Here is a 461,373-nt window from a genome sequence, read left to right as displayed (position 1 = left end):
TACAGCGTGCATGATGGGCGACGGTACAGCGTCGACAAGATGGCCTTTCTCTGCGCCGATTTGTTCCACTTGAGCAGAGACGAGGTCGGCCCGGTGGACCTGATCTACGATCGCGCCTCGCTGATCGCGTTTCCGTACGACATGCGGATGCGTTACCTCGACAAGATCGATGAGCTCTCAGACCCCGGCACACAGATCCTGCTGATAACGCTTGAGTACGAACCGCGCATGGAGACACCGCCGTTCTCGGTCACGCCCGACGAGGTCAGCGAGTACTATGCCGAGCGTTATGCAATCGAGCACATCGAATGGCCGGACGTACCCGACCACAAGATGAAGTACAAGTTCGGACTCGACTTCATTCGCGAACACGCATTCATACTGACCAGGCGCTAACAACGTCTAAGCCGTGCGCGTGAGGGTTACGCTGATCGCGCCTTCGTTGTTGCCGTACTTGGATGACATGTCGTTGGCGAACATGTAGAGATCGGCAGTCGCCTGTGGGCTGAACGACGTTTGTAGGCCGTTCAACACGATCACGTCATCGTCCTCATCGCCCAACGCAGCGACCAGTGCGAACCAGTTTGCGTCTTCGATGCGCCGAAAGCGCTCAGCAAAGCGGACGATCTCCCGCTGAATGACGGGTAGATCGTCGCTGCTCCAGCCTTCAGGCCCGCACTCGATATCGCCATCTTTCCAGCGTGCACCGTCCGCGACCTTGCATTCGTAAGTCGCGCCGGCGCGCACCCGCACGCCGCACCAGTTGTAGAGGTTTTTCGACGACACGGTACAGGTATGACTGCCCCCCACCTCCAGTTCGATCGGCTCGGCGCTGGGGTCGACTTGGTCGGCCGCCGACACCGTTCGCCTCGGGTCGCGCTTGACATCCTTGTTCGGTGAAATCGGAGCAAACCTGTCAACGCGGCTGTAGCGAGGGTGCGCCGCCTTGGTTTCGTCGAACTCGACACCGCACGACCTGGCTTTGTCCAACATCCACTGCAGGGCGATATTGGATCGGGCCTCATTGCCGTTACCGCCACCGACGTCGCTGTGTACGCCGCGGAACCAGACTTCGCGAATACCCGGGCATTTGTGCTGCGGATCGAGCCGGGTCACATTGAAGGTCTCGCGCCGTTCATCGAGCGCCATCGCGTGAAAGCAATGCTCTACACAACCATCCAGCGTGTCGATGTTCCAGCCGAGATTGATATCTTGAAAGTTGACGATGGTATCGAACGACAGGCCGAAGGAGCCGACGATATCCCAGACCCCGATGAACCTCACCTTGGCCGTCTTGTCGAAGTGATCGCCGTGTGTCCGTATCCCCTTTTCGCCGATCAGGTTGGCAAAGTGGACAGCCAACGCCGCACCGCGACTGAAGCCGACGATATCGATGACGTGGTCGCCCTGCCGCCAGTTCTCGCACAGTTCATCGTACATCTCGGCGATACGCGTGCGCCCGCCGGTTCCGAACAATCCGCCCAAGGCTGCACCGAGCTTGCCGAAGCGCGTACCGACGCCGGCAACGTACTCCACCTGTGTACCCTTGTAGAGTTCAGTGAAACGCACGACGTTGGTATCGACCTCGGGTTCATCCTCGTCGGAGTTCCAGGTTCCATCGAAAGCATAGAGCGCCATGTTGTGTACCTCGTCAGCACAGGGGCAAAGAGCCGGTCAACCGAATGCCGGCCTGTTGTTATCGAATATTAAAATGCGCGGGTCGGCCCCCACAGTCGCGCCGCTCCAATGGCGGGAAACCGGACTCACCCAGCACATCCCCGACCGGGATACGCTGCAAACGAAACATGGACTGCAACGCCTTGCTGAAGCGCTTGTTGGGAAAGCTCTGCGCAAGTACGTTGAATATATTGCGGCGCGAACGGTTGCTTTCCCAGTCGAACAGTTCGGTCAGCACCAGGTTGGCGATATACAGCAAGCCTCTGCTGTCGCGGTTGATACCGATGGCATACGGCTCGAACGTGTAGTAGTGCTCGGAAACCTTGAGGTCGAGCCGTTGCCCACCCGGGTTATCCCGCTCGGTTGCAGCGGCCTTCTGCTTGAGCGCCAACAATATCTCGCGATCCGCAAGATAGGCATCGATTTCGCCGCTGCGCAGCAGGTCCAACGCTTCGCCGTGCTGCTTGGTATAGCTGACGGCGAACCGGTTCGATGCCGGCAGCGGCATCTCCGAGCGCAACTGGAACTCGCCGGCAATTCGCCGCACCTCGATGTCGGTCGTCGTATGCTGCAAGACCCCGATGACAAACTCATCGTTCTGCACATCATCGTCTTCGGACTCGACATTCACGCGATACATCAAAGACGCACCGCTCAGAAAGGTAAACAGGCTGAAGTCGGCGATGCGCTGTCGGGCCAGCGTTACCGTGGTGGCGCCACACAGCATATCGATGCTGCCATCGCCGAGCTTGGCGAAACGGTTGGCGGTATCGACCTGCTCATACCGCGCACCACAGAATACGCCCATCGATATCGCTCTTTGCGCGATCATCTGACACAGGCTCACGGAATAACCCGTGTACCGCTGATTTCGGTCCAGCGCAGAGAACGGCGCTGCATCGGCACGCACGCCCATGACGAGAATACCGTCGTCGGAGCCGTCATCCGCCAGGGCGGACAGCACCTGCACGACAAGCAGCAGGCCAAACAGCAAACCGCGAGCTACATGTCTTTCATGCCAACTGGTTCTTTCTCCGACGGACATCCTTGTGATCACCGCTTGCTTCCCCTTGCCGGCTTTCATGCCGCATCCTTGATGTAGCCGACATAGAACCTGTGCTCATCCCGCGCGTCCCGGCGAAGGACCTGGGCGGCTTGCGGCGGAAACGGCGGTATCGAGATCTGTCCCCGGCTACCGACAGCCAGATCTTCTTTTGACACCAGTTCGGCGCCGTTGTCGGAGATCGTCACGGTACGAACCCTGAGCTTGCGCCGTTCGTCGCTCCATTCCGCATGCGATCGATACTTCTTACGATTTCGACGCTTCTCGGTCTCCCCCTTCAGATCGAGTATCTGTACGTTGGTCTCGGCCCTCACCCATTCGCACAGGATCAAGCCAAGTGCCAGCCCGAGAAAGGTGTTGGTCAGGCCCACGTAGGCGCCATACAGCAGCATTTTCGGTTGCGACAGGTCATAGCTCTGGTGATAGAGAAGCAACAGGACAAAGAATGCGGTCGCACCCGTCGCCGCTGCCTGGGCAACCAGCATCCGCATACGCGGCATCTCGTCGAAGCTGCGCCTCTGGCTGCGCATCAACTGCCGATGACGTTCCTGCTGCGTGTACACGGCCGCGAAAAACGCTGTCACGCCGGGGACCAGCGCCCACCACCAGCCCGTGACCAGCTGGTTGAAGTTTCCTGACGAGGCAAACAACACAGCGAACAGCAACACGTTCAACGACACGCCGAACAACGCCGACCAACTGGCCTCAGCGGTGAGATCGCTACGCGATGGAAAGCGCGGCTTGCCGATCTGCATGCGTTCTCTTTTCGCGGCGAACGAGCGCTGCACCGTGTAGCCGGCGATGATCGCCACCAGATGCATGCAACTGACGACAACCGACCACCACACCATTTGGTTGACGTCTTCGGGTACATGGGGTGGCAACTCGCCACTCACCTTGTCGAGAAGCAGTCGATACGCCATCGACGCGCTGAAGACGATACCCAGCGTACCGAATGCGATCCAGGTAACGGTTTCCCAATTCAGCTGCAGCGGAATCTGACCCTTGAGATTGAAACCGAAAGCCTCGAACATCTCGGCGCGATGGGTGGGCGTGCGGCCGACGGCCAGGATGCTGCAGACCAACAACTGCAGGATATCGCGCCACACCGCGTTCACGTCGCGTTCGATCTCGCTGTGCTGCGCCCCGAAATATTTGTCACGCAACGCGTTCTGCTTTTTCTGATCAAGCTTGCGCAACCACCCCTCCGCGTCGCGCAAGGTCAGCGTGACGTTGGGCGGTGTCTCCACACCTTCATCGTCCAGATGTTGCTGAACATCCTGAATGCGTTCGCGGATTCGGCTGCGCAGCGCAACGACGCGTGATTCGATGTCTTCGAACTCGTGCGCATAGCGCACCGACAGGTTCGAAAACACCGGCTTGCTCCAATAGCGTTGAAGCTGGGTATAGATGTACTCGACCCGAGCATACACGAGCCAATAGCCCTGGTTGTCGGCGTGGTTGATGAAATCCTGTGTACCGAGCATCCTGCCCGACTGCTCGATCGCCGACCTGGCGACTTCCTTTTCTGCGCTGAAGCTGCTGTCGTTCGAGCTGAAGCTTTCGATCAGATCGCGTGCCTGGGTAGGCACCGCCGCACGCTCCTGCAATTGCAGGCGAAAGCGCCGTTCGAAATCCGAAAACGGTCGCGTGCCGGCCCACAGCACCGTGACCAGCACGACGGCATACGGTGCCAGGTCGGCCGGTGTGCTGACATCGGCAGCAGCGAACCGGGATTCGTCGAAGAACAGGTCGACCAACGATTGGGTTTCTGCGAGGCCGACGACCGGCGCCTGCAGTTCGTTCGAAGCCCGCAAGAACGAGCCGGCGACCTCGTAGATCAGGTCGGGAAAGAAGACGATGACGGTATACGCCGCCGCCATAAGCAGCCCGTAGGTACAGTTCCAACCGAGGAATCTCAACCAGGTGGTGAAGTGCCGGACAGGACGTGGACGAAAGCCGGCCGGCGCCTCTCCCTCGCCCGCCCATTCATTGAACTTGAACCAGTAGAAAACGAAAACGATGATCTCGCCGACGATCAGCGTCAATCCCAGGACATCGTCGGTACCCGTATCGCCGGATGGCTGATACCCCACCGCCTGAGTGCCGATAAAATCGGGATCACTGGCAAGCTTCCATACGAGATAAGCGCCAAGCGCTCCAAGTATGACGATCGCGCGCATGTTTCGTTCTCCGTGACTTCCAATGTCGTGCGCTGGAACTCCTCCGGGCGACATACCTCTGTGCCCGCGCTGTCGGCAATCTGCGATGCGTGTCGTTCAAGCGATGTAAAGCACGCCGTACCGGTGACCGACCAAGCACCTGAAACAGTCACTACGTAGATTGCCGGACCTTATTAAAGATATAGACCCGAATTTTCGCCTTTGCATCATTTCACATGAACACAGCAGCATCGGTATCACCTCAGATCGCCCGCATTCCGGTCGGCTATCGACGGCGAAATCGGCACTGATCAAACGCAGCGGTCGCCGTACTCGGTGCCCGGCGCGGCCACCCGGGGCACCGCGCAACCACTGGTATTGGGTACCCCACCCCCGGGCCAGACGCAGCCTCAGGCCGGCCCGAAACCCTTACGTTTTTTGCTATTAATGCGAATGATTTGCAACCGCGTTCGCATCTTTGTATAGTCCGGCAAGGGCGCGCCGTCTGGCGCGTGACCGTGGCATTTGTATTTGGTCGACAGAAACGGAGCTGCAAATGGGTTCGCCCACGGCGTCGCATAACGAGGTATTGGAAAAGCTCACGTCGCTGTATCGCGACGTCTGCGCGCACGATGGCTACGGCGATATCCGGGTTGAGGTGCGCCTGCTTCGGCGCGGCCAGAAAGAGGTGATCCTGCACTGCGGCAAGCAATACCGCTACGTCGTCGATTTCGACGCCGCGCACCCTGCAGGTTGATCGGGCGAACCGACGCACACCACGACGAACATCGCCGATGACAGCGAGGGGCTGAATCGGTAAGGCAGGCAAACCAGATACGTGCCCGCCGACGAACAACGAAGAGATGCCGCGGCACGGCATGTCCCCTATCGGGCGGGGAATGCGGTGCACGAACAACGAGAGCTGTAACGATGCCTTACCCCTCGATCGCCCGCCTCCAACGCGCCACCAGTTCGCTTCTTGCCGCGAACGCTCGACCACCATCGAACGCTTGCCATACGACCGGCACGCGCCATGCCGTCCGCCACCTTCGATATCCGCATACCTGACTGATCCCGGCTGCCCGACAAGGGCATGCCTCTTCGGTGTCGATGAACTTTTCCATTCGCGTGTGGATACCCGCTTATGAACAACGAAATTGTTGAACAGACTGTTGCCTTCTTGAACGTCGGTGGTCCGGTGGTTTGGGTACACCTGCTGATGTCGATCCTGTTGGTCACACTGCTGCTGATGAAACTGTGGCAGTTCAGCGCCGGCGGCCTGTTCTCGCCGTTTGCCCGCGCACGCGCAGACCGTGCGGTCGGGCTTTGGGAATCCGGCGATGCCGACGCGGCAATCGATGAGATAGCTCGCGCTCGCGATGCGCAAAGCCGCATCCTCGTGCTGTCTGCACGCCACCTGAAAGATGGCAGCCTGCGTGGTCAGGCCTTGATCGACGAGATCGGTCGCGAGGCGAGCAAGATACTGGGACAGTTGCGTTCGCAACTGCGCAGTATCGAACTGATCGCCAGCCTCGCTCCCTTGCTCGGACTGCTGGGTACGGTGCTCGGCATGATCGAGGCGTTTCAGGCGATGGAGGCCGCAGGTCGCCAGGTCGATCCCGGCACCTTGTCCGGAGGTATCTGGAAAGCACTGCTGACCACGGCCGTCGGTCTGATCGTGGCAGTACCGGCCATCGTCACGCACAACTGGCTGGAGCGCCGAATCGATCGTTTCAACGCCGGTCTGAACGACCGCTTCGGTCGGATGCTGACGGCCGCGCGCCTGGCACCTGCGGATGGCCACGACGCCCAGCCGCTGGAGCTGCACCGTGCTCGCGCATAACGAGCGACGGCCGACGCTGCACGTGCCGCTCACTCCGTTGATCGACGTGGTCTTCATCATGTTGTTGTTCTTCATGCTGTCGTCGACCTTCGTGCGCTACCAGCAGATCGGCTTCGCGTCGGCCAGCACGGGGTCGGTCGAACAGGTGCCCGATACGCGCAGTGTACTGGTCGCGGCCGACGGCTCTTTCGACGCGGATGGGCAACGCCATGTGCCGGGCACTGCACTAACCGACGCCTTGTTTGCCGACTGGAAACGTAGCGATGCCAACGTGGTGGTCACCGCGCACGCCGATACGCCCGTGCAGACCCTGATCAGGGTGCTCGACAGCCTGCGAGCAGCCGGCATAGCCAACCTCAAACTCAGCGAGTCGTACTGATCGTGCTGCCCGGGACCGCAGCGCCGCACAAACGGCGCAGTGACGACGATGCCTTGATCCCGATGATCAACATCGTCTTTCTGTTGCTGGTGTTCTTCATGATCGCCGGCCAGATCAACGCCTACACCGAAGACGAACTGAACGTACCCGGCTCAACCAGCGATGAAGCGCTGGTCGTGACCGCAATCGACATCAGCATCGACGCGACCGGCGTGATGCGCGTCAATGGCGAGATCGTCGCCGCTGAACTCGACCCACTGCTCGACACGCTTGAGCCGGACGAGAACACCGCTGTGGTATGCCGTGTTCATCAGGCCCTGCCCGCTTCGGCGCTCGACCCGGTGCTGCGCACGGTGCGCCGGCTCGGTATCACACAGCTGCGGATTGCGACGGAGACGATCGAGTGACACCGAACAAAGGTCACTGGATGTCTGCGTTGCTGCTCGCCGGTTTGCTGCATGCGGCGATAGCGGCGGCCTGGTTCAACCGCCCGCACGACGACGGCGCGATGGACGCCGGGGTCGGCGGTATTCAGGTCAGTGTCGGTCTCGCTGGCCGCTACACGCCAACGCCACAACCGGTCGAACCGGCACCTGAAGAGACGGTTAATGATGAAGCCCCGGTCGAACCTGCCGAGCAGGAGACGCCGGTAGAACCGACGCCGGAAACAGAACCGGCGACCGAGGTGGTTCAGCAGACCGAACCCGAGCCGGTTGAGAAGGCAGTCGATAAGCCCATCGCACCCAAGCCTGTCGTACCCAAGAAGCCGACCAGGCCCAAGCAGGTGACGAAACGCATAGCGCCGGCGAAACCCAAATCGCCTGCCCCGGCACCCACACCACCCATCAAACAACAGACCGTCGCCGATAACACGACGGCACGCCGACCCTCTACCCAAGCGACGGGCACCGGTCAGCAACTCGAAACCGGCGGCGATCCTGCCGCACGTCAGGGGTATTACGCACAAGTGATGGCGCAGATCGCGCGTCATAAACGTTATCCCCGTTCTGCCAGGCGCGAAGGCGCTACCGGCGTTGCCACGGTGACTTTCGTCATTGCGGCCGACGGCAGCCTTCAAACCCAGCTGTTGAAACGCAGCTCGGGAGACGAACGCCTGGATAAGGAAGCTCTCGCGATGCTGAAACGAGCGAGCCCATTCCCCCCGATACCAAAAGCCATAGGGGACGGCCCGCTCAAACTCACGCTACCGATCGAATTTTCGTTGCATCGGTAGCGCCATAGTTAACGGAGAGATTCCATGCTGAACCAGAAAAACCAAGGGACCCCGCTGTCGTTGCGACGACCGCGCAAAGACAGTGCGCCGACCCTGAGCTCGCTGGCATTGGCGATATCCAGCTCACTCAGTGCCGGCATCGCGCACTCGGCCGATGCCAATCCAGCCACGGACGCAACGCTCGATAAGTTGACCGTCGAAGAAAAAGTCGAAGCCGAAAAGAATCCGCATGCTGAACCCGGTGCGCCGTACAAGGTGAATACCCTGTCGTCGCCCAAGTACACCCGGCCAATCAGCGAAACACCCAAGACGGTTACCGTGATCCCGAAAGAGGCGATCGAGGATTCGGGCAATACCGATCTGGCCGACGTGCTACGTGCCCAACCGGGCATCACCATCGGTACCGGTGAAGGCGGTAATGCCTTCGGCGACCGTTACATCATTCGCGGTTTCGAGGCGCGCAACGACGTGTTCGTCGATGGCCTGCGTGACCCGGGCGTGACCACGCGCGAAACCTTCGCCGTCGAACAGATCGAGATCTCGAAAGGCCCGAGCTCGAGCTTCGCTGGCCGCGGCACCACCGGTGGCGCGATCAACAACGTGACCAAAAAGCCCAGCGACTTCGACTTCACCCGTGCGCAGATCAGCGTCGGCACCGACAACAAGCAACGCTACACCATCGACAACAACTTCGTGCTCAATCGCGATATCGCGATCCGCACCAACCTGTTGTACGCGGACCGCGACGTGCCGGATCGCGGTTGGGCCAGCGAAGAGCGCAAGGGCGCGGCGGTGGCCGTCGACTGGTGGGCGACCGACAAGCTCAAGTTCGTTGCCGACTACTACTACCTGCGTGGAGAGGATGTGCCCGATGGCGGCGTACCTTGGGACTCGGTGGAGGGTGAGCCGGTCTCCGGCAGTAAGTTCTACGGCCAAAAGGGGCGTGACTTCTGGGATACCGGATCGGATATCGCGACCCTGTCGGCCGAGTACCACTTTACCGATGCCTTCAAGGTCACCAACCAGACACGTCACGGCAAGACGACCAACGAATACGTTGTGACCATCCCTGGGCTTAGGTCCGGCGCCGTTCCCGGCGGCACGCCGATCGGCGTCAGCACCCCCGGCGTTTTCGTCGCCGCATCGTCGCAGAACCGCAACCAGGAAAACACCTACCTCGGCAACCAGACCAACTTTCAGTGGGACACCGAGCTGGCCGACATGCGACACACCTTCGTGTTCGGTTTCGAGTTCTCCAAGGAAGAGGCCGAAAACCTGCCGTATTCCGACTCGCTGCGTTCGCCCAACGCGGGCGACCCCAACAACCCGAACAACTACGCCTGGCTTCAGGGCGGCGGCACACTGGTACCCAATACCGACAGATACGCCGAGCTGGAGGTCAAGACCCGCTCACTCTGGTTGATGGACACGGTCACGATCAACGACGACTGGGAGGTGTTCGCCGGGCTGCGCCACGACTCGTTCGACTACCGCGTGAACTCCGGTCCGACCGCCTACACCGGTGGCACGGATGGCGAAGTCACCAACGACGAATCATTCCTCAACGGCCACTTCGGTGTAACCTACTCGCCTTGGGCCAACGGCAACGTCTACTTGGCCTACAGCACCTCGTCGAACCCAACGGGCGAGCAGTTCGATGCCTTTACCAACTGCGCCTATGGTGGTTTGTGTGAAGACGCCAACGGCGAGTTCCCTTCACCCGAGAAGAACACCAACATCGAGATCGGCACCAAGTGGGAGCTGATGGATCACAAGTTGTTGTTCACCGCAGCCGTGTTCCAGGTGACCAAAGAGGATGTGATCTCATCCTCCGGCGGGCGCGGTGCGCCGGTGGTGTTGACCCAGGTCGGCGAGATGCGGGTGCGCGGCCTCGAACTGGGCCTGACCGGCAACATCACACCCAAGCTCAGCCTGTTCGCTGGGGCGACCTTCATGGACACCGAGATCACCGAGTCGGATGACCCGGACGAGATCGGCGACCCGTTCCCGAATACCGCGGAAACCAGTGCCAACGTGCAGCTGCGCTACCAGGCGACACCGGAGTGGGCCATTGGCGGCACCGTCACCTACACCGGCGAGATATCGGGTGGAACGCCCAATGGCGCGCCGACCGATAACACCATCGATGCCAATACGCGGCTTGACCTGATGACCGAATACGCGTTCAGCAAGAACCTGAAGGCACGGGTCAATGTGCTCAACGTGACCGATGAAGAGTACTACGACGCCCTGTATCGCTCAGGTGCACCATTCACCTATATCGGCGAAGGTCGCTCAGCCACATTGACGCTGGACTACACCTTCTAAGGCCGCCCCACGTCGAACGATTTGGAGCCTTGACGTCTCCGGGCCTCTGTCCGGAGGCGTCCTTTTATTGAGAGAACGCCCATGCTGACCGTTGTCGAGAACGTATTCACCAAACAGGAAGTGGCCGACATCCGTCAACAAATGGACCAAGCCGCGTGGGTCGACGGCAAGGTTACCGCGGGCACACAATCCGGGGCCGTCAAAACCAATCGACAACTACCGGAAGATTCAGCGACCGCACGAGCGATCGGAGATCGCATTCTGGATGCCTTGGCAGGGCACCCGACCTTTATCTCGGCAGCCTTGCCGGCAAAGATATTTCCACCCCTATTCAACCGCTACGGCGGCGGCGAGTCTTTCGGTCTGCATGTCGACAATGCCATCCGTGCGATCCCCGGCTCGATCGTCCGCATCCGTACCGACCTGTCGGCTACATTGTTTTTCAGCGAACCCGACGAGTACGACGGTGGCGAACTGCTGATCGAGGACAACTACGGTTGCCAATCGGTGAAACTGCCGGCCGGCGATATGATCCTCTACCCTTCGACCAGCCTGCACCAGGTAACACCCGTCAACCGTGGTGAACGCATCAGCTCATTCTTCTGGATGCAGAGCATGGTGCGCGACAACCAGCAGCGCGCAATGCTGCACGACCTGGACCATTCGATACAGTCATTGACTGCATCGCTTGGCGACAACCACGATGATGTCCTGCGGCTGAGCGGGCTGTATCACAACCTGGTGAGACAGTGGGCCGACACGTGAATCATTGAAGCTATCTGCCAAACCATCATCGGCATCACAAACTGCGGTTTAACTACGACAATCGCCGTTAGATCGTGCTCGGCGTTCTTGCCACTAGTCGCAATCGCTCCACCCGGCATGAACACCGGGCGAACGGCGCAAGCATTTGGCGTCGTCGGTGTTGCCCCTCAAGCCTTAAAGATGAACCTGAATGTCGCCGAGCTCCTGGATGGCGGCCTTGGTTTCATCGCTTAGCGGGTTCTTCTGCAGATCCAGTTTCTCCAGCTTTGCGTTGGCCGACAGATCAAGCTCCGACAGCTCATTACCGCTCAGACGAAGATCGAGCAACTCGGGATTCTTGCTGACGTCGAGGCTTTCGAGGTCGTTCTTGTCTGCGCACAGGGTTTCCAGCATCGGGCTGTTGCCGACGTTCAGCTCTTCAAGCTGATTGATGAACACCTCGATGTAAGTCAGCTCAGTACAACCGCTGATATCCAACATCTCGAGCTCATTATTCCCAACAAACAATTCTTCAAGCTTGGTGTTTTTCGCCAGGTCCAGTGCACCGAGTTCATTGCGCGTCAGGTCCAACAATTTCAGATTGCACAGATGCTCGACGCCCGCCGCACTCGTGATCTTCTGTTTGCGGCAAACGAGTTCGGTAATGTCTTCGGCGTTCTCGCACCCGGTGGCCAGCACACAGGCTTTGAACGCGTCGTCTTCAAAGGCGATGTCAGTCAGTTTCATCTTCGATTACCCGTCCCTACTCGTTCATACCCGTCACGCGATCAAGCCGCTTCGGCTTCGGTGGCGGCTGCCAGCAACGCCGGCTTAATCTGCGCCACCCAGGCTTCGACACGCTCTTTGGTTTGGCCCGATTGATTGTCCTGGTCGATCACCAGGCCACAGAACTGGTCGTCGACTTCGGCTGCCGAAATCTCATACTCATAGCCTTCGGTCGGCCAGAAACCGATGAACGAAGCACCCAGCGAATCGAGCTTTTCGTACAACAGGCCAAGCCCGTCGACAAACTCGTGCGAGTACTCTTCCTGGTCACCCAGGCCGAACAAGGCAACGGTCTTGCCATTGAAATCGACATTGTCGAGCTGCGGCAGGAAGGCCTCCCAGTTCTCGGGCAATTCACCATCGCCGAGCGTGGGCGTACCGAGGATGAAGGCGGAATATGCCTCGAAGTCGGCCGGCTCGAGTTTGGTGACATTCTTCATGTCGATATCGCCGTCGTCGAACAGCTTGTTGATCAGCTTGGCGACCTTGCGGGTGTTGCCGGTATCGGTATCGTAGAAAAGACCTATCTTTGCCATCTTGATCTCCCACCAGATGCGTCCTGTCGGGTACTCGCCAAAACCAGGCGACCAGCATCAGGCGCGTTGTTGTAAAACTTACAATCGCTACAGTGAATGTCCCTATCACGACCCGGATTTGACCAGGTTGCCGCCTCTAGATCGGTCCTACTCAAGGCGTTGGCTGTTGTGTGGCAAGTGTTATGCCATGCCTTCGGCGCGCCGAGTTTGGGTGGAACGAATCGTGCTGATACTTGAGTAGTTGTGACCACCTTGCCCACTTGAGCGGAGGAAGCGATGAGTGAAGTGGCCGAAGTCGAGAGCGTTGCCGAAGTGGCAGCCGACCCAAACCTGTTGATGGTGGCTTTCGCCTCGTCGGACGGCGAATGCGTCAACCAACATTTCGGTTCCTCGCAGGGTTTCCATGTGTTCGGCGTAGACGCTGATTCAGCCACGCTGATGGCAACCAAGGTGTTTCCCAAAGAAAAGAAAGACGGCAACGAAGACAAGCTGAAACCGAAGCTGAAATGGCTGCACGGCTGCGACCTGGTCTACGTCGGGTCAATCGGGGGTTCGGCCACTAAGCAGCTGGTCATGCTGGGCGTCAATCCCATCGTCGTCAAAGGCGGACCTGAGATCGAAGAGATCATCGAAGAACTGCAAGGCGAGCTGAGTGGCGATATGTCGCCGATGCTACAGCGCGTGGTCAGCAAGAAAACCTCGAAGTCCGATTCGCGCTTCGAGGATATGGAAGAAGAAGGCTGGGTTGAATAATTCACCCCGGTTGCAGTCCGCTGAGCCGGCAAACGGTTGCTGACGAGGTAAAGCCGTGGCAAAGATACAGATCATCGTTGGTTCTGTGAACGGCCGCGCCCTACAGACTGCGGCCGCCGTTGCCCATGTGCTGAACCGGCAGGGTCACGAAACACGGCTCAATACCGAGCCTACAACTCACGACTTGCAACAGGATGCCGACGAAGCGCTACTGGTGTGTTGCTCTACCACTGGGAACGGCGAACTGCCGAGCAACCTGTATCCGCTGTTCTTCGCGCTCGACGAGCAAACCGTCGACCTCAAGGACCGCACTTACGGCATCATCGCGTTGGGAGACAGCGGCTACGAGCACTTCGCCCAAGCAGGCTACATGATGGAGAATGCCTTGTATCTATCCGGCGCCAAACGAGTCGGCGAAATCTGCGCATTGGATGCGAGAAAGGTCGACAATCAGCCACTCACGGCTGCCTTGTGGGCAAACGAATGGGTAAGCGCGCTGGCCTGAGTCAAAAAGAGGCAGAACGATCCGCCGGATCGCTGGCCAATGGTTAGCGACTCGCTTGGCGATAACGGAATCAGAGTGTGGGGGCTGCGGCGCGCTGTCAGCATGACGCTGCGGCTTCAGTCTTGAACGCGACATGGCCTCTGATGCGTGACCCGCGATCGCCTTATACCGAATGCGCTCGCAGTCTCGTTGCGCCTCAGTACGGAAACTCCGGCGACGTCGCCTCTGTGTCTTCCAGCTTGGCGTCGGGATAGTGTTGCTTGATCAACGCCTGAAACTCACCCACTCGCTTTTCAGGCACATCCACCAGCACAAGCAACTGGCCGCCGGCAATCGCTGATGCATACTTTTTCACATGCACGTTTTCGATATCTTCGCCGAGTAAACAACCCAGGCAAGCTCCCATTCCCGCTCCCAGCACACCCATTGCGAGCATTGCCCCACCTGCGAGTACGACCCCGGGGAGACTAAGAGCCAGCAGCCCGACCAGCAGCCCCATCGTGCCCCCGTACTCGGCGCCCTTCTTCATGGCAGGCATCAGGTAGCTCGTCTCTTTGACGGTCGCTTCGTGCAGATCATCCAGCTCGGTACCCGGCGCAGCAACCACATGGACATGGCGGTCATCAACTCCCTGAGCTTTTAAAGCCCGCACCACGAGATGTGTGGTTTTCAGATCTGGCACGAGAAAATAGAGTCGCCTCATGGGTGTTGTTCCTTCGGCACATTCTTAGACAATTGGGGGACCGTTTGCCTTCGCACACGACCGCGTAGGTATTACCAGCCTTCCGCGAGTGCCTCGGATAATACTTCAACCGATGCTGCTAATCACTAGACAGGCTGGAAGCTCCCGCAAAGCCCATACCGAGGAAAATATCGTGCTTACCAATTGCCGTCGAAGCCATCGTCGACATTCCGAATACGACCTTTGGAACGCACGCCATCCCAAGGCTCTGGTGCGGCCGCACCACAGCTCACAGCAATAGATGCGGTTTCGCAGTCAGGGCCTCGATAAGCTGCCCCATCTCGGCACTGTCTACCTGGCCCTTGTCACAACTCGATGCACAGAGATTGGCGCCCGCCAGCGGCGCGGCTGACTTCGCATGAAACATCCGCAGCGCCTCTCCCCCGCCCTGCAGCAGATCTCGGATCACCAACGGACTCAGCATTCCAGCGGATTCCATAACGGGTAGCTGGCAGACGTTATGTAGGGCCGTCAGCAGTTTTGGTCCGATGAACTGCGGTGGCATTCCGCCTTGGTGTTGGCGCAACAGTCGTTCGGCTGTCTCGAGATAAAAGTCTAAAAACGTGTTGCCGTGACGGAACATCAGGAAGGCGTTGTGAACCTTTTTGTACACCTTCAGCCTCCCTTGCCGATCGTGCTGCACCCAGACCTCGCGACCGACAGCGTACGGTGTCTCGGGCAACACAAAATTATCCGGATCGCAGATCAGGAAATCTGCATCTAGCCAAACCACTGTTTCAATGCCGTCACGCAAAGCAGTTTGTAGTACTTTCAGACGCGCCAGATCCGCTGCGATCACCCTTTGTTCTGCAGATTTCTCCAGCAACTCAGCGTCGAGGCAAGTGAACAGCTCATCATCGAGGAAACGGTAGTCAAACTTGTTGAAAACGCACCAACGGCGTACCGATTCCAAGCAGCCAGCAAGCCATGGATAGGGCAAGGGTGACCGGTGGGATTGAATGACCAAGGTATTCGGCATCACTTTGTCATCTCAGGGCTGGTCTGCTCAAATGAGCGGCAGATGCCGAAACCAAGTATTGCACAGGCTTATGCGCCTTTCTTTAATGTCAGCGTTTTCAGTGCAAACAGCGGCGAAAACAACCAAGTCATGCAGCGCAATAAATGGATAAGTTCGCAACAATACTAGAACTCGATAGGACATTGGCCGTCAGATGCGTTGCCGCATCGCTTAGTACCAAGAACGGGAGGTTACGTTGAGTTCACGCCTTAAGCGTCTGGCTAGACTCGCGGTCATCGCTATTGCAGTCGCGGGGTTCTGCGGACCTTCCTTTGCTCAGGACTTCGCATTGGCGGAGGACATGTCGCGTTGGTGTTTGGAAGCGAAACACGGCGAGTTCGAGCCAGCATCTGCCGCTTCTCTGGCCCCAAAGCAGATTTCCTACTTGGTTGAATGCACGATTCTGCCGGCAGCGCCACCTCCTGGCGGATACAGCAGGGACATCGTAAGCGAAGCCGACATCGCTGCCGCCAGGAAAAAGGCAGACCAAAGAATCGCTGCCAAACAAGCCAAACGGGTCATAATTGCCGATGCGCTCATGACCTATGGGTTCAACCCTAATTTCATGGACGACGTGGGCAACCCACTGATCACGACGACGGTGATTTCTGACTTGCCTGTCGAATGGAGGGTGAAGGCGATGACCTCGATGATCGAGCAAGGCGCTGATATCGACGTAAAAAATCAGTATGGGCAAACCGCCTTGGATTTGGCCAAGCATCGGAAACAGCAAGCGATTATCGAGCTGTTATTGGGTCATTCTGCAAAGTAACCGAATATGTTGGGTATCTTTCGAACGAACTAGAGACCCGGAATGCTTGGCCGCTCTGGGACGATCGCTCCTCATGCAAAATTGGACCGGTTGGTCGGGCTGGCTGTCGAACCACCATTTAGAAACGAGGGTTCGAATCGGATCACTCGTAGTCGAACAAAGCAAAAGGCCCCACGCGGGGGCCTTTTACTTAATTGGCGGAGAGGGAGGGATTGATTCGCTGCTTCGCAGCTCACCCCTTCGGGGCGCCGGCATAGCCGGCGTCTGCGCCAGCACTGCGTACCGGCTGTCGAACCGCCATTTAAAAACGAGGGTCCGAATCAATCGCTCGTAGTCGAATAAAACAAAAGGCCCCACGCGGGGGCCTTTTCCTTTACTGGCGGAGAGGGAGGGATTGATTCGCTGCTTCGCAGCTCTCCCCTTCGGGGCGCCGGCGTAGCCGGCGTCTGCGCCAGCACTGCGTGCCGGCTGTCGAACCGCCATTTAAAAACGAGGGTTCGAATCAATCGCTCGTAGTCGAATAAAACAAAAGGCCCCGCACGGGGGCCTTTTGTTTTATTGGCGGAGAGGGAGGGATTGATTCGCTGCTTCGCAGCTCACCCCTTCGGGGCACCGGCATAGCCGGCGTCTGCGCCAGCACTGCGTGCCGGCTGTCGAACCGCCATTTAGAAACGAGGGTTCGAATCAATCGCTCGAGGTCGAATAAAACAAAAGGCCCCACACGGGGGCCTTTTGTTTTATTGGCGGAGAGGGAGGGATTCGAACCCTCGTTAGGCGCTAACCTAAACACGATTTCGAATCGTGCGCTTTCAACCGCTCAGCCACCTCTCCAGATTGTGTCCCGACAGCGCACTTGAGGCTCGCCGGATTCCGACCTTGTCGCCGGAAAGCCGCGCATTCTACATCAAGTTGTCAGATTTAGGGTATCGCTGTCGCGATCGCAGTGAATCGTGGTGTCGAAGGTCTCCTCGCAGTTCTCCGGGAAGTCCTGCGACACGATCCACACCTGGCTGATGTCGTCGCCGAGGTTGGCGAGTGCATGCAGGGCCTGGCGGGTGCGTTCCTGGTCGAAGAAGGCGAACGGTTCGTCGAGGAAGGCGAACTGCTTGCCTTTCACGGTGCGGCTCAACAGCTTCTTCGACAGGGCCAGGCGCAGCGCGAGCATGATCTGGCGCTGAGTACCGCTGGAAACCTCGTCGAGGTCCATAAAATCGCGTTTCTCACTCGAGAACACGCGTACCTTGAGGCCGGGGTCGATCTGCAGGTGTTCGTAGCGGCCGTCGGTGAACAGCGGCAGCATCTTGCCGACCAGTTCTTTGATGTCGCGATTGAAGTGGCCGGACAGGTGGGCGATCGCGCCCTGCAGCAGTTCCAGGGCACGGTGGCGGTCTTCGATTCGCTCTTCGACCTCTTCACGCTTGTCGGTCAGGCCATTGAGCACATCCGACAGGTTGATCGCTTCCTGCACACGGCTTTGTTCGTCGTCGATCTCGCCGTCGAGGTCGTGAATCTGCTCGCCCAGCTGGTCCGAGACCAGCTTCAACCAGCCGGTCTCACGCTCGCAGTAATCGTCGACCATGCGGATCGTGGCGTCGCCCTTTTCGATCATCGCACGCACCGACTGGTACTCGGCGTACTCCGGCCGGGTCGCACGGATTGCGACCTCTTCTTCATCGGCCGCATCCTCGACGGCGACCGCCAACGGTTCTTCGTTGTCGTCATCGCCTTCGACAACCTCGTCAGACGCCGTCTCGACATCGATCTCGCGTGCCTTGCCAAGCACATCGCCCAGTTCGGCCGCCTGCGCGCGCAGTCTTGCGATGCGTCGCTTGGTGCCGGCAACGGCGATCCACGAGAGCAGGAACAGCACGCCGACGGCGGCAGCGGCATAGGCGATCCAGATCACCTTGGCGTCGTCCCATTGCGGGATGTACTGCGCCAGTAGCTCGCGCACGGTCTGCGTCTGCGGCAGTTGATCGCCGTAGGTCAACAAGGCCCAAACACCACCCAGCGCCACGGCCAACAGGAAGAGAATGAAGCGCAGAAACGACGAGCGCCCCTTTTTGCTTTCGGCACGGTAGATCTCATCGGTGCAACTGCTGAATACGCCGAAACTTTCATTGACGTCGTTGATCAGCCCGTCGATCTGTTCACGCTGCTGGTGGGTCTGGTAACGCTCGTCTTCGAGGCGCGGCATGCGCCCTTCCTCGATACCCAGCCCCTTGACGTCCTGATCGACGGCCTCCCACTCGGCCTGGATCTCGCCGAGCAGTTCCTCGCGCTCTTCGATCTCGCCCTGCAAGCCGTTGGCTACATGCTCGAGCGGCGCGATACCGGCCATGATCTTGACCGCGTGGCTGTGCGGATGCGGCGTCGTGATCTCGCGCTGCGCGAGATAAAACGACTCAACGAACTCGTCGTACTCGAATCCGAGGATGCCGAACAAGGCATCGCCTACGGCATTCACCCCGCGCGCGATCGGATCTTCCGGATCATCGTCGCGCGCCAGCTTGGCGCTGTGGTTGCCGTCACGATCGAGAAAACGGGTCAGCTCGTAGCGCGTGCCCTCTACCGAGAATTCGGTGGTGGCGTTGCAATGATTCTCGCCCCAGCGGATCACCTTTTGGATGTCGCCCGGACCGATCGAGAAGGTTCGCCCGAACAAGGCGAAGCACAGAGTCTCACCGATACTGCTCTTGCCCGATTCGTTGGGACCGCTGATCGCGATCAGCCCATGCTCCGAAAGATCGATCGACAGCTTGGCGTACTTGAGGACGTTTTCAGCGCGGATCTTGTGGATGATCATGCGGCGCCCTCTTCCTCGAGCTGCGTCAGCCGATCCATCACCATCAGCATGGCCTTGCGATACAGGGTTTCGTTGAACTCAACGCCCGAGTTCAGCCGCCGCTCAAATTCGGCTTCGCAGAAATCGGCGAATTCCTCAGAGGGTTTGGTGACACCCTTGCGGGTACCGGGCGCGGGCCGGTCGGTCATGGGCATGCTGATCTCCAATTGAGAGGCGCAGTTTCAACGAACCTCGAAGTATACGTGTTCGAGGTGATTTCTCTAAGACGCAGCGTCGCGGTTTGTCCGGCGGCTGATGACACTTATCAACAAAATCGAAAGTCCATCACCCGAACCGGCCGGGCAGACTGTTTTTTCTAGCCAAGAACCCGAAAATAAGCAGCCTGCGATGGCACATCGACCTCGCGCACGGCAATCTTCAGCGGCTGATCAAGCTGGTGTTCGGGCGAGGCACGCAGCTTGGTCTCGAGGGCGAGCTCGGGCACGATTACGGTTGTCTTGCGCTCCTCGAGCGCCACTATCACGGCTTCGCCCTGCCAGTCCGGATTGCGCCCCAGGTGCACCAGTTTCCAATGCAGATTTGACAACCGTTCGGCTCGGCGGATGGTCGCATTCGCGCGGTCGACCGAGGCGATCTTTTCCAACAGGGCGTCGGGCGACAGCGGCTTGCCTTCGGTGACGTAGGCACGCAGTTGCTGGTGCACCACCAGGTCGGCATAGCGGCGCAACGGGCTGGTCGCACGCGCATAGATCTCCAGCCCGAGACCGAAATGAGCGTCGGGCTCGATTGACGCCCGGCTCGGTTTGAACAACCGCCGGTAGGCGAACATCTCGGACATGCTCTGCGGGCTGCGCACCTCGTCGGGCGGCGGCTGCATCGCGTACGGGATGGCGACCCCGTTGGCCTGGGCGAAACGCGCCGCGGCCTCGCCGGCCATCAGCATCGCGTCGGTCACCATGTCGCGGCTGGCCAGCTTGGGTAACGAGCGGATCACGACTTCGCCATCGATCACCCGCACAGACACCTCAGGCAGATCGATGCGTGCGGCACCGCGCGCCACGCGCTGAGCACGAAAAGCGTCAGTGATCTTGGCGATCGATGCGAACGGCTCTTCATGCATGCGGGTGTCGACCTCGTCGTAGGTCGAACGCGAAACACGCACCCACGAAGGCACCACCTCGATATCGGTGATCTGCCCGCCGTCGAACACAAAACCGATCGACAACGCCGGTGACTGCTCGGCAAGGCCAAGGCCCAGGCGATGGGTGACCGATTCGGGCAGCATCGTGTGGATGAACTCAGGCAGATAGAGGTTGGCGCTGCGCTCCTGCGCGGCCATGTCCATGTGCCCGCCCGCCCGCACCAGCGCCGCAACATCGGCCACGTGCACCCACAGCCGGTCGCCATCGAGACTGATGGCGTCGTCCGGGTCTTCGTTGCCGGCGTCGTCAATGGCCCAGGCTGCGAGGTGGGTCAGGTCGCGGCGCGGCTCGTCCGGCAGGTCGGGCACACCGATCTCGACGGCTTCGAGGCGCGCCCCGGCACGCCGCGGCCAGGGGTTTTCGTGGGCCGGCCAGTAGCCGCAGCGGATCAGAAACTGGTGTGCCGCCTCGGGCGTCTCGGGCACATCGAAAGCGCTCAGGATCCGGCTGCGTTCGGCAGTGCCGAGCGCCACCCGCTCGACGTCGGCCAGCTTCTTGCGATCTTCGTCCTCGAGCTCGGCGCGCTCGACACGTTCGAGAAAATCCTGCCACTCGGTCTCGGCGCGCTGCTTGGCGTTGCGCGCCTCGCGTTCGGCGGCGATGTCGCTTTCGCTACGACGACGGATCTGGCCGGCATCTCCCTCGAAATACAGGCCATCCTGCAAGATCTCCCACGCGCCCCACGCAGTCGCCGGGGAGAACTCGCCGTACAGAAACTCGGCCAGATCGGCCAGCGCGACCTCCTCGCCTTCGAGCAGTTCCCACGCCTCGTCGATCGCGGCCTCGCCGGCCTCGAGCGCGCCGAGGCTCGACAAGGGCCCCGGGTGCAGCAGCGTAACGTCCTTGTCGCGTACCCGCTTCGATTTGCCGCCGGCGAGCTTGATCTCGATCTTGTCGGCAACATCGCTGACGATGGCGGGGTGAATCTTGTACAGCACGAGGCTGCCGGGGCGCAGGGCGTTGGCGGTCACAAATCTACCTGGGGTTGGCCGCTTAACCTCAGCGGCGGATTGTTTATGATAACGCCATTGCCGCGCCGGTTCGGCGCGAATTCAACCAGAGCAGCACATCACGATGAATACCTGGCAAGAAACCGTTACCCCGAAAGCACCGTTGGGCCTGACCTTTCCCGACTGTGCCGTTACCGACCTGTCGCATTTCGGCCTGATCAAGGTCAACGGCGACGACACCCGCACCTTTTTACAGGGCCAACTGACCAACGATATCCGCGAGGTCAGCCCCGAGCTGGTACAGCTGAGCAGTTATTGCAGCCCGAAAGGCCGCATGCTCGGCAGCTTCCTGATCTTTCAGCGCGGTGACGACCTGTACATGCAATTGCCGATGGAGCGCCTCGACGCCACGCTCAAACGGCTCACGATGTTCGTATTGCGCTCGCAGGTGAAACTCGAAAACGCCAGCGAGCAGCTCGCGCGGGTCGGACTGGCCGGCGACTGTGCCGCCGGACTGCTGCCGTTCGCGCCGAGCGGCGACAAGGCCAGCGAAACCCGCGATGACCTGACGATCATCCGCCTGCCGGGCGACCGGCCCCGCTTCGAACTGATCGCCCCGGTCGCGACCATGACCGGGCTGTGGGCCGACATTAGCGCCAAGGCCGAGCAGAGCGGCCCGGAGTTCTGGGCGCTGATGGATATCCGCGCCGGTATGCCGACGGTGTTCGAAGACACGGTCGAGGCCTTCGTGCCGCAGATGACCAATATGCAGCTGATCGGCGGCGTGAGTTTCACCAAGGGCTGCTACACCGGCCAGGAGATCGTCGCGCGCATGCAGTACCTGGGCAAACTCAAGCGCCGCATGTACCGCCTGCACGCGGATGTCGGCGAGCGCCCCGCGCCGGGCACCGAGCTGCACTCCCCGACCAGCGCATCGGGCCAGGGCGCCGGCCGCATCGTGGATGCCGCGCCATCGCCTGACGGTGGCTACGAGGTGCTGGCGGTGCTCGAAATCAGCGTCGCAGATGGCGGCGATATCCACCTGGATTCGGTCGACGGGCCGGCCCTGAAACTGCTGGACCTGCCGTACGAACTGCCACCGATTGAGGAGTGAGTTTCCCTCAAGTTTTGCCGGCTCCTTCCGCAGTAGTTCTTATCATTTACTGCTGAACCGGAGCCGACATGCTCAACGCTGCGCAGAGTGCCGACCTAGCCGACGTCATCCGCAAAGAAATCGAGAACAATGAGCTGCAGCTCCCCACCCTGCCTGAGGTGGCCCTGCAGGTGCGCGATGCAGTCGAGAGCGATACGGCAGACGCAGCCTCGATCGCCAAGATGGTGGCCAACGACGCCGCCCTGTCGGCGCGCCTGTTGCAGGTCGCCAACAGCCCGCTGTACCGCGGCAGCCGCGAGATCGACACGATCCAGCAGGCGGTCACCCGTCTGGGCGTGAAGATGGTGCGCAGCCTGGTGGTCAGCCTGGCGATGCGTCAGATCTTCCAGGCAACCTCCGACGCACTCGACAAGCAGTTCCGTAAGATCTGGGACGACAGCCTGCAGGTCGCCGCGATCAGCCGCGTGCTGGCCGGCGCCGTACCCGAGCTGGAAAACGAGCAGGCGATGCTCGGCGGCCTGATTCACAACATCGGCGCACTGCCGCTGCTGACCAAGATCGACGAACTGTTCGGCTTCGACGCCGACACGCTGGTTATCCACCAGCTGATCGAAGAGCTGGCACCCGAGATCGGCGCGCGCATCCTCAAGCACTGGAACTTCGCATCGTCGCTGCAGAACATCCCGACCGCGGTCTACGACCTGAGCTACGACCCGGGCCCGACCCCGACCTATGCAGACGTGGTCTTGGTGGCACGCCTGCAGAACCTGTCGGCCAAGGGTGGCCCCGAAGCCGAAACCGATTGGTCGCACGTGCCGGCATTCGCCAAGATCGGCATGGAGCCCGAGGTGATCATCGTCGACATGGAAGGCCCGGCCGAAGAGATCGCCGAAGTCCGCAGCATGCTCGAGGGTTAACACCCCGCGCCATTCACCCTTTCTTGGTGGCTGACCGCCTGCGATAATCGCGGCGGTCATTAACCATCGGAATCTGTCTTGCCGTCCCCTGCCGTCGCTCACGACGACCCACGCCCGCTTGTACTCCACGTGCTCTACCGCCTACAGGTCGGCGGGCTGGAAAATGGCGTCGTCAACCTGGTTAATCAATTACCGAGCGATCGCTACCGTAATGCGATCGTCTGCCTGACCGAATCGACCGACTTCCAACAGCGCATCCAACGCGACGATGTACGCGTGTACGAGATGCACAAGAAGCCGGGGCAGGACTTCGGACTGTGGCGCGACCTGTACAAATTGTTTCGCCAACTGCGACCGGCTGTCGTGCATACACGCAACATCGGCTGCCTTGAAGCGCAGATCCCGGCCTGGCTGGCGCGCGTACCGTGCCGCGTGCACGGCGAACACGGCTGGGATGTCAGCGACCCGGATGGCAGCAACCGCAAATACCAATGGTTAAGGCGCGCACACAGCCCCCTGGTGCATCGCTTCATCGCCTTGTCGCGTGAGCTGGAGAGCTATCTGCTCGAGCGCGTCGGCATCAAGGCCGACAAGGTCAGCCGCATCTATAACGGTGTCGACAACCGACGCTTTGCACCGGGCGACAGCTCGGCGCTGCCCGAAGGCTTCGTCGATGCAAACAGCGTGGTGTTCGGTACCGTTGGCCGCATGCATGGCGTGAAGGATCAGGTCACGCTGTGCAAGGCCTTTATCCAACTGTGCGAACAGCATCCGGCATTGCAACCGAACCTGCGGCTGGTGTTGGTCGGCGACGGGCCGCTACGCGAAATCTGTAGTGATCTGCTCGACAACGCCGGCCTGCCCGACCAATGTTGGCTGCCCGGCAGCCTCGATAACGTGCCCGAGGTGATGCGCGGCTTCGATGTATTCGTACTGCCCTCGCAGGCCGAGGGCATCTCGAACACCATCCTTGAAGCCATGGCGACCGGCCTACCGGTAATCGCAACCGATGTTGGCGGCAACAGCGAGCTGATCGACATCGGCCGCACCGGCGTCGTTGTTCCGCCAAACAGTCCCACGGCCATGGCCGAACAGATGGCGATCTATGCCGGCAACGGTCCGCTGCGCCATACCCATGGCGAAGCCGGCTGCGAACGTATCCGTAGACAGTTCAGCATGGCGCAGATGCTTTCGGCGTATGGCGGCGTGTATGATCAGCTCCTGGACAAACGTGGCAGCGCGTAAGGCAACAGCATGTGTGGGATAGCCGGACTCTTTGATACGCGCAGTGACGAGACGCCGAATCGCGACCTGATCACCGCCATGACCGATGCCCTCACGCATCGCGGTCCGGATGAATCCGGCATTCATCTGGAACCGGGCGTCGCGTTGGGGCATCGCCGGTTGTCGATCATCGATATCGCCAGCGGTCAGCAACCGCTGTTCAACGACGACAAGAGCGCGGCGATCGTGTTCAACGGTGAGGTCTACAACTTCGCCGAGTTGCGTCCCGAACTCGAAGAGCTGGGCTACCGCTTCCACACCAACTCCGACACCGAAGTGATACTGCGCGCCTGGGAGGTCTGGGGCTGCGAGTGTGTCAAACGCCTGCGCGGCATGTTCGCGTTCGCAATCTGGTCGCAGAAACATCGCCGCCTGTTTATCGCGCGCGACCGCCTGGGCATCAAACCGCTCTACTACGCCCTGCTGCCCAACGGTCACTTTGTATTCGGTTCCGAGCTCAAGGCACTGTTGCCGCATCCCTCGCTCGAGCGCAAACGCGACGCGTGTGCGATCGAAGAATACTTTGCCTACGGCTACATCCCTGAGCCGCGATCCATTTACGCAGGCGTGCACAAGCTGCCGCCCGGTCACACCCTGGTGATCGAGAAAGGCCAGAAGTCTCTGCCGCGGCCCAGCAAGTACTGGGACATCCCGTTCGCCGACAACGGCATCACCTCGATTGCCGATGCCGAACACGAGTTGATCGAGCGCCTCAGGCAGGCAATCGATATCCGCCTGGTCGCCGAAGTGCCGCTGGGCGCCTTCCTGTCCGGCGGTGTTGACTCCAGTGCGGTCGTGGCCCTGATGGCGGGCATGATGGATCAGCCGGTCAAGACCTGTGCGATCGGTTTCGATGTGCCCGAGTTCGACGAGACCGCCTATGCGCGCGAAGTCGCCGAGCGCTACCAGACCGATCACCAGACCGATACAGTCAAGGCCGACGACTACGAACTGGTCGATAAGATGGGCTGGTTGTACGACGAACCATTTGCCGACAGCTCGGCTATGCCGACCTACCGGGTGTGCGAGGCGGCACGCAAGCGTGTGACCGTGGCGTTGTCGGGCGACGGCGGCGATGAGAACCTGGCCGGCTATCGGCGTTACCGCATGCACATGGCCGAAGAAAAGCTGCGCGGTATGTTCCCGGCAGGTTTGCGCCGCGCCCTGTTCGGCCCGCTCGGCGCACTGTATCCCAAGGCCGACTGGGCACCGCAGTTCCTGCGTGCCAAGACGACCTTTCAATCATTGGCGCGTGACAGCGTCGGCGCCTGGTTCCACAGCGTGTCGCGCATGACCGATGGGCAGCGCCGACGCCTCTTCAGTCAGTCGCTAAGCAACGAACTCGGCGGCTATAACGCTGTACAGGTGCTGCGTGAACATGCACAGCATGCGCCGACGGATGACCCGCTGTCGCTGGTGCAATACCTCGATCTGAAAACCTTCCTGGTCAGCATTCTGCACAAGGTCGACCGCGCGAGCATGGCGCATTCGCTGGAGGTACGCGTACCGCTACTCGATCATCTATTGGTTGAATGGATGTCGGGACTTAAACCGGAATGGAAGCTGGTCGGCGGCGACGGCAAGCATTTGTTCAAACGCGCGCTGAAACCGTTGTTGCCCGACGATATCCTGTATCGCCCAAAACAGGGGTTTTCGATACCGCTGGCGAAATGGTTCCGCGGACCGTTGCGTGAAAAGTATCGCCAGCTGGTGCTAAGCGAGGCGATGCAGGACAGCGGGCTGTTCAATGTCGATTATCTGCGACAGCTGCAGGCGCAGCATGACAGTGGTCGCAGCGACCACAGCGTTGTGATGTGGGAACTGCTGACCTTCGCCTTGAGCCAGCAGCATCTCGACGCTGCCTGATTCGCAGCGTGCATTTTACCCGGCGCTATTGAGACCGCTTCGCCTGTGCTTCCGCCAATAACGCGGCAGTTTCAGCATGACCGCGGCGCTTGGCGTAGTCTGCCGCCGACATATCACCGGTATCGGTAAACGCCGGATTGGCACCGGCATCCAGCAACCGCTTAACCACATCGGTGTGACCGGCGTTTGCCGCCTCGAACATCGCCGACCAGCCTTCGTGATCGGAGGCATCGACATTTGCACCGGCCTCGATCAGGGTTTCGACAGCCAACAAGGCGCCGACCTCGGCGGCCCAAGCCAGGGCTGTTGAGCCGTTGCTGTCACGCTGATCGAGCGGCGCGCGCTGTTTGACCAGCACCCCGATCACGCCGACATGACCTTTGCCCGCGGCCAGCATCAGCGCCGAGGCACCGTGCCGATCTGCGGCCGCCACATCGCTACCCGCATCCAACAGCAGCCCGACGGCCTCCACCTGCCCCTCTTCGGCGGCAATCAGCAACGCCGTTTGACCATCGTGGTTGCGCGTGCTGACGTCCGCTCCCGCCTCGATCAGGCGATCGACCACCTCGCTACGACCGGCAGCCGCGGCCATCATCAACGGGTCTTCACCGGCGCGCGACGCGAGCCGCAGACTGGCGCGATTATCGATCAACTGCTTGACCACCTCACCCTGACCAGCTTCCGCCGCCAGGCCGAGCGCGGAAAAGCCTTCGTGGGTTTGGGCATCGACATAGGCACCGTGCTGCAACAACAACGCGACGACCTCGCCGTGCCCTTCCTCGGCGGCATACATCAGCGCAGTCTTGCCCAGTTCGTTGCGCGCATTCGGATCGATGCCGGCCGCAAGCAGTTCGGTGGCGGTGGCAGCGTCGCCGTCGAACGCTGCGCGGATCAGCGCCTTCTCGCGCTCAACGTCGGCCGCTATCGCGGTGTTGAACACCAACAACGCCAACAGAACCGTAGCAATGCGAATTACTGCGCCCATCATTCCGCTGCCGCCTCAGCCGTTTCCAAATCATCGGGTTTGTCCGGGTACTCGTGCGCGATCCCTTTGTGACAGTCGATGCAAGTCCGGCCTTTGACCGGTGCCTGCTCATGCTTGCGGCGCGCCGAGCGATCCTGCTCGCTCAGTTCCATGGTCTGGAAATGATGACAGTTACGGCATTCGCGTGAATCCGTCTCTTTCATCTTGTCCCAGACGCGATTAGCCAGTTCCCAGCGCTTGGCTTCGAACTTCTCCGGGGTATCGATCGTCCCCATGACCTTGTGGTAAATCTCGCTGGTCGCCTGGATCTTGCGCACCACCTTGTACTCCCACTGGCGCGGCACGTGGCAATCGGCGCAGGTCGCCTGCACACCCGAGGGATTGCGGAAGTGCACCGACTCTTTGTATTCCTGGTAGACGGTATCGCGCATCTCGTGGCAACTGATGCAGAAATCCATCGAGTTGGTCATTTCCATGGCCGTGTTGAAACCGCCCCAGAAGATGATGCCCACGACGAAACCCAACACCAGTACAACAAGCGGCGAGCGGCGTCGTAAAAAGCCACGCTTGCGGTTCGGTTCCTGACCGGTCGAATCCATGATGTCATCTCACATTGTGAACGCATCCACGCGCAATCCAACGCGTGGTGGCGGCACCCTGTACCGACCGCGTTCTCCGTTGCCGTTATTGGAAATTTTGAGGGGTGGCAACGGAACTGGCCCGATGATGCGAGATTATGCGCGTTCGCTTATTGATGGATATCAAGCAGATAAGCCACAAGCCGCCAAAACGTCCATTTTTGGCGTCGAAAACCTCGATGGTGTGAACGGCGCCCCTGTTTCGCGGGGCGCCGCCAATCCGAACCCGCTATTCCTGTAGCGCGGCGTGCGCCGCCGCCAAACGCGCCACCGGCACGCGCGGCGCCGAACACGACACGTAGTTCAAGCCCGCCTTGTGACAGAAGGCGATCGACGAGGGATGGCCGCCGTGCTCACCGCAGATTCCCACCGACAACTCCGGCTTGACCGACCTGCCCCACTGCACGGCCAGTTCCATGAGCTTGCCGACACCCTTGGTATCGAGCACCTCGAATGGGTTGTCGTGCAGGATGTTGCTCTGGTTGTACATCGGCAGGAACTTGTTCTCGGCATCTTCACGCGAGAACGAGAACGTCGCCTGGGTGAGATCGTTGGTGCCGAACGAGAAGAAGTCGGCCTCTTCGGCCAGGCATTCGGCACGCATGCAGGCACGCACGACCTCGATCATCGTACCGAACCGGCAGTTCAAGGTCTGCCCGGTTGCTGCTTCGACATCCGCACGAATCTCATCAACATACTTCTTGATCCATCGCAGTTCTTCAGCGGTACATACCTGCGGCACCATCATCTGTGGATGCACTTCCAGACCCTTGGCCGCACATTCGGCCTCGGCCTCGAGGATCGCTCGGATCTGCATCTTGTAGATCTCGGGAAAGGTGATGCCCAAGCGAACCCCGCGGTGACCGAGCATCGGGTTGACCTCGGTCAGCGCGCGTACCTTGCGCAACATCTGCTCTTTCTTGGAGATCGCCGCCTCGACCATCTCGAGGCTGACGAGCTCTTTGATCTCTTGTGCGTGGACGTCGGTCGGCGACTTGTCGATCAACATCATCGAACCGGCAAGCACCTCCATGCCGCGCACCGAGTCACGCAGGTGGCGCAGTTGTTCGAGATCGCTCTGCAGTTGTTTCTCGGTCGGCAGGAACTCATGGATCGGCGGGTCGAGCAGGCGGATCGTCACCGGCCGCGGTGCCATGGTCTCGAACAATCCGCGGAAATCCGCACGCTGCATCGGCAGCAGCTTGTCGAGGGCGACCTGGCGCTGCTCGGTGTTGTCGGCCACGATCATCTCGATCACCACCGGCAGGCGTTCGACCGCGTTGAACATGCGCTCGGTACGACACAGGCCGATACCGCGCGCACCGAACTTCAGGGCACGCGCTGCATCCACCGGCGTATCGGCATTGGCCATGACGCGCAGGTAAGAGACCTCGTCGGCCCACTGCAACAGCTCTTTGAGTTCGTCCGAGAACTCCGGCTCGACCATCGGCACCTGGCCGAGATAGACATTGCCGCTCGAACCGTCGATCGTGATCATGTCGCCTTCGCGGATCACGTGTGTTCCGACGTGCGCCTCGCGACGCTGCACATCCACATGGATGCCCTCGGCGCCGGCAACGCATGGCTTGCCCATGCCGCGCGCCACGACCGCCGCGTGTGACGTTTTGCCGCCGCGGCTGGTCAGGATGCCTTGCGACGCAAAGAAGCCATGGATGTCTTCCGGCTTGGTCTCTTCGCGCACCAGGATCACCGGCCGGCCCATGTCCTTGCCCTGGGTCTCGGCGCGATCGGCGTCGAACACGGCATAGCCGGATGCCGCACCCGGCGAAGCCGGCAGGCCCTGGGCCATCGGCTCACCCTTGAATTCGGGATTGAGCCTTGGGTAGAGCATCTGTTCGAGGTGGGTCGGGTTGATACGCAGCAAAGCCTGGTTCTTGTCGATCAGGCCGGCGCGCACCATCTCGACCGAGGTGCGTACCATCGCCACCGCATTCATCTTGCCGTTGCGCGTCTGCAGGCAATACAGCACACCGCGCTCGATCGTGAATTCGAAATCCTGGATCTCTTTGTAGTGGCTTTCGAGACGGTCGCGCAATTGGTCGAGCTGGCGCGCCATCTCAGGCATCTCGACCGCAAGCTGATGGATCGGTTTTGGCGTGCGGATGCCGGCGACTACGTCCTCACCCTGCGCGTTCACCAGGTACTCGCCGAACAGCTTGTCTTCGCCGGTGCCGGGGTTGCGGGTAAACGCTACGCCGGTCGCCGAATCGTTGCCGCGGTTGCCGAACACCATGGTGCAGACGTTAACTGCAGTGCCGTTGGCCATGTCCGGCGTGATCTTGAACTCGCGCCGATAGTCGACCGCACGCTTACCCATCCACGAACGGAACACCGCCTTGATCGCGATCTCCAACTGTTCGAACGGGTCTTCGGGAAACGGCCGGCCGGTATGCTCGGCAAACACCGCAAGAAAGCGATCGCTGATCTTTTTGAGATCGTCCGCCGACAGGCCGACATCTTCAGTAACGTGCGCCTCCTGTTTGACCGCCTCGAATTCGCGATCGAAGATCTCGTCGGGCACACCCATCGCCACTTTGCCGAACAGCTGGATGAAACGACGGTAGGCGTCATAGCCGAAGCGTGGATCGCCGGTCTGACGGATCTCGCCTTCGAGCGTCGCCGCATTCAGACCGAGGTTGAGGATCGTATCCATCATGCCCGGCATCGACATCGCCGAACCGCTGCGCACCGAGACCAGCAGCGGATTGTCGGGGTTGCCGAAGCCCTTGCCGGTTTGCGACTCGACCTGCGCCATGTGCAGGCGCACCTGGTCCATCATGTCGCCCGGTAGTTCCTTGCTGTCCGAATCGAGGTAATGCAGGCAGGCCTCGGTTGAAATTACAAACCCCGGTGGCACGTTCAGACCAATCTGGGTCATCTCGCACAGGTTGGCACCCTTGCCGCCGAGCAGTTGCTTGTTCTTGCCGTCGCCTTCGGAAAACGCGTAAACCCACTGGTGTTGCGCCGTCTGCGCGTTCATTTCGTCTGAAGCCGTATTCACAGGATGTCTGCCCTTTTGTCATCTTTAGGTCTTGGGAATGCGTTAACTATTAGCACGCTTTGCTGTCGAAATTCGTTACAGACTGACGATTGGCGACGGATATATGTCGCATCAGTGATCAGGGTCAAATGCCGATACACACTGTGACGGCCGGCGCATCTTTCGCATGTTGCGATGCAACGAAACATCAACCCGTTTGTCGAACCTACACGCACCGAGACCGAGCGGAGGTAGCGCGGTTCGCACAACGATGGCGCAGGCACACGCACTGAAACACGCATACCGCGACAAATTGGCTGGCACGAAACCTGTTTACATAGATCAGGCAAGTTGAAGATGGATCGTGCAGCAAACTACCGCTCAGCCGGTTCAGCCACCAGCGAGGTCATCTGATGAGCACCCTAAGCGGCGTACCGCGACGCCCGGTTTTACTAGTCATTCTCGACGGCTTCGGTATCAATCCGGGCCGCCTGAACAATGCCGTCGCGGCCGCGCACACGCCCAATCTCGACGCCTATTTCTCGCGCTATTCGCACACCGCGCTGCACGCCTCCGGTCCTGCCGTTGGTCTGCCCGACGGCCAGATGGGTAACTCGGAGGTCGGCCACCTGACGCTCGGTTGCGGCAGCATCGTGCGCCAGGACGTGGTGCGCATCGACGATGCCATCGCCAACGGCGAGTTCGCGCGCAACCCGGCGCTGACCCAGGCTGTAGAACGGGCCGCCAAGAAGAAGCGCCCGCTGCACCTGATCGGACTGGTTTCGGACGGCGGTGTGCATTCGAGCCTGAATCATCTGGCAGCACTGATCGATCTGTGTCATCAGCATCGGGTCAAACCGCTGCTGCACATGATCACCGACGGCCGCGACACGCCGCCGAAATCGGCACCTCAGTTTCTGCCCGAAGTGGAACCGGCACTGCATGAAGCCGGCGGCGCGATCGCCAGCGTAACCGGCCGCTACTACGCCATGGATCGCGATAAGCGCTGGGACCGTACCGAACTTGCCTGGCGTGCCTTGATCCATGGCGAGGGCCAACACGCACTGTCTGCCGAGGGCGGCATCCGCGCGGCTCACGCAGCCGGCGATGGCGACGAATTCATTCAGCCGCTCCTGCTGCCGTCGTTCGAACCGATCCGCGGCGGCGATGAGGTGGTGTTCTTCAACTTCCGCAAAGACCGCCCGCGGCAATTGGTCGCGGCGTTGGGTCTGGACGACTTCGACGGCTTCGATCGCGGCGATACACCGCGCATCGACGTCACCTGCATGATGGCCTACGACAAGACCTACGGGCTACCCTACGCGTTCGAGCCCGAACGCCCGGCGGTCACGCTCGGCCAGGTGATCAGCGCGCACGGCGCGAAGCAGTTCCGTTGCGCCGAGACCGAGAAGTACCCGCACGTCACCTTCTTCTTCAACGGCCAGCGCGGTGACCCGTATAGCGGTGAAGAGCAGGTCGTGATCCCGTCGCCCAAGGTCGATACCTACGATCACCAGCCCGCGATGAGCGCGCAGGCCGTGGCCGACCAGGTGATCGACGCAATCAAGCGCGACGAGTACGGCTTTATCCTGGTGAACTTCGCCAATGGCGACATGGTGGGACACACCGCAGTGCGCGATGCGGTGGTCGAAGCGGTCGAAACCCTCGACCGCGAGGTCGGCCGGGTGCTCGAAGCGGCGGTGGCCAACGATTATTCGGTGATCGTGACCGCCGACCACGGCAACTGTGAGGAGATGGTCGACCCGTTGACCGATGAGCCACATACCCAGCACACCGTGTATCCGGTGCCGTGCATCGTCATTGACAACGAGACTTGGCAGCTATCGTGCGTCGGCGGCCTGTCGAATATCGCGCCAACCGTGCTGCAACTGATGGGGCTCGATCAGCCGGATACGATGACGGCGCGCTCGTTGCTGCTCAAACCGCTGAACGCGCCGTCGCGGGTCAAGCGCGATCCGTTCCACAGCGCCGCCGCTTGATGGCGACGCTGTTAGGCTGAAAAGCGATCAGACTTCCGGCCGCATGTGCGGGAACAGCAGCACGTCGCGGATCGAGGGCGAATCGGTAAACAGCATCACCAGGCGGTCGATGCCGATACCCTCACCCGCGGTCGGCGGCAGACCGTGTTCGAGTGCCCTGACGTAGTCGGCGTCGAAGTGCATCGCCTCGTCGTCGCCGGCCTCTTTCTCTTCGACCTGACGGCGAAATCGCTCTGCCTGGTCTTCCGGGTCGTTCAACTCGGAGAAACCATTGGCAAGCTCGCGACCGCCGACGAAGAACTCGAAGCGATCGGTAACGAACGGATCTGCGTCGTTGCGGCGTGCCAGCGGTGATACTTCGGTTGGGTAGGCGGTGATGAAGGTCGGGTCTTTCAACTCGTGTTCGACCGTCTTTTCGAAGATCTCGATCTGCACTTTGCCCAAGCCGTAAGTCGGCTTTACGTCGATACCCAGGCGTTTCGCATGTGCGCTCGCCTTTTCCAGATCATCGAGGTCGTCGGCGTTGATGTCCGAGTTGTAGTGCAGGATCGCTTCCTTGACCGACATGCGGGTGAACGGCTTGCCGAAGTCGTATGTCTGGCCCTGATAGGAAACAACCGGATTGCCCAGAATATCGACGGCGATACCGCGCAGCAGTTCTTCGGTGCGATCCATCAGGTGACTGTAATCGACATACGCCTCGTAGAACTCGATCATCGTGAACTCGGGGTTGTGGCGCGCCGACAGCCCCTCGTTGCGGAAGTTGCGGTTGATCTCGAAGACCCGTTCAAAGCCGCCGACCACCAGGCGCTTGAGATAGAGCTCGGGCGCGATACGCAGGTACAAGGCCATATCCAAGGCGTTGTGGTGGGTGACGAACGGCCGCGCCGTCGCACCGCCCGGGATCACCTGCATCATCGGCGTCTCGACTTCGAGGAAGCCGGCGTCGACAAAGTAGCGGCGGATGTAGTCGATGATGCGCGAGCGCATCACGAAGGTCTGACGCGCCTCCTGGTTGACGATCAGGTCGACATAGCGCTGACGATAACGTTGCTCCTGATCGGCAAGCCCATGCCACTTCTCGGGCAGCGGGCGCAGGGCTTTGGTCAGCAGTACGGCTTCATCGAGATAGATGTACAGATCGCCCTTGCCCGATTTGTGTACCGGCCCTTCGCCACCGACGATGTCGCCGATGTCCCAGCTCTTGATCTGGCTGGCCAGTTCTTCGGGCAGGCTCTTCTTGTCGACGTAAAACTGGATACGCCCCGACATGTCCTGGATGACCAGGAACGGACCGCGACGCGCCATGATGCGGCCGGCCACCCGCGCGCGCTGCGCCAGTTCTTCCAATTCTTCTTTCGACTTGTCGCCAAGCCGGTCCTGCAGTTCCGCCGCGAGCACGTCGCGCCGGAAATGATTCGGGAAAGCGATGCCATTCTCGCGGATCACGGCCAGTTTTTCGCGGCGCTGCGCAATCAGTTTGTTTTCGTCCGCTTGGGTGTTGGCGTCTGTCATTTGTCCTTCAACCACTTAAATCTTGTGAATCCCGAGACCGACCTTACAGGCCGCTCTTCAGGCTCGCTTCGATGAACATGTCCAGGCCACCGTCGAGCACGGCCTGGGTGTTGCCCGTTTCGATGTTGGTGCGCAGGTCTTTGATACGCGACTGGTCGAGCACGTAGGAACGGATCTGGCTGCCCCAGCCGATGTCCGATTTGCTGTCTTCGAGCGCCTGCTGGCTCTCGCTGCGCTTTTGCATCTCGAGCTCGTACAGCTTGGCCTTGAGCTGTTTCATCGCCTGGTCTTTATTCTTGTGTTGCGAGCGGTCGTTCTGACACTGGGTTACGAGGCCGGTGGGATTGTGCGTGATACGTACCGCCGATTCGGTCCGGTTGACGTGCTGACCACCGGCACCGGATGCGCGGTACACATCGATACGCAGATCGGCCGGATTGATCTCGATCTCGATCGAGTCATCGATCTCGGGCGAGACGAACACCGAACTGAACGAGGTATGCCGGCGGTTACCCGAGTCGAACGGTGACTTGCGCACCAGACGGTGCACACCGGTCTCGGTGCGCAACCAGCCAAACGCGTAATCGCCTTCGAAACGGATGGTCGCACTCTTGATGCCGGCGACTTCGCCCGGCGACACTTCCATCAGCTCGGTCTTGAAACCATGCTGTTCGCCCCAACGCAGGTACATGCGCAGCAGCATCTCGGCCCAGTCCTGTGCCTCGGTGCCGCCGGAGCCTGCCTGGATATCGAGGAAGGCATTGTTGGCATCGAGTTCACCGGCGAACATGCGGCGGAATTCGAGTTCGGCAACGCGCTCGTCGAACGCGTCGACATCGGCCGCGATCGAGTCGACCGTGTCTTCATCGCCCTCTTCGACGGCCATTTCGAGCAGGTCGGCGCCGTCGCTCAGGCCGGCGGTGAGCTCGTCCATGTTGAGCACGACGCCCTCGAGCAGTGCGCGTTCCTTACCCAGCGCCTGGGCGCGCTCCTGATCGTTCCAGATGTCCGGGTCTTCGAGTTCGCGCAGGACCTCGGTCAGGCGTTCTTTCTTGCCTTCGTAGTCAAAGATACCCCCTGAGAGACGACAACCGTCCCCTCAGATCGGCAATCTTGTTCGTGATGGGATTGATATCCTGCATGGCGCACCCCGGAAAATCTAAACCGGGCATTCTATCTCAACGGCCGGGCTTTACCCAACCGGCGCGGTCGGTGTTTCGATCGCGTGCCGGCTGATCCAATTCGACAGCAGCATGCTCAGCACGACGCTGGCGGCGAAGGCGTAGATGCCGATGCCGACATGCGCCTCGGCCAGCGCGCCGAGCTTGATCGAGACCACCAGCAGGGCGACCACGAACACGTCGAGCATCGACCACTTGCTGTACACCGCCAGCCACTCCAGGTGGCGCCGGTGGCGCTCGCCCTGCGACGGGTCGAAGTTCCAGATCAGGAACAGCGCGATCAGTTTGAGGATCGGGAAGGCAACGCTGAACGAGCCGACCAACGCGAACAGGCCCCACTCCGCCTCCTGGGCCAGGGTCTGCAGTGCCGACAACAGGCTGACCGTGTTGCTGAAGAAGTAGAACTTCTCCAGCGTCAGGATCGGCGCCTGCAGACCGTACAGCAGCAGCGCCAACGACAGCAGCAGTCCCAGGTTGATGGCGATGCCGATACCCGGCCGCCGATAGGCGTAGCTGTTGGTAAAACTCATTCCTTGATCCGCTCCGCGATCCACTCGAGCTGCCAGCCTTGCTCGTCCTCGGCGGCGGCGAACGGTTCGCACACGCAGTAGCCGGCCAGCGCAGCCACCTCGCCGCCGATCAACAGGATCGGGATGCGTTCGCGCTCCCACGGCGGGATGTCGAACGACTGGGCCAATTTTTTGAATGACCGCGTGCCTTCGCGCCCGGCCGGCCGACAGCGCACATCGGCATGCCGGAAACCGACCTGCACCCGGCCGCTGTCCCACATCTGACGACTGATCCCACCCGGGGCGGCAACCCGGCGCAGAACACCGAGACCGGCGGGCAACACGACCTCGTCGCCCTGCCAATCGAACGGCTCGCCGGGCAGATCGAGCCGATGTTGCGCGACCACGTAGGCCTTGCCGCGGAAGCGGCGGATCGCCCGGTCACCGCACTCGATGGTCACGTCGGCATCGCTGCGCGCGTCGCACAGTTGCGACAACGCCTCGTCGAGCCGTGTCAGCGAAAGGCTCGGCAATGCATGCCCGCGCAACCACACGCGCAACAACTTGCGTGCCCTCGCCTTGGGCAACTCACGCAGCATCGACAGCCGCAATGCGCCATCGTCGGATTGCGCTGTCGCGAGGTCCGCTTCGGCGACGCCGAGTATCGTCTCGGCCGCGTCGGCACACAGCTCGGCGCTGCGCGCGATATTGTCGGCCGCCGCCGGCCAGCGCGCGCCGAGCATCGGCATGACCCGGTTGCGCAGGTAGTTGCGGTCGGCAACATCGATCGCATTGCTCGGGTCTTCGATCCAGTGCAGTCGCTTTTCGACAGCCCAGGCATGCAATGTGCGGCGTCGCAACGCGAGCAACGGTCGCGCGTGCCATCGGTTGTGCCAACGGCGACATGCCGGCATCGCCGCCAGGCCCTCGACGCCGGCCCCCCGCAGCAGTTGCAGCAACAAGGTTTCGGCCTGGTCGTCGAGATGATGTGCAGTCAGCAGCATCGCGTCGTCTTCGATCGCATCGGCGATCGCCGCATAGCGTGCCGCCCGCGCAGCCGCCTCGGGGCTCTCACCGGCCGACGGCCGGGCATCGACGCGCAGTGAATGATAGGGAATGCCGCACCGCTCGGCAGTACGCGCGCAGTGTTGTGACCAGTTCGCCGATTCGGCCTGCAGGCCGTGGTCGATGTGGATCGCCGAGACCGGCGCCGGCAACGACGCGCGGATCTGTGCGATCAGGTGTAGCAGAACGGTGGAATCGACACCGCCGCTGAAGCCGACCCAGTAATGGGTCGGGGTGGGCAGGTCATCGTGCAGATGCGCGAGCAGCCGCTGCGCATCGATAGTACATTCAGCTCGAGACGACACCGTACGACATCAGCCTCTCGTAGCGCAGCTCGAGCAGGCGGTCGATCGGTGCGTCGCGCACCTCATCGAGCGCTGCCAGCAACGCATCCTTGAGATTTCGGGCAACCGTATCCGGGTCGCGGTGTCCGCCGCCAAGCGGCTCGGGCACGATCTCGTCGATCAGGTCGAATTCCTTCAGGTGTTTGGATGTTATCGCCATCGCCTCGGCCGCCAGCGGCGCCTTCTCGGCGTCTTTCCACAGGATCGACGCACAACCCTCCGGCGAAATGACCGAGTAAGTGCTGTACTGCAGCATCAACAGGCGGTCGGCCACACCGATCGCCAGCGCGCCGCCCGATCCGCCCTCGCCGATCACGGTGGCGATGATCGGCACACGCAGGCCCGCCATCTCGAACAAGTTGCGCGCGATCGCCTCGCTCTGGCCGCGCTCTTCGGCGCCCACCCCGGGGTAGGCGCCGGGCGTGTCGATGAAGGTCAGTACCGGCATGTTGAAGCGCTCGGCGATCTTCATCAGGCGCAGCGCCTTACGATATCCCTCGGGTCGCGGCATGCCGAAGTTGCGACTGATCTTCTCTTTGGTATCGCGCCCTTTCTGATGACCGATCACCATCACCGGCTTGCCGGCGATGCGCCCCAAGCCGCCGACGATCGCACGGTCGTCGGCGAATGCGCGATCGCCATGCAGTTCTTCGAAGTCGTCGACGATGCGCGCGACATAGTCGAGCGTGTAGGGTCGCAGCGGATGACGTGCGAGCTGCGAAATCTGCCACGGCGACAGGTTGGAAAAGATCTGCTCGGTCAGCGAGCGGCTCTTGCCCTCGAGGCGCTCGATCTCTTCCTGGATGTTGATTTCATTGTCATTACCGACCAGGCGCAGCTCTTCGATTTTTGCCTGGAGTTCGGCGATCGGCTGCTCAAATTCAAGAAAATCAAGATTCATCGTTATTGTGTGGGATAAGACCTTTGGCTAATCGCTAATGATAACCCAATGCGACCGGCCGAATCGTCCCGGCCGCACGTAAAGATCACCATGATCAACCCGATTGTGCGAAACCCATGGCCGAATCCCTGGTTTCGGGTACTGCTGCACGAAAACGTAGTTTCAGTGCATCGCTTCCTAAAAGACGATAGGCCTGACGCAGAAAACCGTCACCCGGCTTGATGCGCCACGCGCTGCCGAACTTGAGCAACACCTCGGCATCCGGCCGCTGGTAACGCAGGCGCACGTCGCAGCTACCATCGCGTACCGGTTCGAGCAGCCCTTTGAGCTCGCGTATGATCGCCTCGGTCGACAGACCGCGCTGCGCCATCGTCGTACTGCGCAACGTCAGCTCGATACTCGATGCACGCACCAGGCGCGCGTCTTCGATACCGCCGACCTTGTCGGCGCGAATACTCAACCCACCGCGATACTCATCGTGCACCAGGGTGCCTTCGACGATCAGCACCCGATCGTTGGCGATCTCGTCGCGATACTTTTCGTAGGTTTCGCTGAACAGCGCCGCCTCGATACGCCCGGTCTTGTCATCCAGCAACACCGACGCCATCGTGCCACGCTGGGTGTTGCGTCGATTGACCGCGACCACCATGCCGGCAACCGTGACCTTCTTGCCGCCGCCGCGCCGACCGCGCGCCTCGCGCACGTCATCCAGGCTCAGCCGGGCGATCCGGCTGCTGATCAGGGCCTTGAGGTCGGCCGCGTAGAAATCGATCGGGTGCCCGGTCAGATACAGGCCGAGCGTTTCTTTCTCGCCGGCCAGCCGCTGATCGTCGTCCCATTCCTCGATCTCGTCCGGCACGATGCCGGACACCGGTTCGACCGGTTCGGGTTCGGACATGCCGAACAGATCGTCCTGCCCCGCTGCCAGCATTGCCGCGTGCTGTTCGGCCATCTTCAGCGCCAACGGCAACTGAATCATCAGCGTGGCGCGATTCGCCCCCAGGCGATCCAGGGCACCGGCGCGGATCAGGGATTCGAGCACCCGCCGGTTGACCTTCTTCAGATCGATTCGCCGGCAGAACTCAAACATGTCGCGGAAGACGCCGTCGCGCTGGCGTGCCTCGACGATCCCTTCGATGGCGCCCTCACCGACGCCCTTGATGGCGCCGAGTCCGTAAACCACAGTGTCGTCGCCATCGATTGTGAACATGTAGCTGGAACGATTGACGTCCGGCGGCTCGACCTTCAGCTTCATCGCGCGGCATTCTTCGATGAAGGTCACGACCTTGTCGGTGTTGTCCATATCCGACGACAGCACCGCCGCCATGAACGCTGCCGGATAATGCGCCTTCAGCCACAAGGTCTGGTAAGAGACCAGCGCGTAGGCCGCCGAGTGCGACTTGTTGAAGCCGTAGCCGGCGAACTTCTCCATCAGGTCAAAGATATAGGTGGCGGTATCCTCTTCGACGCCGCGTGCCACCGCCCCCTTGCGGAAGATCTCGCCCTGCTTGGCCATCTCTTCCGGTTTCTTCTTGCCCATCGCACGCCGCAGCAGGTCGGCGCCGCCGAGCGTGTAGCTGGCGAGTACCTGGGCGATCTGCATGACCTGCTCCTGATACAGAATGACGCCGTAAGTCGATTGCAGGATGGGTTCGAGATCGGGGTGCGGGTAGACCACCTCCTGGATACCGTGCTTACGCGCGATGAAGTCGTCCACCATGCCCGACTGCAGCGGACCCGGGCGGAACAAGGCCACCAGTGCGGTGATGTCGTCGAAACAGTCGGGCTGCAACTTGCTGATCAATTGCTTCATGCCGGCCGATTCAAGCTGGAACACCGCGGTGGTCTCGGCGCTCTTGAGCAGCTTGAAGGCGTCGACGTCGTCGACCGGGATGGTCGCGATATCGATCAGCGCCTCGTTGGTCTTGCCCTTCTCGGCATTGATCGTCTTCAGCGCCCAGTCGATGATCGTCAGGGTACGCAGGCCGAGGAAGTCGAACTTGACCAGGCCGGCCGCCTCGACGTCGTCCTTGTCGTACTGCGTGACCAGGTTGGTGCCGTCGGCTTCGCAGTAAAGCGGGCTGAAATCGGTCAGCTTGCCCGGCGCGATCACCACGCCCCCGGCGTGCTTGCCGGCGTTGCGCGCCAAACCCTCGAGCTGCTTGGCCATATCGATCAGCTGGGTGATCTCTTCGTCGGTCTCGTAGGCCTGCTTGAGGTCTTCACTCTCCTGCAGTGCCTTGTCGAGCGTCATGCCGATCTCGAACGGCACCATCTTGGCGACGCGATCGGTGAAGCCATAGGCGTGGCCGAGCACGCGGCCGACGTCGCGCACGACTGCCTTGGCGGCCATGGAGCCGTAGGTGATGATCTGCGATACCGAATCTCGACCATACTTGCGCGCCACGTAGTCGATAACGCTGTCGCGCTTGTCCATGCAGAAGTCGACGTCGAAGTCGGGCATCGACACACGTTCGGGATTGAGGAAGCGCTCGAACAGCAGGTCGTGTTCCAGCGGATCGAGATCGGTGATCTTCAACGCATAGGCCACCAGCGACCCGGCACCCGATCCACGCCCCGGACCCACCGGCACGTCGTTGTCTTTGGCCCACTGGATGAAGTCGGCAACGATTAGGAAGTAGCCGGGAAAGCCCATGTTGATGATGACGTTGAGCTCGATCTCAAGCCTTTCATCGTAGGGTTTGCGCTTCTCGGTGAAATCGTCGTCGTTGCGATCGAAGATGCGATCAAGACGCCATTCGAGACCCTTGCGCGATTCCTCGCGAAAGAACTCGTCGATCGTCATGCCCTGCGGGATCGGGAAATCCGGCAGGAAGTTCTTGCCGAGCGTGATCTCGAGATTGCAGCGCTTGGCAATCTCTACCGTGTTTTGAATGGCCTCGGGGATGTCGGAGAACAGCTCCGCCATCTCCTGCGGCGAGCGCAGGTATTGTTGCTCGGAATACTGCTTGGTGCGCCGCGGATCGTCGAGGGTGCGCCCCTCGTGGATACACACGCGCACCTCGTGTGCGGCGAACTCGTCGGGGCGCAGAAAACACACGCCGTTGGTCGCGACAACCGGCACGGCCTTCTCTGCCGCCAGTGCAACGCTCGCATGCAGACAATCTTCTTCGTCGGTGCGCCCGGTTCTGACCAGTTGCAGGTAGTAGCGATCACCGAACAGGGCCAGCCAGTCATCCAGCCGCTGCTCGGCCAGTTGGCGGTTTCCGGATAGCAGGGCACGTCCGACATCGCCCTCTCGACCACCCGACAAAGCGATGATGCCGCGCGTACTCTCCGGCGTGAACCACTCACGATGCATCATCGCGCGACCGAGGTGCTGACCTTCACGGTAGCTGCGCGAGACCAATTCGGTAAGGTGCCGGTAGCCCTCGTTGCTCTGTACGAGCAGCACCAGGCGGTCAGGCTTCTGCGCATCATCCGGATTGTGAATCCAGGCATCGACGCCGCCGATCGGCTTGACGCCCGCCGCGATGGCCGCCTTGTAGAAGCGCACCAAAGCAAACATGTTCGATTGATCAGTCAGCGCGACCGCCGGCATGCCCTGCTCGGCCACCCGCGCGACCATCGGCTTGATGCGCGCAACACCGTCCACCAGCGAGTACTCGGAATGCACATGCAGGTGGACGAATTCGGCTGACATACGGCGATTCGGGACCTAGGTGGGGTCAGAAGAGCGAACAGGATACCGTGCCGCGGCATGGGCTTCCAGCACCGTTTGCATGCCCGGGTCACGCATTGGAAGATGCAAAGATCGAGCGCAGTTATTGCTTAGATATCAAATGACTACGACATCTTTCCCAGACCGAGCACCATGCTGCGCTTGATCCGAGCGTGCGTTATGCCAGTAGCTTGCGAACCGGCCCGAACGAGCGCCGATGGATCTCGCTGATGCCCAGTGCCTGCAAGGCTTCGAGGTGCTTCTTGGTCGGATAACCCTTGTGTATCGCCAGGCCGTAGCCGGGATAGCGCGCGTCCAATTCGACCATCTCACGGTCGCGCACGACCTTGGCAATAATCGACGCGGCCGAGATGCAGGGCTCGCTTCCATCGCCGCCCACGATCGCCTCGGCGCTGCACGGCAGCTGCTTGGGGAGCTTGTTGCCATCGACCAGGGCGTGGCCGGGTGCCACGGCCAGTGCAGCGACCGCACGCTGCATCGCCAGCAGACTGGCGTGCAAGATATTCAGTTCGTCGATCTCGGCCACTTCGGCGCGCCCCACGGCCCACGCCAGCGCCTGATCACATATCTGCGGATACAAGGCCTCGCGCTTCTTCTCACTGAGCTTTTTCGAGTCGGCCAGGCCGGCGATCGGCCTGTTTGGATCGAGGATCACGGCCGCCGCCACAACCGGTCCGGCCAACGGACCGCGGCCGACCTCATCGACGCCGCACACCAGAACTTCAGACAATGCCCCGCTCCTTCATCAATGCAATGACTGCCGCCGCGGCTTCGCGATTGGTATCCGAGCGCATCGACTGGTGGATCTCGGTATAGCGCGCTGCGATGCGCTCGCGCAGAGCGTCGTCTTGGAAGAACCGACGCAGTGGCGGCAGCAGGTGTTCCGGCTCGCAATCGTGTTGGATCAGCTCCGGCGCGAGTCGCTCGTCCGCCAGCAAATTGGCCATTGCGACGTGCGGCACCTTGACCAGTTTCAACAGACGCGCCAACCAATAGGTGGCGGCCTGCACCTTGTAGCCGACCACCATCGGACGTTTGCTCAGCAGGCCTTCAAGCGTCGCGGTACCCGAAGCGGTCAGCACCACATCGCCGGCGGCCATCGCGTTGCGCGCATCGCCGACGACGACCTGTGCATTGAGCGACGGCGTATAGCGTTGCCGCTCCGCCATCAGCAAATCGCGTGTTCTGTCGTTGACCAGCGGCACCACGACGCGCAGGCCGTCGATTTCGCGCTGCAGTACCTGCGCGGTCTGCAGAAACGGTCGCGCCAACCGCCCGACTTCGCCACTGCGACTGCCCGGCAACACGGCGAGCACCGGCGCGTCACCCGGTATACCGAGGCGTTCACGCGCACCTGCCCGATCGGGACGCAGCGGCATCTCGCCCGCCAAGGGGTGTCCGACATAGTGGGCCGACACCTGGTGACTTTCGAGAAAGGCATTTTCGAACGGAAAGATCGTGAGCAGCAGATCGACCGCTCGGCGAATGGTTTTTACCCGACTGGTACGCCAGGCCCATACGGTCGGGCTGACATAGTGCACCGTCGGTATCCCGCGTTCGCGCAATCGCGTTTCGACCGTGAGATTGAAGTCCGGCGCATCGACACCGATGAACAAGGCCGGCGGCGTGTCGCGCCAGCGCGCGAGAATCTGGCCGCGCAGGCGTAGTAGCCGCGGCAGATGATGCAGGACCTCGAACAACCCCATCACCGATAGGCTGTCCATCGGCTCCCACTGGTCGATCCCTTCGTTCATCATCAAGGGACCGGCCACCCCTTCAAACTGGAGCTGCGGCATTTCAGCCTTGAGTGCGCGCATCAAGCCGGCCGCGAGCAAGTCGCCTGAAGGCTCTGCGGCAATGATACCGATGCGCAACGGCTGCATGGGCTGGGGTCTGAACCGATTCAGCGAACGATGCTGCGTTCGCTGGCCTCGAGGAAGTCCGCCATGATGCGCAGTTCCTCGCTGGCATCGGCGGCAGCCACGATCTGCGTGCGTGCCTCAGCCAACGGCAGACCGCTGTGGTAGAGCGTGCGGTAGGCCTGTTTGATCGTTGCAAGCTGGTCGGCGCTGAACTTGCGGCGACGCAGGCCCTCGCTGTTGATGCCGTGCGGCTTGGCAGGATGGCCACCCACCATGACATACGGCGGTACGTCTTTGCTGATCACACTGCCCATCGCAGTGAAACAATGTTTCCCGACGTGGCAGAACTGGTGAATGATGCTGAATCCACCAAGGATCGCCCAATCATCGATATGTACATGCCCGCCCAGAGAAGCGGCATTGGCCATGATGGTGTTGTCACCGATACGGCAATCGTGCGCGATGTGGGCATAGGCCATCAGCAGGTTGTCACTGCCGATCGTGGTCAACGATTCGTCTTGCGTGGTGCCGCGGTGGATGGTGACGAACTCACGGATCTTGTTGCGATCGCCGATCTCGAGAAACGTCTGTTCGTGCCGCTCGTATTTCTTGTCCTGCGGGTCTTCGCCGATCGACGCAAACTGATAGATCAGGTTGTCGCAACCGATAGTGCATGGACCGTTGATGACGACGTGCGAACGAATCTCGGTACCCTTGCCGATCTTCACACCGGCGCCGATCACTGCGAAGGGACCGATGCTGACCCCCTCATCGATCTGCGCTGACGGATCAATTACCGCACGCGAATCGATCACACTCACAGGTTCCGCGCGGTGCACATGATCTCGGCAGAAGCTACGACACTGCCGTCGACTTTGGCCTCGGCAGAAAACACCCATATCTCGCGCTTGTGCTTGAGCACTTCGACTTCGAAGATGAGTTGGTCGCCAGGCACCACCGGGCGCTTGAAGCGCGCCTTGTCTACGCCGACCAGGTAATAGATAGCTTCTTTCGGCACATCGGCGCTTTCCATTGCCAACAGGCCAGTTGCTTGCGCCATGGCCTCGATCAGCAGCACGCCCGGCATCACCGGTTTGCTGGGAAAGTGTCCCTGGAAAAACGGCTCGTTGATCGTTACGTTCTTCATCGCCACCAGACGTTTGCCCGGCTCGCTCTCGAGTACCCGATCAACCAGCAGAAACGGGTAACGATGCGGCAGCAGGCTTTGAATTTGCTGAATATCCATGGCGTCTAACGCAACCTCCGGAAACTCTTTATCTTTGCTATTTGTCGTACCGGCAGGCAGCCGGTCTCACCCTTGTTGCTCTTTTTGCTCACGCAGCGCCGCAACTTCCTGTTCGAGTGATTTTATCCGTCGAACCATATCATCCAGTTGGCGCAAGCGGGCGAAATTCTTCAGCCAGACCGCATGCTCCATGGCAGGAATGGTGCCCGTATAGACGCCGGGCTTTTTGATCGAACGCGTGACCGAAGTAACGCCGGACACGTGCACATGATCAACCAATTCGACATGACCGGTCACGCCGGCACCACCGGCGATCGTACAGTAGGCGCCGATATGCGATGAACCGGCAATCGCCGAACGTCCGGCCATCGCGGTATGTTCACCCAGGTAAACATTGTGCGCGACGTGCACCTGGCTATCGATCTTCACACCGTTTTGAAGCACGGTATCCCCGATCGCACCGCGATCTATCGACGAGCATGAGCCTACCTCGACATCGTCGCCGAGTACCGCCCGACCGATCTGCGGCACTTTCACCCATGCCCCATCATCGTTGGCCAGGCCAAACCCGTCGCCGCCGATCACTGCGCCGGGATGAATCAGGCAGCGCTTGCCAAGCTGCGTATCGCTGCCGAGGGTGACCATTGCCACCAGGCGGGAGCCGGCACCTACCACCGAACGGTCCAGCAGCACGCACCCCGGCCCGATCACCACGTCGTCTTCAATAACGACATTGGCGCCGACATAGCTGTTGACCCCGATATGTGCGCTGTCTGCCACCGTTGCCGTATCGTGTACAAAGGCGCCCACGGCAGCACCAGGCGAGACAGCCTCTGGCGGGTACAGCGCGGTGACGACTCTGGCGTGCGCAAGGTAGGGATTGTCGGCGACCAGGCAATCGACGTTGCAACGCTCGGCATCTTCTGCTGCGAGAATCACGGCCGATGCCCTGGTGGTATCGAGATAGGTTCGATAACGCTTGTTGGCGAGAAACGAGATCGCGCCCTCTTCGGCATCCTGCAGCGTCGCCACATGGTTTATCAACCGGTGCGGATCGCCACGCAGTTCCGCTCCGGTGAGTTCACTCAAGGCCTGTAAAGTGAACTCCACGCAACCTCCGTATCAATCGCTTGCCACAGCAAGTTCGCGCATTCTGGCGAGGACCTTGTCGGTGATGTTGGCGCGCTCGGATGCCCAGGTCACGCCGCTTTCCAGCACGATATCGAGGTTCTCGGCCTTGGCGACTTCCGCAATCACCTCGGACAACACGCGGCGCAGCCGATCCATTTCGGCACTCATGCGCAAGCGGCGATCACTCTCGAGTTCTTCTTTCGCGTTGCCCAAGCGAAGCTTGCGCGAACGGATATCGCGCTGCAGGCTTTTCGCTTCCGGGTCGGTCATCAACTCGCGATCTCGCTCGAGCTTCTCTTCGAGTTGGGTGATCTGGCTATCCTGTTCTGCGATCTTCTGTTCGCGCGCAGAGAACTCGGATTTGATCTTCTGACGAACCTCGGCGACCTGTGGTGCTTCGGTCTGCAGACGAATCACATTGACGACGGCAACCGTAACCTCTGCCGCATTGACGTACGCCGGCAACAGGCATACCGCCAAGCCGAGCAATGCAAACCAGCGCCTGATCATCATCACACCTCCAGCCAATCAGAAGGTCGAACCAAACGAGAATTGAAACGATTCTTTCTCGTCCTGGCTGTCTGTTTTCAATGGGAACGCGTAGCTGATGGTCAACGCACCGATCGGCGACAACCAAGACAATCCCAGGCCCGTCGAATAGCGGAACTCATCGGGATCGAAGAAATCATCGTCGGTGTCCACCACGCTACCGAAGTCAACGAACGCCGCCAGACGCAAGGTATCGCTCTTCTTCACGAACGGCGGCGGGAACAACAATTCGAGGCTACCGGCGTACATGGCGTTGCCGCCCAGCGGGTCCTCTTCGGAATCACGCGGGCCGATCGAGCGCGAGGCATAGCCACGCACACTGCCCGGACCGCCGCCGAAGAAGTTTTCGAAGAACGGCAGTTTCTCGGTATCGCCATAACCGTCGCCATAACCGATCTCGCCGGCCAACGACACGACGACATCACCGCCGAGCGGCCAATAACGTCGGTGCTCGTACGAAATTTTGTAATACGTCAGGTCACTACCCGGCACGGAGGCCTCGGCATACAACGACTGCAAGGAACCCTCGTTCGGGAACAGGGCCGTATCGCGCGAGTCGTGGCGCCAACTCAGGTTGACCTCGAAGTTGAGGAAGGTATTGCCCTCGCGATCTTCGAACGCCTCGATCTCGTTGGACGGGTTCTCACCCAGTTCGAAATCGATATGGTGGATCGACGCACCGAAGTTGAAGCGGTTGAATTCGCTCAACGGGATGCCGAACGTCATACCGAGAACGCCGTCGTCGGTTTTGTAGTCCGCGGTATCCAGATCGTCGAAATCGGTGGTGCGGTAGCTGATGTCAAAGCCGCGGCTGATGCCGTCGATCGTGTAGTAGGGATTCAGATAGGAGATCTGGTAGTGCTGGTTTGCATCACTGGTCTTGAACGCCAACGACACTTTTTTGCCGGTGCCGGCAAAGTTGTCCTGGTTGATCGCGGCATTGACCACCAGGCCATCAGACTGCGAGAAACCGACGCCGGCCAGCAACGAGCCTGACGGCTTTTCGTCGACACTGACATTGATATCGACTTCGTCGGCAGAACCCGCGACGGTCGGTGTCTCGACGGACACATTGTCGAAGTAACCGGTACGCTGCACGCGCTCGCGCGACAGCTTGAGCTTCTCGCCCGAGAACCATGCCGCCTCCATCTGACGGAACTCACGGCGCACCACCTCGTCGCGGGTACGCTGGTTGCCGCGGATGTTCAGGCGACGCACATAGGCGCGCTTGCCGGGATCGACGAAGAAGGTCACGGCGACGGTTTTGTTCTCTTCATCGATCTCGGGAATGCTGTTGACGTTGGCGAACGCATGCCCGAGATCGGACAGCTGTGCCGATATGCGGTCACTACTCTCGACAATGTCTTTGCGCGCAAACGGCTGACCGCGCTTCAGGTGGATCAGCGGGAAGTATTCCTCGGGCTCGCCGACCAGATCGCCGGCCAGGCGAATGTCGCTGATGGTGAACACATCCCCTTCAGCGATGTTGATCGTGATGTAGATATCCTGCTTGTCGGGCGTGATCGTGACCTGCGTCGAGTCGATCTTGAAGTTCACGTAGCCACGGTCAAGGTAATAGGAACGCAGCGTTTCGAGGTCGCCGGCGAGCTTCGGCCGCGAGTATTGGTTGTCTTTGGTCAGGCGCGACAACCAACCACCGGTCGACAGTTCAAACTCGTCAAGCAGGTCTTCCTCGTCGAACGCCGTGTTGCCGACGATGTTGATCTTCTTGATCAAGGCCGTTTCGCCTTCGACCACATCGATATCGATCGCGACCCGGTTACGTTCCAGCGGCGTCACCGTCGACGTCAGTTTGACCGCGTACTTGCCCTGGTTGTAGTACTGCCGCTGCAGTTCCTGTTCGATGCGGTCGAGTACCGAACGTTCGAAGGTTCGACCCTCGGCGAGGCCGATGTCTTTCAGGCCTTCCTTGAGCGCATCGGTGTCGATCGATTTGTTGCCGGAAAAGTTGATTTCGGAGATGGCCGGTCGCTCGGTCACGATAACCACGAGCACGTCACCGTGCTTTTCGAGGCGCACATCCTTGAAAAAGCCGGTTTTGTACAGCGCCCGGATGATGTCCGAGGTGTGGTCGATATCGATGACATCGCCCGGCTTGACCGGCAGATAATTGAACACCGTGCCGGCGGTGATGCGCTGCAATCCTTCGACGCGGATGTCGTTGATACGGAAACCGTCAGCGATGGCGTGGGTGGCACATCCGAGCAGTAACAGAATAACCCAGAATCTTGCCCGCATATGCTCTCTCTTGTTTACCGGTTTCCTGTTTTTATTGCACCCGCACGTAAGAAAGTGCCGGCCACGTAAAGCCGGGGATTATACGGTATCGGCCCGGGCAAAAGTAGGCTCGGTAACGGCCCTCAATCCATTATGCGAAGGATGTCGACATAGAAAGCCAGCGACATCAGCCCGAGCAACAGCAGCAGCCCGATTTTCTGGCCCTGCAGCATCGCAGATTCCGACAGCGGACTGCCCTTGATGCCTTCGATGGCGAAATACAGCAGATGACCGCCGTCCAGCACCGGCACCGGCAACAGGTTCAACACGCCCAGGCTGATACTCACGATCGCCAGGAACTTCAGGAAGTAGACAAAGCCGATACTGGCGGTCTTGCCGGCGGCATCGGCAATCGTGATCGGCCCACTGAGGTTGTGAATCGAGGCCTGCCCCGTCACGATCCGCCACATCACCTTCAGCGTCAGCAAGGAATATCGGCCGGTTTCCGCAACGGCTGCCGGAAAGGCTTCGCCGATCCCCAAGCGATACTCGGCGTGGAAATGCGCCTCCTCGGCCTCGGTCATCTGGTAGCGCTCGTTGCGTGCACCGATCCGCCCGACCACAGCCCCGTCTTTCTGCGCAAACGGTGCAGGCGTCAGCTCAAAAGAGACACTCGCACCATCACGATCCACAACCAGATCGATCGCCTGGCCGGGACGCTGCTGGACGTAATCGACCCATGTCCCCCAGTACTCGATCGGCTTGCCGTCAACCGTCACAATGCGATCACCGGTGCGCACACCGGCCTGATCGGCGACTTCACCTTCGATGATCTCGCCAAACACCGCCGGAACCGGATAGGGCTCGCGATCGAGACCCAGGTGCGCCATCAAATTCTTGGTTTGCGACAGATCACCGACGTCGCTGGAGGGCATCACGCGCACCTGTTCATTGCCCGCAGCGTCACGCACTCTGATCTTGAGTTCCGGCGCGCCGACGGATTCGGTCGCGATTTTCTCAATCGCCGAACTCCAGATCGGGGTGACTTCGCCGTTTACCGAGACAATCTCGTCACCAACCTGCAGACCGGCCCGTTGCGCCGGGCTGTTGGGTTCGACCGCGCCGATCCACGGGCGCAGCCCGGTATCGCCGAGCGCCATCACCCCCCAGAAGGCGACGATCGCGAACAGAAAATTGAACAGCGGCCCGGCCACCACGACCGCCGAGCGCACCCACAAAGACTGCCGGTTGAACGCCCGCTTCGCCTCTTCCGGCGCCACCGGGCCTTCGTTCTCGTCGAGCATCTTGACGTAACCGCCCAGGGGAATGGCGGCGATCACGTATTCCGGCGCATCCGGTGAGGTCTGGCGGCGCCACAGAGGACGGCCGAAGCCGATCGAAAATCTCAGCACCTTGACGCCGAGCTTGCGCGCGACCCAGAAATGGCCAAATTCGTGGATCGCCACCAATACGCCGACGGCCACGATAAATGCCAGAATTTTAAAGAGAATATCGTCCATTCGCCTATCAGACCGTGAATGCTGCCTGTTGTTCCGCCATCGTACGAGCCTGCCTGTCTACCGCCAACAGCGCCTCCATATCAACGGCCTCGCCATGCGGGAATTCGCCCAAAGTCCGCTCGACCACGTCAGCGATCTCGGTGAAGCCCAGGCGCTTGTCCAGAAACAAGGCGACAGCGACTTCGTTGGCGGCATTCAACACCGCCGGTGCGGTCCCCCCGGCCGTGACCGCCTCGAAGGCCAGCCGCAGGCACGGGAACCGGGTTAGATCCGGCGGTTCGAAGTCGAGCCGCGCAACATCGAACAGGTCAAGCGAGCCGACGCCCGAGCTGTGCCGCTGCGGCCAGGCCAGCGCGTGGGCGATCGGCGTGCGCATATCGGGATTGCCGAGCTGAGCCAGCACAGAACCGTCGCTGTATTGCACCATCGAGTGAATCACGCTCTGTGGATGCACCACCACCTGGATCTGGTCCGGCCTGGCATCGAACAGCCAGCGCGCCTCGATCACCTCCAGGCCCTTGTTCATCATCGTCGCCGAATCGACAGAGATCTTGCGCCCCATGTCCCAGTTCGGATGCGCACAGGCCTGTTCCGGGGTAACCGCGCGCAGCTCATCAAGCCGGCGCTCACGGAAGGGGCCGCCCGACGCCGTCAGCAGGATCCGCTCGACGCCGACCCGCTCCAGCCCATCAGAAAAGTTCGGTGGCAGGCACTGGAATACCGCATTGTGCTCACTGTCGATCGGCAGCACGGTCGCGCCGTGAGCCTGTACCTCGGCCATGAACAATGCACCGGACATGACCAGGGCTTCCTTGTTCGCCAACAGCACTCGCCGTCCGAGACGAACCGCCGCGAGGGTCGGCAGCACACCCGCCGAACCGACGATCGCCGCCATGACGTCGCTGGCCTCCGGGTGGCAGGCAACCGCCTCCAATCCGGCCGGGCCGGCAAGCACCTCGATCCGCAGGCCCTCTGCCGACAGCAGCTCGCGCAATGTGGCAGCTGCCTGCTCATCCGCCATCGCGACCAGCTCAGGCCGGTAGCGACGGCATTGTTCCAGCATCCCCTGCACATCGCGGTTGGCGCTCAGCGCCACAACCCGGTAGCGATCCGGGTGACGCGACACGACATCCAGGGTGCTCTGCCCGATCGAGCCGGTCGAGCCGAGGATCGCAATCCCTCTCATGCAATCCCGCCCAGCACGGCGATGCCCAGGGCGAACACCGGTGCGGCCGCCAGCAGGCTGTCGATGCGATCGAGCACCCCGCCGTGTCCGGGCAACAGGTTGCCGCTATCTTTGACGCCCGCTTCGCGTTTGAGGCGGCTCTCCCATAGATCACCGCCAATCGAGACCGCGGTCACCAAAACGCAGAGCAAGATCAATCCCAACAGCGGCTGGGAACCGGTCACATCGGTAAACACGAGAATCGACGCACTGACCACTGCCCCGACTGCAGCGCCGATGGCGCCCGCCCAGGTCTTGCCGGGGCTGACGATCGGCGACAGCTTGGTCTTGCCGAATGCGCGACCGGCAAAATAGGCACCCGAATCGGCGACCCAGATCAAGATCATCAGGAACAGCACCAACCGCGGACCATAGGGATCGGACGCGTGCAGGCTCACGATCGACAGCCATGCGGCAACCAGCACCAGGGCACCCATCACCAGGATCGCAAAGCGCGGCCGGTCTGCCGCTTCGAGCGGCTTGCGCCGCGCGACCAGCAGCACCGTTGCCAGTATCCACCAGATGCTCAACACGCCCTGCACGACCAACAGTTGATCGGGTGTGACGAACCGCCAGGCCAACCACAGTGCGCCACCAACCACGGCCATGTAGGCAACCAGCGGCAGCGGGCCGTTCAGCTTCGCCAGGCGCCCCATCTCGCGCGCACCCAGCAACACGATAGCGCCGAGGATCACCGCCAGAATGCGGGTATCGAGATACAGCACGCCCGCCACCACCAGCGGAACGAGTACGGCAGCGGTGAGCACGCGCTGCCAGAGCATCAGCGTGCGCTTTCCAGTTGCGCCCCGGTCTTGCCGAAGCGACGCTGGCGCGATCCGAACTCGGCAACCGCCTTGCGGAACTCGGCGGCATCGAAATCGGGCCACAATACCGGCGTGAAATACAGTTCGGTATAGGCGCAGTGCCACAGCAGAAAATTGCTGATGCGCAGTTCGCCACCGGTGCGGATGAACAGATCGGGATCGGGTTGATCGCCCAAGGCAGTAGACCGGGCAAACAGCTCTTCGTTGATGTCGTCAGGCGTCAACTCGCCACTTTGCACGGCGGCAGCAAGTTTGCGAGCAGTCTCGGTAATGTCCCAACGTCCGCCGTAATTTGCCGCAATCTGCAGAACGAGCCGCTTGTTGTCGCGGGTCTTGTCTTCGGACTCGCGAATGCGTTTTTGCAGTTTTTCGGGAAAGGCAGAGATATCGCCGATGACGCGGAGCCGGATGTCATTGCTCTGCATGCGCTTCACTTCACGCTGCAGCGCGCTGAGGAACAACTCCATCAGCATGTTGACTTCGGTTTTGGGCCGCCGCCAGTTCTCGCTGCTGAAGGCGAACAAGGTCAGCACCTTCACACCGTGCTGAATGCACTCTTCGATCGTGCTGCGCACGCTCTGCACACCCGCACGGTGTCCGGCGTGGCGCGCCTGACCACGTGCTTCGGCCCAGCGACCGTTGCCGTCCATGATGATCGCCACGTGCTCCGGCACCGCGCCGGAGACGGCGGGACTCCCCATTGTCTCAGTATCGCCGGTCATGTCTGCTGTGCGGCGTTACACCGACATCAGGTCTTTTTCTTTCTTCTCCAGCAGTTCGTCGATTTCCTTGACGTGCTGATCGGTCAGTTTCTGGATGATCTCCTGACCACGACGTTCGTCGTCTTCGGAAATCAGCTTGTCCTTGACCAGCGCTTTCAAATCGTTGTTGGCATCGCGACGGATGTTGCGCACGGCGACGCGCGCCTGCTCCGCTTCGTGACGCACGATCTTGGTCATGTCACGCCGACGCTCTTCGGTCAACGGCGGCATTGGCACGCGAATCAGGGTGCCGGCACTGTTGGGATTGAGACCCAGATCGGACTCCATGATCGCTTTTTCAACCGCACTCACCATCTGCTGCTCATACGGCTGCACGGTGATCGTACGTGCATCCTCGACACCCACGTTGGCCACCTGCTTGAGCGGCACGTCGGAACCGTAGTACGAGACAACGAGATGGTCCAAAAGGCTCGGATGCGCCCGACCGGTACGCACCTTGGCCAGGTTTTCGCCCAGCGCATCGACACTCTTGCCCATCCGCCCGGCCGCATCTTTTTTAATGTCGTCGATCATGACTCCTCTCCAGTCGAAACGAGGGTGCCTACGGACTCCCCGCGAACGACGCGCTGCAAAGCGCCTTCTACATTGATGTTCATTACGCGCAGGGGCATGTTCTGCTCCTTGCAGAGTACCACCGCCGTGGCATCCATCACCGCCAAACCTTCGCGCAGCACCCGATCGTAACTCAGGCGCGGGTAAAACTCCGCACCCGGGTCCTTCTTCGGGTCGGCCGAGTACACCCCATCCACCTTGGTCGCCTTGATCATGACGTCTGCACCGATCTCGATGGCGCGCAGACTGGCAGCCGAATCGGTCGTGAAATAGGGGTTGCCGGTACCGGCAGAAAGGATAACCACGCGCCCGGCCTGCAGATGACGCACCGCCTCGTCGCGGCTGTAATATTCGCAGACCTGATCTATGCGGAAGGCCGACATGGTACGCGCATCGATGCCCCGTTTGCGCAAGGCATCCTGCATCGCCAGCGAGTTCATGACCGTGGCGAGCATGCCGATGTGATCGCCGGTAACGCGATCGAAACCGCCACCGGCGAGGCCTGCACCGCGAAAGATATTGCCGCCGCCGATCACCAGCGCGACCTGGATCCCCATCTCGACGAGTTCCGCCACCTCGCCGGCCACGCGTCCGAGGATGCTGGGATCGATGCCGAAGTCGCCGTCGCCCATCAGGGCTTCGCCGCTCAATTTGAGGAGGATTCGTCGGGGAACTGTGTCGTCAGGCATGAGAACCCGCTTGTTGGTTGATTGAGCAGTCAGTTTACCGCGCTGATGAAGCAAACGGCCCGCTTGATGGCGGGCCGTTTGTACCGAGCTTACTCGCCGCGGGCTGCCGCGGCCTGGGCCATGACTTCCTCACGGAAGTCTTCGACCTTTTTCTCGATGCCTTCACCGACTTCGAAGCGCTTGAAGCCGTTGATGGTTGCACCTTTCGCCTTCGCCAGCTTACCCACGGTGGTATCCGGGTCCTTCACGAAAGGCTGGCCGAGCAGCGTGATCTCATTGACGAACTTGCGCATGCGGCCCTCAACCATCTTCTCGATGATATTGTCCGGCTTGCCGCTGTCTTTGGCCTGTGCCTCGGTGATCTCACGTTCCTTGGCAAGCTTCTCGGCCGGAACTTCGTCTTCGCTCACGCACACCGGGTTGCTAGCCGCGATGTGCATCGCGATATCGCGACCCAGCTCTTCGTCACCGCCGGTGATGTCGACGACGACACCGATGCGCACGCCGTGGCTGTAGCTAGACAGGTCGCCCTGCGCAGCCGTACGGGTGAAACGGCGTACCGCCATGTTCTCACCGATCTTCGATACCAGACCCTGGCGGGCTTCTTCGATCGTGGTGTCTTCGCCTTCGTGCAACGGCAGAGCCATCAAGGCATCGACATCGGCGACATCGCTGTTCAACGCGCGATCTGCGACCGCATCGGCGAACGACTTGAAGTTGTCGTCTTTGGCGACGAAGTCGGTTTCGCAGTTGACCTCGACCATGACCGATGCTTTGCCGTCGCCGCTGGTGGCGATAACGATCACACCGTCGGCCGCGGTACGCCCGGCTTTCTTGGCCGCTTTCGCCTGGCCGGACTTACGCATGTTTTCGATGGCGGCTTCGATGTCGCCGTTGGTCTCGGTGAGTGCCTTTTTGCACTCCATCATGCCAGCGCCGGTGCGCTCGCGCAGTTCTTTAACGAGAGAAGCAGTGATCGCCATGCTCTTTACCTCAATTCTGGAATTTCGCTGATAACAAACGACCCCCGGCCGGCGAACCGGTCAGGGGCACATCGTCATGACGTGACGGCGCTGACCGTTAGCCTGCTGCCGTGTCCGCCGTTTCGCTGCGACCGGCTGCAGCCGCGGTAGCGGCCGCCGCACGACCTTCAAGGATCGCTGCGGACGCACCCTGCACGTACAGTTGTACGGCACGGATCGCATCATCGTTGCCCGGGATGACGTAATCGATATCTTCCGGATCGTTGTTGGTATCCACCACACCGATCACCGGAATACCGAGCTTCTTGGCTTCGGCAATAGCGATTTTCTCATGGCCGGTATCAACCACGAACAGCGCGTCGGGCAGACCGTTCATCTCTTTGATACCACCCAGGCTACGGTCGAGTTTCTCTTTCTCTCGCGTCAGGGTCAGCGCTTCTTTCTTATGGAAACGAGCTGCCATGGAGCCATCGGCCGCCATGTCTTCGAGCTCTTTGAGGCGCTTGATCGATTGTTTGATGGTCTTGAAGTTGGTCAGCATGCCGCCCAACCAGCGATGGTTGACGTAGGGCATGCTGCAACGCTCGGCCTCTTCGCGGACGACGTCGCGCGCAGAACGCTTGGTGCCGACGAACATGACCTTGCCGCCGTTCGAGGCGAGCTTGCCGATGAAGTTCATCGCATCGTTGTACAGCGGAAGCGTCTTTTCCAGATTCACGATGTGAATCTTGTTGCGGTGACCAAAGATGAACGGACGCATCTTCGGGTTCCAGTAACGGGTCTGGTGACCAAAGTGCACGCCAGCTTCGAGCATCTGGCGCATAGAAACGTTGCTCATGGATTACTCCAGGTATTGTTTGGGTTGAGCCTCCACGTACCCTGACGACCGACCCTGCTTTCGCGGGGCACCCAGGCGCCGAGTTGCGGTACGTGTGTGTCGTTTAATTAACCCCGTAAACGGGGTGCCAAGCGGCCATTGCCGCCAAGCGGCGCGTTTTATACCATACCTATCCTTCGGCCTCAATCGAGAAATGAGGCCAACATCCTGTTTTCTTAGTGCAAATTTCCTCTCAAGGGGCCTCGATGGCAGTCATTATCAAAACGCCCGACGAAATCGAAAAAATGCGTGTGGCGGGGCGGCTGGCCGCGGAAGTCCTCCAGATGATCGAAGAACACGTCCAACCGGGCGTAAGTACTGATGAACTCGACAAAATTTGTCACGACTATATCGTCGGCGAGCAACAGGCCATCCCTGCCCCGCTGAACTACCGCGGTTTCCCGAAATCGATCTGCACCTCGGTCAACCACCAGGTGTGCCACGGCATCCCTGGGAACAAGGTTCTGAAAGACGGCGATATCGTGAACATCGACATCACCGTGATCAAAGACGGCTTCCACGGCGATACCAGCAAGATGTTCCTGGTCGGCAAACCGTCGATCCTGGCGCAGCGGCTGGTCGACCTTACCCAGAAAGCGATGTGGAAAGGCATCGAACTGGTCAAACCCGGTACCCACCTGGGCGATATCGGGCACGCGATCCAACAGTTCGTCGAGGGCAACGGTTATTCGGTGGTACAGGAATACTGTGGTCACGGCATCGGCCGTGGTTTTCACGAAGACCCGCAGGTGCTGCACTATGGCTCCGCCGGTACCGGGCTCGAATTGCAGGCCGGCATGACCTTTACCATCGAGCCGATGGTCAATGCCGGCAAACGCAATGTGAAGTTGCTGCCCGACGGCTGGACCGTGGTAACCAAAGACCGCAAGCTGTCGGCGCAATGGGAGCACACGATCCTGGTCACCCCCACGGGTTACGACGTGTTGACGCTGCGCGAGGAAGAACGCCAGGCTGCCGCCGGCTGAATCCATGACCGACGAATTGCTCGCCACGATGGACCGGCGCCTGTCCGCCGGCGAAGACCCCCTGCCCGTGTTCAAGCAGACCCTGCGCAGCGGGCGCGAAGAGCTCGCCGACCGCTTCCGCGCCGGCACACGGGCCAGCATCCTGGTGCACACAGCGGCGCAGTTCACCGATGTCATCGTCGGCAAGGCCTGGTCGCAGTTCGTCCCCGACGATGTCGATGCCTGCCTCGCTGCGGTCGGCGGCTATGGGCGCGGCGAGCTCCACCCGGCTTCCGACATCGACCTGCTGGTGCTGACCGCGGCCGAGCCCACGGCACTCGCCGAGTACCTCGAGCCGCTGGTGATGTTTCTATGGGATATCGGCCTTGAAGTCGGTCACAGCGTGCGCAGCCTCGAACAATGCGTGCATGAAGCGGCCTCGGACATCACGGTAATCACCAATCTGCTGGAATGCCGCTTGATCGCCGGCAGCGCCAAGCTGTTCCATCGCCTGCTCGAGCTGACCGGCCCCGACCGCATCTGGTCGAGCCGTGATTTCTTCACCGCCAAGGCGGCCGAGCAACGTGAACGCTATGCCAAGTTCGACGACAGCGCGCATAACCTCGAACCGAATCTGAAGGAAGGGCCCGGCGGGCTACGCGACATCCAGACGATCGGCTGGGTCGCCAAGCGCCACTTCGGTGTCAGCACCATGGAGGCGCTGGTCGAACACGGCTTTCTGACCGATCACGAATTCCGCAAGCTCAAGCGCGGCGAAGAACACCTGTGGCGCGTGCGCTACGGCCTGCACCTGCTGACCGGCCGGCATGAAGACCGCCTGCTGTTTGAACACCAGCGCGCGCTGGCCAAGCAGTTCGGCTACACCGATGAAAACGCCAACCTCGCCGTCGAACAGTTCATGCAGGACTATTACCGGCGGATCGTGGAGATGCAGCGCCTCAACGAGATGCTGTTGCAGCTATTCGAAGAAGCCATTCTGCTGAACAACCAGCTGGGTGACCCGGTGCCGATCAACCGCCGCTTCCAGGCCCGCAACGGCTATCTCGAGGTGGTCAACAGCGGCACGTTCGCGCGCTACCCGCTCGCCATGCTCGAGCTGTTCCTGATCCTGCAGCAGAACCCCCAGTTGCAGGGCGTGCGCGCCAGTACGATTCGACTGATACGCGCCCACCGCCACCTGATCGACGACCGGTTCCGCAAAGACCTGCGTGCGCGTTCCTTGTTTATCGAGATCTTCCGCGAACACAACGGCCTGACCCACGCGACGCGACGCATGCACCGCTACGGCATCCTCGCTCGCTACCTGCCGGCGTTTCACGCGGTGACAGGCCTGATGCAGTTCGACCTGTTCCATGTCTACACGGTCGACGAACACATCCTGATGGTGATTCGCAACATGCGACGGTTCTCGCTCGACCGTCACGCCGACGAATGCCCGCGCTGCAACGATGTGTTCAAATTGCTGCCGAAACCCGAGCTGCTTTACCTCGCCGGCCTGTTTCACGACATCGCCAAGGGACGCGGCGGCGATCACTCGAAACTCGGCGCCGAAGATGCACGCGAATTCTGCTATCAGCACATGCTGTCAGAGTGGGACGCCGACCTGGTCGCCTGGCTCGTCGAGATGCACCTGGTGATGTCGCACACTGCACAGCAAGAGGACATCGACGACCCGGATGTCGTGCTGGAGTTTGCCGAAAAGGTCCGCACCCGCACCCGGCTCGACTACCTCTACCTGTTGACCGTCGCCGACATGCGCGGCACCAACCCGGGGCGGTGGAACTCGTGGAAGGCAGCCCTGTTGGATCATCTGCATACACGCACACGCGAGGCGCTCGAACGTGGCCTCGACCAGCCGCAGCAACAAGACGATGTGATCGCGCAGCGCCAGAACGATGCACGCAGCCGTCTGGTCGGCAAAGGCTTCGACAGCGATCAGCTCAACCTGCTGTGGATGTCGCTGAGCACCGATTACTTCCTGCAGAACAACGTCGACGCCATCGTCTGGCATACCGAACTGCTGTGGCCACCGGGTAAAACCTTCGGCGAGATGCACGTCGAGCTGCGCGAGGACCCCGTTCACCGCTGCACCGATATCTGCATCTATGGCCCGGACCGCGATGACCTGTTCGCCCAGAGTACCGCCCTGCTCGACCAAGCCGGCCTCAACGTGCTCAGCGCACGTATCCAGACCACCGAATCCGGCCTGTCGCTGAACACCTACCTGGTGCTCGAGGAAGACGGCGACCAGATCACCGGGCAAGAGCGCCTCGATGACATTCGCAACTTCGTGCAGCAGAGCCTCAACAGCGGCGAACCACCACTGAGCAGACCTCGCATACCGCGCCAATTGAAGACCTTCCAGATGCCCTCGCAGGTCAGCTTCGAACAGGACGATAGTCGGGTGGTCACCTGGATAAACCTCGTGACCAGCGACCGACCAGGATTGTTGTCATTGGTTGGCCAGGCCTTTGCCAAGAACAAACTCAGGCTGCACAACGCACGCGTCTCGACAGCAGGCGCCGAGGCTCAAGACACTTTCGCCGTTACCGATCGCGAAAACCAGCCGATCACCGATCCCGATCAGCTCGCGTGTATCGCCGAATCGATTCGCGCAATACTCGACCAGCCGCAGTAACCTCGACTGCCACGTCGCCCCTCAACGGCAAGCTGCAAATACCGCTGCTTGTCCGGCAGAGTCCTCGACCTCGGCCGTTCCTTCGGCTGCATCCGCAACAGCTCGCATGACTGCGCTGGCAGTCAACAGGTGGGGCGAAATCTCCACGCCGGCTTCGTACAGACCCGTTGCCGTCCACGTATTGCACGTGTTGAACATGAAGTAGTCACCGACAGCCGCATAAAACTGGCTGTCGCCGTACAGGCCATTCTGCGACGGCGCAAGATTGTCGGCGTTGCGGACGAAACTGCGCGCTACGAATTGCATCATCGACGCCAACGCCGCATCACTGACGCACAGCGAGACCACTTCGCTATGCGGAAAGTAACGGTCGGCCCGCTCGGGCACTGCGACCACATGCATGACCGCGTCGGTCGGCCAGAACATAGCCTGCAGGGCCAGACCGGCGGAGATTGTTTCGGCTTGGTAGAAACCTTTGTCGCCCCAACCGAACTCGAGGAACGGCACCGAGCCGAAACGTTTCTCGAGATCCGGCAGATAGGTGGTTGCCACATCGCTCGGCACGACGATTCCGGTATGCCAACCATGACTGACGACATGGATGCGGCGCGTGGCCTGTCCGGGTTCGTCGACAAAGCGGTCCTGCGAGCGCGGCACCGTTGAACATGCCGTCAGCAAGACCAGGCTACAGATCGACAGCCCGCTGACAATCCACTTGCCCATCTGCGTCCGGCCGAAGCCGCTGTTAACTAAATGCCGGCAAACCATCACGTCCCTCTAGCACCACCACGTCCCTTACCCCACACAGATTCCACACGGCAAAAGCCATTAACTCAACCGTTCAGATGCTTTTGCATGAACACACTCAATGGATCGTCCGGGTAGTCGGCAAACCGACCGCAACACACATACCCGTGCGACGAGTACAACGCAATCGCCTGCGGCTGGTGGACACCTGTCTCCAGCAGCATGCGATCGAAGCCGCGCTCGGCGGCCTCGGCTTCGAGAAAGCCAAGCAGCGCTGTACCGATGCCGCCGCGACGCACGCCGGCACGTACGAACATTCGCTTGATTTCGGCATACCCATCGCCGACGCGCAACGCCGCACAGCCGACGGCGGTGTTCAATGCGTCGCGGGCCACGGCGAACACCACATCGTCGGCGCTCAGTGCAGCACAGTCGAGCGCATGCAGACTCTCCGGCGGATAGAGCGTCCGTTGATAGGCATCGAGTTCATCGATCAATGCGGCAACGTCTGTTTGCCACGGGGGTTCGACACGAACTGTTACGTCGAGAGCCATCGTTGCTCCGGACCATTCACTCATTCGATAGTGAACGACTATTGGGGCGTTGAAAACTATCTATTACCAAACTGAGCGAACAATTGATTTACTGGCGCGGAAACGCTCAAACCCCAGTCACCGACACCCAGGAGAAAACATTGTGAAGGCACTGCTGATAGACCCTGAACACCAGACCATCACGCAGACAGAGGTCTCGGATATCGACGACGTCAAGGCGCTGATCGGATTCGACACGATCGAATCAGACGCGATTGGCGACCAGGGTGACCGCCTGTTCTTCGACGAAGAATGCTTCATTCGCGGCACCAGCGGACGATTTCAGATCGACAGCGTGATTCCGGTCGCCGGCAAGGGCGTCATCGTCGGCGTGCTGGACGACGGATCGCTTAGCGACGTGAAAACAAGCTTGGCGGATCTTACCGATCGACTGAAGTATCAATAACGAAATGACGGCACCGGTCGATCGGCTTCATTGATCGCTTGTCGGCAGGTTCACCGCTCGCTATGAGGCGACCGCTGGTCAAGCGGCACACTCGCGGTTGACCAGCGCACGGAATGCCGCCTGCACCCGGTTGAAGACCGGTCCCGGGCAGGCCGGCAAGTGTCGCCCGTCGACTTCGCGCACCGCAATCAACTCAGCCCCGGTGCCGGTCAGAAAGCATTCGTCGGCGTTGTACAGGTCGTAAGGTGCGAGTGGCGCCTCGCGAACCGCTATGCCGATGTCTGACGCCGCTTCGCAGACACACTGTCGGGTGATACCTTCGAGCGCACCTTCGATTCCCGGCGGCGTCAGCAGTTCGCCGTCGCGTACGATGCACAGGTTCTCCACCGACGCCTCGGCCACCCTGCCGTGTGCGTTCAGCAATACCGCCTCATCGGCGCCTGCATGGTTGGCCTCGATGCGTGCCAGGATGTGATTGAGATAGTTCAGGCTCTTGATGCGGGCATCCAGACCGTCTGCCGGCAGGCGCCGGGTCGACGCAATGATCACCCGAATGCCCTGATCGCGCGTTCCGGCACTGACGACGCGCAGATGGCCGGCGATGATGAACAGCTGCGGATTGTCGCAAGCGAGTGGATCGATCCCCATCGATCCCACGCCACGTGTGACCACCAGGCGCAGGTATCCATCCGGTTTGTCGAAACACGCAACGGTGTGCTCGATTGCCTGCACCAATGCCTGCCTGTCCAGCGGCACATCGAGCGCAATGGCGCGCGCCGAACGGTCCAGGCGATCCAGATGCTGCGTCAACCGGAACGGTCGACCACGATAGAAACGAATGCCCTCGAATACGCCGTCGCCATACAACAGCCCGTGATCCAGAACCGAAACCCGCGCCTCGCTCGCCGGCACGACGGCGCCGTCGATCCAACAGATATCATCAGTCGGCATACAGTACTCCTTTCAACGTGGTAACCGCCTGTCCGCGCAAGCGAACGCGCTCACCCGCAAGCTCAACCTCGACCACACCGCCGCGCCCCGACGCCTGATAACCAAGCATCTGCCCGCGCTGCAGCCGCTCTCCCCAGAATGCAGCAAGTGCGCAATGCGCCGACCCGGTGACTGGGTCTTCATCGATGCCGACACGCGGGGCGAAGAAGCGGGAGATGAAGTCGTAGCGACCATCGTCGCCGGTCGAGGTCGCGATGATGCCGCGCACATCGATCGCGGCAAGTCGTCGGAAATCAGGCATCAGGCTGCGGACGGCATCGGCGGACGCCAGCAATACCAGCAGATCGCTGCCTGCGCGATGCGTTTCGCGCACCTTGGCGTTCAACGCCTCACCAAGCGCCTCCGGGGTCGTCGTCGGTTCGATGGACACCAGTGGAAAGTCGAGTTCGATCCGGTCCGCCACACGTGTTGCCGCGAGACGGCCGCTCAAGGTGTCGAACAGCAAGCGATCATTCGCATGACCCAGTTCATTCCACAGCACATGGGCGGATGCCAGCGTGGCGTGGCCGCAGAGATCGACCTCCGTGCGCGGGGTGAACCAACGCAGCTGCCATGCCCCATCGCCGGGCAGCAGAAACGCCGTCTCGGATAGGTTCATTTCCGCAGCTACCGCTTGCAGCCATCGATCCGGCCGTGTCTTCTGCAACAGGCACACCGCCGCCGGGTTGCCCGCGAACGGCGCGGCCGAAAAGGCGTCGACGGTAAAGATATCTACCGGCATGCGTGTTCTCCTGGCTGTCGTCGAAGCTTGACAATAAGCGACGCTTCGCTATGAATACAGATTCAGATTCAGCGTTTTGTAGCAGTACAGATTGCATTGTCTTGCAACTGTACTGATCCCGAATCGGACCCACTGTATCGCTGCGCACCCGATGTCATATCGCTACGAAACACTTGCCGCCGAACTTGCTGAGCAGATCCGACAGGGAATCTTGCCGGCCGGTCAGCGCCTGAGCGGTGTACGTCCGTTTGCCGCGCAACAGGGCGTGAGTGTGTCGACGGCGGTTGCGGCATACCGCAAGCTCGAAGACCAAGGGTTGATCGAGGCGCGATCGCGCTCCGGATACTTTGTCCGTGCCCTCGACTTTCCTGGCATCAGCGCACCCGCCGCCTCCCGGCCCCGCTCGCGCCCGGTTGCCGTCAGCGGTCAGCAGCTCACGCTGCAGCTGGTACAGGCGACCAACGACCATCGCACGGTTCAGCTCGGGGCCGCTGTGCCGGACGTTGAATTTCTGCCGACCCGCGCCATCGAGCGAGCATTGTGCAATGCAGCCAAACATTACCGGCAGCGCGCGATCGGCTACAGCTTTCCGCCGGGCCGCGCCGAACTGCGACAGGCCATCGCACATCGCATGGCCAGCTACGGTTGCACGGTTACGGCCGACGAGGTGGTGATCAGCAACGGCTGCCAGGAATCGCTGATGCTGGCGCTGCGGGCAACCACCAAGCCCGGCGACGTCGTCGCGATCGAATCACCGACCTTCTATGGCCTGTTGCAGGTTATCGATTCGCTCGGTTTGAAGGCGATCGAGATACCGACCCATCCGCAGCAGGGCATCTCGCTCGACGCCTTGCAGATGGCACTCGAGCAATGGCCGATTGCCGCCTGTATTGTCGTTCCGAACTTCAGCAACCCCTTGGGTTACTGCATGAGCGACGACGACAAGCAGCGGTTGGTTGAGCTACTCAGCAGGCGCCGCGTGCCGTTGGTCGAAGACGACATCTATGGCGACCTCGGCTTTTCCCAACGCCGACCCAAACCGTGCAAGGCCTTCGACAAGGGTGGCTGGGTATTGAGCTGTTCTTCTTATTCGAAAACCATGTCGCCCGGTTTGCGGATCGGTTGGCTGTGCCCCGGGCGTTACCAGGAACAGGTCGAATACCTGAAGTACGTCACCAACCTGGCCGCACCGACCGTCGCCCAGTTGGCGGTCGCCCAGTTGCTCGACAGTGGCCAGTACGACCGGCATCTGCGCGCCGTGCGCCCCCGTTTCGCCGCGGCGGTGTCACGTATGATCACTGCGGTCGATCACTACTTTCCCTCGGGCACGCGCATCACCCAGCCACAGGGTGGATTCGTGATCTGGGTGGAGCTGCCGGGGCCGATCGATACGTTCGCAATCTCACGAGACCTGCTCGCCAGCGGCATCAGCATCGCACCCGGCCAGATATTCTCGGCGACGAAGAAGTACCGCAACTTTCTGCGCCTGTCTTGCGCCTGCCGCTTCGACGCGAAAACAGAACGTGCGCTGCGGAGCATCGCCGGATTGGTGCAGGCGCAGCTCGGCAAGCCCTAGCACCTGCTACGTTCGCTAGTGGCCGGCCACCTCGATCAGTTCCCAGGCGTTGCCGTCGGGATCGCGGCAGAACAGTGCACGCCTACCGGATTTGCTCATGGTGTAGGCAATACCGGCGACATCCAGGCGTTGTGCGAAGTCATCGAGGTCGGTCACCTGCACCGCCGTATGCCGATCCCGTCCGCCGTGCGTGGGGCGGTCGTTGACCGGGTCGGGGTTGGGCAATTCGAGAAGATGGATCTGCTGATGGCCGAGCCGCAACCAGGCACCGGGGAAATTGAGATCGGGCCGGGCCGGCTCGATCTGCAAACCGAGCACGTCGCAATAGAACGTCAACGCGCGTTCGGTATCGGCAACGATCAGGCTCACGTGGTGCAGGCCGAGCATCTGGCTCATGTCTCAGGTTCCTCCTGCAGGATGGCGATCAAGGCGGCCGACAGAATCAACAGACCACCGACCCATTCCTGCCAATCGATGATTTCGTCGGCCAACCACCAGGCCGTCACGGCGCCGACGATCAACTCGAACAACATGATCACGGCAGAGCGTTGCACCGGCATGTTGGAGACGCCGTAGACCACCGCCAATGTCGACAGCATGAAGCCACCCAGACCGAGCGCGACCGCTCCCCACCAGGCCCAGTCGGGTACCTGCGGCAGTTGAGGCGACTTGAGCGCAATCACCACCAGCGACACCAGCACCACGCCGAACCACGCCACATGGGTTTTGGCACGTATGCCCAGCGCGGTAATGCGCCGCGTCATGACATTGTTGACCGCGAAGGCCACGCCGGCGCTGACGGCCAACAGATCCGCCTCGTTCAACGGCACGCGACCGATGCGCGGATCCCATAGCATGACCAGGGCGCCGGCCAGACCGAGACCGACCATCACGGCGGTGCGCCATGTCAGGTGTTCGTGCAGCAGCCAGCGGCCGAGCAGCACGGTCCAGACAGGCGACAGGTAGAACAGCAACACCACGCGCACCACCTCGCCGTCGAGTACCGCAAGCACGAACGCCACGTTGGTCCACCCGGCGGCGGCGAGCAACGCCAGCACATCCCACGGCTGCCGGCGAATCCCATCCAGGTGGGTATGCGCGAACGGCAGAAAAACCACAAAAGCGGCGCTGTAACTGATCAACGTCAGCCAGGCGCCCTGCATACCGGATGCCTCGAGCAGGCGCGACGGATACCAGACGAAGCCCCAGAAGGTGGCGCCGTACAACAACCCTAGAATCGGCCCGATGCGGGCCGGCAGCGCATTCATCGGGCCGATCGCCTATAATCGGCCGCCCGGAAACTCGCTGTATTTCGCATGAACCCCGACCTGGAAAAACTGCAACCCTACCCGTTCGAGAAGCTCAATGCGCTCAAAGCGGGCACTACGCCACCGGACAAGCCGCACATCGCGCTGTCGATCGGCGAGCCGAAGCATGCCACACCCGGGTTGATAGCGGCAGCGTTGCAGCAACATCTTGAAAGCGGTCTGGCAACCTACCCGCTGACCAAGGGCATGCCGGCGCTACGCGAAGCCATCTGCGAGTGGCTGACCAGGCGCTTCGCCTTGCCGCCAGATTCACTCGATCCCGAACGCCACGCACTGCCGGTGAACGGCACGCGCGAGGCCTTGTTTGCGTTCGCCCAGGCGGTCGTCGATCGCACGCGTCCGGCGTTGGTGCTGTCGCCGAACCCGTTCTACCAGATCTACGAAGGCGCTGCGTTGCTCGCCGGCGCCACGCCGCACTTCATCCCCTGCACCGCCGAGACCGGCTATCTGCCGGCGTTCGACGACGTAGACGATGCGACCTGGGACCAGTGCCAGTTGCTGTTCCTGTGTTCGCCGGGCAACCCGACCGGCGCTGTTATTCCGCAGGCCACGCTGCAGGCCCTGATCGAGCGGGCCGAGCGCCACGACTTTGTCATCGCATCCGACGAGTGCTACTCCGAAATCTATTTCGACGAAGACAAGCCCCCGGTCGGACTGCTGCAGGCCGCAGCCGCCATGGGCAACAACGACTACCGACGTTGCGTGGTATTTCACAGTCTGTCGAAGCGTTCCAACGCGCCAGGGCTGCGCTCCGGTTTCGTTGCCGGCGACGCCGATCTACTGACAGGCTTTCTACGCTACCGCACCTATCATGGCTGTGCATTGCCGGTGCAACACCAACACGCCAGCATCGCGGCATGGCGCGACGAGGAACACGTCAAACAAAACCGTGCAATGTACCGCGCCAAGTTCGATGCGGTGCTCGAAATCCTCGACGGTTGTCTCGATGTGCAACGTCCCGATGCCGGCTTTTATCTTTGGCCACGCACGCCCGGCAGCGACGAGACGTTTGCCCGCGACCTGTTCGATCGGCAGCACGTGACCGTGTTGCCCGGCCGCTATCTTTCCCGCGAAGTCGACGGTATCAGCCCGGGGGCCGGCCATGTGCGTATGGCACTGGTCGCCACGCTGGACGAGTGTGTCGACGCCGCACACCGAATCAAAGACCTCGTAAGCGCCTACTGAGCGCGCGATAACGTATCAGGAGAACCTTTCCATGAGCGACATCCAATCCATCATCGTCGATGCCTTCGAAAAGCGCGCCGACATCACTCCGCGCAGCGTCAGCACCACGGTACGCGACGCGACCATGGAGGCGATTGAGCAACTCGACCGCGGTGAGATTCGAGTCGCCGAGAAACGTGACGGCCAGTGGGTGGTCAACGACTGGGTCAAGAAGGCCGTACTGCTGTCGTTCCGCATCAATGACAACGAGTTCATCAAAGGCGGTTTCACCAACTACTACGACAAGGTGCACTCCAAGTATGCCGACTACAACTCGCGCGAGTTCCGCGAGTCCGGGGTACGCGTGGTGCCACCGGCGACGGCGCGTAAAGGTTCGTACATCGCGCCGAGCTGCGTGCTGATGCCGTCGTACGTCAACATCGGCGCCTTCGTCGACTCAGGCACCATGGTCGACACCTGGGCCACAGTCGGTTCGTGTGCACAGATCGGCAAGAACGTTCACCTGTCCGGCGGCGTCGGCATCGGCGGCGTACTCGAACCGTTGCAGGCCAACCCGACCATCATCGAAGACAATTGCTTCATCGGTGCGCGCTCCGAGGTCGTCGAAGGCGTGATCGTCGAGGAAGGTTCGGTCATCTCCATGGGTGTGTACATCGGCCAGTCCACCCGTATCTACGACCGTGAGAACGATGAAATCCTGTACGGACGTGTCCCGGCCGGTTCGGTAGTCGTCTCCGGCAACCTGCCGTCGAAAGACGGCAAATACAGCCTGTATTGTGCCGTGATCGTCAAGCGCGTCGATGAGAAGACGCGCTCGAAGGTCGGTATCAACGAACTGCTGCGCGACATCTGATCGACAACAAACCCTGTTGAACGAGCCGAGTGAGTGAAGATGGTTACTTTGTACGGCATACCCAATTGCGACACGATGAAAAAGGCGCGCGCCTGGCTCGCCGAACACAACATCGATTACAGCTTCCACGACTACAAAAAGGCCGGCATCAGTGAAAAGCTGCTGCGCGCCTGGGTCAAAGAACTGGGATGGCAACCACTGCTCAACACGCGCGGCATGATGTGGCGCAAGGTACCGCAAGAGATCAAGGACCGCATCGATGAGGCATCGGCGATCAAGTTGATGCTGGAGACGCCCAGCATCATCAAACGGCCGGTGCTGGATACCGGCAAGCAGCGCCATGTCGGGTTTAAGCCCGAGATGTACGCCGAGTTGTTCGACGAGTAAACGGGTAGCAAGCAGATGTCGGAAACGCTCGATCTTGCCATTGACCTGATCAGCCGCGATTCGGTGACGCCCGAAGACAAAGGCTGTCAGCAGGTCATGGGCGACCGCCTCGCAGCCCTGGGCTTCAACAACGAAAGCCTGCGCTTCGAAGACGTCGACAACCTGTGGTCACGCAGAGGCAGCGAAGGTCCGGTGTTCTGCTTCGCCGGGCACACCGACGTGGTACCCACCGGACCGGTCGAACAATGGCAATCGGATCCGTTCCAGCCGGCCATCCGCGACGGCAAACTCTACGGCCGCGGAGCAGCCGACATGAAGGGATCATTGGCCGCCATGATCACGGCGACCGAACGCTTCGTGGCCAAGCACCCCGACCACAAGGGTTCGATCGCGTACCTGATCACCAGCGACGAAGAAGGGCCGTCGATCAACGGTACCGTCAAGGTCGTAGAGGCGCTCGAGGCACGCAAGGAAAAGATCGACTGGTGTCTGGTCGGTGAACCGTCATCGACCAAGCAGGTCGGCGACGTCGTCAAGAACGGGCGGCGCGGTTCTTTGGGTTGTGTTCTGACGGTGCGCGGCAAACAGGGACACGTGGCCTACCCTCACCTCGCGCGCAACCCGGTGCACCTGGTGGCGCCGGCGATCGCCGACCTGGTTGCAACCGAGTGGGACCAGGGCAATGCGTTCTTTCCAAAGACGACCTTTCAGATATCCAACATCCATGCAGGCACCGGGGCAACCAACGTAATCCCGGGCACCTGCGAGATCACCTTCAATTTTCGCTATTCAACCGAAACCGACGACCTGGCGTTGCGCAAACGTGTCGAGGCGATACTCGATCATCACTGCCTCGAATACGACGCCAACTGGACCTTGTCGGGCCATCCGTTTCTTACCCCGGAGGGTGAGCTGGTCGATGCCGCCAAGCACGCGATTCGCGAGGTTGCGGGTTTCGACACCCAGCTATCGACTGCCGGCGGTACCTCCGACGGCCGTTTCATCGCACCCACCGGCGCCCAGGTACTCGAACTCGGGCCGCTGAACGCCACGATCCATCAGGTCGATGAATGTGTCGCCGTGGATGAACTGGATCAACTGTCGGCGATGTATGAGCGAATACTCGAGAAGCTGCTGACCTGACGGCACGAGGTGCACGCGATCAGCGCGTAATCTTTCTCAGCGTTCTTTCCGTCCAGAAGTGGTTCGACTTGTCCGAGTTGAACTTGATCACCGACTGCGGAATCACGGCCCAGCTTTCCAGACCGTTGACCAGGTCGACGCCGTACCACGACTTCCAGAACAAGGCCCGCGGGTCGTCGCTGTTCGCCCCGTCGACCACACCCCAGTCGCGATCGATGATCTTGATCAGCTTGCCGTCCTTGTAATACAGCGTGCGGTAATCGGCGAAGGTCTTGGCATCGACCATGCTGATCCGGTAGTCGTACCACCAATTGGCGAACTTGGTGGTGCTCTTCAGACCGTAGACCTGTTTGTTGACGTGCCGGCAGCTACGCTTCGGCAGTTCGCCGGCAAAGCGAAAATCCTTGCCTTCGATCGACTCGATGACCCCCAGGCAGGTACGAAACGGTTTCTTCCCGATCAGTTCGTGGGTTTCATGTTCCGGTCGACGCAGGTTGACGTCGCCGAAGGTGAACACACTGCCGCCCCACGCCTGGTCGTGATCAGGCTCAGCAAAGCGACGGATCTTGCGCAGTGCCGGCAACCACACCATATAGCTCTGACTGCGCTCGGCATCGCGATACTCGGTTACCAACATACCGGTGCCCTGCAGGTTGCCGGACCGGAAGATGGCGAGGTCACGCGACTTGATCGCTCCGCCATCATAGGCATTGTTCAGATGGCGCTCGACGGCGGTCACCGATATGCGGCCATCCGACCCGCGTTTGATCAGCACCGGGCTGCTGCGCCCGCGGCCTTCGATCGAGAAATTGTCGAACGCATACAGATGATTCGCGTAGTACACCTGGCGCGCGACCTCGTCGGCCGTCGGATTGGCACCAGGCAAGGGCATCGATCGATCGACGTTAGCCCACGCAGCAGAGCACGCGAATGCAACCGCAGCGACGATGACTGTCGTTGTTTTCTTCATTGGTATTCTCAGTCCATCGGCACGTTGTTGATACTCGAACGCGCAGGCTGGCGGGTCTTCACCTTGCGGAAAGCGAAGATATCGCTGCGAATTCCACCGAGGTCGCCGGTTTTGACGTAGTTCTCCCACACCGCCACCTTCTGCGCTTCGGCCAGCCCCAGGTAGAGGATGTGTGTTCCGCGGAGGTTCTCTTTGAGGAACTTCTCAAACGCGGCAAGACTGGCGGTACCGTCGTTCTGGTGTCCGCCACCGATCCAGGCGCTTTGCGCCGGGGCTTTGAATGCGCCGCTTTCGAACTCGGCAACGTCGGCGACGGCCGCGGCCACATAGTCGGTGTTGGCGGCGAACGCACCGGCTGACAGCAAGACACACCCGCCCGCGAACACCCTGACCAGGGTGCTACGTTTTATTTGCATCATTTTCCTCCTGAGGGGTGGCTGAGTCGTTGCTGGTCGGAGCCGACCACGAACTCACTCGGCCGAACGCGCCATTTTTGACGCTTTTTCTAATAGTGCCTCGAATTTAAGCGGACAATTCAATGCTATACAAGGTCTAAACCGGCCTTGCTGCCCTAAAGCTGTTTATGGGGCCATGCATCAAATCGTGTGCGACAACAGGGACCGGGTGCCGGCGGCAGGCTGGCGTGCCCCCAGTGCCAGGGTAGTTCAGTCTTCAGGAAACAGACCGTAATGGGTGGCGCCCTCGATGACGCCACCGGTGTAGTAGCCGTTCAGCCCGCGATGTCCACCCTGCGCAAAATAGACATTGAGTTGAGGGTTGGCGTCGACTGCCTGTCTGACGCTCGCCACGAGCTGCTCATCGGCGTTGCGCACCAACACGCCTTTGAAACCTGCCGTCAACGGAAACACGTCGTTGCCACTGTCGCCGCAGAAGACGACCTCGGATTTGGCGATGGCGAAGCTTTCGGCGACGTATTCAAGTGCAGTCTGCTTGGTCGCACTCTGCGGTAGCAGGTCGAGCAAACCCTTGCCCGACTGCGAATCGAAGCTATACACGATGACTTCATCGAACCGACCTTTCACACGCTGTTCGACAACACCGAGAATCGCATCCCGCGCGTCGTGTTCGACATAGTAGCTCTGCTTGAAGTCACCACAATGTTCGCGTTCCTGTTCGGCAAGCCCGTCGATGCTCCGCAATTCGGCACGCACGCCTTCCGCGTTCCACTGCGGGCTGGTTCGCATGACATGCGCATCCCAGCCGTCGTCCGCCATCCATCCTGTATCGCCGAAGCGGCGAATCGCGGTGCCGACATCGCTGATCAGGATATCGGGATGACGAATACCGAACTCATCGATGGCGGCCTCCGTCAACGCGAGGTTGCGGCCGGTCACATAAACGACCGTCGTCTGATGCCGACGCGTGAGTTCGTTGAACAACTCGATCGCTCCCGGGTCTGCCGGCCAACGCCCGTTAGGCAGTAACGTTCGATCGAGATCGGTAGCGAGAATATTCATCTCAAATCCCCTCCGCTTATCGATTGGCTGGCACGCGCGGGCGGTACCATAGACAACAACTCATGGCACGGATTCCATCAGTATCTCGCGCTGATCGCCCTCGCCGCGGTAGACCGTGAAGCTGTGGCGCCGCAGGTCCGCTGCCAAAGTTACGGTCTCGTCGGCGTGTCGCCAGGTGATGTGCAACAACTGCGAATCGGTGGGCAGGATCTCGAGTTGGCCACGGAATGCGGGTGAGGTGTTGCGCAAGCGGATCAATGCCAATTGATCGAGAACGATCTTTTTCTGCAACCCCTCCTCCAGGTCGATCCACTTGAGCGTCGTACGATTGATCTCCTTGTGGCCGGCGGTACGTCCGCGATTGGCCGCGGCATAGTCGTTGGTCCCGGCAAACAGATCGAGATACCAGACCTGCGGCACCCCCGGCATGAACATCTGGATCGCACGTGCCAGCAGCAGCTTGGGTTCGTCTTCGCCCAATGCGCTGAAATAGGTGGCGTTGACCTGGTAGTAATCGATCTTGCGCCCATCCGGGCCGTAGAGATTCTTGGTGAGACCGCCACGGTCGATGATGTTCTGCATTGCATGGTCGATGTGTTCGTCGCTCAGCAGTCCCGGCCGGTACTCGCCTTCGACGGTCTTGCCACGCAGATCGAGCACCGGAATACCGTCATGGCATCCCAGCATGTTGATGGTCTGCAGGCCTTTACTGACGATCTCCGTTATCCATTGCTTGAGCGCTTCGCTGTTGCCACGATCCAATGCATCGATCAGCAGGCCCGGTAAAAAGAAATCGTAGATCGGAAAACCTTCGCCGGCGATCTCCTCGTAGATACCGGTGCCGTATTCGGCGTGTATCTCGGGGAAGATCGTCAGACCGTAACATTGCGCCATGGCTTTCAAGCGATTCAGATAGATCCAGGTACCGGGGCGATTGAAGAAGTTCGGTTGGCCGGGTTCTTTGTGCAGGTAGGCGAAGGCATCCAGGCGAATGATCTTGGCGCCGTATTCGCTGAGCTTGCGCAGCGTGTCGTCGTAGAACTTCCACACCAGTTCCGAGCGCGCGTTGAGATCCATTTGCCCCAGGTATTCACGCTTGCTGCAGACTGCCTTGATGATCCTGTCGGTCAGTTGGGGAAGGTGCGCCAGGTCTTCCGCTTCGAGAAAGCCTTTGTCCTTGATAACGATCTTGACGTGATCGGCCAGCGCCTGCGCCTGCTCGCTGTCCAGCTCTTTGATCTCGGCGAAGTCCAACGCAGTGATCTCGGCGAAATCGACCTTCTGGTAGAAGGTGTTCCAATAGGTCTTCAGTGCGCCGTCGGGGAAACGCACCTTGAGCACCGGCAGACCGGGTTTACGCATAAACAGTTTGTCGAGGTGCTCTTTGTGCGGCGTCACCTCACCGTTTTCGTGGCGGCTGCCGTGTGCACTCCAGAACAGGTCCCAGTCGATGAAGAAATCCCTGTAGGGCGACGCCTCGCCGTTCTTCAACAAATCCTGGAACTGCGGCGAACGAACCGACAAGTGGTTGAGCACCAGATCCAGCTTGATCTGGATACCCAGTTTCTCCAGGTCTGCCAGATCATCCGGCGATACCAGTTCTTCATTGATGTCGTAATCAATGATCGAGAACCCGCGGTCGAGATCGCTATGGAAAAACGTCGGCAGAATGTAGAACAGCGAGAAGGTATCGGCGAACTCGGGACGCTTGAGCAACTCGACGATATCCGCCAAGCGGATGCCCATGCTGTCGGGATAGGCGTTCAGCATCACCCCTTGCGGCAACGACTGGGTAAAGACTTCTTTGGATTGGCTCATTGTTGTTACTTAACAGCTCAGTGTTGTGCCGCTCCGTGGCGCGGTGCGTTCGGCACCGACCGGATTGCGCTGTGAGCCTCGGCGTCAAACGCCCTAGCCAATGAGACGGACCAGCGCTATGAATCGTCTCGCAGTGTGCTCGGCATGGGCGTCGCCTTACTCGTTATGCCAGACGCGACGTTTGATGCGGAACTCGAGCAATTTGGCGCCGGCGGTAACGGCCCAAATACCGAGCTTGCCCAGCACCAGCAACAACAGGATCACGGCAAACCACGACACGTAGTGCGCCACCCCTTCGCCGCCCTTCGGCAACTGCGCGGCCAACTTGGTGGTGTCGAGGAAGTACTTGGCGAAATACGAAATACCGTCCGGGTCCTTGAACAATCCCCATGCCGAATAGATCGCGCCACCCAAGGCCCACAAACCGAAGATGATCAGAACCAATCCCAGTAGCGCTGCGACGCCGGCCAGTACCGCCAACACCGGCGACATACGGGATTCTTCATCAATTTCCATGCACTTCCATCCTTCGGCCCGGCAAGGGCCTTCCACTCTGATGCGTTGACTCCACGCCCGACCGGGATCGCGCCCGGCGCAACCGCGGTCCTGTTGTTATTCCTTGAGCTTCACCTTGACGTGACCGGACTCGACGCGGATATCGTCGACGCCGGCGGCAAAGCTCTTCCAAAATCCCTGTTGATCGCCGAACTCGCTGACCAGGTCGATGTTCTTCATCCCCCCCAGCCAGGCGTTGGGGATCGGGATACCCATGACGCTGACACCCTTGAGCACCACGATCGGCTTGGCTTCGCGATACGCCAACTCCACCCCGGCCGATACGCGCAACGTCTTGCCGCCGAGAATGGGAAAATCCTGGTCGACCGGTACCAGCAGCCGCGCACTGACCAGGTCGTCATCCAGATCCACGGCGAGTTTCTTCGCCAGATCCTTGTTGTTGGCGATCATGCCGTTGAGCTCGCGCTCGCTGAAACTCACCTCGCGTTTGGCGCCGGCCTCCGTGTAACGCTCGGGGCGCAACCATTGATCGTCGGATTCCTTGTTGCCCTCGGCGGTTTCCGGCGTCGGATCAGGGCCGGGGTCATAGCCGATGGTCTTGAGCTTGGCGTTCAGCGTGCGTTGTTCGGCAACGCTGAGTTCGACCGGTTCGAAGTCCTTGGCGTAGATATAGGTGCGCACCAGCCAATAGGTCACGCCCGCCGTCAGTACGATGGTTGCCAGCACGATCCACACAATGTGGATGCCGCGGATGCCTTTGCGCTGGGGCTGGGGCTGGCCTGGTGGAGCTTGTTGTATCTGTTGCGTTTCCAATGTCTTGCGGTATCGGGCTTCGCTGTCGGCGGGTGGAAGTCGACGATCCGCGCACGTATTGCAGGCGCACTGGATCGGTCATCACTTTACAACAGTTCAGCCCCTTCGCGCCGCAGCATCGGTCCGGCGATGCCGTTCGGTTTGATTCAACGCAGATTTCGGCCGGCAATCGGCCAACGCGTCTTGCCACGCTGGTAGCGCGTCGCCTGCTTCACGCGTTGCTTTGCCAGGTCCATCATGCGCTGCTGCGAACCGATCTCTTCGGCTTCGTTGCGCGGCACGCGTTTCACATAACTGCCGTCGGGTTGCATCTCCCAACCGTTACGATAGTCGGCCAGCTGCATGTCCAGCATTTCCCGCAGTTCGAGTCGCAGGGTGTCGCCTTCGACCGGCGTCACCACCTCAACGCGCGATTCGAGGTTGCGCTTCATACAGTCCGCCGAGCCGATGAAATACTCTTCGTCGCCGCCGTTCTGGAAATAATAGATACGCGTGTGCTCGAGGAAGCGGCCGACGATGCTGATAACCTGCGCCGATTCCGAAAGCCCGGGGATCCCAGGGCGAAAACGGCAGGTATCGCGCACGATCAGATCGACCTTGACTCCATCCTGCACTGCTTGGTACAGCGCACGGGTGATGTCGACGTCTTCGAGTGCGTTCATCTTGAACTGGATCAGGCCGGGTTTTTCCGGCGTGTGCAAGGCGCGCTCACGCTCGATGCGCACCAGCAGCGCGGCTTTCAACACCTTCGGTGCCGGCAACAGCTTGCGATAGTAACGCTCGGGCGTGTAGCCGGTAGTCAGGTAGTTGAACAGCTCGGTCGCGTCGCGCCCCAGATCATGATCGTTGGTCAGGATGCCGAGGTCGGAATACAGCCGCGCAGTACCCGCATGGTAGTTGCCGGTTCCGATGTGCAGATAACGGCGGATACCGTTGTAGTCGTTGCGCACCACGAGCACGATCTTCGAGTGCGTCTTCAGGCCGACGACACCATAGGTGACATGGATGCCCGCCTCTTCCATACGCGCCGCCCAGCGGATATTGGCCGCTTCGTCGAATCGCGCCTTCAGCTCGACCACGACGGCGACCTGCTTGCCGTTGCGCGCTGCGCGGATCAGGTGGTCGATGACCTTGGTATCACTCGACGTGCGGTACAAGGTCATCTTGATGGCGCGCACCTTCGGATCGAGCGCGGCCTCCTTCAGAAAACGCTCGACCGACGTGCCGAATGATTCGTAAGGGTGCTGCAGCAGGAACGGCCCGCGCTCACGGATCACGTGAAAGATGTTGCTGCCGCCGGTCAGCCCGGGGTGATCGACCGGCTGGAAGGGGTCGTCGTGCAACTCGGGGATATCGATGCCGACCAGTTGAAACAAGTCACGCACGGCGAGCATGTGCCCTCCTGCGCTGAATACATCCTCGTTCTCGTCCAATCCGAGTTCGGCCGCCAACATGCCGCGGCTGGTTTCGTCCATGTCACCCTGAATCTCGAGACGTACGATCGGTGCGAACCGCCGTTCACGCAGTTCCGACTCGATCATCGACAACAGGTCGTCGGCATGCTCTTCGTTGCGTTCGGTGTTGGCGTTGCGCGTGACGCGGAACATGTACACGCTGACCACATCCATTTCCGGCAACAACATATCGAGGTTGTTGCGCACGACCGCCTCGATCGGCACAAAGTGATTGCGGTCGGGCAGCTGAATGAAGCGCGGCACGTTTTCGCTGGTCGGTATCTTGACTCGCGCCAGCGATGTCCGCCCGTCCTGGTTCGGGAAACGCACCTGCACCAGCAGATTCAGCGCCAGGTTCGAGATGAACGGAAACGGATGCGCCGGATCGATCGACTGCGGGGTAATCAGCGGGAAGATGTTGTCGTGATAATGCACCCGCAGGTAATCGACATCGTCGCGATTGAGCCGGTCGTAATCGAGGATCTGGATATCGTGCTCGCTGAGTTCGCCCAATAGCGATTCGAACGTCTGGCGTTGGATCTCTTCCTGCTCGCGAACCAATTCGTAGCACGCGGTGATCTGCTCTTTCGGCGTGCGTCCATCAACCGTTTTCTTCGACATGCCGGCGCCGAGTTGCTGCTTCAGGCCGCCGATACGCTTCATGAAGAATTCGTCGAGATTCGAGCCGACGATCGCCAGGAACTTGAGCCGCTCCAACAGCGGGTTGCGTGCTTCCTCGGCCTCGGCCAAGACACGCCGGTTGAACGCCAGCCAAGTCAGCTCACGGTTCAGGTAGAGCGATGGATCGTTCAGATCGATGGATTGGGGCTCGACCGCTTCGACGGCGCCCTCAGATTCTTGAGACAACATCTTGTTAGTTTCCATGGATCGCTAGAGACAAATACAAAATCACGCCGGCAGACCAACGTCTTTCAAGTATGGCCCATTTAGATGACAGCATGAATGCGTATCGCGCTGCGCATCCACCGCGATCAAAGCAAAACGTGAGCGTGTGCGGATTCGTTCAGGCGTAGGCGTCGAAGCCCAGCAGATTGTTCAGCTGACTGCGTTCGTCGTTGCCGGCCACTGCGGCGTACGATGCCAATGCGCGACTGGCGTGCTTCGACGTGGCATCCGGTCTGGCATACAGGTCCTGGGCCAGGGTTTCGAGACGTTCACGGGTTGGCTTGTCGAGTGCCTGCTTGCGTTCAGTACGCCGCTGTTCCGCCTCATCCGCTGCGTCGCGCGCCCGGTTGGTCGCGCGCACCGCAGACACGGCCGTTTTCTCCTGTTTGACAGGCGGTCCGTAGGGATTCGGTAGTGCCGGCGTAATATTCACAAGGTTGGTTATCGGCCAAATCGCTAGGCAGCTTACAAGTATAGACAGCGGCGACGCGTTTCGTTCCGCGCGAACGCGCGACAATTAATCGGCATTCAAGAATAAAACGCGTCTAAGTGCTTGATTCTACACGTCAGCGTGTCGACGCTCAACCCGGCGGCCAGTGCATCATACGCCCGCCGAGCAGGTGCAGATGAATATGAAAGACCGTCTGACCACCGGCTTCATTGCAGTTAACCACCGTGCGGTAGCCGGCGTCGGCGAAGCCCTCCTGCTCGGCGATGTCGCGCGCCGCGCCGTACATCCGACCGATAACGGCTTCGTCTTCGGGCTTCAGCTCGTTCAACGTGGCGATGTGGCGCTTGGGAATCACCAGGACATGGGTCGGCGCCTGCGGGTTCAGGTCGCGAAAAGCGACCACGTGATCGTCTTCAAAGACGCGTTCAGCGGGAATGTCTCCGGCGGCAATCTTACAGAAAATGCAGTCATCCATTCGGCGTTCCCCTTGGTTCGGATGTGGACAAAAGCGATGTGCGGTCAGTCGGCATTGACCCGACGGCGCCCGGCGAACGCGTGCGCCAGGGTACCGCCATCGACATACTCGAGTTCGCCGCCGAGCGGTACGCCGTGGGCGATGCGCGAGGTCGCAATCCCCCGCTCGGCCGCCAATTCGCCGATGTAGTGCGCCGTCGCCTCGCCCTCCACGGTGGTGGTCATGGCGAGGATCACCTCATCCGGTTGCAGCGTATCGAGGCGATTGCGCAGCTGATCGATGCCGAGTTCAGCCGGTCCGACGCCGTCGAGTGGCGACAGGCGTCCGCCGAGCACGAAGTAGCGACCGCGAAACCCAGTCGCCTGTTCGAGCGCAACAACATCAGACGGATTCTCGACCACGCACAGCAGCTTGTCGTCGCGATCCGGGTTGCGGCACAGACTGCATTCTTCGTCTTCGGTCAGTGTTCTGCAGGTTCGGCAGTGACCGATCGACTGCACCGCCTCGCCGAGGATCGCGGCCAGCTTCGCACCCCCGGCACGGTCACGCTGCAAGATATGAAAAGCCATACGCTGCGCGGACTTAGGGCCGATTCCTGGTAAACAACGTAAACTTTCGATCAGCGCATCAAGCAGCGATTTATCTGCCATATCTTTTTAAGTCAAGTACTTAGAAAGGCAACTTCATACCCGGCGGCAGATTCAGCCCCGAAGTCACTCCCGACATACGTTCTTTGGTGTGCTCCTCGATGCGGTGCGTCGCATCGTTGCAGGCCGCGGCAACGAGATCTTCGAGCATCTCCTTGTCGTCTCCCATCAGGCTGTCGTCGATCTGCACGCGACGCACTTCGTGGCGACCGTTCATGGTCACCTTGACCATGCCACCACCCGCTTCGCCGGTGACTTCGGCATTCGCCAGTTCTTCCTGCGCCTTCTGCAGGTCGGCCTGCATCTTCTGCGCCTGGCGCATCAGGTTACCCATAGGTCCTTTCATCACAAAACCTCTCGCGTTGCGTTAATCCAGCTGCCGAACCGAATCCGGCACGACTTCGGCGTCAAATGTATCCTGCATGCCCAACACCAAGGGGTCGGCGGAGATGTCGGCCTCGGTGGCTTTCTGGCGCGCGACTTTCTCACGCGCGTCACGCTGGGCGGGGGTTTCCGCAGGCAGATCCCCCACCTCGAGCTGCAGCACGATCGGCTGGCCGACGGCTGATTCGACAGCCTCCTGCAGCCTGCGTTCGGCGAGACTGCCGATCATTCCGGCACCCGCGTTGTCCACCCGCAGGCAGAGCTGCTTGCCGTCCAGGCGGTCGAACGCACAGTTGTTGGCGAGCTGCGCGGCCATGCCTTTCAGGCCCAGTTTGAGCACGAAGCCGTGCCAGTCGGCCATGTCGCCGGCATCCAGCGAGACCTTCGCGCGCGGCGCCGCTTGCGATGGCTTTTCCATCGCCTGTTCAGACGGCTGTTCGGTGACGCCCGGTGCGACCGAAGCCGTCGCAGCGGCCGGGGCAGACGCGGGCGGTGCAGCTCGCGGCTGTCGCGTCGGTGAATTCGCAGGCTGCGCCCGCGCACCCGCTGCGCCATCCGCACCAACTCCGGCAGCGTCCGGCCGGAACGCCAGCATGCGCAGCAGAACCATCTCGAAACCGCTGCGCGCATCCGGCGCCAGCGGGAGATCGCGTTGTCCGACCAGCGCGATCTGGTAATACAACTGTATGTCTTCCGGCGGGATCGACTTGGCCAGGGTCCGCAAGCGCTCGGTATCGCCCCACCCGGCCTGTGCGGCCGACGGCACCTGCTGCAGCACGGCGATACGGTGCAACACGGTCAGCAGCTCGCGCAGCAACCCGCTGAAATCGGGCGCGTGTTCGGCTACCGCCTCGACCTCGGCCATCACGCCCTGCGCATCGCCGCGGTAGACGGCATCGACCATGCCGGGCAGACGCTCGGTCGCGACCACGCCGAGCATCGCGCGCACTTCGTCGCCCTTCACCGCGCCGCCACCGAACGCGATCGCCTGGTCGAGCAGGCTCAGTCCGTCGCGCATACTGCCGTCGGCCGCGCGCGCCAGCACCGCCAAGGCCGGCGCCTCGTAATCGACCTTTTCGGCGTCGAGGATATGCTTGAACTGTCCTTCGATCTGTTCGACGGGCAGACGCTTGAGATTGAACTGCAGGCAACGCGAAAGCACCGTAACCGGCACCTTCTGCGGGTCGGTCGTTGCCAGCAAAAACTTCACATGCGGCGGCGGTTCTTCGAGCGTCTTCAGCAAGGCATTGAAGCTGTGTCCGGAGAACATGTGCACCTCGTCGATCAGGTACACCTTGTAGCGTCCGCGAACCGGCGCATACGGCACGTTCTCGAGCAGCTCGCGGGTGTCATCCACGCCGGTCTTCGACGCGGCATCCACTTCGAGCAGATCGACAAAACGCCCCTCGTCTACTTCGCGGCACACACTGCACTCGCCGCACGGTGTCGCGCTCACGCCGGTCTCGCAGTTCAGCGATTTCGACAGAATGCGCGCCAGCGTTGTCTTACCGACCCCGCGGGTGCCGGTGAACAGATAGGCATGATGGAGGCGGTCGTTGTCGAGCGCGTTGCTCAAGGCGCGCACCACATGTTCCTGACCGACCATCTCGGCGAAACTGCGTGGGCGCCATTTTCTGGCGAGTACCTGGTAAGACATCCGGGCGATAACGAGATCCGACTGAAGGCTCGGCCAAGTCTAACCCAAGGCAACAGGCGACGACAGGAATCCGGCGACAGACGAGGGGGAAATGAAGGGCGGCGGCCCCGCCAGCGATTCCCGGCGCACAAATCAACTGCTGCGGCTGCTCCCTTCCGGGCCTGACCGGGTTCACAATCTATTGTCGCGGGAGACCAACGGGTCCGCCACTGAACCGCGAATTATGCCCGAATCGAGCCGTCGACGTAAGCACATCGTGCAATGCCGTCGATGCAGTGCGCGGTCGGCATTTCCCCAGGCATGCCGTGGGACGCTCAATACACAATCCCGTAAACTGTCGCGCCGAAACTCTCGATGCAGTACAGGACGATCACGCATGCGCCACATCAAGAAAGCCCTCTCCTATTCGATCGCCGGCAGCCTCGGCCTGACCGTGGTCGCCAGCCTGCACGGCTGCACCGATCAAGGGCCAACACCGCCGGCAGCCAGCGGCTTCGACGGCGCGAGCGGCGGGGTCGAGCAGACCTTCTTCCTCGTGATCGAACAGACCGGCGCGAACCCCGACACCTATAAACTGCTCGAAAAGCACCCGACCACCGGCCCGACACGCGCCATCCTGCGCCAACCCGATGGTACCGAACGCTTCCTGTCGGAAGACGAGCTCAAACGGATCGCTGCCGAAGAGGCTGCACGCGTCGAACAAGGCACATCACGACTCACCCAGGACCCGGCGATGCATTCGGGCGGCCTGTCACTTGGCGAGACACTGCTCGCCGCGGCAGCCGGGTCATTGATCGGCGGCATGCTGGCCAACCGCCTGGCTTCGAACAGCAACTTTCAGCGCACCCAACAGAGTTACGGCGGCGGCCGACCGACCGCAAGCATTTCGCAACCGGCCAACCGCCAGCAGACAGCCAGCTCCAAGCCGCGCAGCGGTTTCTTCGGCGGCAGCAGCGGCCGTTCCACCAATTCCGGCTTTGGCTCATTCGGCGGCTGACCCGCGATGGTGAAGATGCTGCCGATCGAACCGCTGAGCAAGGCGGTGATGGAAGATATCGGCCTGGTATGGCACACCGACCGCGATGGCAGCCCCTACGTCGACAGTACGCTGCTGCAGGTCAGCGAGGCCGAAGCCGAGGCCTACTACGATGCGGCCAACACCCTGTACGATATGTTCGTCGAAACCGCGCAGCATGTGATCGACGAACAGCGCTATCTCGAGCTGGGCATCCCGTCGAACCTGGTGCGTCAGATTGAAGAGAGTTGGGAGCGCGACGATCGTCATCTCTATGGGCGGTTCGATTTCGCCGGCGGCCTCGATGGCTTGCCGATCAAGCTGATCGAGTTCAACGCAGACACACCGACCAGCCTGTTCGAAACATCCATCGTGCAATGGGCCATGCTCAAAGCCAACGACATGGACGCGACACGGCAGTTCAACAATCTGCACGAGATGCTCAAGGAAAACTTCCGCCGCCTGATCACCGGCGATCACCCGCCTGATGAGTTCGCCGAGCGCTACGCCGGCCAAAAGATCCTGTTCTCCAGCGTCGGCGGCATGCCTGAAGATGAACGTACCGTGCGTTACCTGCAGCAGGTCGCGCACGACGCGGGTTTCTATACCGACTTCTGCTACATGCACGAAGCCGGCTTCAATGCCGAAGACGGCGTATTCAACAAGGACCAGCAGCTGGCCGACTACTGGTTCAAACTGTTCCCTTGGGAAGACATCGCCGCCGAGGAACTGGAACTCACCCGACTGCTGGACAAGGTCAGCAGACATGGCCGTACACGCATCCTGAACCCGGCCTACACCCTGCTGTTTCAGAGCAAAGGCATACTCAAGCTGATGTTCGACGCCTTTCCGGATTCACCCTATCTATTACGCACCGATTTCGAACCGCTGTCGGGCACACCACAGGTCTGCAAAAAACTGTTCGGCCGAGAAGGCGCCAACCTGCAACTGATCGACGCGCACGGCAAGCTGATCGCCGAGACCGATGGACCGTATGCGCACCACAAGGCGATCTACCAAGAACGCGCCGAGTTTGCGCAGGATCCTGCCGGACAGAATTACCAGGCAGGCGTGTTCTATGCCTGGGAGGCGTGCGGACTGGGCTTTCGTCGTGGCGGCGACGTACTCAACGACACCAGCAAGTTCGTCGGTCACATCATCGAAGGGTGATGCGCTCGGCTCAGCAGTTGTAGCGGCAGACGTTCATGCCGAGGTATTGATTGTAGGCCTCGCCTGAGCGTAACCAGTTAAGCACCTGTGGCGCGACGTCGCCGTGCTGTCGGTTCATTTCAAGAAATGCCCCATAACGGTGGCGGGCACTGGTCGCCGGCTCGGCAACCACCGTGCCGCCGTCAACGAACAGGCTGAATGGCGGCAGCGCCCCGGACGGTGCAGCAAATGCCTCAGCGCCGAACAAGCCGAACAACGCCTCGACCTGTCGGTTGAAGCCATTGCGCGACAGCGGATGCGCGCGATAGTAGGTCGCGACCAGGTCTTCTGCCTGATCCTTCAACCACTGCAACACATCGGCCTTATCCCCTTCAGGCAGGCGCTCGACGATCACGTCGTCGGCATCGCGGTTGCCCCATACAAGACGCTCGTCGTCGACCAGGCGTAGCGCCAGCTGTGGATCCGCCTGAGCCAACAGCTCGCTACCGCTCGCATCCAGCAACGCGATGAAGTCGGGTGTATCCATGTGCATGAACTCCGTTGACCATGCACCGCATTGTGGCACGGCCTCGGCAAATCAAAAATTTCATCAATCATCAGGATATCAACGACACGTATGAGTCGCGTAAGGCATTGACCCAAGAGGCATAGCTATCGGTCTTAATCGACGACAAATCCAATGCACATCAAACAATCGACAACTTTAGCTCTCGTTCCCGGCAGACTGAGCTAACCTGACTAAGCGGAGAAGCCAGTCATGCCCCAGTCATGCCGAAGACGATGAACGATTCTCTGTTCCTCCCACGCGATGCGTTGCAGACGCTGATCGAGCAGCTGAAGTCAGACGGCTTCCGCGTGATCGGCCCCTGTGTGCACGACGACACCATTCAGTACCGCGACCTAGCCGACAGTGCGACCTTGCCGTTCGGCTGGACCGACGACCAGGCCCCAGGCAACTATCGATTAACGCAGGTCGATTCGCCGCGCGCCTTCGCCTGGGCGACGGGGGCACAGGCGCTCAAGCCCTACCTGTTCAAACCGCGTGAAACACTGTGGCGCGCGCAACGGGACGCCGCGGGAAAACTCACGTTCAGCAGTGAGCAGATCGAAGATCAGCCGCTCGCCTTCATCGGCGTGCGCGCCTGCGACATCGCGGCATTGAAGCTGCACGACAAACACTTTCTCGACGGCGTGAAAGACAGCAACTACGCTGCGCGCCGCGCTGGACTGTTCATCGTCGCAGTGCACTGCGCCTACCCTGCCGATACCTGTTTTTGTGCCTCCACCGGTGACGGTCCGGCCGCCGCCGATGGATTCGACCTGGCGCTGAACGAGCTCGAAGACGGTTACCTGGTCGAAGTCGGCAGCGAGCGTGGCAAAGCCATCGCGGCGCGATTGCCGCTCGCGGCGGCAAGCAGCGACCTGCAACACCAAGGCGCGCAGGCCGTCGCTGAAGCGGCCAAACGTCAACACCGGCAACTGCCCTCGGGCAATCTGCAAAAACCCCTGTTCGAGCGCCTGCACCATCCACGTTGGGATCAGGTTGCAGCACGCTGCCTGTCGTGCGGCAACTGCACGAGCGTCTGCCCGACCTGTTTCTGCAACGCGCAAATCGATGCACCGGCACTCGGCGGCGAAGTCACCGAACACCTGCGCGAGTGGGACTCGTGCTTTACCGAAGGCCACAGCTATTTGCACGGCTTTATGGTGCGCCCCGAAACCGGTCACCGTTATCGCCAATGGTTGACGCACAAACTCGGCAGTTGGCACGAACAGTACGGTCGCAGCGGTTGTGTCGGCTGTGGTCGCTGCATCACCTGGTGCCCGGTCGGCATCGATCTGACCGAAGAGGCCAACGTGCTGTGCAACAGCGCCGCCGGGGAGTCGCCGCAATGAACGCCTACCTGCCACGCGAGGCCGAGGTCGTCGAGCGTATCGAAGAATCGCCGAACACCTTCACACTGCAACTCAAACTGACCGACGATGCGCCATACAGCTTCGAACCCGGACAGTTCAACATGCTGTATCTCTACGGTGTCGGCGAGGTACCGATCTCGATCGTCGCCGAGGCCGACAAAGAGCGCGTGCTGACACACACTATCCGTGCCCTCGGCCGTGTGACCAACGGCCTGGCCGCGCTGCGCAAAGGCGACCGCATCGGTCTGCGCGGCCCCTATGGCCACGGCTGGCCGATGCGTGCAGCCGAAGGGCGCGACGTGGTGATCGTGACCGGCGGACTCGGCTGTGCACCGTCGGTCTCGATCATTCACCACATACTCGAACATCGCGAACGCTACGGGCACCTGAGCATCCTGCAGGGCGTCAAACACACCGATGATCTTATCTGGCGTGAACAGTACGACCGCTGGGAGGCCATGCCCGACGTCCGTGTGCTGCTGGCGGCCGATATCGGCTCTCCCGATTGGCGTGGGCATGTCGGCCTGGTCACTGCCTTGTTCGACAAACTCACGCTGGAGCCCCGCAAAACCATCGCCATGTTGTGCGGCCCCGAGATCATGATGCACGCCTCGGCCGACCTGCTGCACACCCGCGGCATCCCGGCTGATGCGATCTATCTCAGCATGGAGCGCAATATGCAGTGCGGGATCGGTCATTGTGGCCACTGCCAGATCGGCAGCCAGTTCGTGTGCCGCGACGGCCCAGTGTTCGTCTGGCCGCAGGTGCGCGAACTGCTCGGCGTAAGGGGGTACTGATGGCACTACCACGCATCGCGGTACACAAGTTTTCATCGTGCGACGGCTGCCAACTGGCGTTCCTGAATGCCGGTGAAGACTTGCTCAAGCTCGCCGGCCTGGTCGACATACGTCACTTTCTCGAGGCCGGCATGAGCGAAGAAGACGCCGATGTCGATATCGCCTTCGTCGAGGGCAGCGTGTCGACGCCCGACGAGATCGAGCGCATCCGCAAGGTGCGCGAACACAGTCGCTATGTCGTCTCCATCGGCGCCTGCTCCACCGCCGGCGGTCTGCAGGCACTGCGCAATCTCGACGGCAGTCACGAAGCATGGAAGCAGGCAGTCTACGCACAGCCGGAATACATCACCACGCTCGATCGTGCAGAACCCGCCAGCGAGCACATCAAGGTCGACCTTGAGATCTGGGGCTGCCCGGTAAACGGCCAACAGGTGCTGGCAGCCGTGCAGCAGTTGCTACTCGGCGTGGTGCCGACGTTGAAACGCGACAAGGTCTGCATGGAATGCAAGCGCCAACAGGCAACGTGCGTGATGGTCGTACACGGCATGCCCTGCATGGGACCGGTCACGCGCACCGGATGCGGCGCATTGTGTCCGCGCTATGGACGCGACTGTTATGCCTGCTTCGGGCCGGCAGAAAACATCAATACCGCGGCGATGAGTAGACGCTTGACCGACCTGGTGGACAACCGGACCGATGTCGCACGTCGCTACCTGTTCATCAACAGCCATGCCGAAGGGTTCCTCGACGAAGGACGCCGCCACTACCAACAGGGCTTCAGCGATGACTGAGCGTTCGGTATCGATACATGTGCCGGCGATGACGCGCGTCGAAGGCGAAGGCGCGCTGCGCTTGCAGATAGAAAACGGCGACATTCAGACCCTGGCGCTGGATATCTTCGAGCCACCGCGCTATTTCGAGAAATTTCTCGAAGGCCGGCGCTACCATGAGGTGATCGACATCGTGGCGCGCATCTGCGGCATCTGCCCGATCGCCTACCAGATGAGTGCCGCGCAGGCACTGGAGAACGCCTTTGGCCTCGAACCCAGCGATTGGGTCAAGGCAATGCGGCGCGTGTTTTATTGCGGCGAATGGCTGCAAAGCCACGCCCTGCACGTGCACCTGCTCGCGGCACCGGATTTTCTCGGTTTCGACAGCGTGGTCGGCATGGCAGCCGAATACCCGGACGCGGTGCGGCGCGGATTGCAGCTTCAGGGTCTGGGCAACGACCTGATCCGCCTGCTCGGCGGCAGATCGGTGCACCCGGTCGGCGCCTGCGTCGGCGGATTCCACCGCGCCCCTGAGCAGGCCGAAGTCGACGACATGCTGAGCCGATTGAACACGGCGTTGCCGGAAGCCGAAACGCTGGTCGAGTGGAGCGCCGGACTCACGATGCCGGACGATCCCCAGGACTTCGTCAATGTGTCGCTGCGCCACGAATCGGACTACCCGCTCGAACAGGGACGTATCGTTTCCGACGAAGGACTCGACATCACGGTCGACGAATACGAACAGCACTTCGTGGAAACCCATCGCGCGCAATCGACCGCACTGTTCTCGTCACTGCATGACAAGCCCTATCTCGTCGGACCGCTCGCACGCCTGAACCTGAATCTCGACCGGCTGCCGGCGGCCAGCCGCGCGCTGCTCGACAAAACCGGCATACGTTTCCCGAACCGCAACATGTTCTTGAGCCTGTTCGCGCGTGCGCTGGAGATCCACGTGGCGATCATCGAAGCGATACGGCTGCTCGAGAACTACACGCTGCCCGATGAATCGGCAGCTGCGGTTACACCACGCGCCGGGATCGGCTGCGGCGCCACCGAGGCGCCCCGCGGCTTGCTGTGGCATCGCTACGAGGTCGACGCACACGGCACTATTCGCGCTGCGCGTATCGTGCCGCCCACCAGCCAGAACCAGGCCCGCATCGAGGCAGACCTGCACCGCAGCCTGGTCGCCTTCGGCCTGGATCAGAGCGACGATGCATTGCGCCTGCGTGCCGAGACGGTGATCCGCAACTACGACCCGTGTATCTCGTGCGCAACCCACTTCCTGAAGATCAACGTCGACCGTCGTTGATCCGCATCATCGGTCTCGGCTCGCCGTTCGGCGACGACCGCGCCGGCTGGCACGTTATCCGATCGCTTGAGGACCGGGTCGCCGCCGGTGTCGACGCGGTCGCACTCGACCGGCCGGGGGCCGCGCTGGTCAATTGGTTTGCCGACGTCGACAACGTCATCCTGGTGGACGCCGTCGCCGGCGAAGGGCCGCCCGGGCGGATCATCGAGATCGATGATCTGGCAACCCTGCAGCTTGCCGGCAGCTTCTCCAGTCACCAACTCGATCTCGCCGCCACGCTCAAACTCGCGCAAACGCTCGGCACCCTGCCGCGCAAGTTGACCCTCTACGGTATCGCGGTCGGCCAGCCGGACCTGGAAACCCTGCGAGACAGTGTTGCCACCGCTGCCGAACGGCTGGCCGTCCAATTAATTCACCAGACAAAAGCCGAACAGGCGGCGATATCTGGGTGATTCGTCCGGCTTCGGCCGCAAAAGCGCCAAAACATTGCGTCAGATCATAAATAGAAATTATCAAGAGCGCGTATAGTCTGCCCTCCCTGTGAATCAGGTCACACCTTGGCTGTAGCTGGCTGGTCAAGCGTGATCAGAAAAACTAATGAGGACCGAGACATGTTCAAAACCCTCCTGCCAGCAGCTCTGCTGCTCCTGTGCAGCTCGCCGGTTTGGGCTGCCGATCTGGCCAATGGCCAACTCATCAACAAAAGCTGCGCCTTATGTCACGGCGTTCACGGACAAGGGGCTTCAGGCCGCCTGTCCCCCCGAATTGCGGGACTGCCCCGCGAATACCTCATCAAGGCGATGAAAGACTACGTCGAAGGCAAGCGCCGCTACCCCTTGATGGTGCGTACCTCGCAAATCGACGAGTTCACCGAACGCGACTATGAAGATGTCGCAGCCTACTTGTCGTCGCTCGACCTGAGTTCAGACGAACGCTTCAACATCAATTCGAGCGTCGGCGACGTCAAGGCGGGCAGCAAGGTCTATCGCTCCGATTGTCGCAACTGTCACAACCGCGACGGCTACGGCAAACCCAGCAAGGAGGCGCCGCCACTGGCGGGTCAGCATCCCGAGTACCTGTACACCACCATGCGCGGGTTCAAGGAAGGCCACCGGATCCATGCCAATGACGAAGAAGACGACACCTTCAAAGAATACGAAGACCAAGACTTCATCAATCTCGCCGCCTACCTGAGCACGCTCGACGATGCCAAGGTGGTACAGGGCTACGAGTTCACGCCACCGGTGTACAAGAAGACGCCGCGGCAACTCGCCGCAGCGCGTGAAGGCACCATTCAGATCACCGACATTACACAGACCGTGGTGCGCATGGCGGTCGATAAGGGTGTAACCGTCGAGGCCGCCGAGAGTGCCATGCTCAACAAAGCCGAAGAGATCGGACTGAAAAAGGTTGCGCAACAGAAGGTCTCGAAGTATCTGTCGAAACAGGGCGTCGAGATGCCTCACCTGTCGATCTATCAGTTCTGCAACCCGTTGGACGCACGCCTGATGGTCATCGCCGATCCGGTGTTCTCCAGCTACATGCCCTGCCGGATCTCGATGGTCGAAGACAAGGAAGGCAAGCTGTGGTTGATGATGTTGAACCTCGATATGTTGATCGATAGTGAGCTGTTGCCGACCGAAGTGGTCGAGACGGCCGTCAAGGTCAATCAACAGATGCTCGACGTTATGACCGCGGGCGCAAGCGGCGCATCTCAATAAGCGATTCGATCAGCAGGGGGGCTAACCTCCTGCTGATCCGGCGGCCGAACCTTTGCGTATGCCAAGGCGCTCTAAGTCGCCGCGTTTACATCTTTTTCCACCAATACCGCGCCGAAACGGACAATCAATTTCCCAGCGCGTGAGCAATGTCGCTGTTATGCGCACCCATGCTTGACGCTCCAAAGCCGCTCCATAGACTTGCGATGCGAAGGACAGCGAAGTCGACCCTGGAGGGACCCAATGGCCGCCGGCAGCGTCAATCTGGTCCAGTATCTCGGACATCACATCAGCGACATCTGCGGCAACCACTACCACGACGACGGCGACGACCACTGCGCCCATTTCGTCAGCCATGTCTTGCGGTTTCGTTTCGGATTCAAATGCTTCAACGTGACCGGCAGCGGTCCGGAATCGGACGGCGCCTCGATCCGGGTACACGAGATCTTTTCGTTCTGCCCCAAGGTTGGGAACTGGCAGGATAAACCCGGTTCGCTGAGTTTCTGTCTGGCGTTCGTCACGGCTGCCGCAAACGTCAACCTGCAGACCGGCATCATGATCAACCACCCGATGAAGCACATCGGCATCTATCAGAACGGTTTGATCTACCACTATTCGAACATCGCCAACCAGGTGTTGGAACAGACGCCGGAAGCGTTCGCCAACTACTATGCGGGTCGGGACATCGCCTTGTTCTACGGCACGATGCCGAGTTGATGCGGGCGGGTTTTTGCGGCCGATGCCATCGGGTGCGGCGATGAATATAAACGTTTAGCGATCAGGCTGCCGGCCGTTGAGCGGCCAGCGTGCAGATTAGACGCTGGGTGTGTCGCGTCTGTAGACTAAGCTGCAGAGGGGCCACTGCAGCTGCAAGAGATTCCGGGTTCAACAAAGACGCTGATCAGCGTCCGTCCATCATCCGCATCAGACGTTGAAAGGCATTTTCGCTCGGCGCCTGTTGCCGCGCCTGCTGGCGTTGGCGCTCGCGTTCCCGCTCCGCCGCAGCCGCTTGGCGCGCACGCTCCGATTCACGAACAGCACGGGCTTGCGCCTCGGCATGCGCGTTGGCCGCTGCACGCTGCTGCGCTACCGCATCGCCGATGCGATTGCGCATGGCGAGCAGTTCGCGGTCGTTCGGCTGTACCCGCAAACCACGATCGACGAACAGATTGGCGCGGTCGTACGACTTGCCGCGCAAAGCGCCCCAGGCCAGCGCGTTATAGCGCTTCGCGATCTTCTGCATGCCGGCTAACGCATCGGCGTTATCTGCATCGATATCGAGCGCGCGCTGGTAGTAGGTATAGGCACTCGTCGCTTCCGGAATAAGCAGCCGATCGTCGTCGAATGCTTCAGCGGCCAACCCGAGGTTACGCACGACACGTGGGTCGACAATATCCGTCGCATCCTGCGCCGCAGTCGTCGCAGACAACTGGCGCGCATCCAACGATGCAACCTGCACCTTGTTCGGCGTATTGCCGCCATCGCTCGTTGTTACCGTGGCGTTGGCGCCGGCCATGTCCTCGGCCTCACCGCCGGTGTTCTGCTTCGCGATGCCTGCCGCCGGTGCCGGCAGAAATTCAACGAACCCGGGAGCCGAGTTCCTTTCCGACGACACCACCAACGCGATGTTGTCTGACTCTTCTTCGGACTCGCCGGCATCATGATCGGCCGGCTGCACCTGGGTAACTGACTGCTCGGCGCCCGGCTGCGCTTCCGTCTTTGCCGCAACCGGTCTCGCGTCACCCGACGCCGGCGCATTCGATTTCTTGCGCGCCGTGGCCTGTAGCTTGGCCAGACCCCATACGTCGAGACTGCTGGTGACTTCCGCCACCCGGCCGAGCAACGGCCCTGCGATATCGTTGGCGACCTTCACCGCTAGCTTGCTGTCGACTTCAGCATCGGTTCCGCTCATGCGGTCGAAACGCTCGTTCCTCAGTTCGGTGAACGAGATATGCCCGGCATCAAGACGCCATGGCGATGCATCCGAACCACTGTTCAGCAGGGTAAGACCGGTAGCACCGAGCGGGCCCGCATCGGCCGAGCCGAGCACCCCACCCTGCAATGCTGCCGCATCGACATACTTGTCGTGGTGCAACACCGAGGCATTAGCCAGATCGCCGGCCGGCAATCCCGCAGCACCCCGTGAACCCGCACGGTCGCTGCCACCCTCTGCTGCCACTTCGGATGTATCGTCGCCCGCATTCATCCACACGACGCCGACCAATACCGCGGCAACCACGCCCGCGGCCAGCGCGAGTGGCACCTTGTTGGCGGGCAACGCAGACTCCGCGCCGTCTTTCGCCGACATCGCTGCAATGCGTTCGCGACCGCGGGTCCACAAGGTGTTGGCAGCGGCCGCTTGCTTGCTGAGTTGCGCATTGAGGGCCTTGGCGTATCGCGGCAGGCTCTCCTTGGTCGCGTCCATTCCACGCGACAGCAGTTTTCCCGGCATCTGGGCCGCGTGAAACACTGCGCGGCGAATCGCGAACGAGCGGCGCGCACCGTTGTGGCGATGCGGGGGCAGACGACGACCGGCAGCCCGCGCGGCATTGCGTTCGTCGTCGAGACGTTCGGCACGACGCGCCTGCTCCTCAGTCAGGAACAGCGCGTTCATTTCTTCACGCGAGTTTTCGATGCGCGGCGGCGGCTGTTGGATCTTCGGCGGCGGCACCAACGCCAGTTGCGCCACTTTCTCCTCCGATACCTCGGCCGCGCCTTCGAGCAGGCCGGCCGCGTTGCTCAGCGGTGCGAGCAGTTCGCTATGCATGTCTTGCACAACGGTCTGCACATCGCTTGCCTCGAGCGCATGTTTCTCTTCCGAGCTGCCATGCAACAGCAAGCGGCTGCAGATCTTGTTCACATGTCGCGGCAGACCCTGGCTGTAACGAAAAATCTGCAGCACGGCCGGACCGTTGAACGACGGATCGCCGCGCCAATCGGCCTGGGCCAGGCGGTACTCCATGTACGACTTGGTCTCTGCCAGGTCCATGCGCTGCAGACGGCAACTGGCGATCACGCGCTGCTGGAACTGCTCCATACCCGGCACCTGCAGAACCTCTTCGAGATTCTCCTGGCCAAGCAAAAACAGTTGCAGCACCGGTCGCGACCGCGATTGCAGATCGGTGAGAATGCGCAGACCTTCGAGCGAAAGATTAGACAGCTTATGCGCTTCGTCGATCATCAACAGCGCACGGCGCTGGCTGTGTTCCAGCTCAATCAGGTAGCGTTCGAGACGGTGGGTGAGCAGCGCGACGTCCATGCCTTCGGCAGGCAGGCCGAAGGAGTACGCCAGCTTGCGCAGCAAATCGATCGACTCCAGATCCGATGCGACCATGCGCACGCTGACGGTCTTGGATGGATTGAGTTCGTTGATGAGGCGGTCGGCAAGCGTCGTCTTGCCCGAACCTGGCGGGCCGGTAACCACCACGACGCCCTCGCCGCGCTTCAGGGCGTAGCGCAGGTAGGCCCAGGCTTGTGCACAACTCCGATGGGGGAAACAGATCCCGGCGTCTGGCAAGAGCCGAAAGGGGTCATTGCTTAACCCGTAAAACGCCTCGTACATGCAACTCACTCCCGTCCGTGATGGTGGCGGACATCATTGCGGCGGACCGAAATGTCAATGCCTACCGCTACTAAGCCGTTATACCTGCAAACAGTTCTAACGTATATGGCTTTTGATCTTACCTGACGCCACCCTTAGGGTAGCCCGCAGTTGCGATGAAAGTTTGTGTGAAAAGCGATGTCGGTCACGTTTGTATGCTGAGCATAAATCCCATCGGTCTTTCACCACCCCGGTGCAGCGCGTTCAGCCCGTTTTTTGTGCCGCCAAATGGTGGTGGCCCTCAATAACCGAGTACGCGGGATCTACATAGGCAGGCAGCAGCCAGACGTAAATTTTCGCTAAGAAACGCTGACCGCGCGCCCTGATAATCGTCGATGTAAAAAATTGTCAGATTTAAACGAATCGAAATCAGCGGAGCACGAACAAACTGACTAGTCGAGCAACGCTCAGGCGCAGGCGTCTACGGCGAGATATTCGGCCGCTTGCTCGCGTGTGAAGAACTCACCATTCTTGACGAAACCGGCGATCACCGATTGCAGCACCTCAGAAACGCGACCTTCGGCATCGCGCGCCTTGACCCAGTCGCTGGGCAAGCCCTCCAACACATGGACCGGCGCCGGACTACCGTCGGCAAAGCGTGATTCGACGGTCTCGCCCGTCTCGGCATGCTGATAGGCCGGCCGGAAACCCGCATCGCAGTTGTTCTTGCTGACGCCCCCCGTTCCTTCGAAGCAGCGGTTCTGCTCCTGCAAGGTGCGCGGGCTGAGCGCAGAGCAAGCGGAAGAAGCTTCTGCGCCGTTTGCCCACACCAGGGTGTCTGTTTGTCGTGTTGTCTGCTCTGTCATGGCCGTCTCCAACCGTCGCTACTCGACATGCTTGACGATTTGCGGTTCTCGCTGCATCACGTATGCCAGGAGCGCATCGTGGCCCCGGAACGAACCATTGAACACAAGATTTTATAAATAGATTTCAAGCGTTTAATCGCTGGATTGTCGGCCCGAGAAGAACCGGGTGCCGGCCGTATCGAAAACCAGCCGAGGCAAAAACGTAAAGTTTTTTTGACACTTATGTGGCGGAATAGGACAAGTGCTTGCCGCCGCGACCCGGTATTGGCAGTGTTTGTCGCACATTCGACGTTTTCCACGCGGGGTAACAATGAAAGGCTCGCGCGGGCGCGGCGCCGGCGACAACCCGGCCAACCGCTACCATGCACACGCAAAACAGGCTTTCGACGACGGCTGGCACCAAGAGCCGCCCGTACCCCTGCGCACGCAGGTTGCCATCGACAGCACCCGTAAAGCGATCACCTACAACCAATCGCCGGATATCCCCTTCGATCGCTCGATCAATCCCTATCGTGGCTGTGAGCACGGCTGCATCTATTGTTATGCACGGCCGACACATGCCTGGCTCGATCTCTCGCCCGGACTGGATTTCGAGTCACGCCTGTTCGCCCGACCCGCGTTGCCCGGTCTGCTCAAAGCGGAATTGGCTGCCCCCAACTACCGCGCTGCACCCGTCGCCCTTGGCGCGATCACCGACGCCTATCAGCCAATCGAACGTGACTGGCTGATAAGCAGACAGGTACTCGAGATATTGGCCGAAATGCACCACCCGACCGTCATCGTCACCAAATCAGCATTGGTTGAACGCGACATCGACCTGTTGCAGGACATGGCCCGCGAACAGCTGGTCGAGGTGGCCGTGTCGTTGACGACGCTGCAACGGCCGCTCGCGCGCGCACTCGAACCGCGCGCCGCGGCGCCGCAACGCCGCCTGCAAACCGTTACCCGGCTGAGCGAGGCCGGTGTGCCGGTCCGGGCAATGATCGCCCCCGTCGTACCGGTGTTGACCGAGCCCGAGATCGAAACCCTGCTCCAGGCCGCCGCCGATGCCGGCGCGGTGACGGCCGACTACGTGCTGATGCGCCTGCCACTCGAGGTATCGCCGTTATTTCGTGACTGGCTCGAGGCCCACTATCCCGACTCGGCCGCTCATGTCATGAATCATGTGCAAGCGCTGCGCGGGGGTCGTGACAACGACAGCACCTTCGGCCGGCGACTCGTCGGCAGCGGCGTCTATGCCGATATGATCCGTCAGCGTTTCCACCTCGCCCGCCGCAAAGCGGGCCTCGACGGTGCCATCGAGCTGCGATCCGACCTGTTCCGCGCACCCCGGGCCGACGGCCAATTGACCCTGTTCTGACCGACAGCACCCACTTGCCTCGCTAAATTCGGCCTTCGAACAAAATCACTTTATTAAACAATCGCTTGACGACGCCGCTAATTGCTTAGCCAGACGCAGTCTGGTAAGGTCTGCGGCCATTTTTCTCTTGGCCCCCCAACTTCCGGACGGGGAGCTGCGGGGACCAGTGCCGAATAGAGCGCGGCCCCATATCCGTACCCCTTGGTCGGGCGCCTTGCCCAGCCGCAGAGTTGTTAGGAGGTGGCTTATGTCCACGACGTCCGCTTTATCACGGATCGCATTCGATAGTGCGACTCCGTCCGCCGAACCGCGCGCCTTCAAGGTCTACACGCAACGCGATCTCGACAAGATCGAGGCCTTGAACACCCTGTCGGAAGAAACACGCTTCGAGATGCGGGTGGTGTCATCGGTACTCCCGTTCCGCGTGAACGCCTATGTGATCGACGAACTCATCGATTGGCGCAAGGTACCGAACGACCCGATCTATCAACTGACGTTTCCGCAGCGCGACATGCTCACGCCGGACATGTATGAGCGCATGGCCGAGGCATTGCGTGCCAACCTGCCGCGCGAACAGCTGCAGGCGCTCGCACAGACGCTGCGTGCCGAGCTCAACCCGCATCCGGCCGGCCAGCTCGAACTCAACGTACCCTGCACCGACGATGGCGAGCGGCTGAACGGTGTGCAGCACAAGTACCGCGAGACCGTATTGTTCTTCCCCAGCCAGGGACAGACCTGCCACAGCTACTGCACGTTCTGTTTTCGGTGGGCGCAGTTCGTCGGCGACAAGGAACTGCGGATGGCGTCGACCGAAGCCGCCAAGCTGCATGCCTACCTGAAATCACACACTGAGGTCACCGACCTGCTGATCACCGGCGGCGATCCGATGGTGATGAAGACCAAACACCTGGTCAGCTATCTCGAACCCTTGCTGCAGCCACAGTTCTCGCATATTCAGACGATCCGCATCGGCACCAAGGCGCTGACCTTCTGGCCGCACCGCTTCGTGACCGACAACGATGCCGACGAGCTGATCGATTTGTTGCAACGCCTGTCGGCGGCGGGCAAGCACGTCGCGATCATGGCGCACTACAACCATTGGAAGGAACTGAGCACCGACATCGCGCAGCAAGCCATTGCGAGGCTGCGTGCCACGGGCGCCGAAATCCGCAGTCAGGGGCCGTTGCTGGCACACATCAACGACAACGCCGACGATTGGGCGACGATGTGGCGCACGCAAGTCGGGCTCGGCATCGTTCCTTACTATATGTTCGTCGAACGCGACACCGGTGCGCGGCACCATTTCGAGGTCCCGCTGGCACGCGCCTGGAACATCTACCGCGACGCCATGCAACAGGTTTCGGGACTGGGTCGAACCGCACGTGGTCCAAGCATGAGCGCCGGGCCCGGAAAGGTTGAGATCCAGGGCATTGCCGAGATCCAGGGTGAGAAGGTGTTTGTGCTGCGCTTTATCCAGGGACGCAACCCGGATTGGGTACAGCGCCCGTTCTTCGCGCGCTACGACGAAAACGCGACCTGGCTCGATCAACTCAAACCGGCCTTCGGCGAGCAACGCTTCTTCTTCGAGGACGAATACGAGGCAATGCAGCAGCCGACGTGATCGGTGCATACAGGCTTCATTCAAAAAGGGCCCGAGCGGGCCCTTTTTTCTGATCTGCAACGAATCGCCCAACTGCCTTGGCTTGGGTGTATGTGCCAATCAAACCGAGCCAGGCAGATGCTCGTCACGTACTGTTTCACCGACAAGGGTGCGCAGAAAATGGGTCGCCAGGCGCGTTTCTTCCTCGCGAGGTTTCATAAGCAGACAAGCCGTCCCCAAATGCACGACTACAAGCTCAAGGATTCACGACCAGCACGACGAACGAGGAGGTATACGAAGGGAATCAGAAAGCGACAGTGCCTCTGACATCGAAGGTGTAGAAAGGCGGGCGCCTGTCTGTGTTGATTACTTGCCGGTCTGACGGCGGACGCGGAGCAGCACGTCGGTACCGATCAATTGCATGCCATCCGGTAGCGGCACCTTTTCGGCCAGCGCAACGGGATCGATATCGGCATCGACCAGTTCGCCACTCACCTCATCATACAGATGGATATGCGCATTCGGCTCGGAATCGAAGTACACCGTACCGCCGGGCGTGTTGACCACCGCAATCAAGCCACGACGCAAAAATGCCGCCAGCGTGTTGTACACGGTGGCGCGTGACACACCCGCTTCGCCATCCCGGTTGATCCGCTGCAACAATTGATCGGCAGTGAGATGCTGACGACGCTCGAACATGGCGCGCGCCACGATCAGACGCTGCCGAGTGGGAAACACGCCATGGTCCTGCAATTTTTCGGCTAGTTGTTCAGCGCTATGCTGATCTGTATCAATATTCTTATTCATAATTGCGAGTATATGCCAATTCCGCGCGCGCGCGTCACTTTCTAAATCCAGGACAGTGTTCGCTAAAATGCTGTTGCGCCACCAACTGCGCGCGGTTGCGAAAACCTGCGCCGATATCACCGCAGGTTCCCTCATCGCGGTAGTAACGCACGATCAAATCTGAAAAAAGCTGCAACAGCTCGTTCGGCGCCAACCGAAAATCCGGGTTGCCCGGCCCGCTGTCATCCACCTTTTCTTGTGTGAACGTTTGATAAAAAAGCACACCGCCCGGCTTCAGTGCGGCAGCGATCGCCGTGCACAAATCGCGCTGCAGAAAATGCCCCACGCAGATCACGTCGAACCGCCCTGCTTCAGGTGGCTGCGCTTCCACGTCCCGTATCTGTGCGGTCAACGGTAAGCCGGCCGCAGAGAGTCGCAGTTTTTCGATAGCGACGTCCGACCAATCCCACGCATAGGTTTCGAACCCCCGACGAGCGAGCCACAAGGCACTACCGCCCAGTCCGCTCGCCAGGTCGAGGGCGACACCCCCATGTGGCAGCAGGTGTGCATTGTCGACCAGCACCTCCAGTGGCTGAGGTGACTCAGCCGCGCTCTCGGCGTAGCGCTTGTTCCATTTTGCTTCGCGTTGGTCGTGCACGTCGCATCCCCACACAGGCCATCGGTTGATGCCATGCGGATGCCGGTTTCGGCCAACGTCCGCGCAGGCTGTTTGATCTCGGAAAACGCCATTCTAACGCACGGGGAAAGGTTTCGATTTTAAGTATCGTTATCGATATTTCGTTATCATTAGATGTCTTGAAACTGTTGAGACTTGGCACCCATGAAGCCCGCGCGCATGCAGCCCATCCGTCCCTTCTACGTGATGGAGGTGTTGGAAGAGGCGTTTCGACTCGAGGCCGAAGGCAACGACATCATTCACCTGCAGATGGGTGAACCGGATTTCGACACGCCCGACCCGATCACCCGCGCCGGCATCGAAGCGCTCGAACAGAAACGGACGCACTATGTGCAGGCGCTCGGTATTCCGCAGCTACGCCGCCTGATCGCCGACGCCTATCCCGAAACCTGTCGCCCGCCGGTCGAACGCGTCACCGTAACGCCCGGCTCATCGGGCGGCCTGCAGATGATCTTCGCCTGCCTGCTCGACCCCGGCGATGAGGTGTTGCTGGCCGATCCCGGGTATCCGTGCAATGCAAACTTCATCCACCTGTACGGCGGCATACCCAGATTCATCGCCAGCGGACCCGACACGAACTACCAACTTACCGCCGACAGCATTCGCGCGGCATGGAACGCGCGCACCAAGGCGGTACTGATCGGCACGCCGTCCAACCCGACCGGTTCGATCGTGTCACCCGAAGAGATGACGCGTATCGCGCAAACCGTACGCGAACTGGGTGGACAACTGATCGTTGACGAGATCTATCACGGACTGGTCTACGAAACGCCGATCCGCAGCGCCTTACACGATGGCGACGACATCTTCATCGTCAACAGCTTTTCGAAGTACTACGGCATGACCGGCTGGCGGCTGGGCTGGCTGGTCGTGCCCGAGCGTTACCTCGAAGACATAACGCGCCTGTCGCAAAACCTGTTCATCTCCGCAAGCACACCGGCGCAATACGCCGCACTGCATGCGTTCGACGAGGCCACCAGCGCCGAACTCGAACGTCGCCGAACACTCTTTCAACGGCGACGCGACTACTTCGTTCCGGCATTACGCGATCTCGGGTTCACGATACCCAACATGCCGCAAGGCGCTTTCTACGTGTACGCCGATTGCAGCGCTTTCACCGACGACAGCGATGCCTTCGCCTTGCGCCTGTTGCGCGAAGCACTGGTCGGTGTCGCGCCCGGCAAAGACTTCGGCAGTTACCGACAAAACGTGCACATCCGCTTCAGCTACGCGAACTCGATGGAAAATCTCGAACGTGCGGTGCAGCGCATGCGTGATTTTCTCGCCAACAACTAACCATTAGACATGACTGATTCGATGCGCTTTCTGGTCATCGGCGCCGGTGGTATCGGTGCCTACTACGGTGCACGCCTGATGCGCGCCGGCTGTGACGTCACCTTCGTCGCCCGCGGTCGGCACCTGGAGGTCATGCAGACAAACGGGCTGCAGATCGATCACCCCGACTTCACGTTCAAAGGCGCGGTCAACGCGGTGTCTACCGCCGCGCTGACCAGCAGCCACAACCCAGGCGAATACGACCTGGTCATTCTGACAACCAAGGCCGGCAGCACACAGTCCCTGCTCGACGAGCTGCAAGCCTGGCTGACCAACGCCGATACCTTGCCGGTGTTGTCGTTACAGAACGGCGTCGATAACGAGCGCCAGATCGCCGCGGCGCTCGGCAGCCAACGCACGATCGGTGGGCTTGCGGTGCGCATCGGCGGTCATGTGATCTGTCCCGGTCTGATCGAAGCGACAGGTCCGGCGCAGGTCGTTCTCGGCGCCTGGCCGAATGCTCAACAAAACGCGGCATTGCAGTGCAATCTCGGGCGCATTGTCGACACCTTCGATGCCGCCGGCATCCCGACCACCTTGAGCGACGATATCCAGCTCGAGCTGTGGAAGAAGCTGTTGATCAACAATGGCGTGAATCCCCTATCGGCACTGACGGGTCTGGATACGCGCACCTTGTCCAATCACCCTGCCCTCAGTAGCAGCGTCTATCGCCTAATGGAGGAAGCCGCGACTGCTGCCCTTTCCGACGGCATCACGATCGGCAAGCCCGACATCGATGCCATGTTTGAATTGATCAGCACCTTCGATGCAATCAAGACGTCGATGTTGGTCGATATCGAAAAAGGACGACCGCTGGAACTCGACGAGATTGCCGGCGCCGTTGCCGAACGCTGTCGACAGCTCGGCGAGCCGGCTGTGCTGACCGAGATGGTGCACGGCTTGGTGAGCCTGAAGCTCGCGCAGCAGGCCCGCGGCTGACGGCTAACCTATCGCTTCGGGTGCAACCAGCCGGCGAACCAGCGGGTAAGCAACGGCATCACGACCCAGGTCATCAGCGCAACCACGATGCCGGTGAACAACAGGGTGCGCGGAATCAGGTGCCAGTGCGAAATCCATGGCATCAGAATCAGCATCAGGGTCGTCACGATCAGAAATATCCCGAGCCATACGACCAACGCCATTTTGACTTTCGGCGGATGCGCCGGTACGTCGCAATTGGGCACCGTGAACCAGGCCTCGAGCCCGGTTTCGACTACCGCCTCGCGCGGCTCGCTGACCACGGCGGCTCGCTCACGCCACTGTTCCCGCTCTTCGGACTGTTCCCAACGCGCCAGGTTGCTGCGCTTGTCGAATCGAAAAAGAATGCGGTACGCACGATCCTTCGTGCCGGAAGGACGAAAGATCGTCGTACCGAGATGGCCGGGTTGTTTCGACGCCGCCTCGGTGATGCCATGCAGATAGGCTTCGAACTCACGCTGCATGCCGGCGATCGGCCGCCGCGTCACCAGCACCGTCACCGGTTCATCGTCATCGTCCGGCATCCGTTCTTCCGGGTTCATGAGTCGGCTTCAAGCTGGCTTTGGTGATCCCACCACTGCCGCACGACAACCGGCGCGGTCTCGATCACCTCGCGGCGTTGCATGACGTTACCCAACCAGGCCGACAACGTCGGCGGCAGGCGATCGAGCGGCATACCGTAGGCACCAGCCAAGGCGAATCGCGTGACCGCCGCATAGTCGCAAAGTGAACAACCGTTACCGAACCAGCCTTGTGCGGTGAGCAACCGGGCAGCAGGCTGCATCGCGCGTTGCCAATCGCCGATCGCCGTATCGATCACAACCGGATCGCGTTCGTGCGGCGCCTTGTCCCGACACTCGAACACCAAGGCACGCGCGATGGGACCGAGCTGCGCGTCGGCAAAACACACCATCTCGCGAACCCTTGCCCGGTCGGCTGCGGTACGTGGCAGCAAATAGCCGTGGCTTTCATCTATGAACTCGAGAATGACGCGTGAATCGGTCAGCACCAGGTCATCGACCGTCAGCACAGGTACGGTCCGATGCAGCGTGAGGCGCGGCCACACGTCCGCCCATCGCGCATCGTCGTGCGCGCGATACTCAGCATCAATACCGGCACGCTGCAATGCCATGCGAACACGCCAGCAAAACGGGCACTCATCCTTGTTGTAGAGCACCGCGCCGTTCATTGTCAGAGCCTGGCAAGACGCATTTCGCGCAGGTGCTCCAGCACATAGTCGATGCGATCCTGTCCCCAGAAAATCTCTTCGCCGATGACGAAACTGGGTACGCCGATCACGCCCTTGGCGTCGGCCTCTTCCCAGTTCGCCTTCAGGCTTTCCTGATTCTGTGCATCATGCATCGCCGCATGGAACGCTTCACGATTAAGCCCTACGGCCACGGCGATATCGAGCAAGGTCTGTTCTTCGCCGATATCTTTGCCGTAGGCCCACTCCTGCCGCATCACTTCGACGATGTAGGGTCTGAGTACGCCTTCCTTTTCGGCAAGTATCGAACCTGCACCGGCAAGTGTCGGATCGGTGGTTTTCGGCGGCGGATTGACCGGGATACCCATGCGGCGGGCGATGCGCGCCATGTCCTGTCGGGCAATCGGTAGTTTCTTCAAGGCAACCTCGGGGGGCGAGCGCCCATCCCACGAGCCCAAGGGGCGCCAGATCAGGTTGGCGTGAAAACGGTCGAAGATCTCGAACATTGTTTTCGACGCCAGGTAGCAGTAAGGACTGCGGAAGTTGAAATAGACAAAGACATCTGCCGCTTCAGACATGGCAAGTTCCCAACAAAAAAGCCCGGCGGCCAACGGCCGCCGGGTAAGCTCCCGGATAGGACGACAGAGTCGTCGGAGACACAGCAATCACCGGTTGTGATGATGCCACGCGGATAACGAGCGCTTAACGGCCCGATGCCCGCATGTTCTGCACGCTGAACTTATTGACCGGGTTCAGCTCAGGATCGACCTGGCCTTTGAATTGGCCCGTGGTGCAATGCATCGCCTGGACATCGACCATCGTGAACGAATCATCGATCGCCACGCCGGTACCCTTGTTCTTCGGCAGGTGATGGTCGGGATGCGCCTGGCCGATCTGCCAGCTCTTCCATAGATCGCCCTTGCGGTCATAGATCAAAGTGCGCGGAATCGTGTAGGTCTGCGCATCGATGTAATGCACGCGTTTGCTGATCGGGTGGTTGCTGTCTTTCGGCACGTTCTCCAACACGTACACCTTGCGCAGCTGCCAGGTGATCTGCGGGAAGCAGTCGCCCTTACCGCCCATGGCGACGAATTGGTAACCGTCCGGTTCCTTGTCCTCTTCGGCCAACTGCAAATCGTTGTGGTTATAGAAAGGCACCAAGATGTTCTGGGTGCCTTTGTAGGTCCACTCCATATCGTTGATTCGACCGTTGTAGCCTTCGAAATCCTCGATCATGACGTCCGATCCGAGGAAGGCATCGGTCACCTGGCCCGACGCCAACTTGCGCACCCGGCGCTGGAAGCCGAGATAGAGCCACGCGCTGTCACGCTTGAGGTCATCCTCGTAGCGGTGGATCAGGAGTTGGGTGTTCTTGACATCGAACGGCTCCAACGCCTGAACATAGATGGCACGAAACAGGCCGGACGGGTTCGGCTCGATGTTCGGTACCGGGTCCTGATTGACGCGATGCATGAAGTTCAGAAAGTGGAAGTTGAACTTGATGGTGCGCTCGAGCTTGCCCGAGTTCATGTCCTTGTACTTCCAGTAGAACGGATAGATCGCGGCGTTGTCACCCCAGTTGTATCCGTACTTGTAGTTCCATGCGAGCTTCTCCCCGGCCCGCGGATCATCCGTCGACGGCTCTTCGGGAAACGGTCGACCGGCGATAAAGCCTTCGATCTCACCTGAGCTCGCACCGAGTTTGACCTTGCCGAGACCATCCTTGGTGGCCTTCACATAGTTGGGATGCAGATCGAACGATGTCGTCTCTCCCACCTTGATATCGGTCCAGCCCTTTTTGATGAAGTCAAACGTCGCCGGATCGAGCACTTCCTTGAACTGGTCGACGTTGCCCTGGTTGATCGTCGTCCCGGCCGAAAGGCCGTTGTACGTCGGCACGCCACCCTTGTAGGGGTAGAACGATTGCTCGACATCGGCCTCCGTCGCCGCCATGCCCGGGGATGCCAAGGCGAACGTCAACGCCGTCGCCAGTGCGGTTTTCATAACCTTCATTGTTCAAACTCTCCTCGAAATCTCTTAGAAGCGATAGCGCAGGGTCAACTGCACTTCGTCCTCGTTTTGCGCCATACCGATCGGCCCCGCACGGAAGCGTCCCAGCGGCTCGTAGCCGGCAAGATTGCGCAATGCCAGTTCGCCTGGCGCACCGGCGCCGGTAAACGGCGGGAACGGATTACAGGCGCGGCAGTCGTCGAACTTGTCCGCGGAATCGCCGACTTTGATGTTGGCGCCGAACGTAACCCGTAGGTTGTCGTTGACCAGCCAGTCCACCGAAGGCGCAATCGTGGTTGCCTTGGCGCCGAAGTCGTGCGCGAAGATGACCTGCGGACTCAACCGGTCGTTCTGATACCAACCCTTCAACAGCAGGGTCGCTATGTGGTTGTGCTTGAAGTCGGGAATGCCGGCCTCGATGCCGTTAACGCGTTTGCGTTCGTGATCGAGGATGTGCTGACCGAACACCTGTGCGGAGATCAGGAAGGCCCTGCGCTTGTTCAGGAAAGGAATGAACGTAGGCCGGTCCCAACCGATCACGTAGCGGAATACGTCCGAATCTGAGTACAGCTCGGGTTCAAGCGTGTTGGCGAACTCCTCACCCTGGGTATAAGCCGCCTCGACGCGGAACACCGACTTGAGCGAGTCCGAATAGATGTCGAGCGAGCCGCCCAGCAGGTTGACTCGCGGGAAATCGATGTCGAAAGCAATCAGATAAGGGAAGATATCGGATTCCACACCCGGCGTGAACGGATTGTCGGCCGGAATACCGCCACGCAGAGACGGCAGGTGCGAACGGTACGTGAGGGCGTTCAAAGAAAAGCCGACACCCTCTTTCTCACCTTCGAGCTTCACGCCGAACTGCGTGTTCTTCAGCGACCACTCCGGCAGATTGGCCTTGCGGATACCGATGACATGTTCCGGGAAATCGGTTGCCAGCGCACCACCGGCAAAGTTGGCAACAGTACAGCCGTTATCCCAACAGTTGTTCATGGCGCGGAAGAAGTTGCCGGCGTCGAGAATGGCATAGGTGCTGCCACCCTGGCCGAGATTGCTCGGACGGAACTTGTCGAAGTTCCAGACGAACTGCAGGTTCAGATCATCAAAGGTTTCGGTGGCACCAAAGTGTTTTTCGGCGGTCAGCATCCACATCGGTATGCGGATGTCCTCGAGTTCGTCGTAGATGTTGTGCCGCGAGTAGTCGACCGGGTTGAGTACATCGAGCACACGGAACAGGTCGGTACGACCCCAAACCACCTGTTGCTTGCCGAGACGGAAGCTCCAGTCGGTGCCGTCGTCCATCGGCAGCGTGGCGTCGACATACAGCTCGCGAATGAAGTCCCAGCGATCGTTGAACTCGGGTGACTTCAGCTCGCTCGAATTGGCATCCATGTAGTCGTCGATGCAACCACGTGAATCCTTGTCGCATGGGCGCACCGGCACGGCCAGGCCGACGCCACCGTCGGTGTCGTGCAGGTCCGAACCCAACACGACCAGTCCGTCATTCGGGTTGGCGGTCGAGTCAAAGTCACCACCGGGCAGTACAATGCCGCCGCCGAACGGCACCGATGTGCCCATGCCGACGCTCTCGAGCTGCACTGCCCCACCCGCTTTACTGCCATAGCGGTTGTTGAGGTCGTACACTGCGTCATAAGAACCACGGAAGGTGCCGTACACACCGACATTGGAGAAGGCTCCGACGTCACCGTATTTCTTGCCTACCTCCATCTGCACCGTATTGCGCACCTTGCTCAGGCCTTCGCCATCGCGTTGGTAGGTGGCATTCTCCACGAAGCCGTTGATCTCCAGCGTGCCGTCATCCGACGTGTACGCCAACGCGGGTTGAGTGGAGACACCCAACGCAATCGCGATAGCGGAAAAAAGTGGCGAAACCCGTCGGCCGCCACCTATCGACCGTGACATGTCGATTTCGGTCATAACACTTCCTCCCCTCTCTTATTTCTCGTATGGATGCGGGTGACATCCTTGTTAGCCCCGTTATTAGCTGCATTGCAGCGTCAATGAGTTCTTTTTCTGCCCCGTTATGCCTTGGCAACCGCCTCTTCGATATGCAGCACGCCGTCGTCGTCAAAGCGTGCCGATGTCACGAAGGTCGGTTTGAATGTTTGAATCCACGCCGGCACCAGCAACATCGCGGCGCTGGCGTTGAGAATCAGCATGACGACCAGCAGAAGCGCTGCGTCTGCCTGAAAGCGAAGGTCGGAGATGAACACCCACATGATCACGCCGCCGATCAGGCAGGTCGCCGTAAAACCGATCGCCTTGCCGGTCGTGGCAATCGATTCGCGGATCGCGACCGCCAGGTCGCCGCGCACCGCCATGCGTTCGCGGATGCGGTCCATGATGTAGATCGAATAGTCGATGCCGACGCCGATGCCCACTGCAATGATCGGCACCGTGTTGACGTTGATCCCGATGCCCGCAACGCCCATGTAGGCATAGGTCGCCGTGGTGCAGAACATCATCGCCAGGAACATGATCCAGCCGGCATGTAACGACCAGTAGAACCAGGTGACGAAGACGAAAATCAACGCGAGCACCAGCGGAATGATCAGCATATTGCTCTCGTACGCCGACTCGTTCATCGCCGCCGTCACGCCGACCAGGCCACCGGCAAGTTTGAATTCCAGACCATCGATATGATTGGCCGGATCGCTGATCCAGCTCTTGGCGCGATGAATGGCACGCCGAATCGTCTCGGCCTGGTGGTCTTTGTAGAAGAACACGAGGTTGGACACCTGGTCGTCGGTGTCGACAAACTCCTTCAGCGCACCAGGGACCGGGCTCGATGCCATGTAAGCGAACATCAAACCACCGACGTACGATTCGGTATCGGGGATGATTGCCCAGCGGGGATCGTCGCTGTGGAAGATGCGGTTGACCTGCTTGACCAGGTCCGGCGTCGCCTTGGTGCCGCCCAGTTCCGGGTCGAGCAGCATGTGGCGTTGAAACGCCTCGATCGCCTGCAAAACTTCAGGGCGTTTCATGCCACCCTTCTCGTCGGTGCGCGCGATGATGTACAGCTCTTCCGAACCGGGGAAGCGTTCGTTGATGATCTTCGACGAGACGTTGTAGTCGTGATCGAGATACAGGATCGGCGAACCCGGCTCAGACTCGCCGACCTGAACCTTCGAGCTCAAAAAGCCGGCAATTGCCAGGATCACCAGGCTGACAACCAGAATGCCGCGCGAACCGGTGCGGGTTGCCACACCGCGACCCAAGGCGGCAAAGGCAGCCTGGTCTACCCCGGTACCGACCATCGCCGCCTTTGGTTTAGGCAGCAGCGACAACATCAGCGGCACTGCGATCAGCACCGTGAAGATCACACAGACGGCCCACAACGAGGCATAGATGCCCAGCTTGACGTTGATCGGCACCGAACCGAGCGCGATCAACAGCAGACCGATCGCGTCGGAGACGATGCCCAATGTGCCGGGGCGGAACAGCGAATCGAATGTGCGATGTGCCGCCTGGTTGGCGGTCTCGGCCGTGGCCAGCTCATCGTAGTAGCGCTGCACCAGCTGGATCGCGTGCGACATCGCGCGTGCCGAAATCAGGAACGGGATCACCAACGTCAGCGGGTCGAGGTTGTAACCCAGCAGCGACAGGATGCCGAGGCCCCATACCGCAGAGATGCAGATTCCGAACAACGGCAGCAAGATGCCGTAGGCGCGTCGGAAGTACGCCACGAGCAGCAACAGCATGATGCCGACCGTGGTACTGAAGATCAGCAGCAGTTGATCGAGATAGCTGTACACCCAACCCCACAGCATCGGCTGGCCGGTGGCGTAGATGTGTACATTGCCTGTGGTCTCCGCCTCACGGATGGCCTGGATCTGGCTGAAAATCTCCGCATAGTTGAGGTGACCTTCATTGAACTGCGCCTTGATCAAGGCGGCCTTCATGTCCGGCGACACCAGCAGGCCATACACGCGCGGGTTGGCCAGCACATCGTGGCGCAGCTGTTCGAGCTGTTGTTGGCTCAGATCCGGCTCGACCGGGTCGTAGTATGGTTGTGAGTTGACGTCGCCGGTATCGGTCAACCAGACCTTACGCGACGTACGATGGGTCAGGCTGGCCAGAAGATTGTGGTTGACCCCGCTGACGTTATCGACTGCCTGCGTCACCCGATGGATGCGTGCCAGGGTATCCGAAGTGAAGATGTCGCCATCTTCGACAACGACCGCCATCACCACGTTGTTCGCACCGCCGAAGGTGTCGCGGATGCTGTTGTGCAGCTTGATGTACTCGTGTTCCTGCGGCAGCAGGTCGGCAAAATCCGAATACATCTGTACGTTGGGTATCTGTACCGCGAAGAACACGGTCAACGCAGCGATCACGGCGAGGAAGGCGCGCGGAAAGCGGAAAACCAGCTCGTCGATGTTGTGCAGCCAATGGGTAAAACGGTGCACGCCGGTCATTGCACACCCCCGTTCCTGGCGATGCGCGCATCCGGCTCAGATACGTCGAGCTTCAACAGCGTGCCGGCACCACCGGCCAGCAACAGGTCGCTGTCCGCCAATGACACACCGCCGATCAGATAGGTAGCCACCGCCACCGGCAGCTCGACCCGGTGCCAGGCATCTGCATCGAGCCGCAACAGCGTGCCGTTGTCGCCCAAGGCAAACAGCGCGTTGCCAACGGGCACGAAGGCATATAAGGGCACGCTGGTTTCGGTCTCCTGGCGCGTCCACGATGTTCCGCCATCGCCGGTATGCCATATGGTGCCGCTCAAACCACTGACCCAGCCGGTGTCACGGTCGGTGAAATGCAGGCCCATCGGGTAGAAGTCGTTTGGAACCGGTTCGGCGCGCTCCCAATTGGCTCCGTCATCGTCACTGAACATGACAGTGCCGAACTCACCGGCAAACACGGCAAGGCCATCGCTGAGAAACTGTGCGGCGGTGAACTGCAGATCTTCGTCTTGCGTCGAACTGGTCCAGCTGTCGCCGAAATCGGTGCTGCGCAGTACGGTCGAAAAGCTCGCGCCAAGCCAGACTGCGTTGTGTCGATCGCAGCCCAAGGCCATCAGCGATTCGGGCGTATCGACCGGGTGTGCCTGCCAGTTGCTCGCCTGCGCGTCGGATACCCACAAGGTGCGACGCGAGTCGATGCCGACGAAGCGGCCGTTCGGGCAGGACGCCAGATTAAGGAACGCTGCCCGGGTCGGCAAATTGACGCGACGCCAACCATCTTCACCTTTCGGTGCAACCAGCAACACGCCGGCATCGGCTGCGGCAACCTGGTGACTTGCGCTCGCCGCTACCGCCTTGAAGTGATCAAAAGCATGGACTGCTTTGGTCTGTTCCTGCTCGACACCCTGCAGGTTCAACGGCGCCTCACAGCCAGTTGCGATAAACGTAACCCACGCCACCAGCACGAGCGGCGAAAGACCTTGCTTGAGCGCACGCGCCGGCTTCATACGAATCGCATCCCCACGCTACCCAGATCCTGGAAGCGCACGTTGACGTTGTCGCCTTTGTTCACGGTCACAGCGGCAGTGATACCGCCGGTCAGAATCAAGGTGCCCGTCGGAATCTCTTCACCACGTTCGCCGAGCATGTTGGCCAGCAAGGCCACGCTCGCCGCTGGGTGTCCGAGCACCGCAGCACCTGCGCCGAGTTCGACGATCTCGCCGTTACGCTCGAGCACGACACCGAGATTGCGCATATCAATCTCATTGGGGCTGGCACTACGCCCACCCAACACGAAGCGCGACGATGAAGCGTTGTCTGCAATCACGCTGACCAGGTCGAAGCGGAAATTCTCGTAGCGCGAATCGATGATCTCGACCGCCGGGATCACGAAGTCGGTCGCGGCCAATACGCTGCCGACATGGCAACCCGGACCTTTGAGCGGCGCCTTGGTGACGAACGCCAGTTCAGCCTCGACCTTGGGGTGGATCAATTGATCGGTTTCGATATCGCCGCCATCGGGACGATCGAAGTAGTCGGCGAGGAAACCGTAGATCGGTGTTTCAACACCCATCTGTTTCATCTTGGCGCGCGAGGTCAGGCCGACTTTCAGCCCGGCCAAGCGGTTGCCGCGATCGAGCTTGCGCCGACGGATCGCATACTGCACGGCGTAGGCATCGTCAAAATCCATATCCGGATAGCGATCGGTGACCTTGGTCGCTTCCTTCGCTTCGAGCTCGCAGTCTTCGAGGTAGACCGCCAGTTCATCGATCTGCGCTTGGCTCAGAGTGCTCATGCGGCGTTCCCAGCCTTCGACATCTCGAGCGCGACGTCTTCGATCATGTCTTCCTGGCCGCCGACCATGCCGCGCTTACCAAGCTCGACCAGAATCTCGCGCGACGACACGCCGTAGCGCTGTTGTGCGCGTTTGGCGAACAGCAGGAACGACGAATAGACACCCGCGTAGCCAAGCGTCAGCGCATCGCGGTCGATACGTACCGGGATATCCTGGATCGGATAAACCAAGTCTTCGGCCACGTCCATCAGCTTGAACAGATCGACGCCGGTGTCGATGCCCATGCGATCACAGACCGCGGCGAACACCTCGAGCGGGGTGTTGCCCGCGCCGGCACCCATACCCGCTGCCGAGCCATCGATGCGATTGGCACCGACTTCGACCGCGGCGATCGAGTTGGCGACACCCATCGCCAGGTTGTGGTGACCGTGAAAGCCCAGTTCGGTCTTGCTGTCGAGCGCCTCGCGCACCGCGCTCAGGCGTACCTTGACGTCGTCGGGCAGCATGTAGCCGGCCGAGTCGGTGATGTAGATGCAGTTCGCACCGTAGCCTTCCATCAGCTTTGCCTGCTTGATCAGGCCCTGCGGATCGAGCATGTGCGACATCATCAGAAAGCCGACGGTATCGAGACCGAGTTCGGCCGACTTCTTGATGTGCTGTTCCGAGACATCGGCCTCGGTGCAATGGGTAGCGACACGGATCGTGTCGACGCCGCAGTCGTGTGCCATCTCGAGCTCGGGCACCGTACCGATGCCGGGCAACAACAGCGCCGAGATCTTCGCCTGCTTCACATGCGGACGGACGGCGCGCAGATATTCCTCGTCGGTATGTGCCGGAAAGCCGTAGTTGACCGATGCGCCGGCCAGGCCGTCGCCATGCGTAACCTCGATCATCGGCACGCCGGCCTGGTCGAGGCCCGACGCGATGCTGATCATCTGGTCGATCGAGATCTGGTGACGTTTCGGGTGCATGCCATCACGCAACGACATGTCATGAATGGTGATCTTGGTACCTGCGAGATTCATTGACACTTACTCCTCAGGCGACTTGGGGTTCGAGCACGAGCGTGCCGTTGGCAATTTCTTCGGCGAACATCTCGGCAGTGCGCAGACCGGCGGCGGTCATGATGTCGAGATTGCCGGCGTACTTCGGCAGGTAATCGCCGAGGCCTTCGACCTCCATGAATACCGACACGCGACGCCCGTCGAACACCGGCCCGTTCTTCAAGCGATAGCCGGGCACGTACTTCTGCACCTCGGCGATCATCGCGTTGATCGACGCGGTGATCGCCGCCTGGTCCGGTTCGTCGACCGTGATGCAATGCACCGTGTCGCGCATGATCAGCGGCGGCTCGGCGGGGTTCAGGATGATGATGGCCTTGCCCTTTTGCGCACCGCCAACGGCTTCAACCGCACGCGACGTGGTTTGGGTGAACTCGTCGATGTTCTTGCGCGTACCGGGACCGGCCGACTTGGAGGAGACCGTCGCAACGATCTCACCGTACTCGACGGGCTGCACACGGCTCACGGCGGCAACCATCGGGATGGTCGCCTGCCCGCCGCAGGTCACCATATTGACGTTCATTTCGCGCTTGCCGACGTGGTCTTTCAGATTGACCGGCGGCACGCAATACGGACCAATCGCTGCGGGGGTCAGGTCGATCATCATCGCGCCCTGCTCCTGCACCTTGCGGCTGTTCTCGGCATGCACATAGGCCGAGGTCGCGTCGAAGCACACCTGGATGTTGTCCTCGCGCATGTGCGGGATCAGCCCATCGACGCCTTCGTGCGTGGTTTTCAGACCGAGCTTGCGGGCACGCGCCAAACCTTCCGACTCCGGGTCGATGCCGACCATCCACACCGGATTGATCCACTCACTGCGCAGAGCCTTGTAAAGCAGATCGGTACCGATGTTGCCGGAGCCGATCAGGGCTGCGTTGATCTTGCTCATTCAGTAAATCCTCGAATGTTCTTTGTGCCGGGGACTTCGCCGACGTCGTTAAACAAACCGCACCGAAGCCGAACCGATGCCACCGATCTCGACCCGCATGAAGTCGCCCGCAACCACCGGTTCGAGCGGCACCAACGAGCCGGACAGGATCACTTCACCTGCCTTGAGGGGGATATCGAAACGACCGAGGGTGTTGGCCAGCCAGGCCACGCAGTTCACCGGTGAACCCAGCGCCGCGGCACCGGCACCGGTCGAGATGATCTGGCCGTTCTTCTCGACCACCATGCCGACCGTGGCGAGATCGACCTTGCGCGGATCGACTGCGCGATCACCGAGCACGAACAGACCGCACGAGGCGTTGTCTGCGACCGTGTCCTGGATCTTGATCTTCCAGTCGCGGATGCGGGAATCGACGATCTCGAAGCACGGCATCACCGCTTCGGTCGCGGCCAATACGTCGGCGTTGGTCACGCCCGGGCCACTGAGGTCTTTCTTCAGGATGAAAGCAATCTCGCCCTCGGCGCGCGGCTGGATCAGTTGCTCACTGATCGGCATCTCGTCGCCGTTGCCATACACCATGCGGTCAGTCAGGTAACCGAAATCGGGCTGGTGCACATTGAGCATGTTCTGCACGGCCTTCGAGGTCACACCGATCTTCTTGCCGATGATGCGTTCACCGTCGGCGACGCGGCGTTCCACGAGACGCAGCGAGATGTGGTAGGCATCGTCGATCGTGATTGCAGGCTCACGCTCGGTCAGCGGTTCGATCATCTCGCGTGTACGCAGTGCGCTGAACAGTTCATCGCCCAGCTGTTGGATGCGTTTGTCATCCACGTTATGCATCTCCCATCGCGGGTTCTGAAAGAAAGTCGCCGACCAGACGATTGAAGCGATCGGCGTGTTCGATCTGCACCCAGTGGCCGCAGCGACCGAACACGTGCAATTGCGAACGTTGGGTAATCTCGAGCAGGCGTAACGAAACCGACATCGGGATGACGTCGTCGTCGCGCCCGTGGATGATCAACAGCTCCTTGTCGAGCTCGCGCAATTCGTCCTCGGCACAGGCGAGCGCGTCGACCCAGCGCTGGCGCGGCGCAGGAAACATCGCGGCGAACGCCTCTTGTACACCCGGGCGATTGGCCGCCTTGAAGCGCAACTCGGCCAGCTCATCACTGACCAACTCGCGGTTGTACGCAAAGATGTCGAGCAGCTTGCGCATGTTCTCGACCGACGGCTGGTAACCCCAGACAGCATCGAGGCCGTCGGTGATCGGAAAGCTCAGGCCGACAGCACCCATCACGACCAGGCGGCGCACGCGGTTCGGATAGCGCAAGGCGAAGTGCAAGGCCAGCGCGCCGCCAAACGAGTTGCCGACCAGGTCTACCGCGTCGAGTTCGAGTGCATCGAGAAAGCCGGCCAGGTGTGCGACCCAGCCGTCGATGTCGTAGTGCGCACCGTCTTGCCGTTCGGTGAAACCGAAGCCGGCAAGATCGGGGGCGATAACGCGCCGCTGCTTTGCCAGTGCCGGCAAGGTCAGCCGCCAGTTGGCCCACGCGCTAACGCCAGGTCCCGAGCCATGCAACAACACGACGGGATCACCGGCGCCTTGATCGTGGTAGTTGGTCGTGACCGTCGGCGTGGCGACGCTCAGTCCGATCTCGGGATTGCTGGCCGGTGCGTTCATGTCAGAGCTTCACGCACACGTTCTTGAGTTCGGTGTAGAACTCGAGTGAATGCACCCCGCCTTCGCGACCGATGCCTGAGGCACCCATGCCACCGAACGGCGTGCGCAGATCGCGCAGGAACCAGGAGTTGACCCAGACGATGCCGGCATTGACGTTGGCGGCCACACGGTGCGCACGCCCGGCGTTCTCCGTCCAGATCGCCGCAGCCAGGCCGTAGTCGGTATCGTTGGCCAACGCGACCGCTTCGTCTTCGCTGTCGAACGGACGCACGTGACAACACGGGCCGAAGATCTCGTCGCGAATGCATTCGGCATCGTCGGCCAGCCCGGTCCAGATGGTCGGCTGCACCCAGGCACCGCCGGCGAGGTCGCCCGGCATCTCGGGTTCGCCGCCGCCGGTTACCACTGTCGCACCCTCGGCGACCGCCTTGTCGTAGTAACCCAGCACCTTGCGCTGGTGCTCTTTGCTGATCAGCGGGCCCATGCTGGTTTCGGGATCGTTCCACGCACCGAGTTTCATGTGCTCGGCACCACGCTTCAGGCGTGCGAGAAACTCATCAAAGATCGGGCGTTCGACGTAGACGCGCTCGGTGCCGAGGCAGACCTGTCCACAGTTGGCGAAGGCCGAACGCATGGTGCCTTCGACAGCTTTCTCCATGTCACAGTCGGCGAACACCAATGCCGGGTTCTTGCCGCCCAGTTCGAAGGACACGTGGCGGATGTGATCGGCGGATGCCTTGAGGATCGCCGCACCGGTACGTGTCTCGCCGGTAAAGGTGATGCCGTCGATGCCCTTGTGGCTGGTCAGAAACTCGCCGGCCGAGTCCGGGCCGAAACCGTGCACAACGTTGTACACACCCTTGGGGATGCCGACGTCGTTCATCACCTCGCCGAGCAACGTGGTGGTCGACGGCGTTTCTTCCGACGGCTTGACGATCACGGTGTTACCGCAAGCCAACGCAGGCCCGACCTTCCAGGTCATCAGCAGCAACGGCAGGTTCCATGGGCTGACCACCGCGATCACGCCCTTGGGCTTGCGCAATGCATAGTTCAACGCACCGGCGCCATCGGGCGTATCGAGCATGAAGCTCTCGGTCGGCACGTTCTTCACCAGGTCGGCGAATATCTTGAAGTTGGCCGCGCCGCGCGGAATGTCGACATGTCGCGCCAGGCTGGCGGGCTTGCCGGTGTCCAGACACTCGGCCTCGAGGAATTCGTCGAAGCGCGCATTGATGCCGTCGGCCAGCTTGTGCAGCAACGCCATGCGCTCGGCAACCGGCATGCGCCCCCAATCACCCGTCAGTGCAGCACGCGCCGCGGACACCGCCTGATCGACCTCTTCGCGACCGGCCTCGTGGACGATCCCGATCTGCTGCCCGGTCGCCGGACTGGTATTGGCAAAGGTACGGCCGTTCGCCGAACCCACGAATTCACCGTTGATGAAGTGCTTGGTTTCTTTCATTCGCTTCGTTTTCAACTGCCCGGAGTGGCGACTGCTACGCAAACGGCCGTCTTGTTGGATTGCGGCGTGTTGCGTTGTTCGGGGGAAGAATAAACTAAGCTTGTCGATAATCAAGCTTTTTATCGATATTTTTGCTAGTTTTCTTTTTAGAGTTATTTTGTCGATACTTGATAATCTGTCGACAAACGGCGTAAATATATGATTTACCCGGTGTTTAACGTAGACTTGATCTCAGTCGGATCGCCAAAGGACACATCTGCAATATGGCCATTGCCCCCTCCAAAGCTTCGAAGTCCGAGTCTCCCAAGACACTGACGGACCAGGCATACCAGCAACTGCGCGACGACATCGTGCATGGCCATCTGGCGCCGAACACGAAGCTGCGCATCGAATCGTTGCGCCAACAGTACGGCGTCGGTGCTACCCCGCTGCGCGAAGCGCTCAGCCGTCTGTCGGCCGATGGCTTTGTCACGATCGAAGGCCAGCGCGGCTTCAAAGTCGCCGACATGACCAAAGACGACCTCGAAGATGTGACCAACCTGCGCGTCGTGCTCGAAAGCCAAGCGCTGACGCAGAGCATCGTCAAAGGTGACGACACCTGGGAAGCCGGTGTGGTTGCTGCGTTTCACCGACTCTCCAAGCTGGAGGAATCGGAAGGCGATCGCGACATCAACGACTGGGAAAAGCGCAATGCGGATTTCCACAATGCCTTGATCGGCGCCTGTCGTTCGAAATGGCTGCGGCGCTTCTACGACACGCTGTACGACCAGCACAAGCGTTACCGCAACCTTGCGCGCAGCGACACCCACGCACGGCGCGACATCCATGCCGAACACGAGGCCATCTATAAGGCGGCGTTGAATCGCGATGCCGAAGCTGCGTGCAAGGCCAACGAATTCCACATCCGCGAAACCGCCGAGGTCGTCAAACGCCTGATGCTCGACGAATGGGAAACGCGGGAATCGGCCTGATGCAGGTTCGCCACCTTGGCCATGTCGTGTTCTATGTGCGCGACCTGCAACGCTCATTGGCGTTCTACCGCGACCTGCTCGGTCTGAAATCGCTCGGCGAGACCTTCAATGGGCGCGCCTGCATGCTGACCAGCGGCCGAACACATCACGAGCTGCTGTTGCTCGAGGTCGGCGATGCCCCTGCCCCGCCGCCGGGCCGACGCATAGGTCTGTATCACGTGGGCTGGTGCATCGGTGACAGCGACGATGCATTGCGCGATGCCAAGGCCAAGCTTGAAGCCGCCGGTGTCGCGATCGAAGGGATGTCGGATCATTGGATCAGCCATAGCCTTTACCTGCGCGATCCCGACGGCAATGAACTCGAGCTGTACGTCGACGTGCCGGATTACGATTGGCACTCGCGCACCGAGTGGATCGACCAACCCGTCAAACCGCTCGAACTCTAGCGCGACTTTTTCAACTTATGCCGGCCGCCGACATGCCGGCGCGCGCGCAGGCTTCATCCTGTTCTTCGCTGGCGCCGGACACGCCGATACCGCCAACGACCTGTCCTTGATGTTCGATGGGCAAGCCACCGGCTAATGTCACGAAGCGTGGACGATGCACCAGGCCGTCTTTCAACTGCGGCATTTCGTCGAACACGCTCTGCCAGGCACCGGTCGGCATCGTAAAGCTGACCGCGCAAAAGGCCTTGTCTTCGGCAATCGAGATCGAGTGCAGGAACGCACCGTTCATACGTTGGAAGGCCAACAGGTTGCCGCCGTTGTCGACCACGGCAACATTGATCTTCACACCGAGCGACTGCGCATGCGCCACCGCGGCCTGACACATCTGTGCCGCGGCGGTCGACGACAGCGTCAATGCCTCAACGACGGTACTCATCAGGTCACGACAGTCAGGAAGCGTTCGTTCAATGTCTGGTTGTGATAGAAGATCGCACCACCGAGTTCGTCGGCCGTCCAGGTGATCGGCTCGTAGTCCGGGTAATAGGTGTAGTCGCCGGCAAACACCTCGTTGCGATTACCGGACGGATCGAAGAAGTAAATCGTACGACCACGGGTAATGCCGTGCCGGGTCGGGCCGATGTCGAGCGACATCTTGTAGCGACCGATGATGTCGGCGGCACGCAACACGTCTTCCCAACTCCCGAGCAGGAACGAGGCGTGGTGGAACTTGTTCTTTTCCGTATGGCGAATCACTGCCAGATCGTGCGCCTTCATGCCGCAAGTCAGGAAGGTGCCGATCTGCAGATCACCGTCGTAGACCTGTTCGGCCTCTTTGAAACCCAGCACCTCGGTAAACAGCTTGATGGTGCCGTCGAGGTCATCCCCATACAGCAGGCAGTGATCGAATCGTTGCGCCTGCATGCCCTTCAAACACTCTTCATGCCACGGATCGGGATTGAGCAATCCCATCTGCGTGCCCTTGTAGTCTTTCTCGGCATACAGTTCGAAGGTGTGACCGGTTGGCGAATCGAAGCGTACGCGCTCACCGCAATGATTGAGTTCGCCGGCCGGGATCGTTTCCACGTTGCAACCAAACTCACGTACGCGGCCTTCGAGTCTGCGCAAGGTGTCGACGCTGTCGACCTTGAACGCCATGAAATCCATGCCGGGTTCGTCGGCTTCACGCAGCACGACGGAGAACCAGTCGCGCTCATCCCATCCCTTGAGATAGACGCGGCCGCTGGCATCGCGGTCGGTTTCCTGCAAACCGAGACGTTCTTTGTAGTGGGTCAGGGCTTCGCCCATATCCATCACGCGGATCTGCACATGACCCGGCCGCAATACGCCTGTCATCGACATAGTTTGTTTCCTCCTTCCGACGTCAGTCTTGGGTGCCGAACACCGCTTTTTTCATCTGTCCAACTACGGTGAGTTGGATGTCGCTGAGGGCCATGCAACGGCATGCCAGGACATATCCCTGGCTTTCTTCCTCAGCGCTGACGTGTGCTCGGCTCATTTTTTTACAGCGGTATCTGCCCTTGTCGATCCGCACTTTGCACACCCCACATCCACCGCCGCGGCATCCCACCGGGATACCCCGTTTACCCAGGCTTTCCATGCCACTGAGCAGCGTTTGCTCGGATGACGCAGAAAAGCTCTGTTGCAGGCTGTCGATGTGGATTTCAAACATCGTCATTGGTCAGCGAGCTTAGCAGACATTTCTCGATTTAAATACATTTTATCGATTTTTTTATCTTTCATCGCTAAATCGCATCTAGATGGACTTGAACAACGGGCTGCGTTGACTGTCCTGCGCGGCGTCCGCCGCCGACAGAAACTTCTCCATATGGATGTCTCGCTCGAATAGCCGGCCCTGCATCAGCGTGGTGATGCACGCATCGATCATCGCCGGCGGCCCGCACAGGTAGGCCTTCAGTCCACGAAAGTCGTTGTCGTAGAGTCGCTTGGCCGCTTCGTGCACAAACCCCTGCTCACCGCTCCACACGTCGTTGCCTTCCGGTTCCGATAGCACCGGCAGGTAGCGGAAATTGGCGTGCCGCTCGGCCAGGGCGGCGAAATGCCGGTTGTCGTACAACTCGCTGAGATTGCGCACGCCGTGGATCAGCGTGATCTGCCGCTCGTCACCGCTCTCCAACAGGTCGGCGATCATCGACTTGGGACTCGACACCCCGGTACCGCCGGCCAGGAACAATGCGCCGCCGGCATCGGATCGGCGTACAAAGAACCGACCGTACGGCCCGGTGAGATCGACCTTGTCGCCGACCGCCAGTCGCTCGTGTACATAGGTGGTCGCTTCACCGCCAGGCACGTGGCGTATCTGCAGTTCCACGCGCTGGCCGTCGCTCGGCGCATTGGCCAACGAAAACGCGCGTGACTTATCGATCTTCGGCAACTGCAGATTGATGTATTGCCCGGCTTGAAAACTCAGTGCCCGATCGAGCTCGATGACGACGCGTTTGACCGTCGGCGTGACGCTTTCGATTGCAATCACTTCACCGCGGTAGTCATCGACCGGATGTACTTCCGCATCCGGGTCTTCATCGATGTCGGCCTCGATCACCAGATCGGACATCGGCGTTGCACAACAGGCCAGGCACTTGCCTTCGTCACGTTCGAAGTCCATCAAGGCGAACGGCGATGCATCGCCCTGCTCCACCTCGCCGTCGACCACCTGCACCTTGCAGGTCGCGCACAAACCGTGACAGCAGGCATGCGGCAGCCAAATTCCGGCACGCAGCGCCGCATCGAGAATCGTCTGCTCCTCTTCGACCTCGATGGTCTCGCCGAGCGGCTCGATCGTTACCTCGTATGTCATTGCTGCTGCCGCTCAGCTGCCGCTGCCGCCGATCCCGTCGAGACCCGGCGTGTGCATGCGGATGACCGACTTGTGCTTGATACCCAACGCGTCGAGGCTGGCCGATTTGTCCGGCGCGAACAGCTCGCCGTTCAGGCGCCATTCCACCTTGTCCCAATCGATATCGGCGAAATCCGGGTGCATGCCGAACGCATTCGGTATCACCTCGTCGACCAGTGCGCCGAACGGCATGTCCGGCGGCAATGGAAAGGCGACGGGTGCACAAAACATCATGTGATGATCCCAACCGACGTACACCAAGCGGTTGCCGTGAAAGTTGGCTTCAAGGTCTTTCGGCTCGAACTTGTAATCTTCGCGGATTGCATTAACGGGCATGATTCCCCCCCGTGCGGCGCACGGCCGCACATATCCTCGTATTGTGTGGTCAGGACTATGTACTCGGTCGTCGCTCAGCCGGCGGCGGCTTTCGCCTCAGCGTCGATGTCGGCGTCCGCGCCGGTGATACCCGACCACTTCTCCCAGTTGGCGCGGTCGGGCGAGCTCAGGTAATCGCGGTTATCGACACCATCTTCGATGTGATACCACTTGAGCACGTCTTCCAAGGTGGGGCCGCCGCAATTGCCCTGAAAGATCTGGTGCACGGGTAACCACGACTGCACGTACTTCTCCGGTTCGTCGTCGAAGATGTCTTTGCAACCGTCCGAGCAGAAGTGATAAGTCTCACCCTCGTGCTCGCTGTGGCGGTAGCAGGTCATGGTCGGGTCATTCACCTCGGGGAACACCATCGGAATCTGGCAGGTGGTGCACAACATCGGCAGGCTCGGATTGTAGAAGCGCCTGCCGGCCTTCTCTTCGGCTGCCCAATGCTCGAAACGCGGACGGAAGTACTTGTCGAAGGTGTCCGGATACTTGGCAGACAGCCAGACCATTTCATCCTGGTTCGGGGTCCAGGTATGAAAAGGTGCCGCATGCGCATAGTTGTAAAAGGTGCCCCATGCCACGTGCGAGATCAGGTCTTTCTCGACAACCGACTGCTCCCAGTACTTCGGCATGCGGATGCCGTAGCGCGCCAGGTCGGCGAACAAGGCACCGCCATTCTGCTCGAAGTAGATTTCCCACGCCTCGCGCCACGACATGACACGCTTGGGCAGCATGTAGTCCATCATCATCGCGACCAGGGTCAACAGGCGGTAGCCGCGCCAGAACCACTTGTCGATCCACTTCTGCACGATCGGCAGGTTGTCCGGATGTTGTTCGAGGATGAACTTGATCACCTCCAGGCCGAGCGTCATGTGACGCGCCTCGTCGGACTGGGCGGAGAATCCGAACGTGACGGTCGCCATGTCGCCGTTGTATGCCGCGCCGGACATGAAGGGCATGAACAGCAGATTGGTCAGCACGTACTCGAACGAGAACGAGATGGCCGTGAGGAACTCGAACGGGCCGGCGGACATCGCATCGTTGAAGAACGACTTGGGTACCGACAGATACCACACGCGGTCGTGCATGTAGCTGTAGTCCTGCAGGCCGTTGAAGTACTTGTTGTACTGGCTCATCGCATGCACCTGCGTCTGCACGTGACGCAGCTCGTCGACCGATTGCATCTGGCAGGCGACCTGTGCACCAACGCCGGGGAATTGCCGCCCGACCATTGCGAAGCCGCGGTGTGCGTTGTATTCCTCCGGCGAGATGCCGGTGAGGAACAGCTTGATCGCATTGACGTAACGCGCGTCGGTCACGTTCAGGTGACCGTTGTTCTGCGCGAAGGCGTCGATGATCGCGTACAGCTTGCGTTCTTTCTCACCCTGGTATTTCCAGTACGCATCCATCGTCAGACGGAACGGGTCTTCCCACTTGTCCCAGTCTTCGATCTTGATGCCTTCAAACGCGGCTTGCTTGAAGATGTCTTGCTCTTTCTGATAGCTGAAATCCCACGCCAGGTCGCGGGTAAGGCGCGTGTATTTTTCGCGCAGATTCATTTTTTTGGCTGCCATAGTCCTGCCCTCCTCAGTTGTTGCGCTCGAGGATGAATGCCTCGTCGGTTTCATCGACGTTGCCGGAGATCGAGATCACCGACAGGTGGATCTCCTGCGGGTCCCATTCGCGCCCGATCAGTTCTTCAACCGTCGCACGGCGGATCTCCAGGCGTCCGGGGGCATCGATCTTGACCATCGCCGGAAAGTGATTGACCGTGGCCGACGGGTTGTCCTGCTCGATCGCCTCGACGATCGGACGGGCATCTTCGTTGTTCTGCAGGGCGATATAGACGTTGTTGTTCGACATGCTGTGGTTTCCTCAGATATCCAGGCCGGCTTTCTTCTGACCGCGCTTTTGCAGCGCATCCTGCAACTCGGCGATCACCGTCACCGCGGTGTCGCCGACCGCAACCTTGGCCAGCGGCAACAGCGCGTCGGCACAGCGTGCAGACCACTTGTGCGTCCACGACGACAACAGCGCCTTGTTCTGCGGCGATTCCTCCGCAGCCGTTTTCAGGAAGGCATCCACACAGCGCGTGTGCTCGGCGGACCAATCGACCATGAACTCGGTAAGCATCGCCATTGCCGACCCGCCGTGCTGTGCAAGCTCGGCATCGAAGCGTTCGTACACCAGCGGAAACAACAGGCCATCGAGAGCGAAGTTCTGAGCGACGTACAGTTCGAACCAGTCATCAACCACCAGCAGGTCTTCGACGAGTCGGCGCAGCGGTTGCCACTGCTCGGCCTGCATCCAGGCCTGCTTTGCTGTGTCGAGCGATTCTCCGGTGTTACCGTCCATGATCAGACCGATGCGCGATAGGTATTGCGCAATGCCGAGCCTGTCCATCGCTGCGAAGCTGGTGGCTTGGGTGATGGCGGTGCCCCAACCGTAAGCGGTGATGTAGGTATTGTTCAGGTTGGCGCCGTATTCGAGATGGCGCAGCGGCAACAGCACATCGGCCACGCGCTGGCGCCATGCAGGTTCGAGCGTGTCGAACAACTGGCGTTTTTCGACGAACGCAAAGTTGCGTTCCATGCTGTCCTGTTGGCGTGAGCGTGTGATCGTCCAGGCGCCGTAGTAGTACTGTCGCGGGTCGCGAAAGGCGTACCAGTCGTCCATCTTGACCGCAGTCCGGTTGCGATCGAATATCTCGCGATCCGGATCCCACAGCGGGCGGTAATGGAAGTTGATCTCGGACTGCACGTCCAGGGTGGCCTCCTGGTAGCGCGAAGCCGGCTTGTCGACACCCAGGCGCCGTGCCACATGGGCGAACGTCTGGCGGATGGGTTCGACACTGTCTGTCTTGATGTCGATCTGCATGGATCGTCTCTCCTCAGCTCTCTGGCTCGGTGACGTCGTTGTTGTCGGTGTGGGGTTTCACCCAGGTGTCGCGATAACGATCGATCTGCTCGACGCCATCGGCGCCGAGCAGCTTCACCCGGTTGGTCGTACAGAACTCATCGAAGGCGGCATCGGTCAGGATGAGTTCGACGTAAAGCTCGGGATCGCCGATCGAGAAGTCGAATTCGACAAACCCGTTATGCCGTTCGCGCACGCGCACGAAGCGGCGCTGGTGCAGCGGCTCGCTGTCCGAAACCATGACCGTGAAACCCTCCGACGATCGTTCTTGATGTGATCATTGCGACCACTGCGGGCCGCTTGGGAGCAGTTAGAGCAGCATGTATGCCAAAGCGGGGTTCATCCAATCGTCGACCGACAAGACACTCGCCGGATTGATCAAATGATCGAAGAACGCCCGCTTTTTCACCATTTGAATAAGCGGCAGACACCATATAGGCAAGGCTTTCGTGGTGCATTGCAACATGCATCGGCATGTCTGCAGGATTTGGTTGACACGCGCCCGGCGTGTTCCCTATTTTGCGTTCACCAAATAATAAATAGTGACCAAATCGTGAAGCTCCGAATCTCACGATTTGCTGAGTTTCATCTCATGTCGTATCGGGAGAGGTCAGGCAGCGACATCGCATAGACGATGCGTCGCCTGGTGCAGGCAGAACCTCCTCGCAAGACGTGCGAACGAAACCGTCCGACACATATTGCTGGGAGGAAAGCGTGGCTCGCGAATTCGATATCGGTGAGGTGTTTCACCTGCCGTCCAATCTCAAGCTCAATTTTGAATACGGTCGCATCGGGCTCGACAAGCACCGCATGCTGTTACTGCATGCCGGTGCCTTCGGTTCGTTGCGTGTCGAGTTGATCGATACGCTGGGTATCGAGCGCGCACGCGGTGTACTCACGCGCATGGGTTATGCGTCCGGCAAGCGCGATGCCGAACTGGCGCGCAAGCTGATGCCGACCATGTCGGACGAAGACGTGCTGATGCTCGGCCCGCGCCTGCATTCGCTCGAAGGCATTGTGCGCGTATCGCCGATCCGTACCGATATCGACATTGCCAGCGGTCATTTCGACGGTGAGTTTCTGTGGGAGGACTCGTTCGAGGCCGACGTACACAAGGAACACTTCGGCATCCACCACGAATCGGTCTGCTGGACGCAGATCGGCTACGCCTGCGGTTACACCAGTGAGATCATGGGCAAATTCATCCTGTTTCGCGAAGCCGATTGCGCCGGCAAGGGCGATCGCCAGTGCCGCATCGTCGGCAGACCCGCCGATGACTGGAGCGACGCCGAGCGCGACCTGAGCTACTTCAAGCCGGATCATCTGGCCGACCAGTTGCTCAAGCTGCAGAACGAGGTCGAGAACCTGCGTTACTCGCTGGACGACCATTTCGCGCTGGGCGACATGGTCGGTCGCTCGCCGGCCTTCCTCAACACCTGCGATCTGTTGCGCAAGGGAGCCAACAGCCACGTCACCGTGCTGTTACTCGGCGAGACCGGCGTGGGCAAGGAGATGTGCGCACGCGCGTTGCATAGTCTGAGCCCACGTGCCAACTCGGCGTTCGTCGCGATCAACTGCGCGGCGATTCCCGAAGAACTGATCGAATCCGAACTGTTCGGCGTCGAGAAAGGCGCCTACACCGGCGCCCACCAGTCACGCCCCGGGCGATTCGAACGCGCCCACGGCGGCACGCTGTTTCTCGACGAGGTCGGCGAGCTGTCCGCCGCGGCCCAGGCAAAGTTGCTGCGCGTGCTGCAGGAAGGTGAGTTCGAGCGCATCGGTGACACCCAGACTCGCAAGGTCGACGTACGCCTGATCGCCGCGACCAACGTCGACCTGCAGCAGGCAGTCGATGACGGCCGCTTTCGCGCCGACCTGTACTACCGGCTGAACATCTTCCCGGTATTGATCCCGCCACTGCGCGAACGTGTCGACGACATCGAACTGTTGAGCGAGCGCTTTCTGGGCAAGTACGCGGCGCGTCACGGCAGACGCGTATCCGGCATCACCACCCCCGCCCTCGAAGCACTCAAAAAGTACAACTGGCCGGGCAATATCCGCGAGTTGGAGAACATGATCGAGCGCGGCGTCATCATCGTCGGTAACGATCAGCAGATCGACGTGCCGCACCTGTTTCCGTGCGTGAACATCGCCAGGCGCGAGGCGGCACCGGCCGGCACAGCCGAGACCGGCAACACGGCACAGCATAAAGGCGACGTGCTGCGCGAGGTTGTCGACAGTGCGCTCGAACACGCGACATCGTTCGAAGCCCTGGAGGCGCTGATGCTGGAGACTGCCGTGGAACGTGCCGGCGGCAACCTCAGCTCGGCCGCGCGTATGTTGGGCATGACGCGCCCGCAGCTGGCCTATCGGCTCAAAAAGCGCAACTGAGCGAAGCGAATCCGCCGGGCAAGCAATGGCCACCCGACGAACAACGCGCTAGGCATACGCAACATCTTTACTGCCGGCGGTCTGCGTCTGCCGCGTGAGGGTGGCGAAGGCATCTGCCAGCGCAGACTCACCGCCGACGTTGCCGGGAAAGATCACCACAGGCAGCTTCGGGTAGCGCGGATGATCCTCCGGGCAGACGACCACCGAGCATCCTGCCCGCACCTGGCCGAGTACACGCGCGGTTTTCAACGCCAGGCCGATGCTCAAGGTATCGTTCGACGTGATACCCCCCTTGCTGATCAGGAAACCGATTTCACGCGGCAAGGCCTGCACCAGTCGCATCAGGAATCCGGAGACCAATTCACCGAAGCTCAGGCGTTCCGCCTTGCTCGCGAACTGGCGTTCACCGCGACTGGTGAACAATACTGCGCTACGCCCGGAACCAATGGCGGCTTTCACCTCGATGCACAATCGATCGAACAAGGCATCCGCATCCTGCTGCAATGCATCGAGATCGACATGGACCGGCACGATATCCGTATGTTCGGTCAGGTAGTGCAACTGCCGACTCGTCGTTTCGACATGCGATCCGACCAGCACGACGCCCGGCTTGGCGTTGCGCACGTAGCGGTGCATCTCGTTGGCCACGACCGGCTGCGGCGGCAATTGGGCCAGTGCGGTCAACAAGCTGGCCGCGCTGCGGAACAGAAAACGCCTGCCCTCGCCGGCCACTGCCAATACCTGACGCGCGAATTGATTGAGATCGGCCTGCGTCTCGGCATCGACAACACAACAGGTGTTTCCGCTGAGTGCGCGCAACCTGCCGCTGATATCGCCGCGGATATCGTCGAGCACAAAACGCTCGACATCGGCGGCTTTGATTCGACCGCTTGTCTTTTCCGCGACATAGTCCGGCAGGTAGGCGGTCGAGAAACCGAATACCGAATCCTTGGCGAACTCAGTCTCATGCACCGGCACCGGCTCGCCGTCGACGATCAGATAATGCGTGCTGTCGCGCGTGATCCGCCCGCCATCGATGAAGGCAGGCACCAGAAAGTGCGCATCGAACGGCCCCATCTGTTCGGCAATCACGTCGGTCTCGATCGGATAGTGACCGCGCAATGTCGAGTCCGAGCGGCTGACCACCACCAACTTGATCGACTTGCCCTGTCGTGCAAGGCGATCCACCGCGTCGTGCAGGTTGCGGCAGATCTCGCGCGTGACATTCGCCGCCTGCTCTGCGCCCATGCCACGGGTGTTGCTCAACACGAAGAACAGCGGCGCGTCGTCGAGCAATCCGGCGGTCAGCGTATCGATGCCCCAACGGGTCAGCAGCAGGCAGCTGTGTACCGTCTGCGAACCCGTCGGGTCGTCATCGATCGCGACGATCTTCAATGTGCTGTCGGTGTGCATATCCGCTCCGTTCAGGCTTTCGATCCGCGACATGCAGTCAGCGCCGCGGTCGTCCGCCCGGCCAGCGTGTCCGCCGTGATCCCGTTGAACGCCATGATCTCACCGGGGCTCGCCGTGGTCTCGCCACGCTGCCAACCGAACAGTTCACGCGCCGGCGCCCTGCTGCGCAGCATGACCGCTTCGAGCGCCACCGTGCCGCCGCCACTCACCCCGATCAGTGCATCACCACCGAACAGATCTTCGAACCGGCTATCGCCCATGAAGGCATCATCCGGCTGAGATGCGTGTTGCCACGCAACATCACCCGGCCGGTACAGGCGGCGCGGGTTGGCGACGCTGACAATGCGCACGCGGTAGCCGTCGGCTTCGAGTCGGTCTTTGGCCTCGAACACCGGCAGCAGGATCATGTCGCCGGTCACCGCGAACACCACGATACCCTTGTCGCCACTTTCCGATTCGTACAGCGCAACCGCACCTTCCTCAATGGCCTGCCTGGCCTGCGCAGGCATGGTGTACACCGGCAAGGCAGATTTCGAGGCAATGATGCTGATGTTCTTGTTGCAGGCATCGACCGACCAGGCATAGGCCGCCTGCATCATGTTCGCATCCGCCGGGTACAGCAGATAGACGTTGCCGTTGCGCATCTGGCCGCCGATGTAGTTTTCGATCTCCGGACGCTGGTGAGTCCAACCGTTGCGGCCCTGCTCCAAGGCACCGGCCGTGAACATCGACACGGTCGCCGGCGTCTTGCGACGCAGCTCGGCCATGGCTTGACCGACAGTCTGTACGATCGGCCAGCCGTTGATCGCGAAGCTCTCGTACGACAGCCACAGCGAGCGGCCACCAAACAGCGCCAGCGCCGAGGCAAATCCGGCACAGGCATCTTCGTTGAGCGGTTCATACACCTGCCCGCTCGGACCCTGGTTGTACAAGGCATCCTCGGTCGGGTGACGGATCATCAGGGCCTCGTTGATCGGCTTCATGTTCGACGCCTCATTGCCGTCGGCGTTGGTCACCACGAACATCGGATCGCGTTTGCCGAGTGCCGCCACCATGTGCGCCATCGCCGTTGCCGGCACCGCCTTTTCGCCAACCGCGAAGGCCTGTTGTGGCAGTTCGCCGATATCAGGCAGCTCACGTTCGAATTCGGTAACAACGGTGCGCCCGGCCGGACCGCCGCCGGCGCGTTGCATGTTGGTACGCACCAACTGCCAGGCATCGGCCGACAGCGCGCGGCGCTGCAAGGCTTCGGCGATGTTGGCCTTCTCGGCGTTGTCGCCCGGGTACAGGTTATGCGACTTGGCACCGTGGGCATGCACGCCCGCACCTTTGAGCTGCTTGATGATCAATACCGACAAGGTGCCGGACATGGCCGCATCGGCTGCCTGCTTGGCGCCTTCGAGCACCGCGCGGCTAAAGGCCGAGCGTGCCGCGTCGCCGAACAAAGTGCTGTCGACATAGGCACCGTTCTGGCCGGCGTCGTCGAAGTCCTTGGCATCGATCAACACGACATTGTCGAAGTCATGCGCCTGCCAATAGGCAGTCATTTGTTGGTTGCTCATCAGCGACACCATCGAGTGGTGTTCCTGGCTGTAGCCGTTCCAGATCAGCACCGGCAGGAAGTTGGTGACCTCCGGGTAGCTGGTGTGGAAGTGCTTCATCGCCGACAGGATGTAGGGTTCGCCAAGACCGCCGTCACCGATCGTGCACGGGAACAGGGTGTCGCGATTCAGGTAGGCACCGGCCATCGCGAAGTGCTGACCCTGACCGAGCGGACCGGCCGGCGCCAGCAGGCCCGGAATGGCGCCGGACAGGTGGCCGAGCAAGCCGCCGCGCTCACGAAAACGCGCCTGCAGATCGCTCATACAATGGATATCCATCTCCTCGAGCGAGCCGTCGAGGAACATGGCGCTATAGAATCCGGGTGCATGGTGACCGACCTCGGTCACGATATTGGTATGCCCGAGCATGGTCAGCGCGGCATAGGCATCGGCGCTGCTCGCAAACCCACCCGGGTGCCCGGATTCTTTCGACGCACACAGTTGCAGCGTCGTGTAGCGCAAGGCGTCGGCGACCAGTTGTGTCTGGTAGACCGCAGCAGCGTCGATCGAATCTATCTTGGTCTGGCCTTCGCCGATGACCGGTGAGCGACCGTTGGACTCCATGCCTGCCGTGTTGTCGGCGAAGTGCAGGATGCCGTCGCGGAAATCGGTATTGGTCGAGAAGATCTGTTCTGCCGGTGTACTCATTGCTGTCTCCCTGGTTCTGACGTGGCGTGGCCGAGGCCGATGAGGCGAAGTTAAGACAGGCGAACGATTTTTCGCAATACAGGAGTTATTTCATAATACGGAATATCAAGAAGCGCAAAGGCACGTGTTTCGAATGGCGTTGAAAACATTCATATTTTATATTGCGGCCTAGATACGCATTCTATTTCACAATATGAAATCTTCTGCTATGTTTGGCCACGTCGACGCTGCGACAACCGCAGAGCAGCAAAATGGCAATCCGATTTCAGATTGTGAGATGGCGCGGACATGACAGATAAAGAAAACTCACCCCGGATTCAGGTCATCGACCGTGCGGCCGCGCTGCTCGACGCCCTGGCCCGTTATCCGGAACCGGTCAGTCTGAAGGTGCTCAGCGCAGAAACGGGGTTACATGCCTCGACGACCCACCGCATCCTCGCCTCTCTGATCGACAACCGCTTCGTCGAACGCGATAGCGGCGGGCGTTATCGTCTCGGCCTCAGGCTATTGCAGCTCGGCGCACGCATGCACAGCAATATCGACCTGCGTTCGATCGCCCTGCCGGTCATGGAGAGCCTGCGCGACAAGTTCGGTGAATCGATCAACCTGACGATCCGCGAGGGCGACGTGGTGGTGTATCTGGAAAAGGCCACGCCCAACCGGATGATGCACGTACAGCAGATCGTCGGCAGCCGCGCGCCGCTGCACGTGACCGCGGTCGGCAAGTTGATGCTGGGTGCAGCCGGTGACGAGGCGATCCGCGGCTATGCGCACCGCACTAACCTGCCCGCCTACACGCGCAATACGATCACCACGCTGCCGCGCCTGCTCGATGAGTGCGGGCAGGCGGTTGAACAGGGTTATGCATTGGATAATGAAGAGGCAGAGATCGACGTCGGCTGCATCGGCGTACTACTGCACGACAGCACCGGCAACGTCGCGGCCGGACTTTCGGTATCGGCGCCGATCGAGCGGCGCCGGATGGAATGGGTCCAGGACATGCTCGACGCCGGACAGCGGATATCCGCCAAACTCGGCTACCACCTGTGACCTGACGACTCAGGCAGCCGACGCCTTGTGCGCTACCCGCTGCTCGAGGTCGTCGATCTTGTGAATGATCTGTTCCGACAGGTCGACGACACGCTGGTAGAGCTGCTCGGCCCGGTGCGTATCGCCTTTTGAGCGCAGCGTAATGACCTCTTTGATGAGCTTGTGAATCTCTTCGTGCGGCGGTTCCAGTGCCTTGAACTCGGGCATGCTGCCGAAGTCCTCAATGCCGCTACCGTAGTACCACTTGCCGAGGTCGCACTGGGTATGCGACACCGCCTGTTCTTCGCTCAAGTGGGCATGACCGTCGAGATAGGCCCGCAAGCGGGACTTCCACGCCAGGTGCGCCGAGCGTGCCTGTGCCAGCACCAAGGCCTCGCCGTTGCTGAAGCGAAACTTCGACATTTCGCGTAGCACGGCGGCGAGCACTTCGGAAACCTTCGCGCTGATATCGAAGGTCTGATCGGAATGCGACAGGATGTTCTTGGCCAGGCCGTCGATCGACGCCACGTTGCGTGAGATGTCTTCGGCTACCGACGACTGCTCCTCGGCCGCGGTGGCGATCTGCAGGGTCATCGACATGATATTGCCGACCGATTCGGTAATGTGTGCCAACGACTCATTGGCGCGGGTCGCATCTTCGACGCTATCCACAACCTGAGACTGGCCGCGTTCGGCCATCTCGACAGCCTGTTCGGACTTGGTCTGCAGCCTTTCGATCAGTGTTTGAATCTCTTCGGTGGAGTGTTGCGAACGCTGCGCGAGCGTTCTCACTTCGTCGGCCACCACGGCAAAGCCACGGCCCTGCTCGCCGGCGCGCGCCGCCTCGATGGCCGCATTCAGCGCCAACAGGTTGGTTTGGTCCGCGATGCCGCGAATAACGTCCAGGATGCTGCCGATATTGTCCGACTCCTGGCGCAGTTCGCGGATCGCATCGGCGGCCTGCGCCATATCGTCGGCCAGCCGACCGGTGGCCTGCATCGATTTGTGTACCAGAGTCTGGCCTTCGCGCGCTTCTTCGTCGGCGCGTCGAGCAGAATCGGAAACCGCAGCCGCATTCGATGCGACATCTTTCGACGTCACCGAAAGCTCCTCGATAGCCACGACCACGGCATGCGTGTTCTGTTGCAGGTCATCCATGCCGTGACGCGTCGACGTCGCGGCACCCGACAGTTGATCGCCGGTCGTGCCCAACGACGCCACACCGAGACTGGTGCTGCGCAGCGCGCCATCGATCGTCGCAACGAATTGGTTGAACGACGCCGCCAGCGTCGCGATCTCGTCATTGCCCTGCACGTCCAGACGCTGCGACAGATCGCCCTCGCCTTTCGCCACGTCGCTGAGCTGCCTGTTGACGACACAGATCCGCCGTGTGATCGACATGCCGTTCCATAGGTTGGCCGCAATCACAACCAGCACGACGGCGACCAAGCTGGCGACCAGCATGAAACGCGAACGTTGGGCGGCGTCTTCGAGATGGGTATCCAGAGAACTCCCCAGCGCAGTGATGGTTTGATCCAACTCGCCGGAAACATGATGCAACTGACCGAGCAGACCTTCGGTAGCCGTCAGGCCCAGCGTTTTGCGAGCATCGGCGTAGGCTCGGAACTTGGCTGCGTATTGATCGAGTCGGGCATGTTGTGAGGGATCGAGCAGACTACGCGTGGCTTCGAGGTCCTGCGCAAATCGCGCGATGTACTTGTCGTCGAATCGCAGCATGAAATCTTTTTCGTCACGCCGCAGTTGCAGTACGCCAGCCAGGATCGCCGGGTTGTCGGCCGCAGGTATCGCATCCTCGATGTCATGCACCGCTGTGCGTAGCTCGCCGCGCAATCCCTGGCTTTCATCAAGCCCGATGCGCTTGTGCAGGGTAATAACCTCGGCCGCCACCTCGACGAACGTCGCAGCGTGGCTGCGTATCGCCGACAACGCCTCCGCATCGATGCCGATCTGTTTCAGGCCCGCCGCCAGCCTATCGAGCCCCTGCTGAAATTCCGCGGCCTTATCCTGCAAGTGTTGTTCAGCACCCGCTTCCGCGGTCAAGAACAAGCCGTGTTCGATGCTTTCGAACTCATGGCCGAGCGCATCCAACACGACGAGCTGCCTGGCGCTGTCGGCGATCAGTTCGGATTGCGACCAAAGCGAGTGAATCCATAGCCCGGATATCGCCAGAATCGATGCGATCGCCGCCGATGCGGCAAACATCTTGGTTCGAAGGCTCATTGTTTAGTTATCCCTCAAATATGAAGTCGCACCTGCCGGCGAAGTAAGCGAGCGCGGCATGTGCGCACAAAACCATACGATGTATAAGCATTAACGGACCTGTGCGGCTAAACTTGACAGAACGATAAAAAACCACCACCCGCCTTCCTATGGCATTGAATAACCTACAATTACGAAACGTTTAAACGAGACCTTTGCGGTACCTGCGGTCCTGCGTACGTTCGGCGTGAAGACTCGGGGCTGATCAGGCAGAACCGCGTTCCGGGTGACAGGCGTTCACCCGGCGGGCGGGAAAGAAACATCATATGGATATTGTCCGTACCTTCTTGCGACTTTCGCTGCCTGTGCTGTTGGCCGTGGCGGCGCTCACGGCCCATGCCGAGCCGGGTTCATCGGCCGATCGCAACGGCAATGGTGCAGCGCAAGCCGAGCCGCTGAAGATCTATGCCTTCCGCCCGCACAATCGCCTTTTCTGGAGTCGATTCAGCACCTATCTCGAGGCTGCCGCCGACGACCTAGGAGTCGAACTGACCATCATCGACGCCGGTAACCGACCGGAAACAATGATCGAGCAGGCCCAGACTGCCGTCGAAGAAAGGCCGGACGCCATCATCTTTACCGACTTCGACGGCAACGGCGAACAGATGGTCCGCATTGCCGAGCGGGCGCAGATACCGATCTTTCTGGTCAATACGCTGTTGCGCAACGAGGCGCTGGCGCCGCGAGTCTCCTACCGTCACTGGATCGGCACGCTGGCGACAGACGATTATCGCGCCGGTCGGCAGCTCACCAACGACCTGCTCTACGCAGCTCGGCGCAAGGGCATCGAACAACCGCGTATCCTGGCGTTCAGCGGCGACGGCGGCGGACTGTCGCTCAACCGCCGGCTGCGTGCCCTGATCGACGTTACCCAGGACCGCACCGACGCCTCGCTGGTCACGGTGCAACAGGCACCGCATGCCGAGAACGTCGCTGCACTGTTCAAGGCAGCCATCAGCGCCAATCCCGACATCAATGTCGTATGGGGCGTAACCGACGACTCGGCGCTGGTTGCCGCGCAAACGGCGCATGAAATGGGTTTAACCCGCCCGATGGTGTTCGGCGGCATCGACTGGCGACCGGAATCGCTGGAGGCCATGGAGCGCGGCCTTGTCGATGTGAGCATCGGCGGACACGTACTGGACGGCGCACTGGCGTTGATCATGGTAACCGACTATCTCAATGGCCACGATTTCATCAGCCAGGCCGCCGATTTGCGCAGCAACCTCTACGCGATCACGCCGGCCAACCTCGCCGAGTTCCGACGCCTGTTGCACGACCCCAAACAGATCGACTATCGCGCCCTGTCCAAGACATTCAACAAAACGCGACGCACCTACGACTTCAGCATCGAACATGTCTCGCAGAACCTGAAGCCGATCGAGGGAGCGCAGAGGCGGCCGCAGCGAAGCGATGCGCCGGCAGCGGAATCCCCGGATACGCTCGTCGCCTTGACCGCGGAAGAACAGGCGTGGCTGAAGGAGCATCCCGTGATCACGATCGGCGGCGGCACCGACTGGCCACCGTTCGAGTTCAGTGATGCCGACGGCCGGCACCGCGGGATCGCTGCGGACCTGATCGCGTTGGTCGAGCAACGCCTCGGCGTGAAGATCGTCGTCGACAACTCACAGAGCTGGCCGGCGACATTGAACGCCATCCGCGAAGGCGATCTGTATGCGGCCACGGCAATGGCGCAAACCCCACAGCGACTCGACCGTTACCTGTTCACCGCACCGTACGCGGCCGCACCGGTCGGCATCGTGGTGCGCGAAAGCGACGCGCACCTCGATGATCTGAGCAAACTGCGCGGCCGCCGCATCGTGATCCCACAAGGTTTCGCCGATGCCGAGTTGTTACGCTACCGTTACCCGAACCTGGAGATGTTGTACGGCAACGACCCGCTGGACGCACTGCAGATGGTCGCCCAGGGGAAAGCGGATGCGTTCGTCGGCAGCGTGGATATCGCTGCGTTTCTGATCGATCGCGAAAACATCAAGGGCCTGCAACTCGTCGCCAAGGAGGTGCCGCTGCGCAACACCGAGTTGCGGATGGGTGTCTCCAAGCACTACCCACTGCTGGCAAGTGCCCTGCAGAAGGCGCTGGACAGTATCACCCCGCAACAGTTCGCCACGCTTCAACAACGCTGGCTTACCCACCGATCCACGCTCGCCGACGACCAGCCGCAACTGACGCTGACCCCGGACGAACAACGCTGGATAAGCGACCACCCCTTGGTGCGTTTCACCGGCGATCCCAACTGGCTGCCGTTCGAGGCCTTCACCAAAGAGGGGGAGTACATCGGGGTTGTCGCTGAAGTCCTCAAGTTGATCGAAACCAGCAGCGGCCTGCATTTCGAACGCATTCCAAGCGGCACCTGGGGCAACGCATTGGAGATGGCGCGCACCGGTGAAGTGGACGTGATCTCGGATGTGCCGCAGACCGCCGAGCTGGCCGCAACGCACCAGTTCACGCCCTCGTATCTCGAAGTGCCATTGGCTGTGACCATGACCCGCGAGCGACAGGCCTTCGTTTCAGACCTCAACGAGATCGCCGACCTGCGCATCGTCATGATCGATCGCTATGGCTACGTCGATGCCGTGCGCCGCGCCTACCCCAACATCGAGTTTTACTTCGTTGAAAACGTGCAGGCCGCGTTGGCCGCGGTGAACCGCGGCGACTACGACGCGTTTGTGTCGACGCCGATGCTCAGCGACTACCACCTGCGGCTGGGCGGCTTCACCAAGCTGCATATCATCGGACAACTGCCGTTGACGATGAAACTCGGCTTCGGCGTGCTCAACGGGCAACCCGAGTTGCTGAGCATCATGAGCAAGGCGGTGGATGCAATTCCGCCCGCCAAACGCTACGAGGTGACGGCACGCTGGTTGCGCGATACCTATTCAGACAATGGCGGGCAGGAACACCTGCTGCGGCTCGCCACATTCGCCATGATCGGTTTGCTGATTCTCGCCGCATGGACATTGAGCCTGCAACGTGAACGGCGACGCCTGCGTCGAGCCGAGGAACGCTACGAATTGGCGATCCGCAGCGTGTCCGAAACCATCTGGGACTGGGACCTGATCAGCGGTGACCGCTTCTTCAGCCCGGGACTGTTCCTGCATCTCGGTTACGACGAAGACGAAGTACCCACGAACCATGCCGCCTGGGTGTCGTTGATTCATCCAGAGGATCGCAAGCTGTATGACGAGCGCGTCGGCCAGCACTCGCACCAGCGGCAAAATGCCGACAAACCGCTATCACTCGAATATCGCGTGCGGCGCAAATCGGGCGGCTATGCCGATGTCCAGTCACGCGGTAGTGTCGTCGCCTGGTCGGATGGCCAACCGGTTCGCCGCGCCGGCGTGCTGCGCGACATCACCAATCTGCGCGAAGCCGAATCGGCACGCGCCGCCAGCGAGGATTTCCTGCGCAGTATCTTTGCCGGCATCGACGCCGCCGTGTACGCGGTCGACGTCGGCATCGACGGCACACTCACCTACTCCGCCGGCAATCCGTACTGCGAGAAGATCACCAACAAGCCGGTCAGCGAGATGATCGGCCGCACGCCGGATGAGGCCCTGCCGCCGTTTCTCGTCGAACCGCTGGTTCGCATGTATCGCCATGCCATCGAAGAAGGCCGCTCGATCGTTCACGAAGGGATGTTGACCCTGCCCCACCTCGGCGACACCTGGTGGCTGGCAAACCTGTCGCCGCTGCGCGACGGTGACAACCGCGTACATCGCCTCATCGTGACCGCGCTCGACATCACCGAGCGCAAACGCGTCGAACTGGCGCTCGCCGCCAAGCAGGTCGAACTACACCGTCTCTACCTGGCACTCGAACAAATACCGATTCTGGTGGTCATCACCGATATCGACGGCACTGTCGACTACGTCAACGAGCGCCTGGTGCCGATGACCGGCTACCAACCCGACGAAGTGATCGGCAAGAGCGCACGCATGCTGCTGTCGGACAGCAGCGACCGGCGGCGGCTGGTCGAGATGCGGCGTGCGGTGCGCACCGGCGGCACCTGGCATGGCGATCTGCCGCACCGGCGCAAAGACGGCAGCATCTTCTGGGCCGCGGTGAGTGCCGGCGCGATCCGCGACAACGACGGCAATATCACGCACCTCATCAGCACCAACGAGGACATTACCGAACGCCGCGAGACCGAAGACCAACTGCATATCTTCAACCACTTCGCAGAAAACGCCACCGAGGGACTCGGCATGTCCGGCATGGATACCCGGGTCGCCTATATGAACCCGGCGTTGCGCAGGATGCTGGGCGTGCGCTCGGACGACGACGCGTACGGAATGAGCTTCAAACGCTTCTATCCGGCCGAAGTCGTCAAGCGGTTCGATGACGAGATCTTGCCGGCGCTGATGGCGCACGGCACCTGGCGCGGTGAACTGCTCGCCATGCGCCAGGACGGCAGCAGCTTCCCGACACTGGAGAGCTTCTTCCTGATCCGCGACCAGGAAGGCAGGCCGCAGTACATCGGCGATGTCATGACCGACATCTCCGACCGCAAAGACGCGCAGGCCATACTCGAACGCAAGGAAAAGCAACTGCGTTCCATTCTGGACACGATGCCGGTTGCCGTCGGTATCACCGCACTCGATGGCCGGGTGCTGTATGCCAACCCCCACACCAGTACGATGTTCGAACTGCCGGAAGGTGTCGACAACGCCGCCGTCAACCGCAACGTTGTCGACTACTATGCCGACAAACGCACGCGCAAGCTGCTGCTGAAGGCGCTCACGCGCGGCGAGAATGTGCGCGACATGGAAGTCGAGTTCCGCACCTATCGCGGCAACAAGATCCATGCGATGGTTTCCGCCCTGCACGTCGAGTACGACGGCCACCCTGCGGTGTTGGCAACCAGCCTGAACATCACCGACCGGGTCAAGGCCGAGGCCGCCTTGCGCAAGAGCGAGGCGCAGTTCAAACAGATACTCAATACCATACCGTTGACCATCATCCTGACGCGCCTCGACGGCGAGATCATGCTGGCCAACGCACGTGCATCGGCCGACTCCGGTTTCCCCGATCTGGTCGGGCGCAACGTCAAGACGTTCTATGCGCACGCCGAAGACCGCAACAAGGTGCTGCAGACCTTGGAACTGCAGGGATTCGTCGAGAGCATGCCGGTGGTGTTCAAACGCTCCGACGGCAGCCTGGTCGATTCCCTGATCTCGTCGATCCCGATCGAGTTCAGCGGTCAGCCCGCCATCCTCGCCTGCCAGCTGGATATGACCGACCGCTTCCGCATGGAGCGCGAGCTCGCCGAGGCACGTGATATGGCCGAAGAGGCCAACCGGTTCAAGAGCGAGTTTCTCGCCAACATGAGCCACGAGATCAGGACACCGCTGAATGCCATCACCGGCCTCAGCCACTTGCTGTCGAAGACAGAGCTCGATGTGAAACAGGCCGATTACATCGACAAGATCCAAAGCTCGTCGCATGCCCTGCTCGGCCTGGTCAACGACATTCTCGACTTCTCGCGCATCGAAGCGGGCAAGATCGCATGGGAACAGGCGCCGTTCTCGCTGGACCAAGTGCTACAGAGCCTGTCCGACGTCGTGGCCCTGCGTGCCGAAGAAAAGAACCTGGTGCTGATCTACGACGTCGCCGCCGAGTTGCCCGACCAGTTCGTCGGCGATTCATTACGTGTCGGCCAGGTGTTGAGCAACCTCGTCAACAACGCGATCAAGTTCACCGATCAAGGCGAGATCCTGCTGACAATAGACAGTGCGAAGAACGACAAGGGAAAAGAGGTCGTGCGCTTCGCGGTGCGCGATACCGGGATCGGGATCGCGCCGGAACGGCTCGAACAGTTGTTCGAGAGCTTTACCCAGGCCGACGCCTCCGTGACGCGCCGTTATGGCGGTTCCGGTCTTGGTCTGGCGATCTCGAAACAACTGGTCGAACTGATGGGCGGCAGTATCAGTGCGAGCTCCCAGCCCGGCCAGGGCAGCGTCTTTGCATTCGAACTGCCGCTCAAACCGCTGACCGGCGACGACGTCGAAACGCCGCAGGCTTCAGTCAAGGCCGTGCTGTTGGAAGACCACACGGCAACACGCGATGCCTTGAGCCGCATGCTGCAGAACATGGGGGCCGAAGTCTGTGCGTTCAGCTCGCCGGCCGAGTTGATCGGACAGCTGCACCAGTGCATGCAGGAGCAGCAAACCGCACAGGTCGACATCCTGCTGCTCAGCGGCGACATGGATCACGGCGATCCGTTCGACGCCTTGCGCGAGATCAGCGACGAGTTCGGCCTCGACGACACGCCGGTCGTGATCCTGACGACAACGACGGGACGTGAAGCCTTGATGCAGCTCGAATTCGACCGCTCGCGTATCGCGGTCGTCGCCAAGCCGGTACGCGCGCTTCCCCTGGCGCGCACCCTGCTCGAGCAGACCGGGCAACTGCCGAGCCTCGCCGACCAGGAGTCCGGTGGCCTGCGGGCGATACGCCTCGAACCCCTGGCCGGCGACATCCTGCTGGTGGAAGACAACCCCATCAACCAGCAGATCGCGCGCGAGATCCTGCAGTCCTTCGGCCTGCATGTCAGCGTCGCCAAGAACGGCGAAGAGGCGTTGTCACAGATTGCCGTCAGCGACTTCGACCTGGTGCTGATGGATATTCAGATGCCGGTGCTGGATGGCCTGGAGACCACGCGCCGCATCCGCCAGGACATGCAGATCACCGACACGCCGATCATCGCCATGACGGCACATGCCTTGACCAGCGATCGCGATCGCTGCCTTGCCGTCGGCATGAACGACCACCTGACCAAGCCGATCGATCCCGCGCGCTGGTACCAGGTCTTAAAGCACTACCTCGAAGACTCGCCGCGCAACAGCCGAACGACGCGGGATCGTGCCGCCAAGGTGCGCCGCCCGTCGGTACTCGATGCCGAAGAAGGTATCCGCCGCGTGGACGGCAACCAAGCGCTCTATCAAAAGCTGCTCAATGATTTCAGACACCGCTATCGCGACTGTGCCACCCGTCTTCCGCGGCTGCTCACCGGCGGCAAAGAAGATGAAGCACAGCGCCTGCTGCACAACCTCAAAGGGGTCGCCGGTAACGTCGGTGCACGTTGGCTGTTTGGTGCCACCAGTCGCCTGGAGCACCTGATCAAGAATCAGCCGAATACCGAGCACGTAGAGGCCTTCGCCGATTTCGAACAAGCGGCCTCCAATACCTTCGTCGCCATCCACGATTACCTTGCGCAACACGAACCGGCGCCATCGACGCCACGCTCGGCGCCGGGCAAGGTGCTGAATGAAGAACAACTGCACGCCTTGTTCGTGCAGCTTGCCGAATTGCTCGATGCCGGCGATGCCGAAGCGCTCGCCTGCCTGCAGCGTATCCATCAGGCTCTGCCTGAGAGCGCACGCGGTGCGGATGCCGAACTGGCCGATCTGATTGAGGGTTATGATTTCCTCGAAGCGAAGCAGGCCCTCGAAGAGCTGGCCCGCTCCCTGGGCTTACCATCACTGCACAACGCGGACGGATAATCACATCAACGCCATGCCGCAAAAACATTCGATCCTGATCGTCGATGACGAGCGGAGCTATCTCGATATTCTGGTCAGCATTCTGCAAACCGATTATCGGGTCATCGTCTCCAAGACCGGCGAAGAGGCACTGCAGCGCGTGGCCAGCGGCCCCCTCCCCGATCTGATACTGCTCGACGTCGCAATGCCCGGTATCGATGGTTATGAAACCTGCCGGCGTCTGAAACTCGATGCCGCCACGCGCGATATTCCGGTCGTCTTTCTCACCGCCAAGGACGATGTCGATGCGGAGGCGCACGGTCTCAACCTGGGTGCCGTCGACTACATCACCAAGCCGATCAGCGCGGCGACGGTGCGCGCCCGCATCCGCACGCACCTGGCCCTGCGCCAGGCGCGCAAAGAACTGACGGATCAGAACGAGCGTCTCGAACAGCGCGTTCGCGAACGCACCCAGAAGCTGCGACGGATGAGCGCCGACATGGCGGTGACCGAAGAACGCGAGCGCAGAAGACTTGCTCAAGAACTGCATGACGGGCCGATTCAACGCCTGACGTTGAGCAAGATCCAGTTGGGTCGCCTGCGCGCGGCGACCGATCCGGCGCAACACCGCGCATTCGATGACCTGAACCAGACCATCGATACCGCTGTCGGCGAAATGCGCACGCTGTTGATTCAATTGAGCCCGCCAATTCTGTACGAACTCGGGCTGGCACCGGCGCTCGAATGGCTCGCAGAATCGGTGATGAAACCGCAAGGCATCGTCTGTGAGGTGAAAACGGACGGTGGCGATGCCGGCTTGAGCGAAGACATCAACGTGTTTCTGTTTCAGGCCATTCGTGAACTCATGATCAATATCGTCAAGCATGCAGGCGCCCGACATGCTCAGGTAGAATTGCGCTCGGAACCGGCTGAACTCGTAGTAGCGGTCAGCGACGACGGCGCGGGTTTCGATGCGGAACACATGTTTGAGCAGAGCAAGAGCGGCGGCTTCGGCCTGTTCAGTGTACGCGAACGCTTGTCCATGCTCGGCGGAACCTTGGCAGTGCAATCCAAAGGCGGTGCCGTCGTGACGCTAAGTATTCCGGTAGAAGATACGGAGCAAAGTGGCTGATGTTGACCCGAGTTCTGATTGTGGATGATCACAAGATCCTGCGTGAAGGACTGCGCAGCCTGCTCGATGATGCGGCTGAGTTCGAGGTTATCGGCGAAGCGGACAACGGCCGCGATGCGCTCAAGCTGGCGAAGAAGTTGACACCCGACATCGTGCTGATGGATGTCGCCATGTCGGAGCTGAACGGCATCGAGGCAACTCGCCAGCTGGTGGCAATGATGCCGGGCATCAAGGTGCTCGGATTGTCGATGCATTCCGACAGTCGCTACGTCAAACGCATGCTCGAGGCCGGCGCATCCGGCTACCTGCTCAAAGAGAACGCCTTCGACGAACTGATCACCGCGTTGCGGGCGGTTGGCTCGAACCGGGTGTACGTCAGCCCGGAGGCGTCCGGCAGCCTGCTGTCTGACATCGCCCAGGGGCAAGCCGTCGATGAAAACAGCGACTCGCCGCTGACCGCGCGTGAGAAAGAGATCCTGCAACTCATCGCCGAAGGCAACTCGACCCAGGTGGTTGCCGAGCGGCTGTTCATCAGCACCAAGACGGTCGAGACCCATCGCAAGAAGATCATGGACAAGCTCGACCTGCACAGCATCGCTGAACTGACCAAATACGCCATCCGCCAAGGCATCACGCCGCTCGACGATTGACGGTGTGCCTTTGCCGATTCAGCGGGTTTAGGCGCTGAATTAATCGTTTTGTTCCCTTTTTGGCCATGATGGCCGCAGCAGCTCGCCCGAATAAGGGTTTGCGAAGCCCCGGATCGGGGAATTTCCGATACGTCTGGACGCCCCCAGGGCCGAAACTTGAGAGCAGGAAGGGTTGGCAGTCTCTCCTTGGGTGGACGGTCCTGGCGCGCGGGATGTGTGAAGAGCGAGCACCAGACCGCTGTGGATCAGCGTCGGACCGTCCCTTTTTTTGCCGGCCACTCAACAGCGGGATCGTTACCATGAGCAGCACACAATTCGAAACGGATGTCCTCGCACAACTCGATCGCGTTCTCAACAGCAGCGGATTCCGCAATGCGTTCCGGATGGCGGCGTGTCTACGCCACCTCGTCACCGAGACCCTGGCAGGTCGCGTCAAGGCGTTTGAAGCACGCGCCGACGATCTCGCCCGTCTATGCGGCGCGTCTACCGATGACAGCGACGCCGGCATCAAACCGGTCAACATGGACGAGCTGCGCCGCAGACTCGAAAACTACTATGTCACCGAAGGATGGCGCGACCCGATTCGCCTCAGCCTGCCGACCGACAGCCTGCTGATCGGGATCGAGCGGCGTGAGGAGATATCCGGCCCTCCGTCGGGCAGCCCATTGTCACTGACCGGCCCGAAGCTGATGGTCGGATCATTCTCATGCCTCAGCGAACAACCCGCAGACCTGTATTTCTGCGAAGGCCTGGTTACCGAGATACGCAGATCGCTGGCGCTCGACACCAATTTTCACCTGGTGGCGCCCGAAGGGGCTTTTCCGCCTGTCGAACCGGCGGATGACATCGAACACATCCGCATGTCGATGGGTGTGCAACTGGTGCTGACCGGCAGCGTCCGCTGGAGCGACCAGCGCGTACGTGTTCAGGCACAGCTGACCGAAGCCGACTCTGGCGTCGTCATCTGGATGGACAACTTCGACTGCCACCTGGGCCACCAGAACGGCCTGGATGTTCAGTCATGGATCGCCAAGCGACTGGCCGAAGCGGCCGGCCGCATCGAGTGGCGCGGTACCGCCACCCGCCGCCCGGGTGAGACCAACGTCTTATCGTCCTGACGCTTCAAGCGCAGTTGCGGATCGCCAGGGGCGCCGTACCGCGAGGTATCGGCGCCCCGTCGTTTAGGGCGGCAAGGCGCGGGGGCAGCGGCGTTGGATGAATAAGGAAATTATACCTACGCATTCAGGGGTTTCCCGATGCGGATGCGACAACATTCGCCGAACAATACGGGTAGAGACCGACATCGTTAGATAACGGGCCAGCAACAACAAGCACCTACTTTTGGGCAGCACAACAATGAACGCGCGCAACCTGCAACAAAACATCGACATGCAATCCGCTTGCGCGGCCGCTGAACGCTGGCTCGAGACAGGATTCAACAACGATGCCGTGGCAGATGTTCGCGCCCTGGCGGTGCGCCACCTGGCCGAGCGTACCGGCGTCCTGCCGCTGTTCATGCCGGCGGTGATGCTGCTGTTTCTGTTCATCAGCCCCGGATTCATCACCCACTGGCCGGTCGTCGCGGCGCTGTTTCTCGGCCTTGCCGTGTTGGCGGCCTACCGCATGTACGTCGGCAACCGCCTGATGCAGGCAGACGACGATGGGCAACGCACCTGGGTCACGCGCTACCTGACCACGGTCTACATCACGGCAACCACCTGGGGAATCATGGTCGGCATGATGGTGTTTCTCGACGGGGTTGCCTGGACGACCCAACTGGCGCTGATGACAACGCTCGGCGTCACCGCCGGCGGCTTCAGCACCTATACCGTCGAACGCAACCTATGGCAGCGCTTCATCGTGCTGCTGTGGTTGCCGATCATCGTGCTCACCGGCGCCGCCGCGGTGATGGGTCTGCAGGCCGGCTGGGTATTGTTGGCGATGCAGTTGTCATTCGCCTGGTTCGCGGTCGTCCAGGGGCAGCGCATCGTGCGGCAGTACATTGCGTCGCTGGCTACCCAATCACGCCTTGAATCGGCGCTGCAGGAGATCCAGCAGCAACGCGACGCGCTCGAAGATCATCAAAACCAGCTCGAATCGCTGGTCGACCATACCCATCAACTCGCGTTCTACGATCAATTGACCGGGCTGGGCAGCCGTACGCATTTCACCGAGCGCCTGCCCAAGATGGTCGAACGCTGCAGCCGGGCCAACTGCCGGTTCGCGCTGGTACACCTCGACCTCGACGGTTTCAAAGACATCAACGATTCCATGGGCCATGACATCGGCGACATGGTGCTCAAGAGCGTCGCGGCCCGCCTGACGTCGACCTTGCGCGGCAGTGACTTTGCGGCCCGCCTGAGCAGCGATGAGTTTGCGCTGCTGATCGGCGGCGTCGAGAGCCAGGAAGACATCGACCTGCTGACCCGGCGCTGCCTGGAAGTGCTCGCCGAACCGGCGCGCTTCGGCAGCAAACGCGTACGCATCACCGCCGGCATCGGCATCGCCATGTACCCCGAAGACGGTGAAGACGCGGTAACGCTGCTCAAGGCTGCCGAAACGGCCATGCGTGCGGCCAAGCGAGGCGGCAAGCACCGGGTTCAGCGATACGAGCTTCGCCTGACGACCGAAAACGACCAACGCCGCCAGATAGAACGCGACCTGGCGCGCGCAATCGACAGCGAAGAACTGGTGCTGCTGTACCAGCCGCAGATCGATACCGCCAGCGGCCGCCTGTGCGGCGCCGAAGCCCTGGTTCGCTGGCTGCACCCGGTGCGCGGCATGGTACCGCCGGATCAGTTCATCAGCGTCGCAGAACGCGTCGGCCTGATCGATCAGATCGGCGAGTGGGTATTGCGCACCGCCTGCCGCCAGGCGGCCCAATGGCGGCGCGACAGCAATGTCTCGCTGCCGGTCGCAGTCAACATCTCACCGCGGCAACTGGAGAACTGCGCCTTCTACGACACGGTGCGCCAGGTGCTGAAGGAAACCGGCCTGCCACCCGAAATGCTCGAACTCGAGGTGACCGAGAGCGTACTGCAGACCGGCACTGCGGTCTGCTCGACGCTGGAGCGCATTCGTTCGATCGGCGTGCGCATCGCCATCGACGACTTCGGCACCGGTTATTCATCCCTCGCCTCACTGAAGAAACTGCCGATCGACTGCGTGAAGATCGACCGGGTGTTCGTCGCCGACATGCTGCAGCACCGCAAAGACACCATGCTGCTGGGCACCATTATCGAGATGGCACATGCCTTCGATTGCCGGGTCGTTGCCGAAGGTGTCGAGTCGTCCAGGCAGGGCGAGGCATTGAAATCACTGGGCTGCGATATCCTGCAAGGTTATCTGCTGGGTCGCCCGATGCCGGCATCGGCGATCCTCGAAAGGTCGAGCGAAAACTTTCTCGAGCTGTGCACCGACGATGGCACCAACGGCTTGCGCCTGGTCGAGCAACCCATCTAAAGGATCGGCCGGTCACGCAGCGATTTCCGAGGTTCCCGACGCGCGCAACCAGCCGGTGCGAACGATTCCTCAAGATTCTCAAGTACGTCACCGAATTGCCGCCTATGTGAGCAGGCTCCAGTTTCTCCCGATACGAAAATAATTCGCCATGATCTATCTCCCGCATTTCATCGCCTCGGTCGTCCTCGGTTTCGGTATGGCCTACGGAGTTCATTACCTGCTCATCGACACCCTGCCGTCTGCCCTGCTGGTGGCGCTCATCGCCGTCTGCGCCATGCTGCCTGGCCTGGCGGTTTTCTCGATCGGGGTCACTCGGCCGTTGGCAAAGCTCGCCGATGCGGTCGAGGAAAGCGTTGAAAAGGAAGACTTCAAACGCTTTGCCGAAGAGATGAAAGATGTGCGCAGTGCGCATTGTCAGCGCATGCGTGATGCGGTTGTCGCATTGCAGCGCAAGACCACCGACGTCGCCCGGGAGATGGCCGAACGCGGCAGCCGGATCGCAATCGCCTCCGCCCAGGTGTCATTCTCCGCGGACGAGTTGCGCAAGAAAATGACCGACCAGGTGCGCCACGCGAACACCATCGGCACCACCTCGCAAGAGATCGAAGCGACGACCCGCTCGATGTCGCAGAGCGCAGAACATGCGCGCGATTCGGCATATGCCACGCGCGACGCCAGCACCAAGGGTGAATCGGCCGTTCTCGGTGCCATACAACGCATCCATCACGTGCGCGCCGAAACCGAACGCAGCGCCAACTCGCTCGGCCAGCTGCAGGCGCGCTCGGAAGAGATCCAGACGATCACCCGACTGATCGACGGCGTCGCCGAACAGACCAATATGCTGGCGCTCAACGCAGCGATCGAGGCGGCACGCGCCGGCGAACACGGACGCGGTTTCGCGGTCGTCGCCGACGAGGTTCGCCAACTGGCGAGCAAGACGACCGAGGCCACCCGCGAAATCGGCGAAAAACTCGCCAGCATCCATCAGGAAGTCAACGAATCGGTGCAGACGATGCAAAGCCTCGCCGAAGTCGTCGAATCGGTGGTGACCGATACCGAGGGTGTCGGCACCGTGCTGCAGGGCATCAACGGCTACTCTGAAGAATCAGCCAACGATATCGGCATGATCGCCACCACGGTCGAAGAACATGTCAGCGGCATCGGTGAGATCTCCGAGTCACTGAGCCGGATGGAGATTGCCCTGACCGAGACCGAGCAGGAAGTACAGACGGTTTCGGAACACGCGCTCGACCTGTCCGACACAGCCGAGACGGTTTACAAAAGCATCGCGCACTTCGAACTCGACACGGTGCACGATCGCGTACGCCATATCGCGCTCGATGCGGTGAAGAAGATCATCGCCACCTTTGAGAATGCCATCGCAAGCGGCAGGCTCAGCCTCGCCGATCTGATGGACCGCGACTATAAAGAGATACCCAACACCAATCCGACGAAGTACCAGACGCGCTTCGACCGTTTCACCGACGAGGTGCTGCCGGCGATCCAGGAACCCATCCTGCAGGAGAACGGCTTTATCCTGTACGCCGGTGCAGTCGACAACAACGGCTACTTCCCCACGCACAACAAGCGTTACAGCAAGCCTTTGACCGGCGACTACCAGACCGACCTGGTCAACAACCGTACCAAGCGGTTGTTCACCGATCGCACCGGCAGCCGCTGCGGCAAGAATACGGAATCCTTCCTGCTGCAGACCTACAAGCGGGATACCGGCGAGATCATGCACGATATGTCGGTTCCCATCGTACTGCAGGGACGCCACTGGGGTGGTTTCCGGATCGGCTACAAGGCGTCGGATACACACTGAGCAGACGCGCGGCGAGGCGCTCGCCGCTCGATGTGACCCGCGGGATTACGCCATCGCATCAGCCGCCGACTTAATCGGCGAGCGGCAGGTCGATCGTGAAGCAGGTACCCTTCCCCGGCGTGCTCTGCAACGACAGGACACCGGCCATCTTCTCGACCAGACGACGACTCAGCGGCAGTCCGATCCCGCTGCCGTCATGGATCGAGTGGCGCAAGGCGGTACGCCGAAACGGGTCGAAGATCCCTTCCTGATGGTGCGGCTCGATGCCCAGACCATCGTCGGCCACCGTGATATGCACACGATCATCCACGACGCAGGTGCGGATCGTCACGTCACCGGGTCTGCCGCTGTGCTTGATCGCATTGCTGCACAGATTCAGTAGCACCTGTTTGAGTGCACCTTGATCTGCACACACCTGCAACGCGTCGTCAGGCGGCAGCTGCAACTGCATACCGGCGCTGATCGCCTGGTGTTTGACCAACGCGGCCACATCGCCAAGTAACGGCGACAAGGCGACATTGCGCATCACCAGCTTGGTCTTGCCGGCGTCGATCTTCGCCAGATCCAACACCTCGTTGATCAGCGACAACATGTGAGAGCCGGCATTCTGAATCTCGCCGATGCTGTCTGCCTGGTCGTCATCGAGTTTGTCGGACTCATCGAGCAGGAGCTCGCAGAAACCCAATACCGTGGTCAACGGGGTACGCAGTTCATGACTCAGTGACGCCAGGAAGCGGCTTTTCTCCTCACTGGCCGCAACGGCATCGTTCAGCCTGCTCAGCAATTCGCCGGTCGTCGAGTCTTCGTCGATGGGGAGTATCTCAGTCATAGGTCTTCAACAGTTGCAGCAGTTCCACGGGACTGAACGGCTTGATGAGGTAGTGGTCTGCGCCGGCTTCCCGGCCGGCGTCGAGGTCCGCCTTCTGCCCTCTTGCCGACAGGATGATCACCTTGGCATGACGCAGATCGTCGTTGCTCTTGATCTGTCGACAGACTTCGTAGCCGTCCGCTGAGCCGGGCATCATCACGTCCAACAACACGATGTCCGGAGTCAGGGCAGACACCCGTTGCAACGCCGCGTCGCCGCTGTCGGCCTCGTGCAGTTCGTAGTCCGCGCCCTGCAGCGTCAGGCTGATCAAGCGACGCAGGTTCTCGTTGTCGTCGACGATCAATACTTTGCGCATTTGCGTTCCCATGAGTCACCCCACCTTATGCAATCGCTGTTCGTTCGAAGTTTCCACCGGCACCCTGATCGTCACGGCAGTACCGACATCGAGCTGGCTGTCGACGATCACTTCCCATCCATGGATATTGATGATCTCCTTGACCAGCGACATCCCGAGACCGGATCCGGGAATCGCGCCCGACTTGTCGGCGCGGTAGAAACGATCGAACATCGCCTCGACCTGATCCGGACTCATACCGATACCCTGGTCTTCGATGCGGATCTCGATCGCGCCGTCGACCTGCTCGGCTGAAACAGATACATCCCCGCCGCCGGGCGAATACTTGAACGCATTGCTCAGCACATTGCTGAGCACCTGCTTGAGCTTTGCACCGTCCACCGGCACCGCGGGAAGGATGTCGGGGAAACGTACGCTCACGCGGCGATCGTCGCCTTCGGGCAGAAAACTGTTCACGCTGTCGCGCAGCAACGGCAGTAGCGGTTGGCGCCGGATCTCGAAGTCCTTGCCTGACCGCGCCTCGATGCGCGCAAGGTCCAATAACTCGTTCAGCATGCTGACCAGGTGGGCTGACTGGCGGTAGATCGTGCCGATCATCTCCTTGCGTTCTTCCGGGGCATGCTCGAACTGCAGCAGCAACTCGGAGAATCCGTAGACACTGGCCAAAGGGGTACGCAGTTCGTGTGCCGCGGTAGCAAGAAAATCGCTCTTCATCTCGTCGAGTTCGCGCTCGTGCGTGATATCGCGCAGATACATGACGTGTGCACCTTCGCCGCGATTGCCGAGGCTGCGCTCGCGACAACTGATGATGCGTGGCTTCGGATAGGTGATCTTGATCAGCCGGTGACCGCCGGCATCTTCGATGTCGGTCACGCCGCATTCGGTACGCAACGTGGCAAAGAACCGGCTCCGGAGAATGCCGCACGCCTGCGCTTCGCTGATGCCGGTAATCTGGGTGAACGCGGGGTTCACCGATGTGATCTTGTCGTCGCCGTCGAAATGCACGAAGCCGTCCGGACTCAACTCGAATACCGTGTTGAGTTCGCGCCGCCGTTCGTTGACCTGCTTCTGCGCCTGAATGCGCTCGGTGACGTCGCGGTGGTTCCACAGGTGCGCATACTGTCGGCCATCGCAGAACAACGGCGTATAGTCGGTTTCGATGACGCTGCCGCAGCTCAAGGTGAACAGTTGGTCCGTGGTACGTTCGGCTTGGTCGACATAGGTCTGAAAACGCTGCCTGGCCGACCCGGGATTGTCCAACCGGGCCACCAACATCTCCTCGATCTCGCTGTACGGCCTGCCGATCAAGGTCGACGGCGAAGCGTCGCCGCCAAGCAATTCGCTGAAACCGCGGTTGGCGTGCAACACCACGCCGCGCATATCGACCAGCAGTACAGCGCTTTGCAGATTGTCGACCAGACCGCTGAGCAGTTCCGTCGCCGACCTGAGCTCGTCACGCTGCTCGGCGTTTTCATCCATCAAGGTCGCCAGGTCGCTCGACATGGCGTTGAATGCGCCGACCGCCTGAGCAATTTCGTCTTTGCCCTTGACGTCGACCTGGTATCCGAATCGTCCTTCAGCGACCGCCTTGGTACCGTCTTTCAACGACTTCAACTGACGCGTTAGCAACGTGCCAAGAACGAAGGAAAACAGTCCGGACAACAGCAGCTCGCTGGCGGCGATACCACTGAAGGTGCGGGTGGCCCGCGACAATTCGCGCTGCATGTGCGCGATATCGAGGCCGATTTCGACCCGGCCGTAGTTTTCGCCGCCCACATTGATCGGTGCCGAGCGGTCGAAAACGCCGTCCGTCACTGCGGCCAAATCCACGTCGTCGACAAAGCGCCTGCCGAGCGCGGCAGCCTGACCGTCTTCAGCCAGAACCTCACTGTTGCTGCGCACGCGCGCATACACCAGGCCCGGGTTGCTCATGACCTCTGCGACCAGGCTCTCGAGCGAGGCGAGATCGTAGGCGAGTACCGCGTCCGCAGTCGTGCTGGCGAATAGCGAGGCGGTGGTTTGGGCACGCTGGCGCAGTTGCTCCTCGCCGGTGCCGCGCAATTCGTACAGGCTGCTCATCACCAGAACGAGCAGCAGCGCGGCTTCGATCAATGCTATCCCTAGTACGGTTTTCAGGCGAAAAGACATCGCAGCGTCCTAATCGAGTAAGCCTTCCAGCAGCCTGATGTTCAATTCCCGAACGTCATCCCAATCGGTATCGACCGCGCTTTCCAGACCTTTGAACTTGATGGCCGCCAATAAAGCGCGTCCTGTATCACTGTCGTTCAGGCCCAACAGGGCCTGCTTGACCTCGGCCACGGTCGCGGCGTCCAGGCGCGGATGCACGGCGATGGCGTGCGGCGTATAGCCCTTGGTCGTCCACAACACGCGCAGCTGATCGCGCACCTCGGGAGCGACGTTGTTCAGCGTGCGTTGAATGCCGCCGCCGGCCGGAAACAGGCCCTTGGCCACGCTGCGGTAAACCGAATCGTGAGACGACACATACTTCGGCTCGAAACTGATCCCGTTCTTGCTGAGTTCCGACCGCGGCAATACGCTCGCCGCGAAGGCAGCCGGGGCCGGAAACGCGATCTGCTTGCCGTCGAGTTCCTCGAGCGCGACGATCGGACTGTCCTTGCGTACAACCAGAATCCCCTTGATGCGTTTATCCGCCTGGCGCACCAATGCGCGGTAGCCGGGTTTCTCGTTGAACACCGTGAAGTGATAGGGGTTCATGTAGGCAATATCGTATTCACCGTCGGCCACGCGGCGTTCGAACTCGGGGATGTTCGGCGCGGTCTTGAACACGAAGCGGTAGCCGGTGCGTTCACCCAGCTCTTTCAGGATCGGCCCCCACAACATCGCCAGTTTGCTCGGCGCCTGTTGCGGCACGATGCCGAACGTTAGCACCTGGGTTTCCGCCGTTGCGGGCATTGCCAGTAATGCGAAGACTGCAAAGCAGATCGCAACAACGCCCGATTTCACTCTGTTGACTGTACGCATGGATTCTTTCATCGACCTCAGGTGTTGGCGGTGTTGGCGGACGCCGGGCGATCAGACAGACGCAACCGCGCCGCCTGTCACTCCCCGCCTTCCGCGTTGATCTCGAGTTGCTTGCAGACCAGGTCGCGCAACAGGTTCATCTGTACCGGTTTGCGCAACACGGGGATGTCCTCAGGCAGCCCGCCGCGGGCCTGGATTTCACTGCCGCTCAATCCGGTAACCACCAATACCAAGGTATCGGCATACTCCGGCCTTTTATTGAGCGTCTGTACCATTTCGAAGCCGTCCATACCGGGCATCTGCAGGTCGGCAATCACGACGCGCGGACGGTGCTCACCGACCATCAGCAGGCCCTCGAAGCCGTTGTTGGCCACGGCGACGGTCACGCCCCAGCGTTTGCAGGCGGCGAGATAGAGCTTCTGCATGCTGCGATCGTCCTCGACGACCACCAGTTGGGGGTGTTCTTCGGGGGGCTGGCGCGTGCCCTGCGCGCGTGCCGATTGCAACGCCTCCACCGAATCCTTGGTGATCCGGCGATGCCCGCCAGGGGTCTTCCATGCGGATAAAGCGCCTGCCTCGACCCACAGCTGCACGGTTCTCACCGATACACCCAGCATCTCTGCGACTTGCCTCGTTGTCAGTTCGTCCATCACACGTTCCATTTCAATCTAGGTTTCACTTTTTTCATTATTTTTAATTTTTTCATTTCTGCAAGCTTTCAGCGCGATCTCGTGAACCTAGGCCCTTGGGTAATGAAGCCCGTTCGTGATCAGGCGTTTAAGTACCAGATAGATCGTTTGAATCCGGCAAAACTGAAACACGACAGTCGCCCTTGCAGGCGGTTGCGGATCGTCGGTAGTGAACGAACGTTCAAACCGACAGACAACGGCCGCTATATCCCCTGAGTTGCCGGCGACCGACGATGTCGCTGGCGCGGATTGCCTGCGAGGGACGCCCAATTGTTCGCAATAGGTTTTGCGCAACCGACATCCAGCCGGCGCCGGTCATGTCGAACCCGGCGCCCAACCGGGCGCTGAACACAGTCGGATGCATCGACAGGCAATAGCCTCCATAGCGGTAGCCGTGTGACGAAACCCAAAACCAAAGCCCGCGACTTCAAGGTCCAACGACAGCTGCGCTATTCAGCCTGGCTCGGCGCGACGCTGTTCGCGTTGCTGGTCGGCTTGATCCAATACGAACACTCTGCCGCCGAGGTGCTCGCCTGGACTGAACAACGACTCAGTCATTGGCAAACGCTCAACACCAATCGAATTGCGCACACCATCAACGACGCACGCAGCGAGGCCATCGCACTCGCCGCCAATCCCGATGCGTTCGCCGCCTTGACGACAACAAACCGCGATGCCGGCGAACGGCTTCAGCGCGTGTTCTCCGGCATCATCGGATTCAAGCAGGCCTACCTGGAAATCGGCCTGGTCAGCATGGACGAGCCACACGAGCAGGTGCTGCGTTCGTCGCGAAGCGTGCAAGCGCAACCGATCGATCCGGCTTGGCCTGCTGCGTCGTACGGCAATGCTTCTGAACATGCAGCATGGCGATCACTCTCCCCCGGCGAATCTCGCGCATACCTTGCTCATCGCGAGCACGAGGCGTCACCGGCCACCGTGCGTGTTGCAGCGCCGGTCAACGATGCTGCCGGCCAGACTCGCGGCGTTGTCGTCGTCACGCTCGCCATGCAGTCGTGGCTACCCGGAACGCCAGACAGCCTGCCCACCGAGGTAGAGATGTTGCTGGTCGACAATCAGGGCGAGGTACTGCTCGACAGCAATGCCCCTACGAGCGAAGACGCTGGGGCGCGCCGTAGAATCGAAGAGGTATTCCCGGGCTTGCACTGGCAAGGAACGACTGCCACCTCGCAAGTTGAAAAAAGCGCACACCGCACGCCAATGCGTCAGCCTGCGACAGCGGCCTCGCTCTTCGAGACGACGAAGTACAACGGCGAGCACTACCGTGTACTGACCAGACACATAGGGATTGCAGACCGCGATGAGTCGTTGGCCTTCGTCGCAGTGATCGCCGTACCGCAAAGCACAATCAGCGCAAAGGTATGGGCAGATGCCGCACCCCTGCTCGGCATAACGTTCGTTGCCGCGGTGATCATCGTCGTCGCGTTGCAAAGGAACCTGTCAAGAAACCTGATCCCACTACGCCGCCTGGTCAGGTTCGTCGACGCCATCGGCGATGGAGATTATTCGACGGATGCACCGCGCTTCGACGATGCCAAGCTCAACAACTTCGCCAAGGCCTTGGACAAGATGCGCCAGGGACTGAAACGCCGCGAGTCAGACATCATCTTCGATGCCGCCGTCAACGCCATGCCCGCTGCCCTGCTGATTATCGACCGCGACGGCATCATCCGGCGCAGCAGCAGCTATGCCGCGCAGCTATTCGGCTACCAGGGTTATGAACTCAACGGCCTGCCGGTGGAAAACCTGGTACCCGACGCACAACGGCACGGCCACAGCGCGTTACGCAGCCAATACCAACTCAACCCGCAGCAGAAGGACATGGCCCGTTCACGCGACCTGGCCTGTGTTCGCAAAGACGGCCAAGTCGTTCCGATCAAGGTCAACCTGAGCCCGCTCAAGATTGGCGATGACGAGTTCGTTATCGCCACCGTATTCGATATCAGCGAAAACAAGCGTATCGAACGGGATCTGGAGATCGCCAAAGAGAGCGCAGAAGGTGCGAATGAGGCGAAGAGCATATTCCTCGCCAATATGAGCCATGAGATTCGCACGCCGATGAACACCATCATCGGCATGTCGCATCTCGCGCTGCAGACGAATCTCGATATCAAGCAACGCAACTACATCGACAAGGTGCACCGGTCTGCCGAATCGCTGCTGGCATTGATCAACGATATTCTCGATTTCTCGAAGATCGAGGCCGGCAAGCTCGACATCGATGAGGTCAACTTCCGTCTGTCCGATGTGTTCGACGACCTCTCCAACGTGGTCGGGTTCAACGCATCGGAGAAAAGTCTTGAACTATTGTTCGACGTCGACAGCGAGGTGCCGCGCCACCTGTTCGGCGACCAGCTCCGCCTGCACCAGATTCTGCTGAACCTGTGCAACAACGCCATCAAGTTCACCGACCGTGGCGAGGTCGTGGTGTCGGTCAGTACCACCCAACGCGACGACGACCAGGTCGAGCTGCTGTTTGCCGTGCGCGACACCGGCATTGGCATACCCGAGTCGCAACAGGCACGCTTGTTCAGTGCCTTCACCCAGTCGGACGCCTCGACAACCCGTCGCTACGGCGGTACCGGCTTGGGCCTGGCAATCTGCAAGCAACTCGCCGAACTCATGGGCGGTCGCATTTGGATGCGCAGCGAAGCCGGCAAAGGCAGCACCTTCTTTGTCTCTTTGCCGTTCACCGACATCGACGACAGGGCCGACGACATCGGCGGAAACCTGCAGGCGGCCGACCTGAGCGGCCTGCACTGCCTGTTGGTTGACGACAGCTCCAGCGCCCGGGTGATCTTCTCAACCATGCTCGAAAGCCACGGCATTCACGTCGATGTCGTAAAAGATGCATTCGTCGCCACCGACTACCTGGTCGGTCCGGACAGTCGCGACAGGCCTCCGTACGATTTTCTGCTCGTCGATTGGCACATGCCGGGCATGAACGGTATCGAGTTTCTCGCCGGTCAACACGCTGTTTTCGGCGACGCGCTCCCGCCGGTCATCATGACCACCGCGCACAGCAAAGAAGACCTGGAAGAAGCCCTGGCCGAGAGCCAGGTCGCGGTTGACGGCATTCTGACCAAGCCGGTCACCCCCGGTGACCTGCTGCATGCCATCGAAAGCGCTGTATCCCAGGTCGGTCGCCGCCAAAACGTGCACCCGTCAGACATCAAGCCCGGCCCCGAAGACGACACCAATAGACTGCGAGGCGCCAGCATCCTGTTGGTCGAAGACAATGAATACAACCAGGAACTCGCCGTTACCCTGCTCGCCGCGAACGGGATGCTGGTGGACGTCGCCAACAACGGCGAGCGCGCTTTGAGCATGCTAGATCGCAAGCGCTACGACGGCGTTCTCATGGATTGCCAGATGCCGGTAATGGACGGCTATACCGCAACCCGCAAGTTGCGACAGCAGACCGAATTCGACGCACTGCCGATCATTGCACTGACGGCGAACGTGTCGCGCGACGATATCGACGCCGCCCTCGCCGCCGGCATGAACGATCACATCGCCAAACCGATCAATGTCCGAGACATGCTGCACACGATGGCGAAATGGATACACGCTTCTCAACCCGCACCGCAGCAGCCGGTGTCGAACGCAGGCGTCGCAACCGGGATACAGCTGCCGGTCAAGCTGGAGGGACTCGACGTGGCGACCGGCTTGCGGCGCTTCGACAACGATGTCGGCTTTTACCTCAAGATGGCCCACAAGTTCGCGAGCAACCAACGCGAAGCACTGGACGACGGCTTGGCCGAACGCGACGACCTCGACAGCGCGACACGCAGTTTTCATACCTTAAAAAGCAGCGCAGGCAGCATCGGCGCCACACGCCTGCAGCGTTTGGCGGCAGAGGCCGAACGCCACATCAAGCAGCATCGCGAGTTCATTCCCCCACAACTGCTGCAATCGATCGAAGCGGAAGTCCGGACGGTCATCGATGCCGTTGAACAACTGCCTGCCCCGGCAAGCGGCAGGCATTCCGCGGAAAACAAACCGCAGGTGGATATCGATGCAACGATCGAAAACCTGCTGATGCAGTTGAACAACTACGATACCGCGGCCGTCGATACGATCGAACTGTTGATCGCGAACACCGCAAACCCCCTGTTACTCGACACACTGAAAGCCACGCGACAGGCACTGCAGAGCTACGATTTCGAAGCAGCCGCGCAGGCCTTTGCAGCCAAGGAGTCATCGGCATGACACTCGACAACGGCAACACGACATCGAAGCCGGCGATCAACCGGGTCCTGGCGATTGACGACTCGCCGGAAACGATCGATGCGATCCGCGCCGCACTGGGGACAGGATTTCAGCTACTCGCCGCCACCAACGGCAAGGTCGGCCTGGAGATCGCCCGCAAGCAGCTTCCGGAACTGATCCTGCTCGACGTGCTGATGCCGGAGATGGACGGCTACGAGGTCTGCCGGCAACTGAAAGCCGATGCACTCACCCGCGACATACCCGTGATCTTTCTTTCGGGGCTCGACAGCGAGAAGGACGAGATTCGAGGATTCTCTGCCGGCGGTATCGACTTCGTGACCAAACCGATGGAACCGGTCATCCTGAAGGTGCGCGTCCGCACGCAGATCGAATTGGCGAACGCGCGCCAGGCGTTGGCGCAAGCCAATGATTTCATGGAAGACGAACGAGAGATCATGGCGGAGATCCTGCTTGCCATGCGCAACGACAAAGACTTCTGCAACGACAACCTGTCGTTCGCCTGTCATTCGCGCGACACCGCCGGCGGCGATCTGTTGCTCTCCGCCAAGCGACCCTCTGGTCACCATCACTTCCTGGTGGGAGACTTCACCGGGCATGGCCTGACGGCCGCGATCGGTACGCCGTTGGTGTCGCACCTGTTCTATGCCATGACCGCGGCTGATGTCCCACTGGCGACTATCGTCGGAGAAATCAACAACGTGCTGGCCAGACGACTGCCGTCTCACATCTTCATGGCGGCAGCGGCCGTCTGCCTGAGCGAAGACAACCGCCGCGCCGAGCTGTGGAGCTTCGGCAATCCGGAGATCCTGTACCGCGGTCCGAACCAGCAATGGGTCAGATACGCGTCGATGGAGATGCCGATGGGTATCGCAACGCACGATGCGCCGTTCGATTCAGTGCACCTGGACTTCGAAGAAGACGGCAACCTGTACGTGTTCACCGACGGGCCGATCGAGGTGGTATGCCGGGATGGCAGCTACTACGGGGTTGACCGGCTCGTCGACACCATAGATCGCTGCGAACAGTCTTTGGACTCGGTCATCGCCGATGTGATCGCCAGCGCGAAGCAACCCAACGCACTGGACGATTTGACACTGCTGCGCATCGGCCGCGACCGGCACGCCGACTCACCCAACGGCGAGATCGAGGTGGTTCAGCGACGCGCATCGTCCTGCTGAGGTGGCGACGCGCCCCATCGATCGGCTGCAATTCGCCCGACATAGTCGAAACCACCGTTTCCATCACCCTTGAACACCACGCCTTCACCTTCGCCCGGGTAGACCGGCGTCGCTTCGCGCGCCACATTGCCGTGAGCGACGATCACGGTATTGGTGCCCACCTTGGGCGGGGTTGACAACAAACGCCGAGCCGTCGCGATGATCGCATCGCGTCCGCCGAAGAAGGCGGCAACCCGCAGGTTGACGACGTCGGTCGTGGGCTCGACATCGCCCAGGCCCAACAACCGGGCCGTCTCGATGGTGCGGCAATAGGGGCTGGCCAACACCTGGCCGACCGGGATGTTCTGCGCACGCATGGCCTCACCGATCGCCTCGGCGGCCCGACGGCCCTCGTCGGACAGCTGGCGCATACGCATCGGGTCACAGCTCTCCCAATCGCCGACCTGGGTCACCTGATCCTGCAGACTCCAGTCAGTGGCCGCGTGGCGAAAGTAGATCGAATAGCCGCCACTGCGCAGCGCTTGAAGCAACGCCTCGTCCTGCAGAACAGGCGGCGGCGCCGCAGTACCGGCACCGGCGGCACCCAGCGCGATGATCAATAGAACGCGGCGGACCCACGAACTGACAGTTGGCGTCATGGTCTTTATCTCCCGGCGCCGGGCATGGCATCTTCTGAATGAACGGGTAGATAAAGGATAGACGAGAGCGGCCGGCGCCTTATCCGGGACGCCGACCGCGTGTTTGCCTGAGTGGACCGGCTCGGCTACCGCAGACTGACGCTCCAGCCGCTGAACTCTACGGCAGACTCAACCGTGCTGTTGCGCAGCAGCGAACTCATCCGACGGTGTCTTGCGCTCCATCTCGATCTCGCCGCTGCCGTCGATGCAGGCCTCGGTGACGACACAGCGCACGACGTCCGGCATCGAAGGCAGATGGAACATCGTGCGCTGCAGTATGCCTTCAACCACGCTGCGCAGACCGCGTGCACCGGTGCCACGGGCAATCGCCTCGCGTGCGATGGCCGACAACGCCTCGGGCAAGAACTCCAACTCGACGCCTTCGTAGGCGAACAGTTGGCGGTATTGGCGAACCAAGGCGTTGCGTGGCTCGGTCAGGATACGCACCAGCGCTTCTTCGTCGAGATCGTGCAGCGCGGTCAGGATCGGGAAACGACCGATGAACTCGGGGATCAATCCGAACTGGCGAAGATCGTCCGGATGGGTGTGCTCGTAGAGCCTGGCCTTGACCTGGGGATCCGGCTCTTTCGGCGGTTCGGCGTGGAAGCCGATGCTCACCGCCGAATGACCCAGGCGTTTTTCGAGTACCTGTTCAATCCCGGCAAAGGCACCGCCGGCAATGAACAGGATATTGCGGGTATCGATCACCTGGTGTTCGGACTGGTTACGCCGCCCCTTGACCGAGACATCGACCCGGGTACCTTCGACCAGCTTCAGCAAGGCCTGCTGAACACCCTCGCCCGACACATCGCGCGTGCCGTGCGAACCCTCGCCACGGCGAGCCAGTTTATCGATCTCATCGATATAGACGATGCCCCACTCGGCCAGATCGCGGTCACCGTCGGCCATATCCAACAGGCGTGCCAGCACAGTATCGACGTCGTCACCCACGTAGCCGGCCTGGGTCAGCGTCGTCGCATCGGCGACCACGCAGGGCACACCGACGATACGTGCCAGTGTGCTCACCAGCAGGGTCTTGCCGGTGCCCGAGCCACCGAGCAACAACACGTTCGACTTCTCGACCTCGACCGTGTCGTTGTCGCCGAGCGCCTGCGTCAGCTCGCCGCTTTCGGCCTTGAGGCGTTTGTAGTGGTTGTAGACCGCAACGGCCAAGGTTTCCTTGGCAGCCTCCTGACCGATCACGTAGCGATCGAGGTGCTGCTTGATCTCTTCCGGGATGGGCGGCTTCTCCAACGGCTTCTGCAGGTTGCGTTTGCGCCCCCAGTTGCCGACCACCTTGGACGCGAGCTGCACACAGCTCTCGCAGATATGGCCGTCGATACCGGCGATCAACGGAACGTCCGGCGCCTGGGGCACCCCGCAGAAAGAACAGGTGGATGCGTCGCTTCCCATCATGATACCTCTCGAGAGTCTGCGGCCCGACGAAGCTCGCCCAGCCATGCCTTCTGGCAGTTGCGACGCTTGCGGTTGGCCAAGACATCGACAATGCCGTCCCATGCTTTCGATAAAGGAATGTCCCGCTGAGGCTGGATCTTTTCGCACATGATGATGTGCAGACCGACCTCGGTCTCTACCACGTCGCTGACCCCGCCCTCGGGCAGGCTGAACAAGGCGGCATCGAGTTCGGGGTACAGTTGTCCTCTCGCCATCACACCGAGCTTGCCGCCTTCGAGCGCGGTCGGACATTCCGAATGCCGACGCGCGAGACTGACGAACCGATTGGGGCGTTTCTTCAACTTGGCCGCGAGTTCCGCCATGCGTGACCTCGCCGCTTCGGGTGTGTTCTCGATGTAGTCCGAATTGATCGTGACCAGGATATGCCTGGCCGTGCGCTTCTCCGGCTGGCGGAAACGCTCGCGGTGCATCTCGTAGAAAAGACGCACGTCGATATCATTGACCCTGGCGTGGCGCGCACCGACGCGCTGCATCACGCTGTCGAACATCAGCTCGCGGCGCAGCGATTCGCGCAGAGTGGTTTCATCCAATCCGTTGCGATGCAGATCGTCGCTCAACTCTTCTGCATCGGCGTAGCGTGCCGCGACTTCTTCGACCGCCCGTTCGACGTCGCCTTCGGGCACGATGACATCGGTCGCTTCGTCGGATGCGAGCACCAGCGATTCGATCTCGAACGATTTGTTGGCCACTGCTCGAACCTTGGCCATTTCCGAGGGTTTCAGGTCGGACAGGTTGCGCTGGAAAGTCTGCAGCGCGGCGCGCAACATGTGGTAGGTATGACTGGCGTTGTCGCTGCTATCTTGTCGTACTGCACTCAGCATTCATCAGTCTCCTGATCGAGGCCTTCAGAAACCTGATCCAGGCCTTCGAGAATCTTTTCGGGTACCTGAAGCGTGCGCCCGGGAAAACGCACGTGGTAGGTCACGTTGTCTTCCGCTTCGCGGAACGCCTTCAACACCTCTCCCTCGTCACCGGGTTTGGCGATCACTTCGCCGTTCACGGCGAGTTGTATCCGCGGGGTAACCTTGTCGCGGAACTCGAACAGGCTCGGCACCCAGGGCTCGTCTGCCCCCTGCAACTCCTGTTCGCGGCAGCCGACAAGGATGTTTTCGTCCAGGAAATGGATGGAATAGATCAGCTGGTCCTGCAGAAACGTGCCGACGTCGCGCACGAAACCGACAGCCCCCCGCCGGATCAACACACCACCGGTCGGCGTACCGGGGAAGGTCCCGTCATTGCGCACGGTGCGCATGACGCGGACCTCGTCACCGTACTCAAACTGAGGGCGCACCTTTCACCTGCGTGGTCAAGTCACCGAGCGGCACGAAGGCCTGCTGCGGTTCGTTTAGATGAAACACGCGGAACACTTTCTCGGTCTGCGCATCGGAGACAACAAAGTCTTCGTAGGCACGTACCAGTTGCTCACGGTAGACGGCGCGCTGCGCATCTTCGTCTTCGGGCAGATCGATGGCAGCGAGGTAGTCATGGTAGCGCTGCAGGATATGCAGGCGGTTGACGTGTACCACTTTGGCTTCGTACGGAATCTCGAAGTAGTCGAGAAAATCTTCGGCGCTGCTCAGTTCATCGAGATCCAGGTCCAATTCGCTTTCGGACATAACGTTCTCCACATCAACGTAATGAGTTTCAGCCGACCGCAGTGGTGCCGGCTTGTTCGGCCAATGCGTCATTGGCAAGATCGATCAGGGCTTTCACGCCGATCCGGTCGGCCTCGTCGAGACGGGCAATTGCCTGCAGGCGTTCGAGAGCGCCCTGCGGATCGCCCATGCGCAACTTCAGGTAGGCCGACCCTTTCAGGGCGTACAGGTAGAAACGGAACTGCGTCATCGACTGTTGCACGGCGTTCGCAAGATCGTTTTCATCGATCGTGCGCCAGTCGGGCTCGATGCCGAGACGGTTTGCCACCACGTTCATCGCCCGGTCTGCCACGCTCAGCGCATCTTCGTAGCGCAGTTGGTAGTAGTAGTAGCGGTACAGGGCCACCAGCACCGTCAGGCCTTCGGGAGCCTTCGAAAACGCGCGCAGCAAGGCCTGTTCTGCCGCCGGCGTGCCGTAGGCCTCGGCTGCGGTGTTCAACAATTGCTCGACCTCGGGGTTGGCAGCCTCGTCGAAATACAGGTCTTCGGCGGTAAAATCCAGTAGGTCCATTGCTCGTCTCTCAGGCGCGTTGTGCGGCCGGTTGGTATGGCTTGGCATCCGTCTCGCACACGTCATGCGCATCGCAGGTAGCGCACTCCTGCTCGGTACCGGACGCCACGGCGACCCGCTCTTCGAGCACCTGTATGCGATCGAGCAAGCAGCCAATCGCGGTAGCCACCGGGTCTGGGATCAGGTGGTGGTTCAGATCGATGCCGTTGGGATTCAGGCCGACCACGGAGTCACCGCCCTGCACCACCTTGGCCGGTATGCCGACGGCAGTCTGCCCTTCAGCCACGTCGCGTATGACAACCGAGTTCGCGCCGACTTTGACCTTCTCACCCAAAGTCAGCGGACCGAGGATCTTGGCGCCCGCGCCAATCACGCAACCGCTGCCGATCGTCGGATGGCGCTTACCCTTCTTCCACGAGGTACCGCCCAGGGTCACGCCGTGATACAGGGTCACGTCGTCGCCGATCTCGGCGGTTTCACCGATCACGACACCGGCGCCGTGGTCGATGAAGAAACGTTGCCCTATGGTCGCGCCGGGATGGATATCGACGGTCGTCCATACGCGTGCGATGTAAGACACCAGGCGGCCGAGATAGCGCCAGTTGCGACGCCACAGCCGGTTGGCCACGCGATAGCACAGCACGGCATGCACACCGGGATAGGTCGTGACGACCTCCCAACTCGAACGCGCGGCCGGGTCACGGTCGAAGACGCACTTGATGTCTGATTTCCATGACTGCCAGACAGAGAGCTTGTTTTGCTTGCCTTTGGGTGCCATTTCGCCCGACGCAGCTACGACCATGACGCGACCTCCTGGGGTTGCAGCAGTTCGTTGAGAAAGCCTCTGAGTTCCTGTTCGCCCGGCGCGCGCTTGTTGTCGTTCACGTAGGCACGCACACGCTGCAGAATATGTTCCGACTGGTATTGATCGACGTCGATCTGCATGGCCGCGTAGGCCTTGCTGATCGCACTTCGACCCGAGTGTTTGCCGAGTACCAGGCTGTGCTCACGACCGAGTTCCGCCGGATCGACGCCCTGGTAGTTCATGCGATCTTTCAGCAGGCCGTCGACGTGAATGCCCGACTCGTGCGTGAACACACCAGGCCCGACCAGGCTCTTCTGCCAGTCGACAACACGCCCCGAGGCATTCGATACCAGTTCGGAAACGCGATCGTAGCGGTTCATCGCCACGCCGCAGTCGAGTTGGTGAAGATGACGCAATCCCATAACGACTTCTTCGAGCGCGGCATTGCCGGCACGTTCGCCGAGGCCGTGCACCGTCGTGTTCACATGGGTGGCGCCACCGAGCACGGCGGCCAGCGTATTGGCCGTCGCCAGGCCGAGATCGTCGTGCGCATGCATCTCGATCTGCAGATCGGTGATCGCGCGCAACGCCGCGATGCGATCACGCACCGAGAACGGGTCGAGCACTCCCAGGGTATCGGCGAAGCGGATGCGCGATGCGCCCGCTTCTTGTGCTGCATCGGCGATCTGCATCATGAAGTGCACATCGGCGCGCGACGCGTCCTCCATGCCAACGCAGACGTTGAGACCGAGCTCGAGCGCCTCGGGAACACGGTTGCGGATGGTGTCGAGTACCCAATCGCGATCGCGACCGAGTTTGCGCGTGATCTGTTGGTCGGATGCGGGAATCGAAAGATCGACCCACTGCACGCCGAGGTCACGACAGGCAGCGATGTCGGTCGGGTGCATGCGGCACCACACCATCAGGTCAGCCGATAGGTCCCTTGCGGCGACTGCTCGAATTGCGTCGCGCTCCATCTCGCCCATTGCGGGGATGCCGACTTCCAGTTCCGTTACGCCGACATCGGCAAGCGCTTCAGCGATGGCGATCTTCTCTTCACAGGTGAAGACCACGCCAGCAGACTGTTCACCGTCACGAAGCGTTGTATCGTTGATCACCGGGGGCCGCATAGCTTTCCCTCACACCGTCCGCTTGTTCATGGATGGTATTGAGCAACCTGCATGCCAAGTCGCAATTCGTTTTTATTTCAATCACTTGTCGGATTGAATGTCGCAAATCATGCAGCAACTGCGACAGACAACGAGGGCGGCTTTGTAGGAGGTTCGACAATCGTATCCGCGGCGATCGAATCATCCTCGCAGAACGACAAAAGCCGCCATGGAAACGGCGGCTTTTGCGGCTTGCACAGCCAGGCGTTCGCAGATCAGGCGTAGGTCGGTGCGAATGCCTTTTCGGGCTCTTCCACCGGACCGTCTTCGCCCCAGTACGGCGAAAGCTTGCGCAGCTGGGCAACGATCGGTGGAACCGCCTCTATCACCTTTTCGACGTCTTCCATCTTGTTGTAACGCGACAACGAGAAACGGATGCTGCCATGTGCTGCGGTGTAGGGAATGTCCATCGCACGCATGACGTGTGACGGTTCGAGTGAACCCGAGGTACAGGCCGAACCGCTCGATGCGGCAATGCCCATCTTGTTCAACAGCAACAGGATGGCCTCGCCTTCGATGTACTCGAACGCGATGTTGCAGGTGTTCGGCAGACGGTTGCGCGGATCACCGGTGACGAAGGCATGCGGAACGCTTTCGAGAATGCCTTGCTCGAGGCGATCACGCATCGCCTGCACAAAGGTGTGCTCGTACTCCATCGACTCCATCGCCATCTCGGCGGCCTTACCGAGGCCGATGATCGAGGTCACGTTCTCGGTACCGGCGCGCCGGCCGCGCTCCTGGTGACCGCCACGTAGCAAAGGACGGAAACGTACGCCGCGACGCAGGTACAGCACACCGACGCCTTTCGGTGCGTGCAGCTTGTGACCCGATAGCGACAGCATGTCGATGCTCGACTCTTTCAGGTTGAGCGGCACCTTGCCGACGGCCTGCACGGCATCGGTATGGAACATCACACCGGCCTCATGTGCCCACACGGCCATCTCCTCGACCGGGAACAGGGTACCCGTCTCGTTGTTGGCCCACATAACCGAAACGACCGCGACCTTGTCCGACAGCAGGCTTTTGTATTCCTGCATGTCGAGGCGACCACGCTTGTCGACCTTCAGGTAATGCACCTTGTAGCCGTCTTTCTCAAGGTTCTCGCACAGTGTCAGCACCGCCGGGTGCTCGACCACCGTGGTGATGATCTCTTTGCGATCCGGCTGGGCGCGCAACGCCGACAGGATCGCGGTTGAGTCCGACTCGGTGCCACACGAGGTGAAGATGATCTCCGAATCGTGCTCGGCACCCAGCAGCGTCTGAATCTGCTTGCGCGCGGTTTTCAGGGCCCTGCCGACCTTGTCGCCGAACTGGTGCAGCGACGAAGGGTTACCGAACTGCTCGGTGAAGTACGGCAGCATTTCCTCCACGACCTCGGGGGCGACCATGGTCGTGGCGTTGTTGTCGAGATAGATACCTTCAATCATGGATCAACCCTCCGCTACAGCCTGTCTCTGGTCTGCCGGCAGCACTTGAACGAACTCGCCCAAGCCTTCGACCAGCGCCTGCTGTACGCCGCCCAGCGTGGTTGCAGCCATCTGGCAACCCGAGCATGCGCCTTTCATGTTGACGTAGATGAGCTTGCCGTCGACGTCGACCAGTTCGATGTCACCGTTGTCGCGCTGCAGGTTCGGGCGAATCGTCTCGATGATCTCTTCGATCTTCTTGATGCGCTGCAGGGTGTTGAGCTTCTTCGGTTTCTCTTCGATCGACACCGCGGTCGGATCAAAGGCCTCGCCCTTCTCGCTCAGCACCTTGACCAGGATCTCTTCAATGCCTTCGTGACATGCCGCACAACCGCCACCGGCCTTGGTGTAGTTGGTGACGTCTTCAACCGTGCGCAGATCGTTGGCGCGAATCGTGTCTTCGATCATGACCGCATCGATGGCGAAGCACTTGCAGATCAACGCTCCTTCTTCGTGATCGTCGACCCACTCTTCGCCGCGGTAGTTGGCGACAGCGGCCTGCAGGGCTTCACGGCCCATGACCGAGCAGTGCATCTTCTCCGGCGGCAGACCATCGAGGTAGTCGGCGATATCCTGGTTGGAGACCTTGAGCGCGTCATCCAGGGTCATACCCTTGATGATCTCGGTCAGTGCCGAAGACGACGCGATGGCCGATCCGCAACCGAACGTCTGAAAGCCCGCTTCCTGGATGATCTCCGTCTCCGGATCGACGCGCAGCGTCAAGCGCAGTGCATCGCCGCAGCTCAGCGAACCGACGTCGCCGATACCGTTGGCATCTTCTACGGCCCCGGCATTGCGCGGCGTGAAGAAGTGCTCTTTAACCTTTTCCGAGTAATCCCACATATCGGCCCCCTAAATCAGTAAATCAGGCTGAGAATGAATTGCCGCAACCGCAGCTGTTGGTGGCGTTCGGGTTCTCGAACTTGAATCCGCTGCCATTGATGCCGTCGACGAAATCAACGGTGACATCGCGAAGAAGAGGCGCGCTGAGCGACTCGATAAAGACTTTGACCTCGCCGCATTCCACTTCGACATCTTCGGGATTGCGTTCTTCAACGAGGTCCATCGCGTACTGCATACCTGAGCAACCGCCGCCGGTCACGGCAATGCGAAGCCCCAACACTGGCGTTTCCGCCCCTTTGATGAATCGGCTGATCGCGGTCTGCGCGCTTTCGGTCAAAGTCAACATGGTGTTCATCTCCTGCTGGCAAGTGTCTTGCACATTTCCTGGCATCAGCACTGCAAGCGATGTGCCACACGGTAAACATCGCGCTAACACGCTGATTTTTGGAAAAGAGACGGTGAGTCGAGGCAAGCTGTGTAGGCTTTTCTACATCCCTAAACTCACTGCGCGTGGGAAACATCACAATGCTTTTGGAGACAACATGACGCTCAACGATCTACAACCGGGAGACATGCTTTTCGCGGCCACCACCATCGTCAACGACGGCTCGCTACCCGGTTTGGAGGAAGGTGCCGTTGTCGCTGAAACCGGCACACGCGGTGTGCTGGTCAATACCGGGCACCTCGAAGAGCAACCTTCACAGGTGCTCTACCTGGTGCGTTTCGAAACCGAATCCGGGCTGGGGCCGGCCACCGCCTGCTGGCCCGAAGAACTGACCGCCGGGCCCGACGAAGGCGATGAAGCCGGGGTGAATTGAACCGACTGCAATCACCGGACGAGATCATCGGTGCCTTCCCCGCTCGCCACGAGAGACGGGGACGGCCAATCAAAGACACATCAGGCGATAATCGCCGCGTGTCGCTGATCCGCATTGGAAAGGGATAGGCGTTCCGCCATCGGCCGCGTGAGCTGCACGCGACCGCCGTTGTCGATCACCATGACCTGATCGACTCCGAACGCCGCCGCGACCTCTGGCCAGTGATGTTCGCCGGCCACGCTGATCGCGGTTGCAGCGGCATCCGCCAACCCGGCATCCGGATGTACCACCGTGACCGAGGCAAGCTGATCGGCAGGAAGACCCGTGCGCGGGTCGATGATGTGTGGATAGCGTTTGCCCTGGTGCGAGCGATAACGCTCATAGTTGCCGGACGTCATAATCGCCTCGTGCCCGTGCGTTTCGATGCTGGCCGCACTACCCCGCCGCTGCGGGTGGCGCACACCGATCCGCCACGCACGCGAGGGATGGCGACCGATCGCGCTCAGATCGCCACCGGCGTTAACGATGGCGCCCTCGATGCCTTGCTGCTTGAGGAAGTCGGTCGCCAAGCCAAGTGCATAACCTTTCGCATAGCCGCCGAGATCCAGTTGCACCGACCGATTGTCACTACTGACGCGCCGGCCCTCGACGCGCAGCGCCGCGGGACTGGGCGCATCGGCCATCAACTGCTCGATCTGTCGGATCGCCGGCGGTTGTCCTTTGGGCAGTTCATCGTCATGAAAACCCCACAGGCGCACGACGCGGCCAATCGCCGGGTTAAACAGGCCGCCACTACTTGCGTGCAGTTCACGAACGCCGTGGATCAGCTTGAGCAGATGTGGATCGTCGACGACAAAGGATTCGCCCTGCGCCAACGCCTGGTTCAGGTCGTTCAACTCGCCGGGCTTCCACGCATGCCACTGGGTGTGCGCACCACGCAACAGCGTTACCAGATCCGCCAAAACACGTTGGGCTTTGGCACGATCGTTTTCGACGATCTCCACGTCGACAAGGGTGCCGAACAGGTACCAGCGCGCGCGGTGAATGTCTGCAGCCGAAGCCTGGCGCCCCAAGAACAACAAGGCACCGGCGGTCAGGGTTCCGCCCAAGAAGGCGCGACGGTTGAGTGGCATGGTCGTTTACCTCATGAATTCTCAATTTGCTGCCGAGCGACGGCGCTCGCACCGCGCCGTTGGCTTTTGCAAGCGTTGCACCCGGGCGGATCAGCCGCCCAACACCGCCTCGTAGGCACGGCGCAGCAGGGCTAACTCGATCTCCGGCAGGCCACGTGCCTGGGTGAGATCGATAAAGGTGCCGCGATGCCTCTCGGCCAGATCGAATGGCGGATCAGTCGCGGTAAAGCGCACCAGGAACACCGGAATCGGCTCGCCGTCGGCCTCGGCGACTGCAGAGAACTCCGCTTCGGCCTCCAGACCACCGCGATCGAGCCCCAGCTCGCGTTCCGCCGCAGATACGGCTGCACCGGGATGCAGTGGCGCATCGTCGACTGCACCTCGGTCGCGCAGGATGGCGTTCGCCGGCAAGGGTTCGAAGGCGCAGATGCTGCTGCTCCCGTCGAATCTCAGGAAACGTGTACGCGCGCTGGTCGACTGTTTGTGGAACAGAATGACGCGTGTATCCATGAGCTAGCTCCGTTCCGCGATTTCCCGGCCAGACGGCGACAACAGCGCCAAGCAGACACCCGGCGCGGTCTGGTCAACTCGCCATCGGTAGGCAACGCGCCTCTGCCTTGATGACATCGTCACGTCCCCACGCCGAAACCGCCTCGACGAACAGCGATGGCTTGGCCGGGTGAGCGCGGATCACGTCATACTCGGCGAAGAAGCTGCCATCTGCATGGAACACCAATCCGCCCACTTTATGGCCATGCTTGTCGCGCCATTCGTAGGAAAGACTCTTGTCACCCGACGCGGGATCCGCCTCCAACGAGCACTCGGCTTCGTCGAGCCCGTCGATAGACGGCACCGGTTCAGTGAAACACAGCTTTTCGATCTCTTTTTGCAACGCGCGGTGTACCGCCATCGCCTGCGGCTCGAGTTGTTTCGCCCGGAACTCAAGTTCGGTCATCATTGCCATCTATTCCTCCGTACCGGCCGCCAGGTCTTCGATCACGGATGCGCCGACGAGGTCGGTGGGATCGAGCATACGCAATGCGTTCAGCAGCAGGATCGCCTGTTCACGCGCGTCGCGCCGCAGGCTGATGAAGGCCAGTGCTTTCAAGCCATACAGGTAATAGCGGGCAGCGCTCTCCGACTCGTCGCGATTGGCCAGCGGCGCATCGTGTGCCCGCCAGTCGACATTGAAACCACCCTGCACCGCAGCCTTCTCCAGCGTGTCCCGTACAACACGCTCTGCATCGTCGAGCTCGCCGCGGTAGAAATAGAACTTGTAGCGCGCCACATCGACCGCCAGCGCTTCAGGCGCAAAGCGCGCCGCCTTGTTCAACAAGGCCTCGGCACGATCCGCCTGCGGCGATGCGGCGGCTTCCTGCAGGCAGGCATTGCTGGTCGGGTCGATACGACGTGCGAAACGCACCCGTTCTTCGATTGGTTGGATAGCAGCCACGTTCGTTTCCATTGTCTTCAGCCCCAGTGCTCCGCCGGCATAAGCAGGCGTTCGACCGTTTCACCTTTCTCGAGATGCTCATCAAACAGCGCAGCGACGTCTTCTTTCTTGACCCCGCCGTACATCACACCTTCCGGATAGACCAATACGGACGGCCCTTCGCTGCACGGGCCGAGACAGCCCGTCGCCGTCACCTGCACACGATTGAACAGGTTGCGCTGCTGCAGCTGCCACAAGAATTCATCGAAGACCTCGGCGCAGCCATGTTGGCTGCACGAACTACGCGGGTGCCCCATCGGACGCGACTGCGTGCAGACAAACACATGTTTTTCGGGTTTCGGCATTACAACTACTCCATACAACAACGGCCGAGACGGTACGCAAACGGCGCCTACCGCCAGGCCAGATCACGCTCGAATCAGGCGGCCACATCCGCCGGCTCGTGACTGAGACACTTCTTGGGACACACCTTGCTGCATGCCTGGCAACCGATACAGTCCAAGGCATTCATCAGATTCATCACCATGCTGGTGTCGTCCGAGAATCCGTCATCGTCGTCATCGTCATCCCAATCGTCGTCATCATCTAGATCGAGGTCTTCCCGGTCGACCAGCTCGAAGACCTCGCGCGGGCACACCTTGTAACAACGGCCACAGCCGATGCATTTGCCCTGGTCGAGGGCATTCACGAATGCGGGGGTCCAGGTCTCGCCACCGCGTGTTACACCAGTTACTACGTCAGCCACGATCTTGTCCTCATGCCGTTGCTTCGGATTCCGCGGCGGCCAAACGCGCGGATGCTTCCGCCCATTTCACACACGCGTCATAACAGGCCTGCGAGATACCCGGAATTTCTTCGTAGGCAGCAGGCAGTCGGTCTTCGACCAGGTCGTGCAGCTCGCCGGCCTTCTCGGTGGCGATCCGTTTCGCCTTTTTCACTTCCTTTTGCAGTGCCTTCATTTCTTCTTCAGTCATGGTCTGCTCCTCGTTGTTCAAAGACCGGCTACTTCCGAATGCTTGCCGACCAACTCGAGCGCCACCGACAGCAGTTTGTCGGCTTCATCTTTCATCTTCGACAGCGTCGGGAAGCTGAAGCGGTGCACGTCGCGCAGCGTCTTGTCCATAACGACGAGTTTGCCGACAGTGATCAAGGCGCGACCGAAGCCTTCATGGGTCAGGTTGAGCATTGGCACGGCCATCAAACCGCATTCTTTTTCGATCATCGCCGAGATCGCGTTGTAGAAGGCCTTGACGCGCGACATCACAATCTCGTCAGGGTCGCCGACCACCGGAATCTCACGCTTCTGCTCCTTGGTCAGCACGAACGGCGCGAGGATTTTCTCGACCGGCCAGTTGTCGTAGGTACCGTAGGTGTCGATAGCGCGCATCTGGCGCACCATCTCCTGTGCAAACACAGTCTCGAGTACCGGATCTTCGGCCTCGATGGTGACTACAGCGGCTTCGCTCATGAGATTGCTCCTTGATTAAACTGTGAAACTGAAAAGCCTGGTCGCTCGACGCGCAGCATCGTCGGGCGGTATCGCGCTCCCGATCTCGACGACAGATGGCCGACCACCACCAGGCCTGCAAAGAAACCGATCAATGCGAGGGTCGCGACCATCCCGTCGCCGAAGCCGAGCTTGTCTCCCACCGCGGCGGGGATGGCCATCGACAGCATCGGCAGCATGTAGGCGCCGAGCGAGGCACGCGACACCAGGGCGTCCGAAATACCGATAACAACGCGGTCTCCGACCTGGGCATCGAGAACGTTCTCGACCTGCATTACCTGACGGCGTGGGCCGAACAGCTTGGATACCGTGCTGGTGCCGCAATGGGCCGAACTGCCGCAATGCGAACACGCTGACTGCGCCTGACCTTCAACCCAGGCTACGGAACCTTCCACGCGCGTTACCGTGACGATTGCTTCGAGCATGCGACTACTCCTCCCAACCTTCCGCTTCCATCTCGGCGAAGCGCTCGGGATCCTTGGGCTTTTGCCGCTCCAGTGCGCGTGCGACCCAGGTCGACGGCCCGGCAATCAACTCCTCGCGCAACGACTCCAGCAGGTCGGCGATCACGGCACCTGCCGAGACCTTGACCGGCTGAATACCGGCGCTCTTGAGCTGGCCGATCGCCGATGCTCCGACGGCATTGCTGTAGACCGCAGCGCAGCCGTGCAGCGCTTCGATCTTGCCGCCGAGCTTGTCTTCGTTGCCGTCCATATCGAGTCGACCGAACTCGGTGACCTCGATCAGCGTCGCCTTGTCGGGCGTTACCGCATACATCGCAAACGACTCGGCGGCACCGAAATGCTGATTGACCTCTTGCATATCCGTCGTCGCAAACGCCACCTTGATCGACGTGTCTAGAGAACCGTCCTCAGTGTTTGGACCCACTACCCGAAGATGCCGCCGCGGCTGCATGGGTGCCCTCCTGCCGATATTCCGGCTTTTGCGCAAGTACCGAGTGATAGGGTTCGATCTCGCCCTTCTCCAGTTCGAGCATGATGTTGGCCAGCTCGAACAGGGTCTGACGGGTGCCGCGATAACCGATCCAGGTGCGCTGGTAGCCGCCGAGATGGTCGTATTGCGGGAAACCGGCGCGCACCAGCGGCATATTCAGGCGTTGTGCCGATTCAACGGCGTGCGAGTTACCGATCAGCACCTCGGCAGCGTGTTCAACAGCGAGCTGTTCGAGATCTTCGAGGTCGCCGATCTTCACCTGCTCACAGGCAATCTTCTTCAAGGTCGGCGAGTTCGCCGGGGCAACGGCAGCCACGGTTTCAGCGCCCATACCGTTGAGCAGATCGGTGAAGGATTCAATCAGGTCGGCCTCGCCGGCGATCGCGAAACGCGCCATACCGAGCATGAAATGCGTGTCCAACATCGCATCCTGCAACTGAGCGCGCTGGCGTTCGATCTTTTCCGGCACCGGTTCGCCCGACAGCTCGTGCAGCAGGCTGATGAAATCGTCCATCGCCTGCATGCCCATCAGGTGCGGCAAACGGTAGTCCGGTACGCCGGTACGCTGTTGCAGCACGTCGGCGGGGCCTTTCATCGAGCTGCCAATCGCGATGGTGGCCATCGCCTCACCCAGGTGCGCGAGTTCTTCGATCGTGGTGCCGCCGATTGTCAGCGGGTTGAAATCCGATTCGGTAAGACGACCATCGAGCGAGTCGGACAGATCGGGCACCACCACCGGGCGCAGACCGAACAGCTCGATCGTCTCTTTGAGCTCTTCGAGATCGCCCGGCGTCAACGCCGAACTCACCAACACATTGACCTGGCGGCGACGCATGCCGGGCTTGCTGCCGGCCTCCTCGGCCGTCGGCACCAGCTCCTGAATGATGGCCTTGGTGGCATTGGCGAAACCGATCTCCATCGAGCCGCTGAAATCCGGCGCCGACAACGCGACCACAGGCACATCACTGAACTCCGGATACTTCTGGCGGAACTGCTTGACCGCCATGCCGACGTCCGAGCCCTGGGTTTCTGCAAGCGCCGTGGTCGGCACGCCGATCAGCGATGGGCGGTTCTTCTTGCACAACGCATTCAGGCCCTCGACGACATTGTCTTCAGAACCCATGACCGAGCTGACCTGATCCATCGCCGTCGTCTGCAGCGGGATCGGTTCACGGAAGTGACGTACGAAGAACACCTTGCCGAACGCCGTGCAGCCCTGCGAGCCATGCAGCATCGGGATCGAACGGTGAAAACCGAGGAAAGCGAGCGCCGCACCGATGGTTTGGCTGGCCTTGAGCGGACTGACCGACATCGCCTTGTTGCGTTTGACGACCTCAGCCATGGCTCACCTCCGCAAGCACGTCGTCTGTTGTGGCTGGCTCGGCCGGTGCGAGATCGGGTGGCGATGAAGTTGGTGCCGCAGCCGACTTGTGCCACGGACCGCGCTGGCGTACCGCCTGCCACACGGGGCTTTCGACCGTCAGCGTCAACTGGCGCGCCAGCTCGATCATGCCCTCGTAGCCGGCGTAGCCGAAGTCACGCTCCTGGTTGATGTCGAGGAACGGCACACGCGCCTTCAAGGCGGTATACATATTGCGCCCACCGGCGATCAGGATATCGACACCGTAATCGCGCACGATATCGAGCAGCGCACGCGGATTGCCGTCTTCGATCATGCGCGTGTCCTCACCCATCAGCTCACGGATACGCGCCTTGTCTTCTTCGGTCGACTTCTTGGTGCCGGTTGCGACCACCTTCATACCGAGGTCCTGCAGGGCCGAGATGATCGACCAGGACTTGACGCCGCCGGTGTACAGCAAAACCTTCTTGCCCTGCAGGCGCTCACGCCAGGGTGCCAGCGCGGCATCGATTCGCGCCTCTTCGCGCGCGATCACCTGTTCGGTGCGCTGGGTAAGGTCCGGGTCGTCGATCAGGCGGGCGATATCGCGCAAGGCCTTGGAGACATCCTGCACACCGTAGAAGCTGCCTTCGAACCACGGGGTCTTGTACGAATCCTCGAGCTTGCGCGCCACGTTGATCATGGCCTTCGAGCACACCATCATGTTCACTTCCGAACGATGGATGGTCTGCACCTCGCGGAAACGGGCATCGCCCGACAAGGTGCACAGCACACGCAGACCGAGTTCGTCGAGCAGCGGCAGCACGTGCCACAACTCACCGGCGATGTTGTATTCACCGACCAACGTGATGTCGTGCACCTTGCGGCCCTTCGGCACCGCATCTTCGGGTACCGGATCGGGTTCGCGGGTACCGCAAACATACTTGACCATGGCTTCACCGGCGATGCGGTTGCCCAGGTTCTTGGTGCCGTAAAAGCCGGCTGCGTCGACCGGCACCACAGGTACCTTCCAGCGTTCGCTGGCGGCCTTGCACACCGCTTCGATGTCGTCGCCGACCAAGGCGGGAACGCAGGTGTTGTAAACGAATACCGCTGCAGGCTGGTGGTCTTCCACAGCTTGCTTGATCGACAGGAACAGGCGTTTTTCACCGCGCCCCATGATCACGTCCTGCTCCGTCAGGTCGGTGGTCATGCCGATGCGGTACAGGGTCGGCCCGGAAGAGCGGGTTCCACGGTTATCCCACGAGCTGCCTGCGCAGGCGATCGGGCCGTGCACGATGTGTGCGACATCGGCAATCGGTAGCAGAGCGATCTGTGCACCATCGAAGGCGCAGCCGCCGGCAGAAGCACCCGGCTTGGGTTTCGAGCAGCCCGACTTGGATTTCTTGTTATGCGAACAAGCCGGTTCATCGAGCAAAGCGGCGATATCTTTCTGCTTCATAAGAATGCGGACCCCTGCATCGTTTTGTTGTGTCCACTGCAACGGATATGCCAGCGACCGGGGCGAGCCTAAGTCGTTGAAATGGTGATGCTAGTCGGGCGTTCCCCCGTGTAGGGTTTGCGACAATGGGCGAAGCAGGTAGGAACAATGCCGACAAGGATGCCGGCGCGCGCAGCGGCTTTGTCGGATCAGGGTGCGTAGTGCGCGGCGGCCCAGCCACGCAATACCGCGGCGTCGCGTTCTGGCAGATAGGTAAAGCCGTTGTCGAGGTCCGATACCACCGCTTCACCGATATCGAACGCAACACCGGTGGTGGCGAGCATGTGGAAGTACCAGGCGAACGGATAGCCGGCCGCCTTGTCGAAGGCGTGAAGCTGATTGGCCAGCGGCGCACCGTGTTCGAGCGAGATGGCCGGCAACTCGTCGCGCACCACGGCTACCGGGCGCCCTGACAATTTAGCGCAGCCGGTGCTGTCCATCGATTCGCGCATGCCCATGACCCAGTAGCGGCACATCGGGCCATCGAGACTGGCCGAGCTCGCATCCCAGTCGGCAAACCACCGCGCCAGGCCGGTGCCCGCCCCGTACACCTCTTCGCGCTCCTGCAGCCATTCCGGGATCTGCACCAGACGGCGAAACACATACCGCTTTTCGCCGACCGCTTCGGGTTCGAGGCGCGGGTAGTCCATCGGGTCGATGAATTCTTCCAAGTCGTCCGGAAACCAGTCGGGGTCGATCAGGTAGCGATCGAGAACCTCTTGCAGCTCCTCGATCTCGAGCTGCACGAACTCCGCGGCGCCGTCGCCGCACGGTGCGGTCAGGTAGTGGGTCGTACCCTGGATACGCGTGGCGAAGAAACCCGCCCCCTCATATTTATCGAGCAGGTTGGTGACATCGCCTTCGGCTTCGTGTTCGACCCAACGATCGATATGATCGGCGACCCGCTGGTAATCACCGTCGACCACACCGCCGATGCGGTGCCAACCACCGCGGCTGAGCACATGTGAAAACGGCAGCCCGGGCAATACCTCCGAGAGGCGTCTGAGCAGTCCGCTCAGGTCGTCTTCACCCGGCATAACCATGCACACCTGGGTCAGATCGCCGACATCCACGGCTGACAGGTCGAATCCGCTCATCATGGGTTCTCCGCGGCACCCGGCCGCTCGTGCATTCGTTCGCTGACGACGAAACGGACGTCTTCGTCGACATCGTCTTTCATGAGATCGAGCTGCTCGGCCGGCAAGCGTTTCGCGACCATGTGGCGGACCCGCCAGTCGGGGTCCTTGCACATCGTCGACAGCGACAGCGGATCGATCCGTTCGGCGACGGTCAGTCGCACCTCCGGCTCAGGATCGCTGGTCATCAGGCCCAGGCTGGCCAGCGGCAGACGCGCCGCCACAGTCTTGCGCACCTCACGATCACCGTCGGCGATCATGCGGAACAGGCGACCGCTGGCGAGCCGCCGCGCGACGTACTTGCGCACCAGGTAATCGTCGTCATCGACGAGCACCTCGAGCTTTCCGACCGGCAACCGGTCGGCCACGGTGATACGCACCTCGCGGTCGGGGTCTTCGGTCAGCGCGCCGAGTTGGTCCACCGGCAAACGGTAGGCAAGCACGCGTCGCACCACCTCGTCCGGATCGTCGATCAAAGTGAGGAGACGATCTTGTGCAATATAACGGGCGGCGATCGCGCGTCGCTCCCAGAATGCATCCTTGGCATATTGGTCGGCCAGCCACGGGTTGGCGCGAAAGAAGCGATCGATCTGCCGCCCGCTGGTTGCCTTCACACAGGCATCGCCCGGTTTACATTGGCCTTGTTGCAACACATCAGCGCAGTGCCGGCAAGTGCTGCAGTCTACGGCGTATTCAGCCACTTGCTTACTCTCCAAGGCATGCATGAAAGATCGCTCCCGGCGCTACTCCGGCTCGATCTCGGCCAGTACCAGCCCGGTCGCGTGCTCCAGGTTCTGGGTGAAGCACAGGCAGTGATCCCGGCCGTCAACCAGATAGACGTTGAACGTTTCCATCTCACGCACCGGCTTGGCATTGGGCACGTCGTCGTCCATGCAATAGGTGAAATGCAAAGACGGCATGTCGGTGCGCAGCTTTTCGACCGCCCCGGTGCCGATGCCTTCCTGGTTGACGATGCCGACGACCTCGTCCAGTTGGACTTCTTCGATCATGATTCCACCGCCCGTTCGAAACGAACCCGCTCTTCCGGCTCCTGGCCCATCACCTTGGACAACCAGGGTGGCGGTGAGCCGGCGAGAATCGTCGCCAGTTTTTCGACCTGCTCACGCGCGCTGCCGCCCTGCGGGAACTTGATCGGATGAATACCGGCCTTGACCACCTTGGCCGCGGCGGGACCGCCGACCGACACCACGTACAACACCTGGCAGTCTCCGACCAGGTCGGCACGGTAGGCGTTCTTGTCGTCTTCGGCCTCGCTGTCCTTGGCCTGGCGAATATCGATCAACCGCACTTCTTCGGCCGAAACCTGGTAGATCAGGAAGTTGCGGCATGAGCCGAAGTGGCCATCCAGTTGCTCGCCCTTGTTGGAAGCGCAGGCAACACGGATCGAGCCGGGCATATCGCCGTCGGCGTAAGGGCTTACATCGGGGAGCGGGTCCTGATTCATATCGCTCTCGCCTTTGAGAATGGCAACAGCTTCTTTCAGAACCTCGGTATCGACATCGTTGAACTCGCCGTCGGCAGCGGCGCGGAAGGCCTTGACGGTAAGCTTTTCGAGTTTCTTTTTGGTCGGCGGCAGGCCGACCGTATCATTCAACGTGCGCAACAGACGCGGCACGTCGGTATCAGGCAATGCGCGAGCGGCCAAGCCCAGGCGCAGCGCCATTTCACGGGAAATAGGTGCGTCCATCGTCGGGACCCTCTGCACAGAAAGAAACCAGAGAAGCGCGGCATGTAGCCGCGCTCTCATGTCATCCGGCGTTAAACCGGAATGATACAGTCATCTTCCATACAGACATCGAGACACTGGGGCACATCGAAGTCGCCCTCGCACTCGGTGCAGGTTTCCGGATCGATTTTGTAAACGCCTTTGAACGGCACGATGGAGTTGGTCGGGCAGACCGGCTCGCAATCACCACAGGCGGTACAGACATCACGTACGATTTGAAGAGCCATTTTTCGATTCCTCCGAGGCGCGGGTTACGCCTTCTTGAAACGCAAAGTTGTCGGAAAGTTCGGCGGAGGACTGATGGGGTCGATGTACCACTTGGTGCCATCGGTCAGCTCCACTTCGCCACCCCACTCGCTGTCGGAATCTCTCTCGACGGTAGCGATGGTCTCTTCCATGTCTTTCTTGGCGACATAGAACAGCAGTTCGCCGCTTTCCTTCCTACGAATCATCACGCTGGGCATGAATAAACCTCCAATCAACCGGTTAGCGGGTCACAGCGTGACCCGCCAACCACACCGCATCAGCGGATCAGGTCGTAGTTGTAGTCGGTCGTACCCATACCACGCGTTTCTTCGTCCAGACGCTCGAGGACCGCATTGGTCAACGTGGTGAGCATCTGCATGGCGCCTTCATAGCCCATCGTCGTCTGACGATGCAGGTGATGACGGTCGAAGATCGGGAAGCCGATACGGATCAGCGGTACCTCGAACTCCTTGCCCTTGTGGAAGGTGTCGCGCTGGATGAACTTGCCGTAGCTGTTACCGATCATGAAGTCCGGCTTGTCGGTGAACACCAGCGAACGCATGTGCCACAGATCAGCGCCGATGTAGACCTTGCTGTTGACGCCGTAAGGCGAGTCAGCACAGATCTTCTCCATTGCCTTTCTCCAACGCTTGTTGGCATGGTGGCACAGGATGTGAGTCGGCTCTGCACCCAGCTCCAGCAGGAACTTGGTCATGCCCATGACGAAGTCAGCATCACCCCACAGGGCGAACTTCTTACCGTGCAGCCAGGCGTGGCTGTCGGTCATCATGTCCACCAGGCGACCGCGCTCGGTCTCCAACGACTTGGCGATCGGCTTGCCGGTGATTTCCGCAACCTTCATCAGGAACTCGTCGGTCCATTCCAGGCCCATCGGGATATTGATGTCGGCAGCAGGCTGCTTCCAGGTGTTCTTGGTGAACTTCTTCGACTTGACCGACTGCCAAGACTGCAGGAACAGCGTATCGATGGCGTTCGGTGCGTCTTTGATCTCGTCGATCGTGGTGCCGCCTTCATACATACGGAACTTGCCGTCAGCCGGCGTATCCAGCACTTCGGTCGGATCGGACAGCATCGTGTAGTCGACACCCATTTCCTGCATCATACGGTGCATGACACGGAAGTTACCGAGATAGGTTTCGAAGCCCGGCACGATGTTGATCTTGCCGTTCGAGCCAACCTCTTTGTCTTCCATGTGGTTCAGCGTGAAGTAGCGCTGAATACCTTCGAACATGTTGTCCCAACCGGTGGTGTGCGAACCGACGAAGCTCGGCGTGTGCGCAAACGGGGTCGGGAATTCCTGCTCGACATGGCCTTCCTTCTTGGCGTTGCCGATGAAGGCGTTCAGGTCGTCACCGATAACCTCGGCCATACAGGTGGTCGAGACGGCGATCATTTCAGGCTTGTACATGGCCTTGGCGTTTTCGAGACCATCGAACATGTTCTTCTGGCCACCGAATACCGCGGCATCTTCGGTCATCGAGTCCGACACGCAAGAGATCGGCTCTTTGAAGTGACGGTTGAAGTAGGTACGGAAGTAGGCAACACAACCTTGCGAACCGTGTACGTACGGCAGGGTCTTTTCAAAACCCAGTGCACACAGCACGGCACCCAGCGGCTGACAGGCTTTGGCCGGGTTGACGGTCAGCGCTTCACGCTTGAAGTTCAGTTCCTTGTATTCTTCCGTCGTCGTCCAGTTAAAGACCTCTTGGATCTTCTCCATCGGATGACGTTCTTCAACGGTGTTTTGCTTGTTGGCCAGGTTTTCCTTGTACTCGTCGGTACGGAACAACGGATAGCTGGGCTGGATGTTATCGACATTCTGAGACATGAGTTTTCTCCCGCTGCGCCGCTAATCTGCGGACGCCAGCCTAGATGAAGTCATTAAAGGTTTGGTGAAGACCGGACCGCCAGGTACTTAGAGCTTCCTGACCTTGCCGATCCGGCCTCACCAATAGCGCAGTGCCTTAGGCGCCTGCAGCTACAGCCTCGGACTCGTCCGACGCCTGCTTCCACGGTGCCTGGATGTTTTTCCAGCACGGGTTGTTCAGCGTCATGTCCATGTCACGGGCGAAGATGGCGAAGCCGTCATAGCCGTGATACGGGCCTGAGTAGTCCCAGGAGTGCATCTGACGGAAGGGGATGCCCATCTTCTGGAAGATGTACTTCTCCTTGATGCCGGAACCGATCAGGTCGGGCTTGACTTTCTTCACGAACTCTTCGAATTCGTAACCGGTTACGTCGTCGTACAGCAGGGTCGCATTGCCCATTTCCTTGATGGTGCGGTCGTAGTCGTCGTTATGAGCGAACTCATAACCGGTACCGACAACTTCCATACCCAGGTCTTCATAGGCACCGATGACGTGACGCGGACGCAGGCCACCGATGTAAAGCATGACTCTCTTGCCTTCGAGACGCGGACGGTACTTGGCGATAACCGCCTCATACTCAGCTTTGTAGCGTTCGATAACACGCTCAGCACCTTCTTTGATCTTGTCATCGAAGTGGCTGGCAATTTTACGCAACGACTCGGCGATCTTGGTCGGACCGAAGAAGTTGTATTCAATCCACGGAATACCGTACTTCTCTTCCATGTGACGCGAGATGTAGTTCATCGAGCGGTAGCAGTGGATCAGGTTCAGCTTGACCTTCGGGGTCAGCTCGATCTCCGACAGGGTGCCGTCACCCGACCACTGTGCAACAACACGCAGACCCATCTCTTCGAGCAGGGTACGCGAAGCCCAGGCATCACCGCCGATGTTGTAGTCGCCGATGACGGCAACGTCGTACGGGGTGGTTTCGAAGCTGTCGTCGCCGTCGCGGTTGCCGATGACCCAGTCACGGATCGCGTCGTTGGCGATGTGGTGACCCAGCGACTGCGAAACACCGCGGAAGCCCTCACAACGCACCGGCACGACCGGCTTTTCGAGTTCCTTGGCCTGCTTCTTGGCGACGGCCTCGATGTCGTCACCGATCAAACCGATCGGACATTCCGACTGAATCGAAACACCTTTGTGCAGCGGGAACAGCTGCTCGATCTCGGTGATCATCTTGTCCAGCTTCTTGTCGCCGCCGAACACGATGTCCTTCTCTTGGAAGTCCGAGGTGAAGTTCATGGTGCCGAACGTATTAACGCCGGTAACACCAACGTAGTAGTTACGACGACCGGCACGCGAGTACTGGCCACAGCCAACCGGGCCGTGCGAGATGTGGATCATGTCCTTGATCGGACCCCAAACCACACCTTTCGAACCTGCGTAGGCACAACCACGGATGGTCATGACACCCGGCAGCGACTTACGGTTGGACGTGATGCATTTCTTCGACTGTTCAACCTCATGATCGTTGACCGCCAAGTGCTTGGCGCGATCTTTCTTGGCCTTTTCCGGGTAGACTTCGAGCACCTCGGCGATGAGGGCTTCAGTCTCTTCACGAGTCATTGCAGACATTTTCTTTCTCCTGTGACGCCGGGACTAATCCGCCCACGGCCGCCAAAATTGTGTAGGGGCGAGCCCACGTGGCTCGATACTGCTTGAGCGTGCGAGCACACCCCCACAACCGTTTAGAAAGCGCTAGTGCCTTAGGCGGTTGCTTCGTCAGCAGCCGTCTGACCGACGATGCTCTCGTCTTCCTCTTCCATAACACCGAACTCCATCAGCAGATCTTCGAGTTCGTCCATGGTGCAAGGCTGCGGGATAACGAGCTTGGTGTTGTCGATGACTTTCTGAGCCAAGGTACGGTACTCGTCGGCCTGCTTGGCCTGCGGGTCGTACTCGATGACGGTCATACGACGGATCTCAGCGCGCTGAACGACGTTGTCGCGCGGCACGAAGTGGATCATCTGGGTGCCCAGCTTGGCAGCCAGTGCTTCGATCAGCTCGTCTTCACGGTCGGTGTTACGGCTGTTGCAGATCAGGCCAGCGAGACGAACACCACCCGAGTTGGCGTACTTCACGATACCCTTCGAGATGTTGTTGGCGGCGTACATGGCCATCATTTCGCCGGAAACAACGATGTAGATTTCCTGCGCCTTGTTTTCGCGGATCGGCATAGCGAAGCCACCGCAAACAACGTCGCCCAGTACGTCGTAGAATACGAAGTCGAGGTCTTCCTCGTAAGCGCCTTCCTCTTCCAGGAAGTTGATAGCGGTGATAACACCACGACCTGCGCAACCAACGCCCGGCTCCGGACCACCCGACTCAACGCACTTGATGTCGCCGTAGCCGACTTTCAGTACATCTTCGAGCTCGAGGTCTTCAACGGTACCGGCTTCGGCAGCCATTTCCATGATGGTGTTCTGCGCTTTCGAGTGCAGAATCAGGCGGGTGGAGTCGGCTTTCGGATCGCAACCGACGATCATGACCTTTTTACCGAGTTCGGCAAGACCGGCCACCAGGTTCTGGGTCGTGGTAGATTTCCCGATGCCACCTTTCCCGTAAATCGCGCACTGACGCAAAGCCATGGTTCAATCTCCTATTAACGTGTGTCTGGTAAATCCGGGACGCATAACGTCCGACAACACACCTTGAGCAATCCATGTGCCAAAGCGACTTTAGGTGTTTAAGCCTCTGTTTTTAATTCATTTTTAACCGGTGCCACGGAAATACGAATCAGGGGGCAATTCGTACAAAACCTTCTGGCATGTATGGATAACAACAAAACACACACAATCGACAGCAGCGCCGACGTCGCATTGCCGCGCAATGCCGGTCTCAGCTTCAATAGATGCAACGTGCCGACGCGAATACTCGGCAGCCTGGCGTTTCAAGCGCACCCGCGCGACATCCAACTCGACGGCGTCTCCGCATTGCATGCCGGATTGTTCTCACAGCTCGACGCGATTGACGATGTCGCCCAACGTCAGGCCTTGTTCCGCACGCATATGGCGGCGATCTTTCAGCTCAACCATCCGGATGAAGCCGGATACGACGCAGCGAGCCGGCATCCCGGCCGGCCGAAAGCGGATTATCTGCGGTTGTTGCGCGGCTGGTTGTTCGATAGCAACAGCCGTGAAGGTGCGGTGATGAAAGGTTGGGTGGAATCACGTTTCGGTTTGTCGCCGCGCGCCCACCGAGGTCCGCTGCGTAGCTTCTCCGACAATCGATACCACCAGTACTGCATCGAACGCGCAATCGGCCTGCACAACACCAATGCCCTGGAGGCACAACTCGACCTTTTATATACCTACTGCCAGTACGAACTGCGCAGAACGCATCCGCGCACGGCTTTGTTGCGCCTGTACCGCGGCACCAATCAGATCAGCGAGTACGAGTTGTTGAGTGCACCCGGCGCACACCGGCAGGTTTTGCTGCTGAACAATCTCAACTCCTTCGCCAGCAGCGCCGAGCGCGCCGGCGAGTTTGGCGACTGCATCGTCGCAGCCGATGTTCCGTGCGCCAAACTGATGTTCTTCCCCAGCCTGTTGTCCGGTCAATTGCAGGGCGAAGACGAGCACCTCGTTATCGGCGGCGTTTACCAGGTGAGCTTGCAGCGTTTGTAGCATTCGGTCCGGCGCCGCCCTGTCGGATTACCTACAATTCTTTTGCGCACCGTCACTAAACCCCTACGGCTACTTTGTTTTTTGTGATGGCCCATGTTTTGCAGAAGCACAACGCAAAGCATTACTGCAATCAACTGAGAGAAACAAACGTGGCTTCAACTCAGCTATCCGACCTCATCGAGGGCATCAAGAGCGGCAAGATCGTCCCCTACCTCGGACCGGGCGTGTTGACCGGCGTGGTCAGCAAAGCTGACGGCAGCGCCATTCCGGCCGACAGCGACAGCCTGATTCTCGCCATGAACGGCGGTAAGCCGATGGCCCCGCGCCTGATGTTCGAGTTTCCGCGTGCCGCGATGGATGTCGAACTCAAACGCGGTCGCAAAGCGGTCACACGTTTTCTCGATACCACGTATGGCGAAACGGAATGGACCCGCGCACCGATCCATGACTGGCTGGCGACGCTGTTGCCGCCGTACGTGATCGACATCAACCGTGATATCCAGTTGCAGGACAGCTATGCCAATACGCCGCACATCCTGATTCGCGGTATCGCACGTATCGCCGGCACCGACTACCGCTTCCGCATCGACCAGTACGATGGCGAGAAGTACAGCGAAATCGAGCAGACCGAGGTCGACACCTCGTTGCCGGTGCTGTTCAAGCCGACCGGCAGCCCCAAACCCGACGCGACCTATATCGCCTCGGATGCGGACTTCGTCGACTACATCACCGAATTGATGGGCGGCTTCGCCATTCCGGATTTCCTCAAGCAATACCGCAAAGGCAAACAGTACCTGTTCCTCGGCATGCGCATGCTGCGCGACACCGAGCGCATGGTCCTGTCGGACATGGTGTACGCGGCCGACACCCCGCCTGGCTGGGCGCTGATCCCCGAGCCGACCGACAAGGAGCGCCGTTTCTGCGCAACCAAGGGCATCGAGGTGATCGAAGCCGACTGGACCGATCTGCTGGCGGAGGCATCTCCGGTCGCGGTTGCCGCCACTGCGGATGTCGGGTGCTGAACGGTGGCCCTGTTTCGCGCATGTCTCGGCAAAACCGCGTGCGTTGAAGACGACGACCATTGCCGCACCTGCGGCAGGCAGCTCGACGAAGTCTACGCAACGCGCGAACTGATCGAAAAACTAGCCCACTTCGCCATTGCTCACGACTATGTGAACTACGACGAGTTCGTGGCGTATGTCGCGCGCAAGGCCAATGCCAAAATCCGCTACGCGGTCGACCAGGCCAACGGACAGGCGACAGGCCCCGCAGCGCGGGAACAGGCACATGGCTGATCCGCAGGGGTTTGCCGTATTGACCGACGACCAGTGTGTCGGTATCGCCGAAATGGACTCGACACACGACGAGTTTCTGGTGCTGTACGCGCAGGCGCGCGATGCCGACAAGGCCTCGTTTGCCACGTGTCTGAAAGCGCTGCACGACCATACGCGAGACCATTTCGCGTTCGAAGAAAAACTGATGAACGAATCCGGTTTTCCGGCAACGTCAGAACACACATCCGAGCACCAGCGTGTGTTGGGGGAACTCGCACGCTTTCTCGAGCGTGCCCAAGCCGGGTCACAAATTATGGCGCGCGCCTGGCTGCAGCAACAGGTTCCCGAATGGTTTCGCAGCCATTTGCTCAGTATGGACAGCGCCTTGGCCGCACATCTGAAGAAGTCTGAGGATCCGCAGTATGTACGTTTGCGTGTGTAACGCCGTGAACGACCGTCAGGTCAAACAGGCCTTGTGTGAAGGAAAAACCACCTTGCGGGAGGTGCGCCAGCACCTGGGATTCCGCACCTGCTGCGGGCGCTGTACATCCCATATGCGTGACATGGTTTGTCAGCACCGCGACGGCAAGACTTGCTAAACTGACCGTTCGACAAGTTCGCAAACCATAATCTCTCTGGAGCGGCCACATGCAAGGCGAAAAAAGCGTATTGGACCTTCTCAATCAGGCGTTGACGATTGAGCTGACGGCCATCAACCAATATTTCCTGCACGCGCGGATGTACGACAACTGGGGCCTGAAGGCCCTGGGAAAGCACGAGTACGAAGAGTCCATCGAGGAAATGAAACATGCGGATAAGCTCATCGAGCGTATCCTGCTCCTCGAAGGCCTGCCCAACCTGCAGGATCTGGGCAAACTGCTGATCGGCGAGAATGTGCCGGAATGTCTGAGCGGCGACCTCGAGCTGGAGCGCCGCGGTCGCGAGCACTATGTCAACGCCATCGAACACTGCGAACAGAAACGCGACTACGTGTCGCGCGACATCCTGACCGATATCCTGTCGGATACCGAAGACCACATCGACTACCTCGAAACCCAGATCGAACTGATCGACAAGGTCGGCCTGCAGAACTACCTGCAATCCGGAATGGGCGGCATCGAGGAATAAACGCTCCGTAGCGAGACCGATACTCGAGACGATTGCCTTTCGTCGGGGCAATCGTCTCTCGACAGAATTGTTCTTAGGCGTTGCACACCGGCTGCGGCCGGCTCAGGTCTATCAGCGCCCCCGCCTGTTGCGCGCAACGCAACCGCACAGCCGGCGCCAACTTCTTCAACCAGGCGCCCGGAATATGATCCGCACCCCATAGCGCACCTGCGATCATCCCAAGTATCGCGCCCGTCGTATCGGCGTCACCACCTCGATTGACCACATCGATCAGCGCCGATTCGAAATCTTCGGTGTCCAGCAACGCCTGAAACACCGCCTGCAGGGTGTCGACGATAAAGCCGGAGGGGTTTTCGGTTCTCCTGCGATCGCGAAACGCGAACTCGGGGTAGACGGCAACGAACTGGTCAATGCGTTGTTGCAGCTGGTCGATCCCCCTGCCCTGCAAGCCATCCTGCACCAGTTGCACGACCACGAGTGTGCCTGCATCGGACAGGCGGTTGCAGTGCGTAACATGCGCCTGACGCTTCACTGCCTGTTCAACCACGGACGCCGGCGCACCGAAGGTCGCCAGCGCGATCGGCAGGCAGCGCATACAGGCACCATTGCCGGCGCCGTGCTCATCATAGGGCACCGCAGATTCACCGGTGCGGCGAAAACGGGATATTCCCCGTCGCACGGTATGACCGATGTCAACGGGCTTGCTGCGCATCCAGTCGCTGAAGGCCTGCGCGACCGATTCGGCGAGTATCTCGCCGCGCTGCAAGATGCTGTCGCCGAGTGCCAGGCTCATCTCGGTGTCGTCGGTCACCTGGCCGGCCCTCAAGCTCAGCCAGCCACCACCGACGATCGCGTTGTGAACGCCGTACTGCACGCCGATCTCGCGCGGTGTCATGAACTCGACCGTTGCGCCCAGCGCATCCCCGATAGCAAGACCGAGGTAGGCGCCGACAGCCTTGTCACGAATGTGGTCGGCTTCAGGCGTCAGCCCCTGTGCCTCATTCTTCGGGACCGAAACAATTGGCATAGTCCGCACACACCTCGCACGACGGCGAGCGGCAAACATAGATCCCTTCGGTTTCACACAACTGCTTGTAGAGGAACTTCTTCCACTTCATATCGCGATCGTTGCGCGCCGCCAGCGCGGGGAAATTGCGCTGCATCAGCGCCGTCAGGTCACCCCGCGACCACAGTCCCAGGTCCTGCCACAGATGATCGCTGCCCATGCAGGCACTGGCGACGATATCCGCCATCCAGATTTCCGACAGGGATTCGTTGGCGCGATTCTCCACCATCAGTTTCTGCAGGTCGGCAAACTCGAGGCTACGCTCACCGTCGGCCTCGGCCGCCGTAGACGGTGGTGAGATGCTCGCACCGGGAAAATGCAGCGCGAGCAGCTCATCGAATGCCTGCGCAGAAAGGCCCAACCAAGACGGCAGGGCCCCTCCGCCAAATGCCCATGTTGCGATCATGCATGCCAGGGCCTGGTCATTGCCATGGCCCGTGGCACACCCCATCAGTTCGGCGTGCACGGCGCGCGCGTCATAGCTGATGTCGCTACAGGCAGACATGCTCAGTACTCGACCAGGATGTCTTCGTCGCGCGGAATCATCTGGCAGGCCAGACGCCATTCGGTCGGCAGATCGTTGACTGCCATGTTGTCGACGTCGTCCTTGGTGATCTTGCCGAGCTGGCGCAGAACGCCGATCTCTTTGGCGGTCAAAGGACCACCCATCCGCTGGTTCTTGTCATCAACACTGGAAACGTGAACCAGACAGCTGCCGCATTCGCCGTCTTCGCAATCGAACGAGATCGGGATCTTGTTCATCTTGGCGATTTTCAGAACGGTTTCGGTGTGACTGCCTGCAACTGCGTACACGGTCTTGTCTTTGTACTCGTCGCTGCTGAATGTAATAAGTGCCATGGTTTGTTACTCCAAAAACTACAGTGCGTGTAAACGTAAAAAACGTCTATCAGGCCGGTTTGACCACGCAATCGCCGATGATCTGAGCCTGACAGGCCAAACGGTCGTGACGTCCGGCCATGTTTTCCTTGAGTACTTTTTCTTCCAGTACTGACGGTTCGCTCAGGTTGTTCCAGCCATCAACGACATGCATCATGCAGGTGCCGCAATCGCCTTCGCGGCATCCGTAAATGATGCCGGCGCCGATCTTTTCGGACACCTCGATGACACGCGTTCCCGCCGGAACGTTTACCGTCTGCTCGATATCTTCAAACTTGATTTTTGCCTTAGGCATTTCGCTTCTCCGCTTACTTGGTACCAATCAATTCTTCAACATCGCATCGGCGCGTCCCTTCGCCGCTGCTGTCAACCGAGATCCGCCAGATCGATAACGGCCTTTTGCGTACGCTTGCCGACCAGCTCGGAAGCCAGCCAGCGGCCGAAGTCACGACACTCGAGCAATTCTTCGTCGGTTGGGATCAGTTTTACCCGCAGCCCCTTGAGCGGGACGCGCATCTTCAGACCGCGCATGCGGTCTTCGATCATCGGCACCGCCTCGCCGCTCCAGCCGTAGCTGCCGAAGGCCGCACCCATCTTGCCTTTGAGGCTGACGACGGCGAGCGACGACAACAGGTCCCATACCGGTTTGACCGCATCGCCATTGATCGTGGGCGAACCGAAGGCCAAGGCGTCGGCTTCTTCGATCAGGTCGACAAAGGGTTCGGTTTCACCACCCTCGAGATCGTAGAGAGAAACACGCACACCGGGGATTTCGTCGGCACCCTCGAAAACCGCCTCGGCCATACGCGCGGTATTGCCGTACGAACTCATGTAGAAGACTGCCAACGACTTGTCGTTGTTGCCGATCTGGCCGGCCAGGCTGGACTGCGACAATTCGCGGTAATGAGCCACATAGCGACGCGGCCGGTCGCGCAATATCGGCCCGTGTGTCGGGGCGATGATCTTGAGCTTGAGCGGTTCGATCAACGCCAGCGCATCGAGCACCCAATCCTTGAAGGGACGCATGATGTGCGCATAGTAGTAATCGAACGAAAACCGGAAGTCGCCGACGGTGTCATTGAACAGGCGCGAGTCACAGTAGTGGCAGCCGAATACATCGCCCGAGAACAGTACTGCCTCGCCTTCGAGATAGGTGCATTGCGTATCGGGCCAATGCAGAAACGGGGTGTGCAGGAATCGCAGCGTGCGATCCCCCAGACTGACGACGTCATCCGTCGTCACCGTCGTGTAGTCGAGCGGTTCATCTTTCGGCTTGAGCAGCGCCTTGAGCATCGAGGTCGCGCGGGTCGAGATATACAGGCGCGCATTCGGTGCACGCCGCATCAGCTCCGGCAGGGCGCCGCTGTGGTCGGGCTCAAGGTGATTGAGAACGATAACCTTGATCTCGTCGTAGCTTGCGACCGATTCGAGGCGCGCAAAGAACTCGTCGGAAAACTCTTGCTTTACGGTATCGACGATCGCAACGCCTTCGCTGCCGCGAACCAGGTACGAGTTGTATGTTGTGCCGTTGGAGGTCTTCAGGATGATATCGAACGTGCGCAAGGTCGGATCGAGTGCGCCCACCCAGAACACGTCAGGCGCGAACTCCACGGCGCGCCTGTGATCGAGTGCATCCTGAAGATCGCTCACGTGACACCACCATCCGGGATGCAGCCTTGGTCGATATCCGTTCGCACACAGGTCTGCAGATCGACATCGGGCTCGAGTTGCACGCCCAGCGCACGCAGCACCGGGCCGTCATCAAACCCGACGGACAGACCGAAGGGCGTGTCCATCAACGGACGACGGATCAGCAAGGGCTCTTTCACCATCAGCGCCAACGCGGCCTTCTCGCTCAGCGCGCCCGGATCGATCGAGCCCGACTTGATGCTCGGTGCGCTCGGATTGAACCATTCGGCCAGCGGCATGCCATCGAAAAACTCGGCCAGACGGCCCACCGTCCACATCTCGGTCAGCAAGTCGCGCTCGATGAGTTCGTGCCCCAGCCCACGCAACAACTTCTTTTGCCGCGTGTTGTTGATACAGCCGGGTTTCTCGTAGAACACCACGCGGGTCACCGCATACCCCCGTTGCGCTCTTCGTACAGACAGGTCAGCAACGCCGAGTGTCGACGCCAGGCACGCCTGGAAACCCTCGCCCACTCCGGTTGCGGAACATCGACCGGGCGCCGCAGGCGGCACAACAGGTCAAATCCGAACCGGGCCCACGCGAGACGCGGATGATGACGCAGTGCACGCGATCGCACAGTGTCGAGCTTGGGTTCCAGGGTAGCCATGATCATGTCGTCACCGTGCCTGGATCTCAGCCATCGCCGCGGCCATCGTCTCCGGCGGGATGCCGGTCAGCGAACCCGGTGGATTGAGCGGATCGCCTGCCGCATCGAGAATCACCGTCTCAATCGGGCAGATGCTCGCGCATTGCGGGTTCGCGTAGTCGCCTTCGCACTCGGTGCACTTCTTTGCATCGATCATGAAATGCGGCGTGGCCTCGAAGATCGCATCGCTCGGACAAACCGGTGCGCAGGCCCAACAGTTCACACATCCTTCAACAATTGACAATGCCATGCTGGGTCTCCTTTACGCAGTGGCCTGGGCGGCTTCGGCGGTTTGACGCGGCTTGTCGAGCTGACCTGCGTCCGCCATCTCTTTGTAGACGGCAGCAATCGCGTCTTCGATCGGCTCCATGGCATGTTCGCCGTTCGGCTGAATGCCTGCCTCTTCGAGCATGTCCCAGGGCTCGTAACCGATCTTGGAGCACAGCACGACCTCACAGCCTTCGAGCGTGCGGATGTTCTTCTGCAACGCGGTCTCGGCGTCGCCGCAGGTGTCGCCACCCGAGCAATACAGGTCGACCTTGCGATGGCTGATGAAACGCACGTCTGTAGGCGACGCCTCGTAGATCAGGAATTCGCTGGCATGGCCGAAGTGCTGGTTGATCAGCCCACCGCCGGTGGTGGCCACGGCCATCAGCACCGGGCGCAGTTCCTTCTTCTTGGTGCCCAGGGAAGCCAGGGCAACGAAGGCCTCGCCGCTTTTCGCGGCCTGCGCCTTGCGGTTGGCTTCGATCTCCAGGTGGATCTCCTTACGCTTGACCATGGCCGCTTCGTAATCGATTTCCATCTCTTCAATCTTGTCCATGGTGAACTCGTCACCACGGTCTTCACCGAGCAGACCAACCGCATCGGCACGGCACTGGCGGCAGTGACGCATCATGTTCATGTCGCCGGAGCACTTGTCCTGCAGATCCTGCAGTTCATCATGCGTCGGACCGCGCTGACCCATTACGCCGTAGAAGGTGCCATGCTCGGCTTCGGCGATCAGCGGCATCACGTTGTGCAGGAAGGCGCCCTTCTCCTTGACGACCTTGCTGACCTCTTCGAGGTGCTTGTCGTTGACGCCGGGGATCATCACCGAGTTGACTTTGACCAGGATGCCGCGCTCGGTCAGCATCTCCAGACCCTTCTGCTGCTGCTCGATCAGGATCTTGGCGCCTTTAACGCCCTTGATACGGCGGTTGTTCCAGAACACCCAGGGGTAGATCTTGGCGCCGATCTCAGGATCGACGGTGTTGATGGTGATCGTCACGTGGTCGATGTTGTGCTTGCACAGCTCTTCGACCTGCGCCGGCAGTGCCAGACCGTTGGTCGACACGCACAGCTTGATGTCAGGTGCCTTCTCGGTCAGTTGACGGAAGGTTTCGAAGGTGCGCTCCGGGTTGGCCAGCGGATCGCCGGGGCCGGCGATTCCCAACACGGTCATCTGCGGAATGTTGGCGGCTACCGCCAACACTTTGCGGACGGCCTGATCGGGCGACAGCAGCTCGGATACGACGCCGGGGCGCGATTCGTTGGCACAGTCGTACTTGCGGTTGCAGTAATGACATTGGATGTTGCATGCCGGCGCTACGGCGACGTGCATACGCGCATAGTGATGATGCGCCTCTTCGGAATAGCACGGATGGTTGTGTACCTTTTCGCGAATGTCATCCGGCAGGTGCGACAGTTGGTCGCCACTGCTCCCACAGCCGCTCGAGCTACAACCACCAGCCTCTGCGCCTGCGTCGTTATTCAGTACGGTCAGTTCCATCAAACTTCCTCCGGCAACCGGTGAAAAGATAAGTGACGGATTGGGTAATGCAGAGAGCATGCCTATCTTGAAACACCTCGCAACACCCTGTTTTAAAACGAATATTCATAGGCAGCAGGTGGCTCTTGTCGTGAATACAACAGGGCTTTCGCTACGCCCCTGTCGAACACCACACAAAAAGGATGGGAGACCTTCAACGCGCTGAACGGTGTCGCTGCCGGTCAGCACGACCGGCAGCCAGCCAGACGATATTCAGGACGAACGCTTCAGAGCTGACGCAGCTTGATGTTGAGCGTCTGGATGCGATAGGCGATCTGCCGCGGCGTCATACCCAGCAACCGGGCCGCCTTGGCCTGCACCCAGCCGGCCTCTTCCAGGGCCGCGATCACACGCTCGCGCTCATCGAGGTTGGGGTCGTTGAAGTCGATGGCAGCCCGCCGGCGTTCGCCACCGCCACTCGGCGCCTGCAGGCCCGGCTGCAGCAGGCCGGCCAGGCCGGTGCGTTCGATCGCCTCGCGATCGATCAGGCCATCGCCGCTCATGACCGCGGCTCGCTCAAGACAGTTTTCGAGCTCGCGCACGTTGCCTGGCCAGTCGTGTCGCATCAGCAGACGCACCGCACTCTCGGTAATGTCGAGTTCGCGACTCTGCTGCTTGGCGACCTTGGAAACCATGAAGCGCGCCAGGTCCGGCAGGTCTTCGATGCGATCGCGCAGCGCCGGCATCATGATCGGCATCACATTGAGCCGGTAATACAGGTCTTCGCGGAACAGCCCTTCCTGCACCTCGGTTTCGAGGTCGCGGTTGGTCGCGGCGATCACGCGCACATCGACCTTCTGCGTTCGCGTTCCACCGACCCGCTCAAATTCACCTTCCTGCAACACGCGCAGCAGCTTGGCCTGAAACGCCGGCGAGATCTCACCGATCTCATCGAGAAACAGCGTACCGCCGTCGGCCTGCTCGAAGCGTCCCTTGCGTTGCGAGACCGCGCCGGTGAACGCACCCTTCTCATGGCCGAACAATTCGGATTCGAGCAGGTTGTCGGGCAGAGCCGCGCAGTTCAGCTTGACGAACGGCCTGCTGGCACGCGGCGAGTTGTAGTGAATCGAGTTGGCAACCAGTTCCTTGCCGGTACCGGACTCGCCGCGGATCAGCACGGTCGTACCCCACTTGGCGACCTGGCGGATCTGCTCGAAGATCGTGGTCATCGAATGCGAGCGACCGATCATGTTGCTGAAGCCATGCTCGCCCTTGACCTGGCGCCGCAGACTATCGCGCTCATCGCGCAGCTCGCGTTTCTCGGCCGCCACCATGCGCGAAAGGCGAACCGCCTGGCCGATCAGGTTCGACACCATCTCGAGGAAGCGCGCATGCCGGACCAGCACGAACTCACCGGCAGGCGGCTGTGCCGCGAACACACCGACCGGGTCGTTGTCGCCGATGTGGATCGGCACACCGATAAACGGCAGCTCAGGTTGGAAGACATGCAGACGATCGAGAAACTTCGGCTCGTCGCCGAGGCGCGGCACGATCCACGGTTCGTCATGCTTGAGTATGGTCCCGACAACGCCTTCACCGGGGCGATAGCGCACCGACTCGAACGGATCGGCATCGCCGCCATGGATTGCCGTTACCTGCAGATCGCCCGTTTCTTCGTCCACCAGGCAGAACATGCCGTGGCAGATACCGCCGGTCTTGTGCAGAACGTTCAACACTTCACGCAGTGTTTCTTTCGATTCCAACGACCGACTCAGCACGCGGCTGACAGCGTACAGCGCGTTCAGATGACTCTCCAACAGGTCGCACATCACGACCAGTTCGTCGATGTCGGGGAGTTGGGGATTGGTTTGCGTACCGGTATCCACGGGCAACCTACTTCGCTACCGGAAACTCGATCCGGACGCGACAACCTTGAGTCTCGGTATCGTCGATGACGACGCCACCACCATGTTGGATCGCGATCTCTTGCGCGACAGCCAACCCCATGCCGGCATGGCCGACTTTGTTCGTCCAACCGCAGTGCAGCGGATTGAATACGGCCATGCGTTCATCGCTCGGCACACCCGGGCCGTTGTCTTCGATCGTGACCACCAGCACGCCGTTGGCCTCCGATGTGCCTATCGTCAATTCACGATGGCTTTGCGACGATTCAGACAAGGCGATGATCGCGTTGTCGACGATGTTCATCAGCAGACCACGCACCTGCTTCGCCCTGCCGTTCACGGCCGACAACACAACACTCGGGCGCCAAGTGACCACGATGCCGTTCTTCAACAAGCGATCGGTGACCATCTGCAACACTTCTTGCGCAACCTCGTTGAGGTTGAGCAACTGCTGCGGCTCTTCGTCTTCTTGCGGCAACGCATTGCGCAAGGTCTCGTAGGCCTGCTGAGCCGAGTCGCCGATCTGGCGCAAGGCCTGCAACAGGTTCTCCGCGCCATCGCCCTGTCTGCCGAGCATCGCCGTAGCGGCATTGATCAGGTTCAACGGCTGCTGGATCTGATAGGTGGCCGCGGCAAGCGCCTCGCGCATGCCACGAATGCGTTGTTGCTCCGACAGGCTTGCGCGCAGATGTTCCATGCGTGCGCGTTCATGCTCACGTCGCTGACGCGTCGTCTCACTGGCAACGAACAGGCAGACCGACTGCGGCTTGCTGGTCTTGAAGTAACTCGATGCGGATTGGTCGATGTCTGCCAGCCAGGTCGCCGAACACACAAACCAACGCGACCCACTGCTCGCGAATTCAAGACGTACCTCTTGGTTGCGGAAGTCGCTGCCCTTCATGCCGGGTTCGGGAATTTCCCTGCCGCCCTGCTCCGCAACCGCCTGCATCAAGATCTGTGCCGGCTCGGTACCGCGCAGATCGCCCAGCAGCTTCTTGTATTCCTGGTTGTCGAGAATCACCTTGTGATTGACGTCGAGCAACGCGACCACGACCGGCGCGGTATCCAGGATCGTTTCGAACAGGCCCTTCTGGTTGGCCACCTGGCACTGCAACTCGTACACCTGGGTGATGTCGCGATGCATGCCGAGGTAGTGGGTGATGTTGCCTTTGTTGTCGCGTCCGGGCGAGATCGTGAGCTCGGCAAGATAGGCCTTGCCTTCGTTCGTGCGATTGACCAGCTTGCCCGTCCAGGTATCGCCACCGGTCACCGTGGTCCACAGGTCTTGATAGACCTCGCGCGGCGTCGCCTTGTTCGACAGGATCGATTCGTTCTGACCGATCACGTCTTCGCGCTTGTATCCGGTCAGCTGCTCGAAACGTCGATTGGCATACAGGATGTTGGCCTTGTCATCGGCGATGGACAACGCAATCGGCGCCAGCTCGACCAATTGAAAGAACAGATGTGGAGACAACGGATTGTCTCCACCGGCGCAGAACCTGTTGAACGCCTCGACAATCTCCGCCGGCGTATCGTTCGGATTGCCGTCGAGAAAGGCACCCAAGGTGCGAGGGACCAATTCAACCGGTTTTTCTGGCGATCGTTTACTCACGACGCGCTCCTGACACGAGGACTTTTGCAGGTGGCTGCAATAAGCGGGCCCATCCGAGAAATCGGCAGTCATGCAGCTGTAAGCTTTGTGCCAACGGCGTTGGCGATTGTCGGCTATACCGCACCGCTGTCGCGTTTGCGACCAGCCCGAGAGAGGTCATCGATGTTTTGTCGCAAACCCGACAAACGACGCTGGGTCAAAGGCTGGCGGCGTGCCCTGCACCAGGTTTGCGCCAAACACCCACAAAACGCACGGATAAAGGGCTAGTTACTCAATTACCACACTATTCCAGCGATTTGAGATGCCCCGGCGCGAGGCAGGCGAACGCCGCGGGCCGTCACCGGCAAGCGCAGAAACCGAATGGCATACATGATGCTTCAGCCACACCATTCGAAGGCTGTATCAGGTGGCAACCACGATGGGAGAATACCTGCTTCTCATCCTTGCGACGGTGCTGGTCAACAACGTCGTCTTGGTCAAGTTTCTCGGACTGTGTCCCTTCATGGGCGTGTCGAGCAAGATCGACTCGGCTGTCGGTATGGGCTTTGCCACCACCTTCGTACTCACGCTCGCCGCGGTCGCGAGCTGGCTGCTTGAACACTTTCTCTTAGGCCCGCTCGAGATCGGCTACCTGCGCATCCTGACCTTTATCCTGGTGATCGCTGCCGTCGTGCAGTTCACCGAGATGGTGGTGCGCAAGACCGCGCCTGCGTTGTACCAGGTGTTGGGCATCTTTCTGCCGCTGATCACCACCAACTGTGCGGTACTCGGTGTTGCCCTGCTCAACGTCCAGGAAGATCACGGGTTTCTCGAAAGCCTGTTGTATGGCCTGGGATCCGCACTGGGTTTCACCCTGGTCATGGTGTTGTTCGCCGGCATGCGCGAGCGCCTGGCGTTGACCAATGTTCCCAAGGCATTTGCCGGTACGCCGATCGCGTTCGTCGCAGCCGGTTTGTTGTCATTGGCTTTCATGGGTTTTTCAGGCCTGGCCTGAGGCCGGCCGGAGATTAAGCAATGTTGGATACCGAACTGTTCACCGCGCTTACCAGTCTGACCGCCCTGGGCCTCGGACTGGGTTGGTTGCTCGGCGTTGCGGCACGTTACTTCAAGGTCGAAGGCAATGCACTCGAAGCGGAGATCGAAGAGATGCTGCCCGGCTCGCAATGCGGCCAGTGTGGCTATCCTGGATGCGCTCCGGCCGCGACCGCGCTGGCCAGCGGCCAGGCCCCGGTCACGCTGTGTCCTCCGGGCGGCAAGGCCCTGGCCGAAGAACTCGCCGACAAGCTCGGTGTCAGCGTCGACCTTTCGGGTATGCAAGAGAAGCCGCCGATGATCGCCTACGTGCATGAGTCGTTGTGCATCGGTTGCACCAAGTGCTTCAAGCGTTGCCCGACCGACGCCATCATCGGCGGTCCGAAGATGATCCACGCCGTGTTTGCTGATGCGTGCACAGGCTGCGAACTGTGTTACGACGTCTGCCCGACCGAATGCATCGACATGCGCCTGGTCGAACCGACGACGCAGACCTGGTATTGGCCGAAACCGGCGAACCAGGAACTCAACCCGGTCGGAGACGTCGCAGCATGAAACTGTTCCGCATTCGTGGCGGCGTTCATCCAGACGACCGCAAGACACTGTCCGCCAGCCAGCCGATCGTGACGCTGCCAATGCCGGAGCTGCTGCACATTCCGGTGCAACAACATATCGGCGCCGCCGCCCAGCCGGCCGTTCGTCGCGGACAGATAGTACGCAAGGGCGACCTGCTGGCGCGCAACCAGGGCGCGATCTCGGCACCGGTACATGCGCCGACGTCCGGACGCATCATGGGCATCGGCAATTTTCCTGCGAACCATCCATCCGGCCTGTCGGTGCGCACGATCACGCTCAAGCCGGACGGCGAAGACCGTTGGACGGACAAGCTGACGCCGTGCGATGACCCGTTCGCCCTCGAACCCGCAGAGGTCGCACAGCGCGTGGCCGACGCCGGTATCGTCGGCATGGGCGGCGCGACCTTTCCATCGGCCGTCAAGCTCAACCTACGCGACCGTTACCGTCTGCATACCCTGGTGATCAACGGCGCAGAGTGCGAGCCCTATCTGACCTGCGACGATCGCCTGATGCAGGAGAACGCTGCCGAGGTTATCGACGGCATCCGGATCATGGCGCATGCGCTCGGTGTGTCCCGCACGCTGATCGGCATCGAGAACAACAAACCCGATGCGCAGCGATTGATGCGCGAAGCCGCGCAGGCATTCGATGGCGTCGAAGTCGTCGGCCTGCCGACCCGTTACCCGATGGGATCAGAGAAACACCTGGTGCAGACGCTGACCGGTCGTGAGACCCCGGCACGCGCCTTGACCGCTGATATCGGCATCGTGGTGCACAACGTCGCCACCGCTTACGCGGTACATGAGGCACTGCGTCTCGGGTATCCCTTGGTCGAACGTACCGTGACCGTCAGTGGCGGCGCCGTGAAAAACCCGGCCAATCTGCGTGTGCTGATCGGCACGCCGGTTTCAAGTCTGCTGGACTATTGTGGCGGCACCGTCGAAGAGCCTGCCCGCATGATCAGCGGCGGCCCGATGATGGGTCAGCCGCTGCCCAGCACCCGTGTGCCGATCGTCAAAGGCAGCAACGGTGTACTCGCGCTGACCGGCAAAGAAACCGCGTCGCGTCCGGAAGGTGCATGCATCCGCTGCGCATCGTGCGTCAACGCCTGTCCGTGCGGTCTGCTGCCGCTCGAGATGGCGGCGCGCGCCAAGGTCGGCGATCTGGACGGCACGGTCAAGATCGGCCTGATGGACTGCGTGGCGTGTGGCTCGTGCTCATATGTCTGCCCGTCGAATATCCCGTTGGTGCAGTACTTCAACTACGCCAAGGGCGAACTCGCTGCGCGTCAGCGTTCCAAACACAAACAGCTGGAAACCAAGCGCCTGGCCGAACAGCGAACCGCACGCATGGAAGAGCAGAAACGCAAGAAGCGCGAGCAGATGGAAAAACGCAAACGCGAAGCGGCTGAGGCAAAACGCAAGAAGGCAGCGGCCGCAGCACAGACGGAGGCGAATGCATGACGCAGGTCGCCGCTGTCGCCGGGCCTTATGCGCACGAGGCAAACCATGTCGGCCGCATCATGGGCCACGTCATGCTGGCGCTCATGCCGGCGACCTTGTTCGGACTGTACCTGTTCGGCTGGCCGGCGCTGCTGCTGTTTCTGGTCACCACGCTGACCGCGGTGATCGCCGAAGCCATCTGCCTGAAGATTGCCGGCAAGCCCGTAAGACTCACCCTGATGGACGGCTCGGCACTGCTCACCGGCTGGTTGCTGGCAATGACCCTGCCGCCGTGGGCGCCGTGGTGGATCGGCGTGGTCGGTTCGCTGCTGGCGATCGTCGTCGCCAAACAGGTGTTCGGCGGCATCGGTCAGAACCTGTTCAATCCGGCCATGGTGGCGCGCGTCGCACTGCTGGTGTCGTTCCCCGTGCCGATGACCGCATTCTTGAGTCCGACACCGTTGTTCAGCGCCGATGCACCCAACTTTCTCGAAGCCTTGGCGATCACCTTCGGTGAGGCGCCGACGATCGACGCGGTCAGCAGCGCCTCGGTACTGGGCCATCTGCGCACCGCGTTGACCGGCGGGGAAAGCGTTAGCCAGGCGCTCGACGGCTTTTATAATCCGCTCGCCATGCTGTGGGGCAACGCCCCCGGCAGCCTCGGCGAGACATCGGCCCTGCTGATACTGCTCGGCGGCGCCTGGTTGCTCTACAAGCGCATCATCACCTGGCACATCCCGGTCTCGATGCTCGCCTCTTTGTTTGTGATCGCCACTGTCATGCATCTGGTCGACGGCGAACACTACGCCGACGGTCTTTATCATGTGTTGTCGGGTGCCGCGCTGTTGGGCGCCTTCTTCATCGCGACCGACCTGGTGACGTCGCCCGTCACACCGCGCGGCCAGCTGCTGTTCGGCGCGGGCTGCGGCCTGCTGGTTTACGTGATCCGCACCTGGACCAGTTACCCGGAAGGCGTGGCGTTCGCCGTGATGCTGATGAACGCCTGTACGCCGCTGATCGATCACTACCTCAAGCCGCGCATCTATGGCCGCGATCGCCGGGGCGAACCCCTGACCTATCCAGATCAGGCGGAGAAGGAATAATGGGTGCGGTACGCGAACCGAGCTTTCGCAAACGTACCGGTTACCACGCCGGACTGTTGGGCGGCTTCGCCGCGATGGCGGCTGCCTTTCTGATCATGGGCAACATTGCCACGCGCGACAGCATCGCTGAGCGACAGAAGGAAGACCTGCTGGCAACGCTCAACCAGGTGATTCCGCACGAGCTCTACGACGAAGGGCTACTGGACAACACGCTGCCCTTCGAGGCCGGCAAAGGCGAGACCCTGACCGTGTATCGCGCGGTACGCAACGAATCGGTCACCGCGGTCGCCTACCAGGTAACCGGCAACGGTTATGCCGGCGACATCGACATCCTGATGGGCGTGGACGCCAAGGGTGCCTTGCTCGGTGTACGCGTGGTCGCTCACGCAGAAACCCCGGGCCTCGGCGACAAGATCGAACCGGAGAAAGACGACTGGGTTTTCGATTTCAACGGCAAGTCACTGGGCGACCCGACCGAAGACCAGTGGGCGGTGAAGAAAGACGGCGGCATCTTCGACCAGTTCAGCGGCGCGACCATCACACCGCGTGCCGTAGTCTCGGCGGTGCGCGATGGCCTCATGTTCTTCCGCAAGCACAAAGGTGAACTGTTGGCACGCGCCCCCGTCGTGGCAACCCCAACCGAGGTGAAACAAGGCTCATGAGCGACATCTCCTACAGACGCATTGCCAAAGACGGGTTTTGGGACAACAACGTCGTGTTCGCCCAGCTCTTGGCCCTGTGCCCCTTGTTGGCGGTAACCAGCACCGCGACCAATGGACTCGGCATGGGACTGGCTTCGACGGCCGTCATGGTGATGTCCGGACTGTCGGTCGCTGTGTTGCGTCACATCATCACACCCGAGGTGCGCATTCCGGTTTTCGTGCTGATCATCGCGACCCTGGTCACGCTGGTCGACATGTTCATGAATGCCTGGATGCATGACTTGCACAAGGTACTGGGCCTGTTCATACCCCTGATCGTGACCAACTGCGCGATTCTCGGTCGTGCCGAGGCCTTCGCATCGAAGCAGTCGGTTGCACCGGCAGTGTTCGACGGCCTGATGATGGGCGTCGGATTCACCTTTGCCCTGGTCGCGCTGGGTGCATCGCGCGAAGTACTCGGAGCCGGCACCTTGTTCGACAATGCATCCTTGCTGCTGGGCCAGACCTTCGCGTTTCTCGAGCTCGAGTTGGTACCCAACTACGGCGGCTTTCTGTTGATCGCGTTGCCGCCGGGCGGCTTTCTCGTGCTCGGTTTTCTGTTGGCCGGCAAACGCGTGCTGGACCAACGTCTGGCAGACGCCGCGTCGCGTCGCGAGGCGAACCGCCCGCCACCGGACGATGCCGTGTCGGCCGATGCAGGCTGAAACGAACGGATAGTAGAGGTTGGAGTAGAGCGCTATGCACGTCGGTGTCGCCTATGCAGACAAGTTCAAACAGGTCTGGCTCAAACTGGATGTACCGGACGGCTGCACCGTACGCGAAGCGATCGAACGCTCCGGTTTGCTGAAACAGTTCCCGGAGCTCGATCTCGACAATCAATCGATCGGTGTTTTCGGCAAGATCACCAAGCTGGACGCCAAACTGTCTGACGGTGAGCGAGTCGAGATCTATCGTCCGATCACTGCCGATCCCGAAACCGTGGAGCGTCGCGATACCTGATCTGTGGGTCTCGCCATCCCCGCCTATTGCCTGATCGCTGATATCCTGGTGAACCAACGGCACCGGCGTTGCCTGCCACTGACGCTGGACCGCCCACGACCGATTGCACACCCTGTAGGCGCGCCGGATCCCGCAAAGTAGTATGTAGGCCCGGGAGGACGACACGACATGACTATCGACTGGCAACCGGTATGGTTGACACTCGAACTGGCAACGCTGACGACCATCATCCTGCTGATCGTCGGCACCCCCTTGGCCTGGTGGCTGGCGAACACGCGTTGCATGTGCCGTGAATGGGTCGGTGCCGTGGTCGCCTTGCCGCTGGTTCTGCCACCGACGGTTCTCGGTTTCTATCTGCTGTTGATGCTCGGCCCGGAGGGCGCGATCGGACGCCTCACCGAATCATTGGGCATCGGCACACTGCCTTTCACGTTTGCCGGACTGGTGTTCGGCTCGGTGTTGTACTCGCTGCCCTTCGTCGTTCAACCCGTGCGCAACGCCTTCGAGGCGATGGGACCGCGGCCGATGGAAGTCGCCGCCACCTTGCGCGCCAGTCCTTTGCGCGCATTCCTCACCGTCGCCCTGCCGCTGGCCCGCCCGGGCTTTCTGACCGGTGCCGTGCTGGGTTTTGCACACACGGTCGGTGAGTTCGGCGTCGTGTTGATGATCGGCGGCAACATACCGGGCGAGACCAAGGTACTGTCTGTGGCCATCTACGATCACGTCGAATCGCTGGAGTGGGACCAGGCCCACTGGCTTGCCGGCGGCATGTTGCTGTTCTCGTTTATCGTGGTCGTGGCGATGTATCACCTTGAACGTCGGATGCGCAAGGTGGGTCATGAGCATTGACGTCCGCTTTCGCCTTAAACGGCGTACCGGATTCTCACTCGACGTCAGCTTCTCCGCACCCGGTCGTGGTGTCACTGCCTTATTCGGCACATCCGGGTCGGGCAAAACCACGGTGCTGCGTTGCGTGGCCGGACTGCAACGCGCCGAAGGCTCATGCGAGATCAACGGCGATGTCTGGCAGAACGACGCGCAATGGATCCCGCCGCACCGGAGGCCGATCGGTTATGTGTTCCAGGAGGCCAGCCTGTTTCCGCACCTGACGGTGCGCCAGAACATGGAGTTCGGTTATCGGCGTATACCGCGAACAGAACGGCGCATCGCGGTAGACGACGCCGTTGCACTGTTGGGCATCGAACCCTTGTTCGGGCGCAACCCCGGTTTGCTGTCGGGTGGTGAGCGGCAGCGGGTGGCCATCGCACGCGCGTTGCTGACCAGCCCGCGCCTGCTGCTGATGGACGAGCCGCTGTCGGCGCTCGACCACGCCGCCAAGGCGGCGATCTATCCGTACTTGGAGCGCATCCACAACGAACTGGACATGCCGGTGTTGTACGTGTCGCACGACCCGGACGAGGTGGCGCGGTTGGCCGACCGCATGGTGCTGTTGCAGAACGGCAAGGTCAGCGCCAGTGGACCGATCGGCAAGATGATGACCAGCCTGCACCTGCCGATGGCCGCGTTCGACGACGCCTCCGCCGTGCTCGAAGGCACGGTGTCTTCACACGACGAGACCTTTCACCTGACCAATCTCGTCGTCAGCGGCAACCGCATCAGCGTGCCGCGGGCCGACCTGGGCGTCGGCAATCATGCACGCCTGCGGATTCACGCCCGCGACGTGAGCCTTGCATTGAATGTGCATCACGACACCAGCATCCTCAACGTGGTGCCGGCGATCGTCGATGATACGCACGAAGCCGGCGCGGCACAGATGCTGGTACGTCTGCGTCTCGAAGACGGGCAAACACTGCTGGCCCGCATCACCCGTCGCTCGGGTCTCGCCTTGGGCGTGCGTAAAGGGATGCTGATCTATGCGCAGGTCAAGAGCGTCGCATTGATCCAGTGATCGAAAACTAGAAGGTGTTGATGCGTATCTCGGTCGTCAAGGTGCTGTCGATCTGCGGGCCATTGAACGTGTAGCCGCCTTCCACCGGCGTTACGGCGACCGCCGTCGGCGCGCCAGCCACCAACACGTGGTCGTCACCGACATGCGTGCCATGCGTTGGATCGAAGCCATACCAGCCGAAGCCCGGCAGATAGACCTCGGGCCAGGCGTGCAGGTACCTGATCTGGCGAGTGCCGTCACCCTGCTGATACCCACTGGCAAAGCGTGTCGCGATACCGACCTGTCGGCAGGCCGCCATAAACAACAGCGTAAGATCGCGGCACACCCCCTCGCCCATCGCGAGCGTATCCGCCGGGCGCTGCGGCGGTCCGTCGATACGCACACCGCGATGATAGAACTGATGAATCGTATGATTCAGACCGTCGAGAAAATACAGCAGGTTGTTGCCTGCGTTGTTGAGCAACGGCCTGATGAACCCGGTCAAACGATCCGGTTCTTCCAGCAGCTTCAGATAGGGACCGAGCACGACCTGCTCGCCACCGTAGTCCGGCGACAACGGCTGCCATACATCGTAGACATTGAAATCGAGGAGTTGCGTCGTAACCTGCAGGTGCGCCTGTATGTAGAGCTGCGTCGTTTCGCCCTGAAAAGATACCCACTGCTGGCGATTTCCCCACATGTCGACGGATTCTTCGACATGCGCCGGTTGCGGCTCGATCAGTACGTAGCAGTCGCCAATCCATTGCCGGTTGTCGCCCGACGGCAGGAAACGCAAAAGATGTTCACCCAACTGTACGGGGACTGAATAGCTGTAGTGCGTTGAATGGTCGATCTGGAAATTCATAGCGCAGCCCCAGAGATCCCGCTGATCCGACGTACAACCATCTTCTTCCAATCATGCCGTTCAAGTCGAGCACGCCGGAAGCAGATTCACAGCTTACCCCCTGCGTCGCGGAGATCGCGTTACACTGTCCACGCACTCGCTGGCAATATGCATGCCGTCGCCGAGGCATGACAGGGAAGCAATGGCTTGAATGGATAATCTATGTCGCCCCGAGACCCCTTGATCACTGCGTCACAGACCCTGGCGCCCGGTTTCACTCTTCGATCCCCCTGGCCAGAAAACACAAGCCTGGTTCGCCTGTCGTGTAGCGGGTCGCCGCGCATCTACCCATCGACCAGCGCAGGGCAAGAGGGGGACATGCAACCGTGAAAGTGACCCTGATATTGGGCGGACTCATCTTAGGCGCCTGGATCGGAGAATCGATCGAAGCCGCTGCGCTGGGCGTGTTGCTTGCGCTGGTGGCCTCTCTCCTACCACTGCAATCCGAAGTTCGCCGGCTGCGCGACATACTGGAGGAAACGCACAGTCATTACCGCGAAGCCCTCGCAAAGCTCAGTGACCGCATCCGGGTATTGGAGGAGACAGCGCAAAACGCTCAAGGGGATGTCGAACCCGAGCGCGAGGTGCAGACAGATGCGGCCGACCTCGCGGAACAGTCAGAAACTGAAGCACCCAAACTCGAACCGCATTCCGAGCCATTGAAGGCCGCGAACGACGCACCGCCGCAGCCCCGACCGGATATCGTCAGCGCGCCGCCCTCGACAGACACCGCCGTAGTTGGCGAAACGGCGGGCGAAACGGCGGACGAGTCCATGCAGGCCGGCAGCGAAACATCTTACGAGAATGTCACGCTGTCGAGCGCGGCCAAGGCAAGCCTTGAGCGGCGCCACGACGGCGCCCAAACGACGACGTACAACAATGAGGTGCCGGTACCGCTTCTCGAACGTGCCTTCGTGCGCGCGCGTGATTGGCTGCTGGGGGGCAACACCGTTCTGCGCGTCGGTGCGGTGCTGCTGTTTCTCGGCCTGGCATTTCTGCTGCGATACGCGTCGGAACGTGTCGTTGTCGCCATCGAATACCGTTATATCGGCGTAACCCTGTCTGCCCTGGCATTGCTGGGACTTGGGTGGTGGTTGCGCGAACGCAAACCCAACTATGCTTTGATCGTCCAGGGAACCGGCGTCGCCATACTCTACCTGACGGTATTCGCCGCCATGCGATTGCATCCCCTGCTGTCGGCACAGGTCGCCTTCTCGCTGTTGGTCGGCATCACGGCTTTCTCTGCCGTACTGGCAGTGGCGCAAAACTCCTTGAGCATGGCCACGGCGGCCGCGCTTGGCGGTTTCTCTGCACCCATCCTGGCATCCACAGGTTCCGGCAACCACGTTGCCCTGTTCAGCTATTTCGTATTGCTCAACACCGGCATCTTTGCCATCGCGTGGTTCAAAGCCTGGCGGCTGTTGAACCTGATCGGCGTTATCGGCACCTTCGGGATCGGCCTTGCGTGGGGTCTGCGCTCGTACGAACCCAGCCTGTACGCCAGCACGCAGCCATTTCTGATCGTCTTCTTCCTGATGTACGTCGCCATCGGTTTGCTGTTTGCACGGCGCAAACTGCTCGACGCGCGTGGCTTCGACGAGGACGTGTCGCGTGACGAGGTTTTGCGTTGGTCGGTTCGCCAGACTGATTACGTCGATGGCAGCGTGCTTTTGGGTGCGCCCATCGTCGGCTTTGGGTTGCAGTACGGCGTTGTGCAGCATATCGAATTCGGCGCCGCGTTCAGCGCCCTGGCAATGGGCCTGTTCTACCTGTTGCTCGCCCGCTGGTTATCCGCTCGCGTGGCCGACCGCGCGATGTTGTTGGTCGAGACCTGCCTCGCACTCGGCGTCGTGTTCGGCACCCTGGCTATCCCACTGGCATTCGATGCCGACTGGACGTCTGCCGCCTGGGCCGTCGAGGGAGCCGGACTCTACTGGTTGGGTGTCAGACAACAACGTATCGTCGCCAGGGTGTTCGCCCTGTTGATGCAGGCCGGTGCAGCGCTCGCTTACCTGAGCACGCTGCAGTTCGGGCAGGACACGTTATTGCAGGGTTCGGCGCTTGGCGCCTTGATGGTGGGTGCAGCGCTGCTGTTCAGCCACGATCTGCTGCGCAGGCGCGGCGCTGATCAATCGCCGCCCTGGGAGTATGCCCTGCTGCCCGCACTGGCAACCGGTGGACTGGCCTTTGTATACCTGATACCACCGCTGAGTTTCGCCACCCAAGGTACACAGATCGGTTGGGCCCTGGCGGGACTGGCAACCCTGCTGGCCGGCCTGAAGATCGGGTCGACCGTCTTCCTCTACGCCGCTTTCGCTATTCAGTTGTTGGCGGGCGTCGTGTTTGCCGCAGGCATCCAGATCAATCCCGACAGCACGGCGTCGGTACTGACGTCGGGTTCCGGCGGCATGCTGTCGGCACTGTTGGTTGGATTCAGCATGATTGCGGGAATGGTCCTCGCCGTGAATCAGCAACTCGTGCTCGGCAACCGCCATCTGCGGTCCGGTCTGGGTGCGGCACTGCTGGTCGGCCTGCTGATCGTCAACCTGGCGGTGCTGTTCGCATTGCCGTGGCGCACGGCAACTGCGGTATGGGGTGGATCGGGCCTGCTGATCATCTGGCTCGGCCTGGCGCTTCAGCATCGTCCGAGCTTTCTGTTCGGACTCGCCCTCGAAGCGGTCGCAGGCGTTGCATTTCTGTCTGACTCGGCCATCCACGACCTCAACTTTTCCACCATTGGACTCAGCCCGCTGGCGCACGCCGGTTTCTGGACACCGGTGGTGCTGGCCCTGGCTGCATTGGTGGGATCACTGCGCCTCTATCGCGCGTCGGTACGTGACCGCGGCGCGACGCTCGGCACGCTGGATCTCGAAAAACTATCCTGGTTGCTGCTGTTGTGGGGAGTCGCCTGGTGGGGTTTCGCCACGGTTACCGAGATCCTTCGCTTTGCGCCCTCCACGTTACATCACGCATTGATACTGATGGCTACCGCCGCCAGCGTCGTTCTGGCGGCATGGTTCGCCCCCCGCTTGCGTTGGCCGGGCTTGGCGGTAGCGAGCCTGGTGCAATTACCGATCGCCATCGCTTCGATCGCCGTGTACTGGCACCTGCTGTATCAACCATTCGCCGACCTCGGCTGGGCCGGCTGGGCCGCTGTGGTGCTTGCGCATTTCTGGTCGCTGCACCGGCTCGAATCGATCCTGCCACGCAGGTTGTTGGCGTGGAGCCATGTCATCGGCGTGTGGCTGATTCTCGCAGTGCTCGCCTTGCAACTGCGCTATGCCTTTTATGCGCTGGCCGAACAATACAACGCCTGGCGCTGGTTGGGTTGGGCCCTGGTACCGAGCATCTATCTGGCCGCGGCGGCCACCCAGCGGCCACTGCCCTGGCCCGTGTCTGCGTGGCCGCGCGAGTACCGCGCCATCGCCGCGCTACCCGTCGCGGTCCTGTTGCTCGGCTGGTTCTGGCTGGTCAACCTGATCAGTGACGGTAGCGCCGAACCCTTGCCCTACGTTCCGGTACTCAACCCGCTGGAGTTGGGCATGCTGCTGGTACTCGCCGCCGTCGTGCGTTGGGTGCCGACGGGTTTCGGCCACAACGAACGCTCGATGCCGATCAGGCGTCGCTGGCTTGAGGTCGCCGTGGGCGCTTCACTGTTCGCGTTGGCGACAATGGCCGTCTTGCGCTCTGCGCACCACTGGGGCGGCGTTGCGTTCGACAGCCAGTCTCTGCTGGCGTCGATGCGCGTTCAAGCAGGACTGTCCATCGTCTGGACACTGATTGCGCTTGGGCTGATGATTGCCGGTCATCTGCGTACGCGCCGCGATGTATGGGTTGTCGGTGCGACACTCATCGCCATCGTCGTCGTCAAACTGTTCTTCGTCGAACTCGGCAACAGCGGTGGCCTGGAGCGTATCGTGTCTTTCATCGGCGTCGGCGTGCTCTTGCTGATCATCGGCTACTTTGCACCGCTGCCACCGCGACTTGCCGACAGCGACGACGCACAAGAACAGAGCAACACAGAGAACACTCAGGCATGAGACACCCGTTCGCCGTCAGCCTGGTCGTCATGCTGTTCCCGGCATTGAGTCTGTCGCCGTATCCGGCAACCGCAGCCGATACACTCGCCGACTTTCCGCTACAGGCAACCCTGGATGTCACCGGCTCGCCACCCTGGTATCGCATGCAGGTACCGATGGCGGTCTATCGCAACGCAGGCAATGCACATCTCAACAACATCAGGCTGTTCAACGCCAACGATGAAACGTTGCCTTTCGCGATCGTAGACACCGCAGCCGCGCAGCGCGAAGTCGTTCACGAAGCCGCTGTCGGCCTGTCTCCACTCTATTCGAACTCAGCCGAAACGCCTGACGGCGTGGTGGTGTATCGCAAAAACAACAGTACAACGATTGAGTTCCCGCATAGCCAGGCAGCGACAATCGAACATTCGCGGCACAGCGGCTGGCTGCTCGACGCCCGTCATTTCGAACATCCGGCCGACACGCTGCGCTTGAGCTGGACACAGCCGGTCGAAGGCTTTCGATACTTCGACATCGAGTTAAGCGACGACCTGCAGCACTGGCGGCAGGTGGGCCGGGGGCAGATCGTCAACCTCACATTCAACGGCGAGCGCATCACCGTCGACGAAGTCACTTTGCCGAAAACGAAAACCCGGTTTTTACGACTCTCATGGCCTTCCGACCAAGAGGCCATCGAACTCACGTCGGCCAGGATACAAAGTCACCACAACGATGCTGTTGCTCCCGCCAGGGTGTGGTCCGAACCGCAACGCGGCTCCCCGAGTAAGGACGGTGGCTTCGTCTGGAAACTGAACGCGACGCTCCCTATCGATCGGGTGAAAGTTATGGCGGACAGCACGTCCGCACCGATCGTCGCGCCGATCGAGATACTCGGCCGCTATTCATCGCAAAAATCGAAGGTCTACAAGGATCGCGGCTGGCGACTGGCCGCGAGAGACATCTTTTACGATGTGCCATTGGGCGATGACACGGTGGTGCGCGACGAGTTTGCGCTGTCGATCGGCTATACCGATGAACTGATGCTGCGGACCGATTCGCGCGGCACCGGTCTGGGCAAGTCGCCGCCGATGATACGGACGGGGATGCGTTCGAAATCGCTGATATTTCTCGCCCGCGGTCCCGGCCCCTATCGCCTCGCCATCGGCAGGCAGGACATCGCGCCGGCCGACTTGCCTCTGGCGACGCTGATTCCCGACAGCAAGGCAAGCAACGTCGAGTACGGTATCGCCCGACTGAACACCCCATTGCAGGCGAATCGCATCGCCGCACAGGCCGATGACCAAGCCAGCGGATATGGTGAGTGGAAACGCACAGCCCTTTGGGCCACACTTTTTGCCGGCGTCGCAATACTGGGCTTGATGGCCTGGGGCCTGGTTCGCTCCTTGCCGCCGAAGAAATGAATAGCACTCGACCAAGTGCAACTATGCGCAAGCTTGCTGCCGGCGAGAGCTACCGAACGGGCGCCAAGGTTTACATCGGGTGCCGCTTCAGCGACATGCACAGCGACACATCGGGTTCATGCATCCGCTCGGTAAATCCTTCACGGCTTTCGCTGATCTTGCGGACAACCATCGATTCGCGTCAGTCGATCGCAGGGAGGCAACGTGCCGTTGGGTGAAATCGCCGGCGAGGCCGTCGGCTTGATCTTCAGGTTCGTCGTCCACGTGGTGATGGAGATCTTCGGTGAGATCCTGGTAAAGGGCCTGGGCTACATCGTGTTGCGCCCGTTCTCGAAATCCATCGACCCGGACGGACTCGCCGTATTGTTGACCGGCCTCGCGATGTGGGCGCTGATCATCTTCGCGATCGTCTGGGGGATTCAGCGACCCCTGATGCGTCTCGCGGTTGGCAACCCGGCGAGCAAGACCATCAGCCCACTTTCAACTCGGTCCCACGCAGCAGCTCTTCGAAAACATCACCCACCAGCATGGTTGTCGAACGTCGCATGACCACATCGTAACTCGGCAGTCCGGGCAGCCCCCATCGCTCGTCCGCCAAGCGGGTACCGGGCTGAACTGCGTGCTGCGTGCGCGCAGTCAGTGCCAGTCCGGCTTTCACTGCGGCCATCAAGCCGGCGAGACCGGAGGTGGTATATACCAGGCGCCACGGTATACGGGCCCGATCGAGGGCCTCGGTGGCGGCTTGGTGAAATCCACAGGGACGATCGAACGTCGCGATCGGCAATGGTTGCTCCCTGTCCCAGGCGAAATCCTGAGGGCTGATCCACAACAGGCGGTGGGTTTCGATGACCACACCACTACGCGCCTTTCCCTGTTCTTCCAACACCAGTACCGCGTCGAATTCACCACGCTCATAGGCAGCCTGCAGATCGGCGCTGTAGCCGACATGCACATTGACGGTGACGCGTGGATACGCCTGTATGAAGCGCGCAATCAATTGTGGAAAGGGTCCATCCGACAGGCTATTCGAAACGCCCAGTCGCAACTGCCCCTCGACACCGGGCTGGCGGATCGCTGCCAGCGCAGAATCCTGCAGATCCAACATCCGGCGGGCATAGCCATAAAACGTCTCGCCGGCCGCCGTGAGCTTACGCTTGCGGCCGTCGGGCCGGAACAGCGTGGCCCCGGTCTCGGCCTCGAGCTTCTGCATCTGTTGACTGACGGTCGACTGCGTCTTGTGCAGGCGCTCTGCAGCGCGCAGGAAACCGCCGGTTTCGACAACCGCGGTAAAGGTGCGCAGCAAGTCGGTTGAAAGATTGGGTAGGGCCATAGTTCACGTTTTGCGATTGATTTAATCGAAACATTTCGTTATTCAAATACGTTAGACCACCCTAATCTCCCAGGCAAGCCAAGCAACATGCCGAACGACAGGAGAAACGCTATGGTCGACTGGGATCGCTACCGCCACCGTCCCCTGGTAGACGCAGTACAAAGGCAAATCGACCGCGAGCTCGAACGCCGCGATCGGGATATCGACTGGACCGAGGTCGAGCGCCGCTGCCGCCGTTTGCGCGGTGCCTACGTGGCCGAAGCCGCGGTCGACACAGCGCAGGTTCTGCGGCGCAAACTCGGTCGCGCTGTGGCCGGCTTCGGGCATCGCAGACGTTCGCGCGGCGAGTGCTGATTACGGTACTGCCTTTTTCAACCAGCTCGAGGAAACCCAAATGCCCTACCTGCACTTCGTGATTTCACCTCCACCAACGGCAGCCGAAGCCGAAAGCATCGCCGCCGGCCTGCTGCGACATACCCGCGATATCCTCGGTAAACGCCCCGACGTAACCTCGATACGCCTGGGCGGCGCCGCGACCGACCACTGGTTCGTCGGCGCCGAGCCGGTCGCCTCCACCCATCGAACAACGTTCTTTCTGGAGATCAAGGTGACCCAGGGAACGAACAGCGACGACGAAAAATCGCGCTACATTGCCGCGGTCTTCAACGAGATCGAAGCCTTGCGCGGCGATGTCGACCCAGCCAGCTATGTCGTCGTTCACGACGTCGACAGTGCCGCCTGGGGCTATGGCGGCGTAACCCAACAACAGCGTCTCGCGCGACGCCAGTCGGCCTGACACCATCGCCAACTAACTGCCGGGCGCACACGGATGCAGCGCCCCTTTCCCTCGAGGCGAGCTGCCGCATCCGCCGGCCGGGCGGCAGTGAGGCAGACCGGCAAGTTGGCCGTGCGCGGCGGAATACGATATCCGTCGTAGCGAGCCGTATGCCCGGTGCCGTCGCATGGCACCTTGCCTGGAGCGACCCTGTAGATCCGAGCAGCACTTCGGCGATCAAAACAGGGCGACAAAACCCGAACGCCATTCCACAAAACGCACCACCTGTGCGGTTCAGATTCATCACCGCTTGCCGACACCCCTGGGTACCGGGAAACCCCGGCTTTTTGCGTCGCGTTTACCTCACTTGGCAAAACAGCTGCCTGCGACGCGCCAGCATCAAAATACGGGCTTGGCAACTACCTCGACCCACGCACAAGGGATCAGTCGATGAACTGGATGAACAACCTGTCGTTCCGATGGAAGCTGTGGATACCGCTTTCCATCGTCTCTGCCACACTCGTCGCATTGGCGATTACCGCCGTCACCACGACGCAAGGGATCGGCGACAAGACACATACGATCGGCGACCAGTACCTGCCGAGCATCGATTTCCTGCTGCAGGCCGACCGCGACCTCTATCAAAGCCTGGTCGCTGAGCGCAGTATGTCGCTGCCCAACATCGACGCCGCAACGCTCAACTCGCTGCGCGAACAGCACAGTGAAAATATGGCCCAGGCATCCGAGCGCGTGGGCAAGTTTGCCGCACTGCACGACGATGCAACCATCAAGAAACACTATGCCGAATACGAGCAATTGCGCGACCGATGGGAGAATCTCTCCAACCAGGTCGTCAGCCTGTACAGCCAGGGCGACGAAACCTCGAAGAACAAAGCAATCGCGCTGAGCTTCGGTGAAGCCGATGTCGTATTCGGCAAGATGCGCGACATCCTCGACCAGCTCACCGAGACTACGCTCGGCAAGGTGGCCGAGCTACGCGAAGCATCGAACGCAACGATCGACACCGGTATCACGACAACCACCATCATCGCGGCGGTCGGCCTGACGCTGTGCCTCGTGCTGGCAATCGCCTTGCCGGGCCTGATTGTCGGTCCGATCAAGAAGATGATTGGCCATGTCCACGAACTGGCACAGGGTGAAGGCGACCTGACGGTTCGCATTGAATCCAAGGGCAAAGACGAACTCGGCCAGATGGCGGAAGAAATCAACAGCTTCATCAGTCAGCTGCAGGCGACCGTGCGCGGCATCGTCAACTCGACGTCCGAGATCAGCGGGGCTGCCTCCGAAGTGCTGCAGCTTGCCAGCGAAAACCGCAGCTCGGTCGACCAGCAACTGCGCGAGATCGAACAGGTGGCAACCGCCATGCATGAAATGACCGTGACCGTGCAGGACGTCTCACGCAACGCCACAACGGCGTTCGAAGGCGCGACCGAGGCCGACAAGGCCGCCGAAGACGGTAAGAAGGTCGTAATGAAGACGGTCAGTGCCATTCACGATCTCGCCGGCGAGGTTGAAAACGTCAGTGTCGTCGTCGGCGAACTGAAAGATGAAAGCTCGAACATCGGCAGCGTCCTCAACGTGATCCAGAGCATCGCCGAGCAAACGAACCTGCTGGCGTTGAACGCCGCCATCGAGGCCGCCCGCGCCGGCGAACAGGGCCGCGGATTCGCGGTAGTCGCCGATGAGGTCCGTACGCTGGCGTCCCGCACCCAGGAATCGACGCAGGAGATTCAATCGATGATCGAGTCGCTGCAGTCGCGCGCTGCACGCGCGGTCGAGGTGATGGCGCTGGGTCGCGACAAGGCAGGCGCCAGCGTCGAGCACGCCAGCAGCGCCGGCGAGTCGCTGGAGCACATCACCACCGCGGTAGCCCGCATCAACGACATGAATGCGCAGATTGCGAGTGCTGCCGAAGAGCAAAGTGCGGTGGCCGAAAGCATCAATCGCAACACGGTCTCGATTCGCGACCATGCCGATCATGCGACCAACAGCGGCCACCAGACTAGTTCCGCAGCCGAGCGCATGGCGCAGTTGTCGAACGCGCTGCAACAGCAGGTTTCGCACTTCAAGGTCTAAACAGCGCTGACCGATCCAGTCACGGCGGCGGATGCCTGGCATCCGTCGTCAGTTCACCGCCGTCTCCCTCAAACGGCGCGCTGCAGCGACCATGTTGCGCAGTGCCGGCTCAACTTCACCCCAAGCGCGCGTCTTCAGCCCGCAGTCTGGATTGACCCATAAGCGTTCCGCCGGAATGCTTTGCGCTGCCTTGCGCATCAATCCTTCCATACGTCCGGTCTCCGGTATCGCGGGTGAATGGATATCGTAGACACCCGGGCCGATCTCATTGGGATAGGCAAAGCCGGAGAACGCTTCGAGCAGTTCCATATCGGAGCGCGCGGTTTCGATGGTGATGACATCCGCGTCGAGTTGAGCGATCGCATCGATGATGTCGTTGAACTCCGCGTAACACATATGGGTGTGGATCTGCGTCGCATCGTCCACCCCGGCCGATGCGATACGAAAGCATCGCACCGCCCATCGCAGGTAGGCCGGCCAGTCGCTCGTGCGCAGCGGCAACCCCTCGCGCAGTGCCGGCTCGTCGATCTGGATGATCGCTATTCCGGCACGTTCGAGATCGGATACTTCATCGCGTAAGGCCAACGCAATCTGCTGGCAGGTGTCACTGCGTGGTTGATCGTCTCTGACGAACGACCACTGCAGGATCGTGACCGGACCGGTCAACATGCCTTTCACCGGTCGGTCGGTCAGCGATTGCGCATAGCGCGCCCATTCGACCGTCATCGCCCGCGGTCGCGCGACGTCGCCGTGAATGATCGGCGGCTTCACACAACGTGAGCCATACGACTGTACCCATCCCTGCTGGGTGAAAACAAAACCGTCGAGTTGCTCGCCGAAGTACTCGACCATGTCTGTGCGTTCAGCCTCGCCATGCACGAGGACATCGAGTTGCAGCGCCTCCTGGCGACGTATGGTGTCGGCTATGTGTTGGCGCATCGCATCTTCATAGCCGGCCAGCGGCAACTCGCCATGCTTGTAGTTGCGACGAGCGCTCCGGATCTCCGCCGTCTGCGGGAACGAGCCGATCGTCGTCGTCGGAAACAGCGGCAATTGCAGGCGCGCGCGTTGCACCTGGCGCCGCTGTGCGTAACCGGTATTGCGCCGCGCCATCGCATCGTTCACACCCGCCACGCGTTCGCGCACCACGGGACGGAGCCGCGCGGGATGTGCCAGTCGCATCGCTATCGCGTGTTCGGCTGCACGCAGTTCATGCTCAACGGCCGCATGCCCCTCGGCCAGCGCGCGTTTCAGCAGGCCGACCTCTTCGAGCTTTTGAACTGCAAACGCCAAGCCGCCGCGAATCGCCGAATCGATCGTATGCTCCGCGCTGCAATCGATCGGCACATGCAGCAACGAACAGGATGGCGCCAGCCACAAACGGTCGCCCAGTTGCTGCGCAACCGGATCGAGCGTATCCAACAGGCCGGTCAGATCACCGCGCCAGATGTTGCGGCCGTCGACCACGCCCAGCGACAGGACCTTGTGCGAAGGCAACCAGTCCATCGCCGGCAGCAGTTGTTGCGGCGCCCGGCACAAGTCCAGGTGCAGGCCGTCGACCGGCAGATGACAGGCGAGTCGCAGATGTTCTCGCAGGTCGCCGAAGTAAGTGGTCAACAACAGCTTGGGCCGTTGTGTCGCCAGTTGCGTATAGGCAGACTCGAATGCCTGGCGCCACTCGGCGGACAGGTCCAGCGCGAGTATGGGCTCATCGACCTGCACCCACTCGACGCCTGCCTGCTTGAGCTGTGCGAACAGACGCGCATAGACGCGGACCAGGTCGGGCAGCAGATCGAGCTTTGCGCAGGCCTGGCGTTTGACCTTGCCCAGCCACAGATAGGTCAACGGACCAATGACCACCGGTTTGGCGCTCAGGCCCATCGCCTGCGCCTCGCCGACTTGCTGCAACAAGGCATCTGCATGCAGGTTGAATTGCAGCTCGGGTTCGAATTCCGGCACCAGGTAGTGGTAGTTTGTGTCGAACCACTTGGTCATCTCGCTGGCGAAACCCACATCGGGCTTAGCCGCCATGCCGCGGGCCATCGCGAAGTAGGTATCGAGCGTCGGCATGTCGCCTGCCGCGCCAAAGCGTGACGGAACGACGCCGAACATCAGGCTATGGTCGAGCACCTGGTCGTACAGGGAAAAGTCGCCTACCGGCACATTGTCCAGCCCGGCGTCGGCCTGCAGTCGCCAATGCCGCGAGCGCAACTCAGATGCCGTCGTCTGCAACACGGCGGACGGAATCTCGCCACGCCAATAGCGCTCCAGCGCCCATTTCAGTTCGCGTGCTCCACCGATGCGCGGAAATCCCAGGTTATGTGCCGAAATCATTGTTTGCTGTTCCCTGAATCGTTGCCGAGCGGCGCATGATGGGATAGCGTTAACTTGACGTAAAACGATCGTTTTTCATTTGTAGTTGAATATTTTTCATGTTTCTCGAAACCAAGCACCTGCTCACCCTCGAGACCCTGATGAGCTCCGGTTCGCTGGCGCGGGCGGCAGAGCAACTGCATCTGACCCAGTCGGCGCTATCGCACCAGATCAAAGGCCTGGAGTCGCATTTCGGCGTAGTGTTGTTCGAACGCAAAACGCGTCCACCGCGATTGACGCCGGCCGGTGCCGCACTGTTCGAACTCGCCAAGACGGTACTGCCGGCCGTGCGTCGTACCGAGAGTGCGCTACGCCACATCGCCAGCGGAGCGGACGCACGCTTGCACATCACGGTCGAATGCCACAGTTGTTTCGACTGGCTGTTGCCGGCGATGGACGTGTATCGCAGAGACTGGCCGGACGTTGAGCTCGACTTGAACGCCAGCCAGAGTTTCGAGGCCCTGCCCGCGCTGTTGCAGGGCGAGCTCGATCTGGTCATCACCTCCGATCCGATCGCCGACCCCAGATTGCGCTTTCAGCCCTTGTTCCGCTTCGACATCCTGCTTGCCTTGTCGCCCAGTCACAGGCTGGCCGGCAGGAAATACATCAAACCCTCCGACCTGGCGGGTGAAACCTTGATCACCTACCCCGTGGAGCGCGAGCGTCTCGACGTCTTCAGCCGCTTCCTGACACCGGCCGGCGTGGAACCCGCAGCGGTACGCACCGCCGAGCTGGCGCTGATGATGCTCGAGTTGGTCAAGAGCAACCGCGGGGTCTCCGTGCTGCCCGGTTGGGTGTTGGCGGCGCCGCTGGCCGCCGGCCAGGTGGCGTCCCGCCGGCTCGGCAAACGGGGGCTTGCCGCCACCCTTTACGCCGCATCGCGCAAGGCCGACCAGGGGCAGACCTATCTGGAAGATTTCATCGCGACAGCGCAGCGCAGCGCGTTTGCCGAGCTGGCGGAGATCGAACCGGTTTAGGACCGCTCGCGCCTGGCCCAGCCGCTCGCCGAGCGGCCCCCGGCGGTTGCGCACCACCAACCGTTGCCACACAATCCGGACAAACGAATAACATTCCCACGCCTGCCTGCTCGTAGCCATACTCGAGGTTCCGGTCGTTCGCCAGCCGAACGCCGTTGACGCCCGGCAGATCGCGTTGCCGAACCCTGCGCTTTGCAGCCGTCGTTGCCCGCGCCAGGCCGGCGCCTCGCGATTGTGATACCCAGCTCAGGTTTTGGGACCACGGCAAGCCCTAAGTAGGCATAAAACTTCAGAAATGCGCGCTACTGCCGAATACCGTTTAGTCACTAGGGGGAGTCGGTTGACAGCAGGGTGAGCGACCGGTATCCAGGCAGAAATTCGCAATGAAATCCGCCGGTTGCCGTGCACGCGCGGAAAACTTATAACGACGCAGGAATCAATCGGGACATGGCCTACCTTCGCATATTCATCGGCGACAAGCTTCTCGAGCAGAGGGAGCTGAAGCCGGATCGCACGACGATCGGACGATCTGAACAGAACGACATCGTGCTGAAAAACAGCGGCGTGTCGAAGCAACACGCCATCATCGAAAAACAAGGCGAAAACTACGTACTGATCGACAACGGCAGTTCGAATGGCACCTTTGTCGGCGGCAAGCGGGTCAAGGCACAGGTACTCAACTACTGGGACGAGATTCAGATCTTCAATTTCGTCCTCAAGTTCATGGCCGTTGCCCGCGCAAAGGGCGAAGAGAGCGGCTCGGCCGATTGGGAAGCCAAGACGCGCACCGAGCAGGAAAAGACCATGGAGCTGGACATCTCCAGCATTGGCGACCTGGCGCAGTTGAAAAAGCGCGCCAAGGTGCCTTTCCTCGCCGTTATCGGCAAAGGCGAAGGTGAGGACACGCAGTTCCGCCTCGACATGGTCAATTTCACGATCGGCCGTTCGCCGGCCTGCGACCTCAACACCAAGGGCTTTTTCGCGCCCAGCCTCGCGGCCCGCATCCAGCGCCGCAATGATGGCTTTTACGTGGTGCCGGCGCGCCGCGGAAAGGTCTCGCTGAACGACGAAAAGATCATCGACGAGCAAAAGCTGAACGACGGCGACACGCTGTCGGTGCGGGGTATCCCGCTGCGCTTCTACTATCGATCGGCGGATGCAGCTTGACGCAGTATGAGCGCACCGAAGTTCAAGGTAAAAAAACGCATCGCCAAGGGCGGTATGTCATCCGTGTACCTCGCGGTACAGGAGTCGCTCGGGCGCCGCGTTGCCTTGAAGCTGATGCGCAAGTTCGACAACCCGAAACAGGCTGAACGCTTCCTGCACGAGGGGCGCATCATCGCGTCGCTCGGCCACCGCAACATCATCACGATTCACGACGTCGGCGTTATCGGCGACCGCCACTTCATCTCGATGGAGTACCTCGAAGGTGGTTCGCTCGAAGACCGCATCGGCGAAAACGGCATGCCGCCGGCCAAGGCATTGTCGATTCTGGAGCAGATCGCCGGTTGCCTGCGCTTCGTGCACCGCAAGGGCATCGTGCACCGCGACATCAAGCCGGGCAACATCCTGTTCCATTCGGACGGCACGCCGAAGCTGACCGACTTCGGCATCGCCAAGCTGCTCGACAGCGACCAGGATCTGACCATGGACGGCGCCGCACTCGGCAGCCCCTATTACCTGAGTCCCGAACAGGCGGAAGGACGGCCACTCGACGGCCGTACCGATATCTACGCGCTCGGCATCGTGCTGTACCAGATGCTCACCGGCCAAAAGCCGTTCGCCAAGGCATCGCCGATCGAGACCATCGTTGCCCACCTGACCCAACCCATCCCGCTGCTGCCGCATGAACTGTCCGGCTACCAGCCGCTGCTCGACCGCATGATCGCCAAGAACCCGGAAGACCGGGTCGGCTCGGCCAAGGAACTGGTGTACATGATGCGCGAACTGCGGCGCTCGCCGCCGGAGCCGCTGTCGGTGCATGGGCCGCGCGACGGCAGCTTCCAGACGGGCAGCAGGCTCAAGGAGATCGTGGCTGCCGCATTCACCCACAACGGTGAATTCTCATTGCCCAAGTCTGCGGCCATCGCCGGCGGCATCCTCGCCGTCATCCTCGGTGGCGCACTGCTGATGAGCAGCGACCCGGACACGCCCGACGCGCTGGCTGACAGTGATTCGGCAGCGCGCGTCGAGGTCGTCGAAAACACCGGGGCACTTGAGGACTCGGCACCGGCAGACAAGCCGCCATCACAAACCGTCGATTTGCCGGTTATCGATGCAGCACCGTCGACCGCCGCGACGAGCGACGCGACACCGGATGAAGCGCAAACGCAGATTATCGAGTCCGATTCGCCCGCAATAGCCACGTCATCGGGTGAAAGCCATACCGCGACTCTCAGTGCTCCCGACGAACCTGCGGCAGACGACACAGCGTCAGTTCCCGGTACGACCTTCACGGCTGACACCGACGCACCTGAGAGCTACAAAACACAGAACGACATCCTGGCGACCGAGACCGACTCGGCCGATGAAACGGCAGAGCTCGCCGAGCAGACACAGACCGATGAACCTGCCGACGGCGAAGTCAGCGATACGACAGCACCGGTTGCCGACGACGTGGCAGCGCTGCACAACGCCGAAGACGACAAAACAGCACGCGTCGATGAACTGAAACAACTGGCGCGGCGTGCGCTCGAACGCAATCGCTTGACGACGCCGGCAAAAGACAATGCCTACAGCTACTTCGAACAGATCCTCGAGGTCGATCCGGAGAACACCACGGCCAAGCGAGGCATGCAGGCAATCATCGACCGCTATGCCGACCTCGCCCTGGGCGCGATGCAAGCCGGCAGTGAACGGCGTGCACAGATCTACCTGCGTCGCGGTCTGCGGTTGCAGCCTCGCAACCGGGCACTGCTGGCCGCAAGGCGTGAAATAAACGAGATTAGGGAGGCCCGCATCGCGGCTGCGCAACAACCGCCCGAACCCGTCATCAGTGTCGCTGAACCCGTCGCAGTGCCAAACCAGAACCAAGGCGTTCGCGGGCGCGAAGGCAGCGGCAACATCGTCAAGGACTTCAAGAGCGTCTGGCGAGCGATCTTCGACTGATCGCCGCAACGACTCGAACGGTACGCGACGATGCAATGGCAATTCCACCTTGCAACCGACATCGGCGGGCGCGCTGATCAACAGGATCGCGCCGAAGTCTTCAGCAAACTCAATCGCAAGAACGAGCACCTGGTCGTCCTGGCCGACGGCATGGGCGGTCAGCAGGACGGCGCCCTCGCATCCAAAGCCGTGGTCGATACCGCGCAGGCCGAGTTTCACTCAAAGGCCATCAAGAACCCGCAGCGCTTTCTTACCGAGTTGTGTTTTCAGGCCGACCAGGCTATCCGCGATGTCGGCGCGCAGCGCAACAGCAACCCGGCCAGCACCTTTACCGCTTTGTATATCCAAGGCAGCGAGGCCTACTGGATACACGTCGGTGACAGCCGCCTCTACCACTTTCGTGAAGAACGGCTGCTGGGGCGCACCAACGATCACACCATCAACGAGCTTCTGAAGAACGCAACCGATGGCGCCGAAGACTATCTGTCGAGCCAACCCATCGATAACCGGCTGTACATGTGCCTTGGCGGCGAGAATGAACTCGAGCCCGAGTTCGGTGCGACCGCGGTCGGCGATCACGACTGGTTCATGCTGTGCAGCGATGGATTCTGGAGCCAGGTCGACGCCGGAGAGGTTTCACAACGGCGACTGAAGGTGCCCGGCGAGCACAATATCGCCGCCGATCTGGCAGCCGTTGCAACCCACCGCGGCGGGACATTCGGCGACAACGTCAGTGTTGCCCTGGCTACCTACCGACCGTCGCGCCTGCGCAAGGCGTGGATGCATCTGGCCGGCATCTGCGGCCGCCTGGCTCGCTAGCGGTCATCAGATTACACGCGCGTTGCGCCCCGCCCCGCTCGTCTACCCAGCTTCGACCGGACCGCCCTATCCCCGACCCGGGCAACGACGAAACAGGGCCTAATCCGCCGGGATCACCGGTGTCTCGTTGATGTATAGCTTTTCCTCGAGCTTGCCGCTGCTGTCGTATTCCAGCCGGTATTCGCTCTTGCAGTCGGGATTGAGATCGCAGGCGTTCAATGCGCCGTGCTCGGCCATCGCGTCGTTGGTCGCCCGGCCGGCCTGCTCGAACGACTGGCGGGTTTGATTCATGGCGGCATTGTAGGCCGGCATCACCACCCGCTGGTTCAGATTCATGCGGTAGATCTCGACCATAACCGCCTGTACCAACTCCCCATCGGGCACACGGTGGGTCAGCACCACGCCGGCCAGATCACCGCGTTCGGCGAGGTCTTCGAGGGTATCGTCCAGCGCTTCCATCTCGGGCTTGGCGACGGCGAAGAACCCGCCCGTATCGGTCGGCAGCGGACGGCTGCCGCCCTTGCTTACCAGGCCGTACATCAGGTTCTGCACCAGCTCAACATAGTACTTGCTGCCGAGTTCGGTACGTGCCGCTTCGTTCTCGGCAGAGCGCATCGCAGCGGCCTGCTGTGTATAGCGCTGCATATAGGCGAGGACGCGATCCGGCGCGGCTTCAAAATCCTCGACCTCACGCTCGTGGATATCGTCGCGCTCGCCGCTACTGAATGCTTCCCCAGCCATCAATTCACCCACGGCGATGAAATCGTGCAGCATGCCTGCAGTCAGCCGTTTGCCGTCGGCTTCAGCGACCACCTCGTTGGCATCGTCGGCCGACAGGGCGCTGAGCGAGTCAGCGTCGCCGCACGCCACCAACCATGGGGCGACCAAGGCGACAAACATCAACGAACGAAATGCTGTGAAATACGGCGACATCGGCTTGACCTTCTCTGCGAGCTGCTGGTGCCGAAATCTAACGTCTGCCGCCGATGCGCACGAGACCGAACCTACCCGAATGCGAGTACCGTCATAAATCGGGGTAAAGGTGTGGCAATGCCCGCCCCTCGCCGCCGATGAACGCTCGTTATCTCTGGCGACCTGGACCTATGTAGGCGAGAAACAAAAAAAGGTGCGCAGCCAGCGGCCGCGCACCTTTGTCATCCACTGAAACCGATCAGACGCGGAAGCGGCCGACCGCCGACTGCAACTGTTCGGCGACCGACTGCAGTTCGTCGGTGGCGCCGCGCATCTCGTCGGCACCGCTGGCGGTGTCGTTCGCCACATCACGTATACGAATGACGCTGCGGTTGATCTCCTCGGCCACCGAGGTCTGTTCTTCGGCAGCCGACGCGATCTGCACTGTGACACCGGTGATCGCCGAGGTCGACTTGGCGATCTCGGTCAGGTTCTCGCCCGCTTCGCCGGCACGCGTCACGCTGTCGGTGGCCTTGCTGCGGCCGGCCTCCATCGCAGCCACGGCCTCTTTCGAGCTGGCCTGCAAGCGCTGGATCATCTCATCGATCTCGGTCGTCGACTGCTGGGTGCGCTGCGCAAGGTTGCGTACCTCGTCGGCCACCACCGCAAAGCCACGACCCTGTTCGCCGGCGCGTGCCGCTTCGATCGCCGCGTTCAACGCCAGCAGGTTGGTCTGCTCAGCGATACCGCGGATGACTTCCAGTACCGTGCCGATGTTCTCGCTCTCGCGTTCGACGCGCCCGATGACCTGGGCCGACTGCTCGACCTCCGAGGCCAGCGATTCGATCGCAGCGGCGACACTGCGCACCACGCTCGCACCGTGGCCGGCTTTCTGATCCGCCTGCTTGGTCTCTTCGGCCGCCGATGCCGCGTTGCGCGCGACCTCCTGAACGGTTGCAACCAGTTCGTTGATCGCCGTGGCCACCTGGTCGGTCTCGACCTGCTGGTTCTTGACCCCGTCATTGGTCTGGAACGCCACCTGGGCAACGCGCTGCGAGGCATTGCTCAGCGCCTGCGTGGATGCCGAGATACCCGTGATCAGATCGCCGAGGGAGTCGACCATCATCTGTACCTGGCGCGCCAGGCGATAGATCTCGTTGTTGGTCTTGCCGTCGGTATCGACCCCTTTGAGAGCCAACTTGGTCGACAGATCACCCTGGCCAAGCTTCTCCATGCGCTCGCCGATGGCAGCGAGCGGACGCAGCTGGGTCCGCAAGACGAGTACGATCAAAGCGACAATCAGCGCTGCGCTGATCAACGCGACCACGACCAGGGTGTTGCGCAATACCATTGCATTGCTGGTGAACTCGCTGGTATAGCTGCCGGCGGCGACCACCCAGTCCCAACCGTCGACATGCTCGTAGGCGACCATCTTGTGCTGCGGCTCGGCATTGCCGGTCTTCCAGAAATAACGAAGGATTCCCTTCTCGCCGTCGAGCAATCCGCGAAACACCTGGTTGCCATCGGCATCGGGCATCTCGAAAAGGTTCTTGCCCTCGAGCGAGGGATGCATCACCAACTCGCCTTGATGCGGACCCGCCTTGGCATCGACGGCATACACGTAACCGGTTTCACCGAAGGTGACTTTCGCCAGTTGCTCTTTGAGCGCGGTGAACTGCTTGGTGTAATCGAAGCCGATGTACAGGATACCCATGACCTCGCCATTGCCGTCTTTGAAAGGCACATACTTGGTCATGTAGTTCTTGCCGAACAGCTTGGCCGGTCCGGCGTAGGTCTCGCCACGCATCAGCCTTTCATAACCCGGGTGCTGGCGACCGAGCATGGTACCGAAGGCGCGACTGCCGTCCTGCTTCTTCAGCGAGGTCGAAATGCGCAGGAAGTCGTCATTGTGACGGAAGAAGATCGTCGCCGAACCACCGGTCATCCGGGTGAAGGCGTCCGGCTTGGCGAAGTTGTTGTTGATGGCCTCACCCTGGTAAAGCAAGGTCGGCACCGAGAAGCTGCCGACCTGCACCGTTGCGCTGCCGTCCACTTCGAACTGACCGTCGGCGAACATGCCGAAAAAGATATCGCTCAACTTGTCGGTCTGACTGACCAATTGGTCGTTGAAGAACTCGAGAGAGGTTGCGACCAAACCGACTTCGTCAGCCAATCCATGCTCCTGTTCGGCGATGGCATCGTGGACGGTCCTTACCGACACAAACCAGATCAGACCGGCAAACACGATGGCGGTGATCACGCACACCGCGACGGATAGCTGGAAAACCAGCGACGAATTTCGAATCTTTGCGAACACCCTTGGGCCCCTTGATAACGTACAGATACGTCAAAATAATTGTCGGATTATCTGAGCTTATGTCGGCACTTGGGGCGAATTCTTGAACTATGCCTCCACTAATCGCGAAGCTTATTCGGCTTTGAAAACGGCGGCTGATCAGCATCGGGGGCAAGCCGTGGGAGCGCAGAGAATCCTCCGCGGCGACGTGCCTGCCGACGGTCGCAGGGAGTGCGAACGACGGGCTTCCATGCCCGGGAGAATCCAGGCGAATACGGCGCTCAGTGCTTGCCCGGCTCCAGCGGCACGCCACGGCGCTCGTGGGCGATATAGGCCTGCAAGGCGATCATGCGTTCGTCGTCGGCGGCCATCGGGTCGCTTTCCAACGGATTCTGAATGCACCAGTTGATCATCTCGAAGAGTTCGGCCACCCGGCCGAGCTGCTGCTGAAACTTCGGATAGGTTTCGGGGTGGGTGTTGGTCGCGTTCGGATGGCATTGATCGCACGACACGGTGTTCTTCGACTTGAAACCGCCGTGAAACAGGCGCTCGCCCTCCCCGACCACGCTCATGTACTCGCTTTGCCAGCGTGCCTGGTCGCCCGCGGTGAACTCGTCGGCGCCCGACCCCGTCGGAAACACGAACAACAGGCCTGCCACTACACAGGGCGACAGCAGGGCCACGATGGCTGTATGACTTGGGCTATTCATCCGTCTGCTCCCTCAATAGTGGTCTTGTGGCGGAATGCGGTTTTCGGCGGCCTGGTAGCGCTGGTCTTCCGGCTTGCCGGAGGCATCGTTGTAGGCGACCGTGCGATTCTGGTTGTCGTACAGGTTGTATTTCATCGCGGCGTCGCCGGTATCCATGTCGATGAACTGCCAACCGGTGGCATCGCGTTCGAAGAACGGATCGGCACGGTTCATCTGCACGGTCAGCTTCGGCATGTAACTCTTGGCCTGGGCGTAGCTTTGCGGATACGGCCAGGGCCAGGCGGTCGCCATCGCGGCATGAAAGCTCATATTGTCGACCTGGTTGTACTGGATTTGGTGTACGTGGCCATAGAACACCGTGACCTTGCTGAACGGCTTGAGCAGGGCCTGTACGTCGTCGGCGTCTTCGGTCCAGAAGTTCCAACCCTTGTAGATCTTCTGCAGCGGCGAATGCGAAAACACCACGACCGGTGTGTCATGGCTCACCTTGGCGAGATCGTCTTTGAGCCATTGGCGTTGCGTCTCACCGACCATGAACGGCGAACCCTGCGGGTTGTCCAGGCGGGCCATTTGCAGCATGCGCGCCATGCCGCTGTCCCATTTCTTGTGCATCCAGTCGTCGTAGGTGAGGATGCTGTTCAGCACGATGAAATGCACACCCTTGTGATCGAAGCTGTACCACTGCGGGCCGAGTTGCTTCTCCCAGTACTCGCCCAGGTCGAGGTAGTAGTCGTGCTCACCCATCACGTAGTGCACATCGCCGTTCAGCTTCGACAACAGCTCCAGGCCGTGATCGATCTCTTCCGGTTTGCCGAGTTGCGCAATGTCACCGCCGTACATGATGAAGTCCGGTTTCGGACTGAGCAGGTTGGTTTCCGCTATCGCCCGCACCAGGCCACGGTCCCAGTTGCGGACGAACTCGTTGCCGCGGATGTGCGTGATATGCGAATCGGATATGAAGGCGAAGGTGAAATTGCGCTCGTCGGTCTTGCCGAACGCTACTTCGACCAGGCTCAGCGGCAAGGTGGAAGCAGCCAGTACCGCGCCGCCCCGCGTGAGAAATTCGCGCCGGTTCATGCGTTTGCTCATGGTGTCCTCCTGCGAGCCTAGTCTTGCGACTTGGCCAAGTGGGTGTATTCCGGACTGGTCAGCGCCTTCAAGAACGCCACCAGGTCGGCCTTCTGCTGGTCGGTGAGGTCCAACGGGCGTATGCCGCCGCTTTGAAAGTCATCGATCGGATCGTCCGGCTGTTCGCGCCCGCCGTTGTTGTAAAAGTCAACGACGTCTTCGAGCGTTTCCAGACTGCCGTCGTGCATATAGGGCTGAGTGAGTTCGACATTGCGCAACGTCGGCGTCTTGAACGCACCGACCTCGGTCACGTCTTCACTGACTGCAAAGCGCCCGAGTTCCGACATGTTCGCCTTGGTGAGCACCGCTACGTCCACATCGGCGCCCTGCTGCTTGGACATGACGAACTGCGCGGCCGTCTCGTTGACCGAGTCGCGGATGCGCTTGAAACCGACACCGAGGTTATGAAATCGGCTATCGGTAAACAGCGCCTGGGTCTCTTCGATCGTATGGCACGACACACAGCGGCCGTCACCGATAAACACGTCGAGACCACGAACCTGCTGTTCGCTCATCGCGGTCTTGTCACCACCGAAGTAGTAACGATCGAACGCCGAGTTACCCGACAGCAGCGTGCGCTCGAATGCAGCGATCGCCTGGGTCACCTCGGTCATCGAGATCTTGTCCGGCGCGATCCCGAACACCTGCTTGAACATCGCCTGGTACTCAGGGTCCTTCTGCACGACGTCGATGATCGGCTGGTGATCGGCCAGGCCCATTTCCACCGGATTGATGAAGGGTTGGGTCGACTGGCGTTCAAGATCGGGCTCACGTCCGTCCCAGAACTGCGTCTCCATGTACGCAGCGTTGATGACCGTCGGCGCGTTGCGCGTGCCGGTCAGATTGTTGATGCCTTTCGACACCTTGAGATTGTCGGTGAACGCCTTGTTCGCGTCGTGACAGGTCGAGCAGCTGACCTCGCCGGTGGTGCTGAACCGGGCGTCGTGGAACAACTTGTCGCCCAATTCGACCTTGGCATCGGTTTGAGGATTGTTGGCAGGAACCGGCAACGGTGGCAGTCCGAGAGGCACCTCGGCCGCGCTGACCACGCTGAGTGAAAGACCGGAAACAACCGCACTGAACGCCAAACAGGCAGGCAAAAGACGACACATAACGCTTCCTCCTCGCCCCTTTCGGGCCGGAATCGTGACGGTACTGCTTTAGATTTGGACTTAGACTGATTCTAATTATCGGATTTAGATTGAGTATAGACAGCGAATTTCGATCCTGCCGGAATGTGCGGAAAAATTTTGAATTTCGTCGAATTAAAGCGACGCTTCAGATAGTTCAAGCGTTCGCAAAGCGGCTACCAGCGCGTTGAAGGCAGAGAGAAAAACTCGATATCACGCACCGCGGACGGCAGCCGCTGCATGACTGCGACGCCAGAACTCTGCCGCAGCCCATCGGCACCGGCGCCGCTTGGGGAATAGCAAGATACAGGCAGATCGGTTCAGCCGTAGATCAACTCAGACCAACGCCCCTGCTCCATCATCTCTTCGCGCTGCAGACGCAGGCGCGCCTCTGAACCGGCCGCTTGCACCATGGCCTTGTTGAAGGCCTCGCGGGTGTTTTCCAGGCCGGCGATGTAGACGTAGGTCTTGGGTTTCTGCATGCGCTCCCAAATATCCTGCGCATTCTGTTCGAGCAACGCGCTCAGTCCCTGATCGTCGCCGTGCATCCACGGGCGTTTGCTCAAGCCCTCGAACGCCTCGAACGTCGCATGATCGTAATAGTTGGCAAAGTCGTTGCGCTCGACATTCTGATAGAGCTTTTCCATGCCGGTGCGCGCGCCATAGTACAGGCGCACATCGCCCTTCCAGTCCGCGCGGTTCTCGTAGATGTGACGGACGAAGGCGCGGAACGGCGCAATGCCAGTGCCGGTGCCGATCAACAACAAGTTTGCCTCGTTGTCGTTCGGTAAGCGAAACGCATCACCGTAGGGCCCGGTCAGGATCACCGTGTCGCCTGGTCGCGCATCGCACAGAAAGTTGGAAGAACGCCCCGGATACTCTTCGCCGTTGACCTCGTCGATATAGAAGCAACGCCGCACGCACAGTTCGATATCGGCCTCGCCGACCTTGGCCGTTTCCTGTGCGCTGGCGATGGTGTACAGACGAAAGTGCTGCAACTCGCCATGCTCGTGCGGCCCGGGCAACAGCACACCGACGCTCTGTCCCTCGTCGAAATGGAATCCCGGTCGCGACACATTGAGCAGGATGCTGCGCACCTCCGGCGCATTCTCCGGGGTTATCCGGTGGGTTTCCAAAACCTTGGCCATGTAGCGGTCACTGGTATCGTATTCACTGAGACTGGTCATGATGCATGCTCCCGGTGTTGCGGCTGCAACACCACCTCGTGTTTCGACGAACATTGTCCCTGGCTGCAACTGCAACTACTGCCACAACCTCCCCCTTCTTCCCGCGCCGGCCCGAACTGCGGATGCCGCGCAGCGAACCGGCGGGCCGTCTCCTGTACCTTAAGCCAGCCGATCAAGGCGGCAAAAATCAGAACCACCGCGACGACATAATCAAGCATGCTGACCTCCGAGCCCGGCGAACCCCATGAACGCCAGCGACAGCATGCCGGCGAGCATCAGAGTCAATGCAGCCCCTTTGCTCACGTCCGGCACGGCCGACAGCTCAAGGCGTTCGCGCAATCCGGCCATCAGCATCAACGCCAGGGTGAAGCCGAAACCGGCGCCCAGGCTGAATGCCAGGCTCTGCAGAAAGCTGTACTCACGGAACGTCTGAAACAACGCGACGCCGAGGATGGCGCAGTTGGTCGTGATCAACGGCAGGAAGATACCAAGCGCGCGGAACAGCGCCGGACTCAGCTTCTTCATCGCCATCTCGACCAGTTGCACCGCCGATGCGATCACGGCGATATAGCAGATCAGACGCAGGAACTCGATCTCGAGCCTGACCAGCAGCCAGTTGATGCCGAACGCGCATACCGAGCTGACCAGCATGACGAACACCACGGCCAGCCCCATGCTCCACGCGGTGTCGCGCTTGGCCGACACGCCGAGAAATGGACAGATGCCAAGGAACATCGCCAGCACGAAATTGTTGATGACCGCGGCGTTCAAGAAGATGAACGTGAGCGAATCAGCTTCCATGGACAGTCACCCCCGTTTGTTCGACGGCACGCCGCTCACGTACCCGCTTGAGCCAGTTGAACAACAGCAACCAACCACCCAACACAAAGAAACCGCCGGGCGGCAGAATCATCACGACCCACGGCTGAAAGCCTTCGGAGAACAGTGCGACACCGAACAGACTGCCGGCACCGAGTATTTCGCGCACGCTGCCCAGGCACAGCAAGGCAAAGGTGAAGCCGGCGCCCATCCCCAGGCCATTGACCACGGTCGGCAACAGGCGCTGTTTGGACGCATAGGCCTCGGCACGGCCGAGGATCACGCAGTTCACAACGATCAGCTGGATGAAAGCACCGAGCGCATTGTAGAGATCGAGGCTGATCGCCTGGATCGCATAATCGACCATCGTCACGAAGGTGGCGATGATGACGATGTAGGTCGCGATGCGCACCTGCTTGGGTATCGCGTGGCGGAACAACGAAACCAGGATGTTCGAACTCACCAGCACGAAGGTCGTGGCCAGCCCCATCGCCAACGCATTGATCGCGGAGTTCGTCACCGCCAGCACCGGACACATGCCCAGCAACATGACGAATACCGGGTTCTCCTGCCACAGACCGCGCAGAAAGGTATCGAGCGTCACGTCTTCTTCGCGATTGAGCAGGCCCGGTACGGCCGACTTGTCACCGCTGTCTGCGCTCATGGCGCACCTCCGTTCTGCGGATTCGTCAGTTGCTCCAGATCGGCATGGACGCGCGGCAGCACCGATTGCGCACTGTCGTTCAACATACGCGCCACCGCGTTGGATGAAATGGTCGCGCCCGAGATCGCATCAATCTGCCACGGATCGGTCTTCTTGCCGTGCTTGACGGCTACAACCGGATTGCGCAGCGCATCGCCTGCATCGTTCAGACTCACGTCGAGCGCACGAAAGTTTTCGATGAATGCGGGATCCTTGGCGATCTGGTCACCGATGCCCGGAGTCTCGGCCATCTTCAACACCTGGATGCCGCGAATGCAACGGCACTTCGGATCGTAGCCATACAGCAACCGGATAACGTCCTGGTAGCCCTGCGCAGCCGCTTCGAGCGCGATGCCTTGCAGTTTGCCGTCTGCATCGTAACCGGCATACAGCAGGACGCCGTTGAGCTCTGCCGATGGGTCACGTGGCGCAATGCCGTCGGCCGTGAGGACGAAGTCGCGGCGCGCTACCGCTCCCGGCACCACCTGGTACAGGGCGCGCTCGATCGCCAGACGCTTGTTCTCTTCGATCATCGGTTGCGTGATCTGGTAGGCCAGCACGACCAGGAAACCGGAGATTGCCGCCACCAGCCCGAGCGTGCGTAGCATCGCCATGCTCGGCGTCGTCGGCAGCGGCTGTTGGGCGTGAGACGTCGCTTCGCTCATGGCCGCGCCCCACGCCGTCGACTGCCGAATACCCGCGGCTGCGAGATGGTCGCGATCAATGGCGAGATGGCATTGCCGAGCAGAATGGCGTACATCACACCTTCGGACAGACCTCCGAACAGACGGATCACGACCGTCAACGCACCGATGAACAGCGCATAGATCCACACGCCCATCGGCGTGACCGGCGAGGCGACCATGTCGCTCGCCATGAACCAGGCACCGAGCATCAATCCACCCGACGCCACCACGAACAAGGGGTCGGGATAGCGCGCCGAGTCCATCAACCAGAACGGCAACGCGGTCAGTGCCGCCCCGAGCAGTACGCCGATCGGTATGCGCCAATCGAGCATGCGCCGCGCCGCGAGATACAGGCCGCCAAGCAGGATGATGATCGCCGAGGTCTCGCCGGCCGAACCGGCCGTCATGCCCATCAACAGCTCCATGCTGTCGGTGCTGACGTGCTCGAACTTCTGCAGTGCCAGCGGCGTCGCGCCGGTGAAGGCATCGGCCGTGCGCGTGGCGATCCATTGCGTGACATCCGGCGGCTGCATGAAAGGCGCCGTCAGCGTCGTCGGGATCAGCTCGCTGAAGCGTGCCGGCAACAGTGACGGGGTCCAGGTGGTGATCGCGACAGGAAATGCCGCCTGCACGAAGGCGCGTCCGACCAACGCCGGGTTCATCACGTTGTGACCGAGACCGCCGAACAACGCCTTGCCCAGGCCGACCGCAACCACGCTGGCGACCAGCGCCATCCACAGCGGGAAACCGGGCGGCAGCGTCAGGCCGAGCAGCAGGCCGGTAATCACCACGCTCCAGTCGTTCAAACTCGATGGTCTGTTGGACAGCCGACAAAACAGCCGCTCGGTCGCCATACAACCGGCCGTGGTCACGGCGAGCAGCAACAAGGCGCTCAGGCCGAAGTTGTACACGGCAAAGGCACACACCGGCAGCAGCGCATAGACCACATTGCGCATGATCTGTGCGGTGCTGATCGTCTGCTTAAGGTGCGGCGAGCTGCGCAGCTCAACCTGGATGTGTTGATCGCTCATCTCACGCCGCCCTCTCGCGATTGATCGCCTTGGCGATGCGGAAGTACTGCACCAGCGGGATGTTCGACGGGCAGACGTAGGTACAGCAGCCGCATTCGAAACAATCGTTGAGATGAAAATCGGCCGCCATCTTCTGGTACTCGCGCTTGGTCGCGAGCAGGCCGAGTGTCGACGGATTGAGATGCATCGGACAGGCCTCGACGCAGTAGGCGCAGCGGATACAGGCCATGACCGGCAGTTGTTTGCTTTGCTTCGGCGGCGGCAACACCACCATGCCGGACATCGCCTTGGTCACCGGCACGTCGAGCGCCGCGACCGACATCCCCATCATCGGCCCGCCGAGAATCAATTCATGCACCGGCTCGTTCGCCCCTACGTGCTCGAGCAGATAGCGGATCGGCGTGCCGACGGGCACCAGGTAGTTGCCGGGCTGGCGGATACCGGCACCGGTCACCGTCACGACGCGTTCGATCAGGCCACGCCCGGTGGGCAACAACTCGCCGATCTGCACCAGCGTGCCCACGTTGAACACGCTGACGCCGACCGACGATGGCAGCGAACCCGGTGGGATGCGACGGTGCAGCAGGCTTTCGATCAGCATTTTCTCGGCGCCCTGCGGATACTTGGTCGGCACCGCCTGTACATCGATGAGCGCTTCGCTGCGTACACGTGCGCTGAGTACCTCGACCGCATCCATCTTGTTATCTTCGATCCCGATGACCGCCCGCTTGGCGCCGGTAGCGCGCAACGCGATCTTGATGCCGGCGATCAGCTCGTCCGGTTTCTCGAGCATCAGGCGGTGGTCGCATGTCAGGTAGGGTTCGCACTCGCAACCGTTGACGACCACGGTATCCACCGTGTGCTCTTTGGGCGGGCGCATCTTGACGTGTGTCGGAAACGCCGCGCCACCGAGCCCGACCATGCCGGTCGCCTGCACCGCCTCGACGATCTGCTCGGGCGTCATGTCGTCGACGTTGCGCGGCGATTCATACTCGACGCGCTGCGGCGAACCTTCGTAAACCCGAATGACGATCGACAGGCTCTTCGGGCCACGCGCACTCGGCATCAGCCTGATGTCGTCGACGACCCCGCTGGCCGGTGCATGCATCGGCACCGAAACGAAACCGTTCGCCTCGGCAATCGGTTCGCCACGCGCGACATCCTGCCCTTTCTTGACCAGCGGTGTTGCCGGCGCACCGGCATGCTGGGAAAGCGGTATGACCAGGTAAGGCGCAAACGGCAGGCGTCGGATCGACAGCCCCGCGGTCAACGCCTTGTGGTCCGGCGGATGTATACCGTGTTCGAACGTGTGACGTCTGAACAGATCGCGCAATCCCATGTCGGATGACCTACTGGTATTTCTCTGCGCGCTTGATCAGCCGATCCAGATCCTTCTCTTTCGGATCGAACGGCGTCCCCGGATGGATCACACCCGCGGTGCACTTCTCCGCTGCCTTGACGATGTCGCGGAACGGACCGCCTTTCGGGTTGATCACGATCGCCTTCTTGTCATCGTTGTAGGCGAAGATCTTCGGATTGATCTTGGTGCATTCATCGCAGGCGGTGCACTCGGGCGTCTCTATCCATACCGGCTCGTAGCCACCGCTGCCCGCATCAGCACCGGCCGGTGCAGGTGCTGCACTGCCGTTGCCTCCGCCGTTGCTCGGCGCGACTGGCGCTTCAGCCAGCAATGCCGCTGCGTCGCCCGACCCGACCAACCCGAGCAGGCTCGCCGACAGCTTTTGCGCCATGTCTGCGCGCGCCTGGTTCACCAGTTGGTCGACATCGACACCGGCGCTGCTGCGCTGCATGCCGACCAGAGATTTCAACTGGTGCCAATAGCGCAGCCGGTCTTCACACGAGGCCACGATCTCTTCCGACACCAACACGCGCATCAAGCGGTTCTTGCTGTCGACGCCGAGGATATAGGGCACGAGGTCTTCGCGATCCTCGGCCGCCATGTCGAGCAGTTCGTGCAGCGGTGTCATGTTCTCGTTCCACGAATCCGGCGGCGCCTTGCGGAAGTGCTTGCGGAAGCGACCTTCGGTCACAGCGAAGTCGGCAAACGTCATCGGCACCTCGACCTTCGCCGGGTTGCCGAAGTCGTCGGTATAGCTCAGCGTGTAGGTCGGCCAGTCGTCATCGATCGCCGGGTTGCCCTCGAGGTCGGCGCACTCTTCAAACGTGGTGCCGGCATCCGGGTCGTAACGAAACAGCGGGTAGGCACGCGATTCGACGGCCAACTTGTTCTGTGCCGCCGAGGCATCGTCGCCGATACCATGCTCGGGCTGACAGGCCGCGTAGATGTTGAACAGCGCCGGGCGGCGGCTGTTCAGTCCGGCAATAAAACCTTCGAGCAGGTGCGTGATGTTGGCGATCGAACCCTGCATCACGTAAGCGGTACGGTGCGCCGCACCGATCAGGGCCATCTCCTTGCGGATCTCTTCCTTGCCCTTGTGCGCCTTGCCGTATTGCGCCATGTCCGACACCTGGCCGGTGAAGCCCGAAGTGCAGGCCTGGCCGCCGGTGTTCGAGTACACCTGGGTATCGAGCACCAGCGCCTTGATCGGAAAGCCCGACATCAGCATGCGCGACAGGTTCTGGAATCCGATGTCGTACATCGCACCGTCGCCGCCAACGGAGACCACCGGCGGACACAGCAGCCATTCTTCATCGCTGAACTTGCGCCAGTCGAAGTACGCAAACAGCTCGTCGTGCTCATCGGCCTTGTAACCGCCGTCGAGTTCGATCTCGGCGCGGCGCACGGTCTTGAAGCCGTCGGCCATCTTGGCCATATGACCCTGGAATACGCCCATCGCAACCGACGGTGAATCCTGGAACAGATGATTGGCCCACGGGAACGGGTACGGGTTGTAGGGATAGGTCGAGCCCCACACCGAAGTACAACCGGTCGCATTGATGATGCCCATCTCAGCGCGCCCGCGGTTTAAGCGACCCTGGGTGTACAGCCACTTGAGCTGACGCAGGTCCTTGAGCAGGTGTGTGGTGCGCTGCAGCCATTCGGCATCGACAGGTTCACCGGCGCCCGCCCGATCCAGTCCGCCCGACAGTTCCGCCAGGCTCAGGTCGCTACTGTGATGCTGCGACACGATCTCATCGATCGCGGTATCGTTCGAAAGGTCGATGCCCTCAGCCAGGCGCAGGCGCACATGCTGATCGAGACGCTTGATCAGGTCGTCGACGTGTTCGACGAAACGCTTCACGCGCGGCTGCATCAGCGCGGTGACGACCGATGTGAACAGATGAATCGACGACTTCTCGCCACAGCCGACACAGGAACCGTCGCCGCAGGTCAGCGAGCCATAGTTGTGCTTGTCGAGCAACAGGGTTTCGAGTGCGCCGATACGTTCGTCGAGGTCGTCGATACGGATGTATTCCGGACGCGTGGTCGGCAGGTCGAGCCAGAAGTCCCACTCACTGCGCAGCCGCTCGACCTCCTTGGCCGTCTGCGGTGTCGGCACCAGCGCCTCGTCGCCGCAGACATCGACACACTCCATGCAGCCCTTGCAGGTATAGGGATTGATCGTGACCGAGAACAGCCCGCCGCTGTTCTTCTCTTTCTTTTCGCGGTTGTTGTAGTACGGCTTGGTCACGGCGAAACGGAAATCGCCGATCGTCGCCATGAACCAGCCGAACTCTTCTTCGAGACGCGCCTTGTCATCGCCGTGCAGTTCGGACGCGGCCACCGACTCGAGCACCGCCTGGTCGAGACAGGCGTTGACGTTGGCATGATCACCGAGCGGTTCGATCAAGGCACGCAGGCGCTTTTCGATATCGCGCACCGCACGACGCAGCCAGATCGTCGGCTGCTGTTCGCGTTCGATGCGACGGATCGCCGTCTCGAACACGTCGGCGACGCTGTTGACCAGCCCGGGTATCGCGCTGTCGGGGCACACGCTGAAACAGTTGCCGCAGCCGGTACAGTTCTCGGCGATGTATTTCGGATACTCGAAACGGATCTGCGTCATGTCGCGGAACACGCTCGACGACGCCGGGATCAGACTCAAACCGATGTACGGATCGGCCAGGTTCTCTTCGCCCTTGCCGACCGCGTAGAAGCTGCCGGTCTGCTCCCAGAAGCGATGCACATCGGTGATGCCACCGTCGGCCTCCGGCATCTGCTTGAGCATAACCGGCATGCCGGCCGACTTGCGATGCGGCTCGACGGAGACCGCATCGATCGGCTTGTCGACGATCTCGCGCACCTCGTCGAAGCCACGTTGAACGACGCGCAGGTTGTCCTGCACGATGCGTTCGCCCTTGCCGCCGAACTTGTGGCGCAACTGGCGATCGATCGCGTCGAACAACCCCTGCTCATCGAGATTGTTCTGCGCCATGACCGGCGATGTCGCGAAGAACGCACCCTGAAAGGCGTTGCCCTGCATGCGGTACTGCAGATCGGGATTGGTTGCCTCTTCACGCGCTATCTTGAAGCCGTCGAGGCAGAACACGCGGATGTCGTTGTCGATGATGAACTGACGCGCCTGACGCGGAAAACCGGCCCACACGTCTTCAAGACCGGCAAGACTGCTCTGGATGATGAACACCCCGCCCTTGTTCAGACCGTACAGTGGATTTGAATGGCTGAACACGTTCGGATCGGGCGACATCACGACATCGACGAAGTGATATTCGCAGTTCAGGCGAATCGGTTCGGGCGCCGCCGACAGGTAGTAGGTGGTCGGCTGACCTTTCTTTTCCGAACCGTACTTGGGGTTGGCCTTGATGTCATAGCCGAGCAGGTCGAACAGCGTCATCGCCAGGTTCTTGCCGGTGGTGATCGCACCCCAGCCACCGACCGAGTGCATGCGTACCGTGATCGAACCGTCCGGTGTCAGGTCGGGGTTTTCGCTGCCGCGTATCGCGAGGTCCTTGATGTGCGGGTAGTCGTCGAGCAGGCGCTGTTGATGGATCTCCTGCTTCGGGCTGGCGGCCTCGGCATGCACGAAATCGACAGACAGGTAATAGAACGGCCGCTGCGCACCGTCGGGCAACATGTTCTCGACGGCGCCGACCAACGCCTCGGGCTGCAGGTCGCGGCTGCCCAGGCCATAACAGCCGGAGTACAGTCGCGGTATCTCCTTGGCGGCCAAGCTCGGATACTCCGGGTACGGTCTGCGGTCGCCGGCCAATTGGTTTTCGACGCACTTGAACAGCGCCGCACGCACCTCGCGCATCAGCGGCAGGTCTTCGGCCAATGGCTGGTCGGTGCGCTCCAGCACGGCGACCGCTTTGCGGCCGTGCAACAGCTCGCCGAGCAGATCACCCGGGAACGGGCGGAACAACGTCAGGTCGACGACACCCACCTTGAGGTTGCGCGTCTTGCGCAGGTAATCCGCCACCGCTTGCGCCTGCACGATCATGCTGCCCTGGCCGAGTATCACGTAGTCGGCATCATCCATGCGGTAGCCGCTGACGCGCTGGTAGCGTCGACCGGTCAGCGCATAGAACTCCTGCATCGCCTGGTCGGTGATCTCCTCGATGTGGTCGAAGAAATACGGCCGCTGCGCGACCACCGACTGCATGTACGAGTCCTGGTTCTCGACCGGCCCGGCCAACACCGGGTTATCGACATCCCACAGCACCGGGATGCGGCGACGCTTGTCGCCGTACAGCATACGTTGCGCCGGCGTCGGTGAATCGATGATGTCGTCCGGGCGGCCCAGATACTCGGCGACCAGTTCGCGCTCGGGCACCTGCAACGGTTCGATCAGGTGGGTGGTCAGAAAACCGTCCTGCGCGACGATCGCCGGGGTCAGCGACAACTCGGCGATCTTGCGGCCGATCAGGTTCAGGTCGGCGGCGCCCTGCGCATCCTTGGCCATCAACTGCACGAAGCCGGTGTCGTCGACACAGTGATAATCGTCATGTCCGGCATGTACGTTCAGGCTCGACTTGGTGATCGCCCGGCAGCCCATGTTGAGCACATAGGGCAGACGCTTGCCGACCGCAGCGTACAGCGACTCGTGCATATAGGCGATGCCCTGCGCCGAGGAGAAGTTGCTGGCACGCAGGCCCGACATCGACATACCCGCGGTCACCCCCGCTGCCGCATGCTCACCTTCCGGCTCGACGAAGATCAGCGCCCGGCCGGATACGTTGATGTGGCCCTTGGCCGTCTCCTCGGCCCAGTACTCACCCATCTGCGTCGACGGTGTGATCGGATACGCGCCGGCGGCGTCGGATGACTCACGCTCGCACATGATGACGGCGGTGTTGCCGTCCATCGCCATGCGCTTGCCTGGATACTTGAACTGCTGCGGTTCCTTCTTTCCGAACATGACTCGCCCTACCCTTGCGTTCGCCACACAGCGCGTGTGGCCTGTGCGGACAAGCGCATTGCTACGCCGGCCGCTGTTCTTAAACCCTGGGATTGCCGCAGACGGCCTTCAGCCGACCGGCAATGCCCCCTTGCGTACGATCCGTTTGGCGTCTCTGCCTTTGTGCGCCGCGCCACTGACATCGTCCAACCAGACAATCGCGCCGGTCGGACAACGTTCCACCGCCAACCTGCTGGCCAAGCCGTTCTTGGCGTAGTCGATGACCGCAAGGTTGTTGTCGATCGTGATCAACCCTTCGGGCGCATCGGCGGCACAACGGCCACAGGCGGTGCACAACACGGCGCACTCGGCCTCGGCCTGCTCATCTTTCTCAAGGTTCTTGCAGGCCACCCAGAGCTGGTGACTGATCGCATGCAGCGAAAACAGATCGCGAGGACAGATCTCGACACAATCGCCGCAGGCCGTGCAACGCTCGACATCCACCACCGGCAGATCGTTTTGATTCATCGCCAGTGCATTGAACTCGCATACCTTGGCGCAATCGCCCAGGCCGAGACACCCCCAGGCACAACCCTTACCGCCGCCGGCGACCATCACCGCGGCGCGACAGCTGTCCAGTCCGACATAGCTCGCGTGACGTTGTGCAACGTTGCTGCCGCCGGCACACGCCAGCCGGGCAACGCGCCGCTCCTGGCTGCCGAGTTCGACACCCAGAAAATTGGCAATCACCTGGTTGCCCTCTTTCGAATTGACGGTGCACAGCGCCGGCTGCAATTCGCCGCTGACCAGCTTCTCGGCGAACGCGCGGCATCCGGCTGTGCCGCAGGAGCCGCAGTTGGCGCTTGGCAGCAGCGCCTCGACCTGATCGATGCGCGGATCTTCGTAGACATAGAGACGGCGGTTGGCGACGGCAAGAATGCCGGCCAACAGCAGACCGAGCACGGCCATAAAGCCGACGGCGGTCAGCAGATCGGGAAACAAGGCCATGTGCTGCGGTTCAACTGCATTTCGCTCAACACCGTGCACCCCGCGTTTGGAATCAACATGCGCGTGCCACCTCGGGGCCAATTCGACCTGGAAAATCGTTCGATACGGTACGCGGTTTACGACACATCCGCGTCGTATGATGACTCTACTTATGTAAACACCGTACGCGGATTCTTGTATTAATCTGGATCAAGGGTTGAGCAATGCCGCTGTGAATTTCAAACGACATAAGGGCTTTCGCTGCACCTTGTTTGCTTTGCTGATGTGGGCATAAACAAAGACAATCTTTGTGTCATCAAACAGACACCGACGCACCGTGAACGCGCGGCGCTCAGTACATGCGATGGCGAAACAACCAGCCGGCAATGGCCAGCGAGACGACACCGATTACGGCCATCGGCCAGAACTGCTCGAACAACAAGCCATACGAATCGCCGCGCAGGAACACGCCGCGCAGGATCACCATGAAGTAGCGCATCGGGTTGATCAGCGTCAGCTGCTGAACGATATCCGGCATGTTGTCGATCGGGGTCGCAAAGCCCGACAGGATCACCGCCGGCACAGCGAACAGAAAGGCGCCGAGAATCCCCTGCTGCTGGGTCACGGCGAACGAAGAGATCATCAGCCCGATGCCCACCGCAGACAGCAGGAACAACAGCACGCCGAGATACAAGGCACCGAGACTGCCGCGCAGCGGCACCTCGAACCACAGCACGACCAGCACCAGGATGAAGGTCGCCTCGACCAGCCCGATCAACATCCCGGGGATCGATTTTCCGATCAGGATCTCGATCGGCCGCAGCGGCGTGACCAGCAACTGATCGAACGTGCCGGCCTCGCGTTCGCGGGCAACCGACAGACTGGTTACCACCGTGGTGATGATCAACGCCATCAGGCCAACGATGCCCGGCACGATGAACCAGCGCGATTCGAGGTTCTCGTTGTACCACGGACGGATCTCGAGCGTGGCCGGCGGGCTCGGTCGACCATGTTGCTTGGCCCAAGTCACATTGAAATCGATCAGGATCGAGCGGACGTAGCTCAACGCAAGCAGCGCCGTGTTCGAGTTGCGGCCGTCGATGATGACCTGCACCGCGCCGGTATCGCCACGCAACAGTGTTTCGCTGAAACGCGGCCCGATGCGCAAGACCATCAGCGCATCCTTGTTGTCGATCAGCGGCGCGATCTGTGCATCATGTTCGACCTGCGCAACCAACTCGAAGTGCGGCGATCCGGTCATCTTGGCGATCAGCTCACGTGATGCCGCGCTGCGATCCTGGTCGTAAACCGCGATCGCGAGATTGTTGAGATCGAAGGTCGCAGCGTAGCCGAATACCAACAATTGCGCGATCGGCGGACCGATCAACACGATGCGACTCTTCTTGTCGCGCAGGATCGCCAGCAGCTCTTTGACGATCAGGGCAAAGATGCGTCGCCAGGCCGTCATGCATCCAACCTCTTGTGCATCTTGCGCCGTGCGATCCCCAAGAAGATCAACGCCATTACGATCAGTGCGACACAGTTGCTGAGAATGATCGGCCAGATGTCGCCGGCGAGAAACACCGTCTGCAAAATGGCAACGAAATACCGCGCCGGGACGATATGCGTGATGATCTGCACAACCTCGGGCATCGAGCTGATCTGAAAAATGAACCCCGACAACAGAAAGGCCGGCAGGAAGGTGGCGATCATCGAGATCTGCCCGGCGACGAACTGGTTCTTGGCGACCACCGAGATCAGCAGGCCCAGCCCCAGCGCCACCAGCATGAACAACGCCGACGATACCGCCAGCGCCCAGAACGATCCGCGCAGCGGCACATCGAACTGCCACAGCGCCATCGCCACGCTGACCAGCATGCCGCCCATGCCGAGCACAAAATACGGCACCAGTTTGCCGACCACCAGTTCGCCCAGGCGGATCGGCGTGACCATCAGTGCCTCCATCGTGCCGCGTTCCCATTCGCGCGCGACCACCATCGAGGTCAACATCGCGCCGATCAAGGTCATGATCACCGCGATCAGTCCTGGCACCAGGAAATTGCGGCTACGTACCGCGGCGTTGAACCAGATGCGCGGTTCCAGCGTGACCGGCATGGTCATCTCAACCCCTTTCTCGCGCGTATAACTGAACAGCCATGCCTGCCACACGCCCTGGATATAGCCTTCGGTGATCCTCGCCTGGTTGGCATCGACCCCGTCGATGATCACGCCAATCGGCGCATCGCCCTTGGCCAGCAGGCGCTCACTGAAGTTCGCGCGCAGCCAGACGATGCCGCGCACGATACGTTCGTCGAACGCGCGCTGCGCCTGCTGCACATTGTTGAACATCATCGGTTCGAAGTATTCGGAATGGCCGAAGGCCGCAACCAGGCTGGCAGTGCTGGCGTCCGGCTGTTCGACGACCATCGCCAGCGGCACACTGCGCGCATCGAGCGACACGCCATAGCCGAACAGCAACAACAGCACCACTGGCATGACAAAAGCGATCGCAATGCTCGACGGGTCACGCAGGATCTGCCAGCTCTCCTTGCGGATCATGCCGCGCAGGCGCATGCGAGCCGCTTTGTTCACGCCGACTCTCCTCGCGCTGTGGCATGTGCCTCGATCAGACCGATGAAGGCGTCCTCCATCGTCGGATCGGGGTGCGCCGGATTGCGGAAACGCGCCTTCATCTCCATCGGCGTGCCTTCGGCGAGCACTTCGCCGTCGGCCATGATCACCAGGCGATCGCAGTAGTTCGCCTCGTCCATGAAATGTGTGGTGACCAACACCGTGACGCCCGATTCGGCCAGGGCATTGATGCGTTGCCAGAATTCACGCCGCGCCAGCGGGTCGACGCCCGAGGTCGGTTCGTCGAGAAACAGGATATCCGGTTCGTGCATCAACGCTGCGGCCATCGCCAGGCGTTGCTTAAAGCCGAGCGGCAGGTCGCGACTGTTCTGATCGGTGTGCGGGCTCAACTCGAAGGCATCGAGCGCCCAGGCGATACGCTGTTTCGCCCGCGAGCCGCCCAAACCATAGGCGGCAGCGAAAAAGCGCAGGTTCTGCACGACCGTGAGATCGCCGTACAAGGCGAAGCGCTGCGCCATGTAACCGAGCCGCGCACGCGCCTGCGCACCGGTATGCCGCAGGTCGACGCCGGCCACATGCACCTCGCCGGCGGATACCGGCAACAGCCCGCACAGCATGCGAAACGTGGTCGACTTGCCGGCCCCATTGGCACCGAGCAGGCCGAAGATCTCGCCGCGCCGCACCTCGAAGTTCACGTTGCGCACCGCGTAGAAGTCGCCAAAACGGCGTTGCAGATCGCGCACCTCGATCATCGCCCCGTCACCGTCGACCGGGTTGGCGTCGAGTTGCATGGCGTGCATCGACGCACCCTCGGCAGCGTGCGTGGCGTCGTCGTGCAGCGTCGCGATAAAGGCATCCTCGAAGATCGGCGACGTCGCCTCGGCCTGCAGGGCGTACCCGTCTTCGCCCAGCGATGACAAGTCCGGCAGACCGTCCGCCGACGTGACGACGCGCACCAGGTCGCCTTCGATGATCGCGTCGATGATCCCCGGTGTGGCGCTCAGGCGCGCCTGCAACTTGCGCTTGCTAATGTTCGGCGCCGCCACGCGAAACGTGCGACCGCGCATCGGCTCGCTGAAGTGCTGCGGGGTGCCGTGCCCCAGGCGCCTGCCGGCATGCATCAGGATCACCTCGTCGCAGCGCTCGGCCTCGTCGAGATAGGCGGTACTGAGCAGTACCGTCATGCCCTGCTCGTTGACCTGGCGGTAGATGATCTTCCACAGCTCGCGGCGTGATACCGGATCGACACCGACCGTCGGCTCGTCCAACACCAGCAGGCGTGGCGGCCTGACCAGCGTGCAGGCCAGCCCGAGTTTCTGTTTCATACCGCCGGAAAGACGGCCCGCCAGTCGACCGGTGAACGGACCGAGGCCGGTCATGTGCATCAGTTCGGCGTAGCGCTCCGGCCGCAGCGCCTGTTCGACACCTTGCAGGTCGGCATACAGATCGAGGTTTTGCTGCACGCTCAGGTCTTCGTACAGGCCGAAGCGCTGCGGCATGTAACCGACTGACGCCTGCACCTCGAGCGGGTCGCGCGTCACGTCGATTCCCAGGACATCGATCGCACCTTCATCGGCTTTCAGCAGGCCGACCGCAAGACGCATCAAGGTCGTCTTGCCGGCACCGTCCGGACCGATCAGGCCGGTCACCTTGCCGGCGGCAACGCGCACATCCACCGAACGCAACGCGGGGATCACCCGGTCGTCTACCTGAAACGACTTGCTGACGCCCTCGAACGACAAGGCTGTGCTGTCCACATCACTCAACCTGCGAACGGGCGCAGTCCGGCGGCGCCTGCCCGTCTTGCGCCGGTGTCTGCGTCTGCTCCTGCGCAATGGCGATCGTCACGGTCGCCGGCATACCGAGGCGCAGCTCGCCCTGCGGGTTACACACGAACACCCGCACCTGGTACACCAAGCGGGTGCGCAACTCGGTGGTCTCGACGTTCTTCGGCGTGAACTCGGCAGTCGGCGAGACATAGCCCACCCAGCCGGTGTATTGCTTGTCGGGGAAACTATCGGTGGTGATCACCGCCGAGGTGCCGAGCACCAGCTTGCCGAGCACCGTTTCGGGCGCATAGGCGCGCACCCAGACCGGATCGGTCAACGCCAGCGTCAGCACCGGCGTCTGCGGCGACACCATGTCGCCCGGCTGCAAAATCCGGTTGCGGATCACACCGTCGGCCGGGGCATGCAACTCGGTATCGGCGAGCACCACTTCGGCAAGTTCGAGTTGCGCCTTGTCGGCCATCAGCATTGCCCTCGCCTCTTCGATGTCTTCGGCGCGCGGCCCTTCTTCGGCCAGCGCCAGCGCCGCCTCCGCAACTTTCAGGTTGGCCCGCGCAGTGTTCAGCGCTGCTTGGGCATCGTCGAGCGCCTGCGCCGAAGCGGCCTGCCGGCGTGAAAGATCACGCGTACGTTCGTAGGTCGCGCGCGCGTCGGCAAGGCGCGCATCGGCCGCGGCGACATTGGCCGTAGCCTGGCGGATCTCTTCCGGGCGACTGCCGGCAAGCAGCCTCGCCAGCGCCGCCTCGCGCGCCTTGACCCGGGCTGCGGCAGCATTCACCTCGGCCTGACGGCGTGACCGGTGCAAGGTCGCCAGCAACTGCCCTTTACGCACCCGGTCGCCTTCCTGCACCAGCACCTGGTGAATGTGTTCGTTGTTGTTGAAGGCCAGATCGGTTTCGCGGATATCGACGTTGCCGTACAACACCAGGTCGCTCGACGCATCCACCGGGTTTTCGGCGAAATACCACCAGGCCGCAGCGCCCAATGCTGCGACCAGCAGCAACCCCAAGATCGGTTTCTTCACACTGTTGTCCTTTGCTTACTGCCATCCGGCGTCTGCCGACGACGCCCCCCAACACGCGGCGGCCGTTGCGCGCGCCTTGCATCGGAAACCACCACCTACTCTTTCGTTCATACGCCGGCGAGACGGTAGCCGCAAGTTGATCGGTCAATAAATGGCGACCTCGTGCCGCCGGCATTTCCAGACCAAGCGTCGCAAAGCGCGACACGCCGCGTTGCACTGTGCGTCGCCCGGCTCACAGTCGGCACAAACAGCCATGCCGATACGCTTGCGCAGCGCCACGCCATATTCCCGGCGAAATTTGTGCGAATGGCGATGGCATGTTTTCTGCTGCCAGCTGTTCTATATCGCACGTAACTCAACCAGCAAGTCACATAAAGAAAAGAGACGGAGAATTCGACCTATGCGCTTGAGAAGCACCTACGCCATCGCGATAGTCGTTGCGGTACATGCCGGCGGTACCGCAGCGGCCGATAAAGACGGCGCCACACTCTACCAGGAAAAAACCTGTATCTCGTGCCACGGGGCAGAAGGCAGAGCGCCGGTGTTGCCGGTGTACCCCAAGCTTGCCGGGCAGAACGCCGACTACCTGTATCAGCAGCTGCAGGACATCAAGTCGGAAGCCCGCAAAAACGCCATGACGGCGGCCATGACGGGCATCATGCAGAACGTCAACGACGACGAGATGCGCATCATCGCCGACTGGCTGGGCTCCCTGCAGCGTTGACAGCGAGACGATTGTCACTTGGGCGGCACAAAAGTGTTCAACTTCGCTACCGGACGGGGACAAACGACAGGCCGGCAATCGGCGGCGATGTCGCTCCCAAGGGCACCGCAGGGGTTGGCATCAGACGTGCTTGCTAAATACACCGGGAACCCAGACGTTTTGACATCGTCTAAACTAAAGTGCCGATGCAGTATCCGGTAGCATTCATCAACAACCGAGGATATCGAAAATGAAGTGGAGCACCCCAACCTTCGAAGATCTGCGTCTTGGCTTCGAGATCAATCTGTATATCAATAACCGTTAATATTCTGCGCCCGTCCGGCCCGGGTCACTATCCGGAGCCGGACGGGCCAACAACAAGAGCCGTTGCAGCAAGCGGCCGATTCATCCCGACTTTCCAGAATCATTGCGCTGAATCGAACAGCGGATCGGTCACACAGCGCCGGACTAACGCAGGCACATCATGCGGATTCGCATACTAGGCTCGGCCGCCGGCGGCGGTTTCCCGCAATGGAACTGCAACTGCGACAATTGCCGAGGCGTACGCGAAGGAAGCATCGCAGCCAAGCCACGCAACCAATCTTCGATTGCCATCAGCGCGAATAACGAAGATTGGGTTTTGTTCAATGCCTCGCCCGATATCCGCGCCCAGATCGAATCATTTCCGGCCCTGCAGCCGGCACGCGCTCACCGCGACACCGCTATCGCCGCGATCCTGTTGGTCGACGCGCAGATTGATCACACCACCGGCCTGCTGCTGCTACGCGAACACACCAAGCCTTGGGATGTTTATTGCACCGCGGCCGTCAAAGAAGATCTGACCACCGGCTTTCCGATCTTCAACATCCTCGAGCATTTTCGCGGTGTGAACTGGCACCCGGTTGCAACCGACGAAACGCCGTTCACGATGCCGCAGGCTGCCGGTATCGAGTTCACCGCCGTACCGCTGAAGAGCGAGGCACCGCCCTACTCGCCGCACCGCCACAACACCGTGCCGGGCGACAACATCGGCGTGCGGGTGCGCGATCTGTCGACCGGCAAGAACCTGTTCTATGCACCGGGCCTGGGCGAGATCGACGAACACATCGAACACTATATGCGCGATGCCGACTGCGTACTGGTCGACGGCACCTTGTGGACCGACGATGAGATGATCCGCGGCGGCTTCAGCAACAAGCGCGGCATCGACATGGGCCATCTGGACCAATCCGGCGACGGCGGCATCGTCGAGCGTCTGCGTCGTTTGGATCGGCCGCGCAAGGTCCTCATCCACATCAACAACACCAATCCGATACTGAACGAACAGTCGGCGCAGCGGCAGTTGCTGCACGATGCCGGCATCGAAGTGGCCGAGGATGGCATGGAGATAACATTGTGAATGCGACCGCACCGCTGAACTCGGGCGACGACGCGCCCTGGACACGCGAGGAATTCGAAAAACGGATTCGCGCCAAGGAGCGTTACTACCATATCAACCACGAGTTTCATCAGCGCATGAACTCGGGGCAACTCGACGAGGAAGCCATCCGCGGCTGGGTAGCCAATCGCTTCTACTACCAGACGACCATCCCACAAAAAGACGCCGCGATTATGACCAACTGCCCCGACCGCGACGTGCGCCGGCAATGGGCGCAACGCATCATCGATCACGACGGCACCGAAGGCGATGAAGGTGGTATCGAGGCGTGGCTACTGCTTGGCGAGGCCGTCGGCCTCAAGCGCGAAGACCTGTGGTCACACCGTTTTCTATTGCCGGGCGTTAAGTTCGCCATCGACGCTTACCTCAACTTCGCGCGCCAACAGCCATGGGAGGTCGCGGCAAGCTCATCGCTGACCGAGCTGTTTGCGCCGACCATCCATCAATCGCGGCTGGACAACTGGCCGAAGCACTATCCGTGGATCGACGAGCGCGGCTACCAGTATTTCCGCAAGCGGCTGAAAGAGGCGCGCCGCGATGTCGAGCACGGTCTGTCGATCACGCTCGACTACTACCGCACACGCGAGCAACAGGAACGCATGCTGCAGGTGCTGCAGTTCAAACTCGACATCCTGTGGACCATGCTCGATTGCATGTGGATGGCCTACATCGAAAAGCGCCCGCCGTACCATAACGTCGAGGGCACAGCATGAGCACCGAGTTTGCACCCGGCGATGTACCGGTCATGGCGCCGACCTTCCGCCTGCAATGGGAGGATGCACAGAACGCCTACGTCATTCTCTACCCGGAGGGCATGATCAAACTCAATCCTGCCGCCGGCGAGATCCTCAGCCGTTGCAACGGCGAACACACGGTTGCCAGCCTGATCGACGATCTGGAAAAACAGTTTCCCGAGGCCGATGGTCTGCGCAACGATGTCTTCAACTTTCTAGGCACTGCTCATGAGCACCAGTGGATCCGCAAATCTGCCTAACCCCTACTGGCTGCTCGCCGAGCTGACCTACAAGTGTCCATTGCAATGCCCGTATTGCTCGAATCCGGTGGACATCGCCAAGTTCGACTCTGAACTGAGCACGGACGACTGGAAACGCGTGTTTCGTGAGGCGCGCAAGATGGGCGCGGTGCAGCTCGGTTTCTCCGGCGGCGAACCGTTGGTGCGCGACGACCTCGAGGAACTGATCGCCGAGGCCCATCAACTGGGTTTTTATACCAACCTGATCACGTCGGGTGTCGGCATGGACGAGGCGCGTATCCGCGCCTTCAAGCAGGCCGGACTCGACCACATACAGATCAGCTTCCAGGCGAGCAACGAAGAGATCAACAACCACATCGCGCGCAACGATTCGTTCCAGCACAAGCTGGCGATGGCGCGTCTGGTCAAGAAATACGACTACCCGATGGTGCTGTGTTTCGTGCTGCACCGGCAGAACACCGACCAGATCGAAGAGATCATCAACTTCGCACACTCGCTCGAAGCCGACTATGTCGAACTGGCGACCACGCAGTACTACGGTTGGGCGTTGAAGAACCGCGATCAGTTGTTGCCCACACTCGACCAGGTCCAGCGGGCCGAAGCCGTTGCACATGAATACCAGAAGAAACTCGACGGCAAGATGCGCATCCTGTACGTCGTACCGGACTATTACGAAGATCGACCCAAGCCGTGTATGCGCGGCTGGGGCGGCATCTTCCTCGCGGTGGCTCCGGATGGCACTGCCCTGCCCTGCCATGCCGCCGGTATCCTGCCGGGCCTGGAGTTTCCCAACGTGCGCGAACACTCGATCGAATGGATCTGGCGCGATTCGCCGGACTTCAACAAGTTTCGCGGCGAAGACTGGATGAAGGAACCGTGCCGCACCTGCCCGGAGCGCGCCAAGGATTACGGCGGCTGTCGCTGCCAGGCCTACCTGATGACCGGCGATGCGACCAACGCCGATCCGGTATGCAGCAAATCGCCGCATCACGCCGAACTGCAGCAACGTGTGTCGGGCATCCATGCCGAACACCGTGAGGGCAACGTCGCGCCAATCGTGTTCCGCAATATGCGCAACTCAAAACGGATCATCTCGGGCGAGCTCTGATCGCATCGCCAACAGGCGCGATGCCGAGAGGCGTCACGCTCGCAGGCGGTCGGTTTCCTGAACCAGCGCATCGATCATCGCCGGCTCGATCTGCAAATGGCCGGCATTGGGCACAATGTTCAGGCGCGACGCCGGCAAACGACGGTGCAGTGCCCATGCCCCTTCCACGGGGCACACCAGGTCGCGCCGGCCGTGGACGATCACAATACGCATCTCCGCCAATGAATCGATGTCGTCCAGTAGCGGCGATGCGTCGACAAAATAGCGATTGAGCGCATAGTGCGTTTCGATCCGTGTCTTCGCCAGCAGGCGCTGTTCATCCTGCGGCTCGGCGCTATCCGTTTCGCCCCACGTCCAGGTCACCAGGCGATCGGCCCACGTCACCCAACGCACAGCCCAATGCAATGCGACTCCGGTGTCGGCACCGTGAATGTGCCGGTGATAGGCGTCGATGACGCCGGCAACGGTTGGCGCTGAGATATCGGCAACGAACTGCTCATAGGCATCGGGAAAGAAACGCGCAGCGCCGCTGTCGCCGAAGAACCACGCCAGGTCTTCGCTCCTGGCAAGAAAGACGCCGCGCAGTACCATCGATGCAACCGCCTCGGGATAACGCCGGGCATAAAACACGGCCAGGGTTGCGCCCCATGATCCCGCGAAAACCTGCCACCGCGCGATCGCCAGCCGCGTGCGAATCGTCTCGAGATCACCGGCCAGCGATTCAATGTCGTTGTGCTCGGTGCTTCCCAATGGCCGCGAGCGACCGCAGCCGCGCTGATCCAGCAAGATGATGCGGTAATGAGACGGATCGAAGAAACGGCGATGAACCGGATTACAGCCTGAACCCGGGCCGCCGTGCAGGAAAACAACCGGTTCTCCAGCCGGGTTGCCACACTGCTCGACGTACACCTGATGACCCTCGCCCACGTCGATGTGTTCAGCGAGATACGGGTCAATAGCGGGATACAACTCGTGCATGACTCACCCTAACGCGACTGCCGGAAAGTACAAAGAAAAATCCCCGAAATTCACCGGTGTCACCCCCGTGACACAACCTGGTGACAGGTGCATAGGCCTTGGCGCGGCCGCTATATGACAGGCTCGTCGGTGCACGATTTGCGCAATGCGTCAAAACAACGGCGACACCGCAGCACGCGTCGATGAGGACACGATTTATCGCTCCATTTTCTTTTTTTATTAAGGGCTTATCCGCTTGCCCCGCAATTCGCAAACGGCGAGCGAACACACGGTCGCCGCTTTCAATACGACGTCCACCGCCCGACCGATGAACTGGCACGGTTGCTGCCTTTGCATTGTCGGTGGCCCGAATACGCCGTCCGGGACGCGGTGGTTTATTCGACGCAAATTAAAAACGCACGGGCTACGGGAGGGGGAAAACGGTACCGAGCGTGAAATCAGCAGCACATCGGTTTCACGGTCAAGTGTCGGGTACAGGTGTCGGTGACGCCGGTACGCATCAATACGATTTCCCACAGAAAAAGTATTCACCAGAGAGGCACGACCAACATGATGCGACTTAAAACTACAGCGGCGGCAGCCATGGCTGCCATCGCGTTCGGCTCCTCCGGCACCGCTTTTGCGAATGCCGAGTTGCTGAAGATGCAGGAGAACCCCAACGACTGGGTAATGCAGAACGGCGACTACGCCAGCACGCGATACAGCAAACTCAATCAGATCAACGCCGACAACGTCAAAGACCTCAAAGTGGCCTGGACCTTCTCCACCGGCGTTCTGCGCGGCCATGAAGGTGGTCCGCTGGTGATCGGCGATGTCATGTACATCCATGCGCCCTTCCCCAACACCGTCTTTGCCCTCGACCTCAAAAACGAAGGCAAGATCCTCTGGAAATACGAACCACGCCAGGACACCAGCGTCATCCCTGTGATGTGTTGTGACACCGTAAACCGTGGTGTCGCTTACGGTGATGGCAAGATCTTCCTGTACCAGGCCGATGCCACGCTGGTCGCACTCGATGCCAAGAGCGGCGAGAAAGTCTGGTCGGTCTCCAACGGCGATCCCAAGAAGGGTGAAACCGGTACCAGCGCTCCGATGGTTGTCAAAGACAAGGTGTACGTCGGTATCTCCGGTGGTGAGTTCGGTGTACGCGGCCACCTGACCGCCTACAACATCAAAGACGGCAAGCAGGCCTGGCGCGGTTACTCCATGGGTCCGGACTCCGACACCCTGATGGATCCGCAGAAGACCACCCATCTCGGCAAGCCGGTCGGCAAAGACTCCGGCACAGCAACCTGGGAAGGCGACCAGTGGAAGATCGGCGGCGGTACAACCTGGGGTTGGTACTCTTACGATCCGGATCTGAACCTCGTGTACTACGGCAGCGGTAACCCGAGTACCTGGAACCCGGTACAACGTCCGGGCGACAACCGCTGGTCGATGACCATCTGGGCACGTGATGCCGACACCGGTATGGCCAAGTGGGTCTACCAGATGACGCCGCACGATGAGTGGGACTACGACGGCATCAACGAGATGATCCTGGTCGACAAAGAGATCGGCGGCAAGATGCGCAAGGCGCTCGTGCACTTCGATCGTAACGGCTTTGCCTACACCATGGACCGCGAGAACGGTGAGCTGCTGGTTGCCGAGAAGTACGACCCTGCCGTCAACTGGGCTACCCATGTCGATATGGAGACCGGCCGTCCGCAGGTCGTCGCGAAGTATTCGACCCACCAGAACGGCGAAGACGTCAACAGCACCGGCATCTGCCCGGCGGCACTCGGTACAAAAGACCAGCAGCCGGCAAGCTACTCGCCGAAAACCGGTGTGTTCTATGTACCGACCAACCACGTCTGCATGGACTATGAGCCGTTCCAGGTCTCATACACGGCCGGCCAGCCTTACGTTGGCGCAACGCTGAGCATGTACCCCGCACCGGGCGGCGACCATCTGGGTAACTTCATTGCCTGGGACGCCGACAAGGGCAAGATCCTGTGGTCCAACCCTGAGCAGTTCTCGGTATGGAGCGGCGCGCTGTCGACCGCTGGCGATGTCGTGTTCTACGGCACGCTCGAGGGCTACCTCAAGGCAGTCGATGCCAACACCGGCAAGGAACTGTACAAGTTCAAGACCCCGTCGGGCATCATCGGCAACGTCAACACCTACATGCACAACGGCAAGCAGTACATCGCCGTGTTGTCGGGACTCGGTGGCTGGGCCGGCATCGGCATGGCTGCTGGCCTCGAAGATCCGACCGCCGGTCTCGGTGCAGTCGGTGCCTACGCGTCACTGAGCGAGTACACCCAGCTCGGTGGCCAGTTGACCGTGTTCGAACTGCCTGACTAAGACCTGTCTGCAAAGCGCAACCGCCGCCCCTCGAGGGCGGCGGTATTCACAAAAGAACGCATACCCAGATTCAGGATTCGAGGGACAACATGGGACTTGAAAGCAGCATCAAACATGTCGCCGCTGCCGCCATCATCGGTGGCAGTCTGTTCGCCGGCAGCTCGCTGGCCGTATCAGATTCCGACGGCGACTATCGCGAATTCACCTTCAACGCCGATACGCCTTATTTCTTTCAGGACGGCAAGGTCGACTTCGGTACCTATAACGGTTTCCGCCGGTATCATTCCGAATGCCACGTGTGTCACGGGCCGGCCGGCCTCGGCAGTTCTTATGCGCCGGCATTGATCAAGTCGATGGACGTCATGGACTTCGCCAAGTTCGTCGACGTCGTGGTACGCGGCAAGCAGGACGGCACGCTGGTCATGCCGAGTTTTGCCGACAACATGAACGTACTGCCCTACCTCGACGATATCTATGCCTATCTGAAGGCTCGCGCGGACGGTGCGATACCCGGTGCCACCCGCCCGGCGAAGTTCCCCAAGGTCAAATAGTGACCACCGCCGGTGAAAGCTGAGGCATTACAGAGTACCTCGCGGCCCGGCCCCTTCTTCCTGCTGGGATGGGGGCTGGGTCTCTTACTCTTAGGGCTGGGCGTGTGTGCATCGCCGGCCGACCGCGAGGGGCGCAATACCGAATACCTTGCGGTTTGCGGTGACGCCAACAACCTGCCGTTTTCGAACGACAAGATGGAAGGTTTCGAAAACCGTATCGCGCAGTTGATCGCGACGAAACTCGACCGCCCCCTGCACTATCGCTGGTGGCCGCAGAGTATCGGTTTCGTACGCAACACGCTGCGCACCCGCCTCTGCGATCTGGTCATGGGCGTGACGTCGGTCAACGAGATGGTGCAGAACAGCAACCCCTATTACCGTTCCGTGTATTGCCTGGTACAAAGGGCCGACGAACCTCTGGTTACCGGCCTCGACGATCCCGCCTTGCGCGACAAAAAGCTCGGCATCGTAGCCGGTACGCCGCCGGCGACCCTGCTGACGCGTTACGACCTGATGGACCAGACCAAGCCCTACCAACTCACCGTCGATACGCGACATTTTTCACCGGCGCGTGAAGCGGTCAACGACGTGGCCTCCGGCGATATCGATGTCGCCGTGATTTGGGGGCCCATTGCCGCCTATGCCGCGGCACGCCATTCACCACCATTGAAGGTGACCCCGCTCCCCGCCAAGGTCGATGGCGTCGAACTGGCGTTCAATGTCTCGATGGGGCTGCGCCACCGCGAGCGCCAATGGAAGCATCAGGTCAACAGTCTGATCGAGCAGCTGAAGCCGGAGATCGAACACATTCTGTTCGAATACCAGGTTCCGTTGCTGGGTCAGGACAATCACGTGATAGCCGATCCGAATGTTCAGCTATCCGGCACCCCATGACGTGCGGGCGATTCCACCGGTATCGCGACGTCACACTGTGTTCCTCCTTATGTCTGCTCTTCGCGGTCGCTCCCATGGCCGACGGGCAGACATCTTTTTTTTCCACCGACGGCTACCGCATTGCTGATTTCAGGGCACCTGTGCCCGACACGGTTCCCGGCGGCGAGACCATCCACACCGACACCGTCAGGCAATTGCTGGCTCAGGAGACCGGGCGGCCATTGCTGGTCGACGTCATGCCCAGCCCGCCGAAGCCGAAGAACCTCAGCCCCACCGCCCTGTGGCTGCCGCCGCCGCGTCAGCACATACCCGGGTCGGTATGGTTACCGAACGTTGGCTTCGGACGTCTCTCGGATGAACTCGAAGACTACTTTCGCAGTCAATTGGCAACGCTGACCCGGGGAGACGACCGCCAGGCGATCATCTTTTACTGCCAGGCAGATTGCTGGATGTCATGGAACGCAACACAACGCGCTGCATCCTACGGCTACAAGAACGTGATGTGGTTTCCGGAGGGCAACGACGGCTGGCAAGCGGCCGACCTACCGTTCGCCGCGGCCTCACCTGTCCCGATGAAATAACGGCTGCGCAGTCAGCGCGTGCTGACCAGCCAACAGAATCAGGTCACTCCAGCTGGTAGGCAATACTGCGGGCGAGTTCGCCGAGCTTCTGCTCGAGCACGCGAGGCCGCGTACACAAGAAAGGTATCGTGCGCTCTCGATCGTCGAACACCCGTTGTTCGATGTCGACTTGCTTGCGCAAGGCACTCAGCTTTTCGCCGGCTTGCACCGACGGATCGTTCTCCAGCCTGACCATCTCCACCAAGTGCGCGTCGAGCTTCTCGGCCCGCTGCTGCTGATCACGTGCATAGCGGAGAATTCCGTTGTTCAGTTTGCGCCGGTCTGCATTGAGTGACTGCCAGACACCGGCAAACAACAGGGTCAGCTTGCCATTGCGCTCGGTTGGCGGCTGCTGCTTGGCGAAGGCCTCGATGGCCGGTTCGGCATCGGCCGCCGCCGCTCGCCGGGCTGTCAATTGTCTGACCAGGGCCTCGACATCAGGTTGTTGGCGCCATTGGTCAAGCATGCCGTCGATGTTGGGACCATCCCATACCACGGCCGCCGACACCTCCGGCACATACACCTGCTCACACGGCCAGTCGCGTTCCTCCGACGCGCTGACGACATGACTGGTCAGCAGCAACAGCAATCCGGTGGTGAGTGTCGTCGAACGATATCTTCTGAGTTTCGTCATCGGCGTGTTTTCTCGATGGGTTGTCTGTCAGCGTTTGCGCTTGATGAGTTCGCGTGCGGGATCGTAGCCATAGATCGATGCCCCCAGGAAGACGATGAGTGCACCAACGACCCATGCCAGGGCCTCCCAGTTGACTTGACCATAAAGCGCGAAGCGAATCAGTTCGACAGCCGACGTGAAAGGGTTGTACAGACAGATCTGGTACAAGGGCACGCTCGCGTCGCGAATGCGCCACAAGGGGTAAAGCGCGGAGGATGCAAAAAACATCGGGAAGATCACGAAGTTCATCACCCCGGCGAAGTTCTCGAGCTGGCGAATCATCGACGACAGGAACAAACCGAGCGCGCCCAGCATCAAACCCGACAACAACAGCGCCGGAAAGACCGCCAGGTAACCGATGGGCGGCGGTTGTACGTCCCATAGCCAGGCGATCGCCAGAAACAGGTAGACCTGCAGCATCGCGACCAACGTGGTTGCCGTGAGCTTGCACACCAGCAGGTACCAGCGTGGAAACGGGCTGACCATCAACAGCCGCATGCTGCCCATCTCGCGGTCATAGACCATCGACAACGAGCCCTGCATACCACTGAACAGCAACACCATCGCCGCGAGCCCGGGCGTGATGTATTCCTCGTAGAGGATGTAGGTCTCGTACGGTGGAATGATCGAGACGCCGAGAATCGAGCGAAAGCCCGCGGCGAAGATGAACAGCCACACCAGGGGCCGCACCAGGGCGCCGAAGAAGCGCTCGCGCTGGTGGATAAAACGCAGCGCCTCGCGCTTGAAAATCCCCAGCAGGCAGCGCGTATATTGAACGACGGTCACGCGGCGCGATCCCGTGTCAGTGTGTTGAAGGCCTGCTCAACAGTCGCCGCGCCGGTATCACGCAGCAGGACTTCCGCGGTGGCCTGTTTCAACACCTCGCCCTGATGCAACACGACGACCAGATCGTCGCTATCGACTTCGTCGACCAGGTGCGTCGCCCACAGCACACCGACGCCGCGCTCACGACATTCTTGACGTACCTGCTGCAGAATCGCGTGACGACTGTGAATATCCAGCCCCACCGTCGGCTCGTCGGCCAGCAACAAACGCGGTTGATGGACCAGAGCACGCGCCAGCTCCAAACGGCGGCGCTGACCGCCGCTCAATTGACGCACCTTGTCGCCCGCCCGGTCGGCCAGGCCGATATCGTTCAACGCGGCTGCGATGCGCTGTTCGGCGAGCGCCGGCGCCATGCCCTGCAGCACCGCAAAGTATCGCAGGTTCTGCATCAGGCTCAGATCGAGGTCGAGCGTCGGCTGCTGAAAGACAACGCCCAACTGCGCCAGTGCCGCGCGCCCATCGGTTCGCAGATCGTGACCCAGGATCTCGATGCGGCCCTGGCGGTACAAAAACAGACGGGTCAGCAACGAGAACAGCGTGGTCTTGCCCGCACCGTTGACGCCCAGCAGGACGCAGAAGCGGCCCGGCGGCACCTGGAACGAGACATCCTGCAGCACCTTGCGCTGCCCGTAAGCGAACGCAACGCCCTGGATGTCGAGCGCCGGGCCGACCTCGGCAGACGGTTCGTTCAAGGTGCGACCACCACACCCCACGGCAACCGACCCACCGGCACGGTCTTGCGCACACGCAGTTTTTCGAGATCGACCACCGACATATCGTTGCTCACGCCATTGGTCGTGAACAGACGCGACCCATCCGGAGAGAACGCCAGGTTCCACACCCGTTGCCCGACCAGCAGGTACTTCTCGACTTCCAACGTTTCGGTATCGATCACCGCCACCCGCGCGGCTGGTCCAAGCGCGACGAACGCGCGCTTGCCGTCGTCTGAAATCACGATGCCGACCGGCTGAATCGACTCGGCACGAATCCCCGGTATCTCGAAGCCGATCTTTTTCGTGATGCTCTTGCTCTCGACATCGATCACGCTGACCGTACCGCCGATCTCTGAAGATACCCACACCTGGCGACTGTTCGGCGTGAACTGCGCGACGCGCGGCCGCTGATCGACCAGTACGTTGGCGACGACCTCGTTGGTCGAAAGGTCAATGAAATGTGCCATGTTGGTGGTCTCGGAGGTATTGACCAACCATTTGCCGTCGGCGCTGACACCCATGCCTTCCGGTTCGACACCCACCTGCACCTCGACCACCTTGCTACGGTTTTCGACATCGACCACGGTCACCATGTTGTCGTCTTCATTGGCGACGTACAGATAGCGACCCTCCGGCCCCAATGCCAGCAGCTCGGGGTCGGGACCCGACGGCAGCGTATGGGTCACTTTGCGCGTGGCAAGATCGAGCACTTCGATGTGATCCTCGTCACTGGTGCAGACGAACAACACCTTTTTGTCCTTGCTCAGCGCAATGCCGCGCGGTCGTTCGCCGACCTTCACCTGTTCCAGCAGCTTCAGGCTCTCGCCATCGACAATCGAGATCGTGTTGTCTTTCTCGCTGGATACGTAAACCGTGTAGGCCTGTGCCTGACTCGCGATGCCCGCCATCATCAATATGGCACAGGCATACGCCGAACCCTTTATCGTTCGTTGCATCATTTCTCGAATTCTCCTCGTCGACTCAAACTTCGTGTAGTTGTTATTTGTTCAGCGCTTGCACGTCACTTCCGGGCGGTCGTATCCCAACGTATCGAGCGGTGAAAACTGGTGTAGAAATCCTTCCTGGGGCGAAACCGAAACCAGGATCCGCCGCGATACGATCAATATCGGCTGCCGCATCTGGCCGTTCCAGTCGCGATAGGTCACCGGCACACCCTTGAACGCCGCGAGCTTGAAATCGGCGCTCAACATGTGCTGCTGCAACGCTGCCACCTCCGTCTTGTTGACCCGGGTCGCGGCCTCACCGACGCTGCGTACCGCGAGCCATGCGGCATAGTCGAGCGGCGTCATCCAACGGCCGGTCTTTTCATGGAAACGCCGCTGAAACTGGGTCGCCCCCCATTGCTCGAACACACCGCTCCAGGTGGTCGCGTGCAATCCCTGGGTGCCGCCGACCGGGCGTGGCAGGAAGGTGCGATAAGCAAGGAATTCACCGAAATCATCGGCCTCATCAGCGACCAGCAGGATGTCGTAGTCATCCACCTGGGTGAAGGCGTTGACCGCCTGTTGCTCGTTGAAATGCCCCGAATCGGTCCGACCGGCACCTGACTCGAAGGTCCAGTCCTTGCGTTCGCCGATGGCGCCGCCGAAGCGCTTGGCCGCACGTTCGAGCGAGGCGGCAAAGGCACGGTCCTGCGGCGTCTTGCCCACAACCAGGAACCACTCGGTCCAGCGCTTCCATGACAGGTACTGGCCCAAGGCATCGGCCAGCATCGCCCTGCTCGGTGCCGTGTGCAGCAGATTGGCGCGACACGCCTGCACGCGCAGTTCGTTGTCTTGTGCGCTGATGTTGAACAGCAGGCTGTCGGCCGCCTCGGACAGATCCGCCAGGGCCAGCAGATCTTCAGCCGTCAGGTCGAGTAGGAACAGGCGGATCCCCTTGGCGTGCATGTCGCGAAATGCGTCGGCCGCTGTCTCACCTTGCGCCAGTACGTGCGAGCTCAGCACGAACTCCTGGCCGGTAAATCGTCCGGTCGTGTTGTTGTCGCGTATACCCTGTTCGGCCCCCGCGATGCCGTTGTCGTCGATACGCGGCTCGAGCGAGGTCAGCGGGATATCTTCCACGGGTACCCGGCTGATCAATCCGATGTCGAATGTCAGCGCATGACAGATCATTGGCATGAAAATCAGCGCAAGCGCCAGGCACAGTGGTTTCCGCATATCGATTCGCAGGTGACCTTTCAACGTGGATGCTTTCCAACTGTAGCAAGCCGCATACCACACAACTGCCGATCGCGGGCGAGACCACGGCATGCGGGCGCGACTGCGTCGCCACCGCGACGGTTTCAGATCGTGAAACGCGATCGCGGCCCGGGTGCGACATAGCGTGTCACCGGCGTTACGCATCGCACGCCACACCGGCGTCATCGCACGTATCCCGCTTACCAAGTAGAACGGGCGCACCTCCGGTCGGCCGGCCATCGGGGGCAACGGCACAGAGTTTGCTGCGCCCCTCTACCGCCATTGGCCGCCAGAGAGGGAGACGCCTTCCGTGAAACGACTGCTGATTGTCACCACAGCCTTTTTCATCGTACTCAGTAGCTTAGCCTACGCCCACGGGCCGACCCGCAAGAAGGTGGTCATCACGCGCGATATCGCTGCCCCGCCCGACGCCGTGTGGGCACTGATCGGCAATTTTCAGGATATGAGCTGGCATCCTGCGGTCGCCGGCATCGAAGGTGAAGGTGGCAACGCGCCCGGCGCAACCCGTACCCTGACCCTGGGCAACGGCGGCAAGATCCACGAAAAGCTTGAAAAGTACGACGGCGAAAAGCACAGCCTGTTCTATCGCATCGAAGACGTCGACGTGGCCGTGTTGCCGGTCACCAACTATTCGTCGTGGGTCAGCGTCAAAGAAGCGCCCGGCGGCAGCACCGTGACCTGGAAAGGTGCGTTCTACCGCGGCTATCCCAACAACGATCCGCCGCCCGAGTTGAGTGACCAGGCCGCCGTCGATGCCGTGACCGGCGTCTACGAATCAGGACTCGACAACGTCAAGAAGCTCGCCGAAGGGGGCTCGTGAACGCACCACGATCCGCCGCCCCTATGGCTCTGCGATCGTCGCTGATCGGCTCGGCGTTGATCATCTGTTTACACGGCATGGCGTGCGCTGAGCCGTTTGCCTACGTCACCAACCAGGATGGTCAATCGGTCTCGGTGATCGATCTGGCCGGACGTGAGGCCACGCAAACCATCGCCGTCGGTGCAGCGCCGGCCGGTGTTGCGGCGTCACGTGACGGCCGGCGCGCGTTTATCAGCGACCCCAAGACGCACAAGATCTACCGCATCGACCAGCGTACGCAGCGCATCGATGCGCAACGCGACGTCGGCAAGGGTCTGCTGGGCATCGCACTCAGCCCAGACGGCACCCGGGTATACGCCGCGGACTGGTTCGACGATTGCCTGTTCGTGCTCGACGCCGACTCGCTGGATATTCTGGCGCGTATCCCTGTCGGCAAGGCACCTTCCGGCGTCGCAGTCAGCCCCGACGGTAAACGGGTGTTCGTCGCCGATCGCGACGATGACCGGATCAGCGTGATCGACACGCACAAAAATGCGGTCATCGGGCGCGCGCTCACCGGGCAACGACCGTTCGGACTGGGGGTCGACCCGAGCGGTGAGCGCCTGTATGTCGCCAACGTCGCCAGCAACGACGTCAGCGTGATTGCCACCGACACGCTGCAAACGTTGGCGACCGTGCCTGTCGGCAGCACACCGTACGGTGTCGCCATAGCCCCCCAGGGCAAGCAGGTCTATGTTTCAAATCAGCACGCCAACAGTGTCTCGATCATCGATGCGCAGTCGCTGACAGTGACCGCCGAAGTGGAGACGGGTGAATTTCCCGAAGGGATTGTCGTGGCGCCATCCGGCGACGAGGTGTACGTGGCCAGCTGGTTCAGTAACGAGTTGCTGGTACTCGACAGCCGCGACCTGAGTTTGATTCGACGTATCGCGACCGGCGAAGGCCCCAGGGCATTCGGCATCTTCGTGGCCGGTGGCGGTTGAGCCGCTTCGCCTTTACCTACAACAACGACCGAGGAGCCGCCATGTACACAGCGACCTATCCCCAAGACTCGACGCTGCGACGCCACTACGAATCCGCCAAGCGCTTCGCGGCAGACCAGCCGCCCAGCGACTCGGTGTTGCGCCGACACTACGAGCAACGTCGCCTGGCGATGACTCAGGGTTCGGTGCGCGCCGCCGCTCCCCGGCCGGCACCGGCACCCAAGCCGGCACCCGCGGTCACCCCCGCCCGCAAACCACAGCAGCCGGCAACCACCCAAGAGGCCAGAAACGATGGTGGCTTCTTTGCCTGGTTGAAACGGTTTTTCGGGTGATTGCGATGTACCGAACCCACCATCCAGCCGCTGGAGAAGACTTGTGTCACGCATAACTGTCGGATTGTTCGCCGCCGCCGCTGCCTTGCTGCTGGCTCCCGGTTTCACCTCGGCCGCCGACGAGCCGCCGCTTGAAGCCAACCGGGCGCAGGTACTGGTTTTCATGGGCGACCATCTGCGCGAGACACAGCAAGGCCAGGTCTTGACCTACGACTTCGCGCGCCACGAAACGGGACAGCCGGACAAGGCCGATAAGGTATCGATGACGGTCACCAAGGTGCGCGACGATGCACGTCGCGATCTGTCTTTCGATTTCCTCAGCGGCGACGATCAGATCGATTTCCCTGACGCGCACGGCTACCGCGGCAACCCGATCGCCATCCAGTTCCTCGAACGCGATATCCGCGACATGTCGCGCCTGACCGGACAATCCAGCGCCTACTTCCGCAGTCGTATCCGCCGTGCCTTCCGCGAACCGCAGATCGAAGACGCGCCGGTCGACGTCGGCGGTCGCCGAATCAACGCGACGCAGATTACCGTCGTACCCTTTGTCGACGACCCGGTACTGGCAGAGGTCGACGGGTATACGCAAAAGGAATACCTGTTTGTCTATTCAGAGCAGGTGCCGGGCGATCTCGTTCGAATTCGTACACGAGTCGCCAAACCCGACGGCAATTCGCTGGAAGAGGAACTCAGCTATCACCCTTCGGACGCGACCCAATGACACAAGCCAACGGTTCACACCAGGAGACATAACATGAAACTGCCGGTCTTGCTGGCATCCGCCACGCTGCTAGCCGCCACCTGCTGTCAGAGTGCATTCGCCGAAGAGTGCGCCAAATCAGCAGCCGCAAACGGTTACCCGACCGAGGTTATTGCCGACTACGTCCTGGGTTGTATGCTGTCGAACGGCAAGTCGCCCGACCTGCTGCGCAAGTGTTCCTGCAGCATGGACTTCATTGCCGAGTCGATACCCTACGAAGAATACGAGCGCGTCGAGACCCTGTTGGGACTGCAGCAGATGCAGGGACAGGGCCGGGTCGCGGTATATAAAGGATCGAACTGGGCGAAGGCCGCCGTGACCAATCTGCGCGAGGTGCAGGCGGAGTCCACGCTGCGCTGTTTCTGAACACCCTGCACCCGTTGTGGCACATGCGACGGGTGCATCACCGGGCCGGGCCGGCGATGTCCACCCACTACCGTCAGTTGGTTGGAACGACCGGGAATGATTGCTCGAACTCGCGCCCTTCCGAATCCTTGACCTGCACGTCGATGCTGCCGTCCGACGAATCGGCAGCGAAACCGAACGCAATCATCGGATTCTCACTGATCGAAATATCGGTCGCCACCTTGAACAGCGGCTCGTCCTTGTACGTGACTTCGATGCTGCGGATATAGTCGGCCGGGATGTAGTTGCGCGTGATCTGGTCGAACTGCAGCCCCGAGCTGTTGGGGTGACGGACCATCAGCTTTGCCAGCAGCAGGTCGTCGACATTGTCGTCGGGCACGATCAGCTTCATGCGACCCAGTTGCGCCATCGCGGCCGCCGGGTCCTTCAGCGCAGGCGCCGAACAACCGCCCGAAGCCTTGACGAAGTTCGACACCATGTAGGTCTTGCCGTCGTTCAACTCGGCTACGACACGCACATCGGTATAAGCATTCACACGGATGCGGGTCGAGATCGTCTTCCAGTTGCGGTCACCCGGAAACTCGAAGATGGCGGCGACCGGTGACGGGTTGTTGTCGATAATCAGGAATAGCTTGCGGATATGACGTTGCGGTGTTTGATCGAACTTGGTGGCGATCTCGACCGGGACCACTGCTGCATCCTGCGCGCGGCTCGGCGTATCCAGCGCGATCAATCTGTCACCGTCGGCAACGGGTGTGTCACCGAGTATCGCGGATTGGATCTCCGTCCAACGTGCGCTGGACTGCTGCGCCGCTTGGGCCTGGGCTGCAACTGCGGCGGCAATCACCACCAGCAACAACCACCACGCCGAGGTGTGCCGACGCCGAGGCTTCCTGATCGACTTCCGTCCCACTTCTGTAACAGGCACCATGCGCGCTCTCCACGATTGCGGTTGCTCGGCCAACCAACCCAGTAGCAATCCAAGTTCGGTGCCAAATTGCCGTGCTCAGCCCACTTTGCCCTATTCCCACTCCAGCTCGGTGAAAATGGCGGTGACGTTCCGCCCGTGAAAATCATCGAACAACAGCCAGTGCCGGCGCTCGTCCTGGGCGACCACATCGACCGCTTCGCTGATATCGCCGCCGCGACGGATGATGCGGCGCGCACCATCTGCCACCGCCTGTAGATAGCGCTGCTGGCTGTCGAGCGCCGGTTGCCAATGCGCCTGCACCGCGCCATGCCCCGGCACGATCATCGTCGGCGTCTGTTCGGCCAGCGATTGCATCACCTGCTGCCAACCCAGTACGCTGCCGTCGACCACCGGGATATGATCGACGAACAGCAGGTCGGCAAGCCACAGTGCGCCGGTCTGCTCGTCGTAAACGGTCAGGTCGTTGTTGGTGTGCGCTGTGGGGTGCGCCTGCAACGTCAACACCCGGCCGCCCAGATCGAGGCGGCGTGGCTGGCCGACCGACACATCGGTATTCGGCAGCACGATCCTCGTGCCTTCCGCCTGAGGCCCAAGGTAGTCTTTCACCGGGTTCACATAGGCGTCACGGCGACGGTTCAAGGCATCAGCAAGATTGGCATGACCGATGATCTCGATCCCCTGATCGGCGAACGCCGCCGCACCCAGGCTGTGATCGGGGTGCATATGGGTGACGATCAACCACTGGATCGGCTTGTCCGTGATTGCGCGGATTGCCTGCAGCACGGCAAGTCCCTCGGCGTAGCTGCCGCCTGCGTCGATCACCGCCACTCGCTGTTCGCCGACCACGAATCCCAAGTTGGCGATGCGGCCCTCGTTGTCTGCATCGGACACCGCCTGAACGCCGGGCCGCAGATAGAGCCCCGGGGCGATCTCTGAAAAGTGCATGCCAGTCTCGGCAAACACAGGCGTCGCAAACAATCCGAACAGGATTGCCGGCAGGTAAAAATAGCGCAACACGCCTCCCCGGTGGCTCTACTGGCCCACGACTTGCTTTAACAGTGGGAACAATCGATGTGCCGTAACACCTCGATTACGACGCAATAAAAGCGCCAAATCGCCACCACCGACACCGGGGAGACGCCCATGCAGACCACCGCAGTGGTCAAGACGATCGACGCAGCCCGCAGCCGAACGCTGCCCTGGCTGTTCGTGCTGCTGTTCATCGCCGCCGTCGGTGACAGCCTTGCCGCCGAGCCCGGCATTCGCATCGCAGTGCTCAAATTCGGCACAGCCAACTGGGAACTCGATACGCTGCGACACAATGGCTTCGACGTCGAACAGGGCTTCCGCCTGGAGGTGCTGCCGCTGGCCGGTAAACAGGCAACCATGGTGGCGCTGCAGGGCAAGGAGGTCGACATGGCGCTGACCGATTGGCTCTGGGTATCCCGGCAACGTGCAGCCGGCAAGAATTTCAGTTTCCTGCCCTACTCGACTGCGGCCGGCTCGCTGGTCGTACCGGCAGATTCCGACATCGATTCGCTATCGAAACTGCAGGGTAAGCGACTCGGTATCGCCGGTGGCCCACTCGACAAGAACTGGTTGCTGCTGCGCGCCCTGGCGATGCAACAGGGCCTGGATGACCTGGCGGATACCGTTGTCCCGGTGTTCGGAGCCCCACCGCTGCTGAACAACCAACTCGAGCGCGGCCGCATCGACGCCGTGATCAATTTCTGGCCGTATGTCGCACGCCTGCGCGCGCAGGGCATGCGCGTGCTGCTCGATGCGGGAGAGGCCGCACAGCAGCTTGGCATAGACGGTAAGCCGCCGTTGATCGGCTACGTCTTCGACGCCGGGTGGGCCGAACAAAACAGGCGCCTGGTGGAATCGTTCGAAGCGGCCATAGCGCGCGCACGCAACCTGCTGCAGACCTCAGATGAGGCCTGGGAGCGACTCAGACCGGTGATGGGCGCCGCCAACGATGCCGAGTTCGTTGCGCTACGTGATGGCTATCGTGAAGGCATCCCACAGCCGATGACGCCGGCCCAGGTACAGGCTGCGGCGCGTCTCTGGCAGACCCTGTCCAAGATCGGCGGCCATGAGCTGACAGGACAGGCCACGACCCTCAGCCCCGGCACCTTCTGGGCCGTAGCAGACGACTGACGGGCGATGACGACGTCGACTTCCGCCCTTGCGCTACGTCTGGGTTCGGCCGCTACGCTGATCGCCGCCTGGCAGGCCGCTGCGATGATCGCCGCCGACCCGCTACTGCCCTCGCCGATCGACGTCGTCGCCGTCGTGTGGCACGAAACGGTCTCGGGCGATATGTTGATGCACCTCGGCGCCACACTTACCCGGGTGGCGCTCGCGTTCTTGATCGCGATGCTGGTCGGTAGCGTCATCGGCATCGTCATGGGACGCTTCCGCACTGCCGATCTGTTGCTCGATCCGTGGCTTGTGCTGTTTCTCAACATCCCTGCCCTGGTCATCATCGTACTCGGCTATATCTGGTTCGGCCTGGTCGAGACAACGGCCATACTCGCGATCGCGGCCAACAAGATTCCCAACGTGGTGGTCACGTTGCGTGAAGGCGCCCGCGTACTGGAGCGCGACTATCTGGAGATGGCGCGCAGCTTCCAACTGGGTCGATGGAAAACCCTGTGGCGCATCGTTCTGCCGCAACTGCTGCCCTATTTCACCGTTGCCGCGCGCAACGGCCTGGCACTGATATGGAAGATTGTCCTGGTGGTCGAACTGCTGGGGCGCAGCAACGGCGTCGGATTTCAGCTGCACCTGTATTTTCACCTGTTCGATGTAACGGCGATCATGGCCTACAGTATGGCGTTCATCCTGATTATGTTGGTGATCGAATACGGTTTGCTTCAGCCGCTCGAGAAGACCACCAACCAATGGCGCACGGCATAACAGTGCGACAACGATGCTAACAATCGATATTCAGCAAAAGTCGTTCGCCCGCAACGCCGACAAGCCGGTCATTGCCGACCTGCAGTTCAGCATGGCGCGCGAGGAGTTCGTCGCGGTCGTCGGTCCGTCGGGCTGCGGCAAGAGTACGCTGTTGCACCTCATCGCCGGCCTCGACACCGCCTTCGACGGCAGAATCGAATGGACAGACACCCGTGAACGTCGCCTGGGTTACATGTTTCAGAACCCGCGCCTGCTGCCTTGGTCGACGGTTCGAGACAACGTGCTGTTGGTCACCGACGGCTCCAAAGAAGCCGCAGGGCGGGTAGACGACCTGCTGCACGCCATGGGCTTGACCGGCTATGCCGACTACCACCCGGGCCAGATATCCATCGGTATGCAACGACGCGTCGCGCTGGCGCGCGCCTTTGTCATCCAACCCCAGTTGTTGTTGATGGACGAACCCTTCGTCTCGCTCGACAACCCGACGGCGGAGTTGCTGCGCGAACTCTTGTTGAGCGTCTGGACGCGGCATCGCAGCAGCGTGTTGTTCGTCACCCACGATCTGCGCGAAGCCGTGCAGCTGGCCGATCGAATTCTGTTTCTGTCGCCGTCGCCGGCACACCTTGTCAGTGAAGTCATCGTCGACCTGCCACGTGAACAACGCTCGATCGAGGCCGCCGTCGATGCGCGCTACACGGTGATCAGACAACAGTTCGACGCCCTGTATCCCAAATCGGGGCAGCCCGGCGCTTCGCCGCCCTCGCCCCTCGCGGATCAGAGCGGTGTGCTGCCATTTCGCAAGCGGCGCTGATGCCGCCGCGTGACACCGTTCAGAGGTGGATTATGCCAAGAATGGCCAACGGGTTCTTATCGCACACGGCGCAGTGTGCGCTGCTGTGTTCGCTGTTCTTCGTGCTGCCCTCGTTCGCAGTGGCAGCGGCCGGCATCGCGATTGTCGACTTTGAGTCGTACAACCTCACGCCGGTCGAAGAAAGCCCCGCCGAGAAACAATACGTAGCGACGCTGAGCGGCATGCTCGAACAGCAGGTATCGGCGGTTTCCGATGTCGATATCGTCCGCATAGAGGCATCCGACGCAGATCGCGCAAACGCCGGCTTCGGCTATCTTTTCGAGCACCCCGGGGAAGCGGCCAGGCTGGGCAAGAAGTATGGCGCCGATTGGATCGTTGTCGGACGCGTTCACAAACCCAGCTTCTTGTTTTCGTACCTGATGGCACGCCTGGTCAATGTGCACACGGCCGAGGTGGCCGAAGACCTGATCGTTGAGATCAAGGGTCAACAGGATGTCGTTACGCAAAAAGGAATAGAACGCCTGGCACAAAAACTGTCCGTTCGCCTCAATCACGCACCACAGCACTAGCATCTGGTTCTCTCAGCGTTCGGACGGCTCCTGGCACGCCGCGCTGCACGACTCATTGCGGCACCGCGGCCTCGTTCGCCCCGTGTGCACGTGTGTTTCGAGACCCGCACTTGCACCCTGCAAATACAGCATCGTGATCTTGAGCGCGCGCCGCTAAATCGACTTTCGTTGATCTGTCTCCCACGCTTGCACACCAAACCATGTTGAGCCACACAGTGCCTTTGCGGTAGCGTCTGCGTCGAAACAACAACGCTTCAAACGCGAGCTAGCCGATCTTTATCCGATCAATCAAGCCGCCCTACACATGGAAGCAGCCTGCCGATGAACACCAGTGACCTCGAAAACATCGTCGACCAGATCATCGATCTTCCACCCGAATGGCACGCTGCTGGCTCGATGTCACCGAAGATACTACGGGCGATGGCAAAACATTGTGCAGACAAAAACATCGAAAGATCAGTTGAAACGGGGGTCGGCAAGTCGACACTGCTATTGTCGCAGGTCAGCGCCAATCACAAAGTGTTCGCCATTGACGGCGGCGGCAGCCTGACGGCCACCAGACAATGCCACCTGCTGGCCAAGGAACATGTCGAATTCATCGAAGGACCGACCCAACAGACGATTCCGAAGCACGCGTTTGAAGGAAAACTGCAGTTCGCCCTGATCGACGGCCCACATGCCTACCCGTTTGCGGAACTCGAATACTACTTCATCTATCCGCTGCTCGATGAGGGCGCGATCTTCGTCATCGATGACATACACATCCCGACGATCTACAACATGTTTCAATTCATGAAGAAGGACGGAATGTATGAACTCCTCGAGGTGGTGCAGAACACGGCTTTCTTCCAGCGTACCGGCCAGGAAGCATTCAATCCACTGGGTGACGGTTGGGAGCACCAACCTTACAACATGAAGACGAAGTGGGCCGACCGCTCTTTGTCAGGCGCCATGAAGCGCATTATCCCCCAATCGTTGCACAAACCCTTGCGCAGCTATCTATACAACAAAGGTCTGTGGCGGTAGACGCCTTCGCGCTGGGCGCCGTCTGATCTCGCATTGACGAGGCACCGCAGCTCTCCCGCACACCTCTTTAACGGTTTCGGCACTATGGAAGTCAATCGCCGGCATCCCTACGCCGACGGTTGATGGCCATCTCGGCACTCCCTACGCTCGCGACATAACGCTCAAAGTCGTCGGCCGGCATCGGGCGCGCAAAGTAGTGGCCCTGCGCATAGTCGCATTGCATCTTCTTGAGAAGGTCCTTCTGCAATTCGGTTTCCACACCTTCGGCAATCACCGTGATGCCCAACTTGTGCGCCATGACGATCATCGCTTCGACCAATGATTCATCGGTACGGCAAGTGCCAAGATTGCGAGTGAACGACCTGTCGATCTTGAGAAAATCGATGTCGAGCTTCTTCAAGTACGCCAACGACGAATAACCGGTACCGAAATCGTCGATCGCAATCTGCACCCCGGCTTGACGGCAGCGCGCCAGTTTGTCGGCCACTTCCGGCTCTTGCTCAACGAGCATCCCTTCGGTGATTTCGATCACCACGGCACTTCCGGAAATGCCGTATTGCGCCAACAGTGACAGCCAATCGCTCTGCGACTGCGCACGCGACTTAAGTTGCAGTGGCGAGACGTTGATGCTCAGTTGAAAATCCCGGCACAGCTCTTTCGACCATTGCGCCATTTGTTGCAGTGCATTTTCGAATACCCAGTCACCGATCTCGATAATCACACCGGTTTCTTCGGCGATCGGAACGAACCCGGCAGGACTGATCTCGCCTTTCTCAGGGTGGTTCCAGCGCAGCAATGCCTCCGCCTTGCAGGCTCTTTCGCTGGCAAGATCGATGACGGGCTGGTAGTAGAGCTCGAACTCGTTGGCACTGATCGCCTTGCGCAGATCGGACGACATCTGCAAGCGCAACGCAGACGCCACCTCGAGGGCAGGCGTGAAATAGTGGAACTGATTCTTTCCCTGCTTCTTGGCCTCGTACATCGATTGGTCGGCGAATTTGATCAGGTCTCCGGCGTTGCTGGCGTCATTCGGATAACTGGCAATACCGATGCTGGTGGTAATAAAAACCTCCTGACCGGCGAGATCGTAGGGCTTGCTCACCACCTCGATGAGCTTGCCTGCGATACGGTCGACGTCCGCGCTGGAGAGCTTGCCGGCCAACATCACGACAAACTCGTCGCCACCCAATCGGGCCACGACGTCGCACTGCCGGACCGTGTCGATCAGTCTATTGGCCACCTTGGTCAGCAGCAGATCACCGCTCTGGTGACCCAAGACGTCGTTCACCTCCTTGAACCCATCAAGGTCGAGAAACAACACCCAGATCATCTTCTCCGCGCGCACCGAAAAACTGATCTCGCGGTTGAGGAGTTCGTGGAACAAGGTGCGGTTCGGCAGTTCTGTCAGCGCGTCGTAGTTAGCCTGGTGCCAAACGATCTCTTCCTTCTCCTTGGTTTGCGAGATGTCGGACATCGTCCCGACCATACGCTTGGGCTTGCCGTCTGCATCGAGTGCCACCACGCGCCCCCGGCCAAGCACCCAGATCCAGCTGCCGTCGTGGGTCTTCAGCCTGTGTTCGGCGCCCCATGTATCCGAGCGCCCTGCGAGGTGTTCCTGCAGACTCGCCAATGTGGCGTCGCGGTCGTCCGGATGGATACGCGACGCCCAGGTTTCGTATTCGGGCGCGACCTCCTGCTCTCCGAGAATCCTGCACCACGCGGGACTGTAGGTGACCGTGCCCTCCTTGATATCCCAGTCCCAAAGCCCATCATGCGCAGCGTCGAGAGCCAGCCTGTGAGTTTCTTCGCTGACCTGCAGGCTCTTCTTGACGTCCTCCAACTGCTCAATCTCGGCCCTGAGGTTTTCACGCATGCCGTTGAAGGCTGCGACGAATACATCGAGTTCATCCCGGGTTTTTTGCCTGCCGCGTTTCAGCGACAACGGCTCATCGAGGCTGTCGGTTCTGAAATGACGCAGATAGGCGGCAATGTCGCCGAGGTGCCTGGACACGGTGAATTGCACGATCAGCAAGATACCGAACGAGACGAAGAAGATGCGAACACCTTCGGCGGCCAGCATCACCAACAAACGACGCATGGTGCGATCGTTGATCGATCCGAGGTCTACGCTGACCCGCAGCGAACCAAGGGCTATCCGGCGCCCGCGCTCGAAGATGAGTGCGACGTCGTAGCTGCGCGGATCCTGCGCCGGCTGTTCCGCGCCAGCCCGATAAAAGCCGCCATAAGCGGTCTTGAGTTCGACCGCGTGAACGTCGGGTAGCGACCGAATGCTCTGCAGTTGAGTCTCTATCAACTGTGGATCGACCTGCCAGACACTCAGCGCCAGCGCCGGCAAGTGGCTGCTCTTGATACTGGCTATGCGATCGTCGAGGCGTTCGATGTCTTTTCGGTAGTCGGCATACAACTCTACGCCGGTCGCTATCACGGTAAGCAGTGCGCTCACCACCAAGATTCTGCGCAACAAGCGCACGTTGAGACTGGTGAAGGCGAACCTCCGCGATACCAGCCATTGCCAGCCGCTGCCCGATTCTTTGTTTGCCGGTGGTTGCTCCGGAGCCTTCACGCTATCGCTCACCCGCTGCCTTCTGCGACGCATCCCGCGTCCTGCAACCAAGCACGCCATTTGGGTTCGTTTTCGGCCAACCAGTGCCTGGCCGCATCCTGATGGCTGAAACCGCGCACATCGACCAACGCGGCCGCTTGCGAGATATCGGCATTGGACAGGCTGATGCGTTGTATCAGTGCATACGCGCAAGGCCAGATGGTCGGAAAGCGGCGCGAAACCGCCTTCTTCAGCCAACCGTCTTTCGGATTGCCGCAGTCCCAGGTGAGTTGCTCGTTGATCCCCCACTCAGGCTCAGTTTCGCAAGCCTGCGCGTAAACGGGGAACTCGACAAACTCACCTTCGTATATCGATTCGACCCAGTTCGGTGTCCAGTTGAACAACACGATCGGGCGCTGTTGTGCAACCGCCTCTTCCAGCACGCTTCTCAGTTCGTCGCCATCCTTCAGCTGCACGACATCGAACGGGAGACCCAGGGCGCGGATACGTGCACGGTCCGGCTTCTCCCACGGCCCGCTGTAATAGGTGCCGCGCGTGCCGCCGGCAGTCGCGAACAGCGGCGCACACTCACGCAGCGCTCGCCAGTCCGGCAGGCCGGGGCACTGGGCTTTCACGTAAGCTGGGTACCACCACTCTTCGCGCGTCACCGCCTCGTGGTCACCGGCATCGACAATCAAGCCGCGCCGGGTGAGGTCAGACATCTCTTTGGCCATGCTGCCTTCCCAGACCTCGATCTGAAGGTCAGCCTGCCCGCTGCTGAGCAGAAACCATTGACTGTCGGCTGCTTCGCTGAGGTAGGAGACGGAATACTTCTGTGCAGACAGGAGTTCGCCGGCAATGTGCGACACGACGATCTGACTGGTCCAATCGAGCGTCAATATCTTGATCGTGGGAGACGCCGCGTAAGCGGGCCCGCCTGCGAAAAACACCGCGATTGTCGCTGCGCACAGGACGCGCCATCCGGCCGTGCCGTTTGTCATGCAGCAGTCTCCTGGTGAACGGAAATGGCGATTGCCGACGGATTTACCGCCTACACCATGCTGTCGGCTTGCAGCGACATTTTTTGAGTGAACATTCTTATCGATAGCTTAAGGAAATTACCGTCGAGGCAATGACGGTCGCCGCTGCCGGCGTCATTCAGCAGAACGATTTTGTCGCGCCAAGCAAAACGAGCGATCAGTTGCGCGTGCCGCGCGTAGAACGTCAGATATAAGGTCATCTATACGACGCCCTCGAAAGCTTCGGATCAATCGATGAATGCGTCCCTCGAACCCATCGGATAGAGACGCCCCACGCGGCAGACAGGCAGAAGTGATCACGACGCCCGACGTCGCGGGAATGCGTTCGCCCTCGCGCTTGGCGACAGGCGAGCGATGGCGACCACGCTACCCGGCATGATCTCGCACCACGACCAAAGATGCACAAACGACCCGGCGACGGGCGCGCGACGAATGGCGAGAGCCGACATTGATGGCTCGGCGGCACGCCAACGATGCCGGCTACTGGCTACCCAACGGTACGGTCAACTCCATTTGTCTGCGGCTTCCCGTGGTTTCGATGTCCAGCGATCCCCGCAGTTGTTGTACCGACAGTTCAATGAGCTTGGACCCAAAGCCGGTTTTGCGTACCGAGGAGCCGTTCTTGGGCGGCACGGATTCGGTCCAACGCAGTCGAAATGAGTCTTCTTCATTGAGCCGCCAGTCGACGTCGAGTTGCCCGCTCCCATTACGCAGCGCGCCATGTTTGGTCGCATTGGTCGCCCACTCGTGAAAAATCAGCGCGAGCGAGGTGATTTGTTGGTACCCAATCAAGACGTCGTCACCTCTCAGCGTGATGGTGTGGTGACCCAGGTAGGGGCTGAGCGAAGTCTCGACCAGACTTTTCAGGAACACCGGGCCGTTGTCTTCGGTAACCTGGGTAAGCGAATGGGCACGCCCCAATGCGCCGATCCTTTCCCGGACGTCACTCACCAGTTCATCCACGCTGTCGGTATGTTGAGATGCGATAGCGACCAAACCGTTTATGACTGCGAAAAGATTTTTAACGCGATGGTTGAGCTCGCTCAGCATGGTCTCGCGCGCCTGCTTCAGCAATTGTTCCGCCGTGACATCGAAGTTGACGCCGACCAGCCGCTTCGGCACTTCGCCTTCCACCAGGCTCCCCAGGCCGCGCAGATAACGCAACTCGCCTGACAGGCCTTTGACGCGGAACATGGCTTGATAGTCGGTCTCGCCCGAGATCGCCCGACGCAGGCTCGACTCGACGGCTGGTCGGTCTTCGGGATGGATCCTGGCGATGATCGCGTCCACGTCGATCGATTCGGTGGGGCCGACACCGAGCAACAGGCGTTCGTTCTCGTCCAGCTTGGTCTCGCCGGACTCCACGAGATATTCCCATACCCCGATGCCCGCAACCGACAACGCAAGTTGCAGGCGCCTGCTCTGCGTGTCGAGCTCGGATTGGATAGCCAGATCGGCAGTCACATCGTTCAAGGTCATCGTTGCCCCCTCTACACAGCCATCGCTGGTACGGTAAGGTGCGATCCTCATCACCCAGGTTTTGCTGCCGTCACTGGTGGAGACATTGCGGACTGCAATATCACCGCCGGCCACGACCTTCTTGATGTCTTTGAGGTAGTCGACATCACTGAGAACACTCGACACATGCGTAATCCTGCGGCCTTTATCCGCAGGGGTTATCGAAAACACAGACAGCGCCGAATCGGTAAAGCTTCTGATCCTCAGGTCACGATCGAGGACAACCACGGCCATCTGGGTCGCTTCGAAGAAGTTGCGCAAATCGGCATTGGCCACAGTCAGCTGATCAACCTTGTCCTTCAATTCATCGTTGACTGTACTGAGTTCCTCGTTGGTGGATTGCAGCTCTTCGTTCATCGACATCATTTCTTCGTTGGAACTCTTGAGCTCTTCGTTTGCCGTTTCAAGCTCTTCCACGGTGCCGCGCAGGCGGTAGCGCGTGAGCCGTAGTTCGTCTTCCAGTAACTCGACCTGACTGCCGCCCGGTTGAAAATCGATGAAATCGTCTTGCGAGAAAGCCTTGAACGGCGCAACCGACTTGAAGATCAGCAGCATCGTGTCATCGGGCAAGGGGTCGACAACCACATCGACCTGCTGCACACCGAACTCGGCGCGTACTTCGACGTCGCGCGCAATCATTCGCTTACGCGATTGCGAGGCTTGTTGAAGCAGAGGCGACAACACTTCCCGCAGCCCAGCTCGCGCCAAGGCCGGTGCCAGCTGCGAAGCAAACCGCCCGGCACGAAACTCGAAAAACTTCCCCAGCTGGCCATTGGTAACCAGTATCTCTCCGTCCGCGCCAACCACCATCGATGCAGGCGCATAGGAATCAAGCACACGCCGCGTCGCTATGCTTTCTTCCCACGCAGCCGGCGACGCAGCTTTCGTACCGGCCGGCATGCGTGACGACCGGTGACGACTGGCGGTGCTATTCAGCGGCAAGTAGGTCAGGTACTTGGTATTGCCGTCGCGTCGGGTGAAGATGCGTGCTCTTCGATCCAGCGGGTCGAACAAGTCGTCGAACCGGCCTACGCTTTCGGACGACCCGAGAAACAGGTAACCACCGGCATTCAGGGCATAGTGAAACAGCGGTAACACCACCTGCTGCAGCTTGGTCTCGAAGTAGATGAGCAGATTGCGGCACGAAATCAGGTCTATCCGCGAGAACGGTGCGTCCTTGACCAAGCTGTGTTCGGAAAACCGGATCATGTCGCGAATTCGCGGGACGATTCGAAAACCGGTGCTGTCACCGATGGTGTATCTCGATCTCATCTTTTCCGGGATGTCGGCGAAGCTTGCCGGCGGATAGCGACCTTCGCGCGCCACCGCCAGCATGGCGCTGTCGATGTCGGTGGCGAATATATGGACCTTGGCGTCGCACGACAGACTGTCGAGCGCGTTGGCAACCAACATGGCAATGGAGTAAGCCTCTTCGCCACTTGAACAGCCTGGCACCCAGATACGAACCTCGTCGTCCGCTTCCTCTACCAACGGACGGATCACCGTCTGATCGAGCACGTCGAAGTATTCGGGATCGCGGAAAAAGCGGGTGACGTTGATCAACAAGTCTCGAAACAACAGGTCGACTTCATTGGCATCCGACCTGACGCGTTCAACATACTCGCCGGCGTCGCCGATATTCAGAATCTGCATTCGGCGCTCGATCCGCCGTGACACGGTGGTTTTCTTGTAGCCAGCGAAATCATGCCCGGTCGTAGCCGACAGGCTCTTGCACAGTTCGCCGATGCACCCCGCAACCGAGGTAGCCTGACCCGTGCCGTCCGGGTCGTCGCGGCGTTCGAAATAGCGTTTGAGGGTGGAAATGATATCCGGCGCGTCGCAGATGAAATCGACCAGGCCGGTGGCCACCGCAGACGAAGGCATACCGTCGTAACCGGCGGTCTCCGGCGCCTGCACCAGACCGACACCGCCATGTTCCTTGATGCTGCGCAGACCGATCGTGCCGTCCGCCCCGGTTCCTGACAGGATGACGCACGCAGCGTCAGCGCCATGGTGTTCAGCGAGGCTGACGAAGAAGTCGTCTATTGGTCGGCGCAGACCGCGCGGCTGAGCAAAATCGCGGAGCACCAGGCGATCGTTCTCGATGCCCAGGTTCTTGCCGGGTGGAATAACATAAACGCAACCCGGTTCAACCGGCTCGCCACTGTCGACCTGCTTGACCGGAACATGCGTTTTGCGCCCGAGCAACTCCGCCATCAGGCTTTGATGGTTCGGGTCCAGGTGCTGCACGATGACATAGGCCATCGGATCGGCATCGGACGCTTGGCACAGCATGTCTCCAAGTGCTTCGAGACCACCGGCCGACGCACCGATACCGACGATCGGGAATCGATCGACGTGGGTCATGGGTAACGTTGACTTCCGAGAAAGTTGGATTGGCCGAAATCGTCCACTCTTCGGAAAGCACGTTCGATATCATGTGTTAATTTTCGACCGTCTTAGACATGTCGCTTGGTCGATTTGAAGGCATGCGCCCTCACACGAGAGCGCCAAACGCTGAAGCCGCGGGCGTAGCAAGTTGATGGGACGTTCAACCGACCTTTTGCCGGTTGGCGGATAATAGCCGTGATCAGGCGATCGAGACCCGTTCAGACATCAGCATCGTGTACCGGCCCTAATACAAGCGATACGTTCAATCCACCGAAGGCAAACGAGTTCGACATCGCGTAGCGCATTGGCTTGTCGCGCGCCTCGTTGGTCACATAGTCAAGATCACAATCCGGGTCAGCCCCAAGGTAATTGATCGTCGGCGGCATGCGCTGTTTGCGTAACGCGAGGATTGTGGCGACAGCCTCCAGCGCACTGGCGGCACCGAGCGTATGGCCGTGCATCGATTTCGTCGACGATACACCAAGCCTGTCCGCATGCTCGCCGAATACCTTACGGATCGCCTTCGTCTCAATCGGATCGTTCTGCCCGGTACCACTGCCGTGCGCGTTGAGGTAGTCGATCTGTTGAATATCGATGCCCGCCGATTGCACAGCATTCGACATCGCACGTGCCGGGCCATCGACCGTCGGCTGCACGATATGGTGCGCATCTGAACTCATGCCGAAGCCTACGATCTCGGCGTGAATATCAGCACCCCTAGCCTGCGCGTGGTCCAGGGTTTCAAGTATCAGGGCCGCTGCACCTTCACCCAGAATCGTACCGCCACGATTGGCCGAGAACGGCCGGCAACAATCCTTGGCCAACACCCGCATGCTCTCCCAGGCCTTCACGCAGCCGTACACCACCGGGGCTTCTGCACCACCCGCGATCACGACGTCAGCCATGCCACTGCGCAGCATCAGCATGCCCTGAGCGATAGCATGCCCCGACGACGAACAGGCACTGGTGATCCCCAAGGTCGGCCCGGTAACGCCCAGGTCCATGCTGATCAGGCTCGCCGCCGAGCTGGGTATGAGCTTCGGTACGGTAAACGGATGCAGGCGTTTCGCGCCTTCTATGAGCAGTCGACGATAGCCGTCTTCCTGTGTTTGTTGCCCACCGACACCGGTACCGAACAACACGACGCACCGTTCGGCAAGCTCGGTATCGATTGTGATGCCGGCATGGGCGACCGCTTCGCGCGCTGCGACCACGGCAAACTGGGAGAAAGGGTCGTAGAACGACAAGTCCTTCTCGTTGATATGTTCGGCCGGAACGAAGCCGCGAACCTCGGCCGCCCGGCGGCATTGCACCGACTCCGGGTCGAAGCGGCTGATTTCATCGACGCCATCGAATCCCGCGAACAGGTTGTGAGCAAATGCTTCGCGATTGTTGCCCAATGCGGAAATCGCACCGAAACCGGTAACAACGATACGTTGATCCACCGTGTTCAGGCCCGCAGTTTCTCAATCAGTTTGACGATGTCGGCGATGGTCCCGAGGTTGAAACGGTTCTGAATATCGTCGGTATCTTCAATCGTGATATCGAAGTATTCCTCCAGATCGAAGATCAACTCGGCGACACCGACGGACTCAATACCGGTATCCGTCAGGTTGGTGTCGGCAGAGATCTGCGCAACATCGGTTTCCGAATGCTTTGCGACCAGCTCGATTACTTTTTGTTCTGTAGATTCACTCACCAATACTTCCTCACGCGATTTCTTCTGTTGTAATCATTCGGTTTGCCTGGCTATCCCACAACATCAATTTCAGGCATCGCCACACCTCTTTGGGATTCAGCGTGGTGACATGCGGCACCTGCAGTGCAGGAATCCCCTGCATGGCTTCCGGGAGACGGTAGAACGGTACCCGGTGATTGATGTGGTGTATGTGGTGATACCCGATATTGCCGGTGAACCAATGCATGATCTTCGGCATGTCGATAAATGACGTTGAATGCAATGCCGCGTAGGTATACGTCCAGTCATTGCGCTCTTTGAGTTCCATACCGGGAAAGTTGTGCTGCGCGTAGAACAGGTAAGCGCCGAGCGCCGCACCGATCATCGAAGGTAGCAGCCATACAAAAAAGTACAGCGCCAAGGCATCAGCGAGAAGGAAGCCGGCGAAGATCAATACCGCGATCGCGACCGCCAACAACCCTTCCCAGTTCTTGCGTGGCTTGCGCAAAAAGCCCTGTATGCACATGCCGTACAGAAATACCGTGAAATACCCGAACACGATCGTCAAGGGGTGTCGTTGCGCTCGATAAAGCCAGCGGCTCAGAGGTGAGGAACGCCGCCACTCCTCGACCGTCATGATGCGAAACGAGCCGATGTTCGAGAACTCGATGACCGAGGTATGCGCGTGATGGAAGTTGTGTGTCTCCTTCCAAATGCTCGGCGGACTCAGGGTCAGCATGCCATAGGTCCAGAACAAACCTTTCGCTATGGGCGAATCCCGCAGGATCGCGTGATGGTAGAAATCGTGAAACAGAATGAATGCTCGCACCATCAACAGACCGATGAGTATCGACAGCAACAGTCTGGCGACGGCGTTGTCGACGACGACCGCCAGCACCATGCTCGCCACCAACAGCGCCATCGTTGTGACGACGAAGCGCCAGCTCTTGCGTCGATCTTCTTTCGCGTAGACGCGTGTTTCCTTCAGCAGGTTTTGATCTGCCATAACCATCTCATCGGCATGCGGAGCATTACCGCCTCATTAAGTATCAAACAGCGATAATTGACAACACCGTTTCAGACACGGTCCAAGGGCGCTACTGTATGGCATTGAACAATGCCTGCACCTTCGCATGCAGAGTGTCGAGTTTCTTCTTCTGGACACCCAGCGGCGACAGGCTGGCCAGATCGGACGGATCCCACTGGTCGATTTTGCTGCCGAATTTCACGTGAATGCGGCCCGGCCGGGGAATGCGATTTCGGGCGGGCCACATCGCGTAGGCGCCATGGATCGCCGCGGGCACAATCGGACAACCCGTCTTGTCCTGCACGAAAACGATCCCCGCTTTGAAGGCCTTCAATTCTCCGTCCCGACTGCGCGTGCCTTCCGGATAGATCACCACCAGTTCACCCCGGTTGACCATCTCCACCGTTCTCGACAATGCGGTTCGCCCACCGCGCTGCCGATCGATCGGGAAAGCACCGAGAGAGGTGATGATTCGACTCACCATCGGATTCTTGAAATGCTCGACCTTGGCGACAAACTTGGCCTGCCTGCGTACGTGCCTGGCCACCAGGCTGTAGAGCACGAAATGGTCCAAATAGCTGGTGTGATTGGCGATGATCAGGGCGCCGCCTGTCTTCGGAATCTCTTCCAAACCCTCGCAGCGCGAAACGATCAGGTACGCCAGCGGATAGAACACGAATACCGACCAGTGCAGCCTGGGATGCTTCCAGCGATGCGACTCGGCATCGTTTGCGTTTGCCCAGGCAGTCAACGCCCGACCGGGGTTCACGACGTGGGCGCGCCCTGCCTGCTCGAGCATCGGTATGTCCCACGAGGAGTTGCCGAAGACCTCGATATGCCCAGGACGGTCGCCATAGTCTCGACAGAACTGCGTCAGAGCGAGTGACTTTTCCTCGCCATCCACCAGCCGGACGATCTCACCGGTCAACACGCCGTCGACTTCTTCGAGCGTGGTTGCCTGACAATGGCGAATACCCAGGCGAGCAGCGACAGCCGACACGACCACATGCCAGGACGCCGAAATGACCATCAGTTCATAGCCGCGCTGCCGGTAGTCAGCGATGCGCAGGTGCGCGTCGGCAAACACCTTCAGGAGAACAAACGGTACCACCCGCTCGTCGACGATCTGCTCGAGCCTGCGCCGTTCCAGCCCACGAAACTGTCGGTAGATACGCCGGTTGAACTCCACCGCGTCGCGCTTATACCAATAGAAGTACACCGGCAACGACAACACGAACCCAAAGAGCCACAGGTAACGCTTGAGGCCCGCGTAATAGGCGAATTTGATAACGATGATCTGATGAATGATGTTGCTCGACGTCAGCGTACCGTCGAAGTCGAAGCACGCCAGTTTCGATCGTCTGGCTTCGGCGCGTGGGTACGGTGAGTTCATTATCTGGTCGTCAATTCATTTCGGTCGGGACCTCTCGACCGGGTATTGCACAAGGTCCATCCAATCTCACGACATTGATATGACCGGGATACGATCGAACACCGAGGGATCGGACAAGGGTAAGAACACGTTTGCCGTCGCTCGGCTCCGCCGCGTCCGCCCAAGCAGGGCGGCGCCTGTCGACCCGATTCACTTCTGCGAATGGGCCGAACGATTCTTTACAAGTCGATATCCTAAAGAAGCGAACTCGACATCGGCAAGTCATCGGGGCAAGCCGCCTCTCGAATCCATGAATGCCCTGATCGTGACTCCAGCACGACGCCGGCTATCGAGCCGCCTTTCTGACGCCGAGGCTTCGAATGACTCGCTCGGAGCCACAAACGAAAAAAGGCCCCCTTGAGGGGGCCTTTTGTTTTATTGGCGGAGAGGGAGGGATTGATTCGCTGCTACGCAGCTCACCCCTTCGGGGCGCCGGCACAGCCGGCGTCTGCGCCATCACTACGTGATGGCTGTCGAACCACCATTTTGATTCCGAGGGTCCGAATCGATCGCTCGTAGTCGAATAAAGCAAAAGGCCCCACGCGGGGGCCTTTTGCTTTATTGGCGGAGAGGGAGGGATTCGAACCCTCGGTACGCTATTAACGTACACACACTTTCCAGGCGTGCTCTTTCGACCACTCAGACACCTCTCCTGGAACTGTTCAGGCGGGGTGCAGAGAAGCGCCGCGCCATGAAAACAAGGCGCGCAAGATTAAACCAGACCGGCGTCGGGCGCAACGTCGGCGCCCTCGCCGCGTCGGTTCAGAGGTGATGGCTGACGTGTGCCCGGGGGACGTGTTCCATCAGGTTGCGGAACACCTCGCCGTGCAGATGAATCAGGTGCTCATGGTCGCCCGATTCGAAATACACGTCCGCTTGATGGATCAGCGCCGGGTCGATCAGCACGTCGACACCGTAGGGTTCGCCCAACGCCGGAATCGCGCCTCGCTCGCAATCCGAAAATGTCGCCTCGATTTCGTCCTCGGGCAGCATTTCGAGATTGCGCGCCATCATCTGGTTCAGGCGATCCAGTTCCAGTCGGTGGGTTGCCGGTATCACGGCGAGAAGATAACTGTGGTCGTCGCCAAGTAGAACTGGCTTGGCCACTTGATCACCCGGCACATGCGCCGCTTCGGCGGCACGCATGGCAGAGTCGGTATGTGGATGCTCGACGATTTCGTAAGCAATGCCACGGCTCTCCAGATACTCCCGGAGTGTCGTTGCAACACCCATCACGAATTCCTCCCAACAAATTTTCACCCGGGTATTTCACCCCGCCCGCGAGCTGCCCGATTACAGGGAGACCAACCCTGCCGCGAAAACGAAGCCTCGCGGGGCAGACCGCTAGATTTGAAGTATAGTCACAGTTCTGAGCAACAACGGAACCCGACAGCAGGATGAAGAAGAAAGGCAAACGCCGTAGCAAATCTACCCCTTCCATTGCCTCCACCGCCGACCGCCACCATCTCTATGAACTCTCTGTGCAGTGCGCCGAGGCCGAGATCGATTTTGTCGACGAGACCTTCCGCAAGCTGAAAAAACGGCGCGCCAAGCTGCTGCGCGAAGACTTCTGCGGCACGGCCAACGTCTGCTGCGAATGGGTGAAGCGCGGCGACAAACGCGAGGCCATCGGTGTCGACCTCGATCCCGAAGTGCTCGACTGGGGACGTAAGAACAACCTGTCGAAACTCACGAAAAAGCAGCGCCAACGTATCACGCTGCTTGAAAAAAACGTCTTGAACGTCAAGACGGCCAAGCCCGATATCATCTCGGCGATGAACTTCAGCTATTGGCTGCTGAAGGAACGGCAGAACCTCAAGCAATACTTTAAGAGCGTGCATTCGTCATTGCAGGACGATGGCATCTTCTTCCTCGATTGTTACGGCGGCTACGACAGCCACAAAGAGATCGTCGAAGAGCGCGAAATCGACGACGACGGCGATGGCTTCACCTACATCTGGGAACAAACTTCGTTCAACCCGATAGACCACGAACTGCACTGCACGATCTCGTTCGCCTTCCCCGACGGTTCGGAGATGAACAAGGCGTTCAGCTACGAGTGGCGCCTGTGGTCGCTGCCCGAGGTGCGCGAACTGCTCGAAGAGTGCGGCTTTAGCCGGGTGACCGTGTATTGGCAGGGCTGGGACAAGGACGGCGAGCCCGACGGCGATTTCAAGCCCGCAAAACGCGCCGACGCCGATGCCGGCTGGATCGCCTATCTGACCGCCGAAAAATAAAAAAAGCGCGGTGTTTGCCGCGCTTTTTCTCTTCTCGCGATGCCTTGCGAGGCTAGCGGAACAACCCTTTCAGGGCATCGTCGAGTTTTTCCTTCACCTTCTCTTCGGCCTTCTGCTTGAGTTCTTCCTTCTTCTCGTCGATCTTGGCCTTCGCCTTGGCGTTGATTGCCGCCTGCAGATCAGGACGGTAGCTCGGGTTGTCCAGCGGACCGGTCACGCGCACCGGTATCGGCACACCCGACAGCTCGTCACGGCTCTTGCCACCCTGCCCCGCCAACGATTTCACCAACTCGGTGATCACGAGGTAGTCGATCGAGTTGTTCGGCAGATCCACCTTGCCCTTGCCCTCGATGCGCAACAGCGGTGACTTGGCCTGCAGGTCGTCGTTGCGCACGATACCGTTTGTCATCTGCAGTGAACCGCTGAGCTCCGAGAAATCGGTCTGACCCGGCGTGCCGGTTTCCATCGATTTGCTCTCGATCCCGAGCGCGGCGCTCGCCTTGCGCACGGTTTCGGCGATATTGACGCCTTTCAGCGCGCCATCGGTGAAGGCAAAGCGCGACGTGCCGTTCAAGCTGCGTTTTATATCAGCCTCACTGAGCCCGACCATGCTGACGTTCGCGTGCAGTTCACCGTTACCCGTCAAGCGATCCTCGCCGGCAACATCTTTCAGCAGCGGGCCAACCTGGATGCCGGTCAGTGAATTGTTCAGCGCCAGCTTCGGTTGCTTCCCGCGGGCGTCGAACGTGGTGCTACCGTTGAACTTTCCCTGGTAGAGATCCGCCGCCATCGGATCGACCTTGAGCACGCCGCCTTTCGATACCACTTTGGCCGTCACATTGCTCATGCGCGCATTGTTGACCTTGAGCTTGCCGATCTTGAAGTCACCCTCGAAATCCAGCGTGCGCAAACCGCCAAAGGGATCGGCCGACGCCGTCTTGCCACCATTCTTCGCCGCATCGCCGTCCGACTTTGCCGCACCCGCTTGGCTGCCGGCTGCTGCCGGTGGCATGTAGCGATCCAGGTCGATTTCATTCAACGTCATCTTGGTCCTGACGACCGGCCCGTCGGTCTTCAACACGTGTACGAAGCCGTCGAGTTCGGAATCATCGAGCGTGATCTTGAAGGGATCGAGTTTGACCGCGCCGTTGGCGTAGTCGAAGCTCAGTTCGCCACCGGCCTTGGTCATTGCGTTTGGATCGGTCGTCTCGATCGGGGTCGCGAACATCGATGCCAACGTCTTCAGATTGGTTTCGGCAATCTTGAGCTTGCCCTTGGCCTGGGGGTTGGTCTTCATGCCGCTGACCGCAACATTGCCGGTCGCCTTCATCGCCGGCCCGGTGATCTCGAGTTGATCGAGCGACAGCGTGTCGGCCCGGGTGTCGGCCACCATGTTCGCCTTCAGCGACAACTTGGCGCCACCCGACGGCAGCCCTTCGCCCTCGGCGTCCAGTAGCAGCGTCAGGCCATCGGCCTTGAACACCGCGAGGTCGTCATCGCTCGACAGCGTTACCTCCAGCGAGGCATCGAGCTTCATCGCCGGCGCGTTGCTGGTGAACAGCACCCCGGCCTCTACCGGCACCGACGCGCCCGGTTCGAGTGCACCGGTCACCAGGCGAACACCGTCGAGCACATACTGCTTGCCGGCCTGGCGGTCGTCCCAGGAGACCCGGCCCTGTTCGATCTGGATACCCTGCACGCTGAACTGCACGGCGGAACCCCCGTCTGAGGGCTGCTCTTTTTCAGCCGGCTTTTGTTCGGCATCGGCCGCGGCTTTTTCCGTCAGGTCCGCCCAGTTCGTTTTGCCTTGCGCGTCTTTTTCGAGGTTCAGGCGCAGGCCCTTGAGTACCAGGGTATCGACTTCGACACGCTGGCTCAGCAGCGGCCAAAGCTTCACGCGGATGTCGAGTTCATCGATCTCGGCCATGTTCTTGGCCTTGAAACCCGCGGCGTTGCCGACTCTCACCCCGCCGGTTCGCAGGCCCAGCCACGGAGAGTAGGTCACGCTTAGGTCCTGCTCGATCGCGATATCGCGCCCGAGTTCCTTCTTGGCCTGTTCAACGATCCGCGGTTTATGCTCGTTCGGATCGAACACGGTCGTCAGATAAACAACCACACCGACGGCCAGCACGACGATCACCAGGATCAGCCCGAATAACACCTTGAGCAGGGAACGCATACCTTAACCCTCTGGTCGGCGGACTCTCCGGTCCGCGTTCTTAGACATCGCCACAATCGAATATCGCGGCGTCAGTTCAAATTTTTTACGCAACCTTGTGTTCGTACAGATGTACATCGCGCTGCGGATACGGGATACCGATACCGGCTTCGTCCAGCCTGAGTTTCACCGCCTCGGTCGTATCGAAGTACACACCCCAATAGTCGGAGGTATCCGCCCACATCCGCATCACCAGGTTCACACTGTTATCGGCGAGCTCGGATACCGCGATCAATGGCGCCGGATCGGCCTTGACCCTGCCGTCCTTGGCGGCGATATCGGCAAGGATCTTTTTGACCTCAGCGAGATCCGCATCGTAGGCAACGCCGACGGTGAGATCGACGCGTCGCGTCGGTTTGGTCGAGTAGTTGACGATGTTGTCGTCGAGCAGCTTGGCATTCGGCACGATCACCGTCTTGTTGTCACCGGTGCGTAACGTCGTGGTAAAGATCTGAATATTCTCGACGATGCCCGAGGTGCCGCCACCTTCGATGAAATCGCCCACTTTGAACGGGCGGAAGATGATCAGCAGAAAACCGGCCGCAAAGTTCGACAGCGACCCTTGCAACGCCAGGCCGATCGCCAGGCCGGCGGCACCCAGCACCGCGATGAAACTGGTCGTCTGGATGCCGAGCTGGCTCAAAGCCGCCAACACCACGAACACCATCACGCCGACAAACACGATGCTGCCGACAAAACCGATGATCATCGGATCGGTCTTGCCGCGCGTCATCGTGCGTTCGACGATCGACTTGATCCACTTCGCCGCGATCCGACCAATCAACAGGATCGCGAGTGCCGCGAGAATCTTCAGTCCGTAAACGGCCAGCAATTCCTGAACCTGCGCAAGAATCTGCTCAGCGTTTTCCATCAATCTCTCCCCTGCATCTCAATATCGTCCGACCGCCGCAACGCCGTTAGTTGCCGAAAACTTCCTTCAGCAACTCGGTCGTGCGTGCCACCGGATTCTCACGAATCTTCTTTTCTTCGATCGCCAACTTGAGAAACAACCCATCCAGCGCCTTGTCGGTCACATAGTTGTCGAGATCGAGCGAACCGGTGTCGACCAATCCGCCGAGGCCACCGAGCATGCCGTCGGCCTGCGATTTCATCGACTTGTAGGCCGACGTTGCACCTGCGTTGTCGGTAGCTTCGGAGACGATCGGCAATACCGCTTCGTGCAGCGAACCACCTGCCCGCTTGCGCAGGAACTGCGTAGCCGCATCGTCCGGTCCGTTGAGGATGCCGCGTACGTCATCGAGGGTCATGTTACTGACCGTTTCTTTCACGATATCGAGCGTCTTCGGAATCGCCTGCTCGGCGGCACGGTTGACGGTGGTTTCGAAATCGTCGACGTATTTGCCTTGGCCTGCTGCGCGCAACGCCTTGGCCGCCTTACCGAGCACACCGGGCAGCGGTATGCGCACGCTCTTGTCGTTGAGGAAGCCGCCTTGCTTGCCGAGTATCTCGATTGCCCGCTCGGCACCAACGCCCAAGGCCTCTTTCAGGCCGTCGCTGATCTTCGAATTGCTCAGCGACGAAGTGCTGCCGCTCGAGCTGCCCTCTTTGAGCAGACCCTCGGCCGATTTGAAGAGATCATCCAGACCCGCGTGTGCGGTTGCGGCAGCCAGAAGACCCGCCAGCACACATACCGTCGCCATTCTTGTCCGTTTCATTGCAGGGCGCTCCGAGAGAAAGAGGAGTAACCTGCATTGTTAACATGTTTCTGCGCCGCAAACCAAGTGACTTGCCGCAAAGCGGTCTTATCGATGCACAAGAAGCAGCGTGCGACGCCGGGGGCGCGCCGCGGTTCGAAAGGTTGAGCGTTGGGATCAGGCCGAATCGCGGTGACCGTGCAGGCGCACGATCAGTTCGGCTTCGCTTTCGCTGAGTTCGAGTTCTTCTACCAGACGCGACACCGATGCCCCCTGCTGCACCAGCCGAATCGCATGGCTGTAGGGTTGGTCATCGACCTGCTGGTTCTCGTAGGTTTCCTGGCGCTCGGAGAGCACCCGCTCGCGTGCCGCAAGCTGTTGCAGCTTACGGTCCATGCCGACTGCGCCGGCGGTGAGCCCGGTGATGCTCTGGCGAACCAGTTCGAGCTGGGTCTGCAGATCGGCGGCACGCGCCTCACTGTGCTGCAGGCGTTTCGACGAACGCACCGCCGATACCCAGGCAACAACCGCGAGCAGCAATGCGAACGCGGCAAACGCCAGCGCTATCAGTACGACCAGGTTGTTGTCAGGCATATTCATCGATATGGGGCCGGCCATCGTCGTTCGACGGCCGTCTTCGTTCGTTTCTTGAGCGATCCGGCGCCTTGGGCGGCTTTTTGCGTGTACCGGCGTTGCGCGATCGATTCGGCGGTGCTACCGGTGGCACATTCCCAGGCTGTTTGATCTCATCGGCCATTCGACATCAGAACATCGACATCTCAGACCATTCTTCTTCGGTCAGCAGCTTGTTCAGGTCAACCACGATCAACAGGTCGCTGTCGCGGCTGGCCACACCCTGAATATAGCGCGAGCTCTCTTCGGTGCCGACGTTCGGCGCGGTATCGATCTCCGACTGGCGCAGCTCGACGACCTCGGCGACGCTGTCCACCAGGATACCGACGACCTGCTGCTCGGATTCGATGATCACGATCCGGCTCGAATCGTCGACCTCGGTGGTCGGCAGCCCGAAGCGGGTACGCGTATCGATAACGGTGACGACGTTGCCGCGCAGATTGACGATGCCCAATACATAGCTCGGCGCGCCCGGGACCGGCGCGATCTCGGTCACCCGCAGCACCTCCTGCACCTGCATCACGTTGATGCCATAGGTTTCGTCTTTCAGCCGGAAGGTCACCAGCTGGATTACTGCATCGCCGGAGGAGGTCTCTACCGCCGTATTGCTCATCGTTTCGTCTCCGTTATTGTTGCCCGAACGTCAAAAGTTCGTCTTCGGGCAGCGCCTGAATTTATTTACTGCACTATCTGTGCCTAATGCCGCTGCTCAGCGCGTTGGCGTCCAACAGCCCGCACATCTGGTCCGGCAACAGGCCCAACAACCACTCGCGCCCCGCTGCCTTGTGCCAACGCACCTGGTCGGCGTGCAGCACCAGCGTGTCGACGATCGCGTCGATTGCGATCGCCTTGCGGCCCTCGCCGAGCACCAGCAGGTACTTCGGATCATCCGCCGCGGCCGCAACGCCGATCACCCCGCCCAGATCGGCCACCACGGTGGACGCATCGCGATAGCGGAACACGCCGCGGTGCCAATGTGGCTGGCCCGGCACCCGGGTAACGTCGTCCGGATAGGGGCACACGCTATGCATCAACACCAGCGGCACGCCAAACCGGAACTCGCCGATGCGAAACAGCAGCGTGCGAAACCCGCCACCGACCCAAGCCGGAATCTCACTGTCGGCCGGTGGCTCAGCTTGCGTTTCCTTGGTTAGCGGCTGTTCGGTCGGTTCGTTTAGTGTCGGCGCCGGCGCATCGACAGGCGGTGTTTCGACGACCGGAGGCGCCACGCGCGGCTGTGCTGCCGGCGGCGCGGGCACGTCCGCATTCGCCGGGGGCACTTCCGCGAGCAGCGATTCGAGCAGGTTGCTGAGTGCGGCGTCCTGTTCGACGGTCGGCGTCGCTGGTGGTCGCATCAACGTCATCAGACCGCCTCGCGTGTTTCGCCGCCCTGGCCCTGCACCAGTTCTTCGAGCAAGCGGGCATAGGCGCGTACGCCGCGCGCGCGCGGATCGAATATGGCCGGCGGCAGTCCCTCTCGGCTAGCCTCGCGGAAACGGGTGTCGATCGGGATCACGCCGTTCCACAGATACTCGGCGTGATCGCGGCGCAACGCCGCGAGGCTGTCGTGCGAGGCGCGCGTGCGCTTGTCATAGAAGGTCGGCACCACCACCACATCCAGTGGTTGCGGCCGTGCCTTGGTCACCATCTTCAGCGTGTGCTGCAGACGTTCGAGGCCCTTGAGGGCGAGAAACTCGGTCTGCACCGGCACCACCAGGCGCTCGCAGGCCGCCAAGGCATTGATCACCAGCACGCCCAATACCGGCGGACAATCGATGAGGATGTAATCGAAACGCTCGCGAAGCTGGGCGACGGCGCGCGTCAGCACCAATCCCATGCCTTCGAGTCGGCCCGACTGGCGATCCAGCGTTGCCAGTGCGACGGCGGCCGGAATCAGGCTGAGCCCTTCGGTCTGCGTGTCCACAACGAGCGAGAACGGATCGACTGTACGTTTCTCGGCGACCGCCTCGAACAGGCTGTAGCTGCTGCGCGTGAGCGAATCCGGGTCGTGACCGAAATAGCTGGTCAGCGAACCGTGCGGATCGATATCGATCATCAGGGTGCGGAATCCCCAGGCCGCCAGCAGGCCGCCCAACGCCACGGTCGTGGTGGTCTTGCCCACACCACCTTTCTGATTGGCGATCGACCAGACCTTCATTGCAGGTTCACCGCCGGCCCTTCGGCCCACGGCACATCGTCGCCGCTGGCCGGTGCATTGTCGTTGGGATCGGCGAGTACGACCACGGTCACGCGGCGGTTCGCAGCGCGGCCTTTGTCGTTCGCATTGTCGGCGATCGGTCGGTGCTCGCCCATGCCGACGGCCGACATGCGCAGTGGATCGACGCCGCTGCGCGCCATGAAATGCACGACGCTCGCTGCGCGTGCGGCCGACAATTCCCAGTTGGACGGAAACGCCGAGGTCGCAATCGGTACGTTGTCGGTGTGCCCTTCCACCTGCAACTTGCTCGGGATGCGCGCCAGGGTCTTGGCCATTTCGCGCAACGCGCGCAAGGCATCGCGCGACAGGCGCGCCTCACCGGATGGAAACAGCATCTTCTCCTTCATCTCGATCTCGATACGTTCGCCTTCGCGCGTGATCCGCAGCAGATCGTTGTCGATGTATTCCTGCAGTGAGATCTGCAGTTCATCGGCGATACGCATGGCAGTGCCGTCTTCCTTGAAACGTTCGTCGAGAACACTGTTGCCCTCGCTCGGGTCGGCGTCTTTGCCCTTGCCTTCGCCCTCGGTCGCAGCCGCCGCCTGTTCCTCGCCATTGCCTTTGCCGCCGATCTCGCCGGCGTTGTTGGCGTCCATCTGCTTCGGCGCGAGCGGCCCTACCGGCATTGCGTTCATCGAACGCGGGCGCTCACCGATCTGGATCGGATCGTTGCTGCGCGGTTCGACCTTGAACACCGAACTCAAGGTCTCGGACAACACGCGATACTTGCCTTCGTTGACTGACGAAATCGAGTACATCACGACGAAAAACGCAAACAGCAAGGTGATGAAATCGGCATACGAAACCAACCAACGTTCGTGGTTCTCGTGTTCTTCATGGTGTTGTCGCCGCCGCGCCATGCGTTACCTCAACGCAGGAAACCCTGCAGGCGGGTCTCGATCTGACGTGGGTTCTCACCTTCGGAGATCGCAGCCAGGCCCTCGATGACCAGCTCGCGATAGTGGCTCTGTTGCTGCACATAGGCCTTCATCTTGGCCGCCATCGGCAACATGAAGAGGTTGGCCAGGCCGACCCCGTAGATGGTCGCGACGAACGCGGTGGCGATACCGCTGCCGAGCTTGGAGGGATCGCTGAGATTCTGCATTACGTGGATCAGGCCCATGACGGCGCCGATGATGCCGATGGTCGGCGAATAACCGCCCATCGCCTCAAGCACCTTGCAGGCCGCCAGGTCGAAACGTTCACGACTGTCCAGCTCCACCTCGAGGGTGCGCCGGATGTCGTCCGGCTCGTTGCCGTCGACCACCAGTTGCATACCCTTGCGAATGAACACGTCGCTCTCGAACTCGACGGCCGCCTCCAGCCCGAGCAGGCCATCCTTGCGCGCGATCTTGCTCCACTCGACGAGTTTCTCGATCGTTTCCGGCAGGCCGTGTTTGGGCGGCATAAACACCGTGCCCATCATGCGCATGCTGCGCAGAAACACCTGCATCGGGGTCTGTAACAGCACGGCACCTATGGTGCCGCCGAGCACGATGATCATCGCCGGGCCATTGGCGAGCGTGTCGATGTGACCGCCCTCCAGCCAGTTGCCGCCGAGGATCGCGGCAAAGGCAATGACGACGCCGATGAAACTCAGGATATCCATCGTGCTACGCCAACCCTGCCAAAGCGCTGCCAATCTGCTCGAGTGGCAGCACGCGGTCGGTCAAACCGGCCTTGGCGACGGAATAAGGCATGCCGTACACCACCGATGTCGCCTGGTCCTGGCTCCATACCGTGGCGCCGGCCCCCTTCAGGGCTCGCGCACCTTCGGTGCCGTCGGAACCCATACCGGTCAACACCACAGCCTGCACACCTTTGTTCAATGCGCGCGCCGCCGAATCGAACATGATGTCGACACTCGGCTTGTAGAGATGTTCACCACCCGGCGAGACGCGAACGCGCAGGCGTCCGCCTTGCGCATCGACGGTGGTCTGCATGCCACCGGGCGCGATCAGCACGCGGCCGGGCGACAACTCATCGCCGTTTGATGCCTGCGCAATGCCGATGCGGCAGACGTGATCGAGACGCTCGGCAAAGGTTGCCGAAAACTCCGCGGGCATGTGCACGGCGACCAGCACCGGATAGGGATAATTGGCAGGCAGCTCGTTGAGCACCTGCTGAATCGCAACCGGACCGCCGGTCGATGCGCCGATCACCACCAGGCGAACAGCGGCACGTCGGCGCTCGACGTTTCTCGGCGGCGGCGCGGCGGGCAGCGGGCGCGTCGGAACCGGTGCAACGTTGGTGGCGACCGCCATGTGGTGCCGCGACCGGTTGCTGCGTGCGATGCTGATAACGCGCTCGGCCAGGGTGCTGCTGGCATTGCCGTTGCCGACACCGATACCGCCCTGCTTGGCAAGAAAGTCGACGGCGCCGGCTTCCAGCGCCTCCAACGTCGACTTGGCGCCGTCGCGGGTCAGTGCAGAGAACATGATGATATTGGTTGGGTGCGTGCGCATGATCTCGCGCACGGCGGCAATGCCGTCCATCAACGGCATCGCGACATCCATAGTGATCAGATCGGGGTGCAGACGCGAGGCCATCTCGACGGCTTCGCGCCCATTGCTGGCTTCGCCGACGACGACGATATCGCCGTGCCGTTCCAGCTCCTGCTTGATTCGTTTGCGGAAGAAAGACGAATCATCGACGACGAGTACCCGGACTTTTCCCACCATGTGTTATCCAGGACTACGCCAATTTCGTCCTGCCTCTCCTTCGCAAACGATCAGTACCGACGTGCGTATTTGCGCATCAACCCGGGTACATCGAGGATCAATGCGATTTTGCCGTCGCCCGTGATGGTCGCGCCGGCCATGCCGTCGAGACCTTGCAGCAGGGCGCCGAGCGGTTTGATAACAACCTCTTCCTGGCCGACCAGAAAATCGACCACGAGACCGACCTGCACACCGCCGACATTGACCACGACCACATGTCCGTGATGCCCTTCCTGGCGCGTGTCGGCCATGCTGTGATCGGTAACCAACCAGTTGCGCAGATAGAACAGCGGCAAGGCACGATCACGCACACGGATGGTCAACTGACCGTCGACCGTATTGGTGCGCGTCAGGTCGAGGTTGAAAATCTCGACCACGCTGGCCAACGGCAGCGCGAACGGTTGACGGCCGAGAATCACCATCAAGGTCGGCAGGATCGCCAGTGTCAGCGGCAGCTTGACGATGATCTTGCTGCCCCGGCCGTGGACCGAATCGATCTCGACCGAGCCATTCATCTGCGCAATACGCGTCTTCACCACATCCATGCCGACGCCGCGGCCGGACACATCCGAGATCTCGGTCTTGGTCGAGAAACCGGGTTGGAAGATCAGGTTGTAGCAATCTTTGTCTTCCAGGCGTGCGGCTGCGTCTTCATCCATCATGCCCTTCTCGACCGCTTTCCCGCGCAGCACATCGGCATCCATACCCTTGCCGTCGTCTTCGATCGACAACAGGATGTGATCGCCTTCCTGCGCGGCCGACAGGATCACGGTGCCGCGACGCGGCTTGCCTGCCATCTCGCGCTCATCCGGCGACTCGATGCCGTGGTCGACGGCATTGCGCACCAGGTGAACCAGCGGGTCGGCCAGCGCCTCGACCAGGTTCTTGTCGAGGTCGGTGTCTTCACCGTTCAACACCAGGTCGACTTCCTTCTTCAGGTTGCGCGCCAGATCGCGCACCACGCGCGGGAAGCGACCAAAGATCTTTTTGACCGGCTGCATGCGGGTCTTCATGACCGACAGCTGCAGATCGGCGGTGACCACGTCCAGGTTGCCGACCGCATTGGCCAGTTCTTCGTCGGCCATTGTCGACTTGAGGGTCGCCAGGCGGTTGCGCACCAGTACCAGTTCGCCAACCATGTTCATGATGTCGTCAAGGCGCTGCGTATCGACACGCACCGTGGTTTCCGGTGCCGCGCCTTTGCCCGGACCGGCCGCTTTGTCGGCTGCCTTCGCCGGTGCTGCCTTGGCCGGCGCAGCGGCCTTGGCCGGAGCCGGTTTCTCGACCTTCTTCGGTGCTGCCGGCTCGGCTTTCTTTGCCTGTGGCGCGGGTGCCTCGGCAGCGGCCGGCTTCGCGGCGGCTGCCGGTTTGGGCGCGGCCGGAGCAGCTGCGGGCGCAGCGGGTTTGCTCGCCGCGGCGTCATCTGCCGGCGCGCTACTGAACTTGCCCTTGCCATGCAGCTCATCGAGCAGGGCTTCAAACTCGTCTTCGGTGATCTCGTCGCTGGTCGGGGTCGGGGCCGCGGCTGCTGCTGCGGGGGCGGCTTCGGTCTCGCCTTCTGCCGCGCCGCCGAACTTGCCCTTGCCATGCAACTGGTCGAGCAGTGCCTCGAACTCTTCTTCGGTAATATCGTCGCCGCCCGGTGCAACACCGGCCGCATCATCGGCTGCAGGCGCAGGCGCTGCCTCGGCCACCGGCTCGGGTTCCGCCACCGGTTCAGGTTCGGCTTGAACTTCAGGTTCGGCCGCAGGCGCTTCGGCGACCGCCTCGGCCTCGTCGCCACTGCCGTCATCGGGCTGGGTCAGCACTTCGAGGCGCGCCAGCAGATCCGGGTCGGCCGGCTCCGGCATTTCGCCTTCGACCAGGCGCTCCATCATTTCATTAACAACGTCCAGCGACTGCAGGATGGTATCCATGACGTGCGGCGTGACCGCGCGCTGCCCCTGGCGCAAAACGTTCAACAAGTCTTCGGCACGGTGGCAGGTCTCTACCAGCGGTGTAATCGCGAGGAATCCGGCACCGCCCTTGACGGTATGGAAACCGCGGAAGATCGCGTTCAGCAGATCCATGTCTTGCGGACTCTGCTCGAGATCGACCAGCTGTTCACCCAACTGCTCGAGGATCTCGTTGGCCTCTACCAAAAAGTCCTGGAGGATTTCGTCGTCTGCATCGAGACTCATCGTTTAGAACCCCAAACTTGAGAGCAGGTCATCGACGTCGTCTTGACCGCTAACCACATCGCCTTTGTCGACACCCGGTACTGCCGGCCCTTCCGCCGTGATATCCGGGCCGCTAGGCTGTTCTTCATCTTTCGGCTTCGCTTTGGCACCCGACAAGCGAACCAGCTCGACCAGCTTGCCTTCCACATCGTTGACCAGCTTGATCACCTTGCGGATCACCTGGCCGGTCAGATCCTGATAACCCTGGGCCATCAGCACTTCCGACAGCTTGCTGTGCAGTGCCTCTGAATTGGCCTGCGTGGCACCGAGAAACTTGCTGATCTCTGTGCTCAGATCACGGAAGTCGTCGACCGTCATCTGGCGCGAATTGAATTTGTCCCACTGTTCCGACAGGTGGTGCGCATCGTTGCGCAGGGTATCGGCCAGCGGCAGGCTGTCCTCAACCGCGCCGAGCGTGGTGTTGGCCGCCTGTTCGGTAGTCTGAATAACGTATTCCAGTCGTTCCGCCGCGTTCGGCATCTCAGTCTCGGCGATGTTCGCCAACTGGGCGTCCATCACAAAGCCATTGATCGAATCATGCAGCTCACGGGTCAGCCGGCCCACTTCCTGAAACAACATGCTGTCACGGAAACCTGCAAGCTGTGCGATAACCGAAATCGCTGCATCCTCGCTGCCGGATTCCAAGTGATCGACCAACGTTTTGGCCAGCTCCAGTTTTTCGCTTACTTGCTCGGGATTCTGTGCCATTAGGGTTTCCATAGTGCTGATCAGGCCGCGACGCGCTCAAAGATCTTGTTGATCTTTTCTTCCAGCGTGCCGGCAGTGAACGGCTTGACAACGTAACCGTTGACGCCCGCCTGGGCAGCTTCGACGATCTGTTCGCGCTTCGACTCGGCAGTAACCATCAGTACCGGCAGGGACTTGAGTTTTTCGTCGGCGCGCACGGCCTTGAGCAGGTCGATACCCTGCATACCGGGCATGTTCCAGTCGGTGATCAGAAAGTCGAAATTTCCACTCTGCAGCAGCGGTAGCGCGGTCATGCCATCGTCAGCTTCCTGTGTATTGGTGAAGCCAAGATCCCGCAGCAGGTTTTTGATAATCCGGCGCATCGTGGAGAAGTCGTCCACAACAAGGATCTTCATGTTCTTGTCCAAAGCAACCTCCGCACATCAGACAATGTGGCCCCGACGAAAAGGCCCGATTAATTGATTCATCCGGCGTATCGGCACTACGCCGAAAAACCGTAGGGATTTTTTTCTTGAAAAAGCTTATTTGAGCCCGTCTTCGGGCAGCCACTCGCCCAGACGCGAACGCAAACGCAATGCGGCCTGACTGTGTATCTGGCAGACGCGTGATTCGCTCACGCCGAGCACCTGGCCGATCTCGCGCAGGTTCAGCTCTTCGTCGTAATACAGGGCAATTACGAGGCGCTCGCGTTCCGGCAGGCTGGCGATGGCATCGCCGAGGGCTTCGCGGAAACGGCTCTTTTCCAGGCCGCGGTCGGGACCGTCTTCGAGCGAGTTACGCGTGCGTGCGGCCGTGGCGCCGCCTTCGTGCGGCACAACCTCGCCCACTTCACTCAGTTCTTCGTAGCTGAAGATGCGCGCACCCGACGCGTCCTGCAGAACCTGGTGGTATTCCTCGATCGACATGCCGAGCGATTCGGCAACCTCGACATCACGTGCGTCACGCCCTTCGGTGTTCTCGATCTCACGCATCGCATCGGCGACCATGCGCGCCTTGCGGTGTACCGAACGCGGCGTCCAGTCGGAACGGCGGATCTCGTCGAGCATCGCGCCGCGAATACGGATGCCGGCGTAGGTTTCGAAGCTCGCACCCTGGCTCGCATCGTAGTTGCGGCTGGCCTCGATCAAACCAATCATGCCCGCCTGAATGAGATCTTCGGCCTGCACCGACGGCGGCAGACGGTTCATCAGGTGGTAGGCGATGCGTTTTACCAGCGGCGCATGCCGGGTCACCAGGTCATCAAAACTTTGGTCTTTAACTGCATCATAAGTTGCAAGATTGCTCACAGCACCATCTCCCCATAGTCACTGGAATATTTGATAAGACGCTCGACGAAGAACTGCACCTGGCCATTTGCACCGCTCGGCTGCGGCCATGTTTCTATTTTTTTGGCCAGGCTGCGAAACACCTGCGCAGCCTTGCTGCGAGGGAACGCCTGTACTACCGGCTTTTGCGCCCGTACGGCTTTGCGCACACTCTCATCGAAAGGAATCGCACCCATGAAGCTCAGGGTGACGTCGAGGTACCGGTCGGTGACCCGGCACATCTTGGTATACAACTCGCGGCCTTCCTGCGCGCTGCGGATCATGTTGGCCAGGATCCGGAAACGCTGATGGCCATAGTCACGGTTCAACAACTTGATAATGGCGTACGCATCCGTGATCGACGCCGGTTCGTCACACACCACAACCACAATCTCGTGCGACGCGCGCGAGAAGCTCAACACCGTATCCGAGATGCCGGCCGCGGTATCCACGATCAGCAGCTCGGTGTCGGCCGCCAGTTCGCTGAACGCGCGAATCAGGCCGGTATGCTCGGCCGGGCTCAACTCGGCCAACGACTGCACGCCCGAGGCACCCGGAATCACCTTCATGCCGTTCGGGCCTTCGACCAGCACGTCTTCCAGGCTGCACTCGCCGCGCATCACGTGCGACAGGTCGTGCTGCGGGTGCAGACCGAGCACAACGTCGATATTCGCCAGGCCCAGATCGGCATCGAGCAGCATCACCTTCTTGCCGATCTCTGCCGCCGCAACGCCGAGATTCACGGAGACGTTGGTCTTGCCGACGCCGCCCTTGCCACCGGTAACGGCAATTGCGCGCACCGGACGTGGGTTTACCATCTGGCGCAGACCGGTAGCCTGATCAACATGGGTTTCAGGCGTTAGCATGTGAATGCACTCCTCCCAGAGCCAGAGCCGCATAGCCGGCGTCGATATCGTTCGGGTTTTCGTTCAACAGCTCGGCTGCGCGAGTCACCAGCGGATGCGCCTTGGCGGTCTGCAGGTCTTCCGGCACACGCTGGCCGTCGGTCACGAACGCCATCGGCAGGTCGGCCTGGATCAGTGCCGACATCAGGCTGCCCAGGCTGGCGGCCTCGTCGAGTTTGGTCAGCACACAGGCGTCCGGACGGAAGTCGGCGAACAGGCGCAGTGCACGTTGCACGGCCGCCGCCTCGGTGGTCGCCGAAAGGGCCAACAAAGTCGTCAAATGATGGCCGGCAGCCATCAGGGTTTCGCGCTGATCGATGATGCGCTCGTGCGCCGCCGACATGCCGGCGGTATCGATCAGGATCAGGCGACGATCGCCCAACATATTCAACGCCTCTTCCATCTCTTCAGGCGTGGTCGCGGTGCGTACCGGCACGTTGAGGATGCGCGCATAGGTCTGCAGTTGATCGCGTGCGCCGATGCGATAGCTGTCGGTGGTGATCAATGCAACGCTGCGGTGGCCGTAACGCAAGGCGAAACGTGCCGCCATCTTGGCAATCGTGGTGGTCTTGCCGACGCCGGTCGGGCCAACCAGGGCGACGATGCCGCCGCGGTCGAGTACATCGGTGTCGTGCACCCGCAGGTCACTGGCCAGCAGGTACAGCGCCTTGCGCCACGCCTGGTCGACCACCTCGATATCGCGCACCCGCTCCGACAGGCTGCGTGCAAGGTCAGCGCTCAGTCCGAGCGACATCAGGCGAGCGAGAAGTTCTTGAGAGTGCGGCGCACGCTGACCGAGGTCGTACCAGCTCATGCCGCTCAGTTCGGCCTGCATCCAACGACGCAGGTTCTGCATCTCGCGACGCATCTCGTCGAGCGCAGCCGAGTCATCGTGGTTGGCGTACAAGGACTCGGAGACCTGGCTTTCGTTGCGCGCCGGCTTGTGTTGCTGGGTAGGAATGCGCTGATCGGCGGTTTCTTCGACGTCATGCTCGACCAGGTCGACCGCGGCGGTCAGTTCGACGCCACCCTCGACCGATTTGTTCGACAGGATCACGGCGTCCTCGCCGAGCGCATCGCGAACCATGCGAAGGGCTTGGCGCATATCCTGGGCAACAAAGCGCTTGATTTTCATGTCCGGCGGTCCTCGTTTGGCCGGGACCGCCGTGGCGGCCCTCAGGGCTCTTTCGAATTCCGGCCGATCGTGCTGATCACTTTTATCTGCCGGTTATCGGGTATCTCGTTGTAAGAGAGGACGCGTAATCCCGGTACGCTGTGGCGGGCAAACTTGGCCATCCAGGGGCGTATCGCTGCGGCGACCAACAAGACACTTTCCTGTCCGCTGATCTCCTGCTGGCGAGCTGTCTCCTGCATCGCCGTCTGCAGCTGTTCGAGCATTCCCGGCTCGACACCGGCACCATCCTCTCCTGCGTTCGCGAGGGTCTGTTGCAAGAGGCGTTCCAATCCGGGCTCGAGAACGATTACCGGAATTTCTCCAATAGGACCAATGACTTGCTGAACGATGGAACGTGACAGGGCGACCCTGACGGAAGCCGTCAAAGTGCCGGCATCTTGACTTTTCGTCGCCTGCTCCGCCAGCGTTTCGGCAATCGTGCGCATGTCGCGGATCGGCACACCTTCCTGAAGCAGGTTCTGCAGCACGCGCAACACCACCGCCAACGGCAACAGCTTGGGCACCAGGTCCTCGACCAGCTTCGGCGCCGATTCGGCCAGGTTGTCGAGCAGCTGCTGCACCTCGTCGTGACCGAGCAGTTCATGCGCATGCGAGTGCAACAGCTCGCTCATATGGGTGGCGACCACGGTGCTGGCATCGACCACCGTATAGCCCATGGTCTGTGCCTGATCGCGCTGCGCGGCATCGATCCACACCGCGTCGAGACCGAACGCCGGATCGGTGGTCGGCGTGCCCTTGAGCTCGCCGAACACGCGACCGGGGTTGATCGCCATATCGCGATCGACGAACACTTCTGCCTCGCCGACCGGCACACCGTTGAGCGTGATGCGGTAGGCATTGGGCGACAGATCGAGGTTGTCGCGGATGTGCACCGACTGCACCAGGAAGCCGAGTTCCTGAGACAGCTTCTTGCGCACACCCTTGATGCGGTTCATCAACTGCCCGCCCTGGTCACGATCGACCAGCGGGATCAGGCGATAGCCGACCTCCAGGCCGATCACGTCGACCGGCTGCACATCCTGCCAGGTCAGTTCACGCATCTCGCCCGAGTCATCGGCCGGCACCAGGTCGTGGCCGGGGGCGCCGGCCGCAGTTGCGGTGGCGGTGGCAGCAACAGCGCCGGCCAGTGCCGGCTCGGCCTGACCTTCCTGCTTGCGCTTGGCGATCATGTAGGCCAGTCCGGCGATGCCGCCGCCGAGCAGCAGGAACACCAGGTTCGGCATGCCGGGGATCAGGCCGAGCATGACCAGGATCGCGGCGGTGATCGCCAGCGCGCGCGGATTGTCGAGCAGCTGGGTGGATACCTGGCTGCCGAGGTCTTCGGCGCTCGACACGCGGGTGACGATGATCGCCGCCGAGGTCGACAGCAACAGCGACGGCAACTGGGCGACCAGGCCGTCACCAATGGTCAGCAGGGCGTAGTTGCGCACGGCCGTACCGAAATCGAGATCGTGCTGGCCCATGCCGATGGCCAGGCCGCCGATGATATTGATCACCAGGATCAGGATGCCGGCAATCGCATCGCCGCGGACGAACTTCGAGGCACCGTCCATCGCGCCGTAAAAGTCGGCCTCGCTGGAGATCTCTTCGCGCCGCGTGCGCGCCTCTTCCTGGTCGATCAGACCGGAGTTCAGATCGGCGTCGATCGCCATCTGTTTACCGGGCATGGCGTCCAAGGTGAAGCGCGCGGAAACCTCGGATACGCGCCCCGCGCCCTTGGTGACCACGACGAAGTTGATGATCACCAGAATCGCGAACACCACCAGGCCGACGGCATAGTTGCCACCGATGACGAACTCACCGAAGGCCTCGATGACCTTACCCGCCGCGTCGCCGCCGTTATGCCCTTCGAGCAACACGATACGCGTCGACGCCACGTTCAACGCCAGGCGCAACAGCGTGGCGACCAGCAGCATCGACGGGAACATCGCAAAATCGAGCGGCCGCAAGGCATACACGGTGACCAGCAACACCACCAGCGACAGCGCGATGTTGAAGGTGAAGAACAGATCGAGCAGGAACGCCGGCAACGGCAGCACGATCATCGCCAGCAGCATGAGGATGACCAGCGGCGCACCCATACCGCGTGCACCGACCTGGCGGAAGACACCCATGACCTGGTCCATCATGCCGGCCCTCCGTGGGTGCGCATCGCCGGCACAACGCCGGGCATCAGAGTTGCGATAAAGCTGCGATCAATCATGCTGGTATTCCTCCGGCACCGGGTACGACTGCGGCGGTGTCGGGATATCGCCGCCCTGCTCACGGTAGGCACGCAACTGAAATACGTAGGCCAGCAACTGTGCGACCGCGAGGAACAAGGGGCCGGGTATCGGATGTTGAAGTTCGGTGCTGAAGTAGATCGCACGTGCCAGCATCGGCGCCTCGACCAGCGGCACCCGGTTGGCCTGACCGACCTCACGAATATTGGCCGCGATCAGCTCCTTGCCTTTGGCGATGACGATCGGCGCGCGCATCTTGTCCGGGTCATAACGCAAGGCGACGGCATAGTGCGTCGGGTTGGTAACGATGACATCGGCGTTGGGTACTTCCTGCATCATGCGGCGTACCGCCATCTCCATCTGCAGGCGACGGATACGGCTCTTGACCTCGGGTTTGCCCTCGGTCTGCTTGAGTTCTTCGCGCACTTCCTGCTGCGTCATCTTCAGGTCTTTGACGTATTGACGCATCTGGAACGGCACGTCGATCAGCGCCATCAGGATCAGCGTGGACGACAACAACAGCGATGCACCACCGACCATCTTCATCGCCTGCATCAGCGATTGTTCGACGTTGAGATCGCCCAGACGGATGATGTCGTTCGACCAGGCATACAGCAGCGCGACGGTGGCCGCCGCGACCAGTACGAACTTGGCCAGCGATTTGACCAGTTCGACCAGGCCGCGTACCGAAAACAGTTTCGCCATGCCTTTGATCGGGTCGAGCTTGCTGAACTTCGGCTGCAGCGCCTGGGTACTCACGTTGAAGCCGCCGAGCGCGATCGACGATGCCACCGCGACCACGATCATCACGCCGAAATACGGCAGCAGCATGAACAGCGCATCGCCGATCGCCTTGGTCAGGTGGGCCAACATCGCGTTCGGATCGAAGATGTCTTCGCGCTTCAGTGCGAACTGCTCGTTGAACAGCGTATGGAAGTTCTCGGTGAAGTACGGCCCGAGCATCATCACCGTAGCCAGACCCATCAGAGTCATCGCCGCGGTATTGAGCTCACGCGAACGCGGCACCTGCCCTTTTTCACGCGCATCGGCGATACGTTTGCCTGTGGGGTCTTGGGATTTTTCCTGACCGTCTTGGTTTTCAGCCATGCCACGTCACCTCGTTGTAAGGATGGCGGGCGCCTGGTCGAATGCCTCGAGTACCAGGTTGCCGAAGTTGGTCATGACCTGCGGTAGCGTGACCCAGATCAGAATGAAACCCATCAACAGGGTTACCGGGAAGCCGATTGCGATGATGTTGAGCTGCGGCGCGGCGCGCGATACCACGCCCATGCCGATGTTGATCAACAACAGCGAGATGATCACCGGCATCGCCATCAGGATGCCGGCGGCAAACATGCGCGACGCCCATTTCAACAATTCGTAGATGCCGGCGCGGCTGATGCCGTCGGTAGCCACCGGAATCACGGTGAAGGTGTCGACGATCGCCGAGATCAGCACCAGGTGACCGTTCATCATCAGAAAGGCGAGCATTGCCAGGATCAGCCAGAACTGCGCAATCACCGGCACCTGTACGCCGTTGGTCGGGTCCATCATGTTGGCAAAACCCAGGCCCATGCTGAACGCCATGATCTGCCCGCCGAAGATCAATGCGGCGAACACCATCTGCATCAGCAGGCCGAGTGCGACGCCGACGCCGATCTCCTGCACCAGGATGATCACCGCTTCCGGGCTGAATACCGAGACAACCGGCGAACTCGGGAGCACCGGCTGCACGAGCAACGTGATCAGCACCGACAGGATCAAACGCAATTGCACCGGGATCTGGCGCACGCTGAAGATCGGCGCCGCCATCATCATCGCGGTGATGCGCACCAGCGGCCAGAAGAAATCGGCCAGCCACTGGGCGAGTTGCGCCTCGGTGAAGTTCATACGTCACGTCAGCCGATGATGTACGGCACGTTCTCAACGAGGCGCTGGGTAAAACCGACGATCTGGCGCAGCATCCAGGGCCCGGCCGACATCAACACGATCGCGACCACGATCAATTTCGGCACGAAGCTCAGCGTCATCTCGTTGATCTGCGTCGCCGCCTGGAACATCGCGATGATCAGGCCGACGCCGAGCGACGCCAACAGGATCGGTGCGGCCAGCAGAATGGTCACTTCCATCGCCTGACGACCTACAGTCACTACGGTATCTGCATCCATCGCGGTCTCCTAAACGTAAAAACTCGTCGCCAGCGTACCGAGCACCAGCGCCCAGCCATCCACCAGCACGAACAGCATGATCTTGAACGGCAGCGAGATGATCAGCGGCGACAGCATCATCATGCCCATCGACATCAACACGCTCGCCACGACCAGGTCGATGACCAGGAACGGAATGAACAACAGGAAGCCTATCTGAAACGCCGTCTTCAACTCGCTGGTGGCAAAGGCCGGCATCAGCAAGGTAAAGGGCACGTCGGCCTCGCCCTGGAACTCTTCCTGGCCCGAGATGCGCGCAAACAAGGCCAGGTCATCGTCGCGCGTCTGCGCCAGCATGAACTCGCGCAACGGAATCTGCGCCGCATCGAGTGCGGCCTGTGCGGTCATCTCGTCCGCCAGGTACGGGCGCAGGGCGGTCTCGTAGACCTCGGACAACACCGGGCTCATGATGAAGAACGTCAGGAACAGGGCCAGGCCGAGCAGCACCTGATTCGACGGTGTCTGTGCCGTGCCCAGCGCCTGGCGCAGGATCGACAGCACGATGATGATGCGGGTGAACGAGGTCATCAGGATCAACGCTGCCGGCAACATGCTGAGCGCCGTCATGAGCAGCAGCACCTGAATCGACAACGTATAGGTTTGCTCGCCGCCCTCGCCCGGCGTCACGGTCAGTGCCTCGACCCCAGGCGCGGCAAACACGCTGGGTGCGATCAAGCACAGGGTGAACACAAACAGTGCTTTCATGGCGCATCTTCCTTGTGGGTGTCGACAGCTTGAGCGTCGACCGGCTGCTCTGCCGGAGTGGCCGCCGCCCGCTCCAGTTGCTGCGCGAAATCGGTCGTGCCGCTTGCCGACTCGTCGAGCACCATCAACGTCTGCACCCGTCCGGGCGCGATGCCGACCAGCAGACGGCGGCCTTCCACCGACAACAACACCGCCTTTTCACGCGCGCCGAGCGATACCCCGCCCAGTACCTGGACCTGCCCCTTGTTGATGCCCGGCGTCTGTACGAAGCGCTTAACCACCCATGCCAGGGCCAGCATGATCGCCAACACGACGACCAACCCGACCGCGGTATCGATCAGGTTGGACGTGCTCAGCGGCGATTCGCCCAGGCGAGCAGAAGCCTCGCCCTGCGCTGCCCCAACAGCCTCGGCCATCAGAAGCAGGGGCGCAGTCAGTAGAAACTTGCTTGTCATTGCGGCTACCGCGTATGTGTTCCGTTTACGGCTGTGATATCGGGCATCGACATGGCTATCAGGCAGTCAGTTTCTTGACCCGGTCGGCCGGGCTGACGATATCGGTCAGACGGATACCGAACTTCTCGTTGACCACCACGACCTCGCCTTGCGCGATCAAGGTGCCGTTGACCAGCACGTCCATCGGCTCGCCGGCCAGTCGGTCGAGCTCAACGACCGAACCCTGGTTGAGTTGCAGCAGGTTGCGGATGTTGATGCGCGTACGCCCGATCTCCATCGAGATAGTGATCGGCACATCGAGGATTGCGTCGATCTTGACGTCGCCGGACAGGCTGGCCGAGGCCTCCGGTTGCAGCTGTTCGAAATGCGCTGCCTCCGCCGCTTCGGTGTGGTCCTGCTCTTCCAGCGCCGCTGCCCATTCATCTGCCAGGGCTTCGTCTGCACTCTTGTCGTCGCTCATCGCGTTTTCCGCCTAGTTAAGCTTGTTCACTGGGCACCAACTGGGTGCCTTCCTGTTTCTTTGTCTGGCTCAGCAACTCGTGCAACTTGCGCGAGCTGCTGCGTTCGATCCATTCGGCGATCTTTATCGAGTAACTGTTGTTGTGTACGCCGAGCGAGCCGCGGAATATCGGCAGGCTCTCGGCGGTTACTTCGTGTAGATCGGGCACGTCGAGAGGAATGATGTCGCCGACTTCCAGCGCGGCGATATCGCGCAGCGCCAGGGTCGCTTCGCCGAACACACTGGCGATCTCGATGCTGGCGTTCATGACCTCTTCGCGCATCGCCAGCTCCCAACGTTCGTCGGTCTCGCCACGGTCACTCTGCACGCCCGCATCGAGCAGGTCGCGGATCGGTTCGAGCATCGAGTACGGCAGGCAGATATAGAAATCACCGCCGCCCGATTCGAGGTCGACGTTGAAGGTGGTCACCACAACAACCTCCGACGGCGACACGATGTTGGCGAACTGCGGATTGACCTCGGAATTGACGTACTCGAAGGTGATATCGAGCACCGGCTGCCACGCCAGTTTCAGATCGCCATAGGCCATGCCCAGCAGGATCTGCACCACGCGCAATTCGGTCGGGGTGAAATCACGACCCTCGATCTTGGTATGAAAACGCCCGGTGCCGCCGAAGAAGCTGTCAACCACGCTGAACACCAGCTTGGGGTCGAGCACGAACAGCGACTTGCCGCGCAGTGGCGATACCTTCGTTACGTTCAGGCTGGTCGGTACGAACAGACTGTGCACGAATTCGGAGAACTTCAGCATCTGCACGCCGGATACCGAGATATCCGCACTGCGACGCAACATGTTGAACAGGCTGGTTCTGAAATAGCGCGCGAAACGTTCGTTGATCATCTCCAGCGTCGGCAGACGACCGCGAACGATGCGGTCCTGGCTGGCGAAGTCATAACCCCGCGCCTCGCCCGGCTCCAGGCCCTCGTCCGTGCCGGTTTCGACGCCGCCGCTATCGACGCCGTGTAACAGCGCATCGATTTCGTCTTGTGAAAGAAGATCTGAGCCAGCCATGATTACTGCATCACGAAACGGGTGAAGTACACGCCCTTGATCTCGCCGGGCTCGTTCAGTTCTTTGAGCTGTTCGCCGAGATTCGTCTGAACCGCTTCCTGCAACGCCGTGACACCTTCGGGTGTCAGCAAGACGTCGGCCTGCTGTTCCTCGAGCAGGTTGAGCAGGTTGTGGCGGATCATCGGGTCGTTGGTGGTCAGGGTGTCGACCACGCTCTGGTGATGGGTTCGAATCTCGATCGCGACCTGCAACATGCCGGCATGACCGCCCGACGGCAGATTGACGATGAACGGCGGATCGAGCTTGTGGTACAGGGCCGGACCCTCTTCAGCGGCCGGCGCCTCCCCTGCCTCCTCGGTAGCGGCGGTCTCCTCGCCCTCTTCTTCGCCGCCCAGCAGAAAGAACGCTGCACCACCACCGACGAGCAGCAGTACGACGACCGCGGCGATGATGATGATCAGCTTCTTTTTGCCGCCGGGGGCCTGCTCTTCACCGGCGATATCTTTTTCGTCTGCCATGGGTGCGAATCCGTCCTCGATAGCGATTGTTGACGCACAGAACCGTTTGCAGCGGAGGACTGCAAACGCTGTGCCACTGCCAACGCGAATTTTTTATCCCTATTTTTCAATTACTTAAAATTTGCACTTGATTGAACGTCAGGCATTTGACGAATCAGCGGGGATTGCACGGGCTAAAAAATTGGCAGCCGGCGGGCCGCCGATCGAGGCATCGGGGTTACCGACGGGACGGTGGGGATGCCGATGTCGGCGCGGGGCGGCTCAGCGCCGCAGAACGGCGAGCCAGCGCCAGAAATTGAGCAGGCTGGCGAGCGAGGCGGCGACGTAGGTCCAAGCGGCGGCACGCAGGATGTCGCGTGCGGCCGGCACCTGGTCGGGGTGCAGATAGCCGGCCTCGAGAATCGGCATCGCCTTGCCGAACGAGGCATCGATCTCCACCGGCAGGGTCACGAACTGCACCAGCACACCGAAACCCAACACCAGGAACCCGCCGGCCAGCGAAATCAGCACCGGCGAAGGCGCCCTTGTCGCCAGGCCGAGCAAGGGGGCGGCAAACAACATCATCGAGCCAAGCCGGGTCGCCCAGATGGAGGCCATCGCCAGGCGCGAACGCAATTGAAACATCGGCTCATCGGCGGCGTGCTGCATCGCATGACCGCACTCGTGCGCGGCAACCGTGATCGAGGTCAACGTCTTGCCGTCGAACTTGTCTGGGGTAAGGCGTACGCATCTGGCCTGCGGATCGTAGTGATCGCCGGCGTCGGTGCGTTCGACGTCTACCCCGTCGAGACCGAGTCGTGCGAGCAGATGGCGCGCGAACTCGCCGCCGGTGCCGGGAAAGTTGCTCTCCGGCTCACGGTGGTAACGCGCCATGACCCGCTGCACCCAGAACTGCGGTAGATAGACCATGGCAACAACTGCGACGATGATCAGCAGATAGACCATTCAACCTTCCCATTCAACCTTCCCATTCGGCCGCCGCACGTTGGCCTGCCCGGACATCCACCCGGCCCAACAGCCAGCCGCCTGCCACGAACAGCAACAGCACGCTCAATATACCCATGCGGGCGCTGTCGCTCAGCACGGCGACCCAACCGACCAGCAGCGGGCCGACCACCGCAGCGAACTTACCCATCATGTTGTACAGACCGAACAAACGCCCGGCATGTTCCGTAGGGATTAGGCGCGCGTACAGTGCCCGGCTCATCGCCTGGATACCGCCCTGCACCAGGCCGATGACCACGGCCAGGCCGTAGAACTCCCACTCGGCGCGCATCTGCGATGCCCAGAACACGACGATCACATAGACCACCAGAGCCAGCCAGATCGCATGCTTGGCGCCGATGCGGTCACCGATGCGCCCAAAAACCAGCGCCGCGGGAAAACCGACGAATTGCGTGATCAACAGCGCGGTCAGCAGGCCCTCGGCGGCGAAGCCCAGCGACATGCCGTAATCGACTGCCATGCGCACAATCGTGTCGACGCCATCGATATAGCACCAATAGGCCAGCAGGAAGGTGAACGCCATCGGCAGGCTACGCAGCAATCGCCAGGTCGCGACCAACTCTGCCCAGGCCTGGCGCAATCCCCTGCCGTCGCGTGTCGTAGCATGACCCTGCTCATGGACATACAACATGACAGGCAGGGAGAACACCGCCCACCAGATCGCCACCATCAGAAAGGCCAGGCGTACCGACTCGGCCTTATCGGCCAGGCCAAAGCTTTGCGGATACAACACCATCAGCACATTGACCGTGAACAGCAGCCCGCCCCCGAGGTAACCCAGGGCATAGCCGAGCGCCGAGACCCTCTCGACCTCGTCTTTCGCCGCCACGTCGAGCAACATCGCGTCGTAGGTGACATTGGCGCCGGCGAAGCCGACCACGCCGAACACATACAGGCCCGCGGCGACCAGCCAATAACCCTCGGCGACCAGGAACAGGCCGGCGCTCATCAACACCCCGAGGGTCGTCAGCATCAACAGCAGGCCCTTCTTGCGTCCACTTCGATCGGCGATGACACCCAGCAATGGCGCCAGCAGCATGACGAGTAACGAGGCGATCGCGTTGGCAGTGCCCAGGCGAGCGGTACTCTCGGTCACCGACACATCCGCCGACCAGTAGGATTTGAAGAACACGGGAAAGAAACCGGCCATCACGGTCGTCGCGAACGCGGAGTTGGCCCAGTCGTACAAGGCCCACGACCACTGCGAACGACGACCGGCCGGGAGCGTGTCGGCCATCAGCTCTTGATGCCGACACCACGGGCCAGCAGCCACATGGCGAACGAGCCCAAGGCAATGATGAAGCCGATGATGATGGCGAAGGCGGGCCACATCGGGATGTCACTGACACCGAGCAGGCCGTAGCGGAAGGCGTTCACCATGTACAACACCGGGTTGGCCAGCGAGGCCTTCTGCCAGAACTCGGGCAGCATACTGATCGAGTAGAACACGCCGCCGAGGTAGGTCAGCGGCGTCAACACGAACGTCGGAATGATCGAGATATCGTCGAAGCTGTTGGCGTAGACCGCGTTGATAAACCCTGCCGTAGCGAACAACACCGACGTCAGCACAAACACCGCCAGCGTCACGCCGTAGCTGTGGATGCTCAGATCGGTAAACAGCAACGAGATGATCGTGACCACGGTACCGACGACCACGCCACGCGCTACACCCCCGCCGACATAGCCGGCGAGGATAATGACGTTCGGCAGCGGTGCGATCAGCAGCTCTTCGATGTTGTGCTGAAACTTGCTGCTGTAGAAGCTCGACACCACGTTGGCGTAACTGTTGGTGATCACCGACATCAGGATCAGGCCCGGCACGATGAAGTCGATGTAGCGAAAGCCGTCCATATCGCCGATCTGCGATCCGATCAGCTTACCGAAGATCACGAAGTACAGCGCCGTGGTGATCGCCGGCGGCAACACCGTCTGCACCCAGATGCGGCTGAAGCGCAGGATCTCCTTGGTCAGGATGGTCTTGAACGCAACCCAGTACACCGACGCGTTGTTCACGATGCGTCTCCCCGCAGCTCGACGCCGCTGCGCACCAGGTCGATGAACAGCTGCTCCAACCGGTTCTGCTTGTTGCGCATGCTGACCACCTCGATGCCACGCGCGTTGAACGCCTCGAACAGGGAGTTCAAGCCGAGGTCGCGCGTGACCGACACCTCCAAGGTGGTGCTGTCGAGCGGGTTGATGACGAAGCCGGGGATCTGATCGATATGTTCCAGCGGTTCGCGCACATCGAGGACGAAGGTCTCGGTATGCAGGCGACGCAGCAGCTCACCCATGGCCGCGCGTTCGGCGATCACGCCACGGTTGATGATCGCGATATGCCGACACAGGCTTTCGGCTTCTTCGAGGTAGTGCGTGGTCAGGATGATGGTGGTGCCGGCCTTGTTGATCTCGCGCAGGAACTCCCACATCGTGTGGCGAATCTCGATATCGACGCCCGCGGTCGGCTCATCGAGTATCAGCAGGCGCGGCTTGTGCACCAGGGCGCGGGCAATCATCAGGCGACGCTTCATGCCGCCCGACAGGTCGCGCGCCTGTGCATCGCGTTTGCCCCAAAGATCGAGTTGCTTCAGTGTGCGCTCGGCGCGCTGGTAGGCCTCGCGCCGCGGGATGCCGTAGTAACCCGCCTGGTTGACGACGATCTCGACAACCGGTTCGAACACGTTGAAGTTGAATTCCTGCGGCACCAGGCCGATGCTCGACTTGACCTTCGTCGGCTCGCTGTCCAGATCGTGGTCGAACACGCTGACCTTACCGGCGCTCTTGTTGACCAGCGAGCTGATGATGCCGATCGCGGTCGACTTGCCCGCGCCGTTCGGACCGAGCAAGGCGAAGAAGTCGCCCTCGTCGACCTCCAGATCGATGCCGCACAGCGCCTCGTGACCGTTCTTATAGGTCTTGCGCAGGTCTTGCAGCACCAAAGCCTTCATGAAACCGACTCAATTCGTGGGTGAGCCGTTCATTCTAAACCACCCGCATCAATCGAGTACGACCAAACCAGCCCCACGATCTGCAAGGTGATGGACCCGGCGACCAAGCCCTTACCCTTGAACGGCTCACGCCTCGCGCAACTCGGGGCGGTCGCGGTATTGCGCGAGCGATTCGGGGTTCAGCAGGGCCTCGGTGTTCTTTACCGCGCGCCCCTCGACGACGTCGCGCACGGCGAGCTCGGAGATCTTGCCGCTACGCGTGCGCGGGATGTCGCTTACCGCGAGAATCTTGGCCGGCACATGCCGCGGGCTGGCGCGTTCGCGCAGCTTCGAACGGATGTCCGCCTCGAGCGCCGCATCCAGTTCGGCGCCGGCGGCCAGCACCACGAACAATACGACGCGCACATCGTCGTCCCACTGCTGGCCGACACAGACACTCTCCTGGATCTGCGACAGGCGTTCGACCTGGCGGTAGATCTCGGCGGTACCGATACGCACGCCGCCCGGGTTCAGCACCGCATCCGAACGACCCTCGATGATCAGCCCGCCCTCGTCGGTCAGCACGGTCCAATCGCCGTGCGTCCAGACGCCGGGAAAACGCTCGAAGTAGGCGGCGTGGTAACGCTCACCGTTCGGGTCGTTCCAGAAACCGACCGGCATGCACGGAAAGGCGCGCGTGCACACCATCTCTCCCGGTTCGTTTCGTACCTTGTGACCCTCGCTGTCGAACACATCGACCGCCATCCCCAGGCCGCGACATTGCAGCTGACCGCGGCGCACCGGCAGCAGCGGGTTGCCGAGGGCGAAGCACGACACGATATCGGTGCCGCCGGAGATCGAGCTGATCTGGATGCCGGGTTTGATCGCGCGATGCAGGTAATCGTACGACGCCGGTGCCAGCGGCGAGCCGGTCGAGAGAACGACACGCAGGGCATCGAGCCCAAGGTCACCGCGCACGTCGACCCCGGCCTTCTCCTGTGCCGACAGGTATTTCGCGCTGGTGCCGAACACCGACACCCCGAGTTCATCGGCCATGCGCCACAGGTTGTCTGCCGACGGGTGAAACGGATTGCCGTCGTACAGCACCATGCGGCAGCCGGTCGCCAGGCCGGACACCAGCCAGTTCCACATCATCCAGCCACAGGTGGTGAAGAAGAACAGGCTATCTTCACGCGTCAGGTCGGTATGCAGGCGATGCTCTTTGACATGCTGCAGCAGCGTGCCGCCGGCACCGTGCACAATGCACTTGGGCTTACCCGTCGTGCCCGACGAATACAGGATGTACAGCGGATGGTCGAACGGCAGCATGGCAAACGGCGGCGCGGGCAAACTGTTGTCGATCAGCTGCAACCAATCTCGCAACGTCGCGTCACTGTCGAGACCCTGCCAGCTGATCTGAATGTGGTACTCGCAGCCATGCAATTCATTGCCGACCTCGCGCACCTTTTCGCGGATATCGATCATACGTCCCTTGAAGCGATAACCGTCAACCGCGATCAGGACCTTCGGTTCGATCTGACCGAAACGATCGAGGATGCCCTGCGCGCCGAAGTCGGGTGAACAGGATGACCAGACGCCGCCCAGCCAGGTGGTCGCCAGCATCGCGACGACCGCCTCGGGGATGTTAGGCACGATGGCTGCCACGCGGTCGCCGGCTGAGACGCCGAGTTGCTGCAAAGCAGCGGCCATAGCCGCAGCCTGCGCATACAGTTCGGCGTAGCTCAGGCGCATGTCGCTACCGTCCTCGCCGCGGAACACTAAGGCTTCATGGCCATCGCGGAAGCGCAGCAGATTCTCGGCGTAGTTCAGGCGTACATTCGGAAACCAGCGCGTCGCGCGCATTGTGTCGCCTTCGACCATGGCCGGTTGGCGATCGCCGTCGAAGCAGATGTCGGCGGCATCGAGCAGGTCCGACCAGAATTGGTCAGGGTGATCGACCGCCCACTGCCACAGGTCGGCATAGTCGCCAAGGTCCAGATCGTGCCGCTCGCCGGCCAGCTGCGCGAACGCAGCCATCTGGCTGTGCGCTGCCCGATCCGGGTCCGGACGCCATACGATGCGATATCGCTCCTCGTTGGTTGCGTGCTGCACCGTGGTCTGCCCTCTGTCGTCGTCAGATGAATGCGACCCTCGACATAATTTGCCGGGATTGCGCAAAAAGGGTTTTTCTTCGATCGCTGTTCAGGGTAGAAAGTCAACAGCGTCGATGCAAACCCGATTCGCGACCACAAGGAACAAAAGATGGCGATCAACCAGCCCCGCTCTCCAGAGGTGTACCTCAATCTGAATGTACGCGGTATGGGGGCATCCGCGACGCTGGCGATCAACGAACGTTCACAGCAGCTCGTGCGCGAAGGTCGCCAGGTGTACAAGCTCGGGCTCGGGCAATCGCCTTTCCCGGTACCCGACCATGTACGCGATGCGCTTGCCGCCAACGCGCACCAGAAGGACTATCTCGCGGTCAAGGGCCTGATGCCGCTGCGTGAGGCAATCGTCGACTGGGTGAAACGCACCGAAGGTCTCGACTATCTGCCGCAGAACGTGCTGGTCGGTCCCGGCACCAAAGAATTGATGTTCCTGGTGCAGCTGGTGTACTACGGCGACCTGGTCATTCCGTCGCCGTCGTGGGTTTCGTATGCGCCACAGGCGCGCATCATCGGGCGGCAGATCCAGTGGCTGCGCACCAACCCGAAGAACGGCCTCGGCGTCGAACCCGAGATCCTCGAAGAACTGTGCGAGAGCGACCCGGGCCGCCCACGGCTGTTGATACTGAACTCGCCAAGCAACCCGACCGGCCTGTGCTACAGCGAGCAACAGCTCGAGCGCCTCGCCGAGGTACTGCGCAAGTACCGCGTGCTGGCACTGTCGGACGAGATCTACAGCGGCACGCACTACGAGAACGGTCACGTGTCGTTGGCGCGCTACTATCCCGAAGGCACCATCATCAGCAACGGCGTCAGCAAGTGGTGCGGCGCCGGCGGCTGGCGGCTGGGCTTTTTCGTCTTTCCCGAGAGCCTCGGCTGGTTGGCCGATGCGATGGCCGCCGTAGCCAGTGAGACCTTCACCGCCACCAGCGCACCGATCCAATACGCCGCGGTCGCCGCCATGCAGGAGCATCCGGGCATGGAACAATACCTGTCGCACAGTCGACAGATACTCGCCAACCTGGCCGACTATGCCTATCGCACCCTCGCCGCCTCGGGCTCGGTGCTCAACCCCGCGTCCGGCGGCTTTTACCTGTTCCCGCAGTTCGAACAGCATCGCGACAAGCTCGCCGCACGCGGTATCGAAGACGGTGCACAGTTCGCTGAGCGCCTGTTGCAGGAAACGGGCGTTGCCCTGCTGCCCGGCAACTGCTTCGGCCGTCCATCGCGCGAGCTATCCGCACGCATCGCGATCGTTGACTTCGACGGCGAGCAGGCACTGAAGCATGCGCAGACCGAGACGATCGACACCGCGTTCGTCAAGACACACTGCAACCGGGTTACCACCGCGATCGACCTGCTGGCGGAATGGTCGAGCAGCTGAGCACGCGATAAAGCAGTTACGTTGGAAACCATCGCACTCGATACACTGGCGATACTGGTCGCCGTTGCCGCGCTCGCGGGCATGATCGATGCCATCGCCGGCGGCGGTGGGCTGTTGGCCCTGCCTGCCCTGCTGTGGGCCGGCCTGCCGCCGGTGCAGGCGCTCGCAACCAACAAGCTGCAGGGCACCTTCGGCACCATGACCGCTTCGTTTCATTTTCTGCGACGTGGCGAGATTACGCTCGCCAAGATGCGCATACCGATCCTGATGACCTTCATCGGATCGGCAGCCGGTACGCTCGCGGTACAACGCCTCGGCTCGGAACTGCTCGAAGATATCGTCCCGGTCTTGTTGATCGCGTTTGCGCTGTACTTTCTGTTTTCGCCGAGGATCGGCGATCAGGATGCCCACCACCGCATCAGCCATCCGATGTTCGGCCTGCTGATCGGTTTCAGCGTGGGATTCTATGACGGCTTCTTCGGCCCGGGCACCGGCAGCTTCTTCGCCGTGGCCTTCGTCATGCTGCTCGGCTACAACCTGCGGCGTGCCACGGCCGGCACCAAGATTTTGAACTTCACCAGCAATGTTGCATCCCTGCTGTTCTTCGCCGCCGGTGGACACGTGGTGTGGCACGTCGGGTTGGCGATGGGCATGGCACAGATAGCCGGCGCCTGGGTCGGCTCACACCTGGTGATAAGTCACGGCACGCGGCTGATCCGGCCCTTGTTGGTGATCGTGTCGCTGGCCATCTCGATCAAGCTGCTGCTCGGCGACTGAGCGGTATCGGCGGCTAGCGGTACTTGCGCAGGTACGCCCATTCGAAGGCGCGCTTGGCCCAGTGGAATCCGACGAACGACGGCAGGACGAGATTCTTGCTCGGCGTGCGCGCCACCAACATGCCGCTGCTGAAGCTGTCGACGATACAAACCAGCTCGGCCTTGAAGGTATGACTTGCCGCCTTGCCGGAGAAGTTGTCCATCAGGTTGGCGACCGCCGCTTCGGCCTGCAGATCGGCCATATGCGCCTGTTTGGGCAGCCAGTCCGGTCCGGGGAAGCTACCGGAATCGCCGGCCACGTAGACTTTGTCCCAGCCCTCGACCTGGCAGAATTGGTCGGCCTTGATCATGCCGCCTTCCGAGCGCGGCAGTTCGGTATTGTCGAACCATTGATTGCCGGTCATGCCGGGCATGAACAGGATCATGTCGGCGGCAAACTCGCCACCCTCGGTTATGACCTTGTTCGCCTCGAACGCCTTCATCTTATGCCCGAGATGGGTCTCGATATTGCGCTTGGCCATCTCACGCATGATGCCTTCGACGGCCTTCGGCCCAAGGCGCTGGCCGGGCTTTTCCGCCGGCGTGAAAAACACCAGCTTGAACTTGTCGCGCTTGCCCTGCTGGCGCAGCCAGGTATCGATGCCGAACAGGAACTCGAACACCGGCCCGCCACGCATCGCCGAGGGTTCTTTCGGGTTGCCGGCAAAGCCGAACGCCAACGTGCCGCCTTCGAGCGCGCGCAGGCGATCGCGAATCTGCGTGACCACATCGACGCCGCCACAGGGCAACAATGAATGTTCGATACCCGGCAGCTTGCGGATGAAGCGTCCGCCGCAGGCGATGATCAGGCCATCGTTCCGGACATCGCCTTTGTCGGTGCTCACCACGCGCCCCGCTTCACCCATTCCCTGTGCGGAGGCCTGCCGGTAGTTGACGTTCATGCGCTTGAAGAACGGTTCGAGCGGTACGACAAGGTCTTCCGGTTGGCGCAGCCCCGTCGGTACCCAGATCGTACCGGGGTAGAACACGAACTCGGGCTTGGGGGCGATCAGGTCGATCGTCAGGCTGGCGTCGGCTGCCCGCAGCTTTCGCACGGCGGTCAGGGCGGCAAATCCGGCGCCGATGACGGTAACACGCGGCATGTGGACCACTCCTCGGGTGTCAGGGACAGTTGCCTATTCTAAGGCGGGCAACCGCCGATGTCAGACACCGATTGCGTGGAAATGATTTGGGAATCGGCCGCGCTACCGCTATGCTTTCGAGACCTTTGAGTATTTGACGGTATTTTGATGGCGGACTCGGATCCGGGCTTCCTCGGTACGCTGACAGATGTATCCGCAGCGTACTTCATCGCCCAACTCGTAGATAACAACGAAGAATTTCAACCTTACCGACAAATGGGCATGGAGCAGATCGCCGTCGGGCAGATCGGTTCCTATGTCATCGCGCGCGGTCACCGCGAACAGGTCTTGTGTCAGATCGTGCGCGCGTGGGAAGAGCCGCGCGGCGATGGGCGTGTGCGCCTGGTCCGCCTGTTGCCCCTAGGCGAGATCACGTCCGACGGTGAATTCATTCGCGGCACCGGACGCTACCCGCCGCTGTCGACGCCCGTCTTCCTCGCCGAAACCAATCAGCTCGATGCCATGTTCGACAGCGTGCGGCGCTACGGCCTGCACCTGGGGCGGTTGAGTCAGCGCAACGAGCTGCGCGTGTATGCCGATCCGAACCTGCTGTTCAACCGTCACCTCGCGATACTCGGACAGTCGGGTGCGGGCAAATCCTGGGCCGTCAGCAGCGTATTGCAACGCACCGTCGCGCTGATGCCCAAGGCGCATATCGTCGTTCTCGACCTGCACGGCGAATACGGTTGGCGCGATGAACAGGGCAAGCTACACAGCGCCTTCCCCAGCGAGATGGTACGGCACGTCGATGCGCGCGAGCTCGAAATGCCCTACTGGTTGCTGACCTATGCAGAGCTGGTCGACCTGTTGATCGATCGCACCGATCCGAATGCCTCGCTGCAGATCTCGTTCATGCGCGAAGTGCTGCATTCGCTGCGCAAGAAGAGCAACAAGGATCTGGGCATCGACCGTCTGTCGGTCGACTCCCCCGTGTACTTCTCGCTCAAAGAGCTGTACATGCACTTCAAACAGGCCAACGAACAGCAGTTCGACTTCGGCAAGACCAAGGGCCCGCTGTTCGGTTCGTTCGACGAGTTCCTGGTGCGTTTCCAGTCGATGTTCAACGACTCGCGCTACGACTTTCTGTTCCGCCCGCGTGCGCGCGCCAAGTCGACCGACCTCGAAGGGCTGCTGCGCGATTTCATCGGCCTGGGCGAACCGAAACGGCAGATCACGGTCATCGACCTGAGCCCGGTGCCGCACGACGTGCGCCCGACCGTGTCGGCGCAGATCGGCCGCCTGGCCTTCGAGTTCAACTACTGGAACCCGCGCCGCCGCGAGTTCCCGATCCTGCTGGTGTGCGAAGAGGCCCACCAATACATCCCGCGCGAGTCGACCAGCCGTCACAGCGGCAGCCGGCGCGAGATGGAACGCATCGCCAAAGAAGGCCGTAAGTACGGCGTCGGCCTATGCGTGGTCAGCCAGCGACCGACGGAATTGTCGGAGACCGTGTTGTCCCAGTGCAACAACTTCCTGGTACTGCGCACCACCAACCCGCAAGACCAGGCCTACGTACGCAACCTGATGCCCGAGGGCGAGCAGGACCTGGCCGACGTGTTGACCACGCTGCGTCGCGGTGAGGCACTGGCGGTCGGCGAAGCGATCCCGCTGCCGACCCGTTTCAATCTATACAAGCCCGATCCGGCACCCGACAGCAGCGATGCTCCGGTGGTCGAGTCGTGGCAATCCGGCCCGGATGACCTCGACGTGGGTGGTATCGTCAAGCGCTGGTGGCGTCAGCAACGCTGAGCAGTTGGGTTTGGCTCGTGCGGACATTGCAGCGCAATCCCGCACGGCATGCCCGGTCGAATTCGCACGGTGATCGTGTCAGACTGGCCCTTCAGTCAAACAAGGACACGACATGTCGGACGACAATGTGCTGCCGTTTCCCAACCGGTTTCGCGATGCGATCGATGAAGAGGCATGGCAGGCACTGCAGGGAGAGTTCTACCTCGACTGCTATTTTGCGCACCATGGCAAGCCCGCCGACAATCCCGAGCAATTGCGCGACTGGCTGACCGAGGTGCAATTGTTCGCCGACACCGGCAACCCGTTCTTTCGCGGCTGGCTGGTACGGCGGCTCAGCGAGTCGCCGCCTTAGTCGCGCGGCGTAGCGCTCACCTCAGAACAGATCGACGTCACTGTTGCCGCCGACGCTCGGTCGCTCGAAACGCTGCTTCTCGTCGGCCAGGCCGCTGAGCAACATCATCAGCTTATCGCTTTCATCTTCAACACGCTGGAACAGTTCCAGGATGTTCTGTTGCGTCTCGCTCGACTCGCGCCAGTTGCCTGAAACCAGGTGCAGTGCAGCATGCACGTTGTTGTGCACTGCGCGGTGCGGTGCGTCCATCTCGCCGTACGACGGCAGGTAGGCAAAGTTGGTGGCGCCCTCGCCCTGGCTGTACCACTTGCCGAAGCGGCAATGATCCGGCGAGACCGCACACTTGCCCCAGGATTCCGACGACTCGCCCAGATCGATCGCACGATAGGCGTTCTGGATGTAGATCATGTGGTCGACCTTGCTCAACGAAGATTCGCTGACGGTCTGAGTGAAAGTGACCGAGCTGTGGGTATCGATGGCGTGCTGGTAGAAGGTCGAGAAATCCACTTCGAACTGCTGAATCGTCGCCTGCGACTCGGTCGCCATACCCGACATCGCTGCCGCCTCTTCGGTAACCTGGTTGGCAGATACCGAGAAACGCTGCATCACCTTGTGGACGTTGGCGGTCGCCTCCTTGGTGCGCTCGGCAAGCTTTTTGACCTCGTCGGCAACCACCGCAAAACCGCGGCCATGCTCGCCCGCGCGCGCGGCCTCGATAGCGGCGTTCAATGCCAGCAGGTTGGTCTGGTCAGCGATACCGGTAATCATCTCGACGATCTCGCCGACCTCGGCGCTGTGCGTTCCCAGGTCGGACGCGGTTTCGTGCACGCCCTGCATCTTGGCGGCCATCTGGTGCAGCGTCTCGATGACCTTGCCGATCGATTTACGTCCGCGCGTCGCTACATCGACCGATGACGATGTATTGCCCGCCACCTGTTTCATCTGCTGCGTGATCTGCGCCAGGTCCTTCTGCGCACGCATCAGATTATCGAGCAGGTTGCTGGTGTTGAGTTCGCCCAACTTGGCCGAGAACATATCGAACTCCCGACGTTGCTTGGCCTCGGCAATCGCGTCGATCGACGTATTGATGCGTTCCATGATCGACCGATACCGACCACGCAGTCCCATCGGCAGGGCGCGACGGAAGTATTGCTCTCGCTCGATGTAGCAGAAGGCCGTGTCGACCTCGCGGAAGAACGCCTCGATCTGATCACGGCCTTCGTTGATACCCCACAGCGCGTTGCTCAAGGGATGGGCCGGGTCGATGTGGGTGATGCGGAAGTTGATATCGCCCTGTTTGTTGGCGACACCCAGCTGTTCGATCTGTGCATGCAGCCAGCGTTCCGACTGCAGGCCACGCCAGCCGAGGAAGGCGACAACCGCGAAAGACAAGGTCAGACCCCAGACAACCGGATCGACCGTATAAACGATACTGGTGTACACGGCGGCTGCGACAAACAGCAGCACGCCCGCACCGATCACGCACTGGCGACTACAACGCCAGGACAAACTGTTCATAGCTCACACCGTCGTCGGCAAAACAGGCTTCGATCACTTTGCGGGACACGTCCATTCCCGTTTTGCTGCCTGCCTGTTGCTCCTTGGCCAGCATCTGCGCATAGATTGGTTCGATGTAACGAATGGCGTCTTTGCGCGGCTTGCGCCGCACCGAGTAGTAACCGATGAGGTTACCGCGCTCGTCGTGCGTGGGCGTCACGTTGGCGAACGTCCAATAGAACGACCCATCGCTCGCCAGGTTCTTGACGTAGCCGAAGAACTCGCGGTCGGACTGCAGCACCTCCCACATCATCTTGAATACGGCGCGCGGCATGTCGGGGTGGCGCACGATGTTGTGCTGAATACCGAGCAGCTTCTCCTCGGGATATCCCGCAAAGTCCATGAAGACGCGATTGGCGTACACGATGCGACCTTTCACGTCGGTCTTGGAGACGATGAAATCCTCTTCGCGCATCTCGCGTTCGCGCGCTACGGGCTTGATGTCTGGCTTCATTCGGCGGAATACGTCACTAATTTGCAGTCATAGCGGCACCGCCGCGGGCAAACTTTAAGTAAGTTTGTTTTCTCCGCCGAATCGGGAACGAAACAAAAAAGCCCCCGCAACCAAACGGTTACGGGGGCTTTGAGGGCGGAATCGAGGTTTTTGTCAGCCTGCTGCTACGAGGGCCTGCTCGATGTCGGCGATAATGTCGTCGATATGCTCGATACCGATCGACAGGCGCACCATGTCTTCGCTGACGCCGGCAGATGCCAGTTCATTGGGGCCAAGCTGGCGGTGGGTCGTCGTCGCTGGATGGCAGGCCAGCGATTTTGCATCGCCGATATTCACCAGGCGTAGGATCATCTTCAGCGCATCGATGAACTTGGCGCCGGCCTCTTTGCCACCCTGGATACCGAAACTGAGAATGCCCGATGCCTTGCCGCCGGTGATCTTCTGACAGACTTCGTGGTACGGACTGTCGGGCAGCCCCGCATAGCTCACCCAGTTCACCTGATCGTGACCGCGCAGGTACTCGGCAACCTTCATCGCATTCTCGCAATGCCGTTCCATGCGCAGACCGAGCGTTTCCAGCCCCTGCATGATCAGAAACGCATTCATCGGCGAAATCGCCGCGCCGGTATTGCGCAACGGTACGACGCGGCAGCGGCCGATGTAGGCCGCCGGCCCCAGGGCTTCGGTGTAGACCACACCGTGATATGACGGATCGGGCTCGTTCAACATCGGAAAACGTGCCGCATTGCCGGCCCAATCGAACTTGCCTGAATCGACGATGGCGCCGCCGATACTCGTGCCGTGCCCGCCGATGTACTTGGTCAGTGCATGCACGACGATATCCGCACCGAGCTCGAACGGCCGGCACAGAAACGGCGTGGGCACGGTATTGTCGACGATCAGCGGTACACCATGGCGATGCGCGATCTCGCCCAGTTTCGCAATATCGACGACATTGCCGGCCGGGTTGCCGATCGACTCGCAAAACACCGCGCGGGTGTTGTCATCGATCAGCGCCTCGAGCCCGTCGTAGTCGTCATGCGAGGCGAAGCGCACCTCGATGCCCTGGCGCGGGAAGGTATGTGCAAACAGGTTGTAGGTACCACCGTAGAGCTGGCTGGTGCTGACGATGTTGCAGCCGACATCCGCGATACACTGGATCGAATAAGTCACCGCCGCCATGCCCGAGGCCAGACACAGGGCTGCGACACCCCCTTCCATTTCCGCCAGGCGCTGCTCGAGCACGGCCTGGGTCGGATTCATGATGCGCGTGTAGATGTTGCCCTGGACCTTCAGGTCGAACAGGTCGGCACCGTGCTGGGTGTCGTCGAAAGTATAAGACGTGGTCTGGTAGATCGGCGTGGTCGCCGCCTTGGTGGTGGGTTCGCTTTCATAACCGGCATGGAGCGCCAGCGTCTCGAGTTTCATCAGGGTTCCTCCGGATCTTATTGTGTTGCGCCGCGTGGGGCGCGAACCGACCTGCGTATCGGTTGATCAGGGATGATAACGGCAATCGCCAGGCGCGGCTTGGAAAATCGCGCCGAACGTGTCACACGCCGGCGGCGATCGCCCGGCGAAAGATATCGAGCTGCCCTTGCGACGTTTCGTCCCAACTGAAACCTTCGGCGTAGGCGCGCGTGGCTGCGCGTTCGGGCAGATCGGCGAACAGCGCCTTGACCGATGCCGCAACACCGGCTGCACTGCGGTCCGGCGTCAGGCGCCCCGCCGCGGGCGCCGCGACGACCTCGGGCGTTCCATCGACCGGCGTCGCGACCACCGGCGTGCCACAGGCCATGGCTTCGAGCAGTACGTTCGCCCAACCCTCGCGGCTGGACGCAAGGACCAGCGCATCGGCCGCCTGGTAGTGCTGTCGCAAAGCCTCCTGCCCCAGCCGCCCGGCGAACGTCACCTGCGATTGCACACCCATGCGTTCAACCAGCTGCTTCAGCGCCGCCGCCTCCGGGCCATCGCCGGCGATCACGAGATCGAACTCCGGCAGTTGCTGCATCGCCTCGATGACCAGGTGATGCCCTTTGCGTTCGATCAGATGACCGACCGACAGCAGGGTCGGTCGCTGCGTGTAGGCCACGGCCTCGCGCAATGTGCTGCGATCGCTCGGCGGCTGAAAGAAGTTTAGATCGACACCGTTGCGCAACACCGTCGCACGATCATCGGCTACCCCCATTTCACGCAGATAATCTTTGAGCGCGCCGGCAACGGTCATCATGTGCGCGGCCTCGCGCGTGACCTCGAGGATCTGTTCGCGCGGCCCGGCATATTGTGGAATCAGATTGAGGTCGGTACCCCTTCCGGTCACGGTGAACGGTCGGCCGAACTCCTGTGCCAGCCGCATCGCCGCTATACCGTCAGGATAGAAATAGTGCGCATCGATCAGGTCAAAATCGAAACCCTGGTCGCGCACCGCCTGCACATAGGGCCGGACGGCGCGATAGAGCAGACCCGGCGTCCACCCCATGCCGATCTTCGGGATGACGAGGTAGCGCGGGTGAACCACGTCAATGCCGTGGCGCGTCTCTGTTTTTTCGACGCCGGCGAACTTGGCATATTCGCCGAACAGCGGGTGTTTAAACGGAAACCAGGGCACCGGCGCGATCACCCGGGCCTCGACTTCGGGCGCATAGCCGAGCAACTGTCGCAGACGGTTCTCGACGAAGATGCCGTGTGATGCCTGGCGCGAATTCGGATACAGCGTGCTGAACGTCAGTATCTTCATAACGGCGGTCAATCGTGCGGACGATGCGCTGCGGCCAGGTCGACGACCTTCTCGGCGTTACGCCGCCACAGGTACTCACGATTGAAGATCGTGTTGCGCGCCGCTTCGCTCATGCGCTCGAGCCGCTGCTGATCGGAGAACATGTCCTTGACGGCATCGACGAACGCGGGGCGATCGCCGGGCGGAAAGAACAGCGCATTCTCGCCTTCGGTCAGGATTTCGCGCGTGTTGCCCTGGTCGACCGAAACCACCGGCTTGGCCATTGCCAGGTATTCGAAGATCTTCATCGGTGAGGCGTAGGTAGTTGCAGCCGGCTGCAGCGCCACATCGATCGCGGCGAGATACTCAACGATCTGCGCGTGTTCGACTGCGCCGGTCACATGCACACGCTCGGCGACGCCGACCGCTCGGGCGGCCGCTTCGATGTCGGCACGCGCGGGACCATCGCCGATCACCAGCAGGTGTACGTCGCCGAGATCGGCCGGCCAGTCGGGCATGCCGCGCACCAGATCTTCGATGCCGTGCCATTCGCGCACCCAGCCGACAAATCCGACAACGCGTTTACCGTCCAGACCAAAACGCGCACGCACCGCGTCACCGGCATCGCGCCGACCGTGGAAACGCTCCGGATCGACGCCGTTACTCATCACCACGATTCGCTCGGCCTCGACACCCATGTCGACCAGGATCTGTTTCAACGGAGTCGAGACCGTAATAACGACCGTCGCGTGATTGCAGATCCAACGCTCGGCGCGGCGCGCCAGTCCGCCGAGCTTCTGCTGACCGAGGTCCGCCTGCTCCATCGCCAGCGGGCTGTTCACTTCGAGGATGACCGGGATCTTCAACACACGCGCAACCAGCACGCCGGAGAAATTGAACAGCGCGTAACGTTCGTAGATGAAATCGGGCTTGATGCGCCGCGCCGCCGAAAGCAGCTTGAAGAAACCCACCAGGTTGTAGCCGATCTCGGCCAACTCGCGGAACAGGTCGGGCAGATTATCCTTCAAGCGACTCAGCATCGAAGGCTTGGCATCGGCGTCACCGGTCGCCGGTTTGGGTGCATCACTGAGCACCAACGCGACCTCGTTCACCTCGTGGCCGCTATCCCGCAGGCTGCCGATGATCTCGCGGATATGGATACCTTGAGCGTCGCCGGCCTGGGTGCGGTGATGGTAGAGAATACGCATGTCAGCCTACAGTGCTCAGTGCTGCCGATGACTCGATCAGGGCGGCACAACGGCTGCCGCCCGTTGTGTGCATTCAGGGGCGATCGTCCACCACGTCTTCTTTCTTCACCGGCATCAGGTCGGCCTTGCTGACGCCGAGCCACAAGGCAACCGCCGAGGCGACATAGATGGTCGAGTAGGTACCGACCAAGACACCGACGATCAATGCCAGCGAGAAGCCGTAGACGTTCTCGCCACCAAGGAAGAACAGCGCCAGCAACACCACCAGGGTCGTACCCGAGGTCATAATGGTTCGCGCCATCGTTTGGTTGATCGAGGCGTTGACGATCGATGCCGGCGTGCCCTTGCGCATCTTGCGAAAGTTCTCACGCACCCGGTCGAAGATGACAATGGTGTCGTTCAGCGAGTAACCGATTACCGCCAGCACCGCCGCCAGCACCTGTAGATCGAATTCGATCTGCAACAGCGCGAACAAACCGACCGTGAACAACACGTCGTGTGCCAGCGCAGCCACCGCACCGACGGCGAAGCGCCACTCGAAGCGCATGGCGACGTACATCAGGATGGCGATCAAGGCGACCAGCACCGCCAGCGCACCGTCTTCGGTGAGTTCATCGCCGACCTGCGGCCCGACGAACTCGACGCGACGCATGTCGACTTCGCCATCGGCCGCGGCGCTGAGCGCGCGCAACACCCGGTCACTGACCTCGGCACTGTTCTTCTCCTCGCTCGCGGCATCCGGCGCGACACGGATCAGCACATCGCGCGGGGTACCGAAACGCTGCACGGTAGCACCATCGAAACCACCGTCGGCCAGCGCCTGGCGAACGGAGTCGAGTTGTACGTCCTGCTGGTAACCGACCTCGATCAACGTACCGCCGGTGAAGTCGATGCCGAAATTCAGACCGCGGATCGCGATGGCCGCCGCCGCGGCGATCAACCAGAGGATCGACAAGATGACCGCCGCGCGGCGTACGCGCATGAAGTCGATGTTGAGATTCTTGCTTACGATTTCCATCAGACTTCTCCGCGCCTAGATCGCCAGTTTCTGCACACGCCGACCGCCGTAGATCAGGTTCACGACGGCCCGGGTGCCGAGCAGCGCAGTAAACATCGAGGTCAGGATGCCGACCGCAAGCGTTACTGCGAAACCACGCACGGGCCCGCTACCGACCGAGAACAGTACGACCGCCGCAATGAGCGTGGTGACGTTGGCGTCGAGGATCGAGCTGAAGGCCCGCTCATAACCCGAATGGATACTCGCCTGTGGTGTCGACCCCACCCCGAGTTCCTCTCGAATGCGCTCGTAGATGAGCACGTTGGCGTCCACCGCCATACCGACGGTCAACACGATACCGGCGATACCGGGCACGGTCAGCGTGGCCTGCAGGATGGACATGACCGCAACGATCAACACGAGGTTGGCGACCAGCGCCAGGTTTGCCACCAGTCCGAAAGCCTTGTAATAGATCGCCATGACAATCATGACGGCGAGCAGGCCGACCGCGACCGAGATCATGCCCTGGTCGATGTTGTCCTGACCGAGGGTCGGGCCGATCGTGCGTTCTTCGACGATCTCGATCGGCGCGGCCAACGCACCGGCACGCAACAGCAGCGCGAGTTCGTGTGCCTCCTGCGGGCTGTCCAGGCCGGTCGTCTGGAAACGTGCGCCGAACGGCTCACGGATCGTCGCGACATTGATGACCTCTTCGACCCACTGCCTTACCGGCTTGCCTTCGGCATCACGGCTTACGGTGCGCTTTTCCTTGAAGACGACTGCCATCGGCTTGCCGACATTGTCGGTGGTGGTATCGCGCATGCGGCGCGCACCGTTGCTGTCGAGATTGACGATGACCGCCGGCTGACCGGACTGCTGATCAAAGCCGGACGACGCGCCGGTCATCTGGTCACCGGTCACGATCACCTGGCGTTTCAGCAGGATCGGTGTGCCGTCACGCTCGGCATACAGCTTCGAGCCGGCCGGCGCACGACCCGAGGCCTTCGCTTCGATCGCCTCGGCCGGACCGGCGTGCACCAGGCGATATTCCAACGTCGCAGTCGCTTCCAACAGGCCCTTGACCTGCGCCGGATCCTGCACGCCGGGCAGTTCGACGACGATACGACGATCACCCTGCTGCTGAATGATCGGCTCGGACACGCCGAGTGCGTTGACGCGGTTGCGCAGCGTGGTGATGTTCTGTGACAGCGCCAGCTTGCGCACTTCGCGCTCGCGGTCGGGAGACATCACCAAGCGAATGAAATAGCTGCCGCCTTCGTCGGCGGAAGACATATCGAGATCGCGCAGTTCTTCGCCAAGCACTTCTTCGGCGCGGTCGCGCGTCTGGGCGTCTTTGAAGCGCACCTCGATCGAGGTGCCGGATTCCTTGACGCTGACGTAGCGAATCGTCTCGCCACGCAGTGCGGTCTTAACGCTACCCGAGTAGCGCTCCACCGCGGTCTCGATCGCCGCCTCCATGTCAACGTCGATAAGCACGTGGATACCGCCGCGCAGGTCGAGGCCGAGGTTCATCGGCCGACCACCGATCGCGCTCATCCAGCCCGGCAGATCGGGTGAGATCGACAAGGCCGAGGTGTAATCCGGCGGCAGGGCCTTGGCGACGACAGTGCGTGCCTTGAGCTGGTCTTCGGAATCACTGAACCGGATCTGCAAGCGGCCATCGTCGAGCATCTTGTCGGCCTTGATCGGCACGTCGGCGCGCTGCAAGGCGTTGACCACGGCCATCTTGGTCGTCTCGCTGACCTTCTCGCCGCGCGCAGCGGATACCTCGATGACGGGATCCTGTGAAAAGACATTCGGCAAGGCGTACAGGAGCCCCACCAGCAGCACAAAGGCGACCAGCAGGTTCTTCCACAAGGGGTATTGGTTCAGCATGGGTTTCCGTGAAACTCGTGTGAGAGTTGGCCTGCGCAGGGCAGGCCATGCGGGCGTTTAAAGTTCTTTTAGGCTGCCTTTGGGCATTACCGCCTCGACGGCCGACTTGCGTACCGTGACGACGACATTGTCGGCGACCTCGACTTTCATGAAGTTCTCGCCGAGTTCGGTGATCTTGCCCATCAGACCACCCATAGTTTGGATCTCATCGCCCTTTTTCAAGCCACCGACCATGGCTTTGTGTTCTTTTTGGCGTTTGACCTGCGGACGGATCAGGAAGAAGTACATGATGACGAACATCCCGATCAGGAAGATGATCGACATGCCCCCATCGCCGCCGGCACCCGGTGCCGGAGCCTGAGCCATTGCGTCGGATATAAAAAAGCTCATCGTGCGCTCCCGTCGAATCTGGCGACCTGGCGGCCGCGCTTAACAAAGGCGCAAGATTATGCCATAGCTCAGACGGGGACGGGCAAACCGCGCTGTGCGTAGAAATCATCGCGGAAGCTGGAATAGGTTCCGTTCTCGATTGCCGCGCGTATCTGGCGCATCAAGGCCTGGTAATAGGCCAGGTTGTGGATCGTGTTCAAGCGTGAGCCGAGGATCTCGTTGCAGCGGAACAGGTGGCGCAGGTAGGCACGGCTGTAGTTGCGGCAGGTGTAGCAGTCGCAGGCCTCGTCGAGCGGCCGCGTATCGCTCTCGTGCACCGCATTGCGGATGCGCACCACCCCGTCGTGGGTGAACAGGTGGCCGTTGCGGGCATTACGCGTCGGCATCACGCAATCGAACATATCGATGCCACGGCGCACCGCCTCGACAATGTCTTCCGGCGTGCCGACACCCATTAAATAGTGAGGATGATCCGCCGGCAGGCGGTCTGCGAGGTAATCGAGCACGCGCCAGCGGTCGTCCGCCGGTTCGCCGACCGACAGACCGCCGACCGCATAGCCGTCGAAGCCGATCTCCGCGAGCCCCTGCAGCGATCGCTCGCGCAGCGCGGTGAACACTCCGCCCTGAACGATCCCGAACAGCGCATTGGGGTTGCCCGCGTGAGCCGCCTTGCTGCGCTGCGCCCAGCGCAACGACAGCTCCATCGAGTCGCGCGCCTCCTGCTCGGTCGCCGGATAGGGTGTGCACTCGTCGAAGATCATGACGACATCGGAGCCCAGCTCACGCTGGATCTGCATCGACTCTTCCGGCCCCATGAACACCTTGGCGCCATCGACCGGCGAGCGAAAATGCACGCCCTGCTCGGTGATCTTGCGCATCTGGCCGAGCGAATACACCTGGAAACCGCCCGAATCGGTCAGAATCGGCCGCTCCCAGTGCATGAAATCGTGCAGATCGCCATGCGCTCGAATGACCTCGGTGCCGGGTCTCAACCACAGGTGGAAGGTGTTGCCGAGAATGATCTCGGCGCCCAGGCCCTCCAGCTCTTCCGGCGTCATGGCCTTGACGGTGCCGTAGGTGCCGACCGGCATGAATGCGGGGGTCTCGATGGTCCCGCGGCCAAAATGCAGGCGGCTACGGCGCGCATCGCCATCCTGACCCAGACGCTCAAATCTCAACTGACACCTCGATAAATTCTATTAATAATTGACCATTCGGATCTTATATTAGAGAATAATTATGTACTGATTGAATCAGTACATTCCTCCATCCTCCTTTGGTGGAACTTGGCGCGGCACCCCCTGCCGCGCCTTTTTTACGCCTGCCGTTCCAGAAACATGGCATCGCCGTAGCTAAAAAACCGGTACTCGGCCTCGACCGCGTGGCGATAAGCGGCCATGGTCGGCTCATAGCCTGCAAAGGCGCAAACCAACATCAACAGTGTCGACTCGGGCAGATGGAAGTTGGTCAACAAGGCATCCACCACGTTGAACGGGTAACCGGGTCGGATGAACAACCGGGTGTCGCCCGTATACGGCGCCAGTTCGCCGCCGGCTGCGGCCGTCTCGAGGCTGCGCACGCTGGTGGTTCCCACCGCTACCACCCTGCCCCCGCGTTCGCGGGTGCGTCTGATCGCGTCGACCGTCGCCGCGCTTACCTCGAGCCATTCGCTGTGCATCTTGTGCTCGTCGAGATTCTGCACGCGTACCGGCTGAAAGGTGCCGGCGCCGACATGCAGCGTGACCCGCGCCGACTCGATGCCTTTGGCTGCCAGTCGCTCGAGCATCGCATCATCGAAATGCAGACCGGCGGTCGGTGCAGCTACGGCACCGGGGCGGTCGGCGAATACCGTCTGGTAACGCTCCTGATCGGCTTGCGTATCCGGCCGCTGGATATAGGGCGGCAAAGGCATATGACCATGCTGCTGCATCAACTCGGCGAAGTTGCCCGCCTCGCTGCGCAGAATGAACAACTCATCGTCACGCCGCTCCATCAGCAACGTCCGATCACCGACCACAATCCGGCTGCCCGGTTTCGGCGACCTGCTGGCGCGCACATGGGCGGCCGCAAGATCAGATGCCAATAGACGCTCGATCAGTATCTCGACCTGCCCACCCGTCTGCTTGCTGCCGTACAGGCGCGCCGGGATAACGCGCGTATCGTTGAAAACAAGAAGGTCACCTGCTTGCAGCAGGCGATCGAACTCACGGAACTGTCGATCGACAATCCCGCCGCCACGTTGAAGATGCAGCAGCCGGCTCTGGCCGCGCTGCGGTGTCGGCTGCTGGGCGATCAGCGCCTCGGGCAGGTCGTAATGAAAATCGCTGAGCTGCATGGGCGCGCGATGTTAACACAGCCACTTGCGACAACCGCGGATGACGTTATACTTCGCCGCTTCCCTGCCGGGGTGGTGGAATTGGTAGACACAGGGGATTCAAAATCCCCCGCTGGCAACAGCTTGTCGGTTCGAGTCCGACCCTCGGTACCAGAACAAACCTGAGCCTGACTCAGTACGCGCAAAGGCCCGCCATGCGGGCCTTTGTTGTGTTCGGCTTTCGCGCTTACAGAGTTCGCAGCGCAGCGTGCAACGATCTGCGCTGCACCCGTCAGGCGTCGTGCCTAGCCCACCTTATTGAGCAGGTACTCGTTCGCATCCGACATCCAGTCGCGCAGCTCGTGCAACGGCATCGGGCGGCAGATGCCGTAGCCCTGGGCAAAATCCACGCCGGCGTTGCGCAGCGCGGCGATCATCGCCTTGTCTTCGACGAACTCGGCAATCGTGCGCAGACCCAAGGCGCGTCCGATGTCGGCGATCGACCGCACCATCGCCGCGTCCATAGCGTCGGTGAGCATGTCGCGAACGAAGGCCCCGTCGATCTTCAGGTAGTCGACCGGCAGGTTTTTGAGGTAGGCGAACGACGACAGGCCGCTGCCGAAATCATCGAGGGCGAAACGGCAACCGCGACCCGCGAGTTCGGCGATCAGGCGCTGCGCCTTCTCGATGCTGTTCACCGCCGCTGTCTCGGTGATCTCCCAGCAGACCTTTTCCCAAGGCAGATTGACCGAAGCGATCCGCTCGATCACGAACCTGTGGAAATCATCGTTGGCGATCGACAGACCGGAAAGGTTGATCGCGATCCGATCGAGACGCTCGAAGATCTCGGGTTCCTGTTCCCAGTGCCGGCAGACGGCTTCGACCACCCAACGATCGATATAGGTCATCAGGTCGTAGCGTTCGGCAGCCGGAATGAAGGCCCCTGGCGGTACCATCCGTCCGTCCTCGTCGATCATCCGCACCAGTATCTCGATGCCGCAGCCGGTCTCGTCACCGCCGTTCAGCGGCACGATTGGCTGGCAGTACAGGGTGAAGAGGTTCTTCTCGAGCGACTCACGAATGCGGGCGGCCTGCGAGATCTCGCCGCGCCGCTGCGTTTCCTTGTCGCCCGCCGGCTGATACACCACCACCTGGTCGCGACCATTCTCTTTGGCCATGTAGCAGGCCGAATCGGCGGCCGACATCACTTCGCCGATGCGCGTCCAGGTCTCATCGATGATCACCAGGCCGATCGATACACCCACACCATAACTGGCTTCGTTCCAGCGAAAACGGAACTGCTTGACCTCGTCGCGCAGGGCGTTGGCAATGCGTAGGCCGACATCGACATCGCAGCCCGGCAGCAGCACGGCGAACTCGTCACCGCCCAGACGGGCGAAGGTATCCGACTGGCGCACCTGCAGCTTCATGATGCTGGTGAGCTGTCGCAGCAACTGGTCGCCGGCGCGGTGACCGCAGGTATCGTTGACCAACTTGAACTGATCGAGATCGAGGAACAGCAGCACGCTGCGCGGCTTGCTGTCGGAATGACTCACAACCTGCTCGAGGCGACGCTCGAACTCGCGACGATTGATCAGCTCGGTAAGCTCATCGTGGCTGGCCTGATACGACAGAATCTCCTGCATGTGCCGTTCGGCCGATACGTCTTGCAGTACGGTGACGCTGCCGATGATCGAGCCATCCTTGCCGCGCATCGGCGTCACGCAGCCTGCGATCTTGATGACGCGCCCGTCATCCAACTGCAGCTCGGAGCTTTCTTCGAGTTCGGTGCTGATGCCATTGACCAATGCCGCCTCGATAGCATGTTCTGCTTGTTGGCAATGCTCACTGTCGTCGATAAACAGCAAACCGGCCAGCGAGCTGCCATACATACGCTCTTCCGGAACGCCGAGCAGCGCTGCAGCCGCCGCATTGCTGCCATTGACGGTACCCGACTGATCAGTGGTGATGACCGCCTCTTTGATCGCTTGCAGGGTGACCTGCGCAAACTCTTTCTCTTCGAAGATCGCCTCTTCGTACTGCTTTCGCTCGGTCTGGTCGCGGATCAACACGATCGTGTGTTCGCGTTCATCGCCCACGATGCGCGACGCCGTGACCTCGGCAGAAAACACCTTGCCTTCAGCATTGACGCAGTTGACCTCGGTGTCTTCGCAGTCGCCGCGCACCACGCAGTCATCGGACACCGTCGGCGCCAGCAACAGCCTGAAAGGCTGTCCGAGGATCACTTCGTCTTCGTACATGAACAAGCGATGCGCAGCCTTGTTCAGATCGACGATGTTGTTGTCGCGATCAATGGTCACCAAGGCATCGCTGACATTGTCGATAACCGCCCTGGCCGTCGCCTCGCCGCGCTGGTGCGTTTCCGCAAGCCGGCGCAGCTGTTCACTCTGATCCTTCAACAGGCTTTCGCGCGCCGTCGCAGTGGTGACGTCGTCGATCTTGATGAAGGCGTAGCGCTTGCCGTCGTCGGCGATCAGCGGCTTGACCACGATCATCTGCTCGATCGGCAATGCCGTCGGGTCGCTTGGATCGGCAAACAATGGCAGTGGCGTGCGATTCAACGAGTTGGAGAGCAGCGAAGTTTGGCCGGCGTCGATAGCCGCAACCACGCGTTGTATCAGTCGAGCGATATTGGCCGTCGGATACAGCGCATGCAGCGTTTCACCGCAGGCAGTTTCTGTCGAAGTGCCGCTGTGGCGCACCATCCAGCGGTTCCAGAACACGATGCGTTGTTGCTCGTCGAGCAGAATGACACCGGCATGGCTTTCGAATAGCGCGCTGCGTATCAGGCTGTCTGGCGGAGTCATGGTCGCCGTTACACCTATTGCGCGAATCCGAAGTATTCGGCCAGTTTCCGGCGAAAGATATCGAGCGACTCGATGTCCATCAGAAAGGCAATGTAGCCGTTCAGATTGATGTGCTTGACGGCGAACTCAACGCGCAGGCGCAACACATAATCGTCGTCGCCGATGTCCTGGTTGCCGATGATGACATCCTTGAGTTCGCCAACGACCGGTTCGGGTATTTCGTTGTGGATCTCGTCGCCCATGATCGACGCCATCGTGCTCAGACAGGCATTGAGAATGATGTTGCCAACCTCCGACAAGGCCTCCTGCTCCATCTCCGTTACGAAGGCGATATCGGCATCCGGCTGCTGCAACAGCAACCTGACCAACTCGAGACTGCGGTTCTGCGGAAACAGCAACAGTGCACTGCCCGAGAACGGCCCGGAGAAACGCTCGCGCACACCGCGGATCGACAGCGAATGCTCCATATCTGCGGCAGCTGCAGCGTCGATCTTGCGCATGGCCTCGATGCGCGGCACAGACAACTGAATCTCTGCGTCGATCATTTCGCTGAGCGACGATGCCGCCACACCGATCCCGAGGTTGAATGCCTCGGAGAAGGCATCGTGCTCGTCTTCGGTCAGGCTATAGACCTCAAATTGCTGCTGCTCTGAAGTAGCCAAGCATCTTCTCCTCGGTGATAGGTTTGGGCACGAACCGGATGTCCGCTTCTTTGGCCTTCTCCTTGACCGCGGGTTGGATGTTTGCCGTTACCAACGAGATCTTCGCGTCGGGAAATCGTTCGCGCAGACGGGTACCGAGTTCGAAACCGTTCATGCCCGGCATATTCATGTCGAGCGTCATGATGTCGATCTGTTTGCCTTCGGTAACCGCAAGGGCTTCATCACCATTGCCGGCCTCTACGACATCCCACTCCGGAAAGTGGGCGTTGATGATCTTGCTGATCATCATGCGCGACATGCGACTGTCGTCGACGACCAAGACGGTCTTCTTTGCCGTCATCGGCGATCTCCCCTTTAGATTCGTTCCGTGTATCTGCTGCCTATCGGCCATTGACCGGCCAGCTTTAGGCGCGCCGTTCCCACACGAGAAGTAGGGATAAAGCGATGGACATGCGGGTGCCGCGCCGCACTGCTTCGCGGCGATCAGATATGTTTGACGGGAATGCGACCGGTCGGGGTTCGCGGTCGCTGGAGGTCTACGGACCTAGGGCTTCGGCGAGTTCTGCTGCTTGCGCAATTCGTCGAGCCGGCTCAGCACGTTCTTGGCGCGTTCGATGCGTGCCAGGATGTCCTCGTCGTCGGGTTTCAGGCTGAGCGCCGCCTGCCAGGTGGCGACTGCGGCATTCAACTGCTCATCGAGGTACAGGTGATCACCCAGCTTCACCAATGCTTCGACCTGCGGACTGATCATCGACCAGGCCTTCTCCTGCAAACCGGACACCTCGCGGTTGTTCGGCTGCAGCTGCGCCACTTTATCGAGGATGTCCAGGGCCTTGCGGTACTCGCGTGCCTCGATCGCGGCGCGTGCGCTTTCCAGCAGCTCCTTGCCCCGTGCCTGTCGGTCCTGTTTCTCGACCGCGATGCGACGCTTGGCGGCGTTGTTCTCGCTGGCCCGCAGTGTCGCGTTGACGGCGGCAAGCCGGTCCTTCAATTCAGGGGTACCGGCAATCTCGACCGCCAGGGCGTAGCAACGCCTCGCCAGCACCGGCTGGGTCTTGGCGTGCTCTTCCCCGCACGCCGTCAGCGACTCTTCCTGGTCGCCCAGTTTCTCTTTCCAATAAAGGCGGCGCGAGGTGGCAAACAGCGAATCCGCATCGACTAATGCGAGCTGATCGAGCAGATCGATCTTGCTCTTAAAGTTTTCGGCGTCAGAGACCATGATCTGGTCGCGGATCTGACGCGCGATCACATCGCGTTCGGATGCCAGATCGTCGTACAGCTTGGCGATCTCCGCACTCTCAGGATAGGCCGTCTTGGCTTCCTTCAACATTGCGAGTGCATCGGCCCAACGGCCGTCACGGCGTGCCAATTGCTGGGCCTGAGTCAGCGATTCGGCCGCCGACGCAGGCAACGGTGTATCGACACCCTCCTTCGAAGACGACTTGGTCAGCTTGGTACAGCCGGGAAGCGCCACGAGCAGCGCAAGCAAAACGACGCGTAGGATCATCAGCTATCCACAACCTGCAGGATCTGATCGATCAATTGATCGGCATTGATATCGTGGGCAACCGCTTCGACGTTCATCGCCCGCACCTCGACACCGCTCTTGCGGCCCTTGAGCTTGGCCTCGCCCAGATGGCGGTAGTGCGCCAGGTTGCCCGGGTGACCGCACAACAGCATGGACTCGGTGACCAACACGCCACCGGGCTCGGCGATGCTGCACAGGCGAGCGGCCACGTTTACCGTGTCGCCGACCACCGTGTACTGCATGCGCTCGGAACTGCCGAGGTTGCCGGCCAGCATCGGGCCGCTACTGATGCCCACCCGCAGGCGCACTGTGGCCTGGTTGAGCGACTCGCGAATCCGGTTGATGCGGTGGGTGAGCTGCTGGATCAGCATGCCGCAGGTCATGGCGTGCAATGCGTGATGCGGGTTTTCATCCGGTACACCGAACACGATCATGATGCAGTCGCCGATAAACTTGTCGACCGTGCCGCCACAGCTCTCGGCAGCCAGTGCAAAGTAGCCGAAGTAGTCGTTGAGCAGCGCCGCCACCTCGCCGGGCTCGCGGGATTCCGACAACTCGGTGAAACCGACGATGTCGCAGAACAGCACGCTGCCTTCGACGCAATCGCCACCGAGGGCGCCGCCCGCGTCACTCGCCAGTACCTGCTGCGCGATCTGCGGCGACACATAACGCGACAACGCGGCCTCGACCTCGTTCTTGCGCTTCACGCCCTCTGCTAGGTGTTGGAAGGTATTGAGCACCTGGCCGATCTCGTCGCGCCGTTCGACAACCACCTGCGGCATGACCGCACCCAGGGCCTCGCCCGCCCGCGCCAGACGCTCAATCGGGCGCGACATCCGGTACGCCAGCGCCGACGCGAAAATGATGCCGACCAGGATCAACAGCAGCGTCGAGATAATAAGGAAGCGCAGCGTTTCTTGGAGATCTTTCTCCAGCGGCGAACGGTCGATGCTGACCGTCAGATAGCCTGCCGTCACATCCTGGAACACCACTGGGCTGACGTAAGAAACCGCCTTGTAGTCGCCGCTCTCCCAATCCCACGGAGCCACGCCATCCTGGTCGAAGCGGCGCTGGTCGGCACCGGGCGGGCTCACGCCGGCTTCAGCGACCAGTTTGCCTTCGGCGTCGTGCAATGCGGCGCCGAGCACCAGCGAACTCTGCGCATGGCGCTGTAGAAGAATCTGCAACGACAAGGTGTCTTCGGCCATCAGCGGTTCGCCACTGACCCCGACCAGTTGCTCGACGATGACCTGGCTGAAGCGGTCGACCTGGCTGCGGTACCCGGCCTCCTGCTGCTGAATCAGGTAGAAACCGAGGACACCCATGGCAAATACGATCAGCGCCGCGATCGCCACCGACCACTTCAAGCCGAGCGGCAACGACGAATTTTCGTAGCGCTGCCAGATCTGCTGCATCCAACGGCCCAGGATCGAGTCGCCTTCGTGGCGTGGTTCGGGTCCGGGCAAAAAAGCCTCGCTGGTTTTCTGACTAGTGTTCATTACCGCTGTCTTTTCCATCGACCGCACAGGCGCGCAGACCGCATCGAGTCAAACGCGCCCCGATATCTCAAGTTTCCGTTGGGAACTTCAAGGAGTGTGTCAACCATAGCGCCGAATACACCACAACCCCAAAAATTTTCTCCAATTGACAACTTCCGGGATGACCCATGTGACCGGATTGTAATGTTATTCTATTACACCCAAATCCACCCGGAATCCGCAGTGACCGTAAACCCAGTCAGGACGGCCCTGGCCCTGTTGTTCATCGCCGTCGCGTTCAACGTCGGCGCCGCCTCGCACCCACCGCGCGTTGTCGCCAGCATCGCACCGCTGCATTCGCTGGTCGCGGCGGTCATGAGCGGGCGCGGCGAGCCGTTGCTGTTGTTGAGCGGGTCGGAATCGCCACATACCTTCAGTCTGCGACCCTCCGATGCACGTGCCATCAACAATGCCGATCTTGTCATCTGGATCGGCCCCGAACTGGAGCAACCGCTCGAGCGGATTCTGCCGACGCTGTCGGCGAAGCGCTCGATCAGCATGCTGTCGCTTCCCGGCCTGGAACTGCTCGCCCAAAAGGGCGTACACGACCACGCGGAACACGTTCAGGCAGATAAGACGCACAAAAGTTCGCTGTCTTCCATCGACCCGCACATCTGGCTGTCGCCGGGCAATGCGCAACGCATGGTCGACGCCATCGCCGATGCCCTGATCACGGCCGATCCCGATGGTACGGACCTCTATCGCCGCAATGCCGACGCGCTCAATCAGCGGCTGGCCGACCTCGACGATGAACTGCGCGCGCAGCTGCACGGGCTCGAGGCCCGCTACACGGTTTTTCACAACGCCTACCAGTACTTCGAACGGCGCTACGGCCTGCATCCCGTGAGCGGGATAACCACCCACCCCGAGCGCCGACCGGGTGCCGGCCACCTGCGCTGGCTGCGCAAGGCGCTACGTGACGAGCAGGTCCGTTGCCTGTTCTCGGAGCCGCAGTTCGACGACCGCCTGGTCGACATGTTGAGCGAGGGCCTGCCGATCCGCCACGCCGTGCTCGATCCCTTGGGTGCGAGCATCGAACCGGGACCCGAGGCGTACTTCGAGACCCTGCGGCAGATGGGTCGAACCATGCACGAATGCCTGACGGAGGCCGATCGATGACGACACCGCACGCCACCTTTCCGCACGGCGATCACGATCATCGCGCGTGCATCCGCAGCGCGTTGAACGACGCCGAACTCATCTGCAAAGCGCGCGGCCTGCGCCTGACGCCGATCCGCCGCCGCGTGCTCGAACTGATCTGGCGCAGCCATCGCCCCAGCGGCGCCTATGAACTGCTCGAGCAGATTACTGCCGACGGTCACAAGCCATCGCCGCCGACCGTCTACCGGGCGCTGGAGTTCCTGCTGCTGCACGGACTCATCCACCGCATCACGTCGCGCAACGCCTATGTCGGCTGCTCTGCCCCGGGCGACGAGCACATGGCGCAGATATTTATCTGCGAGGCCTGCGGCATGGCCGTGGAACAGGCCGACGCGTCATTGAACCAGCGTATCCGGCGCAACGCCGACGAGTTGGAATTCGAGATTCACGAACAGACGGTCGAGATTACCGGGCTGTGTCCGCAGTGCGTGGCAGACCATGCTGAAACCTGAACAGCTGCTGGTCGGCACCAATCTGTGCATGACGGTCAAGGGCCGTCAGCTGCTCGACCATGTGTCGTTCGAGCTGGACCGAGGACGCATCCTGACCGTCATCGGTCCGAACGGTGCCGGCAAGACGACCCTGGTGCGCATCGCCCTGGGGCTGTTGCGCCCAACCCGCGGACATGTCGAAAAAGCGCGCAACCTGAAGGTCGGCTACATGCCGCAGAAGCTCAGCCTGCCCGACAGCATGCCACTGAGCGTTGAACGTTTTCTCACCCTGAGCGAACACAACGCCGACAAGGTGGCGGCCGGTGCGGCCGACGTGGGCATAACGCATCTGCTGGATCGCCCCATGCAGGCCCTGTCGGGCGGCGAAACCCAGCGCGTGCTGTTGGCCCGCGCCCTGCTCGGCGACCCCAACCTGCTGGTGCTCGACGAACCGGTACAGGGCATCGACGTCAATGGCCAGACCGAGCTGTATGCATTGATCATGCGCCTGCGCGACCAGCGCGGATGCGCGGTGATGATGGTGTCGCACGACCTGCACCTGGTCATGGCCTCGACCGACGAGGTGCTGTGCATCAACCAGCATGTGTGCTGCTCCGGTCATCCCGACACGGTCAGCCAGCATCCGGCCTACCTCGACCTGTTCGGCACCGCGGCGGCCGACACGCTCGCGGTCTACACCCACCATCACGACCACACGCACAACCTGCATGGCGACGTGGTGTGCGACGAGGACCGGCACGACCATGGATGACTTCATGTTGCGTGCGCTCGCCGCGGGGCTGGGGCTGACGCTGGTCAGCGGCCCGCTCGGCGTGTTCGTCGTGTGGCAGCGCATGGCCTACTTCGGCGACACGCTGGCGCATTCGGCACTGCTCGGCATCGCGCTCGGCCTGTTGTTCCAGGTCAGCCTGCAGTTCAGCGTGCTAGTGCTGGCCGTACTGATCGCGATCGCCCTGCTGACCCTGCAACGTCGCAGCGACCTGGCGACCGATACGCTGTTGGGAATACTGGCGCACGGTTCACTGGCGATCGGCCTGGTCGCGATCAGCTTTCGCGAAGATCTCCGGGTAGACCTGCAGGCCTATCTGTTCGGCGACATCCTGGCCGTCGGCGTCACCGACCTGATCTGGATCTGGGCGGGTGCGGTGTCTTGTCTGGTAGTGCTGACGCTGATCTGGCGTCCACTGTTGAACCTGACGGTGCATGCCGACCTGGCCGCCGTCGACGGCGTGCCTGTGGCACGCATCAAGCTGGTTTTCATGCTGCTGGTCGCCCTGGTGATCGCCGCGGCGATGAAGATCGTCGGTGTGCTGCTGATCACGGCGCTGCTGATCATTCCGGCGGCCACCGCCCAACGTTTCAGCAACAGCCCGGAGCAGATGGGACTGCTGGCAACCCTGGCCGGCGCCATCGCCGTTGCCGCGGGACTGTCGGCCGCGTTGTGGTTCGACACCCCGGCTGGTCCGTCGATCGTCACCGCGGCAGTCGGGCTGTTCCTGCTGGCCCAGATACGACCGCGTCACTGACACCCTATCGTTCAGCAAACGTTCAGGATGGCTCGCGTAGAGTTGCTGCAAAACGGGCAACCTACCCTGGATAGGGCGAGGCAGACGAATGAGAAACCCAATCGGAAGAATCCTGATGGTCGGCACGGGCGCCCTAGCCGCCTGCGCTCTTGCCGGCATGGTATCTGCGGCCGCCAGCCCCACATTCGGCCAAGTCAAATACGACGGCAATGGCGCGCTCGCCAAGGTCATCGATGTCAGCCCTGTCTATGCCACCGTACCGACCGCAGTGGCCGAACAGCGCTGTTGGAAAAAGCGTGCGCCGAACTCGGCCGACGACGCACAACGCGACCTTGCCGAACAAGGCGTGGTACGCCGCTGTGAATCGGTCGAGCGTTGGGAAAACCGCGAAGCGTTGGTCGGTTACAATGTAGAGTATCAATACCAGGGGCGCACCTACCGGACACACACCGACCAGAAACCGGGTCGGGTCATCCGCATTGAAACCGGCCTGCGCCCGATGGTGTTCTGAGGTCGTGGAAGCAGAAGATGAAGCGGTGGTACTACACAAAAACGCTGTTGATCGCACTGATCGCCATTCTATTGAGCGCACCCAGTCTGGCCGGCGATCGACGCAAGTCTCTCGACCAGGCGGTTGAAGAGGCACGCGATCGCTACCCCGGCAGAGTGTTGTCGGCGGAAACCAAGAACCGCGGCGGGCGCGAGTCGCACAAGATTCGCATCCTGACCAATGACGGTCGGGTGAAACGTCTCAACGTGGACGCCGAATCCGGTCGATTCGAACGTCGCAGCAAGCGTTGAGCAGGTGCCGTTCGCGGCTTTTTTGCCGCCCCCGCAATCCCACCGAGATATCCGACACACGCTGCTGAAACGCGCAGCGATGGCTTGAGGAACCACGACCATGCGTATCCTGGTTGTCGAAGATGAACCCACCTTGCGTGAACAGCTGCGCACCCAGCTCGAAAGCAAGGGCTATTCAGTCGATGCTGCAGAAGACGGCGAGAACGGCCTGTTTCTCGGACGCGAATATCCGATGGACCTGGCGGTCATCGACCTGGGGCTGCCCGGGATGTCGGGCATCGAATTGATCCGCGAACTGCGCAAGCTGCAACGCGACTTCCCGATCCTGATCCTGACCGCGCGCGACGCCTGGCAGGACAAGGTCGAGGGGCTGGAAAGCGGCGCCGACGATTACCTGACCAAACCGTTTCACACCGAAGAGCTGCTGGCGCGCATCAATGCCCTGCTGCGTCGCGCGGCGGGGCATAGCTCGCCGCTGCTCAGTGCGGCCGGCGTAGAAGTGAACACCGCCGAGCAAACCGTGTATCGCGACGGCGAGCAGATCTCGCTGACCGGTCATGAGTACCGCATTCTCGAATACCTGATCGTGCATGCTGGCAAGGTCGTCTCCAAGACCGAGCTTACCGAACACATTTATGATCAAGATTTCGACCGCGACAGCAACGTGGTCGAGGTGTTGGTCGGGCGTATCCGCAAGAAGATCGACCCCGACGGCAGCCGCAAACCCATCGAAACCCTGCGCGGCCGAGGCTACCGGCTGGTCAAGGAGGGTGAGGCCGCGTGAGGCGCTCGATCGCGCGCCGATTGCTGATCAGCAGCCTGGTGATTCTGGTGGCGTTTCTCGGCATCGCCGCCGCGGCGCTCGACCGCGCATTCCGCAGCAGCGCCGAAAGCGCCGCGCGCGACCGGCTGCAGGCGCACGTCTACACCCTGCTGACCTCGGCCAAAGAGGACGATCAGGGCCGCATGCGGCTGCCGGGGATTCTCGCCGCGCCCGATTTCAACCAACCCGACTCGGGGCTGTACGCCAAGATCACCGGCGAGAACGGCAACTACCGATGGCGCTCGCGCTCACTGCTCGGGCGCAAGGCACCGACCATGACGCCACAGGCCCCGGGGCAGACGCGTTTTCGCTTCTCCGGCGAATTCGCCGTGATCGACCAGGGCATCTTGTGGGAAGACGACCGCGGCAATCCGATTGATTACTCGATCACCGTGGCGGCCGATATCACGCCATTCCGCGATGAACTCGAAGGATTTCGCAATACGCTGTGGTTGTGGCTCGGTGGTGTCGGTGTGTTACTCCTGCTGTCGCAACTCTTGCTGGTGAGCTGGGGGCTGCGCCCGCTGCGCGAGATGACCGACGCCGTACGTCGTGTCGAACAGGGAGAGAGTGCACAGATCGAAGGCCGGGTGCCGCGCGAGCTCACCGGCCTGGCCGACAACCTGAACTCGCTGATCACGCAGAACCAAACCCGCCAGGAACGGGTGCGCAACAGCCTTGCCGACCTGGCGCACAGCATGAAGACGCCGCTGGCCGTGCTGCGCGGTGCGGCGGACAGCGAATCCGACTCCGGCGTTCGCCAGCTGATCCACGAACAGACGCAACGCATCAATGAAATCGTCACCTACCAGCGCCAGCGCGCCGCCGTCGCCGGTTCGAGCAGCGTGACCCGGCCCATCGAGTTGGCGCCGATCGTCAAGCGGCTGTGCGCCAGCCTCGACAAGGTCTATCGCGACAAACATCCGAAGTGCAGCATGTCGATCGACGACGGGCTGCGGTTGCGTGCTGACGAGGGCGACATGTTCGAACTGTTCGGCAACCTGCTGGAGAACGCCTACAAGCACTGCCGCTCACGTGTCGAGGTCCAGGCGGAACGGGATTCCGCCCAGGTGCGGATCCGTATCCAAGACGATGGCGACGGCATCGCCGATCAGGACATCCAACGCCTGCTGCAACGTGGCGAGCGCGCCGACCAGCGGCACCCGGGCGAAGGCATCGGTTTATCGGTGGTCAACGAGGTCGTCAAGCAATACGGCGGCGAACTGAATATCGTTCGTGCCGACCTCGGCGGGGCCTGCATCCGGATCGCCATACCGGCCTGAGTACGAAGCGGATTCCACCCCTTTTATGAACCGTTTCGCTCAAGTTGCGCGGCCCGCCGCCGCTACGACTGACTGATAACCAGCAACGCCAACAGAGTCATGTCGGAAGACAAAGAGAACGAACAGTTCGAACAACCGATGATCCGTTTCGGCGGCGAGTGGCTGCCTGCCCACGAAGTCTGGAACAAACTGGAGACGGCGAACGTCGTCGCGGACGCCATCGACCGCTTCAACAACCAGTTTCCCCACCTGTCGAGTGCCGATACGCGCAGTGTCGTGCCTCTCGTGCGCGAGCGCTTGAAAGACATGGAACTGAAGATGCCGGTCGGCTACAACCGCCCGGACCTGCAGGCGATCGCCATCGAGTTGCTCGACGCCATGCCGCCTGAGGATGTACTGGATGTGCTGCGCGAAGAGCACAAGGCGGATATGGGTATGCTGCAGCTCATCCAGCTTGCCGGCGAACAACCCTATCTCGAGTGCCTGCGGCGCGAAGCCGTCGAATTCCGCCTGCAGCGCATTACCGCCGAGCAGGCAGCCCAGCTGTGGAACGACGCCAAGCGTCCGGCACCCGGCGGCGGCCTGTGGTCAAAGAAAAAGGTCGACGACCTGGTGAACTTTCAATACTGAGCGCAACGCCCCGGTCTATTCGGGTTCGCCTCACTTCTCGCCGGCTTCGGCCGCTTCGTCCGCCTGCAGATCCAACGAAAGCGAATTGATGCAATAGCGCATCCCGGTCGGCTGTGGCCCGTCGGGAAATACATGGCCGAGATGGGAACCGCAGCGGCGGCAGTGCACCTCGGTGCGCGTCATACCGTAAGAGCTGTCGGTCTCGGTTTCGACCGCCTCCGGTGACATCGGCTTCCAAAAACTCGGCCAGCCGGTGCCCGAATCGAACTTGGTCTGCGAGCTGAACAACGGCTCACCACACGCCGAACACTTGTAGACACCTGCGGTTTTGGTATCCCAGTAGGCACCGCTGAACGCCCGTTCGGTGCCCTTCTCGCGGCACACGTGAAACTGCTCGTCGGTCAGCGTTTCGCGCCATGCCTGCTCGCTTTTTTTGATCTTATCGGCCATTTTTCTCGTCATCCTCGCCTGTCGGACCGCGTCAAACCCTTTTTTGTTGCGCTTGATCGCGATTTCAACCCGTCACTATACTCGCGGGCCTGAATCAATACTCGCCATCGGATTTTGATATGACTTTCAACGCTTTTCACCCGCCAATTCGCACGCTTATGGGACCAGGACCGTCAGACGTGCCGCCGCGGATACTGGAAGCGTTGGGCCGGCCGACCATCGGTCACCTGGATCCGACGTTCGTTGAATTGATGGACGAGGTCAAGGCGCTGCTGCAGTACGCCATGCAGACCGAGAACGCCCTGACCATGCCGATTTCAGCGCCGGGTTCGGCGGGGATGGAGGCCTGTTTCGTCAATCTGGTCGAACCGGGCGACAAGGTGATCGTCTGCCAGAACGGCGTGTTCGGTGGGCGCATGAAGGAAAACGTCGAGCGCTGTGGCGGCGAAGCGGTCATGGTGCATGACGCCTGGGGCACGGCCGTCGATCCGCAGAAACTCGAAGATGCCTTGATCGCGAACCCCGACGCCAAGGTCGTGGCGTTCGTGCATGCCGAAACCTCGACCGGCGCCGAGTCCGATGCCAAGACCCTGGTTGAACTCGCCCACAAGCACGACTGCCTGACGATTGTCGACGCGGTCACCTCGCTCGCCGGCAGCCCGCTGAAGGTCGACGAATGGCAGATCGATGCGTTGTACTCAGGCACCCAGAAGTGCCTGTCGTGCGTACCGGGCATCGCGCCGGTCAGCTTCAGTGAACGCGCACAACATCGCATCAGCAACCGCACGCACAAGGTGCAGAGCTGGTTCCTCGATATGAACCTGATCATGGGTTACTGGGGCTCGGGTGCGCGCCGCGCCTACCACCACACCGCACCGGTCAACGCGATGTACGCCTTGCACGAATCGCTGCTGATGCTGCACGAAGAGGGCCTGGAAAACGCCTGGGCGCGTCACCGCCGCAACCACGAGGCACTCAAGGCCGGCCTGGATGCGATGGGCATCCGCTTTATCGTCGACGAGGCACATCGCCTGCCGCAGCTCAATGCCATCGCCATTCCCGAAGGCGTGGACGACGCGGCCGTGCGCACGCGCCTGCTGCAGGAGCACCACCTTGAGATCGGTGCGGGTCTCGGCGATCTGGCCGGCAAGGTCTGGCGCATCGGCCTGATGGGTTACAGCAGCCGCATCGAGAACATCACGCGTTGCCTGGCCGCACTGGATGGCGTGCTGGCCGATCTCGGCGCCCCGGTCGAGCACGGAGTTGCTCTGCCGGCGGCGGAAAAAGTCCTCGCCGCCGCCTGATCGCCCGTGGTTGTGCAGCGTCGCCGGCAGCGCCCCGTCCGGCGATTCATCCTGATCAGCATCGCCATCGCGACACTGGTTGTCGGCTATTACCTCGGCCAGTATTGGCAACGCCAACCCCTGTCTGAGCTGCCGGCCGAGGTCTACGACGGAAAGAGGCGTTTGCAGATTCCCGAGCGACTGGCCTCGCCCGGCGACGAGCAATCGCCGACATGGCGGCTGTTCATCACCGCCGATACAACGACCGACGCCTGCCGCGGATTGCTGCGCGACTATGCGCTGATGTTCAACCACTTGGCGGTACGCCCCAACCTGCAATCGAAACTCAAAGTAGTAGTACTCGCCTACGATCGCCCGGACCTGGCCCAGCAGTCCACTTTCACCGGTGGTGTGACCTGGGCCGAGCTGCTTATCGGCGACCCCGACGCGATGGACAGCGTGGCCTCGCAACTCGGTCTGTCAACGAGTGGCATCGCATGGTGCTCACTCGGCAACGACGCTGCGGCACTCGTCGGACCGGATAACACCCAGTGGGCGCTGCTTCCGCACGGGGAACCCGATATCATGGCGCGCACTCTAATTGGCATTATCGATTTTGTGGAGTGAATCAACGCATGTCGACGCCCGCAGCCCCCTCGCTGCTCGACCGTCTTTCGACAAACCTGTTGCGAATCCTGCCCCAGCATCTGCTGGCGGCCGGCATGCATCGGCTCGCGCGAGCCGAAACACCCTGGGTGAAGCGGCTGCTGATCGAAAAGATCAGTCGGCGGTACGGCGTCGACATGGGCGAAGCAGCCAACCCGGATCTCGACGCCTACCCGAGCTTCAACGCCTTCTTCACCCGTGAGCTGAAGGAAGACGCGCGACCGCTGGCCGACAATGCGATCCTGTCGCCAGCCGACGGCAAGGTAAGCCAGATCGGCGCGATCGATGGCGAAAACCTGCTGCAGGCAAAAGGGCACAGCTTCGACCTGACGGCGTTGCTCGGCGGTGACAAGCAGGCGGCCCACCTGTTCGAGAACGGTCTGTTCGCCACCGTGTATCTGTCTCCCAAGGATTACCACCGGGTGCACATTCCCTACGGCGGCACACTGACCTCGATGGTGTTCGTGCCGGGCGACCTGTTCAGTGTGAGCGAGGCAACCACGCAGCTGGTCCCCAACCTGTTCGCGCGTAACGAGCGCGTGATCTGCCACTTCGACACCGAGCTCGGCCCGATGGCCGTCATCCTGGTCGGCGCAATCTTCGTCGGCAGCATGGAAACCGTGTGGCACGGTGAGGTGCGCGCCGCTCGCGGTCAGCCGACCAAGTGGACCTACCAGGGCGAGCAACAAGCCGTGTTCGCCGCCGGCGACGAGATCGGCCGGTTCAATATGGGCTCGACGGTCATCGTGCTGTTGCCGGCCGGCGCCGCAAGCTGGTCGACCGACGTGACCGCGGGCAGCAGCGTGCGTATGGGCCAGGCGCTCGCAACGCCGCTGATCGGCCGCTAGACGCCCCGCTACGAACCGATCAGGTCGGCGATCTGACGGTGTTTCTGCGACAACGCCCAGTCGCGCGCGGTGCGCCCCTGGTCGTCGCGATGTGAACGATCCGCGCCGCGATCCAGCAACACCGCCACGGTCTCACGATGACCGCGTTTGGCCGCCCAGATCAACGCGGTCCAGCCGCGGCTGATCTCGACTTCGTTGACGTTCGCACCCGCATCCGCGAGGTCGGACACGACCTCGGCGTGGCCATTGCCGGCGGCCAGCATCAACGCGGTGTAGTAGCCTTTTTCATGCAGGTCGACCTGTGCGCCCGCCGCCAACAACTGCCGCACGGTATCGCGGTGGCCGAATTGTGCGGCCAGCATCAGCGGGGTGCGGTAGCAGACATCACGTTGATCGACCTGCGCCGGCGATACGATGGCCTGCATCAGGCCCTGCGTATCGCCCTGCTCGGCAAGGCTGTGCAGCACGTCGGGCGCCGTGTCAGCCTTGTCGGCACGGTCGCAGCCGGTCAGCAACACGGCAAGCACCAAGCAGAGGTAGCGAATCATTAGGATAGATTGCCGCCGAACGCATTTGGCATGCATTGCGATTCGACAATCGGCCGACTGCGATCAACAGCGCTGCAGGGAAAACGCCAGTACGTCGTCGATATCGTCGACTCCGAGTCGCAACATCAACATCCGATCGAGACCCACCGCTACGCCGGCGCAATCAGGCAGGCCACTTTCCATCGCCGCCAACAGACGGCGATCGACACGGACCGGCGGTTGTCGCTGTCCGCGGCGCTTGCAGTTGTCCGCCTCGAAACGGGCCGCCTGTTCGCCGGCATCGATCAACTCGTGGAAGCCGTTCGCCAGCTCGATACCCTGATGGAACAGCTCAAAGCGCGCCGCCGTCGTGCCGTCCGGGTTGGTACGCGCCAATGCAGCCTGACTCACCGGGTAATCGGTGACGAAGCACAGGGTATCCTTGCCGAGCTGTGGCTGGATCAGGTGACTCAACAACAGATCGAGCCAGGCGTCTTTGTCGAGCTCGAGTTGTTCGGCGCCGATGATGTTTTGCGCCAGCGCACGCTCGCGCAATGACTGCGTGTCGGCACCGAAGATGTCGATACCCAAGCGCATGTCGAACAGGCTCGCGTAGGTGATTTGCTCGGCCGCGAGTTCGCTCCGCAGCAAAGCGAGGCGCGCGACATTGGCGACCTCATCGATCAGCCGGTCGACATCGAAGCCCGGTCGGTACCACTCCAGTATCGTGAACTCGGGATTATGCAGTCGCCCGGCTTCGCCATCACGGAACGCCTTGCAGATCTGATAGATGGCGCCGCTGCCGTCGGCCAGCAGGCGTTTCATTGCGAATTCCGGCGAGGTCTGCAGGTACAGATCCACGCCGTGCGCAAACACCGGGCCGGTGTAGCGTGCGCGCATGACGCTCAGCGCGGGATCGGTGCCGGCGCTCAGACAGGCGAGAGGGGTTTCAACCTCGAGCACATCCCGGTCGGCAAAATACCGGCGGATGTCCGCCAGCATCGCTGCCCGGGCGCGGAGCACGTCGAGGTCGGCCCCCGGCTGCCACTCCGTGCTCATCGGCGCGATGTCATTCGTCTTTGACGCGGCTGACGTATTCGCCGGTGCGAGTGTCGACCCGGATCTTCTCACCGGTCTGGATGAACAGCGGAACGCGCACCACAGCACCGGTTTCGAGCGTTGCCGGCTTGCCGCCGCCGCCCGAGGTGTCGCCCTTGAGGCCCGGGTCGGTCTCGGTGATCTCGAGGTGGACGAAATTCGGTGCCTCAACGGCGATCGGCGAACCGTTCCACAGGGTTACCATGCAGACGTCCTGCTCCTTGATCCACTTGATCGCCTCGCCCATCGCATTCGCATCGGCCTGCGTCTGCTCGAACGAATCGGGATCCATGAAGTGGTAAAACTCGCCATCGTTGTACAGGTATTGCAGATCACGATCGACGACGTCGGCTGCTTCGACCGATTCACCGGAGCGGAAGGTTTTCTCCAGCACGCGGCCGGTCTTGAGATTGCGAATCTTGACCCGGTTGAACGCCTGGCCTTTGCCGGGTTTGACGAATTCGTTTTCAATAATGGTGCATGGATCACCGTCGAGCAGAATCTTGAGTCCACCCTTGAATTCGTTTGTGCTGTACGTCGCCATCCAATCCTCATCAATTCACTGAGCAACCGAAGCGCGCAATGATAACCTGTTCCCCCTCACGCTTGGAATCGGCAGCATGGCAACGCGAGCTGGCCCAGGCCGTGACCGATCCAGCCGAGCTGTTGCGCCTGATCGGGCTGTCGCCCGCCGATCGGCCCGACACCCAGCTGCTGGGCAACGATTTCACGCTGCGCGTGCCGCGCTATTTCATCGAACTGATGCGCCGCGGCGATCCGGATGATCCGCTGCTGCTGCAGGTGCTGCCCCGGGTACAGGAAACCGAAACCAGCGAAGGCTACGTCAGCGACCCGGTCGGCGATCTCGACGCCGCGCAACAGGATGGCCTGTTGCAGAAATACGCGCGGCGCGCGCTGCTGGTCACCACCGGGGCCTGCGCGGTGCACTGCCGCTACTGTTTCCGCCGGCATTTTCCCTACGTGGACCTGACCGGACGGCAGCAATCGCAGGCGGCGATCGATCATCTGGCACAACGCCCCGATATCGACGAGGTGATTCTGAGCGGCGGCGACCCACTGAGCCTGTCCGACGAACGATTCGCCGATATCGTCAGCCGGCTGGAAGGGCTCGCGCATGTCCGCCGCCTGCGGGTGCACACGCGAACGCCGGTCGTGCTGCCGTCACGGATCACCGCCGGGCTCGTCGGACGATTGGCCGATAGCCGACTTCAAACCGTGATCGTGCTCCACATCAACCATCCGAACGAGGTCAGCGACACCCTGGCCCAGGCGCTCGAACCGCTGCGCACTGCCGGCATACACCTGCTGAACCAATCGGTATTACTCAAGTCCATCAACGATGATGCCGATACCCTTGCGAAGCTCAGTGACTCGCTACTCGGAATCGGGGTGATGCCGTATTACCTGCATCTGCTCGACCCGGTGGCCGGTGCAGCGCATTTCGACGTCCCTCTGGAACGCGCGAAGTCTCTGCTGGATGCGCTGCGCGAACGGCTGCCAGGGTATCTGGTGCCGCGAATGGTGCGTGAACTGCCGGGAAAACCCTACAAAATGCCGATAACGCGGCTCTAGGCGGACTCGACGGGAGACTGCACTTGTTGTATGTCTAAGGCTAGAATGTCCGGGGGACAAGGGGTTATGTCGATTTGCTCAACTGGGTCACATAACCTCCCGGGACGTGCGGAGACCGGTTTAGAAAAAGTAAAACCCTCGATTTGGCGGCTAAATTGAACGATTCAAGCAACAATTCGGATGTGAATCATTCGTCCAACGGCAACGACGCCTCTCAGCTTCCCCTGCTCGGCCTGAAGATCCCAAAGCAGTCGCCACCCAGTGCCGACAGCATGCTGTTGGATCTCAAGGAGACCGAAGCTTGGTTCGAGACGCTACCGATGGCCAACATCGGCGAGACCGCGCGCCGGGTATTCGGCATGCTGGTCGAGTTCAACCGCATCGAAGTCCCCGACCTGCTGCGCGCCAAGATCATCGAAAAATTCCGCCCGCCGGTCGAATACATCATCATCAACCTGCAGCGGCACTACGTCGACGTCGGCCTACCGTTGTCGCCCAAGGGCTGGAAGACCGCCTCGCTGGCGCGTGAGTTACTCAAGGAACTGGCGAACTCCTACAAGATCATTATCGAGCGCATGGTCGCCGGTAAGAGCGAGCACTTCGATCGCCGCCTGCTGGTCATCGCCCTGCATCGCGCCCTGCACTATCTCGGCGAAACCCTGATGCAGTGCGCCTTGATCTACGTCGCTTGGCCGGAAGGCATCTGGCGCGAGATCAACAACATCTATGCCTATGCCTCGCAAAACAACGTTCACCAGGTGCCGGTCAAGCCGGACGACAGCAAAGAAGCCGGCGCCCTGTCGACCATCGAGGACACCTTCCGCTCGCTGATGCTGTTTGCCAGCGCGACGCCGCACCGCTTGCGCCAGAGCCATGTGCGCTTGCTGTACTCGCGTCTGCTCGAGTGGTCGCATTACACCGAGATTCTGGCCAAAGACGACGGCGGAACCAGCCTGGGTCGCTTCAATGTCGACCTGTGGAGCGATTTGCCGCCGATGCACAATTCACTGCGCACCCCGGTGGTCGGGCGACGCGTCGCCATACTCGACGTACGCGAGCTGTTGAAGAAGCTGCGCAGCGATTTCGAACAGGCGCCGTGGGAAACCAACGCCGGCGTGCAATCCGGCAAACCGGTCGTGACCCGTCCGCTGCTGCGCCTGCTGATCATGGCGTGGAGTCGGCCGCCGGATCGGCGCTTTGTGCGCACCAAGCTCAATTTCGATCTGCACGTGGTCGCCGGCCTGCATGCCGTGCACGGCAACCTGCTGGCAATGGACGAGCGTCCCTACAGTACAACGCGTGCGCCGCTGTTCACACTCCAGGAAACCGAACCGAATCCGCGCCGCCGCAAACCGCAGTGGAGCGCCGGCAGCCTGGAACAGGTTTCACTGGCGCCGCTCGACAGCGAGTTGACGTCGGATTCGATCCTGATCGACAGCACCCTGCTGACGCCGGTGGATCCGCCGGCACAACCGCAACCGGCGGTTGAAGAAAAGCCACGCGAGCCACTGCCCAACGAGACGGCGTCGCACACGGTTACCACGATCAACGAGAGCGCGGGCGGTTATTGCATCCGTTGGCATGGATTGCATATTCCACGCGTCAAAATCGGTGAATTGATCGGTATCGAGTCACCGTCGGATCGGCGAAAATACGGTCTGGGTGTGATCCGCTGGATGAAACAGCTCGACGACCATAGCCTAGACCTTGGTCTTGAGGTGATCGCGACGCGTTGCGGCGCGGCCGATGTGCGCGAAGCCGCCTCGGATTCGAAGCGCAAGCGCGCACCGTCATTCAAGTGCCTGGTGATCAACGACACCGATCCGGCGAGCAATGCAACCGCCAGCCTGGTGATGGGCACGATGAGCCTGCAGACCGGCGTCGATCTGTGGTTGACCATCGACAACAAGGACCAACTCGTCCGATTGACCAAATTGGTGGAATTCAATAGCGCGTTTGCGCGTTATCATTTCGTCTTCGTCGAAACGGAAGAAAAACCAACCAACGATGAAGACGAACGCCCCGGTGATGAATTCAGTGATCTGTGGGGTAATCTTTAAATGTTGTGTTCGCAACTCAAGGGATTCAGCATTCACGTTATCGCCAGCTTTGAAGCGCGAGGAAACACGTAGTTATGGCCGCATACGCTGAATTGGCAATGCAGAATCCAGAGCTTGGCGACAACCCGGTAGAGATGCTGGTTGTCGGTTGCCCGCTGGCGACCGCCGACAGTTACGCCAATGCCCTGCGCAACCAGGGACAGGCAGCCCACGTAAAGATCGCTGACAGTCTCGACTCGCTCGATCAGCAGATGGCAACCGATCCTTGCGAGATCGTCGTTATCAACGCCGATGCCGACTCGCCGCCGTGCATCCAGGCAATCGGCAAGATCCGCGCTTTGCTGCCAACGTCGAGCATCGTGCTGGTCGCCGCCGATCCGCTGTCGCACAAGAAGATGGCGATCGAGCATCGCCTGCAAGACCTGGTCAACATCGAAGACGTCGAACACCTTGCGCTTGCCATTCAGCGTGAACACCAAACGCTGACGTTGCGACGCGACGTCGAGCGTCTCAGCCGCATGCTGAATGAGGCTGAAGAAACCAACAACCTGCTGGTCGAAAGCTCGCGCGACGCCATTGCCTACATCCACGAAGGCATGTACCTGAAAGTCAACCAGGCCTACCTGGAACTGTTCGGCTACGACTCGTTCGACGAGATCGATGGTTTGCCGATCATGGACATGATCGACGCCGAGTCGCGGACCGAGTTCAAGGACGCCCTGCGCAAGCTCACCGAGACGGGCAAACACAGTGAGGACTTCCACTGCGTAACAGGCGACGGCGAGACGTTCAGTGCCCGCATGGAATTCTCGCCGGCCAGTATCGACGACGAGCAATGCACGCAGGTCGTGGTTTATGACCAGAGCCAGAGTCTCGAACTGCAAAAACGCATCGAAGAACTGACCAGCAAAGACGCACAGACCGGTTTCCTCAACCGTCAGGCGTTCATGGAGCGCCTCGAAGGCCTGGTCTCCGGCTCGGAAGACAGCGATTCCGACCATTCGTTGATCCAACTGTCCATCACCAACTACGCCGACATGCGCGAAAACTGCGGCTTCGATTGCGCCGAAGAGATGCTCGGCGAGGTCGCCGGCGTGTTGTCGTCGACCGTACCGCAGGCCTATACGATCGCTCGCTTTGGTGACCACGACTTCATGATCGTCAGCAGCGAGGAAGAACCGGCGCTGCAGGTCGCCGAACGCTGTCTGCAAAGTCTGCGCAGCCACGCGTTCAACAGCATCAAGGATTCCCCGGTTACCCCGATCTATTCGGTCGGCGTAACGCGTGCCGAGAAAGGCATGGATATCACGGCGCATGAACTGATCAACCGCTCGTGCCGCGCTACCGGTATCGCCCGCACCGAAGGCGAGAATCGCGTCGTTTTCTACAGCGACCAGATCCCCGGCGACACCACGCACATGGCCGAGACCGATGCGGCCATGGTCAAGCAGATCGACCAGTCGCTGGCCAACGACGGCTTCCGCTTGAAGTACCAGCCGATCGTCAGTCTGCAGGGAGATACGCGCGAGAACTACTCCGTTTACCTGCGCATGGTTGGCGAAGACGGCAAAGAACTCGAACCCGAAACCTTCCTGTCGCAGGCACACGACGCCAACCGGCTCGCCGAGATCGATCGTTGGGTGGTCCGCAACGCCATCCGCGAATTAGCCAGCCACCGGCGCAACGGCAAGAAGGTGATTTTCTACGTGATCCTGTCACGCGCCGGCATCGAAGACGACTCGATGCTGTTGTGGATCTGTGATTGCCTGCGTGAATTCCGCGCCAAGGGCGCCTGGCTGGTGTTCCAGTTCCGCGAGACCGATCTGCGCAGCGCGATTCAACCCGCGCGTGAGTTGATCGACGGCCTGAAGAAGATCAACTGCAACATCGCGATCAACAACTACGTCGACAACGAGGCCAATCAGGCGCTGATCAAGCAGTTTACGATCGATGTCGTCAAGCTGGCACCGGAATACATGCGCGACCTCGCGACGCAATCCGGACAGCAGGACAAGATGAACGCGGTGAATCAGAAGCTACAGGCAGATGGCTACAAGACCATCGCCAGCGGCGTCGAAGACGCCAACAGCCTGGCCATCTTGTGGAATACCGGGATCAACTACATCCAGGGTTACTTCCTGCAGGAACCGTCGAGCACGATCTCGTTCGACGAAGAACACCAGCAGTAAGCCGCAAAACCAAGCCCCGGGCGGAACGCTCGGGGATTCAATTGCTCGATCTGAAATCAGTCGCCGAAGTGGCGAAGATGGGCACGTACTCGGCGCAGTCTGACGCGCCAGCTTTTCCTAGCGGGTAATCACCACGGCATGAAGGCGTTCATGAACGACATCGGCCGACCGATGTTGTGGTTCAGGCGCGACATATCCGTCTGCATGTACTGGGTTGCCTGCCCCATCGTGTGCGTTGCGTAGGTCATGGACTGGATGGCGTTATCCATCGAGTCGAGATTGGAGAGCATCGGCTCGAGTATGGCCACACGGTTGTCGATCGAATCCATTGTGACGGTCATTGCGCGTACGTTCGCCGTCAACTGACTCATATTGTTCGAAACGCTCTGCATGTTGCCGGCCACAAGCTGCATATTGGTGTCGACACTGATCGCCAGGTAGTGAACATCCTTGGCGAGGTTGTAGATCAGGTAAAAGCCGTAGGCAGCCAGGATGATGAAGGCAAAAAGCGATGGATAAACAATCAGTTCCCATCGCTTGGCACTCGACTCAAAAACTTCTGAGAGTCGCGCATACCCTGCGTTCGCGTCCGCTACAACGTCAGTGGCATCGTTATTGTTACTCACAGGCCGCCCCTTTAATTCGGTGTATCCGAATTTTCTAATGTAATTATATACGATGCAACCGGCATTTAATTCTGAGTTAGGTCAAGTAACCCCATGCCCGTCATACGTCGTACCCTCGTGTCGTTCATCTATTGCTTTAGCCTATCTGCTCGATCGTCCCCTGCTTCGACCAGCAAATCAATGATCCGTTGCAATTTTTCACCCTCGCCCATCGCTTTCAGGCGACGGCCCGCCTCGTAGTAGGCGTCCAGGGAGCGGGCGTTACGCCCCGTTTTCCGGTAGAGGTTCCCCAACTCGCCAAACCCGTCCGCATCGCCCGGATACTCCGAAATCAGCGCCATGTAGGCGGCTTCGGCGGCCTCGTAGTCGCCGTTCCAGAAAGCACGGCGCGCCTGCTGCAACATGTCGGCCCGACTCGGCTGCACCGGCACCTCGTCGGCGACGACCTCGGGCGGACGAAAGGTCGAAACCGCGGGATCGGTCTCGCTTTCTGCCGGTGTTGCAGTCGACGATGGCGGTTGTTCGGCGTGCTCCTTGAACACCGGGATACTGCCACCGATCATCTTCGGCTGCGGTGGCTCGTCGGGGAGCGAGATGGGGGATTCGTCCAGATCCGGCCGGTGATCAGGCTTGGGCGCACCCTCGCCTCCCGCTGTATCACCATCCGGTGCAGATTTCTGCACCCCCGCGGGGTCTTCGAGCGGCGCGCTCGGCCCTGTTGGCGCAGCGCTCTTAAGCGGCTGGCCGGTACTGTCGACGGCGGCCGTTGCCGAAGGTCGCGGCTGACCGCGCAAGGTCGCGGCAAGGTCCTCGAGATCCACGAGTCCGAACACCCACAGCCCGGTAACCGCAAAGCCTGCAAATGTGATCACAACGAGATGTGTAGCCAGCCAGCGGACGAACGCCAGTATCAGGTTGCCGGGCATCTGGTGCTCAGCTCAGTACGTCGGCGTAGAGCACTGCGGCCAGGGCATTCCATTCGGCCGCGCCCTTGCCGCGCGGTTCCTGTTCGAAGACCGCCAAGCCCTCACTGAACGAGCGGCGATACACCGTGCGTTGCGACAGCCGCGGTTTGAGAAAACGGATCCCCGGCAACGACACCAGCGCCGCAGCTGCTTCATCGGATTCGCGCACCGCACGGTGCGTGTCGCCCCGATTGATGAACCCGACAATCTCGGGCTGACGATCGCCCACCTGGGCATCGACGAAACGCAGGAAGCGTTGTGTCGACCAGATATCGGCTTGACTGGGGGGAACGGGGACGATAATTCGGTCGGCGACCGCGATCGCGGCTTTCAGGTTGTCCATCGACGCAGTGCCGACGTCGATCAACACCTCGCCATGCTGCTTCAGTTCATCGTGGTTGGTGAGTATCGCGGCGCCTAAGCGTTCGACGTCTGGCTGAAAACCCTCTTCGCGGCGAACCTCGAGCACGTCCGTCAGTGTCGCCTGCGGATCGGCGTCGACGACAGCGACATTCTGTTCGGCCATTGCCAACCAGATCGCTAGGTTGAACGTTACGGTGCTCTTTCCCGACCCGCCTTTCAGACTCCCGATTACGGTGACCATCAAATCCCCTTTTCTGGGTTTTTATTTAACTCCCACCACACCACGCACAATAGTCCAACTGCTCGCTCTCCTGATAGGTTGTCACCCAACCCGGGAGATTGTCGCGAGTAAACTGCTCTTCGTTGCGTGATGTCTCTGCCGTGTAAGCAGCGCGCGACTCCGTGCCATAAACCGGTGGCCTGAATGCCATCCTGCCCAACCACGGTTGCGGCTGGGGCATACCCCGATAACCGTAACCTTGCGGCGCTGCACGCGACGGCGACCACGGATTGGCCATGGCCATTTGCGGCATCGGCCACTGCCCACCGGGCGCTCCCCAACCATAAGCATTCGACCAAGCCGACGGATAGCGTGACATTGCTGCCGCGTATCCGTTTGCCAACCAGCGCGGATCAGGATAGTAGCCTGCGAACGTTGAGTGTCCCGGCCATTGACTACCGCCGTAGGCAACCGGCTGTGGGCCGGTAAACGGATTGGCCCAAGCGAATGACGCAGGATACATCTGCTGGTAGGCATCGAACGGCGTGTGGAACATCTGCCCGGGATACATCGCACGATCGGCGATCCAGGGCTGTGGTGCAGCGCGCCAGCCGTATTGCTGGGTAAACGCCGGCGGTTGATAGGCTCCCGGCTGATACTGCATACCGGCCATCGGCATGTTCACTGCCGGCGCACGACTGCGCCAGTCGGAACGGCCACGATACGGATAGGCTGGCGCATAGGCTGCCGGTCCATAGGCCGAATACGTGTAGGGGTTGGCATAAGAAAACGGATTGCGCGGCATGCTCGCCGGACGAAACACCGGCCCGCCAGGGACCGCGTTCGCTGCCGCCGCGGCCGGCTGCTGCATAGCATTCGGTGGCGGGTCGATCGGACGCCATTGCGGACCATAGGCGATCGCCTGGCCGCTGGCGATAACGCCAACGCCCAACAACACTAGACCCACCATCGTGGCCGCTCGTATTTGATACTTCATACTGCTCCTCGAAAAACTGCTGTTTGCCATGTCGCGCCGATTAGCTTGTCGCGTCACATCTTGGGAATGCGCGGCACTGGATGGCTGAATGCTGGCAACGATACCTCACCAGGGTGGGACATAACCACCATAACCTGGAAAGCCCGGCGTCATTGGATAGGGCGGCAGCGGCGCGCCGTAGGGGCCCTGCAGATCAGTTCCGCGCTGCAACTCTTCGTAGCTTGGACGATCGTTGGAACGCGGTGGACGAAACTGCGACTGCAAGCGCGCAGCGGCGGCATCGTCGCCGGGTTCGGCACGCGGTTCGATCCGTTCACCCAGATCATACCTGTCGTCAGGACGGAATCGTTGCCCCTGACCCTGACCACGCGTAATCGGTACCGCTTTGCGCGCGCCTGCACGATCGGGAAGCTGAGAATACGAACCGCGAAACGCCGAAGGGTGTTCCTGGCGATTGTCTCTCTTGATCGAAGGCGACGGCCGCGAATGCCCGGCGGCGGCGTGCGGTCGCCAGCGCATCGAAGGCGCCGATTTCGCCCCTCGGAATGAGTTGGCAGGCAGGTACTGATAGTGCGCGGCAGCAAAACCTGCCGGATGGTCGGCATTGGCAAAACCAGACAGGCATAGCCCCAGAGACGCTGAAGCCAGCAGCCTCAACGCCACGCCTAAGGGGAATGTCCGGCTGATCAAACTTCAAAACCCTCTTTATGTACGGCGACCGACTGCGCCGCGCGGTAAGCATCGGCGAAGCGGTTCTGCGACCGCCTGCTCTATCCGTCAGTTTAGACCGTCGCCGCCCGGCTTTCCGAGGGTTTTCAATTGAATGCCTCTCCTTCCTGAAGCCTTCTTACGCGCGCCGACGACCGGTGGTTTCGGCTTTTTAGCGGCTGTCTTCTTGGTGCCGTTCGACTTGGCAGCAGAGGTCTTCTTCTTGGCCGTCTTGCGCGTGACCGTGCGCTTGCCGACTGTGCTCGCGCTGTCGTCGGTCTTGGCTTTGGCTTCTTCGGGCTCGACTTTCTTGACCACGACGCGTTTCTTGGCCGGCTTGCGCGCCTTGGTATCCGCCTTCTCGGCAGCAACCTTCTTGGCCGGCTCAGCGCGATTAGCGACGTCGGGCGCCTTCTCGGCAGTCGCCGGCGCGTCTTCGACCTTGGCCGTTTCGGTCGCCTGCGTTTTGCCCGCCGTCTCGGCCCGCTTGGCTGTGACCTTCGGTTTGACCGCCGCCTTGGCAGGCGTCGTTTTCGCACTCTGAGCAACGCTGGTTTCGCGTTTGGCCGTAACCGGCGGCGTAACGGGCGCTGCGGGCTTTGCTTCTTCGCTCGCCGACGCGGGTGGCTTGTCGCTCACCGCATCAACATTCGGCTTTTCAGGTCCCGCCGGCACCGGCGCAGTGCGTACGGGTTGCACAGTGGCGGCGGTCGATGGTGCGGCCACATTCGTTGCAGGTGCAGGTGTAGGGGTCGCGTAACTGGGTCGCGGGGATTGCTCGCGTTTGCTCTTGAACAGACCAATGAGCCAACCGACCGCACCGGATACGGCGCCGACCACAGTAAACAGGACACCGGCAAAACCACTCCAGGCGCGCACCCACAGGGGATCACCGACGCGCGGCCCACCGGCAGGGCCATCGGGACCGGGCTCGGGTTCGTCACCGTCCGAGAACTTGCGGCACGCCGTACCACCGGCAACGGCGCACAGCGAATCGGCGGCAGCAACGCATCCCAGCGGAATTACAACCAGGGTCAGAATGGTCGACACCAACACACCCGAGGCCAACGAAATGGCCATGCCCTGGAAGATCGGATCGAAGAAGATCACCGACGAGCCGCACACCAGGGCAAATGCGGTAATCAGGATCGGCCGTGTCCGTGTCTTACAGGCGCTGATGACGGCATCGACAACCGAATCACCCTCCTGGATCCGGTGTACGGAAAAGTCGACCAGCAGAATCGAGTTGCGCACGATGATGCCGGCCAATGCGATCCACCCGATCATCGACGTCGCGGTGAACTCGCCGCCCCACCCCATCTGGAAGAACAGCATGTGCGCCGGAATGATGCCAAGCAGGGTCAATGGGATCGGCGCCATGATCAACGCAGGAATGCGGAAGTTGCCGAACTCCCAGACAACCAGGATGTAGATCAGAATCAGCGCGGCGCCGAACGCGATACCCATATCGCGGAACGTTTCATATGTCACTGTCCATTCACCGGCCCACTCGATCGAGGAAACATTGTCGTTCGGCGGCGGCCCGGTGTAATGGATGTTCTCGCACAACGAGACCTTGTCCGGAGTCTCGCAGCCCAATTCAGCCAGCTTGTCCTCAACCTGCAACATGCCGTAGATCGGCGCCGCCAGGCGACCGCCGACGTCGGCCACCACGTACTCGACGGGCCGCAGATCCTTGTTGTAAATGATGTCGGCCTCGGTACGACGCTGGAAGTCGCCAAGTTCGCGCAATGGCACACCGACACCTGACAACGGTGACTGCACAAGGATGTCGCCGAGTCGGTTGATCTGCGAACGCTCGGCAAGCGGCACCTGGATCACGATATTGATCGGCTCATGGCCGGCGCGTTGCTTGACGTCACCGAGCACGAATCCCCCCAGAGCCATCCGCAGTTCGCCGTTTATCGCGTCAACCGAGATTCCGCGTCGCTGGGCTTTTTCGTTATCGACCTCGAAGTGCCAGTAGTCGTACGGTTCGCGCATGTAGTTGTCGACATCGCGCAAGCTCTCCGTCTGGCCGAAGATGTCGGTGAGATAACGCGCGACCTCGCGCCGCGTCTTCGGATCCGGCCCATGCACCTCTGCAACGACCGACTGCAACACCGGTGGGCCGGGTGGCATCTCGACCACGGAGAACCTTGCTCCACTGCCCGCAACCAGCGCCTTCACCTGTTCGCGTGCGTCGACGGCAATCTCGTGGCTTGAACGGGAACGCTCGGTCTTGTCGAGCAGTTGCAATTGCACTTCGGCCTGCCACGGCGACTGACGCAGATAGTAATGGCGGACCATGCCGTTGAAATCGAATGGCCGCGCAGTGCCGACATAGATCTGCGCCGCCGTCACTTCGGGCATACGACGCAGGCGCTCGGCAATGATGTGCGCCATGTTGCCGGTCTCGGGCAGCGGCGTGCCTTCCGGCATATCCAACACCACCGAGAACTCCGGCTTGTTGTCGAGCGGCAGCATCTTCACCGCCACCCATTTGAAATAGAAGAAGGAGCAGGCGAGCAGCAGCGTTCCCCACATCGCGAGCTTGAACAGGCGCGCTTTGCGCCGATCGGAGATCAGCGGCATCAGCACCCTGCGATACAGGCCTTCCAGCCACTCCGCCTCACGATGCTCGCGTTTCTCGGCGCTCTCCAGATAGTGCATCGTCGGCCGGAACAGACCATGGATCGCGAACCACGGTGTAAACACGAACGCGGCGAACAATGAGATACCCATCGCGACCGAGCCCAGCACCGGGATCGGCAACATATACGGCCCCATCATGCCGGTAACCGCGCCCATCGGCAGCAGCGCGCCGATAACCGTCAGCGTGGCCAGTATCGTCGGGTTGCCGACCTCGCGCACCGCGTCCACCGCGGTGTCCTCATCGGTCTGCCCCTGTTCGAGCCATCGCCGGTAGATGTTCTCAACGACCACGATCGCATCGTCGACCAGGATACCGATCGAGAAAATCAACGCGAACAACGACACGCGGTCGATCGTAAAGTCGAGCAACATGGCGCACAGGATCGTGAACAGCAGCACGACCGGCACAACGAACAACACGACGAACGCCGGCTTCAATGCACGGAACGCTATCCATACCAGCACGAACACGAACAAGGTCGCGATGAACAGTTTGAAGATCAGGTCATTGACCTTCTGCTCCGCCGTCTTGCCGTAGTTACGCGTCGTGCTGACGTGCACATCGTTCGGAATGAGTTGGCCGCGCAGGCTCTCTACACGCTTGAGAATCGCCTCGGCGACGCTGACGCCGTTAGTACCTTTTTTCTTGGCGACAGCGATAGTGACCGCCGGCACACTGATCGCCAGGTCGGGATTCTCGGCAGCAGCACCCGTGTAATAGGCCACCGTCTGGTTGGCGTCTTCGGGCCCCTGGCGCACATCGGCGACATCGTGCACGTAAACCGGCGCGCCGTTATGCACCCCCACCTGCAGACGATTGATGTCCTCGACCGTTTCGAGGAAGGCACCGGACACCACCATCATGTGGGTGCCGCCGGACTCGACCCCGCCCATCTGCATCTCGACATTGGACTTCTGAATGGCGTCGGCAACCTGCCCGAGGCTCAACCCATAACCGGCCAAGCGTTCCGGATAGACCTCGATCGTGACCTGTTCGGCACGCCCACCGACGACGAAGCTGTCACCGGTGTCCGGAATCTCCTTGATATGCTGCAGCACCGATTGCGCCAGGCGACGCAACTGCGAATCGTCGACGTCGGGGATACCGTCGCTGTTATAGTCTTTCTCCGACCAGAAGGTCAGCGTCACCACCGGCACGTCGTCGATACCCTTGGCTTTAACCAACGGCGGCATCACACCCGGTGGGATGCGATCCATGTTTGATTCGAGCTTGTCGTTGACCTTGACCAGCGAGTTCTCCATCTCCTCGCCGACATCGAACTGCACGGTCACGATGCCCATGCCGCGCTGGCTCGCCGAGTAGACGTGATCGACACCCTCGATCTCGTACATGATGCGCTCGAGCGGCTGCACCGCCAGCGAGGCAACCTGCTCAGGTTCGGCACCGGGGTACTGAACAATCAGGTCGACCATCGGCACCGATATCTGCGGGTCTTCCTGTCGCGGCGTGGCGAACAGCCCGAGGATACCGAGCAACAACATCGCCAGATACAACAGCGGCGACAACGGGGATTTGATGAAAAAGCGCGCCATGCTGCCGGCGAGCCCGAGGTTCGGACTATCGACCGGTTCCGGCGATTCGGAGGGGCGCGTGTCGTTCTCGCTCATGCCAGTTTTCTAATCCGTTGTGCTTGGCGGGTGCCGTGCACGAGCGGCACCCGGAAAGGCGGCAAACTTATTCGCCGCGGCTTCGACTCATCATGTCGGGGCCTGGATTCGGGTATACGCGGTCGCCGGGTGCGACACCCGACAGTACCATCGTCATCCCGTTACCCAGGCGTTTTCCCTGGCGAATCATTCGCAGTTCGGGGCGTCCTTCGTCGTTCTGGATATACACCACCGGCAGACTGCCGCGGTAACGGATTGCCGTGCTGGGAATGACCGGCAACTGGCTCTTGACCGGGCCGGTGCGATCCGGAATCTGAATCCGTGCGTACATGCCCGGCTTGGAAACACCCTGCGGGATGTCGAACTTCACCCTGATGGTGTGGCGCTGCACATCGGCCATCGGAAACACCTGGGCGACACGCACGTCGACCGGCTCGCGATGATCATCGAACGTTGCGGCCTTCTCGAGGACTTCCATCGGCTCGAGCCCTTGGGCGAGACGTGCCGGTACATCCATTTCGATCTGCAGCCAGGTCACGTCGGCGAACTTCAGCATCGGCAGACCAGGCTGAACCGTGTCGCCTTCTTCGACAAACTTCTCGACGATCACCCCGTCGAAGGGCGCAAGACTCTTGGCGTCGCGCAATTTCGCATCGATTGCGCGAATCTCCGACTGGGCGCGCAGGATCGAACTGCGTGCCTGTTCCATGCGGGTGCTGGAGGCGTAGAGATCGGCACTGCGCTCAGCGGTGCGGTCGCGCCCGCCGAACATATCTTCGGCCGGACGGGTGAACATCTGATCGAACAGATTGGGGATTCCCATTCCACCGGGTGCGTTTTTCGACTGCGGCGACCACAACTCGCGCGAGTACTGCACGTTGGCATTGCGCATCTCAGCGTCTGCCGCTGCCAGCTGCGCATAAGCGGCGCTGCGCTTGGCCAGCAGTTCCGTTTCATCCAGCGCCACCAGCGTCGTTCCGGCGTCGAATTTGTCGCCCTCGATGCCGGACATGTATTTGACCCGCCCGGGCAACTGCGCGGCCAGCGTCACTTCTTTAAATGGCACGACGCTGCCACTGACCACGATCGTCGGCGTCTCCGAAGACTCTTTTACGACAAAGATATCTTCGCTATTGCCTGTGCTGGGGGGGGTGTCGGCGCCAAACACCGGTACGGCTAACGCGAGCGCTGCTGCGGTCACCGTGGCAATCAATGTTCTTTGCATTCTGTTCTATAAAACCTGTTGTTGCGTCAGGCAGCCTGAAAGCTTGGCGAATACAACGCACAGATCCGCCGGGACTTTCAGTAGCTTATGCGAGATTTCGGGACGAGGACACAGAAACAGCGGACCATACAGGTCTTCCGGGCACCCTCCCCCAGACGCGCGATACGACTTTTCCGGTCTGCTACAGGTGAAGTAATCAACCACTGCTCTCACCTCCGACCGAGCGCGAAATATGCTCTGGCACAGCGACTTGTAACAGTCTACGAACCCGGTTTCGAGCATATTTGAGTCGCGCAATTATCCGATATCCGGGGTCCGCATTGCAATAAAGCTTTACCCCGCCAACGGCGTTTTTCCAAAAAACAACGATCTACATCAGTATTTTCGCATCTATTTGATTTGCCTAACTGCACCGCTCCATCGCACTGCGGCTACACGCGTCGTACGACGTCGGGTTACCATGCGGCCATCAACACGTTCCGAACACGAGGAGTGCCTTCCTATGCGTGGCGCAGGCCCGGTCATCGAGACCCGTCTCAAACAACTCGAAGCCCATCTCGAGCAAGAAAACCCGGTGTTGTTGACGACCGTGCAGAGTTTCCGCGAACTCGACACCGTGGCCTACAAGATGGGGTTGTTCGATGCAGAACAGTCGTTTGCGACGCAGATTCCGTGGTGGCCGCTGGTCTCGATACTGGGGACGTTTTCTGCCGGCAAGTCGTCGTTTATCAATCAGTATCTGGGCGTCAAGTTGCAGCGCTGTGGCAACCAGGCGGTCGACGACAAGTTCACCGTGCTGTGCTACAGCAACCAGTCGACCAGTCATGCCCTACCGGGCATCGCGCTCGATTCCGACCCTCGCTTCCCGTTCTACAAGGTCAGCGGCGAGATCGAAAAGGTCGCGGTCGGCGAAGGTTCGCGCATCGACGCCTACCTGCAGCTCAAGACCAGCACCAGCCCGGCACTCAAAGGCAAGATACTGATCGACTCACCCGGGTTCGACGCCGACGCACAACGCACATCGACGCTGAAAATCACCGACCACATCATCGGTTTGTCCGACCTGGTGCTGGTGTTCTTCGATGCCCGCCACCCGGAACCGGGCGCAATGCGCGACACGCTTGACCACCTCGTCTCGAAAACCATTACGCGCCAGGACTCGGGCAAGTTCCTCTACATCCTGAACCAGATCGACACCACCGCGCGCGAAGACAACCCCGAAGAGGTCGTCGCCGCGTGGCAGCGCGCGCTGGGAGAACGCGGTCTGACCGCCGGACGTTTCTTTACCATCTACAACGACGAAGCGGCCAACCCGATACCCGATGAGGCACTGCGCCGGCGCTTCGAGAGCAAACGCGACGTCGACCTGGCAGAGATCCACGAGCGTATGGAACAGGTCGAGATCGAACGTGCCTATCGCATCGTCGGATCGCTGGAGAAAGCCGCACGCGCCTTCGAAGAGAAAGTAGTTCCTGCCGTGACCGATCTGAATACGCGCTGGCGCAAACGCACGCTGATCGGCGACGCCATCGCAGCCCTGCTGCTGATCGGCGGATTCATCGGTATCACGACGCGCCTGGGACAATGGGATGGTTTCAAACTCAATGCCGAATGGTGGAACACCATTACCGCAACGCCGATCAGCATCTACCTGACCGCACTGGTCACGTTCATCGTCTGGCTGGCGATCCACTACGGCAATCGTCACCTCGCGGCCAAGTCGCTCAAGCACACGGCAGACAAGATCGGTCAGCGCCTGGGTATCCGCGGCAACCTCAGCGCAGCCTTCCTGACGAATACCAAACCCTGGCGCAGCATCTTCAGCCGCAATCCGGCCGGCTGGACGCGGCGCAGTCGCAAGCGTATTCAGCGCGCCTTGGAAGATGCCGATCGCTACGTACAGGATCTGAACGATCGCTTCACCAACCCCTCGGGAACACCGGCGATCGAAGTCGAAAAGGCGATGAACGTGGGCGACGACAGCGCATTCGAGCAGCCGCCGGCAGCGTTGACCGCCAACCAGGGTAGCTAACGCCCACACATGCCGCGTATCGGCATCGATCTCGGCGGCACCAAGATCGAGGGCGTCGTTCTTGATCGCCGCGGCGACATCATCGCGCGTCAGCGGATCCCCACGCCCGCAGGCGATTACACAGGCACGCTGCAAGCCATCGGCGACCTGGTCGATTCGCTCGAACAGCGCTGCGCTGCCACCTGCACGGTCGGCGTCGGCACCCCGGGCGCGCTGTCGCCGGCCAACGGCAAGTTGCGTAACGCCAATTCAACCTGTCTTAACGGTCGCCCGCTGGATCGCGACTTGGCTTCGCTATTGCAACGCGAGGTCCGCATTGCCAACGACGCCGACTGCCTGACCTTGTCGGAGGCCGTCGACGGAGCGGCTGCTGGTGCGCGCTGTGTGTTCGGTGTGATCGTCGGCACCGGCACCGGCGGCGGCATTGCGGTCGATGGAAAACTGCTGCACGGCCCAAACGCCATCGCCGGCGAATGGGGCCATAACCCCCTGCCCTGGCCGACCGACCAGGAACGTCCCGGCCCGGCTTGCTATTGCGGCAAGCACGGCTGCATCGAGACCTTTTTATCCGGGCCGGGGATGGCCCATGACTTTGGCGACGACCGCGAGATCACCGCACAGCAGATCGTGGCGGCGGCAATGCGCGGCGACAGTGAAGCGTCGGCCTGCCTGGCGCGCTACGAAGACCGCATGGCGCGCGCCCTCGCCGCTGTCATCAACATCCTCGATCCGGACGTGATCGTGCTCGGCGGTGGCCTGTCGAATGTCGAACGACTGTACGAGACCGTGCCACGACTGTGGCAACGCTTTGTCTTTTCCGATGTTGTTAACACCAAGCTCTTGGCTGCTGCCCACGGCGACAGCAGCGGCGTGCGTGGCGCCGCCTGGCTTTGGCATTGTGACGAGACGGATTGAAACGCCGCCCGCGACACACGTGCAGCAAAATCGAAGCGCATGAACAAGTCAGCCCTTCGCGCCTTCTCCGCCGAGAAAACGCGCCAGCATCTTCAGTGCATCGTAGCGATCGAGAAACTGTTGCGATCGATAATCCGTGTACACATCGTCCACGCTGGTCGCCCGCAAAACGTCGGGCCGGCCTGCGATAACGGTCAACAGCCAGCGTCGAGTCGAACGTAACAGTTCGACCAGCCTCGCGTGTCGGTCTACCAGCACCGTGTCATCCAACTGCTCGATACAGTCAGCGACAACGGCAGGCAATTGCCAGTGGCGACATAAAAAGGCACCCGCCGCCCAATGATCCGTACCAATCAAGTCGCGTTCGTGTTCGATGAGCCGCGTACCGGGGTTGTCACCGGCTAGTTTCAGCGCCCGTTCCATATCCTTGGGACGGACATGCACCAGCAACAACAATCCCAGGTTGTGCAACAGGCCGACCAGATAGGTCACATCGGGATCGGGAGCATCGGCGACAGTTGCAGCACGCGCCAAGCCACTGGCCAGATCGGCGGTACCCAGGGCCATGATCCAGTACTCGGTAAGGTCGAAACTCGGGCAGCCGGTGGTGGAAAAGCCGCCGGCCAATGCCATGCCCAGCGACATGTTGCGCACCATATCGAGCCCCAGCACACTGACGATGGCGTTCTTGACCGTAACCACCGGCTGGCGCGGCGCGTAGAACGCCGAGTTGGCGATACCGATCAGGCGGGCGGTCAGCGGCGGATCACGCTCGATGACCTCGGCGAGCTTGGCGATATCGACATCGGGATCGGTGGCAAGCGCGAGCAGCTCGGCCGCGGCACCCGGCAACGGGGGTATCGACTCCACGGCGATCAGTTCGTTGTAGAACGGGTCGTCCGAGTTCACGGGGCACGCTCGAAAACTGACACCTGAATCTACTTCCTCAATTGTGGCTCACCGAGCGCTGTGGAGGTTTTCGTGGTTCGTCCGCGAGCTGCTTCACATCGTCCAGGCGTATGTTTCAAGTGTAGTGCAGCTTCGCGACAGGCATTTGACAAGGTGTAAAAATAACACTATCTTGCTGGTGTACTACCGACACTTAGTATCCCAATGCGAGCACCTCAAGAGACATTCAGCTATCGCTACCCGCATCCGGCGGTGACCACTGACGTGGTGATTTTCACCCTGCTCGACGGCCGCCTGAAGCTGTTGCTGGTGAAGCGCGCGAATCCGCCGTTCAAAGGCGACTGGGCCCTGCCCGGCGGGTTTCTCGATATCGACGAAGATCTGGATACCTGCGCCGCGCGCGAGCTCGAAGAAGAAACCGGCGTCAGCGGCGTCTATCTCGAACAGCTGTATACCTTCGGCGCAACCCACCGCGACCCGCGCGAGCGCGTGATCAGCGTGACCTACTATGCGCTGGTTCCGCAGCACACCCTGACCACGCCGCGTGCGGCCAGCGATGCCGCCGATGTCGGCTGGCATGCGTTCGACCGGCTGCCAAAACTCGCATTCGATCACGCGCAGATCATCAAGATGGCGCACCAACGCCTGGTCGCCAAGCTCGAGTATTCGACGATCGCGTTTCAGTTCATGCCCGAGGCGTTCACCCTCAGTGAACTGCAGGGCGTCTACGAAACCCTGCTCAACCAAACCCTGGACAAACGCAATTTCCGCAAACGTATCCTGTCTCTCGACATGATCGACGAGACCGGCAAGTTACGCCGCACTGGCAAACACCGACCCGCGCGTGAATACCGGGTCAAACACCCCCGACGGGTGGAGATCATCAAATGAGTACACATGCCGTTCCAGTACAGCCGATCCTGCCGCGGGTAAAGGTGCCGCCGCACCCGAAGACGCCGCCACTGAGCAACGCTGAAAAGGATGCGTTGAAGACGCGCATCAAAGCCCTGCTGCGTGAACAGAACGCCGTGTTGGTCGCGCACTACTATGTCGACGGTGAACTGCAGGCACTGGCCGAAGAAACCGGCGGCTGCGTCGCCGATTCGTTGGAGATGGCGCGTTACGGCACTACCACCGACGCCGACACGCTGGTGGTCTGCGGCGTGCGCTTCATGGGCGAGACGGCGAAGATCCTCAATCCGGAAAAGCGCGTGCTGATGCCGGAACTGGGCGCCACCTGTTCGCTCGACGAAGGCTGCCCGGCCGACGTGTTCAGCGACTTCTGCGATGCCCACCCGGATCGCACCGTGGTCGTCTATGCCAACACCAGTGCGGCCGTGAAGGCGCGCGCCGACTGGATGGTGACCTCGGGTATCGCGCTGCCGATCGTCGAACACCTGCATGCGCAGGGACAGAAGATCCTGTGGGCGCCCGACAAGCACTTGGGGCATTACGTACAGCAAAAGACCGGCGCCGACATCCTGTTGTGGGACGGCAGCTGCGTGGTGCACGAAGAATTCAAGGGATTCGCCCTCGAGCGCCTGAAGCGCCTGCACCCGGAGGCCGCCGTGCTGGTGCACCCCGAGTCGCCGGAAGATGTGCTGCAATATGCCGACGTGGTCGGTTCGACGACCACCTTGATCAAGGCCGTCAAGCAGATGCCGAACGACGAGTTCATCGTTGCCACCGACGACGGCATCTTCTGGAAGATGCACCAACTGGCGCCAGGTAAAAAACTGATATCGGCACCCACGGCGGGTGCCGGCGCGACCTGTGAATCCTGCGCGCACTGCCCGTGGATGGCGATGAACTCGCTGCAGAATCTCGAACAGGTGCTGATCGACGGCAGCAACACGATCACGATCGAACCGGAGATACGCCGCAAGGCGGTCAGGTCGATTCAGCGCATGCTCGACTTCGCCGCCGAGCACAACATCAGCGGTGCGCTGCCCAAAGGCTAAACTTATTAGGTTGTCGACCTGCCCTGGGCTCATGGGCACCACGCTGGGCACGATGCCGCGATGGCCGATATGCCCGCAGCGACACCGAGTAACTCGCATTGCAGCGCAATCGGCAAGCAGGCACGCCGCGGCTGTGCAACACACAGTATAAAAAGGACCTGGACGCATGTTCGCAACCGCCAAGATTGGAAGAAGCCTTAGCAAGTCGGCCTATAAGGCCGAGGTCGAGGAACTGCGCACACAGTTGCTCGAAGCCCAGCTGGCGTTGCGCGAACAGCAAGTGCCGGTGTACGTGATCATTGCCGGTATCGAGGGTGCCGGCAAAGGCGAGGTGGTCAACCGACTCGACGAATGGCTGGATGCGCGTGGCGTGAATGTCTACGCCTTCTGGGAAGAGACCGACGAAGAACGCCTGCGCCCGCGTGCATGGCGCTTCTGGCGCGCAATGCCGCGACGCGGCGAGATCGGCATCTTCTTCGGTGGCTGGTATCTGCACCCACTCGAACAACGATATGCAAAGCGTTGGGACGATGCCGATCTGGATCAATGTCTGCGCAGCATTCGCGAGATGGAACGTATGCTGATCAACGACGGCGCCGTCATCGTCAAATGCTGGTACCACTTTTCCGAAAAGGTGCAGCGCAACCGTCTGAAGTCACTGGCGCGCAGCGACCGCAGCCGCTGGAAGATGCTGCCGAAGAAGTCCAAGTTCAGCCAGCAATACCAACGCTTCGAAGACGTCGCCGACCGCGTCGTGCGCAGCACCGATATCGGCCGCGCGCCTTGGCACATCATCGAGGCTACCGACCACCGCTACCGCGACATGACCACCGGCCGCATCCTGCTGCGCGCGATGCAGGAGGCGCTCGGCCAGCCATCCGTCGTCGATCGCCGCGTCGACGACTCGCCACCCAAACTCAATGGCGAGCTACTGCCTGAGGCGCCAGAGGCCCGCATCACCCTGCTCGACCGCGTCGATCTCGCGCAGACGATCGACCGCGATCACTACCGCAGGCGGCTCGACGAACTGCAGACCGAACTGAACGATCTTGCCTGGGAGGCCTACACCCGCAAGATCTCGACCGTCCTGGTCTTCGAAGGTGTCGATGCCGCCGGCAAAGGTGGTGCCATTCGCCGTGTGACCCAGGCGGTCGATTCACGCTTGCGCGAAGTCATCCCGGTGGCGGCGCCTACCGACGAGGAGGCGGCACATCATTATCTGTGGCGTTTCTGGCGGCATGTGCCGCGGGCCGGGCGCATGACCGTCTTCGATCGCTCGTGGTATGGCCGGGTGTTGGTCGAACGGGTCGAAGGCTTTACCAGCCACGCCAACTGGGCGCGGGCCTATCTCGAGATCAACGACTTCGAGGCGCAGCTGACAAGCGCCGGCGTTATCGTGCAGAAGTTCTGGTTGCAGATCAGCAAGGAAGAACAACTCGCGCGCTTCGAAGCCCGGGCCAACACGCCCTACAAGGCCTACAAGATCACCGACGAGGACTGGCGCAACCGCGAGAAGTGGGACGATTACCGCTCGGCGGTCAACGAGATGCTGGCGCGCACCAGCGCCAAGCATGCGCCGTGGAACCTGATCGCCGGCAACGACAAACGGTTTGCCCGTATTCAGGTGCTGGAGATCGTCACCAAGGCGTTGCGTAATGCGTTAAAGTCCTGATCCAGTCCCCTTACCCAACTAACGCCGTAGGCTTCGCTGTACCACCATGCCCGATCACGCCACGCTGAAACTCATCCACTACGCCACCGTGCTGTTGTCCATCGCCGGTTTCGTGTTGCGCGGCGGCATGATGATTGTCTCGCCCAAACTGTTGCGCAAACCCTGGATGCGCACCTGGCCGCACTTTATCGACACGGTATTGCTGGTGACCGGCGTATGGATGGCCGTCAACCTGCACCTCAATCCGCTCTATAGTCACTGGTTGCTAGCCAAGATCATCGCCCTGCTGGCGTATATCGCACTCGGCTTCATCGCGCTGCGTCACGGGCGCACCCTGCGCACGCGCATCGTCGCTTTCCTGCTCGCCATCGCGTGCTTCGGCTATATGCTCGCGGTCGCCAAGGCCAAAACGCCGTGGCCATCGTTACCGACGTTTTGATGGATCGATATCGTCGAGCTTGATCGACACCTGCGGCACGTCGGGTTTAACCAGCCCGGCCTTGTCGATGGTGAAATAGCGATTGCCGTTCAACATCGCCGATACGTCGGCATTGTCGCCTTTCACGTCCTGCAGAATGACGCAGTAGACATGCGCTGCGACCCACACGGCAACCAGCGTTGCCAGCCCTCCATGAAAATGCGGCAGATAGATGCCGAACAGGATCGGCCTCCCCGACATCAGCCAGCCGGTGAAAGCCAGCGCCAGCAGCGCAAGCCACAGCAAGAGATAGAGCGCTTTCCACAACGGATTGTGCGAGAACCAGTTGGGCAATGGCGCTTTGCCCAGTGAAAGATAGAACAGCAGGCTGGCGCGAATTGCCGGCAGCTCGGCGGCACGCGGCAACATATGTTCAAAGCGCTCGGCCCCTTTGCCGAAGAAACCGAGAAACCCGCGAACCGCGATCGCGAACAACAACAGGCTCGCACCCAGGTAGTGAACTTCGAGCGCATCTTCGGCGACCGTCGGCGAATGCCCGATCAACCAACCGGTCGCGAGCATCAGCAGCACGGCGAAGACCACGATGCCATGGGTAAACCGCAGCCAGCCACTCCAGACCAGAACTCGGCGAATCTGCTGCGCCATCAGGCCTCCTGTTTAAACATATGCTAAAAAAAGTTATGGTCACGAAGATGACGTGACCTAGGATAGCCCGGTGGGATGATACGGACGCCATGACAGTCTTCAATCGATCGCGAACGCCATTCCCCCTGACGAAGAAAGTATAACGGCGGCCAACCGCCTGAACGAAAGCGGGTTCGATCAACCAGTCGTCCAGGTCGATGCAAACCCATTGCGACATACGGCGCCCGGCCGGCCAAAAACGACAACAAGGGCGTCACCGCGACTTTCGTTAATGGAGAGCACAGTGTCCAAGCTAAAGCATCGTCTGATGCGTTCGTTTTTGTTGCTGACGTCGATTTGCTTGTTGTCCGGCGCCGCGGTCGCAGATGAATGGATTTATTCGGTCGTCGATGGCGACAACCTCTGGGACTTCAGCCAAAAGTATCTGGACAGCCCCCTACGTTACGAAAAGCTTCGCCGGCTCAACAACGTTCAATTTCCCAAGCGGATGAAACCGGGCACGCGTCTGCGCGTGCCGATGGCCTGGATCCGCAACAACCCGGTACCGGCCAAAATCGAAGCGGTGCAGGGCCAGGCCAACATCATTCGCGCGGATGGCTCGCCACCGGTCGCCGCCACGCCAGGCACCTTGCTACAGCTCGGCGACACGATCAAAACCGGCGCTGACAGCACGGTCGCCGTCAAGTTCGCCGACAGCACCCTGCTGACGCTCTACAGCAACGGCGAGATGCGCTTCAATCACCTCAGCGCACACGGCGAGACCGGGATGGTCGATTCGCGGCTGCACCTGATAGACGGCCGCCTGGATACCAAGGTCACTCCTGCTGTCGGACCGGGGTCGCGGTTCGAGATCGAAACACCTTCAGCGATCAGCGCGGTACGCGGCACCGTATATCGGGCTGCGGTAACCGACGGCGGTGGTATTTCCAATGTCGAGGTGCTCGAAGGCAAGGTGCAGGTATCCGGCTCCAGCAAACGACGTCTGGTGCCATCGGGCTTCGGTACACAGGTCGCCGCCGGTAAACCGCCGATCAAACCACGCAAGCTGTTGGCCGCACCCGCCTTCGACGACATCCCTCAACCGATACGTCAGTTGCAATGGACGCTCGGCTGGGGAGCCCTGCCCGGCGCCAAGACCTATCGGATGGAGATCAGCGCAACGCGCGACTTCAAGCTGTTGCTTTGGGAACAGAAATCGCAGTACGCCAAGTCTGCGTTGCCCGACCTGCCCGACGGCAGCTACTTCGTGCGCGTACGTGGCATCGACGACCTCGGGCTCGAGGGCCAGGACGCGGTCGCCCCGATTGTCCTGGACGCACACCCGCAGCCGCCGGTCGCTCTCAACCCGCCCGACGGACGGGTGTTGCGCGGCAAACCAGCCGAGCTGCAATGGACCGCTTCGGAAGAAGCTGCACGCTACGTACTCGAAATCGCGTCGGACGCGGCATTCAGCAACCTGTTGGTCGAACAGAAAGACCTGGACACGACACGTTACACGGTAGACGAAATCACCGAGCCGGGCACCTACCACTGGCGGCTGACGAGCATCGCTGCCGACGGCGAGATCGGCCCACCCGGGGCCGCGCGCAAATGGGAACTCAAACCCGAACCCGAGAAGGTCGAGCCCGCGCTCGAGGCCGACGAAGATTCGCTGACCGCCTCGTGGAACGACGCCGGACCGGGTCGGCGGTACCACGTGCAGTTGGCGTATGATCGAAGTTTTAAGGAAATGGAAATCGACCGTGTTACGGAGGAACCGAAGATCGCCTTCGAGCAGATCGGCGGACAGGTTCGTTACCTGCGCGTCCGCGTCATCGAGCCTGACGGTTACCAGGGCCCTTGGGGCACCGTGCAACGCGTCGATCCCGCACCCGACCCGACCGCCTGGCTCATCCCCGCACTCGGCGTATTGGGGCTGATTCTGCTGTAACGGAATGTTTGAGGCATTGACAAGCCGGTCCCGCGAAAGCGGGTTGTTGATGGTCGCCGTGCTGACTGTCTGCGGCTACCTGCTCGCCGGCGGCGAGGCATTGGAACGCGTAGATCACCTGATCTACGATCATTTTCTCAGTGCACAGCAGTACCACGCCGATGAACGCATCGTCATCGTCGCCGTCGATGACAGCAGCCTGAAGCGGCTCGGCCGATGGCCCTGGTCGCGCGCACGCCACGCGCAATTGCTCGACCGTCTGACCGCCATGCAGGCCCGCGCAGTCGGCTTCGACATCCTGTTCTCCGAATCCCAATCGAGCGACCCCGAAGCCGATTGGCAATTCGCCGAGGCCATGGCACGCAACGGCAAGACCATCATGGCGGTCGCGCCAAGCAACCCGCTGCCGAACTCTGCGATCACCGAAGTCATGCCGCTGCCGATCTTTGCGGCGGAGGCAGCCGGTATCGGCCACGTCGATATCGAGGTGGATACCGATGGCGTGTGCCGCAGCTTCTACCTGTTCGCCGGTCTCGGTGAACCGCATTGGCCGTCGTTCGCGTTGGCGCTGTTGCGCGTCGGCGGCGAGAACGTCACGCCCGACTACGATCCCAAATTGATCGATGCGCGCGGGCCGAGTCTCGGCTGGACTCGCTCGGGCCGGTACTTCGTACCGTTCGATCCGAGCGACGACGCGCTCGAGGTCATCCCCTATCACAAGGTTCTGAACGACGACGCCGTCGCGGCACGCATCAAAGACAAATTCGTTATCGTCGGTTCGACCGCTACCGGCCTGGGCGATGTGATCTCGACACCGGTATCGACGAATCACCAGCGAATGCCCGGCGTAGAGCTGACCGCGCACATCTTGAGCGGTTTGCTGCAGGAACAGCTCGTCCGCCAGATGGATGGCCTGACGTACAGGGTGCTGACAGTCATCCTGGTCGGCCTGGCCGCACTGTGGATGGTCTCGGTCAGCTTCCCGGTCGCCATGTTGAGCTTCGTTACCAGCGTCGCCGGCATCCTGGCATTCACCGCGCTGTGGCTGTTCGTCGGCCACCAGTGGTTTCCCCCGGCAGCGGCGATCGCGCCGCTGGTGATCGGCCTGCCGGTATGGGGCGCCTGGTCACTGTTGGCCGAAAAACAGATCAACCGCTCGCTGACCGACCGCATGCAGCACCAGGCGCTGCATCACTCGACGACCGACCTGCCCAATCAGTATGTGTTGGAAGAACGCCTGCGCAAGCTGAGTTCCGGCACGGCCGACGGCGACCCAGTCGCCGCGCTGATGATCGTCCATACCAAGTGGCCGGGCGGCATCAATAATCTGGTCGGCCATTCATCCGGCGACCGCTTGTTGCGCGCCGTTGCCCGCAGGCTCAGCGACGCGGTCCGCACGGACGACCTGGTGGCGCATCTCAACGGCGACGACTTCGCCGTGCTGATACAGAATCTGACCGATCCCGACAGTGCGCTGCGCATCGCTCACAACCTGATGACCGCCTTGCAGCAACCGGTCGAGGTCGATAACAAACAGATCTTCCTGTCGCCGCGCATGGGACTGAGCCTGTGGCCGCGCGACGGCCAGGACGGCAACACCCTGCTACGCAATGCCTACATCGCGATGTACCGCGCGCGCGTCGAGCAATCCGGGATGACCTGCGTCTATTCCGAAGCGATTGCCGAAGAGGTGCAGGCGCACTCGCAGCTCGAACAGGCGCTGGTCTCGGCGATGGAACGCGGCGAGTTCGAGGTCTATTACCAACCCCAGGTGGTCACTCAGTCCGGACGCATCGTCGGTGTCGAGGCGCTATTGCGCTGGCAGAATCCCGAACTCGGGCTGGTGTATCCCGGCACCTTCATTCCCGTCGCCGAACACAACGGCTTGATCCAGGCCATTGGCGGTTGGGTACTGCGAACTGCCTGCATGCAGGTGCAGCGCTGGAACGAACAGGGGCTCGGTCCGCTGCGACTTGCGGTCAACCTTTCGCCGCTGCAGTTCGCCGACGGCAATATCGTGGCCGAGGTGCGCTCGGCCTTGACCGAAAGCGGACTCGACCCACGCAGCCTTGAACTGGAGATCACCGAGAGCGCGCTGATGCAGAACATGGAGCTGGCAACCGAGGCCATGCGCCTGCTGAAAGAGGAAGGCGTGAAACTGGCGATCGACGACTTCGGCACTGGCTACTCGTCGCTGAGCAATCTGCAACACTTCCCACTCGACCGCATCAAGATCGACCAGTCGTTCACGCGCGAGATCAACAACAACCCGAACGTTCGGGAGATCACATTGACCATCATCACGATGGCAAAGAAGCTGCGCCTCGAGGTCATCGCCGAGGGTGTCGAAACCGAGTCACAGGCGGACTTTCTCGGCCAGCATGGCTGCGACGAACTGCAGGGTTACTTCTTTGGTCACCCGTTGCCTGCAGTGGAACTGGCCGACCTGCTCGACGCCAGTGCCGCGGGCCGACCCGTCAAAGCGGGGCAACCCGGAAAAAGCACGCTCAACACCAATCTCTGACCCGGCGGGCAATCGCTGTCAGCTAACCGATCGCAGCCAATCGCCGACAAACGTCGCGACCTTTTCAGGCTCATTCAACGGCAGGCAGGGAATCGATATTTCCTGAGACAAGGGACTATCGCTCGCGACCGCAATCACCCGTTCGTCGTCCGTGCACAGCAGCGGAGTGGCAAGGCTCGGACGATGCACCTCGATCTTGGCGATCGCCTCTTGCCGGAATCCTTCGACCAACACGAGATCCAGGATACTCAGATCCAACCTCGCAACCAGATCCGCCAATACCGGCTCGCTCGCCCCATCCCCTTCGGTTACCCAGAAGGTGCGGTAAGGCGAAGCCAGCAGCACCTGCTGCGCCCCCGCTTCGCGCAAGCGGTGCGAGTCCTTGCCGGGTTTGTCTATCTCGAAGTCATGGTGCGAATGTTTGATGACGGCGAGCCGTAGGCCTTGATCGCGCAACAGCGGAACGACTTTCGTCAACAAGGTGGTTTTACCCGTGCCGGAATAGGCAACAAAACCCAGCACCGGGATCTGCAAAGCGCTTGTGTTCATTATTCTGAAGCATCGCGTCCCGAGCCGGGCAGCGATACCTTTTCGCCTTTGGGAAACCGTTTGTCGAACCTGTTGTTAACACGGAAACACACCGTTCGCCAAGTCGATCAGTGACAAAGACGAATACGGGATCAGTTCGACTTGGCTTTGCAGTCGGCAATCAAGCGTTTGATTTCGGGCACACACGAACCGCAATTTGTGCCGGCGCTCAAGGCTCGCCCTATCGCCTCGGGGGTATCCAGGCCCTGCTTGCGAATCGCTTCGGTCAGTGTGTTCAGGCCCACACTGAAACAGGCGCAGACGACCGGACCGGCATCGTGTGCGCCCGACGGCGGCGTGCCACGCAGCAACCGGGCCCTCTCGGTTACATCGAGCGACTCCTTCTCGAAGAGTGCCGCCAGCCAGTCACGCGGCGGCAGATGCTCGACAGGGCCGACGATCAATACGGCATCCAACCGTCCGTCGACAATGCGTGCCGCACGGTAATTGGCCTGAGTTGAGTCGTGCAGCTCACGCCAATCGGGTTGCTCGCCTTCGACACACAACAGCTGCCGCGCGAATGACGCCCATTGTTCGGGCGTATCGTCACCCGCCATCTCGATATGCCATACGCTTTTGCGTCGGGCTTTCGACCAATAGGTTGCCTGCTGCGGATTCAAGTTGCGGCGCGACAACAGAAAGCCGTACCACTTCGCGCGACAGGCCTCCACCTTGACCGGGGTATGCTTGAACTCGGGTTGCCCGGAAACCGGGTCGACGGCCGGATTGACCACGCCGCCGATGCACGCCTGTGAGGCGAACTGATCATTCCAGTGGATCGGTGAGAAAACCTGGCCCGGCTGCTGTGCCTCGGTCACCTCGGCACGCAACACTGCACGTCCCCATCGACTGCTGACGGCCGCAAGACCTTTGTTGGCGATACCGAATCGCAATGCATCGACGGGATGAATCGCTACGAAAGGCTCGCCGATGTGACCCGAAAGGCGCGGCGACTTACCGGTGCGCGTCATCGTGTGCCAATGATCGCGCACCCGCCCGGTGTTCATGATCAATGGATAGTCCGCATCGACCACATTCGCCGGCGGTCGCGGAATCACGGCGACAAACTTCGCCTTTCGGTTGTCGGTGTAGAAGCGGCCTTCATCAAACATCCGGGCACGCGGCGAACCGCTGCCGGAACATGGCCATTGCACCGGCTCGAGTTGTTCATACCCGGTAGCGTCAAGACCCGCCAACCCGGAAATATCGAAGTCGCGGCTGCCATCGTTCTCAAAGCCGCTCAGCTGCGCGTGTTCGATGAAGATATCTTTCGGCGAGCTATAGTCGAACCCCTCATAGCCCAGGCGCTTGGCGACTTCGCCCAGTATCCACCAGTCCGGCTTAGCCTCGCCCGGCGAAGGCAAGAAGGCACGTTGGCGCGAGATACGGCGCTCCGAATTGGTCACCGTGCCGTCTTTCTCTCCCCATGCCTGTGCCGGCAGCCGGATGTCGGCGAACGACTGCGTATCCGTCAACGCCATGCAATCGGAAACTACCACGCAATCGCATTTCGCCAATGCCCGACGCACCTGAGCGGTGTCTGGCAGGCTCACTGCAGGATTGGTCGCCATGATCCATACGGCTTTGACGTCGCCATTCTCCATCGCGCGAAACAAATCGACCGCTTTCAACCCGGCTGTCGATGCCACCCTGTCGCTGCGCCAGAAACGCCCCACCAGATCGCGATGTCCCGGATTGTCGATATCCATGTGCGCCGCCAGCTGGTTCGCCAGCCCGCCCACTTCCCGTCCGCCCATCGCATTGGGCTGGCCGGTGATTGAAAAAGGGCCGGCACCGAGTTTGCCTATGCGGCCGGTCAACAGGTGGCAGTTGATGATCGCGTTGCCCTTGTCGGTTCCGCTGGTCGACTGATTAACCCCCTGGGAGAACATCGTTACCGTCTTGTCGGTGGATGCAAACAGGTGAAAGAACTCAAGAACGCGCTGTTCTTCGAGACCGCACTGCGCTGCGATTGAATCGATCGATGACGCATACCATGCGGCCTGGCGCAATGCCTCATCCAGGCCTTCGGTGTGCTCACCGAGAAAGGCATCATCCGCATAGCCGTTTTGCTGCAACCAGTTGAGCAGCCCACTGAACAGAACCGCATCCGAGCCCGGTCGAATCGGCAGGTGGAGATCGGCAGCATCGCAGGTCGCCGTGCGCCGTGGGTCGATGACAACCAGGCGCATGTCGGGACGCGTCTTACGCGCGCCGAGCAGGCGCTGATAGAGCACCGGGTGACACCAAGCCAGATTGGAACCGACCAGCACCACAAGGTCGGCGAGTTCCAGATCATCGTAGCAGTTGGGCACCGTATCGCTGCCGAACGCACGCTTGTAGGCGGCAACCGCCGACGACATGCACAGGCGCGAGTTGGTATCGATATTCGCCGAACCGATGAAGCCCTTCATCAGTTTGTTGGCTACATAGTAATCTTCCGTCAGCAACTGACCCGAGACGTAAAACGCGACCGCATCCGGTCCGTGCCGATCGATGATTCGACTGAACCTCTCGGCGACCGTATCCAAGGCCGACGTCCAGTCCGTCTGCTGACCATCTACCATCGGATGCAGCAGGCGACCGTCGAGATCGATGGTTTCGCCAAGCGCCGTGCCCTTCGAACACATACGGCCGAAGTTCGCCGGATGTTCGCGGTCACCCTTCACATCGATGCGCCCCTGATCCTCCAGGGTAACCACCACGCCACAGCCGACACCGCAGTACGGACAGGTCGTGCGCACCTTGTTTTGCGCCTGTTGGCTGTTCTGCGGGTTTGAATCGACCGTCATCGGCACGCTCATTTCAGACATATCCTTCACCGGCGGTTACCCGGACAAGCACGCGGGTGGTACCGTTTGCGGCCCTGACACCATGCGCCAAGGCGACAGCAATCAGACGTCCAGCATGACCTTGCGGGGCATGGTCATACCGGCGATCTTGCACAACTCGGGGCCGTAGCCGTGCGGGAACAGCTTGTGCAGGTACTTTCGCGTTCCCTTGTCTTCTCCCAGCTGCTGCTTCATGCCCTTCAGCAGCCAACGCGCCTCCGGCACGGCCTGGCGGTCTTCGTACCAATCGCGCACGAACTCGATCATCGTCCAATGATCGGGACCGAGCGTGATGCCTTCGCGTTGCGCAAGCGCCACACCAACCGTCGGATTCCACTCTGAAGGATCCAGCAGATAGCCGAGCAGGTCGGTGGCAATCACCCGTCCATCGGCTTCAATCGCATAGACGTCATCGGCCATGGCGCCGCCCGCTCCCGAACTCACGCCGCTGCCTCGCCGGCTTTCAGCGCGAGATAGACCTTGCCGTTTTCGATCTTGGTGGCGAACACATTGGTGCAACCCTCGTCCGGGCCGAGTGCCTCGCCGGAGGCCAAATCGATCTTCCAATTATGCAGCGGGCAGGTTACCGAGGTGCCATGCACGATGCCTTGCGACAAGGGACCGCCGCGATGCGGGCAGGCATCGCGCAAGGCGAACACCTGGTCGTCGCTGGTGCGAAACACGGCAACATCCATCGTATCGGTTTTGATGACACGACTACCCAGGCGAGGGATCTCGTCCAGCGCCACAACTTCAAGCCAATTGCTCATTGTTCTACCCATCTTAGTACCGCCCTTGGGGCGGGTTTACGTCCAACACCGCTGCGCACGATCGCGTCAGCCGGCCCGTTTGCGCTAGGCCGCAGAGATCTCGATCTTCTTGAATTCATGGCCGGCCTCGCCTTCGGCGCGCGCCTTCCACGGATCAATCTGGGCAAACTGCTGACTGAATTTGAAACGCTCGTACAGTGCCTTGCGATTGTCGGCGTCTTCCAACACCTTCTGCTTCACATGGTTGAGCCCGACGCGCTCGACCCAGGGCGCCGTGCGCTCAAGGTAGTGAGCCTCTTCGCGGTACAACTGAACGAATGCGCCGCAGTACTCCATGACCTCTTCTTCGGTCTCGACACGACACAACAGGTCGGTGATACGCACCTTGATGCCGCCGTTGCCGCCCACATGCAACTCGTAGCCGGAGTCGACACACACCACGCCGAAGTCCTTGATGGTTGCCTCGGCGCAGTTGCGCGGGCATCCCGATACCGCCAGCTTGAACTTGTGCGGCATCCACGAACCCCAGGTGAGTTCTTCGAGCTTGACGCCCAGGCCGGTTGAATCCTGCGTACCGAAGCGGCACCAGTTCTTGCCGGCACAGGTCTTAACCGTACGCAGCGCCTTGCCATACGCATGACCACTGACAAAGCCGGCATCCGACAGGTCTTTCCACATCGCCGGCAGGTCTTCTTTCTTGACGCCGAACAGGTCGATGCGCTGACCGCCGGTCACCTTCATCTCCGGTACCTTGTACTTGTCCGACACATCGGCGATCGCGCGCAGGTCATTGGCGGTGCACAGACCGCCGAACATGCGCGGCACGACCGAGTAGGTACCGTCCTTCTGGATATTGCCGTGAGCGCGCTCGTTGATGAAACGCGACTGTGCGTCGTCTTCGTACTCGGCAGGCCAATTGGCCAGCAGGTAGTAGTTCAGAGCCGGACGGCAACTTGCACAACCGTCGGGTGTTTTCCAACCCAGTGCCTCGCGAACCGCCGGCATTGATTTCAGTTTCTGCTTCTTAATCGCAGTGATCACGTCGTCGTGGCTGTGCTCGGTGCAACCGCACATGCCCTTCTTACTCGGCGCCTTGTCGTAACCCTCGCCCATGGTGCTGGCCAGAATCGACTCGACCAGGCCGGTGCACGAACCGCAGGAGCCGGATGCCTTGGTATGCGCGCGTACATCCTCGAGTGTGAACAGCCCCTTTTTGGTGATTGCATCGACGATGTCGCCCTTGCAGACGCCGTTGCAACCACAGATCTCGGCACTGTCCGGCAAGGCCATCACCGCAGCGGAGGTGTCACCATGCCCGGCATCGCCCAGGTCATGTTGACCGAACAGAATGGTGCTGCGAAACGCCGAGATGTCCGTGCCTTCGCGCAACAGGGTGAAGTACCAAGTGCCATCGAGCGTATCGCCGTACAACACCGCGCCCTTTACCTTGTTGTCGCGGATGACGAGCTTTTTATAAACACCCTGCGACGGGTCCTGCAGCACCAGGGTCTCGTCGCCCTCGCCTTCGTTGAATTCGCCGGCCGAAAACAGATCGATCCCGGTGACCTTCAGCTTGGTCGACGTCACAGAGCCTTCATAGCGCGCGATCCCCATCTGTGCCAGATGGTTCGCCGCCACCTTGGCCTGCTCGAACAACGGCGCAACCAAGCCGTAGCAATTACCGCGGTGCTGCACGCATTCGCCGAGCGCATAGATCTTCGGGTCGTAGGTCTGCATCGTATCGTCGACCACGATACCGCGTTCGCAGTGCAGGCCCGCCTTCTGCGCCAACGCCATGTTCGGCCGGATGCCTACAGCCATCACGACCAGGTCGGCGGGCACCTCGGAACCGTCGGCAAAACGCACACCGCTGACACGACCGTCGCCGAGCAGCTCGGCCGTCTGTGCCTCCATCAAAAACTTCATGCCCCGCTGTTCGAGCGAAGCCTTCAGCAAGGCAGAAGCCGGCTTGTCCAGCTGGCGCTCCATCAGGCTGTCGAGCAGGTGGACGACGGTGACGTCCATACCCTGCTTCATCAGTCCGTTCGCCGCCTCCAGACCAAGCAGACCGCCACCGATCACGACAGCATTCTTATAGTTCTTTGCTGCATCCAGCATGGCGTCGACGTCGGCAATGTCGCGGAAACCGATCACACCCTGCTTGTCGTGACCCGGCACCGGAATGATGAACGGGTTCGAACCGGTGGTGATCAACAGGCGATCGTAGTCGGCGCTCATGCCGCTTTCGGTGACCACTTTGCACTTGACGCGATCGATCTCGACGACCGGATCGCCCGTGATCAGCTCGATGCCGTTCTCTGCATACCATTCGCGGCTGTTCAGAACGATATCGTCGATCGTCTTCTCACCGGCCAACACCGGCGACAGCATGATGCGGTTGTAGTTCGGATGCGGCTCAGCACCGAACACCGTGATCTCGTAGTGCTCGGGCGCCAGCTTCAGGAGCTCTTCGAGCGTGCGTACACCGGCCATGCCGTTGCCGACGAGAATGAGTTTTTCTTTCGCCATCGTCATACCTCAGATGTCGTTCTGCACTAGCCGGCGGCCGTCGTGGACGCCGGGGTGTGGACCGGATTGGCCGCGGCCAATTCAGGTGATAAAGCGGCACGATCGACCACGTCGAATGCCGTCAGATAAGTTATTGGATCGTCGGGGTCGAATCTGCCGCCATCGAAAAAGCGGTCTGCGCCCAGTTCGATGCCACCCGCGCGCCAATTGGCCGCGTGCGTCCCCTCGGTTTTGTAGTCAGACGCAGGCGCCTCCATGCCCAGGGCCTTCGCAGCCTGCCGATACAGATCGCTGCGATAGACGCGTTCGGCGGTGGCGCGGATATCGATCGCCGTATCCACCTGTCCCCAGCGAATCATCTGCGTCAGAAACCACACGGCGTGTGAGCGCCACGGGAAATTGGCCGCATAGCGGTGAAACACGTTGAAGTCGGACAGGCTGCGCGAAAACTCGGTGCGCGCGTATTGGAAAGTACCGAGCATCGACATGCGCACGACATCCACCGGCGCGTTGACATAACGTGGCCGCGCGATCATGTCGACGACCTCCATGCGGTTCTCCGGAAGGTCGACCCACTTTGCGGCCTCCATCAGGGCCATCAACAGTGCCTGGTGGGTATTCGGATGCTGCAGCGCCCACTCTTCGCTGACACCCAGCACCTTCTCCGGGCTGTTGTTCCACAGCTCGTACTTCGTGATCAGAACGCGGCCCAGACCTTCGCGCACCGCGAGTTGGTTCCAGGGTTCACCGACGCAGCAACCGTCGATCTGGCCGGAGCGCAAGGCATCAACCATCTGCGGCGGCGGCACAACCACCAGCTTGATGTCGCGATCCGGGTCAATGCCGGCGGAGGCCATCCAGTAACGCAACTCATAGGTATGCGTCGAGGTCGGAAAGACTACGGCAAACGTCAACGGCTTGCGGCCGGCCTGCTTGTCGGCATCGACCAGCTTTTTCAAGGCCGTGGCGGTGACCGGTGAGCGCTTCATAGCGTCGCGGTCGGCCTCCAGCAGCCGCTGGTAAAGGGCCTCCGACACCGTGATCGCATTGCCGTTGAGATCCAGGCTCAGCGCCGTGATCATCGGCTTTTCGATCGGCCCCAAACCCAAGGTGGACGCAAGCGGCATGGTCGCAAGCATCTGCGCTGCATCCAGGATGCCCACTGCCACCTTGTCGCGCACATTGGCCCACGAGGTCTCTTTCGACAGCGTGACGTCCAGGCCATATTTGCCAAAGATGCCCTTCTCCTGGGCGACGATCAGCGGCGCGCAATCGCTGAGCGCGACAAAGCCCAAGGCCAGGTTCGGTTTCTCCAGCGTCAAGGGGTCGAAACCCGCTGGTAGCGAATTGTCATTCATCGTTTTACCGTTCAACCCGCAAGGCGAAGCTTTGACGCATCGTCGTCATCGCTACTGTCGTCATCCGCTTTCTGAACGGTCGGTTTGGCTTCCTCAGCGCCTTGCGTCACATGACGCTCGTGCAGGAAGCGCACGACCTCGGCGCGGTAGTGGTTGTACGAGGGGTCCTCGGCCAACGCGAGGCGATCGCGCGGACGTTCGATATCGATGTGCAAGATCTCGCCGACCGTGGCCGACGGGCCGTTGGTCATCATGATGATGCGGTCGGACAACAGCACCGCCTCGTCGACGTCATGGGTGATCATGACGACGGTATTGTTCAGGCGCGCCTGGATCTCCATCAGCGAGTCCTGCATGTGCGTGCGTGTCAGCGAGTCCAGTGCGCCGAACGGCTCGTCCATCAACAGCACCTTCGGCTCCATCGACAAGGCACGCGCGATACCCACGCGCTGTTTCATACCGCCGGAGATCTCATCGGGCTTGCGATCGAGCGCATGCGACATGTGCACCAGCTCAAGGTTGTGCCGCGTCCACTCATCGCGTTCGGCCCTGCTCTTGGTTTTCTTAAAGACCTGGTCGACCGCCAGGCGGACGTTGTCATAAACCGTCAACCACGGCAGCAGCGAGTGGTTCTGGAACACCACGGCCCGATCCGGTCCGGGTTCACCGACCTCGCGATTCTCGAGCAACACGCCACCTTTGCTGGCGCGCAACAGACCGGCGACGATGTTCAGCACGGTCGATTTACCGCAACCCGAATGACCGATCAGCGAGATGAACTCACCCTTCTCGACCTTCAGGTTGACGTCATTGAGTACGTTCAGCGGGCCATTGTCGGTCGGAAAGGTGATGCCCACGTGATCGATGTTGAGATAGGTATTCATCAATTACTCCTCGGGCCGCGCTCAGCGCAATACCGCAGATTTATCCCAGCTGAATGCACGCTGCAGAGCCAGCATGCCGCGATCGAGCAGGAATCCGATAAAACCGATGACGATCACCGCCACCATGATGCGCGCCAGCGAGTTGGAGCTGCCGTTCTGGAACTCGTCCCAGACAAACTTGCCCAGTCCCGGGTTTTGCGCCAGCATCTCGGCCGCGATCAGCACCATCCAACCGATACCGAGCGACAGACGCAGGCCGGTGAACATCATCGGAATGGCCGACGGCAGTACGATCTTCACGGTCTTGGTCCACCAGTTCAGGCGCAGCACCCGGCTGACGTTGATCAGGTCCTTGCTGACGCCCGACACACCGACGGCGGTGTTGATGATGGTCGGCCACAGGCAGCACAGGGTTACCGTAATTGCCGAATTCACAAACGACTTGGAGAACATCGGATCCTGGCTGACATACACCGCGGACACGACCATCGTGACCAACGGCAACCAGGCCAGCGGCGATACCGGCTTGAAGATCTGAATGATCGGATTGAATGCCTGGTACAGCGTCTGGCTCATGCCGATGACGATCCCCACCGGGATAGCGATCAACGAGGCGATGATGAAGCCAGCCATTACCGTCCACAGGCTGGTGAAGATCTGATCGATGAACGTGGCCTTGCCGGTGTACTGACGCGCCTTCATCTTTTCGATGCGTTCTGCCGGTTTGCCGGCGGCGACCGCTTTGTCGATACGCGCCTGCATGCGGTCATAAAACTCGCCTTCGCGCACGCGCTCGGCGCTGTGCTCGTCATACAGTGCGACACTCTGCTCCCAAACCTTGCCCGGCCCAGGCAGTTCACCCAACGAGGTCTGCACCTGCTTGGCGCCTGCGGTCCACAGCACCAGGAATACCAGGATCGCCGCCATTGGCACCAGGACATTGCGCGCAATGCCACCGGTCGCCTTCGATAGGCTGTCGCCGGCGAGGAAATCGAGGAATCGGCTAAGCGGGCCGAACTCGAAGGTTTTACGGTTGCGAATAGCACTGATCATCATGTGCTCCTAAAAACTATGTTCGCGTATTCATGGCGGGGCAGGCGATTGCCTGCCCCGCTTCAGTCTTACAGGACTTCGTCGCCCTTCAGGCCGATCTCGAACGCCTTCAGATAGTCGTTCGGCTTGGTGCCATCGAAGGTCACGCCGTCGATGAACTCGGTCTGCGGTGCGCGGTAGCCAGTTTCGCCATCGAAGTTCGGAAACTCATCCGCCGTCATGTGGCCTTCGGCAATCAGCTCCATGGCTGCCTGCTTGTAGATGTCCGGGCGGTAGACCGACTTGGCAACTTCGTCGTACCAGCTATCGGCTTTCGGCTCGGCAATCTGGCCCCAGCGACGCATCTGGGTCAGGTACCAGACCGCATCCGAGTAATAGGGATAAGTTGCGTTGTAGCGGAAGAACACGTTGAAGTCCGGCACTGCGCGCTTGTCGCCCTTTTCGTATTCGAAGGTACCGGTCATCGAGTTGGCGATGACTTCATAATCTGCACCAACATAGTTCGACTGCGACAGGATCTTCACTGCTTCAGGGCGATTGCCGTTGTCATTCGCATCCAGCCACTTGGCTGCGCGCAGCAAGGCCTTGACGACACGTACCGTGGTGTTCGGATACTTCTCGGTAAATTCTTTGTTCATACCAAAGACTTTTTCCGGGTTGTCCTTCCAGATCTCGTAGTCGGTGATCACCGGTACGCCGATCCCTTTGAACACAGCCTGCTGGTTCCAGGGCTCACCTACGCAGTATCCATAAATGGTGCCAGCTTCGAGCGTGGCCGGCATTTGCGGCGGCGGCGTTACCGACAACAGCGCATCGGCCTGCAACGTGCCGGTGATGTCACCCTTGTGCGGTGCGTAATATCCGGGGTGGATGCCGCCGGCCGCCAGCCAGTAACGCAGCTCGTAGTTGTGCGTCGACACCGGGAACACCATACCCATCTTGAACGGCTTGCCCTTGGCCTTGTAGTCATCGACCACCGGCTTGAGGTAGTCGGCCTTGATCGGGTGCTGCGGCTTGCCGTCGGCCTGCTTCGGCACATGCGGTTTCATCTGTTCCCATACCTCGTTCGACACGGTGATGCCGTTGCCGTTGAGGTCCATCGAAAATGGCGTGACGATGTGAGCCTTGGTACCGAAGCCGATGGTCGCGGCCAGCGGTTGACCGGCCAGCATGTGCGCACCGTCGAGTTGGCCGTCGATAACGCCGTCCAACAGCACCTTCCAGTTGGCCTGTGCTTCGAGCGTTACATACAGGCCTTCGTCTTCGAAGTAGCCCTTCTCATAGGCAATCGCCAAGGGCGCCATGTCGGTCAGCTTGATGAAACCGAACTTCAGGTCTTCCTTTTCCGGCTCACCCACCGCTGCACTTGCGGTGCCGCCGAACGCACCGATCACCATGGCCAAACCGGTGGCCAGAACCGTGCGCTTCAAGAACCCTCGGCGGGTCATGGAGTCGAGTTGTTTTTTCATCAATCGGGACCTCGTCACTTCCAAAAATTTCAGGCAACAAAAAAGGCGCACTGCATCGAACGAGAACTTCTCCGTTCGGACAGGACGCCATTGTCGTGGTTGGCCTACTTTGGCCTTGTCGGTCACATCTGCCGGTCAGCCCGCCGTTGGGTCGACTTGATTGCAGACATGACAAAGTTGAGAAACCCTAGAGCAACGCTTGTGCCAATTAGCCTTGTGATTTTGTCGCGCTGCCGCTTAAGCTCCTGGCCAAGTTGTTAAGTCGCTGTAATTTAGAGACTTCTAACGTAGCCAGCTGAAGCCGGGCGACGTTGGTGATCGCAGCCAAGCCCCTCACCGCCTATTAGTACACCGACCAAGACCGCACCAACAGCGTGCGAGAAACCGAATCCCGGTGTTATTCAGAGATCATGTTGGTGCGTTTTCAGATCAGCAGGTCGGCGGCATTGACGATGGCTTCGGCAATGTCGACGAGGCGCTTGTTGGTGCTCATCGCGAGTTTGCGCATCGCCTTGTAGGCCTCGTCTTCGCTCATGCCGCGCTGTTTCATCAGGATGCCCTTGGCCTTGTCGACCACCTTGCGCTCCGCCAGTTGCGCGCGGGTTTTTTCGAGCTCTTGCGAAAGGGTATGGAACTGCTGAAAGCGTTCGATGGCGGCATCGAGGATCGGACGCACGCGCTTCTGGCTGATGCCGTCGACCACGTAGGCGCTGACGCCGGCACGTGTGGCGCGCGAGATGGTTGCCCCATCGTCGTCCTGGGTAAACATCACGATGGGTTTTGGGGCGGCGGTCTGCACGGTCTGCAGGCTCTCGAGGGTATCGCGGCCCGGCGACTCCAGGTCGATAATCACCACGTCAGGATTTTCTTTCTCGACGCGACGCAATAGGTTCTCGCTGCTGAATGCAAAACCGACAACCTCGCATCCGACCTCGGCCAGCGATTTCTCTACCGATGCCCGCCGCTCTGGGCTGTCGTCAACCAGCAGTACGCGCAGCTTTTTATGTGGTTTTCCGTTGTCCACCATGCGTGTTCGCGTTTACGTCTCCAGTCGACTCGCCGCGCGATCCCTACGATCACAAAAACGGCGCGCATCATACGGACTACTGAAACTGCTGAGTAGGGCCGCGGTAAAAAAAAGCCGCCGCACCACAGTTTGGGATGGGACGGCGGCATAGGCCATTCTGGCAATATCGACAGAGAGTTAGGAGAAATCACCGCGAAGCGATTTCACTGGATGAGTAGCACATGATGTGCCAATGCTCCTGCAGCCCCTGTTCTTGCGGCCTTGGCGGCGACAATGGGTGAAATGACGCCGGTGCGGCAGCGAAAATTGCACCAGCATCGGCAACATTTTGCCTTCGGTGCACGAACTTCGTGCACATGCGAAGCAAATTAATTGTCGTGCGCGCGTTTCATGTCGTCGGTTCACGAGCGTATCGCAGTCGCCACCACACCCCCGACAGATCGTGGCCACCACCCTGTCATCGCGCAATGTGACTTTCGTGCGGCGGCCGGCGTCAAACCCACATATCCACTTTTACATGGGTCTTTGAGAGAACCAGCTTAATGAATACCTCAACCAGCCTCCTGGCGGTCCTACTGCTCCTGATTGCCAACGGTTTTTTTGTGGCCGCCGAGTTCGCGCTGGTGAAGGCGCGCCGTTTTCGCATCGATACGCTGGCCCAGGAAGGCAGCGGCGCGGCACGTTTGACCCTGCGCATACAGGACAATCTCGAGGCCTACCTCGCGGCCTGCCAACTCGGCATCACGATGGCATCGCTCGGACTGGGCTGGGTGGGTGAGCCTGCCGTCGCCGGATTGCTCGAACCGCTGTTCGTCATGCTGGGCGTACCCGATGCGGTGCTGCATACGGCAGCCTTCGTGGTCGGCTTTCTGCTGTTCTCGTCACTGCACATCGTGGTGGGCGAACAGGTGCCGAAGACATTCGCGATCCGCAAGGCCGAACCGGTGTCGCTGTGGGTCGCCTACCCGCTGCATCTTTCCTATCTCGCGGTATGGCCACTGAACTGGCTGCTGAACAAGGCCTCGGGCTCAATCCTGTCGATGTTCGGCGTTCAGGAGGCCTCGCATGCCGAGGTGTTCAGCGGCGACGAGCTCAAAGGCATGGTGGCGACGTCGAAGGAACACGGCGAGTTGCAGGAAGAGCATGCCGACATGTTGCACAACCTGTTCGAATTCGATCAACGCCAGGTCGGCCGGGTAATGGTGCCGCGCAACCTGGTGCATTGCCTCGATATCGACGGCGCGCCGGATGCCAACCTCGGCATTATCAAAGACACCGAGCACTCGCGCTTCCCGGTGATCGAGAGCGGCAGGGACGATGCCATCGTCGGCATCCTGCTGGCCAGGGACCTGCACCGCGCCTTGTTGGAAGGCGAATCCGAACCGTGGCGTGAGCTGCGACGCTTTTGCCGTGAACCGCTGATCGTGCCGGAAACCCAGCGAGTATCGAAATTGTTCGAGTTGATGCGGCAGCGGCGCGCGCACATGGCGTTCGTCGTCGATGAATACGGCGCCTTCGTCGGCCTGGTCACGCTCGAAGATCTGATCGAAGAGATCGTCGGCGAGATCCACGACGAAACCGACGATGACGACGCGCCGAACGCGGTCCGCCAGATCGATGCGCAGCGTTGGGAGGCCGACGGCCTGGTGTCGCTCGGCGACGTGGCGCGCGCCACCGGCCTGACCATCCCCCCCGAACTCGATGCCAACACGCTGTCCGGCCTGTTCATGGACCGGCTGGCGCGCATGCCCGAGATCGGCGACACCATCGAGCAGCAGGGTTTCAAACTGCGCGTGTTGAGCATCGACGCGCACCGCGTGGGCCTGACCTCGATCGAGTACGTCGGTGCCGATGATATGCCAGACGACACGGTTGCCGATCCGCGCGATATCTCGGGGCGCGACACGCCCGCCGACAACCAGTAACCCGCCCTCCCCGAACCGCCGACGCTGGAGTAATAGATGGAAACCGTGAGCGATATCTCGATCAACGACTATGTGTCGTGGGTTCTGGCCGACCTGGATGCCGGGCGGGTCGACGAACTGCGCGCGGCGTTGGCCGAGATGTACCCGGCCGACATCGCCGACCTGCTCGAAGCGCTACCGCCGGAGCAACGCACTGCCCTGTGGAATGCGGTGCCACCGGATCTGGAAGGCGAGATCCTGCCCTACCTGCACGACGAGGCGCGTGCCGGCATCATCGATGAAATGGATGACGCCGAGCTGGTCGCGGCCGCCGAACGCATGGAGGTCGAAGACCTCGCCGTGGTCATCGAGGAGCTGCCGCAAGACCTGAGCGACACCATCATCGAGGCACTCGACCGCGATCATCGCGAACGCCTCGAAGCGGTGCTGGCCTACGACGACGGCACCGCGGGTCGATTGATGAGCACCGACGTACTCAGCATCCGCCCGGACGTCAGCCTGGCCGTCGTGCTGCGCTGGCTGCGCCGGCATGCGAGCCTGCCGCCGCACACCGATGCGCTGATGGTGACCGCCGGCGACGGCGTTTATCTGGGCAAGCTGTCATTGGAGGCAGTGGTCACCGGCGATCCGGACGCCATGGTCGAATCGGTGATGGAAGATGCCGCCGAAGTGGTGGGCGTAACCGCCTCGCTGCACGAGGTGGCCTCGTTGTTCGACCGGCGCGATCTGATCTCGGTGGCCGTGCTCGACGATCAACGCCAGCTGCTGGGCCGCATCACGATCGATGACGTCGTCGACATCATCCGCGAGGAAGCCGACCACGTGCTGCTCGCGAGCGCCGGTCTCGACGAAGAAGAAGACCTGTTTGCGCCTATCATCCCGAGCGCCAAGCGGCGCGGCGTGTGGCTGGGCGTCAATCTGATCACGGTATTCGCGGCAGCCTGGGTCATCGGGCAGTTCGAAGAGGCGCTCGACAAACTGGTCGCACTGGCCGTGTTGATGCCGGTGGTCGCCAGCATGGGCGGCATCGCCGGCAGCCAGACGCTCACCCTGACGATTCGCGGCATGGCGCTCGATCAGATCGGCAGCGGCAACGTGCGCTGGCTCACGCTCAAGGAACTCGCCGTCGGCGGGCTCAACGGCACGGTCTGGGCGCTGATCGTCGCCCTGGTGTCGTTTCTCTGGTTTCGCGATCCGGGCATCTCGGCGGTTATCGCGGTCGCCATGGTGCTCAACCTGCTGGCCGCCTCTCTGTCCGGGGTCGGCGTGCCGCTGATCCTGCAACGCATGGGCATCGACCCGGCGCTGTCGGGCGCCGTGGTGCTGACCACGGTAACCGACGTGATCGGCTTTCTGAGCTTCCTGGGGCTGGCGTCGACCTTCCTGCTGTGAGCCGCTCAAGTCACCTCGGCGACGATCGGCAGGATGTCTTCGATCAAGTGGTTGCGCGGTCCGCGCACCAGGTAGACGGCATAGGCCGGGTGTTCGATGCGCGGCGCATCGGCAACTGCATACAAGCGCCCGGCAGCGATCTCGTCGGCCGCCATGTTGTCGGGCAGATAGGCGCTGCCACCCAGTGCGCGCAGATAGCCCAATGCCATGCTGGCCGTCGCCAGCCGGGTATGCGGCTCGGGCGCGTCGGGAAACAGGCGGCGGTGGGTGAGCGCATGCGCGAGTCCCCAATCGACCATCAGGTAACCCTCCCCGAGCGCATCGTCCACGCGCTGTTGCGGACGACTGGAGACCAGCCTCAGATCGACAGTCGCCACTTGGCGAATGTTGAGCACGTCGAGTTGCGCCGGTTCGAGAGTGAAGCCGAGATCGAGGATGCCGTCGAGGATGCGACGTGCCAGCACGTCGGGGGTCTGTGACTCGGCGATGATGGCCAGCTGCGGATGGCGCGCACGCACCGCCCACAGCCAGTCGTGCAGAAACATGTCCCACAACCGCAGACCACCGCCGAACGACAACTGGCGGTCGGCGCCGCCGGCCGTGACGTCCTGCCGCGCCTTGCGCCACGCCGAGATCATGAGGTCGGCGTGGCGTGCAAAACGGTGGCCTTCGGGCGTCAGGCGGATGTCGCGCTTGATGCGGTCGAACAGCCTGACGCCGAGGGTCGTTTCCAATGACTTGATACGCGCGCTGACGGCGGCCTGCGTCAGGTGCAGGGCTTCAGCGGCCTGACCGAAATGACGCAACCGGGCGACTTCGAGAAAGGTTCTGAACAGCTCGATATCCATGCCGTCATGATAAAAATTATTTTCTTAATCGACAATTATTAATAGTTAGATTGATCGAAAGATCCCGCCTAGGATACCGCCCCTTTAACGCAGAACCGGGGAGGCGGGATGACACAAAACAAGAATAATCAGAGCCTTGGCAGCAAATCAGACAACGAACTGGTGGCCATTCTGCAGGCCAGGACGGGGCAGACGCAGACCGCGTTCGCCGCACTGATCGGGCGCTACCGGGCCGACCTGTTGCGACGTTGCAACGCCCGCCTGGGCAATCGCGCCGACGCCGAGGACGCCGTGCAGGAGACGCTGGTGCGGGCGTTTCGCGGCGCCCTGCGATTTCGCGGTGATGCCTGCTTTCGAACCTGGCTGTACGCGATCGCCGACAACCAGTGCAACACGCTCTACAGACGCCGCGCGAACCGCATGCTCAGCGATCACGTACGTGCGCTGATTGCGCTCGATTACGAGTCGCACGACGAGGCCGCACGGCACGACACCGGCCTGATCGACACGGTGCGCGAAACGCTCGACGAGTTGCCGCACGGGGCGTCTGATGTGCTGCTGTTGCGCTTCTACAGCGACCTCTCGATCGAGGACATCGCCACCACGCTCGGCATCGGACTGAGCGCGGCGAAGATGCGTCTTTATCGCTCGATTGCGCTTTTCAGGTCGCTGATCTGCGCCGGCGTCAATGAGATGCCGGCGTAACACTGCGCCCGGCATGTGACGCCGAGCGAACGCGAAGGGTCTAAGCCTTAAAACCACAGAGGAGCAAGCAACGATGAAAATCGCAATCCTTTCCCGCAACCCCAAGCTGTACTCCACGCGACGCCTGGTCGAGGCAGCGCAACAACGCGGACATGAGGTCGAGGTGCTCGACGTGTTGCGCTGTTACATGAACATCACGTCGAACAAACCCGGCGTGCATTACAAGGGCCAGGAGATCTCCGGGTTCGATGCGGTCATCCCGCGTATCGGTGCTTCGGTGACCTTCTACGGCACGGCGGTACTGCGCCAATTCGAGATGATGGGCACCTTTCCGCTGAACGAGTCCGTGGCAATTTCACGCTCGCGCGACAAACTGCGCTCGCTGCAGCTGCTGTCGCGCAAGGGTGTCGGCCTGCCGGTCACCGGATTTGCCCACAAGCCCGACGACGTCGAAGACCTGATCAAGATGGTCGGCGGCGCACCCCTGGTCATCAAGCTGCTCGAAGGCACACAGGGTATCGGCGTGGTGCTGGCGGAAACGCACAAGGCTGCCGAAAGCGTTATCGAGGCCTTCATGGGCCTGCAGGCGAACATCCTGGTGCAGGAGTTCATCAAAGAGGCCGGCGGTGCCGACATTCGTTGCTTCGTTATCGGCGACAAGGTCGTGGCGGCGATGAAGCGCCAGGGCAAAGAAGGTGAGTTCCGTTCCAACCTGCATCGCGGCGGATCGGCCAGCCTGATCCGGATCACCCCGGAAGAACGCTCAACCGCGGTGCGTGCGGCCAAGACCATGGGGCTCAACGTTGCCGGTGTAGACCTGTTGCGTTCGAACCATGGCCCTGTCGTCATGGAGGTCAACTCCTCGCCCGGCCTCGAAGGCATCGAAAAGGCCACCGAAAAGGACATCGCCGCGATCCAGATCCAGTTCATCGAGAAACGTCTGGCCGAGGCCGGCAAATCCGGCAGCCTGACCAAGACGCGGGGACGAGGCTGAACAAGGTGCGTAAGGCGTTTGAAATTGCCGGCACCCGGGTTGCGCCCGGCGCGCGCGACCTGATCGACCTGCCGATGCCCAAGCTCAGTTCGCATACCAATCTGAGCATGCCGGTGCACGTGGTGCATGGCAGACGCGACGGTCCGACGCTGTTCGTCAGCGCGGCGGTGCACGGCGACGAGTTGAACGGTATCGAGGTCATCCGTCGCGTGCTCGCGAACAAATCCGTCAACAAGCTCAAGGGCACGCTGGTGGCGGTGCCCGTGGTCAACGCCTACGGCGTGATCCATGAAAGCCGCTACCTGCCCGATCGACGGGATCTGAACCGCTCGTTTCCTGGCTCGGAGCAGGGCTCGCTGGCGGCGCGACTGGCGAATCTGTTCATGGAGGAGATCGTCAAGCGCTGCACGCACGGAATCGATCTGCACACCGGTGCGATTCACCGCACCAATCTGCCGCAGATCCGCGCCAACCTGGATGATGCGGACACGGCCCGGTTGGCGCACGCATTCGGCGTTCCGGTGGTGCTCAACGCGCAGATCCGCGATGGATCGCTGCGTGCGTCGGCGAGCGAACTGGGCATCCCCATGTTGTTGTACGAAGCCGGCGAAGCACTGCGCTTCGACGAGGTATCGATACGCGCCGGGGTGGTCGGCGTCATCAACGTGATGCGCGAACTGGGCATGTTGCCCGCGTCCAAACGACGCCGCGGTGCGTCGCGCGAGCCGTTCGTTGCACGCCGCAGCGGTTGGGTACGCGCGCCGCAGAGCGGCATGCTGAGCGCGATCGTGGCGTTGGGCACGCGCGTCAGCAAGGGCGAGACGCTCGGCTATATCGACGACCCCTACGGCGGCAACCGCTACCAGGTCCAGTCGAATGCCGAAGGCGTGGTTATCGGCAAGCTCGAACTCCCCTTGGTGCACGAAGGCGACGCCGTGTACCACATCGCCCGGTTCAGCGATGACATCGACGACGTGGCCGAAGAGGTCGAGGCCTTCCATGCCGACTACGCGGACGCCATCTCGCCCAACGGCGTCGCCGGTTGATTGCCTGGTAATACGCATGGTTTCGATCGCCTTGTTCAACCAAGCTGCGGCCTATGCCGACCGCGGTCGAAGGCGGATGATGTGCGAACCGCGTCACCTCACTGCCGATCGGCAAAAAAGGTAGCGCGCGGCAAAAACTTTCCCGACGGCGATCTGCCTAAGGTCGGCATGACCATGGTGAAACGCCTTCTGCTGTCCACGATCGGCTTGATGCTGCTGACGATCACATCGTCGGCCCCTGCCGAGCCCGTGGACTTCACACTCAGCGACATCGACGGCAAACCCGTAAAACTGTCCGACTACCGCGGCGACTGGGTCTTCGTGAATTTCTGGGCAGCCTGGTGCAGCCCCTGCGTGCGCGAGTTGGCGGAACTTGCCGACTTCCAAAAAGCCAATCCGCAGGTCACGGTCTTGGGGATCAATTTCGAAGCGACAACGGCCGAGGCGTCACGTCGGTTTCTGCAGGGCATGGGTATCGGTTTTACCAATCTCAAGATCGGTACCCAGCCGCTGGTGCCGTTCGAACCCCTGGAAGGTCTGCCGACCACGGTGATCGTCGACCCGGATGGCGAGATGATCGAGCGGCACACCGGACCGTTGACCAGCGAATCGCTACAGCACATCTTCGATCGGCTGCACCGATACTGAGCCGTCGCGCCGTCGCTCGCGGACAGGTAATCGCCAGTCACTCGCCAGCCCATCCGAATATTCGTGCATCAGCATTTATTTGTGCAGCGGGAAGGATTTTCCCGAATTTTTCTCCTAGTGCCGATGTGTGAATCACACCCCAATATCTTGTGTTTGCCGATGCACAAACATTGGGCATCTTTAAGTTCCTGAATGGCTTGGAAAAGCTCTACTTCTTAGCCGTTTTTCCACAGGCAACACACATATTCCACACCCTTTTCCACAGCTTTTATACACAAGATGTTGTGGTTGACACTTGGGAATCAGCGTATATATTGTGCTTCGTGCGGATGCATGCAGTACGTCGGCGGTGTCCCTGCCCGATCGCGCAAAGCGGTCTGTCCGCATACAAGAACACACACCCAAGGAGGAGCCTGATGGCAACCGAAGTGACGCATTCCAATGGCGGTGCAGAGAGCATTGCTGTTCCCCCGCGTGAAGCCGATAAGGTCAGCGCCGGTCCGGATATCCAGGCCAACGCGCCGGGCGAGCTGCGCGTCATCCGACGCAACGGCAAGGTCACCAACTTCGATGCCAACAAGATCGCCGTGGCGATGACCAAGGCGTTCCTCGCGGTCGAGGGTGGCAGCGCCGCCGCGTCGCGCCGGGTGCACGACTTGGTGCAGCAACTCACCGAACAGCTCAGCGATGCCGTGGTGCGCCGTAATCCGGCTGGCGGCACCATCCATATCGAAGACATCCAGGACCAGGTCGAACTGGCCCTGATGCGCTCGGGCGAACACAAGGTGGCCCGCGCCTACGTGCTGTACCGCGAGGAACAAAAACGCAAGCGCGCCGAAGAAAAGGCCAAGAAACAGGCCGACGCCCCGGCCGAGCACCTGATCAACGTCACCCTCGACGACGGCAGCAAGCGTCCGCTGGACACCGAGCGCCTGCGCAAGCTGGTCACCGAGGCATGCAACGGCCTCGAGGCCGTAACCGTCGAATCGATCCTCGACGACACCTGCCGCAACCTGTTCGACGGCGTCAAGGAACGTGACGTGTCGCAGGCGCTGGTGATGAGTGCACGCACGCTGATCGAGAAAGAGCCGAACTACTCCTACGCCGCCGCGCGCCTGTTGATGGACATGCTGCGCCGCGAGGCACTCGGCTTCCTGCAGATGGATACCAATGTCGCCACCCAGCAAGAGATGGGCGACTGCTACAGCACCTACTTCAGCAACTACATCAAGCGCGGCGCCGACCTCGAACTGCTCGACAAGCGCCTCGCGCAATACGACCTCGAGCGCCTGGGCGCGGCACTGAACGCCGAGCGCGATCTGCAGTTCACCTACCTCGGCCTGCAGACGCTGTACGATCGCTACTTCATCCATTCCGACAACGTGCGCTTCGAACTGCCGCAGGCGTTCTTCATGCGCGTCGCGATGGGCCTGGCGATCAACGAGATCGACCGTGAAGGCCGTGCGATCGAGTTCTACAACCTGTTGTCGAGCTTCGACTTCATGAGTTCGACGCCAACCCTGTTCAACTCGGGCACGCTGCGCCCGCAGCTGTCGAGCTGCTACCTGACCACCGTGCCGGACAACCTCGACGGCATCTACGGCTCGATCAAGGACAACGCGCTGCTGTCGAAATTCGCCGGCGGCCTGGGCAACGACTGGACCCGCGTGCGCGGTATGGGCGCCCACATCAAAGGCACCAACGGCAAGTCGCAGGGCGTCGTTCCCTTCTTGAAGGTCGCCAACGATACCGCGGTCGCGGTCAACCAGGGCGGCAAGCGCAAGGGCGCGGTATGCGCCTACCTCGAAACCTGGCACATCGATGTCGAGGAATTCCTCGACCTGCGCAAGAACACCGGTGACGACCGTCGCCGCACGCACGACATGAACACCGCCAACTGGATTCCGGACCTGTTCATGAAACGCGTCGCCGAAGACGGCAGCTGGACGCTGTTCTCGCCGGACGAAACCGCCGACCTGCACGACCTGACCGGTCGCGCCTTCGAAGATGCCTACACGCGTTACGAAGACAAGGCCGAACGCGGCGAGATGCGCGTCGCCAAGAAGATCAAGGCGAACGACCTGTGGCGCAAAATGCTCGGCATGCTGTTCGAGACGGGCCACCCATGGATCACCTTCAAAGACCCGTGCAACATCCGCTACACCAACCAGCACATCGGTGTCGTGCACAGCTCGAACCTGTGCACCGAGATCACGCTGCACACCAACGACAACGAGATCGCGGTATGTAACCTGGGCTCGGTGAACATCTCGGCTCACGTCGACGAGAACGGCCTGAACATCGACAAGCTCGAAAAGACCGTGAGCACCGCGATGCGCATGCTCGACAACGTTATCGAGTACAACTACTACAGTGTGCCGCAGGCGCGTAACTCGAACCTGCGTCACCGCCCGGTCGGTCTCGGCATCATGGGCTTCCAGGACGCGCTGTACAAAGTGCGCATGCCGTACGCCAGCCAGGAAGCGGTCGACTTCGCCGATCGCACGATGGAAGCGGTGTCGTACTTCTCGATCAAGGCGTCGACCGATCTGGCCGAAGAGCGCGGCCGTTACCACAGCTTCGAAGGCTCGCTGTGGAGCCAGGGCGTGCTGCCGATCGATTCGCTCGAGCGTCTCGGCGAAGAACGCGGCAACTACCTGCAGGTCGATGACAGCCGCACCCTCGATTGGGACAACCTGCGTAATCGCGTCACCACGGTCGGCATGCGTAACAGCAACACGATGGCGATCGCACCGACCGCAACCATTTCGAACATCTGCGGTGTCAGCCAGTCGATCGAACCGACCTACCAGAACCTGTTCGTCAAATCGAACCTGTCGGGCGAGTTCACCGTGGTCAACCCGTACCTGGTGCACGACCTCAAGAAACTCGATCTGTGGGATTCGGTGATGGTCAACGACCTCAAGTACTACGACGGTTCGGTACAACCGATCAATCGCATCCCTGAAGACCTCAAAGCGCTGTACGCCTCGGCGTTCGAGATCGATGCGCGCTGGCTGGTCGAGGCCGCGAGCCGCCGCCAGAAGTGGATCGACCAGGCACAGAGCCTGAACCTGTACATGTCGGAGCCGTCCGGCAAGAAGCTCGACAACCTGTACAAGCTGGCCTGGGTACGTGGCCTGAAAACCACCTACTACCTGCGCTCGATGGGCGCGACCCATGTCGAGAAATCGACCATGGACGACAGCAGCAAGGCCAACAAGCTCAATGCGGTCGGCGGCAACTTCGTCATGGCATCGAGTGACGCAGGCAGCAGCGCACCCAAGGCGTGCAGCATCCTCGATCCGGATTGCGAAGCCTGCCAATAACACGCCCGGCGAAACGAACAGGAGTCATACAGCATGTTGAATTGGGACGATCCACTCGCACCTGTCAGTCAGCCGAAGGCGCCCGCACCGGCCATCAACCCGGTGTTCGACGACGTCGACGATCAAGCGGTAGCAGTCGAACAACCTCAGCCGCAGAAAGCCAAGGCCAAACCGATCAAGGTCGAAAAGCCTGCACCGCAGGTCGACCTGCGCCCGGTCAACCCGGACGACAAGCGCGTGATCAACGGCATGGCCGACATCAATCAGTTGGCGCCGTTCAAGTACCCGTGGGCGTGGGAATACTTCCTGAACGCCAACCGCAACCACTGGACGCCGCTGGATATCAGCATGGCGCAGGACGTACACGACTATCACCACAAGCTGACGCTCGAAGAGCGCCATGTGTATGAGAACGTGTTGTCGTACCTGACCACCTCCGACATCCTGGCGATGCGCAACATCGGCCTGGCCGTGATGGAAAAGATGTCGGCGCCCGAGTTGCAGATCTATCAGGCGCGTCAGGTATACGAAGAGTCGCTGCATACCTGGACCTACCAGCACTGCATCGAGACGATCGGCCTGAACCAGAGCGAGATCTATAACCGCTACCGCGTGGTACCGGAGATCAACGGCAAGATCCAGATCGCCAACCGTCGTCTGAACTCGATCCTGCGCAACGACATCGATCTGACCGATCGTGACGAGTTGCAGAACTTCCTGATGGCCTACATCTTCTTTGCGGGCATCTTCGAAGGCTGCTGGTTCTACAACGGCTTCAGCCCGATCTTCGCCTTGCAGCGTCGTGGCCTGATGAAAGGCACGGCCGAACAGCTGCAATACATCATGCGCGACGAGGTGCTGCATGCCTCGTTCGGTATCCGCGTCGCCAAGCAGATCATGCTCGAAGAAAAGATCAAGCCGGAACCCAAGGCGATTGCCGAGATGTGGGCCGAGTGCGAGGCCGCCGAAGAGGCCTACGCCGGTTACATTCTGCGCGACCCGATCCTCGGTTACAGCAAAGAGGATCACGTCGGCCAGTTCCGCTTCATCGCCAACCGACGTGCGCGCAGCCTCGGTCTCGACGAACCCTACCCGGGCGCCGAACCGACCCTGAGCTGGCTCGACGAACAGGCCAACCTGCGCAAAGAGAAAAACTTCTTCGAAACCCGCGTAACGGAATACCAGGCCGGCGGGTTGAAGTGGGACTGACACCCCGCGCAATAACACGGAAATAACAGGTCAATGCTGGAGGGGCCTCGAGAACCCTCGCCCGACATTTACGTAATGTCATAGACCACCACCCTAGGGTGATTGCGGTCACTCCAGCACCATACATTGCGGCCGGGTCGCCGACGCCCGGTCGATGAGAGGGCGCTGCCGACGTGTGCAGCGACACAGGTGTAACGACCAGGGGGAACAATGTTGAATTGGGAAGACCCACTCAAGAGCAGCGCCGTACCGCGGAAGCCGAAGCGCACGCCACCCCCACCGAGTGAAGCCAGCGATGTTGCGGTGGCGGACTCGGGGTCTGAACCTGTCGCTATCAAACAGCGCCCGCACGCCGGCGACGGACTGGTCGACAACACCCGTTTGATGGCTACCGCCGGTGCGGCACCGACCGTTGATCCCAACCCGAGCGTGGTCAGCGAGCCGCCGGGCAACTACGACGGCGACGCAGAGACCGGCGCCACCGGTCTCGAATCGCTGCAGATGGGCGCTGGCCGGATCCGTGTCGACGACAAGAAGATCATCAACTGCCGCGCCGATCTGAATCAATTGGTGCCGTTCAAATACGAATGGGCCTGGCAGAAGTATCTCGACGGTTGCGCCAACCACTGGATGCCGCAAGAGATCAACATGAACGCCGACATCCATCTGTGGAAAGACCCCAATGGCCTGACCGATGACGAGCGCTCGATCATCAAACGCAACCTGGGCTTTTTCTCGACCGCCGATTCGCTGGTCGCCAACAACCTGGTGCTGGCGGTCTATCGCCACATCACCAATCCCGAATGCCGCCAGTACCTGCTGCGCCAGGCGTTCGAAGAGGCACTGCATACCCACGCCTACCAGTACGTGATCGAATCGCTCGGTCTCGATGAGGGCGAGGTTTTCAACATGTACCGCGAGGTGCCTGCGGTGGCGCGCAAAGCCGAGTGGGCCCTGCCGTTCACCCAACACCTGGCCGATCCGAACTTCAATACCGGTACGCCGGAGAACGATCAGAAACTGCTGCGTGAATTGGTCGCCTTTTATGTGATCTTCGAGGGCATCTTCTTCTATGTCGGCTTCACCCAGATCCTGAGCATGGGCCGGCGCAACAAGATGACCGGCACCGCGGAACAGTTTCAATACATCCTGCGCGACGAGTCGATGCACATGAACTTCGGCATCGATGTGATCAACCAGATCAAGCTGGAAAACCCGCAGTTGTGGAGCGACTCGTTCAAGCACGAGATCGTCGAGATGATCCGCGACGCCGTCGCGCTCGAAACCCAGTACGCCTACGACACAATGCCGCGCGGCATCCTCGGCCTGAACGCCCCGATGTTCGAGGAGTACCTGCAGTTCATCGCCAATCGCCGCTGCGCCCAGATCGGTCTGCCGGAACAGTTTCCCGGCGCGACCAACCCCTTCCCATGGATGTCGGAAGTGCTCGACCTGAAGAAGGAAAAGAATTTCTTCGAAACACGGGTAACCGAATACCAGACCGGCGGCGCGCTGAACTGGGATTGATCCAAATACGAACAACGCGGGGTGAGTCATGCAGTGCCATCAATGCCATAGCGAGATGCAACTGACTGAACGAGTTGCCGAAGGCCGTGCCGAACAGCGCTGGTATCAGTGCCCGGTGTGTGCCGCACACCATACGATCTCGCAACCGCATGAGGCATGCCTCAAACGCATCGGCAACCTGCAACGCTGCAGCAGCGAATGGCCGCAGCCGGCGCGACTGGTACGCAACTTCACCTGATCTGGTTTCTACCGACTTCTCCAGCAGAAGGCGTGGGCATCGGGAAATAAGCGACACGGACGGTCGCCACTAGAAAAGCTGTATCTATTGGCCACGCCTTTCCGGGCGTGGCTTTTTCTTTGCCTGAAACGAATCCAACGCCTATCGGTCGGCCGCCTGCCGACGACATTTCCACTTATTTTTCGCGCCAATCGGCCGCTATTCGACGCATAGACCGCCAGCGATGCCACCACGCCATGAGCACTTCGCCGAGAAAAGCGTTCAACGATACGCACCCTACAATTTCGATTGCGCGCATGGAGCAGCTGCTCCAGTTGCAGCGCGACGTGCTGAAAATGATCGCGCTCGGCAGCCCGAGCAGCGACATCCTCGACCAATTGTGCCGCCTGTCCGAGGCCATGGTGCCGAACTCGGTGGCGTCGATCATGCTGCTCGATGAGCAGGGCCTGCACCTCGAGGTGCGCGCCGCACCGAGCATCCCGGCGGCCGGCGTCGCCGCGCTCAACGGCCTGCAACCCGGGCCACAGGCAGGTTCGTGCGGCACCGCGGTATTCGGCCGCAAACCGGTGTATGTCACCAACGTCTACGAAGATGCCCGCTGGGCAGGTCTGCTCGATTTCGCCACTCAGTTCGATCTGCACGCCTGCTGGTCGATGCCGATCGCCATCTGGGACAACGAGGTGGTCGGCTCGTTCGCCCTGACCAGCTTCGAGAAGCGCCCGCCCGACGCGTTTCACAAGCGCCTGCTCGACACCGCCAGTTATCTTGCCGGCATCGTGATCGAACGCGAACTGCAGTCGCAGCAACTGCTATCGGCCAACATCGCGTTCGAGCATATGCGCGAAGGCGTTATGGTGACCGACGCCAACTATCGGATCATCCAGGTCAATCGCGCGTTCGAACGCATCACCGGTTTCAGCGCGGCAGAAGCGATCGGTCAGACGCCCAAGATTCTGCAGTCGGGCCGGCAGCCACGCGAGTTTTACCGAGACTTCTTTCGTACGCTCGAGCGTACCGGCGAATGGCGGGGCGAGATCTGGAACCGCCGCAAGAACGGCGATATCTATCCGCAATGGCTGTCGGTGAAATCGGTTACCGACGCCGATGGCCGGGCACATACCCATGTCGCGGTCTTCGCCGACATCACCGACACCAAGGACTCGGAGAAGAAACTGTGGCAGATGGCGCACTACGATGCGCTAAGCAACCTGCCCAATCGCCTGTTGCTCAACATCCGTCTCGAACACGCGATTGCCCGCGCACAGCGTGCCGGTTCGCAGGCCGCCGTGTTGTTCATCGACCTCGACCGTTTCAAGAACATCAATGACTCGCTTGGTCACCAGGCGGGCGACGAACTGTTGCAGGTGGTTGCACAACGCCTGCGCGATGCGGTGCATAGCGACGATACCGTGGCGCGACTCGGCGGCGACGAGTTCGTGATCCTGCTCGAAGACCTGAAAGATGCCGACGCCCTGCGACGCGTCGCAGAACGTATCAACAAAACCCTCAGCGACCCGATTCAGCTACGCGGTAAATCACTGGTCGCCACGGCGAGCATCGGAATCGGCCGCTACCCCGACGATGCCCGCGATGCGGAGTCGCTGGTGCAGCACGCCGACGCCGCCATGTACCGCGCCAAAACGCTTGGGCGCAACCGAATCGCGTATTATTCGCCGACCCTGACCGCAGAGATCCAGGCGCGGCTGGAACTGGAACACGACCTGCGCCAGGCATTGAAGAACGACGAATTTGAACTGCACTACCAGCCGCAGTTCTCGGCCGAGGATGGGCATCTGGTGGCCCTCGAGGCCCTGCTCCGCTGGCGACACCCGGTACATGGCCAAGTCTCGCCCGACCGCTTCATACCGATCGCGGAAGAGACCGGCCTGATACGCGAAATCGGTTGCTGGGTAACGGAAGTGGCCTGTGCGCAGACGATGCAGTGGCACGCCATCGCCGAGCGGCCGTTTACCCTCGCGGTAAACCTGTCGCCTTATCAGTTGCAGGGCGATTGCGGTGTACGGTTGATGGAGGTTCTGTCGAAAACAGGCCTGCCCCCGGAATGGTTCGAATTCGAGGTGACCGAGACGCTGCTGGTCGAAGACGGCGGTCTGGCGCTCAGTCAACTGACGCAGATGCGCGAGGAATGCGGCATGAAGATCGCCATGGACGACTTCGGCACCGGCCATTCATCGCTCAGCCAGCTCAAGCTGCTGCCGATCGGCAAGCTCAAAATTGATCGCTCATTCATTGATGACCTGCCCAACGACCCGAACGACGCCGCCATCGTCAGAGCGGTGATCCTGATGGCGCACACGCTCGGCCTCACCGTGGTTGCCGAGGGCGTCGCCTCGATCGACCAGCATCGCTTCCTGTGCGACGCCGATTGCGATCATTTGCAAGGTTTCCTTTATTTTCAGCCGATGCCTGCCGAAACAATCACACAGTTACTAAAAAATGGCGAATTGGAGATTCCCCACACATGCAAAACCAGAGGACAGGAGTAAGCGTGACGGTACTCGGCATGCGCTACATCGGATTCACCATGCTGCTGCTCATGCTGCTCATTGAGCCCGCATTGGCCAACAAATTCGAGACCATCGGCGGTGGCGTGGCCGGCTCGTCCGGCATCAAGCGCGAGTGGTTGCAGAAGTTCTTCCTGGTCGCGGGCGGCATCAGCCTGTTCGGGGCCTTTCTCGCGGTCGTGGTGCCGCGCAACAACGCGCTGTTTCTGAACTTCCGCAACTGGAAGGCCTCGGCCGCCGTTCTGACGGTGCTGTCGATCATTTTCTTCGGTGCCGCCTTCCTGTTCTGAACACACGCTGCGCTGCCGGGCGGCTGCGTGAGAACGCGCCGCCAACCCTCGAAATTACACGTGGAATGAACCGCCACGGCTCGGTAAAGTAGCCCCTTGCTGCCGCATATCGGCGATCGGGGAACACATGCAGATCGAACACCTGGAGGCCCACTACGCGGGCATCATCGAAGGACTGGGAGAGAATCTCGACCGCGAAGGCCTGATCAAAACGCCCGAGCGTGCCGCCAAGGCCATGGCGTACCTGTGCCGCGGTTATAACCAGGATCTCAACTCCGTCGTCAACAATGCGGTATTCACGTCCGAAAACGATGACATGGTGATCGTCAAGGACATCGAGCTGTACTCCCTGTGCGAACACCATGTGCTGCCATTCATCGGCCGCGCGCATGTCGCCTATCTACCGCGCGGCAAGGTCATCGGCCTGTCGAAGATCGCGCGCATCGTCGATATGTATGCGCGCCGTCTGCAGATCCAGGAGAACCTCACGGTGCAGATTGCGGATGCAATCAGCGAGGTCATCAGCCCGGCCGGGGTCGCCGTGACCATCGAAGCCGAGCACCTGTGCATGAAGATGCGCGGCGTGGAAAAACAGAACTCGACGATGAAGACGTCGGTCATGCTCGGCACCTTCCGCGAATCCCAGGCTACCCGGATGGAGTATCTCCAGCTGATTGCCGATTGAGCGATCACCCTTGCCGAACGAACGCCGCAACAAGCGCCAGACCCAGCCGCTGCATCACACCCAACGGCCGGCCGCAGCCCAGCAGTCCCCCTCTTCCGAAGCGTTGCCCACGGTCGGCGACGACCCGGCCCTGCGCCGCCTGATACACCGTCGCACGATGGAACTGCTCGCCGAGGCAGAGCCGCTGTGCCGACGTCACCGGGCGCGCCTGCCAGCCCCCGAGATCCGCTTCGATCTGCGCGGCCAGGCCGCCGGCCAGGTGCAGTGGCAGCGGCGCAAGGCTGTGCTGCGGTACAACCTGGAGATCGCGCGACGCCACACAGCGGACTTTCTCGCCACCACCGTCACCCACGAGGTGGCGCACCTGGTTACGACAGCCTGCCACGGCCGGGTACGCCCACACGGCGAAGAATGGCGCGCGGTCATGGCGTACTTCGGGATCGACCAACCCAGCCGCTGCCACGATTACACGCTCGAAGAGGCCGGTATCAAGCGCCAGCGTCGCTGGCCGTATCGCTGCGATTGCCGCGATCACGCGTTGAGCACCACGCGCCACAATCGCGCGCGCACCGGCAGCGCAATCTACCACTGCCGGTATTGCGGCAGCGCTCTGCGCCCGACCGAGAGTGCGGATGACTGAAAGTTGCCGGCAGAGCCCATCACGGTCACCGGTTTGCGTTCGGCCGCTCGTGCAATACCCTATGCCCAACAAACACCTTCAGGAGTGTCGACAATGAGCCAGAAATACCCAGCGTTGGACTTCCAGAGTATGCCGGTCGGTGCTGGCTATTCGCGACCCGAGCAGCAATTTCCGGGCGGCCTGACGGTCGACAGTCCGGCGGTCGAGGCCATGACCGACCTGCGCAGGGTCACTGCCTTGACCGTTGAACGCACCAACACCCTGGCAGCCACCCGCGAACGTATGAAGAAACTCGGTGTGCGCATGTTGTTGGTAACCGGGGCAACCGGTGCGGTGATGGGCGTGATCACGGTAACCGACCTCGACAGCGGTCGGCCGGAGAAGATCGCCTCAAAGACGGGTGAGCAACCCGAAGAGCTGTTGGTGCAGGACATCATGACGCTGCGCGGACGGATCGAGGTGCTGACGCTGGCGGCTGTTGAAAAAGCCGTTGTCGGCCAGGTGCTATCGAGCCTGCGCGAAGCACAACGGCGACACGCCCTGGTGCTCGACAACGACGAGCACATCTGCGGCATCTTTTCGCTGACCCGGGTCTGCGGTCAGGTCGGCCTCGACATCCAGCCGGGCGAACCCATGCCGAAGATTGAGGCCGCGCTCAAGACTGTGCTCGATTGACGCAACGGCGCAATCAGGGGAAACGCGCGTCCAACCAGGCATTGACCGCGTCGAGCAGTTCGTTTTCCTCGCCTTCGAAGAAATGGTCGGCACCGTCGACCATCTGCTGCGTGTAGTCGCCCCCCGACTGCTTCGCCTGCGCGGCGCGCTGATCCGCACTGGCGAGCACTTCCGGCAGGTCTTCACTGCCGTACAGGTCGAACATCGGTAGCTTGTAGGTCGGCAGCTGCGCCAGCGAATCCATCGGCCCGCCGGCGATACCCCCCGACATACCGATGGCGACGAAGCCGTCTACCGGTTTCGGCGCCTCGCTGAGGTAATAGCTGGTCATCGTGGATCCCTGGCTGTGCGCGATCAGCACGATCTTGTCGAAACCCTTGTCTCGCAGATAATCGATCGCCGCATCCAGACGGCCCGGCACCCAATCGTAGATCTTGGCGTACTCGGCATGCTCGGCCTCGTTCGGCAGCACCGGCATCTGGATCGACAGGGTGTGCCAGCCGGACTGGGTCAACTCGACCCGCAGCGGCAATACAACCGTCGGCCAGTTCGGGTGCACCCCGGTTCCATGCATGACGATCGCCGCCTTGCGCAATTCGCCATCGGCACTTTCCGTTTCGATCGCCAGAAAGTCACCGCGGCCATCGTTGAGATAGACTGCCTCGCCATCGAGCAGCGCGTCGACCACCTGTTCGGCCCAACGCCCTTCCTTTTCCAGGTCGCTGGCGACGGCCGGGATCGTCAACATGGCGAGGGTTGCAAACAGCAAGGCGGTCAATTTCTGCATGGCAGATCTCCTGTCGTCACAAGATGCGGCTCAATCGTGGAATGTACCCGGCGGTCATGCGCCGCACGCTGAACAATGCCGATTCGCGGCATGGCATGTCGAATTGCCATTGCGTCCAGCCGGTGTGTCGCTATCATCACATGGTAGCCGCCCACCGGCAAAGAACACGGAACCCAAGCCGATGGAAATCGCGTTGCTCGTCTTTCTGTTTCTGATCGGCACCGTAGCCAGTGCGATCCAGGCATTGAAGTATCTCGAACGCCGGCAGGGCGACCGGCAAGCGCATCACCGTAGTAAACAAGATTCAGGCGAATAGTCCCGCAGGCATGGCACCACCGCTGTTGTTCGACATCGTCGAATCTCCGACGCATCCCGACCTATCCGCACTCAGCGATACGCTGGGCTATCAGCGGCTGGCGTTCAACGGTCAGCGTAAAGCGATCGCCAAGATGAAACAGACACCGCCGGATGTCGTCGTCGCCGACTTCTTCTACGGCTATGGCAACAACTACGCCGGCGCCAACGTCAGCAACCTCGATGTCCTGCTACGCAGCCTGCAACGCTTCGCACCGGCATCGCGCGTCGTGATTCTTGCCGATCGCAGCGAGATTCGACACATCGACAAGCTCAAAGCACTGTTCAAACTGGATACCGTGGTCGCCCTGCCTGCGACATTGGCCGACCTCGAACAGGCCCTGACCTGAATTAATCTCTCAAGCCGACACCGACTGCTGCCGATAAAAGGGGATATGGCCTATCCCGCCGCGTGGAGCTGACTGCATGTCGGACGACAGTAAACGCCTGCTGATGGAGCTCGAACGCACCATGCGTTCGATCAATCGCGAGGTGATCAACCCCGAGATCCCCGAGCTGACGCTCGACGATCTGCGCCCTGTCTTGTGCTTGGTGGCGAACGCCCGGGCGCGCTACCTCAAGGCATTGATCGCCCTCGGCAACGATGCAGAAGACGGCCAGGCAAGCACCGACCAGCTCAAACAACTGGCGCGTTTACGCCTCGAGTACGACGAACTGGTGAATGGCGCCAGGGCGTTGGAGACCGCTATCCAGCGCGGCTACCTGGACGTCAATACGAACACGGCCTGATCGAGACCCCGGTATTCGACGCAAGTTTTCGCTGGAGACGCAAAGGCCTGGACATGCACACCTCTGCCCGGACACTCAGAACACGCGTTCGCCACGTCGCTCTCATCCTGTCACTGTTCGCAGTGTCGATGCCGGTATCGGCAAAGATGGAGGCGCTGAGCAGCAACATCCATGCGCGCGATCGCATCACCTGTGAGTTTCCGTTCAAGCTGGCCTTCGACTGCTCCAACTGGCAGGGCGCCACACGACCGATCGCGGTCGGCAACTACCGTCTGAAACTCGCGGCCGGACCGCAAGGCAAGACCATCTTCGTGTCGAAGGTCCGCCACGGACCCGATCACAACGGCTCGCGCTTTCGCTCACGCACCGCTATGGGAACACGCGAAACCCGCTCGTTGACCGCGATAGACCTGATCGGCAGAGCGCTCGCTGCCGAAGGCATCCGCCTGGAACGGATGCATCCACTGCGGCGCGGCGCACGCATCGACGGCTACTATCTCGAGTTCTCGGCCAATGCCTACGACTACCTGAAACAGTTCACGGTACTCGAATCCGAGCACTGGTTGCCCTAGTATTGCGATTGCATTCACCACGATACGTCGAACAACCACGATGTGGCATCTGTACCTCGTCCGGTGCGCCGACGGCTCGCTGTATACCGGCATCAGCACAGACGTGCAGCGTCGCTTCGACGCCCACCAGAACAACCGCGGCGCTCGCCGCCTGCGCGGACGCGGTCCGCTGCAATTGGTCTTTTCCCAGGCCGTAGGCGACCGGGGTGAGGCGCAGCGCGTCGAATACCAGGTAAAGAAACTCAGCAGGGTTCAGAAGGAACGCCTGATCCGTGGCGAGACCGCCCTCCCCTTGCCGACCGAGATCTCATCGCCAAGCGAGCATGCCGGTTAGGCGATATCCACCGTGCCAAGGGCCCCGCGCAGCAACGTGAGGCGTTCATGCAGTTGTTGTGGTTGATAGGCGACGGCCGGCGAATGTCCCCAGACCGGCCCGGGCCATGCAGGATCGTCATGCCGGCGCACGATGTGATGTACATGGAGTTGCGGCACCATGTTGCCGAGCGCACCGATATTGAGTTTTTCGCCATCGAAGCTGCGCATCAATACCTCACCGGCCAGGCACGATTCAGCAAGCAGCTGCTGCCGGTCGTCCGGGTTCAATTGGTAGATCTCGCGGATGTCTGCACGGCGGGGAACGAGCACCACCCAGGGATAGCGGCCATCGTTGAGCAACAGGACACGGCTCAGAGGCAGGTCACCGACCAATGCGCAATCGGCCGCCAGTTGCGAATGCAGGACGAACTCTTTCATAGGGTGTAGCTGGCCGCAGCGACGCCGTCAGGCCGATTCGGCAACGTCAGCGCTCAGGCTCGAATGTTTGCGATGATTGGAGATTGCCCCGCGACGCCGCGCCGGTCAATGCAGACGTCGGATCAAGCCGGTTAACGACCGGCGGTTTTGCGACGTCCGCTGAACAGGCCGAGGATACCGCCACGGCCGTGTTCCTTCTCCCACTGCTGGAGTTCCTTGATGACCTGGCGGCGCATCGTCAACACACTGCGCACCGTCTTGGCGCTATGAATGTCTTTGCGCAGCTGCTCCTGCGAATGCGGCGACGCCCAGGGCCCGCCGTTCTTCGCCTTGCGGATCAGTTTCTTGACCTGCTCCTGCAACACGCCTCGCAGGTGCTCGACGATGTCGGTCTCGGCATCCTGGCTGGTCTTGCCCGTCATACTCAGGATCAGCTTCTTGGCCTGGTCGGGATCGATCAGGCCGGCCGACACGCAGTCTTCGGCCAGCAGCTTCTGCGTCGGCTCACGTTCTTCTTTGAGCTTGTCTTCCATGCTCATCGGCTGCGGGGTATGGCGTGCCGGCGGCTTGGCTTTTTTGGCCGGTGCTTCGGCCGGCTTTTCCTCGGCGGCAGGCTGCTCGGTCATGTCATCGTAGAAGACCGGCTCTGCTTCGGCCTGCACCGCGTCTTGCGCTGCCGGCGTAACGGCATCCCCAGCCTGCTCCGCTGCTGCGGCGGCCGGTGCTGCGGATGCCCCGCCGCATGTGCCGGACCGCGCCTTGAGCGCAGCCTCCAACATGCCGAGCTGTTCGGCGATCAACGGACCGACATTGCCGAAGTTCACGTTGGCATCCGTGCGCATGCGCTGATGGACGACCGCGGATACGGCCTTGGTGCACACGTCGAGACAACGCGTGTTGCTCATACCAAGGCGCGTCAGCAGCATCATCACGCGGCCAGCAATGTTTATCTCGAGCGGGTCTTTCACGACGCAGCCGGATCTCTTATCGGAATTGTACTCACGGTTATCGGTCAAACATGCCAGAATCTTAAGCCTGACGATCGAATTAGAACCGTGGGGAATGGCCGTGTCACCGAATGCCGAAGGTACTTGCTGGTCGTGCGGCAACCACCTGGAAACCAGCCTTTACCAGCGAGAGGGCGAGTGCCCGCAGTGCCGCAAGCAGACGCACGTCTGTCGCAATTGCCGGTTCTTCGCGCCAGGCAGGGCCAACGACTGCGAAGAACCCATCGCGGAACCGGTAAAAGACAAGGACCGGGCCAATTTCTGCGACTACTTCGAGCCCAGCAGTGATGCCCACCAACCGGCGGCCGACCCCGATGCCCTGCGCGCGGCAGCCGATGATCTGTTCGACCTGTGACGCCACGTGATCTTGCCGATACTGATCGAGATCAAGGTTTGAGGCGCTGACAGGTTCAACAATCTGCCGAGCACTCAAAGGGGGAGAGTGAGCCGTGGACACGATGAGCCTGCTCATCGCCGTACCGCTGGTACTGGCGATAATCTACGTCGCGATACGCCTGCCGATGGCGATCGGAAGCAACCTGCGCACCGGCCATTGGTTCCGCCGGCAGCTGGCGAAAGACCTCGACCAGCTCAGGCTTTCGCGCATGTTGCGTTATCTCGGCATCGACGAAGCGCGCTATCTGCACGAACAAAAAGCGGTCGATATTAAAAACCACATGCGCAAATGCGACACGTGCGATGCCAAGAACGAATGCGACGAGGTGTTGCAGGCGCCAGCACCGTCTTCCGAACCCGGCCTGGGTTTTTGCGCGAATATCGACGACCTCAAAACGATTCAAAAGCCGAGCGAACAACAGCCGGATACACAGCGGTAGCCCGCGTCAGGCAACAGAGGCGTTGGGTTCGCCACCCTCGTCCGTCGCGTCGACGTCAACGCTGTCGTGGCGATTCAGGATACCGAGCGCCGCATCCGCCTCGTTGTACAGTTCGCGTACGAAATCCGTCGAAGGCCCGGTGCGACGCAGCAGTTGCATCAGGTTGCTCAGGTGCATACGCGCACGCACGTAATTGCCATTGTTCTCGTAGCGTTTCGCCTCGACCATGTAGAAACGCGACACCACTTCGGCGCGACGTTCACCCAGTTCGCGTTTGAAGATGCCACGCACATCGGCGGGTATCGGTTGAACGGTTTCACCGTAGCTGACGATCTCGATCAGCCTGTCGAGCGCACGCAGCATTTTGCGGAATGCCTGCTCGTCTTCAATCGGCCCGACGCCACCGGGCGCGGCGCCTTCGGCATTCAGTGCCGTCTCGGCTTCGGCGATGCGCTCGGCAATACCCAGGTAGCGTTTGTGCAGTTTCTTGATCTTTTGGTAACGGGCAAGCACATCGCTGCGCAAGGTCACTCGAAGTTCACGTGACAACGACACGGTCTGCAGGTCGTCGAAGATCGCCAACAGCGTTTGCACACCGACCTCGATGCGCCGCACCGCCAGCCGAACCGTCGCCAGATGGGCCTGGTAACGCGTAACGACAGCCGCCATGAACAGTGTCGCCACCAGCATGCCGGCGACGGCCAACGGTACCCCCCATTGTTCAAGCTCTGCCACTGCGCACCTCCCGGTTTGCCCCCTCCATCCAATAACGGCGGCCGCGCGCAAAACCTGATTTACGTTCACCAACGCGCACAACGCATTCGTTGGTTGTCAGCCGTCTTTACAGCTGACCCGGAATGAAACCCCTGAACGACGCCAGGTGCTTGTTTTTGAGTAGAAAATCAAGAAGGGCAAAGTATTTGCATTAATTTACACAACTTAACGATCTAACGACTGGCGTGACAGAAGGATGCCGAACAAAACACAAATAAGCCTCTTGTTGACCTCATCCGCGGCGATGGCAGGCGACGCCTTGGCCGCCTCGCTAGACAGCACCATCAGCAGCTACATCCCCGTCGCGCTGTTCACATTGGGCGCCTGGGCACTGCTGATCGGCTTGCGCAATCTGAAAGAACTCAAACACAAACGCCTCGAAACCCGGCGGCGACGCTGAGTGCCCCGAACGGCGTTCGCGCGCCCGATACAATGCCGCCATTGAGCGCCGGCAACTCGGCAATTTCAGCATATACGGATGCACTCAGACGACGCTAATTGCGGCGTTTTACCTATTCCCGGCGGTGTATTCAGGGTCTACGCTTTGCAGAAGGCCATTCGGCCATCTAAGAGAGGAAAGTGCCGACCTTGAACCTCCTGGCATATGCATTCATCGGACTTGCGATTACCTGGGGCCTGTACCTTGTTTACATGTACGTGGCGACACGCGCGTCGGAGGGATTGGCTGCCGACCCGTTGTTCAAACGCTTTCCCGAACTCGCCGCAGTCAACGGCAAAGCCCTGGTCTACTGTTATGCACCGCACTGCGGTCCCTGCCGCCCGATGTCGAAAGAGGTCGACATCCTCGCCGAGACCGGCGCTCCCGTTTTCAAGTTTGACGTTACCGACGATCCTGCCTTGTCGCGTGAGATGGGAATCCGCGCAACACCTACTTTGATACTGATCGAGAACGGCGTGGTATCGCGCATGTTGCTCGGCGTGCGTACAGCCAACTATATGCACGGCTTGATCGCCTCACACGCGCGCTAAACTCTGCACAGAACCTTCGACAAAGGCCCGGACATCTCGGCATGTTTCGCACGTTCGTACGCGTCGTCTGGCTGACGCTGGGTTGGCTGGAGCTCAGTGTATTCACCGCATTGCTGTACCTGTTGAGTTTTCTGCCGCCATCGTGGCGCAGCGGCTGGTATCGGCGGCTGTTTCAGAGCTGGTGCCGCACGTGGATACATGCGCTAGGCGTCGACCTGCGCGTTCACCACCGGCATACGCATCCCCTGCCATCGCGCTACCTGTTGATCGCCAATCATCCATCGTCGTTCGAAGACATCGGTATCCCGGCGGTGTTCGACGTCGACTGTCTGGCGAAACGCGAGGTCAAAGACTGGTGGTTGGTCGGGCGTATCTCAGCAGCCGCCGGGACCATCTTCGTGCAACGTGAATCGCGCGATTCGCGCGGCGCCGCTGCCGACCAGATAGAACGGCACGTTAATCAAGGCACCAACGTGGCCTTGTATCCCGAAGGCGGCATCAAAGGTCCGCGCCTGCAACCCGCCTTCCGGCACGGCGTGTTCGCGATATCGCTGAAAACCGGTATTCCGATCGTGCCGGTCTATCTGCACTACGAGGCCTTGCACGATTTCCATTGGGGCCGACACAGCCTGCTGGCGAATATTCGCAACATCATGTTCGCCAGCAACAACCGGGCGAACTTCTACGTGTATGATCCGATTGAGCCGCACCTGTTCGACGACAAGCAGAGCTATTGCGATCACGTCTATGGGCTCTACCAGCAATGGCAGGCACGGCACATCGGCTGAAACCTGACGACGGACAAGCAACGACCCAATGAGCTTTAAAGAACCCGCAGCGGTTGAGAACGCCTTCTATGACGCCTTTCGTGCGCTCGATGTCGATGCGATGCAGAACGTGTGGATGGATTCCCTGACCGTCAGCTGCATCCACCCCGGCGGCGAACTGCTACAAGGTTATGCCGCGGTGATCGACAGCTGGGCCAACATCTTCACCGGCAGTGAACCGCCCCAGGTCGAGTATCGTCTGGTGCAATCGAACGCCAACGACAACCTGGCTGTACACACCGTGGAAGAGCGCGTGAGCACGGGTTCGGGTGCACGCCGTGCCGTGGTGCTGGCGACCAACATCTACGGCCTGGTCGACGGCGAATGGCGGATGCTGGCGCACCACGCATCGTTGCCGTTGGTCGAACCGCGCAGCGAGTCCGAGGCGCAACCGCCGTTGCATTGAACCTAGGATCCTCAGTCGACCGCTTCGAGCAAGGTGCCGGTCTTCTGTTTGCCGGCTGAGGATTCCAGGTCGAAAAAAACAGCGGCCGAAGCCGCTGTCTTATCCTCGTTGATCTGACGGATGTCATTACTAGGGGAATGCCGGAATCTGCTCCTCCTGGCCCTTTGCCTTGGCTTCCGGATGATGGCTCATGATCAGTTCGCGAACCTCGCGCACGCGACGTACCGGCACGTCGACCATCAACAGGATTTCACCCCGGTCGATGGCCGGCTGGAAACGCTTCAGGCGTGAGTTGGGGATGCTGACCGCGATCATTCCCGATACCCAGGAGCCGATCATGGCGCACACCACAGCCAATATCAGGATACCGCCCATACCGATCGAATCGCCCAACGACGGGTTGAACGACAACGCCACGCCGGCCAGGGCCCCGGTGACGCCACCGGCGACCATACCCAGACCTATGCCGTGCAACAGATCGGAACGCTGCAACAGATTTGCGACGTGCAAGCGGCCGAGGTTTATCCCATCCTTCGCCAGGAAATGAATGTGCGGGTCGTCGATCTTCGCCAGCAACAGTTCTTTCTCAATCGTTTCTGCCGAAGCCACGTTCGGTAGAACAAAGTACAACCGTCTCCGCATCTGAGATCCCTCCTTTGTAAGTCTTATCGACCCCCGGGCCAGCCTGCCGCTTTAAACCCGGCACATCGGTCTCTCATTCGGCAGTATAGAAAACCGCAGTAAAACAGTATGCCTTTATAAAAACTTTTGAATTCGAAGGCCGAAAAACCGACGATAAAAGGGCTGTTTAATTACTCCTGCTTATCGAACACGCGGTCTACCGCAGGAAATCTCCATGAAATCCCGTTTGATTCTGGTTGTTTTGGTCCTTTGCCTCAGCACCCCACCCGCGTTCGCCGACGTGCTCGTGCTGGTTCATGGTTACCTCGGCAGCGGCACCAGTTGGGCCGAGTCCGGCGTACTCGACAGACTGCAGCGGCGCGGTTATCAACACGCCGGCGAATACAGTTTCAGCCCGCAAGGCATTCTGTACCGACCGACTGCCGCCGAACAGGCAAGCAAGCCCGTGATCACGCTGAACCTGCCGTCGCAGGCCCCGGTCGTGATTCAGGCGGACTGGCTCGCGGCTTACCTGCATCGCATCCACGCTACCTATCCCGACCAGGACATTCAGCTCGCAGCGCACTCCGCCGGCGGTGTCGTCGCCCGCATGATGCTGGTGCGCCACGGCAAGATGAAGGTGAAGCGTCTGATCACGATCGCCTCCCCCCACCTCGGCACCGGGCGTGCGATCCAGGCGCTGGATGCCACCGACAACAGCGGCATGTTCGGCTTCGTCAAAAGCTGGTTGGTAAGACGCAAGACCGGTGACGCACTTTACGCGACGCTGCACCACAGCCGCGGCGTGCTGCTCGATCTGGCACCGCCGGCGCCCGGCAATATGCTGTTCTGGCTGAACCAACAACCACACCCCGACATCGGCTACACCAGCATCATGCGCATCGGCACCGTGTATATGCCCGGCGACCAATGGGTGCCCCCGATGAGCCAGGATATGAATCAGGTACCGGCGCTCGCCGGCCGCTCGCAGACCTACAGCATGGCGCAGGGCCACTTGCTCGGTCCGGCCGACGGCGAATTGATCGCCAACCTGCTCACCGAGCAACCGCGGACCAAGGCCAAGAACAGCGCACCGACAAAGGACAACCCCGGCGTGGACTAAGCTTGCTTGCATGCACGACGCCTTGCGACAACTCGAGGAACTGCTCAGGCGCTATGGCCACGTCTACGAGGCAAACCAGGCGGCCATCGCGCGACAGTCGTTCGAACGCGACCCGGCGGCAGCATGTCGCATGATGAACAGCGGTGACTGGTGGAACGATACTCAGTCGATCGCCGCGATCGATCTGGCCATCGATGGTGGCTTTACGCCGGAGGCACGTGCAGATGCGCTGGCACTGCGAAACGCATTGATCGAGGTGTACTCGATCATGAGCAGCTTCGGCGAACACAACGACGCTGGCGAACTCATTGTGTCGCAGTTCAACAAATGGGCGGAGTCCCACATCTGAAGCGCTATCTCATATAAGGTTCACACGATATCTGCCGTCATAAATGGAGTCGGTACAAGGCAGACCCCGACAAACCGGGCGCCAACAATAACGAGGCAAAGATGCAGGGTTTCGATATCTATTTCATGGGAGAGATGCTACCGGACGCCGATCCGGCAGCCGTGAAACAGGGCGTAGGCAAGCTGTTCAAGGTGGAAGGCAAAACGCTCGAGCGGATGTTCTCGGGCAAGCCCATGCGGGTCAAACAGGCCGTCGATGCCGACAAGGCGAGCCGCTACCGTGCGGCATTCCGCGAGGTCGGCGCCCTGGTGCAGATCGTCCCCACCGGATCACCGGCGCCCGAGCCCAAACCGGTCGTCGCTCCGCCAACACCCGAGCCGCAGGCCGACGAGGAAATCATCATCGCCGCGCCGCCGCCCGAGCCTGACGAAGAGATCGTCGTCACCGCACCGCCTCCCGCGGCTGACGATGAAATCACCTTCGTCGAGACCTCGCCCGAGGCAGCCAGCGCCATGTCATTGGCCGAGCCCGGCGTGACCATCGACGATCATCCACCTCCCGCACCTGCCGACATCGACACCAGCGGGCTCGAGGCGCTACCGCCGAATTCGGGCACGCTCGAAGACTGCGTGGTCGAAAAGCCGCCCAGAGAGATCCCGGACATCAGCCATCTGAAGCTGGTCGACGATTAATTCGTCATCAGTTGTCAGGACCCGCGACGCGCCACGGCCTGCAGCTGCGGCAAGCGGGTCAATTCAATGCGGAACAGGCCGATCGGATGGCGGTTGTCGGCGCGCAAGGGATAACGTTCCGGGGTCTGACTGAACCAGATAAAGATCGGCCTGTGCGCCGCTTCCCAGTTGCCGCGATCGTTTTGCTCCAAACCGTCGAACCGCACTTTCCAGGCGGCGACCGGCTGGCCGGCGACCGCGATGTTCTGCGACCGCTCCACCGTAACCTGGTATCGCAGCCGTTCCTTGCCGTTGGTCACGGGCAACTCGTACTGCCGACCGACTTCAAGATCCAGGTCGCGCACGGCAGCGAGCAGACTGAGGCGGTCGAACAAAACCTCACCGGCTCCCGGAGGTAGCGGCCAGTTGCCCGTATCCAACTGGGCCAATGCCTCGCGCCCGGGCGCGCTTGCCGGGTCGAGCCGTTTGACGTCACGCGCGCCACCGTCGCGCACATACAGCCGGTGACGCAGCTTGCTGGTCTTCTGATAGGTTTCGAAACCGACCAAGTCTCCATCAGCCGTGTTCGTCCAGCTACGGAAGCGATAGCGGATCGGATACAGCGACTCCACGTCCGGATATCCGGCCGACGTCACGTCGAGACGTGCCGTCTGCACGCCCTCTACCGGAGCCTGCTCGGTGATGTTCACATCGGCGATCTGCAGATCACGACCCAGCGAGAAGACGCCACGGTAGGTCACGGTGTAGTCGAGCGCCGACGCCCCGGCATCGGCGCCGCTGCTGAGCGGAAAGATCGCCAGCAGTACGCAGCCCAGAAGCAGCGATTGTTTCACCTTGTTACCAATCATTGCTCATCGCCCCCCGGTACACGATCTCTTGGTATTGTCTGCCGGATCGATCGCTTTCCATCCTGAGTATTTGCAATTTCCATGTGCCGACACCTGCCGATTGTGAACCGCTTCGCCACGCCTGCTGCGGCAAAACGCATATTCTCTTCGGATTGAAAGATTCATGGCACACCCGATTAGTTCCGAACGCCGACGCCGAGACTGCCTTTGGCACCCGTCGTGCATCTAATTCCGTCATAGGGAGAAAGGTGGCGATTTCGCCAAAAGATTGACGAATTCAGGACGAAAAAATGACGAATCGCATCACTTCCGACAATTTCTCGACACATCAAGCCATAAAGCAACGGAATTTTGACGCCAAAAGCGACGGATCGACCTCCACCGCGCCGACTTCAAGCCACCAGCCAAGCGAACATTCAGCCAAGGTTGACCGCGCTCAAGAACGACTCGCTCAGGAAGTCACATCGCCTCATGACGCCAACATCGGTTCCTTTGCCGACGCTCAAAAGCATGTGGCGAAAATTGAGGCACAGTTTGCTGCCGATCCCAGCGCCGGGCTCAAAGCCCTTGGCCGCGTGAACGGCAATCTCGTAGAGGCAGCGATATCACGGCCGACCGCCTGATTCGACTGTAACCTTCTCGGCACAGGCGAGATCAAATCTCGCCATTTACCCGGCCCCACGCAAGTGGGCGCCGGGTTTCTTTTTTTGGGCCTATGAAAATTCAGCAGCGACGGGCGCCGGATTGCGTCGGTCGGCTTACCGCCGGAAAATCAGCACATGCGTATCGTTTATTTGACGCTTGGTTTCTTCATTCTGCTCGGCATCGGCGCAGCCTGCCGCACGCCGCCGCCCTTGGGCGAAGACTGTGAATCCGTCGGCGGCGGCCTGGTGCGCTGCGAGCGCCCTGTCGGAGAGCGACGTGAATAGTGTCGAAGCGCAGACCCTGAGCGACATCTTCTTCGCCGAATTGCCGCATGCAGACCGGGTCAACCAGGCGCTGCAGGCCGCCTATGAACGTGAAAAGCAGGCCGAAGACCTGCGGCGCACGCACCATTTCGGCGGGCGCTACGAGAACACCTATATCCCGGCGGAACGCATCGTGGAGCTCGAACCGGTGATCGGCTTTGCGCGCGAGCATGCTGCGCGGATCCTCGGCAGGCCCGATTTACGCGCCGGGTTCTGGTTCAACGAGATGCATGCAGGACATCGCACCAGCCTGCACAGCCACGAGGAACTCGATGAGCTGTTGTCCGCCGTCTACTACGTGCAATGTCCGCCCGACAGCGGCAATCTGCTGCTGCACGACGACGAGGCGCTGATTACCGTCACACCACGCCCCGGCCTGCTGGTGCTGTTCCCCCCCGACCTGCCGCACGAGGTCGAAGAAAACCGGGCGGCACAGATGCGCCTGTCGGTGGCGTTCAATTTTGGTCCGATAGACCCGCAGACCTGATCGTCGACGTTTCAAGTCGCTCGGTCTCGGCCAGAACGATGCGACGCCCATCGGTGGTGATGAATTCGCGGTCTTCGATGTCACCGCGTTGCGCCTGGTATTCGGCCGCCCGCCCACTGGACGCGTCGACGACCCGGATGTAGATGACCTCGGAACTGTCCCGCCAGTGGTCGTACAGCAGAAAAGCCGATGCGAGAATCATCAGGGTGACGACGCCCGTTGCCAGTGCCCGTACCGGCAGTCGGCGCTCGTTTTGCACCGGGTTGATAACGCGCGGCGGCGGGCGCTGCGGCAACGCACGTGCCTGGCGTGTGCGCCAGAACAAGACTACGGCTAAGATTATCGCAAGCGTAAAAAGAATCTTACTGATCATGAACGGATCTTAACCCGGGATGGCACCGGGACGCCGCACGATCATCGACCTTGCATGAACTTCACGACCACGTTGCTACCATCCGATTCACGCAAACGGGCCTTGCTCGCATTCCTATCGGTCTGCAGCCTGTGTGTCGCGCTATTCGCCGGCAGCGCCACGGCGGCCGACCTTGCGGTGAATATCACGCCGCAGCTCGATGGCATCACGACGCTGCACAACGGCCAGCCGGTGCGCATACAGCGCCAGCAAGACCGAGATAACACGATCGCGCAGGCCTTTCAGCGCACCTCGAGGCGCTGCCCGCCTTTCTGCATTCAACCTATGCGCATGCCCGAAGGTGTCGAGACGATCGGCGAGCTCGAGATGCTGGCGTATCTCGAGCGCATCGGCCGCGGCGACGATTCACTGCTGGTCATCGATTCGCGCGGTCCGCACTGGCTCGCGCATGGCACCATTCCGGGTTCGGTCAACATCCATCACCAAAAGCTCAGCCTGCGATACAGCAGCGAGGCCGACGTGCTGGCCATTCTCGTCAATCGCTTCGACGTCGACCGCTCTGAGATGTTTCTCGATTTCCGCGACGCCAAGACCCTGGTGCTGTTCTGCAACGGCCCGTGGTGCGGTCAATCGCCGTCGAACATCAAGCGCCTGCTGCGTCTCGGTTATCCGCCGTCGAAGCTCAAGTGGTATCGCGGCGGCATGCAGGCCTGGGAGACCCTGGGGTTTACCACCGTGGTGCCGCCATAGCGGTATCATGTAGCTATGAAACACCTTCTCGTCATCGTCTTCAGTCTTGCTGTGGCGTTGCTCGGCGCCTGCACCGAACCCGACAGACCGAGTATCTCCCTGTTCCTCGCCGTCGAGCGCGGCGACCTCGACCAGCTCGAGCGCCACATCTACTGGGGGACCGACATCAACACCGCGTTGCCGAACGGGGTGTATCCGCTGCACGCAGCAGCGCAGAAAGGCCGCTTCGTGATGGTCAGAAACCTGCTCAAGCACGGCGCGCTGATCGACCAGCAGATCGCCGACGGCAGCACCGCGCTTGACGTCGCCATCCTCGCCGGTCGCACCCAGGTTGCCGAACTGCTGCTGAAGGAAGGTGCACAGCTGGATGCTTCCGCCCTGCTCGCCAAGGCCGCGCAGATCGGCAGCACCGATCGCGACACGGTTCGCTTCCTGATCGCGCGTGGCGCCGATACCGAGTTCCGCGATGCGTCCGGCGACACGCCGCTGCTGACCGCCATCCGCCAGGACAACCACCGCTTGGCATCCCATCTCGTCAACCAGGGAGCCGACGTTAATGCGGCGACCGCCGACGGCAAGAGCGCGCTGCAACTGGCCACGGAGCTCAAGCTGCCGGAAATCGTCAGCCTGCTGACGCGCCAGGGCGCACGTTGAACGCAAGCACGGACGTTATACGCCTGCCCTGCTTCACGTACCGCGTACGCGCGATGAACTATTGCGACTGTGGCGACCCCAAGCAGACTGGTAGCGTATTTGGTCGCGGCCGCCACATGGCCCGCGAATTTCCAACGGCGCGGATCAGCATGACGCAGGCGGGTTCAGCAACATGAAATGCACAACACGACAGACTGTCGCCTGGCGCTGCTTGGCGATGCTGGCAGGTTTGCTGATGCTTGGCGGGTGCGGCTGGATGGCCTCGCATGCCCCGCCTTCAGACAAACCCTCGGGCGAATCGCTGGCGCAGGCCGAAGGCGACCTGTTCCGCCTGTACGTCGCCTTGTCCGCGGCGGTCGACAACGACAGCATCGTGCAGCGCCGCGCCGACTTCTTTACCGAACGCTACCTGCTGACAGTGGACCCTGGCGACGAAAGCTCGCTCTACCGCTTGAAGCTCACGCAGTATGTCGACAGGATCGATTCGTATCATCAGCAGCGCGACGACCGTAGCGGTTGCCTGACACTGAACGGCTACGAGGCGTCCAACGAACCGGTGGTGTTGGCCGTGCGATACGCCAAGCAGGCCGACCGCTGGCTGGTCGACGACGTGCATCTGGGCTTTGCCGGGAGCACCCTGGATTTCGTCGATCAACCCGTGTGTCCCGACGAATCGGATTCCCGCTGAGCAGCATGCGGCCGCCGGCTACCGGCGCAACGCTTTGCAACCACCGCAAGTCTTGCTAAGGTCGCGCGCCTCAGCAAAGTCCTGGACGGAGAACACAGCCATGGCGAGCACCCCGGAAGAACTCACCATCAATTACAGCGAAGGCGGCGTCGATGTCGTCAAGGAACTCGACAAGGTGGTCTTGTCGAAAGGCGCGTGGACGACGATCCTGTTCCGCTACCAGGATTGGGACGCTCGCAAAGAGGAATACAGCAAGGACAAGTACTCGATCCGCCGCTACCAGAAGCGCAACGGCGAGTATCAGCAGAAGTCGAAGTTCAACATCTCAAGCCCCGACCAGGCCCGTCAACTGATCGAAGGCCTGACCAAATGGCTCGACGACTGAACTCCCGCGCACATTGCCGCACATAAAAAAACCGGCTTGAAGCCGGTTTTTTTATGTATCGGAATCGCCGATCAACCGCCTTTCGCTTTCATCAAGGCCTTGGCCTGCGGTATCCACGATTCACGTTCGATACGCCCTTTGAACTTCAACCGTTCATTGACCCATTCGATGTTCTCCGGCGTCCACGCGGCAATCTGATCGAAGCGCCGGATACCCAGGTCATTCAGGATGCCCGCGATCTTCGGCCCGATGCCTTTGATCTCCTGCAGGTTGTCGGCCGCCTCGTCGTTGCCGGCGAGTAACGGTTGCCCGCTTGCCCCGGCGTCGGCGGCGACGGGATCTGCGGCTTCGGCGGCGGCCTCGGTCGCGGCGATTGCGGTTTCGCTGGCCTGTTCGAGCGCCACCCGGCACTCGGCGAGTTGGGCCTCCAGTTCCGCCACCTGCTCGCTGTTGTCGGTTGCCGAGCCCAGCTCAGCCTTGGCCGCAGCCAATTGATCGACCAGGCTCTTGCATTCCGCTTCGCAGTTGGTACGAGTCGCCAGGGCAGCGTCGAGCTCGGTCTTCAACTTGCGTGACTCGTTCTCCGCGTTGCGCAACCGGGTCAGCAGTGAGGTCTTGGTGCTGGCCGCCGAGATCCTGGTCAGATACCAGCCCAGCAACATACCCAGCAGAGCGGCGATCAACAGCAAAACAAAGGTTTGAGTAATCAGATAGGTCATTTCCGCTCCGGTCTGTTACTGAAAGGGAACGATATCGAAAGTAATACGCCGGTTGGCCGCCCTCCCCTGGGGCGTGGTGTTCGGCGCAATCGGCTGGCTGTTGCCGTAATTCACCACCTGCATACGCTCGGCAGTGATGCCGGCGATGTAGAAAAACTGTTCGATCGCTTGTGCGCGCGCCAGGCTCAGGCGGTCTGCATTGCGATCGGCGATTCCACTGGTGTGGGCGCCGATGACGATCTGCGATCCCGGGCACTGGTAGGCCAAGCGCGCCAAATCGCCGAGCACTGGGTAGCTCTCGGGCATCGGCGATGCGCTGCCGGCGACGAATCGCACCGAGCGAGCGGCTGCGAGGCGCGCCATCATGCGCTGGCAGGTCGCAGCGGACATCGGGTTCGACAGGTCGCCGCCGACCTTCTCGATCTTGCTGACGTCGAACCTCGGATGCAGTGGATCGTTGGGATCGAGCAGTGACTGACGCCGGCGTATGCCGCTGACGTCGACCGAGCGAACTCCCCGCACATCGGCGGCAATCCCGGCGACGCGCTGTACGGAAACCTGGCGCGCAACTTCGCCTTCGAGCGTCAAGTCACGCCCGCGTGCACTGATCGCAATGTTATTGATGGCATTGGCGGACAACGCCCGTTTGACGCGCTCTGTGAGGTCTGACTCGATGGGTTCGTAGCGCAGCGCCACGGTAAACCATGTAAGCAGCAATAGACTGGCCAGAGCGACCAATATCGCAGTACTTCTAGACACCCCGATCTCCCCCGATTGAATGCAGATATGGCTTTTTGTTTTTCTGCTGCGGCCGCCGTCGGCGGCCGATGGGGTAATTTAGCGCATTTTCGAGACCGGTTGGTTGAAAATCCCGCCTTCTAGGGACTGTTTGGCCGGTGTTTGATCCACCTCAGCATCGCAGTGACAGCGAATTGACCACGGTCGAGCACCCGGCTAGTCACCGATGAAGCGCTCACCCGGCGTCATCCGCGTTCGGCACTGACGTTGCGACAATAAGTCTCGTGCACCCGGGTGGCGGCGACCACGGCAACAACCGCGAGTGCAAACGACAGCCACAGGCCGTTGTGGTAATCGCTCCACGCATAGTGACGCACGCCGTTTGTCTCGGCCCCACCCCAGGTCAGGTCCAACACCCAGCCGAAGGCCGGCTGCATGATCGCTGCACCGAGGAACAGGCCGGTGTTGACCAACGCGATCGCCATGCCCGCGCTGCGCGGTGCGCACACCTCCTTGACGGCGGCATAGGTCAGCACGAAACCACTCGCACCGAGGCCGACCAAGCCATACAGCAGGTAGCCGCTCAGGCCGGGACCCCAGTCGATGAACAGGAAACACAACCAGGCGGCGGCCGACATCAAACCGGTCGCCAGGATCACCGGCTTGCGCAACCCGAGATGGTCGGACAACCAACCCATGAACAGGCAACCGGCGGCGAAACAGATCAGGCTCACGGTGGTGTAGCCGGAGGCCTCGGTTTTATCGAGACCGTGCACATCGCGCAGCAACGGCACGCCCCACAGGCCGACGAAGCTGAACATATTGCCGGTCACACCGAGGTTGACCCAGAAACCCGGCCAGGCAGCGAGATTGCCGTACACCGCCTTGAGCGAACCCCACCAATGCGGGTGCGTCTTTGCATGCTCCGGCAGGCCCTCGATCTCGCGCACCGACGGCAGGCCCAGGTCCTGCGGCTGGTTACGCACCAACAACCAGGTCAGCACCGACATCACCAGCGTGAGCACGCCGATGCCGATGAAGATCTCGCGCCAGGAAAAGAACGCGAGCGCCCAGGCCAGCGGTGCCGCCGCCATGATCGAACCGAGGTTGCCGAGCAGCAGCGTCAGCCCGCTGACCCTGCCGTAGTGGCGGTCGCTGAACCACACCGCGTTGCTGCGCATCAGGCCGACGAACACCACCGATACGCCAAGGCCGACCAGAAACCGCCCGGTCGATGCCGCCGCCAGAGTGTCGGCGAGGCCGAACAGGATCGAACCGACACCGGCCACCAACGAACCGATGGTCACGCTGATGCGCGGCCCCAAAGTGTCGGCGAGGATGCCGGAGGGCACCTGCATCGCGGTGTAGATATAGAAATACATCGCCGCCAGCGACCCGAGCGCCGCACCGGTGGTGCCGAAGGCCTTCATCAGATCCGAGGAGACCGCGGCCGGCGCCATGCGATGAAAGAACACCACCATGTAGGAGATGATCAGGATGAAGTAAATCAACCAACGCCAGCGGTTGAAACGGGCATGCACGGCATTCATGGCAAACGGACTCTCGGACAATGGATTTCGGGTAGTTCAGAGGCCGAGTTCCGTTGGCCAATCAAGCAATGCGTCGACGACAGCACGTTGTTTTTCTGTCAATGACAGGTTGACTGCCATGCGCGACAAGGTCTTGCGATAGTCGGACAGCACGATCGATCCGCCGGCCGAAGGATCAGTCAGGCGTTCGTGACGGAACGACTCCCAACGCACTCGCTCGGCGTGATCAAGCGTATCCGGCCAGTTGCGCGCACGGTAACGAAACAACATCTCTCCGAGCTTGGGTGCATCGAACGCCAGATGCAGTGCGCCGAGTTCTTCAGGCGGCGTGCGCCGCACCTGGTCGCAACGGCGTCGGTCTTCGTCCGACAGAAACCCGCCGTACAGATCGCGGTCGGGATCGGCCTGCGGCGGGAAACGCCCTTCGGACGAAAACACCTCGGCGAGTTTGGCGTCGAGCCCGGCAGCGCCGTTCAATGCATCGAGGTGCCGCTGCTCGGCAGTCGCATCCATCTGCCAACGCTCCCGAGCGTCTTCAGTCAGCGTACCCATCGGCACGACCACCGGTGCACGATTGATATGGACGACCTTCAACGGTATGCGTTCAGCACCATCGGGCAGATCCGCCGTCGCGGTATACAGCCGGGTGCGGATCTCTTCGGCCGACATCGCCAACAGTGGCGTCGGATCGGTGCGCAGATCGTAGACGATCACACCATTGCGATTGGTCGGGTGCATCGCCAGCGGCACGACAGCCGCAATACAACCGCGCCTTGCCGGGTAGCGCGCCGATACGTGCAACACCGGCTGGCGGGCGCGCACATTGAGCTGCGTCGCCAGCTTGTGTTTGTCGCGGTTGCCGAGCGCGAATTGAAACAGCTTGGGTTGGCGTTCGCGCACCAGCTTGGCGAGCGCAATGGTCGCTTTCACATCGACCAGCGCATCGTGCGCGCCTGCGTGTTCGATGCCGTTCGCCGCCGTCAGGTCCTCGAGCCGGAAGCTGGCCACACCCGGTTCGCGCTCCGGCCACTCGATGCCTTGCGGTCGCAGCGCATGCGTCAGGCGCACCACGTCGATCATGTCCCAACGCGAGTTGCCGTTCTTCCATTCGCGTGCATAGGGATCGAAAAAGTTGCGGTAGAAACCGTAGCGCGTCACCTCGTCATCGAAACGCAGGGTGTTGTAGCCAAGTGCGCAGGTGCCCGGTTGCGACAACTCATCGTGGATGAAACGAAAGAAGTCGGCCTCGGGCGCGCCTTTCTCGCGTGCTTCCTGCGGCGTAATCCCGGTAATCAGGCAGGCCTCGGGATGCGGCAGAAAATCATCGGCCGGTCGTGCATACACCACCAGCGGCTCGCCGATCGGATTGAAATCCAGATCGGTGCGCAAGCCGGCGAACTGCGCCGGGCGGTCGACTGCCGGTTGCGCTCCCCAGGTTTCGTAGTCGTGCCAGTAAAAGCTGCGTGGTTCGGACATGAATCGTTGATCGGAGTCGTGAGTATCAGATGTTCAAGCGCCACGCCTATGGGCTGCGCTCAGGTAATCAGCGCTGCTTTGCCCAGGCAACCTGGTCACGCAGATAGACAGGCACCGCGGCTTCGGCCGCAACGGCGCCGCCTTCGATGAACTTTGCCACAGCAATGCGCACCACATCCGCGGCATGCACCGACAGTTCACTATTGAATTGCTCCACGCCGGCGCGTGCGCCCAAAGCCGCCGAGTAAGGCCCCCAACCGCTGCCCGCGCCGAACCAGCCATCACCGCCGGGTACGATCACATCCTGCGCGGCGCATACCATTTCTTCGCCCGAGAGCTGCATGATGCCTTCAGCATCCAACCGATAGGCGCCCCAATAGACTTCGTTCATGCGTGCATCGAGGGCGCTGAGTACCGCCGCCGCTCCGTCTGTGCGATTCGCACCCTGGGCAAGTGCCCGCAGACTCGATACCGGCACCACCGGCAGATCAGCACCCATCGCCGAACCCTGGATGATCGATGCCGCGATCCGCACACCGGTGAATGAGCCAGGTCCGCGCGCATACGCCAGCGCATCGAGATCGCGCAACGTCAACTGCGCGTCGGCCAACAGGGCCTCCATCATCGGCAGGATATGCTCGCTGTGTCGTCGCGGCACGATCTCGAAACGTTCGTCGACCATGCCGTCGATCGACAGGGCAGCAGAGCAGGCGTCTTCGGTGGTATCGATAGCGAGGAGTTTCATTACACTGTCTCGGCTCAGACCGTCAGCACGGTCGATCCGGTTGTCTTGCGCGCCTCGAGGTCGCGATGCGCCTGGGCGGCCTCGGCCAGCGGGTACTGTTGGTTGATCTGGATGTGCAGCAGACCATCGGTCACCGCACCGAGCAGACGGTTGGCACCCTCGTCGAGCAGTTCGCGCGTCGCGATATGGGTGGCCAGCGTCGGGCGCGTGACATACAGCGAGCCCTTGGGTGCCAGGATAGCCGGGCTGAACGGTTCGACCGGACCGGAGGCATTGCCGTAGCTGACCATCACGCCGAAGGGGCGCAATGAATCGAGCGAATCCATGAAGGTTGCCTTGCCCACCGAATCGTAGGCGGCCGCCACGCCTTCGCCGTCCGTCAGTTCGCGCACGCGCTGCGGGATGTTCTCGCTGCGGTACATGATCACCTCATCGCAACCGTTTGCCCGGGCCAACTCGGCCTTTTCTTCCGAGCCGACACAGCCGATCACGCTTGCCCCAAGGTGCTTGGCCCATTGACTGAGCAGTAAACCGACACCACCCGCCGCCGCATAGACCAGGATCGCATCACCCGGCTGCACCGGGTAAGAGCGAAACAGCAGGTAATGCGCGGTAAGCCCTTTGAGCATGATCGCCGCGGCCTGCTGCTCGCTGACGCTCTCCGGCAGCGTGACGAGCTTGTCAGCGGCAATCAGACGCACCTCGGCATAGGCACCCAGGCACATCGGGTAGGCAACACGATCACCGACCGCCAAGCCGACAACGCCTTCGCCGACCGCCTCGATCACGCCCGCCGCCTCCATGCCGAGCACCGCCGGCAGATCGCCGACCGGATAAAGACCGTCACGCTGGTACACGTCGATAAAGTTCAGGCCGCAGGCGGTCTGTTTCAAGCGCACCTCGCCCACGCCGGGTTCGCCGACCTCGATCGGTTCCCAGCGCAACACGTCGGCATTGCCGTGTTGATGGATGCGAATCGCGTGAGTCATAGCGTTCTCCGGGCGGGGTAAACCGTCATTCTCTTTGTCCGCGGCGCGCTTCACAAGTTGGGCTTTGAATTGTCGCTGTTCCCTACAAAACGCATGGACTTTCGCGCAGTCATTCCGGCACCCTAGGTATCTAAAATCCGGCAGCTCAACGGGGCTGGAACAATAACGGCAATACGGAGGACAACCTGCCGATGGATATCAAAGCGCTCTACGACGCCGAGCCGAAATCGCCGCTGTACGTTGCGATCAACCGGGTTCTGGTACGCAACGACCCGAACCTGATGAGCATGATGAAGGAAGCCAGCAGCAAGATGTGCCTGACCACGGCGCTGACGCCCGGCTTTCGCGGCTTCGACCTGATGCGCCAGCGCGGTGTCTGCCCGATGGGTATGCGCTGGGCCGGCAGTTCCGACATGATGACCGAACTGTCGCATATCTGGATCGATCAGTTCACCTATTGGGATAGCGTCGACGCCCACGAACTGTTCCACGAGACCTTCGAGGACGTGGTCGTGGATTCGTGCGCCAAGTGCGGCGGCATGCTGCTCGACGGTCCGGAAGAACCCATTTACCGGGTCGTCAAAAGCGATCTGCCGAAGCTGCTGTCGAAAAACCAGATGATGAAACGCGGCTTCGAGAACAATGGCGATACCCGCGGTTATGCGCTCGACTCCGGCGAGACGGTCACCGTCCTGGCCTATCACCATGTGAAACCGGGCAAAGAATCCGAATTCGAAGAAGGCGAGATTCAGACCATGGAGATGCTCAAGGAAACCGCCGGCGTGATCGGCTACCAGATCCTCAAGCGCATCGGCCTGTCGACCTTGGGTAGCGGCCACGCCACCGTCGAATCCCTGATGGAAGACCTGAAAGACAGCTCGGGCACCAAGCTCAAGCGCGCTGCCGAGGTCTGGGAGGGTTACACGATCCCGGCCGAGTATCTGACCATGGTCGAGTTCGAAGACCTGCGCTCGGCGCAAAGCGGTATGCCGCACGTCAACGTGAAGCCCGAGATCTTGTTCGTGCACGGACCGAAGGTGCTGAACAACTGCCTGACGATTCCAACCGTGCGTATCGCAGAATCCATGTTCCGCGAACACACCTATCGCGAGGTGCTGCAGGGTCTGAAATAGGTCGTGCAATGGCGGCGACAGCCCTCGCGGCTGTCGCCGGTGTCGATGGCCGGGATCAGAACAGATCCACCTCGCCGCTCTCACCGCCTTCGGACTTGTCAACGCTCGCGTAGTCGAGCGCGCAGTTTCTTCCCTGTTGCTTGGCTGCATACAACGCGCGATCCGCGTGGTCGACCAGGGTGGTCGGCAGAATACCCGGAGAGCACGCGACATAGCCGATGCTCACCGTCACCCGCTGTCCACCGGGAAAGACATGCGCCTCCACCGCCTTGCGAAAACGCTCGAGCGCGTTGCTCGGTGCATCGGGTCCGGCGGCGGTTTCCAGCAGTACGATGAACTCCTCGCCGCCGAAACGAAACAGATCGTCCGTGTAACGAAAGGTGCGGTCCATCAGGCGGGCGAACTGCAACAGCACCTCGTCGCCGTACAGGTGCCCGTAGTTGTCGTTGATCCGTTTGAAGTGATCGATGTCGAGCACTGCCAGGGTCAACATGCCGTTTTCCAAACCGGCAGCACGGCGTGACGCCATTTCGAACAGCGAGGTAAACGTCTGACGATTCAGCAGGCCGGTCAGCGCGTCGCGTTCGCGGCTGTCCATCAGCCGAATCAGGTTCGAATAGATCTCGACGATCTGCAGCGATTTGGCACGCAGCAAGGGATCGAGCGGTACACCGTCGACAACGACGAGACGTAGCGGACCTATCTCGCCGGGGATTGGAATGATCAGCCGGTCTGTGTCGTATTGTTCGGAAGCGACGACCGAAGGTTGCAGCGACTGGATCGCCGGCATCAGCGGATCGATGGCACTGCCTGACGCGACGCGTTCGCTCGCATCGTCAAAACGCTTGATCGTGACGTCGGCAGCGGTGAGCTGTTTCTTCTGCGCCCCCGGCGTGCTGTGACCGTAGACCTCCATCACGCACACATGCGAGCCAGAGAGCTGGTTATGGAGTTGGTCGATCAGGCAACGGGTAAGTGAAACGCCGTCCTTTTGGCGGCTAAGTCCAATCGCGGTGCTGAATTGCTCGAAACCATCAATGGTCATCTGCTCTTCTCGCCGCGCAATGGGCGCACTGCCCTCATCGGGCGCGACTGCAGCGCACGCGGATACCGGTTCCAAATCTAATCGTTCGGCCATTACTGTCCATGCATCCCAAACACGCCTTGGTGCATGTTGTCGTTATCAGTTTTATCAATGACCTGGCCGGCGAATCGACGGCCCACTCGACATGGAAGCCATCAACCCGATATCGGTCGCACGCTTGGCTCGTCCTTGAAAGCGATCGCTGGCTTGACTCTTCCCGGTGCCTGGCTCGCGATTCCGCCCGTATACCGTGTAAATAGACTGCATTTCACGGTGCGGTCTGGGTCGAGTATATGTCATGACACCGATAAGGGAAAATTATCGGCTGCGTCGCGGGCGTCACGCCCGTGCGGCTTTTAGGCGCCGTCTGATTGCTGCAACGCGCGCAACTGCTGCTTGGCGAACAGACCGTAGAAGAACCACAAAACCAGTGCATGCAGTGCGCTCGAGACGGCAACCACACCGATAAGCACGTGCAATTGATAGTCGCCCAGCAGCAACAGCGAAGCGCGCAAACCCTCGAAGCCCGTCATCACAACGATAAACAGCGCGAACAGCAGTAGCGAGATAAGCCAACTGGTCAGCAGGGAGCCGGCCACCAGCCACCCGCGTTCCGCCGGCGTCGGAACCCGCCGCTGTTCCTTTACAAACAACATGGCTGCCGCCACGACACCGATCACGACAGCTCCCATGGCGGCGCCGGCGTTGCCCTGGATATCCAGCATCAGCAACACCGCAGCGGTCGCCAATACCGCGAGCGAATACACGATGGTATAGCGCCACACATAGCGGGCCACTGCAGCCGGCTGTTGTTCAACATGTTCAGACATGTAAAGACCCGCTCAGCATTCGCCTAGTCGGTGTTCACGATAGTTACCACGGCACGCCGGTCACTGCGCGGACCGTCGAACTCGCAAAAAAAGATGTTCTGCCAACGCGACAGGCCGAGTTCGCCTTCGATCAGCGGTACCGACTCCGACGGGCCGACCAAACCGGCCTTGAGATGCGAGTCGCCGTTGCCGTCCTGCCGATCATGCAGCCAAACACCTTTGGGGATCAGTTCACGTAGCAGGTTGACGACATCCGTCTGCACGCTGTCGTCCCAGTTCTCCTGGATCATGACCGCAGCGGTCGCGCCCTGCGCGTAGACATTGACCAGGCCGTTGCGGATGCCGGACTGCGTGACGACACGCCGCACCTCGTCGGTGATATCGACGAGCACTTCACGACTGCGGGTTTTCAGATGGATCAGGTCGCGCATAGCGCAATCATTGGCGATCGAAGGCGCTGCTTGCAAGCCGCTTGTCGCTGCGACGCCGCGCGCTAGCCGGGCGGCGCTTGCTCCAACAGCGATGCGGCAAAGCGCAGCGCGTCGATCCGGCTGGGTTGCAGGCTGCCTTGGCAGGCTACCGTGACCGCACGCGTGATGCCCTGGGTATCGAGCATCTTCATCACCGGCTTGCGGCCACCGGCAATGACGACCCGCCGACCCGATTCACATGCGCTGCTCACTACGTCCAGCAGTGCGCGCGTCGCCGTATAGTCGATCATCGGCATATCCGAGAGATCGAGCACCAACACATCGTAGCCGGCCACCATGGACAATTGCCGGGCCATACCCTTGGCGGCACCGAAACTCATCGGGCTGCCGAAGTGGATCAGCATGATCCTGCCGCCGGAGGCGCGCACGATTGCCTTTTCCTCAACCGCAAGCGGCGTGCTTTCGTCGACATCGCGGTACACGTTGATGCTGGCCAACTGCAGATCGGACATACGCTTCATGAACAGCAGGCCGGCGATCGCCATGCCCACGGCGACCGCCTCGATCAGGTCGGCAAAGACGGTCAGGCCCAGCACCACGAGCATGACGAACACCTCGGTGCTCGGTGTGTTGCGCAGGCGGCGAAAGAAATCCCAATCGACGATATCGACGCCGACCTTGATCAGGATGCCGGCCAGCACCGCGTGCGGTATGTGGCTGGCCAGTGCGCCGGCGCCCAACACGATGGCCAGCAGCACCAGCGCATGCAGTGCGCCGGAGATCGGCGTGCGTCCGCCGGCCTTGACGTTGACGACCGTGCGCATCGTCGCGCCCGCACCCGGCAGCCCGCCCAGCAGACCGGCAACCGAGTTGCCGATGCCCTGGCCGATCAGTTCGCGATCGGAATTGTGATAGGTGCGGGTTACGTTGTCGGCCACCAAGGACGTCAGCAGCGAATCGATCGATCCCAGTGCGGCGAGCGTCAGTGCCGACACGAACATATCGGCCAGCAGCGGCGTTTCGATGGTCGGCCACTGCAATGACGGCAGTCCGGTCGGGATATCGCCGAGGATCGGGAGTGCGTCCGGCTGCAACAACAGCATCGCTGCGAGCGTCCCCACGATCAGAGCGACCAACGGTGACGGTACATAGCGACCCCAGGAGGCCGGCATGAGATAGACGATCAGCAGGCTGAGCAAGCCGAGGATCAGCGCCGGTGAATTGAGCTGTTGCCACGCCTGCGGCAGCATGGCGGCCGAGGCCAGCGGCCCTGCTTGTGCGGCAGAGCCGAGCAAGGGCGGCAATTGCAGCAGCACAATGATCACGCCGACACCGCTCATGAATCCCGACACGACCGGCAGCGGTACCAGTTCGATGAACTTGCCGAATCGCAGCAGACCGAACAGCACCTGCAAAACGCCGCCCATCATCACGACGGTGAAGGCGATCGCCGCACCATGTGCCGGGTCAGCCGGAAACATCGCCGTGTACTGGGTGAATATCGCCGCCATCACCACGGTCATCGGCCCCGTTGGGCCGGAGACCTGTGACGGTGTACCGCCGAACAACGAGGCGAAGAACCCGACACAGACCGCGCCGTAGACACCGGCAATCGCGCCCGCGCCCGACGAAACCCCCATCGCCAGTGCCAACGGCAAAGCCACGACCGCTGCAGTCAAACCACCGTAGATATCGCCGCGAAGGTTACGGAAGTGCAGGCCATTGATCAGACGATGGGGCAAGGTGGTTTCTCGAGCGGACGAAGCCGAGCACTCTAGCAGGCATCAGGCCAGTTGACATACACAAACTAAGGTTTTGTCCCGGGCATCATTGGACACGCCAACGGATGAGTATTTGCGTACTCAGGCACAAGCCTGGATCAGGCGGTGCGGCGTTCTTCGCTGATCAGATGAACCGCTAGACCGGCGAGCACACCACCCATCAGGTAACGCTGAATCGCCAGCCAGGTGGCATTGCGACTGAACCAGGCCGCCACCCCGGCTGCCGACAGGGCAATCGCCAGGTTGACCGTAAAGCTGACGGATATCTGAATCCCACCCAGCAGCAGGCTTTGCATAAACACCGAGCCATGCTCTGGCGAGACAAACTGCGGAAAGATCGACAGGTAGAAGATCGCGATCTTGGGGTTGAGCAGGTTGGTCAAAAAGCCCATCGCAAACAGCTTGACCGTGCCATCGGCCGGCAGATCGCGTGCCTCGAACGGCGAACGTGCGCCTGGCTTGACCGCCTGCCAGGCCAGATACAACAGGTAAAGTGCCCCGGCCAACTTGACCGCGTCGTAGGCGATCGGCACGGTCAAAAACAACGCCGACAGGCCGAGTGCCGCCGCCAACATGTGGACGACGAAACCGAGCATCACGCCCATCAGCGAGATCACGCCGGCCATATGCCCCTGGCAGATCGAGCGCGAGATCAGGTAGATCATGTTCGGCCCGGGCGTCAGCACCATGACCAAGGAAAAACCGGCGAACAACAACAAGTCGGATGTCTCAACCGTCATGCCATGTCCTCCGCCGACGAAACCAGGCTCACAGCAGGCCTTCGATCAGCCGTTCCACTTCCGGATGATCGAACTCCCGCCCACCGATCGCCTGGTAGCGGATCCGGCCGTCGCGGTCCAACAGGTAGGTCGTCGGCAGCCCTTTCACCTTGTAGGCCTCTGCCACCCGGCTGTCGCGATCGAACAGAATCGGAAACGTCGGATCGACACTCAAACGTCCGGTGAACTCGAATACCAGGTCAGGATCTTCCCACTGGTTGACCGCAACGACGGTCAGGCCTCGCTCGGCATACTTGTCGTACAGGCGCTGCATCGACGGCATTTCACGCCGGCACGGCGGGCACCAGGTCGCCCAGAAGTTCAGCATGACGACCTTGCCGCGATACGCCTCGAGCGTATGCAGTTCGCCGTCCATGTCGGGCAGTTCGAATGCCGGTGCTTCGATCGCCGGCGTGATCGGATTCATCTGGTGACCAAGCGGCGGCAGTTCAGCCGCCTGTGCAGCAAACGCGCCCAGGCCGCCTGCCAGCACCAGCAGACTAAGCGCCGTTGTTAGGTGCCGGCGCACATTCAAGATCAGGCAATTTCTTTTCATAGTGTTTTCCTTCGATGGACCAGCGCACCGTGATGTCCAGACGACTACCGTGCGGTTCCGCCAGGGTGGTAAACCCCTGTATCCAGTCACCCTCGGCAAAGGTGACATCGTCAGCCAACATCGACCAACTGAATCGCACCCCCATGCCATGCCATTCTTTGAGCCAATCCGACTTGGTCTTGATCGCTTGTTCGTCGCCGCCTTCTACTTTGTAGGTCCAATCGGCTACGCGATAGCTGAGCGGTTTGCCGGCAACATTGCGAATGATGGTGCCGAATACGCAACGCGTGGCGACCGGCTCGATGACATCGTCCGGCAGATCGCGCGCACTGTAACTCGCGCGGATGAAATCGGGTGGGACCTGGACCAACTCAATGGCCAGCCCATCGCCTTCATAGTGCCAATGTTTGATCCCGGTCTCGGGTTCGACCTCGACGACCACGTCGCTGCCTGCCGTCGCACTTGCGCAAAGCAGCGTCGTGGCAAGCGCCAGGATCCACCGCGCCATATTGGCTGAACGCATCGAACTCCCCTTGCATGGACAGACGCCCGAGTCTAATCGAAAAACGCCAATACCTGTTCGAGTTCGCGCGTGCGGGCGAATGCCGGCATGGCATCGAGAAACGTCTGCCCGTAACCCTTTTTCAACAGCCGCGGATCGCACATTACCAACACGCCGCGATCGGTCACATCACGGATCAGGCGGCCGGCGCCCTGCTTCAACGCGATCGCTGCCTGCGGTACCTGGTGCTGCATGAAGGCATTGCCGCCGCGCCGTTTGATCGCGTCGAGCCTGGCCTGCAATACCGGATCGCCCGGCGAGGCGAACGGCAGCTTGTCGATCACCACCAGCGACAGCGCCTCGCCGCGCACATCGACGCCCTCCCAAAAACTGGCGGTGCCGAGAAGGATGGCATTGCCGTCGTCAACGAAGCGTTCGAGCAGCTCGGCCTTCGGCGCACTGCCCTGCACCAGCAGCGGAAAATCGACCTCATCGGCCAGCAGGTTCGCCGCTTCACGCAACGCACGATGACTGGTGAACAACAGAAACGCGCGTCCACGACTGGCCTGCACGATCGGCACGACAAGATCGACAACCGCGGCGGTGTAGCCGGGTTCGTTCGGCTGCGGCATGCCGCGCGGCACGAACCACAAGGCTTGGTTCTGGTAGTCGAAGGGGCTGTCCCACTTGCGGGTGGTCGCGTCGAACACGCCGAGCTGGCGCTGAAAGTGTTCGAAACTCTCGCCGACAGCCAGCGTTGCCGAGGTAAACACCCAGGCCGCCGGGTGACGCTGCATCTGTTGACCGAACACGTCGGCGATGTCCAACGGTGTGCTGTTCAGGCGCACGCTTTGGGTGTGCGTCTCGAACCAGCGGATGTCTTCGCTGCCCTCAGACGGTTCAACCAGTTGCTGCAGCTCGAGCGATAACGTCTCGCAACGCGCCATGCAGGCGTCCAGCCCCTTGCCGCGCCCCTGGATCGCTTCGAGCATCTGTTTGAGCGTATCGAGCTGCGTGCGGCAGTGGTCGATCGCATGCATCACCCCATCGTCTGCCTCAACCTCGTTCCAGGCACCGCGTCGCAGCGACTGGCCGAAAGCCAGGCGCAGATCACGCGCGGCCTTGGCGGTGGCATCGGTCTGTTCGAGGATCTTCGGCAGATCGCCCGCCTCACGGTGATACTCGGCCTGGGTATCGCGCGTCAGGTCGACGATCTGGCGCGTACTCACGGTAGTGCCGAAAAAATTGCTCGCGACCTCGGGCAGCTGGTGCGCTTCATCGATGATGAAGGCATCGGCACCGGGCAACAGCTCGCCGAAACCGTCGTCCTTGATCGCGAAATCGGCGCACAGCAGGTGATGATTGACGACCACCACGTCGGCCTCCTGCGCGCGCCGACGCGCCTCGACCAGGTGACACTTGCTCCACGCCGCACACTCCTGGCCCAGGCAGTTGTCGGTGGTCGAGGTCACCAGCGGCCAGATGCTGGCATCTTCGGGAATATCGGCAAGCTCGCTGATATCGCCGCGTTGGGTCGTGCCCGCCCAGTCGCGCACCTGCAGCAACCAACGCAGACCCTCGGGCGTGTGGCCGCGGCTGTCCTGCAGATTGGTCTCCATGCGATGCACGCACAGATAGTTGGCGCGGCCCTTCAGTAGGGCGACCTTGGCGGGGCTGGCCATGGCATCGCGCAGGCGGGGCAGATCGCGCAGAAAGAGTTGGTCCTGCAGGTTGCGGGTACCGGTGGAGATGATGACCTTCTGCCCGGACAGCAACGCCGGTACAAGGTAGGCGAAGGTTTTGCCGGTACCGGTGCCGGCCTCGGCGATCAGTTGGCCGCCCTGCTCCAACGCCTCGGCGACCGTGTTGGCCATCTCGAGCTGCTGCTGACGATAGGCGAAACCCTCAACGGTGCGCGCCAACAGCCCTTCGGGGCCGAGTACATCATCGATATCCATTCGCTATACAGAAAACGCGGCAATCAGCCGGTCTGGTTGTCCCACACGCCGTCCTGGCGACCGTTGACCTTGTCCCAGACGAGTTCGCCGATCACCTTGAAGCGCGCCACCGACATGGCGCCGCGCTTCTGCCGGCTGCTGCTGGACGCATCCACGAACTCGGCCAGGTCATCACGCGAGGCCTGGTAGATCTCGTAGGGCTCGTAGTCTTCGTCCATCAACACCAGCACCACCGCGTCCCATTGCTGGTTCATCTTGAGCTGGCCGATGCGTTGTCCGCTCTTGCTCTCGTCGAAGATGGTGCGGCTCTTGATCTGGATGCGTGCACCGCTCTGCGGATCGACGGCGTCCCAGCCGGCCTCGGCATTCGACGACGGCTCGAGGTTCAACAGGCGGGCGGCGTCGTGTTCGGCGATCTCATTGCTGATGCCGGGCAGCGGTTTACCCATCGTCCGGCGATATTCGGCCGCCAGCTGGCGGGCTTGCGCAATCAGTTTGTCGGCGGCGTAGGGATTGCTCAAACGGGCATCACTCTCGGTCTAGTACCGAGATTCTATACCGAAGCGGCGTAAGACTTCAGTGCGACAGGGAAATTCACCGCGACCAACGCGGTGAGGTCCAGCCGCCGCACTCAGCTCTTCGGCGGTTCCCAGTAGCCGAATGCCTGGCCTGCCGGTGGTGCGGCCGGCTGCGCGGCGGGCTTGGAAACATCGTCGTGCACATGACGGGCAAAGCCGCACAGCTCGTCGAGAAAGGCTTCGCGGTCGGCCGGCGGCATCGAGCGTTGGTTGGCAAGTATGTAGCCGGTCACGGCGACCAGGTATTGCATGACAACCCCGGCGTCGGCGTCCGGGTCTTGTTTCAACACCGCCTGTTGGATGTCGTCGAGTAGTTCGGATGAAAGCTGGATATCGGCCATGGCGTGCGGGCTCCGTTTAGTTCAGCGTGATGCGGCTGCCTGGTTCTCAGCATACCGCGCCCCGGAGGCGTCGCCCATGGCGCGCTTGGCACCGGCAATCAGCAACCAGTTGCGGCGACGCAGATCGCGATCGTTGGCACTCGCCAGTGCATTCGATTTGGCAGCAAGCTGGACGACCAGCGCGTGGCGCTGCTGGGCCATGCGAACCTCGGCGAGGCGGTTCCACAGCGCCGCATCGTCGGGCGAGATACGCAATGCCCTTTCAAGGCTGACGGTGGCGCCGTCGAGATCACCGGCGCGCTGCTGATCGCTCGAACGCCGCATCAGCACCTCGACGGCCCGTTTCGGTGCGGGTTTGGCGAATTTAGGCTGTGCCGGCGGCTTGTACGCCGCGATCTGCGGGCGGCCGTCGGTCGGCGGCGGTGTTTCGCTACGCGTTTCGACATCGGCCGGGCGGTCGGTACGGGTATAACCGCCACAGGCCGCCAGAACCATGGTCAATCCGACCAGCACGATGCCGCGCACGGCGGTGCGCCAGCGATCACCCACAAACTCAAGCATGAACTCTTTCCACCTGGCTAATTACTGAGCGCCGAGATTACTGGAACAGGTTTTGAAGGAAACCCCCTAAACCGCGTTGTTCGACGCATTCCGCGGTTTCCGTCGGCTCGGAACCGGAAATGTACGGGAACGCCACCGCACCTTCGCAGGTTTCCGCGGCCAGACGACCGTATTGATCGACCCAATGATATTCAACCCCGGGCGGCAACACGAGTTGCAGCGAGGCATTGTCGATGTTGGCCATCAGGTCGGCCCAGACCGGCAGGGCACCGCTCGCCCCAGTCAGACCGGTGGATGCATTGTCGTCGCGACCGACCCAGGCAACCGCCACGCGGTCGGCCGAAAAGCCGGCGAACCAGCTATCGCGCAGATCGTTCGTCGTGCCGGTCTTGCCGGCAACCTGCAGACCGCCGGAAAGATACCGCGGCAGTGCAGCGGCGGTGCCGGCCTCGGTCACCTCGACCAGGTTACGCGTCAACAGAAACACCGCCGCCGGATCGGCCGCCTGACTCACGGTCAGCGGATAACGCTGCAGGGGTTGCTGACGTGCATCGAGTACCGCGCGGATCGATTTGAGCGGTGAGCGGAAGCCCCCGGCGGCGATCGTCTGGTAGACCTGGGTCACTTCGAGCGGCGACAGCGAAACCGAGCCGAGCAGCAATGAGGGATAAGGCGGGATGTCGCGATTCACACCGAGCGCATGCAGCGTGGAGATGATCGGTGGCAGCCCCATCTCAAGACCGAGATTGACCGTCGCCAGGTTGAGCGAGCGCGCCAACGCCTCGTGCAACGGTACCTCGCCATAGACCTGGCGGTCGTAGTTTTTCGGTTGCCAGCGCTGACCACCGCGTAGCGTGATGTCGACCGGCTGGTCGTCGATCAGCGAACTGAGCGTGTAGCGCGAGGGTTGCGACAGCGCCGTGAGATAGACCGCCGGTTTGACCAGCGAGCCGATCGGACGCACCGCATCGAGGGCACGATTGAAACCGCTGTAGCCGGCATCGCGGTCGCCCACCAGCGCCTGGATCTCGCCATCCTGGGCCGACGACACCACCAACGCACCCTGCAGACTGCCGGCTTCGATACCACGCGCCTTCTCGATCTGCGCCAAACGCTTGCGTAGTGCCTTGACCGCCTGTTGCTGTACCCAGGGATCGAGCGTGGTGAAGATGCGCAGCCCTTCCGATGTGAGGTCTTCCTCGCGGTAGTCGCGGCGCAATTGGCGACGCACCAGATCGACGAAGGCCGGCACACGGTAATCGTTGGCCGAGCCACGTTTGGTCACACCCAGCGGCTGCTTGCGCGCCGCGTCGGCGGTCGCCTGATCGATAAAGCCCTGTTCAAGGATCTGCGTGATCACCAGGTTGCGACGTTCCAATGCCCGCTGCGGGTGCTTGCGCGGGTTGTAGTAAGACGCACCACGCACCAAGCCCACCAGCAACGCCGTTTCATGCAGGCGCAGTTCGCGCAGCGGCCGGTTGAAGTAGAAATGCGCACCGAGGCCGAAGCCGTGGATCGCGCGATCGCCCTCCTGGCCGAGGAAGATCTCATTGGCGTAGGCCTCGAGAATCTCGTCCTTGTCGTAGCGTGCGTCGACGATCAGGGCCATCAAGGCCTCGTTGAACTTACGCCACAGCGAACGCTCCGAGGTCAGGATGAAATTCTTGACCAATTGCTGGGTCAGCGTGCTGCCGCCCTGCACGGTTCGACCGGCGCGAATGTTGGCGATCATGGCGCGCGCGATACCGCGCAGGTCAACGCCGGCATGATCGTAGAAGCGGCGATCTTCGACCGCCAACAGCCCCCAGATCAGGTGATCTGGCAGGTCGCTGCGCTTGACCAGGACACGGTCTTCGTTGTGCGCCGGATAGATGCTGCCGACCAACGCCGGTTCGAGTCGCACCAGGTCGAGATTGTCGCTCCCCTGCCCGCGCATCCGGGTGATGCCGGCGCGTGAGGTGTCGACGACAATCGTCCGCCCCTGCTCATCGCCGTCCCAGAAATGGAAATCGCGGGTATGGATCGTGAAGCGGTTACCCTTCTGCGACCACTGCGCCGGTCCGCTGACCTTGGAAACCGCGCGATAACCGAGAAACTGCAGCTCGGCCTTCAATTGGGCCGGCGATACGCTGGCACCGACGTAGAGGTCGAGTGGACGCGCAAAAATCTGTGCCGGTTCCGCCCAACGTTTGCCGTCGAACTTCACCCGCACCGTCTTGCTGAGATAGACGCTGTAGCCGCCGATCACCAGCGCACCGAAGACCACCAGCCCGAGCAGTACCCGCCACCAGATTCTCGGTTTTTTTGTCGTTGTCTTGCGTTTGCCTCGGCGACGAGTGCTCGCTTTCTTTTTTTTCGCTGCCATGAATGCTTCTACTCAACTCTTCTGTCGGCGCGTTTCGGGACCGGTCGTCCTTGCGGCGCGCGTATCTTCGCGTACTTGAGGCGCCAAGCGAAGGAGCTGTATCGCAAAAACGTTTCCCTTCCACCCCTTAAGGTTTTGCCAAGCTTCGACGATACTCTTGTCATCATGGATTGAATGGATAGGATTCCAGTTCGTGCAGATATCGATTGCCAAGCTCGCCGGCTTATTGATCGCGCTGCTGATCACGGTCACTGTGATCACTACCGGCACCGGCCTCTACGTCTTGCAGTCCAACTACCAAACGCTCGAAACAAGGCAGGAAGCCGAAGCACTCGATACTGTGCGCAATGCCGCAATCGCGGTACGCAACCAGGTTCAGTTCTACCAGGGCATTCTGCACCTGATGGCCAACAATCCCGAAGTCGGCAACCTGCTCGAGTTCGGCGAAAGCCAGGATATGACCGATTGGTCGCTGAACGTCGCACGAGTTCTGCCCGGTTCCCTCGGCACCGCGTTGGTGTCGCAACACGGCGTCGTGTTCGGCGACCCGCTTGCCCAACGCATCGGCGACGCCTGCCAAAATGACATGCGCAAGCTGTCGCACGGCGAACATATCGGGTACCCACTATTGCATACCGACGTTGCCGGCCTGGAGCATTTCGATCTGCTGACCACGATCGTATCGCCATCCGGCGAGACCGCGGGATCGTTGTTCGTCAGCTTCCGTCTCAGCGTGATCGAGGACCTGCTGAAGAACATGACGCGCGACGGCGACCAGTTCGAACTGCGCGATGCCGCCGGCTCGGCCCGCCTGGTCACCGGTGCGACTGCCGGCTTTCAGGAACCCGCGGTCTACTCGGCCACTATTCCGGAGACCGAATGGCAGCTGGTGCTGCGCCGGCCGGGCGTCGAATCGCGTTCGTATATCACCGAGATGCTGGCCACCGATATCGCCATTCTCACGTTGGCTGCCGTCGTCATCATCTACCTGGTGCGGCGCACCTTGTGGCGCTTCAAATCCGATATGTCGCGCGTGCATTCGACGCTGGCCGACGTGCTCGCGGGGCGCTACCAGTATTCCGACAGCAACACCTCGATCAAGGAAACGCAGATCCTGCTCAGCGACATCCAGCACCTGGCGCTGAAGATCCAGACGCAGCGCGACGAACTGCGCCACCAATCGCTTTCCGACCCGCTTACCGGCGTATTCAATCGACGCTACTTCGACCTGATGCTGGCCCACCTGCATGAACAATCGCGCCGCCAACGGCCGTCGATCCTGGTGATCATCGACCTCAACGATTTCAAGCACATCAACGACGAGTTCGGTCACCACAGCGGCGACCGTGTGCTGCGCAATACCGCGGCTTACCTGCGCTCGCGTATCCGTGCGACCGATATCGTCGCACGCCTGGGCGGTGATGAATTCGCGCTGATCCTGACCAATATGCTGCCCGAGGCGTTGGAAGAATGGCTGACGGCGCTGATTCATGACTACGATCACCAACTGATGGAAAACTCGACACCGTCTGTCGACAGTTGTCAGTTCAGTATCGGCGCCGCCTATATCGATGCCGACGTCTACGCTACGCCTGCCGATGTCTTCGACGCCGCCGACACTGCGATGTATGCAATCAAGCAACGCCGTTCGATCCGTCACAGCCGCTTCGCCGTCGCCCGCCCCGACCCCGACAAAACCGCTAAAGCACTATAGGGCGCGCAGTAACCACGTAACGTTGCTGTGTGCCGCTATCAACGCCTTCGAACGGATAGCAGGTGACCAGGCGCAACTGATCGCCATCCAGGGGATCGGTCAGGCCGACCTCGTCCTCGTGGTACACGGCGCGCTGTATGACCTGATAACGACGCGCACGACCGTCGCTGATCTGTAGTTCGAGTTCGTCGCCGTCGCGCAGCTCTTTCAGCCAGCGAAAATGGGTATCGCGGTGACCGCTGAGCACCACGTTGCCCGCCTGCCCGGGCCGGGCCGAGTCATGGATGTGACCCGGACCAAACGCCAGCACCCGGCCGCTCGAACCGGACAACACCACCTGCTCGATACCCAGGCGCGGCTGGGTGAGTCGCGCCAGTGGCACGGTGTCGGCCCACGGCCAGGGTTTGGGCGATGCCTCACCGGCCAGGCGTCGCTCCCACGCGGATTCCAACAGGCCTTGGGCAAGCCATGCCTTGGCCGGAATGTAGGTACCGTAAGCGACACACGCCAGGCCGCAGACCAACAACAGTCTCTGCAGCGACCCGCGCATCAGGCGTTCCTCCAGCGGCGCGAAGCGAGCCCGGCCAGCAACAACAGCGCACAACCCGCCCATAGGTAAAGGCGTGCATCGGTAGCTGTGCTCGGCAGTCGGCCGAATACCGCTTGTGCGGACCATCCCGCGGGCAGGCGCGCCGCGACCTCGCCGGACTTCAGCTGATCTTGCTGCGGCCGACTCGGCGTGCGGTCGACGGCAACCAGGCTCGTATAGCGACTCACCAGATGGTGATCGAGCGCCAAATCGACTACCGCACGCTTGACCACATCGGCGCTTTCGCCCATGACCAGACGCGCCATCCAATCGGCAATGGTGCGGCGGGCCCACAAGGCGTGCACGCCACTGCCCTTTCCGCCGCCATGCAGATCCACTGAATGGCTCCAGCGCTTTGTACCCAGCCGACCCACGATCTCGACGCGCGTCGGCGCTTGCGCGGCGCTGACGGCGACCACCAGCGGTTCGCCGGCGTACAGATCGGGAACCGTGCGCGGCGCCTGATCGACCACCGTCAGCGCATCGTCGTGGTACCAACGGAGCTGCACATCGGTAAGCACGGGAGAACTGAGTTGGGTAAACAACGCACCGATTTTGGCTTCGACCTCGGCAGTACTCCCGACATAGGTGAAGGTGCCGCGACCAAACTCGGCAGCCTTGCGCATGAACAGGGCATTCGGTGCAGAACCGATGCCGACGGTAAACAGTCGGCTGCGGCCCAGCCGGGCGGCGATCAACTCAAACAGCTGCTGCTCGTTGCCGACAGCGCCATCGGTCATGAACACGATCTGGCGCAACAGGCCATCGGATTGTTCATCGCGCAGCGCGGCCCGCATCGCCGGCAACATCTCGGTACCGCCATCGGCTTGCAGCCCGGCGATGTAGCCTCGCGCCTCGGCCAACGTGGTCGCATCGACCGCTACGGCATTCGGGAACAGCGACTGCGTTGTGCTGTTGAATTGCACGATATTGAACCTGTCCTGCGGCCGCAGTTGCTGCAGTGCCTTGTGTAACGCTGCTTTCGCCTGCACCAAGGAATCGCCGTGCATCGAACCCGAGGTATCGACAACGAGAATCAACTCGCGCGATACCGTGGGTAACACCTCGCGCGTCTTCGGCGGCATGACCATCAGCAAGGCATAGTGATCGTCGCCCCACGTTTCGTTGAACAATGCCGCGCTGGGTTGTTGCGACAGGATCGGCTGCCACTGCAACACGAAATCGCGGTCGGCAACCGTCCCGCCGCTGGCCAACGTAACGCGATAGGTGCCGCTGCCGGTGTTGTCGATAATCACGGGATGATTGGCGCTGTCGATTTGCGCCAGTTCCAGACCCACGTCGAGTTCCACCGTCAGCCGCACCGGGTTGAAATCTTGCGGCGCGCCGGCGGCGACCGGGGGCGTTATCCGATCGGCATCCGGCACCTGGTCTGTCGGCACCGCCCAACCCTGACGAACGCTATTGTCGCTTGCCGGCTCCGCTGGCGCGCCCGGTATGTAGCGCGGCGCCACGACCATCGGGAATCGCAGCGAATAGCTGTCGTCACGCCAGAGCAGCGATTGTTGATACTCGATCTCGACCAGCACCGTATCGCGCGGTGGGATGTTGGCGACGGCGGTGGTGAACACATTGGCGCGCTGTTGATCGAGCAGGCTGGCACCCTTACCCGCGGCCTTGGCCTGCTCGTAGAGTCGCTTCGCTTGCGCCTTTTCCTGAATCTCGCCTTCGATCACGCGCTCGTTATAGACCAGCCGCATACGATCGACCGCGCTGTCTTCCGGCAGGGGAAACACGTAGATACCTTCGACCCAGGCATCGCCCGGGTTGGTGAAGCGTTGCTGAACCCGAACGCGGGCGATCGCGCCGGTCACGTCGATAAACACATCGGTCTGCAATTGTGGGGCGAACCCGAGCTCTTTGCCTTCGGCACCATAGAGCCTCAGCCCCTGTAAGGACTCGTTGTCGGCGGCCGCCGCCGGCATGGTGAAAGCCAACACCGCCAGCGCGAGAACCACGCTGCCGGCCACACCCACCAAGAGTGCCCGGCTCAGCAGGCCGAGCCAGGCAAATCGATCAGTCTGTGCCACGGCGGCGACTCCCTGTTGGCTGCACCTGGCGCTGCCAGGTATGCCCCGCCGGCTTTGCCGACGCGCAATACATAAACTCCTCGCTCAGCGGCTGCAGCACGCCGCTTGCGCCCAATAAGAGCCAGTGCTCGACCGGTCTGCCTTGCCGCGTGCGATCTCTGCGCATATCCATGTCGTTTCCTCCAACTTGAACCAGCGTGCCCTCCCTGGCGGGGATCGGCCTCATGGCCCGCGCCGGTATGTGGGCAATTAAACGCGCACGAAATGGCACAGCGATCGCGGCAGACGGGAAAATCGCGGACGAAAAGTGGCAAAACGCAGGCACATGATTTTTTGCAGTTAAACTGCGCAGCACAACGCATTAATGGATTACGCACACGCATGGCCCGAACCATCGCCATCGTCGAAGACGAACCCGCCATCAGAGAGAACTACGCCGACCTGTTCCGCCGCCAAGGCTATCGGGTCGAAACATTCGCCGAGCGCGCCACGGCAGCCGAAGCACTGAGCCGCCGGCTACCCGATCTGGCGATCCTCGATATCGGTCTCGGCGACGAGTTCGACGGTGGATTCGAACTCTGCCGTCGGCTGCGCAGCCTGTCGGCGACCTTGCCGATCATCTTTCTGACCGCGCGAGACAGCGACATCGACGTAGTCGCCGGCTTGCGCGTCGGTGCCGACGATTACGTCACCAAGGATGTCAGTCTTCACCAACTCACCGCGCGGGTCAGCGCCTTGTTCCGACGCATCGACGCCCAGCATGAACAGTCTCACAGCGAAGGCGTCATCGAAGAAGGGGCTCTGCGGCTGCAGGCCGAGCAGATGCGCGTTACCTGGCGGGATCAGGCCGTCGAACTCACGGTCACCGAACTGTGGATTCTGCACGCGCTGGTGCGCAATCCCGGTCATGTAAAGAGTCGCGAGCAACTCATGGAGGCAGCCGACACCTACGTCGACCTGGCGACGATCACCTCGCACATCAAACGCATTCGCAAGAAGTTCCAGCGCGTCGATCCGGATTTCGATGCGATCGAGGCTGTGTACGGGGCCGGCTATCGGTGGCTGACGCAGGACTGACGACGATGGCGGGTCGACCTCGTTTCTGGCATCGCGTTCGTTTCAAACTGCTGTTGGTGTCGCTGACGCTGCTCGGCATTCCGTGGGCCGGCTATCGCTTTATCCAAGAGACCGAACACTTTCTGCGCGACGCGCAAGATCAGGCACTGCAGACGACGGCAAATTCAGTCGCCAACATCATGCATGCGCAGCAGGACGTGTTTCACGATGTCGCCAGACCGGGTTCGGCGCTCACCTTTCGCAACCTGTTTCTGCACAGCTTCGACAAGCCGCCCCAGGTCGATGGTTATCGCGATGAATGGGAACGCGACAAACACAATTTCATCACGCTCGAATCCGTCGATGGCACCCTCGAAGCGCGCATCCTGTTGGGTTCTCATGGCCGTTATCTCTATCTATTGCTCGGCGTCAAAGACCCGAAAACCGTGTTTGGCGAACACGGCGATGCGGTCGACATCGCTTTCACCGACGCAGATGGCGTGCTGCAACGCTACCGCTTGCAGCCACAGGCACCCGGTTGGGTGGTAGCGCGACGGCAACGCTTCAAGACCGATCCGAATGATCCCGAACACATTCAGCGTCTGCTCGACTACGAGCCGGCCATTCGCGGCGACTGGCAGGCCGATCGCAACGGCTATACGTTGGAACTGCGCATCCCGCGCAATCGCATCGGCGATCGCTTTTCACTGCGTATCTTCGATAGCTCCACCGATCAGGTACTGGCGAGCGGCCGGATGTTTCCGGCCGATGCGGTTGGTCGGATCGTACGCCCGGCCGATCAGTTGCAGGCCGTGTTGGCATCCGTCACGCCGCCGGCCACCCGCATCTGGGTGACCGATCACCAGGGATTGGTTCTCGCCCGTTCCGGCCAGCTCGACGAGGATGCGCCGTTGAGTACCGACGCCGAGCGTATGCCGTGGTTTATTCGGCGCCTGATTCTCGCGGTGTTGCCGCACGATGCCGATGCGGTGGCCGATCTGCCCGACGACCGCAGCGACCTTTACGTACAGCCGGTTGTCGACGCGCTGCGCGGAACACCCGCCAACTTCCGCCGACAGCCGCGTCACGGTCACGCCGTGGTGGTCAGCGCCGCAGTACCTATTCGGCGCAGCGACGGCATACTCGGCGCCGTGTTGGTTGAGCAGACGACGAACGCCATCCTGTCGATCCAGAACCTCGCGCTGCAACGGCTGTTCGGTGTGACCCTGTTGTTGTTCGCCATCACCAGTCTTGGCCTGCTGGTATTCGCCAGCCTGCTGGCATCGCGCATCACGCGACTGCGGGACCGGGTGGAATCGGCAGTCAGCCACGACGGCAGGATTATCGGTACGCTGCAACCCGATCGCTCCAAGGACGAGGTCGGCGACCTCGGACGCAGTTTCGCCAGCGTGTTGAAACGACTGCACGAATACAATCACTATCTCGAAGCGATGGCATCGCGACTTGCACACGAGTTGCGCACGCCCTTGGCCGTGGTTCGCAGCTCGCTCGACAATGCCGAGCAGTCGGCAGACAGCGACCGGCCTGCCTACTTGAATCGCGCCCGCGACGGCGCCGAACGCCTCGAGCAAATCCTGATCCGCCTGCGTGAAGCGACCGGTCTTGAACAGGCGTTGCATAGCGCGGAGGTCGTGCACTTCGACCTGGCCGACCTGCTACGTCACCAGGTCGACGGCTACCGCGTACTCCATCCCGGCGTGAACTTGCAGCTCGACATTTGCGCACAAGCCATGCCGTTCGATGGCGTACCCGATCTGATAAGCCAGGCGCTGGATAAACTGATCGGCAATGCGGTCGATTTTCACGAGAACGATACGCCGATCGTGATTGCTCTCGACGCCGGCCCGAAGGCCGTGCGTCTTTCGGTGACAAACACCGGCCCCCACCTGCCCGATGGCGGCGCCATTTTCCAATCGATGTACTCGGGGCGCGCCGGGCGTCAGGACGAACCGCACTTGGGTCTCGGTCTGTACCTGGTGCGCCTGATCTGCGAGTTCCATGGCGGCGAAGCCGGCGCCGAAAACACGGCCGACGGGGTGAGCGTCGGCATGTCTCTGCCGCGCGACCGGGTTCACGCCTAAACCGGATGCTTATTCCGGTATTGCGTTTGCGCAATGCCTACCTTTTGACAACTGGTTCAAGGTAGTCCCCATTCGCGCGCACACGGCACTCAAAAGCTGTTGGCTCGCGCCGATAGGGAATATGAAACCGGTAGTGCTGACATTATGAACAAGCGTCCTGACAAAACCCGCGACGAACAGAGCATGCTGCTATCCAGCGGTGTGCAGGCACACAAGTTTGCGTCAAAACCGGCTGCAAAGACTCCCTCGAGCCTGGCAAAGGGATTCTGGTGGCCAGTCAGCGTCATCTGCATCGCGCTGGTTATTCTGCTGCGTCACGGCGGCGCCTGAACGCAGTCTCCCACTCTACGCTTTCGCTCGCTTAAGCCGCTCAAGGCGCCGCTTGGCCCGACGACTTCGCGCACCGGTTTTTTTTCGAAACTGTTCAGTCAGTGTTCAGCCTGCACTTTCTAGGATGTCCGCAAGGGTCGAGAAACGGCCCGGCATTCAGTCAAAACGGAGAGAGCATCCATGAACACTTTGAAGAAATCACTGATTGCACTGACGGTCGCCGTCGCCGCCTTGTCGGGCGCGGCCCAGGCACATGGTGGCGAGCGCTACGGCCATGAACACCGACACGGCCATCACAAGGGCGACTGCTTCATCTGCACGGTCGACAAACGCCAGGCCAAACAGAAAAAACGCATCCGCGAAGGCGTACGCTCGGGCGAGATCACCCAGCGTGAGCTTCACCGGATTCGCGAACAACGTCGCGAAGTCAGGTGGCTCGAGCGCCACTTCGGCGAAGACGGCCACTACTCGCGAGGTGAACGCAAGCGACTGGTTAAGGAACTGGACAAAACCAGCCGTATGATTGCGCGCAGCAAACACAACGACGCACATCGCCATAGTGATCGCTACGCATACCACAACGACGATCGCCGCTACGACCGACGCTGGTAACACGCCGGCACAAGACTGCACCGGGTGTGTCTGACCTCGCCCGGTGCGATCTTCGGCGTTACTGCCCCTCACGGCGGTGACGCCTTTTTTCGTCATTGCGCTGGCCCCGCTCAGCCGCATCACGTTAGGATGCGGCGAATCACCATCGCGACATTACGGAGCCACACGTTGGACTGTCAGACCCTGAACGAGCAATTCGGTATTTCAGGTCATGTGTCGGTCACCCCCGGCAAGGGTGGGCGCCCGGTTATCCAGATCGACAACGAGGAAGCACGCGCCGAGATATCGTTGTATGGCGGCCAGCTGCTGAGCTACAAGCCGAAGGCGCGACAGCATGACGCCTTGTTCGTTAGCGATGCGGCCTACTATGTGGACGGCAAGGCCATCAAAGGCGGCATACCGGTTTGCTGGCCCTGGTTCGGAGACGATCCGGAAAAACGAGGACGTGGCGCACACGGCTTTGTTCGCAATCGATACTGGTTGCTGACCGAGACTCGCCAGCCGGATGCCAAGCACACACGCATCACGCTGACCATCAACGACGACGATTCGAGCTACGCCCTGTGGCCCCATCGCTTCGCGCTTAGCATTACGTTTACCATCGGTCAGACACTGCGTGTCGAGCTGCGCACGAAGAACCGCGATGCGAAGCCGTTCGCCATCACCCAGGCGCTGCACACCTATTTCGCTATCGGCGATATAGGTAAGACACGGGTAAGCGGACTCGATCGACGCGACTACCTCGACAAGGTCGCCGGTTTTGCGCGCCGCAGCCAGCGTGGCGATGTGACGTTCGACGGCGAGGTCGACCGCATCTATCTCGACACCAACAAACCGCTCGCCATTATCGACGAGGCCTGGTCGCGACAGATTTTCATCGATGCAAGCCACAGCCGGACAACGGTCGTATGGAATCCCTGGGCGGCAATCTCAGCAAACAGTGCCGACCTGGGGGATGATGACTTTAAGCGCTTTGTCTGCGTTGAAACCGCCAATGCCGCGAACGAAGTGATCGACGTTGCGCCGGACCAAAGCTATACCCTCGCCGTCGAATACCGCGTCACCGATCAGCATGTGGTCGCACACAACGGATAACAAACGACGACCACTGCACCAAACAACGAATTCTGGGGACTAAAAAAGGGCGTCACACCCGGCGAACCAGTGGTTCGCCGGGTTTTTTATTGCCGCTATCGCGCCCGTGACGTGTTACACGGCGCCCCAGGCTTCACGCACCACATCGGTACGGCTTCCCAGCGCATCATCATAGGTCGAAGCCGGGTATTTCGGTTTGTAGTCTTTGAACGCGTCGACCACGGTCAGCATCTTGTCTTCTGCCGACTGGCCTTTGAGATCGGATTTCTCGAGGTAACATTCGTCGAGCAACTCGTTCCAGATCATACCTTGCGTGGTCGTAATCAAGACGTAGTTCTGGCCTTCGAGCTCAACCTGGCAGTTGTCGGCCAGGTTGTCGATGTAGAAGATCGCCAGACAGTTGTCGGCAAGATCGCCACCGAAGCGCTCAACGAAGTGCGGCAGCTCATCGACATCGGCAAAATTGCCGCCGATGAAACGGATCTTCTCGTCATCCGCAAGAATACAGGCCTGTTTGACCAGCGCGATCGGCGGATTGCTCTTCTTTGCAGCTTCGTTGTAGTCACCCTCTTTGGCGACCAGGTCACCGCGGAAGGCATACAGGCCCTTCTCACTCGTAGCGCCCATCAGCGTGGTCAGCCACATCAGTCCTCTTTCTTTATACGTGTCCAGCAACATCGGTTGACTCCGAAAAACAGGTGAGAGCGCCGTACGGCGCGGTTAATAAGCTTGTAGGAATTCCCCCAAACGCAGACTGCGCGCCTGTCGCAAACACGACCCTGCCCGACTCGACCCGCCACGAACGAGATTGCCGAAGCACAGCCAAGATGCTGAATACACGCCGATTTTTTGACCCATGCCCGACGGCAGCACCAAAGCTCGGTCGTGTGGGATATTCCCTTCGAGTACAGGTTGAGCAGAAACCGTGCCGATCGAACAGCGGGCGCGCCGAAACGCGCAGGCGGGAGCGAAACATACTGCGGGAAAGCGACAATGGAACTGCGGCCCACCATCGCGGTCTGCAGAATAGGAAACCCTGACGGGGCCGGGAGAGCGAAATGCCGATAGCACGCCAACAACGGAGCCCGCGACTCAACGCTGTCCGCTCGTTTGCGGGAATCCGCGATTCGGCAACCGGACTGTTGCACGCGTGGCTACCGGCGGCATGTGTGGGCCTGGCACTGACCTCGACCGTCATCGCCGCCCCGCCACCCGGCGACGTGTCGCAGTTGCAACAACTCAATCGCAGCAACAACGCCGCGTTGGACTACCTGCAACGACCAACCGGTGCCCCTTCATCGTCGATCCCCCAGATACCGGATGCACAGCGTCGCCTGGACAGCCACCAACGTGCGCAACAGCGCTGGCTGCAGGAAAGACAACGCCGTGAACTGCTGATGCTGAATCAGCGCGCACGCATCAACCCCAACCCCGCAGTACCCGACCGACTGCAAGGCATCAACATGCAGCGCCGCTTCCAGCTACAGCAGCAGAATCAGCTGAACCGGTTCCAGTTACAACGCGGTTCTCCGCTGCGTTGAGCAGCGCCTCACGCTGCCGCTCAGAACCTTGCGCCCTTGATGCGGTCGATCAGGAAACCGGTCAGATATCGCAGCACCTGCTGCAACAGGCTGTAGCGATCGACATCTCTGTCGGCTGAATAACCAACATCGTAGTGCCGGTTGGCAAGCACCGTGTCGTGCACGAACGCCAGCTTGCGTACCGCCCCGTCGGACAGTACGAAGGGATAGGCATCCTGCAAGCCCATGCTGCGGTTGAGACTGTTGAGGGCATGAGTCATCGGCAGCCAGTGCCTGATCACCTCGTCGAAGTCGTCGACACGATAGGCATCGAACCGTGGGTCGGCTCGGTGCACACTACCATCGGCCAGCCGACGCTCGACGCGTACACCATAGTGCGCCGCCGTTTCCAGCGTATCGATGATGTGCAGGTAGTGGGCCCAGCTCTCCGCCCAATCCTCCCACGGATGGGCGCTCGCATAGCGCGAGATGAAATGCTGCTGCCAATCGCCCGGTGCACCGTGTTCGTAGTACCGGTCCAAGGCCGCGCCGTAATCTTCTCGCTCATCACCGAACTGTTCGCGAAATGCAGCCAGGCGATCACTGTCGGCAATAAGACGCTCCCAGTAGTAGTGACCGATCTCGTGCCGAAAGTGGCCAAGCAGCGTGCGGTATTTCTCGTTCAAGTCGAGCCGCGTACGTTCACGTGTCGGGGCATCCGCCTCGTCGACGCTGATGGTGATATGCCCGCTCGCATGTCCGGTGATCACCTGTGCGCCGGGTGAGGCATCCGCCGCACTCAGAAACGAGAACGCGAGTCCATGTGCCGGATCTGCCGACTTACCTTTGAGCGGCAAACCAAGCTTCATCAGGCTGTAGATCAAGCGGCGCTTGCTGCGTTCGAGGCGGTACCAGCGCTCTGTGAAGCCGGGTCGGGACAGATTCGGTATTACCGCATTCAGCTCGCAAGCCAGGCAGTAACCGTGGGGCGAATCCATCGGGACCATCCAGTTGCAGACATCATGGGCCGCGTAGTTCGTGCACTTGCGATAGCGCCTCGCCGGTGCGATATCGGCCAACGGCGACCAACTACCATCCCGGTTGGGGCGCAACGCGGACACGCGCAACACTTCGGCGATAACCCCCAGTTCGTGTCCGCACTGTGTACATCGGGTGTTCTCGAAGTAGACGGCGTTGCCGCAGGCGTCGCAGTGAAAGGTTCGCATCGATTCAGTTTGAGTTGACTTGCATACCGCTATGTTAGGGGTGCGGAATAGGCCTCGCCAGTGACACGAAAAAAGACATCACCGATCAACCCCTATTCGCGACCAGGCTCAAGGACCGTATACGGTCGGATAACACCATGCAGTAAAACACTATGCCAAACACGGATATCAGATGTACTGTAGTTACACCAGGGATTGTTGAAAAGGACAGTCTGGAATGAACAACCGCTACTACCCGCTGCTCGTTGCATTGACACTGGCCATTCTCTCTGGCTGCTCAAGTCTCAGCTACCGCGAGCCGGTGCGAATCAGCGTAGCAGGCATCGACCCGTTGCCCAGTGAGGGTCTGGAGGCGCGTTTCGCTATTACGCTACGGGTGCAGAACCCCAACGAGACGGCGCTCGAATTCGACGGTGTGTTCATCGATCTCGAACTGGAAGATCGCAGTTTTGGCAGCGGGGTCAGCGACCAATCGGGTTCTGTGCCGCGCTACGGCGAAAGCCTGGTCACGGTACCCGTGGTGGTTCCGCTCACCTCGATATTGCGCCAGATATTGACTATCGCAGATCGCGAAGGCTCCGCCGAGCGCTTCAGTTACCGGCTACGCGGCCACCTCGGTGGAAACAGCCTGTATCGCGGCATGCGCTTTGACCACGAAGGCGTCTTCGAACTCGGCACACTCTCAACCCAATGAGCATGGCCGCCGAATCTCGGATGTTTGTTGAACCACGGCGATTCAAAGCAAGGGCTGCCGAATCAAGATCAGGCCGGACGACACCCGGTCGTATCGGGCAAGGAACGCTTGCGGAAAGGTGAACGGCATCACCGCATAGCGCGATGCTGCGACAGGGCCACGCAAGGCGAGCGCCACTGACGCTCAAAGCAGCGCTTTCTCCGGATCCACCTTGTTCCATTCTTCCCACTTCCAGCTTCCGAGATCGAACTTAGGCGAGGCATCGAGAAAATCATGCGTGTGCACGACCAGTTGGTCTCGATCGATCAGCACGATCGCGTACGCGGGGGGCTCATGGCTGCCGGCGATAATGTCACCCGATCGGAAGTCCAGCCAGACTTGATGGTTGGTGGCACGCAAGGTACTGAAACCGATGCCTTTCCAGGATCCGCTCAACGGTCGATGCAGATGACCAAAGAACAGGTGGCGCACGTTGTCGTATTCATCCAGCAGCGCCCCCAAGGCGTCGGCATCGTCTTGCCGGATGCCGATATTGTCCATGGCAGCGATGCCGACCTTGAAAGGGGGATGGTGCATGAACAAGAAGGCATCCTGATCCGGGTATGCGTTCAATTGCTCGCGCAACCAGGCTCTCCGCGCTTGGCAGTAAGCGCCCTGGTGCGTGCCGGGCTGTACCGAGTCCAGAACATAGAAACCGCCCGCCGGCGTCTGCACACGGTATTGAACAAACCCGTTATCGTCGACGCCGAGACCCGAAAATCGGTCCAGAAGCAGCACACGGCTGTCATGGTTTCCCATAACGAGGCGGCAGGGTATCGCGAGTGTGTCCAGACATCGCGCAAGTGCCTCGTAGGCTTCGGGCTCGGCAGTATGCGCAAGGTCGCCGGTGATAATGCAGAGATCCGCGTCCGCATGGTCTTGATTGATGCTGGCAATGGCGGCTTGCAATCGGTCAAGGGGGTTCAAGCCGTAAATCTTTCTCCCCGGTTTGCACAAATGGGGATCTGTCAGGTGTATCAGTTTCATATCGCTCGTCGCGAGTCTGTCGACTGCATCTTGTGGAACGCCTTCCCTGGCATGGTTTGCCGGCCAGCTTTCTCCAATACAGACAAGCAAGCTGCCGCGCAGATCCTTTGTTGGAGCAATTCGATCGCTACTTGGTCGCCACCTTCTTCGGCAGCATGCTGCTGACCTCGTCGGCCATCTCCTCTATCACCGCCTGCATGTCGTCCTGCTCGCCTACGACCACCGATTCCATTGCGTCGTAAATGACTTGGGTAACAGCCAGTCCGTTGTCGCCCGGATAGGCGATCCACTCACGCAGCAGCGGCAGTTGGCGGACAGCGGTCTCTTTATTGGGATTCTTCTTGTAGAAGTCGGCAAGAATGATTTCGTTGGCGGCCTTGTTCGGCGGCATGTAGCCGGTTGTTTCCGCCACAGCGGCTGCGCCGACACCCGAGGTGATGAACTTGAGGAACGTCCATGCCGCCTGCAGGCGCTCGGGATCGTCAGAAGTAGAGACCAACATGGCGGCGTTGCCACCGGCCGGCAAACCGATGGGCGGGCCGTCGAAACCCGGCAACTCATTGGTCTTGAGCTCGAAATCACCCTTGGCGCGCTCAACTGCACCCAGAGCGGAAGTAGACCAATACATCATCGCTATCTCGCCAGCCGAGAACGATGCAAGCGCATCCTTCCACGAAAGGTTCTTCATCTCGCAGGTACGGAAGATGTCCTTCATGGTGTTCATGGCGGTCACGCCCTGGGCATTGTCAAAGTTGACCTCGCCGTTCTTGATGATCGGCGTATCCTGGCTCCACAACATGGCCTGCATGAACCAATTGCCGGTTATGTTCCAACCCCAGAAGATCGGATTCTTGACGCCGGACTCCTTCAGCTTCACGCAGGCATCAGTGACCTCATTCCATGTGGTAGGCAGCTTCTCGATACCGGCCTTCTTCATCATGTCCATGTTGTAATAGCCGACGGGCAGCGATACCGAAAACGGCAGCCCATAGACTTCATCGTTGAAAGTTCCCAGGTCCAACATCGCCTTGTGATAGCCGTCCTTTTCAAAGTCAGGCTCCTTGGCAATGTAGGGCTCAAGAGATTTGGCAATACCCTTGTCGACTAAGATCGCCTGGCGATTCAGGCCCTGCATGGTAACGTCCGGCAGATTGCCAGAAACGGCCTCGCGCAGGATCGTATTCGTACCCTCTTCATAGCCTTCGTAAACGGCGCGAAACTTGACCTTGATATCCGGGTGAGCCTTGGAGAAGTCCTTCATGATCTTTTCGTAGGTCACGTCGAACAGATGGGAATAGGGATAACCCACCTCGATCTCCACGGCGCTTGCTCCAGTAGTAAAGGCAGCCAGAATCAGGCCGGACAACAGTTTCTTCATGGGAACCTCCGATCGGTTGTTGGTTGGCACAGTTAGCGCGTCTTTCTCGGTTGCAACGGGGAATAAAGCACCATCAGCTACTTCATTCCGGAGAGCGTGATGCCCTCGATGAACTTCTTTTGCGCCAGTAGAAAGGCAACGATCAGCGGTATGACGATGATCGTTGCGGTGGCCATCATCGGCCCCCAAGCGGAACCATCGGCGCCGCCTCTGAACTCGCGCAATCCCAGCGGCGGGGTAAACAAATCCCGGTCGCCGGTAATCACGACCCGGGGCCAGAAGTAATCATTCCAGTGGGCGACGACTGAAAAGATGGCGAATGCCATCAAAGCCGGAACCGCAGTCGGAAGCATCACCCGCCATACGATGGAAAACTCGCTCATACCGTCCAGCCTGGCCGCGTCGATCAGATCGTCCGGCACCGTTTTGAAGAACTGGCGCATCAAGAAGATGCCGAATACCGAGATGGTCCACGGAATGATCAGCGCGGCGTAGGTATTGGTCAGACCGACCTTGGCCAGCATGATGTACAGCGGCAAGGCAATCGCGTGTACCGGAATCAGCAGACAGAACAAGACCATCGCAAACACCGTCTCCCTGCCCCACCAGCGCAGCTTGGACAAGGCGTAGGCGGCAGGCACCGCGACGAGCACCTGGATCAGAAAGATCGACGCCGTAACAAAGGCGCCATTGAACAAATAGCGCATCAATGGCGCCTTCTTGAAGGCCTGCGAATAGTTGTAGGCGACGGGAGAGCTAGTGCAATCAGCACGGCTTTGGCCGAGCTTGACGCAATATTCGTCCACCATCGGGGCCTGAGCACCTGCGAAACCACCGGTATTGGTTTCGATCTCCTGCGGCGATTTGAGCGAATAGCTCAACATCGTGTAGAACGGCAGGATCACGATGAGCGCGCCGGCGACCAAAATGGCGTGTTTGAACGCTTCTATCACCGGCGACGAGTGATGCTTCATGCGTAGTGCACCCGTCGCTCTACCAACCAGCGCTGAGCCAGCGTGAGCAACATGACGAAAGCGAGAAACAGCACCGTGATCGCCGCCCCCATCCCCACAAGATTGTGTCGGATGGCTTTCTCAAAGATCGCATACATCATCACGTAGGTGCTCTTGACCGGGCCGCCGTGAGTCAGCGCCTCTACCGTGTCGAACACCTGAAATGAACGGATCATAGTGATGGTCACCACAAACACCGTGGTCGGCCCGAGCATCGGCCAGGTAATCAGCCAGAAACGGCTCCACGAAGAACGTACACCGTCCATCTCGGCTGCGGCATACAACTGTCTTGGCACCGAGGTTAGCCCGGCCAGGTACAACACCATGTTGAAACCAAAGGCCTGCCAAACACCGATAAAACACACGGTCCAAAGCGCGTAGTCGCGGTCTCCCAGCCATAGGGGAAAGCCATCGCTACATCCCTTCCCGTACCAACTTGAGACCGGATCGTTGCCATACCAGGCGCCGCTGGCCAGGCTGTATACCCACCCTATGTCGCAGCCGGACGTCAGCGTATCGTTGATAAGCCCGATCGACGGATGCAGCGTGAACTCCCAGACGATCGCCATCGCCAACAACGCTGCCATGACCGGCAAGAAGTAGATGGTTTTGTAGAAGTCACCGCCCCACCGCAGAGAGTTGATCAGCAGCGCCGCACCAAGACCGAGAAACACGGAAACCGGCACCACGACCAAGACATAGGTCAACGTCGCGCCGAGCATCTTTTCGTAAGTCGAACGAGTGAACATCTTCTCGTAGTTTTCACCCCCTACCCAGTCGAAACCGGCGTTGCCCAGGCTGTAGTCGGTAAAGGACAACACCAGGGCCACAATGACGGGGGTGATCAGAATTACCAACATCAGCGCGATAGCAGGGAGCGATAACAGCAGCGCTACGCCTTGATGTCGCCTGTCGACAGCCGGGCTAGGCACGGCGAGCAGCCTCAGGCTGCGCATTGGCGCACGCGGTGACCGCATCGAGACGCCGCCCGTCGATGTCAAAGACCAAGGCGTGTTCGGGTGCAAAATCGAGGAATACACGATCCCCGAGGCGGACCCCCTGGGCGAGCGCGTGGGTCAATCGCAACACGACAGTGTCGTCATGCCCCGCCACCTCAATGTGTACGAATACCTCCGCTCCCAGGTTCTCGAGCAGCCGAACCTCTCCCGAGAACACCGCCCGACCGGGCTCAGCGAGGCGAAGGTTCTCAGGCCTGACCCCCAAATGGACTGTGTCGGAACTGCTTTCACCTACAGTCAGGCCAGTGAAGGTACCGAAGATCTGCACCACACCAGGGCCAGTGACTTCACCGCGAAACAGGTTGATCTTCGGCGAACCGATAAACTCGGCAACACGAACGTCTCTGGGGTCCAGATAGACTTCATTTGGCGTGCCGATCTGAATCAACTCCCCGTCCATCATCACCGCGATACGGTCCGACATGGTCATGGCCTCGGCCTGATCGTGTGTCACATAGATGAAAGTGGACTGCAGCTTGCGATGTAGCTGCGTGATCTCTGCACGCATGTGCACGCGCAACTTGGCGTCCAGATTGGAAAGCGGTTCATCGAACAGGAACGCATCGGGGTCGCGCACAATTGCCCTGCCAACAGCCACGCGCTGCCGCTGACCACCGGAGAGTTGGCTCGGCTTGCGGTCCAGAAGGTCTTGCAGCCCGAGAACCTCTGAAGCCTGCCGGGTACGTTCGGCGATACGGCTCTCTTTACTGCGCGTACCCGGAATCAACCACCGTGCAAGCGGCAGCCGTTGCCACCTGGACAGCCACCGCATCCGCAATGGCACTGCGATGTTGTCGGCGACACTTAGATGCGGATACAGCGCATATGACTGAAAAACCATCGCCAGGTCCCGCTCGCTCGGGCGAACCTTGTCGACTACCCGTTCGCCAATGACCACACTGCCTTTCGTCTGCTCTTCCAGACCGGCGACGACACGCAGCAACGTGGATTTTCCGCAGCCGGATGGCCCCACGAGAGTTAGAAACTCGCCATCGATGATGTCGAGATCGACACGCTTCAGCACCTCGGTTGTGCCGAACCGTTTGGAGATGCCATGTAACTTGAGGCTTGCCATATGCATCCAGTACCAGCACAGCTAGCGGATCTGATAGAAGCGAGCCTACAGATGGCGAATGAACCGCAGGTTAAGTTTCAGTGAAACTTTTTGTTCGTAATATCAGTGTTACTAATAGATTCTTTAATGCCGAACGATCTGCTGTAACTCGGCTGTCGCATACCACGTTGGGCGTATATGAAGATTTCCAGACACCAGGTCATTGCGTTTGCCGCCGTCGGCAAAAAAAAGAGCTTCTCGGCCGCCGCGAAGCACCTCGGCATCGGCCAGAGTGCGGTTACGCAACACATCGCCGCCCTTGAGCAGGCAATCGGCAGCAAACTATTTGTGCGCTCACGCTCGGGCGCCGAATTGACTGCGATGGGAAGGGATCTGTATGCCGTTGCCGACAAGATTCGAGTGCTCGAAGAGCTGTTTCTTGAGCGCGCCTATCAATACGGTTCGTTGGACGTCGGACATCTGTCAGTCTGCGTCAGCACCCCACGACCGGCTATCGCCATTGTCTCCGCTTATCAGAGGGCCTATCCGGGCGTGAAGGTCGATTTGGTAACGTCACCGTGGATGGAAGCAATCAACAAGGTTCGCAATCGCGAGGTTGACCTGGCGATCGTCATCACGCCTGAGCGCACCGATGGCCTTTTCTCAGTTGAGATCGAACGCCGCCCTTTCGTGGCTCTGGTACCGGTTCAACACCCGTTCGCCAAGCGCAAATCGATACGGCTTGCAGAACTTACGCAAGAAGCGTTCATCATGCTCACCGAAACCAGCTATACGCGCTACGCGGTAAACAAAAAGATGAAGGCGAGCGGTTTGGTTCCGCAGGTCGTGTTTACCATCAGTAGCTATGAGATGGTGTTTGAGGCTGTGGCCAACAATCTCGGCGTATCGATTGCGCTCGACGGCGCAATAACGCGATTCAACGAGGTGGCTACCGTACCGATCGAGGAGTTCACGGAGCTGCACGCGTACACTGTCGTTTGCGCCGAAGACAACGCTAATCTCCGCCTGATTCAAGGATTCCTCGAGCTGGCGAAAGAGCAGGCAAAATGAGCAGCGCCAAGCAGTGATGCATGTTGCCCGAATGCCGTCCAAGCACAACCGGCGCACAAGGTATCGATGCCCACTTTGCGCTGGGCTATCGAAACAGCCCA

The 461,373-nt window shown here is 60.8% G+C and carries 440 protein-coding genes, 3 tRNA genes, 1 other RNA gene and 1 pseudogene (1 of these 445 running past the window's edge); 171 read left to right on the top strand and 274 right to left on the bottom strand.

All coding sequences use genetic code 11. The features are described from left to right. Nucleotides 1-396: the 3' portion of a class I SAM-dependent methyltransferase gene (locus B1781_RS08225; protein ID WP_078121977.1), read on the top strand. The gene continues 249 nt to the left of window position 1, outside the view; only the last 396 of its 645 coding nucleotides appear in the window; its start codon lies off the left edge, out of view; it ends in the stop codon at nt 394-396. Between the two features lie 6 nt (nt 397-402). Here B1781_RS08225 and B1781_RS08220 read toward each other — a convergent pair whose 3' ends face one another. From B1781_RS08220 to B1781_RS08210, 3 genes are all read right to left on the bottom strand, one after another. Further along, a complete protein-coding gene (locus tag B1781_RS08220; RefSeq protein WP_078119204.1) occupies nt 403-1,638 on the bottom strand; it encodes a phospholipase effector Tle1 domain-containing protein in 1,236 nt (411 codons plus the stop codon). Nucleotides 1,639-1,696: 58 nt separating this feature from the next. Next, nucleotides 1,697-2,671, bottom strand: a complete 975-nt coding sequence (locus tag B1781_RS08215; RefSeq protein ID WP_164513307.1) for a transporter substrate-binding domain-containing protein — start codon at nt 2,669-2,671, stop codon at nt 1,697-1,699. A gap of 86 nt (nt 2,672-2,757) precedes the next feature. Further along, nucleotides 2,758-4,923 (bottom strand): PilZ domain-containing protein, encoded by a 2,166-nt coding sequence (locus tag B1781_RS08210; RefSeq protein ID WP_078119202.1) that lies wholly within the window; start codon nt 4,921-4,923, stop codon nt 2,758-2,760. A 535-nt stretch (nt 4,924-5,458) separates the two neighbouring features. On the opposite strand from B1781_RS08210, the gene B1781_RS08205 reads away from it, so the two are divergent. The 7 genes from B1781_RS08205 to B1781_RS08175 all read left to right on the top strand — a co-directional run bounded on the left by B1781_RS08205 (nt 5,459) and on the right by B1781_RS08175 (nt 11,451). Continuing rightward, nucleotides 5,459-5,659, top strand: a complete 201-nt coding sequence (locus tag B1781_RS08205; protein ID WP_078119201.1) for a hypothetical protein — start codon at nt 5,459-5,461, stop codon at nt 5,657-5,659. A 387-nt stretch (nt 5,660-6,046) separates the two neighbouring features. Then, entirely contained in the window at nt 6,047-6,745 is a 699-nt protein-coding gene (locus B1781_RS08200) for a MotA/TolQ/ExbB proton channel family protein (protein ID WP_078119200.1), read from the top strand. Continuing rightward, nucleotides 6,732-7,124 (top strand): ExbD/TolR family protein, encoded by a 393-nt coding sequence (locus B1781_RS08195; protein WP_164513306.1) that lies wholly within the window; start codon nt 6,732-6,734, stop codon nt 7,122-7,124. Before B1781_RS08200 ends, B1781_RS08195 begins: the two co-directional genes overlap by 14 nt. A gap of 2 nt (nt 7,125-7,126) precedes the next feature. Continuing rightward, nucleotides 7,127-7,531, top strand: coding sequence for an ExbD/TolR family protein (locus B1781_RS08190; RefSeq protein ID WP_078119198.1), 405 nt, complete (start codon nt 7,127-7,129; stop codon nt 7,529-7,531). Further along, on the top strand, nt 7,528-8,358 hold the full coding sequence (locus B1781_RS08185; RefSeq protein WP_164513305.1) for an energy transducer TonB: 831 nt from the start codon (nt 7,528-7,530) through the stop codon (nt 8,356-8,358). The genes B1781_RS08190 and B1781_RS08185 overlap by 4 nt, the downstream gene beginning before the upstream one ends. A 24-nt stretch (nt 8,359-8,382) precedes the next feature. Beyond that, on the top strand, nt 8,383-10,686 hold the full coding sequence (locus B1781_RS08180; RefSeq protein ID WP_078119196.1) for a TonB-dependent receptor: 2,304 nt from the start codon (nt 8,383-8,385) through the stop codon (nt 10,684-10,686). A gap of 81 nt (nt 10,687-10,767) precedes the next feature. Continuing rightward, the gene (locus B1781_RS08175) at nt 10,768-11,451 is read left to right on the top strand and encodes a Fe2+-dependent dioxygenase (protein ID WP_078119195.1); all 684 of its coding nucleotides are present in this window, start codon (nt 10,768-10,770) and stop codon (nt 11,449-11,451) included. Nucleotides 11,452-11,625: 174 nt separating this feature from the next. Here B1781_RS08175 and B1781_RS08170 read toward each other — a convergent pair whose 3' ends face one another. Continuing rightward, nucleotides 11,626-12,177: a leucine-rich repeat domain-containing protein gene (locus B1781_RS08170; protein ID WP_078119194.1), complete on the bottom strand. Its 552-nt coding sequence runs from the start codon at nt 12,175-12,177 to the stop codon at nt 11,626-11,628. A 41-nt stretch (nt 12,178-12,218) separates the two neighbouring features. Next, nucleotides 12,219-12,752 carry a flavodoxin gene (locus tag B1781_RS08165; RefSeq protein WP_078119193.1) on the bottom strand — a complete coding sequence of 178 codons (534 nt, stop codon included), beginning with the start codon at nt 12,750-12,752 and terminating at the stop codon, nt 12,219-12,221. Between the two features lie 276 nt (nt 12,753-13,028). On the opposite strand from B1781_RS08165, the gene B1781_RS08160 reads away from it, so the two are divergent. Next, nucleotides 13,029-13,505, top strand: coding sequence for a NifB/NifX family molybdenum-iron cluster-binding protein (locus B1781_RS08160; protein ID WP_078119192.1), 477 nt, complete (start codon nt 13,029-13,031; stop codon nt 13,503-13,505). Between the two features lie 55 nt (nt 13,506-13,560). After that, a complete protein-coding gene (locus tag B1781_RS08155) occupies nt 13,561-14,010 on the top strand; it encodes a flavodoxin domain-containing protein (RefSeq protein ID WP_078119191.1) in 450 nt (149 codons plus the stop codon). 196 nt (nt 14,011-14,206) lie between these two features. Here B1781_RS08155 and B1781_RS08150 read toward each other — a convergent pair whose 3' ends face one another. Both B1781_RS08150 and B1781_RS08145 read right to left on the bottom strand, forming a co-directional pair. Then, nucleotides 14,207-14,713, bottom strand: a complete 507-nt coding sequence (locus B1781_RS08150; protein ID WP_078119190.1) for a hypothetical protein — start codon at nt 14,711-14,713, stop codon at nt 14,207-14,209. A 268-nt stretch (nt 14,714-14,981) separates the two neighbouring features. Continuing rightward, complete coding sequence (locus tag B1781_RS08145; protein WP_164513304.1) at nt 14,982-15,734, bottom strand: hypothetical protein; 753 nt, start codon at nt 15,732-15,734, stop codon at nt 14,982-14,984. Nucleotides 15,735-15,966: 232 nt separating this feature from the next. On the opposite strand from B1781_RS08145, the gene B1781_RS08140 reads away from it, so the two are divergent. Continuing rightward, nucleotides 15,967-16,542 (top strand): ankyrin repeat domain-containing protein, encoded by a 576-nt coding sequence (locus B1781_RS08140; protein WP_078119188.1) that lies wholly within the window; start codon nt 15,967-15,969, stop codon nt 16,540-16,542. Between the two features lie 741 nt (nt 16,543-17,283). Here B1781_RS08140 and B1781_RS08135 read toward each other — a convergent pair. From B1781_RS08135 to B1781_RS08120, 4 genes are all read right to left on the bottom strand, one after another. Beyond that, nucleotides 17,284-17,373 (bottom strand) — tRNA-Ser (locus B1781_RS08135). 73 nt (nt 17,374-17,446) lie between these two features. Continuing rightward, nucleotides 17,447-19,348 (bottom strand): ATP-binding protein, encoded by a 1,902-nt coding sequence (locus B1781_RS08130; RefSeq protein WP_078119187.1) that lies wholly within the window; start codon nt 19,346-19,348, stop codon nt 17,447-17,449. Then, a complete protein-coding gene (locus B1781_RS08125) occupies nt 19,345-19,542 on the bottom strand; it encodes a hypothetical protein (RefSeq protein ID WP_078121976.1) in 198 nt (65 codons plus the stop codon). Before B1781_RS08125 ends, B1781_RS08130 begins: the two co-directional genes overlap by 4 nt. A 161-nt stretch (nt 19,543-19,703) precedes the next feature. Further along, nucleotides 19,704-21,521, bottom strand: coding sequence for an RNB domain-containing ribonuclease (locus tag B1781_RS08120; protein ID WP_334223919.1), 1,818 nt, complete (start codon nt 21,519-21,521; stop codon nt 19,704-19,706). A 103-nt stretch (nt 21,522-21,624) separates the two neighbouring features. Between B1781_RS08120 and ygfZ the strand changes: the two genes are divergently transcribed. The 4 genes from ygfZ (at nt 21,625) to B1781_RS08100 (ending at nt 26,681) form a co-directional block, all read left to right on the top strand. Continuing rightward, nucleotides 21,625-22,614: a CAF17-like 4Fe-4S cluster assembly/insertion protein YgfZ gene (gene ygfZ / locus B1781_RS08115; RefSeq protein WP_078119186.1), complete on the top strand. Its 990-nt coding sequence runs from the start codon at nt 21,625-21,627 to the stop codon at nt 22,612-22,614. A 68-nt stretch (nt 22,615-22,682) separates the two neighbouring features. Beyond that, nucleotides 22,683-23,531 (top strand): HDOD domain-containing protein, encoded by an 849-nt coding sequence (locus tag B1781_RS08110; RefSeq protein ID WP_078119185.1) that lies wholly within the window; start codon nt 22,683-22,685, stop codon nt 23,529-23,531. 78 nt (nt 23,532-23,609) lie between these two features. Continuing rightward, complete coding sequence (locus B1781_RS08105) at nt 23,610-24,776, top strand: TIGR03088 family PEP-CTERM/XrtA system glycosyltransferase (RefSeq protein WP_078119184.1); 1,167 nt, start codon at nt 23,610-23,612, stop codon at nt 24,774-24,776. Nucleotides 24,777-24,785: 9 nt separating this feature from the next. Further along, nucleotides 24,786-26,681, top strand: coding sequence for an XrtA/PEP-CTERM system amidotransferase (locus B1781_RS08100; protein ID WP_078119183.1), 1,896 nt, complete (start codon nt 24,786-24,788; stop codon nt 26,679-26,681). Between the two features lie 25 nt (nt 26,682-26,706). On the opposite strand, the gene B1781_RS08095 is transcribed toward B1781_RS08100, so the two are convergent. Both B1781_RS08095 and B1781_RS08090 read right to left on the bottom strand, forming a co-directional pair. Beyond that, a complete protein-coding gene (locus tag B1781_RS08095) occupies nt 26,707-27,669 on the bottom strand; it encodes an ankyrin repeat domain-containing protein (RefSeq protein ID WP_078119182.1) in 963 nt (320 codons plus the stop codon). Continuing rightward, entirely contained in the window at nt 27,666-28,265 is a 600-nt protein-coding gene (locus B1781_RS08090; protein ID WP_078119181.1) for a NapC/NirT family cytochrome c, read from the bottom strand. The genes B1781_RS08095 and B1781_RS08090 overlap by 4 nt, the downstream gene beginning before the upstream one ends. 124 nt (nt 28,266-28,389) lie before the next feature. Between B1781_RS08090 and B1781_RS23135 the strand changes: the two genes are divergently transcribed. Continuing rightward, on the top strand, nt 28,390-28,545 hold the full coding sequence (locus B1781_RS23135; RefSeq protein ID WP_164513303.1) for a hypothetical protein: 156 nt from the start codon (nt 28,390-28,392) through the stop codon (nt 28,543-28,545). Here B1781_RS23135 and ppdK read toward each other — a convergent pair. Continuing rightward, nucleotides 28,534-31,305 carry a pyruvate, phosphate dikinase gene (ppdK, locus tag B1781_RS08085; protein ID WP_078119180.1) on the bottom strand — a complete coding sequence of 924 codons (2,772 nt, stop codon included), beginning with the start codon at nt 31,303-31,305 and terminating at the stop codon, nt 28,534-28,536. The genes B1781_RS23135 and ppdK overlap by 12 nt on opposite strands. Nucleotides 31,306-31,718: 413 nt before the next feature. Between ppdK and gpmI the strand changes: the two genes are divergently transcribed. Continuing rightward, on the top strand, nt 31,719-33,305 hold the full coding sequence (gpmI, locus tag B1781_RS08080; RefSeq protein WP_078119179.1) for a 2,3-bisphosphoglycerate-independent phosphoglycerate mutase: 1,587 nt from the start codon (nt 31,719-31,721) through the stop codon (nt 33,303-33,305). 27 nt (nt 33,306-33,332) lie between these two features. Here gpmI and lysS read toward each other — a convergent pair whose 3' ends face one another. The 21 genes from lysS to rpsB form a co-directional block, all read right to left on the bottom strand. Continuing rightward, complete coding sequence (gene lysS, locus B1781_RS08075) at nt 33,333-34,820, bottom strand: lysine--tRNA ligase (protein WP_078119178.1); 1,488 nt, start codon at nt 34,818-34,820, stop codon at nt 33,333-33,335. A 43-nt stretch (nt 34,821-34,863) separates the two neighbouring features. Continuing rightward, nucleotides 34,864-35,962, bottom strand: a protein-coding gene (gene prfB, locus B1781_RS08070) for a peptide chain release factor 2 (RefSeq protein WP_125932256.1) whose coding sequence is annotated in 2 segments (ribosomal slippage) — nt 34,864-35,886 and nt 35,888-35,962 — 1,098 coding nt in all. Because the reading frame shifts where the segments join, the coding sequence is not laid out codon by codon here. Nucleotides 35,963-36,012: 50 nt separating this feature from the next. Further along, entirely contained in the window at nt 36,013-36,531 is a 519-nt protein-coding gene (locus tag B1781_RS08065; RefSeq protein WP_078119176.1) for a paraquat-inducible protein A, read from the bottom strand. Beyond that, nucleotides 36,528-37,880, bottom strand: coding sequence for a tRNA lysidine(34) synthetase TilS (gene tilS / locus B1781_RS08060; RefSeq protein ID WP_078119175.1), 1,353 nt, complete (start codon nt 37,878-37,880; stop codon nt 36,528-36,530). The genes B1781_RS08065 and tilS overlap by 4 nt, the downstream gene beginning before the upstream one ends. Continuing rightward, nucleotides 37,864-38,820: an acetyl-CoA carboxylase carboxyl transferase subunit alpha gene (gene accA, locus B1781_RS08055; protein ID WP_078119174.1), complete on the bottom strand. Its 957-nt coding sequence runs from the start codon at nt 38,818-38,820 to the stop codon at nt 37,864-37,866. The genes tilS and accA overlap by 17 nt, the downstream gene beginning before the upstream one ends. Before the next feature lie 94 nt (nt 38,821-38,914). Further along, complete coding sequence (gene dnaE / locus B1781_RS08050; protein WP_078119173.1) at nt 38,915-42,484, bottom strand: DNA polymerase III subunit alpha; 3,570 nt, start codon at nt 42,482-42,484, stop codon at nt 38,915-38,917. Between the two features lie 196 nt (nt 42,485-42,680). Beyond that, the gene (gene rnhB, locus B1781_RS08045; protein ID WP_078119172.1) at nt 42,681-43,253 is read right to left on the bottom strand and encodes a ribonuclease HII; all 573 of its coding nucleotides are present in this window, start codon (nt 43,251-43,253) and stop codon (nt 42,681-42,683) included. Next, complete coding sequence (lpxB, locus tag B1781_RS08040) at nt 43,246-44,406, bottom strand: lipid-A-disaccharide synthase (protein WP_078119171.1); 1,161 nt, start codon at nt 44,404-44,406, stop codon at nt 43,246-43,248. Before lpxB ends, rnhB begins: the two co-directional genes overlap by 8 nt. 20 nt (nt 44,407-44,426) lie before the next feature. Beyond that, nucleotides 44,427-45,200 carry an acyl-ACP--UDP-N-acetylglucosamine O-acyltransferase gene (gene lpxA, locus B1781_RS08035; RefSeq protein WP_078121974.1) on the bottom strand — a complete coding sequence of 258 codons (774 nt, stop codon included), beginning with the start codon at nt 45,198-45,200 and terminating at the stop codon, nt 44,427-44,429. Between the two features lie 2 nt (nt 45,201-45,202). Beyond that, entirely contained in the window at nt 45,203-45,631 is a 429-nt protein-coding gene (gene fabZ, locus B1781_RS08030) for a 3-hydroxyacyl-ACP dehydratase FabZ (protein WP_078119170.1), read from the bottom strand. Nucleotides 45,632-45,697: 66 nt separating this feature from the next. Continuing rightward, nucleotides 45,698-46,741, bottom strand: coding sequence for a UDP-3-O-(3-hydroxymyristoyl)glucosamine N-acyltransferase (lpxD, locus tag B1781_RS08025; RefSeq protein ID WP_078119169.1), 1,044 nt, complete (start codon nt 46,739-46,741; stop codon nt 45,698-45,700). Nucleotides 46,742-46,753: 12 nt separating this feature from the next. After that, nucleotides 46,754-47,275 (bottom strand): OmpH family outer membrane protein, encoded by a 522-nt coding sequence (locus tag B1781_RS08020; RefSeq protein WP_078119168.1) that lies wholly within the window; start codon nt 47,273-47,275, stop codon nt 46,754-46,756. 15 nt (nt 47,276-47,290) lie between these two features. Beyond that, nucleotides 47,291-49,570 carry an outer membrane protein assembly factor BamA gene (gene bamA, locus B1781_RS08015; protein WP_078119167.1) on the bottom strand — a complete coding sequence of 760 codons (2,280 nt, stop codon included), beginning with the start codon at nt 49,568-49,570 and terminating at the stop codon, nt 47,291-47,293. Between the two features lie 122 nt (nt 49,571-49,692). Continuing rightward, entirely contained in the window at nt 49,693-51,069 is a 1,377-nt protein-coding gene (gene rseP, locus B1781_RS08010; RefSeq protein WP_078119166.1) for an RIP metalloprotease RseP, read from the bottom strand. Between the two features lie 7 nt (nt 51,070-51,076). Beyond that, nucleotides 51,077-52,255, bottom strand: a complete 1,179-nt coding sequence (gene ispC / locus B1781_RS08005; protein ID WP_078119165.1) for a 1-deoxy-D-xylulose-5-phosphate reductoisomerase — start codon at nt 52,253-52,255, stop codon at nt 51,077-51,079. Beyond that, nucleotides 52,252-53,076, bottom strand: a complete 825-nt coding sequence (locus B1781_RS08000) for a phosphatidate cytidylyltransferase (protein ID WP_078119164.1) — start codon at nt 53,074-53,076, stop codon at nt 52,252-52,254. Before B1781_RS08000 ends, ispC begins: the two co-directional genes overlap by 4 nt. Then, nucleotides 53,076-53,840, bottom strand: a complete 765-nt coding sequence (locus B1781_RS07995) for an isoprenyl transferase (RefSeq protein WP_078119163.1) — start codon at nt 53,838-53,840, stop codon at nt 53,076-53,078. Before B1781_RS07995 ends, B1781_RS08000 begins: the two co-directional genes overlap by 1 nt. A gap of 15 nt (nt 53,841-53,855) precedes the next feature. Then, nucleotides 53,856-54,413, bottom strand: coding sequence for a ribosome recycling factor (frr, locus tag B1781_RS07990; RefSeq protein WP_078119162.1), 558 nt, complete (start codon nt 54,411-54,413; stop codon nt 53,856-53,858). Beyond that, nucleotides 54,410-55,141 carry a UMP kinase gene (gene pyrH / locus B1781_RS07985; RefSeq protein WP_078119161.1) on the bottom strand — a complete coding sequence of 244 codons (732 nt, stop codon included), beginning with the start codon at nt 55,139-55,141 and terminating at the stop codon, nt 54,410-54,412. The genes frr and pyrH overlap by 4 nt, the downstream gene beginning before the upstream one ends. Before the next feature lie 89 nt (nt 55,142-55,230). Further along, nucleotides 55,231-56,124: a translation elongation factor Ts gene (gene tsf, locus B1781_RS07980; RefSeq protein WP_078119160.1), complete on the bottom strand. Its 894-nt coding sequence runs from the start codon at nt 56,122-56,124 to the stop codon at nt 55,231-55,233. Nucleotides 56,125-56,221: 97 nt separating this feature from the next. Beyond that, nucleotides 56,222-56,947 carry a 30S ribosomal protein S2 gene (rpsB, locus tag B1781_RS07975; protein ID WP_334223982.1) on the bottom strand — a complete coding sequence of 242 codons (726 nt, stop codon included), beginning with the start codon at nt 56,945-56,947 and terminating at the stop codon, nt 56,222-56,224. A gap of 260 nt (nt 56,948-57,207) precedes the next feature. On the opposite strand from rpsB, the gene map reads away from it, so the two are divergent. Both map and glnD read left to right on the top strand, forming a co-directional pair. Continuing rightward, entirely contained in the window at nt 57,208-57,987 is a 780-nt protein-coding gene (gene map / locus B1781_RS07970) for a type I methionyl aminopeptidase (RefSeq protein WP_078119158.1), read from the top strand. Nucleotides 57,988-57,991: 4 nt separating this feature from the next. Then, a complete protein-coding gene (gene glnD / locus B1781_RS07965) occupies nt 57,992-60,625 on the top strand; it encodes a [protein-PII] uridylyltransferase (RefSeq protein ID WP_078119157.1) in 2,634 nt (877 codons plus the stop codon). Between the two features lie 21 nt (nt 60,626-60,646). Here glnD and B1781_RS07960 read toward each other — a convergent pair whose 3' ends face one another. Then, on the bottom strand, nt 60,647-61,348 hold the full coding sequence (locus B1781_RS07960; protein ID WP_078119156.1) for a TIGR02117 family protein: 702 nt from the start codon (nt 61,346-61,348) through the stop codon (nt 60,647-60,649). A gap of 110 nt (nt 61,349-61,458) precedes the next feature. Next, complete coding sequence (locus B1781_RS07955; protein ID WP_078119155.1) at nt 61,459-61,926, bottom strand: GNAT family N-acetyltransferase; 468 nt, start codon at nt 61,924-61,926, stop codon at nt 61,459-61,461. 142 nt (nt 61,927-62,068) lie between these two features. Between B1781_RS07955 and B1781_RS07950 the strand changes: the two genes are divergently transcribed. After that, on the top strand, nt 62,069-62,371 hold the full coding sequence (locus tag B1781_RS07950) for a hypothetical protein (RefSeq protein ID WP_078119154.1): 303 nt from the start codon (nt 62,069-62,071) through the stop codon (nt 62,369-62,371). 78 nt (nt 62,372-62,449) lie between these two features. On the opposite strand, the gene ilvE is transcribed toward B1781_RS07950, so the two are convergent. Together ilvE and B1781_RS07940 are read right to left on the bottom strand one after the other, a co-directional pair. Further along, nucleotides 62,450-63,322, bottom strand: coding sequence for a branched-chain-amino-acid transaminase (gene ilvE / locus B1781_RS07945; RefSeq protein ID WP_078119153.1), 873 nt, complete (start codon nt 63,320-63,322; stop codon nt 62,450-62,452). Continuing rightward, on the bottom strand, nt 63,312-64,103 hold the full coding sequence (locus B1781_RS07940) for a PhzF family phenazine biosynthesis protein (protein WP_078119152.1): 792 nt from the start codon (nt 64,101-64,103) through the stop codon (nt 63,312-63,314). The genes ilvE and B1781_RS07940 overlap by 11 nt, the downstream gene beginning before the upstream one ends. Nucleotides 64,104-64,254: 151 nt before the next feature. Between B1781_RS07940 and B1781_RS07935 the strand changes: the two genes are divergently transcribed. Continuing rightward, complete coding sequence (locus B1781_RS07935) at nt 64,255-65,679, top strand: aminotransferase-like domain-containing protein (protein WP_078119151.1); 1,425 nt, start codon at nt 64,255-64,257, stop codon at nt 65,677-65,679. A gap of 15 nt (nt 65,680-65,694) precedes the next feature. On the opposite strand, the gene B1781_RS07930 is transcribed toward B1781_RS07935, so the two are convergent. Then, complete coding sequence (locus B1781_RS07930) at nt 65,695-66,075, bottom strand: VOC family protein (RefSeq protein WP_078119150.1); 381 nt, start codon at nt 66,073-66,075, stop codon at nt 65,695-65,697. Further along, on the bottom strand, nt 66,072-66,947 hold the full coding sequence (locus B1781_RS07925; RefSeq protein ID WP_078119149.1) for a DMT family transporter: 876 nt from the start codon (nt 66,945-66,947) through the stop codon (nt 66,072-66,074). The genes B1781_RS07930 and B1781_RS07925 overlap by 4 nt, the downstream gene beginning before the upstream one ends. Before the next feature lie 48 nt (nt 66,948-66,995). On the opposite strand from B1781_RS07925, the gene dapC reads away from it, so the two are divergent. The 4 genes from dapC to dapE are packed head-to-tail and all read left to right on the top strand — an operon-like array spanning nt 66,996 to nt 70,575. After that, nucleotides 66,996-68,192, top strand: a complete 1,197-nt coding sequence (dapC, locus tag B1781_RS07920) for a succinyldiaminopimelate transaminase (RefSeq protein ID WP_078119148.1) — start codon at nt 66,996-66,998, stop codon at nt 68,190-68,192. Between the two features lie 31 nt (nt 68,193-68,223). Beyond that, on the top strand, nt 68,224-69,045 hold the full coding sequence (gene dapD, locus B1781_RS07915) for a 2,3,4,5-tetrahydropyridine-2,6-dicarboxylate N-succinyltransferase (protein ID WP_078119147.1): 822 nt from the start codon (nt 68,224-68,226) through the stop codon (nt 69,043-69,045). A gap of 39 nt (nt 69,046-69,084) precedes the next feature. Beyond that, nucleotides 69,085-69,432, top strand: coding sequence for an ArsC family reductase (locus B1781_RS07910; RefSeq protein ID WP_078121973.1), 348 nt, complete (start codon nt 69,085-69,087; stop codon nt 69,430-69,432). Between the two features lie 15 nt (nt 69,433-69,447). Beyond that, a complete protein-coding gene (gene dapE, locus B1781_RS07905) occupies nt 69,448-70,575 on the top strand; it encodes a succinyl-diaminopimelate desuccinylase (RefSeq protein ID WP_078119146.1) in 1,128 nt (375 codons plus the stop codon). Nucleotides 70,576-70,594: 19 nt separating this feature from the next. Here the strand turns inward: dapE and B1781_RS07900 are convergent, their stop codons facing one another. From B1781_RS07900 to ffs, 13 genes are all read right to left on the bottom strand, one after another. Beyond that, nucleotides 70,595-71,545 (bottom strand): outer membrane lipoprotein-sorting protein, encoded by a 951-nt coding sequence (locus B1781_RS07900; RefSeq protein ID WP_078119145.1) that lies wholly within the window; start codon nt 71,543-71,545, stop codon nt 70,595-70,597. An 8-nt stretch (nt 71,546-71,553) separates the two neighbouring features. After that, nucleotides 71,554-71,964, bottom strand: a complete 411-nt coding sequence (locus B1781_RS07895; protein WP_164513302.1) for a hypothetical protein — start codon at nt 71,962-71,964, stop codon at nt 71,554-71,556. 246 nt (nt 71,965-72,210) lie between these two features. Then, nucleotides 72,211-73,023 (bottom strand): HAD-IIB family hydrolase, encoded by an 813-nt coding sequence (locus B1781_RS07890; RefSeq protein ID WP_078119143.1) that lies wholly within the window; start codon nt 73,021-73,023, stop codon nt 72,211-72,213. Between the two features lie 60 nt (nt 73,024-73,083). Beyond that, nucleotides 73,084-74,841, bottom strand: coding sequence for an alpha-amylase family glycosyl hydrolase (locus tag B1781_RS07885; RefSeq protein WP_078119142.1), 1,758 nt, complete (start codon nt 74,839-74,841; stop codon nt 73,084-73,086). Nucleotides 74,842-74,997: 156 nt separating this feature from the next. Next, nucleotides 74,998-75,357, bottom strand: coding sequence for a hypothetical protein (locus B1781_RS07880; RefSeq protein ID WP_125931967.1), 360 nt, complete (start codon nt 75,355-75,357; stop codon nt 74,998-75,000). A gap of 96 nt (nt 75,358-75,453) precedes the next feature. Beyond that, on the bottom strand, nt 75,454-76,083 hold the full coding sequence (locus B1781_RS07875; RefSeq protein WP_334223917.1) for a hypothetical protein: 630 nt from the start codon (nt 76,081-76,083) through the stop codon (nt 75,454-75,456). A gap of 233 nt (nt 76,084-76,316) precedes the next feature. After that, on the bottom strand, nt 76,317-78,494 hold the full coding sequence (gene ppk1 / locus B1781_RS07870; protein ID WP_334223916.1) for a polyphosphate kinase 1: 2,178 nt from the start codon (nt 78,492-78,494) through the stop codon (nt 76,317-76,319). A gap of 154 nt (nt 78,495-78,648) precedes the next feature. Continuing rightward, the gene (locus tag B1781_RS07865; protein ID WP_125931966.1) at nt 78,649-78,900 is read right to left on the bottom strand and encodes a hypothetical protein; all 252 of its coding nucleotides are present in this window, start codon (nt 78,898-78,900) and stop codon (nt 78,649-78,651) included. A gap of 211 nt (nt 78,901-79,111) precedes the next feature. Continuing rightward, complete coding sequence (locus tag B1781_RS07860; RefSeq protein WP_078119138.1) at nt 79,112-79,456, bottom strand: histidine triad nucleotide-binding protein; 345 nt, start codon at nt 79,454-79,456, stop codon at nt 79,112-79,114. 44 nt (nt 79,457-79,500) lie between these two features. Beyond that, the gene (gene recR, locus B1781_RS07855) at nt 79,501-80,106 is read right to left on the bottom strand and encodes a recombination mediator RecR (protein WP_078119137.1); all 606 of its coding nucleotides are present in this window, start codon (nt 80,104-80,106) and stop codon (nt 79,501-79,503) included. A gap of 19 nt (nt 80,107-80,125) precedes the next feature. Continuing rightward, nucleotides 80,126-80,452 carry a YbaB/EbfC family nucleoid-associated protein gene (locus B1781_RS07850; RefSeq protein WP_078119136.1) on the bottom strand — a complete coding sequence of 109 codons (327 nt, stop codon included), beginning with the start codon at nt 80,450-80,452 and terminating at the stop codon, nt 80,126-80,128. Between the two features lie 18 nt (nt 80,453-80,470). After that, entirely contained in the window at nt 80,471-82,144 is a 1,674-nt protein-coding gene (gene dnaX / locus B1781_RS07845; RefSeq protein ID WP_078119135.1) for a DNA polymerase III subunit gamma/tau, read from the bottom strand. Between the two features lie 104 nt (nt 82,145-82,248). Further along, nucleotides 82,249-82,345, bottom strand: an RNA gene (gene ffs, locus B1781_RS07840) — signal recognition particle sRNA small type. A 175-nt stretch (nt 82,346-82,520) separates the two neighbouring features. On the opposite strand from ffs, the gene B1781_RS07835 reads away from it, so the two are divergent. Then, nucleotides 82,521-83,141 (top strand): hypothetical protein, encoded by a 621-nt coding sequence (locus tag B1781_RS07835; RefSeq protein ID WP_164513301.1) that lies wholly within the window; start codon nt 82,521-82,523, stop codon nt 83,139-83,141. 6 nt (nt 83,142-83,147) lie between these two features. Continuing rightward, nucleotides 83,148-84,329 carry a glutathionylspermidine synthase family protein gene (locus B1781_RS07830; protein ID WP_078119134.1) on the top strand — a complete coding sequence of 394 codons (1,182 nt, stop codon included), beginning with the start codon at nt 83,148-83,150 and terminating at the stop codon, nt 84,327-84,329. A 10-nt stretch (nt 84,330-84,339) separates the two neighbouring features. Here B1781_RS07830 and B1781_RS07825 read toward each other — a convergent pair whose 3' ends face one another. Further along, entirely contained in the window at nt 84,340-84,855 is a 516-nt protein-coding gene (locus B1781_RS07825; RefSeq protein ID WP_078119133.1) for a hypothetical protein, read from the bottom strand. A 254-nt stretch (nt 84,856-85,109) separates the two neighbouring features. On the opposite strand from B1781_RS07825, the gene B1781_RS07820 reads away from it, so the two are divergent. The 7 genes from B1781_RS07820 (at nt 85,110) to B1781_RS07790 (ending at nt 91,557) form a co-directional block, all read left to right on the top strand. Beyond that, nucleotides 85,110-86,225, top strand: a complete 1,116-nt coding sequence (locus B1781_RS07820; RefSeq protein WP_078121970.1) for a 4Fe-4S dicluster domain-containing protein — start codon at nt 85,110-85,112, stop codon at nt 86,223-86,225. Then, nucleotides 86,222-87,043: an FAD/NAD(P)-binding protein gene (locus B1781_RS07815; protein WP_078119132.1), complete on the top strand. Its 822-nt coding sequence runs from the start codon at nt 86,222-86,224 to the stop codon at nt 87,041-87,043. Before B1781_RS07820 ends, B1781_RS07815 begins: the two co-directional genes overlap by 4 nt. After that, the gene (locus tag B1781_RS07810) at nt 87,043-87,834 is read left to right on the top strand and encodes an NADH-quinone oxidoreductase subunit B family protein (protein ID WP_078119131.1); all 792 of its coding nucleotides are present in this window, start codon (nt 87,043-87,045) and stop codon (nt 87,832-87,834) included. Before B1781_RS07815 ends, B1781_RS07810 begins: the two co-directional genes overlap by 1 nt. After that, entirely contained in the window at nt 87,827-89,122 is a 1,296-nt protein-coding gene (locus tag B1781_RS07805; RefSeq protein WP_078119130.1) for a Ni/Fe hydrogenase subunit alpha, read from the top strand. Before B1781_RS07810 ends, B1781_RS07805 begins: the two co-directional genes overlap by 8 nt. Then, nucleotides 89,080-89,574 (top strand): hydrogenase maturation protease, encoded by a 495-nt coding sequence (locus tag B1781_RS07800; RefSeq protein WP_164513300.1) that lies wholly within the window; start codon nt 89,080-89,082, stop codon nt 89,572-89,574. The genes B1781_RS07805 and B1781_RS07800 overlap by 43 nt, the downstream gene beginning before the upstream one ends. A gap of 159 nt (nt 89,575-89,733) precedes the next feature. After that, complete coding sequence (locus tag B1781_RS07795) at nt 89,734-90,843, top strand: c-type cytochrome (RefSeq protein WP_078119128.1); 1,110 nt, start codon at nt 89,734-89,736, stop codon at nt 90,841-90,843. 240 nt (nt 90,844-91,083) lie between these two features. Continuing rightward, nucleotides 91,084-91,557, top strand: a complete 474-nt coding sequence (locus B1781_RS07790; RefSeq protein WP_078119127.1) for a hypothetical protein — start codon at nt 91,084-91,086, stop codon at nt 91,555-91,557. A 184-nt stretch (nt 91,558-91,741) separates the two neighbouring features. On the opposite strand, the gene B1781_RS07785 is transcribed toward B1781_RS07790, so the two are convergent. Together B1781_RS07785 and B1781_RS07780 are read right to left on the bottom strand one after the other, a co-directional pair. Further along, complete coding sequence (locus tag B1781_RS07785) at nt 91,742-94,402, bottom strand: ExeA family protein (protein ID WP_078119126.1); 2,661 nt, start codon at nt 94,400-94,402, stop codon at nt 91,742-91,744. Between the two features lie 446 nt (nt 94,403-94,848). Continuing rightward, nucleotides 94,849-95,247, bottom strand: a complete 399-nt coding sequence (locus B1781_RS07780; protein ID WP_334223915.1) for a hypothetical protein — start codon at nt 95,245-95,247, stop codon at nt 94,849-94,851. Between the two features lie 310 nt (nt 95,248-95,557). On the opposite strand from B1781_RS07780, the gene B1781_RS07775 reads away from it, so the two are divergent. Beyond that, a complete protein-coding gene (locus B1781_RS07775; RefSeq protein WP_078119125.1) occupies nt 95,558-96,607 on the top strand; it encodes a PA0069 family radical SAM protein in 1,050 nt (349 codons plus the stop codon). Between the two features lie 247 nt (nt 96,608-96,854). Next, nucleotides 96,855-98,228: a KamA family radical SAM protein gene (locus tag B1781_RS07770; RefSeq protein WP_078119124.1), complete on the top strand. Its 1,374-nt coding sequence runs from the start codon at nt 96,855-96,857 to the stop codon at nt 98,226-98,228. Between the two features lie 345 nt (nt 98,229-98,573). Here the strand turns inward: B1781_RS07770 and B1781_RS07765 are convergent, their stop codons facing one another. Together B1781_RS07765 and B1781_RS07760 are read right to left on the bottom strand one after the other, a co-directional pair. Next, the gene (locus B1781_RS07765) at nt 98,574-99,014 is read right to left on the bottom strand and encodes a Fur family transcriptional regulator (RefSeq protein ID WP_164513299.1); all 441 of its coding nucleotides are present in this window, start codon (nt 99,012-99,014) and stop codon (nt 98,574-98,576) included. Nucleotides 99,015-99,048: 34 nt separating this feature from the next. Further along, a complete protein-coding gene (locus tag B1781_RS07760; RefSeq protein ID WP_078119122.1) occupies nt 99,049-99,651 on the bottom strand; it encodes a class I SAM-dependent methyltransferase in 603 nt (200 codons plus the stop codon). 198 nt (nt 99,652-99,849) lie between these two features. Here B1781_RS07760 and B1781_RS07755 point away from each other — a divergent pair, with 198 nt between their 5' ends. Both B1781_RS07755 and B1781_RS07750 read left to right on the top strand, forming a co-directional pair. Beyond that, on the top strand, nt 99,850-100,986 hold the full coding sequence (locus B1781_RS07755) for an aminotransferase class I/II-fold pyridoxal phosphate-dependent enzyme (RefSeq protein ID WP_078121968.1): 1,137 nt from the start codon (nt 99,850-99,852) through the stop codon (nt 100,984-100,986). 9 nt (nt 100,987-100,995) lie between these two features. Continuing rightward, entirely contained in the window at nt 100,996-101,964 is a 969-nt protein-coding gene (locus B1781_RS07750) for a ketopantoate reductase family protein (protein WP_334223914.1), read from the top strand. 8 nt (nt 101,965-101,972) lie between these two features. On the opposite strand, the gene B1781_RS07745 is transcribed toward B1781_RS07750, so the two are convergent. The 13 genes from B1781_RS07745 to B1781_RS07685 all read right to left on the bottom strand — a co-directional run bounded on the left by B1781_RS07745 (nt 101,973) and on the right by B1781_RS07685 (nt 116,547). After that, nucleotides 101,973-102,545 carry an antibiotic biosynthesis monooxygenase gene (locus tag B1781_RS07745; RefSeq protein WP_078119121.1) on the bottom strand — a complete coding sequence of 191 codons (573 nt, stop codon included), beginning with the start codon at nt 102,543-102,545 and terminating at the stop codon, nt 101,973-101,975. Further along, complete coding sequence (locus B1781_RS07740) at nt 102,542-103,192, bottom strand: glutathione S-transferase family protein (RefSeq protein ID WP_078119120.1); 651 nt, start codon at nt 103,190-103,192, stop codon at nt 102,542-102,544. The genes B1781_RS07745 and B1781_RS07740 overlap by 4 nt, the downstream gene beginning before the upstream one ends. 2 nt (nt 103,193-103,194) lie before the next feature. Next, nucleotides 103,195-103,788, bottom strand: coding sequence for a 2-hydroxychromene-2-carboxylate isomerase (locus B1781_RS07735; RefSeq protein ID WP_078119119.1), 594 nt, complete (start codon nt 103,786-103,788; stop codon nt 103,195-103,197). Nucleotides 103,789-103,912: 124 nt separating this feature from the next. Further along, complete coding sequence (locus B1781_RS07730; protein WP_078119115.1) at nt 103,913-105,223, bottom strand: DUF1329 domain-containing protein; 1,311 nt, start codon at nt 105,221-105,223, stop codon at nt 103,913-103,915. A 24-nt stretch (nt 105,224-105,247) separates the two neighbouring features. Beyond that, nucleotides 105,248-107,158, bottom strand: coding sequence for a DUF1302 family protein (locus B1781_RS07725; protein ID WP_334223913.1), 1,911 nt, complete (start codon nt 107,156-107,158; stop codon nt 105,248-105,250). 104 nt (nt 107,159-107,262) lie between these two features. Then, nucleotides 107,263-109,662 (bottom strand): efflux RND transporter permease subunit, encoded by a 2,400-nt coding sequence (locus B1781_RS07720; protein WP_078119114.1) that lies wholly within the window; start codon nt 109,660-109,662, stop codon nt 107,263-107,265. Further along, entirely contained in the window at nt 109,659-110,663 is a 1,005-nt protein-coding gene (locus B1781_RS07715; RefSeq protein ID WP_078119113.1) for a WD40/YVTN/BNR-like repeat-containing protein, read from the bottom strand. Before B1781_RS07715 ends, B1781_RS07720 begins: the two co-directional genes overlap by 4 nt. Next, nucleotides 110,660-111,451 (bottom strand): 2-oxo-3-hexenedioate decarboxylase, encoded by a 792-nt coding sequence (gene dmpH, locus B1781_RS07710; RefSeq protein ID WP_078119111.1) that lies wholly within the window; start codon nt 111,449-111,451, stop codon nt 110,660-110,662. Before dmpH ends, B1781_RS07715 begins: the two co-directional genes overlap by 4 nt. Further along, nucleotides 111,448-112,476 carry a 4-hydroxy-2-oxovalerate aldolase gene (gene dmpG / locus B1781_RS07705; RefSeq protein ID WP_078119110.1) on the bottom strand — a complete coding sequence of 343 codons (1,029 nt, stop codon included), beginning with the start codon at nt 112,474-112,476 and terminating at the stop codon, nt 111,448-111,450. Before dmpG ends, dmpH begins: the two co-directional genes overlap by 4 nt. Before the next feature lie 13 nt (nt 112,477-112,489). Beyond that, nucleotides 112,490-113,401 carry an acetaldehyde dehydrogenase (acetylating) gene (locus B1781_RS07700; protein WP_078119109.1) on the bottom strand — a complete coding sequence of 304 codons (912 nt, stop codon included), beginning with the start codon at nt 113,399-113,401 and terminating at the stop codon, nt 112,490-112,492. 48 nt (nt 113,402-113,449) lie between these two features. Next, complete coding sequence (gene dmpE / locus B1781_RS07695) at nt 113,450-114,244, bottom strand: 2-oxopent-4-enoate hydratase (RefSeq protein WP_408646352.1); 795 nt, start codon at nt 114,242-114,244, stop codon at nt 113,450-113,452. Then, nucleotides 114,237-115,085, bottom strand: coding sequence for an alpha/beta fold hydrolase (locus B1781_RS07690; RefSeq protein WP_078119106.1), 849 nt, complete (start codon nt 115,083-115,085; stop codon nt 114,237-114,239). Before B1781_RS07690 ends, dmpE begins: the two co-directional genes overlap by 8 nt. Before the next feature lies 1 nt (nt 115,086). After that, the gene (locus B1781_RS07685) at nt 115,087-116,547 is read right to left on the bottom strand and encodes a 2-hydroxymuconic semialdehyde dehydrogenase (protein ID WP_078119105.1); all 1,461 of its coding nucleotides are present in this window, start codon (nt 116,545-116,547) and stop codon (nt 115,087-115,089) included. Between the two features lie 263 nt (nt 116,548-116,810). Here B1781_RS07685 and B1781_RS07680 point away from each other — a divergent pair, with 263 nt between their 5' ends. Together B1781_RS07680 and B1781_RS07675 are read left to right on the top strand one after the other, a co-directional pair. After that, a complete protein-coding gene (locus B1781_RS07680; protein ID WP_078119103.1) occupies nt 116,811-117,518 on the top strand; it encodes a GntR family transcriptional regulator in 708 nt (235 codons plus the stop codon). Next, entirely contained in the window at nt 117,518-117,964 is a 447-nt protein-coding gene (locus B1781_RS07675) for a VOC family protein (RefSeq protein ID WP_078119102.1), read from the top strand. Before B1781_RS07680 ends, B1781_RS07675 begins: the two co-directional genes overlap by 1 nt. 10 nt (nt 117,965-117,974) lie before the next feature. Here the strand turns inward: B1781_RS07675 and B1781_RS07670 are convergent, their stop codons facing one another. From B1781_RS07670 to B1781_RS07630, 9 genes are all read right to left on the bottom strand, one after another. Next, nucleotides 117,975-118,400 carry a GlcG/HbpS family heme-binding protein gene (locus B1781_RS07670; RefSeq protein ID WP_078119101.1) on the bottom strand — a complete coding sequence of 142 codons (426 nt, stop codon included), beginning with the start codon at nt 118,398-118,400 and terminating at the stop codon, nt 117,975-117,977. Continuing rightward, nucleotides 118,400-119,323 carry a catechol 2,3-dioxygenase gene (locus tag B1781_RS07665; RefSeq protein ID WP_174575403.1) on the bottom strand — a complete coding sequence of 308 codons (924 nt, stop codon included), beginning with the start codon at nt 119,321-119,323 and terminating at the stop codon, nt 118,400-118,402. Before B1781_RS07665 ends, B1781_RS07670 begins: the two co-directional genes overlap by 1 nt. A 22-nt stretch (nt 119,324-119,345) precedes the next feature. Continuing rightward, nucleotides 119,346-119,660, bottom strand: coding sequence for a 2Fe-2S iron-sulfur cluster binding domain-containing protein (locus B1781_RS07660; protein WP_078119099.1), 315 nt, complete (start codon nt 119,658-119,660; stop codon nt 119,346-119,348). 78 nt (nt 119,661-119,738) lie between these two features. Continuing rightward, the gene (locus tag B1781_RS07655) at nt 119,739-120,800 is read right to left on the bottom strand and encodes an NADH:ubiquinone reductase (Na(+)-transporting) subunit F (protein WP_078119098.1); all 1,062 of its coding nucleotides are present in this window, start codon (nt 120,798-120,800) and stop codon (nt 119,739-119,741) included. A 12-nt stretch (nt 120,801-120,812) separates the two neighbouring features. Further along, entirely contained in the window at nt 120,813-121,175 is a 363-nt protein-coding gene (locus B1781_RS07650; protein WP_078119096.1) for a phenol hydroxylase subunit P4, read from the bottom strand. Nucleotides 121,176-121,249: 74 nt separating this feature from the next. Continuing rightward, nucleotides 121,250-122,794 (bottom strand): aromatic/alkene/methane monooxygenase hydroxylase/oxygenase subunit alpha, encoded by a 1,545-nt coding sequence (locus B1781_RS07645; RefSeq protein ID WP_078119095.1) that lies wholly within the window; start codon nt 122,792-122,794, stop codon nt 121,250-121,252. A 13-nt stretch (nt 122,795-122,807) separates the two neighbouring features. After that, the gene (locus B1781_RS07640) at nt 122,808-123,083 is read right to left on the bottom strand and encodes an MmoB/DmpM family protein (RefSeq protein WP_078119093.1); all 276 of its coding nucleotides are present in this window, start codon (nt 123,081-123,083) and stop codon (nt 122,808-122,810) included. A gap of 12 nt (nt 123,084-123,095) precedes the next feature. After that, nucleotides 123,096-124,097: an aromatic/alkene monooxygenase hydroxylase subunit beta gene (locus B1781_RS07635; protein WP_078119092.1), complete on the bottom strand. Its 1,002-nt coding sequence runs from the start codon at nt 124,095-124,097 to the stop codon at nt 123,096-123,098. 13 nt (nt 124,098-124,110) lie between these two features. Next, nucleotides 124,111-124,377 carry a phenol hydroxylase subunit gene (locus B1781_RS07630; RefSeq protein WP_078119091.1) on the bottom strand — a complete coding sequence of 89 codons (267 nt, stop codon included), beginning with the start codon at nt 124,375-124,377 and terminating at the stop codon, nt 124,111-124,113. Nucleotides 124,378-124,850: 473 nt separating this feature from the next. Between B1781_RS07630 and B1781_RS07625 the strand changes: the two genes are divergently transcribed. Then, a complete protein-coding gene (locus B1781_RS07625; RefSeq protein WP_334223912.1) occupies nt 124,851-126,527 on the top strand; it encodes a sigma 54-interacting transcriptional regulator in 1,677 nt (558 codons plus the stop codon). Between the two features lie 48 nt (nt 126,528-126,575). Here the strand turns inward: B1781_RS07625 and B1781_RS07620 are convergent, their stop codons facing one another. Together B1781_RS07620 and B1781_RS07615 are read right to left on the bottom strand one after the other, a co-directional pair. Then, entirely contained in the window at nt 126,576-127,973 is a 1,398-nt protein-coding gene (locus B1781_RS07620; RefSeq protein WP_334223911.1) for a four-carbon acid sugar kinase family protein, read from the bottom strand. Then, a complete protein-coding gene (locus B1781_RS07615; protein ID WP_078119088.1) occupies nt 127,952-130,189 on the bottom strand; it encodes a phosphoketolase family protein in 2,238 nt (745 codons plus the stop codon). Before B1781_RS07615 ends, B1781_RS07620 begins: the two co-directional genes overlap by 22 nt. A 288-nt stretch (nt 130,190-130,477) precedes the next feature. Between B1781_RS07615 and B1781_RS07610 the strand changes: the two genes are divergently transcribed. Next, complete coding sequence (locus tag B1781_RS07610; RefSeq protein WP_078119087.1) at nt 130,478-131,239, top strand: IclR family transcriptional regulator; 762 nt, start codon at nt 130,478-130,480, stop codon at nt 131,237-131,239. A 9-nt stretch (nt 131,240-131,248) separates the two neighbouring features. Here B1781_RS07610 and B1781_RS07605 read toward each other — a convergent pair whose 3' ends face one another. Next, complete coding sequence (locus B1781_RS07605) at nt 131,249-133,459, bottom strand: methyl-accepting chemotaxis protein (RefSeq protein WP_078119086.1); 2,211 nt, start codon at nt 133,457-133,459, stop codon at nt 131,249-131,251. Nucleotides 133,460-133,764: 305 nt separating this feature from the next. On the opposite strand from B1781_RS07605, the gene B1781_RS07600 reads away from it, so the two are divergent. The 6 genes from B1781_RS07600 to B1781_RS07575 all read left to right on the top strand — a co-directional run bounded on the left by B1781_RS07600 (nt 133,765) and on the right by B1781_RS07575 (nt 148,072). Further along, nucleotides 133,765-141,024 carry a PAS domain S-box protein gene (locus B1781_RS07600; protein WP_078119085.1) on the top strand — a complete coding sequence of 2,420 codons (7,260 nt, stop codon included), beginning with the start codon at nt 133,765-133,767 and terminating at the stop codon, nt 141,022-141,024. 13 nt (nt 141,025-141,037) lie between these two features. Then, entirely contained in the window at nt 141,038-142,135 is a 1,098-nt protein-coding gene (locus B1781_RS07595) for an ATP-binding response regulator (RefSeq protein WP_164513298.1), read from the top strand. Beyond that, nucleotides 142,135-142,785, top strand: a complete 651-nt coding sequence (locus B1781_RS07590) for a response regulator (protein WP_078119082.1) — start codon at nt 142,135-142,137, stop codon at nt 142,783-142,785. Before B1781_RS07595 ends, B1781_RS07590 begins: the two co-directional genes overlap by 1 nt. A gap of 299 nt (nt 142,786-143,084) precedes the next feature. Further along, a complete protein-coding gene (locus B1781_RS07585; RefSeq protein WP_078119080.1) occupies nt 143,085-143,903 on the top strand; it encodes a hypothetical protein in 819 nt (272 codons plus the stop codon). A 238-nt stretch (nt 143,904-144,141) separates the two neighbouring features. Then, nucleotides 144,142-146,247, top strand: a complete 2,106-nt coding sequence (locus B1781_RS07580) for a putative bifunctional diguanylate cyclase/phosphodiesterase (RefSeq protein WP_078119079.1) — start codon at nt 144,142-144,144, stop codon at nt 146,245-146,247. A gap of 148 nt (nt 146,248-146,395) precedes the next feature. Next, a complete protein-coding gene (locus B1781_RS07575; protein WP_078119078.1) occupies nt 146,396-148,072 on the top strand; it encodes a methyl-accepting chemotaxis protein in 1,677 nt (558 codons plus the stop codon). A gap of 70 nt (nt 148,073-148,142) precedes the next feature. Here the strand turns inward: B1781_RS07575 and B1781_RS07570 are convergent, their stop codons facing one another. The 5 genes from B1781_RS07570 to B1781_RS07550 all read right to left on the bottom strand — a co-directional run bounded on the left by B1781_RS07570 (nt 148,143) and on the right by B1781_RS07550 (nt 152,909). Continuing rightward, entirely contained in the window at nt 148,143-148,901 is a 759-nt protein-coding gene (locus B1781_RS07570) for a sensor histidine kinase (protein WP_078119077.1), read from the bottom strand. Further along, nucleotides 148,894-149,256: a response regulator transcription factor gene (locus tag B1781_RS07565; protein ID WP_078119076.1), complete on the bottom strand. Its 363-nt coding sequence runs from the start codon at nt 149,254-149,256 to the stop codon at nt 148,894-148,896. The genes B1781_RS07570 and B1781_RS07565 overlap by 8 nt, the downstream gene beginning before the upstream one ends. Nucleotides 149,257-149,271: 15 nt before the next feature. Beyond that, a complete protein-coding gene (locus tag B1781_RS07560; RefSeq protein ID WP_078119075.1) occupies nt 149,272-151,404 on the bottom strand; it encodes an ATP-binding protein in 2,133 nt (710 codons plus the stop codon). A 9-nt stretch (nt 151,405-151,413) separates the two neighbouring features. Further along, on the bottom strand, nt 151,414-152,190 hold the full coding sequence (locus B1781_RS07555) for a phosphate/phosphite/phosphonate ABC transporter substrate-binding protein (protein WP_334223910.1): 777 nt from the start codon (nt 152,188-152,190) through the stop codon (nt 151,414-151,416). Nucleotides 152,191-152,336: 146 nt separating this feature from the next. After that, on the bottom strand, nt 152,337-152,909 hold the full coding sequence (locus tag B1781_RS07550; protein ID WP_334223909.1) for a response regulator: 573 nt from the start codon (nt 152,907-152,909) through the stop codon (nt 152,337-152,339). Between the two features lie 435 nt (nt 152,910-153,344). Between B1781_RS07550 and B1781_RS07545 the strand changes: the two genes are divergently transcribed. Beyond that, entirely contained in the window at nt 153,345-157,178 is a 3,834-nt protein-coding gene (locus tag B1781_RS07545; protein ID WP_078119073.1) for a response regulator, read from the top strand. Next, a complete protein-coding gene (locus B1781_RS07540; RefSeq protein ID WP_078119072.1) occupies nt 157,175-158,377 on the top strand; it encodes a SpoIIE family protein phosphatase in 1,203 nt (400 codons plus the stop codon). Before B1781_RS07545 ends, B1781_RS07540 begins: the two co-directional genes overlap by 4 nt. Here the strand turns inward: B1781_RS07540 and B1781_RS07535 are convergent. The 11 genes from B1781_RS07535 to B1781_RS07485 all read right to left on the bottom strand — a co-directional run bounded on the left by B1781_RS07535 (nt 158,353) and on the right by B1781_RS07485 (nt 167,325). Beyond that, the gene (locus tag B1781_RS07535; protein ID WP_078119071.1) at nt 158,353-159,015 is read right to left on the bottom strand and encodes a histidine phosphatase family protein; all 663 of its coding nucleotides are present in this window, start codon (nt 159,013-159,015) and stop codon (nt 158,353-158,355) included. The genes B1781_RS07540 and B1781_RS07535 overlap by 25 nt on opposite strands. Nucleotides 159,016-159,183: 168 nt before the next feature. Then, nucleotides 159,184-160,467, bottom strand: a complete 1,284-nt coding sequence (gene clpX, locus B1781_RS07530; RefSeq protein ID WP_078119070.1) for an ATP-dependent Clp protease ATP-binding subunit ClpX — start codon at nt 160,465-160,467, stop codon at nt 159,184-159,186. Next, the gene (gene nifM / locus B1781_RS07525) at nt 160,467-161,351 is read right to left on the bottom strand and encodes a nitrogen fixation protein NifM (RefSeq protein ID WP_078119069.1); all 885 of its coding nucleotides are present in this window, start codon (nt 161,349-161,351) and stop codon (nt 160,467-160,469) included. Before nifM ends, clpX begins: the two co-directional genes overlap by 1 nt. Further along, nucleotides 161,345-161,821, bottom strand: a complete 477-nt coding sequence (locus tag B1781_RS07520) for a nitrogen fixation protein NifZ (RefSeq protein ID WP_078119068.1) — start codon at nt 161,819-161,821, stop codon at nt 161,345-161,347. The genes nifM and B1781_RS07520 overlap by 7 nt, the downstream gene beginning before the upstream one ends. Then, complete coding sequence (gene nifW, locus B1781_RS07515; protein ID WP_078119067.1) at nt 161,805-162,146, bottom strand: nitrogenase-stabilizing/protective protein NifW; 342 nt, start codon at nt 162,144-162,146, stop codon at nt 161,805-161,807. The genes B1781_RS07520 and nifW overlap by 17 nt, the downstream gene beginning before the upstream one ends. 28 nt (nt 162,147-162,174) lie before the next feature. Continuing rightward, entirely contained in the window at nt 162,175-162,696 is a 522-nt protein-coding gene (locus B1781_RS07510; RefSeq protein WP_078119066.1) for a hypothetical protein, read from the bottom strand. A 10-nt stretch (nt 162,697-162,706) separates the two neighbouring features. Continuing rightward, complete coding sequence (gene cysE, locus B1781_RS07505) at nt 162,707-163,498, bottom strand: serine O-acetyltransferase (protein WP_334223907.1); 792 nt, start codon at nt 163,496-163,498, stop codon at nt 162,707-162,709. Next, nucleotides 163,489-164,631, bottom strand: a complete 1,143-nt coding sequence (gene nifV / locus B1781_RS07500) for a homocitrate synthase (protein ID WP_078119065.1) — start codon at nt 164,629-164,631, stop codon at nt 163,489-163,491. Before nifV ends, cysE begins: the two co-directional genes overlap by 10 nt. A gap of 254 nt (nt 164,632-164,885) precedes the next feature. Continuing rightward, the gene (nifS, locus tag B1781_RS07495; protein WP_078119064.1) at nt 164,886-166,097 is read right to left on the bottom strand and encodes a cysteine desulfurase NifS; all 1,212 of its coding nucleotides are present in this window, start codon (nt 166,095-166,097) and stop codon (nt 164,886-164,888) included. A gap of 3 nt (nt 166,098-166,100) precedes the next feature. Further along, the gene (gene nifU / locus B1781_RS07490) at nt 166,101-166,979 is read right to left on the bottom strand and encodes a Fe-S cluster assembly protein NifU (RefSeq protein ID WP_078119063.1); all 879 of its coding nucleotides are present in this window, start codon (nt 166,977-166,979) and stop codon (nt 166,101-166,103) included. A gap of 22 nt (nt 166,980-167,001) precedes the next feature. Then, nucleotides 167,002-167,325: a HesB/IscA family protein gene (locus B1781_RS07485; RefSeq protein ID WP_078121962.1), complete on the bottom strand. Its 324-nt coding sequence runs from the start codon at nt 167,323-167,325 to the stop codon at nt 167,002-167,004. 196 nt (nt 167,326-167,521) lie between these two features. On the opposite strand from B1781_RS07485, the gene B1781_RS07480 reads away from it, so the two are divergent. Further along, nucleotides 167,522-167,797 (top strand): nitrogen fixation protein NifZ, encoded by a 276-nt coding sequence (locus B1781_RS07480; protein ID WP_078119062.1) that lies wholly within the window; start codon nt 167,522-167,524, stop codon nt 167,795-167,797. Between the two features lie 80 nt (nt 167,798-167,877). On the opposite strand, the gene B1781_RS07475 is transcribed toward B1781_RS07480, so the two are convergent. From B1781_RS07475 to nifH, 21 genes are all read right to left on the bottom strand, one after another. Further along, the gene (locus B1781_RS07475) at nt 167,878-168,930 is read right to left on the bottom strand and encodes an FAD:protein FMN transferase (protein ID WP_078119061.1); all 1,053 of its coding nucleotides are present in this window, start codon (nt 168,928-168,930) and stop codon (nt 167,878-167,880) included. A 90-nt stretch (nt 168,931-169,020) separates the two neighbouring features. Continuing rightward, nucleotides 169,021-169,440, bottom strand: a complete 420-nt coding sequence (locus B1781_RS07470; protein WP_078119060.1) for a hypothetical protein — start codon at nt 169,438-169,440, stop codon at nt 169,021-169,023. A gap of 73 nt (nt 169,441-169,513) precedes the next feature. Further along, nucleotides 169,514-169,894, bottom strand: a complete 381-nt coding sequence (locus B1781_RS07465) for a hypothetical protein (protein ID WP_078119059.1) — start codon at nt 169,892-169,894, stop codon at nt 169,514-169,516. Next, nucleotides 169,895-170,383, bottom strand: a complete 489-nt coding sequence (locus B1781_RS07460; protein WP_164513297.1) for a hypothetical protein — start codon at nt 170,381-170,383, stop codon at nt 169,895-169,897. A 17-nt stretch (nt 170,384-170,400) separates the two neighbouring features. Continuing rightward, nucleotides 170,401-170,727, bottom strand: a complete 327-nt coding sequence (locus tag B1781_RS07455; protein ID WP_078119057.1) for a (2Fe-2S) ferredoxin domain-containing protein — start codon at nt 170,725-170,727, stop codon at nt 170,401-170,403. Between the two features lie 74 nt (nt 170,728-170,801). Continuing rightward, nucleotides 170,802-171,128 (bottom strand): ferredoxin III, nif-specific, encoded by a 327-nt coding sequence (gene fdxB, locus B1781_RS07450; RefSeq protein WP_078119056.1) that lies wholly within the window; start codon nt 171,126-171,128, stop codon nt 170,802-170,804. 10 nt (nt 171,129-171,138) lie between these two features. Next, a complete protein-coding gene (locus B1781_RS07445; RefSeq protein ID WP_078121961.1) occupies nt 171,139-171,357 on the bottom strand; it encodes a CCE_0567 family metalloprotein in 219 nt (72 codons plus the stop codon). Between the two features lie 17 nt (nt 171,358-171,374). Next, nucleotides 171,375-171,851: a NifX-associated nitrogen fixation protein gene (locus B1781_RS07440; protein WP_078119055.1), complete on the bottom strand. Its 477-nt coding sequence runs from the start codon at nt 171,849-171,851 to the stop codon at nt 171,375-171,377. Next, nucleotides 171,848-172,315 (bottom strand): SoxR reducing system RseC family protein, encoded by a 468-nt coding sequence (locus B1781_RS07435; protein ID WP_078119054.1) that lies wholly within the window; start codon nt 172,313-172,315, stop codon nt 171,848-171,850. Before B1781_RS07435 ends, B1781_RS07440 begins: the two co-directional genes overlap by 4 nt. Before the next feature lie 4 nt (nt 172,316-172,319). Further along, complete coding sequence (locus tag B1781_RS07430) at nt 172,320-172,778, bottom strand: NifB/NifX family molybdenum-iron cluster-binding protein (protein ID WP_334223906.1); 459 nt, start codon at nt 172,776-172,778, stop codon at nt 172,320-172,322. Next, on the bottom strand, nt 172,762-174,186 hold the full coding sequence (gene nifN, locus B1781_RS07425) for a nitrogenase iron-molybdenum cofactor biosynthesis protein NifN (protein ID WP_078119052.1): 1,425 nt from the start codon (nt 174,184-174,186) through the stop codon (nt 172,762-172,764). Before nifN ends, B1781_RS07430 begins: the two co-directional genes overlap by 17 nt. Beyond that, the gene (nifE, locus tag B1781_RS07420) at nt 174,179-175,645 is read right to left on the bottom strand and encodes a nitrogenase iron-molybdenum cofactor biosynthesis protein NifE (RefSeq protein ID WP_078119051.1); all 1,467 of its coding nucleotides are present in this window, start codon (nt 175,643-175,645) and stop codon (nt 174,179-174,181) included. Before nifE ends, nifN begins: the two co-directional genes overlap by 8 nt. 188 nt (nt 175,646-175,833) lie before the next feature. Then, the gene (locus B1781_RS07415; protein WP_164513296.1) at nt 175,834-176,784 is read right to left on the bottom strand and encodes a hypothetical protein; all 951 of its coding nucleotides are present in this window, start codon (nt 176,782-176,784) and stop codon (nt 175,834-175,836) included. Then, nucleotides 176,781-177,545, bottom strand: coding sequence for a 4Fe4S-binding leucine-rich repeat protein (locus B1781_RS07410; protein WP_078119049.1), 765 nt, complete (start codon nt 177,543-177,545; stop codon nt 176,781-176,783). Before B1781_RS07410 ends, B1781_RS07415 begins: the two co-directional genes overlap by 4 nt. Nucleotides 177,546-177,563: 18 nt before the next feature. Beyond that, the gene (locus tag B1781_RS07405) at nt 177,564-177,830 is read right to left on the bottom strand and encodes a DUF6129 family protein (RefSeq protein WP_078119048.1); all 267 of its coding nucleotides are present in this window, start codon (nt 177,828-177,830) and stop codon (nt 177,564-177,566) included. Beyond that, a complete protein-coding gene (nifX, locus tag B1781_RS07400) occupies nt 177,827-178,528 on the bottom strand; it encodes a nitrogen fixation protein NifX (RefSeq protein ID WP_078119047.1) in 702 nt (233 codons plus the stop codon). Before nifX ends, B1781_RS07405 begins: the two co-directional genes overlap by 4 nt. Nucleotides 178,529-178,599: 71 nt before the next feature. Then, nucleotides 178,600-178,794: a 4Fe-4S binding protein gene (locus B1781_RS07395; protein WP_078119046.1), complete on the bottom strand. Its 195-nt coding sequence runs from the start codon at nt 178,792-178,794 to the stop codon at nt 178,600-178,602. A gap of 24 nt (nt 178,795-178,818) precedes the next feature. Then, nucleotides 178,819-179,031 carry a putative nitrogen fixation protein NifT gene (nifT, locus tag B1781_RS07390; RefSeq protein ID WP_078119045.1) on the bottom strand — a complete coding sequence of 71 codons (213 nt, stop codon included), beginning with the start codon at nt 179,029-179,031 and terminating at the stop codon, nt 178,819-178,821. 59 nt (nt 179,032-179,090) lie between these two features. Continuing rightward, nucleotides 179,091-180,662 (bottom strand): nitrogenase molybdenum-iron protein subunit beta, encoded by a 1,572-nt coding sequence (nifK, locus tag B1781_RS07385; protein ID WP_078119044.1) that lies wholly within the window; start codon nt 180,660-180,662, stop codon nt 179,091-179,093. A 136-nt stretch (nt 180,663-180,798) separates the two neighbouring features. Then, nucleotides 180,799-182,280 carry a nitrogenase molybdenum-iron protein alpha chain gene (gene nifD / locus B1781_RS07380; RefSeq protein ID WP_078119043.1) on the bottom strand — a complete coding sequence of 494 codons (1,482 nt, stop codon included), beginning with the start codon at nt 182,278-182,280 and terminating at the stop codon, nt 180,799-180,801. A gap of 131 nt (nt 182,281-182,411) precedes the next feature. After that, nucleotides 182,412-183,293 (bottom strand): nitrogenase iron protein, encoded by an 882-nt coding sequence (gene nifH / locus B1781_RS07375; protein WP_078119042.1) that lies wholly within the window; start codon nt 183,291-183,293, stop codon nt 182,412-182,414. 183 nt (nt 183,294-183,476) lie between these two features. On the opposite strand from nifH, the gene B1781_RS07370 reads away from it, so the two are divergent. The 6 genes from B1781_RS07370 to bfr all read left to right on the top strand — a co-directional run bounded on the left by B1781_RS07370 (nt 183,477) and on the right by bfr (nt 186,733). Next, nucleotides 183,477-184,331 (top strand): NAD(+)--dinitrogen-reductase ADP-D-ribosyltransferase, encoded by an 855-nt coding sequence (locus tag B1781_RS07370; protein ID WP_078119041.1) that lies wholly within the window; start codon nt 183,477-183,479, stop codon nt 184,329-184,331. Nucleotides 184,332-184,480: 149 nt separating this feature from the next. After that, nucleotides 184,481-185,353 (top strand): SIR2 family protein, encoded by an 873-nt coding sequence (locus tag B1781_RS07365; RefSeq protein WP_334223905.1) that lies wholly within the window; start codon nt 184,481-184,483, stop codon nt 185,351-185,353. A 3-nt stretch (nt 185,354-185,356) separates the two neighbouring features. Further along, nucleotides 185,357-185,626 carry a hypothetical protein gene (locus B1781_RS07360; protein ID WP_174575402.1) on the top strand — a complete coding sequence of 90 codons (270 nt, stop codon included), beginning with the start codon at nt 185,357-185,359 and terminating at the stop codon, nt 185,624-185,626. Then, nucleotides 185,619-186,047, top strand: a complete 429-nt coding sequence (locus tag B1781_RS07355) for a bacteriohemerythrin (RefSeq protein WP_078119040.1) — start codon at nt 185,619-185,621, stop codon at nt 186,045-186,047. Before B1781_RS07360 ends, B1781_RS07355 begins: the two co-directional genes overlap by 8 nt. Then, a complete protein-coding gene (locus tag B1781_RS23590; RefSeq protein WP_078119039.1) occupies nt 186,028-186,204 on the top strand; it encodes a (2Fe-2S)-binding protein in 177 nt (58 codons plus the stop codon). Before B1781_RS07355 ends, B1781_RS23590 begins: the two co-directional genes overlap by 20 nt. Nucleotides 186,205-186,253: 49 nt before the next feature. Continuing rightward, the gene (bfr, locus tag B1781_RS07345) at nt 186,254-186,733 is read left to right on the top strand and encodes a bacterioferritin (protein ID WP_078119038.1); all 480 of its coding nucleotides are present in this window, start codon (nt 186,254-186,256) and stop codon (nt 186,731-186,733) included. A gap of 73 nt (nt 186,734-186,806) precedes the next feature. On the opposite strand, the gene draG is transcribed toward bfr, so the two are convergent. The 11 genes from draG to nifL form a co-directional block, all read right to left on the bottom strand. After that, nucleotides 186,807-187,760 carry an ADP-ribosyl-[dinitrogen reductase] hydrolase gene (draG, locus tag B1781_RS07340; RefSeq protein ID WP_078119037.1) on the bottom strand — a complete coding sequence of 318 codons (954 nt, stop codon included), beginning with the start codon at nt 187,758-187,760 and terminating at the stop codon, nt 186,807-186,809. Further along, nucleotides 187,732-188,304 (bottom strand): nitrogen fixation protein NifQ, encoded by a 573-nt coding sequence (locus tag B1781_RS07335; RefSeq protein ID WP_078119036.1) that lies wholly within the window; start codon nt 188,302-188,304, stop codon nt 187,732-187,734. Before B1781_RS07335 ends, draG begins: the two co-directional genes overlap by 29 nt. 2 nt (nt 188,305-188,306) lie before the next feature. Next, the gene (locus B1781_RS07330; RefSeq protein WP_078119035.1) at nt 188,307-188,657 is read right to left on the bottom strand and encodes a 2Fe-2S iron-sulfur cluster-binding protein; all 351 of its coding nucleotides are present in this window, start codon (nt 188,655-188,657) and stop codon (nt 188,307-188,309) included. A 49-nt stretch (nt 188,658-188,706) separates the two neighbouring features. Continuing rightward, entirely contained in the window at nt 188,707-188,991 is a 285-nt protein-coding gene (locus B1781_RS07325) for a 2Fe-2S iron-sulfur cluster-binding protein (protein WP_078119034.1), read from the bottom strand. A 71-nt stretch (nt 188,992-189,062) separates the two neighbouring features. Beyond that, complete coding sequence (locus B1781_RS07320; protein ID WP_078119033.1) at nt 189,063-190,346, bottom strand: FprA family A-type flavoprotein; 1,284 nt, start codon at nt 190,344-190,346, stop codon at nt 189,063-189,065. Beyond that, entirely contained in the window at nt 190,343-190,774 is a 432-nt protein-coding gene (locus B1781_RS07315; RefSeq protein WP_078119032.1) for an ArsC/Spx/MgsR family protein, read from the bottom strand. The genes B1781_RS07320 and B1781_RS07315 overlap by 4 nt, the downstream gene beginning before the upstream one ends. Next, nucleotides 190,771-190,992, bottom strand: a complete 222-nt coding sequence (locus B1781_RS07310) for a hypothetical protein (protein WP_164513294.1) — start codon at nt 190,990-190,992, stop codon at nt 190,771-190,773. The genes B1781_RS07315 and B1781_RS07310 overlap by 4 nt, the downstream gene beginning before the upstream one ends. A gap of 10 nt (nt 190,993-191,002) precedes the next feature. Continuing rightward, a complete protein-coding gene (locus B1781_RS07305) occupies nt 191,003-191,281 on the bottom strand; it encodes a 4Fe-4S binding protein (RefSeq protein WP_078119030.1) in 279 nt (92 codons plus the stop codon). A gap of 12 nt (nt 191,282-191,293) precedes the next feature. Beyond that, nucleotides 191,294-192,802 carry a nitrogenase cofactor biosynthesis protein NifB gene (nifB, locus tag B1781_RS07300; protein WP_078119029.1) on the bottom strand — a complete coding sequence of 503 codons (1,509 nt, stop codon included), beginning with the start codon at nt 192,800-192,802 and terminating at the stop codon, nt 191,294-191,296. Between the two features lie 266 nt (nt 192,803-193,068). Further along, nucleotides 193,069-194,610, bottom strand: coding sequence for a nif-specific transcriptional activator NifA (gene nifA, locus B1781_RS07295; protein ID WP_078121959.1), 1,542 nt, complete (start codon nt 194,608-194,610; stop codon nt 193,069-193,071). A 64-nt stretch (nt 194,611-194,674) separates the two neighbouring features. Next, nucleotides 194,675-196,297: a nitrogen fixation negative regulator NifL gene (gene nifL / locus B1781_RS07290; RefSeq protein ID WP_334223904.1), complete on the bottom strand. Its 1,623-nt coding sequence runs from the start codon at nt 196,295-196,297 to the stop codon at nt 194,675-194,677. A gap of 418 nt (nt 196,298-196,715) precedes the next feature. On the opposite strand from nifL, the gene rsxA reads away from it, so the two are divergent. The 9 genes from rsxA to modC all read left to right on the top strand — a co-directional run bounded on the left by rsxA (nt 196,716) and on the right by modC (nt 204,020). After that, nucleotides 196,716-197,291, top strand: coding sequence for an electron transport complex subunit RsxA (gene rsxA / locus B1781_RS07285; RefSeq protein WP_078119027.1), 576 nt, complete (start codon nt 196,716-196,718; stop codon nt 197,289-197,291). 20 nt (nt 197,292-197,311) lie between these two features. Then, nucleotides 197,312-197,884 (top strand): electron transport complex subunit RsxB, encoded by a 573-nt coding sequence (gene rsxB / locus B1781_RS07280; RefSeq protein WP_078119026.1) that lies wholly within the window; start codon nt 197,312-197,314, stop codon nt 197,882-197,884. Next, nucleotides 197,881-199,368: an electron transport complex subunit RsxC gene (gene rsxC, locus B1781_RS07275; protein ID WP_078119025.1), complete on the top strand. Its 1,488-nt coding sequence runs from the start codon at nt 197,881-197,883 to the stop codon at nt 199,366-199,368. Before rsxB ends, rsxC (B1781_RS07275) begins: the two co-directional genes overlap by 4 nt. Next, complete coding sequence (locus B1781_RS07270) at nt 199,365-200,450, top strand: RnfABCDGE type electron transport complex subunit D (RefSeq protein WP_078119024.1); 1,086 nt, start codon at nt 199,365-199,367, stop codon at nt 200,448-200,450. Before rsxC (B1781_RS07275) ends, B1781_RS07270 begins: the two co-directional genes overlap by 4 nt. After that, nucleotides 200,450-201,112 carry an electron transport complex subunit RsxG gene (rsxG, locus tag B1781_RS07265; protein WP_078119023.1) on the top strand — a complete coding sequence of 221 codons (663 nt, stop codon included), beginning with the start codon at nt 200,450-200,452 and terminating at the stop codon, nt 201,110-201,112. The genes B1781_RS07270 and rsxG overlap by 1 nt, the downstream gene beginning before the upstream one ends. Further along, nucleotides 201,109-201,816: an electron transport complex subunit E gene (locus tag B1781_RS07260; protein WP_078119022.1), complete on the top strand. Its 708-nt coding sequence runs from the start codon at nt 201,109-201,111 to the stop codon at nt 201,814-201,816. The genes rsxG and B1781_RS07260 overlap by 4 nt, the downstream gene beginning before the upstream one ends. Before the next feature lie 34 nt (nt 201,817-201,850). Further along, the gene (locus B1781_RS07255; RefSeq protein WP_078119021.1) at nt 201,851-202,111 is read left to right on the top strand and encodes an RnfH family protein; all 261 of its coding nucleotides are present in this window, start codon (nt 201,851-201,853) and stop codon (nt 202,109-202,111) included. A 168-nt stretch (nt 202,112-202,279) separates the two neighbouring features. Continuing rightward, nucleotides 202,280-202,960 carry a molybdate ABC transporter permease subunit gene (gene modB, locus B1781_RS07250; RefSeq protein ID WP_078119020.1) on the top strand — a complete coding sequence of 227 codons (681 nt, stop codon included), beginning with the start codon at nt 202,280-202,282 and terminating at the stop codon, nt 202,958-202,960. Further along, nucleotides 202,950-204,020 carry a molybdenum ABC transporter ATP-binding protein gene (modC, locus tag B1781_RS07245; RefSeq protein WP_078119019.1) on the top strand — a complete coding sequence of 357 codons (1,071 nt, stop codon included), beginning with the start codon at nt 202,950-202,952 and terminating at the stop codon, nt 204,018-204,020. The genes modB and modC overlap by 11 nt, the downstream gene beginning before the upstream one ends. A 7-nt stretch (nt 204,021-204,027) precedes the next feature. On the opposite strand, the gene B1781_RS07240 is transcribed toward modC, so the two are convergent. After that, complete coding sequence (locus B1781_RS07240) at nt 204,028-204,864, bottom strand: transglutaminase family protein (protein WP_078119018.1); 837 nt, start codon at nt 204,862-204,864, stop codon at nt 204,028-204,030. A gap of 365 nt (nt 204,865-205,229) precedes the next feature. On the opposite strand from B1781_RS07240, the gene B1781_RS07235 reads away from it, so the two are divergent. The 3 genes from B1781_RS07235 (at nt 205,230) to B1781_RS22890 (ending at nt 210,892) form a co-directional block, all read left to right on the top strand. Continuing rightward, nucleotides 205,230-208,943, top strand: coding sequence for a DUF2339 domain-containing protein (locus B1781_RS07235; protein WP_078119017.1), 3,714 nt, complete (start codon nt 205,230-205,232; stop codon nt 208,941-208,943). Beyond that, the gene (locus B1781_RS07230) at nt 208,940-210,343 is read left to right on the top strand and encodes a DUF3999 domain-containing protein (protein WP_078119016.1); all 1,404 of its coding nucleotides are present in this window, start codon (nt 208,940-208,942) and stop codon (nt 210,341-210,343) included. The genes B1781_RS07235 and B1781_RS07230 overlap by 4 nt, the downstream gene beginning before the upstream one ends. 210 nt (nt 210,344-210,553) lie before the next feature. Next, nucleotides 210,554-210,892: a hypothetical protein gene (locus B1781_RS22890; protein WP_164513293.1), complete on the top strand. Its 339-nt coding sequence runs from the start codon at nt 210,554-210,556 to the stop codon at nt 210,890-210,892. Here the strand turns inward: B1781_RS22890 and B1781_RS07225 are convergent. After that, a complete protein-coding gene (locus tag B1781_RS07225; protein WP_078119015.1) occupies nt 210,813-211,673 on the bottom strand; it encodes a LysR substrate-binding domain-containing protein in 861 nt (286 codons plus the stop codon). The genes B1781_RS22890 and B1781_RS07225 overlap by 80 nt on opposite strands. Before the next feature lie 111 nt (nt 211,674-211,784). Here B1781_RS07225 and B1781_RS07220 point away from each other — a divergent pair, with 111 nt between their 5' ends. From B1781_RS07220 to B1781_RS07210, 3 genes are all read left to right on the top strand, one after another. After that, nucleotides 211,785-212,027, top strand: a complete 243-nt coding sequence (locus B1781_RS07220; RefSeq protein WP_078119014.1) for a hypothetical protein — start codon at nt 211,785-211,787, stop codon at nt 212,025-212,027. Nucleotides 212,028-212,067: 40 nt separating this feature from the next. Beyond that, nucleotides 212,068-212,469 carry a tautomerase family protein gene (locus tag B1781_RS07215; RefSeq protein WP_078119013.1) on the top strand — a complete coding sequence of 134 codons (402 nt, stop codon included), beginning with the start codon at nt 212,068-212,070 and terminating at the stop codon, nt 212,467-212,469. Nucleotides 212,470-212,898: 429 nt separating this feature from the next. Further along, entirely contained in the window at nt 212,899-214,545 is a 1,647-nt protein-coding gene (locus B1781_RS07210) for a methyl-accepting chemotaxis protein (protein WP_078119012.1), read from the top strand. A gap of 48 nt (nt 214,546-214,593) precedes the next feature. Here the strand turns inward: B1781_RS07210 and metE are convergent, their stop codons facing one another. After that, a complete protein-coding gene (gene metE, locus B1781_RS07205) occupies nt 214,594-216,879 on the bottom strand; it encodes a 5-methyltetrahydropteroyltriglutamate--homocysteine S-methyltransferase (protein ID WP_078119011.1) in 2,286 nt (761 codons plus the stop codon). A gap of 98 nt (nt 216,880-216,977) precedes the next feature. Here metE and B1781_RS07200 point away from each other — a divergent pair, with 98 nt between their 5' ends. The 4 genes from B1781_RS07200 to B1781_RS07185 all read left to right on the top strand — a co-directional run bounded on the left by B1781_RS07200 (nt 216,978) and on the right by B1781_RS07185 (nt 221,822). Beyond that, nucleotides 216,978-217,895 (top strand): LysR family transcriptional regulator, encoded by a 918-nt coding sequence (locus tag B1781_RS07200; protein ID WP_078119010.1) that lies wholly within the window; start codon nt 216,978-216,980, stop codon nt 217,893-217,895. Between the two features lie 447 nt (nt 217,896-218,342). After that, complete coding sequence (locus B1781_RS07195) at nt 218,343-219,062, top strand: FHA domain-containing protein (RefSeq protein ID WP_078119009.1); 720 nt, start codon at nt 218,343-218,345, stop codon at nt 219,060-219,062. A gap of 6 nt (nt 219,063-219,068) precedes the next feature. After that, on the top strand, nt 219,069-221,003 hold the full coding sequence (locus tag B1781_RS07190) for a serine/threonine-protein kinase (protein ID WP_078119008.1): 1,935 nt from the start codon (nt 219,069-219,071) through the stop codon (nt 221,001-221,003). 30 nt (nt 221,004-221,033) lie between these two features. After that, the gene (locus B1781_RS07185; RefSeq protein ID WP_078119007.1) at nt 221,034-221,822 is read left to right on the top strand and encodes a PP2C family protein-serine/threonine phosphatase; all 789 of its coding nucleotides are present in this window, start codon (nt 221,034-221,036) and stop codon (nt 221,820-221,822) included. 99 nt (nt 221,823-221,921) lie between these two features. Here the strand turns inward: B1781_RS07185 and B1781_RS07180 are convergent, their stop codons facing one another. The 17 genes from B1781_RS07180 to B1781_RS07095 all read right to left on the bottom strand — a co-directional run bounded on the left by B1781_RS07180 (nt 221,922) and on the right by B1781_RS07095 (nt 245,095). After that, nucleotides 221,922-222,755: a hypothetical protein gene (locus B1781_RS07180; protein ID WP_078119006.1), complete on the bottom strand. Its 834-nt coding sequence runs from the start codon at nt 222,753-222,755 to the stop codon at nt 221,922-221,924. A gap of 238 nt (nt 222,756-222,993) precedes the next feature. Continuing rightward, the gene (locus B1781_RS07175) at nt 222,994-225,051 is read right to left on the bottom strand and encodes a methyl-accepting chemotaxis protein (RefSeq protein WP_078119005.1); all 2,058 of its coding nucleotides are present in this window, start codon (nt 225,049-225,051) and stop codon (nt 222,994-222,996) included. Between the two features lie 260 nt (nt 225,052-225,311). Then, nucleotides 225,312-225,740, bottom strand: a complete 429-nt coding sequence (locus tag B1781_RS07170; RefSeq protein ID WP_078119004.1) for a cytochrome C — start codon at nt 225,738-225,740, stop codon at nt 225,312-225,314. 12 nt (nt 225,741-225,752) lie between these two features. Then, the gene (locus B1781_RS07165; protein ID WP_078119003.1) at nt 225,753-226,829 is read right to left on the bottom strand and encodes a metallophosphoesterase family protein; all 1,077 of its coding nucleotides are present in this window, start codon (nt 226,827-226,829) and stop codon (nt 225,753-225,755) included. A 17-nt stretch (nt 226,830-226,846) separates the two neighbouring features. Further along, nucleotides 226,847-227,980 carry a cytochrome-c peroxidase gene (locus B1781_RS07160; RefSeq protein ID WP_078119002.1) on the bottom strand — a complete coding sequence of 378 codons (1,134 nt, stop codon included), beginning with the start codon at nt 227,978-227,980 and terminating at the stop codon, nt 226,847-226,849. A 338-nt stretch (nt 227,981-228,318) separates the two neighbouring features. Continuing rightward, nucleotides 228,319-229,185 carry a ferredoxin reductase domain-containing protein gene (locus tag B1781_RS07155; protein WP_078119001.1) on the bottom strand — a complete coding sequence of 289 codons (867 nt, stop codon included), beginning with the start codon at nt 229,183-229,185 and terminating at the stop codon, nt 228,319-228,321. Nucleotides 229,186-229,395: 210 nt separating this feature from the next. Continuing rightward, nucleotides 229,396-229,986: an electron transport complex protein RnfA gene (locus B1781_RS07145; RefSeq protein ID WP_078118999.1), complete on the bottom strand. Its 591-nt coding sequence runs from the start codon at nt 229,984-229,986 to the stop codon at nt 229,396-229,398. Then, nucleotides 229,976-230,668, bottom strand: a complete 693-nt coding sequence (rsxE, locus tag B1781_RS07140) for an electron transport complex subunit RsxE (protein ID WP_078118998.1) — start codon at nt 230,666-230,668, stop codon at nt 229,976-229,978. Before rsxE ends, B1781_RS07145 begins: the two co-directional genes overlap by 11 nt. After that, a complete protein-coding gene (locus tag B1781_RS07135) occupies nt 230,665-231,372 on the bottom strand; it encodes an FMN-binding protein (RefSeq protein WP_078118997.1) in 708 nt (235 codons plus the stop codon). Before B1781_RS07135 ends, rsxE begins: the two co-directional genes overlap by 4 nt. Next, the gene (locus B1781_RS07130; RefSeq protein WP_078118996.1) at nt 231,369-232,424 is read right to left on the bottom strand and encodes an RnfABCDGE type electron transport complex subunit D; all 1,056 of its coding nucleotides are present in this window, start codon (nt 232,422-232,424) and stop codon (nt 231,369-231,371) included. The genes B1781_RS07135 and B1781_RS07130 overlap by 4 nt, the downstream gene beginning before the upstream one ends. Before the next feature lies 1 nt (nt 232,425). Further along, nucleotides 232,426-233,763: an electron transport complex subunit RsxC gene (rsxC, locus tag B1781_RS07125; protein ID WP_078118995.1), complete on the bottom strand. Its 1,338-nt coding sequence runs from the start codon at nt 233,761-233,763 to the stop codon at nt 232,426-232,428. A gap of 10 nt (nt 233,764-233,773) precedes the next feature. After that, the gene (locus B1781_RS07120; RefSeq protein ID WP_078118994.1) at nt 233,774-238,726 is read right to left on the bottom strand and encodes a 2-oxoacid:acceptor oxidoreductase family protein; all 4,953 of its coding nucleotides are present in this window, start codon (nt 238,724-238,726) and stop codon (nt 233,774-233,776) included. Nucleotides 238,727-238,834: 108 nt separating this feature from the next. Next, entirely contained in the window at nt 238,835-239,713 is an 879-nt protein-coding gene (locus B1781_RS07115; RefSeq protein WP_078118993.1) for a (Fe-S)-binding protein, read from the bottom strand. Nucleotides 239,714-240,044: 331 nt separating this feature from the next. Further along, entirely contained in the window at nt 240,045-241,160 is a 1,116-nt protein-coding gene (locus B1781_RS07110) for an ABC transporter permease (protein WP_078118992.1), read from the bottom strand. Continuing rightward, nucleotides 241,157-242,284 carry an ABC transporter permease gene (locus tag B1781_RS07105; RefSeq protein ID WP_334223903.1) on the bottom strand — a complete coding sequence of 376 codons (1,128 nt, stop codon included), beginning with the start codon at nt 242,282-242,284 and terminating at the stop codon, nt 241,157-241,159. The genes B1781_RS07110 and B1781_RS07105 overlap by 4 nt, the downstream gene beginning before the upstream one ends. After that, nucleotides 242,281-244,041 carry an ATP-binding cassette domain-containing protein gene (locus B1781_RS07100; protein ID WP_125931963.1) on the bottom strand — a complete coding sequence of 587 codons (1,761 nt, stop codon included), beginning with the start codon at nt 244,039-244,041 and terminating at the stop codon, nt 242,281-242,283. The genes B1781_RS07105 and B1781_RS07100 overlap by 4 nt, the downstream gene beginning before the upstream one ends. A gap of 1 nt (nt 244,042) precedes the next feature. Then, on the bottom strand, nt 244,043-245,095 hold the full coding sequence (locus tag B1781_RS07095; RefSeq protein WP_078118990.1) for an efflux RND transporter periplasmic adaptor subunit: 1,053 nt from the start codon (nt 245,093-245,095) through the stop codon (nt 244,043-244,045). Nucleotides 245,096-245,495: 400 nt separating this feature from the next. Here B1781_RS07095 and B1781_RS07090 point away from each other — a divergent pair, with 400 nt between their 5' ends. The 6 genes from B1781_RS07090 (at nt 245,496) to pqqE (ending at nt 249,338) form a co-directional block, all read left to right on the top strand. Beyond that, entirely contained in the window at nt 245,496-245,819 is a 324-nt protein-coding gene (locus B1781_RS07090; protein WP_078118989.1) for a c-type cytochrome, read from the top strand. Nucleotides 245,820-246,048: 229 nt separating this feature from the next. After that, a complete protein-coding gene (gene pqqA, locus B1781_RS23585) occupies nt 246,049-246,123 on the top strand; it encodes a pyrroloquinoline quinone precursor peptide PqqA (protein WP_078121957.1) in 75 nt (24 codons plus the stop codon). A gap of 159 nt (nt 246,124-246,282) precedes the next feature. Further along, the gene (pqqB, locus tag B1781_RS07080) at nt 246,283-247,197 is read left to right on the top strand and encodes a pyrroloquinoline quinone biosynthesis protein PqqB (RefSeq protein ID WP_078118988.1); all 915 of its coding nucleotides are present in this window, start codon (nt 246,283-246,285) and stop codon (nt 247,195-247,197) included. Further along, the gene (gene pqqC / locus B1781_RS07075) at nt 247,194-247,949 is read left to right on the top strand and encodes a pyrroloquinoline-quinone synthase PqqC (RefSeq protein WP_334223902.1); all 756 of its coding nucleotides are present in this window, start codon (nt 247,194-247,196) and stop codon (nt 247,947-247,949) included. The genes pqqB and pqqC overlap by 4 nt, the downstream gene beginning before the upstream one ends. Then, nucleotides 247,946-248,230, top strand: a complete 285-nt coding sequence (pqqD, locus tag B1781_RS07070; protein WP_078118987.1) for a pyrroloquinoline quinone biosynthesis peptide chaperone PqqD — start codon at nt 247,946-247,948, stop codon at nt 248,228-248,230. Before pqqC ends, pqqD begins: the two co-directional genes overlap by 4 nt. Then, nucleotides 248,199-249,338 carry a pyrroloquinoline quinone biosynthesis protein PqqE gene (gene pqqE / locus B1781_RS07065; RefSeq protein ID WP_078118986.1) on the top strand — a complete coding sequence of 380 codons (1,140 nt, stop codon included), beginning with the start codon at nt 248,199-248,201 and terminating at the stop codon, nt 249,336-249,338. Before pqqD ends, pqqE begins: the two co-directional genes overlap by 32 nt. 33 nt (nt 249,339-249,371) lie before the next feature. Here the strand turns inward: pqqE and pip are convergent, their stop codons facing one another. Beyond that, nucleotides 249,372-250,316 carry a prolyl aminopeptidase gene (gene pip, locus B1781_RS07060; protein ID WP_078118985.1) on the bottom strand — a complete coding sequence of 315 codons (945 nt, stop codon included), beginning with the start codon at nt 250,314-250,316 and terminating at the stop codon, nt 249,372-249,374. Between the two features lie 552 nt (nt 250,317-250,868). Between pip and xoxF5 the strand changes: the two genes are divergently transcribed. The 4 genes from xoxF5 (at nt 250,869) to B1781_RS07040 (ending at nt 254,688) form a co-directional block, all read left to right on the top strand. Next, complete coding sequence (xoxF5, locus tag B1781_RS07055; protein ID WP_125932252.1) at nt 250,869-252,662, top strand: lanthanide-dependent methanol dehydrogenase XoxF5; 1,794 nt, start codon at nt 250,869-250,871, stop codon at nt 252,660-252,662. Nucleotides 252,663-252,751: 89 nt separating this feature from the next. Then, nucleotides 252,752-253,213 carry a cytochrome c family protein gene (locus B1781_RS07050; RefSeq protein WP_078118983.1) on the top strand — a complete coding sequence of 154 codons (462 nt, stop codon included), beginning with the start codon at nt 252,752-252,754 and terminating at the stop codon, nt 253,211-253,213. A gap of 12 nt (nt 253,214-253,225) precedes the next feature. Continuing rightward, complete coding sequence (locus B1781_RS07045; protein WP_078118982.1) at nt 253,226-254,107, top strand: substrate-binding domain-containing protein; 882 nt, start codon at nt 253,226-253,228, stop codon at nt 254,105-254,107. A gap of 74 nt (nt 254,108-254,181) precedes the next feature. Continuing rightward, nucleotides 254,182-254,688: a PQQ-dependent catabolism-associated CXXCW motif protein gene (locus tag B1781_RS07040; RefSeq protein WP_078118981.1), complete on the top strand. Its 507-nt coding sequence runs from the start codon at nt 254,182-254,184 to the stop codon at nt 254,686-254,688. Between the two features lie 43 nt (nt 254,689-254,731). Here the strand turns inward: B1781_RS07040 and B1781_RS07035 are convergent, their stop codons facing one another. The 5 genes from B1781_RS07035 to B1781_RS07015 are packed head-to-tail and all read right to left on the bottom strand — an operon-like array spanning nt 254,732 to nt 259,139. Further along, nucleotides 254,732-255,361 carry a hypothetical protein gene (locus tag B1781_RS07035; protein WP_125931962.1) on the bottom strand — a complete coding sequence of 210 codons (630 nt, stop codon included), beginning with the start codon at nt 255,359-255,361 and terminating at the stop codon, nt 254,732-254,734. 27 nt (nt 255,362-255,388) lie between these two features. Next, nucleotides 255,389-256,186 (bottom strand): ABC transporter permease, encoded by a 798-nt coding sequence (locus B1781_RS07030; RefSeq protein WP_078118979.1) that lies wholly within the window; start codon nt 256,184-256,186, stop codon nt 255,389-255,391. Then, the gene (locus tag B1781_RS07025) at nt 256,183-256,938 is read right to left on the bottom strand and encodes an ABC transporter ATP-binding protein (protein ID WP_078118978.1); all 756 of its coding nucleotides are present in this window, start codon (nt 256,936-256,938) and stop codon (nt 256,183-256,185) included. The genes B1781_RS07030 and B1781_RS07025 overlap by 4 nt, the downstream gene beginning before the upstream one ends. After that, nucleotides 256,935-257,918 carry a PQQ-dependent catabolism-associated beta-propeller protein gene (locus tag B1781_RS07020; protein WP_125931961.1) on the bottom strand — a complete coding sequence of 328 codons (984 nt, stop codon included), beginning with the start codon at nt 257,916-257,918 and terminating at the stop codon, nt 256,935-256,937. Before B1781_RS07020 ends, B1781_RS07025 begins: the two co-directional genes overlap by 4 nt. A gap of 48 nt (nt 257,919-257,966) precedes the next feature. Then, nucleotides 257,967-259,139: an ABC transporter substrate-binding protein gene (locus B1781_RS07015; protein WP_078121954.1), complete on the bottom strand. Its 1,173-nt coding sequence runs from the start codon at nt 259,137-259,139 to the stop codon at nt 257,967-257,969. 331 nt (nt 259,140-259,470) lie between these two features. Here B1781_RS07015 and B1781_RS07010 point away from each other — a divergent pair, with 331 nt between their 5' ends. The 5 genes from B1781_RS07010 to B1781_RS06990 are packed head-to-tail and all read left to right on the top strand — an operon-like array spanning nt 259,471 to nt 262,445. Next, nucleotides 259,471-260,001 carry an SRPBCC family protein gene (locus B1781_RS07010; RefSeq protein ID WP_078118977.1) on the top strand — a complete coding sequence of 177 codons (531 nt, stop codon included), beginning with the start codon at nt 259,471-259,473 and terminating at the stop codon, nt 259,999-260,001. Between the two features lie 23 nt (nt 260,002-260,024). Then, nucleotides 260,025-260,984: a beta-propeller fold lactonase family protein gene (locus tag B1781_RS07005; RefSeq protein ID WP_078118976.1), complete on the top strand. Its 960-nt coding sequence runs from the start codon at nt 260,025-260,027 to the stop codon at nt 260,982-260,984. A gap of 41 nt (nt 260,985-261,025) precedes the next feature. After that, on the top strand, nt 261,026-261,316 hold the full coding sequence (locus B1781_RS07000; protein ID WP_125931960.1) for a hypothetical protein: 291 nt from the start codon (nt 261,026-261,028) through the stop codon (nt 261,314-261,316). Nucleotides 261,317-261,359: 43 nt separating this feature from the next. After that, entirely contained in the window at nt 261,360-262,040 is a 681-nt protein-coding gene (locus B1781_RS06995; RefSeq protein WP_125931959.1) for a hypothetical protein, read from the top strand. A 33-nt stretch (nt 262,041-262,073) separates the two neighbouring features. Next, the gene (locus B1781_RS06990; protein WP_078118973.1) at nt 262,074-262,445 is read left to right on the top strand and encodes a hypothetical protein; all 372 of its coding nucleotides are present in this window, start codon (nt 262,074-262,076) and stop codon (nt 262,443-262,445) included. Between the two features lie 73 nt (nt 262,446-262,518). On the opposite strand, the gene B1781_RS06985 is transcribed toward B1781_RS06990, so the two are convergent. Together B1781_RS06985 and B1781_RS06980 are read right to left on the bottom strand one after the other, a co-directional pair. After that, nucleotides 262,519-263,376 carry a quinoprotein dehydrogenase-associated SoxYZ-like carrier gene (locus B1781_RS06985; RefSeq protein ID WP_078118972.1) on the bottom strand — a complete coding sequence of 286 codons (858 nt, stop codon included), beginning with the start codon at nt 263,374-263,376 and terminating at the stop codon, nt 262,519-262,521. Nucleotides 263,377-263,466: 90 nt separating this feature from the next. Next, entirely contained in the window at nt 263,467-264,390 is a 924-nt protein-coding gene (locus B1781_RS06980; RefSeq protein ID WP_164513292.1) for a quinoprotein relay system zinc metallohydrolase 2, read from the bottom strand. Between the two features lie 129 nt (nt 264,391-264,519). On the opposite strand from B1781_RS06980, the gene B1781_RS06975 reads away from it, so the two are divergent. The 5 genes from B1781_RS06975 (at nt 264,520) to B1781_RS06955 (ending at nt 268,704) form a co-directional block, all read left to right on the top strand. Then, a complete protein-coding gene (locus B1781_RS06975; protein ID WP_078118970.1) occupies nt 264,520-265,536 on the top strand; it encodes an ABC transporter substrate-binding protein in 1,017 nt (338 codons plus the stop codon). Nucleotides 265,537-265,542: 6 nt separating this feature from the next. Then, entirely contained in the window at nt 265,543-266,298 is a 756-nt protein-coding gene (locus B1781_RS06970; RefSeq protein WP_078118969.1) for an ABC transporter permease, read from the top strand. Nucleotides 266,299-266,311: 13 nt separating this feature from the next. Further along, entirely contained in the window at nt 266,312-267,109 is a 798-nt protein-coding gene (locus tag B1781_RS06965; protein ID WP_078118968.1) for an ABC transporter ATP-binding protein, read from the top strand. A gap of 41 nt (nt 267,110-267,150) precedes the next feature. Continuing rightward, a complete protein-coding gene (locus B1781_RS06960; protein ID WP_164513291.1) occupies nt 267,151-267,678 on the top strand; it encodes a DUF2380 domain-containing protein in 528 nt (175 codons plus the stop codon). A gap of 321 nt (nt 267,679-267,999) precedes the next feature. Beyond that, nucleotides 268,000-268,704 carry a class I SAM-dependent methyltransferase gene (locus tag B1781_RS06955; RefSeq protein ID WP_078118966.1) on the top strand — a complete coding sequence of 235 codons (705 nt, stop codon included), beginning with the start codon at nt 268,000-268,002 and terminating at the stop codon, nt 268,702-268,704. Between the two features lie 91 nt (nt 268,705-268,795). On the opposite strand, the gene B1781_RS06950 is transcribed toward B1781_RS06955, so the two are convergent. The 10 genes from B1781_RS06950 to B1781_RS06905 form a co-directional block, all read right to left on the bottom strand. Beyond that, the gene (locus B1781_RS06950; protein ID WP_164513290.1) at nt 268,796-271,300 is read right to left on the bottom strand and encodes a bifunctional diguanylate cyclase/phosphodiesterase; all 2,505 of its coding nucleotides are present in this window, start codon (nt 271,298-271,300) and stop codon (nt 268,796-268,798) included. Further along, complete coding sequence (locus B1781_RS06945; protein WP_078118964.1) at nt 271,297-272,268, bottom strand: ABC transporter substrate-binding protein; 972 nt, start codon at nt 272,266-272,268, stop codon at nt 271,297-271,299. The genes B1781_RS06950 and B1781_RS06945 overlap by 4 nt, the downstream gene beginning before the upstream one ends. 50 nt (nt 272,269-272,318) lie before the next feature. Next, on the bottom strand, nt 272,319-272,507 hold the full coding sequence (locus tag B1781_RS06940) for a hypothetical protein (RefSeq protein ID WP_078118963.1): 189 nt from the start codon (nt 272,505-272,507) through the stop codon (nt 272,319-272,321). A 280-nt stretch (nt 272,508-272,787) separates the two neighbouring features. Beyond that, nucleotides 272,788-276,192, bottom strand: coding sequence for a chemotaxis protein CheB (locus B1781_RS06935; protein WP_078118962.1), 3,405 nt, complete (start codon nt 276,190-276,192; stop codon nt 272,788-272,790). A 242-nt stretch (nt 276,193-276,434) separates the two neighbouring features. Continuing rightward, nucleotides 276,435-277,661 carry a beta-ketoacyl-[acyl-carrier-protein] synthase family protein gene (locus B1781_RS06930; protein ID WP_334223901.1) on the bottom strand — a complete coding sequence of 409 codons (1,227 nt, stop codon included), beginning with the start codon at nt 277,659-277,661 and terminating at the stop codon, nt 276,435-276,437. A 5-nt stretch (nt 277,662-277,666) separates the two neighbouring features. Beyond that, on the bottom strand, nt 277,667-277,915 hold the full coding sequence (locus B1781_RS06925) for an acyl carrier protein (RefSeq protein ID WP_164513289.1): 249 nt from the start codon (nt 277,913-277,915) through the stop codon (nt 277,667-277,669). Nucleotides 277,916-277,925: 10 nt separating this feature from the next. Beyond that, the gene (locus tag B1781_RS06920; protein ID WP_164513288.1) at nt 277,926-278,900 is read right to left on the bottom strand and encodes a fatty acid desaturase family protein; all 975 of its coding nucleotides are present in this window, start codon (nt 278,898-278,900) and stop codon (nt 277,926-277,928) included. Nucleotides 278,901-278,991: 91 nt separating this feature from the next. Continuing rightward, nucleotides 278,992-280,314, bottom strand: a complete 1,323-nt coding sequence (locus tag B1781_RS06915) for an HAD-IB family phosphatase (protein WP_078118958.1) — start codon at nt 280,312-280,314, stop codon at nt 278,992-278,994. 601 nt (nt 280,315-280,915) lie between these two features. Next, nucleotides 280,916-281,006 (bottom strand) — tRNA-Ser (locus tag B1781_RS06910). Between the two features lie 109 nt (nt 281,007-281,115). Next, a complete protein-coding gene (locus B1781_RS06905; protein WP_078118957.1) occupies nt 281,116-281,586 on the bottom strand; it encodes an aminoacyl-tRNA deacylase in 471 nt (156 codons plus the stop codon). Nucleotides 281,587-281,750: 164 nt separating this feature from the next. On the opposite strand from B1781_RS06905, the gene B1781_RS06900 reads away from it, so the two are divergent. Next, nucleotides 281,751-282,590 carry a class I SAM-dependent methyltransferase gene (locus B1781_RS06900; protein ID WP_078118956.1) on the top strand — a complete coding sequence of 280 codons (840 nt, stop codon included), beginning with the start codon at nt 281,751-281,753 and terminating at the stop codon, nt 282,588-282,590. A 52-nt stretch (nt 282,591-282,642) separates the two neighbouring features. On the opposite strand, the gene B1781_RS06895 is transcribed toward B1781_RS06900, so the two are convergent. From B1781_RS06895 to B1781_RS06750, 30 genes are all read right to left on the bottom strand, one after another. Beyond that, nucleotides 282,643-284,769 (bottom strand): AsmA family protein, encoded by a 2,127-nt coding sequence (locus B1781_RS06895; protein WP_078118955.1) that lies wholly within the window; start codon nt 284,767-284,769, stop codon nt 282,643-282,645. Between the two features lie 85 nt (nt 284,770-284,854). After that, entirely contained in the window at nt 284,855-285,679 is an 825-nt protein-coding gene (locus B1781_RS06890; RefSeq protein ID WP_078118954.1) for a mechanosensitive ion channel family protein, read from the bottom strand. Nucleotides 285,680-285,725: 46 nt separating this feature from the next. Next, nucleotides 285,726-286,484, bottom strand: coding sequence for a DUF4197 domain-containing protein (locus tag B1781_RS06885; protein ID WP_078118953.1), 759 nt, complete (start codon nt 286,482-286,484; stop codon nt 285,726-285,728). Between the two features lie 156 nt (nt 286,485-286,640). Beyond that, nucleotides 286,641-287,063: a DUF2802 domain-containing protein gene (locus B1781_RS06880; protein ID WP_164513287.1), complete on the bottom strand. Its 423-nt coding sequence runs from the start codon at nt 287,061-287,063 to the stop codon at nt 286,641-286,643. A gap of 163 nt (nt 287,064-287,226) precedes the next feature. Continuing rightward, nucleotides 287,227-287,709 (bottom strand): chemotaxis protein CheW, encoded by a 483-nt coding sequence (locus B1781_RS06875; RefSeq protein WP_078118951.1) that lies wholly within the window; start codon nt 287,707-287,709, stop codon nt 287,227-287,229. 73 nt (nt 287,710-287,782) lie between these two features. Next, nucleotides 287,783-288,460: a chemotaxis protein CheW gene (locus B1781_RS06870; RefSeq protein ID WP_078118950.1), complete on the bottom strand. Its 678-nt coding sequence runs from the start codon at nt 288,458-288,460 to the stop codon at nt 287,783-287,785. Continuing rightward, a complete protein-coding gene (locus B1781_RS06865) occupies nt 288,460-289,254 on the bottom strand; it encodes a ParA family protein (RefSeq protein ID WP_078118949.1) in 795 nt (264 codons plus the stop codon). Before B1781_RS06865 ends, B1781_RS06870 begins: the two co-directional genes overlap by 1 nt. Continuing rightward, on the bottom strand, nt 289,251-290,174 hold the full coding sequence (gene motD / locus B1781_RS06860; RefSeq protein WP_078118948.1) for a flagellar motor protein MotD: 924 nt from the start codon (nt 290,172-290,174) through the stop codon (nt 289,251-289,253). Before motD ends, B1781_RS06865 begins: the two co-directional genes overlap by 4 nt. A gap of 8 nt (nt 290,175-290,182) precedes the next feature. Next, nucleotides 290,183-290,923: a flagellar motor protein gene (locus tag B1781_RS06855; RefSeq protein WP_078118947.1), complete on the bottom strand. Its 741-nt coding sequence runs from the start codon at nt 290,921-290,923 to the stop codon at nt 290,183-290,185. Between the two features lie 4 nt (nt 290,924-290,927). Further along, entirely contained in the window at nt 290,928-291,995 is a 1,068-nt protein-coding gene (locus B1781_RS06850; protein WP_078118946.1) for a protein-glutamate methylesterase/protein-glutamine glutaminase, read from the bottom strand. A gap of 50 nt (nt 291,996-292,045) precedes the next feature. Next, nucleotides 292,046-294,214: a chemotaxis protein CheA gene (locus B1781_RS06845; protein ID WP_078118945.1), complete on the bottom strand. Its 2,169-nt coding sequence runs from the start codon at nt 294,212-294,214 to the stop codon at nt 292,046-292,048. 3 nt (nt 294,215-294,217) lie between these two features. After that, nucleotides 294,218-294,961, bottom strand: coding sequence for a protein phosphatase CheZ (locus B1781_RS06840; protein ID WP_078118944.1), 744 nt, complete (start codon nt 294,959-294,961; stop codon nt 294,218-294,220). Nucleotides 294,962-294,981: 20 nt separating this feature from the next. Next, nucleotides 294,982-295,356 (bottom strand): chemotaxis response regulator CheY, encoded by a 375-nt coding sequence (gene cheY, locus B1781_RS06835; protein WP_456300674.1) that lies wholly within the window; start codon nt 295,354-295,356, stop codon nt 294,982-294,984. A gap of 126 nt (nt 295,357-295,482) precedes the next feature. Next, a complete protein-coding gene (locus B1781_RS06830; protein ID WP_078118942.1) occupies nt 295,483-296,247 on the bottom strand; it encodes an RNA polymerase sigma factor FliA in 765 nt (254 codons plus the stop codon). Further along, the gene (locus B1781_RS06825; protein WP_174575401.1) at nt 296,244-297,131 is read right to left on the bottom strand and encodes a P-loop NTPase; all 888 of its coding nucleotides are present in this window, start codon (nt 297,129-297,131) and stop codon (nt 296,244-296,246) included. The genes B1781_RS06830 and B1781_RS06825 overlap by 4 nt, the downstream gene beginning before the upstream one ends. Further along, nucleotides 297,118-298,305: a flagellar biosynthesis protein FlhF gene (flhF, locus tag B1781_RS06820; protein ID WP_078118940.1), complete on the bottom strand. Its 1,188-nt coding sequence runs from the start codon at nt 298,303-298,305 to the stop codon at nt 297,118-297,120. The genes B1781_RS06825 and flhF overlap by 14 nt, the downstream gene beginning before the upstream one ends. 41 nt (nt 298,306-298,346) lie before the next feature. Further along, a complete protein-coding gene (gene flhA / locus B1781_RS06815; RefSeq protein WP_078121953.1) occupies nt 298,347-300,491 on the bottom strand; it encodes a flagellar biosynthesis protein FlhA in 2,145 nt (714 codons plus the stop codon). A gap of 69 nt (nt 300,492-300,560) precedes the next feature. Beyond that, nucleotides 300,561-301,694: a flagellar biosynthesis protein FlhB gene (gene flhB, locus B1781_RS06810; protein ID WP_078118939.1), complete on the bottom strand. Its 1,134-nt coding sequence runs from the start codon at nt 301,692-301,694 to the stop codon at nt 300,561-300,563. 6 nt (nt 301,695-301,700) lie between these two features. Further along, a complete protein-coding gene (fliR, locus tag B1781_RS06805) occupies nt 301,701-302,477 on the bottom strand; it encodes a flagellar biosynthetic protein FliR (RefSeq protein ID WP_078118938.1) in 777 nt (258 codons plus the stop codon). Between the two features lie 8 nt (nt 302,478-302,485). After that, nucleotides 302,486-302,755, bottom strand: coding sequence for a flagellar biosynthesis protein FliQ (gene fliQ, locus B1781_RS06800; RefSeq protein WP_078118937.1), 270 nt, complete (start codon nt 302,753-302,755; stop codon nt 302,486-302,488). Between the two features lie 9 nt (nt 302,756-302,764). After that, entirely contained in the window at nt 302,765-303,499 is a 735-nt protein-coding gene (fliP, locus tag B1781_RS06795) for a flagellar type III secretion system pore protein FliP (protein WP_078118936.1), read from the bottom strand. Continuing rightward, nucleotides 303,496-303,954 (bottom strand): FliO/MopB family protein, encoded by a 459-nt coding sequence (locus B1781_RS06790; RefSeq protein ID WP_078118935.1) that lies wholly within the window; start codon nt 303,952-303,954, stop codon nt 303,496-303,498. The genes fliP and B1781_RS06790 overlap by 4 nt, the downstream gene beginning before the upstream one ends. A 58-nt stretch (nt 303,955-304,012) precedes the next feature. Then, nucleotides 304,013-304,414 carry a flagellar motor switch protein FliN gene (fliN, locus tag B1781_RS06785; protein ID WP_078118934.1) on the bottom strand — a complete coding sequence of 134 codons (402 nt, stop codon included), beginning with the start codon at nt 304,412-304,414 and terminating at the stop codon, nt 304,013-304,015. 16 nt (nt 304,415-304,430) lie between these two features. Further along, nucleotides 304,431-305,486 carry a flagellar motor switch protein FliM gene (gene fliM / locus B1781_RS06780; RefSeq protein WP_078118933.1) on the bottom strand — a complete coding sequence of 352 codons (1,056 nt, stop codon included), beginning with the start codon at nt 305,484-305,486 and terminating at the stop codon, nt 304,431-304,433. Between the two features lie 2 nt (nt 305,487-305,488). Then, nucleotides 305,489-306,004: a flagellar basal body-associated FliL family protein gene (locus B1781_RS06775; protein ID WP_078118932.1), complete on the bottom strand. Its 516-nt coding sequence runs from the start codon at nt 306,002-306,004 to the stop codon at nt 305,489-305,491. A 261-nt stretch (nt 306,005-306,265) separates the two neighbouring features. Next, nucleotides 306,266-306,949: a zinc metallopeptidase gene (locus B1781_RS06770; RefSeq protein WP_078118931.1), complete on the bottom strand. Its 684-nt coding sequence runs from the start codon at nt 306,947-306,949 to the stop codon at nt 306,266-306,268. Nucleotides 306,950-306,962: 13 nt separating this feature from the next. Further along, nucleotides 306,963-308,246 carry an MFS transporter gene (locus B1781_RS06765; RefSeq protein ID WP_078118930.1) on the bottom strand — a complete coding sequence of 428 codons (1,284 nt, stop codon included), beginning with the start codon at nt 308,244-308,246 and terminating at the stop codon, nt 306,963-306,965. Continuing rightward, complete coding sequence (locus B1781_RS06760; RefSeq protein WP_078118929.1) at nt 308,246-309,022, bottom strand: ABC transporter permease; 777 nt, start codon at nt 309,020-309,022, stop codon at nt 308,246-308,248. Before B1781_RS06760 ends, B1781_RS06765 begins: the two co-directional genes overlap by 1 nt. Next, nucleotides 309,019-309,954: an ABC transporter ATP-binding protein gene (locus B1781_RS06755; protein WP_078118928.1), complete on the bottom strand. Its 936-nt coding sequence runs from the start codon at nt 309,952-309,954 to the stop codon at nt 309,019-309,021. Before B1781_RS06755 ends, B1781_RS06760 begins: the two co-directional genes overlap by 4 nt. A gap of 126 nt (nt 309,955-310,080) precedes the next feature. Then, nucleotides 310,081-312,045: an acetoacetate--CoA ligase gene (locus tag B1781_RS06750; RefSeq protein WP_078118927.1), complete on the bottom strand. Its 1,965-nt coding sequence runs from the start codon at nt 312,043-312,045 to the stop codon at nt 310,081-310,083. Nucleotides 312,046-312,195: 150 nt separating this feature from the next. Here B1781_RS06750 and B1781_RS06745 point away from each other — a divergent pair, with 150 nt between their 5' ends. Together B1781_RS06745 and B1781_RS06740 are read left to right on the top strand one after the other, a co-directional pair. Further along, entirely contained in the window at nt 312,196-313,482 is a 1,287-nt protein-coding gene (locus tag B1781_RS06745) for a pyridoxal phosphate-dependent aminotransferase (RefSeq protein WP_078118926.1), read from the top strand. A gap of 21 nt (nt 313,483-313,503) precedes the next feature. Further along, nucleotides 313,504-314,259 (top strand): TSUP family transporter, encoded by a 756-nt coding sequence (locus B1781_RS06740; RefSeq protein WP_078118925.1) that lies wholly within the window; start codon nt 313,504-313,506, stop codon nt 314,257-314,259. Between the two features lie 13 nt (nt 314,260-314,272). On the opposite strand, the gene B1781_RS06735 is transcribed toward B1781_RS06740, so the two are convergent. Beyond that, entirely contained in the window at nt 314,273-315,400 is a 1,128-nt protein-coding gene (locus B1781_RS06735; RefSeq protein ID WP_078118924.1) for an NAD(P)/FAD-dependent oxidoreductase, read from the bottom strand. Between the two features lie 147 nt (nt 315,401-315,547). Between B1781_RS06735 and B1781_RS06730 the strand changes: the two genes are divergently transcribed. Together B1781_RS06730 and B1781_RS06725 are read left to right on the top strand one after the other, a co-directional pair. Next, on the top strand, nt 315,548-317,188 hold the full coding sequence (locus B1781_RS06730; RefSeq protein WP_078118923.1) for an ATP-binding protein: 1,641 nt from the start codon (nt 315,548-315,550) through the stop codon (nt 317,186-317,188). A gap of 112 nt (nt 317,189-317,300) precedes the next feature. Next, nucleotides 317,301-317,540: a hypothetical protein gene (locus B1781_RS06725; protein ID WP_078118922.1), complete on the top strand. Its 240-nt coding sequence runs from the start codon at nt 317,301-317,303 to the stop codon at nt 317,538-317,540. Nucleotides 317,541-317,561: 21 nt separating this feature from the next. On the opposite strand, the gene B1781_RS06720 is transcribed toward B1781_RS06725, so the two are convergent. From B1781_RS06720 to queA, 10 genes are all read right to left on the bottom strand, one after another. Next, nucleotides 317,562-319,058: a methyl-accepting chemotaxis protein gene (locus B1781_RS06720; RefSeq protein WP_078118921.1), complete on the bottom strand. Its 1,497-nt coding sequence runs from the start codon at nt 319,056-319,058 to the stop codon at nt 317,562-317,564. After that, complete coding sequence (locus B1781_RS06715; RefSeq protein ID WP_078118920.1) at nt 319,033-319,551, bottom strand: PAS domain-containing protein; 519 nt, start codon at nt 319,549-319,551, stop codon at nt 319,033-319,035. The genes B1781_RS06720 and B1781_RS06715 overlap by 26 nt, the downstream gene beginning before the upstream one ends. A 153-nt stretch (nt 319,552-319,704) precedes the next feature. Beyond that, nucleotides 319,705-320,979 carry an O-acetylhomoserine aminocarboxypropyltransferase/cysteine synthase family protein gene (locus tag B1781_RS06710; RefSeq protein ID WP_078118919.1) on the bottom strand — a complete coding sequence of 425 codons (1,275 nt, stop codon included), beginning with the start codon at nt 320,977-320,979 and terminating at the stop codon, nt 319,705-319,707. A gap of 121 nt (nt 320,980-321,100) precedes the next feature. Next, entirely contained in the window at nt 321,101-322,285 is a 1,185-nt protein-coding gene (locus tag B1781_RS06705) for a glycosyltransferase (RefSeq protein WP_078118918.1), read from the bottom strand. Nucleotides 322,286-322,293: 8 nt separating this feature from the next. Next, nucleotides 322,294-323,472, bottom strand: a complete 1,179-nt coding sequence (locus B1781_RS06700; protein ID WP_078118917.1) for a glycosyltransferase family 4 protein — start codon at nt 323,470-323,472, stop codon at nt 322,294-322,296. Nucleotides 323,473-323,545: 73 nt separating this feature from the next. Beyond that, nucleotides 323,546-324,490 carry a protein translocase subunit SecF gene (secF, locus tag B1781_RS06695; RefSeq protein WP_078118916.1) on the bottom strand — a complete coding sequence of 315 codons (945 nt, stop codon included), beginning with the start codon at nt 324,488-324,490 and terminating at the stop codon, nt 323,546-323,548. A 15-nt stretch (nt 324,491-324,505) separates the two neighbouring features. Further along, on the bottom strand, nt 324,506-326,362 hold the full coding sequence (gene secD, locus B1781_RS06690; RefSeq protein WP_078121952.1) for a protein translocase subunit SecD: 1,857 nt from the start codon (nt 326,360-326,362) through the stop codon (nt 324,506-324,508). Nucleotides 326,363-326,422: 60 nt separating this feature from the next. Then, nucleotides 326,423-326,755, bottom strand: coding sequence for a preprotein translocase subunit YajC (gene yajC, locus B1781_RS06685; RefSeq protein ID WP_078118915.1), 333 nt, complete (start codon nt 326,753-326,755; stop codon nt 326,423-326,425). A 68-nt stretch (nt 326,756-326,823) separates the two neighbouring features. Then, entirely contained in the window at nt 326,824-327,933 is a 1,110-nt protein-coding gene (tgt, locus tag B1781_RS06680; RefSeq protein WP_078118914.1) for a tRNA guanosine(34) transglycosylase Tgt, read from the bottom strand. Between the two features lie 137 nt (nt 327,934-328,070). After that, entirely contained in the window at nt 328,071-329,090 is a 1,020-nt protein-coding gene (gene queA, locus B1781_RS06675; protein WP_078118913.1) for a tRNA preQ1(34) S-adenosylmethionine ribosyltransferase-isomerase QueA, read from the bottom strand. A 66-nt stretch (nt 329,091-329,156) separates the two neighbouring features. Here queA and B1781_RS06670 point away from each other — a divergent pair. Continuing rightward, nucleotides 329,157-329,243: transfer RNA gene (locus tag B1781_RS06670), tRNA-Leu, on the top strand. 131 nt (nt 329,244-329,374) lie between these two features. Here the strand turns inward: B1781_RS06670 and B1781_RS06665 are convergent. The 5 genes from B1781_RS06665 to B1781_RS06645 form a co-directional block, all read right to left on the bottom strand. Beyond that, the gene (locus B1781_RS06665; RefSeq protein ID WP_078118912.1) at nt 329,375-331,897 is read right to left on the bottom strand and encodes a bifunctional diguanylate cyclase/phosphodiesterase; all 2,523 of its coding nucleotides are present in this window, start codon (nt 331,895-331,897) and stop codon (nt 329,375-329,377) included. A gap of 14 nt (nt 331,898-331,911) precedes the next feature. Then, nucleotides 331,912-332,559 carry a hypothetical protein gene (locus B1781_RS06660; RefSeq protein WP_078118911.1) on the bottom strand — a complete coding sequence of 216 codons (648 nt, stop codon included), beginning with the start codon at nt 332,557-332,559 and terminating at the stop codon, nt 331,912-331,914. Further along, nucleotides 332,531-332,899 carry a response regulator transcription factor gene (locus tag B1781_RS06655; protein WP_078118910.1) on the bottom strand — a complete coding sequence of 123 codons (369 nt, stop codon included), beginning with the start codon at nt 332,897-332,899 and terminating at the stop codon, nt 332,531-332,533. The genes B1781_RS06660 and B1781_RS06655 overlap by 29 nt, the downstream gene beginning before the upstream one ends. A 204-nt stretch (nt 332,900-333,103) precedes the next feature. Next, the gene (locus B1781_RS06650; protein ID WP_078118909.1) at nt 333,104-334,066 is read right to left on the bottom strand and encodes a tetratricopeptide repeat protein; all 963 of its coding nucleotides are present in this window, start codon (nt 334,064-334,066) and stop codon (nt 333,104-333,106) included. Beyond that, nucleotides 334,066-335,586: an adenylate/guanylate cyclase domain-containing protein gene (locus B1781_RS06645; protein ID WP_164513286.1), complete on the bottom strand. Its 1,521-nt coding sequence runs from the start codon at nt 335,584-335,586 to the stop codon at nt 334,066-334,068. Before B1781_RS06645 ends, B1781_RS06650 begins: the two co-directional genes overlap by 1 nt. A gap of 222 nt (nt 335,587-335,808) precedes the next feature. Here B1781_RS06645 and B1781_RS06640 point away from each other — a divergent pair, with 222 nt between their 5' ends. The 9 genes from B1781_RS06640 (at nt 335,809) to B1781_RS06600 (ending at nt 342,301) form a co-directional block, all read left to right on the top strand. After that, nucleotides 335,809-336,744 (top strand): zinc ABC transporter substrate-binding protein, encoded by a 936-nt coding sequence (locus B1781_RS06640; RefSeq protein ID WP_164513285.1) that lies wholly within the window; start codon nt 335,809-335,811, stop codon nt 336,742-336,744. Then, complete coding sequence (locus tag B1781_RS06635) at nt 336,741-337,238, top strand: Fur family transcriptional regulator (RefSeq protein WP_334223900.1); 498 nt, start codon at nt 336,741-336,743, stop codon at nt 337,236-337,238. The genes B1781_RS06640 and B1781_RS06635 overlap by 4 nt, the downstream gene beginning before the upstream one ends. Next, the gene (gene znuC, locus B1781_RS06630) at nt 337,225-337,989 is read left to right on the top strand and encodes a zinc ABC transporter ATP-binding protein ZnuC (protein ID WP_078118905.1); all 765 of its coding nucleotides are present in this window, start codon (nt 337,225-337,227) and stop codon (nt 337,987-337,989) included. The genes B1781_RS06635 and znuC overlap by 14 nt, the downstream gene beginning before the upstream one ends. Beyond that, entirely contained in the window at nt 337,982-338,764 is a 783-nt protein-coding gene (gene znuB, locus B1781_RS06625; RefSeq protein WP_078118904.1) for a zinc ABC transporter permease subunit ZnuB, read from the top strand. Before znuC ends, znuB begins: the two co-directional genes overlap by 8 nt. 88 nt (nt 338,765-338,852) lie before the next feature. After that, on the top strand, nt 338,853-339,275 hold the full coding sequence (locus B1781_RS06620; RefSeq protein ID WP_125931958.1) for a hypothetical protein: 423 nt from the start codon (nt 338,853-338,855) through the stop codon (nt 339,273-339,275). A 17-nt stretch (nt 339,276-339,292) separates the two neighbouring features. Further along, entirely contained in the window at nt 339,293-339,565 is a 273-nt protein-coding gene (locus tag B1781_RS06615) for a PepSY domain-containing protein (protein ID WP_078118902.1), read from the top strand. Between the two features lie 100 nt (nt 339,566-339,665). After that, nucleotides 339,666-340,349, top strand: coding sequence for a response regulator transcription factor (locus B1781_RS06610; RefSeq protein ID WP_078118901.1), 684 nt, complete (start codon nt 339,666-339,668; stop codon nt 340,347-340,349). Further along, nucleotides 340,346-341,671 (top strand): ATP-binding protein, encoded by a 1,326-nt coding sequence (locus B1781_RS06605; RefSeq protein ID WP_078118900.1) that lies wholly within the window; start codon nt 340,346-340,348, stop codon nt 341,669-341,671. Before B1781_RS06610 ends, B1781_RS06605 begins: the two co-directional genes overlap by 4 nt. Nucleotides 341,672-341,770: 99 nt before the next feature. Then, nucleotides 341,771-342,301 (top strand): hypothetical protein, encoded by a 531-nt coding sequence (locus B1781_RS06600; protein ID WP_078118899.1) that lies wholly within the window; start codon nt 341,771-341,773, stop codon nt 342,299-342,301. 30 nt (nt 342,302-342,331) lie between these two features. Here B1781_RS06600 and msrB read toward each other — a convergent pair whose 3' ends face one another. Continuing rightward, nucleotides 342,332-342,751, bottom strand: a complete 420-nt coding sequence (gene msrB / locus B1781_RS06595; protein WP_078118898.1) for a peptide-methionine (R)-S-oxide reductase MsrB — start codon at nt 342,749-342,751, stop codon at nt 342,332-342,334. A 119-nt stretch (nt 342,752-342,870) separates the two neighbouring features. Between msrB and B1781_RS06590 the strand changes: the two genes are divergently transcribed. The 3 genes from B1781_RS06590 to asd are packed head-to-tail and all read left to right on the top strand — an operon-like array spanning nt 342,871 to nt 345,548. Further along, the gene (locus B1781_RS06590) at nt 342,871-344,055 is read left to right on the top strand and encodes a pyridoxal-phosphate-dependent aminotransferase family protein (RefSeq protein ID WP_078118897.1); all 1,185 of its coding nucleotides are present in this window, start codon (nt 342,871-342,873) and stop codon (nt 344,053-344,055) included. A 6-nt stretch (nt 344,056-344,061) separates the two neighbouring features. Then, nucleotides 344,062-344,661, top strand: coding sequence for a hypothetical protein (locus B1781_RS06585; RefSeq protein WP_078118896.1), 600 nt, complete (start codon nt 344,062-344,064; stop codon nt 344,659-344,661). Between the two features lie 8 nt (nt 344,662-344,669). Further along, nucleotides 344,670-345,548, top strand: a complete 879-nt coding sequence (gene asd / locus B1781_RS06580; RefSeq protein ID WP_078121951.1) for an archaetidylserine decarboxylase — start codon at nt 344,670-344,672, stop codon at nt 345,546-345,548. Nucleotides 345,549-345,556: 8 nt separating this feature from the next. Here asd and B1781_RS06575 read toward each other — a convergent pair whose 3' ends face one another. The 3 genes from B1781_RS06575 to efp form a co-directional block, all read right to left on the bottom strand. Next, nucleotides 345,557-346,096 (bottom strand): ankyrin repeat domain-containing protein, encoded by a 540-nt coding sequence (locus B1781_RS06575; RefSeq protein ID WP_078118895.1) that lies wholly within the window; start codon nt 346,094-346,096, stop codon nt 345,557-345,559. A gap of 63 nt (nt 346,097-346,159) precedes the next feature. Beyond that, nucleotides 346,160-347,134, bottom strand: coding sequence for an EF-P lysine aminoacylase EpmA (gene epmA / locus B1781_RS06570; protein WP_078118894.1), 975 nt, complete (start codon nt 347,132-347,134; stop codon nt 346,160-346,162). 10 nt (nt 347,135-347,144) lie between these two features. Then, on the bottom strand, nt 347,145-347,717 hold the full coding sequence (gene efp / locus B1781_RS06565; RefSeq protein WP_078118893.1) for an elongation factor P: 573 nt from the start codon (nt 347,715-347,717) through the stop codon (nt 347,145-347,147). 38 nt (nt 347,718-347,755) lie between these two features. On the opposite strand from efp, the gene epmB reads away from it, so the two are divergent. The 3 genes from epmB to B1781_RS06550 all read left to right on the top strand — a co-directional run bounded on the left by epmB (nt 347,756) and on the right by B1781_RS06550 (nt 353,015). After that, entirely contained in the window at nt 347,756-348,766 is a 1,011-nt protein-coding gene (gene epmB, locus B1781_RS06560) for an EF-P beta-lysylation protein EpmB (protein WP_078118892.1), read from the top strand. Nucleotides 348,767-348,921: 155 nt separating this feature from the next. Next, on the top strand, nt 348,922-350,826 hold the full coding sequence (locus B1781_RS06555) for a hypothetical protein (RefSeq protein WP_078118891.1): 1,905 nt from the start codon (nt 348,922-348,924) through the stop codon (nt 350,824-350,826). 98 nt (nt 350,827-350,924) lie between these two features. Next, nucleotides 350,925-353,015, top strand: coding sequence for an EAL domain-containing protein (locus B1781_RS06550; protein WP_164513284.1), 2,091 nt, complete (start codon nt 350,925-350,927; stop codon nt 353,013-353,015). A gap of 128 nt (nt 353,016-353,143) precedes the next feature. Here B1781_RS06550 and B1781_RS06545 read toward each other — a convergent pair whose 3' ends face one another. The 7 genes from B1781_RS06545 to B1781_RS06515 form a co-directional block, all read right to left on the bottom strand. After that, complete coding sequence (locus tag B1781_RS06545) at nt 353,144-353,641, bottom strand: hypothetical protein (RefSeq protein WP_078118889.1); 498 nt, start codon at nt 353,639-353,641, stop codon at nt 353,144-353,146. A 128-nt stretch (nt 353,642-353,769) separates the two neighbouring features. Continuing rightward, nucleotides 353,770-354,567 carry a hypothetical protein gene (locus B1781_RS06540; RefSeq protein ID WP_078118888.1) on the bottom strand — a complete coding sequence of 266 codons (798 nt, stop codon included), beginning with the start codon at nt 354,565-354,567 and terminating at the stop codon, nt 353,770-353,772. Between the two features lie 7 nt (nt 354,568-354,574). Continuing rightward, nucleotides 354,575-355,210 carry a nucleotide-binding protein gene (locus B1781_RS06535; RefSeq protein WP_078118887.1) on the bottom strand — a complete coding sequence of 212 codons (636 nt, stop codon included), beginning with the start codon at nt 355,208-355,210 and terminating at the stop codon, nt 354,575-354,577. Between the two features lie 25 nt (nt 355,211-355,235). Then, nucleotides 355,236-356,186 carry a hypothetical protein gene (locus B1781_RS06530; protein ID WP_125931957.1) on the bottom strand — a complete coding sequence of 317 codons (951 nt, stop codon included), beginning with the start codon at nt 356,184-356,186 and terminating at the stop codon, nt 355,236-355,238. Between the two features lie 105 nt (nt 356,187-356,291). Further along, a complete protein-coding gene (locus B1781_RS06525) occupies nt 356,292-356,705 on the bottom strand; it encodes a hypothetical protein (protein WP_078118885.1) in 414 nt (137 codons plus the stop codon). A gap of 258 nt (nt 356,706-356,963) precedes the next feature. After that, entirely contained in the window at nt 356,964-361,178 is a 4,215-nt protein-coding gene (locus B1781_RS06520) for an efflux RND transporter permease subunit (RefSeq protein ID WP_078118884.1), read from the bottom strand. 67 nt (nt 361,179-361,245) lie between these two features. Beyond that, entirely contained in the window at nt 361,246-362,403 is a 1,158-nt protein-coding gene (locus B1781_RS06515) for an efflux RND transporter periplasmic adaptor subunit (RefSeq protein WP_078118883.1), read from the bottom strand. A gap of 502 nt (nt 362,404-362,905) precedes the next feature. Here B1781_RS06515 and B1781_RS06510 point away from each other — a divergent pair. Next, complete coding sequence (locus B1781_RS06510; protein ID WP_078118882.1) at nt 362,906-364,435, top strand: dynamin family protein; 1,530 nt, start codon at nt 362,906-362,908, stop codon at nt 364,433-364,435. 9 nt (nt 364,436-364,444) lie between these two features. Beyond that, nucleotides 364,445-365,350, top strand: coding sequence for an ROK family protein (locus tag B1781_RS06505; protein WP_078118881.1), 906 nt, complete (start codon nt 364,445-364,447; stop codon nt 365,348-365,350). A gap of 48 nt (nt 365,351-365,398) precedes the next feature. Here the strand turns inward: B1781_RS06505 and B1781_RS06500 are convergent, their stop codons facing one another. Continuing rightward, a complete protein-coding gene (locus tag B1781_RS06500; protein ID WP_164513283.1) occupies nt 365,399-366,259 on the bottom strand; it encodes an HDOD domain-containing protein in 861 nt (286 codons plus the stop codon). A gap of 204 nt (nt 366,260-366,463) precedes the next feature. Between B1781_RS06500 and B1781_RS06495 the strand changes: the two genes are divergently transcribed. The 4 genes from B1781_RS06495 to B1781_RS06480 all read left to right on the top strand — a co-directional run bounded on the left by B1781_RS06495 (nt 366,464) and on the right by B1781_RS06480 (nt 370,331). After that, entirely contained in the window at nt 366,464-367,150 is a 687-nt protein-coding gene (locus tag B1781_RS06495; RefSeq protein ID WP_078118879.1) for an NUDIX hydrolase, read from the top strand. Further along, the gene (gene nadA, locus B1781_RS06490) at nt 367,147-368,220 is read left to right on the top strand and encodes a quinolinate synthase NadA (RefSeq protein ID WP_078118878.1); all 1,074 of its coding nucleotides are present in this window, start codon (nt 367,147-367,149) and stop codon (nt 368,218-368,220) included. Before B1781_RS06495 ends, nadA begins: the two co-directional genes overlap by 4 nt. 166 nt (nt 368,221-368,386) lie before the next feature. Continuing rightward, nucleotides 368,387-369,892, top strand: a complete 1,506-nt coding sequence (gene pap, locus B1781_RS06485; protein ID WP_078118877.1) for a polyphosphate:AMP phosphotransferase — start codon at nt 368,387-368,389, stop codon at nt 369,890-369,892. 46 nt (nt 369,893-369,938) lie between these two features. After that, nucleotides 369,939-370,331: a SirB2 family protein gene (locus B1781_RS06480; protein WP_078118876.1), complete on the top strand. Its 393-nt coding sequence runs from the start codon at nt 369,939-369,941 to the stop codon at nt 370,329-370,331. Here B1781_RS06480 and B1781_RS06475 read toward each other — a convergent pair. Further along, the gene (locus B1781_RS06475; RefSeq protein WP_078118875.1) at nt 370,317-370,976 is read right to left on the bottom strand and encodes a cytochrome b/b6 domain-containing protein; all 660 of its coding nucleotides are present in this window, start codon (nt 370,974-370,976) and stop codon (nt 370,317-370,319) included. The two genes, B1781_RS06480 and B1781_RS06475, sit on opposite strands and share 15 nt — an antisense overlap. Before the next feature lie 283 nt (nt 370,977-371,259). Between B1781_RS06475 and B1781_RS06470 the strand changes: the two genes are divergently transcribed. Together B1781_RS06470 and B1781_RS06465 are read left to right on the top strand one after the other, a co-directional pair. After that, nucleotides 371,260-372,906 (top strand): FecR domain-containing protein, encoded by a 1,647-nt coding sequence (locus tag B1781_RS06470; RefSeq protein WP_334223899.1) that lies wholly within the window; start codon nt 371,260-371,262, stop codon nt 372,904-372,906. A 16-nt stretch (nt 372,907-372,922) separates the two neighbouring features. Beyond that, entirely contained in the window at nt 372,923-375,430 is a 2,508-nt protein-coding gene (locus B1781_RS06465) for a putative bifunctional diguanylate cyclase/phosphodiesterase (protein WP_164513282.1), read from the top strand. 18 nt (nt 375,431-375,448) lie between these two features. On the opposite strand, the gene mobB is transcribed toward B1781_RS06465, so the two are convergent. The 10 genes from mobB to B1781_RS06415 all read right to left on the bottom strand — a co-directional run bounded on the left by mobB (nt 375,449) and on the right by B1781_RS06415 (nt 387,939). Continuing rightward, a complete protein-coding gene (gene mobB / locus B1781_RS06460) occupies nt 375,449-375,979 on the bottom strand; it encodes a molybdopterin-guanine dinucleotide biosynthesis protein B (RefSeq protein ID WP_078118873.1) in 531 nt (176 codons plus the stop codon). Nucleotides 375,980-376,110: 131 nt separating this feature from the next. Continuing rightward, nucleotides 376,111-378,810: a molybdopterin-dependent oxidoreductase gene (locus tag B1781_RS06455; protein ID WP_078121949.1), complete on the bottom strand. Its 2,700-nt coding sequence runs from the start codon at nt 378,808-378,810 to the stop codon at nt 376,111-376,113. Nucleotides 378,811-378,912: 102 nt separating this feature from the next. Beyond that, nucleotides 378,913-379,293, bottom strand: coding sequence for a TusE/DsrC/DsvC family sulfur relay protein (locus B1781_RS06450; RefSeq protein ID WP_125931956.1), 381 nt, complete (start codon nt 379,291-379,293; stop codon nt 378,913-378,915). Further along, nucleotides 379,290-379,619: a nitrite reductase small subunit NirD gene (gene nirD, locus B1781_RS06445; protein WP_078118871.1), complete on the bottom strand. Its 330-nt coding sequence runs from the start codon at nt 379,617-379,619 to the stop codon at nt 379,290-379,292. The genes B1781_RS06450 and nirD overlap by 4 nt, the downstream gene beginning before the upstream one ends. Before the next feature lie 84 nt (nt 379,620-379,703). Further along, nucleotides 379,704-382,148 (bottom strand): nitrite reductase large subunit NirB, encoded by a 2,445-nt coding sequence (gene nirB / locus B1781_RS06440; RefSeq protein ID WP_408646347.1) that lies wholly within the window; start codon nt 382,146-382,148, stop codon nt 379,704-379,706. A gap of 26 nt (nt 382,149-382,174) precedes the next feature. Further along, a complete protein-coding gene (locus B1781_RS06435) occupies nt 382,175-383,506 on the bottom strand; it encodes a CmpA/NrtA family ABC transporter substrate-binding protein (protein ID WP_078118869.1) in 1,332 nt (443 codons plus the stop codon). 11 nt (nt 383,507-383,517) lie between these two features. Further along, nucleotides 383,518-384,390, bottom strand: coding sequence for an ABC transporter ATP-binding protein (locus B1781_RS06430; protein ID WP_078118868.1), 873 nt, complete (start codon nt 384,388-384,390; stop codon nt 383,518-383,520). Nucleotides 384,391-384,411: 21 nt separating this feature from the next. Then, complete coding sequence (locus B1781_RS06425) at nt 384,412-385,446, bottom strand: ABC transporter permease (protein WP_334223898.1); 1,035 nt, start codon at nt 385,444-385,446, stop codon at nt 384,412-384,414. Between the two features lie 65 nt (nt 385,447-385,511). After that, complete coding sequence (locus B1781_RS06420) at nt 385,512-386,912, bottom strand: CmpA/NrtA family ABC transporter substrate-binding protein (protein WP_078118867.1); 1,401 nt, start codon at nt 386,910-386,912, stop codon at nt 385,512-385,514. Between the two features lie 424 nt (nt 386,913-387,336). Beyond that, nucleotides 387,337-387,939, bottom strand: a complete 603-nt coding sequence (locus tag B1781_RS06415) for an ANTAR domain-containing response regulator (protein ID WP_078118866.1) — start codon at nt 387,937-387,939, stop codon at nt 387,337-387,339. A gap of 542 nt (nt 387,940-388,481) precedes the next feature. On the opposite strand from B1781_RS06415, the gene B1781_RS06410 reads away from it, so the two are divergent. Both B1781_RS06410 and mgtE read left to right on the top strand, forming a co-directional pair. Continuing rightward, a complete protein-coding gene (locus B1781_RS06410) occupies nt 388,482-389,864 on the top strand; it encodes a hemolysin family protein (protein ID WP_078118865.1) in 1,383 nt (460 codons plus the stop codon). Between the two features lie 36 nt (nt 389,865-389,900). Then, the gene (gene mgtE, locus B1781_RS06405; protein WP_078118864.1) at nt 389,901-391,256 is read left to right on the top strand and encodes a magnesium transporter; all 1,356 of its coding nucleotides are present in this window, start codon (nt 389,901-389,903) and stop codon (nt 391,254-391,256) included. Nucleotides 391,257-391,261: 5 nt separating this feature from the next. Here the strand turns inward: mgtE and B1781_RS06400 are convergent, their stop codons facing one another. Continuing rightward, complete coding sequence (locus tag B1781_RS06400) at nt 391,262-392,104, bottom strand: LysR family transcriptional regulator (RefSeq protein WP_078118863.1); 843 nt, start codon at nt 392,102-392,104, stop codon at nt 391,262-391,264. A gap of 162 nt (nt 392,105-392,266) precedes the next feature. On the opposite strand from B1781_RS06400, the gene B1781_RS06395 reads away from it, so the two are divergent. The 13 genes and pseudogenes from B1781_RS06395 (at nt 392,267) to B1781_RS06335 (ending at nt 406,615) form a co-directional block, all read left to right on the top strand. Next, nucleotides 392,267-392,809 carry an RNA polymerase sigma factor gene (locus B1781_RS06395; RefSeq protein ID WP_164513281.1) on the top strand — a complete coding sequence of 181 codons (543 nt, stop codon included), beginning with the start codon at nt 392,267-392,269 and terminating at the stop codon, nt 392,807-392,809. Nucleotides 392,810-392,882: 73 nt separating this feature from the next. Beyond that, nucleotides 392,883-393,803, top strand: a complete 921-nt coding sequence (gene rimK, locus B1781_RS06390; protein ID WP_078118861.1) for a 30S ribosomal protein S6--L-glutamate ligase — start codon at nt 392,883-392,885, stop codon at nt 393,801-393,803. 5 nt (nt 393,804-393,808) lie between these two features. Then, entirely contained in the window at nt 393,809-394,849 is a 1,041-nt protein-coding gene (locus B1781_RS06385; RefSeq protein ID WP_164513280.1) for a succinylglutamate desuccinylase/aspartoacylase family protein, read from the top strand. A 168-nt stretch (nt 394,850-395,017) separates the two neighbouring features. After that, the gene (locus tag B1781_RS06380) at nt 395,018-395,497 is read left to right on the top strand and encodes a TlpA family protein disulfide reductase (protein WP_078118860.1); all 480 of its coding nucleotides are present in this window, start codon (nt 395,018-395,020) and stop codon (nt 395,495-395,497) included. Nucleotides 395,498-396,018: 521 nt separating this feature from the next. After that, nucleotides 396,019-398,826 (top strand): annotated as a pseudogene (locus B1781_RS06375) (ribonucleoside-diphosphate reductase subunit alpha); the annotation flags it as partial. Between the two features lie 33 nt (nt 398,827-398,859). Continuing rightward, nucleotides 398,860-400,035, top strand: coding sequence for a ribonucleotide-diphosphate reductase subunit beta (locus tag B1781_RS06370; protein WP_078118858.1), 1,176 nt, complete (start codon nt 398,860-398,862; stop codon nt 400,033-400,035). A gap of 210 nt (nt 400,036-400,245) precedes the next feature. Next, nucleotides 400,246-401,562 carry a ribonucleotide-diphosphate reductase subunit beta gene (locus tag B1781_RS06365; protein ID WP_078118857.1) on the top strand — a complete coding sequence of 439 codons (1,317 nt, stop codon included), beginning with the start codon at nt 400,246-400,248 and terminating at the stop codon, nt 401,560-401,562. A gap of 28 nt (nt 401,563-401,590) precedes the next feature. Further along, nucleotides 401,591-401,800, top strand: coding sequence for a hypothetical protein (locus B1781_RS06360; RefSeq protein ID WP_125931955.1), 210 nt, complete (start codon nt 401,591-401,593; stop codon nt 401,798-401,800). Nucleotides 401,801-402,096: 296 nt separating this feature from the next. Then, complete coding sequence (locus B1781_RS06355) at nt 402,097-404,307, top strand: putative bifunctional diguanylate cyclase/phosphodiesterase (RefSeq protein WP_164513279.1); 2,211 nt, start codon at nt 402,097-402,099, stop codon at nt 404,305-404,307. Further along, complete coding sequence (locus B1781_RS06350; protein ID WP_164513278.1) at nt 404,283-404,615, top strand: hypothetical protein; 333 nt, start codon at nt 404,283-404,285, stop codon at nt 404,613-404,615. Before B1781_RS06355 ends, B1781_RS06350 begins: the two co-directional genes overlap by 25 nt. Before the next feature lie 127 nt (nt 404,616-404,742). Beyond that, a complete protein-coding gene (folE, locus tag B1781_RS06345; protein ID WP_078118853.1) occupies nt 404,743-405,300 on the top strand; it encodes a GTP cyclohydrolase I FolE in 558 nt (185 codons plus the stop codon). A gap of 10 nt (nt 405,301-405,310) precedes the next feature. After that, entirely contained in the window at nt 405,311-405,940 is a 630-nt protein-coding gene (locus tag B1781_RS06340; protein ID WP_078118852.1) for a SprT family zinc-dependent metalloprotease, read from the top strand. Nucleotides 405,941-406,033: 93 nt separating this feature from the next. Beyond that, nucleotides 406,034-406,615 carry a CBS domain-containing protein gene (locus B1781_RS06335; protein ID WP_078118851.1) on the top strand — a complete coding sequence of 194 codons (582 nt, stop codon included), beginning with the start codon at nt 406,034-406,036 and terminating at the stop codon, nt 406,613-406,615. A gap of 13 nt (nt 406,616-406,628) precedes the next feature. On the opposite strand, the gene B1781_RS06330 is transcribed toward B1781_RS06335, so the two are convergent. Beyond that, nucleotides 406,629-407,402, bottom strand: coding sequence for an alpha/beta fold hydrolase (locus B1781_RS06330; protein ID WP_078118850.1), 774 nt, complete (start codon nt 407,400-407,402; stop codon nt 406,629-406,631). 181 nt (nt 407,403-407,583) lie between these two features. Here B1781_RS06330 and B1781_RS23405 point away from each other — a divergent pair, with 181 nt between their 5' ends. From B1781_RS23405 to B1781_RS06305, 5 genes are all read left to right on the top strand, one after another. Beyond that, complete coding sequence (locus B1781_RS23405; protein WP_334223897.1) at nt 407,584-407,718, top strand: hypothetical protein; 135 nt, start codon at nt 407,584-407,586, stop codon at nt 407,716-407,718. A gap of 10 nt (nt 407,719-407,728) precedes the next feature. Next, the gene (locus tag B1781_RS06320; protein ID WP_078118848.1) at nt 407,729-408,106 is read left to right on the top strand and encodes a hypothetical protein; all 378 of its coding nucleotides are present in this window, start codon (nt 407,729-407,731) and stop codon (nt 408,104-408,106) included. Between the two features lie 76 nt (nt 408,107-408,182). Further along, the gene (locus B1781_RS06315; protein ID WP_078118847.1) at nt 408,183-408,506 is read left to right on the top strand and encodes a hypothetical protein; all 324 of its coding nucleotides are present in this window, start codon (nt 408,183-408,185) and stop codon (nt 408,504-408,506) included. A gap of 128 nt (nt 408,507-408,634) precedes the next feature. After that, nucleotides 408,635-409,078: a hypothetical protein gene (locus tag B1781_RS06310; protein ID WP_078118846.1), complete on the top strand. Its 444-nt coding sequence runs from the start codon at nt 408,635-408,637 to the stop codon at nt 409,076-409,078. 40 nt (nt 409,079-409,118) lie between these two features. After that, nucleotides 409,119-409,412: a GIY-YIG nuclease family protein gene (locus B1781_RS06305; protein WP_078118845.1), complete on the top strand. Its 294-nt coding sequence runs from the start codon at nt 409,119-409,121 to the stop codon at nt 409,410-409,412. Here the strand turns inward: B1781_RS06305 and B1781_RS06300 are convergent. Together B1781_RS06300 and B1781_RS06295 are read right to left on the bottom strand one after the other, a co-directional pair. Then, the gene (locus tag B1781_RS06300) at nt 409,409-409,831 is read right to left on the bottom strand and encodes an HIT domain-containing protein (RefSeq protein ID WP_078118844.1); all 423 of its coding nucleotides are present in this window, start codon (nt 409,829-409,831) and stop codon (nt 409,409-409,411) included. The two genes, B1781_RS06305 and B1781_RS06300, sit on opposite strands and share 4 nt — an antisense overlap. Nucleotides 409,832-409,962: 131 nt before the next feature. Continuing rightward, nucleotides 409,963-410,799, bottom strand: a complete 837-nt coding sequence (locus B1781_RS06295) for a hypothetical protein (RefSeq protein ID WP_125931953.1) — start codon at nt 410,797-410,799, stop codon at nt 409,963-409,965. 100 nt (nt 410,800-410,899) lie between these two features. Between B1781_RS06295 and B1781_RS06290 the strand changes: the two genes are divergently transcribed. Then, on the top strand, nt 410,900-411,193 hold the full coding sequence (locus B1781_RS06290) for a hypothetical protein (RefSeq protein WP_334223896.1): 294 nt from the start codon (nt 410,900-410,902) through the stop codon (nt 411,191-411,193). A gap of 103 nt (nt 411,194-411,296) precedes the next feature. After that, nucleotides 411,297-411,674: a DUF6455 family protein gene (locus B1781_RS06285; protein ID WP_078118841.1), complete on the top strand. Its 378-nt coding sequence runs from the start codon at nt 411,297-411,299 to the stop codon at nt 411,672-411,674. 6 nt (nt 411,675-411,680) lie between these two features. On the opposite strand, the gene B1781_RS06280 is transcribed toward B1781_RS06285, so the two are convergent. After that, on the bottom strand, nt 411,681-412,409 hold the full coding sequence (locus tag B1781_RS06280; protein WP_078118840.1) for a hypothetical protein: 729 nt from the start codon (nt 412,407-412,409) through the stop codon (nt 411,681-411,683). Between the two features lie 262 nt (nt 412,410-412,671). Between B1781_RS06280 and B1781_RS23130 the strand changes: the two genes are divergently transcribed. The 4 genes from B1781_RS23130 (at nt 412,672) to B1781_RS06265 (ending at nt 414,671) form a co-directional block, all read left to right on the top strand. Further along, the gene (locus B1781_RS23130) at nt 412,672-412,848 is read left to right on the top strand and encodes a hypothetical protein (RefSeq protein WP_164513277.1); all 177 of its coding nucleotides are present in this window, start codon (nt 412,672-412,674) and stop codon (nt 412,846-412,848) included. Nucleotides 412,849-413,036: 188 nt separating this feature from the next. Next, entirely contained in the window at nt 413,037-413,438 is a 402-nt protein-coding gene (locus tag B1781_RS06275) for a thioredoxin family protein (RefSeq protein WP_125931951.1), read from the top strand. Nucleotides 413,439-413,479: 41 nt separating this feature from the next. Further along, the gene (locus B1781_RS06270) at nt 413,480-414,226 is read left to right on the top strand and encodes a lysophospholipid acyltransferase family protein (RefSeq protein WP_078118838.1); all 747 of its coding nucleotides are present in this window, start codon (nt 413,480-413,482) and stop codon (nt 414,224-414,226) included. Between the two features lie 28 nt (nt 414,227-414,254). After that, complete coding sequence (locus tag B1781_RS06265; RefSeq protein WP_078118837.1) at nt 414,255-414,671, top strand: nuclear transport factor 2 family protein; 417 nt, start codon at nt 414,255-414,257, stop codon at nt 414,669-414,671. Between the two features lie 129 nt (nt 414,672-414,800). Here the strand turns inward: B1781_RS06265 and B1781_RS06260 are convergent, their stop codons facing one another. Continuing rightward, nucleotides 414,801-415,313, bottom strand: a complete 513-nt coding sequence (locus tag B1781_RS06260) for a DUF1269 domain-containing protein (RefSeq protein WP_078118836.1) — start codon at nt 415,311-415,313, stop codon at nt 414,801-414,803. Nucleotides 415,314-415,527: 214 nt separating this feature from the next. Here B1781_RS06260 and B1781_RS06255 point away from each other — a divergent pair, with 214 nt between their 5' ends. The 3 genes from B1781_RS06255 to B1781_RS06245 all read left to right on the top strand — a co-directional run bounded on the left by B1781_RS06255 (nt 415,528) and on the right by B1781_RS06245 (nt 417,456). Next, nucleotides 415,528-416,415 carry a lipase family alpha/beta hydrolase gene (locus tag B1781_RS06255; protein ID WP_078118835.1) on the top strand — a complete coding sequence of 296 codons (888 nt, stop codon included), beginning with the start codon at nt 415,528-415,530 and terminating at the stop codon, nt 416,413-416,415. 10 nt (nt 416,416-416,425) lie between these two features. Next, nucleotides 416,426-416,764 (top strand): hypothetical protein, encoded by a 339-nt coding sequence (locus tag B1781_RS06250; RefSeq protein WP_078118834.1) that lies wholly within the window; start codon nt 416,426-416,428, stop codon nt 416,762-416,764. Nucleotides 416,765-416,865: 101 nt separating this feature from the next. Then, nucleotides 416,866-417,456, top strand: coding sequence for a hypothetical protein (locus B1781_RS06245; RefSeq protein ID WP_078118833.1), 591 nt, complete (start codon nt 416,866-416,868; stop codon nt 417,454-417,456). Nucleotides 417,457-417,470: 14 nt separating this feature from the next. Here the strand turns inward: B1781_RS06245 and B1781_RS06240 are convergent, their stop codons facing one another. Then, complete coding sequence (locus tag B1781_RS06240) at nt 417,471-418,304, bottom strand: DUF3108 domain-containing protein (RefSeq protein ID WP_078118832.1); 834 nt, start codon at nt 418,302-418,304, stop codon at nt 417,471-417,473. A gap of 290 nt (nt 418,305-418,594) precedes the next feature. Here B1781_RS06240 and B1781_RS06235 point away from each other — a divergent pair, with 290 nt between their 5' ends. The 3 genes from B1781_RS06235 (at nt 418,595) to B1781_RS06230 (ending at nt 419,759) form a co-directional block, all read left to right on the top strand. Beyond that, nucleotides 418,595-418,927: a hypothetical protein gene (locus B1781_RS06235; RefSeq protein ID WP_078118831.1), complete on the top strand. Its 333-nt coding sequence runs from the start codon at nt 418,595-418,597 to the stop codon at nt 418,925-418,927. 156 nt (nt 418,928-419,083) lie between these two features. After that, a complete protein-coding gene (locus B1781_RS23125) occupies nt 419,084-419,233 on the top strand; it encodes a hypothetical protein (protein WP_164513276.1) in 150 nt (49 codons plus the stop codon). Continuing rightward, nucleotides 419,226-419,759, top strand: coding sequence for a putative 2OG-Fe(II) oxygenase (locus B1781_RS06230; protein ID WP_078118830.1), 534 nt, complete (start codon nt 419,226-419,228; stop codon nt 419,757-419,759). The genes B1781_RS23125 and B1781_RS06230 overlap by 8 nt, the downstream gene beginning before the upstream one ends. Here the strand turns inward: B1781_RS06230 and B1781_RS06225 are convergent. Continuing rightward, a complete protein-coding gene (locus tag B1781_RS06225) occupies nt 419,728-420,084 on the bottom strand; it encodes a hypothetical protein (protein ID WP_078118829.1) in 357 nt (118 codons plus the stop codon). The two genes, B1781_RS06230 and B1781_RS06225, sit on opposite strands and share 32 nt — an antisense overlap. A 102-nt stretch (nt 420,085-420,186) precedes the next feature. On the opposite strand from B1781_RS06225, the gene B1781_RS06220 reads away from it, so the two are divergent. The 4 genes from B1781_RS06220 to B1781_RS06205 all read left to right on the top strand — a co-directional run bounded on the left by B1781_RS06220 (nt 420,187) and on the right by B1781_RS06205 (nt 422,609). Further along, a complete protein-coding gene (locus B1781_RS06220; RefSeq protein ID WP_078118828.1) occupies nt 420,187-420,882 on the top strand; it encodes a rhodanese-like domain-containing protein in 696 nt (231 codons plus the stop codon). A gap of 15 nt (nt 420,883-420,897) precedes the next feature. Further along, nucleotides 420,898-421,536, top strand: a complete 639-nt coding sequence (locus tag B1781_RS06215) for an ankyrin repeat domain-containing protein (protein ID WP_078118827.1) — start codon at nt 420,898-420,900, stop codon at nt 421,534-421,536. 172 nt (nt 421,537-421,708) lie between these two features. Further along, a complete protein-coding gene (locus B1781_RS06210; RefSeq protein WP_125931950.1) occupies nt 421,709-422,224 on the top strand; it encodes a hypothetical protein in 516 nt (171 codons plus the stop codon). Nucleotides 422,225-422,324: 100 nt separating this feature from the next. Beyond that, a complete protein-coding gene (locus tag B1781_RS06205; protein WP_078118825.1) occupies nt 422,325-422,609 on the top strand; it encodes a hypothetical protein in 285 nt (94 codons plus the stop codon). A gap of 71 nt (nt 422,610-422,680) precedes the next feature. Here the strand turns inward: B1781_RS06205 and B1781_RS06200 are convergent, their stop codons facing one another. From B1781_RS06200 to B1781_RS06175, 6 genes are all read right to left on the bottom strand, one after another. Further along, nucleotides 422,681-423,328 carry a hypothetical protein gene (locus tag B1781_RS06200; RefSeq protein WP_078118824.1) on the bottom strand — a complete coding sequence of 216 codons (648 nt, stop codon included), beginning with the start codon at nt 423,326-423,328 and terminating at the stop codon, nt 422,681-422,683. Nucleotides 423,329-423,343: 15 nt separating this feature from the next. Then, complete coding sequence (locus B1781_RS06195) at nt 423,344-424,087, bottom strand: OmpA family protein (RefSeq protein ID WP_125931949.1); 744 nt, start codon at nt 424,085-424,087, stop codon at nt 423,344-423,346. Nucleotides 424,088-424,311: 224 nt separating this feature from the next. After that, nucleotides 424,312-425,616 carry an MFS transporter gene (locus tag B1781_RS06190; RefSeq protein ID WP_078118822.1) on the bottom strand — a complete coding sequence of 435 codons (1,305 nt, stop codon included), beginning with the start codon at nt 425,614-425,616 and terminating at the stop codon, nt 424,312-424,314. Between the two features lie 36 nt (nt 425,617-425,652). Then, a complete protein-coding gene (gene sbcB / locus B1781_RS06185) occupies nt 425,653-427,092 on the bottom strand; it encodes an exodeoxyribonuclease I (RefSeq protein ID WP_078118821.1) in 1,440 nt (479 codons plus the stop codon). 67 nt (nt 427,093-427,159) lie between these two features. Then, nucleotides 427,160-427,837, bottom strand: a complete 678-nt coding sequence (gene tsaB, locus B1781_RS06180) for a tRNA (adenosine(37)-N6)-threonylcarbamoyltransferase complex dimerization subunit type 1 TsaB (protein ID WP_078118820.1) — start codon at nt 427,835-427,837, stop codon at nt 427,160-427,162. A gap of 14 nt (nt 427,838-427,851) precedes the next feature. Then, entirely contained in the window at nt 427,852-428,826 is a 975-nt protein-coding gene (locus tag B1781_RS06175) for a quinone oxidoreductase family protein (protein ID WP_078118819.1), read from the bottom strand. A 191-nt stretch (nt 428,827-429,017) separates the two neighbouring features. On the opposite strand from B1781_RS06175, the gene B1781_RS06170 reads away from it, so the two are divergent. Next, nucleotides 429,018-429,959, top strand: coding sequence for a sulfur oxygenase reductase family protein (locus B1781_RS06170; RefSeq protein WP_078118818.1), 942 nt, complete (start codon nt 429,018-429,020; stop codon nt 429,957-429,959). Nucleotides 429,960-430,014: 55 nt separating this feature from the next. On the opposite strand, the gene B1781_RS06165 is transcribed toward B1781_RS06170, so the two are convergent. From B1781_RS06165 to mrcB, 12 genes are all read right to left on the bottom strand, one after another. After that, nucleotides 430,015-431,004 carry a GGDEF domain-containing protein gene (locus B1781_RS06165; RefSeq protein WP_164513275.1) on the bottom strand — a complete coding sequence of 330 codons (990 nt, stop codon included), beginning with the start codon at nt 431,002-431,004 and terminating at the stop codon, nt 430,015-430,017. 395 nt (nt 431,005-431,399) lie between these two features. Further along, complete coding sequence (locus B1781_RS06160; RefSeq protein WP_078118816.1) at nt 431,400-431,873, bottom strand: ABZJ_00895 family protein; 474 nt, start codon at nt 431,871-431,873, stop codon at nt 431,400-431,402. A gap of 23 nt (nt 431,874-431,896) precedes the next feature. Continuing rightward, a complete protein-coding gene (locus B1781_RS06155; RefSeq protein WP_078118815.1) occupies nt 431,897-432,304 on the bottom strand; it encodes a secondary thiamine-phosphate synthase enzyme YjbQ in 408 nt (135 codons plus the stop codon). 62 nt (nt 432,305-432,366) lie between these two features. Continuing rightward, entirely contained in the window at nt 432,367-434,046 is a 1,680-nt protein-coding gene (locus B1781_RS06150) for a SulP family inorganic anion transporter (RefSeq protein WP_125931948.1), read from the bottom strand. A gap of 137 nt (nt 434,047-434,183) precedes the next feature. Continuing rightward, entirely contained in the window at nt 434,184-434,825 is a 642-nt protein-coding gene (locus tag B1781_RS06145; RefSeq protein WP_078118813.1) for a LysE family translocator, read from the bottom strand. 28 nt (nt 434,826-434,853) lie between these two features. Continuing rightward, nucleotides 434,854-435,420: a TlpA family protein disulfide reductase gene (locus B1781_RS06140; RefSeq protein WP_078118812.1), complete on the bottom strand. Its 567-nt coding sequence runs from the start codon at nt 435,418-435,420 to the stop codon at nt 434,854-434,856. Then, the gene (locus B1781_RS06135) at nt 435,365-435,943 is read right to left on the bottom strand and encodes a hypothetical protein (protein ID WP_125931947.1); all 579 of its coding nucleotides are present in this window, start codon (nt 435,941-435,943) and stop codon (nt 435,365-435,367) included. The genes B1781_RS06140 and B1781_RS06135 overlap by 56 nt, the downstream gene beginning before the upstream one ends. Before the next feature lie 32 nt (nt 435,944-435,975). Beyond that, nucleotides 435,976-437,880 carry an ATP-dependent DNA helicase gene (locus B1781_RS06130; RefSeq protein ID WP_078118810.1) on the bottom strand — a complete coding sequence of 635 codons (1,905 nt, stop codon included), beginning with the start codon at nt 437,878-437,880 and terminating at the stop codon, nt 435,976-435,978. A gap of 23 nt (nt 437,881-437,903) precedes the next feature. After that, the gene (locus tag B1781_RS06125; RefSeq protein ID WP_078118809.1) at nt 437,904-438,401 is read right to left on the bottom strand and encodes a hypothetical protein; all 498 of its coding nucleotides are present in this window, start codon (nt 438,399-438,401) and stop codon (nt 437,904-437,906) included. Between the two features lie 110 nt (nt 438,402-438,511). After that, nucleotides 438,512-438,799 (bottom strand): hypothetical protein, encoded by a 288-nt coding sequence (locus B1781_RS06120; protein WP_078118808.1) that lies wholly within the window; start codon nt 438,797-438,799, stop codon nt 438,512-438,514. 21 nt (nt 438,800-438,820) lie between these two features. Further along, on the bottom strand, nt 438,821-439,360 hold the full coding sequence (locus B1781_RS06115; protein WP_078118807.1) for a tetratricopeptide repeat protein: 540 nt from the start codon (nt 439,358-439,360) through the stop codon (nt 438,821-438,823). 37 nt (nt 439,361-439,397) lie between these two features. Further along, entirely contained in the window at nt 439,398-441,725 is a 2,328-nt protein-coding gene (mrcB, locus tag B1781_RS06110; protein ID WP_125931946.1) for a penicillin-binding protein 1B, read from the bottom strand. A 193-nt stretch (nt 441,726-441,918) separates the two neighbouring features. Between mrcB and B1781_RS06105 the strand changes: the two genes are divergently transcribed. Next, nucleotides 441,919-443,439, top strand: coding sequence for a GGDEF domain-containing protein (locus B1781_RS06105; protein ID WP_078118806.1), 1,521 nt, complete (start codon nt 441,919-441,921; stop codon nt 443,437-443,439). Here the strand turns inward: B1781_RS06105 and B1781_RS06100 are convergent. Both B1781_RS06100 and B1781_RS06095 read right to left on the bottom strand, forming a co-directional pair. Beyond that, nucleotides 443,426-443,989: a class GN sortase gene (locus tag B1781_RS06100; protein WP_164513274.1), complete on the bottom strand. Its 564-nt coding sequence runs from the start codon at nt 443,987-443,989 to the stop codon at nt 443,426-443,428. The genes B1781_RS06105 and B1781_RS06100 overlap by 14 nt on opposite strands. Further along, nucleotides 443,989-446,076, bottom strand: a complete 2,088-nt coding sequence (locus B1781_RS06095) for a marine proteobacterial sortase target protein (RefSeq protein WP_078118804.1) — start codon at nt 446,074-446,076, stop codon at nt 443,989-443,991. The genes B1781_RS06100 and B1781_RS06095 overlap by 1 nt, the downstream gene beginning before the upstream one ends. A 381-nt stretch (nt 446,077-446,457) precedes the next feature. Here B1781_RS06095 and pdsR point away from each other — a divergent pair, with 381 nt between their 5' ends. From pdsR to B1781_RS06065, 5 genes are all read left to right on the top strand, one after another. After that, nucleotides 446,458-447,153: a proteobacterial dedicated sortase system response regulator gene (pdsR, locus tag B1781_RS06085; protein WP_078118802.1), complete on the top strand. Its 696-nt coding sequence runs from the start codon at nt 446,458-446,460 to the stop codon at nt 447,151-447,153. Nucleotides 447,154-447,158: 5 nt separating this feature from the next. Continuing rightward, the gene (locus B1781_RS06080) at nt 447,159-449,234 is read left to right on the top strand and encodes an ATP-binding protein (RefSeq protein ID WP_125931944.1); all 2,076 of its coding nucleotides are present in this window, start codon (nt 447,159-447,161) and stop codon (nt 449,232-449,234) included. 144 nt (nt 449,235-449,378) lie between these two features. Beyond that, the gene (locus B1781_RS06075; RefSeq protein WP_078118800.1) at nt 449,379-449,564 is read left to right on the top strand and encodes a hypothetical protein; all 186 of its coding nucleotides are present in this window, start codon (nt 449,379-449,381) and stop codon (nt 449,562-449,564) included. A 180-nt stretch (nt 449,565-449,744) separates the two neighbouring features. Beyond that, complete coding sequence (locus B1781_RS06070) at nt 449,745-450,176, top strand: hypothetical protein (protein ID WP_078118799.1); 432 nt, start codon at nt 449,745-449,747, stop codon at nt 450,174-450,176. 168 nt (nt 450,177-450,344) lie between these two features. After that, nucleotides 450,345-451,271, top strand: coding sequence for a D-hexose-6-phosphate mutarotase (locus B1781_RS06065; RefSeq protein WP_078118798.1), 927 nt, complete (start codon nt 450,345-450,347; stop codon nt 451,269-451,271). A gap of 114 nt (nt 451,272-451,385) precedes the next feature. Here the strand turns inward: B1781_RS06065 and B1781_RS06060 are convergent, their stop codons facing one another. Continuing rightward, on the bottom strand, nt 451,386-451,949 hold the full coding sequence (locus tag B1781_RS06060; protein WP_078118797.1) for a hypothetical protein: 564 nt from the start codon (nt 451,947-451,949) through the stop codon (nt 451,386-451,388). Nucleotides 451,950-452,329: 380 nt separating this feature from the next. Between B1781_RS06060 and B1781_RS06055 the strand changes: the two genes are divergently transcribed. Next, nucleotides 452,330-452,812, top strand: a complete 483-nt coding sequence (locus B1781_RS06055) for a hypothetical protein (RefSeq protein ID WP_125931943.1) — start codon at nt 452,330-452,332, stop codon at nt 452,810-452,812. Nucleotides 452,813-452,832: 20 nt separating this feature from the next. Here the strand turns inward: B1781_RS06055 and B1781_RS06050 are convergent, their stop codons facing one another. Further along, nucleotides 452,833-454,017, bottom strand: coding sequence for a zinc-binding metallopeptidase family protein (locus B1781_RS06050; RefSeq protein ID WP_078118795.1), 1,185 nt, complete (start codon nt 454,015-454,017; stop codon nt 452,833-452,835). A gap of 217 nt (nt 454,018-454,234) precedes the next feature. Between B1781_RS06050 and B1781_RS06045 the strand changes: the two genes are divergently transcribed. Continuing rightward, nucleotides 454,235-454,711 (top strand): LEA type 2 family protein, encoded by a 477-nt coding sequence (locus tag B1781_RS06045; protein WP_078118794.1) that lies wholly within the window; start codon nt 454,235-454,237, stop codon nt 454,709-454,711. Between the two features lie 183 nt (nt 454,712-454,894). Here B1781_RS06045 and B1781_RS06040 read toward each other — a convergent pair whose 3' ends face one another. The 5 genes from B1781_RS06040 to B1781_RS06020 all read right to left on the bottom strand — a co-directional run bounded on the left by B1781_RS06040 (nt 454,895) and on the right by B1781_RS06020 (nt 460,222). Further along, nucleotides 454,895-455,737 carry a phosphodiesterase gene (locus B1781_RS06040; protein WP_078118793.1) on the bottom strand — a complete coding sequence of 281 codons (843 nt, stop codon included), beginning with the start codon at nt 455,735-455,737 and terminating at the stop codon, nt 454,895-454,897. A 127-nt stretch (nt 455,738-455,864) separates the two neighbouring features. Further along, nucleotides 455,865-457,115 carry an ABC transporter substrate-binding protein gene (locus tag B1781_RS06035; RefSeq protein WP_078118792.1) on the bottom strand — a complete coding sequence of 417 codons (1,251 nt, stop codon included), beginning with the start codon at nt 457,113-457,115 and terminating at the stop codon, nt 455,865-455,867. 77 nt (nt 457,116-457,192) lie between these two features. After that, entirely contained in the window at nt 457,193-458,089 is an 897-nt protein-coding gene (locus tag B1781_RS06030) for a carbohydrate ABC transporter permease (RefSeq protein WP_078118791.1), read from the bottom strand. After that, a complete protein-coding gene (locus B1781_RS06025; protein WP_334223895.1) occupies nt 458,086-458,988 on the bottom strand; it encodes a carbohydrate ABC transporter permease in 903 nt (300 codons plus the stop codon). The genes B1781_RS06030 and B1781_RS06025 overlap by 4 nt, the downstream gene beginning before the upstream one ends. Nucleotides 458,989-459,052: 64 nt before the next feature. Further along, nucleotides 459,053-460,222, bottom strand: a complete 1,170-nt coding sequence (locus B1781_RS06020) for an ABC transporter ATP-binding protein (protein ID WP_078118789.1) — start codon at nt 460,220-460,222, stop codon at nt 459,053-459,055. Nucleotides 460,223-460,399: 177 nt separating this feature from the next. Here B1781_RS06020 and B1781_RS06015 point away from each other — a divergent pair, with 177 nt between their 5' ends. After that, a complete protein-coding gene (locus tag B1781_RS06015) occupies nt 460,400-461,272 on the top strand; it encodes a LysR family transcriptional regulator (protein WP_078118788.1) in 873 nt (290 codons plus the stop codon). The last annotated feature ends 101 nt before the right edge of the window (nt 461,273-461,373 follow it).

The organism is Thiosocius teredinicola (assembly GCF_002009425.1).
GTDB classification, from domain to species: Bacteria; Pseudomonadota; Gammaproteobacteria; order Chromatiales; family Chromatiaceae; genus Thiosocius; species Thiosocius teredinicola.
The sequence above is the reverse complement of the archived record's forward strand: the minus strand, read 5'-3'. Positions and strand labels throughout refer to the sequence as shown.

What these genes read in the sequence shown, in the direction of transcription:
- B1781_RS06140 (WP_078118812.1), bottom strand. Translation starts at nt 435,420, where the DNA reads ATGAAAAGAAATTGCCTGATCTTGAATGTGCGCCGGCACCTAACAACG.
- B1781_RS07630 (WP_078119091.1), bottom strand. Translation starts at nt 124,377, where the DNA reads ATGGTTTCGGACAGCGAGCCGCTGCACCAGCGCCGCTTCGTGCGCGTG.
- B1781_RS07750 (WP_334223914.1), top strand. Translation starts at nt 100,996, where the DNA reads ATGACTGATTCGATGCGCTTTCTGGTCATCGGCGCCGGTGGTATCGGT.
- nadA (WP_078118878.1), top strand. Translation starts at nt 367,147, where the DNA reads ATGAGTACACATGCCGTTCCAGTACAGCCGATCCTGCCGCGGGTAAAG.
- B1781_RS07465 (WP_078119059.1), bottom strand. Translation starts at nt 169,894, where the DNA reads ATGGCAATGATGACCGAACTTGAGTTCCGGGCGAAACAACTCGAGCCG.
- flhA (WP_078121953.1), bottom strand. Translation starts at nt 300,491, where the DNA reads ATGGACCAGGTCATGGGTGTCTTCCGCCAGGTCGGTGCACGCGGTATG.
- B1781_RS06435 (WP_078118869.1), bottom strand. Translation starts at nt 383,506, where the DNA reads ATGAATGACAATTCGCTACCAGCGGGTTTCGACCCCTTGACGCTGGAG.
- znuB (WP_078118904.1), top strand. Translation starts at nt 337,982, where the DNA reads ATGGATGACTTCATGTTGCGTGCGCTCGCCGCGGGGCTGGGGCTGACG.
- B1781_RS07415 (WP_164513296.1), bottom strand. Translation starts at nt 176,784, where the DNA reads ATGATGAGCGGATTCGACCTGTCAGCCGTGGATGTCGGCGATCTGACC.
- B1781_RS06420 (WP_078118867.1), bottom strand. Translation starts at nt 386,912, where the DNA reads ATGAAAAAACAACTCGACTCCATGACCCGCCGAGGGTTCTTGAAGCGC.
- B1781_RS07745 (WP_078119121.1), bottom strand. Translation starts at nt 102,545, where the DNA reads ATGAACCCGGAAGAACGGATGCCGGACGATGACGATGAACCGGTGACG.
- B1781_RS07330 (WP_078119035.1), bottom strand. Translation starts at nt 188,657, where the DNA reads ATGGCACTTATTACATTCAGCAGCGACGAGTACAAAGACAAGACCGTG.
- B1781_RS06875 (WP_078118951.1), bottom strand. Translation starts at nt 287,709, where the DNA reads ATGAGCAATACGGCGGTAGAGACCTCCTCCGGCGATGCAGTAATCCAG.
- B1781_RS07305 (WP_078119030.1), bottom strand. Translation starts at nt 191,281, where the DNA reads ATGGCATTGTCAATTGTTGAAGGATGTGTGAACTGTTGGGCCTGCGCA.
- B1781_RS07325 (WP_078119034.1), bottom strand. Translation starts at nt 188,991, where the DNA reads ATGCCTAAGGCAAAAATCAAGTTTGAAGATATCGAGCAGACGGTAAAC.
- B1781_RS07575 (WP_078119078.1), top strand. Translation starts at nt 146,396, where the DNA reads ATGATCTATCTCCCGCATTTCATCGCCTCGGTCGTCCTCGGTTTCGGT.
- B1781_RS06890 (WP_078118954.1), bottom strand. Translation starts at nt 285,679, where the DNA reads ATGGAAAACGCTGAGCAGATTCTTGCGCAGGTTCAGGAATTGCTGGCC.
- B1781_RS08125 (WP_078121976.1), bottom strand. Translation starts at nt 19,542, where the DNA reads ATGCCCATGACCGACCGGCCCGCGCCCGGTACCCGCAAGGGTGTCACC.
- nifU (WP_078119063.1), bottom strand. Translation starts at nt 166,979, where the DNA reads ATGTGGGATTACTCGGAAAAGGTTAAAGAGCACTTCTTCACGCCGCGC.
- B1781_RS06455 (WP_078121949.1), bottom strand. Translation starts at nt 378,810, where the DNA reads ATGACGGTCGATTCAAACCCGCAGAACAGCCAACAGGCGCAAAACAAG.
- B1781_RS07145 (WP_078118999.1), bottom strand. Translation starts at nt 229,986, where the DNA reads ATGGAAGCTGATTCGCTCACGTTCATCTTCTTGAACGCCGCGGTCATC.
- modC (WP_078119019.1), top strand. Translation starts at nt 202,950, where the DNA reads ATGAGCATTGACGTCCGCTTTCGCCTTAAACGGCGTACCGGATTCTCA.
- B1781_RS07885 (WP_078119142.1), bottom strand. Translation starts at nt 74,841, where the DNA reads ATGAGCCAATCCAAAGAAGTCTTTACCCAGTCGTTGCCGCAAGGGGTG.
- B1781_RS07780 (WP_334223915.1), bottom strand. Translation starts at nt 95,247, where the DNA reads ATGACAGAGCAGACAACACGACAAACAGACACCCTGGTGTGGGCAAAC.
- mobB (WP_078118873.1), bottom strand. Translation starts at nt 375,979, where the DNA reads ATGAACACAAGCGCTTTGCAGATCCCGGTGCTGGGTTTTGTTGCCTAT.
- B1781_RS07600 (WP_078119085.1), top strand. Translation starts at nt 133,765, where the DNA reads ATGGATATTGTCCGTACCTTCTTGCGACTTTCGCTGCCTGTGCTGTTG.
- folE (WP_078118853.1), top strand. Translation starts at nt 404,743, where the DNA reads ATGCAGATCGAACACCTGGAGGCCCACTACGCGGGCATCATCGAAGGA.
- B1781_RS06255 (WP_078118835.1), top strand. Translation starts at nt 415,528, where the DNA reads ATGAAATCCCGTTTGATTCTGGTTGTTTTGGTCCTTTGCCTCAGCACC.
- B1781_RS07860 (WP_078119138.1), bottom strand. Translation starts at nt 79,456, where the DNA reads ATGGATGACTGCATTTTCTGTAAGATTGCCGCCGGAGACATTCCCGCT.
- B1781_RS06505 (WP_078118881.1), top strand. Translation starts at nt 364,445, where the DNA reads ATGCCGCGTATCGGCATCGATCTCGGCGGCACCAAGATCGAGGGCGTC.
- B1781_RS06240 (WP_078118832.1), bottom strand. Translation starts at nt 418,304, where the DNA reads ATGATTGGTAACAAGGTGAAACAATCGCTGCTTCTGGGCTGCGTACTG.
- B1781_RS07230 (WP_078119016.1), top strand. Translation starts at nt 208,940, where the DNA reads ATGAGACACCCGTTCGCCGTCAGCCTGGTCGTCATGCTGTTCCCGGCA.
- B1781_RS06380 (WP_078118860.1), top strand. Translation starts at nt 395,018, where the DNA reads ATGACCATGGTGAAACGCCTTCTGCTGTCCACGATCGGCTTGATGCTG.
- B1781_RS06985 (WP_078118972.1), bottom strand. Translation starts at nt 263,376, where the DNA reads ATGGTGCCTGTTACAGAAGTGGGACGGAAGTCGATCAGGAAGCCTCGG.
- B1781_RS06590 (WP_078118897.1), top strand. Translation starts at nt 342,871, where the DNA reads ATGACTTTCAACGCTTTTCACCCGCCAATTCGCACGCTTATGGGACCA.
- B1781_RS06935 (WP_078118962.1), bottom strand. Translation starts at nt 276,192, where the DNA reads ATGACCCACGTCGATCGATTCCCGATCGTCGGTATCGGTGCGTCGGCC.
- B1781_RS07040 (WP_078118981.1), top strand. Translation starts at nt 254,182, where the DNA reads ATGGCCGACGGGCAGACATCTTTTTTTTCCACCGACGGCTACCGCATT.
- B1781_RS07470 (WP_078119060.1), bottom strand. Translation starts at nt 169,440, where the DNA reads ATGGATACACGCGTCATTCTGTTCCACAAACAGTCGACCAGCGCGCGT.
- B1781_RS07940 (WP_078119152.1), bottom strand. Translation starts at nt 64,103, where the DNA reads ATGCCGGTAGATATCTTTACCGTCGACGCCTTTTCGGCCGCGCCGTTC.
- B1781_RS07635 (WP_078119092.1), bottom strand. Translation starts at nt 124,097, where the DNA reads ATGCAGATCGACATCAAGACAGACAGTGTCGAACCCATCCGCCAGACG.
- B1781_RS07910 (WP_078121973.1), top strand. Translation starts at nt 69,085, where the DNA reads ATGGTTACTTTGTACGGCATACCCAATTGCGACACGATGAAAAAGGCG.
- B1781_RS07605 (WP_078119086.1), bottom strand. Translation starts at nt 133,459, where the DNA reads ATGAGCCTTCGAACCAAGATGTTTGCCGCATCGGCGGCGATCGCATCG.
- B1781_RS07090 (WP_078118989.1), top strand. Translation starts at nt 245,496, where the DNA reads ATGCGCTTGAGAAGCACCTACGCCATCGCGATAGTCGTTGCGGTACAT.
- B1781_RS06210 (WP_125931950.1), top strand. Translation starts at nt 421,709, where the DNA reads ATGAAATGCACAACACGACAGACTGTCGCCTGGCGCTGCTTGGCGATG.
- B1781_RS08165 (WP_078119193.1), bottom strand. Translation starts at nt 12,752, where the DNA reads ATGGCAAAGATAGGTCTTTTCTACGATACCGATACCGGCAACACCCGC.
- pqqB (WP_078118988.1), top strand. Translation starts at nt 246,283, where the DNA reads ATGCGGATTCGCATACTAGGCTCGGCCGCCGGCGGCGGTTTCCCGCAA.
- B1781_RS07935 (WP_078119151.1), top strand. Translation starts at nt 64,255, where the DNA reads ATGTCATATCGCTACGAAACACTTGCCGCCGAACTTGCTGAGCAGATC.
- B1781_RS07050 (WP_078118983.1), top strand. Translation starts at nt 252,752, where the DNA reads ATGGGACTTGAAAGCAGCATCAAACATGTCGCCGCTGCCGCCATCATC.
- B1781_RS07880 (WP_125931967.1), bottom strand. Translation starts at nt 75,357, where the DNA reads ATGGAAATTGATGAAGAATCCCGTATGTCGCCGGTGTTGGCGGTACTG.
- B1781_RS06315 (WP_078118847.1), top strand. Translation starts at nt 408,183, where the DNA reads ATGTCGGACGACAGTAAACGCCTGCTGATGGAGCTCGAACGCACCATG.
- B1781_RS07810 (WP_078119131.1), top strand. Translation starts at nt 87,043, where the DNA reads ATGGCACTACCACGCATCGCGGTACACAAGTTTTCATCGTGCGACGGC.
- ppk1 (WP_334223916.1), bottom strand. Translation starts at nt 78,494, where the DNA reads ATGTTGTCTCAAGAATCTGAGGGCGCCGTCGAAGCGGTCGAGCCCCAA.
- B1781_RS07370 (WP_078119041.1), top strand. Translation starts at nt 183,477, where the DNA reads ATGGATAACAACAAAACACACACAATCGACAGCAGCGCCGACGTCGCA.
- B1781_RS07785 (WP_078119126.1), bottom strand. Translation starts at nt 94,402, where the DNA reads ATGTACGAGGCGTTTTACGGGTTAAGCAATGACCCCTTTCGGCTCTTG.
- B1781_RS06705 (WP_078118918.1), bottom strand. Translation starts at nt 322,285, where the DNA reads ATGAAGATACTGACGTTCAGCACGCTGTATCCGAATTCGCGCCAGGCA.
- nifD (WP_078119043.1), bottom strand. Translation starts at nt 182,280, where the DNA reads ATGTCTGCAATGACTCGTGAAGAGACTGAAGCCCTCATCGCCGAGGTG.
- B1781_RS06710 (WP_078118919.1), bottom strand. Translation starts at nt 320,979, where the DNA reads ATGAAACTCGAGACGCTGGCGCTCCATGCCGGTTATGAAAGCGAACCC.
- B1781_RS07190 (WP_078119008.1), top strand. Translation starts at nt 219,069, where the DNA reads ATGAGCGCACCGAAGTTCAAGGTAAAAAAACGCATCGCCAAGGGCGGT.
- B1781_RS06330 (WP_078118850.1), bottom strand. Translation starts at nt 407,402, where the DNA reads ATGCAGAAATTGACCGCCTTGCTGTTTGCAACCCTCGCCATGTTGACG.
- fliQ (WP_078118937.1), bottom strand. Translation starts at nt 302,755, where the DNA reads ATGGATGCAGATACCGTAGTGACTGTAGGTCGTCAGGCGATGGAAGTG.
- B1781_RS06080 (WP_125931944.1), top strand. Translation starts at nt 447,159, where the DNA reads ATGGCGGGTCGACCTCGTTTCTGGCATCGCGTTCGTTTCAAACTGCTG.
- B1781_RS07675 (WP_078119102.1), top strand. Translation starts at nt 117,518, where the DNA reads ATGCAGGTTCGCCACCTTGGCCATGTCGTGTTCTATGTGCGCGACCTG.
- B1781_RS06235 (WP_078118831.1), top strand. Translation starts at nt 418,595, where the DNA reads ATGACGAATCGCATCACTTCCGACAATTTCTCGACACATCAAGCCATA.
- B1781_RS06265 (WP_078118837.1), top strand. Translation starts at nt 414,255, where the DNA reads ATGAGCTTTAAAGAACCCGCAGCGGTTGAGAACGCCTTCTATGACGCC.
- B1781_RS06040 (WP_078118793.1), bottom strand. Translation starts at nt 455,737, where the DNA reads ATGAAACTGATACACCTGACAGATCCCCATTTGTGCAAACCGGGGAGA.
- B1781_RS06775 (WP_078118932.1), bottom strand. Translation starts at nt 306,004, where the DNA reads ATGGCAGACGAAAAAGATATCGCCGGTGAAGAGCAGGCCCCCGGCGGC.
- clpX (WP_078119070.1), bottom strand. Translation starts at nt 160,467, where the DNA reads ATGGGAAGCGACGCATCCACCTGTTCTTTCTGCGGGGTGCCCCAGGCG.
- B1781_RS07715 (WP_078119113.1), bottom strand. Translation starts at nt 110,663, where the DNA reads ATGAAGCCGGCGCGTGCGCTCAAGCAAGGTCTTTCGCCGCTCGTGCTG.
- epmA (WP_078118894.1), bottom strand. Translation starts at nt 347,134, where the DNA reads ATGAGCACGGAGTGGCAGCCGGGGGCCGACCTCGACGTGCTCCGCGCC.
- B1781_RS06530 (WP_125931957.1), bottom strand. Translation starts at nt 356,186, where the DNA reads ATGAAGTATCAAATACGAGCGGCCACGATGGTGGGTCTAGTGTTGTTG.
- nifB (WP_078119029.1), bottom strand. Translation starts at nt 192,802, where the DNA reads ATGGAACTGACCGTACTGAATAACGACGCAGGCGCAGAGGCTGGTGGT.
- mgtE (WP_078118864.1), top strand. Translation starts at nt 389,901, where the DNA reads ATGGAAACCGTGAGCGATATCTCGATCAACGACTATGTGTCGTGGGTT.
- B1781_RS06025 (WP_334223895.1), bottom strand. Translation starts at nt 458,988, where the DNA reads ATGTTGGTAATTCTGATCACCCCCGTCATTGTGGCCCTGGTGTTGTCC.
- B1781_RS07480 (WP_078119062.1), top strand. Translation starts at nt 167,522, where the DNA reads ATGACGCTCAACGATCTACAACCGGGAGACATGCTTTTCGCGGCCACC.
- lpxB (WP_078119171.1), bottom strand. Translation starts at nt 44,406, where the DNA reads ATGCAGCCGTTGCGCATCGGTATCATTGCCGCAGAGCCTTCAGGCGAC.
- B1781_RS07550 (WP_334223909.1), bottom strand. Translation starts at nt 152,909, where the DNA reads ATGGACGAACTGACAACGAGGCAAGTCGCAGAGATGCTGGGTGTATCG.
- znuC (WP_078118905.1), top strand. Translation starts at nt 337,225, where the DNA reads ATGCTGAAACCTGAACAGCTGCTGGTCGGCACCAATCTGTGCATGACG.
- B1781_RS07210 (WP_078119012.1), top strand. Translation starts at nt 212,899, where the DNA reads ATGAACTGGATGAACAACCTGTCGTTCCGATGGAAGCTGTGGATACCG.
- B1781_RS07685 (WP_078119105.1), bottom strand. Translation starts at nt 116,547, where the DNA reads ATGAAAGAAACCAAGCACTTCATCAACGGTGAATTCGTGGGTTCGGCG.
- B1781_RS06145 (WP_078118813.1), bottom strand. Translation starts at nt 434,825, where the DNA reads ATGACGGTTGAGACATCCGACTTGTTGTTGTTCGCCGGTTTTTCCTTG.
- B1781_RS06120 (WP_078118808.1), bottom strand. Translation starts at nt 438,799, where the DNA reads ATGGCCGATATCCAGCTTTCATCCGAACTACTCGACGACATCCAACAG.
- B1781_RS07820 (WP_078121970.1), top strand. Translation starts at nt 85,110, where the DNA reads ATGAACGATTCTCTGTTCCTCCCACGCGATGCGTTGCAGACGCTGATC.
- modB (WP_078119020.1), top strand. Translation starts at nt 202,280, where the DNA reads ATGACTATCGACTGGCAACCGGTATGGTTGACACTCGAACTGGCAACG.
- dmpE (WP_408646352.1), bottom strand. Translation starts at nt 114,244, where the DNA reads ATGCATAACGTGGATGACAAACGCATCCAACAGCTGGGCGATGAACTG.
- B1781_RS07215 (WP_078119013.1), top strand. Translation starts at nt 212,068, where the DNA reads ATGCCCTACCTGCACTTCGTGATTTCACCTCCACCAACGGCAGCCGAA.
- fabZ (WP_078119170.1), bottom strand. Translation starts at nt 45,631, where the DNA reads ATGGATATTCAGCAAATTCAAAGCCTGCTGCCGCATCGTTACCCGTTT.
- B1781_RS07135 (WP_078118997.1), bottom strand. Translation starts at nt 231,372, where the DNA reads ATGAGCGAAGCGACGTCTCACGCCCAACAGCCGCTGCCGACGACGCCG.
- flhB (WP_078118939.1), bottom strand. Translation starts at nt 301,694, where the DNA reads ATGGCTGAAAACCAAGACGGTCAGGAAAAATCCCAAGACCCCACAGGC.
- B1781_RS06620 (WP_125931958.1), top strand. Translation starts at nt 338,853, where the DNA reads ATGAGAAACCCAATCGGAAGAATCCTGATGGTCGGCACGGGCGCCCTA.
- B1781_RS07580 (WP_078119079.1), top strand. Translation starts at nt 144,142, where the DNA reads ATGAACGCGCGCAACCTGCAACAAAACATCGACATGCAATCCGCTTGC.
- B1781_RS07455 (WP_078119057.1), bottom strand. Translation starts at nt 170,727, where the DNA reads ATGCCGAAACCCGAAAAACATGTGTTTGTCTGCACGCAGTCGCGTCCG.
- rsxB (WP_078119026.1), top strand. Translation starts at nt 197,312, where the DNA reads ATGTTGGATACCGAACTGTTCACCGCGCTTACCAGTCTGACCGCCCTG.
- rpsB (WP_334223982.1), bottom strand. Translation starts at nt 56,947, where the DNA reads ATGCGCCAGATGCTCGAAGCTGGCGTGCACTTTGGTCACCAGACCCGT.
- rseP (WP_078119166.1), bottom strand. Translation starts at nt 51,069, where the DNA reads ATGGACGATATTCTCTTTAAAATTCTGGCATTTATCGTGGCCGTCGGC.
- B1781_RS06850 (WP_078118946.1), bottom strand. Translation starts at nt 291,995, where the DNA reads ATGGTGGGAAAAGTCCGGGTACTCGTCGTCGATGATTCGTCTTTCTTC.
- B1781_RS07650 (WP_078119096.1), bottom strand. Translation starts at nt 121,175, where the DNA reads ATGCCCGTTAATGCAATCCGCGAAGATTACAAGTTCGAGCCGAAAGAC.
- rsxA (WP_078119027.1), top strand. Translation starts at nt 196,716, where the DNA reads ATGGGAGAATACCTGCTTCTCATCCTTGCGACGGTGCTGGTCAACAAC.
- rsxC (WP_078118995.1), bottom strand. Translation starts at nt 233,763, where the DNA reads ATGGGATTGCGCGATCTGTTCAGACGTCACACGTTCGAACACGGTATA.
- nirD (WP_078118871.1), bottom strand. Translation starts at nt 379,619, where the DNA reads ATGAGCAATTGGCTTGAAGTTGTGGCGCTGGACGAGATCCCTCGCCTG.
- B1781_RS06870 (WP_078118950.1), bottom strand. Translation starts at nt 288,460, where the DNA reads ATGACGTTGATGCGACCACCAGCGACGCCGACCGTCGAACAGGACGCC.
- B1781_RS08205 (WP_078119201.1), top strand. Translation starts at nt 5,459, where the DNA reads ATGGGTTCGCCCACGGCGTCGCATAACGAGGTATTGGAAAAGCTCACG.
- B1781_RS08210 (WP_078119202.1), bottom strand. Translation starts at nt 4,923, where the DNA reads ATGCGCGCGATCGTCATACTTGGAGCGCTTGGCGCTTATCTCGTATGG.
- B1781_RS06915 (WP_078118958.1), bottom strand. Translation starts at nt 280,314, where the DNA reads ATGAACTCACCGTACCCACGCGCCGAAGCCAGACGATCGAAACTGGCG.
- B1781_RS07640 (WP_078119093.1), bottom strand. Translation starts at nt 123,083, where the DNA reads ATGTCGAACAACAACGTCTATATCGCCCTGCAGAACAACGAAGATGCC.
- B1781_RS06430 (WP_078118868.1), bottom strand. Translation starts at nt 384,390, where the DNA reads ATGAATACCTATCTCAACATCGATCACGTGGGCATCACCTTTCCGACC.
- pqqD (WP_078118987.1), top strand. Translation starts at nt 247,946, where the DNA reads ATGAGCACCGAGTTTGCACCCGGCGATGTACCGGTCATGGCGCCGACC.
- B1781_RS06645 (WP_164513286.1), bottom strand. Translation starts at nt 335,586, where the DNA reads ATGAACACTAGTCAGAAAACCAGCGAGGCTTTTTTGCCCGGACCCGAA.
- B1781_RS06940 (WP_078118963.1), bottom strand. Translation starts at nt 272,507, where the DNA reads ATGACCTTATATCTGACGTTCTACGCGCGGCACGCGCAACTGATCGCT.
- fliM (WP_078118933.1), bottom strand. Translation starts at nt 305,486, where the DNA reads ATGGCTGGCTCAGATCTTCTTTCACAAGACGAAATCGATGCGCTGTTA.
- B1781_RS06735 (WP_078118924.1), bottom strand. Translation starts at nt 315,400, where the DNA reads ATGCCGCGTGTTACCGTCATCGGCGCCGGATTTGCCGCCCTGACCGCC.
- B1781_RS06745 (WP_078118926.1), top strand. Translation starts at nt 312,196, where the DNA reads ATGGCGATCAACCAGCCCCGCTCTCCAGAGGTGTACCTCAATCTGAAT.
- B1781_RS07005 (WP_078118976.1), top strand. Translation starts at nt 260,025, where the DNA reads ATGGCTCTGCGATCGTCGCTGATCGGCTCGGCGTTGATCATCTGTTTA.
- B1781_RS06955 (WP_078118966.1), top strand. Translation starts at nt 268,000, where the DNA reads ATGAACACCAGTGACCTCGAAAACATCGTCGACCAGATCATCGATCTT.
- B1781_RS06765 (WP_078118930.1), bottom strand. Translation starts at nt 308,246, where the DNA reads ATGGCCGACACGCTCCCGGCCGGTCGTCGTTCGCAGTGGTCGTGGGCC.
- B1781_RS07770 (WP_078119124.1), top strand. Translation starts at nt 96,855, where the DNA reads ATGTCCACGACGTCCGCTTTATCACGGATCGCATTCGATAGTGCGACT.
- B1781_RS07565 (WP_078119076.1), bottom strand. Translation starts at nt 149,256, where the DNA reads ATGCGCAAAGTATTGATCGTCGACGACAACGAGAACCTGCGTCGCTTG.
- B1781_RS06300 (WP_078118844.1), bottom strand. Translation starts at nt 409,831, where the DNA reads ATGAAAGAGTTCGTCCTGCATTCGCAACTGGCGGCCGATTGCGCATTG.
- pdsR (WP_078118802.1), top strand. Translation starts at nt 446,458, where the DNA reads ATGGCCCGAACCATCGCCATCGTCGAAGACGAACCCGCCATCAGAGAG.
- B1781_RS07755 (WP_078121968.1), top strand. Translation starts at nt 99,850, where the DNA reads ATGCAGCCCATCCGTCCCTTCTACGTGATGGAGGTGTTGGAAGAGGCG.
- lysS (WP_078119178.1), bottom strand. Translation starts at nt 34,820, where the DNA reads ATGACAGACGCCAACACCCAAGCGGACGAAAACAAACTGATTGCGCAG.
- B1781_RS07255 (WP_078119021.1), top strand. Translation starts at nt 201,851, where the DNA reads ATGCACGTCGGTGTCGCCTATGCAGACAAGTTCAAACAGGTCTGGCTC.
- B1781_RS07670 (WP_078119101.1), bottom strand. Translation starts at nt 118,400, where the DNA reads ATGAGTACCGTCGTTGAGGCATTGACGCTGTCGTCGACCGCCGCGGCA.
- B1781_RS06495 (WP_078118879.1), top strand. Translation starts at nt 366,464, where the DNA reads ATGCGAGCACCTCAAGAGACATTCAGCTATCGCTACCCGCATCCGGCG.
- B1781_RS06100 (WP_164513274.1), bottom strand. Translation starts at nt 443,989, where the DNA reads ATGCGCGGGTCGCTGCAGAGACTGTTGTTGGTCTGCGGCCTGGCGTGT.
- B1781_RS06550 (WP_164513284.1), top strand. Translation starts at nt 350,925, where the DNA reads ATGCAGAATCCAGAGCTTGGCGACAACCCGGTAGAGATGCTGGTTGTC.
- accA (WP_078119174.1), bottom strand. Translation starts at nt 38,820, where the DNA reads ATGAATCTTGATTTTCTTGAATTTGAGCAGCCGATCGCCGAACTCCAG.
- B1781_RS06635 (WP_334223900.1), top strand. Translation starts at nt 336,741, where the DNA reads ATGACGACACCGCACGCCACCTTTCCGCACGGCGATCACGATCATCGC.
- B1781_RS06655 (WP_078118910.1), bottom strand. Translation starts at nt 332,899, where the DNA reads ATGACGGCAAAGAAGACCGTCTTGGTCGTCGACGACAGTCGCATGTCG.
- B1781_RS07115 (WP_078118993.1), bottom strand. Translation starts at nt 239,713, where the DNA reads ATGGCCTTGTTTCCCGATCTGCTGACCGCCGTCGGCTTTATGGCCGTG.
- B1781_RS07795 (WP_078119128.1), top strand. Translation starts at nt 89,734, where the DNA reads ATGTTCAAAACCCTCCTGCCAGCAGCTCTGCTGCTCCTGTGCAGCTCG.
- B1781_RS07730 (WP_078119115.1), bottom strand. Translation starts at nt 105,223, where the DNA reads ATGAAGGTTATGAAAACCGCACTGGCGACGGCGTTGACGTTCGCCTTG.
- pyrH (WP_078119161.1), bottom strand. Translation starts at nt 55,141, where the DNA reads ATGCCTGACGACACAGTTCCCCGACGAATCCTCCTCAAATTGAGCGGC.
- B1781_RS06400 (WP_078118863.1), bottom strand. Translation starts at nt 392,104, where the DNA reads ATGGATATCGAGCTGTTCAGAACCTTTCTCGAAGTCGCCCGGTTGCGT.
- epmB (WP_078118892.1), top strand. Translation starts at nt 347,756, where the DNA reads ATGATAACCTGTTCCCCCTCACGCTTGGAATCGGCAGCATGGCAACGC.
- B1781_RS07555 (WP_334223910.1), bottom strand. Translation starts at nt 152,190, where the DNA reads ATGCCCGCAACGGCGGAAACCCAGGTGCTAACGTTCGGCATCGTGCCG.
- B1781_RS07475 (WP_078119061.1), bottom strand. Translation starts at nt 168,930, where the DNA reads ATGCCACTCAACCGTCGCGCCTTCTTGGGCGGAACCCTGACCGCCGGT.
- rsxG (WP_078119023.1), top strand. Translation starts at nt 200,450, where the DNA reads ATGGGTGCGGTACGCGAACCGAGCTTTCGCAAACGTACCGGTTACCAC.
- B1781_RS06770 (WP_078118931.1), bottom strand. Translation starts at nt 306,949, where the DNA reads ATGGTCTATCTGCTGATCATCGTCGCAGTTGTTGCCATGGTCTATCTA.
- B1781_RS07020 (WP_125931961.1), bottom strand. Translation starts at nt 257,918, where the DNA reads ATGATGCAACGAACGATAAAGGGTTCGGCGTATGCCTGTGCCATATTG.
- B1781_RS07440 (WP_078119055.1), bottom strand. Translation starts at nt 171,851, where the DNA reads ATGAGCGAAGCCGCTGTAGTCACCATCGAGGCCGAAGATCCGGTACTC.
- B1781_RS06045 (WP_078118794.1), top strand. Translation starts at nt 454,235, where the DNA reads ATGAACAACCGCTACTACCCGCTGCTCGTTGCATTGACACTGGCCATT.
- B1781_RS07725 (WP_334223913.1), bottom strand. Translation starts at nt 107,158, where the DNA reads ATGACCGAAATCGACATGTCACGGTCGATAGGTGGCGGCCGACGGGTT.
- B1781_RS07955 (WP_078119155.1), bottom strand. Translation starts at nt 61,926, where the DNA reads ATGGCTCTCGACGTAACAGTTCGTGTCGAACCCCCGTGGCAAACAGAC.
- B1781_RS07700 (WP_078119109.1), bottom strand. Translation starts at nt 113,401, where the DNA reads ATGAGCAAGATCAACGCAGCCCTGATCGGCTCCGGCAACATCGGTACC.
- B1781_RS07180 (WP_078119006.1), bottom strand. Translation starts at nt 222,755, where the DNA reads ATGTCGCCGTATTTCACAGCATTTCGTTCGTTGATGTTTGTCGCCTTG.
- B1781_RS06715 (WP_078118920.1), bottom strand. Translation starts at nt 319,551, where the DNA reads ATGAAGCCAGACATCAAGCCCGTAGCGCGCGAACGCGAGATGCGCGAA.
- bfr (WP_078119038.1), top strand. Translation starts at nt 186,254, where the DNA reads ATGCAAGGCGAAAAAAGCGTATTGGACCTTCTCAATCAGGCGTTGACG.
- B1781_RS07765 (WP_164513299.1), bottom strand. Translation starts at nt 99,014, where the DNA reads ATGAATAAGAATATTGATACAGATCAGCATAGCGCTGAACAACTAGCC.
- B1781_RS07775 (WP_078119125.1), top strand. Translation starts at nt 95,558, where the DNA reads ATGAAAGGCTCGCGCGGGCGCGGCGCCGGCGACAACCCGGCCAACCGC.
- B1781_RS06200 (WP_078118824.1), bottom strand. Translation starts at nt 423,328, where the DNA reads ATGACCTATCTGATTACTCAAACCTTTGTTTTGCTGTTGATCGCCGCT.
- B1781_RS06725 (WP_078118922.1), top strand. Translation starts at nt 317,301, where the DNA reads ATGTCGGACGACAATGTGCTGCCGTTTCCCAACCGGTTTCGCGATGCG.
- B1781_RS07740 (WP_078119120.1), bottom strand. Translation starts at nt 103,192, where the DNA reads ATGAACGGCGCGGTGCTCTACAACAAGGATGAGTGCCCGTTTTGCTGG.
- B1781_RS07335 (WP_078119036.1), bottom strand. Translation starts at nt 188,304, where the DNA reads ATGTCTGCCTGTAGCGACATCAGCTATGACGCGCGCGCCGTGCACGCC.
- B1781_RS06480 (WP_078118876.1), top strand. Translation starts at nt 369,939, where the DNA reads ATGCCCGATCACGCCACGCTGAAACTCATCCACTACGCCACCGTGCTG.
- B1781_RS06650 (WP_078118909.1), bottom strand. Translation starts at nt 334,066, where the DNA reads ATGATCCTACGCGTCGTTTTGCTTGCGCTGCTCGTGGCGCTTCCCGGC.
- B1781_RS08000 (WP_078119164.1), bottom strand. Translation starts at nt 53,076, where the DNA reads ATGCTCTGGCAGCGCGTGCTCACCGCTGCCGTACTCGTTCCGCTGGTG.
- B1781_RS06285 (WP_078118841.1), top strand. Translation starts at nt 411,297, where the DNA reads ATGAGCCTGCTCATCGCCGTACCGCTGGTACTGGCGATAATCTACGTC.
- B1781_RS06220 (WP_078118828.1), top strand. Translation starts at nt 420,187, where the DNA reads ATGAACTTCACGACCACGTTGCTACCATCCGATTCACGCAAACGGGCC.
- B1781_RS08200 (WP_078119200.1), top strand. Translation starts at nt 6,047, where the DNA reads ATGAACAACGAAATTGTTGAACAGACTGTTGCCTTCTTGAACGTCGGT.
- B1781_RS07930 (WP_078119150.1), bottom strand. Translation starts at nt 66,075, where the DNA reads ATGAGCCAGATGCTCGGCCTGCACCACGTGAGCCTGATCGTTGCCGAT.
- rimK (WP_078118861.1), top strand. Translation starts at nt 392,883, where the DNA reads ATGAAAATCGCAATCCTTTCCCGCAACCCCAAGCTGTACTCCACGCGA.
- B1781_RS06610 (WP_078118901.1), top strand. Translation starts at nt 339,666, where the DNA reads ATGCGTATCCTGGTTGTCGAAGATGAACCCACCTTGCGTGAACAGCTG.
- B1781_RS07815 (WP_078119132.1), top strand. Translation starts at nt 86,222, where the DNA reads ATGAACGCCTACCTGCCACGCGAGGCCGAGGTCGTCGAGCGTATCGAA.
- B1781_RS06475 (WP_078118875.1), bottom strand. Translation starts at nt 370,976, where the DNA reads ATGGCGCAGCAGATTCGCCGAGTTCTGGTCTGGAGTGGCTGGCTGCGG.
- xoxF5 (WP_125932252.1), top strand. Translation starts at nt 250,869, where the DNA reads ATGCGACTTAAAACTACAGCGGCGGCAGCCATGGCTGCCATCGCGTTC.
- B1781_RS07825 (WP_078119133.1), bottom strand. Translation starts at nt 84,855, where the DNA reads ATGGATACACCCGACTTCATCGCGTTGCTGGATGCGAGCGGTAGCGAG.
- B1781_RS08100 (WP_078119183.1), top strand. Translation starts at nt 24,786, where the DNA reads ATGTGTGGGATAGCCGGACTCTTTGATACGCGCAGTGACGAGACGCCG.
- B1781_RS06365 (WP_078118857.1), top strand. Translation starts at nt 400,246, where the DNA reads ATGTTGAATTGGGAAGACCCACTCAAGAGCAGCGCCGTACCGCGGAAG.
- B1781_RS07260 (WP_078119022.1), top strand. Translation starts at nt 201,109, where the DNA reads ATGAGCGACATCTCCTACAGACGCATTGCCAAAGACGGGTTTTGGGAC.
- B1781_RS07595 (WP_164513298.1), top strand. Translation starts at nt 141,038, where the DNA reads ATGCCGCAAAAACATTCGATCCTGATCGTCGATGACGAGCGGAGCTAT.
- nifK (WP_078119044.1), bottom strand. Translation starts at nt 180,662, where the DNA reads ATGTCTCAGAATGTCGATAACATCCAGCCCAGCTATCCGTTGTTCCGT.
- B1781_RS07270 (WP_078119024.1), top strand. Translation starts at nt 199,365, where the DNA reads ATGACGCAGGTCGCCGCTGTCGCCGGGCCTTATGCGCACGAGGCAAAC.
- cysE (WP_334223907.1), bottom strand. Translation starts at nt 163,498, where the DNA reads ATGGTCGTAGCTGCGTCGGGCGAAATGGCACCCAAAGGCAAGCAAAAC.
- B1781_RS08020 (WP_078119168.1), bottom strand. Translation starts at nt 47,275, where the DNA reads ATGATGATCAGGCGCTGGTTTGCATTGCTCGGCTTGGCGGTATGCCTG.
- dapC (WP_078119148.1), top strand. Translation starts at nt 66,996, where the DNA reads ATGAACCCCGACCTGGAAAAACTGCAACCCTACCCGTTCGAGAAGCTC.
- B1781_RS06215 (WP_078118827.1), top strand. Translation starts at nt 420,898, where the DNA reads ATGAAACACCTTCTCGTCATCGTCTTCAGTCTTGCTGTGGCGTTGCTC.
- motD (WP_078118948.1), bottom strand. Translation starts at nt 290,174, where the DNA reads ATGGCGCGGCGGCGACAACACCATGAAGAACACGAGAACCACGAACGT.
- ppdK (WP_078119180.1), bottom strand. Translation starts at nt 31,305, where the DNA reads ATGAACGCGCAGACGGCGCAACACCAGTGGGTTTACGCGTTTTCCGAA.
- B1781_RS07995 (WP_078119163.1), bottom strand. Translation starts at nt 53,840, where the DNA reads ATGACCGGCGATACTGAGACAATGGGGAGTCCCGCCGTCTCCGGCGCG.
- B1781_RS06920 (WP_164513288.1), bottom strand. Translation starts at nt 278,900, where the DNA reads ATGGCAGATCAAAACCTGCTGAAGGAAACACGCGTCTACGCGAAAGAA.
- B1781_RS07895 (WP_164513302.1), bottom strand. Translation starts at nt 71,964, where the DNA reads ATGATGCAAATAAAACGTAGCACCCTGGTCAGGGTGTTCGCGGGCGGG.
- B1781_RS06730 (WP_078118923.1), top strand. Translation starts at nt 315,548, where the DNA reads ATGGCGGACTCGGATCCGGGCTTCCTCGGTACGCTGACAGATGTATCC.
- B1781_RS07445 (WP_078121961.1), bottom strand. Translation starts at nt 171,357, where the DNA reads ATGACTGAAGAAGAAATGAAGGCACTGCAAAAGGAAGTGAAAAAGGCG.
- B1781_RS07835 (WP_164513301.1), top strand. Translation starts at nt 82,521, where the DNA reads ATGCGCCACATCAAGAAAGCCCTCTCCTATTCGATCGCCGGCAGCCTC.
- B1781_RS07160 (WP_078119002.1), bottom strand. Translation starts at nt 227,980, where the DNA reads ATGTGTCGTCTTTTGCCTGCCTGTTTGGCGTTCAGTGCGGTTGTTTCC.
- B1781_RS07890 (WP_078119143.1), bottom strand. Translation starts at nt 73,023, where the DNA reads ATGAATATTCTCGCTACCGATCTCGATCGAACGTTACTGCCTAACGGG.
- nifS (WP_078119064.1), bottom strand. Translation starts at nt 166,097, where the DNA reads ATGATTGAAGGTATCTATCTCGACAACAACGCCACGACCATGGTCGCC.
- nifX (WP_078119047.1), bottom strand. Translation starts at nt 178,528, where the DNA reads ATGGACGCACCTATTTCCCGTGAAATGGCGCTGCGCCTGGGCTTGGCC.
- B1781_RS07615 (WP_078119088.1), bottom strand. Translation starts at nt 130,189, where the DNA reads ATGAGTACACCGGCAGAACAGATCTTCTCGACCAATACCGATTTCCGC.
- pip (WP_078118985.1), bottom strand. Translation starts at nt 250,316, where the DNA reads ATGCACGAGTTGTATCCCGCTATTGACCCGTATCTCGCTGAACACATC.
- B1781_RS06205 (WP_078118825.1), top strand. Translation starts at nt 422,325, where the DNA reads ATGGCGAGCACCCCGGAAGAACTCACCATCAATTACAGCGAAGGCGGC.
- nifV (WP_078119065.1), bottom strand. Translation starts at nt 164,631, where the DNA reads ATGCGGCCCCCGGTGATCAACGATACAACGCTTCGTGACGGTGAACAG.
- B1781_RS07035 (WP_125931962.1), bottom strand. Translation starts at nt 255,361, where the DNA reads ATGACGAAACTCAGAAGATATCGTTCGACGACACTCACCACCGGATTG.
- frr (WP_078119162.1), bottom strand. Translation starts at nt 54,413, where the DNA reads ATGATCGACGACATTAAAAAAGATGCGGCCGGGCGGATGGGCAAGAGT.
- map (WP_078119158.1), top strand. Translation starts at nt 57,208, where the DNA reads ATGGCAGTCATTATCAAAACGCCCGACGAAATCGAAAAAATGCGTGTG.
- asd (WP_078121951.1), top strand. Translation starts at nt 344,670, where the DNA reads ATGTCGACGCCCGCAGCCCCCTCGCTGCTCGACCGTCTTTCGACAAAC.
- B1781_RS07130 (WP_078118996.1), bottom strand. Translation starts at nt 232,424, where the DNA reads ATGAGCGATCAACACATCCAGGTTGAGCTGCGCAGCTCGCCGCACCTT.
- glnD (WP_078119157.1), top strand. Translation starts at nt 57,992, where the DNA reads ATGACCGACGAATTGCTCGCCACGATGGACCGGCGCCTGTCCGCCGGC.
- B1781_RS06520 (WP_078118884.1), bottom strand. Translation starts at nt 361,178, where the DNA reads ATGAGCGAGAACGACACGCGCCCCTCCGAATCGCCGGAACCGGTCGAT.
- B1781_RS23405 (WP_334223897.1), top strand. Translation starts at nt 407,584, where the DNA reads ATGGAAATCGCGTTGCTCGTCTTTCTGTTTCTGATCGGCACCGTAGCC.
- B1781_RS06425 (WP_334223898.1), bottom strand. Translation starts at nt 385,446, where the DNA reads ATGATGATCAGTGCTATTCGCAACCGTAAAACCTTCGAGTTCGGCCCG.
- B1781_RS23125 (WP_164513276.1), top strand. Translation starts at nt 419,084, where the DNA reads ATGCGTATCGTTTATTTGACGCTTGGTTTCTTCATTCTGCTCGGCATC.
- B1781_RS06260 (WP_078118836.1), bottom strand. Translation starts at nt 415,313, where the DNA reads ATGCGGAGACGGTTGTACTTTGTTCTACCGAACGTGGCTTCGGCAGAA.
- B1781_RS08180 (WP_078119196.1), top strand. Translation starts at nt 8,383, where the DNA reads ATGCTGAACCAGAAAAACCAAGGGACCCCGCTGTCGTTGCGACGACCG.
- B1781_RS06540 (WP_078118888.1), bottom strand. Translation starts at nt 354,567, where the DNA reads ATGCCCGGCAACCTGATACTGGCGTTCGTCCGCTGGCTGGCTACACAT.
- B1781_RS07510 (WP_078119066.1), bottom strand. Translation starts at nt 162,696, where the DNA reads ATGGACCTACTGGATTTTACCGCCGAAGACCTGTATTTCGACGAGGCT.
- B1781_RS06990 (WP_078118973.1), top strand. Translation starts at nt 262,074, where the DNA reads ATGAAACTGCCGGTCTTGCTGGCATCCGCCACGCTGCTAGCCGCCACC.
- recR (WP_078119137.1), bottom strand. Translation starts at nt 80,106, where the DNA reads ATGGCAGATAAATCGCTGCTTGATGCGCTGATCGAAAGTTTACGTTGT.
- B1781_RS06320 (WP_078118848.1), top strand. Translation starts at nt 407,729, where the DNA reads ATGGCACCACCGCTGTTGTTCGACATCGTCGAATCTCCGACGCATCCC.
- B1781_RS06250 (WP_078118834.1), top strand. Translation starts at nt 416,426, where the DNA reads ATGCACGACGCCTTGCGACAACTCGAGGAACTGCTCAGGCGCTATGGC.
- B1781_RS07570 (WP_078119077.1), bottom strand. Translation starts at nt 148,901, where the DNA reads ATGACTGAGATACTCCCCATCGACGAAGACTCGACGACCGGCGAATTG.
- rsxE (WP_078118998.1), bottom strand. Translation starts at nt 230,668, where the DNA reads ATGAGCGCAGACAGCGGTGACAAGTCGGCCGTACCGGGCCTGCTCAAT.
- B1781_RS07690 (WP_078119106.1), bottom strand. Translation starts at nt 115,085, where the DNA reads ATGAACGCACCGGCCAGCAATCCCGAGATCGGACTGAGCGTCGCCACG.
- B1781_RS06665 (WP_078118912.1), bottom strand. Translation starts at nt 331,897, where the DNA reads ATGACTCCGCCAGACAGCCTGATACGCAGCGCGCTATTCGAAAGCCAT.
- B1781_RS08065 (WP_078119176.1), bottom strand. Translation starts at nt 36,531, where the DNA reads ATGAGTTTTACCAACAGCTACGCCTATCGGCGGCCGGGTATCGGCATC.
- B1781_RS06360 (WP_125931955.1), top strand. Translation starts at nt 401,591, where the DNA reads ATGCAGTGCCATCAATGCCATAGCGAGATGCAACTGACTGAACGAGTT.
- nifM (WP_078119069.1), bottom strand. Translation starts at nt 161,351, where the DNA reads ATGCTGAGTGCAGTACGACAAGATAGCAGCGACAACGCCAGTCATACC.
- dapD (WP_078119147.1), top strand. Translation starts at nt 68,224, where the DNA reads ATGAGCGACATCCAATCCATCATCGTCGATGCCTTCGAAAAGCGCGCC.
- B1781_RS06335 (WP_078118851.1), top strand. Translation starts at nt 406,034, where the DNA reads ATGAGCCAGAAATACCCAGCGTTGGACTTCCAGAGTATGCCGGTCGGT.
- B1781_RS07790 (WP_078119127.1), top strand. Translation starts at nt 91,084, where the DNA reads ATGGCCGCCGGCAGCGTCAATCTGGTCCAGTATCTCGGACATCACATC.
- nirB (WP_408646347.1), bottom strand. Translation starts at nt 382,148, where the DNA reads ATGGCGAAAGAAAAACTCATTCTCGTCGGCAACGGCATGGCCGGTGTA.
- B1781_RS23135 (WP_164513303.1), top strand. Translation starts at nt 28,390, where the DNA reads ATGATGCGAGATTATGCGCGTTCGCTTATTGATGGATATCAAGCAGAT.
- B1781_RS06855 (WP_078118947.1), bottom strand. Translation starts at nt 290,923, where the DNA reads ATGGATATCCTGAGTTTCATCGGCGTCGTCATTGCCTTTGCCGCGATC.
- pap (WP_078118877.1), top strand. Translation starts at nt 368,387, where the DNA reads ATGTTCGCAACCGCCAAGATTGGAAGAAGCCTTAGCAAGTCGGCCTAT.
- B1781_RS06310 (WP_078118846.1), top strand. Translation starts at nt 408,635, where the DNA reads ATGCCGGTATCGGCAAAGATGGAGGCGCTGAGCAGCAACATCCATGCG.
- B1781_RS06600 (WP_078118899.1), top strand. Translation starts at nt 341,771, where the DNA reads ATGTCGGAAGACAAAGAGAACGAACAGTTCGAACAACCGATGATCCGT.
- B1781_RS06060 (WP_078118797.1), bottom strand. Translation starts at nt 451,949, where the DNA reads ATGTTGCTGGACACGTATAAAGAAAGAGGACTGATGTGGCTGACCACG.
- ilvE (WP_078119153.1), bottom strand. Translation starts at nt 63,322, where the DNA reads ATGCCGACTGATGATATCTGTTGGATCGACGGCGCCGTCGTGCCGGCG.
- B1781_RS06370 (WP_078118858.1), top strand. Translation starts at nt 398,860, where the DNA reads ATGTTGAATTGGGACGATCCACTCGCACCTGTCAGTCAGCCGAAGGCG.
- nifA (WP_078121959.1), bottom strand. Translation starts at nt 194,610, where the DNA reads ATGTGCGACCTGTTGGAGAGTCATCTGAACGCGCTGTACGCTGTCAGC.
- B1781_RS07395 (WP_078119046.1), bottom strand. Translation starts at nt 178,794, where the DNA reads ATGGCTCTTCAAATCGTACGTGATGTCTGTACCGCCTGTGGTGATTGC.
- dnaX (WP_078119135.1), bottom strand. Translation starts at nt 82,144, where the DNA reads ATGTCTTACCAGGTACTCGCCAGAAAATGGCGCCCACGCAGTTTCGCC.
- flhF (WP_078118940.1), bottom strand. Translation starts at nt 298,305, where the DNA reads ATGAAAATCAAGCGCTTTGTTGCCCAGGATATGCGCCAAGCCCTTCGC.
- nifN (WP_078119052.1), bottom strand. Translation starts at nt 174,186, where the DNA reads ATGGCTGAGGTCGTCAAACGCAACAAGGCGATGTCGGTCAGTCCGCTC.
- B1781_RS06845 (WP_078118945.1), bottom strand. Translation starts at nt 294,214, where the DNA reads ATGAGTCTCGATGCAGACGACGAAATCCTCCAGGACTTTTTGGTAGAG.
- B1781_RS06510 (WP_078118882.1), top strand. Translation starts at nt 362,906, where the DNA reads ATGCGTGGCGCAGGCCCGGTCATCGAGACCCGTCTCAAACAACTCGAA.
- B1781_RS07960 (WP_078119156.1), bottom strand. Translation starts at nt 61,348, where the DNA reads ATGGGCAAGTGGATTGTCAGCGGGCTGTCGATCTGTAGCCTGGTCTTG.
- B1781_RS07620 (WP_334223911.1), bottom strand. Translation starts at nt 127,973, where the DNA reads ATGTCGCGGATCGAAAGCCTGAACGGAGCGGATATGCACACCGACAGC.
- B1781_RS07120 (WP_078118994.1), bottom strand. Translation starts at nt 238,726, where the DNA reads ATGTTCGGAAAGAAGGAACCGCAGCAGTTCAAGTATCCAGGCAAGCGC.
- B1781_RS06575 (WP_078118895.1), bottom strand. Translation starts at nt 346,096, where the DNA reads ATGATTCGCTACCTCTGCTTGGTGCTTGCCGTGTTGCTGACCGGCTGC.
- queA (WP_078118913.1), bottom strand. Translation starts at nt 329,090, where the DNA reads ATGCAGCTCAGCGATTTTCATTACGACCTGCCCGAGGCGCTGATCGCC.
- B1781_RS06865 (WP_078118949.1), bottom strand. Translation starts at nt 289,254, where the DNA reads ATGAAGGTCTGGTCGATCGCCAATCAGAAAGGTGGTGTGGGCAAGACC.
- B1781_RS07830 (WP_078119134.1), top strand. Translation starts at nt 83,148, where the DNA reads ATGGTGAAGATGCTGCCGATCGAACCGCTGAGCAAGGCGGTGATGGAA.
- B1781_RS06355 (WP_164513279.1), top strand. Translation starts at nt 402,097, where the DNA reads ATGGAGCAGCTGCTCCAGTTGCAGCGCGACGTGCTGAAAATGATCGCG.
- B1781_RS07660 (WP_078119099.1), bottom strand. Translation starts at nt 119,660, where the DNA reads ATGACGATGTTTGAAATCCACATCGACAGCCTGCAACAGAGCTTTTCT.
- msrB (WP_078118898.1), bottom strand. Translation starts at nt 342,751, where the DNA reads ATGGCCGATAAGATCAAAAAAAGCGAGCAGGCATGGCGCGAAACGCTG.
- B1781_RS06965 (WP_078118968.1), top strand. Translation starts at nt 266,312, where the DNA reads ATGCTAACAATCGATATTCAGCAAAAGTCGTTCGCCCGCAACGCCGAC.
- B1781_RS07155 (WP_078119001.1), bottom strand. Translation starts at nt 229,185, where the DNA reads ATGACCAGTCTCAGTGAATACGATACCAGTGACCGCTACATGGCCAAG.
- dmpH (WP_078119111.1), bottom strand. Translation starts at nt 111,451, where the DNA reads ATGAGCACTCTGAGCCAAGCGCAGATCGATGAACTGGCGGTCTACCTC.
- B1781_RS07540 (WP_078119072.1), top strand. Translation starts at nt 157,175, where the DNA reads ATGACACTCGACAACGGCAACACGACATCGAAGCCGGCGATCAACCGG.
- B1781_RS06130 (WP_078118810.1), bottom strand. Translation starts at nt 437,880, where the DNA reads ATGGATATCGATGATGTACTCGGCCCCGAAGGGCTGTTGGCGCGCACC.
- B1781_RS06900 (WP_078118956.1), top strand. Translation starts at nt 281,751, where the DNA reads ATGAAGAAGAAAGGCAAACGCCGTAGCAAATCTACCCCTTCCATTGCC.
- B1781_RS06790 (WP_078118935.1), bottom strand. Translation starts at nt 303,954, where the DNA reads ATGACAAGCAAGTTTCTACTGACTGCGCCCCTGCTTCTGATGGCCGAG.
- B1781_RS07355 (WP_078119040.1), top strand. Translation starts at nt 185,619, where the DNA reads ATGGCTGATCCGCAGGGGTTTGCCGTATTGACCGACGACCAGTGTGTC.
- tsf (WP_078119160.1), bottom strand. Translation starts at nt 56,124, where the DNA reads ATGGCGATCACTGCTTCTCTCGTTAAAGAACTGCGCGAGCGCACCGGC.
- B1781_RS07805 (WP_078119130.1), top strand. Translation starts at nt 87,827, where the DNA reads ATGACTGAGCGTTCGGTATCGATACATGTGCCGGCGATGACGCGCGTC.
- B1781_RS06035 (WP_078118792.1), bottom strand. Translation starts at nt 457,115, where the DNA reads ATGAAGAAACTGTTGTCCGGCCTGATTCTGGCTGCCTTTACTACTGGA.
- B1781_RS07000 (WP_125931960.1), top strand. Translation starts at nt 261,026, where the DNA reads ATGTACACAGCGACCTATCCCCAAGACTCGACGCTGCGACGCCACTAC.
- B1781_RS07735 (WP_078119119.1), bottom strand. Translation starts at nt 103,788, where the DNA reads ATGTCTGAAGCGGCAGATGTCTTTGTCTATTTCAACTTCCGCAGTCCT.
- B1781_RS07585 (WP_078119080.1), top strand. Translation starts at nt 143,085, where the DNA reads ATGAGCAGCACACAATTCGAAACGGATGTCCTCGCACAACTCGATCGC.
- B1781_RS07720 (WP_078119114.1), bottom strand. Translation starts at nt 109,662, where the DNA reads ATGACCGGCGTGCACCGTTTTACCCATTGGCTGCACAACATCGACGAG.
- cheY (WP_456300674.1), bottom strand. Translation starts at nt 295,356, where the DNA reads ATGAAGATCCTTGTTGTGGACGACTTCTCCACGATGCGCCGGATTATC.
- nifH (WP_078119042.1), bottom strand. Translation starts at nt 183,293, where the DNA reads ATGGCTTTGCGTCAGTGCGCGATTTACGGGAAAGGTGGCATCGGGAAA.
- dnaE (WP_078119173.1), bottom strand. Translation starts at nt 42,484, where the DNA reads ATGTCAGCCGAATTCGTCCACCTGCATGTGCATTCCGAGTACTCGCTG.
- B1781_RS06535 (WP_078118887.1), bottom strand. Translation starts at nt 355,210, where the DNA reads ATGGTCACCGTAATCGGGAGTCTGAAAGGCGGGTCGGGAAAGAGCACC.
- B1781_RS07610 (WP_078119087.1), top strand. Translation starts at nt 130,478, where the DNA reads ATGACAGATAAAGAAAACTCACCCCGGATTCAGGTCATCGACCGTGCG.
- B1781_RS07195 (WP_078119009.1), top strand. Translation starts at nt 218,343, where the DNA reads ATGGCCTACCTTCGCATATTCATCGGCGACAAGCTTCTCGAGCAGAGG.
- B1781_RS07560 (WP_078119075.1), bottom strand. Translation starts at nt 151,404, where the DNA reads ATGTCTTTTCGCCTGAAAACCGTACTAGGGATAGCATTGATCGAAGCC.
- B1781_RS06030 (WP_078118791.1), bottom strand. Translation starts at nt 458,089, where the DNA reads ATGAAGCATCACTCGTCGCCGGTGATAGAAGCGTTCAAACACGCCATT.
- B1781_RS06895 (WP_078118955.1), bottom strand. Translation starts at nt 284,769, where the DNA reads ATGCGTTCCCTGCTCAAGGTGTTATTCGGGCTGATCCTGGTGATCGTC.
- B1781_RS06245 (WP_078118833.1), top strand. Translation starts at nt 416,866, where the DNA reads ATGCAGGGTTTCGATATCTATTTCATGGGAGAGATGCTACCGGACGCC.
- B1781_RS06190 (WP_078118822.1), bottom strand. Translation starts at nt 425,616, where the DNA reads ATGAATGCCGTGCATGCCCGTTTCAACCGCTGGCGTTGGTTGATTTAC.
- ispC (WP_078119165.1), bottom strand. Translation starts at nt 52,255, where the DNA reads ATGAGAGGGATTGCGATCCTCGGCTCGACCGGCTCGATCGGGCAGAGC.
- B1781_RS07485 (WP_078121962.1), bottom strand. Translation starts at nt 167,325, where the DNA reads ATGTTGACTTTGACCGAAAGCGCGCAGACCGCGATCAGCCGATTCATC.
- B1781_RS06165 (WP_164513275.1), bottom strand. Translation starts at nt 431,004, where the DNA reads ATGACCATTGATGGTTTCGAGCAATTCAGCACCGCGATTGGACTTAGC.
- B1781_RS08160 (WP_078119192.1), top strand. Translation starts at nt 13,029, where the DNA reads ATGAGTGAAGTGGCCGAAGTCGAGAGCGTTGCCGAAGTGGCAGCCGAC.
- B1781_RS06135 (WP_125931947.1), bottom strand. Translation starts at nt 435,943, where the DNA reads ATGCGTTCAGCCAATATGGCGCGGTGGATCCTGGCGCTTGCCACGACG.
- fliN (WP_078118934.1), bottom strand. Translation starts at nt 304,414, where the DNA reads ATGAGCGACGACAAGAGTGCAGACGAAGCCCTGGCAGATGAATGGGCA.
- nifT (WP_078119045.1), bottom strand. Translation starts at nt 179,031, where the DNA reads ATGCCCAGCGTGATGATTCGTAGGAAGGAAAGCGGCGAACTGCTGTTC.
- B1781_RS06075 (WP_078118800.1), top strand. Translation starts at nt 449,379, where the DNA reads ATGAACAAGCGTCCTGACAAAACCCGCGACGAACAGAGCATGCTGCTA.
- B1781_RS06615 (WP_078118902.1), top strand. Translation starts at nt 339,293, where the DNA reads ATGAAGCGGTGGTACTACACAAAAACGCTGTTGATCGCACTGATCGCC.
- B1781_RS08110 (WP_078119185.1), top strand. Translation starts at nt 22,683, where the DNA reads ATGCTCAACGCTGCGCAGAGTGCCGACCTAGCCGACGTCATCCGCAAA.
- B1781_RS06305 (WP_078118845.1), top strand. Translation starts at nt 409,119, where the DNA reads ATGTGGCATCTGTACCTCGTCCGGTGCGCCGACGGCTCGCTGTATACC.
- pqqE (WP_078118986.1), top strand. Translation starts at nt 248,199, where the DNA reads ATGAGCACCAGTGGATCCGCAAATCTGCCTAACCCCTACTGGCTGCTC.
- B1781_RS07240 (WP_078119018.1), bottom strand. Translation starts at nt 204,864, where the DNA reads ATGAATTTCCAGATCGACCATTCAACGCACTACAGCTATTCAGTCCCC.
- B1781_RS07900 (WP_078119145.1), bottom strand. Translation starts at nt 71,545, where the DNA reads ATGAAGAAAACAACGACAGTCATCGTCGCTGCGGTTGCATTCGCGTGC.
- B1781_RS06885 (WP_078118953.1), bottom strand. Translation starts at nt 286,484, where the DNA reads ATGAAACGGACAAGAATGGCGACGGTATGTGTGCTGGCGGGTCTTCTG.
- metE (WP_078119011.1), bottom strand. Translation starts at nt 216,879, where the DNA reads ATGATTTCGGCACATAACCTGGGATTTCCGCGCATCGGTGGAGCACGC.
- B1781_RS07435 (WP_078119054.1), bottom strand. Translation starts at nt 172,315, where the DNA reads ATGCTCGAAGCAATCGTCACGGTAACGCGCGTGGAAGGTTCCGTAGCC.
- B1781_RS07535 (WP_078119071.1), bottom strand. Translation starts at nt 159,015, where the DNA reads ATGACGCCAACTGTCAGTTCGTGGGTCCGCCGCGTTCTATTGATCATC.
- B1781_RS07410 (WP_078119049.1), bottom strand. Translation starts at nt 177,545, where the DNA reads ATGCATGCCTTGGAGAGTAAGCAAGTGGCTGAATACGCCGTAGACTGC.
- B1781_RS06880 (WP_164513287.1), bottom strand. Translation starts at nt 287,063, where the DNA reads ATGAATATGCCTGACAACAACCTGGTCGTACTGATAGCGCTGGCGTTT.
- dmpG (WP_078119110.1), bottom strand. Translation starts at nt 112,476, where the DNA reads ATGAATCTCGCAGGTACCAAGATCACCATTCATGACATGTCGTTGCGT.
- rsxC (WP_078119025.1), top strand. Translation starts at nt 197,881, where the DNA reads ATGAAACTGTTCCGCATTCGTGGCGGCGTTCATCCAGACGACCGCAAG.
- B1781_RS07655 (WP_078119098.1), bottom strand. Translation starts at nt 120,800, where the DNA reads ATGACATACGAGGTAACGATCGAGCCGCTCGGCGAGACCATCGAGGTC.
- yajC (WP_078118915.1), bottom strand. Translation starts at nt 326,755, where the DNA reads ATGAGCTTTTTTATATCCGACGCAATGGCTCAGGCTCCGGCACCGGGT.
- B1781_RS07925 (WP_078119149.1), bottom strand. Translation starts at nt 66,947, where the DNA reads ATGAATGCGCTGCCGGCCCGCATCGGGCCGATTCTAGGGTTGTTGTAC.
- B1781_RS06415 (WP_078118866.1), bottom strand. Translation starts at nt 387,939, where the DNA reads ATGGTGGACAACGGAAAACCACATAAAAAGCTGCGCGTACTGCTGGTT.
- B1781_RS06700 (WP_078118917.1), bottom strand. Translation starts at nt 323,472, where the DNA reads ATGCGTATTCTCTACCATCACCGCACCCAGGCCGGCGACGCTCAAGGT.
- B1781_RS06525 (WP_078118885.1), bottom strand. Translation starts at nt 356,705, where the DNA reads ATGCGCTGGCGACCGCACGCCGCCGCCGGGCATTCGCGGCCGTCGCCT.
- B1781_RS07680 (WP_078119103.1), top strand. Translation starts at nt 116,811, where the DNA reads ATGGCCATTGCCCCCTCCAAAGCTTCGAAGTCCGAGTCTCCCAAGACA.
- secF (WP_078118916.1), bottom strand. Translation starts at nt 324,490, where the DNA reads ATGGAAATCGTAAGCAAGAATCTCAACATCGACTTCATGCGCGTACGC.
- B1781_RS06825 (WP_174575401.1), bottom strand. Translation starts at nt 297,131, where the DNA reads ATGCTAACGCCTGAAACCCATGTTGATCAGGCTACCGGTCTGCGCCAG.
- B1781_RS06055 (WP_125931943.1), top strand. Translation starts at nt 452,330, where the DNA reads ATGCCGATAGCACGCCAACAACGGAGCCCGCGACTCAACGCTGTCCGC.
- B1781_RS06115 (WP_078118807.1), bottom strand. Translation starts at nt 439,360, where the DNA reads ATGCTTGAGTTTGTGGGTGATCGCTGGCGCACCGCCGTGCGCGGCATC.
- B1781_RS06170 (WP_078118818.1), top strand. Translation starts at nt 429,018, where the DNA reads ATGGATATCAAAGCGCTCTACGACGCCGAGCCGAAATCGCCGCTGTAC.
- ygfZ (WP_078119186.1), top strand. Translation starts at nt 21,625, where the DNA reads ATGAATACCTGGCAAGAAACCGTTACCCCGAAAGCACCGTTGGGCCTG.
- B1781_RS06755 (WP_078118928.1), bottom strand. Translation starts at nt 309,954, where the DNA reads ATGAAGGCTTTGGTGCTGCAAGACCTGCGCAAGACCTATAAGAACGGT.
- B1781_RS06515 (WP_078118883.1), bottom strand. Translation starts at nt 362,403, where the DNA reads ATGCAAAGAACATTGATTGCCACGGTGACCGCAGCAGCGCTCGCGTTA.
- sbcB (WP_078118821.1), bottom strand. Translation starts at nt 427,092, where the DNA reads ATGTCCGAACCACGCAGCTTTTACTGGCACGACTACGAAACCTGGGGA.
- B1781_RS06720 (WP_078118921.1), bottom strand. Translation starts at nt 319,058, where the DNA reads ATGAACAGTTTGTCCTGGCGTTGTAGTCGCCAGTGCGTGATCGGTGCG.
- B1781_RS08095 (WP_078119182.1), bottom strand. Translation starts at nt 27,669, where the DNA reads ATGATGGGCGCAGTAATTCGCATTGCTACGGTTCTGTTGGCGTTGTTG.
- B1781_RS07110 (WP_078118992.1), bottom strand. Translation starts at nt 241,160, where the DNA reads ATGACGGCCTGGCGACGCATCTTTGCCCTGATCGTCAAAGAGCTGCTG.
- fliR (WP_078118938.1), bottom strand. Translation starts at nt 302,477, where the DNA reads ATGAACTTCACCGAGGCGCAACTCGCCCAGTGGCTGGCCGATTTCTTC.
- B1781_RS08130 (WP_078119187.1), bottom strand. Translation starts at nt 19,348, where the DNA reads ATGATCATCCACAAGATCCGCGCTGAAAACGTCCTCAAGTACGCCAAG.
- B1781_RS08175 (WP_078119195.1), top strand. Translation starts at nt 10,768, where the DNA reads ATGCTGACCGTTGTCGAGAACGTATTCACCAAACAGGAAGTGGCCGAC.
- B1781_RS06960 (WP_164513291.1), top strand. Translation starts at nt 267,151, where the DNA reads ATGGCCAACGGGTTCTTATCGCACACGGCGCAGTGTGCGCTGCTGTGT.
- B1781_RS06175 (WP_078118819.1), bottom strand. Translation starts at nt 428,826, where the DNA reads ATGACTCACGCGATTCGCATCCATCAACACGGCAATGCCGACGTGTTG.
- B1781_RS08090 (WP_078119181.1), bottom strand. Translation starts at nt 28,265, where the DNA reads ATGGATTCGACCGGTCAGGAACCGAACCGCAAGCGTGGCTTTTTACGA.
- B1781_RS06970 (WP_078118969.1), top strand. Translation starts at nt 265,543, where the DNA reads ATGACGACGTCGACTTCCGCCCTTGCGCTACGTCTGGGTTCGGCCGCT.
- B1781_RS06350 (WP_164513278.1), top strand. Translation starts at nt 404,283, where the DNA reads ATGCAAAACCAGAGGACAGGAGTAAGCGTGACGGTACTCGGCATGCGC.
- B1781_RS07405 (WP_078119048.1), bottom strand. Translation starts at nt 177,830, where the DNA reads ATGATCGAAGAAGTCCAACTGGACGAGGTCGTCGGCATCGTCAACCAG.
- B1781_RS08220 (WP_078119204.1), bottom strand. Translation starts at nt 1,638, where the DNA reads ATGGCGCTCTATGCTTTCGATGGAACCTGGAACTCCGACGAGGATGAA.
- nifW (WP_078119067.1), bottom strand. Translation starts at nt 162,146, where the DNA reads ATGTCCGAAAGCGAATTGGACCTGGATCTCGATGAACTGAGCAGCGCC.
- B1781_RS07220 (WP_078119014.1), top strand. Translation starts at nt 211,785, where the DNA reads ATGGTCGACTGGGATCGCTACCGCCACCGTCCCCTGGTAGACGCAGTA.
- B1781_RS06160 (WP_078118816.1), bottom strand. Translation starts at nt 431,873, where the DNA reads ATGTCTGAACATGTTGAACAACAGCCGGCTGCAGTGGCCCGCTATGTG.
- B1781_RS08170 (WP_078119194.1), bottom strand. Translation starts at nt 12,177, where the DNA reads ATGAAACTGACTGACATCGCCTTTGAAGACGACGCGTTCAAAGCCTGT.
- B1781_RS07590 (WP_078119082.1), top strand. Translation starts at nt 142,135, where the DNA reads ATGTTGACCCGAGTTCTGATTGTGGATGATCACAAGATCCTGCGTGAA.
- tsaB (WP_078118820.1), bottom strand. Translation starts at nt 427,837, where the DNA reads ATGAAACTCCTCGCTATCGATACCACCGAAGACGCCTGCTCTGCTGCC.
- B1781_RS06410 (WP_078118865.1), top strand. Translation starts at nt 388,482, where the DNA reads ATGAATACCTCAACCAGCCTCCTGGCGGTCCTACTGCTCCTGATTGCC.
- B1781_RS06270 (WP_078118838.1), top strand. Translation starts at nt 413,480, where the DNA reads ATGTTTCGCACGTTCGTACGCGTCGTCTGGCTGACGCTGGGTTGGCTG.
- B1781_RS07665 (WP_174575403.1), bottom strand. Translation starts at nt 119,323, where the DNA reads ATGTCGATGACAGGCGTATTGCGGCCGGGTCATGTGCAGATCCGCGTG.
- mrcB (WP_125931946.1), bottom strand. Translation starts at nt 441,725, where the DNA reads ATGGCAGCGAAAAAAAAGAAAGCGAGCACTCGTCGCCGAGGCAAACGC.
- B1781_RS07310 (WP_164513294.1), bottom strand. Translation starts at nt 190,992, where the DNA reads ATGGCTACCCTGGAACCCAAGCTCGACACTGTGCGATCGCGTGCACTG.
- B1781_RS06020 (WP_078118789.1), bottom strand. Translation starts at nt 460,222, where the DNA reads ATGGCAAGCCTCAAGTTACATGGCATCTCCAAACGGTTCGGCACAACC.
- B1781_RS23590 (WP_078119039.1), top strand. Translation starts at nt 186,028, where the DNA reads ATGTACGTTTGCGTGTGTAACGCCGTGAACGACCGTCAGGTCAAACAG.
- B1781_RS06015 (WP_078118788.1), top strand. Translation starts at nt 460,400, where the DNA reads ATGAAGATTTCCAGACACCAGGTCATTGCGTTTGCCGCCGTCGGCAAA.
- B1781_RS06070 (WP_078118799.1), top strand. Translation starts at nt 449,745, where the DNA reads ATGAACACTTTGAAGAAATCACTGATTGCACTGACGGTCGCCGTCGCC.
- B1781_RS07165 (WP_078119003.1), bottom strand. Translation starts at nt 226,829, where the DNA reads ATGAGCAAACGCATGAACCGGCGCGAATTTCTCACGCGGGGCGGCGCG.
- B1781_RS06975 (WP_078118970.1), top strand. Translation starts at nt 264,520, where the DNA reads ATGCAGACCACCGCAGTGGTCAAGACGATCGACGCAGCCCGCAGCCGA.
- B1781_RS06155 (WP_078118815.1), bottom strand. Translation starts at nt 432,304, where the DNA reads ATGCGCGACCTGATCCATCTGAAAACCCGCAGTCGTGAAGTGCTCGTC.
- draG (WP_078119037.1), bottom strand. Translation starts at nt 187,760, where the DNA reads ATGCCAATTGTTTCGGTCCCGAAGAATGAGGCACAGGGGCTGACGCCT.
- bamA (WP_078119167.1), bottom strand. Translation starts at nt 49,570, where the DNA reads ATGCGGGCAAGATTCTGGGTTATTCTGTTACTGCTCGGATGTGCCACC.
- dapE (WP_078119146.1), top strand. Translation starts at nt 69,448, where the DNA reads ATGTCGGAAACGCTCGATCTTGCCATTGACCTGATCAGCCGCGATTCG.
- B1781_RS08150 (WP_078119190.1), bottom strand. Translation starts at nt 14,713, where the DNA reads ATGAGGCGACTCTATTTTCTCGTGCCAGATCTGAAAACCACACATCTC.
- B1781_RS06050 (WP_078118795.1), bottom strand. Translation starts at nt 454,017, where the DNA reads ATGCGAACCTTTCACTGCGACGCCTGCGGCAACGCCGTCTACTTCGAG.
- B1781_RS07200 (WP_078119010.1), top strand. Translation starts at nt 216,978, where the DNA reads ATGTTTCTCGAAACCAAGCACCTGCTCACCCTCGAGACCCTGATGAGC.
- B1781_RS06945 (WP_078118964.1), bottom strand. Translation starts at nt 272,268, where the DNA reads ATGACAAACGGCACGGCCGGATGGCGCGTCCTGTGCGCAGCGACAATC.
- efp (WP_078118893.1), bottom strand. Translation starts at nt 347,717, where the DNA reads ATGGCGACGTACAGCACAAACGAATTCAAGGGTGGACTCAAGATTCTG.
- B1781_RS07015 (WP_078121954.1), bottom strand. Translation starts at nt 259,139, where the DNA reads ATGCGGAAACCACTGTGCCTGGCGCTTGCGCTGATTTTCATGCCAATG.
- fliP (WP_078118936.1), bottom strand. Translation starts at nt 303,499, where the DNA reads ATGAAAGCACTGTTTGTGTTCACCCTGTGCTTGATCGCACCCAGCGTG.
- nifE (WP_078119051.1), bottom strand. Translation starts at nt 175,645, where the DNA reads ATGAAGCAGAAAGATATCGCCGCTTTGCTCGATGAACCGGCTTGTTCG.
- B1781_RS07225 (WP_078119015.1), bottom strand. Translation starts at nt 211,673, where the DNA reads ATGGCCCTACCCAATCTTTCAACCGACTTGCTGCGCACCTTTACCGCG.
- B1781_RS06840 (WP_078118944.1), bottom strand. Translation starts at nt 294,961, where the DNA reads ATGGCACAGAATCCCGAGCAAGTAAGCGAAAAACTGGAGCTGGCCAAA.
- B1781_RS06905 (WP_078118957.1), bottom strand. Translation starts at nt 281,586, where the DNA reads ATGGGTGTTGCAACGACACTCCGGGAGTATCTGGAGAGCCGTGGCATT.
- gpmI (WP_078119179.1), top strand. Translation starts at nt 31,719, where the DNA reads ATGAGCACCCTAAGCGGCGTACCGCGACGCCCGGTTTTACTAGTCATT.
- B1781_RS07170 (WP_078119004.1), bottom strand. Translation starts at nt 225,740, where the DNA reads ATGAATAGCCCAAGTCATACAGCCATCGTGGCCCTGCTGTCGCCCTGT.
- B1781_RS07185 (WP_078119007.1), top strand. Translation starts at nt 221,034, where the DNA reads ATGCAATGGCAATTCCACCTTGCAACCGACATCGGCGGGCGCGCTGAT.
- B1781_RS07645 (WP_078119095.1), bottom strand. Translation starts at nt 122,794, where the DNA reads ATGGCAGCCAAAAAAATGAATCTGCGCGAAAAATACACGCGCCTTACC.